394 protein-coding genes, 3 tRNA genes and 1 pseudogene (2 of these 398 running past the window's edge) are annotated in these 461373 nt (G+C 39.9%); 233 read left to right on the plus strand and 165 right to left on the minus strand.

Annotated features, from left to right (window positions below):
• From ABD769_RS00570 to ABD769_RS00615, 10 genes are all read left to right on the plus strand, one after another.
• Positions 1-3071 carry the 3' portion of a CusA/CzcA family heavy metal efflux RND transporter gene (locus tag ABD769_RS00570; protein ID WP_344848288.1) on the plus strand. 1312 nt of this gene lie to the left of the window's left edge, so the window shows 3071 of its 4383 coding nt (coding positions 1313-4383); its start codon lies off the left edge, out of view; the stop codon is at positions 3069-3071.
• A 10-nt stretch (positions 3072-3081) separates the two neighbouring features.
• Complete coding sequence (locus ABD769_RS00575; protein ID WP_056095224.1) at positions 3082-4314, plus strand: efflux RND transporter periplasmic adaptor subunit; 1233 nt, start codon at positions 3082-3084, stop codon at positions 4312-4314.
• Positions 4315-4462: 148 nt separating this feature from the next.
• The gene (locus ABD769_RS00580) at positions 4463-6655 is read left to right on the plus strand and encodes a heavy metal translocating P-type ATPase (protein ID WP_344848292.1); all 2193 of its coding nucleotides are present in this window, start codon (positions 4463-4465) and stop codon (positions 6653-6655) included.
• Positions 6656-6658: 3 nt separating this feature from the next.
• The gene (locus ABD769_RS00585; protein WP_344848297.1) at positions 6659-7102 is read left to right on the plus strand and encodes a divalent metal cation transporter; all 444 of its coding nucleotides are present in this window, start codon (positions 6659-6661) and stop codon (positions 7100-7102) included.
• A gap of 9 nt (positions 7103-7111) precedes the next feature.
• Positions 7112-7855 carry a ZIP family metal transporter gene (locus ABD769_RS00590; protein WP_344848300.1) on the plus strand — a complete coding sequence of 248 codons (744 nt, stop codon included), beginning with the start codon at positions 7112-7114 and terminating at the stop codon, positions 7853-7855.
• Positions 7856-7863: 8 nt separating this feature from the next.
• Positions 7864-8550, plus strand: a complete 687-nt coding sequence (locus tag ABD769_RS00595) for a DUF1345 domain-containing protein (protein WP_344848303.1) — start codon at positions 7864-7866, stop codon at positions 8548-8550.
• 22 nt (positions 8551-8572) lie between these two features.
• Complete coding sequence (locus ABD769_RS00600) at positions 8573-8749, plus strand: DUF2188 domain-containing protein (RefSeq protein WP_344848306.1); 177 nt, start codon at positions 8573-8575, stop codon at positions 8747-8749.
• A gap of 98 nt (positions 8750-8847) precedes the next feature.
• Positions 8848-9096 (plus strand): hypothetical protein, encoded by a 249-nt coding sequence (locus ABD769_RS00605; RefSeq protein ID WP_344848308.1) that lies wholly within the window; start codon positions 8848-8850, stop codon positions 9094-9096.
• Positions 9097-9099: 3 nt separating this feature from the next.
• Positions 9100-11049: an LTA synthase family protein gene (locus ABD769_RS00610; protein ID WP_344848311.1), complete on the plus strand. Its 1950-nt coding sequence runs from the start codon at positions 9100-9102 to the stop codon at positions 11047-11049.
• 7 nt (positions 11050-11056) lie between these two features.
• Positions 11057-11749 carry an HD domain-containing protein gene (locus ABD769_RS00615; protein WP_344848314.1) on the plus strand — a complete coding sequence of 231 codons (693 nt, stop codon included), beginning with the start codon at positions 11057-11059 and terminating at the stop codon, positions 11747-11749.
• A gap of 75 nt (positions 11750-11824) precedes the next feature.
• Here the strand turns inward: ABD769_RS00615 and ABD769_RS00620 are convergent, their stop codons facing one another.
• The 3 genes and pseudogenes from ABD769_RS00620 to ABD769_RS00630 all read right to left on the minus strand — a co-directional run bounded on the left by ABD769_RS00620 (position 11825) and on the right by ABD769_RS00630 (position 14699).
• Positions 11825-13051: a hypothetical protein gene (locus tag ABD769_RS00620; RefSeq protein WP_344848316.1), complete on the minus strand. Its 1227-nt coding sequence runs from the start codon at positions 13049-13051 to the stop codon at positions 11825-11827.
• Positions 13048-13494 (minus strand): QcrA and Rieske domain-containing protein, encoded by a 447-nt coding sequence (locus ABD769_RS00625; protein ID WP_344848319.1) that lies wholly within the window; start codon positions 13492-13494, stop codon positions 13048-13050. The genes ABD769_RS00620 and ABD769_RS00625 overlap by 4 nt, the downstream gene beginning before the upstream one ends.
• A 2-nt stretch (positions 13495-13496) precedes the next feature.
• Positions 13497-14699, minus strand: a pseudogene (locus tag ABD769_RS00630) (di-heme oxidoredictase family protein).
• A gap of 408 nt (positions 14700-15107) precedes the next feature.
• Between ABD769_RS00630 and ABD769_RS00635 the strand changes: the two are divergent.
• From ABD769_RS00635 to ABD769_RS00695, 13 genes are all read left to right on the plus strand, one after another.
• Complete coding sequence (locus ABD769_RS00635; RefSeq protein ID WP_344848322.1) at positions 15108-15287, plus strand: histone H1; 180 nt, start codon at positions 15108-15110, stop codon at positions 15285-15287.
• Between the two features lie 178 nt (positions 15288-15465).
• Complete coding sequence (locus ABD769_RS00640; protein ID WP_165585838.1) at positions 15466-16143, plus strand: AbiV family abortive infection protein; 678 nt, start codon at positions 15466-15468, stop codon at positions 16141-16143.
• Positions 16144-16538: 395 nt separating this feature from the next.
• On the plus strand, positions 16539-17357 hold the full coding sequence (locus ABD769_RS00645; RefSeq protein ID WP_344848329.1) for a hypothetical protein: 819 nt from the start codon (positions 16539-16541) through the stop codon (positions 17355-17357).
• 101 nt (positions 17358-17458) lie between these two features.
• Positions 17459-19033 (plus strand): hypothetical protein, encoded by a 1575-nt coding sequence (locus tag ABD769_RS00650; RefSeq protein WP_344848332.1) that lies wholly within the window; start codon positions 17459-17461, stop codon positions 19031-19033.
• A gap of 252 nt (positions 19034-19285) precedes the next feature.
• Positions 19286-19564, plus strand: coding sequence for a hypothetical protein (locus tag ABD769_RS00655; protein WP_344848335.1), 279 nt, complete (start codon positions 19286-19288; stop codon positions 19562-19564).
• The gene (locus ABD769_RS00660; RefSeq protein ID WP_344848338.1) at positions 19537-20358 is read left to right on the plus strand and encodes an SOS response-associated peptidase; all 822 of its coding nucleotides are present in this window, start codon (positions 19537-19539) and stop codon (positions 20356-20358) included. The genes ABD769_RS00655 and ABD769_RS00660 overlap by 28 nt, the downstream gene beginning before the upstream one ends.
• Positions 20359-20426: 68 nt before the next feature.
• Positions 20427-21407: a DUF6602 domain-containing protein gene (locus ABD769_RS00665; protein WP_344848341.1), complete on the plus strand. Its 981-nt coding sequence runs from the start codon at positions 20427-20429 to the stop codon at positions 21405-21407.
• A 229-nt stretch (positions 21408-21636) separates the two neighbouring features.
• The gene (locus ABD769_RS00670) at positions 21637-22374 is read left to right on the plus strand and encodes an ImuA family protein (RefSeq protein WP_265856972.1); all 738 of its coding nucleotides are present in this window, start codon (positions 21637-21639) and stop codon (positions 22372-22374) included.
• Between the two features lie 5 nt (positions 22375-22379).
• On the plus strand, positions 22380-23888 hold the full coding sequence (locus tag ABD769_RS00675) for a Y-family DNA polymerase (RefSeq protein WP_344848346.1): 1509 nt from the start codon (positions 22380-22382) through the stop codon (positions 23886-23888).
• Positions 23889-23900: 12 nt separating this feature from the next.
• Positions 23901-27131, plus strand: coding sequence for an error-prone DNA polymerase (locus ABD769_RS00680; protein WP_344848348.1), 3231 nt, complete (start codon positions 23901-23903; stop codon positions 27129-27131).
• A 149-nt stretch (positions 27132-27280) separates the two neighbouring features.
• Positions 27281-28246: a hypothetical protein gene (locus ABD769_RS00685; protein WP_344848351.1), complete on the plus strand. Its 966-nt coding sequence runs from the start codon at positions 27281-27283 to the stop codon at positions 28244-28246.
• Complete coding sequence (locus tag ABD769_RS00690) at positions 28233-28838, plus strand: hypothetical protein (protein ID WP_344848353.1); 606 nt, start codon at positions 28233-28235, stop codon at positions 28836-28838. Before ABD769_RS00685 ends, ABD769_RS00690 begins: the two co-directional genes overlap by 14 nt.
• Positions 28816-30819, plus strand: coding sequence for an AAA family ATPase (locus ABD769_RS00695; RefSeq protein WP_344848356.1), 2004 nt, complete (start codon positions 28816-28818; stop codon positions 30817-30819). Before ABD769_RS00690 ends, ABD769_RS00695 begins: the two co-directional genes overlap by 23 nt.
• A 325-nt stretch (positions 30820-31144) precedes the next feature.
• Here the strand turns inward: ABD769_RS00695 and ABD769_RS00700 are convergent, their stop codons facing one another.
• The 4 genes from ABD769_RS00700 to ABD769_RS00715 form a co-directional block, all read right to left on the minus strand.
• Positions 31145-31714 carry a hypothetical protein gene (locus tag ABD769_RS00700; RefSeq protein WP_344848359.1) on the minus strand — a complete coding sequence of 190 codons (570 nt, stop codon included), beginning with the start codon at positions 31712-31714 and terminating at the stop codon, positions 31145-31147.
• Positions 31715-31813: 99 nt separating this feature from the next.
• Entirely contained in the window at positions 31814-32686 is an 873-nt protein-coding gene (locus tag ABD769_RS00705; RefSeq protein ID WP_344848360.1) for an AbiH family protein, read from the minus strand.
• A gap of 52 nt (positions 32687-32738) precedes the next feature.
• Positions 32739-34487, minus strand: coding sequence for a UvrD-helicase domain-containing protein (locus tag ABD769_RS00710; protein ID WP_344848363.1), 1749 nt, complete (start codon positions 34485-34487; stop codon positions 32739-32741).
• Positions 34478-36571: an ATP-dependent nuclease gene (locus ABD769_RS00715; protein WP_344848366.1), complete on the minus strand. Its 2094-nt coding sequence runs from the start codon at positions 36569-36571 to the stop codon at positions 34478-34480. The genes ABD769_RS00710 and ABD769_RS00715 overlap by 10 nt, the downstream gene beginning before the upstream one ends.
• Positions 36572-36815: 244 nt before the next feature.
• Here ABD769_RS00715 and ABD769_RS00720 point away from each other — a divergent pair, with 244 nt between their 5' ends.
• On the plus strand, positions 36816-38735 hold the full coding sequence (locus ABD769_RS00720) for a hypothetical protein (RefSeq protein WP_344848368.1): 1920 nt from the start codon (positions 36816-36818) through the stop codon (positions 38733-38735).
• Positions 38716-40419 carry a hypothetical protein gene (locus ABD769_RS00725; RefSeq protein WP_344848371.1) on the plus strand — a complete coding sequence of 568 codons (1704 nt, stop codon included), beginning with the start codon at positions 38716-38718 and terminating at the stop codon, positions 40417-40419. Before ABD769_RS00720 ends, ABD769_RS00725 begins: the two co-directional genes overlap by 20 nt.
• 75 nt (positions 40420-40494) lie before the next feature.
• Here the strand turns inward: ABD769_RS00725 and ABD769_RS00730 are convergent, their stop codons facing one another.
• Complete coding sequence (locus ABD769_RS00730) at positions 40495-40824, minus strand: hypothetical protein (protein WP_344848373.1); 330 nt, start codon at positions 40822-40824, stop codon at positions 40495-40497.
• Between the two features lie 434 nt (positions 40825-41258).
• Positions 41259-42338, minus strand: coding sequence for a sensor histidine kinase (locus ABD769_RS00735; RefSeq protein WP_344848376.1), 1080 nt, complete (start codon positions 42336-42338; stop codon positions 41259-41261).
• A gap of 89 nt (positions 42339-42427) precedes the next feature.
• Between ABD769_RS00735 and ABD769_RS00740 the strand changes: the two genes are divergently transcribed.
• Positions 42428-42571: a hypothetical protein gene (locus tag ABD769_RS00740; RefSeq protein ID WP_344848378.1), complete on the plus strand. Its 144-nt coding sequence runs from the start codon at positions 42428-42430 to the stop codon at positions 42569-42571.
• 17 nt (positions 42572-42588) lie between these two features.
• Here the strand turns inward: ABD769_RS00740 and ABD769_RS00745 are convergent, their stop codons facing one another.
• Positions 42589-43320: a LytR/AlgR family response regulator transcription factor gene (locus ABD769_RS00745; RefSeq protein ID WP_344848380.1), complete on the minus strand. Its 732-nt coding sequence runs from the start codon at positions 43318-43320 to the stop codon at positions 42589-42591.
• Between the two features lie 60 nt (positions 43321-43380).
• Positions 43381-43767: a helix-turn-helix transcriptional regulator gene (locus ABD769_RS00750; RefSeq protein WP_344848382.1), complete on the minus strand. Its 387-nt coding sequence runs from the start codon at positions 43765-43767 to the stop codon at positions 43381-43383.
• A 631-nt stretch (positions 43768-44398) separates the two neighbouring features.
• Here ABD769_RS00750 and ABD769_RS00755 point away from each other — a divergent pair.
• From ABD769_RS00755 to ABD769_RS00765, 3 genes are read left to right on the plus strand one after another with little or no spacing between them, the layout of a single operon-like run.
• Entirely contained in the window at positions 44399-45139 is a 741-nt protein-coding gene (locus ABD769_RS00755) for a TlpA family protein disulfide reductase (protein WP_344848385.1), read from the plus strand.
• Positions 45140-45142: 3 nt separating this feature from the next.
• Entirely contained in the window at positions 45143-48370 is a 3228-nt protein-coding gene (locus ABD769_RS00760) for a SusC/RagA family TonB-linked outer membrane protein (RefSeq protein ID WP_344848388.1), read from the plus strand.
• Between the two features lie 26 nt (positions 48371-48396).
• The gene (locus ABD769_RS00765) at positions 48397-49773 is read left to right on the plus strand and encodes a RagB/SusD family nutrient uptake outer membrane protein (RefSeq protein WP_344848391.1); all 1377 of its coding nucleotides are present in this window, start codon (positions 48397-48399) and stop codon (positions 49771-49773) included.
• Between the two features lie 57 nt (positions 49774-49830).
• Here the strand turns inward: ABD769_RS00765 and ABD769_RS00770 are convergent, their stop codons facing one another.
• From ABD769_RS00770 to ABD769_RS00785, 5 genes are all read right to left on the minus strand, one after another.
• On the minus strand, positions 49831-50211 hold the full coding sequence (locus ABD769_RS00770; protein ID WP_344848394.1) for a hypothetical protein: 381 nt from the start codon (positions 50209-50211) through the stop codon (positions 49831-49833).
• A 104-nt stretch (positions 50212-50315) separates the two neighbouring features.
• Entirely contained in the window at positions 50316-50792 is a 477-nt protein-coding gene (locus ABD769_RS24970; RefSeq protein ID WP_425568840.1) for a MauE/DoxX family redox-associated membrane protein, read from the minus strand.
• Between the two features lie 161 nt (positions 50793-50953).
• Positions 50954-51520, minus strand: a complete 567-nt coding sequence (locus ABD769_RS00775; protein WP_344848396.1) for a Crp/Fnr family transcriptional regulator — start codon at positions 51518-51520, stop codon at positions 50954-50956.
• Between the two features lie 71 nt (positions 51521-51591).
• The gene (locus ABD769_RS00780; RefSeq protein ID WP_344848399.1) at positions 51592-52047 is read right to left on the minus strand and encodes a cyclic nucleotide-binding domain-containing protein; all 456 of its coding nucleotides are present in this window, start codon (positions 52045-52047) and stop codon (positions 51592-51594) included.
• A 112-nt stretch (positions 52048-52159) separates the two neighbouring features.
• Positions 52160-53299, minus strand: coding sequence for a hypothetical protein (locus ABD769_RS00785; RefSeq protein WP_344848402.1), 1140 nt, complete (start codon positions 53297-53299; stop codon positions 52160-52162).
• Positions 53300-53787: 488 nt separating this feature from the next.
• Between ABD769_RS00785 and ABD769_RS00790 the strand changes: the two genes are divergently transcribed.
• Positions 53788-54759, plus strand: coding sequence for a toprim domain-containing protein (locus tag ABD769_RS00790; RefSeq protein ID WP_344848405.1), 972 nt, complete (start codon positions 53788-53790; stop codon positions 54757-54759).
• A 129-nt stretch (positions 54760-54888) separates the two neighbouring features.
• Positions 54889-55764 (plus strand): RteC domain-containing protein, encoded by an 876-nt coding sequence (locus ABD769_RS00795; RefSeq protein WP_344848408.1) that lies wholly within the window; start codon positions 54889-54891, stop codon positions 55762-55764.
• A 305-nt stretch (positions 55765-56069) separates the two neighbouring features.
• Here ABD769_RS00795 and ABD769_RS00800 read toward each other — a convergent pair whose 3' ends face one another.
• The gene (locus ABD769_RS00800) at positions 56070-56819 is read right to left on the minus strand and encodes a hypothetical protein (protein WP_344848410.1); all 750 of its coding nucleotides are present in this window, start codon (positions 56817-56819) and stop codon (positions 56070-56072) included.
• Between the two features lie 515 nt (positions 56820-57334).
• On the opposite strand from ABD769_RS00800, the gene ABD769_RS00805 reads away from it, so the two are divergent.
• Genes ABD769_RS00805 through ABD769_RS00825 form a run of 5 tightly spaced genes read left to right on the plus strand, consistent with a single transcriptional unit; the run spans position 57335 to position 60478 of the window.
• On the plus strand, positions 57335-58114 hold the full coding sequence (locus ABD769_RS00805) for a DUF547 domain-containing protein (RefSeq protein ID WP_344848413.1): 780 nt from the start codon (positions 57335-57337) through the stop codon (positions 58112-58114).
• 4 nt (positions 58115-58118) lie between these two features.
• Entirely contained in the window at positions 58119-58454 is a 336-nt protein-coding gene (locus ABD769_RS00810; protein ID WP_344848416.1) for an arsenosugar biosynthesis-associated peroxidase-like protein, read from the plus strand.
• Complete coding sequence (gene arsS, locus ABD769_RS00815) at positions 58454-59503, plus strand: arsenosugar biosynthesis radical SAM (seleno)protein ArsS (RefSeq protein ID WP_344848419.1); 1050 nt, start codon at positions 58454-58456, stop codon at positions 59501-59503. The genes ABD769_RS00810 and arsS overlap by 1 nt, the downstream gene beginning before the upstream one ends.
• Before the next feature lie 45 nt (positions 59504-59548).
• On the plus strand, positions 59549-59851 hold the full coding sequence (locus ABD769_RS00820) for an aquaporin (RefSeq protein ID WP_344849531.1): 303 nt from the start codon (positions 59549-59551) through the stop codon (positions 59849-59851).
• 3 nt (positions 59852-59854) lie between these two features.
• The gene (locus ABD769_RS00825; RefSeq protein ID WP_344848422.1) at positions 59855-60478 is read left to right on the plus strand and encodes a TIGR04282 family arsenosugar biosynthesis glycosyltransferase; all 624 of its coding nucleotides are present in this window, start codon (positions 59855-59857) and stop codon (positions 60476-60478) included.
• Here ABD769_RS00825 and ABD769_RS00830 read toward each other — a convergent pair.
• Positions 60475-61167, minus strand: a complete 693-nt coding sequence (locus ABD769_RS00830; protein ID WP_344848425.1) for a TIGR04283 family arsenosugar biosynthesis glycosyltransferase — start codon at positions 61165-61167, stop codon at positions 60475-60477. The genes ABD769_RS00825 and ABD769_RS00830 overlap by 4 nt on opposite strands.
• Positions 61168-61241: 74 nt before the next feature.
• On the opposite strand from ABD769_RS00830, the gene ABD769_RS00835 reads away from it, so the two are divergent.
• The gene (locus ABD769_RS00835) at positions 61242-61718 is read left to right on the plus strand and encodes a TlpA disulfide reductase family protein (RefSeq protein ID WP_344848428.1); all 477 of its coding nucleotides are present in this window, start codon (positions 61242-61244) and stop codon (positions 61716-61718) included.
• Here ABD769_RS00835 and ABD769_RS00840 read toward each other — a convergent pair.
• Both ABD769_RS00840 and arsM read right to left on the minus strand, forming a co-directional pair.
• The gene (locus ABD769_RS00840) at positions 61702-62691 is read right to left on the minus strand and encodes an NAD-dependent epimerase/dehydratase family protein (protein ID WP_344848430.1); all 990 of its coding nucleotides are present in this window, start codon (positions 62689-62691) and stop codon (positions 61702-61704) included. The genes ABD769_RS00835 and ABD769_RS00840 overlap by 17 nt on opposite strands.
• 12 nt (positions 62692-62703) lie before the next feature.
• A complete protein-coding gene (gene arsM, locus ABD769_RS00845) occupies positions 62704-63675 on the minus strand; it encodes an arsenosugar biosynthesis arsenite methyltransferase ArsM (protein ID WP_344848432.1) in 972 nt (323 codons plus the stop codon).
• Positions 63676-65150: 1475 nt separating this feature from the next.
• On the opposite strand from arsM, the gene ABD769_RS00850 reads away from it, so the two are divergent.
• From ABD769_RS00850 to ABD769_RS24975, 30 genes are all read left to right on the plus strand, one after another.
• Positions 65151-65558, plus strand: coding sequence for a plasmid mobilization protein (locus ABD769_RS00850; RefSeq protein ID WP_344848435.1), 408 nt, complete (start codon positions 65151-65153; stop codon positions 65556-65558).
• Positions 65559-65562: 4 nt separating this feature from the next.
• Positions 65563-66759: a relaxase/mobilization nuclease domain-containing protein gene (locus ABD769_RS00855; protein ID WP_344848438.1), complete on the plus strand. Its 1197-nt coding sequence runs from the start codon at positions 65563-65565 to the stop codon at positions 66757-66759.
• 11 nt (positions 66760-66770) lie between these two features.
• The gene (locus ABD769_RS00860; RefSeq protein ID WP_344848441.1) at positions 66771-67406 is read left to right on the plus strand and encodes a ParA family protein; all 636 of its coding nucleotides are present in this window, start codon (positions 66771-66773) and stop codon (positions 67404-67406) included.
• Positions 67403-67783, plus strand: a complete 381-nt coding sequence (locus tag ABD769_RS00865) for a hypothetical protein (RefSeq protein ID WP_344848446.1) — start codon at positions 67403-67405, stop codon at positions 67781-67783. Before ABD769_RS00860 ends, ABD769_RS00865 begins: the two co-directional genes overlap by 4 nt.
• Positions 67770-68099 (plus strand): hypothetical protein, encoded by a 330-nt coding sequence (locus ABD769_RS00870; RefSeq protein ID WP_344848448.1) that lies wholly within the window; start codon positions 67770-67772, stop codon positions 68097-68099. The genes ABD769_RS00865 and ABD769_RS00870 overlap by 14 nt, the downstream gene beginning before the upstream one ends.
• 4 nt (positions 68100-68103) lie before the next feature.
• Positions 68104-68418, plus strand: coding sequence for a DUF4134 family protein (locus ABD769_RS00875; RefSeq protein ID WP_344848451.1), 315 nt, complete (start codon positions 68104-68106; stop codon positions 68416-68418).
• A gap of 33 nt (positions 68419-68451) precedes the next feature.
• Entirely contained in the window at positions 68452-68763 is a 312-nt protein-coding gene (locus ABD769_RS00880) for a DUF4134 domain-containing protein (RefSeq protein WP_344848454.1), read from the plus strand.
• A gap of 7 nt (positions 68764-68770) precedes the next feature.
• Positions 68771-69061: a DUF4133 domain-containing protein gene (locus tag ABD769_RS00885; protein ID WP_344848457.1), complete on the plus strand. Its 291-nt coding sequence runs from the start codon at positions 68771-68773 to the stop codon at positions 69059-69061.
• Positions 69042-71477 (plus strand): TraG family conjugative transposon ATPase, encoded by a 2436-nt coding sequence (locus tag ABD769_RS00890; RefSeq protein ID WP_344848460.1) that lies wholly within the window; start codon positions 69042-69044, stop codon positions 71475-71477. The genes ABD769_RS00885 and ABD769_RS00890 overlap by 20 nt, the downstream gene beginning before the upstream one ends.
• Before the next feature lie 10 nt (positions 71478-71487).
• A complete protein-coding gene (locus ABD769_RS00895; RefSeq protein ID WP_344848462.1) occupies positions 71488-72150 on the plus strand; it encodes a hypothetical protein in 663 nt (220 codons plus the stop codon).
• Positions 72147-72803, plus strand: coding sequence for a hypothetical protein (locus ABD769_RS00900; protein WP_344848465.1), 657 nt, complete (start codon positions 72147-72149; stop codon positions 72801-72803). Before ABD769_RS00895 ends, ABD769_RS00900 begins: the two co-directional genes overlap by 4 nt.
• Positions 72804-72807: 4 nt before the next feature.
• Positions 72808-73473 carry a hypothetical protein gene (locus ABD769_RS00905; RefSeq protein ID WP_344848468.1) on the plus strand — a complete coding sequence of 222 codons (666 nt, stop codon included), beginning with the start codon at positions 72808-72810 and terminating at the stop codon, positions 73471-73473.
• Entirely contained in the window at positions 73470-74243 is a 774-nt protein-coding gene (locus tag ABD769_RS00910; protein ID WP_344848471.1) for a hypothetical protein, read from the plus strand. Before ABD769_RS00905 ends, ABD769_RS00910 begins: the two co-directional genes overlap by 4 nt.
• 4 nt (positions 74244-74247) lie before the next feature.
• Positions 74248-75375, plus strand: coding sequence for a TraJ family protein (locus ABD769_RS00915; protein ID WP_344848474.1), 1128 nt, complete (start codon positions 74248-74250; stop codon positions 75373-75375).
• Complete coding sequence (gene traK, locus ABD769_RS00920) at positions 75376-76002, plus strand: conjugative transposon protein TraK (RefSeq protein WP_344848477.1); 627 nt, start codon at positions 75376-75378, stop codon at positions 76000-76002.
• Positions 75999-76385, plus strand: coding sequence for a hypothetical protein (locus tag ABD769_RS00925; protein WP_344848480.1), 387 nt, complete (start codon positions 75999-76001; stop codon positions 76383-76385). Before traK ends, ABD769_RS00925 begins: the two co-directional genes overlap by 4 nt.
• Positions 76386-76393: 8 nt before the next feature.
• On the plus strand, positions 76394-77620 hold the full coding sequence (traM, locus tag ABD769_RS00930; RefSeq protein WP_344848483.1) for a conjugative transposon protein TraM: 1227 nt from the start codon (positions 76394-76396) through the stop codon (positions 77618-77620).
• A 6-nt stretch (positions 77621-77626) separates the two neighbouring features.
• Positions 77627-78466, plus strand: coding sequence for a DUF4138 domain-containing protein (locus ABD769_RS00935; protein ID WP_344848486.1), 840 nt, complete (start codon positions 77627-77629; stop codon positions 78464-78466).
• Positions 78467-78475: 9 nt separating this feature from the next.
• Positions 78476-80518 (plus strand): type IV secretory system conjugative DNA transfer family protein, encoded by a 2043-nt coding sequence (locus tag ABD769_RS00940; RefSeq protein ID WP_344848489.1) that lies wholly within the window; start codon positions 78476-78478, stop codon positions 80516-80518.
• Between the two features lie 36 nt (positions 80519-80554).
• Positions 80555-80977, plus strand: coding sequence for a hypothetical protein (locus tag ABD769_RS00945; protein ID WP_344848493.1), 423 nt, complete (start codon positions 80555-80557; stop codon positions 80975-80977).
• Between the two features lie 70 nt (positions 80978-81047).
• Positions 81048-81584, plus strand: coding sequence for a M23 family metallopeptidase (locus ABD769_RS00950; protein WP_344848495.1), 537 nt, complete (start codon positions 81048-81050; stop codon positions 81582-81584).
• Positions 81577-82791, plus strand: coding sequence for an ArdC family protein (locus ABD769_RS00955; protein ID WP_344848498.1), 1215 nt, complete (start codon positions 81577-81579; stop codon positions 82789-82791). The genes ABD769_RS00950 and ABD769_RS00955 overlap by 8 nt, the downstream gene beginning before the upstream one ends.
• Positions 82792-82800: 9 nt before the next feature.
• Positions 82801-83601, plus strand: a complete 801-nt coding sequence (locus ABD769_RS00960) for a DUF4099 domain-containing protein (RefSeq protein ID WP_344848501.1) — start codon at positions 82801-82803, stop codon at positions 83599-83601.
• A 463-nt stretch (positions 83602-84064) separates the two neighbouring features.
• Positions 84065-84382 carry a hypothetical protein gene (locus tag ABD769_RS00965; RefSeq protein WP_344848504.1) on the plus strand — a complete coding sequence of 106 codons (318 nt, stop codon included), beginning with the start codon at positions 84065-84067 and terminating at the stop codon, positions 84380-84382.
• Positions 84383-84402: 20 nt separating this feature from the next.
• On the plus strand, positions 84403-85266 hold the full coding sequence (locus tag ABD769_RS00970) for a hypothetical protein (RefSeq protein ID WP_344848507.1): 864 nt from the start codon (positions 84403-84405) through the stop codon (positions 85264-85266).
• Between the two features lie 23 nt (positions 85267-85289).
• Positions 85290-85490: a hypothetical protein gene (locus ABD769_RS00975; RefSeq protein ID WP_056095008.1), complete on the plus strand. Its 201-nt coding sequence runs from the start codon at positions 85290-85292 to the stop codon at positions 85488-85490.
• 5 nt (positions 85491-85495) lie between these two features.
• Positions 85496-86320 (plus strand): DNA adenine methylase, encoded by an 825-nt coding sequence (locus tag ABD769_RS00980; protein ID WP_056095006.1) that lies wholly within the window; start codon positions 85496-85498, stop codon positions 86318-86320.
• Positions 86317-86991, plus strand: a complete 675-nt coding sequence (locus ABD769_RS00985; protein WP_131535377.1) for a hypothetical protein — start codon at positions 86317-86319, stop codon at positions 86989-86991. Before ABD769_RS00980 ends, ABD769_RS00985 begins: the two co-directional genes overlap by 4 nt.
• Positions 86992-87175: 184 nt before the next feature.
• The gene (locus tag ABD769_RS00990) at positions 87176-87358 is read left to right on the plus strand and encodes a hypothetical protein (protein WP_265857057.1); all 183 of its coding nucleotides are present in this window, start codon (positions 87176-87178) and stop codon (positions 87356-87358) included.
• A gap of 51 nt (positions 87359-87409) precedes the next feature.
• Positions 87410-89023 (plus strand): recombinase family protein, encoded by a 1614-nt coding sequence (locus ABD769_RS24975; RefSeq protein WP_425568845.1) that lies wholly within the window; start codon positions 87410-87412, stop codon positions 89021-89023.
• Here ABD769_RS24975 and ABD769_RS00995 read toward each other — a convergent pair.
• A tRNA-Met gene (locus tag ABD769_RS00995) sits at positions 88983-89056 on the minus strand. The two genes, ABD769_RS24975 and ABD769_RS00995, sit on opposite strands and share 41 nt — an antisense overlap.
• 863 nt (positions 89057-89919) lie before the next feature.
• Complete coding sequence (locus tag ABD769_RS01000) at positions 89920-90408, minus strand: hypothetical protein (protein ID WP_344848517.1); 489 nt, start codon at positions 90406-90408, stop codon at positions 89920-89922.
• 480 nt (positions 90409-90888) lie between these two features.
• On the opposite strand from ABD769_RS01000, the gene ABD769_RS01005 reads away from it, so the two are divergent.
• The 3 genes from ABD769_RS01005 to ABD769_RS01015 all read left to right on the plus strand — a co-directional run bounded on the left by ABD769_RS01005 (position 90889) and on the right by ABD769_RS01015 (position 94076).
• On the plus strand, positions 90889-91269 hold the full coding sequence (locus ABD769_RS01005; protein WP_025146797.1) for an START-like domain-containing protein: 381 nt from the start codon (positions 90889-90891) through the stop codon (positions 91267-91269).
• Positions 91270-91299: 30 nt separating this feature from the next.
• Positions 91300-92724 carry an LptF/LptG family permease gene (locus tag ABD769_RS01010; protein WP_344848521.1) on the plus strand — a complete coding sequence of 475 codons (1425 nt, stop codon included), beginning with the start codon at positions 91300-91302 and terminating at the stop codon, positions 92722-92724.
• A 140-nt stretch (positions 92725-92864) separates the two neighbouring features.
• On the plus strand, positions 92865-94076 hold the full coding sequence (locus ABD769_RS01015; protein WP_344848523.1) for a bifunctional 3,4-dihydroxy-2-butanone-4-phosphate synthase/GTP cyclohydrolase II: 1212 nt from the start codon (positions 92865-92867) through the stop codon (positions 94074-94076).
• Between the two features lie 665 nt (positions 94077-94741).
• Here ABD769_RS01015 and ABD769_RS01020 read toward each other — a convergent pair.
• The gene (locus ABD769_RS01020) at positions 94742-99025 is read right to left on the minus strand and encodes a translocation/assembly module TamB domain-containing protein (protein WP_344848526.1); all 4284 of its coding nucleotides are present in this window, start codon (positions 99023-99025) and stop codon (positions 94742-94744) included.
• Positions 99026-99246: 221 nt separating this feature from the next.
• On the opposite strand from ABD769_RS01020, the gene tsaD reads away from it, so the two are divergent.
• Positions 99247-100248, plus strand: a complete 1002-nt coding sequence (tsaD, locus tag ABD769_RS01025) for a tRNA (adenosine(37)-N6)-threonylcarbamoyltransferase complex transferase subunit TsaD (protein WP_344848527.1) — start codon at positions 99247-99249, stop codon at positions 100246-100248.
• Between the two features lie 406 nt (positions 100249-100654).
• On the plus strand, positions 100655-100852 hold the full coding sequence (locus ABD769_RS01030; protein ID WP_344848528.1) for a hypothetical protein: 198 nt from the start codon (positions 100655-100657) through the stop codon (positions 100850-100852).
• A 116-nt stretch (positions 100853-100968) separates the two neighbouring features.
• Here ABD769_RS01030 and recA read toward each other — a convergent pair whose 3' ends face one another.
• From recA to ABD769_RS01045, 3 genes are all read right to left on the minus strand, one after another.
• Positions 100969-101982, minus strand: coding sequence for a recombinase RecA (gene recA / locus ABD769_RS01035; protein ID WP_344848531.1), 1014 nt, complete (start codon positions 101980-101982; stop codon positions 100969-100971).
• 136 nt (positions 101983-102118) lie between these two features.
• Entirely contained in the window at positions 102119-102784 is a 666-nt protein-coding gene (gene nth / locus ABD769_RS01040; protein WP_344848534.1) for an endonuclease III, read from the minus strand.
• 173 nt (positions 102785-102957) lie between these two features.
• A complete protein-coding gene (locus ABD769_RS01045; RefSeq protein ID WP_344848537.1) occupies positions 102958-103920 on the minus strand; it encodes a hypothetical protein in 963 nt (320 codons plus the stop codon).
• 207 nt (positions 103921-104127) lie between these two features.
• On the opposite strand from ABD769_RS01045, the gene ABD769_RS01050 reads away from it, so the two are divergent.
• Together ABD769_RS01050 and ABD769_RS01055 are read left to right on the plus strand one after the other, a co-directional pair.
• Positions 104128-104760 (plus strand): hypothetical protein, encoded by a 633-nt coding sequence (locus ABD769_RS01050; RefSeq protein ID WP_344848540.1) that lies wholly within the window; start codon positions 104128-104130, stop codon positions 104758-104760.
• Between the two features lie 12 nt (positions 104761-104772).
• A complete protein-coding gene (locus ABD769_RS01055; protein ID WP_344848543.1) occupies positions 104773-105318 on the plus strand; it encodes a hypothetical protein in 546 nt (181 codons plus the stop codon).
• A 203-nt stretch (positions 105319-105521) separates the two neighbouring features.
• On the opposite strand, the gene ABD769_RS01060 is transcribed toward ABD769_RS01055, so the two are convergent.
• From ABD769_RS01060 to ABD769_RS01070, 3 genes are all read right to left on the minus strand, one after another.
• Positions 105522-106706, minus strand: a complete 1185-nt coding sequence (locus tag ABD769_RS01060) for an MFS transporter (RefSeq protein ID WP_344848546.1) — start codon at positions 106704-106706, stop codon at positions 105522-105524.
• A 498-nt stretch (positions 106707-107204) separates the two neighbouring features.
• Positions 107205-107399: a hypothetical protein gene (locus ABD769_RS01065; protein ID WP_344848548.1), complete on the minus strand. Its 195-nt coding sequence runs from the start codon at positions 107397-107399 to the stop codon at positions 107205-107207.
• Positions 107400-107487: 88 nt separating this feature from the next.
• Complete coding sequence (locus ABD769_RS01070) at positions 107488-108072, minus strand: RNA polymerase sigma factor (protein WP_113950442.1); 585 nt, start codon at positions 108070-108072, stop codon at positions 107488-107490.
• A gap of 257 nt (positions 108073-108329) precedes the next feature.
• Here ABD769_RS01070 and uvrA point away from each other — a divergent pair, with 257 nt between their 5' ends.
• Both uvrA and ABD769_RS01080 read left to right on the plus strand, forming a co-directional pair.
• Positions 108330-111143 (plus strand): excinuclease ABC subunit UvrA, encoded by a 2814-nt coding sequence (uvrA, locus tag ABD769_RS01075; RefSeq protein WP_344848554.1) that lies wholly within the window; start codon positions 108330-108332, stop codon positions 111141-111143.
• Between the two features lie 8 nt (positions 111144-111151).
• Complete coding sequence (locus ABD769_RS01080) at positions 111152-111805, plus strand: LysE family transporter (RefSeq protein WP_344848557.1); 654 nt, start codon at positions 111152-111154, stop codon at positions 111803-111805.
• Here the strand turns inward: ABD769_RS01080 and ABD769_RS01085 are convergent.
• Both ABD769_RS01085 and ABD769_RS01090 read right to left on the minus strand, forming a co-directional pair.
• Positions 111795-113117, minus strand: coding sequence for a peptidoglycan DD-metalloendopeptidase family protein (locus tag ABD769_RS01085; RefSeq protein WP_344848560.1), 1323 nt, complete (start codon positions 113115-113117; stop codon positions 111795-111797). The two genes, ABD769_RS01080 and ABD769_RS01085, sit on opposite strands and share 11 nt — an antisense overlap.
• Positions 113118-113121: 4 nt before the next feature.
• A complete protein-coding gene (locus ABD769_RS01090) occupies positions 113122-113562 on the minus strand; it encodes a hypothetical protein (protein ID WP_344848563.1) in 441 nt (146 codons plus the stop codon).
• A 197-nt stretch (positions 113563-113759) separates the two neighbouring features.
• Between ABD769_RS01090 and ABD769_RS01095 the strand changes: the two genes are divergently transcribed.
• Genes ABD769_RS01095 through ABD769_RS01105 form a run of 3 tightly spaced genes read left to right on the plus strand, consistent with a single transcriptional unit; the run spans position 113760 to position 117921 of the window.
• Positions 113760-114605 (plus strand): metallophosphoesterase family protein, encoded by an 846-nt coding sequence (locus tag ABD769_RS01095; RefSeq protein WP_344848565.1) that lies wholly within the window; start codon positions 113760-113762, stop codon positions 114603-114605.
• 11 nt (positions 114606-114616) lie between these two features.
• A complete protein-coding gene (locus ABD769_RS01100; protein WP_344848568.1) occupies positions 114617-115456 on the plus strand; it encodes a hypothetical protein in 840 nt (279 codons plus the stop codon).
• A gap of 23 nt (positions 115457-115479) precedes the next feature.
• Entirely contained in the window at positions 115480-117921 is a 2442-nt protein-coding gene (locus ABD769_RS01105; protein WP_344848571.1) for a bifunctional YncE family protein/alkaline phosphatase family protein, read from the plus strand.
• A gap of 540 nt (positions 117922-118461) precedes the next feature.
• Here the strand turns inward: ABD769_RS01105 and msrA are convergent.
• Together msrA and ABD769_RS01115 are read right to left on the minus strand one after the other, a co-directional pair.
• On the minus strand, positions 118462-118950 hold the full coding sequence (gene msrA / locus ABD769_RS01110) for a peptide-methionine (S)-S-oxide reductase MsrA (protein WP_344848573.1): 489 nt from the start codon (positions 118948-118950) through the stop codon (positions 118462-118464).
• A 274-nt stretch (positions 118951-119224) separates the two neighbouring features.
• The gene (locus tag ABD769_RS01115) at positions 119225-120418 is read right to left on the minus strand and encodes a YdcF family protein (RefSeq protein WP_344848576.1); all 1194 of its coding nucleotides are present in this window, start codon (positions 120416-120418) and stop codon (positions 119225-119227) included.
• Positions 120419-120796: 378 nt separating this feature from the next.
• Here ABD769_RS01115 and ABD769_RS01120 point away from each other — a divergent pair, with 378 nt between their 5' ends.
• Both ABD769_RS01120 and ABD769_RS01125 read left to right on the plus strand, forming a co-directional pair.
• Positions 120797-124069, plus strand: a complete 3273-nt coding sequence (locus ABD769_RS01120; protein ID WP_344848579.1) for a SusC/RagA family TonB-linked outer membrane protein — start codon at positions 120797-120799, stop codon at positions 124067-124069.
• Between the two features lie 32 nt (positions 124070-124101).
• The gene (locus ABD769_RS01125; RefSeq protein WP_344848582.1) at positions 124102-125625 is read left to right on the plus strand and encodes a RagB/SusD family nutrient uptake outer membrane protein; all 1524 of its coding nucleotides are present in this window, start codon (positions 124102-124104) and stop codon (positions 125623-125625) included.
• A 173-nt stretch (positions 125626-125798) separates the two neighbouring features.
• Here ABD769_RS01125 and ABD769_RS01130 read toward each other — a convergent pair whose 3' ends face one another.
• Positions 125799-126458: a LexA family transcriptional regulator gene (locus ABD769_RS01130; protein WP_344848585.1), complete on the minus strand. Its 660-nt coding sequence runs from the start codon at positions 126456-126458 to the stop codon at positions 125799-125801.
• Between the two features lie 87 nt (positions 126459-126545).
• Here ABD769_RS01130 and ABD769_RS01135 point away from each other — a divergent pair, with 87 nt between their 5' ends.
• Complete coding sequence (locus tag ABD769_RS01135; RefSeq protein WP_344848588.1) at positions 126546-127703, plus strand: hypothetical protein; 1158 nt, start codon at positions 126546-126548, stop codon at positions 127701-127703.
• Between the two features lie 18 nt (positions 127704-127721).
• Here ABD769_RS01135 and ABD769_RS01140 read toward each other — a convergent pair whose 3' ends face one another.
• Positions 127722-131765, minus strand: coding sequence for a hybrid sensor histidine kinase/response regulator transcription factor (locus ABD769_RS01140; protein WP_344848591.1), 4044 nt, complete (start codon positions 131763-131765; stop codon positions 127722-127724).
• 344 nt (positions 131766-132109) lie between these two features.
• Here ABD769_RS01140 and ABD769_RS01145 point away from each other — a divergent pair, with 344 nt between their 5' ends.
• The 10 genes from ABD769_RS01145 (at position 132110) to ABD769_RS01190 (ending at position 150633) form a co-directional block, all read left to right on the plus strand.
• Positions 132110-135172: a SusC/RagA family TonB-linked outer membrane protein gene (locus tag ABD769_RS01145; protein ID WP_344848594.1), complete on the plus strand. Its 3063-nt coding sequence runs from the start codon at positions 132110-132112 to the stop codon at positions 135170-135172.
• 11 nt (positions 135173-135183) lie between these two features.
• Positions 135184-136866 carry a RagB/SusD family nutrient uptake outer membrane protein gene (locus ABD769_RS01150; protein WP_344848597.1) on the plus strand — a complete coding sequence of 561 codons (1683 nt, stop codon included), beginning with the start codon at positions 135184-135186 and terminating at the stop codon, positions 136864-136866.
• 40 nt (positions 136867-136906) lie between these two features.
• A complete protein-coding gene (locus ABD769_RS01155) occupies positions 136907-140017 on the plus strand; it encodes a SusC/RagA family TonB-linked outer membrane protein (protein ID WP_344848600.1) in 3111 nt (1036 codons plus the stop codon).
• Positions 140018-140028: 11 nt separating this feature from the next.
• Positions 140029-141759 carry a RagB/SusD family nutrient uptake outer membrane protein gene (locus ABD769_RS01160; RefSeq protein WP_344848603.1) on the plus strand — a complete coding sequence of 577 codons (1731 nt, stop codon included), beginning with the start codon at positions 140029-140031 and terminating at the stop codon, positions 141757-141759.
• A 133-nt stretch (positions 141760-141892) separates the two neighbouring features.
• The gene (locus ABD769_RS01165; protein WP_344848606.1) at positions 141893-144184 is read left to right on the plus strand and encodes a glycosyl hydrolase family 95 catalytic domain-containing protein; all 2292 of its coding nucleotides are present in this window, start codon (positions 141893-141895) and stop codon (positions 144182-144184) included.
• Between the two features lie 3 nt (positions 144185-144187).
• Complete coding sequence (locus ABD769_RS01170; RefSeq protein ID WP_344848608.1) at positions 144188-146293, plus strand: polysaccharide lyase family 8 super-sandwich domain-containing protein; 2106 nt, start codon at positions 144188-144190, stop codon at positions 146291-146293.
• Positions 146294-146314: 21 nt separating this feature from the next.
• Positions 146315-147499, plus strand: coding sequence for a glycoside hydrolase family 88 protein (locus tag ABD769_RS01175; RefSeq protein ID WP_344848611.1), 1185 nt, complete (start codon positions 146315-146317; stop codon positions 147497-147499).
• Between the two features lie 151 nt (positions 147500-147650).
• Complete coding sequence (locus tag ABD769_RS01180) at positions 147651-148874, plus strand: DUF2264 domain-containing protein (RefSeq protein ID WP_344848614.1); 1224 nt, start codon at positions 147651-147653, stop codon at positions 148872-148874.
• Between the two features lie 84 nt (positions 148875-148958).
• Entirely contained in the window at positions 148959-149798 is an 840-nt protein-coding gene (gene kduI / locus ABD769_RS01185) for a 5-dehydro-4-deoxy-D-glucuronate isomerase (RefSeq protein ID WP_344848617.1), read from the plus strand.
• A gap of 70 nt (positions 149799-149868) precedes the next feature.
• On the plus strand, positions 149869-150633 hold the full coding sequence (locus ABD769_RS01190; protein ID WP_344848620.1) for an SDR family NAD(P)-dependent oxidoreductase: 765 nt from the start codon (positions 149869-149871) through the stop codon (positions 150631-150633).
• A gap of 137 nt (positions 150634-150770) precedes the next feature.
• Here ABD769_RS01190 and ABD769_RS01195 read toward each other — a convergent pair whose 3' ends face one another.
• From ABD769_RS01195 to ABD769_RS01210, 4 genes are all read right to left on the minus strand, one after another.
• Positions 150771-151397, minus strand: coding sequence for a carbonic anhydrase (locus tag ABD769_RS01195; protein ID WP_344848623.1), 627 nt, complete (start codon positions 151395-151397; stop codon positions 150771-150773).
• A 60-nt stretch (positions 151398-151457) separates the two neighbouring features.
• Positions 151458-151967, minus strand: a complete 510-nt coding sequence (locus ABD769_RS01200) for a flavodoxin family protein (protein ID WP_344848626.1) — start codon at positions 151965-151967, stop codon at positions 151458-151460.
• A gap of 260 nt (positions 151968-152227) precedes the next feature.
• Positions 152228-152836: a hypothetical protein gene (locus ABD769_RS01205; RefSeq protein WP_344848629.1), complete on the minus strand. Its 609-nt coding sequence runs from the start codon at positions 152834-152836 to the stop codon at positions 152228-152230.
• 308 nt (positions 152837-153144) lie between these two features.
• Positions 153145-153789, minus strand: a complete 645-nt coding sequence (locus ABD769_RS01210) for a Crp/Fnr family transcriptional regulator (protein ID WP_344848632.1) — start codon at positions 153787-153789, stop codon at positions 153145-153147.
• Positions 153790-153867: 78 nt separating this feature from the next.
• Between ABD769_RS01210 and ABD769_RS01215 the strand changes: the two genes are divergently transcribed.
• The 14 genes from ABD769_RS01215 (at position 153868) to ABD769_RS01280 (ending at position 175212) form a co-directional block, all read left to right on the plus strand.
• Positions 153868-154557 (plus strand): HAD family hydrolase, encoded by a 690-nt coding sequence (locus tag ABD769_RS01215; RefSeq protein WP_344848635.1) that lies wholly within the window; start codon positions 153868-153870, stop codon positions 154555-154557.
• Position 154558: 1 nt separating this feature from the next.
• Positions 154559-155203: a CatA-like O-acetyltransferase gene (locus ABD769_RS01220; RefSeq protein ID WP_344848638.1), complete on the plus strand. Its 645-nt coding sequence runs from the start codon at positions 154559-154561 to the stop codon at positions 155201-155203.
• 71 nt (positions 155204-155274) lie between these two features.
• Positions 155275-155481: a hypothetical protein gene (locus tag ABD769_RS01225; protein ID WP_344848640.1), complete on the plus strand. Its 207-nt coding sequence runs from the start codon at positions 155275-155277 to the stop codon at positions 155479-155481.
• A gap of 124 nt (positions 155482-155605) precedes the next feature.
• Positions 155606-155679: transfer RNA gene (locus ABD769_RS01230), tRNA-Ala, on the plus strand.
• 52 nt (positions 155680-155731) lie between these two features.
• On the plus strand, positions 155732-156271 hold the full coding sequence (locus ABD769_RS01235; RefSeq protein WP_344848643.1) for a hypothetical protein: 540 nt from the start codon (positions 155732-155734) through the stop codon (positions 156269-156271).
• 441 nt (positions 156272-156712) lie between these two features.
• Positions 156713-158014 (plus strand): M12 family metallopeptidase, encoded by a 1302-nt coding sequence (locus ABD769_RS01240; protein WP_344848646.1) that lies wholly within the window; start codon positions 156713-156715, stop codon positions 158012-158014.
• Positions 158015-158257: 243 nt separating this feature from the next.
• Positions 158258-160525 carry a catalase/peroxidase HPI gene (gene katG / locus ABD769_RS01245; protein WP_344848648.1) on the plus strand — a complete coding sequence of 756 codons (2268 nt, stop codon included), beginning with the start codon at positions 158258-158260 and terminating at the stop codon, positions 160523-160525.
• Positions 160526-160724: 199 nt separating this feature from the next.
• Entirely contained in the window at positions 160725-161657 is a 933-nt protein-coding gene (locus tag ABD769_RS01250) for a ketopantoate reductase family protein (protein ID WP_344848651.1), read from the plus strand.
• Positions 161658-162249: 592 nt separating this feature from the next.
• Entirely contained in the window at positions 162250-165450 is a 3201-nt protein-coding gene (locus ABD769_RS01255; protein WP_344848654.1) for a SusC/RagA family TonB-linked outer membrane protein, read from the plus strand.
• Positions 165451-165475: 25 nt separating this feature from the next.
• On the plus strand, positions 165476-167032 hold the full coding sequence (locus ABD769_RS01260; RefSeq protein ID WP_344848657.1) for a RagB/SusD family nutrient uptake outer membrane protein: 1557 nt from the start codon (positions 165476-165478) through the stop codon (positions 167030-167032).
• An 835-nt stretch (positions 167033-167867) separates the two neighbouring features.
• Positions 167868-171011, plus strand: coding sequence for a SusC/RagA family TonB-linked outer membrane protein (locus ABD769_RS01265; RefSeq protein ID WP_344848660.1), 3144 nt, complete (start codon positions 167868-167870; stop codon positions 171009-171011).
• 12 nt (positions 171012-171023) lie between these two features.
• Entirely contained in the window at positions 171024-172904 is a 1881-nt protein-coding gene (locus ABD769_RS01270) for a RagB/SusD family nutrient uptake outer membrane protein (protein ID WP_344848663.1), read from the plus strand.
• Between the two features lie 131 nt (positions 172905-173035).
• The gene (locus ABD769_RS01275) at positions 173036-174058 is read left to right on the plus strand and encodes a LacI family DNA-binding transcriptional regulator (protein ID WP_344848666.1); all 1023 of its coding nucleotides are present in this window, start codon (positions 173036-173038) and stop codon (positions 174056-174058) included.
• Between the two features lie 266 nt (positions 174059-174324).
• Positions 174325-175212: a polysaccharide lyase gene (locus ABD769_RS01280; protein ID WP_344848669.1), complete on the plus strand. Its 888-nt coding sequence runs from the start codon at positions 174325-174327 to the stop codon at positions 175210-175212.
• A gap of 224 nt (positions 175213-175436) precedes the next feature.
• Here the strand turns inward: ABD769_RS01280 and ABD769_RS01285 are convergent, their stop codons facing one another.
• Positions 175437-176558, minus strand: coding sequence for a chondroitinase-B domain-containing protein (locus ABD769_RS01285; RefSeq protein WP_344848672.1), 1122 nt, complete (start codon positions 176556-176558; stop codon positions 175437-175439).
• Positions 176559-176870: 312 nt separating this feature from the next.
• On the opposite strand from ABD769_RS01285, the gene ABD769_RS01290 reads away from it, so the two are divergent.
• From ABD769_RS01290 to ABD769_RS01345, 12 genes are all read left to right on the plus strand, one after another.
• Entirely contained in the window at positions 176871-177368 is a 498-nt protein-coding gene (locus ABD769_RS01290) for a cupin domain-containing protein (protein ID WP_025142534.1), read from the plus strand.
• A gap of 139 nt (positions 177369-177507) precedes the next feature.
• On the plus strand, positions 177508-178236 hold the full coding sequence (locus tag ABD769_RS01295; protein WP_344848683.1) for an acyl-CoA desaturase: 729 nt from the start codon (positions 177508-177510) through the stop codon (positions 178234-178236).
• 789 nt (positions 178237-179025) lie between these two features.
• Complete coding sequence (locus ABD769_RS01300; RefSeq protein ID WP_344848684.1) at positions 179026-179355, plus strand: DUF1475 family protein; 330 nt, start codon at positions 179026-179028, stop codon at positions 179353-179355.
• A 41-nt stretch (positions 179356-179396) separates the two neighbouring features.
• Positions 179397-180230 (plus strand): DUF1295 domain-containing protein, encoded by an 834-nt coding sequence (locus tag ABD769_RS01305; protein ID WP_344848686.1) that lies wholly within the window; start codon positions 179397-179399, stop codon positions 180228-180230.
• 160 nt (positions 180231-180390) lie between these two features.
• Positions 180391-181422: an SAM-dependent methyltransferase gene (locus ABD769_RS01310; protein WP_344848688.1), complete on the plus strand. Its 1032-nt coding sequence runs from the start codon at positions 180391-180393 to the stop codon at positions 181420-181422.
• A 145-nt stretch (positions 181423-181567) separates the two neighbouring features.
• A complete protein-coding gene (locus tag ABD769_RS01315; protein WP_344848689.1) occupies positions 181568-182812 on the plus strand; it encodes an NAD(P)/FAD-dependent oxidoreductase in 1245 nt (414 codons plus the stop codon).
• Between the two features lie 442 nt (positions 182813-183254).
• On the plus strand, positions 183255-184067 hold the full coding sequence (locus ABD769_RS01320; protein WP_344848691.1) for a DUF1365 domain-containing protein: 813 nt from the start codon (positions 183255-183257) through the stop codon (positions 184065-184067).
• A 10-nt stretch (positions 184068-184077) separates the two neighbouring features.
• The gene (locus tag ABD769_RS01325) at positions 184078-185316 is read left to right on the plus strand and encodes a class I SAM-dependent methyltransferase (protein WP_344848692.1); all 1239 of its coding nucleotides are present in this window, start codon (positions 184078-184080) and stop codon (positions 185314-185316) included.
• A 199-nt stretch (positions 185317-185515) separates the two neighbouring features.
• On the plus strand, positions 185516-187966 hold the full coding sequence (locus ABD769_RS01330; RefSeq protein WP_344848694.1) for a TonB-dependent receptor: 2451 nt from the start codon (positions 185516-185518) through the stop codon (positions 187964-187966).
• 443 nt (positions 187967-188409) lie between these two features.
• Entirely contained in the window at positions 188410-191544 is a 3135-nt protein-coding gene (locus tag ABD769_RS01335) for a SusC/RagA family TonB-linked outer membrane protein (protein WP_344848696.1), read from the plus strand.
• A gap of 11 nt (positions 191545-191555) precedes the next feature.
• Positions 191556-192986, plus strand: a complete 1431-nt coding sequence (locus ABD769_RS01340; protein ID WP_344848699.1) for a SusD/RagB family nutrient-binding outer membrane lipoprotein — start codon at positions 191556-191558, stop codon at positions 192984-192986.
• A 111-nt stretch (positions 192987-193097) separates the two neighbouring features.
• Positions 193098-195179 carry a S9 family peptidase gene (locus ABD769_RS01345; protein WP_344848701.1) on the plus strand — a complete coding sequence of 694 codons (2082 nt, stop codon included), beginning with the start codon at positions 193098-193100 and terminating at the stop codon, positions 195177-195179.
• Positions 195180-195682: 503 nt separating this feature from the next.
• Here the strand turns inward: ABD769_RS01345 and ABD769_RS01350 are convergent.
• Positions 195683-197317: an ABC transporter substrate-binding protein gene (locus ABD769_RS01350; protein WP_344848704.1), complete on the minus strand. Its 1635-nt coding sequence runs from the start codon at positions 197315-197317 to the stop codon at positions 195683-195685.
• Between the two features lie 46 nt (positions 197318-197363).
• Between ABD769_RS01350 and ABD769_RS01355 the strand changes: the two genes are divergently transcribed.
• Positions 197364-197816 carry a hypothetical protein gene (locus ABD769_RS01355; RefSeq protein WP_344848706.1) on the plus strand — a complete coding sequence of 151 codons (453 nt, stop codon included), beginning with the start codon at positions 197364-197366 and terminating at the stop codon, positions 197814-197816.
• Between the two features lie 267 nt (positions 197817-198083).
• Here ABD769_RS01355 and ABD769_RS01360 read toward each other — a convergent pair whose 3' ends face one another.
• Complete coding sequence (locus ABD769_RS01360; protein WP_344848708.1) at positions 198084-199421, minus strand: sigma-54-dependent transcriptional regulator; 1338 nt, start codon at positions 199419-199421, stop codon at positions 198084-198086.
• A 444-nt stretch (positions 199422-199865) separates the two neighbouring features.
• Between ABD769_RS01360 and ABD769_RS01365 the strand changes: the two genes are divergently transcribed.
• From ABD769_RS01365 to ABD769_RS01405, 9 genes are all read left to right on the plus strand, one after another.
• Positions 199866-202334: a PIG-L family deacetylase gene (locus ABD769_RS01365; RefSeq protein ID WP_344848709.1), complete on the plus strand. Its 2469-nt coding sequence runs from the start codon at positions 199866-199868 to the stop codon at positions 202332-202334.
• Between the two features lie 43 nt (positions 202335-202377).
• Positions 202378-202599: a hypothetical protein gene (locus ABD769_RS01370; RefSeq protein WP_344848711.1), complete on the plus strand. Its 222-nt coding sequence runs from the start codon at positions 202378-202380 to the stop codon at positions 202597-202599.
• On the plus strand, positions 202580-203008 hold the full coding sequence (locus ABD769_RS01375; protein ID WP_344848713.1) for a putative toxin-antitoxin system toxin component, PIN family: 429 nt from the start codon (positions 202580-202582) through the stop codon (positions 203006-203008). Before ABD769_RS01370 ends, ABD769_RS01375 begins: the two co-directional genes overlap by 20 nt.
• Positions 203009-203149: 141 nt before the next feature.
• Positions 203150-204844, plus strand: coding sequence for a sodium:solute symporter family protein (locus tag ABD769_RS01380; protein WP_344848715.1), 1695 nt, complete (start codon positions 203150-203152; stop codon positions 204842-204844).
• Between the two features lie 86 nt (positions 204845-204930).
• Positions 204931-205560, plus strand: a complete 630-nt coding sequence (locus ABD769_RS01385; RefSeq protein ID WP_344848717.1) for a class I SAM-dependent methyltransferase — start codon at positions 204931-204933, stop codon at positions 205558-205560.
• Between the two features lie 123 nt (positions 205561-205683).
• On the plus strand, positions 205684-206202 hold the full coding sequence (locus ABD769_RS01390) for a DUF2911 domain-containing protein (protein ID WP_187593356.1): 519 nt from the start codon (positions 205684-205686) through the stop codon (positions 206200-206202).
• Positions 206203-206783: 581 nt separating this feature from the next.
• Positions 206784-208868 carry a glycoside hydrolase domain-containing protein gene (locus ABD769_RS01395; protein ID WP_344848721.1) on the plus strand — a complete coding sequence of 695 codons (2085 nt, stop codon included), beginning with the start codon at positions 206784-206786 and terminating at the stop codon, positions 208866-208868.
• Positions 208869-208940: 72 nt separating this feature from the next.
• The gene (locus tag ABD769_RS01400; RefSeq protein WP_138820422.1) at positions 208941-209132 is read left to right on the plus strand and encodes a hypothetical protein; all 192 of its coding nucleotides are present in this window, start codon (positions 208941-208943) and stop codon (positions 209130-209132) included.
• Between the two features lie 113 nt (positions 209133-209245).
• On the plus strand, positions 209246-209704 hold the full coding sequence (locus ABD769_RS01405; protein WP_344848724.1) for an NUDIX hydrolase: 459 nt from the start codon (positions 209246-209248) through the stop codon (positions 209702-209704).
• On the opposite strand, the gene ABD769_RS01410 is transcribed toward ABD769_RS01405, so the two are convergent.
• Positions 209693-210796 (minus strand): DNA alkylation repair protein, encoded by a 1104-nt coding sequence (locus ABD769_RS01410; protein ID WP_344848725.1) that lies wholly within the window; start codon positions 210794-210796, stop codon positions 209693-209695. The two genes, ABD769_RS01405 and ABD769_RS01410, sit on opposite strands and share 12 nt — an antisense overlap.
• Positions 210797-210916: 120 nt before the next feature.
• Between ABD769_RS01410 and ABD769_RS01415 the strand changes: the two genes are divergently transcribed.
• Complete coding sequence (locus ABD769_RS01415; RefSeq protein WP_344848727.1) at positions 210917-211771, plus strand: NAD(P)-dependent oxidoreductase; 855 nt, start codon at positions 210917-210919, stop codon at positions 211769-211771.
• 140 nt (positions 211772-211911) lie between these two features.
• On the opposite strand, the gene ABD769_RS01420 is transcribed toward ABD769_RS01415, so the two are convergent.
• From ABD769_RS01420 to ABD769_RS01430, 3 genes are read right to left on the minus strand one after another with little or no spacing between them, the layout of a single operon-like run.
• Positions 211912-212313, minus strand: a complete 402-nt coding sequence (locus tag ABD769_RS01420; protein ID WP_344848729.1) for a DUF1634 domain-containing protein — start codon at positions 212311-212313, stop codon at positions 211912-211914.
• Between the two features lie 11 nt (positions 212314-212324).
• Positions 212325-213158, minus strand: coding sequence for a sulfite exporter TauE/SafE family protein (locus ABD769_RS01425; protein ID WP_344848731.1), 834 nt, complete (start codon positions 213156-213158; stop codon positions 212325-212327).
• 10 nt (positions 213159-213168) lie between these two features.
• Positions 213169-213819: a FadR/GntR family transcriptional regulator gene (locus ABD769_RS01430; protein WP_344848733.1), complete on the minus strand. Its 651-nt coding sequence runs from the start codon at positions 213817-213819 to the stop codon at positions 213169-213171.
• A gap of 253 nt (positions 213820-214072) precedes the next feature.
• Between ABD769_RS01430 and ABD769_RS01435 the strand changes: the two genes are divergently transcribed.
• Positions 214073-216313, plus strand: coding sequence for an alpha/beta hydrolase (locus ABD769_RS01435; RefSeq protein WP_344848735.1), 2241 nt, complete (start codon positions 214073-214075; stop codon positions 216311-216313).
• Between the two features lie 21 nt (positions 216314-216334).
• Here the strand turns inward: ABD769_RS01435 and ABD769_RS01440 are convergent, their stop codons facing one another.
• From ABD769_RS01440 to ABD769_RS01450, 3 genes are all read right to left on the minus strand, one after another.
• Positions 216335-216994, minus strand: coding sequence for a cyclic nucleotide-binding domain-containing protein (locus tag ABD769_RS01440; protein ID WP_344848737.1), 660 nt, complete (start codon positions 216992-216994; stop codon positions 216335-216337).
• Positions 216995-217283: 289 nt separating this feature from the next.
• Positions 217284-218345, minus strand: a complete 1062-nt coding sequence (locus tag ABD769_RS01445) for a response regulator (RefSeq protein WP_344848739.1) — start codon at positions 218343-218345, stop codon at positions 217284-217286.
• A 693-nt stretch (positions 218346-219038) separates the two neighbouring features.
• Positions 219039-219719 carry a hypothetical protein gene (locus tag ABD769_RS01450; RefSeq protein WP_344848741.1) on the minus strand — a complete coding sequence of 227 codons (681 nt, stop codon included), beginning with the start codon at positions 219717-219719 and terminating at the stop codon, positions 219039-219041.
• Between the two features lie 330 nt (positions 219720-220049).
• Here ABD769_RS01450 and ABD769_RS01455 point away from each other — a divergent pair, with 330 nt between their 5' ends.
• Genes ABD769_RS01455 through ABD769_RS01465 form a run of 3 tightly spaced genes read left to right on the plus strand, consistent with a single transcriptional unit; the run spans position 220050 to position 224894 of the window.
• A complete protein-coding gene (locus tag ABD769_RS01455; protein WP_344848743.1) occupies positions 220050-220439 on the plus strand; it encodes a BlaI/MecI/CopY family transcriptional regulator in 390 nt (129 codons plus the stop codon).
• A 32-nt stretch (positions 220440-220471) separates the two neighbouring features.
• Positions 220472-222415, plus strand: coding sequence for a M56 family metallopeptidase (locus tag ABD769_RS01460; protein ID WP_344848745.1), 1944 nt, complete (start codon positions 220472-220474; stop codon positions 222413-222415).
• Positions 222416-222446: 31 nt separating this feature from the next.
• Positions 222447-224894, plus strand: a complete 2448-nt coding sequence (locus tag ABD769_RS01465; protein ID WP_344848747.1) for a TonB-dependent receptor — start codon at positions 222447-222449, stop codon at positions 224892-224894.
• Positions 224895-225278: 384 nt separating this feature from the next.
• Here ABD769_RS01465 and ABD769_RS01470 read toward each other — a convergent pair whose 3' ends face one another.
• From ABD769_RS01470 to ABD769_RS01495, 6 genes are all read right to left on the minus strand, one after another.
• A complete protein-coding gene (locus ABD769_RS01470) occupies positions 225279-225710 on the minus strand; it encodes a hypothetical protein (protein WP_344848749.1) in 432 nt (143 codons plus the stop codon).
• Positions 225695-226225 carry a Panacea domain-containing protein gene (locus ABD769_RS01475; protein ID WP_344848751.1) on the minus strand — a complete coding sequence of 177 codons (531 nt, stop codon included), beginning with the start codon at positions 226223-226225 and terminating at the stop codon, positions 225695-225697. The genes ABD769_RS01470 and ABD769_RS01475 overlap by 16 nt, the downstream gene beginning before the upstream one ends.
• A gap of 113 nt (positions 226226-226338) precedes the next feature.
• The gene (locus ABD769_RS01480) at positions 226339-227628 is read right to left on the minus strand and encodes a gluconate:H+ symporter (RefSeq protein ID WP_344848752.1); all 1290 of its coding nucleotides are present in this window, start codon (positions 227626-227628) and stop codon (positions 226339-226341) included.
• A gap of 80 nt (positions 227629-227708) precedes the next feature.
• On the minus strand, positions 227709-227891 hold the full coding sequence (locus ABD769_RS01485) for a hypothetical protein (protein ID WP_344848753.1): 183 nt from the start codon (positions 227889-227891) through the stop codon (positions 227709-227711).
• Positions 227892-228132: 241 nt separating this feature from the next.
• Positions 228133-230667, minus strand: a complete 2535-nt coding sequence (locus tag ABD769_RS01490; RefSeq protein ID WP_344848755.1) for an ABC transporter permease — start codon at positions 230665-230667, stop codon at positions 228133-228135.
• A complete protein-coding gene (locus ABD769_RS01495; protein WP_344848757.1) occupies positions 230660-231349 on the minus strand; it encodes an ABC transporter ATP-binding protein in 690 nt (229 codons plus the stop codon). Before ABD769_RS01495 ends, ABD769_RS01490 begins: the two co-directional genes overlap by 8 nt.
• A gap of 145 nt (positions 231350-231494) precedes the next feature.
• Between ABD769_RS01495 and ABD769_RS01500 the strand changes: the two genes are divergently transcribed.
• From ABD769_RS01500 to ABD769_RS01510, 3 genes are all read left to right on the plus strand, one after another.
• The gene (locus ABD769_RS01500; protein ID WP_344848758.1) at positions 231495-232136 is read left to right on the plus strand and encodes an arylesterase; all 642 of its coding nucleotides are present in this window, start codon (positions 231495-231497) and stop codon (positions 232134-232136) included.
• Between the two features lie 139 nt (positions 232137-232275).
• Positions 232276-232770 carry a helix-turn-helix transcriptional regulator gene (locus tag ABD769_RS01505; RefSeq protein ID WP_344848760.1) on the plus strand — a complete coding sequence of 165 codons (495 nt, stop codon included), beginning with the start codon at positions 232276-232278 and terminating at the stop codon, positions 232768-232770.
• 2 nt (positions 232771-232772) lie between these two features.
• Positions 232773-233420, plus strand: a complete 648-nt coding sequence (locus tag ABD769_RS01510; RefSeq protein WP_344848762.1) for a nucleotidyl transferase AbiEii/AbiGii toxin family protein — start codon at positions 232773-232775, stop codon at positions 233418-233420.
• A 15-nt stretch (positions 233421-233435) separates the two neighbouring features.
• Here ABD769_RS01510 and ABD769_RS01515 read toward each other — a convergent pair whose 3' ends face one another.
• From ABD769_RS01515 to ABD769_RS01535, 5 genes are all read right to left on the minus strand, one after another.
• Positions 233436-234323 (minus strand): hypothetical protein, encoded by an 888-nt coding sequence (locus ABD769_RS01515; RefSeq protein ID WP_344848763.1) that lies wholly within the window; start codon positions 234321-234323, stop codon positions 233436-233438.
• Complete coding sequence (locus ABD769_RS01520; RefSeq protein ID WP_344848765.1) at positions 234323-235324, minus strand: hypothetical protein; 1002 nt, start codon at positions 235322-235324, stop codon at positions 234323-234325. Before ABD769_RS01520 ends, ABD769_RS01515 begins: the two co-directional genes overlap by 1 nt.
• 95 nt (positions 235325-235419) lie before the next feature.
• Positions 235420-235986: a hypothetical protein gene (locus ABD769_RS01525; protein ID WP_344848767.1), complete on the minus strand. Its 567-nt coding sequence runs from the start codon at positions 235984-235986 to the stop codon at positions 235420-235422.
• A 120-nt stretch (positions 235987-236106) separates the two neighbouring features.
• Positions 236107-236637 carry a hypothetical protein gene (locus ABD769_RS01530; protein WP_344848769.1) on the minus strand — a complete coding sequence of 177 codons (531 nt, stop codon included), beginning with the start codon at positions 236635-236637 and terminating at the stop codon, positions 236107-236109.
• A gap of 10 nt (positions 236638-236647) precedes the next feature.
• Positions 236648-236977, minus strand: a complete 330-nt coding sequence (locus ABD769_RS01535; RefSeq protein ID WP_344848771.1) for a magnetosome magnetite crystal formation protein family — start codon at positions 236975-236977, stop codon at positions 236648-236650.
• Positions 236978-237206: 229 nt separating this feature from the next.
• Here ABD769_RS01535 and ABD769_RS01540 point away from each other — a divergent pair, with 229 nt between their 5' ends.
• On the plus strand, positions 237207-239051 hold the full coding sequence (locus tag ABD769_RS01540) for a helix-turn-helix transcriptional regulator (protein ID WP_344848773.1): 1845 nt from the start codon (positions 237207-237209) through the stop codon (positions 239049-239051).
• A gap of 18 nt (positions 239052-239069) precedes the next feature.
• Here the strand turns inward: ABD769_RS01540 and ABD769_RS01545 are convergent, their stop codons facing one another.
• The 4 genes from ABD769_RS01545 to ABD769_RS01560 form a co-directional block, all read right to left on the minus strand.
• Positions 239070-239597, minus strand: a complete 528-nt coding sequence (locus ABD769_RS01545) for a hypothetical protein (protein ID WP_344848774.1) — start codon at positions 239595-239597, stop codon at positions 239070-239072.
• Positions 239598-239662: 65 nt separating this feature from the next.
• The gene (locus tag ABD769_RS01550) at positions 239663-240322 is read right to left on the minus strand and encodes a suppressor of fused domain protein (protein ID WP_344848776.1); all 660 of its coding nucleotides are present in this window, start codon (positions 240320-240322) and stop codon (positions 239663-239665) included.
• Positions 240323-240387: 65 nt separating this feature from the next.
• The gene (gene tssD, locus ABD769_RS01555) at positions 240388-240903 is read right to left on the minus strand and encodes a type VI secretion system tube protein TssD (RefSeq protein WP_344848778.1); all 516 of its coding nucleotides are present in this window, start codon (positions 240901-240903) and stop codon (positions 240388-240390) included.
• Positions 240904-240925: 22 nt separating this feature from the next.
• The gene (locus ABD769_RS01560) at positions 240926-241258 is read right to left on the minus strand and encodes a magnetosome magnetite crystal formation protein family (RefSeq protein WP_344848780.1); all 333 of its coding nucleotides are present in this window, start codon (positions 241256-241258) and stop codon (positions 240926-240928) included.
• Between the two features lie 199 nt (positions 241259-241457).
• On the opposite strand from ABD769_RS01560, the gene ABD769_RS01565 reads away from it, so the two are divergent.
• A complete protein-coding gene (locus ABD769_RS01565; RefSeq protein WP_344848781.1) occupies positions 241458-243320 on the plus strand; it encodes a LuxR C-terminal-related transcriptional regulator in 1863 nt (620 codons plus the stop codon).
• Positions 243321-243365: 45 nt separating this feature from the next.
• On the opposite strand, the gene ABD769_RS01570 is transcribed toward ABD769_RS01565, so the two are convergent.
• The 5 genes from ABD769_RS01570 to ABD769_RS01590 are packed head-to-tail and all read right to left on the minus strand — an operon-like array spanning position 243366 to position 249345.
• On the minus strand, positions 243366-244340 hold the full coding sequence (locus ABD769_RS01570; protein ID WP_344848783.1) for a sterol desaturase family protein: 975 nt from the start codon (positions 244338-244340) through the stop codon (positions 243366-243368).
• Entirely contained in the window at positions 244324-244524 is a 201-nt protein-coding gene (locus tag ABD769_RS01575; RefSeq protein WP_344848785.1) for a hypothetical protein, read from the minus strand. Before ABD769_RS01575 ends, ABD769_RS01570 begins: the two co-directional genes overlap by 17 nt.
• Before the next feature lie 10 nt (positions 244525-244534).
• Positions 244535-244687 (minus strand): hypothetical protein, encoded by a 153-nt coding sequence (locus ABD769_RS01580; protein WP_344848787.1) that lies wholly within the window; start codon positions 244685-244687, stop codon positions 244535-244537.
• A gap of 28 nt (positions 244688-244715) precedes the next feature.
• On the minus strand, positions 244716-246197 hold the full coding sequence (locus ABD769_RS01585; protein WP_344848789.1) for a RagB/SusD family nutrient uptake outer membrane protein: 1482 nt from the start codon (positions 246195-246197) through the stop codon (positions 244716-244718).
• Positions 246198-246210: 13 nt separating this feature from the next.
• Positions 246211-249345 (minus strand): SusC/RagA family TonB-linked outer membrane protein, encoded by a 3135-nt coding sequence (locus tag ABD769_RS01590; protein ID WP_344848791.1) that lies wholly within the window; start codon positions 249343-249345, stop codon positions 246211-246213.
• Positions 249346-249965: 620 nt separating this feature from the next.
• Here ABD769_RS01590 and ABD769_RS01595 point away from each other — a divergent pair.
• A complete protein-coding gene (locus ABD769_RS01595; RefSeq protein ID WP_344848793.1) occupies positions 249966-253898 on the plus strand; it encodes a Dyp-type peroxidase in 3933 nt (1310 codons plus the stop codon).
• Between the two features lie 143 nt (positions 253899-254041).
• Here ABD769_RS01595 and ABD769_RS01600 read toward each other — a convergent pair whose 3' ends face one another.
• Positions 254042-254632, minus strand: coding sequence for a hypothetical protein (locus ABD769_RS01600; RefSeq protein WP_344848795.1), 591 nt, complete (start codon positions 254630-254632; stop codon positions 254042-254044).
• A gap of 1078 nt (positions 254633-255710) precedes the next feature.
• Here ABD769_RS01600 and ABD769_RS01605 point away from each other — a divergent pair.
• From ABD769_RS01605 to ABD769_RS01630, 6 genes are all read left to right on the plus strand, one after another.
• On the plus strand, positions 255711-259163 hold the full coding sequence (locus ABD769_RS01605; protein WP_344848797.1) for a SusC/RagA family TonB-linked outer membrane protein: 3453 nt from the start codon (positions 255711-255713) through the stop codon (positions 259161-259163).
• An 11-nt stretch (positions 259164-259174) separates the two neighbouring features.
• Positions 259175-260647, plus strand: a complete 1473-nt coding sequence (locus tag ABD769_RS01610; protein ID WP_344848799.1) for a RagB/SusD family nutrient uptake outer membrane protein — start codon at positions 259175-259177, stop codon at positions 260645-260647.
• 16 nt (positions 260648-260663) lie between these two features.
• Positions 260664-262076 carry a substrate import-associated zinc metallohydrolase lipoprotein gene (locus tag ABD769_RS01615; RefSeq protein ID WP_344848801.1) on the plus strand — a complete coding sequence of 471 codons (1413 nt, stop codon included), beginning with the start codon at positions 260664-260666 and terminating at the stop codon, positions 262074-262076.
• A 50-nt stretch (positions 262077-262126) separates the two neighbouring features.
• Positions 262127-263482 (plus strand): DUF4302 domain-containing protein, encoded by a 1356-nt coding sequence (locus ABD769_RS01620; RefSeq protein ID WP_344848803.1) that lies wholly within the window; start codon positions 262127-262129, stop codon positions 263480-263482.
• Between the two features lie 313 nt (positions 263483-263795).
• Entirely contained in the window at positions 263796-264923 is a 1128-nt protein-coding gene (locus ABD769_RS01625) for a hypothetical protein (RefSeq protein ID WP_344848805.1), read from the plus strand.
• A gap of 197 nt (positions 264924-265120) precedes the next feature.
• Complete coding sequence (locus tag ABD769_RS01630) at positions 265121-266026, plus strand: VOC family protein (protein ID WP_344848807.1); 906 nt, start codon at positions 265121-265123, stop codon at positions 266024-266026.
• 111 nt (positions 266027-266137) lie between these two features.
• Here the strand turns inward: ABD769_RS01630 and ABD769_RS01635 are convergent, their stop codons facing one another.
• A complete protein-coding gene (locus ABD769_RS01635; RefSeq protein ID WP_344848809.1) occupies positions 266138-266719 on the minus strand; it encodes a YciE/YciF ferroxidase family protein in 582 nt (193 codons plus the stop codon).
• Positions 266720-267186: 467 nt separating this feature from the next.
• On the opposite strand from ABD769_RS01635, the gene ABD769_RS01640 reads away from it, so the two are divergent.
• Positions 267187-267834: a response regulator gene (locus ABD769_RS01640; RefSeq protein WP_344848810.1), complete on the plus strand. Its 648-nt coding sequence runs from the start codon at positions 267187-267189 to the stop codon at positions 267832-267834.
• Between the two features lie 197 nt (positions 267835-268031).
• Here the strand turns inward: ABD769_RS01640 and ABD769_RS01645 are convergent, their stop codons facing one another.
• Positions 268032-268676 carry an RNA polymerase sigma factor gene (locus ABD769_RS01645; RefSeq protein WP_344848812.1) on the minus strand — a complete coding sequence of 215 codons (645 nt, stop codon included), beginning with the start codon at positions 268674-268676 and terminating at the stop codon, positions 268032-268034.
• Positions 268677-268844: 168 nt separating this feature from the next.
• Here ABD769_RS01645 and ABD769_RS01650 point away from each other — a divergent pair, with 168 nt between their 5' ends.
• Both ABD769_RS01650 and ABD769_RS01655 read left to right on the plus strand, forming a co-directional pair.
• On the plus strand, positions 268845-270281 hold the full coding sequence (locus tag ABD769_RS01650; RefSeq protein WP_344848814.1) for a sulfatase: 1437 nt from the start codon (positions 268845-268847) through the stop codon (positions 270279-270281).
• Between the two features lie 37 nt (positions 270282-270318).
• The gene (locus tag ABD769_RS01655) at positions 270319-272385 is read left to right on the plus strand and encodes a sulfatase-like hydrolase/transferase (RefSeq protein ID WP_344848815.1); all 2067 of its coding nucleotides are present in this window, start codon (positions 270319-270321) and stop codon (positions 272383-272385) included.
• Between the two features lie 53 nt (positions 272386-272438).
• On the opposite strand, the gene ABD769_RS01660 is transcribed toward ABD769_RS01655, so the two are convergent.
• From ABD769_RS01660 to ABD769_RS01675, 4 genes are all read right to left on the minus strand, one after another.
• Positions 272439-272523: transfer RNA gene (locus ABD769_RS01660), tRNA-Ser, on the minus strand.
• 172 nt (positions 272524-272695) lie between these two features.
• A complete protein-coding gene (locus tag ABD769_RS01665) occupies positions 272696-273142 on the minus strand; it encodes a DoxX family protein (protein ID WP_344848817.1) in 447 nt (148 codons plus the stop codon).
• A 309-nt stretch (positions 273143-273451) separates the two neighbouring features.
• Positions 273452-274276, minus strand: coding sequence for a response regulator transcription factor (locus tag ABD769_RS01670; RefSeq protein ID WP_344848819.1), 825 nt, complete (start codon positions 274274-274276; stop codon positions 273452-273454).
• Positions 274261-277434, minus strand: coding sequence for a ligand-binding sensor domain-containing protein (locus ABD769_RS01675; protein WP_344848821.1), 3174 nt, complete (start codon positions 277432-277434; stop codon positions 274261-274263). Before ABD769_RS01675 ends, ABD769_RS01670 begins: the two co-directional genes overlap by 16 nt.
• A 156-nt stretch (positions 277435-277590) precedes the next feature.
• Here ABD769_RS01675 and ABD769_RS01680 point away from each other — a divergent pair, with 156 nt between their 5' ends.
• The 10 genes from ABD769_RS01680 (at position 277591) to ABD769_RS01725 (ending at position 292788) form a co-directional block, all read left to right on the plus strand.
• Complete coding sequence (locus ABD769_RS01680) at positions 277591-278604, plus strand: family 43 glycosylhydrolase (protein ID WP_344848823.1); 1014 nt, start codon at positions 277591-277593, stop codon at positions 278602-278604.
• Positions 278605-279142: 538 nt separating this feature from the next.
• A complete protein-coding gene (locus ABD769_RS01685; protein WP_344848825.1) occupies positions 279143-282367 on the plus strand; it encodes a SusC/RagA family TonB-linked outer membrane protein in 3225 nt (1074 codons plus the stop codon).
• A 1-nt stretch (position 282368) separates the two neighbouring features.
• Complete coding sequence (locus ABD769_RS01690) at positions 282369-284291, plus strand: RagB/SusD family nutrient uptake outer membrane protein (protein WP_344848827.1); 1923 nt, start codon at positions 282369-282371, stop codon at positions 284289-284291.
• Between the two features lie 33 nt (positions 284292-284324).
• Positions 284325-285005: a DUF3823 domain-containing protein gene (locus ABD769_RS01695; RefSeq protein WP_344848829.1), complete on the plus strand. Its 681-nt coding sequence runs from the start codon at positions 284325-284327 to the stop codon at positions 285003-285005.
• A 243-nt stretch (positions 285006-285248) separates the two neighbouring features.
• Entirely contained in the window at positions 285249-286214 is a 966-nt protein-coding gene (locus ABD769_RS01700) for a glycoside hydrolase family 43 protein (RefSeq protein WP_344848831.1), read from the plus strand.
• Positions 286215-286326: 112 nt separating this feature from the next.
• Complete coding sequence (locus ABD769_RS01705) at positions 286327-287364, plus strand: glycoside hydrolase family 43 protein (RefSeq protein ID WP_344848833.1); 1038 nt, start codon at positions 286327-286329, stop codon at positions 287362-287364.
• 16 nt (positions 287365-287380) lie between these two features.
• Positions 287381-288460: a glycoside hydrolase 5 family protein gene (locus tag ABD769_RS01710; RefSeq protein ID WP_344848834.1), complete on the plus strand. Its 1080-nt coding sequence runs from the start codon at positions 287381-287383 to the stop codon at positions 288458-288460.
• Positions 288461-288673: 213 nt separating this feature from the next.
• Positions 288674-290527, plus strand: a complete 1854-nt coding sequence (locus ABD769_RS01715; RefSeq protein ID WP_344848836.1) for a glycoside hydrolase family 2 protein — start codon at positions 288674-288676, stop codon at positions 290525-290527.
• 116 nt (positions 290528-290643) lie between these two features.
• Positions 290644-291189, plus strand: a complete 546-nt coding sequence (locus ABD769_RS01720; RefSeq protein WP_344848837.1) for a GNAT family N-acetyltransferase — start codon at positions 290644-290646, stop codon at positions 291187-291189.
• A 75-nt stretch (positions 291190-291264) separates the two neighbouring features.
• A complete protein-coding gene (locus ABD769_RS01725) occupies positions 291265-292788 on the plus strand; it encodes a glycoside hydrolase family 43 protein (RefSeq protein ID WP_344848839.1) in 1524 nt (507 codons plus the stop codon).
• 138 nt (positions 292789-292926) lie between these two features.
• On the opposite strand, the gene ABD769_RS01730 is transcribed toward ABD769_RS01725, so the two are convergent.
• The 4 genes from ABD769_RS01730 to ABD769_RS01745 all read right to left on the minus strand — a co-directional run bounded on the left by ABD769_RS01730 (position 292927) and on the right by ABD769_RS01745 (position 297779).
• Positions 292927-293922, minus strand: a complete 996-nt coding sequence (locus ABD769_RS01730; protein ID WP_344848841.1) for a hypothetical protein — start codon at positions 293920-293922, stop codon at positions 292927-292929.
• A 41-nt stretch (positions 293923-293963) separates the two neighbouring features.
• Positions 293964-294407: a GNAT family N-acetyltransferase gene (locus ABD769_RS01735; RefSeq protein ID WP_344848843.1), complete on the minus strand. Its 444-nt coding sequence runs from the start codon at positions 294405-294407 to the stop codon at positions 293964-293966.
• A gap of 174 nt (positions 294408-294581) precedes the next feature.
• Positions 294582-295406 carry an MOSC domain-containing protein gene (locus ABD769_RS01740; protein WP_344848844.1) on the minus strand — a complete coding sequence of 275 codons (825 nt, stop codon included), beginning with the start codon at positions 295404-295406 and terminating at the stop codon, positions 294582-294584.
• A gap of 12 nt (positions 295407-295418) precedes the next feature.
• Positions 295419-297779 carry a mechanosensitive ion channel family protein gene (locus ABD769_RS01745; protein WP_344848846.1) on the minus strand — a complete coding sequence of 787 codons (2361 nt, stop codon included), beginning with the start codon at positions 297777-297779 and terminating at the stop codon, positions 295419-295421.
• A 135-nt stretch (positions 297780-297914) separates the two neighbouring features.
• On the opposite strand from ABD769_RS01745, the gene ABD769_RS01750 reads away from it, so the two are divergent.
• Positions 297915-298346 (plus strand): hypothetical protein, encoded by a 432-nt coding sequence (locus tag ABD769_RS01750; RefSeq protein WP_344848848.1) that lies wholly within the window; start codon positions 297915-297917, stop codon positions 298344-298346.
• Between the two features lie 101 nt (positions 298347-298447).
• Here ABD769_RS01750 and ABD769_RS01755 read toward each other — a convergent pair whose 3' ends face one another.
• Positions 298448-299410 carry a M57 family metalloprotease gene (locus tag ABD769_RS01755; RefSeq protein ID WP_344848849.1) on the minus strand — a complete coding sequence of 321 codons (963 nt, stop codon included), beginning with the start codon at positions 299408-299410 and terminating at the stop codon, positions 298448-298450.
• 475 nt (positions 299411-299885) lie between these two features.
• Between ABD769_RS01755 and ABD769_RS01760 the strand changes: the two genes are divergently transcribed.
• Together ABD769_RS01760 and ABD769_RS01765 are read left to right on the plus strand one after the other, a co-directional pair.
• A complete protein-coding gene (locus ABD769_RS01760) occupies positions 299886-300662 on the plus strand; it encodes a hypothetical protein (protein WP_344848851.1) in 777 nt (258 codons plus the stop codon).
• Positions 300663-300748: 86 nt separating this feature from the next.
• On the plus strand, positions 300749-301417 hold the full coding sequence (locus ABD769_RS01765) for a hypothetical protein (RefSeq protein WP_344848854.1): 669 nt from the start codon (positions 300749-300751) through the stop codon (positions 301415-301417).
• 67 nt (positions 301418-301484) lie between these two features.
• On the opposite strand, the gene ABD769_RS01770 is transcribed toward ABD769_RS01765, so the two are convergent.
• The 4 genes from ABD769_RS01770 to ABD769_RS01785 all read right to left on the minus strand — a co-directional run bounded on the left by ABD769_RS01770 (position 301485) and on the right by ABD769_RS01785 (position 304311).
• Positions 301485-302078: a GIN domain-containing protein gene (locus ABD769_RS01770; RefSeq protein WP_344848855.1), complete on the minus strand. Its 594-nt coding sequence runs from the start codon at positions 302076-302078 to the stop codon at positions 301485-301487.
• 235 nt (positions 302079-302313) lie between these two features.
• Positions 302314-302853 carry a hypothetical protein gene (locus tag ABD769_RS01775; protein ID WP_344848857.1) on the minus strand — a complete coding sequence of 180 codons (540 nt, stop codon included), beginning with the start codon at positions 302851-302853 and terminating at the stop codon, positions 302314-302316.
• A 12-nt stretch (positions 302854-302865) separates the two neighbouring features.
• On the minus strand, positions 302866-303600 hold the full coding sequence (locus ABD769_RS01780) for a hypothetical protein (RefSeq protein WP_344848859.1): 735 nt from the start codon (positions 303598-303600) through the stop codon (positions 302866-302868).
• Positions 303601-303717: 117 nt separating this feature from the next.
• On the minus strand, positions 303718-304311 hold the full coding sequence (locus ABD769_RS01785) for a GIN domain-containing protein (RefSeq protein ID WP_344848861.1): 594 nt from the start codon (positions 304309-304311) through the stop codon (positions 303718-303720).
• Between the two features lie 429 nt (positions 304312-304740).
• Between ABD769_RS01785 and ABD769_RS01790 the strand changes: the two genes are divergently transcribed.
• Positions 304741-306030, plus strand: coding sequence for a serine hydrolase (locus ABD769_RS01790; RefSeq protein ID WP_344848863.1), 1290 nt, complete (start codon positions 304741-304743; stop codon positions 306028-306030).
• 99 nt (positions 306031-306129) lie between these two features.
• Here ABD769_RS01790 and ABD769_RS01795 read toward each other — a convergent pair whose 3' ends face one another.
• Positions 306130-306723, minus strand: a complete 594-nt coding sequence (locus ABD769_RS01795) for a GIN domain-containing protein (RefSeq protein ID WP_344848865.1) — start codon at positions 306721-306723, stop codon at positions 306130-306132.
• Between the two features lie 267 nt (positions 306724-306990).
• On the opposite strand from ABD769_RS01795, the gene ABD769_RS01800 reads away from it, so the two are divergent.
• Positions 306991-307890 carry a glycerophosphodiester phosphodiesterase family protein gene (locus ABD769_RS01800; protein WP_344848867.1) on the plus strand — a complete coding sequence of 300 codons (900 nt, stop codon included), beginning with the start codon at positions 306991-306993 and terminating at the stop codon, positions 307888-307890.
• A gap of 3 nt (positions 307891-307893) precedes the next feature.
• On the opposite strand, the gene pepE is transcribed toward ABD769_RS01800, so the two are convergent.
• The 36 genes from pepE to ABD769_RS01980 form a co-directional block, all read right to left on the minus strand.
• Positions 307894-308589 carry a dipeptidase PepE gene (gene pepE, locus ABD769_RS01805; protein ID WP_344848869.1) on the minus strand — a complete coding sequence of 232 codons (696 nt, stop codon included), beginning with the start codon at positions 308587-308589 and terminating at the stop codon, positions 307894-307896.
• Between the two features lie 243 nt (positions 308590-308832).
• Positions 308833-309243, minus strand: coding sequence for a hypothetical protein (locus ABD769_RS01810; RefSeq protein WP_344848871.1), 411 nt, complete (start codon positions 309241-309243; stop codon positions 308833-308835).
• 181 nt (positions 309244-309424) lie between these two features.
• Entirely contained in the window at positions 309425-309979 is a 555-nt protein-coding gene (locus ABD769_RS01815; protein WP_344848872.1) for a WcaF family extracellular polysaccharide biosynthesis acetyltransferase, read from the minus strand.
• 27 nt (positions 309980-310006) lie between these two features.
• Positions 310007-310582 carry an exosortase Y gene (xrtY, locus tag ABD769_RS01820; RefSeq protein ID WP_344848874.1) on the minus strand — a complete coding sequence of 192 codons (576 nt, stop codon included), beginning with the start codon at positions 310580-310582 and terminating at the stop codon, positions 310007-310009.
• 21 nt (positions 310583-310603) lie between these two features.
• Complete coding sequence (locus tag ABD769_RS01825) at positions 310604-311458, minus strand: glycosyltransferase family 2 protein (protein ID WP_344848876.1); 855 nt, start codon at positions 311456-311458, stop codon at positions 310604-310606.
• Positions 311459-311469: 11 nt separating this feature from the next.
• The gene (locus ABD769_RS01830; protein WP_344848878.1) at positions 311470-312618 is read right to left on the minus strand and encodes an XrtY-associated glycosyltransferase XYAG1; all 1149 of its coding nucleotides are present in this window, start codon (positions 312616-312618) and stop codon (positions 311470-311472) included.
• A gap of 12 nt (positions 312619-312630) precedes the next feature.
• A complete protein-coding gene (locus ABD769_RS01835) occupies positions 312631-314043 on the minus strand; it encodes an exosortase Y-associated Wzy-like protein (protein ID WP_344848880.1) in 1413 nt (470 codons plus the stop codon).
• Entirely contained in the window at positions 314033-315241 is a 1209-nt protein-coding gene (locus ABD769_RS01840; protein ID WP_344848882.1) for a glycosyltransferase family 4 protein, read from the minus strand. The genes ABD769_RS01835 and ABD769_RS01840 overlap by 11 nt, the downstream gene beginning before the upstream one ends.
• Positions 315229-315855 (minus strand): class I SAM-dependent methyltransferase, encoded by a 627-nt coding sequence (locus ABD769_RS01845; protein WP_344848884.1) that lies wholly within the window; start codon positions 315853-315855, stop codon positions 315229-315231. The genes ABD769_RS01840 and ABD769_RS01845 overlap by 13 nt, the downstream gene beginning before the upstream one ends.
• A 2-nt stretch (positions 315856-315857) precedes the next feature.
• Entirely contained in the window at positions 315858-317225 is a 1368-nt protein-coding gene (locus ABD769_RS01850) for a glycosyltransferase family protein (RefSeq protein ID WP_344848885.1), read from the minus strand.
• The gene (locus ABD769_RS01855) at positions 317168-318400 is read right to left on the minus strand and encodes a glycosyltransferase family protein (protein ID WP_344848887.1); all 1233 of its coding nucleotides are present in this window, start codon (positions 318398-318400) and stop codon (positions 317168-317170) included. The genes ABD769_RS01850 and ABD769_RS01855 overlap by 58 nt, the downstream gene beginning before the upstream one ends.
• Before the next feature lie 165 nt (positions 318401-318565).
• Positions 318566-319585 (minus strand): glycosyltransferase, encoded by a 1020-nt coding sequence (locus ABD769_RS01860; RefSeq protein WP_344848888.1) that lies wholly within the window; start codon positions 319583-319585, stop codon positions 318566-318568.
• Positions 319582-320562, minus strand: a complete 981-nt coding sequence (locus ABD769_RS01865) for a glycosyltransferase family 1 protein (RefSeq protein ID WP_344848889.1) — start codon at positions 320560-320562, stop codon at positions 319582-319584. Before ABD769_RS01865 ends, ABD769_RS01860 begins: the two co-directional genes overlap by 4 nt.
• Before the next feature lie 69 nt (positions 320563-320631).
• Positions 320632-321795 (minus strand): glycosyltransferase family protein, encoded by a 1164-nt coding sequence (locus ABD769_RS01870; RefSeq protein WP_344848892.1) that lies wholly within the window; start codon positions 321793-321795, stop codon positions 320632-320634.
• The gene (locus tag ABD769_RS01875) at positions 321792-322739 is read right to left on the minus strand and encodes a hypothetical protein (protein WP_344848894.1); all 948 of its coding nucleotides are present in this window, start codon (positions 322737-322739) and stop codon (positions 321792-321794) included. Before ABD769_RS01875 ends, ABD769_RS01870 begins: the two co-directional genes overlap by 4 nt.
• Positions 322736-323728 carry a glycosyltransferase family 2 protein gene (locus ABD769_RS01880; RefSeq protein ID WP_344848896.1) on the minus strand — a complete coding sequence of 331 codons (993 nt, stop codon included), beginning with the start codon at positions 323726-323728 and terminating at the stop codon, positions 322736-322738. Before ABD769_RS01880 ends, ABD769_RS01875 begins: the two co-directional genes overlap by 4 nt.
• Positions 323725-324660, minus strand: coding sequence for a glycosyltransferase family 2 protein (locus tag ABD769_RS01885; protein ID WP_344848898.1), 936 nt, complete (start codon positions 324658-324660; stop codon positions 323725-323727). Before ABD769_RS01885 ends, ABD769_RS01880 begins: the two co-directional genes overlap by 4 nt.
• A 28-nt stretch (positions 324661-324688) precedes the next feature.
• Positions 324689-326038, minus strand: a complete 1350-nt coding sequence (locus ABD769_RS01890) for a glycosyltransferase family 4 protein (RefSeq protein ID WP_344848900.1) — start codon at positions 326036-326038, stop codon at positions 324689-324691.
• Positions 326023-327018 carry a class I SAM-dependent methyltransferase gene (locus tag ABD769_RS01895; protein WP_344848902.1) on the minus strand — a complete coding sequence of 332 codons (996 nt, stop codon included), beginning with the start codon at positions 327016-327018 and terminating at the stop codon, positions 326023-326025. The genes ABD769_RS01890 and ABD769_RS01895 overlap by 16 nt, the downstream gene beginning before the upstream one ends.
• Positions 327019-327055: 37 nt before the next feature.
• The gene (locus ABD769_RS01900; protein ID WP_344848903.1) at positions 327056-328195 is read right to left on the minus strand and encodes a glycosyltransferase; all 1140 of its coding nucleotides are present in this window, start codon (positions 328193-328195) and stop codon (positions 327056-327058) included.
• Positions 328196-328198: 3 nt separating this feature from the next.
• Positions 328199-329401 carry a glycosyltransferase gene (locus ABD769_RS01905; protein WP_344848905.1) on the minus strand — a complete coding sequence of 401 codons (1203 nt, stop codon included), beginning with the start codon at positions 329399-329401 and terminating at the stop codon, positions 328199-328201.
• Positions 329385-330503: a DegT/DnrJ/EryC1/StrS family aminotransferase gene (locus ABD769_RS01910; RefSeq protein ID WP_344848907.1), complete on the minus strand. Its 1119-nt coding sequence runs from the start codon at positions 330501-330503 to the stop codon at positions 329385-329387. The genes ABD769_RS01905 and ABD769_RS01910 overlap by 17 nt, the downstream gene beginning before the upstream one ends.
• Entirely contained in the window at positions 330503-331255 is a 753-nt protein-coding gene (locus ABD769_RS01915) for a class I SAM-dependent DNA methyltransferase (RefSeq protein ID WP_344848909.1), read from the minus strand. The genes ABD769_RS01910 and ABD769_RS01915 overlap by 1 nt, the downstream gene beginning before the upstream one ends.
• On the minus strand, positions 331255-331557 hold the full coding sequence (locus tag ABD769_RS01920) for a cupin domain-containing protein (protein ID WP_344848911.1): 303 nt from the start codon (positions 331555-331557) through the stop codon (positions 331255-331257). The genes ABD769_RS01915 and ABD769_RS01920 overlap by 1 nt, the downstream gene beginning before the upstream one ends.
• A 119-nt stretch (positions 331558-331676) precedes the next feature.
• A complete protein-coding gene (locus ABD769_RS01925; RefSeq protein ID WP_344848913.1) occupies positions 331677-332633 on the minus strand; it encodes a hypothetical protein in 957 nt (318 codons plus the stop codon).
• Positions 332623-333606: a glycosyltransferase family A protein gene (locus tag ABD769_RS01930; protein WP_344848915.1), complete on the minus strand. Its 984-nt coding sequence runs from the start codon at positions 333604-333606 to the stop codon at positions 332623-332625. Before ABD769_RS01930 ends, ABD769_RS01925 begins: the two co-directional genes overlap by 11 nt.
• Positions 333607-333631: 25 nt before the next feature.
• A complete protein-coding gene (locus tag ABD769_RS01935) occupies positions 333632-334480 on the minus strand; it encodes an alpha-1,2-fucosyltransferase (RefSeq protein ID WP_344848917.1) in 849 nt (282 codons plus the stop codon).
• On the minus strand, positions 334467-335264 hold the full coding sequence (locus ABD769_RS01940; protein WP_344848920.1) for a DUF268 domain-containing protein: 798 nt from the start codon (positions 335262-335264) through the stop codon (positions 334467-334469). The genes ABD769_RS01935 and ABD769_RS01940 overlap by 14 nt, the downstream gene beginning before the upstream one ends.
• A 28-nt stretch (positions 335265-335292) precedes the next feature.
• Complete coding sequence (locus ABD769_RS01945) at positions 335293-335964, minus strand: hypothetical protein (protein WP_344848922.1); 672 nt, start codon at positions 335962-335964, stop codon at positions 335293-335295.
• Positions 335965-335980: 16 nt separating this feature from the next.
• Complete coding sequence (locus ABD769_RS01950; protein ID WP_344848924.1) at positions 335981-337252, minus strand: ABC transporter ATP-binding protein; 1272 nt, start codon at positions 337250-337252, stop codon at positions 335981-335983.
• 50 nt (positions 337253-337302) lie between these two features.
• On the minus strand, positions 337303-338157 hold the full coding sequence (locus tag ABD769_RS01955) for an ABC transporter permease (protein ID WP_344848926.1): 855 nt from the start codon (positions 338155-338157) through the stop codon (positions 337303-337305).
• Positions 338150-339340 carry a glycosyltransferase family 4 protein gene (locus ABD769_RS01960; RefSeq protein ID WP_344848928.1) on the minus strand — a complete coding sequence of 397 codons (1191 nt, stop codon included), beginning with the start codon at positions 339338-339340 and terminating at the stop codon, positions 338150-338152. Before ABD769_RS01960 ends, ABD769_RS01955 begins: the two co-directional genes overlap by 8 nt.
• Positions 339330-341117, minus strand: coding sequence for an asparagine synthase (glutamine-hydrolyzing) (asnB, locus tag ABD769_RS01965; protein ID WP_344848930.1), 1788 nt, complete (start codon positions 341115-341117; stop codon positions 339330-339332). Before asnB ends, ABD769_RS01960 begins: the two co-directional genes overlap by 11 nt.
• A gap of 190 nt (positions 341118-341307) precedes the next feature.
• Complete coding sequence (locus tag ABD769_RS01970) at positions 341308-341811, minus strand: UpxY family transcription antiterminator (protein ID WP_344848932.1); 504 nt, start codon at positions 341809-341811, stop codon at positions 341308-341310.
• Between the two features lie 50 nt (positions 341812-341861).
• Positions 341862-344267, minus strand: a complete 2406-nt coding sequence (locus ABD769_RS01975) for a GumC family protein (RefSeq protein ID WP_344848934.1) — start codon at positions 344265-344267, stop codon at positions 341862-341864.
• Positions 344267-345028: a polysaccharide biosynthesis/export family protein gene (locus ABD769_RS01980; RefSeq protein ID WP_344848935.1), complete on the minus strand. Its 762-nt coding sequence runs from the start codon at positions 345026-345028 to the stop codon at positions 344267-344269. The genes ABD769_RS01975 and ABD769_RS01980 overlap by 1 nt, the downstream gene beginning before the upstream one ends.
• Positions 345029-345347: 319 nt before the next feature.
• On the opposite strand from ABD769_RS01980, the gene ABD769_RS01985 reads away from it, so the two are divergent.
• A complete protein-coding gene (locus tag ABD769_RS01985; protein WP_344848937.1) occupies positions 345348-345686 on the plus strand; it encodes a hypothetical protein in 339 nt (112 codons plus the stop codon).
• 47 nt (positions 345687-345733) lie between these two features.
• On the opposite strand, the gene ABD769_RS01990 is transcribed toward ABD769_RS01985, so the two are convergent.
• Positions 345734-346207, minus strand: a complete 474-nt coding sequence (locus tag ABD769_RS01990; RefSeq protein ID WP_344848939.1) for a hypothetical protein — start codon at positions 346205-346207, stop codon at positions 345734-345736.
• 245 nt (positions 346208-346452) lie between these two features.
• Between ABD769_RS01990 and ABD769_RS01995 the strand changes: the two genes are divergently transcribed.
• The 6 genes from ABD769_RS01995 to gap (ABD769_RS02020) all read left to right on the plus strand — a co-directional run bounded on the left by ABD769_RS01995 (position 346453) and on the right by gap (ABD769_RS02020) (position 351424).
• Positions 346453-346863 (plus strand): hypothetical protein, encoded by a 411-nt coding sequence (locus ABD769_RS01995; RefSeq protein WP_344848941.1) that lies wholly within the window; start codon positions 346453-346455, stop codon positions 346861-346863.
• 437 nt (positions 346864-347300) lie between these two features.
• The gene (locus ABD769_RS02000) at positions 347301-347729 is read left to right on the plus strand and encodes a hypothetical protein (RefSeq protein WP_344848942.1); all 429 of its coding nucleotides are present in this window, start codon (positions 347301-347303) and stop codon (positions 347727-347729) included.
• 101 nt (positions 347730-347830) lie between these two features.
• On the plus strand, positions 347831-348277 hold the full coding sequence (locus ABD769_RS02005; RefSeq protein WP_344848944.1) for a hypothetical protein: 447 nt from the start codon (positions 347831-347833) through the stop codon (positions 348275-348277).
• A 105-nt stretch (positions 348278-348382) separates the two neighbouring features.
• Entirely contained in the window at positions 348383-349123 is a 741-nt protein-coding gene (locus tag ABD769_RS02010) for a glycosyltransferase family 2 protein (RefSeq protein WP_344848945.1), read from the plus strand.
• Positions 349124-349226: 103 nt separating this feature from the next.
• Complete coding sequence (locus tag ABD769_RS02015; RefSeq protein ID WP_344848947.1) at positions 349227-350306, plus strand: MraY family glycosyltransferase; 1080 nt, start codon at positions 349227-349229, stop codon at positions 350304-350306.
• A 122-nt stretch (positions 350307-350428) separates the two neighbouring features.
• On the plus strand, positions 350429-351424 hold the full coding sequence (gene gap, locus ABD769_RS02020; protein WP_344848948.1) for a type I glyceraldehyde-3-phosphate dehydrogenase: 996 nt from the start codon (positions 350429-350431) through the stop codon (positions 351422-351424).
• Here the strand turns inward: gap (ABD769_RS02020) and ABD769_RS02025 are convergent.
• Positions 351414-351815 carry a DoxX family protein gene (locus tag ABD769_RS02025; protein WP_344848950.1) on the minus strand — a complete coding sequence of 134 codons (402 nt, stop codon included), beginning with the start codon at positions 351813-351815 and terminating at the stop codon, positions 351414-351416. The two genes, gap (ABD769_RS02020) and ABD769_RS02025, sit on opposite strands and share 11 nt — an antisense overlap.
• A gap of 259 nt (positions 351816-352074) precedes the next feature.
• Here ABD769_RS02025 and ABD769_RS02030 point away from each other — a divergent pair, with 259 nt between their 5' ends.
• The 3 genes from ABD769_RS02030 (at position 352075) to ABD769_RS02040 (ending at position 354882) form a co-directional block, all read left to right on the plus strand.
• Positions 352075-352515: a GNAT family N-acetyltransferase gene (locus tag ABD769_RS02030; RefSeq protein ID WP_344848952.1), complete on the plus strand. Its 441-nt coding sequence runs from the start codon at positions 352075-352077 to the stop codon at positions 352513-352515.
• Position 352516: 1 nt separating this feature from the next.
• On the plus strand, positions 352517-353710 hold the full coding sequence (locus ABD769_RS02035) for a phosphoglycerate kinase (RefSeq protein ID WP_344848954.1): 1194 nt from the start codon (positions 352517-352519) through the stop codon (positions 353708-353710).
• 197 nt (positions 353711-353907) lie between these two features.
• Positions 353908-354882: a 3-keto-disaccharide hydrolase gene (locus tag ABD769_RS02040; RefSeq protein WP_344848956.1), complete on the plus strand. Its 975-nt coding sequence runs from the start codon at positions 353908-353910 to the stop codon at positions 354880-354882.
• Positions 354883-354931: 49 nt separating this feature from the next.
• Here ABD769_RS02040 and ABD769_RS02045 read toward each other — a convergent pair whose 3' ends face one another.
• Together ABD769_RS02045 and ABD769_RS02050 are read right to left on the minus strand one after the other, a co-directional pair.
• Positions 354932-356494, minus strand: a complete 1563-nt coding sequence (locus tag ABD769_RS02045) for a PepSY-associated TM helix domain-containing protein (protein ID WP_344848959.1) — start codon at positions 356492-356494, stop codon at positions 354932-354934.
• A 252-nt stretch (positions 356495-356746) separates the two neighbouring features.
• The gene (locus ABD769_RS02050; RefSeq protein WP_344848961.1) at positions 356747-358783 is read right to left on the minus strand and encodes a beta-N-acetylhexosaminidase; all 2037 of its coding nucleotides are present in this window, start codon (positions 358781-358783) and stop codon (positions 356747-356749) included.
• A 442-nt stretch (positions 358784-359225) separates the two neighbouring features.
• Here ABD769_RS02050 and mraZ point away from each other — a divergent pair, with 442 nt between their 5' ends.
• From mraZ to ABD769_RS02140, 18 genes are all read left to right on the plus strand, one after another.
• Positions 359226-359693, plus strand: coding sequence for a division/cell wall cluster transcriptional repressor MraZ (mraZ, locus tag ABD769_RS02055; RefSeq protein WP_025144486.1), 468 nt, complete (start codon positions 359226-359228; stop codon positions 359691-359693).
• Positions 359683-360588 carry a 16S rRNA (cytosine(1402)-N(4))-methyltransferase RsmH gene (gene rsmH / locus ABD769_RS02060; RefSeq protein WP_344848966.1) on the plus strand — a complete coding sequence of 302 codons (906 nt, stop codon included), beginning with the start codon at positions 359683-359685 and terminating at the stop codon, positions 360586-360588. The genes mraZ and rsmH overlap by 11 nt, the downstream gene beginning before the upstream one ends.
• On the plus strand, positions 360585-361007 hold the full coding sequence (locus ABD769_RS02065; protein WP_344848968.1) for an FtsL-like putative cell division protein: 423 nt from the start codon (positions 360585-360587) through the stop codon (positions 361005-361007). Before rsmH ends, ABD769_RS02065 begins: the two co-directional genes overlap by 4 nt.
• Positions 360997-363099, plus strand: a complete 2103-nt coding sequence (locus ABD769_RS02070; protein ID WP_344848969.1) for a penicillin-binding protein — start codon at positions 360997-360999, stop codon at positions 363097-363099. Before ABD769_RS02065 ends, ABD769_RS02070 begins: the two co-directional genes overlap by 11 nt.
• A 185-nt stretch (positions 363100-363284) precedes the next feature.
• Entirely contained in the window at positions 363285-364742 is a 1458-nt protein-coding gene (locus tag ABD769_RS02075; protein ID WP_344848970.1) for a UDP-N-acetylmuramoyl-L-alanyl-D-glutamate--2,6-diaminopimelate ligase, read from the plus strand.
• Complete coding sequence (mraY, locus tag ABD769_RS02080; protein ID WP_025144491.1) at positions 364742-365989, plus strand: phospho-N-acetylmuramoyl-pentapeptide-transferase; 1248 nt, start codon at positions 364742-364744, stop codon at positions 365987-365989. Before ABD769_RS02075 ends, mraY begins: the two co-directional genes overlap by 1 nt.
• A 151-nt stretch (positions 365990-366140) precedes the next feature.
• Complete coding sequence (gene murD, locus ABD769_RS02085) at positions 366141-367529, plus strand: UDP-N-acetylmuramoyl-L-alanine--D-glutamate ligase (protein ID WP_344848972.1); 1389 nt, start codon at positions 366141-366143, stop codon at positions 367527-367529.
• 14 nt (positions 367530-367543) lie between these two features.
• Entirely contained in the window at positions 367544-368731 is a 1188-nt protein-coding gene (locus tag ABD769_RS02090) for an FtsW/RodA/SpoVE family cell cycle protein (RefSeq protein WP_344848974.1), read from the plus strand.
• An 89-nt stretch (positions 368732-368820) separates the two neighbouring features.
• Positions 368821-369195: a four helix bundle protein gene (locus ABD769_RS02095; protein WP_344848976.1), complete on the plus strand. Its 375-nt coding sequence runs from the start codon at positions 368821-368823 to the stop codon at positions 369193-369195.
• Positions 369196-369710: 515 nt separating this feature from the next.
• Entirely contained in the window at positions 369711-370814 is a 1104-nt protein-coding gene (gene murG / locus ABD769_RS02100; protein WP_344848978.1) for an undecaprenyldiphospho-muramoylpentapeptide beta-N-acetylglucosaminyltransferase, read from the plus strand.
• 108 nt (positions 370815-370922) lie between these two features.
• A complete protein-coding gene (murC, locus tag ABD769_RS02105; RefSeq protein WP_344848980.1) occupies positions 370923-372278 on the plus strand; it encodes a UDP-N-acetylmuramate--L-alanine ligase in 1356 nt (451 codons plus the stop codon).
• Positions 372271-373500, plus strand: coding sequence for a cell division protein FtsQ (locus ABD769_RS02110; protein ID WP_344848982.1), 1230 nt, complete (start codon positions 372271-372273; stop codon positions 373498-373500). Before murC ends, ABD769_RS02110 begins: the two co-directional genes overlap by 8 nt.
• Positions 373501-373505: 5 nt before the next feature.
• Entirely contained in the window at positions 373506-374864 is a 1359-nt protein-coding gene (gene ftsA / locus ABD769_RS02115) for a cell division protein FtsA (RefSeq protein ID WP_344848984.1), read from the plus strand.
• 130 nt (positions 374865-374994) lie between these two features.
• Positions 374995-376626 carry a cell division protein FtsZ gene (gene ftsZ / locus ABD769_RS02120; protein WP_344849532.1) on the plus strand — a complete coding sequence of 544 codons (1632 nt, stop codon included), beginning with the start codon at positions 374995-374997 and terminating at the stop codon, positions 376624-376626.
• Positions 376627-376792: 166 nt separating this feature from the next.
• Positions 376793-378034 carry an aminotransferase class I/II-fold pyridoxal phosphate-dependent enzyme gene (locus ABD769_RS02125; protein WP_344849534.1) on the plus strand — a complete coding sequence of 414 codons (1242 nt, stop codon included), beginning with the start codon at positions 376793-376795 and terminating at the stop codon, positions 378032-378034.
• A 259-nt stretch (positions 378035-378293) separates the two neighbouring features.
• Positions 378294-378470 carry a histone H1 gene (locus ABD769_RS02130; protein ID WP_344848986.1) on the plus strand — a complete coding sequence of 59 codons (177 nt, stop codon included), beginning with the start codon at positions 378294-378296 and terminating at the stop codon, positions 378468-378470.
• Positions 378471-378818: 348 nt separating this feature from the next.
• Entirely contained in the window at positions 378819-379802 is a 984-nt protein-coding gene (locus ABD769_RS02135) for a helix-turn-helix domain-containing protein (protein ID WP_344848988.1), read from the plus strand.
• A gap of 186 nt (positions 379803-379988) precedes the next feature.
• Positions 379989-380471, plus strand: a complete 483-nt coding sequence (locus tag ABD769_RS02140; RefSeq protein ID WP_344848990.1) for a GNAT family N-acetyltransferase — start codon at positions 379989-379991, stop codon at positions 380469-380471.
• Between the two features lie 130 nt (positions 380472-380601).
• On the opposite strand, the gene ABD769_RS02145 is transcribed toward ABD769_RS02140, so the two are convergent.
• The 6 genes from ABD769_RS02145 to ABD769_RS02170 all read right to left on the minus strand — a co-directional run bounded on the left by ABD769_RS02145 (position 380602) and on the right by ABD769_RS02170 (position 385646).
• Positions 380602-380892, minus strand: a complete 291-nt coding sequence (locus tag ABD769_RS02145; RefSeq protein ID WP_344848992.1) for a hypothetical protein — start codon at positions 380890-380892, stop codon at positions 380602-380604.
• Between the two features lie 222 nt (positions 380893-381114).
• Positions 381115-382002: a 4-hydroxy-tetrahydrodipicolinate synthase gene (dapA, locus tag ABD769_RS02150; RefSeq protein ID WP_344848994.1), complete on the minus strand. Its 888-nt coding sequence runs from the start codon at positions 382000-382002 to the stop codon at positions 381115-381117.
• Positions 382003-382157: 155 nt separating this feature from the next.
• Positions 382158-384170, minus strand: a complete 2013-nt coding sequence (gene ligA / locus ABD769_RS02155) for an NAD-dependent DNA ligase LigA (RefSeq protein WP_344848996.1) — start codon at positions 384168-384170, stop codon at positions 382158-382160.
• A 125-nt stretch (positions 384171-384295) separates the two neighbouring features.
• Positions 384296-384574, minus strand: a complete 279-nt coding sequence (locus tag ABD769_RS02160) for a Txe/YoeB family addiction module toxin (RefSeq protein WP_344848998.1) — start codon at positions 384572-384574, stop codon at positions 384296-384298.
• A 9-nt stretch (positions 384575-384583) separates the two neighbouring features.
• Positions 384584-384841 carry a type II toxin-antitoxin system Phd/YefM family antitoxin gene (locus ABD769_RS02165; RefSeq protein ID WP_344849000.1) on the minus strand — a complete coding sequence of 86 codons (258 nt, stop codon included), beginning with the start codon at positions 384839-384841 and terminating at the stop codon, positions 384584-384586.
• Positions 384842-384971: 130 nt separating this feature from the next.
• Entirely contained in the window at positions 384972-385646 is a 675-nt protein-coding gene (locus ABD769_RS02170) for an ACP phosphodiesterase (RefSeq protein ID WP_344849002.1), read from the minus strand.
• 148 nt (positions 385647-385794) lie between these two features.
• Here ABD769_RS02170 and tyrS point away from each other — a divergent pair, with 148 nt between their 5' ends.
• Positions 385795-387081 (plus strand): tyrosine--tRNA ligase, encoded by a 1287-nt coding sequence (gene tyrS / locus ABD769_RS02175; RefSeq protein ID WP_344849004.1) that lies wholly within the window; start codon positions 385795-385797, stop codon positions 387079-387081.
• A 303-nt stretch (positions 387082-387384) separates the two neighbouring features.
• Here tyrS and ABD769_RS02180 read toward each other — a convergent pair whose 3' ends face one another.
• The 3 genes from ABD769_RS02180 to ABD769_RS02190 form a co-directional block, all read right to left on the minus strand.
• The gene (locus tag ABD769_RS02180) at positions 387385-388176 is read right to left on the minus strand and encodes a Fic family protein (RefSeq protein WP_344849005.1); all 792 of its coding nucleotides are present in this window, start codon (positions 388174-388176) and stop codon (positions 387385-387387) included.
• Positions 388176-388418: a hypothetical protein gene (locus tag ABD769_RS02185; protein ID WP_344849007.1), complete on the minus strand. Its 243-nt coding sequence runs from the start codon at positions 388416-388418 to the stop codon at positions 388176-388178. The genes ABD769_RS02180 and ABD769_RS02185 overlap by 1 nt, the downstream gene beginning before the upstream one ends.
• Before the next feature lie 477 nt (positions 388419-388895).
• Positions 388896-390098 carry a GTP-binding protein gene (locus ABD769_RS02190; RefSeq protein ID WP_344849009.1) on the minus strand — a complete coding sequence of 401 codons (1203 nt, stop codon included), beginning with the start codon at positions 390096-390098 and terminating at the stop codon, positions 388896-388898.
• 85 nt (positions 390099-390183) lie between these two features.
• Here ABD769_RS02190 and ABD769_RS02195 point away from each other — a divergent pair, with 85 nt between their 5' ends.
• The 8 genes from ABD769_RS02195 to ABD769_RS02230 are packed head-to-tail and all read left to right on the plus strand — an operon-like array spanning position 390184 to position 394365.
• The gene (locus tag ABD769_RS02195; protein WP_344849011.1) at positions 390184-390579 is read left to right on the plus strand and encodes a MerC domain-containing protein; all 396 of its coding nucleotides are present in this window, start codon (positions 390184-390186) and stop codon (positions 390577-390579) included.
• Between the two features lie 12 nt (positions 390580-390591).
• The gene (locus ABD769_RS02200) at positions 390592-390756 is read left to right on the plus strand and encodes a hypothetical protein (protein WP_344849013.1); all 165 of its coding nucleotides are present in this window, start codon (positions 390592-390594) and stop codon (positions 390754-390756) included.
• Positions 390749-391375 carry an ABC transporter ATP-binding protein gene (locus ABD769_RS02205; protein ID WP_344849015.1) on the plus strand — a complete coding sequence of 209 codons (627 nt, stop codon included), beginning with the start codon at positions 390749-390751 and terminating at the stop codon, positions 391373-391375. The genes ABD769_RS02200 and ABD769_RS02205 overlap by 8 nt, the downstream gene beginning before the upstream one ends.
• A complete protein-coding gene (locus tag ABD769_RS02210) occupies positions 391375-392586 on the plus strand; it encodes an ABC transporter permease (RefSeq protein ID WP_344849017.1) in 1212 nt (403 codons plus the stop codon). Before ABD769_RS02205 ends, ABD769_RS02210 begins: the two co-directional genes overlap by 1 nt.
• A gap of 3 nt (positions 392587-392589) precedes the next feature.
• Positions 392590-393027: a hypothetical protein gene (locus ABD769_RS02215; RefSeq protein ID WP_344849019.1), complete on the plus strand. Its 438-nt coding sequence runs from the start codon at positions 392590-392592 to the stop codon at positions 393025-393027.
• A complete protein-coding gene (locus tag ABD769_RS02220) occupies positions 393027-393461 on the plus strand; it encodes a hypothetical protein (RefSeq protein WP_344849021.1) in 435 nt (144 codons plus the stop codon). Before ABD769_RS02215 ends, ABD769_RS02220 begins: the two co-directional genes overlap by 1 nt.
• A complete protein-coding gene (locus tag ABD769_RS02225; protein WP_344849023.1) occupies positions 393458-393907 on the plus strand; it encodes a hypothetical protein in 450 nt (149 codons plus the stop codon). The genes ABD769_RS02220 and ABD769_RS02225 overlap by 4 nt, the downstream gene beginning before the upstream one ends.
• Positions 393908-393927: 20 nt before the next feature.
• Positions 393928-394365, plus strand: coding sequence for a Fur family transcriptional regulator (locus ABD769_RS02230; RefSeq protein ID WP_344849025.1), 438 nt, complete (start codon positions 393928-393930; stop codon positions 394363-394365).
• Here ABD769_RS02230 and ABD769_RS02235 read toward each other — a convergent pair whose 3' ends face one another.
• The 3 genes from ABD769_RS02235 to ABD769_RS02245 are packed head-to-tail and all read right to left on the minus strand — an operon-like array spanning position 394366 to position 398163.
• Positions 394366-395349: a LuxE/PaaK family acyltransferase gene (locus ABD769_RS02235; RefSeq protein WP_344849027.1), complete on the minus strand. Its 984-nt coding sequence runs from the start codon at positions 395347-395349 to the stop codon at positions 394366-394368.
• A gap of 19 nt (positions 395350-395368) precedes the next feature.
• On the minus strand, positions 395369-395728 hold the full coding sequence (locus tag ABD769_RS02240) for a hypothetical protein (RefSeq protein WP_344849029.1): 360 nt from the start codon (positions 395726-395728) through the stop codon (positions 395369-395371).
• 5 nt (positions 395729-395733) lie between these two features.
• Complete coding sequence (locus ABD769_RS02245) at positions 395734-398163, minus strand: penicillin acylase family protein (RefSeq protein ID WP_344849031.1); 2430 nt, start codon at positions 398161-398163, stop codon at positions 395734-395736.
• Between the two features lie 220 nt (positions 398164-398383).
• On the opposite strand from ABD769_RS02245, the gene ABD769_RS02250 reads away from it, so the two are divergent.
• Positions 398384-401305, plus strand: coding sequence for a TonB-dependent receptor domain-containing protein (locus ABD769_RS02250; RefSeq protein WP_344849032.1), 2922 nt, complete (start codon positions 398384-398386; stop codon positions 401303-401305).
• A gap of 88 nt (positions 401306-401393) precedes the next feature.
• On the opposite strand, the gene ABD769_RS02255 is transcribed toward ABD769_RS02250, so the two are convergent.
• The 4 genes from ABD769_RS02255 to ABD769_RS02270 all read right to left on the minus strand — a co-directional run bounded on the left by ABD769_RS02255 (position 401394) and on the right by ABD769_RS02270 (position 403800).
• Positions 401394-402521: a redoxin domain-containing protein gene (locus ABD769_RS02255; RefSeq protein WP_344849034.1), complete on the minus strand. Its 1128-nt coding sequence runs from the start codon at positions 402519-402521 to the stop codon at positions 401394-401396.
• Between the two features lie 153 nt (positions 402522-402674).
• Complete coding sequence (locus ABD769_RS02260; protein WP_344849036.1) at positions 402675-403175, minus strand: nucleotidyl transferase AbiEii/AbiGii toxin family protein; 501 nt, start codon at positions 403173-403175, stop codon at positions 402675-402677.
• Positions 403132-403311, minus strand: coding sequence for a nucleotidyl transferase AbiEii/AbiGii toxin family protein (locus tag ABD769_RS02265; protein ID WP_344849038.1), 180 nt, complete (start codon positions 403309-403311; stop codon positions 403132-403134). The genes ABD769_RS02260 and ABD769_RS02265 overlap by 44 nt, the downstream gene beginning before the upstream one ends.
• Before the next feature lie 6 nt (positions 403312-403317).
• Positions 403318-403800, minus strand: a complete 483-nt coding sequence (locus ABD769_RS02270; RefSeq protein WP_344849040.1) for a helix-turn-helix transcriptional regulator — start codon at positions 403798-403800, stop codon at positions 403318-403320.
• A gap of 329 nt (positions 403801-404129) precedes the next feature.
• Between ABD769_RS02270 and ABD769_RS02275 the strand changes: the two genes are divergently transcribed.
• The 10 genes from ABD769_RS02275 (at position 404130) to ABD769_RS02320 (ending at position 418065) form a co-directional block, all read left to right on the plus strand.
• The gene (locus ABD769_RS02275; protein WP_344849042.1) at positions 404130-406592 is read left to right on the plus strand and encodes a glycoside hydrolase family 31 protein; all 2463 of its coding nucleotides are present in this window, start codon (positions 404130-404132) and stop codon (positions 406590-406592) included.
• A gap of 59 nt (positions 406593-406651) precedes the next feature.
• On the plus strand, positions 406652-408616 hold the full coding sequence (gene glgB / locus ABD769_RS02280; protein WP_344849044.1) for a 1,4-alpha-glucan branching protein GlgB: 1965 nt from the start codon (positions 406652-406654) through the stop codon (positions 408614-408616).
• 177 nt (positions 408617-408793) lie between these two features.
• Positions 408794-410230, plus strand: coding sequence for an AAA family ATPase (locus tag ABD769_RS02285; RefSeq protein ID WP_344849046.1), 1437 nt, complete (start codon positions 408794-408796; stop codon positions 410228-410230).
• Positions 410231-410707: 477 nt separating this feature from the next.
• Positions 410708-412753, plus strand: a complete 2046-nt coding sequence (locus ABD769_RS02290) for an immunoglobulin domain-containing protein (RefSeq protein WP_344849048.1) — start codon at positions 410708-410710, stop codon at positions 412751-412753.
• A 26-nt stretch (positions 412754-412779) separates the two neighbouring features.
• On the plus strand, positions 412780-413466 hold the full coding sequence (locus ABD769_RS02295; RefSeq protein ID WP_344849049.1) for a hypothetical protein: 687 nt from the start codon (positions 412780-412782) through the stop codon (positions 413464-413466).
• Positions 413467-413531: 65 nt separating this feature from the next.
• Complete coding sequence (locus tag ABD769_RS02300; RefSeq protein ID WP_344849051.1) at positions 413532-414446, plus strand: T9SS type B sorting domain-containing protein; 915 nt, start codon at positions 413532-413534, stop codon at positions 414444-414446.
• Positions 414447-414461: 15 nt separating this feature from the next.
• Positions 414462-415439 carry a PorP/SprF family type IX secretion system membrane protein gene (locus ABD769_RS02305; RefSeq protein ID WP_344849053.1) on the plus strand — a complete coding sequence of 326 codons (978 nt, stop codon included), beginning with the start codon at positions 414462-414464 and terminating at the stop codon, positions 415437-415439.
• 99 nt (positions 415440-415538) lie between these two features.
• Complete coding sequence (locus tag ABD769_RS02310; protein WP_344849055.1) at positions 415539-415853, plus strand: hypothetical protein; 315 nt, start codon at positions 415539-415541, stop codon at positions 415851-415853.
• 99 nt (positions 415854-415952) lie between these two features.
• Positions 415953-416561 carry a Crp/Fnr family transcriptional regulator gene (locus ABD769_RS02315; RefSeq protein WP_344849057.1) on the plus strand — a complete coding sequence of 203 codons (609 nt, stop codon included), beginning with the start codon at positions 415953-415955 and terminating at the stop codon, positions 416559-416561.
• A gap of 136 nt (positions 416562-416697) precedes the next feature.
• Entirely contained in the window at positions 416698-418065 is a 1368-nt protein-coding gene (locus tag ABD769_RS02320) for a hypothetical protein (RefSeq protein ID WP_344849059.1), read from the plus strand.
• A gap of 185 nt (positions 418066-418250) precedes the next feature.
• Here the strand turns inward: ABD769_RS02320 and ABD769_RS02325 are convergent, their stop codons facing one another.
• The gene (locus tag ABD769_RS02325) at positions 418251-418802 is read right to left on the minus strand and encodes a 5' nucleotidase, NT5C type (protein WP_344849061.1); all 552 of its coding nucleotides are present in this window, start codon (positions 418800-418802) and stop codon (positions 418251-418253) included.
• A gap of 95 nt (positions 418803-418897) precedes the next feature.
• On the opposite strand from ABD769_RS02325, the gene ABD769_RS02330 reads away from it, so the two are divergent.
• The 9 genes from ABD769_RS02330 to ABD769_RS24980 all read left to right on the plus strand — a co-directional run bounded on the left by ABD769_RS02330 (position 418898) and on the right by ABD769_RS24980 (position 426002).
• Positions 418898-419647 (plus strand): DeoR/GlpR family DNA-binding transcription regulator, encoded by a 750-nt coding sequence (locus tag ABD769_RS02330; protein ID WP_344849063.1) that lies wholly within the window; start codon positions 418898-418900, stop codon positions 419645-419647.
• 73 nt (positions 419648-419720) lie between these two features.
• Positions 419721-420074, plus strand: coding sequence for a metallophosphoesterase family protein (locus ABD769_RS02335; RefSeq protein ID WP_344849065.1), 354 nt, complete (start codon positions 419721-419723; stop codon positions 420072-420074).
• A gap of 220 nt (positions 420075-420294) precedes the next feature.
• Complete coding sequence (locus ABD769_RS02340) at positions 420295-422424, plus strand: hypothetical protein (RefSeq protein ID WP_344849067.1); 2130 nt, start codon at positions 420295-420297, stop codon at positions 422422-422424.
• Positions 422396-423178 (plus strand): hypothetical protein, encoded by a 783-nt coding sequence (locus ABD769_RS02345; protein WP_344849069.1) that lies wholly within the window; start codon positions 422396-422398, stop codon positions 423176-423178. Before ABD769_RS02340 ends, ABD769_RS02345 begins: the two co-directional genes overlap by 29 nt.
• A 235-nt stretch (positions 423179-423413) precedes the next feature.
• Positions 423414-424037 (plus strand): hypothetical protein, encoded by a 624-nt coding sequence (locus tag ABD769_RS02350; protein ID WP_344849070.1) that lies wholly within the window; start codon positions 423414-423416, stop codon positions 424035-424037.
• 85 nt (positions 424038-424122) lie between these two features.
• Entirely contained in the window at positions 424123-424809 is a 687-nt protein-coding gene (locus ABD769_RS02355; protein WP_344849072.1) for a hypothetical protein, read from the plus strand.
• A 65-nt stretch (positions 424810-424874) separates the two neighbouring features.
• A complete protein-coding gene (locus ABD769_RS02360) occupies positions 424875-425255 on the plus strand; it encodes a hypothetical protein (RefSeq protein ID WP_344849074.1) in 381 nt (126 codons plus the stop codon).
• Between the two features lie 372 nt (positions 425256-425627).
• Complete coding sequence (locus ABD769_RS02365) at positions 425628-425852, plus strand: hypothetical protein (RefSeq protein ID WP_344849076.1); 225 nt, start codon at positions 425628-425630, stop codon at positions 425850-425852.
• Positions 425853-425861: 9 nt separating this feature from the next.
• The gene (locus ABD769_RS24980; protein WP_425568842.1) at positions 425862-426002 is read left to right on the plus strand and encodes a JAB domain-containing protein; all 141 of its coding nucleotides are present in this window, start codon (positions 425862-425864) and stop codon (positions 426000-426002) included.
• Positions 426003-426767: 765 nt separating this feature from the next.
• Here the strand turns inward: ABD769_RS24980 and gap (ABD769_RS02370) are convergent.
• The 3 genes from gap (ABD769_RS02370) to pfkA are packed head-to-tail and all read right to left on the minus strand — an operon-like array spanning position 426768 to position 429605.
• Positions 426768-427766 carry a type I glyceraldehyde-3-phosphate dehydrogenase gene (gene gap, locus ABD769_RS02370; RefSeq protein ID WP_025144555.1) on the minus strand — a complete coding sequence of 333 codons (999 nt, stop codon included), beginning with the start codon at positions 427764-427766 and terminating at the stop codon, positions 426768-426770.
• Positions 427767-427774: 8 nt separating this feature from the next.
• On the minus strand, positions 427775-428617 hold the full coding sequence (locus tag ABD769_RS02375) for a hypothetical protein (RefSeq protein ID WP_344849079.1): 843 nt from the start codon (positions 428615-428617) through the stop codon (positions 427775-427777).
• Position 428618: 1 nt separating this feature from the next.
• Positions 428619-429605: a 6-phosphofructokinase gene (gene pfkA / locus ABD769_RS02380; RefSeq protein WP_344849081.1), complete on the minus strand. Its 987-nt coding sequence runs from the start codon at positions 429603-429605 to the stop codon at positions 428619-428621.
• A 111-nt stretch (positions 429606-429716) separates the two neighbouring features.
• On the opposite strand from pfkA, the gene ABD769_RS02385 reads away from it, so the two are divergent.
• Entirely contained in the window at positions 429717-430406 is a 690-nt protein-coding gene (locus ABD769_RS02385; protein ID WP_051584721.1) for an NUDIX hydrolase, read from the plus strand.
• 264 nt (positions 430407-430670) lie between these two features.
• Here ABD769_RS02385 and ABD769_RS02390 read toward each other — a convergent pair whose 3' ends face one another.
• Positions 430671-431531 carry an N-acetylglucosamine kinase gene (locus ABD769_RS02390; protein ID WP_344849084.1) on the minus strand — a complete coding sequence of 287 codons (861 nt, stop codon included), beginning with the start codon at positions 431529-431531 and terminating at the stop codon, positions 430671-430673.
• 220 nt (positions 431532-431751) lie between these two features.
• On the opposite strand from ABD769_RS02390, the gene ABD769_RS02395 reads away from it, so the two are divergent.
• The 5 genes from ABD769_RS02395 (at position 431752) to ABD769_RS02415 (ending at position 438600) form a co-directional block, all read left to right on the plus strand.
• Complete coding sequence (locus ABD769_RS02395; RefSeq protein ID WP_344849085.1) at positions 431752-432777, plus strand: threonine aldolase family protein; 1026 nt, start codon at positions 431752-431754, stop codon at positions 432775-432777.
• 63 nt (positions 432778-432840) lie between these two features.
• Entirely contained in the window at positions 432841-434352 is a 1512-nt protein-coding gene (accC, locus tag ABD769_RS02400; protein ID WP_344849086.1) for an acetyl-CoA carboxylase biotin carboxylase subunit, read from the plus strand.
• 227 nt (positions 434353-434579) lie between these two features.
• Entirely contained in the window at positions 434580-435164 is a 585-nt protein-coding gene (locus ABD769_RS02405; protein WP_113948082.1) for a riboflavin synthase, read from the plus strand.
• A 168-nt stretch (positions 435165-435332) separates the two neighbouring features.
• A complete protein-coding gene (locus tag ABD769_RS02410) occupies positions 435333-437981 on the plus strand; it encodes a family 78 glycoside hydrolase catalytic domain (protein WP_344849090.1) in 2649 nt (882 codons plus the stop codon).
• Positions 437982-438138: 157 nt separating this feature from the next.
• The gene (locus ABD769_RS02415; protein ID WP_344849092.1) at positions 438139-438600 is read left to right on the plus strand and encodes a DUF4268 domain-containing protein; all 462 of its coding nucleotides are present in this window, start codon (positions 438139-438141) and stop codon (positions 438598-438600) included.
• Here the strand turns inward: ABD769_RS02415 and ABD769_RS02420 are convergent.
• Positions 438597-439751: a tetratricopeptide repeat protein gene (locus ABD769_RS02420; protein ID WP_344849093.1), complete on the minus strand. Its 1155-nt coding sequence runs from the start codon at positions 439749-439751 to the stop codon at positions 438597-438599. The two genes, ABD769_RS02415 and ABD769_RS02420, sit on opposite strands and share 4 nt — an antisense overlap.
• A gap of 132 nt (positions 439752-439883) precedes the next feature.
• Between ABD769_RS02420 and ABD769_RS02425 the strand changes: the two genes are divergently transcribed.
• The 4 genes from ABD769_RS02425 (at position 439884) to ABD769_RS02440 (ending at position 442017) form a co-directional block, all read left to right on the plus strand.
• Positions 439884-440180 (plus strand): hypothetical protein, encoded by a 297-nt coding sequence (locus ABD769_RS02425; RefSeq protein WP_344849094.1) that lies wholly within the window; start codon positions 439884-439886, stop codon positions 440178-440180.
• An 11-nt stretch (positions 440181-440191) separates the two neighbouring features.
• Positions 440192-440782 carry a porin family protein gene (locus ABD769_RS02430; protein WP_344849095.1) on the plus strand — a complete coding sequence of 197 codons (591 nt, stop codon included), beginning with the start codon at positions 440192-440194 and terminating at the stop codon, positions 440780-440782.
• Between the two features lie 171 nt (positions 440783-440953).
• On the plus strand, positions 440954-441373 hold the full coding sequence (locus ABD769_RS02435; protein ID WP_344849096.1) for an organic hydroperoxide resistance protein: 420 nt from the start codon (positions 440954-440956) through the stop codon (positions 441371-441373).
• Between the two features lie 209 nt (positions 441374-441582).
• A complete protein-coding gene (locus ABD769_RS02440; RefSeq protein ID WP_344849097.1) occupies positions 441583-442017 on the plus strand; it encodes a MarR family winged helix-turn-helix transcriptional regulator in 435 nt (144 codons plus the stop codon).
• 35 nt (positions 442018-442052) lie between these two features.
• Here ABD769_RS02440 and ABD769_RS02445 read toward each other — a convergent pair whose 3' ends face one another.
• The 6 genes from ABD769_RS02445 to ABD769_RS02470 all read right to left on the minus strand — a co-directional run bounded on the left by ABD769_RS02445 (position 442053) and on the right by ABD769_RS02470 (position 445668).
• The gene (locus tag ABD769_RS02445) at positions 442053-442976 is read right to left on the minus strand and encodes a YihY/virulence factor BrkB family protein (RefSeq protein ID WP_344849099.1); all 924 of its coding nucleotides are present in this window, start codon (positions 442974-442976) and stop codon (positions 442053-442055) included.
• A 74-nt stretch (positions 442977-443050) separates the two neighbouring features.
• Positions 443051-443449, minus strand: coding sequence for an META domain-containing protein (locus tag ABD769_RS02450; RefSeq protein ID WP_344849101.1), 399 nt, complete (start codon positions 443447-443449; stop codon positions 443051-443053).
• A gap of 81 nt (positions 443450-443530) precedes the next feature.
• A complete protein-coding gene (locus tag ABD769_RS02455; RefSeq protein ID WP_025144571.1) occupies positions 443531-443743 on the minus strand; it encodes an alkylphosphonate utilization protein in 213 nt (70 codons plus the stop codon).
• Between the two features lie 43 nt (positions 443744-443786).
• Entirely contained in the window at positions 443787-444311 is a 525-nt protein-coding gene (locus tag ABD769_RS02460) for a GNAT family N-acetyltransferase (RefSeq protein WP_344849105.1), read from the minus strand.
• A gap of 224 nt (positions 444312-444535) precedes the next feature.
• Entirely contained in the window at positions 444536-445078 is a 543-nt protein-coding gene (locus ABD769_RS02465) for a DUF4199 domain-containing protein (protein WP_344849107.1), read from the minus strand.
• 116 nt (positions 445079-445194) lie between these two features.
• Positions 445195-445668, minus strand: coding sequence for a response regulator transcription factor (locus ABD769_RS02470; protein ID WP_344849108.1), 474 nt, complete (start codon positions 445666-445668; stop codon positions 445195-445197).
• Between the two features lie 222 nt (positions 445669-445890).
• On the opposite strand from ABD769_RS02470, the gene ABD769_RS02475 reads away from it, so the two are divergent.
• Positions 445891-446682 (plus strand): hypothetical protein, encoded by a 792-nt coding sequence (locus tag ABD769_RS02475; RefSeq protein ID WP_344849110.1) that lies wholly within the window; start codon positions 445891-445893, stop codon positions 446680-446682.
• Between the two features lie 115 nt (positions 446683-446797).
• On the opposite strand, the gene ABD769_RS02480 is transcribed toward ABD769_RS02475, so the two are convergent.
• The 4 genes from ABD769_RS02480 to ABD769_RS02495 all read right to left on the minus strand — a co-directional run bounded on the left by ABD769_RS02480 (position 446798) and on the right by ABD769_RS02495 (position 449221).
• Positions 446798-447430, minus strand: coding sequence for an alpha-ketoglutarate-dependent dioxygenase AlkB family protein (locus tag ABD769_RS02480; RefSeq protein ID WP_344849112.1), 633 nt, complete (start codon positions 447428-447430; stop codon positions 446798-446800).
• Positions 447431-447432: 2 nt separating this feature from the next.
• A complete protein-coding gene (locus tag ABD769_RS02485; protein ID WP_344849114.1) occupies positions 447433-448275 on the minus strand; it encodes a methylated-DNA--[protein]-cysteine S-methyltransferase in 843 nt (280 codons plus the stop codon).
• 160 nt (positions 448276-448435) lie between these two features.
• Positions 448436-448807, minus strand: coding sequence for an avidin-fold protein (locus tag ABD769_RS02490; protein ID WP_344849116.1), 372 nt, complete (start codon positions 448805-448807; stop codon positions 448436-448438).
• A gap of 48 nt (positions 448808-448855) precedes the next feature.
• Entirely contained in the window at positions 448856-449221 is a 366-nt protein-coding gene (locus ABD769_RS02495; RefSeq protein ID WP_344849118.1) for a DUF2116 family Zn-ribbon domain-containing protein, read from the minus strand.
• Positions 449222-449461: 240 nt separating this feature from the next.
• Between ABD769_RS02495 and ABD769_RS02500 the strand changes: the two genes are divergently transcribed.
• Positions 449462-449797 carry a single-stranded DNA-binding protein gene (locus ABD769_RS02500; protein WP_344849120.1) on the plus strand — a complete coding sequence of 112 codons (336 nt, stop codon included), beginning with the start codon at positions 449462-449464 and terminating at the stop codon, positions 449795-449797.
• 63 nt (positions 449798-449860) lie between these two features.
• Here the strand turns inward: ABD769_RS02500 and ABD769_RS02505 are convergent, their stop codons facing one another.
• From ABD769_RS02505 to ABD769_RS02535, 7 genes are all read right to left on the minus strand, one after another.
• Positions 449861-451912, minus strand: a complete 2052-nt coding sequence (locus tag ABD769_RS02505) for a TonB-dependent receptor (protein WP_344849122.1) — start codon at positions 451910-451912, stop codon at positions 449861-449863.
• 81 nt (positions 451913-451993) lie between these two features.
• A complete protein-coding gene (locus tag ABD769_RS02510; RefSeq protein ID WP_344849124.1) occupies positions 451994-453313 on the minus strand; it encodes a PQQ-dependent sugar dehydrogenase in 1320 nt (439 codons plus the stop codon).
• A gap of 134 nt (positions 453314-453447) precedes the next feature.
• Complete coding sequence (locus ABD769_RS02515; RefSeq protein ID WP_344849125.1) at positions 453448-456165, minus strand: outer membrane beta-barrel protein; 2718 nt, start codon at positions 456163-456165, stop codon at positions 453448-453450.
• A gap of 122 nt (positions 456166-456287) precedes the next feature.
• Positions 456288-456860 carry a hypothetical protein gene (locus ABD769_RS02520; RefSeq protein ID WP_344849127.1) on the minus strand — a complete coding sequence of 191 codons (573 nt, stop codon included), beginning with the start codon at positions 456858-456860 and terminating at the stop codon, positions 456288-456290.
• 227 nt (positions 456861-457087) lie between these two features.
• A complete protein-coding gene (locus ABD769_RS02525) occupies positions 457088-458434 on the minus strand; it encodes an ankyrin repeat domain-containing protein (protein ID WP_344849129.1) in 1347 nt (448 codons plus the stop codon).
• A 9-nt stretch (positions 458435-458443) separates the two neighbouring features.
• Positions 458444-459646: an ankyrin repeat domain-containing protein gene (locus tag ABD769_RS02530; RefSeq protein ID WP_344849131.1), complete on the minus strand. Its 1203-nt coding sequence runs from the start codon at positions 459644-459646 to the stop codon at positions 458444-458446.
• A 709-nt stretch (positions 459647-460355) separates the two neighbouring features.
• Positions 460356-460964, minus strand: a complete 609-nt coding sequence (locus ABD769_RS02535; RefSeq protein ID WP_344849132.1) for a hypothetical protein — start codon at positions 460962-460964, stop codon at positions 460356-460358.
• Positions 460965-461176: 212 nt separating this feature from the next.
• On the opposite strand from ABD769_RS02535, the gene ABD769_RS02540 reads away from it, so the two are divergent.
• On the plus strand, positions 461177-461373 hold the start of the coding sequence (locus tag ABD769_RS02540) for an NADP-dependent isocitrate dehydrogenase (protein ID WP_344849133.1). It continues 2023 nt past the right edge of the window; the window shows 197 of its 2220 coding nt (coding positions 1-197); the start codon lies at positions 461177-461179; its stop codon lies beyond the right edge, outside the window.

A 461373-nucleotide genomic window follows, 5' to 3' on the forward strand; every position in this document is an offset into this window, starting at 1 on the left:
ATGAGCAGGTTGAAAAATCTGCCGTGCGGATGATGAGCGCTGCGGCATTTGGACAGATCATTATTCTGATCGTTTATCTTCCCATCCTTGCCCTTGTAGGTATTGAAGGCAAGATGTTCGGCCCTATGGCACAAACCGTTTCCTTTGCCATATTGGGGGCCTTTATTTTGTCCCTTACCTATGTTCCTATGGTTTCCTCGCTGTTCTTAAGCAAAAAAGTTGCGCATAAAAAGAATTTTTCAGATCGGATGATGGATTTTTTCCAGCGCCATTACACTCCAATGATCAAGACTGCACTCAATAAAAGAGTAATTGTTGTGGCATCATCGGTTGTTCTTCTGGCCATCAGTATTTTTATCTTTACCCGGATGGGGGGAGAATTCATCCCCACATTGGAGGAAGGTGATTTTGCGGTAGAAACCAGGCTACTTACCGGCAGTTCTCTATCCCAGACCATTGATAAAGTAAATCAGGCTTCAAAAATCCTTGTAGAAAAGTTTCCAGAGGTGAAAGAAGTAATTGGTAAGGTCGGTGCTGCTGAGATTCCTACCGATCCCATGCCAATGGAAGCATGTGATCTGACCATCATACTCAAAGATAAAAAAGACTGGACCACTACCCATGATAGGGAAGAACTGGCCGAGTTGATGAGTAAGGCACTTGAAGAAGTTCCTGGAGTTAGTTTTGGTTTTTCACAACCAATCCAATTACGCTCAAATGAACTTATCTCGGGAGTTAGACAGGATATTGGGATCAAAGTTTTCGGAGATGACCTCGAATCCCTCACCAGTATCTCCCAAAAGATCGGGAAAATTGTTTCGGGGGTAGAGGGCGCAAAAGATCTCTATCTGGAACAGGCAACCGGTCTGCCACAGATAGTAGTAAAGATCAACCGTGACCGGATTGCACAATATGGATTGAGCATAGGGACGGTTAACCAGGCACTCAACACTGCTTTTGCAGGACAGTCTGCGGGGCTGGTATATGAGGGAGAGCAGCGTTACGATATCATTGTGCGCCTTTCCCAACAGAACCGCCAAGGTATTGACGATGTTAAAAATGTCTATGTGACTGCCCCGAACGGCAATCAGGTTCCACTTGACCAACTTGCTGACATAGAGTTTAAGATCGGCCCTAACCAGATTCAACGTGAGGATACCAAACGGCGCATCATAGTGGGACTGAATGTCCGTGGCCGTGATATCCAGAGTGTAGTAACAGAGATTGAGCAGAAAATAAACGAACAGATCAAAATGCCCGCAGGATATTACATTACCTATGGAGGGCAGTTCGAAAACTTAAAAGAGGCGACACAAAGGCTCTCTATTGCCGTTCCGGTTGCACTTTTACTGATATTGCTATTACTGTATTTCTCATTTGGATCTGTAAAACAGTCGATACTGATTTTTTCTGCTATTCCGATGGCCGCAATCGGGGGAATATTTGCCTTAATCCTGAGGGGAATGCCTTTCAGCATTTCCGCCGGTGTTGGATTTATTGCATTATTCGGGGTAGCCGTGCTCAACGGAATCGTACTGATTACCGAATTCAACAGATTGAAAAAAATGGATAAATATAGTATAAGGGACATTGTCCTCAAGGGAACTGCTATCCGTCTGAGACCTGTACTGATGACCGCAACTGTAGCCTCTCTTGGGTTCCTTCCAATGGCAATATCCAGTGCAGCAGGCGCTGAGGTGCAGAAACCACTAGCAACCGTAGTAATCGGGGGACTGATTACTTCCACCATATTAACCTTAATCGTACTTCCAGTGCTATATACTTATTTTGAAGGTTGGAAAAGCAAAAAAACTGCCCTTCCAACAACTGTAGTTACCCTAGCGGTGTTTTTTGGACTTTTCATTTTATCGGGACAGGCGCAGGCGCAGACGGTTCCCACCAAGGGTATGAGCCTTGAGCAGGCTTTGAGCACAGCATTGAGTAATAACCAGGCTGTGAAATCCTCAACCCTGCAGATTGGCAGGCAACAGGCGCTAAGGGGATCCTCAACAGATCTGGGGAAGACCAGCTTTGAGGTGCAGTACGGACAGATGAATACCATCAAACGCGACAATAACTTTTCGGCCTCTCAGAACATACCCTATCCGGGGCTGTTCAAAAGTCAGCGCAACTTGTATGATGCGCAGATCAGGGGAGCCGAAATCGGCCTTCAGGTAACACAAAGAGAACTTTCCTATCAGGTGAAAAGCGTTTACGCCCAGTTGAGCTATTTCATTGCCCTTCAAAAGCTATACAAAAGCCAGGACAGTGTTTACAGTAACTTTCTGAAGGCCGCCTCATTGAGGTACCAGGCAGGAGAGACCAATCTGCTTGAAAAAACTACCGCCGAAACTCAGTATAATGAGGTTCGCAACCAGATGAGCAAGAACGAAGCTGATATCCTTGCTTATACCGCCGAACTTAAGCGTTTGCTGAATACCAGGGAACAGATCAGCATCATGAACGCGGACTTTGGCCAGGTAGTCTGGAATGTTAGCCAGGCTGATACCGTTACATCAGAAAATCCAATTCTTGCGCTGCAGGCCCAGCAGATAGATATTGCCGACAAGACGGTAAGGCTCGAGCGCTCACGCTCCGGCCCCGATTTCAGTATCGGCTATTTCAACCAGTCCATTATCGGAGCACAGAATGTTGGCGGTCAGGATCTTTATTTTAATGGAGGCAAACGTTTTCAGGGAGTTTCCGCCGGGATCTCCATACCGCTTTTCTTTAAGCCTTTCTCCTCAAGGATAAAAGCCGCAAAGATAGATAAGCAGGTAGCCGAAAGCGATTTTATCCTTTCCCAGACAGATCTTCGTGGAAGGTATGAGCAGGCCTTCCAGGACCTTCAGAAAAATTCCAGAAGTATCGCCTATTATAAGAACAGTGCCCTGCCGAATGCCAACCTGATCCTAAAGCAGTCCCAGATTGCATTTCAGGCAGGGGAGATCGGCTATGTAGAGTATCTGCAGGCCCTGCGTACCTACTCTGATATCCGCTTCAGCTATCTGGAGGCCATCAACCAATACAATCAATCAGTATACACATTACAGTACCTAAAAGGTCAATAACAATATAAAAATGAAAAAAATATTAAAAGCCCTCAGCCGATTATCTTACATAGGGGCACTGGCAGTAGTGCTTTCTTCCTGCGGCAGCAAGGAAAAAGATGGCGCTGGAACAGAAGCCTCTGCAGACAGCACGGCCACCGAGGAAAGCAACTCAGTAGAGCTCAGCCAGTCACAGTTCAAGTCTGTAGGGATAGAGCTGGGAAGTCCCGAGCTCCGTGCACTCAGCGGTATGCTGAAAGTAAATGGCTTTATTGACGTGCCACCACAGAACCTGGTGAGCATTACCACTCAGATGGGCGGTATTGTAAAATCCACTCCGCTTTTACAGGGGACAAAGGTGAGCAAAGGTCAGGTTATCGCCATACTCCAGAATCAGGAATATGTGCAGATGCAACAGGATTACCTGGAGAGCAAAAGCCAGCTTGAACTTTCGGATTCTGAATACAAAAGACAACAGACCCTTGCCCAGCAAAACGTTAATGCTCAAAAAACACTCCAACAGGCCAAAGCAGCTTATCTGGGAAATCTTGCAAGGGAAAATGCATTAAAGCAACGTCTTCAACTGATCAATATCAATCCGTCCTCGCTAAACGCCGGCAATATCCGTAGCCAGATAAATATCTACTCGCCTATCAATGGCTATGTAACCAAGGTTAACGTAAATACGGGCAAATTTGTGGCCCCCAATGATGCAATGTTCGAAATCGTAAACAGTTCGAATCTCCACGTTGAGCTCAACGTTTTCGAGAAAGATGCACAAAAGGTAAAAAAAGGACAGAAGGTGCTTTTTTCACTCACCAATGATTCAACCCAGCGTACTGCTGTCGTACAGCTGGTAGGCGGTGAGATCAATGCCGATAAGACCGTGACCGTTCATGCTATTGCCCAGGGAAGCGCCGGGTTTATCCCTGGTACTTACCTTAAGGCTTTCATCGAAACAGGTGCCGTGCAGGTAATGGCTTTGCCTTCTGCAGCGGTTGTAGACTTTGAGGGCAAAAAATACATTTTCGTCCAGAACTCGGCGGAAAAAAAGGCAAAGGAACCAGCAAAAAACGAGTCGGGAAACAAAGAAAGCGCCACTGAGGCCGGCCATCATTTCGAAATGGTAGAGGTTACAACGGGTATATCCGATGGCGGTTATATAGAGGTAACTATGCCTTCGGGACGGGATTTTACAGGCAAGGTTGTACTTAAAGGTACATATGATCTGCTGTCAAAAATGAAGAACAGCGAAGAAGAGTAAAGTCCCCACAAAGAATTTTTAGTACACACATTGAATAAAAGGTGCCTCGTTAGGGAGGCATCTTTTTAAAAAAAGTGAACCCACACGGGCAGAGAATACAGATAAAGCGGTTGCCCTGAATATTCAACAAAAATCAATTTACCCCGATATGGAAAACAAGAAGAAAAAATCCGACACCAAATCATCTGCCAAAAAGCCTGTAGTCCGGAAGGAAGGCTCAGATTCCAAAGAAACAAAAGCGAAGCCGGTAAAGGAAGAAACCAAAACTTCTTCACAGCCTATTTCTGAAAAACCATCCAGGAAGGGAAAAGAAGCTGAAAAGGAGAAAGAGGCTCATCTTGACCATGCTGAAGAGGAAGGCCATGATCATGAACATGGCGGGATTTTCGGGAAGAACACGGAAATGATCTTCGCCTTTATCTGTGGCGCGGCGCTGGGGATAGGATTTGGAATTTCTTTCATAGACGGTGTTCCCGAATGGGCAAGCCTTGCACTCTACATAACAGCCTATTTCTTTGGCGGTTTCTTTACGGCCAAGGAAGCAGTTGAAACTATACTGAAAGGTGGCTTTGAGATCGACTTTCTGATGCTGGTCGCCGCAATCGGCGCAGCGATCCTGGGCTCCTGGGCCGAAGGCGCATTATTGCTCTTCCTGTTCAGTCTGGGACATGCGATGGAACACTATGCGATGGGCAAGGCAAGAAAATCTATAGCTGCCCTTACCAGTCTGGCTCCCCCGACAGCCCTGGTTGTCCGGGATGGCAAGGAATCTGAGGTGCGCATCGAAGATCTTCAGCTTGGAGATGTCATTATCATCAAGCCCAACAGCAAGATTCCGGCAGACGGAGTGGTTGTAAAGGGTGAGGGCAGTGTCAACCAGGCTCCTATTACGGGTGAGAGTGTGCCAGTGGACAAATCACCCGTACCGGACGCATCAAAGGACTATTCTGCCGAAAAAACCATCAAGCCCCAGTTCCGTGTATTTGCCGGAACAATCAACGGAGCCTCGGTTCTGGAGGTTAAGGTAATCAGGGAAGCCAAGGATTCTACCATCTCACGCCTGATCAAAATGGTAAATGAGGCGGAAAAACAAAAATCCCCAACGCAGCTATTTACCGACAGGTTCGAAAAGTATTTCGTTCCGGTTGTACTGGTTCTGGTGACCGCACTATGTTTTGCATTCCTGGTTATCGATGAGCCGTTTAGCAAAAGTTTTTACCGCGCGATGTCCGTACTGGTTGCTGCCAGCCCGTGCGCTTTGGCGATTTCTACCCCAAGCGCAGTACTTAGCGGTATTGCAAGGGCTGCACGTGGCGGAGTCCTTATAAAGGGAGGGCGGCCACTGGAAGATCTGGGCGAACTCAACGCCATCGCGTTCGACAAGACCGGAACACTTACCGAAGGCAAGCCCCAGCTCACAAACGTGATTCCACTGAACGACATGTCAGAAGAGGAACTAATGGGTATTGCTGTTGCCGTTGAAAAACTCAGCGACCACCCGCTGGCCGAAGCAATTGTAAAAGGCGCACTCGAAAAGATGAAGAAAAAATCCGTTCCTGAGGCACACAACGTCAAGGGCATTACCGGAAGAGGTGTTCAGGCTGAGGTCAACGGTAAAAAAGTATTCATTGGAAACAAGGCCCTTTTTGAAAAGGATGGAATACCCGAAGATATTCTCAAACAGGTTGAAGAGCTGGAAAAGGGCGGACATACTTCAATGCTTGTCAGGGTCGATAAAGCTTTCATCGGCATTCTTTCCCTTATGGATGTTCCCCGTGAAGAGGCAAAACATGTGCTTAAAGAACTTGAAGAGCTGGGGATCAAAAAAATGATTATGCTCACCGGGGACAACCAACAGGTTGCAGAGGCGGTAGCCAAACAGATTGGTGTAACCGAGGCATGGGGCAACCTTATGCCGGAAGACAAAGTTAAGGCAGTACAGAAACTCGCCAAATCAGAAAAAATGGTTGCGATGGTGGGAGACGGCGTGAATGATGCCCCGGCCATGGCCAAAAGTACCGTAGGTATCGCTATGGGCGCTGCGGGATCTGATGTTGCTTTGGAAACAGCAGATATTGCCCTGATGGGCGATAAGCTGGAAAGCCTTCCCTTTGCCATCGGGCTTAGCCGTAAAGCCAGGGGCATTATTAAACAGAACCTCTGGATTTCCCTTGGCGTTGTCGCCGCACTTATTCCACTGACCATACTGGGTGTCGCTTCGATCGGACCGGCAGTAATCGCCCACGAGGGATCGACGCTGGTCGTAGTGTTTAATGCGCTGCGCTTACTTGCTTACGACAACGGACATAATAAAAAAGCACCGAAAAAGAGGAAAAAATAAGGCATGTTCAAAAAGGTTAAAAAATTCCTGAAAGCCCTGGGGCCGGGCATCGTTACCGGTGCGAGTGACGATGACCCATCAGGTATTTCCACCTATTCACAGGGCGGTGCAAAATATGGTCTGGCAGCACTCTGGACATTGATCATCACAATCCCCCTGATGGCTGCAGTCCAGGATTGCGACCGTATCAGGCTGACCACAACGCTTAGGAAACACTATCCAAAATGGGTATTGTACCTGTTGATCATATTCAGCGTGCCGGCAATCGTCCTGAACATTGGTGCCGATATCACTGATATGGACGCTGTCGAGCATCTCATATTTCCTGCCGTTCATGCAATTGTTTTTAGTGTGCTCTTTACCGGAGTACTTTTATTCTTCATCATTTATCTGCCTTACTTGACATTTGGCTCAGTGCTGAAATATCTGCCTATAGATTTTATTTAAGAAAGAATTATGCAGGCTAAACAACTTATTTCACTAAACATAATGCTGTTTGCGGTGGTTCCGGTCGTCTTACTTATAGTCGGTGGCATGATCGTAACCTGGAAAAAGCCCACGGCTGCTGTGCAGAGTACGATCCTCCACTTTGCTGCAGGGGTAGTTTTTTCCGTCGTGGCAGTTGAGCTTTTGCCAGATATGATCAGGATCCATGATACAACCGCAATAATTATCGGTTTTATATTGGGTATTTCGGCCATGCTTCTGATCAAATGGTATACCGCCAGGCTTGAACTCAAAACGGGCGGAACAAACGACAGCAAGTTGTTGCCTTGGGGAATGCTTATCGCGGTAGGCATTGACCTGCTCTTGGACGGTCTTCTTTTAGGGATAGGATTCGCAGCAGGATCAAAAGAAGGAACCCTGCTTGCACTGGCACTTGCGATGGAATGCCTTTCGCTGGGACTCGCAGTAGGTACCAGGCTGACCAAGCTTGGAAGTTCCAAAAGGAGGCTGATCAGGGTGCTCTTGCTATTTGGCCTGGTTTTTCTATTGGGAACAGGGGGAGGTTTTTTTATGCTGCATTTTACAGGAGAAAAAGTACTGGAACTTGTACTCTCATTTGGTAGCGCAGCCTTACTGTTTTTAGTTACCGAGGAACTTCTTGTCGAAGCCCATGAAGAAAAGGATTCTCCATTTTTTACCGCGGCTTTTTTCTTAGGATTTCTTCTGTTTATGGTTCTGGGGCTCATTATTTAATCTAAACCATGCATATTATCACTAAAATCAGTCAGTTCGATGCGCACCATAAACTTTACCTCTCCCTGGGTGTTGCTCTTGCCGCCCTTGGTATTTGCTATGTTATGGAACTGGATGCCTCTGTCAGGTGCATGGTTGCATGGCTAAGCTATGCAATAACCAGCATTGCGCTTGCATGGACAACCATTAGCTCCTCGCATCCCAGTCAAATAAAACACGATGCCCATGCGCAGGATTCAAGCAGGACGCTCATTTTTCTTTTTGCCATAGCCGCTGCATTTGCCAGTCTTTTTTCCATTATTATCCTTTTGCGTGAGAACTCGGAAAAGACCGATCAGGGCCTTTTAATGACTATCGTTATTCCGTTGCTCTGCGTGGTTAGCTCATGGTGGCTGGTTCATACCGTCTTCACCATGCGATATGCACATTTCTATTACTGTGACATCGAGCATGAGAAGAAAGGAAAAATAGAAAAGCCCGGAGGACTGATCTTTCCTGGAGAAGAAGATCCCGATTATATGGATTTTGTCTATTTCGCTTTCGTGGTTGGAATGACTTTTCAGGTATCTGACGTAGAAATCTCCTCAAAAAGGATCCGAAGACTTGCCTGGATGCACGGTGTGCTTTCATTTGCCTTTAATACAGTAATAGTTGCCCTGACAATCAATGTGCTCTCGGGCATGATCCAAAAATAATTTAATATAAAACTAAAAACCTATGGACTGGACACCAGAAAATTTTCCACTTGAGATGAAGGACCTTGACCCAAGGGTAAGGGAAAAAGCGATCGAGATCGCCAACGAACTTAGAATTACCAGAGAGGTAAACGAGCTCAATATTGTTGAGGTTGCCATCAACAGGGCCCAGCAATGGTTTATCAGCCTGGAGGGATAATGGCAGTGCAAAGATTATCCCCTGATCACACAAAATATAATCCAAACCGCGGCAAGGTATCCACAAGGCTCCTGACCGATCATAAAACATTGAATAAAATGCAGACCAAAAGAAACAACAGGCCCAGGCCTGCTGCTGCCAGGGGTGGGGGAACAGCTCCAAAAAAGAAAAAGGCCAAGGGGCCAAAGAAATCGGTTTTCCTGATGGTATTTTATTGGATACTGGCGCTGCTGCTGGCGCTCGCCATTTATTTTAAAGCCAAACATTTCTATAATTCACATTGGAACAAGGATACCAACGAAAAAAACAACGATTCTGTTATCACCACCCCCGGATCTAAAAAATAAACCATGAAGCAGATTTTTATGAAAAGCCGATATAGTTTACTATATTCCTTTATCTTTTTCTTCATCTGTGTCTCGACCATGCTGAGGATCAGTTTTACTGCGGTTTCGCTCGGAAAGGCGGGGCTGGGATTTGGAGAAATCCTCACCGCTTTTGCTAAAGGATTCGTCTTCGATCTTGGGGTGTCCACATATTTCAGTGTATTTTATGCACTTTATCTGCTCATCCTTCCCCAAAAATGGAACAGGACTGGATTTAACAAGGTGTTTACCCATATCCTTCTTTTTCTGATGGTCTTGATTTCGATATTTTCTTTTTTCGCAGAATTTACTTTTTGGCGGGAATTTGAGAGCCGTTTTAACTTTATAGCAGTAGATTATCTGGTCTATACTTATGAGGTTGTGCACAACATCAACGAGTCCTATCCGCTGCCACTTTTGATTTCAGCTGTTGTCATAATCTCCTTTTTATGGAACTATCTTATGAAAGGGGCGTTCAGGAAGAGCTTCGAGTCTGCTACACCTTTTGCCCGTCGATCGGTAAATACAGCCCTGATCATTCTGACAGCAATATTCTATACGATAGAGATAGATAACTCCTGGGGGGATAAAAGCGGTAACCGTTATGCGGCAGAAATTTCCAAAGCAGGGATATATTCTTTCGTAGCGGCCTTCAAGGCGAATGAGCTTAGCTACGATCAGTTTTATCCGATGCTCGCAAATCAGCTTGCCTTCAATTTGGTAAGAAAAGAACTCACCTCTCCCACTAGCAGGTTTATTTTCAAAGGGCCTTCGGTACGTAGATCGGTTCTGGCCGGTAATGGCCAGAGGGAACCCAATGTCATCATGGTGGTCATGGAGAGTTTCAGCGCTGATTATATGGGCACTTTTGGCAATACACAAAAACTGACACCTGTTCTGGATTCGCTGGCCAAAGAGAGCATCCTCTTTGAGCGCATGTATGCAACAGGCACCCGTACCGTGCGAGGGATGGAGGCGCTTTCCCTCGCCGTTCCGCCAACACCGGGGAACAGTATTGTAAGGAGGAGCAATAATGCAAACCTGAGCACAATAGGCAGTATTTTTTCCAAACGCGGGTATTCCACAGGCTTTTTTTATGGCGGGGACGGTTACTTTGACAATATGAACCAGTTCTTCGGAAGCAATGGCTATGACATAACAGATAGGGGAAGGAAGCTTACAATGGGCGATGCCTATCTGGGAAAGCGGACCATATTGACCGATAGCGAAGTGAGCTTTGAAAATGCCTGGGGCGTATCGGACGGGGATCTTTTCGCTGCGGTAATCCGTGATGCGGATAAAAGGCACTCGTTAAAGACGCCTTTCTACGATTTTGTCATGACCACTTCCAACCATCGGCCCTTTACCTATCCCAAAGGAAAGATAGATATCCCACCAGGCACGGGAAGAGAGGGCGCAGTAAAATATACCGATTATGCCATTGGGGAATTTTTAAGACAAGTTCGGAAAAAGCCATGGTTCAGCAATACCGTGTTTATATTCGTTGCCGATCACTGCGCGGAAAGCGCAGGAAAGAACGAGATTGATATCTCCCGTTACCATATCCCGGCGATGATATACAACCTCAATGGACAGCCCCCTTCGATAATTCCCAGCCTTTGCTCACAGATAGATCTCTATCCAACCTTGTTCGGTCTGTTGAAATGGGACTTTGAGAGCAATAACTTCGGTATGGACGTTCGATCACCCGGGTACCGCCCAAGGATCTTGCTAGGAACCTATCAAAAGCTCGGTTATCTCCGTAGCGACACCCTTGTGGTACTCAGTCCAAGGAAGCCTCCGCAGAGCTATCTTTATGATTTCAAAACCAATATACAGACCTCCGAGAAATCTTCTGAAACACTTGGAAGGGAAGCCATTTCTTATTATCAGAGTGCCTATTACCTCTTTAGGACAGGCGGATTAAAAAAATAAGAATATTATGAATTATTATCAGTTATTATTGATCTGTGTGCTAGCGGGGTCTGTGATCCTGCTAACAGGTAAATACTTTTTTAAGCGCAGGCGCAGAAACATCTTCAGCATGCTTATTGGAGATGTTCAAGCTTATGTAAGCTATCTTTTTGAGGAGCACTGGCAGACTGACCTGGCATACCACGATCTGGATCATACTAGACTTGTGGTCAAAAGGACCCAGGAAATCGCTTCTAATTTTCGCCTGGATAACCTTCAGGAATTCATACTTTTCTCTGCAGCATGGTTTCATGATACCGGGCAGCTGATTGGGCCTCCTGCCGGCCATGAGCATCGAAGCGTGCGGCTGATGGAAGAGTTTCTTTCAGATAAAGGGATTGCACCGGATATCACCTCCACCATTGGCCGCTGCATACTCTCCACCTCAATTCCACATAGCCCTAGCAATGTCCTTGAAGAAATTATCTGTGATGCTGATACCTATAACCTGGGCAATGAGGAATTTCTCATCACCGATGCAAAGGTTGCGCGCGAAATGCAGAAAAGGGCAGATGTGGACCTAAGCCATTGGGATAAAAAAACACTTGCATTTCTATCGGCTCACCGTTTTTTTACGCCTTATTGCAAGTCTATGCTCTCGCAGGGAAAGCAAAATAATATCCATTTGGTACGGGAACGCATAAAAAATAAATCAGACTAAACACAATAAATGGATTTGGACAATGAATGGGATATACTCTTAGGCTTCTTATCGCGTTTATCCTGGCAGGTATCATTAAAAATAGGTTGACACCCCGAACTGCACCGCTCCGGTTCTGGCAGGCGGGTTTCCAAGGATATCCTTCTGCCACTGTTTTCGGTAGGAAAACCTCAGCACGGTTTGTTGCCTTGGCCTGAAACTGATGCCGGGCATTACGCTGAAAAGCTCATCACCAATATTCCCGCCGGTCTCCCTGAACTTCCCTACATTCCAGTCCACATACTCTACCCTGCAGGCTAAACTTACAACAGAATGCTGCCAGCCCAGAATCGTTCTTTTGATCACAGGCTGAACTATATCCATATATCCCCCCATCTGACGGCTCCCGAACTGCTGGGAATAGGTGTCGGGAACATCGACCTTGACCCATGCCCACTCAGCGGTGATGAAGGTCTTAAGTTTGGGAAGTGTAGTGTTAAAGTCTATGGCGAAAACATTTAGCCTGCGTTTGTCATCGATAACAATCCCGTCTGACTGCCATTTATTGTAAACCCCTCCCATATAGGATAGGCCGAGTTCGCCTACATTGTTCCTGCGTACCGCGACCTTTCCCGTTAGAAGCGGCTGCCCGCTTGCAATTTCTTCAAACCTTTCCGGATTTCTTTTTGAGGCAGCCAGGGAGGTTCTGTTTTCAGTGTTTGCAATAATGGAATCGTCAAAGCTGCTTGTGGCATATAACTCGTAGCCAAGCATCCAGTCACCACTATAGTTCTTGCCATAAATCCCGAATCCTGCACTGCTCCAGGTTGCAGGCAGCATCTGTGTCATGGCGATCGGACGGTCGGTGAATTCCCATTTAGGACCGTCATGGTTCTGGTTGAATGCACCAATGGGATTTAATATCATTCCGCCCCTTAAATTAAGCAAGGGGTACAGTTCCAGATCCAGCGCAGCAAATTCAACCGCTATTTCTTTTTCAGCAGGTTCAAATTCGATCTCGGAAAGAAACTTGATGCGCTTGGAAATGGTTGAGGCTACAAATAGCGTCATCCTTCTGAACTGGAACTGCTGTCCTTCAGAGATCCCGTCTGTACCCTGATACTGCCAGTTGGCTTCCATGTATCCGCCCACCGACACAGGAAGTTTTCCCACGGCAATAAAAGGCCGTTCATAAACTGCATCCATGTTGAGTGAGTTTTTTGCGGTATCACCGGGTTTGGCCCTTAAAAGTTTCGGGTCGATCTGGGCAAAAGCCATCTGACCGATACCAATAGATATGATCAGCGTAAAGAGTTTTTTCATACTGCCTTCAGTGAAATTTTGATCCTGGTTTTTTCTATGGTGATGGGGAAGGTTCTTAAGTTTGCTTCTGCCGGACCATTGGTCATTCTGCCCTTATTGTCAAACTCGCTTCCGTGGGCCGGACATTGAAGCCTGTCGCCGAAAGCCTGGAGTTCAGTTCCCTGGTGGGTGCACTGCATCCACAGCGCAGAATAATTCAGTTCGTCATGCCTATAGATACAGATGGGATATCGGAGCAGGTCATTGCTGACTACAATGTATCTTTTGAACTGGACATTTTTTCCCTGTCTGAGCTCAAAGTCCTTCATTTCTACGACCAGGTTATCCCCTGCAATCTCGCCCGTCGCCGGCACCAGGCTGCTGCATCCACTGATCAACGTGGTAATCCCAAAGCCTCCAAGGCAGGCCATTCCACAGCCTTTTATAAAATCTTTTCTTTTCATTTCTATAGTGATTCTAAAAATCTGAGCAGCGCATTCTTTTCTTCCCCAGAAAGCTGGTTGAAGCTGTTGCGGCTTGCAGATGCCTCTCCTCCATGAAGGGTTACCGCCTCTTCGATGCTTTTTGCCCTTCCATCATGCAGCAGATGATAAGATCCCCCCTGTGAATTCATCGAAAGTCCCAGTCCCCATAGGGGCGGGGTTCTCCATTCGAAGGTTTTTGCCGATCCTTCCGTATAACCATCATCCAGCCCAGGCCCCATATCGTGAAGCAACAGGTCGGTATAAGGATGAAATTCTTTGTTGGACAGAGCGGCTACCGGTGAAAAACCTGTTTTTAGGGTAGGCTTGTGACAGCCTGAACAGTTGATCTTTTCGAACAGTTTCCTGCCAGTTTCAACTTCCGCATTCCCTACATTGCGCTGTATAGGCGCTTTTAGCGTCTGAAGATAAAACACCACGTTATTCACTGTAAGTGTGGGGATTTCAGGGTCAATCACCATCCGCGTATAGGCATCCATAGGATCAAAGCTTGAAGTAATCCCGATATCCTAGTTGTAGGCATTCACGGTCTGGTGGAGCAGGTTATATGCTGCCGCCTTTTTTCCAAAACGATGGATATATTTTCCCTTCAGTGGAATAGCATTGTTAAGCGTCTGAACATATGAGGGAAGTACTGCGTAATTCGGGATACCAGAAATGCCGTCATTATCCAGATCCTGGGGGTCAGCCATAGCCAATATATCTGCATCAGCTACCAGTTCGAGAAAGCCAAGGCCGGTATTGGCAGGCGGCGTAAATTTTGAAAAGGTGGCCCCCGCTGGGATTTGCTCAGGTTTGTACCCGGGAATAGCCCTGTTCTGCAGTTGTGGGCCTCCCTGTTCTAAAAATTTATTGCCTGTTTCATCAGTCTGCCCGAAACGAACCAACGTAGTAAAGGGATGGCCTTTGCCGTCACCCGCATGGCAGCTTCCGCAGCTGGTTGCAACAAAGCCAGGACCAAGACCGTTCTCAGGAGTAAATATCTCATTGTTGAAGGCTGCATCTCCCAAAGCGAACCGTCTCAACTGTTCATAGCTGAGTCCTTCTACCGGCCCATCAAGAATTTCGTCCTCTTTTGGAGAAGAAGGGATTATCTTCTCACAGGACACCATTATAGCAACCAGGCTCATAAGTGAAAGCAGGACAATGGGTAATCTTTTCTGCATGGTATCTGATTTTTTTGTAAATCTAATAATAAAAATAGAAAAGACTAAAAATAAATTTAGATTTATCTAAATTTATTTTTAGATTGATTTTAACGGTGTCGGAATTATAATGCACGGCTCCCAAAGTGACCTACTTTTTTAACATGAGCACGGAATGCAGTGTTATAAACCAAAACAGTAAATCATCTATTGCTTTCAAATCAGGAACTTCACCGGATAGGGTATTTTGTTGGTGGATGCTACGGTCTATCCATTGTAAGCAGATGTAATAAGGCAAGGCAATGATGCAGGATTCGGAATTTTTAAAGTTCTTTTCGAATTTTGGTTGAAATGTTTAGTTTTAGGGCTGGAATACGGTTTCCTAGATAAAAAACAATACCGTGGTCATTTGGCCTAAAAAAAACAGTTATGGAAAAATTCAAACAGGTGCAGGAAGTTATTGCTTCAGTAGAAGCCGATGTAACAAAATTTTATGATGGTGGAAACGCAGCCGCTGGTACGCGAGTACGTAAGGCAATGCAGGATCTCAAGGTTTTAGCTCAGGAAATCAGGGCTGAAGTTACAGAGAAAAAAAATAGCGATAAATAATAAACAGGAGACTGTTTTGGGAAATAAGGCCATTAGTGTATAAACTGATGGCTTTTTTATTTTATGGTTGACATGCTGAATTTTATCTCAGAGTTTAAGAGAATATGTGCAAAAGATTTTTTGCACAAAGCTTATACTTAGCTTATTTTAGAAAGCTACGCTCAAATATATGCATACCTTGGATACGCCTTCAAAACCACGTGGGTGGAACGACCTGACCCTACAAGAATTTAAATCAATATATCCTGTCATAGAGGAAAATGCAAATAGGCATTTCCGCTGCGCTGAAATACTTGGGAAATCTGACGAACCTCAGAATGCAATCGCTCATTTGATTTTGGGTACGGAAGAACTCATAAAAGCTTTTGCCTGTTTGTTAATGTCTAGAAAAGTACCCCTGAGACAGCAATCATGGTTTAAGAAGATTTTCCTTCATCACAAGGTAAGGCATGATCTGGTTAAGGATTTTTTTTCGATGTATCTTTTGTTTCGCTTTTCTTCGTCTACAAACTTAAGGCCAACTGGAATATTCTCCTTTTTAGGGGCAGCATTAATGAATACTGCCATGGCTACAGCTAATTACTTTTGGTGGAGCAATGCCGATAGTTTGAAACAGAGGGCTTTCTATGTTGATTTTATTAATTCAATTGTCGATCCCTCTACTATTACGGCTGGCGACTATCAGGTAGCCAAAGCTTATGTCAATCTTTTCCAAAAAGACATTGCTAAACTTATGAGATCCATCGAGGTAATGTCCGATAAAGAATTAAAGTCTTGGACTCCATTTAACATTAACGAGTTGGATAAGCTTCGGGAACAGGCATACAAATTGCAAAAAGAAAGAAAAAAATCATGAGTCCATGGAACGTTTGCTTTCCGTATTTTGCAGAAAATTATTTTGCCATTTTGGAGTTTTTCAAGTCACTTAATAAATCAACGATAAAGAACAGGTTGGTAGCTTTTTCTAAGAAAGCTGAATAATTCTTATAAAGACATCTATAGGTTTATGTGCTGGAACGACTTTCAAAAGCAATTTATGGTTGGAGTGGAGGGAATTTACGACATCAAAACTTTTGCTGGGGTACTAACTGGCTACTCATTAGAGTAAAAAAGCTGCAAAAATAAAACCCGGGCTTGTAATAATCCTATTGGACAGCTCTGTTTTACGAACAGTTTTTTGTTGCCTAAACAACTAATTCTGTTTAATATTTCCTAGATTGGGATTCACGCTTACCTCAGATTTGACTTTTTATGACTCTAGTAATTGCACAGAGGAACGACAAAGGTGTATCGTTCTCTTCAGATTCCAGGATTTCGTTTGGTGAGGCTGGTTTCTTTGATAAGGGGATCAAGATATTTACTGTTCCTTTTAAATTAAAAGGGCCTGCAAAATCCAGGGACGATTTCAATAAGTATGAACATGAGCTAATCTATGGGCTTGCGGTCGTGGGAAGTTCCATTAATGCCAATACAGTTAAAGACTCCATTGCCGAAATTCTCCCGAATGTAACCTATCTAACAAACATGTCTGATGTATCCATCATAGGGATCAGTTCCCTTGTTCTTAAATACTATAGGGAGGTTTCTCAGGAGCTAACCGCTGTTCTGGGAAAAACAGGCCTTTCGGAAATTCTACTTGGAGGCTACTGCATCGTCGAGAAGCGGGTGCGTATAGTGCGTTTTTATCCGGATATAAAGGAAGATCAAGTCGATTACCAATTTGAAGAGATACTGCCAGAACATGGAATGATGTTTTTTGGCTCGGGTAAAGCGTATGCCGAACAGGTCTTTAAGGAAAACGAAACTCTAGATCCATTGCAGATATTAAAAAAGGTAATTGAATCCAAGGCCGATGCTGCGGTAGGTGGAAACATGCAGCGCGGAAACTTTTATGGTGAAAATTTTGAAATCAGTGGAGTCGTAGAGGACCAGCTAGACGAAAAAGGTAATTCAATTAAGAAAACAAATTACAGAAGAGCCTTTCTGGTTGAGAATGAAATTGAAGAATTCAAAAAGCCACCATATTTAGCATTAACATATGGATATACTTCAGTCAAACTGATACCCTGAAGCTAAAGCAGTATGGTAATGGCTAAGAACTAGCCTGCAGTAAAATTTGCCTCCATGCGGATTATATATAATACTGATTTGCAAAACCAATAACAAACGATATGAAGAAAGGATCTCTGGAAGAGTTGTATGACTACTTTAAAAAATTCCATTTATCTGATACGCTCTATTTATTCGGGGCAATTAATGCTGTTTTGAAATATGGTGAGCAAAAGCTCCACAGCTCGAATGTTCCAGAGCATCTGTATAGATGGATAGGTCGGTTGACAGAGCAGGAAAGAAAGTTTGTTGGATTAAATCTGACCCGGATGGCAAGATTTATGATCTTGAGCGGGGCAAATGATCATAAAGGACAACGTATGCTGCTTGATACCCCAGCATTTCATAAGGCTTACGAAATGGTAATAGAGCTTTATGATACAGACGTTGACATTCCAATCGACCAAGGTCCGGAGGCCATATCTCAATATTTCTCTCGCATTGGTCAAATCCAGTTCCCCCTGCAAGCAAGGCAGCATACCGTTATTGGAAGAGGTTATGCCATGTTCATATCAAATCCTTCTATTGCAACTTCTGCATATGACTTTAACAGAAAGCTAATGGAGTTTTACAAACTGGATTGTTTTCAGTTTATGGCTACAGGTATTGCGATGTGGTTATTGGTAAATGGGATATTAGACTACGAAATGACCATAGAGATCTCCAAATTAAAAGATATCGTCACCCCGGAAGCAATATCTATTTTCACAGAATTGGCAACAGGAACTGCAAAACAATACAGGGAAATGGTTCGTGGTCCAGGTCGAGGCAATCAGATGGATAAATTAAAAGACATTTATGGACATGACCCCTTCACCGCCATGCCCGCAATACGCGTAGATAGATCCAGCGTTCTCAGGGCTGGTACCGTAGTCGTCCCTCAGCCTAAATATTTTCTGGAAAAGGCAAGTGCTGGGATATTTTATTTATTGGCAAATAAAGAACAACAAATCGCAAAAGTTGCTGGAAAAACGGGCGAAAATCCCTTTCGGAATGCGTTTGGAATCGTTTTTAGGGAATATATTGGACGGCACCTCAAGACGCCAGGCAAAGCACACACATTTATTGATCTAGACGTTGATTTTTCCGAGCCTTGGACTGGACTTCTTCCTGATTTTGCACTTATTAATGCTGAAGTATGTTTGCTTGTGGAAGTTAAAACAACCTTATTAAAACTTCCGGCAAGGAGTTATTTTGAACCTGAAATCATCAAAGGGGAGGTTCAGGCTGGAAACCTAAAAAAGGCCGTACGGCAATTGGATTCATTTAGGAAGGCTATATTAGAAAAAAAAGTTAAAGATGTTAGGTTTGGAAAAGTAACGAGAATCCTAAATATCATAGTCGGATATGATCAGGTATATGTTTTAAACTCTGCTATTCTTCCAGATCTAACCGCAGCTCACAGGGAAATCTCTTATGATCTCCAGCTCGCAAGTATCGCTGATATTGAAATGATGGGCAGCGCATTGGAGCAAGGATTCAACCTAAATGAGCTCATGGGCAAGAAAGTTGCGGACACTGGTGCCGTCCGATGGTCTATCGCTACTTATTTACAACAATGTCATGTAACATCAAAAAATCAAATACTGAATGAGGCTTTTCTTCAATGTATGGAAAGGTTAGGGCTGAACAAGTAAACTTTAAAAGGCCCAAGTTTAGTAAAAACCCTAGTGATCACGTATCTAGAAGGAGGAAAGAATCAAAAGAGAGAAATGGAAAAAAATTAATGGCATTTATAATAAATCTGCTCAAGTTACGTCTTTATATATGAGAGCGTTAATTTAGAACGGGGAATGATCATCACGATTGTTCCCCGTTTTTTATTTTGTGTCTGAAAGTTAGGCGCTTGACTACTATTAGTTTCTTGGATTTTTTCCTTAATTTTAATCGTGAGGAAAATTGAACCACCATTTGAACTAGTGCTTGATGGGCGGCAGATTATGGTCTCTGAACATGAGTTCGGTTCGAACAGGGTGTTCCATGTTAACTTTGGCGGTTGGAAAAAGCCGCTGGTGATTGCTATCGGAATTGGTATCCGGGATCAGAAGTTCTGGACTTCAATCCCCCAGGGGAGACAGGCCGAAGCGCAGGAGATAGGGAAATTAATTGCGGAGCATATCCGCGCTAATAGGAAAGAATCATGTGTTATTACAACGGACAGAAAGTGACCAGAGCCGAGTTTATCCAACTCAAGCAATTGGAAAAAGCGGTCAGAAACTATGATTTTTTGGACAAGGGCGTACATAATGGGTTCAACTATGCGCCATGTGCAATTGTTGTTGCGACTGATGACCGCAGAGATTTTGAGATCCAACAGGCTGAATGGGGATTTATCCCAGGTTATGCAAAAGACCGCGAAGAGGCCAAAAAGTTTAGGGGCATGTATACCACGCTCAACTTTAAGGCGGAGAATCTTTTTACTAATGAAGCTGGTAAAAAATCCATGTGGGCAGAGGCTGCGCGCCAGCGTCGATGTCTGGTGCTCTCAACTGGTATCATCGAATCCATGCATGTACCTACCTATGGTAAGAAGGGTCAGTTGCTGAAGGCAACAGATAAAGTTCCCTATATGATTGGTATTATGGATAAAGAATATTTCTGGTTTCCTGGAGTATATAATGATTGGTTTGATAAGGAAGCTGGGCAATGGGTGCGTACGGTTGCCTTTGGAACTACCGCGGCAAATGGAATCATGCAGCAGATCCATAATTCTAAAAAAAGAATGCCAACTATCCTTACGGATGATTTGGCCTGGGAGTGGCTAATGGAGGAACCGAGCGAAGAACGCCTGACCGAAATTGCACTTACCCAAATCCCATCAAAATTAATGGAGGCATGTACCATCGATAAGGATTACCGTTTTGCAGGCGAGGCTACGCCGGCTGATTATCCCGATCATCCAGCTCTTGACCTTACCTTTGTGGATCAGGAACAACTGGATTTCGATCATTGGAGAAACTAGCGGTTCTTTTTTAATTTAGCGCAAAAGATAGAAACGAAATGTCAAGCCAAAAGCCGCTCCAACCACAGATGGCAAGCCAGGGATGGAAACAGTTCCTCGCCGCAAAAACCCGAATGCTTGCTGCCTATGATTTAGCGAAGGATCTGGAAAACAATAAGCTGGTAAAAGTCAGACATGGTCTTGTAGCAGAGGCCGAATTTCGAAAATGGCTAAGCGAATTTCTGCCAAAAAGATATGCGGTAACATCTGGATATATCATTTCACCCGGGATTTCCAGCAAGGAGCACATGGTGCATTATGATGTGATCATATATGACCAGTTGGAATCTCCTGTGCTTTGGGTCGAGGATAATCCAGATTCTTCCGGTCAGGGAAAGTCGCTGGCAATACCTGTTGAGTATGTTCATGCGGTATTTGAGGTGAAATCCGCATTTAACAGGCAGTCAGCGAAGGAAGCGGTCGACCAGCTGTCCAAGCTTAAGCCATTATTGGCGCGGGTAGACCCGCCGACCAGTCGCGCCAAGATGTATCTTCCTGCCAATTTCTTCTGTGCAACTGTATTTTTCGAACTCCGTAAAGAGCATGATAAAGATTTTGCAGCTATGGATGAACTAGTTAATGCCACAATGATTCGAAGATTCTACGGGGGAATTATACTCCGGGCCGAAACGCTTGATAGATACAACAGCGGAAAAATAAGCTTCAGAAATGAAAATGTCGATTCTAAGCCAAACAACAACTCATCGTTATCCTTTTGGACAACATCGAAATGCCTAAAGTATAAGGATGATCAATATTTCAGCCTGCTGCTGACATTCTGGGAACAGCATTTTTCCGAGTTTGCCTTTGACATCTTAGCGCTTTTGAAAAACACCTATCAGCCCAATGTTCTGTCCAGTCTATATTGCACGGGTTCCACCTCTTTGGAAAATGGCAGTATCGTAGAAACCAGGTACGCTGATCCGGAAGGCTACAAGCGATACCAGGAAGAAACGGCGGCAATTCTTAAAGCACAGGGTTTCGTTGGATTGGAGCCATCGGATATCTAATTTTACGAGTTTTCCTTATTTGGCAACACAAGGGAATACTTATTTTTTTCTTTTTTGCAAGATAAAATAAACAATCTGTTTGCGCAACATTAGGCTATGCCTTAATTGGAGTTCTCCACCAAAAGCACAATCTTTTCAACATTTTGTATTTTACTAACAATTTTAGCTTTATGTTTGTTGTATAATTTTAGAATACTAAAAATAATAGTATAAAATTAACTCGAATACCATGGATGCTAAAAGGGAATTGTTTCAAAAATTGCAGCAGGATATCCTGTTGTGGCAGGGCTTTAAGCCCGTTGCCTCGGGCAAGGCTGAGCGAATCGGCCTAGGAGAGATTGAAGATGCTTTCCCAGGTGGAGTATTCCCCAAAAAAGCGATCCATGAGTTTATTACTGTAGTCCCGGAACAATCAGCGGCAAGCGATGGCTTCATCGCAGGTCTGCTGGCTGTGCTTATGGAAAACGGTGCGGCATGCGTATGGGCAAGTACTTCGCGTCGTCTTTTCCCTGCCTCGCTCGGCCTGTTCAATGTCGAGCCCGAGCGCATTATTTTTATGGATGTACAGACCGAAAAGGATGTGCTATGGATTACAGAAGAGGCCCTCAAGTGCGAGGGGCTCGCGGCCGTAGTCGCCGAGGTAAATAATTTATCACTTATCGAATCTCGAAGATTGCAGCTGGCTGTAGAGTCAAGTGGCGTAACAGGATTTATCCTCCGAAAAGATGAAAATAAAACCGCAAGTACAGTGGCCACCGCGAGATGGAGGATAAGTCCCCTGCCTTCGCAAACAGAAGATGGAATGCCAGGCCTGGGTTTTCCACGCTGGCAGGTCGAGCTGCTAAAGGTGCGCAATGGGAATCCTGGAAACTTCGTGCTGGAATGGGCTGGAGAAAAATTCGAGGAAGTTAAGAAAGTCAAAAAGGAAATTGTTTGGTCTGAAATGGAGGGCAGGCAGATTGGATAGATATCATGCAAAGGCGTTTTGTTTCCATATGGTTCCGCCAGCTGCTGGCTGACTGGCAGCTTATCCGCAGGCCCGAGCTTTCTGGCGTGCCCTTTGTTTTTGCTGCGCCCGACCACGGCCGAATGATGATCACCGCGGTGAGCGAGCTTGGCCATGGATTTGGTGTCGAGGTTGGAATGCGTGCTGCAGATGCAAAGGCCATTTGTCCCGGACTTGAGGTGTTGGATGATAAACCCGGAAGACCCAGAAAACTGCTCAAAGGGCTTGGCGAATGGTGCGTGCGCTATTCTCCTATAGTTGCAATCGATGAATTTGCGATGGATGGGCTGCTGCTTGAGGCAACCGGATGCAGCCATCTTTGGGGCGGGGAACGCGGATATCTAAAAGAAATCGTTTCCAGGTTAAAAAGCAAGGGTTATACCGTCCGCGTAGCGATAGCCGATACGCCCGGAGCCGCATGGGCGATATCCCATTACGGAAAAGTGACCCCGCTGATCCCGATAGGCGAGCATGTAGATGCTTTGCTCAATCTGGTGCCAGATGCGCTGCGCCTTGAGGAGACCACATTAGCGAAACTTCGAAAACTCGGATTCTATCAGACCAAGAGTTTTATTGGAATGCCCAGATCCGTATTGCGCAGGCGCTTTGGCGAGGAATTTCTGCTACGCTTGGCCCAGGCGATAGGCACAGAAAACGAAGTACTCATTCCCATGCAGGTACCTGTGCCTTTCAGCGAGAGACTGGCTTGCCTAGAGCCTATCAAAACAAGGAACGGGATAGAAATTGCCATCAATAAATTACTGGAAAACCTGTGCAAGCGAATGCAGGCCGAGGGAAAGGGGCTAAGATCCGGCGTGCTTACCTGCTACCGTATCGATGGCAAAGTGGTACAGGTTGATATCGGTACAAGTGGAGCATCGCATAATATCAGCCACCTTTTGAAGCTATTTCAGCTGAAGATCGATCAGATCAGGCCAGCCCTTGGCATCGAGCTTTTTGTGCTGGATGCGCCGAAGGTGGATGATGTCGAGGTTCCACAAGAACAAATGTGGACATCAAAGCCGGGCCTGGATGATCAGAGCGTAATCAAATTGCTTGACCGCATCGCTGGAAAGGTAGGTTTTCAGGTGATACATCGCTATTTGCCCGCCAAAAGATACTGGCCAGAACGGGCGATCCTCAAAGCGGTTTCAGTAACCGAAAAACCAAATGCGCCATGGCGGGTGGATAAGCCAAGGCCTACAGAGCTGCTAAAAACTCCGGTTGCAATTGAGGTAATGGCAATTATCCCAGATCATCCCCCTAAGTTTTTTATCTATAAGGGAGTTCGACATATCATTGCAAAAGCCGATGGCCCGGAGCGGATCGAACGGGAATGGTGGCTGGACGAGGGCGAGCACAGGGATTACTATCAGGTAGAGGATGAGCAGGGCGGCCGTTATTGGCTGTTCCGTTCGGGGCACTATGGCGGAGAAAATAAGTACAAATGGTTTATCCATGGATTTTTTGCATAAGGAAGATAAGTTATGGCGTATAGCGAATTACAGGTTACATCAAATTTTAGTTTCTTGCGGGGGGCCTCGCATGCCCATGAGCTCGTGGAACAGGCGGAGACTTTTGGCTATCAAAAAATAGCGATCACAGACCGTAATACCCTGGCGGGGATTGTCCGCGCACATGCGGCTTGCAGGGAAAAAAACGTGAAGCTTATTCCGGCTTGCAGGCTGGATCTGCTGGATGGGCAAAGCCTTTTGGCATATCCAACCGACAAGGAAGCGTACGGCAGATTGTCGGCGCTACTTACCCTTGGCAATATGCGCGCCGAAAAAGGTTCCTGCCATATTTCAAGGGCGGATGTTTATGCCCATAGCAAGGGGATCATCTTCTGCCTAGTGATGCCCGGCGAGCTTAACCGCAGGTTTGAATACGAGCCTAGTTTTATCAGCGCTGTCGCAGAATACAGTCAGGCACTGAATGGTCAGTTATATTTAGCAGCTACCAGATCTTATATGGGAAACGATGATAAGCTTATCTTCCGGACCTCGCAGCTTTCAGATTTTTACGGAATTCCGGTTGTAGCAACGGGCGATATCCATTACCATGATCCCTCGCGCAGGGAATTGCAGGATGTGCTAACATGCGTACGGGAGAAATGCACCATTCAAGATGCCGGGTTTCGCTTGCATCAGAATGCAGAGCGATATATGAAAGAGGTCGCCGAGATGGAGCGATTGTTTAGAAAATACCCAAGTGCTATCAAAAATACGATGATCATTGCCGAGGCCTGTAATTTTTCATTGGATGAGCTAAAATATGTTTATCCCGAAGAGATCAATCAAAGCGGCAGAAGTCCAATGGAAGAACTAGAGTTCCTGACATGGAAAGGAGCGCATGAGTTTTACGGTGAAGAAATCCCTGAAAAGGTGGTTAAAATGATCCACCATGAAATGGAATTTGTGAGGCAGATGGATTATGCCAATTATTTTCTTTTTGTTGAAGATATTGTACGCGAGGCCAGATCGAGAGGGATTCTTTGTCAGGGAAGGGGTTCTGCGGCCAATTCTGCGATATGTTTTGTTCTGGGAATTACTTCGGTTAATCCCATGAAATTCGATCTGCTTTTTGAGCGCTTTATTTCGCCCGCCAGAAACGAGCCACCCGATATTGATGTGGATTTTGAGCATGAGCGTAGGGAAGAAATCATCCAGTATATCTACAATAAGTACGGGCGTGACCGGGCGGCAATCGTAGCGACAGTCACCCAGCAGCACCAGAAGGGCGCAATTAGGGATGTGGGAAAAGCGATGGGACTTTCAGTGGATACAATCAATAGGTTGTCGAGTTCTATTTGGGAGTTTACAGATGAATGGTTCGAGGGAAAACGGGTTACAGAACAGGGCTTAAATCCGGATGATCCGCACCTTAAAAAAACGCTGGAGCTTACTTCCCAGATGATGGGCTTTCCTCGGCAGCTCGGCCAGCACACCGGGGGATTTGTGGTAACGCAAGGCAAGCTTACCGACCTGTGCCCTATCCTAAATGCGCGGATGGAGGACCGAACAAATATCGAGTGGAATAAAGATGATATCGATGCGCTGGGCTTTTTAAAAGTGGATGTATTGGCGCTTGGCATGCTTACCTGCATACGAAAGGCGTTTGACCTTTGCCGTGACCACTATGGAAAGCAGTTTACCCTGGCGAATATCCCGCAAGACGACCCCGAAGTCTATGATATGATCTGTCTGGCTGATACATTAGGGGTATTTCAAATTGAGAGCCGGGCGCAGATGTCGATGCTTCCAAGGCTTAAGCCTAGGGAATTTTATGATCTGGTGATCGAGGTCGCAATTGTCAGGCCCGGGCCAATACAGGGAGATATGGTACATCCATATCTGCGCAGGCGAAATGGCGAAGAACCCGTGGTGTATCCATCGCCGGAACTCGAAGAAATATTGGGACGGACATTGGGCGTTCCGCTGTTCCAGGAACAGGCGATGAAAATTGCTATTGTCGCAGCTGGATTTACCCCGGCCGAAGCCGATGGATTACGAAGAAGTATGGCAACGTTCAAGTTCAAGGGCCTGGTTAATCAATACGAGCAGAAGCTAATAGATGGAATGCTGGACAAGGGATATACTTTAGAATTTGCTAAGCGAATATTCAAACAGCTGGAGGGATTTGGAAGCTATGGTTTTCCTGAGTCCCATGCGGCAAGTTTTGCGCTGCTGGTATATGTATCCTGCTGGCTAAAGCATTATTATCCGGATGTTTTTGCTACGGCATTGCTGAACAGTATGCCGATGGGCTTTTACCAGCCCGCGCAGATCGTTATCGATGCGCAGAAACATACCGTAGCGGTGCGCGAGGTGGATGTTAACCATTCGCTGTGGGATAATAAGCTCGAAGAAAAATCGGGCAAATATTTCGCGCTGAGGTTGGGATTCCGGCAGATCAGTGGCATCCGGTCTGATGATATTGAGACCCTGGTGAATGGTCGTGGCGAAGGATATAAATGCATTACCGCGCTTCGCGATGCTGGCGTTTCACTAGCGGCGCTTGAGAGACTGGCCGATGCGGATGCTTTCCGATCCATGGGAATGGATCGGAGAAAGGCCCTTTGGGAAGTTTCGGCTTTGCATGACATGCCGGTGGAACTTTTCAAGGGACAGGCATCTGAAAGCGTGCTGGAAACGCAGGTCGAGCTTCCGCTTATGGGAAAGGGAGAACACGTGGTGCAGGATTATGTAACGGTTGGGCTTTCGCTCAAAGCTCATCCGGTGAGTTTTGTGAGGCCGCAACTGGATATGCTCAATATCCGAAGTTGCCACCATATCAACAATGATTCTACAGATGGCCAATTGATAAAAGTGGCGGGATTGGTACTGGTACGCCAGCGTCCAGGAACTGCGGGTGGAGTTTGCTTTATCACAATCGAAGACGAGACTGGGTATTCTAATCTGGTGGTCTTTGAAAAATTGTTTGAAACCTATCGCAAGGAAATATTGCATGCAAGGCTGCTGATGGTAGAAGGCCGATTGCAACGAGAGGGAAAGGTAGTGCACGCGATAGTTAGCAAATGTTTTGATTTTACAAAGATGCTGGGCAAACTATTGCAGCGGGAGGTTGATGATCTGCCGGTATTAACCTTGGCGCGTTGGGATGAGAAAACAGCACCTTATCCCTCCCAGAACAAACTTGCACAGGTACGCGATGAAGTGCCAAAAGAGGCATTCCATGGGGGCAGGAATTTTAAGTAATTGTTAATTGTTAAAGAAAAAATAATAGGTAGAAACGGTGTTGATGCGCAACTTGTAAATTTTAATGAGATAATTTGTTAATATTGAATATTCTAAGGCGGCAAAGCCTATCTTAGATATACGATTTAATTAACGACTAACTCAAAAAAATGCCAATTACTGGTGAAGATTTCGAACAACTAGTGGAGCCTTTCTTCAAAAAGTTGTTCCAAGATATGGGCTTTTTAGTCATACAGGTAAGGAAACAGACAGCTGGTACTCAAAATGGGTTTGACGTAAGTGTATTGTTTTTAGATGATAATGAATTTGAGAGAGAGTTTTTTATCGAATGTAAATACTATACTTCCACTAAGTTAGATTGGTCTGAGATATTTAGCAAACAAGTTCAACTAGACTCTTCGAACCATGATGCGACGGCATTCATCGCACTTTCACCTTTGAGAAATCTCAGCAATATTGACCACAATATCCAAGCAAAACAGACGAAAGCTTTTAAATTTCCTGTTGACTTTTGGACGCCTGACAAAGATATCGAGAAGATGTTTGCATTGGATAAAAATCTTTATCAGAAAATATATGATAAGCCATGCTCGTTAGTTTTAGATGAGGCTAAAGAACTCCAACGACTTAAAATCATTGTCAATTTGTTGATAAGCAAGAAAGATTTGCTTAGACATGCAAATCTTATAAAAATGCCTGTCGCAACTTTTCCTATTGATGGCGATGAAGAAATGGTTACTTCTCTTGACCTAAAATTAAATTCTATATGCAAACCAGATGACCAATACCGGATTATATACCATAAAGCAAGAGCTGACTATAAGGTATATCTTGAAAGCTTGGTTGATGTACATTCCGAACTAAGAACCAGGATACTTAATTGGGAGGAAAATATGAGATTAAAAGCATCGCGTCTAACTCATAACTTTAAGATGGACGACAACTATACTCCTCAAAAGTTTTTCAGTGATTTTTTCAATGAAGCAGAAAAGGAAATACTGACGTTTTATGGAGAAAATGAATTAAAGGGGGATAAGGAGAAATTACTGTGCGGAATTGTATTTGAACTTGCTGCACAATGTCCTTTAGATTGGAGGAAAAATGGAACTGATTGATCACTTAGTAAAAAATATAACTGAAAAAGGATTAACACCGAGCATCAACTTGGATAGGCCGATCTTTGTGCAACCGGAGGATCGTATGGAGTTCCGTTCTGCAAGAATTGTGATAATCCTTGGTACACTTACGACAAAACATGGATTGAGTAAAAACGTCATTGCGTGTGTTGATTTTCTCCTAAGAAATGAAGCCTTCCAATCGAAATTCATAATGGAATACTTCAATGGTAAGAAAATTATCTTGGATAAGATCAAGAGGTTTGAGACTACCATGCAGGTAGAAATTGATTTTAACATAGTGCAGTACAAAAGCGTACCTTGGGATATTAGATTTAATGATATGTTTATGTATCTCTATACCAGGAATCTCTTGGCCTACAAAGCAGATAAGGATCAAAAAAATATCCGGTTATTTCTAACTGATACAGGGAAAATTTATTTTGAAAAGATAAAGGATGCATTTCCCCGTGAACATAATTTTCTTGATTTATTTGGCACAAGTATAGTCGAGGATAAGCTTATCAAAATAATAACCGAAGTTATACCTAATTCTTATTGGAAACAGAATGCATCGTTTGATAATAAATAAATTAATCTACCATATTCAAACTGTCCAAGGTAAAAGGTATGGTGCTGAAATCCCTTTTCGGGATGGGCTAAATATTATTTTTGGACCTAATTCAGTAGGAAAGACCAGTATCGTTACGGGTATCGTTTATGGGTTAGGAGCTGAAAAAGGTTTAGGGGTTTTCAAATCTATACAAAACCCATTTAAACCAGAGTTTTATAAAGAAATAGATAACAACCAAGTTTCAAAATCGTATCTACTTTTAGAAATCTCAAATGGTCAGGATGTAGTAACAGTTTTTAGATATATAGCTGGGGGAGATAACACAATAGCTGCAATAAAACCATGTTCTGCCGACCAATTTTTTACAAATCCTGATTCGGAAAAGCTAATTGTTGTTGGTGAAGGTGTTTTTTCTGAAAATGGCTTCCAAACTTTCCTTTTTAGTTTTTTAGGTATGAAGCAAGTAGAACTGCCAACATATGACCGAAAACTATCTAAATTATATTTCGAGAATATATTGCCTTTGTTTTTTGTTGAACAAAGGGCGGGGTGGTCTCAGATTCAAGCTCGTCAGGTTTTAAGATATAACATCAAGGATCTAAAAAAGGTTGCCTTTGAGTTTCTTTTTGGCATGGATCGTTTTAATATTCATGTCAGTGAAATACGTTTAAAGGAACTTGATTTAGAACTTAAAAAATTAAAGGAAGAGTTATCAGGAAAAGAAGAAAACCTCTTTATTATATCTAATGGTGAGATGACGGATGAAGTACTTATAGTCAATACCGACTCTATTGGCAAGGCTAGCATAAGCGATTTCATAGCTTATCTAGATGAACGATATAAAGCCGAGGCAAGTTTAGTGGAAAGCGCGGCTAACCCAGTTGCAAACTTCGAAGATTCAAAAGTAAATCTTCGTGAAAAAATAAAGATTGCGAATTATCAGTTAAGAAAGGCAAACGAGAGGGTAGAAAAAATCACTCTTGAGATAAATGAGTACGAGAAATATTTGGATCGCATACAAATAAACAAATACAAAAACAAACAGCTTAAGAAGATTAAGGAAGCAGAAACAGACGTGAACATTACAACATGTCCCGTTTGTGAAGCTAAGTTGTTGCCCTCAGACGAAGATGAATGCAAATTATGTCATAGTGATTTTCGTAAAAAAATGTCAACTCCTGATCAGAACTTAAAGTTTTTGGAAGATGAAGAAGCTACGTTTAAGAAAGTAATTGAAAAACGGTTATTGGATAGACGCAAGGTTTTCGAACAAAGGAATAATCTGAAAGATGAAATATCTAATTTGGAGAAGGAGCTAGACCATCAGATTACTACCTTTGCTGGAAGTGACTTTGCTCTCCTAAGGCAAAGAATATTAAATGCTGATTCTTTATATAAAGACCAAGAACGTTTTAAGCGCATAAGGGAGCGCTGGGATGCACTCATACCGCTTCGACAGACGATCAAAGCCGACCAGGCTTCTCTTGATAAATTAAAAGCCGAAGTTGATGCCTATAGACAAACGGAATCAGATCAGACAACGATAGATACAATTAGGATGTTCCTGCAAGAGAATGTAAAAAGTTTAGGTCTTTTTAAGAAAAACCGTGACTTAATAACGGCAATTAAACTTGATGCTTCAGATAATTATACACCATATTTAGATAAATACGACATTTATAACATTAGTAGTTCCAGTGACAATATCAGAATTATTCTAAGTTACTATTTAGCACTGCTTCAGACATCTGTTAAATTAAAATCAAAGGGGAAAATAAAGTTTCCTGATGTTCTAATTCTGGACGAACCTAAACAACAGAATTTAGATAACGATTCATTGATAGATTGTATAAATGTCATGGCAAACTTGCCGGTCAATTCTGGACAAATTATTTTAACTACTTTTAGTGAATTACCGGAAGATAAGTTAAAATTGAAAGATTATATTGTTTATGAGATGCATTCTTCGACGGACTATCTATTGAAAGAGCTGCAATAATTCGAGTTTTTATATCGAGAATTCCAAGGGATTAATTTATTCCTATGATGGTAAAATAGACATCATCTTCTTTCTTGACCATTAGATACGGATGTTCCTCGAAGTTCACTACCTCATCCTTTAAAAAGGCCGTAAACACTTCGATATCGGTATCGGCGGCCGTTTACGCAGTTTATATCATAGGAGTCAATATTCATGCGGCTTAGACAAAGTCCCTTTCGGAGCTTTGTTTTATTTTACCTTTTTTTCGATCTCTTTTCGCTAGTTGCCAGCTCTCGATTTGGCATCTTTTACTTCATCTGGTTTAACATCTAGCTTATTAGTCTTACCCTCTATTTGCCTGCTCTCTTAGCACAATTTTTTCAATTTCGCTCCGATATTCAGTTTGTATTTGCTTTGGAGCTTTTTCAATGTATTCCTTTGCTGAACTAAATTCCAAGGAACTCATTTCCACAAATTGTTTCGAAATGTTTTCCAGAGTATATTCCAGCTTAAGCTTGTCTCGGAAATTTGGAGGGAGGTCGGTCCAGATGATTGCATCGAAATCTTTCATTTTGTTCCAGGCTAAAATATTTTCAAAAACCGAAAGGTTGGTCTCTTTGATGTTTTTGTCGCCGTTCTGGAAGTTATAAAACCCAATTCTTTCGGTTGATGTTCCCTCCCTGTTTCTTAAGTTTTCAATTGCGCTTTCAAGTATTTCAAAAGCCGAAGTTGAATATAAAACGCGGACAGGTTTCCAATTCGGTTTAATTACTAAAGTCAACCTACCTCCTCCTGACATTCGTGCAAATTCAATCGGTAATTCAGGACCGTCCTCGTTCCATTCTTCGTCAACAATTTTTAAAGTATCTCGATCCCAAATCAATGATCCCCAACCTAGCACGGCTATTTTCATATTCCTTAAAATTTTTCTTTAAAATTATTTAAATCATCTGTTTACCAATTTTGCTGAGCATCTTTGGCTTTCACAACTGCCATCCAATTTACGGCTCAATTAAATAATATCATCGTTAATTCTAATCATTTCAATTTTTTCAGAACCGATCGCAATCTCATTATGAGTAATAGAATACAGTAAATCACGTTCTTCTTTTGAATAGAAGCTTATTTTCCATTTGGCATCGGGAATTTTCTGGTGTAGAAGCTTAAAATAAGGCCAATCTACTTTGCCCAAGGAATGTCCTAGTACAATGATCTCAGAAAAACCCCGCAGATGTTCGAAATCATCCCGATGCTCCTCAATGATTTCGTTCGTGTTTTTCATTAGGGCAAAAAAGGGGTAACGGGCTGATGATTGGGCGTCACTGAAAAGTGTTCTATTTGAGTTTCCCTCGTCATCCAAATCTTCAGAAACAGGATTAGGCTCCTCGCTTAACCCATGTCCAAAAATCAATTCTTCCCGGTAATTGTTGACTTTGTTATGTATATATAGAATATCTTTCTTTGGAAGATTGTAAAGCGATTCTAAGGTGTCAGTGTAATTGAAGTTGATATATTTTGCTCCCACTTGGAACTCAAACTTTTCAGCCTTTTGTTGGGGAAACTCAATTTGCTCAACCCACTCTTTAAAAGCCACTTTTATGTCTTCAATCAGTTGGTCAACTATTTCACCGATTTCATCTTCTAGCCCAAACGCCTCGCTGGGCTTAAAGGTTTCACTTAACAGGTTAATGTGATTGAACGAGTCGAAAAGTGTTCCGTGGTCAAGTGTTGCTAAATCCTGTTCGAAGTTCTTCCACAGGTAGTCAGTTCCTGTATCAAGGGTAAAATATTCCTCCGTCGTGGTTTCTAAATCTGAGAAATGTTCGATAACGTATCCGTGAAAATCCGAATATCTCCTCTGCATTCCATTACAGGTCAAATCCATTATCTATAATATACATGACAGCCATTAGGATCTTTTTAGATTAAAATATTTACTAACGCCTAATGTCAAACAGTCCTGATAGGCTCAATTCTTCAGCAGCGGTGAGTGCAGGCAGATTTATAAAAAGCCTTTGCATAGCCCGGCTAACACCAACATAGCGAACACGATGCTCCTCGGCTCCCAGGTTTGGTGATGTTAAATAGCGTATATCTTGTGCATTGTTCATCGTCACCAAGACATTTTCAAATTCATCACCTTTTGCTTTATGGATTGTTTTACATTCTTCTACATCATTATCAGTGTCCACGAACAAAGCAATCTGCTCATAGGTGTTGGTATCATAGAATTGCTTGATCGCTCCCTTGGTAAGGGTCGGCATTCCTGAACTGATATTTGCTTTTACCAGCTCGTAAAATTTATACAATGATTCCTGAGCAAAAGCACTTCTTTCGGAAAGCAGTTTCGATAGTTGGTGAAACGCGGTCTTTCTGCGCGCAGCCTTATCGGTAATATTAACAAATACTTTTTGCATTTCTTTAATGGCCTCCTTGAAGTTTTTTTCATATCCCAGTTCTACTGCTTTAATACACCTAACTATCACCTTCACCCGATCAGGATTATCCTTATCGAATAATTTATCCAGCAGATTTTCCGTTGGAATAGAAACGTTGTAAAGGCGTTTCATAGCATTTACTGTGGGATTATCACGTGAAAGGGTAACCAGTACCTCGGCTCCACAAATAGCTTTGGCGTCAGCATAAGCCTGCTCTTTTGCACCGACAAAAATAATCGGCTTTTCTCCTGAAACATTTCTCAGTGGGTTCTGTGTGATATCAGTTCTTAAATAGTTGAGGACATTTGTAATTTCATTGGTACTTCGCCTGTTGTCCTGAATCACAAACTCCTGCTGCCCTGGAAGTGAGAAATGTTCAAAATCGCCCACCGATGCCCCCTGAAAACTGTAGATTGATTGAGCTTTGTCACCAATCACACCTACAACCGTCTCCCTTTGGGCTAGTAGCCTTACAATGGCTGTCTGAACAGGACTGGTGTCCTGAAACTCATCAATAAAGAAATAGGGGAATTTCGCCTGCAATACGGAAATGATAAATGGATATTGTTTGATCAGCTGATAGCCAAAGAAAAGGACATCCTCATGATGAAGTCGACCTTTTCTCCAAAATATCTTCTTGTAATCCATAATACCTGGAACCAAGATGTCAAGGCAGTTTTGCTTGCTCAATCGTGGTTTATCTGGGTCATAAGCAGCCTTAGAGTTATCCACCGTAATCTCCAAATCATTTCCATTGATCTGATAATCGATCGAGTAAAGCCAGTTACTTAGGGCCTTGTAGTTGTTTTCTAGCCTAAGCAACTGGTTTCGTGTCCATGGATTACGGAGCTGCGCGAGATTCTGATGGCCGTCAATCCATTCCTTGACGTAGGTTCTAGAAATGAAGTGTTCATCGTGCCCATCCAAGTATTTAACATTAAAATCATACTGGCTTGCAATAAAGTGTAGGTATGGTCTGACGATATTGTTGTAAATAAAACTATGGATCGTTGAAATCTCAACCCGATCGATACTGGTATCCAATCTTTTGGTAATGGTATCGACCGCCGTATTCGTGTAGGTAATACAGGCAATTTTTCGATAACTGCCCATTCGTTTGGAGGTTGACAGCACCTTTTTGATATGGTTCACCAGCCAATGGGTTTTTCCAGCACCCGGACCTGCCTTTACCTTGAATGGCAATTCAATATCGATAGAGTCGTTTGAGGTTATAAAATTTACTGGCATATCCAACGAATTGCTTTTTTAATATAATACGGTACGTGAAAAGCCTGCTGAATTGACATTGCCGAACCTGGTGTTGCAACCGTTGGAAGCCCGAGATTAACCTCCAAAAGGTTTGCAAGCTCTAAAGCGTTTTCACCTTTGCCCACAGAATTGAGGTATCGTGTGGCAATGATTGCCTTCTTCTTATCCTCATCAGACCAACTGGGGTCTACAAGCGTGCTTATCGCGTCTTTTAATTCCTTCTTGGGACCACTTTTCCCCAACCGACCGAGCAGATCTGCAGTAGGTTTTGACTGCGCATACAATTCCAGTAAATCCTCAAGCTCGTTTTTATTGGATATTGATTTGGTGATAAGTATTTTAGAATCAGCGTTATTAAGGCAGAGCTCATATTCGAAAGTTTTGCCTTTGGGATGGTTCTGCCCAAAGAAGCGGATGTTGCTGTGGTTAATGTATGAGGAAATCTTCGCCGCCAAATGGTCGCGATATACATAGTTCAATGTATCCTGCCCAAAATTGTACGGATAGCATCCCTCATAGTAACTTTCCGTATTTTCTTTTTGTTCAGGGTCACGATCCTTGAGGCACACCACCCTTTTGGGTATTGCGTAGGGGTTGGTGGTATCGAATAAGGCCAAAAAATGATCGAAGAATCGGCCACCTACTGGCACCACAGCTACATGGTAGTCCTCCAAATTCTTACCACAGTATTTTGCCAATGTCGGGACCAGTATTTCCTCAGCAAGGCCCTCTACAAAGATGATCTTTTGCGCAAAGAGCATATCCGACCGTGTGGCATCGAGAAAACGCTGAACATAGGCTTTCGCATCCTGCCCATTAGGAGTATCGGGGAAAACCTTTCCTGGATAACCTGCTGAGATGACGCCTTTCTCATTGTGTAGACAGATGATTTCGTCAAGGGAAACGGCGGATGTAATCTGTGTAGAATGGGTAGTTACAAAAATCTGACGAACCTTTCGTTTGTTCTTGTTTTCTTTCAAGAATTTAAGGAATTTATACTGCATGGCGGGGTGCAGGTGGGCTTCTGGTTCTTCAATGGCTAAGACAGGAAAGACTTTTGCATTACTTCCCAAGTAGTTGCCGTCCGCATTAACCTGCATTTTGGCAAGGAGAAGAGACATAAAAATCAGATTATTATAGCCAAGACCATTATGGCTGGCAGGTATGGTAATATCAAGTCCCGCATAGCCAATAATCAATTTGAGTGCGGAGTACATTTCCACATCGGAGATCGCCCCATCGAAATCAGGTAGAGCGTTGTTAAATGTAGCGCCAGTTTGCGTAGCATAGGAAAGGATATGTTCCTTCCCTGCCTCCATTCGGGTTTGAAGGTCTTGGATCAATCCCCCGGCCTTGGCTGTAAAACTGGCCTTTAGAGCCTTGATCTCTGCAAGCTTTGTAGCCTTGTCTTTTACAGCATCATCAGCGGATTTAATCTCGTAGTCCATAAAGAAGTCCAGAACATCTCTAAGCATGGTGTTTTTACCTGTAAACATGTCTCTTTCCACATCTCGGATTGCAGTAAGAAACTGGAAATCGAACTTTTGAAGGGTGGAACTGTCTGCAATGACCCTCAAAGTTGGTTCGCCTCCGTAGATTTTGTTCTGATAAAACCTTAAAAACTCCTGTTTAATCACCAGCCAAGCATCTTGTTTGGTTGTGCATCCCATAAGCGCGGCGTGGTAATCCCCATGTTTTTCGAAGGGCAGAGAAAACCTGTAGGTGAGTTTCGCTTGGTAAGGCTCTTCAAGCTTGATCAGCCAGTCTGCTACGGTTACTAGGTCATCGCTGGTCAAATCCTCTCCCTCGCTCTGGTCGATAACTAGACTAACAACAACCTCAGGAGCCTTCGCTTGCAAATCAGCCAGACTGATATGTTTCGAGAAATCATCTATCTCAAGCTTTTTAGGAACATTCTGGTCGATAATAAGTCCGATTGCTTTCAGCAAACTTGTTTTTCCAGCATTGTTGTGGCCAATGATGACGTTTACACCGTCGTTAAATTCAATGATATTTTTGGGGAAGTTTCTAAATCCCTCAATGATAATTTTAGAAATGTACATAGAGCGTTGTTTTTGAGGCCCGTACAAAACACAACACCTGATATATTCACGTTAGATAAGGGTTAATACTGGCTTGTTCAAAACTATAAAACTATTGTGGGACTTGCAATAAGCGCGCAGATTCAATTTGTCCAATTTGCAATTAGACTGGAGACGATTTTTAAAGGTATATTACTATCTTAGGGTTTTGAAACGCTCTATCTAGAAAACCTTGACCTGTATATCGCAGATCAACAATAATTATATGGGAAGTATTGAATATAATGAACGGTTCAGTGAATTTGAACGGTTGAGAATGTGTAATGGCTATCACAAAAGAGACGTCATTATTGAAAATGCCAGTTTTGAAATATTGGATAAGTGGATCAAGAGTCCTGAACTTTTCGATTTTTTCAAGTCGTGTGATGTATCAGATGCCTACCTGATGGACCAGGTCGGGAATAAGATGGTTGACAAGGTTTTTTCGCAGTTGATGCTCATTGAATACCTGGTAGAAGGTGGTTTGGATACCAGCAACTTGTCTTCGTTAGGAGCTGCGCTAAAGAAAGCTGCGGAGAGGTACAAACCACTATTATATTGGAACGAGTCGGGTATGGTTATAGCCTATTTAGAGAAAATAGCCATTAAGGAATGGTCTAGTTTTGTTGGCGAAGCAGACATGGATTGGAACAATTTCAATATACTTCACAAAGCTTTCTCAGTTCTGGAAGTAAGTTTTGAGAGTGTTCTAGATTTTCTGAAGAGCTTACATTCAGCTACTGGACTTACTGGCGCTTCGCACCAGGTGTCGCGGACATTGATCGAAAAGCTATCGGCCCAACCTGTTCTTGCCGCTAGATTCGATAGAGAACTGGAAATGCTTATCGATGAAAAATATGCGGAGGATTTTGTGACCGCAGTCATCATTGGACTTGTAGAAGGGAAAGTAGAAAACTTTGACCGATTGTTAGATCGAGTGAAAGATCAGTTTGGTAATGAGAAGCTGTACCTTTTGCTCTGGGCGTTCGGAAGATGTTGCCCGGACGAAAGACGGAAAGATTTTCAAGATTTGATTAAAGCTAGGTTTGATGCTAAACAGCTTGACAAAGCACAATATCTGAAACTTTGCGGTATGTGCAGGTTTGTGGGAGATGATCTTTACGCCCTTGCAAAAGAACCTATAGTAAGTGGGGATTTCGAAGGCGTACATGACTATGTTTATGATCTTGTTGCTCTCGAACATAATAAAAAGTGGTTTAGTCATGCGGCGATCCAAATCTTTATAGCTGATGAACCCAGTTTTATTGGTCAATTGAATCTCTTTTTATATTCACTTTGCGAACATAACCTTGATTTGGTCTATGAACTTTTAACCAATCGCTTCGAGGTAATGGGAGAATATCAACTGTTGGACAGCAATCTCGACCATATCATCGATTTGGACCATGATCGTTTCCATGTCTACTTGACAAAATGGTTCAATTCCGAAAATCGAAACGTGCATAAGGCAATGTTGAGGATTTGCTCCGGAAGGAATTCCTCGGCTAATTGTAAGGTATCCCAACATTACTTTCGGACTCTTCCGGCAGAGGAAAAAGTATATATCTGTATAAAGATTGCCGGATTTGTCTATTCGATGGAACAGCTCCAAAGCCTACTATTTTCTGTTTTGGATGCTGCTTTGCCCGACGATGAGGCATTGTTGACCAACCTCCAAGGTATATTCGTTGATTACCTAATCTACAATTATAGGTCTACTTTGGATATGATAAAAGAAAGATTGAATGATACGAAGTGCCCTGCCCACCAACGGGAATTTTTGCAGCCAATTGATGATGATTATGAGAACTACTTTAAAAACCTTAATAGGGTTAAAGTATTCAAGGAGCTGCAGTCAGATGCAAAGCTCGAAGAATTCAGCCGCTTTTATAAAAATCAGCTCTTTGCCGCATCGATGAAGGAGTCAAACAGCAAGGGCTTTCTGTCGATGATGAAATCGGTCAATCTCTACGCTAAGAAATGGGCGATAAGAAGAAAAGAGGAGAAAGTGCACGAGGTTGCTGAACTGGCCTTGATTCAGCACTCCTTTGAATTTCCATCGGGCGAGAAGCTTGATCCAACAAGGCAGGAAACACTAAGACGTAATTACCAAAGAATCCAAAAACATGAAATTAATTTTAGCTGAGTATATCAATTCCCTAAAGGAAGATGGGGAACTGGATAAAGTGATCCAGGATATCCTGAGGGCAAATGGGGGCGAGATATTTTCTAGACCAGAAAGAGGCCGTCAGTATGGAGTTGACATTTATGCGATTGGAAAGGACTTTACTGATGATGGTAAGAAGAAGGTTTTTCTCATCACGGTAAAGCAGGGCGACCTTGATAGGCAGAACTGGGATGGAGAAATCAATAGTGTTAGGCAGTCCCTTGATGAGATTAGAGAAGTATTTATACCTAACAACCTAGCTCCCCAACATAAAAAACTGCCCATAAAAATCGTGGTCGCTTATAATGGTCTGATCAAGCAGAGCCTGCAGCAGAATTGGAAAGGCTATACCAGTCAATATCCTAATTTCGAATTTGCACTTTGGGAAGGGGATTTTCTGGTGGAACAGTTTCAGCATAACCTTTTGAACGAAAGCGGCTTTTCCAATAAACTAAGATCGGCTGTTCGAAAGACAATCATCCATCTTGAAAATAGGGACTATCAGTTCGGCGATTTCGTACAAATACTTGATATGCTGGAGAAAGAGTTTAAGACGACAAAATACAGGAAAACCAAGCTTCGAGTATTAAAGGAAATGAGGCTATTGGTCGCAGTTGTTATCAAATACTGTGATGAAGCTGACAACCTTTTGCACGCGGTGAAGTGTTCTGAGAAGTACGTGCTTCGTCTCTGGTCGATGTTCATTTCTGGCAAGCCGGAAAAAGAATTTACTAAAGAGGTCGTAGAAGGTTTTTATCTGCATAGGGATACATTGGAGAAGTACAATGCCAAATTCTCATTTATCGTCGACATCAAAGATGGATTGGGCAGGTCGGTGGGAGATGCACTAGCGTATGGGACTGTGGTGTACGAACAGATAGGCATCTGGTGTGAAACCGCATTGTTCTATCTGCAGATGTACGAGTTTTTAACAACTGGAGAAGGAGAAAGCGCGGAGCAAGCGGCTATTGTCCACAGGGACCGTGCTACTATTCTGGCCTACGAAGCGATCAGGTTAATTAATAACAATCAAATTTTCTATACGCCGAGGTATGATGATCATTTAATAGAGATACATATGCTATTGATGCTTTTGTACAAGCTTGATCTAAAGCAGCAAGCTCTTGATATCCTGTTTGGCCTCCATAAGCATATTGCTGAAGCGCATTCCTTTTCTAGGATATTTCCAGTTCATAGAGACTTGCGAACTGTTGCCGAACTTGAGGCTAATACTGATGTTCGGATAGGTTACGATTACAATTCGAGCTATCTTTTTACGGTACTTTTGGAATGGTCGATGGTACTGAACTCACCTAGGCTTTACGCTTCACTAAAAGGTGTTAAAGACAAACTGCTAAAAGAAATTACTTTGTTGCTTTGGTTTCCCGATAAGGAAACCGAAAGCAAGGTCTTTACAGAAAATGGCAATAACGATTCTGGGTATGCACTTTCTGGCATAGATCTTTCCGAATCAATGCAAAATTATAAGGAACTCGTGGTAGAGGAATATGAACATAACTGCTTTGAAAAAGATTTTTCTTTTATCAAAGAAAGTTATTGGGCCATAGGGCTTATCGCCTCGAGACATTTCAGGACACATATCTTTCCCTACTATTGGAGAAAATTTTTAAAGGATGATGTGCAGACTGCAGAGCCGGGCTAAGAATTAAACTTGAGGGTAAACGGTAGCGTGTTCGAAGTAAACATAGATTTAAAATGTATAACGTCTTTGATCACTTTACCGATCTTTCGCTACAATAGCTAATCCCGTCAGGAAGAGTGGTGGCACGAAATATATACGTACTCTATTGTCAGGTAGCTGGTGCCAGCCATATTCACAGCAAATGAAGATGCCAATGTTTTCATTAACCCTATAGATTCCTGTCATGAACTTAAATTTGAACCCTTCGTCACTAAGCTGCCAGTTTTTGACAGGGGTGAGCGTTTCATTGTAAAGCCTCTTTAAAATCTGATAATTACGGAGAATTATTCTGTTGATCTGACCGAAGTGCTCAGGCTCCTGCCATTTCGAAACCTTTTCTTTTTCCGCCCTGCTGGATTTCTGCATTGGTCACTACAGTAGACTTTATCCTTACGGCCTTCAAAAGTACGTTTGCATCCAGAATAAGCGCAACTGCGCTCTTTTTCTTCCTCGAGAACAGGTTCCATAGAATTTAATCTTCTCGTAATACAGATATTTAGTCGATTTAAAAGCGCTTCAATCCCTTAGGTTTGGCTAATATACGACCGACTAATTAATTTTCAATACAGAAATTTGGTATGGATTTAATTATGGACGCGTTATGAAAGACAAAACCATTGCAGCTGAAGCTTTTTTCTCGGGAAGAAAGAACTTTTTTCTGGATTTCAAACTTGCTAGAAACAAAAGTAACTATATGCGGATCACCAATCTCGTCAGGTTTGTAGATGGCAGAGCCACAGTTAAAGAACCCTTCGTGAACAAAGGCAACATAAGGTAGCCACTTCGACAAGGATTTATCCTCAAAGCTTTAATTCAATTTTTACATAAAAATACATTGCATCCCGCTTTTCATAGTAAAAGGTAAAATTATCGCCATATGCTAGCCTAAGCCGCTTTTCAATATTCTCCATTCCTTTATTAAATCCAGAATGATGAATCTTCGTACTTATTAGGTTTCTGGTATGAATTGAAAACTCAGCATAGCTGAGCTTCAATTCAAGTAAACCTGGATGTTCTGGTCTACTTAAATTTCCATGCTTGAGCATATTTTCCAAAAGCGTTATAATTACTAACGGTATAAAACGGAACTGTTTTGTATCTTCAGGAATCACGACATCAATAAACTGCTCCTTATCTTTCCTTATTTTATTCAATTCGATTAAATTGAAAATTTGTTTAATCTCTTCCTCTAACCTCGGAAGTTCTTCGTTTGACTCACGTGCTTCCAGACTAAATCTCATCAGGTCAGCCAAATTGAGTACGGCCTGACCAGCATCTTCATTATATTTTCGAATACTATCATACAAGAAACTTAAAGTATTGAATAGAAGGTGGGGGTTAATCTGAGCCCTTAGATAGTCATATTGAGCTATACTTAATTCGTTTTCCATTTCTCTGATCCTTAATCGTTTAATGTGTTTAGCATTTTCAGCTTCCTCCCTCAAAGTCCTTTCTGATTTATATTCTATAAAGAGATAATAAAAACATGATAAACCAATAAAAAAGAGCCCTCTCCAAAGCGACTGAAAAAAGCTGCGGTAATTCTCTACGATAGTCGGAAAGTTAAATGATTTCGTGGTATCACTCAAATAGTAATTTAGCAATGCACGTAATAAAATGTAGCCTGCAATTTGTAATCCCATTAAAATAATTAATCTGCTTATTGCATGCTTTTTTGTTCTGAAACTTATTTTAAGAACCAGATGCGCATTTGAATAAAATAGCCCAATGTTTAGTATATAATGCAAGAGGTAATTGATCGGCTTGCCAAACGCACCGGCTGCAAGACCTATTAGCGTTATTTCAAAAAATATAAAAAGCGACCACCCTATCAGGTGGATTTTCTGGATTTTTGTCCATTCGAAAATTTTCTTTGTCATGCTATAAAATGTATTCGTGTAACCTCAAATTATCACGGTGTAATAACTTTTTTTACCATATCCAATAGGGCTAGTTTCAAAATAAAAACATGAAACACATCCCACAAAAATTGATTAAGAAAACAGTATTTGTTTTTAAATCGCAGAAAAACCAGGTTTTGTCATCAACCGATCCAACCAATTCAAGTATTACAATTATTGCAACTGAAACTTTAGTTGCATTGAAAAGGTAGACTGAACCCAAATAAGATTACCGGCCGGATCTTAAAGTTTTTCTTTCTAAAAATTCATTAAAACTCTCCTTGTAACTTTTTCCCATTGGAACTATATAAGAGCCCATTTTTAGCGTATTTCCAATGATTTTTTCAACCTTTTCAGCGTTTACAAAAAAGGATCTATGTACCCTGTAAAAAAGTGTTCCCCAAAAATCTTTCTCAACCTCTTTCATAGTCAAGTACACCATATACTTTGTCTCTTCTGTAACGATACTGATGTAGTTTTTTTCACTTTCAAAAAATAAGATCTTGGATCTCTTTATCTTGAGCCTCTGCCCCCTGTCACCAATGCTGACAAAAAAGAATTTTCGTCCTGACTGTCTAGACTTTTCAAGTTTTTTTGTTTCAGATTCAAGGATATCCCATACTGTCTTTATGAACTTAGGTTTCGATATAGGCTTTACCAGGTAACGAGAAGCATCTACTTCAAAAGCCTCAATAGCATATTTCGTGAATGCTGTTGTAAATACGATAAAACGGGCTCTATTTACCAGTTTTTTAGCCAGTTCAATACCAGTAATATCAGGCATGTCGACATCAAGAAATATAAAATCTATTTTGTCCCCAAGTGTAATATCTGATAATGCGATCAGAGGGTCGGTATAAGTTTTAACCAACATGAGATTTGGATTTGTTTCTATGTAATCCGATAAAATAGAGATAGAATGTTTTTCGTCGTCGATAACGACGCAACGTAATTGTTCCATATGTCAAAGTTTAAATTGTTCAGTCTTTTTCGACCTCTCAATTAGCTTTGCATATTCAAATTAACTTTTGATTTCTTCTTTTGGCTCGATGGATATAACCTCTGTAGTTTTCTTTTGAGATATCGTGCCGTCCTTGTTAATTTTGTTTGCCCGTTTTAGAGTAAGCTTAATCATGTCGTATTTTGGTTGCTCTAAAGGGAGAATATCCTGAATTTTGCAATTGAGAGCATTCGCTAACAAATTAATATGCCGTATACTATATTTGGCTCGTTCGGTAAAAAGCTCCACTTTTCCAACAAAACCTTCAGATAAACCCATTTTTTGCGTAAGTGACACTTGGGATAAACTCTGTTCTATCCTTAGGCGTTTAACATTTACTATAATTAAATAATCCAAATGAGAAATTTCTATAGTAACAATTTCTGGGTTGGAATTCCGGTTTTGCATTAGAATGCAAGGAACAATAAAATGAAAATTTTATCACAGGTGCATGTGGAAGTGTCGATTATTATTTTTACTTTAGCTTAATAAATTTATTGTCAGTTAAGACTTTAACTGCATGATTTGATTTTTTATTGCTGAAAAACCTTGTGACAAAAAGTAGGACGTTTGAACACAAGCAGTAGGTGAAAACTCAAATCCTGTGCTATCTTTGCATAGCATAAGGACTTGGGTCGCCTGCTATTCTGTGTTCGCCCGCTGAAAAGCGGTGGTGGTCCTACACCTTTGTCTCAGAAAAGCTAAGGGCGGCCCTTTTTTCTTTTCTCAAGGTTTTTTGGTCTCAACCAAAAAACGTGAAATATAAATTAAAAACCGTTTTTCAACCAGTTTTCTGTAAAAAGAAACCTACTATTCTTTTTCGAATTTTTCGGAGTAAGGAGATTATGGTTTTTGGTGTCGCGTTTATAATTCTTATTAGCCTTGTAATCTGTTCTCCTGAATAAGATACCAGGCTAAGGCAGGTTACCTTAATGGTTAATGAAAAAAAATAGGTTCTTTAATAATGTACCTGCCTTAGTTTCTCCAATATTTAAGTTTCCTCATTTAATTTCCGAATCAACTAACTAAACCAACGACAATGAAAAAAACGATATTTTTTATTGATAGGGCATTGCCATGCCTTTTTTTATGCAAGAAAGTCACTTCAGATTTACTGTCTTCCCGAAAAATAAATTCTGAAAATGTTCTGGTAGTCGAAAAAAATAAACTACTGGTACAGAATCTTTCCTTACTATCCTTAAGAGAAATAAAACTGGAATGGCTTAGGAGAAAAAAGTCTATTCAATTTGTCCTAGTCTTGGCATTCTGTACACTTTCAATAAGTGCTCAGGAAAAGAATAAAGTAAGACCAATGGCGATTGGTGATAAAGTCACTGATTTTACAATTTCTAAAATTTATAATTACAAAGTTAGCTCGACAAGCTTTTCTAAACTTAAGGGAAAGGCAATGATTCTTGATTTCTGGGCGACTTTCTGTTCGGCCTGTATTAAGGAATTTCCAAAAATGCAATCCATGCAAAAGCAATACGATAAAAACCTTCAGATAGTCTTAGTTAATACCTATTCGAAGGATACCGAAAATGTATTGAGAGATTTTTTAGCTGAACAAAAAAGTCAAATTCCAGATTTTTCACTTCCCATTGTTCAAAGCGACAGCACGCTCAGAGGAATGTTTCCCGTAAAAAGCATGCCCCACTATTTATGGATTGGAGCTGATGGACGGATCAAGGCGATTACCCGGGCTGATCAGATTACAACATCAAATATAGAACGGCTAATCGCTGGTCTCACGCTCAATCTCAAACCGAAAAAAGATTAAATTATGAATATAAATCGTTTCAATGCCAGAAAGATGAAGTGGAATTTTTTCCTCCTAATCACGGCAATTTTACTTGTATCGCTATCAGCCATTACGGTCTTTGCCCAAGGGGGGCAGGAAGTTCATGGAAAGGTTACTGATCTCGATGGCAAATTTATTATTGCAACCGTTCGCTTTAAGGGTGGGGTTACCCTTGTGGATAAAGACGGCAATTTTAAAATCAATTCTCTAAAGGTAGGTGATAGTATACGTGTAACCGCAACGGGTTTTAAAACTGTAGTTCGTGTATATGAAAAACCTGGCTCTTTTATTTCTATAAGGATGACCGAAGATGTTCAGCAGCTGGAGGAAGTCCTGGTACAAACAGGTTACCAGAGCGTGAAACCAAACGAAATCAATGGAACAATATCCTCGATTGATGAGAAGGCAATCAGCGCGCGCGTAGGGACAAATATTTTAGATAGAATAATCGGTCAGACCAGTGGCTTGATACTTCAGGTTGGCAAGAGTAATAATAATCCGCAAAACAATACCAATATAACCATTAGGGGACTGGGAACAATAAATGGTCCCCTGGATCCGCTGATTGTCCTGGATGGGTTTATTTACGAAGGTGATATAGCTAATTTAAATCCCAATGATATAGAAAACATCACGATTTTAAAGGATGCAGCTGCGGCCTCGATTTGGGGAGCAAGGGCAGGAAATGGAGTAATAGTTCTTACCTCCAAAAAAGGAAAATTAAACCAGGCCATGCAGATTTCCTTTAATGCGAATTATCTTTTGGGGGAACTTCCAAAGCTCAATGCAGTTGGGCAGATGGATAATAGCGATTATATAGCTGTAGAAAAACAGCTTTTTGATGCGGGATATTTTAATGATAGGATTACATCAACTCCATGGGCAGCACTTACACCTGTAGTGGAAATTTTGCTGGCTCAGCGTAATGGCTCAATTTCTCAAATTTCCGCCAATGAACAGATTCAATCTTTGGCTAAAAACAATACAGTGCAATCCTATTTGGATAATTTCTATACAAATTCCCTAATCCAACAATATAGTTTGAGTGTTAGGGGAGGAGGGGAAAGGAACAGCTATCTATTATCGGCCGCATTTGATGATGCCAAGGGAGAAACGTTTAGCCGGAATAAAAAACTGAACCTGCATTTAGCCAATGATTTTAAGGTGATGAAGGGCCTTGACCTGAGTACCAATATTTACTTCACTAATTCCAACATTAAAAGTGGTCGACCAGAATACAATTCTTTGAGTGTAGGAGGAAGGTATCCTACCTATCTTGATTTCGGTTCTGGTGGCAGTCTGGCAACTATCCATCGTAGTTTATATACTGATACTGTTGCAGGTGGAAGATTTCTGGACTGGAAATATTATCCTAATGAGGACTATAAACATGAGTACAACAAACGGAAGATCCAAGAACTCTATGCAAACGTAGGTCTTAAATATCAAATTTTTAACGGACTAAACCTTCAGGTTAGTTATCAATACCAAAGGCAAAATGTAGAGGATGAACAGACCTCGGACACGGAGAGTTTCGCTGCTAGAAATTTAGTCAACACCTTTAGTCAGTATAACAAAGCAACAGGTATCCTGACTTATCCAGTCCCTAAGGGAGGAATACTGCTATCCAATAGCTCAATGGTAAATTCTCAAACGGCAAGAGCCCAGTTTAACTACAGCAAAATTTTTGGGCTGCATAGTATTACTGCGATACTGGGAGGAGAAACCAGATCATCTAATAGTTCGGCAAGGGGAAGCAGGAGGCTAGGTTATCAGGCCGATCCATTATACTTTAGCCCAGTTGATGAAGTCGGTTACTATCCGGAATATTTGACCGGAAATTTTAATCAGATTGGTTCTGTAAATACATTGCTTGAAACAGCTTATCGCTTTCTCAGTGTCTATAGTAACGTATCCTACAGTTACAAAGGCAGGTATATCGTTTCAGGCAGCGTTCGGCGGGACGGGTCCAATATTTTCGGTGCCAATACCAATGACAAATGGAAGCCGCTCTGGTCAGCAGGACTGGGCTGGAAACTTTCCGAAGAACCATTTTACAATATCGAATGGCTCCCGACCTTACGGTTGACAGGCACGTTCGGGTATAGTGGAAATGTAGATTTAAGCAAAACGGCATCACCGGTTGCAGGATATTCATATAATAGCATCACAGGGTTTCCGATCACAAGGGTCAATTCAATAAATAATCCCGATTTGCGCTGGGAGCAATTATCCCAGTTAAATGTGAAACTGGATTTTGAAACAAAAAAACAAGTTCTTTCCGGATCGTTTTCAGGATATATTAAGAAGGGAACTGACCTGTATGGTACAGCTAATTACGATTATACAGCTTGGGGAGCCAGAGAGCTGATTGTCCGAAATGTTGCTGATATGAGGGGCGTTGGCTTTGACCTTGATTTGCATAGCATAAATTTTAGAGCCGCCGATTTTAAATGGAATACTGATTTTTATCTAAGCTATAACATTAGCAAGACAAAAAAATACTATAGCAGTACGCCAGCGAGTATTTACACTTTAATATCGGGAGGAAATATTATCACTCCAGTTGTAGGGTATCCGCTTTATTCACTTGCGGCCTTCAAGTGGGGCGGACTGGACAATAAAGGAAATCCGCAAGGTTACTTAAATGGTGCTTTGAGTACAGATTATGCAGCAATTGCGAATGAATCTGCCGATAGCGGGAACAATCTGGTTTATCTTGGCTCAGCGAGTCCAACCTATTTCGGATCATTCATAAATTCCTTTAGCTATAAGGGTGTGAGCCTATCTATTAATCTAAATTACAAACTGGGTTATAAGGTTAGGAAACCATCAATATCCTATTCGGCACTTATCAATAACGGCGTGGGAAACAGCGAGTTTTCAATGCGATGGCAAAAGGCGGGTGATGAATTACATACCAATGTGCCATCCTTTGTATATCCCACAAATAATACCCGTGATTTTTTCTACTATGCCTCTGAAGTTAATGTAATGCCAGGTGATCATATCAGGATTGATTATTTAAGGCTGGGCTACACTGTAAATACAGCGCAGTGGAAATTCCCTTTTCGAAATCTCGAACTGTATTCGGGCATCCAGAATGTCGGGATTTTATGGAAAGCCAATTCTTATGGTTACGATCCCGATTATGCAGGAGTAGTTCCACCAACACGTCAGTATACTTTCGGGATAAAGGGAGCCTTTTAATTTTTAACGATAAATAAGATCGAGAGATGAAAACTAAAATATCAATGAATGTACTAATGGCTGTGGCGATTTTTACCGCCATAGTTTTTACCGGTTGCAAAAAATACCTGGAGGTTAAATCTGATGCAAAACTTGTAATCCCAAAAAGCCTATCAGATGTGCAGGGACTCCTGGATGATGCGAACCTGATGAACATCAGAATATCTCCATCGTTTGGGGAGGCGAGTTCTGATGACTATTTTCTTCCACTGGCCAGCTATAATGCTATTGTCTTAAGGGCACAGGAGGCCTACATCTGGAAGGCAACACCCTATCGTTTTCAAAATGACTGGAGTATTGCCTACACAGCGATATATAATGCGAACCTAAGTCTGGAACTTTTGGACAAGATCGATAGAACACCTGCCAATGCAAGCGCTTATGGTAATGCCAAAGGCAGTGCGCTTTTCTATAGGGCTTACTATTTTTTAATGCTCACTAACCAATATGGGCTGGCCTACGATGAATCATCTTCTAATAATGATTTGGGAATAGTCCTCAGGTTGACCTCGAACTTTAATACCCCCTCGGTCAGATCATCGGTAAGCGAATGTTATGGGCAGGTAATCAATGACGCAACCACAGCACTATCTTTACTTCCAGATTACCCGCAACACGTCATGAGGCCTTCTAAGGGAGCGTGTAACGCACTATTGTCCCGATGCTACCTTTATATGCATAAGTACGATCTGGCATTGAAATATACTTTGGACGCCTTGAAGTTGAATAATAAATTAATGGATTTTAATGGCGACACGGATCTTCTCGCTCTCAGCAGTGCCGTACCTGTTAAAAAGTTTAATAAAGAAACCATTTGGTATTCGGAGCTGACCAGTAACTTTGGGACCACTGCAGCGGCAAGAGTTCGCATCGATTCAAACCTATATGCAAGTTATGCCGCAAATGATTTAAGGAGGGCTGCATTCTTTAAGGCAGCCGCACCCTACCAACAGTTTAAAGGAAATTACTCTGCCAGTGCTACGTTTTATTTCGCAGGGTTTGCCACCGATGAGCTATACCTGACCAGCGCAGAATGTAAAGCTTGGCAAAATGATCTGACCGGTGCAATGGAAGATCTAAATAAACTGCTTAAGACACGCTGGAAAAATACAGTAACTTTTGTGCCAGTATCTGCTAATAATAGGACGGATGCGTTATTGAAAATAAGGCAGGAACGTAGGAAGGAACTACTGATGAGGGGACTGCGATTCGGGGATGTCAAACGGTATAATAAAGAGGGAGCAAATATTGTTTTGCAGCGCATCATTGATAAACAGAGGTTTAGTCTTCCATCAGATTCAAGGTATTATGCTTTGCCATTACCCACAGATATCATTGAACTCACAGGAATGCCTCAGAATTAAAGCTAAAGGGCAGTGCAACATCTGTTGACTGCCCTTTTAGCATTGGATAACAAAAGGCTATTGTGCGGTTCTGTTTTCAATGGCCATACTTTCATCATCACTACCGATTACGAAAGCAGAAGTTGTGGTATACGCAGATGCCTGTAGGTTCAATGTTGACTTTAAAGTCGGTGTACCGCCGGTATTCACATATGCCTGATCAACTTTAATTGTACATGCTTCCTGAGGCTCCTCATCACACGATGGGGCGCTCGGATCATAAACCCAATTGCTAAGTGTCTGGACAGCACCTAAGCTATGGTCTGCATTGTTATAGCGGAACGTGTATTGAACGCGTTTGTTTGAATCTGCCTTAAAAGCAGATCCTCCTACTACTAATAATAATCCAAAAGCGGCGGCCATTAGGCCTTTGCTTACTTTTTTGATTGTTGTATGCATAATTTAAGGATGCTTTTTACTCTGAAAAAACAAGCGAAAAAGTTAGTTTGAGATTTGGGCACCATGCCCGGGTTGATTGCGCTAATTTTTTGTTTTTGATGATTTTACTCTTTGCCGGTTAACCTCCTTTCTTTTTTGGTGAACCAATAGAGACAGAATATATTAAAGCAAATTAAAAGCATGTTGAAATATAGATGGTTCTTCCAGCTCATTTTCGAGATAAACCCGCCGCAGCTACATGGGACTTTGGGGAAAACGTGGCTTAAAATCAGTGTAATATATATGGTAAACCCTATAAGCAGCACGAGTGATATCCACAGTCCTAATTTGTGCTTGTTCAAAATCAGAAGCGTAGCAGACAGGAGTTCAAGGCTTGGAACCAGATAAGTCAGTACGAGAATAATATTAGGTGAAAACGGCTGCTCTACCATCTGGCGTTTATAGAGCTCCAGATCAGCAAGTTTTGCAAACACTGCATAAGACCAGAGCACAATCAATAGCAATACTCCAGCTGTATTCAAGTATGATGCTAATTTTTCATAGATCAGATGAGGCCCTCTGTTTGAATAAGTATTTTCCATTGTTCTTGTTCCTTTCTAGCAACCATAGGATTGTAGATTAAAGTTCGAAACAACAGAAATAAGATTCGCTATATTAATTTGGCAATTTTAGCTCTTTTTGCACCCCTGAGAAGCTGGGGTAAAGCGATGTTTTTTGGTGTAATAGTATGAAAGACAGTTGGTTATTTTCGGTATTTTCGTTTGATTTTAAAGAGGTATTTTGATTCGATAGCGAGCAGTGAGGCCAGTATTTCGTGGGTGGGCAGGTTGATTAACTCGGGATATTGTTGCTGAAAATAAAGAAACCTTGTTTCGGCATGCCTGATCCGCAGCATTTGTTCTCTCTGTTTGATATGTTGGAGATTTTCCTCATATATTTCTAGGAGCATCAGTAGAAATACGGGATTTATCTTACCCAGCTCACTCCACTGCGAAAGGCTTATGGCGTAACCTGAACTATCTTTTAGGAAGTTGATGTATTCAATAGACCTGCTAAAAGAGAAAAATGAGGCTGTAGGTAAAATAAAACCCTGGGCTAAAATCCATGATGTCTGTTCCTGACCCTGATGTGTAAAATAGCCTCTTGCAAGTCCATTGTCTACGAAATAAAGTTCGGGGTAGGAGTGTTCGGGAGTGCTGAGCAGTAGTCCCTTGTTAAAAATCTTTGGAACAGAAATTTCTGCGATTTCCCTGGCAAAATGCCCGGTGGCATGCTGAAGGCTTTGAAGTTTTTCGATGAGCAGTTTCATTTGATTATTGGGTTGAATAAAACTTTAATTTTTATAAGTGTTGGTAGGTATCTGAAATGGAGTGTATGATTTCAAATTGATTTGCCGGTTTTAGTATTTACAAGCAGCAGTTTAAATAATGTGCTGAAATGAAATGATGTGAAGTTTAGGTTTAGCAGGTAAGCATCGGTAAATAGTTTCATCAGGTTGGAAAAATGCTTTTCACTAATAGTGATCACTGATGAATCTTCGAGGAATTTGACATACAGTTCAACTCCTGCTAGGGGAACTGCTTTCACAAAATGATATAAAAAGTCTTCTTCTCGATAAGTACCGATACTGATCTCCCGCCCTATATCTATATCAAAGGCTAGCATCTGAAGTTTTCCATTTGCAATCAGGGGAAAAAAGGTATTTTCCGAGGTGAGAAACAATGCTTCCCCTCTTTGATACTCGGTTTTTTTTGCAATGGTGGATATATATGATTTTAGTCCAGGTGAGAGGGAATGGAAAACCCCAAGTCTTGCTGTATAATCTTCTCCGTTCATGTTCTTTTTTGAGATAAAGAACGGTGATATTCATACTTTGTCAAGTTGCAGAAAATTTAGCGGAGTGCAACCCCACTTCACATGCGATTCAAGGGTGATTTACTTATTAACCTTAATATCTTTCTTGGGCGAGGGCCAACATTTCGCTAAGTTTTGTGATAACCTTTTTGATGTCTTCACTGGCATGACTATAGTGTGCATTTCTAGCGCTTTTCTCTGAGATTGATTCACGCTCTAAAGTACTGAAATGCCGGGCAATATACTGGTGTGCAAATTTCGCCCGCTGCCAGATGATTATTCCAGTTTCCATTTGCAAATGCACAAAAAATGCCAGCTGCTTTACCGAGAAGGATACCTTGTAGTTGGCGTTCATGATTCCGGCCTCGGCGGTTTCATGGTTGACAAATTCCATTGCCCTGAGTAAAAGAAGTTCTTCCCTGATAAATTTCCTAACTAATTTGTTAATATCTGGATAACCTTGGAATTGACGCGATTTGGTCTCGATAAGCAACATTCTAATTTCTTTTCTTAAAGTACAGATGGCCGATATCTGATCGCTCAAGGTGGTCTTTTTTTCTATTTCTTTCAAGATGAAAGCTTTAGTATAGCTAAAAAAATCTCGATGGTTTACCCCGTTTCCCAAAAGCAATTTTACAATCCCGAATTTATCGATCTCTGTATTGCTAATGATTTTGCTATGAAGGTTCATGGCTGTTGTTTGCCAGTACCGAATATCCCGGAAGGTACTTATCTGCTCCGGGTCTAGTACCGAGGTTATTAATTCAGATAGTTTATCATGGGTGCACTTAGCTTCGAGTTCAGTTTTAATCAAATCCAAAACTTCCCGAATTTTTAATTTCTCAGATTGTAACATTCTTATCGGAGCCTGTGATTTGTAATCAAATATTTCAGGATACATCTGATTCATCCAATCTAAAAAATCCCCAATTTTTTCCAGTAGGAAGTTCAGTTCGCTATCGATGAATTTTTTCTCCTTTAGATCGCGCTCTTTAAGTATTTCGATACTTACCTCATCCATCAAGATGACCAGGTTCCGCTGGTGAAAGCTAAAGTATTCCTTAATCTTTCTTTTGTTGTTGAGTTGAATAGAGATATCCTTGAAAACTCTAATCAACCGCAAGAATTCTCTATCTAGGTTTTTTCGGGATTCGCTAGTATAATTCTTTGCAAAGCTTTTTTTGACTCTCAGGCTCTGGAGATGCTCCTCAAAAACTATAAACTGGTAGTTCATGTCTAAATTTTTGGATCAATTTAGTCTGATTTATAACCGCGGTAAAGACTTTTACACCGGGAGCATTTGGAGTTACACCAAAGTGAAATTCAGCCAGACTAATATCTTATCAGTTAAAAGTTTGACTTTCAAAATCCTTCCCATTTGTTCACAATGCGAAGTATTGTGACGGGTTGAAGATTTGTGCAACCTTTTTACAACTTGATTTTAATCAGACATTCCTCCAATTTGCATTTATCAATTCCGCTAGCTAGATAATTGATATGAGGGGAAATTTTAAAGTGGATTTTTCGAACACCGCAATAGTCTGAAAAAAATAATCTTTAGCACTATGGCTATAGTGTCAATCTATTTTTCCTTGAATTGACAGATTTGAATCGGGCAGTTCTAACAACTTTTAGGGCTACCAGTATATGAAAATTGAAAGCGTTTTAGCGCTTTGGTCGTCATTGTTTGCTTCCAATATTTTAATGAATTAATTAAATATTATGTCAGTTTTTCTAAATGTTAATGAGATTAAAGAGAAGGTATCGCTACTTGATCTTTTGAAGAATCTAGGATTCACTCCGCAAAAGGTATCCGGAGGAGAGCATTTTTTCCTGAGCATGTTACGGGAAGAATATACACCCTCGCTTTGTGTGAATGATAAGCTTGGGGTGTGGTTTGACCATGGTGGGGCAGGGGTGTCGGGGATCAGAAGCGGAAGTATAATTGATTTCGCTTTGGCCTATTGGTATCCGTCTGGTTTTCCGGAAGTGTTGCACAAGATTGTGGAGTATGCCAATGTCAGCGTTGACCCTTCTGAAAGTATTTCTGCCGGTAAGGTTCAAAGTGAGCGGCCTGCCAGAGTTCCACGATATGAGATCGAAAGGATGGAGGAATTGGGAAGTAATCTTGCGATAAGCGCTTATCTGGACAGCCGAGGTATTGGTGCAGTTTCTAAGGAACATCTGTATGAGGTTTATTATTCTGTTCTGGATGATAAAAATAGGCTTCGCAATTTCTTTGCTGCTGGCTGGCCTAATGAGAATGGAGGATGGGAAGTAAGGAATAAGCATTTCAAGGGATGCCTTGGACATAAGGGGGTGAGTTTTTTAGAGGGATCGGCTAAAAGGCTTTGCGTGTTTGAGGGTTATTTTGATTTTTTGAGCTGGAGGGTAGAACATGAGAAGGATCCTGCTTCGGTCCTCGTGCTAAATTCGCTCTCTCTGCTGCAGACTGCAAAAGCCAGGGCAGCTAAATTTGATGTTGTTGAACTGTATTTTGACCATGATAGGGCGGGCAGGGTGGCAACTGGTGAATTTGTGGCGGATGTGGAGCTGAGCAGGGACTGCTCCTGGGTTTATGCTGGTTTCAAGGATTATAATGAGAAGCTTGTTGCCAGCTTAAGATTTGAGCATAAAGTAGCACCGGCTTTAAGTGTTACTGCCAACAACCCGGGGCTCGCGGTTGAGCGATAATTGATATTCGAATATTCGTATTTTGATATATGGAGATAGGCATATATCTGTTTGAGGCCACGCTGGTTAGGTTAGATAAATCGTTGGCTTAACTCAATTCTATAAAATTTATGAATTAATTTTTTATTTATGGATACTGAATTTTTTGATAACCTGTATTATAAACTTGAGGGTGAATTAATAGACCTTGGCAATGACGCTGCGTTTTATCCCGCTCGACTGGCTACAATTTCACGAGCGCTGAAAGTATTGAGGGATCGTGTAGAGACTAATGGCTTTCTCATGGACTGGGAAGAGGTGATGTTTTTTAAATTCGTGAAGCCGAGGTTTTATATGCTATATATATATGAAGTTGAACTCTATAATCTGATTTCAGGTGTGCCTCGGGGTACAGAGGATATGGTAAAGGATTATTACCTCTCGGAGCTTTCCTTTATAAAGCGTTTTTACTTGCAGCACAGTTTTTTGTATGATTATTATCAGCGGGAAGAAGAGGCTATGGATGATGCTTTTTTTCTTCGCCGTAATTTAGATGTACTATTGCCTGAGGTAGCGGGAGCTGGCGTGATTGGTGTTTTTGAAGATTGTTTCTCTACTAATCAGGATTATAATTTTGCAAAGTTCAGGGCGCTTGAAAAACTGCAGGATTATATTATAGAAAGGATAAGGCTGATCTACATTCGCCCTGAACCGGTTCTGCCTGCTGATATATTGCTAGTGAAAGGAAAACTTCAATGGACAGATGAGAAGATCAAACTGGTAGAGCTTGCTTATGGTATTTTTCTTTCTGGCTCTATTAATGGTGGAAAGCTGGAGATTGCAGATGTTGTAGCCTGGCTGGAGCAGAGCTTAAGTATTGATCTGGGTGTTGCCTATCGTAAGTTTATATCGATCGGCAGAAGAAAGAATGTAAGTTATACCAAGTATCTGGATGAAATGAGGGGGAAGATTGAGGACTATATCGCTAAAAAGAATAGCTACGTACCCAAAGCATTTCGTAAGTGACTTTGAGCTAATGGGTGTAAATAGGATGAGGCCTGGGTTTTTAAGATGTGTTGGGCCTTGAATATCATTCTGCCGAAATGTGTACAGGAGGATATGTTGCCTAAATTAAAAAAGATTCCTTGGTAAACAGGGGATGAAATTTGAGTTCTTTACACCGATTTTCAAATATTTATCAGCTCATTGATAATGGGGTAACATGAGGGGGAATATTTGAAAATCGGGGTATATAAACAGCAGTTCATCCAAAAAGGTTACGATTATTGTATGCTTTCAGTGGGTTTAAACTGGATAAAGGTTTGTCGCTTTTATTTTGGAAAGCTACTGGTTACTTTTCCATGCTCATCGAGAAAATTCAACATCGCCTTTCCGTTGGAGTCAACCTGCATCTGTATACGTGGTTTTCCTGATCTATCAGCTAAAGTTACCATAGCGGTTTTTGCGTCGTCTTTTCCTACAAACACGCGCTGTGCATATGCCTTTTGTCCCGGTTTAGGTTCCATAAGCTGGTTAAGTATTGCTGTTTTCCGCTCACCTTCCGGCAATAATTGCGCTTGCTTGTATTTAGCACGCCAATCCCAGAAATCAGGTTTCGTTTGCCAATCATCTATATGTAGACCAGTGTTTTGACTTCCGTTTGTGTCTGAATATTGGAGGTATATTACCTGATTTTGATTGTATTGATCGAAGGAAAGATGGCCCGTAGCATTATAATTTCCTACACTGTCCTTTCCTCCCATGAAAACAAGTCCTCCATTTTCTGTTCCCTCATCATTAAAAAAGATCAATCCTGGGCGTAATCCTGCGGGTATTGATGGCGTGATTCCCTTTCCATAGGCTAGAAATTCTGGAGAGCGACTTTTATTGGATAGAACCATTCTTAAATTGCCGTCTTTTTCTATTATGTTTATCCGTTCAGCTGAAATTTCTTCAAATTTTCTAGTTCTTAGAAAAAAGATCGAGGAAGTTAATAAAACTAAAAGAAGTATCGTTACAATAACTGCATACCATTTAAGGCCAGTTATATCTTTTTGCATTTGGTTGATCTGGTGTTCCATAATTTTTGTTCTCGATGGTGTTTCTAATAAATCTACAAGGAAGCAAAATTAGATTATATTTTAAAATTATAGTATTCCCATCCATTGTACTAAAGGTGACATTTTCCCTGTGTTTGTTGAAATATTACCGTTATTATCCTCATCTCCGACGGAAATAAGCAATTCGGTACATTCTGCTATAATCCAGAAACGATCCTCAATCTCAGAGAGTTGGATCTCTACGCTCTATTTGAATTCTGAATTAAGCTCATGATGCTCTTTTCTTGCCTCTTCTTTAGAGTGTAATTGATGTTATATTGATTGGTTTTTTGAATATATTAGTACCAGCAAGACGTTTGCGCCAGATGGGTATCAGATTTTGTAAATGAGGCGTGGTATGAGAAATGTATTTGTGCCAGATTATCGTTGAAGTAAAGGATTATTTAAATTGAATATTTATGATAGTGTTACAAAACACATTCATATTCCCTATCATAAAACCATAAGAAATTTAATTACGTAATTTAAGTATGCTTTTGAAACGTTTCATTAGATCAGCTTTTATTTTGTTTTTTCTGTTGACAACGGCATTGGCCAATGCTCAGCAAAATACAATCAATGGGCCTGACTATATAAAGTTATCGCAAAATTTTCTATATGCAGCTAAAACAGGTGATAGTACGGCTGCTTATATTGATAGCTTAAAAAATGCCGATAAAAACCGGATAGCGGCACAGCTAAGTAACGACCATAAAAAACTGGCATTTTGGTTAAATCTTTATAACGGATTTACCCAGGTGCTATTAAATAAAGATCCGGACCAATATAAAACCCGCGGTTCCTTTTTTTCCAGTAAACAAATCGACGTTGCGGGGCAGCAGTTAAGCCTTGACTTGATAGAGCATGGTATATTGCGGCATAGTAAAGTTAAATGGGCCGAAGGTTTTTTAGGTAAGGCTTTTCCTTCTAGATTTGAAAAGCAATTTCGTGTTGATAAATTGGATTACCGTATCCATTTTGCTTTAAACTGTGGGGCTAAAAGCTGCCCTCCAATTGCTTTTTATGATCCTGAGCAATTGGATAAGCAGTTAGTTGTAGCAGTTAAAACCTATTTAAAAGGTGAGGTAATTTACAATAAAGTGCAAAATACCGTTGAGGTTCCAGCCTTGATGGGCTGGTTTCGTCGTGATTTCGGAGGGAAGAAAGGCATATTGGAAGTATTAATAAATTATAAGATCATCCCCGAAGGGACTAAACCGAAGATCCATTTTAAAAAGTACGACTGGAGTTTATATTTGAACAATTATAAATCTTAAAACAATGGCTGATCATTATTACAATGCCGAAGACCTCGGTAAATTTGGGAATATCGGTGAATACCAAAAGGACATGGCCGATAAGTTTTTTTCCTATTATGGCGAAGTATTTAAGGATGGTGCACTGACGGCCAAGGAAAAATCATTAATTGCTTTGGCGGTGGCCCATGCGGTACAATGTCCTTACTGTATCGATGCCTACAGTAGCGATGCCTATGAAAAAGGCTTTAACGAATCACAGATGATGGAAGCTGTGCATGTGGCATCGGCTATTAAAGGTGGCGCAGTATTGGTACATGGCGTGCAAATGATGAACAAGGTGAAAAAAATTAGTATGTAATGATCAAATCCTTAAAAGTTCTGCAAAACCCCTTGGCTAATAGTTCCTACCAATTGGATATATTAGAGCACAGCCCAACGCACAAACATACTTCGTTCAAAGAGAAAGTTGCAGACATAGGTATGTTTCCACTGTTGGCCAGTGGTGTAGACATTTTCCAGGTAAACATGGGTAAAATGTGTAACCAGGTTTGCAAACATTGTCATGTTGATGCTGGGCCGGATCGTAAAGAGATAATGACGCAAGAAACTATGCAACTTTGCTTGAATGTGTTAGCCGAATCTCCAATTAAAATAGTTGACTTAACGGGTGGTGCCCCTGAACTAAACCCTGATTTTAGATGGTTCGTAGAGCAGATTAAGGCTTTAGGGAAACATATAATTGTGCGATGTAACCTCACGATTATCTTAGCCAATAAGCGTTTTCATGATCTGCCGGAATTTTTTAAACGACATCAAATAGAAGTGGTTTCCTCTTTACCAAGTTTTACACAGGACAGGACGGATAAGCAACGTGGTGATGGTGTTTTTGAAGATTCTATTAAAGCACTCCAAATGCTGAATACTGTTGGGTACGGGATGGCCAATACAGGGCTAATCCTAAACTTGGTTTATAATCCGGCAGGGGCTTTTTTGCCACCATCACAGGATGCGCTGGAGAAGGAATACAAGTTTGAATTGATGAAAAATTATAACATCAGTTTCAATAACCTCTTTGCTATTACCAATATGCCTATTAGCCGCTACCTGGATTATCTGTTGACAACTGGTAATTATGATAATTACATGGAAAAGCTGGTTGGTGCATTTAACCCGGCTGCAGTTAAAAATGTAATGTGCCGCAACACAATTTCGGTAGGGTGGGACGGTTACCTTTACGATTGTGATTTTAACCAAATGCTTGATCTGAAAGTTAGCCCGGATACCTCGCAGCATATAGCCGATTTTGATTTAAATTTATTGCAAAATCGTAAGATTATTTTAAAACAACATTGTTACGGCTGTACCGCAGGTTCTGGTTCAAGTTGCGGCGGTGCAGTTGCTGAATAAATATTGACCGAATGAAAAAATACCTGGCAGACTTTATAAGTACCTATATTTTGGTTTTTTGCGGTACAGTCATTTATTTTGGAAGTCATAATTACCTTTTTTTTAATGCTGGAAATTATAAATGTAGCTACAGGGAGTAAAGAGCTAGGCATTTTTGCATGGCTTGCCATTGGATGCGTGTTTTTATTCGAGGTGCTTTTTGCAAGGCCTATATCTGTGGCTTCAATGAACCCTGCCCTTGTTACAGGAAATTTAACAACCTTACGGATTTACATACTGGCACCTATTGCATGGGCAGCACTTGCTATGCTCTGCTGGATCTATTTTTTAAACAATCACCACAGTTAACCGATGAGCATCCCAGCTGATTTTAATGATGCAATGAGAACAGCACTCATTATATTTGTACGTCATCCGGAGTTAGGGAAAGTTAAAACCCGCTTGGCAAAATCGATAGGTGATGAAAAAGCGTTGGCGGTTTATAATTTATTATTAAGCCATACCCTGCAGATTACTATTCCTGTTAATTGCCATAAATTTATTTATTATACCGATCAGGTGATAGCACATGATATTTGGACTTTCCCCGGTTATACCAAAAGGCAACAGTTTGGGGCTGATTTAGGCGAGCGAATGTCTAATTCATTTAAAGAGTTATTTGAACAGGGTTTTAAACGGGTAATGATTATTGGCAGCGATTGTTATCAATTAAAAACGGCCATAATTGAACAAGCGATAGATAGGTTGGCTGATAATGATGCAGTTATTGGTCCAACGTTTGATGGCGGGTATTACCTGTTAGGTTTAAATCGGTATGTGCCTGAATTATTTACGGATAAATCCTGGAGTACAGACCAGGTAACTCACCAAACCATAGCAACCGTAAACCAGCTGGAATTAACTTACAGCTTAATGCAAAAATTGCACGATGTAGATGAGGTGGCGGATCTAAAGTTAAACGGGATAGATATTTAGCGGTAACTGAGCATCTCCTTATATTTCAAAGCCATGCTTTCCTGGCTTGCCCCATTTAGATACATTCTTACAATAGTAAAGTTGGCTTTTTGAACGGTATACCATCCATTGGTATCGTATTTTCTGGCAGAGATAAGTACAGGCTTTTTGATGATTTTATATTTTCCCAGTTTCCTTGCCCGTGCGCAAAATTCAAACTCTTCCATTATCTTCATCATTCCGTCAAAACCACCAGTGTGCTGAAATAGTTTTGTGGTGATAAATAGCGTTTGATCGCCGCCCATACCTCCAAAAGTATCTAACCGGCTCAAAAAAGCGTTCAGTTTAAGCAACCAACTTTTACTGTTATAAGTAGAAAGATACCTGCCCATATCAAACCCAGCTTCAATAGCATTTAAAATATCAGTTATATAGGTTTCGGGCGGTAGAGTATCGGCATGGACAAAATAGAGCAAATTGCCTTTAGCGAGTGATGCGCCAAAATTCATTTGTGCTGCACGGCCCTTTTGAGGAGAGGTCACACTTATTGCACCAGCCTCTTTAGCACATAAGAGTGTATCGTCAGTACTCCCGCCATCAACAACAATAATCTCTTGTAAACTATCATGGCCAAATCGGGTTAAATATTTGGTTAGTTCGCCGATATGCTCGGCTTCGTTAAAAACAGGAATTATTATGCTTACTTTCATATATGGTTCTTCCTAATCTGCTCAAGTGAAATCTACGTATATAAAATCAGTACTTGATAAAAATAATAAAAGTCATGACAAATAAATGCTTATATATCATCGCTTTTTACTTGCTGTATTCATTTAACTTACATGCACAGCAGGTTAAGCTCATTAAAGTTTCACAATTAGAAAGCCGTATTAAACAAGGTAAGGATACTACTTACGTCATTAACTTTTGGGCCACTTGGTGCAAACCCTGTGTAAAAGAATTACCTGAATTTGAAAAGTATAAAATGGCGGTAAAAGGTAAACCGGTAAAGGTTATCCTAGTCAGCACCGACCTAAAATCTAAGCTGGAAAGCGGCGTGCAGCCTTTTGTAAAAGCCCACCAATTAACCGGCGAAGTGTACTTGCTTAACGAGGCGCCAAACTCTTACAACGAGAAAATCAGTCCTGACTGGTCTGGTACACTACCGGGAACCCTCATTGTTAAAAATGGCAAAAAGAATTTTCATGAAGCGAGTTATACTTACGATGAACTAGTGGCAGCTGTTAAACAGTTTGATTAAGCCAATCAAGCGTTTTACTTACTCCCTCTCTTAGAGGAATTATAGTATAACCTATTTCCTGCTCTGCCTTTTTCGAGCTAACTATCCATTGCTTATTGTATTTGCGTACAAAAGGAGGGGTAATCATTGGCTTTTTTCCAAATAGATGCGCCAAAATCAATTGTATTCTAGATAGAAACAGCATAACAGGTAAAGGGATATTATACATTTTTCTTTTAATGCCGGTGAGTTCGTCTACCATGCTAAAAAACTCATTGTAACTAGCATTAACACCACCCAGCAAATAACGTTCACCGGATTTAGCTTTTTCCATAGCAGCTATCAGCCCGTTTATTGTATCATCAATATAGACATAGTTGCCGATGCTTTTTCCATTACACGGTTTGATCTTCCAATGGCCGGTAATGTACATTTTCATCAAGCGGGTAAAACCATTACTTTCGGTTAATAATCCGGGGCCATACACCCGGCTGGGGTTGACAATAATGCCCCGGATACCTTTAGGGATATAGGCCTTCAGCAATTTTTCCGCATCCACCTTGCTTTGCTCATATAGCGTCTCCAATTTTGGGTTAGGGTTGGTCGATTCGCACACTGGTTTCCCATCCACTGAATCTCCTACAACCCCGGCAGTAGAGGTGAAAAGTACGTTGTTAATGCCCAAGTGCAAACAAGCATCTAAAACGTTTTGAAGCCCTTTAACATTTATGATGTGAAAGCGTTGCGGATCTTTATGCCATACCGACGCCAAGGCTGCGAGGTGGTAAACTTGCTCGCAACCAGCCATGGCAGTCATTAGAGAATCGGGTTCTAAAATATCTCCTGTAAATAACAGGATGTTTGGATGATCTAATAACGATCTGCCTTTTTTTTCATCACGTACCAGCGCGTGTATGATATGGCCATTTGTCGCTAATTGCAACGCCAGTTTTTGCCCGATATAACCGGTAACACCTGTGATAAATATTTTCATCGGCTGAGTCAATTAGCAACAACCACCACCGTCATAAAACCAAGTAGAGTTGGAGATAAAAATATCATCGCGTTTTAATGCTTCTAAATTCCCGGCCGTTTTATCACACACGGCTAATGGTTGATTAGGCATCAAAACATGACCTTTTTCATCGTCAAAATATTCATTTTTCCCATAATAGATGGCTGCCTTGCCGGTAAATACACAAGGGCCGTCGGCAGGCATTGGGTCTTTAATGGCGCAAACCTCTACACTTTCAATATAAAGTAATTCATCAGTTGGGTATTGACCAGGAGCCAAAATGCGGTACGGCCTTTTAGCCCTTATTTCTATGGTACCGAAGCCCATCTCGGTTATGCTCTTGATATAATCACTTAATGTCAACGAGCCAGTAAGGCACAAAGCCCGTAACCTGTCGTCGTTACGTAATACTTCATTCATAGGCTGTTCGCAGACCGGATCAGACATCACCAATCTGCCTCCAGGTTTTAGCACCCGGTATATCTCTCTTAACGCTTTTTTGAGGTCATTTTCTTTGAAAATATTAAAAAGGCAATTTTGACCTGCTACATCTATGGAATTATCTGCTACAGGTAAAGCTAAAGCAGAGCCTTTTCGCAGATCAATAAACTCCTTTTTGAACCAGGGGTTTAATTTTTCTGCTTCCAGTAAATTGTCAGCACAGCTTTGCAGCATTTCTTCCACGATATCAACGCCTATAACTCCCTGGTTATTTCGGTTAAAATAGGAAAATTGCAAAAGTTCCATACCTCCGCCGACCCCAACGTAAAGAATAGTTGGTTCATTAGCGAGATCGTTTGAACTTACGATAGAGCCACAGCCATAATTCATTTCCTGCATGATTTTGGGTATTTCCAAGCCAGGAAAGGAATTCATCGAAGTTGTGGTGCAACAAAGGCCAACATCAGGTTTTAACGCGGCGTTGCGATATACGTTGACCGTTTCATCAAGATAACTATCCATTTTCATATAATTATAGTAGATATACGTTCTTTATTGGACAGCGGCTTTTTAAATTAGAAAAATACCGAAATATCTGTAAGCCAATAAAACCATTTTTTTATTTTATCGAAATAAGGTTATAACACGTACAGCAAGATAAAGAAAACTTCTTTGTTTATTGCAGACCGGCCGGTTCTTACGCTTTTTTAAGCCCATCTATAACTTTACTTTTTTTTGGAATAATTGCAAGCCTTTACTTTCGAAAAAGTCATTGGCTGAAGGTGCGAAAGACAGGCTAAGAATTATTGACAAATACAAGGGACAAAGCTGCAGATATCCAGGCAGGAATGGGAATGGGAAAGTGCTGCGCGGTACTTTCCTCCATCGAACTCTCACGCAGAATTAATCCCACTGTGCCAAAATTTATCTTTCAAAAAGGCAAAAGACCAACCCGAGCAATCAAATCGCTGTAAGTTTCCTCTGATTATTTTGGGTTTATGAGTTATTTAAAATTTTAGAAAAATCGCAGGCACTGTAGCCAGAGTGTCAAATCCCCTCATTTTTCCTCATGATTTTTGACCAACAAAACGATTGGTCTTTGACATTTGGGAATGAAACATTATCCGGCCGAAAGCCGGAAATTCTGCGAAGCCTTGAGATAACGTCAACTTGGTGAAAGCGCACTGGCAGGCCTGTATGGCCCGGATCGAGGGATCTGACGTGAGTAGTTCCGTATAATATAAAATTTCCCGCCGCAGGGTTTTGGCGGGGATAAATTTAGCAAGGGGCATTTGCCCTTTTTTGTTTTTTAAGCCGTTTTAATCATGTGTTTTTGAAATCGTATAATGATGTTAGCACCTGTACAGCTATTTATCTATTAATATAGATGCAGTTATATTAGGAGCTATGGATTGCTCTACTGATTAATGACATCCAAGACCATCACATTGCTATATATGGAGATATTTAGATATTTATATATTCAGATAGTAGTATGTCGGTAAATGTTGATTTCTATATATCTAAATACTCAATCTATTTTTCTTTAGCTGTTATAATTCATGTATACAGCTATATTCATATATCTGTATGGTCGTGTATTCTAATACTCCTATATTGAAATATATACTTCTCAAGGATCATATTCTTTCTAAAACGGCTGTTCAGCAAAAGTGGTTTGCTTTAAAAATTTAGCGATATCGGTAGCTTGGAACTATCCTAAAAGACTGTTTCCAAAAAGCTAACAACTGGAACTTTATGCCTGTTTTTGCTGGGGCTGTTTTCTACTGGAAACATATAAATCGAACCTTATTCTCAGTGTTTATCCTGATGCAGACATAAGTATGTTCCTGTTTTTTTAGCTTGCAAGTTGTGTTTTTGTTGCTCAAAAACCCTATAACTTGCCCGCTATTTTCGCCCTAAGGGGGGCTAGCGGGATGGAAAAAACGTCGCAACTAGTTTTTTCTTTTTTGGGAGGATCTTTTTAAACATTAAATATGGCTGGGAAAAAGAACGGAAGACCTCTAAAGCTGGAAGGGAAACGGACAAGGTTTATAAAAGCAAGGCTTAGCGAAGAGGAATATGCCCGGGCGCGAGATCTTTGGCTTTCTCTTGGACTTAAAGAAAGTGACTTTGTCCGCTCAAAGCTATTGAAACCCTCATCCGTGTCTTTGATGCTAAGTGCTACTGAGGCTTTGAAAACGCTTGATGGTATCGGCGCTGAAATCGGAAGGTCGGGTAATAACATCAACCAACTTGCCAGGCATGCCAACTTATTAAACAAACGTGGCATGCTCTCTATTGAAGTTGTAAATAAATTCAATGAGCTATTTTCCACCTATATTTCTCTTTTTAGGGCTATGGAAAAATCGACACGTGAACTGCTCCGGCTCTTAAAGGCTTAAAGATATGATTGTAAAAATCCTCTGGAAGTCAAAAACATTCAGAGCGGTCAGGTATAACACCAATAAGGTGGAAAAGAATAAGGGGGAGCTTGTAAAGGTTTCTGGTTTTGGTGCACTTGAAGGATTATCGGAAATAAAACCGCAGGATTATATCAACTATCTTTCTTCTCTCGCTGCGCGGAATAAACGGGTAGTATATCCGCAGTTTCACGCCATGATCTCTCCAAAAGGAAGATCGCTGGGCAAAGAAGAACTTGTAATTTTGGCGGAAAATTGGCTAAAAGGAATGGGATATGGCAATCAGCCCTATCTTCTCATTTTTCACAAGGATACGAGTAACAATCATATCCATATGGTTTCTTCGAGAATAGACCGCGAAGGAAAAAAGATTTCCGACAGCTATGAAAAAATCCGTGCCTATCGTGTACTTAATAAGCTGATTGGTAAAGATGAAAAAATAGATGCTGAAAAGGCTTTATCCAGAGCACTCCAGTACCGTTTTTCTACTCCTGCGCAGTTCCTGATGATTCTTGAAAAACAAGGCTATGCCATAGCTTTAGAAAATGGGCTTTATAAAATCTCAAAGTTTGGTGAGCAGCTTGGAAGTATTGATCAATCCAGGTTAAGGGAGCATATCTCGACTGGTAAGTTTTCCAAGGATCGCAGACAGCAGTTGAAACAGATCTTTGAGAAATATAGAACGATTACCGATGCTCACGGTTATCCCATCAGGGAAAAACTTCCCGGTGGAGGGCAGGGCAGGGTGCTGGGCTATTCATCCCTGCTTTGTGAGAAACTTTCCAGCTCATTTGGTCTTCAGTTCGTATTCCATTATAAGAACAACAAGCCGCCCTATGGCTATACCATTCTGGACCATTCAGGGAAAAATGTTTTTAAAGGCAGCGAGTTTATGGCGCTGGGTAAATTTATGGAAATGCCTTCCGGTGCTCAGGCTGAAAGGATTGCTGGTGAAAATCCGGACATCGAAATTGTTTCCAGTCAAAGTCATTTTGCTCCGAATGAGGAGATGCTGCTTTCTGGCCCCGGTATGGAGCTAAATGATTCGCCCGGTGTAAATCCAGATGGACTTTCACTATGGGACTTCTCTTTGGATCTTGATATCTCGGATGACGTTGATGATGAGCAGATCTTGGGAAGAAACAGAAGGCGGCAGAAAAAGGCAAGAACAAATACACGCTAAAATTAATTCATATGGTTATACTCATTGGAAACCAAAAGGGTGGTGCCGGTAAAAGTACGCTCTGCCTTCTATTGGCCTATTATCTCTCTGTGATTAAAAAAAGAAAAGTAACTGTACTTGATATGGATTATCAGGCGTCTATTTCAGGAAAGTTTGAAAAGGCAAAGATACTGGAGAACGATCCCATTTATGAAGTTATTCCTTCAGACCTTAAATATTTTCCCGCGCTACTGGAATTATTGAACCAGAACAGTGAAGAGTTTGTGCTCATTGATCTTCCGGGTAAAATGGATGATGATCTATTGATTCCGATCATAAGCTCTGCAGAACTGATAATCTGCCCGTTTAATTATGATGAATTTTCCGTGGATAGTACAGTGCTCTTTTCTCTTGTATGTCGGGAGATCAACAATTCATCTCCCGTCGTTTACGTACCAAACAGGATCAAAACGACCGTAAAGTATGAAACCAGGGAAGAGGTAGACAAGGTATTGTCCCGGTTCGGAAAAGTCTCACCCTGTATTTCTGATCGCATCGATTTTCAGCGCGTGGGAACTGTACATATCCCGGCTTCTCTGATTCCGGTTTTTATGCCAGCCCTGGAGTTTATTTATGGCGGTTTTATGAAGAAAGGTAAATCACCATGAGCGAAATCAAGTCTCTTGCCGATCAGCTCAAAACAAGGCTAGAGGAGCAAAAGGGATTATCTGAAAAATCTCCCGGCACCAAGGCAGAAGGAAAGCCTGTCCGTAATGAACCGAAAGCCAAAACAGTGGCCGTGGACCCCAAGCGTCTTTCCAACTTCCTGTCCTCACTGCAGGAATTCAATATGGACGGGCAGGAGAAAATCTTGATTAGGATCGATAAGCGCACAATGAGCAAACTAAGGCAGCTAAAGACCGCTTCTAATATTGATATGAGCAGGGTAATTGTTTTTTCCCTCGACCGCTTTCTAAAAAGCCATCCCTGGCTGAACGAATACATTTCTCAAACCCTAAAAAATATGACCCATGAGCTGGACTGATTTTTTGACCACAATCTTTATTGTTTATCTGGTTTACTATTTACTCAACTTATTCTTTGACCTGTTTATATCTTCCAAGGTTTCGACGGAGGAAAACATTGAAGATGAGCATTTCTTTGCCGAGACCTTCAGCCCGGAGCTGATCACCCTGGAAGAGAAAACACAGGAAGCTGCTGCGGATTCCGCCAAGGAAGAAAAGCCAGCAGTTCTTATCTCAAGCGGTCCGGTCTCTTCAAGTGGAGGCGTTGGTCTCAAAGAGCTTTTCTCGCTTGCCAAAGATAACCTCATCGAACATACCAGGGCTATTCCTTATTAAACTCATGAGGTTTTTTTCATTCCTTTCAAAAGCAGCATCAGCTGCTTTTTTTTTGCTTTCAGTTTTTTTTTCTGCCAGTGCCCAGCCCGGCATCCAGGAATTTTATTCTGCATCGGCAGAGGTGAAGGGTTGGTATTTTTCACTCTCAGACCTGGTACTGGTCATTGGCGCGATTGCCGGAATCCTTGGGGGATTAAGGATTTACTCGAACTGGCAGATGGGCAAGCACCACATCGATGCCCAGGTTATGGGCTGGTTCTTTTCCTGCCTGTTTTTATCGCTCATCAGCGCATTCTTGCGCGGTCTATTCAGGCTGTAAGCATATTTTTTATTCAAGTTTAATCAATTTTTTATGACAAGAAAAAGCAAAAAACTTTTGTCATTGGCCGCGCTATTGGCTTTTGCGCAGGCCGTTTCCGCCCAGGCCGGCGGCGGAACAACGGGCATCAATGCAGCGACTTCTTCGCTGACTTCTTATGTAGATCCAGTGTCTACACTTACCCTTGCGATTGGTGCCGTGGTTGGTATTATCGGTGGGGTACGTGTTTACATCAAATGGAACTCCGGGGATCAAGACATCAATAAAGAAATTATGGGCTGGGGTGGTTCCTGTCTTTTTCTGGTCTTGGTATCGGTAGTGATCAAGGCTTTCTTTGGCGTATAGCATGAGAATGTATCCAGTTTACAAGGGGCTGCAAAAGCCCCTTGTTTACAGAGGTTTCAAAGGAAAGTTTATTGCATACGGGATTTCTTCATTGACTCTTGGACTGGTACTGGGCGGTCTGAGCGGTGCACTCCTTAATATGTATATAGGCGGCCTGGTTACCATCATTTCGGTCGCAGGTGGGCTTTTCTATACTCATTTCAAGCAGGCATCCGGTCTTCATGATAAAACCAGATCCAGGGGAACATTTATTCATCGCATTTATTTAAAGCGGGGTTATGGCAAAACAGGAATTTAAACTGCCCTATGCCGGGATTGAGGAGCTAAGCGGCCTTTCGATTTTGTATGGTGAATCGGGTGATTTTTCGGTCATCATATCCATCGAAAACCCTGTACTTATTTATTCTGCTGAGGAGGCAGCTTATCAGGCCTTTCATCTTCTGCTACTTAATATAATCAAGATCCTCGGTGATGGGTATATCCTTCAAAAGCAGGATGTGTTTGCCAGAAAAGTTTATCAGGCAACGCAGCAAAGTGAGCCCCTGCAGCAAAAATATGATGAGCATTTTTCAGGGAGGGAATATATCGATCATGCTTGCTATCTGATTATCACCCGTCAGGTGAAACGAAGGGCAATGTATGTTTATGACAAGAAGGCCCTTCTGGATTTCGTGTCCAATATTTTTAAGGTTAGCGAACTATTAAAAGGTGGGTCCATATCGCCAAAACTATTGTCGCGCAATGAGATAGAACACTACGTGTCTCGAATGCTGGCCATGGATTTCTCTTTAGATCACTTTTCGTTCAACAATTTAAGAGCAGGAGATACTGAAATTGGTATTGGAGGAAGGGCTGTCCGGTGCATGAGCCTTGTCAATATCGACTCCATCGATGTGCCTGAATCTATAGGGCCATATTTAATGGCCAACGACGGGAAAGGTCTCCAGGAATTTCCAATAGACAATCTTTCTTTTTTGTCTTCGGTTCCCGGAATCTCTGCTCTTGTTTATAATCAATTAATTGAGGTTCCCTCGCAGGGCCTGACACTGAATAAACTTCAGCTAAAGAGAAAGCGGCATTCGGGCGTTCCGGATCCGGCTAATCAAATGTGTGTTGAGGATATTGACAAGCTGCTCGTTGATGTCGCAAGAGAAAATCAGCTGCTGGTTAATGCCCACTATTCTTTATTGGTCTGCTCTGAATCAGGTCTTTTAGATACCAGCTGTAACTTTATAGAAGCTTCGCTATTTCAGCAGGGAATCATTCCCTCCAAAAATGCCTACAACCAGATGGAACTCTTTAGGAGCGCCTTGCCAGGAAATGCAGTGGAACTGAAAAAATACGACTGGTTTTTGACCACTGCGGATGCAGCGCTTTGCTTGTTTTATAAAGAGCGGCTGATGGGCGACGAGCCTTCTAAGTTTCTAATGCGTTTTACAGACAGAAGAGGCATTCCGGTAGGTATCGACCTTGCGGATCTTCCGATGGATAGCGGAAGAATCACCAACCGATCAAAATTCGTTCTGGGCAGTTCGGGTACCGGAAAATCGTTTTTTATGAACAGTCTGCTAGAACAGTACATGCTCTACAACTACGATATCGTGATTGTTGATGTCGGGCATTCCTACTCCGGACTCTGCAGCTATTTTAGCGGAAAGTATTATACCTATACTGAGGCGCATCCGATAACGATGAATCCCTTTTTTATCTCTGAGAAAGAGTATAATATAGAAAAAAAGGATTTTCTTAAAACACTCATCGGGCTGCTGTTAAAGGGGGCGGAGGGTAGCGTATCACAGATTGAAGATACCGTTTTTTCAAATGTACTTTCAGCCTACTATTCGGACTTCTTTCTTGGAAAGGCCAACTACGCGCTATGTTTTGATTCTTTCTATCATTATTCACTCGATAAGATTTCGGAAATCAAGGAAAGCGAAAAGATAAGTTTCGATCTGGACGAGTACCGCTATGTGCTAAAAAAATTCTGTATTGGCGGAGAATATGGCCGGTTACTCAACGAAACTGCTGATGCTTCCGACTTTACAGAGCGTTTCATTGTCTACGAAATAGACTCCATAAAGGAAAACCGCGTTCTTTTTCCAATTGTGACGCTGGTAATTATGGATCTGGTCCTGCAGAAAATGAGGCACCGGACAGGACAGCGAAAAGCATTGATTTTAGAGGAAGCATGGAAGGCAATTGCCTCTCCACTAATGGCAAACTATATCCTCTACCTCTATAAAACAATGAGAAAATTCTGGGGAGAGCCTATTGTGGTGACTCAAGAACTGGGTGACATTATCGGAAATGCTGTAATTAAGGATTCGATTCTGGCCAGTTCTGATACCATTTGCCTGATGGACCAGTCGAAGTTCAGGGGTAACTATACCGAGGTGGCCAAGCTTCTAGCGCTCAGCGAGGTAGAGCAGCGCAAGATCTTTACCATCAATGCCCTGGAAAACAAGACCGGGCGTGGAAAATTCAAGGAGGTTTATATCAAGCGGGGAAATACCGGTGAGGTATATGGGGTAGAAGTGTCGATTTTCCAGTATCTGACCTTCACCACCGAAAAGCCCGAAAAGACTGCTGTTGAATCTTATATTAAGCGCTTTGGCTCTTATCCTGCAGGTCTTGAAAATTTTGTTGCTGATATGAAATCTTCTTTCCTTTCTCTTCCGGAATTTGTCAAAAAAATCAATTCATCCACTACTTAACATTATTATCATGCGGAAAATATTCATCTATTTTTTATTTGGTCTATTCACTCATTTTGCTTCGGCACAGATCTACGTTGATCCCACAACGGCTGCGGCTACGGCGGCGCATGCAGGAGTGATGAGCAGTGGTCTGTCCCGGACCAGCGATAATCTTACGCTAGTACAAAGAGCCCAGCTCGCGGTAACTGGTCAGCTGGGGATCGTAAACGATCTGCAGTCCACTATTTACCGGGGACTCTCTGAAGTTTCAGGCGTGATGAGGTCGCTGCTTTCTGTAAAAGATATTTATGAGATTTCTCAGGATATCGTTATTGATGTAAATAAGGCAATAAATATCGCCTCAGCTGATCCGGTACTATTGCTCTTCGCCGAAAGCGGCGCCAGGGAATTTAAAGCACGGTCTATAAATCTAGCAGCAGAAGTTAGCTCTTTTGTTTTAAAAGACGGAAGGGAGGCGTTGATGGATTCCGGGGAAAGGGCTAAACTGCTCAACAGGATTGTAACAGAACTGACCATCCTTCGTGGAGTAGCTTACGGGATGTACCGAACAATGTACTGGGCGAAGCAGCGTGGGATCTTAAATTCCTTGAATCCATATGCTGGCTATATCAATATTGATAAACGCATTGCGGACGATATTCTCAGGAATGCCAAGATGCTCAGGCAATGAAAAGGGCAGTATTTGTTACTGTTTTGCTTTTATTCTCAGGACATAGCTATGCGCAATTGAATGTTGCCCTGTTGCACCAGCTTGTTGGAGATAGTAAAACCGAACACGGAAAACAGTCGGATGCAAGGGACAGGCAGGCGGAATCTACTACCAATGAGGAGGCGAACAAAACCCTGATGATAAGACTAAAGGATAAATACAGGGATGTTCAGTCGAGGTTCAAAACCTTGGGTCTGGCTATTGATGCTGCGCAGATAAGCCTTGAAGCTTATCCGCTAATCAATGACATTGCCAAGAGTCAGGAAACGATTTATAGTTTATGCAAGCAGGATCCCATGCTTTCCGTTCTGGCCATACAGGCAGAAATAGATATGGGGGATAGGGCTTACGCGCTACTGAATTTTTTATATGGAATCAGCCTGTCTATGGAAGACATCAACCAGATGAAGCAGAGCGACCGAAAAATGCTTTTTTCCCATGTGCTCACCGAACTTCGCCTGATAGCCGGGGCATCCAGAGGACTTGCTGTAACCCTTCAGTATTCTTCCAGAAAGAAGGTCTTGAAGGGCCTGAACCCTTTTTCAGGATTTATCAATTCAGATAAAAAATTGATAGACGATATCCTTCGAAAAAAAGATATCCTAAAAAACTGATGTTATGAAATTGCTTATTTTAATTGTTCTAATGCTGATTGGTCATTATTGCAGTAATGCTCAAAGGATAGTTTTTGACCGCGGGCATTTTAATATCGTCAATGAAAACGGCGCAGTTCGCCTGGCAGCTGAAAACACCTATAGCGGTTATTTAAGTACAATTAATAACCGCCTTTCTGATATCAACCTCAACCTGAGTGCTGTGGTAATGATCCAGTCTTTAATCCTTTCTTCTTTAAGAGAAGTTGATCAGGGCCTGAAAAGTGCGATCGCGGTCAGAGAGATAAGCTCGCTTGTTGCCGAGATTTCATCGGAAAGTGCCGGGATGATTGATATAGCAAAATCAGATCCCCATCTGCTGCTTTTCGCAGAAGATGTTTCCAGGCAGGTAAAGGATCGGGGCATAAGCCTTTTTTCAGAGGTCTCATCTTTTGTGCTTAAAGAGGGGGAGAATGTTTTAATGGATTTTGAAAAGCGCGATGCGCTGCTTAAAAAAATTGCGCTGGAACTCCGCGTGATTCGCGCACTGGTATTCAGCATGAAAAAATCCATGTACTGGGCAAAAATGAAAGGGGTGTTTCGATCACTCAATCCCTATCAGGGCTTCATCAATCGGGATTTGCGTTTGGGCAGTGATATTTTATTCAAATCAAAACTTTTAAAACCATGAAAAAATCTTGTTTGATTATTTTTTTATGTTTCCTTTCAGCTGTCGCAATATCGCAGAAGAAGATTACCGACAAGCACATTACTTATCAGCAGGAACGGATGGTCTTCAAGCAATGGGACGCGGATAAGTTTACACCTAAACCAGGATTTCTTGGGCTTAATCCGCAGTATTGGATTACCTGGGCACTTCACCCTAATTATCCTAAAACGGATCTAAGGCCACTGGGCCCGCTCGGGCCACAAACGCAGCGACTAATGTTGGCAGCTGCTATGCAGCATACCGATAACATCTATAAACTGCATGCCGATACGCTTCGCAATACCGCTTTGAGCGAGGCATCCAATTATTCTTCGGCACTTTCCTTTGCGGACCCTCTGTGGCTGATGTATTATCGCAACGAGTTTGAAGTGTTGTTAAACCAGGCGGATTCCGATTTGCTTGCAGGCCTTTCGCCCACTGAAAAACAGTATATGGTCTCATCGGGCTTGCTGGAATGGTACATCGAAGAAAGCCGTGCACTTCTCGAAAGGCTCGAGATAGCAAGGTCGACTACCTTAGACAGGGGATCAAGGATTATGGCCTACCACAGGATGCTATCAGAATTCAGGAAGCTTTCTGCAAGCTGGGAAACTAAGAAATCCAGGGCAAAAACCTACCTCTCTATCCGCTCATCTGCCCGGAAGTTAAGGGCTGGGGAAGTTTCAAAACCAGTTTCATCAAAGAGTGATATCCAGATTGCCAATGATATCCTTAAAAAATCAAAACTGTAAATCAATGTACATTTTAAATACGATGACTGGCACTGCCGGTTTTTTTGTGCAGGCCGTGCCCGACTCTTTCAAGGACACCTTTAATTTCCTTCAGGGGAACGGCGTCTATGAGGAAGGGATGATGCATTTTTTGCATGAAATGAAAAATACGATCTGGACACATTATGATGCTTTTATTGCCGATGCACAGGCGCTGGCAGCGATTTTTATTCTCATCTTTTTTGCCATCAAGAGCTATGAAATGATTTCTGGTGATAAACAGCTTGAAATCATGCCACTGCTCCGTCCGTTCGGCCTGACCATGGTCATTTTATGGTGGAGCATCTTTACCAGGGTACTTGCCTATCCGACCGATGTGGTTGAGCAAAAGACCTCGGCGATGTTTGATGGCAGCCAGTCAGAGATCAATGATCTCAGGCTGCAGCGGGCAAAGCTCATGGTAGAGGTTTCTGATCAGCTCTATAAAATTCAGGCTGAGACGCAGACAGCAAAGACAGAAGCGGATACCTGGTATGAAAATGCCTGGGAATCTGTAAAGTCTTCGGTAAAGGAAGGGTTTTCTGAAGTCTGGAACCCAATAGTGGAAATGAGGAACCGGCTGGAGGTGGGGCTGCAGCTTTTGGCTACTTCTCTTTTGGAAACGCTTGCGATATGGATACTCAGGATCTGCACCTACATTATTTTTATCATTCAGATCATCTTTTCCACCATACTGATTATCTTAGGCCCTTTTTCAGTCGCCGTCTCTATTCTGCCCGCTTTCAGGGATTCCTTTTCGACCTGGGTTGCCAGGTTTATCTCGGTTAACCTGTATTCCGGAATTGCTTATCTGGTCATGTACGTAGCTTCCCTTTTCCAGCATTATGCGCTAGAAGCGGAAATTACTCGTTATCAGGAACTTGTTGGAACAGGTGGGGCAAGCCTTGAAAAACTAGGCTGGTTTGCCAGTAACGGGATTCTCTCCTTTGGAATGGTGATCGTAACCTTTATCATTGGGGCGCTTACTATGCTCACCGTACCGAGCATTTCAACATGGATAGTGTCTACCTCAGGCGTATCTTCAGCGGCCAGTTCTATGGGAAGGGGTGCATCGAGTATGACCAGGATTGCAGGACAGATTATGGGAGGGTAGATGATGATGATAAAAAGTATAGAATCCAAGATCCGTCTTGCTACTTTTCTCTCCCTGGGAAGCTTTCTGCTCTGTTTGGCGGTCGTGGCTACGGTTTCGTTTTTCGCCTATAGGTATGTCAAGGATTCCAGAAAGAGTATTTATATCCTTGACCCATCAGGTACACCGATCCTGGCAAAACAGACCGATGTCCAGTTAAACAGGGCTGCAGAATACCGCGCACATATCGCAAAATTTCATTCCCTTTTCTTCTCCCTTGTACCAGATGATAAGTTTATTGAATATCAGATGAAGCAGGCCATGTACCTGGTGGATGAAAGCGGTGCCCTTCAGTACAATAACCTGAAGGAAAAAGGTTTTTTTACTTCCATACTCTCTTCATCTGCTGTACTTACGCTCCGCACAGATTCTATTTTTCTGGATGAAAAGCGAATGTATTTCCGCTACTATGGAACCCAGAAGATAGACAGAAGGAGCTCCAGCATAACCCGGTCACTGATTACTGAAGGAAATTTGGTTGATCTGGAGACCAGATCGGACAATAATCCCCACGCTGTACTTATTACGAGATGGAAGACACTGGAGAACAGGGATATTTCAACGATAGAAAAAAATGCATTCCAATGAAAAAGATGACCGTGTTTTCAGCACTTCAAAATGAGTTCTCCGGCCTAATCGGGCGGATCTCGGCCTCCTTATCCGGATTCTTCAAAAAATATCCCAGGGCTGTTTTTTCTCTGATGGTTATACTGATGGGCATTTCCGCTCTTTTATGCTTTACGCTCCTGAGAACGGAATCTAAAAAGGCTCCGCTTGAGAAAAAAGCATTGCTGAAGGTTAAGGGTGACCTGGAAGAGGTGGGAATAACCGTAAGGAGGCTTCGTAAGACACTAGAAATCCGGGAAGCGCTGAAGGTTTTATTGACCAAGGATCACTTAAGTCCCGAGGATAGCTTGCTAATGGCCAATATGATAGCTGAGCTTGAGCGTGCAAGCCACCAGAAAAAATAATTAAAAATATGAAAAAAATAGATGTCAAAAAGCCGCGTTATGCGCTTCCCATAATCTGTTTGCCCTTTCTTTTGCTTTTTTTTTACGTTTACAAAAGCAGCTTTGGAAAGGATGGTAAAATGGTTACCGGAAAGGATTCGCTGCAGACCAATGTGGCAAATGTTTCCCAGCAGGTCAAAAACCAGGAGCTATCAGGAAAGCTTGATGCCTTTAGAAATAAATTTAAACAGGCCGACGGATATACTGCCGTTGGCAGCATTGGTGAGGAAAGTAATGAGCAGGCAGAGGTAAGCTCATCCTATAATTCCAAAGAAAAGCGGATGCTTGATTCCATTGACCAGGTAATGAAGAAAAAATATGGTATGCTTGTCGGACCGGGAAATGTAGCGCATGGTTACCCTTTGGGAGGCAGGAGCTCCCAAAGCCTGCGAAATCCTTCCAAAGCAGAGCAGGACCTTGCCCTTGCCTCGGCGCTATCCAAAATTAAGCAACAGGAGTTTAAGGGGAATAATGAGGTTGAACCTGCAAAAAATACACCTGATCCCATGCAGCTTTTCCGGGCACAGATGGCTCTCGTAGACAGTATGGGGAAAGCCAATGATCCTGCACTAATGGAAAGACGGGAGAAAGAGCGGGCAGTGAAAGCGGCCGAAAATGAGGCCAAAAGCAAAAAGATTATTCCTGTCAAAAGAGTAGGGAATGCGTCTGCCGCATTCAATACCATAGTTTCAGCAGAAAGTGAACGTCCCATCTCTGCAATCATTGATCAGGATATTACCGGCTTTTCCGGATCACGCCTGCGAGTACGGCTGACTGATGATATCATGGCGGGCAAGTTTATGATCCCTAAAGGTACCTACCTCTATGCAACTATTTCAGGGTTTTCTGCCCAGAGGGTATCCTTGGTGATCTCATCTGTATTCCATGGCGGGGAAATTCTGCCGGTAAATCTTCAGGTTTATGACAACGATGGAATGGCCGGTATTTATGTTCCATCATCCGCCTTTCGCGAATTTACCAGGGAAATGAGCAGTTCAAGCACGCAAGGGATTACCATACAGCAGATGGCGGAAAACAACAATCAACTCGTTATGGGGGTGCTTTCCAAGATGTTCCAGTCTACAACAACAGCGGTAAACAAGTTGATCCGATCCAATAAGGTCAAGGTCAGATACAATACCCAGGTTTATCTCATTGATCCCAATGAGCTTAAAAGAAAACAACAATCTTATTAGAATTTCATGAAAAAAATATTGTTCCTAGCTCAAATTTTCCTGAGCTCACTGGCCCTTTATGCGCAAGTGCCACACTCAGTTACCGTTGCCGATATTCCGGTAATCGGAATATCGGGTTCAGTTTCACTCCATTTCATCTCGCCAGAGAAAATTTCCTATGTAGACCTATCCAGCAGTTCGCTGATTGGTGACCTTCCGGAAAAGAACATTCTCAGGATCAAGGCGATTCCAGACTCTGTTGCAGCTCTTAGTTCCAGCGGCGATGCTGGCCTGGTTACCATTGTGGGAGAAACCTTTATCGCCCAGTACAGACTCTCCTTTTTATCGCCTGCTAGTCCCGAGCTGATTTCCACACAAATCGATATCGTGCCAACCTATATGAGATCCCTTGACATTTCGGGGATAGGATTATCACAGAACGAAATGAAGAGCAATGCACTTTCCCTGCTAAAGCGCAGAGGAGATTCCCGAATTAAAAAAGAATCAGCTTTTGGGATATCACTGGTTGTCAACCGGGTTTATACCCTTAGCGATTGCATCCTTCTTGACTTGAGCTTCCAGAACTCCACAAATCTCATCTTTGATGTCGACGAGCTCAGGTTTAAGATAGCCGACAGAAAGATCAATAAATCCACCAATGTCCAGTCCATAGAGTTAAAGCCGGTTTTTCAGCTTTATCCCTTTGAAAGATTTTCGAAATCCTATCGTAATATTTATATCCTTAAAAAAACCACCTTTCCCGGTGACAAGGAACTCAGTATCGAACTATCTGAAAAGCAGATTTCTGGAAGAAATCTTCGCGCTTCATTAAGGTATTCCGATATCCTAAACGCCGATACTTTTTAGTGTTTCATTATGGAAGAAAGCAAGGAACAACAGAGCCTGCACCGCTTCCTTCAGTTTGCCATTTATCTCGCGCTTTTGCTAGATGTGCTCATGTTTGTCTATGCAACTAAGCTGTTAACTGATTCTGGTGCAGAGAAAATCGGGCTCGCCAGGTTTCTGGTGCGTATGTCACGGATTATTATTTACCAACACCCGCTCTACAGCCGGTTTTTCTCGTTGTTGCTTATCTCGCTGGTTTCAATCGGGACACTGAGCAAAAAAGAAAAAGATCTTGATGCTAAAACAGCGATCATTTATCCGCTCGTGTTGGGGTTAGTCTTAATGGCGGCCAGTATCTTTTTTTTTGGTGAAAAGGGGACTGCGGTTTTTTATCTGACCAGCTGGCAGGATATCGGGTATATCTCTTTATTGTTGATAGGGACGATCCTGGTGCACCAAGCGATGGACAATGTTTCCAAGATTATCAGCTCTTCTTTAGGTAAGGATAAGTGGAATACCGAAGAAGAATCGTTTATGCAGGCAAGAAAGCCTGTGAACGGGCCATTTGCAGTTACCATCCCCTCACTTTTTTATTACCGCAAGAAAGTACATTCGGGCTTCATTAACATAGAGAACATCTTTCGCGGAACGCTTTTGATCGGGACCCCGGGCTCGGGCAAGAGTTTTGGTATTGTTATGCCCTTTATTCGGCAGCTTGTCTTTAAGGAGTTCTGTATCTGCTGTTATGACTTTAAGTTTCCCGACCTGGGTCAGATCGCCTATTACCATTACCTGCTGGGTAAAAAGCAGGACAGGCTCTCAGGCTTTGATTTTCATGTCATCAACTTAACCCAAGTAGAGCGGAGCAGGAGAATAAATGTATTAAGACCAGATTACATAGTAACGCTGGCCGATGCTGGCGAAACAGCGGAAGCACTGGTAGAAGCCTTGAAAAAAGGCGATAAATCCGGTGGTAGCGATCAGTTCTTCACCCAAAGTGCGGTAAATTTTCTCTCCTCCTGCATTTATTTCTTTTCTCAGTACCAGGGAGGGAAGTATTCTACTTTTCCGCACGTACTTTCATTTTTGAACTGCAGTTATGAGCAGATTTTTTCGGTGCTATTTTCCAATCCTGAGCTTGGAAGCTTACTTTCTCCATTTGCCACTGCATGGCAGGCTAAAGCTTTCAACCAGCTAGAAGGGCAGATCGGAACGCTAAAGGTATTCATCTCCCGCTTAGCTACTAAAGAGACGTTCTGGGTTTTTTCCGGGGATGATTTCAACTTAAAGATTTCATCCCGGGCGGAGCCATCTATATTAGTCCTTGCCAATGACCCCAATACACAGAATATCAATTCCGCCTGCTATTCTGTAGTGCTCAACAGGCTGACCAGGCTTATCAACTCTAAAGGAAACCGGCCCTCGGCCTTGATTATCGATGAGCTGCCAACCTTATTTGTGCACCGCATTGAAAATCTAATTGCCACTGCCAGATCAAATAAGGTAGCGGTTCTCATGGGACTCCAGGAGCTTCCGCAGTTTCAGCAGCAATATGGAAAGGATACCGCAACCACCATTACCTCGGTAGTAGGGAATGTACTTTCTGGCTCGGTAAGGAACAAGGAAACGCTGGAATGGCTGGAGCGGCTTTTTGGGAAAGTTAAGCAACAGTCAGAGAGCTTGTCCATTGATAGAACCAAGACATCGGTGTCGCTCTCGGAAAAACTAGAATCGCTGATTCCTGCAGGTAAGATCGCATCATTGAAGGCCGGAGAGCTCGTTGGTATGCTTGCAGCGGATGCGGTAGAAGAATATACAGGAAAATTTGATACCTCGGCGATCAACTGCAGGGTGAACCTTGATATGGAGGCAATAGCTACAGAGGAAAAAGCTTACCCTGATATGCCGTTGTATTATGATTTCGCAGGAAAAAAGGATGAGATTCTCCGTAAAAACTTCATGCGCATAAATGATGAAATACAGGTATTGGTTAAAAAATTCAGAACCGAGGCTACCGTCCCAAAAAATGGGGAAAGTCCCAAAGCCTCCATGGCAGGCGGTATGAAGAGATAAACAAACTATTTTTTTTCAATCTTAAAATCAATTTTTATGGAAGAATTAACCGGCCGGCTTGTGGTGGTACATCCTCAGCTGACAACCGATCCTGTTTCCAGACAGGGTCAGACAGGTGTAATTGCAATAGCGGATCTTCAAAAAGATAACATTAGCGTCGGCTTTGGTGGTGGTCCACTTGGCAGGTATTCCTCAGATGCCCTCCTTGTGTTAAAGGATAAAAGGGAGCTTTATCAGGATATTATGACCGGGGTAAAGGATATGGATGCCGGTACTTTTAAAGACCTGCTCGATATTAATATGAAACAGGAGTATTCAGATTATGGTCACATTTCTGCTGCGATGAAGATTGCTGTCGAAAATCCAGAGGTGATGAAAAGGAGCATGATTTCCCTGGAGGACTATATTTCACGAAATCACAATATAAATGTCAGCGAAGCGGTTTCTTTTGAGCGTTAGGCTTTTGGCAGGCGTACTTCTCATTTTTGTTTGCTCTTCTCTATCCTGCTACTCCCAAATCTCCTTGCCTTTGAATTCAATAAAGATAAATAGCGCTTTTGGTAAAAGGATACATCCTGTTACCCATTTTGCGGATTTCCATCGTGGCATTGATCTTCACGCAAGAAATGAGCCTGTATTTTCTTTTCTTACCGGAAAGGTATCCGGCGTAGGCTTTAATCCAATTCTGGGAAAATTTATAAGGATTGATCATTCAGGCCTTGAAAGCATATATGGCCACCTCTCCATTATTCTGGTTCGAAAGGGCGAGGAAGTCCGTTCTGGGGAAGTTATAGCGGTTACGGGATCTACCGGTAGGGTGACTGGCGAACACCTGCACTTTAGTTTGCGCATCGGGCGAGTCTACATCGATCCTGTAAACTTTATTCTTCGCTACTATAAAGTAGCCAAAATTAATCAAATAAATTTTATGGAAAATTCAGCCTATTTGACCCTAAGGCAAAAACTGGAACTACTCGCGATGGTAGAGGAAGTGGAACTGAATCAGGACGAGGCCTGGGTTTACGGAATTGGTTTTGCGGATACGGAGGAAGAGCAAGATGGATAAAAAAGATGTTCATAAACCCCTGCACGTTCAGGTTGCCGAGAAAGTAATTGAGGCACTCCGCGCCGGAACCGCACCCTGGCAGATTCCATGGGATTCAGCGGGCATTCCTCTTCTAATGCCTTACAATTTTCAGAGCGGCAATAGATATAAGGGAATCAATGCCCTATCACTTTTGATGGCAGGTAGGGAAGATCCAAGATGGATGACCTACAGGCAGGCAGAGGAAAGCGGAATGCAGGTGAGAAAGGGAGAGAAATCTATGCTCATCCAGTTCGTTAAAACAAGTGATGAGCGAACCAGGCGCGACGCTTCAGGAAAGGTTATGCATGATGAGCTCGGAAAGCCCATAAAGGAAACAAGGGAACTTCCCCATGCCATTGTTCGCAATGCTTACGTGTTTAATGCCGCGCAGATCGAGGGCATGCCCAAACTGGAAAGAGAAAAGCCAGGCACCAAGTGGGCGCCGGTTGAGCGGGCAGAGAATCTCATTGCCTCCTCAGGCGCAGTAATTTTTCACCAATATTCCGCAAATGCCTTTTATGACCCAAAAAGGGATGCTATTACGCTTCCCTACAAGGACTGGTTTTCTGAAAGCCACAAATATTATGCTACACTGCTCCACGAACTGGGACACTGGACGGGGCATCCAGACCGGTTGAACCGAGACATGGGTAAAGGCTTTGGGGATGCGAGCTATGCCAGGGAGGAACTCAGGGCAGAAATCGCTTCGATGCTTATTGGACAGGAACTTGGTATAGGCCATGACCCGGGACAGCATTATGCCTATGTGGAAAGCTGGATATCGATTCTGGAGAACAATCCTTTTGAGATCTTTTCTGCTTCCATGGATGCCGAGCGTATTCTTGGCTATATCATGGATATAGAAAGAAAGCAGGAGATTACCAGTGAAAAGGTTTCCCTGAATGCGATGCAGCCTGCGCCCGGAAAAGCTTCTGGGTATCTCACCACGGGAGATAAGATTCCATATAACGGATCGGTCTATGAGGTTCTAGCCCATTTAAAACAGGGAAGGCTGAAGATGCATGAAAGCCTGAACGGCAATGCATTTACATTGGGCCGGGAAGATAAACTCTACGCAGCGCTTTTATATCTCAAACGCGAAATGGGTGCTGAGTTTCAAAATGAGAAGCAAACTAACCTGATTGTGCAGGCAGGGAACCAATCACATCTTGATTTAAACAGATAAAACGAATTTATGCAAAATATAATTATTGAAGAAGCCCTGCCCGTTGCAGAGCTATCCAGGCTAGGGCTATACGACGGGGCCAGGTACTTATTGGACGAAATAGACATTGCTGCACTTCTTTCGGGCAGGAGAACTTCTTTAGTGAACCTACAGAATCTGGTCAGCGAGGCTTTTGTTATTGATAGCCTGGATGCTAAGCTATCCTTAAACCTGGATGAAGATAGTCTCCACGAGATAAAATTGCATCCTATTTACAAGGAGCCGAAACTGTCTCCGGATTTATTGGATGTTGAAGCTGACGCGCTGGTCGCAGGAGATGTTAAGAATATTGCAAAACCCATTAATTTTCCTGATGGCAAAAATAGGACTATCGTATTTGAATATGATAGTGAAACCAGGGAGTTCATTTCCTATGATCCAAAAGGGGTAGAGGTTCCATTTCAGATCAACGGAGAGAAACTAGATGCAAAGAAAAGTAAGGATTTTGCCCTAGGACGTATTGTGCAGCTAATCGATGGGACAATGATCCAGCATAGGGCTAGTGAGCCCAAGGGAATCGTAGCCAGCCGTACAGCACTTATCTTAACTTTTTTGAAAGACGGTAAAGCCGCGGGTTTTTTATTAAAAGATCTCGCTCCCATAATGGATTCAAGTATTCATCAGACTCCCTTTTCACCAGGCTTTGAATCAGCATTCCTGGAAATGAAAAAAAACGATGGCGCAATTTCAGACGAGATATTGCAGCAGAGAGAACTCGATGAGTTCAAAAGCGAGTACAGCCGCGGCTATAGTCATGGCATATCCAGATAAATATGGACAGAGAATGGGTGATGTGCGATGGTTTCGCATACCTGATTCCTTGCGGGTTGCCAGAGATATGTATCCGTACCGTTTATCTTTTTTATGAAAAAAGGGATTGTCTAAACGTTCTATCAGATATTACATCAGTCAAATTTCGGGATGCCGCGCTGGCAACATTTGGTTTTCTTGCTTCTCCGGAAGGTATAATATGCATCAGCTTGATATTTCCCAATGCGAAATTCGTGACTGTATTCGGAGATGATCTACCTGCAATCGTATTAGCCTGTAAGATTTCGCTATGGCTGAAAGGATTTGACGCAACTTTTCTGGTTTTATCCCATCATGTGATTTTCACTTTTAAGTCATGTGAATTTTCATGTGCGGAATCACTCTTTTCACTTAATAGGTTTTGTAAGATCACCAGATTTAGGACCATTGTCAGGCCATTGCAAATCCGGCAAAATCCATTCCAATGATTCCAGAAATTTTCAAACAGGATATGGGTCTCGATATCAGAGTATTCGGATTCGAGGTCAATGTCAATTATGTGTACAACTGGCCCAGCAAAAGAAATGATGAAAAAGAACCAACTGTTGTACACCTGGAGTTCCGCTCAGATTCCAATATCATATCCTGTACCGGCTACCGTTCACATTTTCTCTTTTCTGCTTTTTTAAAGGATTGCGGATATGCGTCCATAGAAGAACTGGCAGTCTCCCTTGGCGAACACTTAGCCCGGGAAAATGGCTATAGCCCTCCCCAGCCTGAGCAACAACTCAGCCTATTTTGATTAATAAATAATATATTCTTATGAATGAACAAAATTTAGATTATCTAAAGAAGAGCCTGGATTATCTGGGCTTTGGAACAAAACTTAACGATGTTCTTGAATCAGCAATTTCCAGGGAACTCCCAGCTTTTACCCTCGGAGTAACGCAAAGCTACGCATCTGCCAATGCAAAAAAGAATCCTGCACTTGGTTCCGATCAGGTCAGGTTCATGCTGAACTTCAACCGCTCCAAGCAGAGCGATATGTATTTTCTGAACGATTATGAGGTAACTCTCAATAAGGTCGGGAGTACTTTACCTATTAGACAGGTCTTTGATTTGGAAAGGGACAACCGGATTACGGCGCTACAGGCCTATAAACTGCTCTCAGGGAACTCACTCGAACGGGATGTTTACGCCAAATCCGAAAACAGTGAAGGCTCGGAAAAGAGAAAGGTTTGGTTTAAGCTTAATCTTGATGTTCAGGATGCCTATGGGAATCATCCTCTGAAAAAATTCTACCCTGAATTCAAGTTTGAGCTATCTGATGCCATCGACAAATACCCGTTCAAGGGTCTTTCAGAACTTGGAAAGGATGGTATGATGAAAATGCTGAGAAGTGGCCATATGGCGCGTGCCGAGATGATGGTGGGTAAGAAAGCCGTTGCTGTAATGGTAACCGCAAATCCCCAGTTTAAGGGACTTGATGTTTATGATAAGAACATGGCCATTGTCCGCCAGGATGAAATCTTCCCTAAAAAAGAAGAGCAAAAAGAAAGCACGGCCTCGGCTGAACAAAGAACTTCCCAGAAAAGCGAAATCGATGCTGGCAATACAGAAGAGCAGTTTCCTTGGGAAAACCAGCGGGATGGTGATACCTTCCAAAGCGAGGAAATAGGGAGATAGTCTCTTGTAACAGCAAAGAAAAAATGAGAAAGCTTTTAGCTAAGATAGACCGCATCCGCGCAAGCGGATGGGTTACCCTTGATCTTAAGGAAGATCACCTGCTATATAACTTAAACGGCAAGCGCTTTCAGGTAGAAAGTATGGCTACGCCCGATATCAAGTGCAGGGTGTCGGTAATGATTGAGGGTGAAAAAGTTGATTTAAGCATTGACGACTTGTATTAGAATTTATGACCAAACTAAAATTAAGAACCCCCATAAGCTATTATGGGGGTAAGCAAAAATTAGCCAGGCGCATTGTTTCGGTAATTCCGCCGCATGTGCTTTATTGTGAGCCTTTTATTGGTGGCGCGGCGGTATTCTTTGCTAAAGAACAATCAAAGGTTGAGGTAATTAATGATACCAATAAAGAACTGATGAATTTTTATAGGGTAGCGAAGGAGGATTTTACTTCACTAGAAAAGGAGATCAGGATCTCTCTTCATTCCAGGGATCTGCACAGAAAGGCTTCGGTGATCTATAACAATCCGGATATGTTTTCGGAGGTAAAAAGGGCATGGGCAGTCTGGTTGACTTCATCACAGAGCTTTTCTTCGCAGCTTGACAGCAGTTGGGGATATGATAAATCAGGTAATACCACCACAAAAAAAATAAATTCCAAGAAAGAAGGATTTGTTGAAGAAATGGCTATCAGGCTCCAGAACTGCCAGATAGAATGCGCAGATGCGCTTTACATCATCGCAAGCCGCGATACCGCAGATAGTTTCTTTTACTGTGATCCGCCCTACTACAACTCTGACTGTGGTCACTATGACGGTTATTCTGAAGGGGATTTTGAAGCCCTTCTTTTTTTACTGGCCGGAATAAAAGGCAAGTTTTTGCTCTCTTCCTACCCATCTCCAATATTGGAAAAATATGCCAAAGAACATGGCTGGCATCAATGGTCGGTAAAGCAACAGGTTTCCGTTAATGCAAAAGGAGGAAAGCAGAAAAGCAAGACGGAGGTGCTAACAGCTAACTACCCGATAGACCTAAAGACGGAATTTGGAGTTTGAAAGTAAAGGAAATAAACCCAGAATTGCTGGCACTTTATCATGGTTCGCTTGGACTGGACGGTATGAAAATAAACATCCAGTCCGGTAAAGGAGTTGGCTGGAATGCTCTCACTTTGGGAAATGCATTTTATACTTCAATAAGTGAGGACGCCGCCTGCCTTTTTAGCCATCTCGTACTCCAGAAGTCAAGACTGAACGGTGAAGCGGGGTTTGATAATCTTGGATATGCCAAAATCTATAAGATAACACTCAGTAAGGATGCCAGCATTTTGGATGCTGACAAAGCTCTGGACGCATCTCGCGTCCGGAGTATTTTGCTGTGCGCAGGAGTTTCCGAGCGATACCTAAATCACCGGCACGATGACCAGCTCTCTGATTTTTACAAGGTTGCTGATCTGCTCTGCTACGGGATGAACTGGGAAGGTAACCGTAATGAATATCTTACAAGGGTACTGGGTTACGACGGACTTTTAATTAAAGAGAGAGCCTGGGAAAACTGGGATTATTATCCGTCAGGCATTGGGATTGACTGGGATAAAATAAACGACCCGAAACTTTGGCCACCAAAAACAGTCGCGATATACAATACAGATCGTGTAGCGGGATTTGAGGTGATCCGCGATGGCGTAATTGATTCTTTGGCGATAGATCATTCAGATTTGCAAAGATAAATTATTAACAGGAGACTCATGTGCTCATCTCAAAATGTGAGTACATTAATGATAGATGTACCCCAGTTTATACCTATTTGCATCTATTTCTAACAGGAGCGTAATTAATTGTGATTATCCAATCCTGTTATTCTTCAGAATACCTTTCTAAAAATATTTGTTACTCAAAATAAACGTCATGGATATGGAGTTTGATTTAAATATAGAAACTATTGTGCGCCAGCATGATCTAACCATAGAAGAGGTGCTTTCAAAGCAAATGTTTTCACATTTTACCGAGGAGCAGGCTAATGATGTGATCCTTACTATCAAAAAAATGTCTATAATCATTTTTAATGCAAGTGAAAAAAAGGAGCAAAAAACTTGATAAAATAATTGATTATTAGTATCTTATAGTGTAATCAAAGAAGTATTATTTATGTCAGACATCTTTTTTTTCGACTCATTTGCAAAAGGGAAACAAAATAAAAAAGTTTCCAAAAGCTTGGAATGCGTTATCTATACAAGGGTTAGTAGTAAAGAGCAGGCTGATAATTTAAGCCTGGGAACCCAATTGAAGGCATGTATGCTATACGCAGAGAAATTTGGGTTTAATATTGCCGCTCAGTTTGGGGGAACCTACGAAAGCGCTGAGAACGATGAGAGGAAGCAATTTACCGCCATGCTTTCTTTCGTGAAAAAATTCAAAGGAAAAATATCTTCTATCTTAGTGTATAGTCTGGAGAGGTTTTCAAGAAATGACAACTCAATCTGGCTTAGCGGAGAATTGAGGCGCTTAGGTATAGAAATAATTTCCGTAACACAACCTATTGATACCTCGAGTGCTTCGGGTCAGATGCAACAAAAGTTGTTGTTCCTGTTTGGCGAGTTTGACAATCAATTGAGAAAGCAAAAATGTAGTGCTGGTATAAAAGAGATGTTACTGCGTGGTGATTGGCCGACTAATCCCCCATTAGGATTTGAGATTGACAGATCGAAGAACAAAAGGCAGATTGTTATAAATGGGAAGGGAAGGCTCATTCGTCAGGCCTTTGAATGGAAAGCTTATGAAAATGTGTCAAATGAGGTAATTCGCGATAGGTTGGCGGCTAAAGGACTAAAATTGATTCATCAGCGTATCTCAGAAATCTTCAGAAATCCATTCTATTGTGGCTTGATGGTGCACAATATGTTGGAGGGACAAGTGGTTGTGGGCAATCACGAGAAATTAATTAGCAGGGAACTTTTCTTAAAGGTTAACGGTATGCTAGATAAGATTCCCCATGGTTTTTCACTAAATGAAGAAAATGTGCACATTCCTTTGAAACGCTTTATGGTATGTGCCGAATGCGGGAAGCCGTTGAGTGGCTACCTCGCACGCAAAAAGAATATACATTATTATAAATGCAAAACCAAAGCTTGCTGTAATAACAAAAATGCTGATTCTCTTAATTCCAGATTTGCAGATATACTTGATTTCTTTAAAGTTGACATTGCCAAGGAATATATAGAACTATTGGTTGAGCAGGTTGCTGCAACATTTAACCAGTTGACTCAAAATAAGCAAGCGGATCTTTTAGAGTTGGAGAACAGCCACAGAGAAGTCAAGAAGAAGGTGGAGCGATTAGAGGAAAGATATATTGAAGAAGATATAAGTCAGGAACTTTACACAAAGTACCATGAGAAATATTCGGACGAAAAAAGAGAAATTGAGCGGAATTTGCTCATCCTGTCTAATAAAAGTTCGAACCTTTTAAAATGTGTTAGGTTGGCTATAGAATATGCTACTCAGCTACCTTTAAACTGGCTTTCTGGTGATTACCATACTAAGCAACAACTCCAAACATTACTGTTCCCTAGTGGTATGAGTTATGATAAGAAAAATGATAAAGTTCGAACCACTGAAATAAATTTAGTGTTTTTGTATATAGCTTATTTTCAGCAACTTATCAGTAAAAAGAAAAGAGGCATACCAGAATTATCTCTGGATTATGCCTCTTTTGCCGATTCGGTAGCGGGGAGCAGGATCGAACTGCCGACCTCAGGGTTATGAATCCTGCGCTCTAACCATCTGAGCTACCCCGCCGGGTAAATATTTACTTATAACGTAAATACCGATGTGGTTATTTTTAAGAGCTGCAAATATAGAATAAATATACATTTTAATAAAAAGAAATGTGAAAAATACTTTAAGGCCTTAATGCTCAGTAAATTTAAATGAATTTGATGTGCTTAAAATTGAAATACGCGCTTAAAATAATGACAGGTTTTGTTCTCACATAAAGATAAAGCGTCGCTTTTCTGCAGTTGGTTAAATTAAACAAAGCGAAAAATATTCAAATAATTAACCGGTTGATCACCATATGGTTTTTGATGCAGATCAGGCCAGAATATTGGTAACCGGGGTTGTCTGATACTAATATAATTAGGTTTTCTATTAGATTAAGCATGGTTTCGGGTAAAAAGGCTCTGTTCAGGCTTTGGAACGTTTGTTTGATACAAAATAAGGTCGGCACCGGACATATTAAGTATCAACGAGGGTTAAATAAGTTCGAAACCGGACTTATTTAGTTCCAATGAGGGTGAAATAAGTATCAACGAGGGTTAAATAAGTTCGAAACCGGACTTATTTAGTTCCAATGAGGGTGAAATAAGTATCAATGAGGGTTAAATAAGTTCGAAACCGGACTTATTTAGTTCCAGCGAGGGTGAAATAAGTGTCAACGAGGGTTAAATAAGTTCGAAACCGGGCTTATTTAGTTCCAACGAGGGTGAAATAAGTATCAATGAGGGTTAAATAAGTTCCATTAGGGTATATAGTAATATGTGTTCAATAGATGGTGTTATAGATTAGCATTGCATCGTTTAGCGTTATTCAGGGCGGTTTAGCTGCTGTTTAATAAAATCATTCCCCGGCAAACCATACAGGCCTACCGGGGATGCATTTTATTAAGGTTGTGGTGGCGTAACGGTTTTCGCTTTTCGCTGTCCCGGGAAACGTTGACTAAGGTCGTCGTAAATGGCCTGCGAGCCCAATACACTGGATCGACTGGCACCTTTTACCGTGTGATAAAAAATAAGGGCAGCTTCGTAAGCTTCGCTCCCTGCTACCATTCCGGCATCTTCTACCGCTGTAATGAGAACATTTAACTGCTGATAAATGTCATACAGGGCGGCAGCCAGTTCATAATCTTTTGTGGCTTCCTCCAGATCCATATAAATGGGTACCAAACTGGGGTTGTGCCGGGCATATTCAAGCGTTTTTTCTACAAAGCTGAGGGTTTTGTTACCCATTTTTAGCATTCTCCTACGTTCTTCCGCTTCTAAACTAACAGTTAAGGCATTACCTAGATTGGCTTTAAATGCAACTATTGCATCTGCACTTGCTTTCATCTGTTCTGGTGTAATCACCGCTGAAATTCTGTTTTTTGGACTCATAATCCTGTTTTTTAAATGGTTATAAAATTGTTAAAGTAAACAGCATCAACAACGTGTATGCAGGCAGGGCTCCAACATAAACGCTAACAAAATCGTCAAAACCAGGATAAGCAGTTACATGGCTGTTCCTGCAGGTTTTGAATTTAATTGTGGGATGAAAAAACAGGGATGATGGTTTTACGGTGATTCCCGTTAAAACTTATTTGAAGATAAGATTTTTTTTAAAAAAGAACAATTGCTTGCCCATAGTCTTATTTAGTTTGGAATTTGGCATCAATTAACCAGTTTAAACAATTAACCAGTTAACCGATTAACCACTGACGAATGACTAATGAACCAATGATCAATAACCTAATGACCAATGAACTAACTACCTAACTATCCACCAAATTAACTAACTGTTGCAGATGTAGAATAAATTACCTTTCTTTAGAAAAATAATATTAAAAAATTCCGGAATTATCCTGGTAGTGTACTAACATGGCAGAAAAGAAAAAATTTACACTCGAGTACGAAGTTAGATCGTCGCCAAGAATATTGTATAGTTTTATCAGCGAACCTAATGGCTTATCGCAGTGGTTTGCAGATGATGTAAATTTCCGCGATCAGGTATATACCTTTACCTGGGATGATGAGCAGTTAAAGGCAAAACTGGTTTCGGTAAAAGAAAATAAACTGGTTAAGTTTAAATGGCTGGATGATGAACCTCAATGTTATTTTGAGATGGAAATTGTACAGGACGAATTAACCAATGATGTAGCCCTCTCGATCACTGATTTTACTACTGATGAGCTCCTTGCAGAGAAAAAATTAATCTGGGACAACCAGATCGATTATCTGATTAGCGTTTTGGGTGCATAATATTATCGCCGTATTGTTTACCTTTGTAGGGTGAAAAAAATACATCTTCTATTAATAAAAGCATTCGTGAAACCCTTCATAGCAACTTTTTTTGTTATGATGTTTATCCTGTTGATGTTTTTTCTGTTTAAATGGATTGATGATTTAATAGGAAAGGGCTTCGAATGGTACACCATTTTAGAGCTGATGTACTATGCTTCGGCCGCCAATGTTTCGATGGCGCTGCCCCTTTCGGTACTGCTTTCTTCTATCATGACTTTTGGTACCCTTGGCGAAAATTACGAGCTGGTGGCCATTAAATCGGCTGGTATTTCGTTGCAAAAAGCCATGCGCCCCTTATTTGTGGTGATCCTGATGCTTACCGTAGCTTCCTTCTTTTTCTCCAATTATATGCTGCCCAAGGCCAATTTAAAATTTGGCTCGCTGCTGTACGATATCCGGAATAAAAAACTTTCCTTCCTGATTAAACCAGGGGTTTTCAATAATGCCATTCCGGGTTATGCCATCCGTGTCGATTCTAAGGAAGAAGATGGGACCCTGCATAATATCATGATTTACGATCACCGGGAGAATAATGGTATTCCAAAAATTATCCTGGCCAAAGAAGGTAAAATGAGCAAAACCTCTGATGGGAAATTCCTGCAGCTTAATCTCAAAAACGGCATCCAGTACGAAGAGCAATCTTCTAAAAATGGCATGTACAACCCGAGGCAGGTTTTTACGCGGAACCGTTTTAAAGAAACCTGGCCGCGTTTCGATATGTCGTCTTTCGATCCGAATACAACCGACCCTAATGCATTTGGTAACAGTACCCCGATGCTCAATTTAAAAGGCATTGTAAAAAAGCGCGATTCGCTTACCAAACAGCTCGATACTTTACAGATTAAAACCATTGCCAACCTTACCAGTAACTTTAAGCAGTTTAATACCACTAAAGGTTATACCAAAGTAAAAGCTGCACCCCGCGAAATTAATGATGTGATATTGAAGAGCATCCCGAACGGATCGCGTAAGCTGGCGCTCGATAATGCCACCAACGTAGTGGCCAACATTATGCAGCATGTACCCAACTGGGGCCCGCGCCAAACCGATTTAAAGGGCGAAATTATTTTTGCTACTGTAGAGTACCAGCGCAAGTTTACACTGGCCGCTTCCTGTATCCTGCTTTTTTTTATCGGCGCACCATTAGGGGCAATTATCAGAAAAGGGGGGATGGGTTTACCCGTGGTGGTGGCCATCTGTTTCTTCCTCGTGTACCACATCATTACCACCGTGGCCGAAAAATCAGCACGCGAAGGAAACCTGAACCCGATATTCGGAATGTGGATCGCGGTAATTGTACTCTCGCCACTGGCCGCATTTTTAACGTATAAAGCCACCGTAGATTCGGCTCTTTTTGATGTAAATTACTACAAACAGCTTATCGTTAAAGTGTTTAAAAAGAAGGGAAAATAAAGGCCTTTTCCTTTACTTACAAATGATATTTTAATCCAAATAATGCGCCATAAGGTTGTACATTTGTACGGGTTATTGCCCTGGTGTAAAAGTGGTTTTAACAGGCCTTACGCAAGCTTTGCCCCATAATGCTATATAAAATGCAAACGAAATTAAACACAATAGAAGAAGCCATCGCAGATATAAAAGCTGGTAAAGTTATTATTGTTGTAGATGATGAGAATAGAGAGAACGAAGGTGATTTCTTAACAGCTGCCGAAAATGCAACCCCCGAGATCATCAACTTTATGGCCACTTATGGTCGTGGTTTAATCTGTGCGCCCTTAACAGAGGAGCGTTGTAAGGAATTAAACCTAGACCTGATGGTGGGCAAAAACACCGCCGCTTACGAAACCAATTTCACCGTTTCAGTAGATCTTGTAGGCCATGGCTGTACCACCGGTATCTCGGCAAGCGACCGTTCTAAAACGATGCTGGCTTTGGTTGATCCTAAAACGGATCCTGAAGAGCTGGGCAGACCCGGACATATTTTTCCTTTAATTGCCAAAGATGGTGGTGTAATCCGCCGTGCAGGTCATACCGAAGCCGCTGTAGATTTAGCGCGTTTGGCCGGCATGAAACCGGCAGGTTTGTTGGTAGAGATTTTAAAGGAGGATGGCGAAATGGCCAGACTTCCCGACCTGTTTAAAATTGCGGAACAGCACCAGTTAAAAATTATATCAATTGAAGACCTGATTGCTTACCGTTTAAGAATTGACAGCCTGATTAAACAGGAGGTTAGCATCGATTTGCCAACGGCCTGGGGCGATTTTAAAATGACGGCCTATACCCAGCTGGATAACAATGCAACACACCTGGCCATCTCGAAAGGAACCTGGAATGCAGACGAGCCAATTCTGGCCCGCGTACACAGCTCATGCGTAACAGGCGATATTTTCGGTTCGTGCCGCTGCGATTGCGGACCTCAATTGCATAAAGCGCTTGAAATGATCGAAAAAGAAGGTAAAGGGATTGTAGTTTATATGAACCAGGAGGGCAGGGGTATCGGACTGATTAATAAATTACGTTCGTACAACTTACAGGATGCAGGGTTCGATACGGTGGAAGCCAATATTAAGTTAGGTTTTAAAGGTGATGAACGCGATTACGGCGTAGGTGCACAAATCCTGAGATCGGAAGGTGTAACTAAAATGCGCCTGATGAGTAACAACCCAACCAAAAGGGCAGGCTTAATTGGCTATGGCCTGGAAGTAGTAGAAAATATTCCGATCGAGATTGCCAGTAACAAACACAACGAACGTTACCTGACCACCAAAAGAGATAAAATGGGCCACTCGATTATGAAAGGATAGGTTTGAGTTTGGAGTTGGGCGTTTGGAGTTTCCAGGCATTGAGCCCAGTCTACAAAAGGTTAATATAAAAAAGCCGGTAATTGAATGTATGTTCGGTTACCGGCTTTTTTAGTCAATAGTCTTTAGTCTTGAGTCCTTAGTCATGAGTCCGAAGCCGATTAATTGAGCGGGTATCCCTACAGTTCCGTCATTCCGATCCCGAAGATTCGGGAAGAAATCTATATGGATTAGTTCGAAGCCGATTATTTGAGCGGGTCATCCCTACAGTTACGTCATTTCGACCGGAGTGCAACGTAGTGGAGAAATCTGTTTCGTTAGCTACTATCGATTAATCCAGGCATGGAGTTTGTCATCCTGAACGGAGTGAAGGATCTGCAGCCAATAATCACTTCCCCTCCGCTGTGATCATTTTAATGAGCTTGTGTATTAACAAAGGCAGTAGTTCTTTTGTTGAAGATTCTTCACTCCCGAAGATTCGGTAAGAAATCTTTTAAAAGTGCCGCAGCTTAGTTTAGGTTCAAAGATCTCTCCACTCCGCATTGCTTCGTCGAGATGACGACCTATCAATAGAAATCTGCCAATCAACCCGGCATTGAACAATCCACTATGAACTAATGAACCAGTAAACTGATGACTAATAAACTAATGACTAATGAACTAACCGCCTACCTTCTCTCTTTCCCTTTGCTCTGATTAATAATTGCATCCTTACTGAGCGATTTATTCGTTTTAACCGGCGCTTCACTTTGTTTCCGTTTTAAATTACGGCGGTAGGCACCAGAAATTTTCTGGATAAACTCTTTAAACGTATCAAACTGCTGGGTGTACAACAAGCCAAACGAAGTTACATTCGCCGTCGGACTGATCCCGCTGTTTAAGAAAATACTCTGTTGTGTTGGTGGTTTGTTGGCTGCTTTAATGGTTAAGCTACCATCTTTCCTTAATAAAAATAAAGCCTCAACCTCTCTGCCCACGTTGTTATCGGCGAAATTGATCAAGGTAAAATCGTTCACACTGTTCCTATCTACAATACCGGCATTGATAATTAAACGGTCGTTAAAGAACTTGAACGATGCATTGGCCTCACTTAACGAGCGCACGTTTAAATCCACAAAATTTAAGTTTAACGAAGAGAGTACGTTGTTAAACTGGTTAAACACCAGTTCCGTTGCTGTACTGGTTGCCGTAGAGCTCAACTGGTTGCCGATAGATTCTCCACCATTTCCGGGCGCAAAACTCCTTCTGATAATTAAACTGAAAGCCTGTAAATTCAGGTTGTTCTGATCGCTGAAATAAGTCTGCAGTTCTTCCTTGATAGAAGGCTGTGAAGGGAAATTGATATCCAGTTTAATATCCGGTTTTAACAGTAAACCTGTTAATCCCATTTCTACTTCGGTATTTACCCTCTGGTTGGCATTACTGCTCGCATCGCGGTTGGCCGCTTTATACAAGTCGTTTAAACTTGCCCTTAAAGCATATACCGCCTTTAAGTTAATCTGCGCAGCCGTTGGATTACCTGTCCAGCGGATCGTTCCGCCCTGCCTGATGTCGAATTTCTTGTTGATGACTTCCTGCGCCGTAAAATCGAAACTTCCGGTTTCAATAATGTAATCACCCGACATCTCGAAATCGCCAAAACTATTAATATTCAGGTTTAATTCTGCATTACCTTTTCCACTCAGGTTACCCAGTGTGGTATAAATATTGGCTGTAGTATTTGGATCGATGGTTAGTTTAAAGCTAAGTGTTATCCCATCGAAGTTTGTTTTTTTCTTCACCACAACAGAAGAATCGCGGCTTACAAAATTGATGAAGTCTTTATCCGATATCGTTTCAGAACTGTTTAAAGGCAGGTTAAAAATCGTCCCTTTTTCAGTTTTGGCTTTAATATCGATTTTCATCTTATTTGTTGGCCCCTTAAAACTGAATACTCCTGTGCCATAGGCGCGGCCGTAATAAACTGAATTGTCTTTTGCGGTGGTATTTAAGGCCATTAAATTGTTTGCATTTACCGTTACATCCAGGGTAGGGTAGTTAATGTTGTTTAAATCAACTGAGCCTGTAGCTGTTGCTTCGTGCCCTTCCAGATCGTTCAGGGTAAAATTATCAAGCTTAATAATGCTGTTGTTCACCTCTACCTTATCGGTAATTACATAAGTGGCTTTCAGGTAATTTACCATCAGCTGGCCCTTATCAAGGGATAAACTTCCGTTAATCTCCGGTTTATCAAACTTTCCTTTTACGGTTAAATCTGCAGAGATATTGCCTTTTAAATTCGATACCAGCTCTTTAACAAACGGTTCTAATATAGTTAACTTACTTTCGTTCATTTTCACTGCAAGGTCTATTTCTTTCTCCTGCAGATCGAGGTTTCCCGTCAGTTTAAAAGTCTCCGAATCGTCTGCCACCACGCGGGTAAATACATTTATTTTTTTGCTTTCGTTGTTGTATGATGAGGTATCGGTTAACGTGCCAATGTAGATGTCGTTAAAGTTTAGCGAGTCGACTTTCAAATCGTCGGTAACCCTTGGTGCTTTCAATATGCCATAGAGATTCGTTTTTCCATTGGCATTTCCGCCCAGTTTAACGCCAAATCCTTTGGTAAAAGGGTTAAGGGTTTTGAGGTTAAAATCTTTAAGCCCCAGCGTAATCAGGTCTTTCGGGTCATTAGAAATCAAACCATCAATGGTTAACTGCTGTTTTCCATTGGTGAGGTCGAAATTTGTAATTTCCGTTTTGCCATTGTTCAGCACAATACGCACCTTTTCCTGGATGCGCCATTCTTCACTGTTTATTTTTAAGATAGAAGGCAATACACTTAGTCTGGCCGTGGTATCCTGGTTTTTGGTAAACTCTACCAGTCCGTTCAAATCGAGCTGATTCGCTTCGTCAGAATTCGACATTTTTACGTTGAAGGCCAGACTATCGTTCCGCAGGATATTCGAAATGTTTACATCTTTGATAAACAAACTGTCGTTAATCTGCACACGGTCGGATGTTACAATCAGCTGCAGCTGTTGCGTGGTGGTATTTTCATCAAGGATGATGTTGTTCACCACAATGCCATTATATTTCAGTTTCTTCACAAAACCGTTTAACGTAGCTTTATTGTTCCTCGAATCGAAATCGCCCGTTAAGGTTGCGCCTTCTTCGAGTTCTAAACCCGGGGCAAAGAGCTGCGCCAGCGGTTCGAATTTTTTAACCATCAGGTTAAACTCAAAAATCTGGTTTTTATATTTAATGATATCAGCCTTTAATGAAGGAATATAGGTTTTGGCGATGGCTTTGTAATAAGATACAATTGAATTTAAATCGTACTCGCCTTTAATGTTCGCGTCTAAAATGTCCGACCGGATATCAAGTACGCGGGTTGCGCCCGTACCATTGGCAGTTAACTGCACCGAATCTACACTGTAAATGCCTTTAGGATTCTGGAGTCTTACCTCCTGGATCAGTAATTTACCCGATATGTTATTGAGGTTAGTGCCCGAAAAGTTGGTGGTAAATTTCGCATCAACCATCAGCGAATCTTTTAACAGTTTTAAAGCTTTCAGCTTTGCTTTAGAAATGGTTGCATTAAAATTAAATACCGGCAATTTGGGGTTCAGGTTTACTCCGCCATCAAATACCAGCTTAACATTACGGTCGTTAATGCTCAGCTTGCCGTCGAAATATTTTTTATCAAAAGTACCATCAATTTTCACATTGTGGTAGCGGTAGTTGTTAAAGTCGATATAATCTACATCGCCGTTAATTTTCTCGGTGAGGTCTTTTAGCTCCGTTCCGCGGCCTTTTACATATAATGAAGAACTGATGCGGCCGAGGCTTTTTTCGTCAATAAGGTTGCCGATGTTGAAATCGTAGGTTTTTACATTTCCTGTATAAGAAGGTACATCGTTTTTATCGAGCTTCATGTTTACATCCGAAACTATGCGACCAAGTTTGGTTTTAAATTCGCCATAAGCGATAAAATCGTTCTGGAAACCAGTAAAACTGCCGTTAAAGTTAATGTTACCAAACTTGTTCACAATTACCGGGATCATTTTCTTTTTGCTGTTGGTAATGCCCATCAGCACCTCATCAAGATCGGTTTTGTTGGTGCCGGCCATCTCGATGTTCAGGTCCATAAAAGTTTCCCTCCATTTCGGCAGCCCCTTTAAAATAAAATCGCCTTTAATGTGTGTGGCTTTTCCTGTTCTTAACGAGAGTTTTTTAGCCTTAAGGTTATTCACCAATCCGGTAATCTGTCCGTCTACATCCAGATCGAGTTTCATCGTATTTAGCTCAGGTGCAAAGAAGGCAACATCACGAGAAGTAATGTGGCTGTCTTTAAAGTTGGCTTTCATCCGCACATTATCCACGTAATGATTAAAATCCCGGTAGCTTTTAAACTTCATCTGGTAATAATCGGTTAAACGGCTCTGGTTGGTTTCCAGCAAGAGGTTTTTTAACTCAATGGCATTGCTATCGATGGTAGTTTGCGCCGTCAGGTTTTTTAAATAAAATCCGCTGCGCTCTCTGAAAGTTAGGTTTTTGATATTGGTTTTAACCAGGTGGTTTTTCATATCAAGGCCTTCAAAAATCCCGCTCAGTTGTTTTACATCTACATTATCAAAATTTACACTGCTGCCCTGTGTGGTATCTTTAGCGGCGAAATTTTTATACCTGAAAGCAAATTTGTTTAAAATCAGGCGGCCAAGTTTTACATCAAAAGGCTTGCTCTTTTTTTTCTTTACCGTAGGTTTACCAGAATCGAAGTAGTTGATGATGAAATCGAGATTAGAAGACTTATCTTTGAAATCCTTTAGGAAAAAATGCCCGTTATTGATTTGGACGGTATTGATATCGATAATCTTTTTATCAATGGATAATTGATTAATATCGACCATAAATTGAGGTGTGCTCAATAAAGTGTCTTTTTGTAAATCAAGCACCAGTAAATCTTCCAAAACGATAGATTTAAAGGGTTTGATATACAGGCTTTTGATTGATATAGTGGTTTTGAGCTCTTTTGATAAATATGCAGCCGCTTTCTGAGCAAAGTAAGTTTGAACAGGCTTAAATTGCAGAGAAAAAATAACAAGCGCGAGCAGCAAAATTATTGATGCGATTACCCAAAGGAGTATTTTAAATAGTTTTTTAATAATTTTGCAGCTTAAATATTAATAATTTGTCTGTTATACTTGCTATCGAGTCCTCTTGCGATGATACTTCCGTTGCTATTTGTAACAACGGCAAAATTACTGCCAATGTTATTGCAAACCAAACAATTCATCAAAATTATGGTGGTGTAATCCCTGAATTGGCATCAAGGGTACATCAACAGAATATTGTGCCCGCCTTACAGCAGGCTTTAATTAATGCCAATGTAACAAAACAGGACATTAATGCCGTTGCTTTTACACGCGGACCAGGCCTTTTAGGATCATTATTGGTTGGTGTCTCATTTGCGAAATCTTTTGCATTAGCCTTAAATATACCTTTAATTTCTGTCAATCACATGCATGCGCATATTTTGGCGCACTTTATTGATGATCCAAAACCGAACTTCCCTTTCTTGTGCCTCACCGTTTCGGGCGGGCATACGCAGATTGTACTGGTGAAAGATTATTTCGACATGGAAATTGTGGGCGAAACACTGGATGATGCCGCAGGAGAAGCTTTTGATAAAACGGCTAAGCTACTGGCATTACCTTATCCGGGCGGACCGCTGATCGATAAACATGCAAAGCAGGGAAATCCTTTAGCTTTTAAATTTGCTGAACCGCAGATCGCCGACCTGAATTTTAGCTTTAGTGGTTTTAAAACTTCCATTCTGTATTTTATCAGGAAACAGGAAAAGGAGAACCCGAACTTTATTGCCGAAAATTTAGATGATATTTGCGCGTCGGTGCAGCATAGCATTGTTCAGATTTTGTTAAACAAGTTAAAAAAGGCAGCAAAGCAATTTGATATTAAGGAAGTGGCCATTGCCGGAGGTGTTTCGGCAAACTCTGGTTTAAGAAACGGATTACAGCAGGCCGCTGATGAGTTGGGCTGGAACATTTACATTCCCGCCTTTCAATACTGTACAGATAATGCGGGTATGATTGCCATTGCAGGTTACCAGAAATACCTGAAAAATGATTTTGTAGGGCAGGATGTTTCGCCGATGGCGAGGATGGAATTTTGATAGATGGGTTAATTGGTTAGCTGTTGAAATCGGTTAATTGTGTTATCATGACAATTGTTTAATTGCAGGATTGTTAAATTGTTAACTGGAAACTGCCAACTGATTAATTGGTACATTGGTCATTAGTAATTGGTACATTGGTCCTCATTATGTCGTCCATTGCGAGAGGACTTTTTCAGCCGACTAAGCAATCTTTTCTGAATAGAAAAAGATAACGAGGGGGCGCTTGCACTGGAAAAACGAAGGAAGCGAGGAAATTGATAAAATGCTTTTCTGTATTCTCTTCGACCACGGAAAAAAGCAGCTTATAACGCTGCAACTTTAGTAAAAGCGGAAATAATAAATAAACGGGCAGTTAAATCTGTCGATTAATCATCCGGGTCCAAATCCGGAAAAAAAACTATATATGACTGGAGCATCGTTAATATTCTGGATTGTTTGTGCAATACCGCTTATTGCCATTATTTACTGGCTGATCAGGAAAGATAAAAACAAACTTAAAGGAAGCTGGGGTGTGATTATTTTAGGTGTACTGGTTATTGCTGCACTTTTGGTAATCGTATATGTGACCAAAGACTTTGATACTGTTTTTAGTCAGAATTAAACCTAATCTTTATTAAGGGAGATGTTGAAATTCCTTAAAAAAATCCATTAAGTAAAACGCCCTGTTAAAGATAATTTAACAGGGCGATTATGTATTTTAATCAGTTAATCTCTGGCTTATTTCTCAGCCAGTTTATCGCCGGTTACTTCGGTCTTGATTTTGATTTCCAGTTCTTCAGCAAGTTCTGGATTGTCGCTCAACAATTGTTTTACGGCATCTCTACCTTGTCCGAGTTTGGTATCTCCGTAAGAGTACCATGATCCTGCTTTTTTGATAATTCCAAAGTCGACCCCTAAATCTACAATCTCACCGTTTTTAGAAATACCTTCGCCAAACATCACATCAAATTCTGCGATACGGAAAGGCGGAGCCACTTTGTTTTTAACGATTTTTACTTTAACACGGTTACCAGAAACTTCGTCAGAATCTTTGATCTGTGAAATACGACGAATGTCCAAACGTACTGATGCATAGAATTTCAACGCGTTACCACCGGTTGTGGTTTCAGGGTTACCGAACATTACGCCGATTTTATCACGCAACTGGTTAATGAAAATACAGCAACATCCGGTTTTTGAAATTGTTCCGGTTAATTTACGTAGTGCCTGACTCATTAAGCGGGCATGTAAACCCATTTTACTATCGCCCATTTCGCCTTCAATCTCACTTTTAGGAACCAGGGCCGCAACAGAGTCAATCACAATTACATCAATAGCGCCAGAACGGATCAGGTTATCAGCAATTTCTAAAGCCTGTTCACCATTATCTGGCTGAGAGATTAGCAGGTTATCGGTATCTACACCTAATTTCTTTGCATAAAACTGATCGAAAGCATGCTCTGCATCGATAAATGCTGCAATACCACCTTTTTTCTGTGCTTCGGCAATAATGTGTGTAGCTAAAGTTGTTTTACCAGAAGATTCTGGTCCGTAAATTTCAATAACACGGCCTTTCGGAATACCGCCAATGCCTAAGGCAATGTCTAAACTGATTGATCCTGTAGATATAAAATCTATAGGTTCGACAGCAGAATCGCCAAGTTTCATGATGGTACCTTTACCGTATGATTTCTCTAGTTTATCTAAGGTTAGCTGTAAAGCTTTTAATTTATCTGGATTTGCAGTGCTCATATCTTTTTTCATTGATTGCGTAAATATAATTGATTATCGGCTAATATGGTCAAATGTTAATATTTATAATACTAATATATTTAGCTAAGGTAAATGTTTTTTAGCTAATGTCAATAGTAAAGTGAAAATAAATTTTTCAGGCTTTTAATTTATCTCTTTCATTCTGTGCGGTTAAGCGCTCGAAATACCTGCACATGTAGGTAATTTCGCAAACATCACATTTAGGATTTCTGGCCACACAAACATAACGTCCGTGCAAAATTAACCAGTGGTGCGCAATGTGGATATCGTGTTCGGGAAGGTTTTTAACCAGATCTTTCTCTACAGCCAAAGGAGTTTTTCCATTGGTTAAACCTAAACGGTTGGCTACGCGGAACACATGGGTATCAACCGCCATTGCAGGTGCATTATAAATTACGGAGGCAATTACATTAGCGGTTTTCCGGCCCACACCAGGCATTTTCTGCAAATCATCTATACCAGAAGGCACTATATCATTAAATTCGTTCAGCAGGATATTGGCCATGCCCACCAGGTGTTTGGCTTTATTGTTAGGGTAGCTGATGCTCCGGATGTAATCGAAAACAATATCGGGGGTAGCCTCTGCCAAAGTTTTTGCATTTGGGAAACGCTGAAAAAGGGCAGGGGTAACCATGTTCACCCTTTTATCGGTACACTGTGCAGAAAGGATTACAGCAACTAGCAGCTGATAGGGGTTATTATAATGTAACTCGGTTTCTGCATCAGGCTGCTTGGCCGAAAAATGTTCTACAAAAAGTTTGTAGCGTTCTTTTTTTAGCATAGGCAAATATAGGGGAAAGATGGAAAATGGAAGAGGGAAATGTGTGATGGCTGGCCATTAGTTTATTTGTGAATAGTTTGATGGTTCAAGGCTGATAGTTTAATCGGTTAATTGTTTAAATCGGTTAACTGATGCCAGACTCATTACATCGGCTCATGACTCTGGACTTCAGACTAATGACTAACCTCTATTTCCCTCAATAACTTATCACATTCAGCAAAGGCATTATACAGGTATTTATTGCGGTGTTTTTCTCCCTGTCCGCTAAAGGAAACCGATTTCATAACCAAGCCCTGCATCCATTGTTTGGTTTGCCTGCAATAAGCCTGATCTTCGGTTCTTAAATAGTTAAAAGTATTAAATCTGTTGTAGCAGCTCATGCGGTCTTTAAAATCCACTAAGTAGGAAATACTCCCCAAAACATCACAGTTGTACCAGTTGAATGTGTGGGCCGGGTCGATGGTTTTTTTGCTGCTGATGGCATACATATTCATATCCGTTAAGCAGTATTTTACCTGCTCCACAATTTTAATAGCCAGCCCGGTATCGGTAAGGTGCCCGGCCTCAAATGCATACCTGATCTGTTCTAATGTGCCTGTTATGGTATCTTTCGACCATATTTCGGTACTGGGTATTTCTAAATAAGCGGCATGCAGCGCTTTCGAAATTTCGATAATTTCATCAGAAAGAAAGGAAGAGTTAAAAGGTACTTCGAGGTTATTGGCGCTGTTTGCCCAGAAAAATAATTTAAAACTGGTGAGTTCGGGGTATTTAAAAAAATGAAATACAGGAATGTCGTCAGTAGTAATGGTAATGTGTTTCTCCTTACTGTTTTTAATTGCCTTAATGTTATCTAAAAGATTGCGCAGGTAATTTACCATATCTAAATCTTCGTTTACGCTGAGGTAACTAAAAGTAACCGATAGTGATTGCTTTGGACTATATAAAAAAGGTACATCAAAACAATCAGACAATTTGATAATCTGCTGGAAAGTGAGGTTGCTGTCGCCCCTTATTTTTTTATATGCTTCGTTGGTGCTGATCCCTAACTCTTCGGCTACACTTAGTGCCAGGTTCTGGTAATCGGGAAGCGATGATTTAATTGCCTGAAAAAATAAAGCCTGTTGGTTATCCATAAAGATTAATTTTTGAATTCAAAATAGTGTTTTTTAATAACTAAAAGAATTATTTGACTGGTTTAAATTTTAAAGTATAATTTTTAACAAAAAAAATTTACCTGTTTTTTATTTTAAAGATAATTATATGCCTGTTTGTAATCTTTAAAGTTAATTGATGGATGTTTAGAGTTTTAGATTTGATTAAGAATTTAAACGGACATCAAAATGAAAACGAAAATCTCTATACCCATTATACTTCGCGGTTATGTCGCGGGGTTTAATGTAAAAACAACAACATCTGATTTAGCTGTTTCAGCTGGTTTTTTCTTTTCGGGCTGTGCATCTTTTTCGGATAAGATGATAAGCCACCACAAAAGCAATTTATTGCAAAAAGATTTACCGCAACTCTCAGGCGTCTATCAGCTAAAACCAGATTTGGTGTATAATAAAGACGGCGAAGCTAAAGTGGCACAAGGCAAATATTTAATTGAAAATATTCATAGGTATATCAGTCAAAAGAAGATCGATTTGGATACTTCTGCCAATTTACGGCTAACAGTTAAAGTGCTCGATAGCAATAAGGTTAGCTTTCTTTTTCAAAAAGATAATGTGGTTCTTGATCGTGTAACATTACCGGCAGAATTACAACCAACAGGATTGCTGTACTTAGGTAATCACTATGTAAAAGCTATCGGTGTTCCATATTTATGGGGAGGTGTAATGAGTGAGAAAACAAGGATCGGTTTGGCGAATGACGGTGGCCTAATTCTGAATCATGTAACTGATCGCTCGGGGGAATCTTATTGGTGTTTTTGGGTGGTCATTCTTCCCAATCTGCCTATCATTTTAAAAGAATAAACTCAAAATAGTATGAAAAAGCTTCTTTTATTTTTCGTTTTAGCCCTGCTAGGCAATGCAGCTAAAGCACAGCGCGATTATGACAATTTCTTTAACGCTTTAAACGGTGGAATAGAGTTTGGCGCGGCAACATTACGTGAACCGTTAATGTCAGGTTTTATCGGTTATAACAAGCCTAATTCTTACATCAAGTTCAAGTTCTCTTCTGTAATGCAGGATACCTACGAGGTGAATGTAAATGGCGAGGACACTAAGGTGCCTGGTTTTTCGGAAGCGGCATTAATGCTCGGCAAAAAGGTAAAAATCAACACCAACAGCCGTTTCGAATTTGGTGCAGGTGCCGCAGTTACGAGCGATCTAAAGAAATACGATCAATCGAATAGCGATACCACGCGTGATAAAATTATACAGAAAAATGCTGCTGCACTTGTTGCAGAAGTGCGATATGTTTTCCGTTTTATTGATGATATCGGGGTTTCTATATCCATTAATGGAAATGTAAATAAGCAGAAAACTTTTGCCACTGCTGGTTTAGGTTTGGTACTCGGCTTAAAGTAAAATGATATTGATTTGAATGAATAGATTTTATACTGTGGGTTTTATTAACGGCACCGTCTTTTAATTATAAACCTGATGGGAACGGCAGCCCGAGCTTTTTATGCGAGGCTATAGTGTAATTTTGAATGATTGAATAATTGAATAATTGATTGAGTGAGTGAATGGATGGATGTTGAAACTCACTCATTCATTCAATTATAATGTTAATGAAAGGAGGTAACCGGCACTTTAACTTCTTCGGTTACGCCCTGATTGCTTTTAATTAACCAGAATGCAAAGAAAGCGCCAACCAGGGCCATTGCAGCACCCACATAAGCCGGTGAAGTATAATCGAATCCATACACTAATGGAAGTCCGCCGAAAAAAGCACCCAGAGCATTGCCAATATTAAAACTCGCCTGGCTTGCTGATGCCGCCAGCATTTCGGAACCTTTAGCGCTCTGGATCATCAGCATCTGGATGGGAGCAGCTAATGCAAAGGATACTGCACCTGTAATAAATGTCATAATTAAAGCCAAAGGCTGGCTGGCCGATACAAAGTGCACAATGGTTAGGGTAACTACCATGGTGAGTAATAATGCTGCAGATGCTTTGGCTGGCGAAAATTTATCGGCCAGTATTCCACCAATGTAATTGCCACATAACATGCCTATTCCCGCCAACATTAAGATATAGGTTACTGCATTTGGCGAAAAGCCTGCAACTTCTGTCATTAGTGGTGCAATATAACTGTACCAGGTAAATAAACCGCCTGTTCCGATAGAGATCATAAAAATAATGATCCATGCTGCTCTCTTTTTAAAGAAACCTAATTCTGCTTTTAAATCGCGGTTTTTGGTGGCATCTAAAGCCGGTAACCATAATTTTAAACTTAATAAAGTAACCAGGCCAACAAATACTACAACTGCGAAAGATATACGCCATGAGAAATTATGCCCGATAAAAGTACCCAAAGGCACACCCACAATATTGGCAATGGTTAAACCCATAAACATTAACGATACGGCCTGGGCAGCTTTTCCTTTTTCGGCTATTCTGCTGGCCACCACCGAGCCTACGCCAAAAAATGCACCATGGGGCAGGCCTGAAAGTAACCGGGCAATAAATAAGGTATTAAAAGTAGGGGCAAAGGCCGAAAATGCATTGAAAACGGTGAACATGATCATTAAGGCAATCAATATCATTTTTGGCGGATATTTACCTGCAATCATAATCAGTAAAGGGGCGCCGATTACCACACCCAATGCATAAGCCGAAATTAAATGACCGGCCTGGGGGATGGTTACTGCTAAATCTTTCGAAATATCTGGCAATAGACCCATCATCACAAATTCAGTGATTCCGATGCCTAAACCGCCTAAAGTGAGTGGAAGTAAGTTCTTGTTCATAGCGCCCTTAGTGTTAAAATTACACTATGCAAAGTTAAGGCTTTTTGCTTTAGGGGATTGTAAAAATTAGGACATTTATGGGGATGGAAGATGTGGTTATGGAAAATGGATGAGGGCCTGCGATAAATTGTTATTAGATTGTTTTATTGTTGAATTGTTTTATGGTTGATAGTTAGATGGTTCATGGACGATATGCAATAACCAAATTGCAATTACCAATAAACTAGTGCGGAATAAATTATGACTCATTAGGTTTTGGCGATTAGTGGTTAACAATTTAACAATCCCACAATAAAGCAATCCGGTAGCAGTTTGCAGTTACAGTAACCAATTCGAACAATTAACCGATTAACCAACATTGCAGCTACCAATAAACCAATGGCCAATGAACAAGTGAACAACCTAGCCATCGCCCATCTTACCTCTTCCATTTTCCATCACAAAAAAAAAGCTTGTCCCACCCTGTGAAACAAGCTTTTTTGGCCCGTGTAAAATTTACTACTTTGTTCTGCTGTAAGCTAAAATCTTATTGATGGTTTCATCTTGAGGATTTGTAGCCAGTCTATCTAACTTACTTTTTATTTGATCATAAAATAAGTCGATTTCTGCGTCAGATTCAATATCAGTTTTAGGCTGAAACATGTTAGGTGTAGGTAAATTTACATTGTTTTTTGATGTAGAGGTTTTTGTCATAAGCAACTGAATGTGATAAGTTTTATAAACTTAACGATTGTTCAGATGCTTTATTTCAACCCCTAAAATATTTTATGTAACAATTTCGCTACCCTTTATAAGTCATCTCCTTCGTCTTGAGCATTTTGCGCAGGTTGCTTAATGCATAACGCATGCGGCCAAGTGCTGTATTAATGCTTACATCAGTTAAATCGGCAATTTCTTTAAAACTCAAATCAGCGTAATGACGCATTAAAAGCACTTCTTTTTGCTCATCTGGCAATAAATGGATCATTGCTTTTAAATCTTTATGGGTTTGATCGCGGAGCATTCTGTCTTCTGCGCTCTCATCATAAAAGTGTAGCATATTGAATACATCCATACCATCCGAACTGGTGATGATGGGTGTTCTTTTTTCTTTCCTGAAATAATCGATAACCAGGTTGTGCGCAATACGCATTACCCAGGGTAAAAACTTACCTTCTTCGTTATATCTTCCTGATCGCAGGGTATTGATCACTTTTATAAAAGCATCCTGAAAAATATCCTCCGCCAGATATTGGTCTTTAACCAATAAGTAGATAGAGGTATAAATTTTACTTTTGTGTCTTCTTAAAAGTTCCTGCAATCCATTCTCGTTCCCGGTAATATATACCTTTACCAGGTCCTGATCGTTATATGATTGTAAATTCATAGGTTTACCTACACTAAATCCCTTACTATTTGCCAAAAATTAATTTGTAGATGTTTAATTTCTATAGCTCTTCTCCTATGTTTTTTGAATGTGTCAGTTTGGTTTTGAGGTTGTTAATGTTCAAAGAAAGTTATTTTTTTATCAAAAAACAAAAAATAAAATGTTAAAAAATAAATTAACCGTCTGAGTACCCTATTTTTGTAATTCCAAAAACCCTAACCACATTCTGGGGTTATACAATATATTCTTTACAATACATGAGCAAAAAAGAGGCCGAAAAAGATCCGCATAAAAATATTATCATAAAAGGTGCCCGCGTGCACAACCTGAAAAATATCGATGTTGCCATCCCCAAAAATAAACTTGTGGTGGTTACGGGTATGTCGGGTTCGGGCAAATCGTCGCTGGCTTTCGATACCTTATATGCCGAAGGACAACGCAGGTATGTAGAAAGTTTATCTTCTTATGCCCGCCAGTTTATGGGCCGGATGAATAAGCCTGATGTTGATTATATTAAAGGGATTGCCCCGGCAATTGCCATCGAACAAAAGGTAATTACTTCCAACCCACGCTCAACGGTTGGGACTTCTACCGAAATTTACGATTACCTGAAACTGCTTTTCTCGCGTATCGGTAAAACCATTTCACCTGTTTCGGGCAAAGAGGTTAAAAAAGATTCGGTAAGTACGGTGGTAGATTATGTAAATGCCATGCCTGAAGATACTACGGTAACCATTTTTTGTCCGCTGTATCCGCACAATAACCGTACGATTAAAGAAGAACTGGCTATCTTATTGCAAAAAGGTTTTTTGCGTGTATTGATTAACGATAAAATTGAAAAAATTGAATCTGTTCTGGATGATGCTGATTTTAAAGATGCTGAATTAACAGATGATAAAACCGTTCAGATCCTGATTGACCGGATTGTAACCAACCAGGAAGAAGAAACTTTAAGCCGCCTGGCCGATTCGGCACAGACTGCATTTTTTGAAGGAAAAGGCGATTGTTATGTAGAGACACAAGGTACTACGAAACATTTTAGCGACCGCTTTGAGCTCGACGGAATTAAATTCGAAGAGCCTACGCCAAACTTTTTCTCTTTCAACAACCCTTATGGTGCCTGCAAACGTTGCGAAGGTTATGGGAATGTGATCGGTATTGATGAAGATCTGGTAATTCCTGATAAGAGCAAAAGTGTATATGATAATGCGATTGCGCCATGGCGTGGAGAAAAAATGAATGTATGGCTGCAGAATTTTATTAAAGCTGCTCCGAAATTCGAATTTCCGATCCACCGCCCGTATAGTGCCTTAACCGAAAAAGAACAGCAATTACTTTGGACCGGAAATAAATATTTTGCGGGACTGGATGCTTTTTTTAAAGAACTGGAAGAGCAGACTTATAAAATACAGTACCGGGTAATGTTATCGCGTTACCGCGGAAAAACCACCTGCCCTGATTGTAAAGGTTCGCGTTTGCGTAAAGATGCTTCTTATGTTAAAATAGCCGAAAAATCAATTATCGATGTGGTTTTAATGCCATTATCAAAGGCTTTGGTTTTCTTTAATGAGCTGAAATTAAGTGCAAACGATACTAAAATTGCCAAACGTTTACTGGCCGAAATTGATAACCGCTTCCTTTATTTAAATAATGTAGGCCTGGGTTACTTAACCTTAAACCGTTTATCGAATACTTTATCGGGAGGAGAATCGCAAAGGATCAATCTGGCTACCTCACTAGGAAGTAGTTTGGTGGGTTCTATTTACGTACTGGATGAACCAAGTATCGGTTTACACCCACGTGATACCAATAAACTAATCGAGGTATTGGTATCGCTCCGTAATGTAGGTAATACCGTGATTGTGGTAGAGCACGAAGAAGAAATGATGCGAGCGGCTGATTATATTATTGATATCGGTCCCGAGGCTGGTACACACGGTGGTAACTTGGTTTTTAGTGGTAATTACGAAGAGATTTTAAAAGATAAAAACAGTTTAACCGGTCGTTATCTTTCAGGAGAAGAAAAAATTGCCATTCCGGAGAAACGCCGTAAATGGAAAGACCATATCCTGATTAAAGGTGCAAGGGAAAATAACCTGCAGAATATCGATGTGAAATTCCCGCTTGGCGTATTTACGGCGGTAAGTGGCGTTTCGGGTTCGGGTAAAACGAGTTTGGTTAAAAAAATCTTATATCCGGCGCTTCAAAAAGCAATCGGGAATTATGCGGGCGAACAAACCGGTGCTTATGATGGCATTTTTGGGAATTACGACCTGGTAAGTGCGGTAGAAATGGTCGATCAGAATCCTATCGGACGATCAAGCCGTTCAAATCCGGTTACCTATGTAAAAGCCTGGGATGATATCCGGGCGCTATTTTCAGGTTTAGCATCTGCAAAAGCTGCGGGATTAAAACCAGCTGCATTTTCTTTTAACGTAGAAGGTGGACGTTGCGATGTTTGCCAGGGCGAGGGGGAAGTGAAAATCGAAATGCAGTTTATGGCCGATATTTACCTGCCTTGCGAAGCCTGTAACGGTAAACGTTTTAAACAGCAGGTTTTAGATGTAACCTATAAGGAGAAAAACGTATCCGAAATTCTGGATATGACGATCGATGAAGCAGTTGATTTCTTTAAGGATGAACAAAAAATCCTCAACAAACTAAATCCTTTGGTTGATGTTGGTTTGGGTTATGTGCATTTAGGGCAATCATCCAATACTTTATCAGGCGGTGAGGCGCAGCGTATTAAACTGGCTTCGTTCCTGATTAAAGGTAACAATGCCAATAAAACGCTGTTTATTTTTGATGAGCCTACCACTGGTTTGCACTTCCACGATATTAAAAAGCTGTTGAAAGCACTGAATACGCTTATCGAGCAGGGCAATACAATTTTAGTTATCGAACACAATATGGATATGATTAAATGTGCTGATTGGGTGATCGATATCGGTCCTGAAGGTGGTGATGGTGGCGGTCAGCTGGTGTTTGAAGGGATACCTGAAGACCTGGTTAAGGTTGAAAAATCGTACACCGGAAAATATTTAGCATCGCATTTAAATTTAAATCCATAATTTCGGCAATGCTTTTTCTAACGTTTTTCATCGGCATCGTTCTCAATGCAATGGGTTATATACCCCCGGGCAATATCAATCTGACTGTTGCGCAACTGGCCATTAACAAAGGCATGCGCCAGGTTTGGTATTTTATCTTATCGTTTTCTTGCGTGGAAGTGTTTTTCACCTTCGGGATGATGCGTTTCGCGAGGTGGGCCATGAGTGATATCAACCCGAATGAGGCCGTAAGCGAGGTACGCCTAAGTACCCTGGTTGATTGCTTTATGATTGTGATGTTTCTGGTGATGGGTACCATTACCTGGAGAAACCGGAAAAAAGTACCTAAAACGAGCAATAAAAAAGAAGATAAACGCAGCGGAAGTGTTTTATACGGATTAATTTTAGGGGTGCTAAATCCGGTCCAGATTCCATTCTGGCTATTTTTTGGCAATTATGTAATTTTACACCAGTGGATTGAAACCGATTACCTATCGCTGGTTATATTTAGTTTAGGCTCGGGTGTGGGTTCTTCGCTGGCACTTTATGTATATGCCCATTTTGCAACTTATATTCAGGAGAAATTTGCGTTAAGCAGCCTGATTATCAATAAATCAATCGCGATATTTTTATATGCACTGGCCGCTTATCTGGTAGTGAAACAGTTGATTGTTATTTTATAATCCAGCCGGTTTCTGCATCGGCACTGCCAATGAGTTGATAATTACCAAAGGTGCCTAAAAGGCTTACGGTTTGCCCTTCTTTTAACGTTGTTTTAACGGCAGCTAAACTATCGGGTTTATCATAAACTTTTTGCTGAAGTACATTTATTTTAAGCTTTTTCAAGGGCTCCGTTGCTTTTATCAGGCCATTGCTTTGAATAAAACCAATGCTACCATCAGGCAGTTCTGCCTTATAATAACTTCCTGTTGCGGCATTAGCCTGTAAAATTGTGCCCGAATTTAGTGTAGCCAGAACAGTTCCTTTATTTTGTGGCGAAGCAAACATTTTAACGGCAGATGTGGTCCTTAAGGTTTTATTTAACCTGTTGCCCGGGGCAGTAACGTTCGCCGGAGTTTTGGTTACCGGATCTATAAAAGGCAATGGATTTACCGCACCGTTAAAAGTATAAACGCCAAAATGTAAGTGGGTAGGCGTAGTACGGGCATTGCCGGTATTTCCCATGAGGCCTAAGGTATCACCAATTTTTACTTCCTGTCCTTCTACCGCGATCTGTTCATCTAAATGGGCATAATATAAGGTATAATCTTTGCCTTTCGGGCGCATCCAAACCACTTTTCCACCCAGGTTATTTTCGTTTACCCGCGTTACCGTTCCTTCCGAAATGGCCAGAACAGGCATTCTGAAATTGCCGAAAATGTCTACTCCTTCATGCTTTCTTGCATCATTATCCCTGCCATCTCCCCAATAACTTTTAATACTGTTGGTATTTTTCGATTTTATCGGGAAAGCAAGCGATGGACCGGCTGTAATCTCCAATTCGTAGGCCACATTCTGCAACAGTTCAGGTTGCAGCCTGATCAGATAAGTGCCGGTTTCATCAATATCGAAAACAATCGGATTGTTTAAAGTATCGGCCGAAGTTATAAGTTTTTGGGCCTGATCTGTGTTATACCAAACATCAATATAAATTAAAGCACCAACGGAAGGCGTTTTGGCCAGTTTTATAGTTAATTTTTGCCCTTTGGTTGCATTGAATTTATAAGCCGCCGCCGGAACTTTATCTGCAGCAAAATAACCGTTTTCTTTATAAGGAATATTAATGTTTAATGCTTTTTGCGTGCTCACTGCAGCGGCATTTAACCATGCAGAACCCATCGCGGTTTTATCGAGACCCACATTCATTAATTTTCTTTGGTATTGCTCGTGCGGACTAGCAGCTTTAAACAGGTTAACAGATCCTGTTTTGCAGGAAATGATAAACGTTGCAAAAGCAATAGAGAAAAACCACAAAAGTAATCGGGGAGTTTTCATTATGCTAAGCCTTTTTTAAGCGGTTAAACACGGCTGCAGTAACCAGTCCGCCGATGACGTACCAGGCCACTGTTAAAATCTTTGTTTTATCAGTTTTGGTAACTGGCGTATCATCCAAACCTATTTTGTCGGGGATGCTTATGGCGCCCAGGCCAGCGGTAATGCCAGCAATTGCCCCTTTCAGATAAATATTTTTCCGGTCTCCTAAACCAATGGCACTATAATATAAACCATTGCTTATAATATCACCGGCAAGGGTAGCCAGGTAAAGATCGTTGCCGCTGGGCGCTTCGAGGTTTAAACTATCCATCGATTTCGATAAAGCCTCTTCGCCCAAAAGATCAATCCTGGGTGCATCAGCATCGAGGTGCCTCGCACTTTCATGTAATATATTTAAGGCTGCAGCACCTGCAAAGCCAGCGAGTAATGATTTAAGTAGTTTCATAATAGAATAATCCCTGTAAGCCGTAAATTGTTTTATTGGGGTGGATATTATGGCTTTAGCTGCATTTGCAGATTGGTATTTGTTATAAAATTGATACACGGATAAGGTTCTGTTAACCTAATCATAACATTAAATTTATGTTTAAGAAGCCTGGTCAACCTATTATTGGGCTTTAATACAAAACATATTTTATCCTTATGTCTAACAGACGATTTTTCCTGAAAAATAGTTTGGCTGCTGCGGTTGTGGCCAGTATTTCGCCAGTTTTATCTTCATTTGCTGATGAGCAGCATCCTGTTTCTGCTAAAACCGGTAAAGCGCCGAAGTTGCGTTTTGCTATAGCCTCTGATGGTCATTACGGGCAACCGGGGACTGAATATAAACTTCATCACCAGAATATTGTAAAGTGGTTAAATGAAGCGCACGATAAAAATCCTTTAAATTTTGTAATCATCAATGGCGATCTGGTTCATGATCGTCCTGATTTGCTGCCTGAAGTTAAAAAAGATTATTACGATAAACTTAAGGTTCCTTTTTACGCCATTCCGGGCAACCACGATAATGCCGATACCAAAATATGGAAATCGGTATTTGGTTATGAGGATAATTTTTCTTTCGAAAAAAACGGGGTAGGTTTTGTTCTGGCCAATACTTCGGATACCAAAGGAACTTATTTATGCCCTAATAACGATTTTTTAAAACAGGAACTGGACAAGTTCAAAAACCTGAAAACTGTTTTCGTGGTATTGCACATTCCACCACATTTTTGGGTACCCGAAAGTCCTTTTGTTGATTGTCCCGATACCATTAAATTATTGCATAGTTACCCCAATGTAAAGGCTGTTTTTCATGGCCACGACCATAGTCTTGATGCTGTTTTTTACACTGATAAACTTCCTCATTTTTTTGATGCACACATCGGCGGGAACTGGGGTACGGCTTATAAAGGTTACCGGATTGTGGAGGTTGATGAGAACGATAAAATTCAGACTTATCAGGTAAATGCAAGTCAATCGCCAATGTTAAACGAAACCAAATTTTAACAATTACATCAATGAAAAAGACATTTTTGATGCTCATTTTTGCTTCTGCGGTATTTAGCTGTGCTGCGCAAAAGATAAGTACAACCAAAACAGATGTTAAAGCAGGAACGGATGCCGCTCAACCTTTTCTGTTCTCTTTAAATACCCTCACCGCAGAAAACCCGCGCTGGAATATCCATTACTCTGGTAGTTATGGCGAAAGAACCAACGGACAATTTGGCTATGATGGCTTGGGTCAGCAGTTTGGTGTTAAAGGCTATTTAGGGAGCAGATTTACTTTATATGCTACAGCTGCAATCGGTTTTGCCAATGCCGGTGGCGTTACTTCTGCAGAACAGGCCGAAGTAATCAGGGATTTAGTTGGCGGAAAAGGTATTGCAGGCTTTCGGTTGGGTGCTGGTTTAGGCTTAAGCCGTGATTGGTCGAACATTGGCTCGGCAATCAGCCGGATTACTGCTTCATTCGACCGCACAAACTGGCGGATGGCGGGAAACCTCCGTTTCGAAAAAGCTTTTGATAAAACGAGAGACAAACTCGATTTTATTACCAGTTTTGGTTATCAGCACCGTGTTTCGAATGTTTTGTACATCGGTGTTGAAGCTTTAGGACAAGATTTAGAAGGTTTCTGGGAAAAAGACGAGGCAGAAGGTGGCGCAAAAGTAATGCTTGGCCCGTCAATAAACCTGGAACCAAACCATTCCAAACTGTCGTTTTCCATCTCCGGCGGACCAGTTTTCTACGCCACACGCAGTCAGGTAATCCCATCTGAAGCGATCCGCGAAATCGGCTCCGTGGCCTCGGGCAATGGTTATACCATCAGGGCTCTGGTTAATTTTAATCTTCACCGCTAATATTGCGTATATTCAATAAGAAAATGAAAAATACATACTTTTTAATATTCTTGTGTTTCCTGATTATTCAAAAGGGATTTGCACAATTGCCTGGTAAAAACGAAGCCTCAAAACAGATTTTATTGCCCAACGGATGGAAACTGAGTCCTGCAGGTCATTCCCTGCAATTGGGCGATCTGCCATTAAATATGCAGCTAAGTGCTTCGGGCAAGTACCTGGCCATTACCAATAACGGCCAAAGTACCCAATCGCTGCAATTGGTTGATGCCAAAACAGAAAAGATTATCGATGAAAAAGTTTTGAGCAAATCCTGGTATGGCATCGCTTTTAGTAAAGATGAAAAACACCTTTATGCTTCAGGCGGAAATGACAACTGGATTTTGGATTTCAATATCCAGAATGATAAACTGGGCAAAAGTGATACCATTAAACTGGGTCCGATCTGGCCTAAAGGCAAAATCAGCCCGGCGGGGATAGTGGTAAATAAAAACAACAATAAACTATATACCGTAACCAAAGAAGATAGCAGCTTATATATTATTAATCCTGGTGAGAAAAAGATCCTGAAGAAAATCCAGCTTCCGGCAATTGCTTATAGCTGTGTTTTATCTGCTGATGAAAGCAAACTGTATGCTTCCCTGTGGGGCGGAAAATCTGTTGCGGTTATCAACCTTGCTGCTGAAAAGATTGAAAGGCTCATCCCTGTAGGCGACCATCCAAACGAACTTTTACTTAACAAAAAAGGAAACATTCTCTTTGTGGCTAACGCAAATGACAATACCGTTTCGGTAATCAATACCTTAAATAATAAGGTAATCGAAACCATTGCCACCACGCTTTATGCTACGCAGTTAACCGGTTCTACTACCAATGGGCTGGCGCTGAGTGCCAATGAAAAAACCTTATACATTGCCAATGCAGATAATAATTGTCTGGCCGTTTTTGATGTAAGCAAACCAGGTGTAAGCCAGAGCCAGGGATTTATTCCGGTAGGCTGGTACCCCACAAGTGTTAAGGTTTTAGGATCGAAAATTTTGGTTACCAATGGTAAAGGCAATACTTCGATGGCGAATCCGCAGGGACCACAACCCGTTTCTAAGGTAGATAACAGTGGTTACCAAATGGGCAGCACGGCCAATAGCAGACTGCAATATATAGCAGGATTGTTTAAAGGAACATTATCTTTTATCGATGCCCCAAAGCCCGAGCAATTAAAAATATATACCAAACAGGTTTATGCCAATACACCTTTTAATGATAAACGTACGGTTACTGCGGATGGTGAAGCCGGCAACCCGATTCCACGTAAACAGGGTGAAAAATCACCGATTAAACATGTTTTTTACATCATTAAAGAAAACAGAACTTACGACCAGGTATTAGGTGATGTTGCAAAAGGAAACGGTGACTCTACGCTGACGCTTTTTGGTAGAAAAATTACCCCTAATCAGCATGCTTTTGCTGAAAATTATGTGCTGCTCGATAATTTTTATGTAGATGCAGAAGTAAGTGCCGATGGACACAACTGGAGTATGGCCGCTTATGCCACCGATGTGGTGGAAAAAACCTGGCCAACCAGTTATGGTGCACGCGGTGGCAGTACAACTTTTGAAGGCGGTCGGCCGGTTACCTATCCAAAAGGTGGCTTTATCTGGGATTACTGTCAGCGGGCGGGCGTAAGTTACCGCAGTTATGGCGAATTTGGCGACTACGGCAAAGCAAACATTAAATCGTTACAGGGCCACATGTGTGCAGCTTCTCCGGGTTTTGATATGGACATTAAAGACCAGATTCGTGTAGATGCCTGGCAGCACGATTTCGATTCGTTACTCGTGGCCGGTGTGGTACCTCAGTTTAATACTTTAAGAATTTCAAACGATCATACCAGCGGACAAAAGAAAGGGAAATACTCGCCACAGGCTGCGGTTGCAGATAACGATTTAGCCGTTGGCCGTATTTTGGAACATTTATCGCACAGTAAAATCTGGAAGGAATCGGTTGTGTTTATTCTGGAAGATGATGCACAGAATGGTCCCGACCATGTTGACGCACACCGCTCGCCGGCGTATGTGGTTGGTCCTTACGTAAAAAGGAATACGCCTGTACATACCATGTACTCTACTTCAGGTTTTTTAAGAACCATGGAACTTATTTTGGGATTGCCACCAATGAGCCAGTATGATGCCGCCGCCATGCCCCTGTATGAATGTTTTACCGCTAAGCCCGATTTTACGCCCTATAACGTGTTGCAGCCGCTTATCGATCTGGATACCAGAAATGTAGCAGTGAACGAGAGTAGTAAACGTTCTGAATTGTTCAACTTTGCCAAAGAAGATGCTGCACCCGATTTAGATTTAAATGAAGTGGTTTGGAAATCGGTTAAAGGCGAGCAATCGGTAATGCCGGCACCCAAACGCAGTGCCTTTGTAATTTTGGAGAAAAAGAAAAAAGACGATGATGATTAGTGACTATTCATGATTACGTTTTAAAAGTGATCGTCATTGCTAGGAACGAAGCAATCTTAAATCGCTCGCTATTAGCGATAGTTGTAAGATTGCTTTGTCGGCTGAAAATGCCTCCTCGCAATGACGATTCCTCTCCGGCACGTTGCACTAAAAAACATCTGTCACTAATATTTTTGTAAAATCAATTATCCTTCAGGTAACAAAAAAGGATTTTAGCGGCAATCAGGTTTAAATGGATAATATTTGCTACTATTGAAGGTTGATTAGCATGATGCAACGAGTACGTATTTCAATATAATTTAACCACAGATAAACAGCCTGCCCTGCCGTTCAGGCGGGGATGCACACAGATAAAATTCGTGTGTATCTGTGCTTAAAAACATTAACTTAATAACATTACCCGTAATCCAATGTCATTAATTTAAGCCATTCGGCACGGATAAATATAATTTAACCACAGATAAAAATCCGTGTTTATCTGTGTGCATCTGTGGTTAAAAACATTAACTTAATAACATTGCCCTGTAATAACGATCTTCTTTACAGCTTCCAGTCTGGTCTTTCGAAATGGCAGGTATAACCATAAGGGTTTTTCTGCAAATAATCCTGGTGTTCTTCTTCTGCATTCCAGAAATCTGTTTCAGGTACCACCTCGGTTACAATTTTGCCAGGCCATTTGCCGGATGCATCCAACTCTGCAATTAATGTATTTGCGGTATCTTTCTGTTCATCACTATTGTAAAAAATGGCAGAGCGGTAAGAGGTACCTACATCATTTCCCTGTCTGTTGCGTGTGCTTGGATCGTGGATCTGAAAAAAGTATTCTAATAATTTACGGTAGGTTAAAACAGTGGGATCAAAGGTAACTTCAATGGCTTCGGCATGTGTACCATGATTCCGGTAGGTGGCATTGGGCACATCGCCACCGGTATAACCTACAACGGTAGAAATTACACCCGGGTAATGACGGAGCAGTTCTTCTACTCCCCAAAAGCAGCCGCCTGCAAGTATGGCTTTTTCAGTATTCATATATCTTCCTTTTTTTTGATTAATAAAGATACGATGAAGATGTGTAAAGGGAAAGTAAAGAAGGATGCCGTTTAGTTGTATAGGTAAAACAAAACGGATATTTGGCGCGCAAGTTTTGTACCAATACAAAGCTTCTTCCCGACCTCCACATTTAAGCTTTCCCGAAAATTCAGGATGCCTTGTTGCTGTATGATGCATAAACCCTTGTCAATAAAACCCGACAGCAGCGGTTGCTGCTACATATCGCGTAGCACCAAACCCACATCGACAACCTTTAAGGATCTAATGGCTCGTCAAAATCGATTTGTAAAGATGTGGTATTCAGGTAAAATTCAGATTCGGTTTCGCTTAAACGTTTTCCGTTTTTGTATGGATAGTAGCCCAGTTCTTTTTTACAACGTTCCAGCAGGATATCGGTAATGTAATAACTCTGCGATTTTACGGTGCAAACCATTCCCGGTTTGTCAATTGGCATCCCATACCTGAACATCAGCCTTGCACAATTCCGCAGGTTGGTGGTGGTATGGCGGGCGTGCGGCTCCATAATAATAGCGCTTTCGGGTATCTGAAGTGTTTCCATTAAAAATTTCTTCATTTCATAAGCTTCGCTGAATTTGGTTTTATAGGGATGCACCCTTCCGCCCGAAACAACGATGAATGGTGCCATGCCTTTCTGGTATTGCAGGGCAGCTAAGCGACAGCGGATCATGCCTCCGGCACTTAGTGCAACCTCTTTTTCCTCTGGTCCTGCACCAGGCACTAAAATCAAACTATATGGATATTTTTTCCAATCCGTTTTTTTGATCTGGTTAAAGGCCGCAAGGTTTACGCCTTTTAGCATGGGTTCATAATCAGCTGCATCGTTTCTTTCGTTTAGTTCGAAGGCCGTTAAAGCAAATTGCATGGCAGGTTCAAAAAACAGGTTGTCTTTATTTTGCAGGGTTAAACCGGCACTGGCTGCAGTAAGTTCTGCGTATTCCTTATCTTTTGAACTGAAACTAATGGAATCGATTTTGGGATAATTGGGCTTATTCCCCTCAATATATACCCCAATAGCGTAATTGATGGCCTTAGCATCCTGTTCCCAGGCTTTGATTAAAAGATCTTTGTGAGTTTCTTTACTGTACATGGCATAACACCCTGAAGGAATTAAATGATTCATCACCAATTTCCCCAGTGCATTATTATCAGAGTAAATAGCCGCCAGTCGGTTGCTAATATCTGCGATTTCTGCTGTAGAAAATTTTAAAGCTTTGGCATAACAAGAGATTTCAGCCCTGCAGTTTTTCAGGGATTCGTTTACCTGTGCTGTTTTCGATTTCAGCGCACTTTGTAATGCCGTATCAGCTGCAAGCATTTTACGCAGTTCGGGCAGTTGCTGAAATAAAGTAAGCAGGTAATAATTTTTGTATTGTACCTCGTTTCTGGTTTTGATTAGCGGATAAGATTGAACAGGTAAATTTTGCACGGATATGCTTTTACAAAACAGACAAAGCAAAAGGCAATAATAAAAGGATTTCATTTAAAAAATTTTGATTGCAAATTTAAAGATAAGGCGTTAACCAAACATTAACAAGGTGTTACATTTTAGACGTTATTAAATCGATTTAGCGTGTAATTAAAGGTGGTTAATGTTAATTTAAAATACCGGTCAAAATCGGTACACAGAGTTAACATTAGGGATACATAGTGTTAAAAATACACTTATACTTTTGTCGCCGTAGAACGCTCCATAAATTAACCTGTTAATCTTAAAAAGGATAAGCCTATGTAAATGTGAAATCTACAATCTGCTTAAAAAACAAAACCCCAATTATATTTCAAAACCATTACTAAGAACAAAAAGATGACATCATTTTTTTTAACCGCGGGTATAAAAAATACCTGTAGGAAACTGCTATTGCCTTTAGGATTACTCGCCATCTGTAATTCAGAAGCAATCGCAATAAATCACGGTGTAACTGCACCGGGATTGCACCTTAAAGCATTTGCATCTGTAAGTGGAACGGTTACCGACCAGAATAACCTGCCTTTACCCGGTGTAAGTGTATTTGACAAAAAAACCAAAAAAACAACAGTTACCGATATCAATGGTAAATATTCAATCAATGTTGATGAAGGCGCTGTACTGGTATTCTCATACATTGGTTACGATAACCAGGAAGTGGTGGTTAACGGCCGCCAGAATATCAATATCATTTTAAAAGAAAGCAGCAATACATTAAATGAAGTAGTGGCCATTGGTTACCAGAAAATCAGGAAATCGGATGTAACGGGTGCCATCAGCAGCGTTAAGGCGAGTGAAATGAATTTAAGCTCGCCAACGGTTGGCCAGGCTTTGGTTGGTAAGGTTGCGGGTGTACAGGTATCGCAAACTACAGGCGCACCGTATGCCAGTACAAAAATCCGTGTTAGGGGTGTAGGCTCTATTAATGCCAGTTCCGACCCGCTATATGTAATTGATGGCTATCCTTCCGGAAACAACGTTTTTATCAATCCTGAGGACATAGAAACCATCGACATTTTAAAAGATGCGGCATCAGCGGCCATTTACGGATCTAGGGCATCGGGTGGTGTGGTGATGATTACCACTAAAAAAGGTAAAGACGGAAAGGGACGTTTCGAATACGATGTTCAGGCGGGTATGACACAACTGGCCAAAAAAGTAAAATTATTAGATGCAGGGCAGTTTATCCAGCTGATGATAGACGGACGTAATAATGCTTATAAAGATTTAGTGGTTAACGGAGGTAAAATTACCTGGAACGATTCGATGTTTTCGGATAATAATGCTACCCGTACAAAAAATGTAGGTAATGGTTCATCGGTAAGTATTCCCACAGATATCTACAATTTTGCCACACAAACGGCTATTGCTCCTGCAAATAACACTGATTGGCAGGATGTATTATATAGAAATGCATTTTTTCAGCGCCACAACCTTTCATTCTCTGGTGGAAATAAAGACATTAAATACTTTGTAAGTGGCGGTTACCAGGATCAGGACGGTATTGTAACCAATACAGCCATGAGATCTTTAAACTTCCGTACAAATATTGAAGGACAGGTAAGTAAGCGCTTAAAAGTGGGTGCAAATATTGCTTTAACGCAAACCAATAATAAAGAAGTTGGCGAAGGCCGTTTCAGTCCGATGATGTCGGCACTGCTTTATCTGCCTTATCTTCCTGCATACGATGCCAATGGCAATCCGGCTAAATACGGCATGTCTGCACTGGCCAACGAGTTTGGTTACCAGGGACTGGAAAATCCGCTGGCTACTGTAAATGAAATGAAAATTAACCGCCTGGGCAACCGCAATAATTACAATACGTACGCTACCTATGATATTTTGGACGGTTTAACATTTAAGGCCAATTTAGGTGCACAAAACTATAGCGAAAAGTACGATTATTACCGTCCGGGTAGCTTAAGCAATGGTGGTGGTAACGCACCATATTCGGTTTCATCACTGGCTGCGGCAAATGCAGTGGCACAGAACTATACCACAGTTGATAAGCTTGCCGAGTTTACCTTAAATTATAATAAAAAGATTGGCAAACACAGTCTGGATGTATTGGGCGGATATTCTGCGCAGCAAACCAATACCGATCTGGTAAGGGTAACAGCAACCGGATTTACCAGCGACAGGATTGGAGAAATATCTGATAAAGGCGCATTAAATACCGATTTTGTATTAAACTCGGCAGTTAAAACTGTTACTACGCTGCTTTCTTATTTTGGTCGTTTAAGCTACAATTTCGATAGCAAATATTTCCTGACGGGATCTTTCCGTACCGACGGATCATCAAGGTTTGGTCCTAAAAACAAATGGGGCGTTTTCCCTTCAGTTGCTGCGGGCTGGAATTTATCGCAGGAAGACTGGTATAACGAGTTTTTAGGAAAAGGTTCTGCTGTTAAATTAAGGGCAAGCTGGGGATTAAGCGGAAACAACAACATTGGCGATTATAACCATACGCAAACCATGAGTACACCTGGTGGAACTATTTTTGGTCCGGGTAACTCTATCTCCACTGCAGTTTGGGCTGGTAACATCAAAGACCAGAGCCTGGGATGGGAATCTACCTCACAATATAACCTTGGTACCGATTTAAGTTTCTTTAACGGGCGTTTATCGGTAATTGCCAATTATTATTACAGTTTATCGTATAATTTATTGTTTAATCAGCCAATTTCGGCCATTTCGGGTACTTCTACTATTTTAACCAATTTAAAAAATAGTAAAGTAAGAAATACAGGTTTCGATTTACAACTGGATGGCCGCATCATCAACACCGATGATTTTACTTTGGGTTTAAGCGGTAATATTGCCTTAAACAAAAATAAAGTACTCGATCTGGGTGGTAACAGCACCATTTACAGTTTTGGTGCAGAAAGACAGTACATTACACACGTTACCCAGGAAGGACAGCCTATCGGTATGTTTTACGGATTTAAAGTTTTGGGCAGGGTAACACCAGAACTGGTGGGTAAAGTAGCGCCATCGGCTGCACAATCGAACAGTCAGAAAGTGGGCGACCTTTATTTCGAAGACACCAATGGTGACGGAATTGTAAACGATGCAGATAAAAAAATCATCGGAAGCCCGTATCCTGATTTTACCTATGGTTTTGCCGTAAATGCAAGTTATAAGGCTTTTGATATCAGGGCTTCTTTTAACGGATCGTATGGAAATCAGGTATTAGACGGGCAAGATTATTACCTGTACAATTTTGAAGGATCGGGCAATCAGTACGTAGAAGTGGCCGATCGATACAGGAACGAGGCTAACCCGGGTAGTGGCTTAAACTACCGTGCATCACGCGCAGGTACACAAAGCAACAGTACACGTTTATCTTCATTCTACCTTCAGGATGGTTCTTATTTAAGGTGTACCAATATCACTTTGGGCTATAACTTCCCTAAAACCTTAGCTAAGCACCTGCATGTAGAAAATATCAGGGTTTTTGGTAGCGTAGATAATGCCTTTACAATTACCGATTACAAAGGATATAACCCGGAGGTTGATTACAACGGTGGTGCAAACTTAACCCCTGGCGTTGATTATGGCAATTATCCATTGGCCAGAGCTTACAATTTAGGTGTTAAATTAACTTTTTAATCCACCTTAAACCATCATTAAAATATATCAAAATGAGAAAAAATATATTCATAGTTTTTTTAGGTCTGATTTCACTATCGGCCTGTAAAAAAGATTTTCTTGACCAAAAAAGTCCTAATGCAGTAACTGTTGACCAGTTTTTTGCTTCACCCAACGATGTACAGCTTGCCGTTAACGGTATTTATCAATCATTAAGGAGTGGAAGTAATATTGGCGAGGGAAGCGGCCTGTACACCGATCAGCGTTCGGATGATACAGGTACCAACGATAACCAGTCGAATGCGGGCGAACCTTTCCAGTTTGGCAATTTTAGCATTCTGCCAAGTAACAGTTATTTAAAAGGCCATTGGGGAAGTTTGTACCAAACCATCAGCAGATGTAACGTAGTTACTTCGAATATTGATAAAGTAAGTTTCCCAAGCCAGGATACAAAAGGACAGTATCTGGCCGAAGCCAAATTTATCAGGGCCCTGATGTATTTTCATTTGGTTAGAAAGTGGGGAGATGTACCTCTGGTAACCAAACAATTAACCAGTAGCGAAGAAGTATTGGCCAATACCTCGCGCCAGCCACAGGCAACGGTTTATGCCCAGATTGTTGCCGATTTAAAAGATGCCTTAACCAGCACACTTCCTAACCTGCAAACAGGGGCGGGTTTGGGCCGGGTATCAAAAGCTGCTATAAACGGATTATTAGGACAGGTTTATTTAACCATGGCCACTACTTTCGAAAACGGTAAGGCAGATAACCTTACCAATGCCAGCACCTATTTATTGGCGGCTTACAACATGAAAAGTTTTGGTACCTTAGCCAGCATACCTTATGCAGATGTGTTTGATGTAACAAAGAAAAACAGTAATCCGGAGGTTATATTTGAAATTGTAAACTATCAGGGCAATATAAATTATGCATCGAGTATTGCGGCAGATAACCAGCCTTTTGGTGAAACCATTAACTCAAGAAAAGCGCCTACAGGTGTTGGAGGCAATGTAACACCCGACCTGGTACTGGATTATGAAACCGGCGACCCAAGAAAAGATTTCTCAATTAAATATGCAGCTGATACCAGGGTGTTAGACTGGTATGTAAGCAAATACCGCGATGCAAGTGATGCCGCCGGAGTGAACGGTTATGGTGGAAATAACTGCCCGCTGATGCGTTATGCCGATATTATTTTAATGCTTGCTGAAGTAAACATGCTGCAGGGTAATGATGGTGTAGCTATTCAGTATTTAGATATGGTAAGGGCAAGGGCTGGTGTGCCTTTATATGCTGTTGCACGTACAGATGCCAATTACAATACAAAATATCCTACGCTTAAACTGGCTATTTTGCACGAGCGGAGGGTAGAACTTGCCTTTGAACACCAAAGATGGTTTGATTTGTTGCGCTTTTTCACTACTGATGAACTTGTAGCCTATTTCCGTACCAAATCTCAATCTAATTTTGGTAACGCAAAGTTGAGCAACTTTACCACTAAAGACAGGTATTTTCCTATTCCTTTTGATGAAGTTAAACTCGATCCGGTTAAAATGTACCAGAATCCGGGGTATTAATCTTAAATCAAAGAAGCCAGGTTTTTAAAACCTGGCTTCTTTTGCTAATACCAATTTGCAGTTTGCAGTTTACAGTTGGCAGTTTGCAATTGCCGGTTTGCTGTTAACAATTAACCAATTTCAACATTTAACCAGTTAACCAATTTAACCAGTTAATCAACTGCCCCATCCCTCTAAATAATATTCCTCGTGATTTTTCCCTTAATAATATAAAGCGATTGAATGTTCTTTTTATCGATTACCGTATCACCAGTAAAATCGGGGTTTGATGAACGGAGGATCAGTTTTGCATTATCGGGGTGCTGAAAAATCAGTTTTATGGTGCGCAAACTATTGCTTTCCTCATCCGTCATTACCACATAAGCTTCTCCCCATTGTAGTATTTCCAGATTAATAATTTCTTTAACCGCAATAATTTCACCGGCAGCATATTTTGGGTACATGCTATCGCCATATACAGGCAAATAAGCAGTACAATCATTAAAAGGAAGATAATTTACAAGGTATTCTGCCCTTTCTTCCTGTACAATCAGATCTTTTGCATCCGATAAACTCATGTCGAAATACGGAACCCCCTCTTTGCTTTCACTAACGCCTGGCTTCTTTTTAAAAAAGGGTTCACCTGTTCCGGTTTCAAACCAGGTTAAATTTACATCGAATTTAAGTTCCAGTTTATCTTTAATGGCATTTGATACTTTTAAACCGCCTCTTTCGCGAAGAACATCCGATAAGGAGCCTTGTTTAATATTCAGCGCTATCGCAAAATCTTTCTGTGTCCTGAATTTTAGCAAATCCATTAATATTTTTAATCGCTGGTTTTCAGTTTGTTGCATAATTATTTTAAGATTTTCTTATTTTTTATAAGTAATTACTTATTTATTTTGCTAAATTCGTTAGCTAATATAATAAAAATACAAGGTATGGAAGGAGTATATCATTTTAAAAAAGAAACCGTTAGTTTTATTAATGCCATCGAAAGCTTTTTTGCTATGGGGAGTATTAACAGCAGTTTACAGTTTTTAAAAAACTGGTTAAATCCGCCACAGAACGAATATGATTATTCGCCACAGAAGCATCCGGCACAGCTATTACGTTTTTACGAAAAACTACTCCCGCTTTTCGATTATTCTGACCTGATTTTTAACCACAGGGAAGCAGATACTGATTTTGTAAAAGCCATTACGGCCGATGAAAGCAGTTTGGAACGGGAATCGGTTCTGCTTGATTATAGTCCGAAATTGTTAAGCAAAGGGGAAATGCAAAATCCTAAATTAATTTTTCTGGAAATGTACCTGTTCTTTCAATCCCATAGCTATAAAATTGCCTATAAAGAATGGCTGCTGGCCGGGTTGGAAAATACACTCGATCAGGAGTGGGATGCCCATATTTACGAAGTGTATGGCAATACCAGGAAAATGCTGGAAGCCTGCTGGTTAATCCATGAAAGGATTGTTACTAAAAATAGCTTTAAAAGTATCGACAGGTATTATCATTTAGCGGTGTTTGAAAGTACATCACCTCTGGCTTTTGATCATAATCTTTTCCAAAATCCATTTGCCGTAATTGAGCATTTTTTTACGTTAGATAGTCTTGCCGGGCACAAAACTTACCTTAAAAACTGGTATAAAATAGCCCTGGCAAAAGAAAGCTATGTGAATAACAGTTCGAATTACTTTTTCTTTTATAACCAGTTTACGCAATTGCTTAATGCCGGTTACATTATTGCCGCTAAAAAACTGGTATATAAACAATATGTTGTAGAAGAGGCAGATTATGCAGCTATTGAGGCATATCAAACCCAATTGTGTGAGGTAAATACCCTGCCACCTCATCATGTTAAAAATCCTTATTTGTTTATAGAAACTTTTTTTGTGCCCGAAAAAATTAAACAATTGCGTTTGGGTCTTTTAGAGTGGCTTTATGCAGCCTTTAGCAATAAAAGCAGCATCAAATTAATGGAAAAAGAATACCTTTTTGAACAATACGAAAATATGCAGATGATTATAGAAGCATTTTTTCTGGTAATTAATGATCCACAGCTGGGGGAAGAAGAAGATTGGGTTGTTTATTTGGAATAGCTTACACAAAATTCATTATCAGCTATCACCCATAAACTCACTTGGTGTTTTACCAAAGTGCTTTTTAAACTCCGAGCTAAAGTATTTTCTATCGCTAAAACCTACAGCATAAGCAATTTCGGCAATATTACCTGAACCCTGTTTAAGCAGCTGTGCCGCCCTTTTTATCCTGAGCGATTTAATAAAATCGTTTACAGAAAGATCAGTCAATGCCCTGATTTTTTTATACAACACAGGCTGACTCATGCCAATTGCCGAAGCCAGGGCAGGTACATCAAAATCTGGATCAGCGATACGGTCTTCAATTACCTGTATAATTTTATTCAGGAAATTTTGCTCGGTGGTGTTAATTACCAGGTTTTTAGGTTCTAATGTAATTACCTGCGCAAATTTTTGTTTAAGGGTTTCGCGGGCGGTTAAAAGGTTCTGGATATTAAGTTCCAGGATTTTTAGATTAAAAGGTTTCATGATGTAGGCATCGGCGCCATTTTCAAAACCGTTAATCTGATGTACATAAGCCGATCGGGCGGTTAATAATACAACCGGGATATGACTCGTACTTTCATCTGTTTTCAATTTGCGGCATAACTCAAGGCCATCCATTACCGGCATCATCACATCACTGATAATCAGATCAGGGATGAGTTCCAGTGCACAGGCTAAACCGGTAGCGCCGTTTTCACTTTCATAAATGCTGTATTGATCTTTCAGCGCATTTTTAATAAAAGCCCTTACATCTTCATTATCTTCAACCAATAAAATGCTTTTTCTCTCTTTCTCTGCAACTGGTAGTGCTATAATGTTTTCTTCTTTTAAGTTTTCGGCAGGTGTTGCAGGTGTACTGTAATTGGCTGCATCGTCGTAGTAAACATAATCGGAGATTAAATCAGTACTGTTAAAATGCGCTTTTCCGGTTTTTAAACTTACCGTAAAGCAGGTGGCACCAAATGTTTTTTCGTTTTGGGGTGTACTGCTAAAAGTGATTTCACCATGGTGCAGTTCTACAATACTTTTCGATAGGGATAACCCTAAACCTGTACCTATGGTTGAGTTTGCATTGGCCTGGTAAAAATTGGTAAACAGGCTGGCCTGGTTTTCAAGAGGGATCCCTTTTCCATTATCGCAGATCAGGATGTTAATGTTTTGATTTTCCTGGTAGATTTTTAAACTTATTTTTCCGTGAGTAGGGGTAAACTTAAATGCATTTGATAATAAGTTAAACAATACTTTTTCCATTTGTACCTTATCGAAATAAAGCTCAAATTCGGGTGGCGTGGTTTCGAAAACATAATCAATATTTTTGGAGATCGCCATGTTCTGAAAGGCGAGAAATATTTCCCTGCAGAATTTAACAATATCCCCCGGACTTACATGTAAAGTCATTTTTCCACTTTCTGCTTTTCTAAAATCAAGCAGTTCGGTAACAAGGTTCATTAAACGATCGGCATTGTTTTTAATGGGCTGCAGGTCTCTGTTCAGGGCGGGATCGTCTTTTGCATTTTCAATCAGTTTATCCAGCGGACCAACAATCAGCGTTAAAGGCGTACGGATTTCGTGCGAAATATTGGTGAAAAACTCAAGTTTATGTTCGTTAACTTCTTTTTCGGTTTTGAGCACGGCCCTGATCAGTAAATAGCGTACAAATACGATTGATATGCCAGCAAAAACACCGAAATAGATGAGATATGCCCACCAGGTTCTGTAAAACGGTGGTAATACCTTAATCTGTATCGTACTGGTGGTATTAGTCCAAAGCCCGTCATTATTGGTGCCTTTAACCATCAGGGTATAATTTCCGGGAGAAAGATTGGTATAACTGGCAGAAGGAATGTCTACATAGTTCCAGTTTTTTTCAAAGCCATCAAGCTTGTAGGCATAATGATTTTTATCTGCTTTTATAAAGTTTAACAACGTGAAATCGATAGCAAATACATTTTGATCGGATGAAAATGTGATTGATTTGAGGGTGCTGATGTTCTGTTTAAGCGGTCCACCCTGATCGCTTAAATTTACAGTCTTATTAAACAGCTTTAACCCGGTAAATATAACGGGAGGGGTGTTTTTATTTTCTTTAATTTCGTTTGGGTAAAAGCTCACCATTCCACTTAATCCTCCAAAGAAAAAAGCTCCCTTGCTGTCTTTCAGGAACGATTTATAATTAAATTCATTACCCGGCAAACCGTCTTTGGTATTGTAGGTTTTAAAGGTTTTCTGTTTCGGGTTATACTTGCACAAACCTTTGTCGGTTGTAATCCACAGGTTCCGGAAATCGTCTTCTAAAATTCCCATAATGTTGTTGCTGGGTAAGCCATCTGCAGCAGTAATCCTGATATAGCGGTGATGTGCTGCATCAAGTTTAAAGAGTCCATTACGCAGCGTCCCGATGAGTAAATACCCATCTTTATCTTCCGTTAAACAGCTCACCTCATTGTATTTTAAAATTTCCGGCGCTGCGGCCACGCGACCAATAAACCTGGACGAATCTTTTTTTAGCTGGTAAAGTCCGGAATTGGTGGCCACCCAGAGGCTTCTTTTAGTATCCTCGAATATATTAAGTACAGCATCAGAAAGCCCGTTTAAGCGGTTGCGGATAAATTTTCCGGTTGTTGCATTAAAAGTATTAAGGCCACCATTGGTGCCTACCCAAAACCGGCCATAACTGTCTTCAAAAACGGAAGTAATTTCGTCGCTACTTAGTGATGAGGTGTCGTTTTTACTGCTGTTGTACCTTACAAAAGTCTTGGTTTCAGGTTGAAAAAGATTTAATCCTCCATAATGGGTACCCACCCAAATCCTGTTTTTTTTATCTCTTATTACAGCTTTAACCAGGTTTGCACTTAAGCTCTTGGGGTTGTTGGGGTTGTATTTGTAACGGATAAAGGTATTGTTTTTCCTGTCGTAATAATTCAGTCCCTCGCCCTCCGTACCAATCCACAGATTTTGATTCTGATCTTCCATAATCGAACTGATTACGTTGCTGCTTAAACCATTTGCGGCGGTAGTGCTCCGGTAAACTTTAAAAGGCGTATAATTAGGATAAACCATGTTGATGGCGCCGTAATAGGTGCCTATCCAAATGATTCCCTGCCGGTCCTGATAAATATCGTAAACAGAGTTCTGACTTAAACTGGAAGGGTTTTCAGGTTCATTTTGTAAAGTGCTGAAGCTTTTGGTAGCAGGATCGTAAATATTAATGCCGTGTAAACTTCCGATCCATAGTTTTCCTTCCCGGTCGAGTATAATTTTCCGGATGTTATTGCTGCTTATTCCCTTTGGATTTAGGCTTGAGTATCTGTAATTGGTAATGTTCCTGGTACTCAGGTTTAGTTTACTTATACCAGTTTGTTTGGTGGCGATCCACAGGTTGTTTTCACGGTCTTCTGCCATGCTGGTAATGTGGTTATCAATCGCACTGTTAAGCGCCTCACTAAATTGCTTAAAATAAGTCAGGTAGCTTTCACCATTTTTAAAAACCATGTGCATTAAGCCGTTAGAAGTACTCAGCCACAACGCACCGGAATGATCTTCGGCAATGGTATAAATTTTCAGAGGCTGCTTTTTCTGATAAAAAAAACGTTTAAATGTATATCTCTCTTTTTGGTTGAGAAGGTTCAGGCCATTGCTGGTACCAATCCAAACACGGTTTTGTTTATCCTGAAAAATGCAGTTTATTGCAGAGGCGCTAATGCTGTTAGAGGCGTTATCGTTATGCTTATAACAGTCAAAATCATCGCCGGCTTCATTGTATTTATTAAGGCCCTGCGATGTGCCAATTAGCAATGTGCCATCTTTTAAAGCTAAAATTGTTGATAGATAGGAGGAAAAGCTGAGGCTTTTTGGGTTGCCGTTTTGGTGGTTATATACTTTAAAAGATTGCGAGTCGTATTTGTTTAAGCCAAAGCGGGTACCAAACCACATAAAACCTTTACCATCCTGGGCAATTGATAATACAGAACTTTGAGAAAGCCCGTTTTCTACATTGAGGTGTTTAAAAGTGTATTTGTTCTGGGCATGACATAAAGTGATAAAAAAAACTAATGTACATGTAAACAGGGATTTCATGTTGGTGTAAAATGAAGGATGGCTAGCTTTTATCAATTAAAAGTACAAAATGTTTCCATTATAAAAAGAAGATGCCTTTAGCGCTGGCAATTTTAACAATTATCTGCCTGTTTATTCCCTTTTTAATGTTGTTTTATGCCTTTATTTAGAATTTTCACCCCATTTACTTAGGATTTTACCCCCTCTGTTTTTTCTCTTCTAAATAGATTTGGCCTTATGCATTTACAACTAAAATGCAAACAATAACCAAATATATAATAACCAAAAACTGATTCACCTATAATAAAATGAGCTATCATTTTTTTAGGCAGGTAACGAGCAACGTACCAACAAACTATAACTATATGAGGAAAACTTACTTTAAGCAATTGATGCTTTTTTCGTTAACCGTATATGCGGTGTGCCCAAATCTGGCCAATGCAAATGCAATACGAGTCAAAAGCCATGTAACAGGTAAAACCGGATTTACTAAAAACCATCGGTTGGAAGTAACAGGAACTGTAACCGATAACTTCGGAAACCCCTTATTTGGTGTAAAGGTTTCAATTAAAGAAACCGGTACCAACACTTCTACCGATAAAAACGGGAAGTATAAAATTAGTGCAGTTGAAGGCGATGTGCTAATCTTTACGCTTAATGGTTATCTGATACAAGAAGTTGAGGTTAAACAGGCGCTGTTAAATGTGAGTTTAGTCGAAAACCAAAAAAGACAGGTTGCTGTGCCTATCCTTTACGGAGAGCAATCTACCGTAACCAAACTCCAATCAACTGCTACGGTTTACAACAACGATTTAATAAAAGTGCCTGTAGCGGGTATAAACAATGCCTTATCGGGCAGGCTTGCGGGCTTATATACCTTACAGAGTAATGGCAGGCCAGGTGCCGATGGTACAAGTATAACTGTAAGGGGCAATGTGCCACTGGTTTTGGTAAATGGTATACCGAGAGATTATTCCTCTATCGATCCCGAAGAAATAGAATCAGTAACCATTTTAAAAGATGGTTTATCTGCTGTAATGCTTGGACAGCAATCTTCTAACGGTGTTGTAATGATTACCACGCGGAAAGGTGAGGTAGGAAAACAGCGCATTTCGTTAACCGCACAGGCGGGATTGCAATCGGCAGTGAAATTGCCAAAGCCTCTGGATGCTTTTAATTATGCTACTTTATATAATGAGGCCCTGGCTAATGATGGCAAGGCACCACGCTACACGGCCGCCGATCTAAACGCATGGGCCACCGGGTCAGATCCTGTATTTCATCCTGATGTAGACTGGTACAGCACCATCCTGAAACCAAATACACTTTTCAGCAGGTATAACTTAAATACTTATGGAGGGGGTAACTCCACCCGCTATTTTCTTGATGTAGATTACCTTAACCAGAGCGGTATTCTTAAACAAGATGATAATAAAAACCCTTACAGTACCAATACCGATTATAAAAGGTACCTCGTGCGCACCAATATCGATATTGATATTACACCAACTACTTTATTAAACCTCAATTTGTTCGGTCGTATCCAAAATGGAAACCAACCGGGTGGTGCAGGTGCCAACAGTGCAATTTTTACTACAGGTACAACTTTATCTAATTTTGGTAGTAATAATATCTTTTCGCAACTGGCTGCTACGCCAAACAATGCCTATCCTGTTTTTAATCCTAATGGTTCGTTAGCTGGCAGCTCCGATTATCAAACCAATTTATGGGCTGCAACAACGCAATCTGGTTATTTTTACAACAGCACACGCGATGTTTCTGCTGATATCTCTTTACGTAAAACACTCGATAACCTGACTAAAGGTTTATGGGTAAAAGCATTGGCAAGTTTTAATACCAGTGTGTCGGAAAATATTATCCGCACCAAACAATATGCGGTTTTTAAACTCGCCGGCACCAACCCAGATGTGTACCAGAAATTTGGTGTAGACGGGCAGCAGGTTAATCTTTCTACCAATACCGGGCAGAGCCGAAATTTATTTGTAGATTTTTCTACAGGCCTGGATAAAACCTATGGCAATCACAGCATTAGTGCATTACTGAAATTTAATTCGCAAAGTGCACAAACAGCCAATCAGGTTCCGATGATCTACAATAATTTATCGGGAAGGGTAAATTATAATTTTAAAGAAAAATACCTTGCAGAGGCAGCTTTAAGTTATAGTGGTTTAAACCGATATGAAAAAGGCAATCGCTATGGTTTCTTTTACGGTTTCGGTTTAGGCTGGAACATTGCTAAAGAAGATTTTTTAAAAGATACAAAATGGTTAAGTGCACTTAAAGTGCGGGCTAACTATGCTTATACAGGCAATGCAAATCCTGGTTATTTCGCCTACAATCAGTATTATATAACGGGTGGTACTTACAATTATGGTACTACACCAACAGCAATTGCCGGTACAACTGAAGGTACATTGGCCAACCCTAACATTACCTGGGAAAAAGCCAACCAATATAACTTTGGTATAGATGCAAGCCTGTTTAATAACAAATTATCTGTTGCGGCTGATTATTTCAATAATGAAAACTTCGATCTGGTACAAACCAGGGGAAGAAATTCGGCACTTTTAGGCATCGCTTACCCTCCGGAAAACATAGGCATTAACCGGTATTCGGGATTGGAATTCGATTTAAGGTACAGCAACAACATCGGCAACTTTAACTATTACATTGCGCCAAATGTTTTTTCGCTGCAAAAAATTATTCAATACCAGGATGAGATCGACAGACCATACCCATGGATGGTTAGAACAGGACAACGCGAAGACCAGACTTTTGGATATATAGCCGAGGGACTTTTTCAAAACCAGGCTGAGATTAACTCCAGTGCAAAAATTCAGGGTTATACACCTGTTCCCGGCGATATTAAATACAAAGATTTAAACAACGATGGTATTATAAATGAACTTGACATACAGGCGCTTAAAAACAATAATCCAATCTGGTTTTATGGCGTTAATTTAGGCTTCAGCTATAAAGGTTTCGATTTTTCAGCGCTGTTGCAAGGGGTACAAAACCGGTATATCTACGTGTCGGGTTCAACCGAATGGGCCTTTCAGAACAATGGTTTAGGGCAGGCTTATGAACAGAATCTCGGCCGGTGGACACCCGCCACAGCGGCCACTGCAACGCAGCCCCGTTTAACCATAGGTTCAAATCCAAACAACGAGGCTACCTCTTCTTACTGGTTACACAATGGCAGTTATGTACGCTTAAAAAATGTAGAGCTGGGTTATACTTTGCCAAAACTGCTAACCAATAAATTAAAACTGGCATCTATCCGCTTCTTCGTAAACGCTGTAAATGCAGTTACTTTTTCGGCTTATGATAGGGTAGACCCTGAAGTTTACGGAAGTGGTTATCCGCTGCAAAGGGTAGTTAACGCAGGTTTAAATGTTAAATTTTAAGGTCGGGCAATATGAAAATTAAGATAAAAGAAATAGCTGGTGTTTTAGCAATCACCATTGTAGGTTTTTCGGCATGTAAAAAACCATTATACGAAACCGAACCGATCAGTCAGGATATTACCTATGTTTTCGATAAAACAGATTCGTTGGGCGTACAGGCCAAAACCTTTCTGGCCGATATCTACTCTTACCTGCCGAACGGATACAACAGGATCGGCAACGATGTGCTTGATGCAGCCTCTGACGATGCGATCAGCTCATCGCCTGCGAGTACGATAGAATATTTTGTAAACGGCCGCATTTCTGCTGTTAGCCCGGTAGACAATTCGTGGGACAATAATTATAAGACCATCAGAAAGGTTAATATTTTTCTGGCTAATATCGATGTGGTGCCTTTAAACCAGAAAGGATTAAAAGTGTACTGGAAAGCAGAAGCCAGAATACTGAGGGCAATAGCTTATTTCGAGCTGATTAAACGGTTTGGCGGTGTACCTTTAATGGGTGATAGGGTTTTAGGCGTAAATGATGATATTCAGTTACCCAGAAATAGCTATGCAGATTGCCTGAAATATATTGTGGATGAATGCGATGCCCTAAAAACCATTGCAAGGCCAGATAATTCGCTGGCTGCAGATGAGGATTATGGCAGGATGACCCAGGGAGTAGCACTTGCCTTAAAAGCAAGGGTTTTATTGTACGATGCCAGTCCGCTGAATAATCCAAACAACGATTTAACCAAATGGGCTTCAGCCGCACAGGCCGCTAAAGATGTAATGAGCCTGAATATATTTTCGTTAACAGCGGCCTATACTTCTGTTTTTAATACCAGAAAAAATACGGAGGTCATTTTGGCCTATCAGCGTGGAGTAACTTTTGATCTCGAAACCAGGAATGCACCGGTGGGTTATACTGCTACCAATGCATCAGGCTCTGGCTATACCAGTCCAACGCAGGAGCTGGTTGATGCTTTTGATATGGCCAATGGCAGGGCAATCAGCGATCCTGCATCAGGCTATAATGCTGCTGACCCCTATGCCGGAAGAGATCCGAGGTTTTACAGGACTATTTTCTACAACAACTCAAAATGGCTGAATAGAATCGTTCAGACTTATGATGGCGGACTTGATAAACCGGGCAGTGCGGTAAACGTGCAAACCCGTACCGGTTATTATATGCGTAAATTCTTAAACGAAACTTTCGAAACTGCCACTGTTTACAGTAACCAAACGCACAATTTTCCAATTTTCAGGTATGCCGAAATTCTGCTCAATTATGCAGAAGCCATGAACGAAGCAGCAGATAATGCTGTAAACAGGACCGAAGCTTTTAACCAGCTAAAAGCGATAAGGTTAAGGGCAGGCATCGCCATAGGCAGCACAGCAGGTTATCAGTATGGTTTAAAAACCACCATGAGCCAGGCCGAAATGCGGGAAGCCATCAGGCACGAACGCAGGGTAGAGATGGCCTTTGAAGAACAGCGTTTTTGGGATATCCGCCGGTGGAAAATAGCAGAAAACGTATTGAACGGCACTTTACATGGCATGCAGATTATTAAAAATGCAAATGGCACATTCTCCTATACCAGAACCAATGCGCTTAATGTATCGTTCGATGCTTCTAAAATGTATCGTTACCCAATTGCCGCAAGCGAGGTAAACAAAAACAGAAACCTAACACAAAATCCGGGCTGGTAATTGGAGATTTTAAAATTGTTAAATGATAACCATACATGTTATGCAAAAAATATTATATAAATTATTAATCCTTTTAACCCTGTTGCCCGGCATTTCTTTGGCGCAAACGATTATAAGAGGAACCATAGTAGACGATTCAGGCCCGATACCCGGTGCTACCGTTGTAGAAAAAGGATTAACCAATAACGGTACCGTAAGCGATGGCGAGGGCAGGTTTCAGTTCAGTTTAAAAGGAACTTCGAAAGTCCTCATCATTAAATCGATCGGTTACTTAACACAAGAAGTAAATGTAGCCGGAAAAACAGCCGTATTGATCAATTTAAAGCCTGATACTAAAGGTTTAGATGAGGTTTTGGTGGTTGGTTTTGGTAAACAGAAGAAAATTACTAATACAGGTGCTATCAGTTCTATTTCTGCCACAGAGATTAAACAAAACCCCAGTGCAAGCATCCAGAATACGTTGGCAGGCAGGTTACCGGGTTTTACCTCACAACAAAGAAGCGGTCAGCCTGGTGCAGACGGAGCGGCTTTCTTTATCCGCGGGGTAAGTACTTATGCCGGCAGCGCATCACCATTAATTATTGTTGACGATGTGGAATACGATTATAATCAGGTTTCAGACATCGACCCCAATGAGGTAGAAACCGTTACCATTTTAAAAGATGCTTCAACCACAGCGGTTTATGGCATCAAAGGGGCTAACGGGGTTTTGGTAATCACCACTAAAAGGGGCTTAGCTGGTAAGCCACGTATCAACCTGAAATCGGAAGCGGGTTATCAGATGGATGTGAATACACCCGAATTCCTCAATTCATACGAAGCAAAATTATTGAATAATGAAGCCCTCAGGAATTCTGGCGATTTAACCAATAAAGCTTATGCCTCAGATGCCGATCTGGCGGCCTACAGAGATCATACCGATCCCTATGGTCACCCGGATATCGATTGGTGGAAAACCATTTTTAAACCAGGGGCAATGATTACCCGCCAAAACCTCGATTTTCAGGGCGGTACCGAGAGTGTTAAATATTTCGTTTCTGCCGGTTATTTATGGCAAAACGGTAACGTGCGCGATTTTAGCTCGGATAATGGCGTAAACAGTAATTTTTATTACAAACGTTATAATTTTAGGTCTAATTTAGATATTCAGGCAACCAAAACATTAAGCATCCGTTTAGATTTAACAGGCCGTTTTGGCGAAACCAACCAACCATACAACTCCCAGCAGGGTAATGCTTATTATGCAAACGGAAACGGTATCGTTGGCGAAATTTACAGTGGAGGTTATTTACCACCCTGGGCTTTCCCGGTTACCAATCCGAATGGTTCCTATCCATATAACCCCTTGTTAACCAATGCCAATACCAGTATAATTGGTCGTTTGGCAGAGTCGGGTTATTCCAGAACTTTTGATAACGACCTGAATATTGTTTCGAGTGCTAGTCAGAAACTTGATTTTGTCACTCCAGGCTTAACCGCTAAAGTATTATTGTCGTACGCAAGTGCCCAAAGCTATACTGTAAGTGCCAGCAGAACCGCCTTGCCATATTATCTTTATAACTCGGCCACAGGACTATACCTGCCATTAAATGCAACACAATACCGTACCCCGCCTTTTTCGGCAGGTTATAGCAATACCAGTATTTTTCGTACCATAAGTACCCAATCTTCTTTAAACTACGACCGCAATTTTGGTGACCATCATGTATATGCACTGGCATTATACAATGATAACCGGGTGATCAATTCTACCACCACTGCCGATGCCAATCAAGGTCCGGGTGTACCAACGGTAGTTACCGGAACTACCTTAAGAGGAGGATATGATTATAAAAACAAGTATTTAGTAGAGTTTAATGCGGCTTATAATGGCACCGACAGGTTTACAGGAACAAAAACCAGGGGCTGGTTCCCTGCTGCATCCATTGGCTGGAATATTTCTGAAGAGAAATTTTTCTCTGATAATGTCAAGTTTGTCGATTTGTTTAAAATCAGGGCCTCTTATGGTCTGGTAGGATCGGATGATATTGGCGGAGCCAAAAAATACCTCCAGTTGTACACTTCGGCCACAGGCTCGTATAACTTCGGTACAACCAGCACTTCGTATAATGGCATTACCGAGGGCAGTTTAGGCAATTTAGATGTAACCTGGGAGAAAGAGAAAAAACTCGACGTAGGTTTCGACCTGAATATGTTTAAAGGAAAACTTAAAATAACCGCCGATTATTTTAATAACAACCGTTACGATATTTTAACAACCCGGCAAAGCGTTCCATATACTATTGGTGTAGGTTTGCCTCCGGTTAACCTCGGTAAGGTAAACAACAGGGGTTTTGATGGTGAGGTAAGTTATAACGAAAAAATAAACGATTTTTCTGCCGGAGTGAGGTTAACGTTCTCATATGCCAAAAATAAAATCCTTTTTCAGGATGAGGCGCAGCCTGCCTACCCCTGGTTAGCGGCAACAGGCAACCCTATCGGGCAGTATTTCGGATGGCACTTTTTAGGTTTTTACACCGCGGCAGAAATTGCTGATCCAAAAGTGGCTAAACCTACAACTGCCGTAGGGCCTGGCGATATGAAATATCAGGATTTAAATGACGACGGCATTATTGATGATACCGATAAAGGGGTAATTGGTAAGCCAAACCTGCCGAATACCACTTATGGTGCAAACTTTAACTTTGGTTATAAAAACTTTTACCTGAATGTATTTTTCCAGGGTTCTTATGGCTACAGCACCCGTTTTCACTCCGAAACCATTACACCGGGTAACTCAAATTATCAGCCCATCCATTTACAACGTTGGACACCCGAGACTGCAGCTACTGCCATATTTCCCAGATTGGGTGGTAATGCTGTTACCAATTTCCCTAACGCAACAAACAATTTCTCTGATTTCTGGACCAGGAACAATTATTATGTACGCTTAAAAACGGCAGAAATCAGTTACCTGTTTCCTAATTCACTGGCTAAAAAGTTACGCCTTTCCGCAATCAGGGTATATGCCAATGGCAATAACCTGCTCACCTGGACAAACGTAACCGACCTGTACCAGGTTGACCCTGAAAACGGGAACAGTACCACTACCGTAATTAGTGTGTACCCAACACAACGCATTTATAATCTTGGTTTAAATGTTACATTTTAATTAAAATGATCATGAAAAAGAAAATTTCAATCATAGCCATACTCGCTTTCATGGTGGTAACCTATTCCTGCAAAAAAGGTGGGTTATTGGATGAGAGTACCCTGACTACCCTGAATGAAGAGACAACCTTTGCCGATAGCATCAATACGCAGGCATTTTTAACCCGTATTTATCAGCAGGTAGGTTTTCAGTATGATATACAATACCTTGATGCAGGCGGCCATTCGGGTGCAGCTGATGAAGGTGTTGCCGGCCGTTACAATGGCACCCAAAACTCTGCCGTAGTGATTGCCTTTGGTTTGATATCAAAAAGCTCAACCAATTCCGATTTTATCAATATGTGGTCGGTACCCTATCAGAATATCAGAAGGGTAAATGTACTGTTGCAGAATATCGGGGGAGCACCATTGAGTGCAGCAACGAAAAAAGGCATGATTGCAGAAGCAAGGTACCTGAGGGCATGGTATTATTTCCTGTTGATCAGGGCTTTTGGAGGTGTACCTTTGCTGGGCGATAAGGTTTATGATATTACTGAAGATTTTAGCTTAAAAAGATCAACCTACCAGGACTGTGTAAATTACATTGTTTCTGAATGCGAGGCTGCCAAAGCAGATCTGCCTACCAGTGCCACCATTTTGCCGCAAAATTATGGGCGCATTACCCAGGGAGCCTGCATGGGGTTAAAATCGAGGGTGCTGTTATATGCTGCAAGCCCATTGTTTAATGGCGGTCAGCTTGCCCCCTCAGGCGAATTACATGAGCTTACCGGTTACAACGCTTACGATAAAGAACGTTGGAAAAAAGCTGCAGACGCCGCCCTTGATATCATCAATACCGATAGTTATTCTTTATATGTAGATAATGGACCAACCAACAGACCAGGATATGGTTTTTATAAGGTTTTTCAGATGCGGGTTAACAGCGAATACCTGTTTGCCGCAATGCGGGGTGCACAGCGCGAGTTCGAAAGCTTTTTGTTGCCTCAAAGCAGATCCGGCGGTTATGCCTTTACTGTAAGTCAGCAAACGGTAGATAAATTCCCTATGATCAATGGAAAAGCCATTAACGAACCTGGTTCTTTATACGATCCGGCAAATCCATACGCGAACCGCGATCCACGTTTTGCCAACTCTGTAATTTATAACGGCTCACCATGGATTTTAAGTGGCAATAATGCAGCACCGGTATATACTTATGTAGGTTCTGGTACTACTGATGCGGTTAGTGGTCCGCTTGGATTCAATACAGGTTATTTCCCCCGTAAATATCTTCTAGAAAACTCTACCGGAAATGGCGAGCGTTGCTGGGGCTTGATCAGATATGGCGAAATCCTGTTAAATTATGCCGAAGCGCTTAATGAATACAGCGGACCGGTTGAAGAGGTTTATGCTGCTTTGAGGAAAATCAGGGAGCGTGCAGGAATTACCGCAGGAACTGATGGGAATTACGGCATTAAAGCCGGTGCAACGCAGGAAGAAATGCGTGCCATTATTCAAAAAGAGCGCGATGTAGAATTATTTATGGAAGAACACCGGATGTGGGATGCCAGAAGATGGAAAACCGCCGCTGTGGATTTTGAAAAACCGATCAGAGGGGTGAAGATTACCAAAACAGGCAATACCTATAACTACGAATATGTAGATGTGCGCGAACATCATTTCCCGGCCAATTACGGCCTGTTCCCGATGCTGGCCTCAGAGATTGCAAAAAACACCGCCTTGATCCAAAATCCTGGCTGGTAGAAATAGAAAAAACATCAGATTGATCTGATAATAAAATGGTTAGTGTGTAGTTAGTTGGAGCCACCTTGCGTAGCTTGGTGGCTTTTTTACAACGCCTGCATGATTGCAGAAAAAGCGAAAATCAAATTGAAAAATGCCGTTTAACAAACCTTCAAAATACAGCTGTACAATAATCAGATTATCCTCATTGTTGCTGGTGCTGCAAGTTACTTTAACCTTTGCGCAAGTGCCTTCAAAAGAAGTGAACTGGCCTGTTTTTATGGCTAAGCAAAATTTAAAATGGGATAATATCGCAACCGATTATTACAGTGGTATCATCCTCGGTAACGGGCTGCTCGGTACCAATATTTATAAAGAAAACGACAGTTTGATCCGCTTTGATATCGGGAGGAGCGATGTGGTAGATCACCGCGAAAAACTAATGCCCGATGCAGGTAAATTATATACACAGGGGCGTTTACCAATTGGTTATTTCACCCTCAAAACTTCTGGTAAAATAACCGGAGCTAAAATGGAACTGGATATCTATAACGCAGAAGCTAGGGGTACAATAACCACAACCCTCGGCACCATTACTTTTAAAGCCTATGTTGCTGCAAATCAGAATGTCATCAGTATTTCGCTTAACGCGGCACAACAGGAAAAAGTTTCGGCATGGGGATGGAATCCCGGCAAAAGCATCAGTCCGAGGTACTTACAAAGCTACCCTACAGATAAACCCGCAAATTATCCGGAAAATCCGCAGGTAAAAATCACCAGCGAAAACGGTTATACCATTTGTAACCAGCCCCTGCTTAACAAAGGGGGGTACACAACCGCATATAAGATTACAGGCAATGCCACATCAGGCAAATTGCTGGTAAGCGTGGGTTATGATGCATACAATACCTTAGACGAAATATCGGAGGCATTAAATAACCTTAAAAACTTTAAAGATAACACCGAAAGTATTGCCGCACACCGCAATTGGTGGCACCATTATTACCAGCAAAGTTTTGTGGCCCTGCCCGATAAACGCATGGAAAATTTTTACTGGATACAGTTATACAAGTTGGCCTCCGTTACCCGGGCAGATAAACCCATTGCCGATTTAATGGGCCCATGGACAACTGCCACACCCTGGCCGGCCATCTGGTGGAATTTAAATGCGCAGCTTACCTATTCACCCATTTTTACCGCCAACCATTTAGAACTTGGTGAATCCTTATTTAAATCTTTAAACGATAATAAGCAGAATCTCATCAATAATGTGCCCGCACCATGGCGCAATGATGCTGCTGCAATCGGAAGGAGTTCATCATACAACCTGATTAGCCAGATAACCGAAGCAGAGATCAACAAAGGAACATTCGAGCCTGCCAACCTCACCTGGATGTTGTATTACTATTATCAATATTATGCTTACAGCAAAGATGCGCAGACCCTTAAAACGAAGATTTACCCTTTGTTAAAAAGATCGGCAAATTTTCTGATCCATCAGCTTAAGCAGGATGAAAAAGGCATTTATCATTTTCCGCTATCTTATTCGCCCGAGTATAAAAGTGCCGAAGATGCAAACTATACCTTATCCAGCCTCAGTTGGGCATTACAGACCTTAATTAAGGTAAATCAGGAACAAAAGCTAAATGACAGCGACGCAGAACAATGGGAAAACATCCTCAAAAACCTCGTACCCTTCCCGGCAGGTGATACCGGATTTTTGATCGGTAAAGATGTTCCTTTAAACAGCTCGCACCGCCATTATTCACATTTATTAATGATTTATCCTTATAGCATCATAAACTGGGAACAACCAGAAAACCGGGCTATAATAAGTTTGTCGCTAGATAACTGGCTTTCGCGCAAAAGTGCACTGGCAGGATTTTCCTTTAGCGGGGCAGCCTCCATTTACGCAGGCACAGGAAACGGCGATATGGCTTATCAATGGTTAAATGAACTGTTCGATCGCTTTGTGCAACCCAATACCCTGTATCGCGAATCTGGTCCGGTAATAGAAACTCCTTTGGCGGCAGCAACGTCTATACAGGAAATGCTGATCCAGAGCTGGGGAGATAAAATCAGGATTTTTCCGGCTGTGCCATCAGGCTGGAAAGAGGTATCGTTTAAACAGCTCAGGGCAGAAGGAGCCTTTTTGGTAAGTGCCGATATGCAAAACGGGCAGACAAAAAATATAAAAATAAACAGTTTAAAAGGGGGCGCGTTAACGTTGGTATCCAACATGGATAAATTTTCTATCCATTCAAATAAACGTAATAAAATAGACTATCAGGTGCAGAAAGAAGGCGAAAAGATCAAAATTGAAATTAAAAAAGTCATAATTGGAGAAGTGATCAGCCTTGTTTCTACTAGCTTTGAAGATAAAACAACATCGGGATTGCCATACAGTCTATACCCGAACTGGTTTTGGGGCTTAAACAACAAATAACACATGGTTACGATAAATAAAATTACAGATTTAACCAGATCAGCCTCAAAAATGAATGGATTTAGCGTATTTATACTTATCCTTTTCCTGATAGCTGTCAGTTTCGGGGCAAAAGCGCAAAATGAGCCCTATAATACCATTCTAAGCCGGATTAATGCCGATTTGCAAACTTTTGTGAAGGATAAGGCACTGAGCGACGAAATAGCCAATCACCTTAAAAACCTGAATACCGACGGCAGCTGGGCTGATATCAATTATAATGATGCGCAATACGATCCCCTGAAACGGATTAAAGATATGGCAATGGCCTATATCCGCCCCTCAAATAAGCTTTATCAAAATACCAAACTCTATGGTGCAATTGTTAAATCGCTTCAAAACTGGCTCGATAAAAACCCGAAAAATAAAAACTGGTGGTACAATGATATTTTTTATCCGCAGGCCATTGGGCAAAGCCTAATATTGATGCGCAGTGCCAAAACGCAACTTCCTGCCGGATTGGAAAACGCATTGATTAAAAGAATGATCCGGAAGTTAAAAACAGGTGACGGGGCCAACACCTCAGATGAAGCCTTACATTTTCTGTACAGGGCCTGCCTGACCCAAAATAAAGCCACTTTAGATTCTGCCGCAAAATACCTTTTTGAGCCTGTAGCCATTACCGACGGAAAAGAAGGCGTTCAGGCAGATGGAAGTTATTACCAGCATGGCAAACAACAGGCTATTGCCAGTTATGGGCGGGTATTTGCAGGCAATTCGGTTAATGCGGCCTTTTATTTACGCGGAACGGAATATGCTCTGCCAAAAGATCAGATGGCTATTCTGGTCAACTACCTTAAAAATACTTTCCTTAAAACAATAAGGGGCTCTTTTTACGATTTTAATGTGCGCGGCAGGGGCATTAGCCGTAAAGATTCGTTGAGCAGCGGCATGGGCGGTATGGTCAATAAAATTAAACTTTTCGATCCCGAAAATGCTGCTTATTGGGATGCTTCGGTCAAGCGGACATCCGGAACAGCGGCGCCTGATTATAAAATTGAACCATCGCACACCCAGTTCTGGAAAAGCGGATATACCCTCCATCTTCGGCCGCAATACACCTTTAGTGTGCAAACGGCATCAACAAAAACCTTACGTACCGAAAGGGGAAATAATGAAAACATACTGGGTAAATTTCTTGCCGATGGGGCAACCAATATCCAGCGTAACGGATCGGAATATGCCAACCTGATGCCGGTTTGGGAATGGGATAAAATTCCCGGTACCACCAGCAGGGATTATCCTGATGATAATGGCGCAACCATAAAAAAAGACTGGGGCATTCCCGGAACGACCAAATTTGTTGGCGGAGTAAGCGACGGTAGGTATGGAGTATCTTGCTACGATTTAAATTACGATAGCGTACAGGCCAAAAAAGCATGGTTCTTTTTTGATAAAGAAGTGGTTTGCCTAGGTGCAGGCATTAAAAGCAACGCTAACGAAAACATCACCACTACCATTAACCAAACCTGGTTGCGGGGAAGTGTAGCGCAGGGTAAAACCAAAAATGAACTATGGGTAACCCATGATAGTATCGGGTATATTTTTCCACAGGATGCTAATGTAGAAATCAGCAATAAGGCACAAACCGGAAGCTGGTACCGCATCAATCATTTTCAAAGCAAAAGCGAATTGAAACACGATGTATTTAAAATCTGGCTAAATCATGGTAAAAATCCTCCAAATGCTGTCTATCAATATATTGTAGTGCCGGGCTTAGATGCATCGGGCTTAAAAAAATACAACCGCACCATGATCCGGATTTTAAAGAACACAGCAGAAATGCAAGCCGTACAACATATCGGATTAGATATGCTGCAAGTCGTTTTCTATCAGGCAGGCAGCCTGTCAGCCGATGGGATATTGCTCACTGTCGATCAGCCTTGTACACTGTACATCAAAAACTTAAACAGTAAAAATCCTGCTCTTTATATTGCTGATCCGGCGCAGGAACAAAAGAACATTAATGTTTCGCTAAAATTGCCTGGCTTAGCTAAAACTCAGAATATCAATTGCAATCTGCCGGGTGGTGCACAATCAGGTGCTACGGTAAATTTCAACCTTAAATAATTTTCAGATACAATAATAACTATGAAAAACCCCAACTTAATTACCGCATTGCTCATGCTAACAGGGCTAAGTGTTTTTGCCCAGACAGAAAAAAAGCCGATGGCTCAATTGATTAACGACGAATTTAAATTTGCTGCCGGTCAATATCAGGTGCTGGCCAAAAATATTCCGGCAGGTAAAACACCACAAAGTTTCGATAAAGGGAAATCTGTAAACTATGATATTAAATGGTGGTGCAGTGGCTTTTATTCGGGAAGTTTGTGGTACATCTACGAACAAACCAAAGATGCCAGTATCAAACAGGAAGCCGAAGCAGCCTTAAAAGTAATAGAGCCTAACCAAACCTATACCGGAAACCACGATCTGGGTTTTATGATGTACTGCAGTTTCGGTAACGCCTACCGTTTAACCGGCAAACCAGAATACAAAGCGGTGATCCGGCGTTCTGCAGAATCTTTGGCTACCCGCTATCGTCCGGCTGTAAAATCAATCCAATCGTGGAATAAGAGCAAATTATGGGAATGCCCTGTAATTATAGATAATATGATGAACCTCGAAATGATGAACTGGGTAAGTGATAACGGCGGGGACAAAAAATATAAAGAAATTTCGGTTACACACGCTAATACCACACTAAAAAACCATTTCCGCCCCGATTTTAGTTCTTACCATGTGGTTGATTATAACCCCCAAACCGGAGAAGTAATTAGAAAAGCCACCTGGCAGGGCGCGGCAAATTGTTCAGCATGGTCGCGTGGACAGGGCTGGGCACTATATGGTTATACCATGATGTACCGTTTTACCAGAGATGAAACCTATTTAAAACAAGCCAAAGGAATTGCACATTTCATTTTAAACCATCCGAATTTACCTGCCGATAAAATTCCTTTCTGGGATTTTGATGCACAGGGCATTCCTTTTGCCAAACGCGATGCCTCTGCAGGGGCATTAATGGCCTCGGCATTGTTAGAGCTTGGACAATACACGTCAGGCAGCGAAAAAAACGAATTTAAATCTGCAGCCGAAACCATGATCTATTCGCTTTCGAGCAGTGCTTACCATGCAAAATTGGGTGAAAATGGCGGCTTTTTATTGATGCACAGCACAGGTGCCTATCCCCTGAACAGCGAAATAGATGTACCGCTTGTTTATGCAGATTACTACTACTTAGAGGCTTTGGCGAGGTATAAAAAGTGGTATTTGTAGAATTGATAAACGATAGGGTTTAAATAAAAAGATTCGTCATTGCTTCGTCGGCTGAAAAAGCCTTCTCGCGATGACGACTTTTAGCAGCTTGTCATCGCCAAATCATTGTATATTAATGGAAATCGAATTAAAATAGATTAAAACAAAATTGATGAAATATAAACTGATTTTTTCTGCCCTGCTTATTTTTTCGCAGTTGGCTTATGCACAAAAGAAAGCCAGTACCGGTGCCGAAGACCGTGCTTTTTGGGTGAAAACTTTAAATCGTATTGCTTATCCGGTAATCCATAACCTGGCCAACCAAACCTTGAAAAAGAACATGCCTTTAGAAAAAGCTCCTGGTTATGGTTTAAATGCCGCCAAAGTAACTTATTTAGAAGCTTTAGGCCGCACCATTGCTGGTGTAGCGCCCTGGCTGGCCTTGCCCGATGATGATACCGCAGAAGGTACACTCAGAAAAACCATGCGTACCGAACTTTTAAAAGCCCTGGCCAATTCGGTAAATCCCGAAAGTCCCGATTATATCAGTTACCGTTCAGAAAGTCAGCCTATTGTGGATGCCGCTTATGTTGCCCATGCTTTTTTACGTGCACCAAAAGCATTATGGGAGCCACTTGATGAAACCACTAAAAAGAGATTTATAGAAGAATTTAAGTCTTTGCGTACCCGTAGCGGTGCCTATAATAACTGGCTGTTATTTTCTGGCCTCACCGAAGGTTTTTTATTGAGCATTGGCGAACAGTACGATCCTGCACGTGTGCAGTTTTCGATCAATAAAATGAAAGAATGGTACGTTGGCGATAGCTGGTACAGTGATGGCGAAAAATTCAGTATGGATTATTACAATTCTTATGTGATCCACCCGATGCTGGTTGATTTGTTGAAAGTGTTGGTTGATAAGAAAAAGGCACAACAGGCCGATTACGACCTTGCGCTAAAAAGGATGGTCCGCTATTCTGAATACCTGGAAAGGATTATTTCCCCGGAAGGTACTTATCCTGCTTACGGCCGCTCCATTACCTACCGCACAGCTGCCTTTCAGGCTTTGGCACAAACCGCTTTGATGGAAAAACTGCCCGAATATGTAAAACCTGCGCAAGTGCGCGGCGCATTAACCAGGGTGATGCATAATCTTTACGATGGCAACCAGAATTTTGATGACAAAGGATGGTTGGTGCTGGGCTTTAACGGTCACCAGCCTGAAGTAGCCGATACCTATACTTCTACAGGAAGTTTATACATGGCTACACTTGGTTTTTTAACCTTAGGATTGCCCGCCAATAATAAATTCTGGACAGATGCACCCGCCCCATGGACCAGTTTAAAAGCCTGGAGCGGAGAAAGCATAAAAAAGGATTATAAAGTTGAGTATTAATACCAATAATAAATATCGTATAAATATATTTGCCATAGGATCTGATATGAGTTCGGGTTCTACATCAAATTCAATTTTTAACCAATGAATAAATTCGAAAGCCGTTACGCTCAAAGCCCTAAGGAAGTTAAACACATGGATACCGCAGCCTTGCGGGAAAATTTCCTGATCGAAAACGTATTTGAGGCAAACCAGGTAAATTTAACCTTATCTCATTTTGATAGATATATTGTTGGCGGTGCAATGCCTGTTGATCAGAAAATTGCATTGCCAAATCCGGATGATTTAAAAGCGACTTACTTTTTAGAGCGCCGGGAATTAGGAATTATCAATGTTGGTGGAAAAGCAATTGTTACTGCTGATGGCGAGACATATGAATTAGATTATAAAGAAGCATTATACATCGGTAAAGGAACAAAAGAAGTATTTTTCGAATCAGCTTCACCAGGCGAAGCCGCTAAATTATACATCAATTCTGCACCTGCACACCATACTTATCCAAACAAAAAAGTAAGCAAAGCCGAAGCCGAAATTGTAGAATTGGGTACACCTGAAACAGCTAACCATAGAATCATTAATAAGTTATTGGTAAATAGTGTATTGCCAACCTGCCAGTTGCAAATGGGTATGACCGAATTAAAATCGGGCAGTGTATGGAACACCATGCCGGCACATACGCACGACAGAAGGATGGAAGCTTATTTCTATTTCGAAGTTCCGCAAGGGCAGAGTGTTTGCCATTTTATGGGACAGCCACAAGAAACCCGTCACATCTGGATGCAGAACGATCAGGCGGTAATTTCGCCAAACTGGTCTATTCATTCAGGTGCTGGTACAAGCAATTATACCTTTATTTGGGGTATGGCAGGCGAAAACCTCGATTATGGCGATATGGATCACTGTGCCATTACCGAACTGAAATAATTATTGCTTACCGTCATCTCGACTGAAGCGTAGCGGAATGGAGAGATCTAAAAACTGAACTTTAAACATCATGTCGAACATATTTAATTTAGCAGGTAAAACTGCATTGGTTACCGGTTGTAAAAGAGGCATTGGTAAAGCCATGGCTTTAGCTTTGGCCGAAGCAGGTGCCGATATTATCGGTGTTTCTGCCAGTTTAGAACTGGAAGGAAGTACTGTAGAAAAAGAAGTAACCGCATTGGGCAGAAAATTTTATGCTTATCAATGCGATTTTGGTAAACGCGAAAATACCCTGGCCTTCGCAGCACATGTAAAAGCCGATCATCCGGTTATTGATATTCTGGTAAACAATGCCGGAACCATTTTACGTAAACCAATTGCCGAACACCCGGATGAATATTGGGATGAGGTAATTGCGGTAAACCAAACTGCTCCATTTATTTTAACACGCGAAATTGGTCGCGATATGATTGCAAGAGGTAGCGGAAAAGTAATTTTCACAGCATCTTTACTGTCGTTCCAGGGGGGGATTACCGTGCCTGGTTATGCAGCAAGCAAAGGTGCAATTGCCTCTTTAACGAAAGCTTTTGCAAACGAGTGGGCTTCAAAAGGTGTTAATGTAAATGCCATTGCACCAGGTTATATTGCCACCGATAATACGTCGGCTTTACGCGAAGATCAGGACAGAAGCACTTCAATTTTATCTCGTATCCCTGCCGGAAGATGGGGAACACCTGAAGATTTTAAAGGACCAACATTATTCCTGGCCTCACCAGCAAGCGATTACGTACACGGAACAATTTTAACCGTTGATGGCGGTTGGATGGGAAGGTAGTTTAGTCCTTAGCCCGGAGTCTTTAGTCCTCAGTCGATGATTCAGAGTTCAAATAAGTCAAGTTTTTAAAACTTGACTTATTTTTTAAGTTTTTATACGGTCTGGACTGAGTACTCTGGACTCATGACTCATGTGAACTAATAAAGATTATAAATTTCCTTAATGTCCTTCAAAATAGCTTCAAAATCGATTTTTAAGTCAATTAATTTACCTGTGTGGATATCGAAAACCCAGCCATGCACGGTTATTCCGCGTTCGGTAATCGCTTCCTGTACTGCTGCGGTTTTTAACAGGTTTACGCATTGCTCCTGAACGTTAAGTTCTACCAGGCGGTTATAGCGCGCACCTTCATCTTCAATCGCATTTAATTCGTCTTTGTGGATGCGGTAAACATCACGAATATTTCTTAACCAGGGGTTTAAAATGCCCATATCGGCTGGTTGCATCGCCGCTTTAACACCGCCACAGTTGTAATGGCCGCAAACCACGATATGATTCACTTTTAAGTGACGTACAGCGTAATTTAAAACCGTCATCACGTTTAAATCTACGTTGTTTACCAGATTGGCCACATTGCGGTGTACAAAAGCCTGACCAGGCTGTATGCCCATTAAATCTTCTGCCGTAACCCGGCTATCTGAACAGCCGATGTACAAAAATTCTGGACTCTGCCCTTTAGATAATTCGGTAAAATAATCAGGATCGATAGCCAGTTTATTGGCAATCCATTTTTCATTGTTCTTAAAAACGTCTTCTACATTCATGTTTGTGCTTTAAATAGCGTTTTTGGATATGTAAATTATAATAAGCGTTATTTTCGATTTTTATGTAGTTATAAAACTAAAAAAAGATTTTCTGATTTCTGCAAGTTTTTCGTCAGTAGGTGTGTCGTCCGAATTAAAATAGACGTGCCCCTTATAATCCATTTCCATATAGTTGGCTGTCATAAAAAAAGGTGTCGTAAATCCATCAGGAAGATCTGCATCTGTACCCACTGCAATTAATTGCACCGTTTTCCCTTTCAGGTTCCTGCCTACTTCTTTATTTAAAGTTACCCAATCCGTTAGCCTGTCGAAAAGGTTTTTCATCCTTCCGCTCATGGCATACCAGTAAACCGGGGTAGCGAAAATAATGTGTTTATGGTAAAGGATTTCCTTCGCAAACGTTTCAAAACGATCTTCCGCGGGATATTGGTTCTCGTAACTGTAGGGCATAAAATAATGCTCCAGCAAATTTAACTGGTCAAAAGCAATTTCTTCGGTAAGTTTGCCGATAAATTTCTGGGTATTCCCGTTTAACCTCGCACTTCCATTTATAATCAAGATATCGGACATCCTTGTTTTTTGTTTAAATAACAAGTTTTGTACTTAAATGTTTAATGGTTTTACAAGTAATGTAATGAGAAAGCATAAAGTGAATTCAATAAAAAGGCTAAAATAATGCCTTCTATACAACAAAGCCGTCATCTCGATTGTAACACAGTACCGAAGTTTCGGGAGGGAGAGATCTATCAAACAGATTTCTCGGCTGCGTTGTACCCGGTAATTATCGGGTCCGTTCGAAATGACGACTTATTGTAGTATTCTAATATTTTTTAGCTGGCAACCGCTACCGCATTTTTATTAATGTGGTTGGGAAGCTCTTCGAGTGTATATAAGTTAACCAACGATTCTCTCAATACGTTTTTTGCATTGTACCAGGTGTTTTCTTTGGTAAAATGGCATGCACCATTGCTCAGTTCAGTAATAATTGCACCAATTAATGTAGCAAAATGGTTTTCGAAAACATCGCCGGGATGGTATTTTATAGAAAAAACCTTGCTGTAGTTTTGAAGTTGTGATTCAACCTCTGCACTCAGTTTTACCGGTTTGGCAACTTTTCTTTTTTTCTTTTTAAATAATCCTAATATCTTTTGGATAAAGCTCTGTTTAATGATTTTCTCTTTAAAAAGCTTTTTCTTGTATTCTTTAAGATCAAAAGATTTAAGTGATACGCTAAAATTAAGTTTCAGGTTATTTTCGTTAAATATTTCAAGGCTTGGTTTATCCCATTTAAAAACAATTGGCAGATTACCGTTTGTGTTTCTGAATGAAAATGAAGAATTGAGATCCAGAACATTTTCGTGTTCATTTAACCGTTTTAAAATGGTTGGAATAAGATCGTCTGTTAAAGAGTTAGTGTAGATGTTAATGTAAGCACTCATGTTAAATTAAGATTAGCTGAATCGTTGTAAATAGCGGTAAGCCTTAGCGTTACGCCTTATTAAATGATAATTAAGGATATCATTGTATTGTTGAGCCTTCTGTTTTTTAAACAGATCAACTCCAATACCGATTAACTTGGTGATCTTAAAGAGAATTGGCGGTTTTGGTTTTTCATTTGTATATATGGTTGTTTGTGTGTTTTGTTTTAGCAGTGAAAATAATTTATGACCTAAACGGGCAAAAATACCGAAACGTTACAATTATTTTACAAATATCTTTTAAGCAATAATTATACCATAATACTATTCTAGGTTTTTAACCTTTCGAGCAGTTTTTTCATATTGCTGAGCTGTAAAATATTTTTAAATTCAGGGGTGTCGAAACCTCCCTTATCGGTCACTTGTTTCAGGCTTCTGTTAAAGCTTCTTACAGATATGCCTAAGTAGGCCGCCATGTCTTCTTTCGAGATCGAAATGTGCTCGTCGGCCTGGAGTTTAAGCAGTTTTAAAAGTGCATATTCTAATGTGTATAGCTGCTGGAATGATGCACGTGTACTGGTTTGTATAATCCTGGTCGATAGCTCCTGGAGTAAGATTGTAGTAAATTCACTACTCTTGCTGATCAGTAAATGGAAAAGAGAATCAGGAATTACATAGGCGGTAACCTCGCTTATTGCCGCAACATTACACAAACAATCCATCTTTTTTATCGCCTCCAGCTCGCCCACAACTTCGCCTTTTCCCAAAAATTCGATAATAAAATCCTTCCCGTTTTCCTCAGAAATAAAACACTTGCTTATTCCGTCTTTAATCACGTAAATATTACTGATTTTTTCGCCCTGTTCAATAAAGCGGTACCCTGCTTTAAAATTTTTAAGCGTAATGTTTACTTCATCATTTTCTGCACAGAAACGTTCGATAAAGGATAAAAAGGTAAGGTTTGTACGTAACATATTCTATCAACCGAGACAAATGTCCTTTTTTAAAGGATCAGGTCGCGCTATTTTTGTGCCACTAAAGTAAGCATAACAATGAAAAATAAGATTACCGTAATTGCTTTTGATGCTGATGATACGCTTTGGGTAAACGAACCTTATTTCCGTGATACCGAAGAGCAGTTTGCCGATCTTTTGGAAGATTTTGTGCCCCGCCACAGCATTATGGCCGAATTGTATAAAACAGAAATGGCCAATTTGCCGCTTTATGGTTATGGTATTAAGGGTTTTATGCTGAGCATGACGGAAACGGCCATGCGGATTACAATGGGGAAAATTGACCCCATAATTGTGGAAAAAGTACTCGAACTGGGGAAAGAAATGCTCAATAAACCTGTAGAGTTGTTAGATGGAGTAGAAGAAGTGTTAAAAGCTTTACATGGAAAATATAGATTAGTGGTGGCTACCAAAGGCGATTTGCTCGATCAACAGCGAAAACTTACTAAATCGGGGCTTGATCATTATTTTCACCACATCGAAATTATGAGCGATAAACAGGAAAAGGATTATCAGAAACTGATCAGGCACCTGGATTGCAAAGCCGAAGAATTTTTGATGCTGGGCAATTCCCTAAAATCGGATATTCTGCCCGTGCTTAACATTGGTGGTCACGCAGCTCACATACCTTACCACACTACCTGGGTACACGAAAGCATCGATCATACCATCGAACACCCCAACTTTTATGAAATGGGAAGTTTGGCTGAAGTTTTACCAAAATTATAGAATGAAAGAAAAAATAGATATCAACACCTGGATCAGAAAAGATCATTTTAAATTTTTTAGCGCCTTTGAAGAACCTTTCTTCGGCGTTACCGTAGATGTAGATTGTACCGCTACCTACGAAGAGGCAAAAGAAAACAATATTTCGTTCTTTTTGCTTTACCTGCATAAATCGCTCGTTGCCGTAAATAGCGTAGAACCTTTTAGTTACCGCATTATAGATGGCGAAGTTTGGAAATACGATAAGGTAAATGCTGCGGCAACCATAAACCGGCCAAATGGCACCTTCGGATTTGGCTATATGGATTTTTGTGAAGATTTTGAAACATTTAAAACCGAAGCCAATAAAGAAATCGAAAAAGTACAGGCAACTACAGGTTTAATCCCTTCTTCATCCGGCGAAAACGTAATCCATTATTCGGCTTTGCCCTGGTTAAACTTTACTTCTTTATCGCATGCCCGTAATTATTCTCATCAGGATAGCTGCCCGAAAATATCTTTTGGAAAGGTTCGTGAAGAAAACGGAAGAAAAATAATGCCGGTATCTATTCATGTAAACCATGCCCTGATGGATGGATACCATGTTGCCCAGTTTGTAGATGCCTATCAGGATTTATTAAACAAAAAAGAAGTTAACGCTTATATTTAGCTTCGCGCTTTAGGAAATTAAACCTAAAAAATATTTAATACCCGGTTAATATTGGGAATTTATTTTCGGTAATGTTTATAGCAGCCGTTATTATTCCGTTCTATCTCCTGGCGATGGTAGGCATGTGTTACATGGATACTGTGTATAAGGCCATTATGTTTTTGGTGATGCTGTTGATTGCTACGTTTATATTGTTTTTATTTGTTAATTACCCTTTACAGTCGGCTATTGCAGTAATCTGTTTTATGGCAATGTTTGCTTTTAAACTGAAAGATTAATTAAAAAGATGAATTATCATTTGCAATCGAGAAAGTATTTGCTATTTTTGCTGCACAAGCAGGAAGCTTGTTTTTTAATCACCGGCTTGGTCATTCTGAATTGGTTATTGAGATTTTAAAATCCGGGGGATTAGCTCATTTGGCTAGAGCGCTTCGCTGGCAGTGAAGAGGTGATCGGTTCGAATCCGATATTCTCCACCTTTAATTAACCTTCTAAATTAACTTTTAGAAGGTTTTTTTATGTTAAAAAATGATCACTAAGTCCGGATGTATGCCTATGATCAGGTCAAAATTTACCACCTATCAGATTATTGGTCAGTTTGTACTAACTGCCATTTTAATTGCATGTGTTCGGGCATTTTATGGAAATCTTCATGCTGCCAGGCCTGTTCCATTATTTTCGCGCTCAGGTTTGCCTGTTATCTTCTGTACCATAGTGTTACCAGTTTACATCATAGCTCAAATGAAGTTAAACTATAAAACCACGATCATCGACACAGATTTAAAAACGATTTCTTTTAAAATGTTCTTATTGCCGATAACCAGAACCTATCCCTTTGGGTATTTTGAAGGTTATATTAATACCGTTGTAAAAGATAAATATGGCGAATACAAATGCTTTTACCTGGTAAATGAGGGAAAGCTAATGTATAAAATGTCGGGCCGGTTTTACAGCAATATAGATCAGCTTCATGAGGGTTTATCTTCCCTGAAAGATCTGGGTTTCCTGAAATTATCAGCTTCCTTGTCTATAAAAATAGCCTTTAAAAAGCGGATTTTAGCAGCATAAAAAACTTCAATCTTTTATATTTTAAGTTTTATTAGTAGATAAGCACACATCATCTACCGATACACTTCAAATCGACGGCCTGGCATGCGGCCCGAAAGATCTTGCGAAACACTACAAAATTTTACCGTGTCTTCTTAATAATATAATACGCGCTCATTTGTTTGTATTTTTATATCAAAATATGGTATAATCTGGTTAATAATCAGCCATTTTAAAGTTTAGTATTTATTAACTTCGTTTATGTTGATTTGTAAATTGCTGTAGGATAGATGGTTTTGTGTGTTAATGCGGTTGAGGAGACCAGGTTTGCTTTTTAAGCATTACTTTTTAAAAACACCATCTTGAGGTAGGGTAAATCTTGGTTTTTCGGCTTAACGCTAATGAAAGGTTAAGCAAATATGTTATTAAAACTTAATTATCTCTAACCATAAAACAAAACTAATGAAAACAAACAAAAAGATTTACCTCGGCGTATTTTCGGCCATCCTGCTCTGTATTTCAGTTTTTAGCTGTAAAAAACAAGGTATCGAAAACGGTGTTGAACCCACTGTTAAAAAATCGGATCAAATGCATGAGTTTAATTTCGGTGGAAACAAAATCCTGATCAAAGAAGACAAAGGCACTTATTACCTCTCAGATGACATTATCTTAACTGAGCAACAATTTAACCTGTTAAAGGCCAATAGTAATGCGGCAATGTCGAGCACGGCAAGGGCGTTAATTATGAACTCACTGGTAAAACGGTGGACTAATTCGATTGTGTATTACAGCCTCAGCAATCTCGGTGCAGATACTGCCTCATCACTCAAAGCCATGCAGTACATTGCAAGGGTATCGCCACTTACCTTTGTTCAACGCACTTCTCAAGCCAATTACATCAATTTTGTTAAATCTACCGGGAATAGCTCATCAGTAGGGATGGTTGGAGGGGCCCAGAATCTCAATTTATACAATTACAATACGCCCGGAATTATTATACACGAAATATTTCATGCTTTAGGCGTCATGCACGAGCAGTGCCGGACTGATCAGAGCAGTAACGTGGTAATCCATCCCGAAAATATTCCGGACGATAAGGAGTTCAATTTTAACCAGGTTTCGGTTAGCGGCTATACCAATTATGGTAATTTCGATTTCGAGTCGATCATGATGTACGAGCCTTATGCCTTTTCGAGCAATGGCCAGCCTACCATTACCAAACTCGATGGTTCTACCTATCAAACCAGTTATCCGGCCGCTAATATGTCGCCTACGGATATAGCTGGCATTAACCAGTTGTACACCGGTTTTACCTATACCGGATTACCGGCAAACATCAGTTACGAAATTGCTTCGGCGCTGGATAATACCAAACTGTTAAATGTACCAGGCAGCGCTACTGCCGATGGTACCCAGATTATTCTTTATACCGATGGAAACACCAACAATGCCAGGTGGAATGTGACCAAAAATGCTGACGGATATTACACCTTGTCGCCTTTACATGCATTAAGCAAAGCGCTTACAGTGGTTGGCAATGGTGTAGCAAATGGAACGAAGCTCGAAATCAGGACCAATACCGGCGACCCCACCCAGCAGTTTAACATCACGCCTGAAGCCAGTGGTTATTACATTATATCGCCCCGCAGCGTGCCTTCAAAAAATGTTGACGTTCCGGGCAGCAATACAGCCAACAGTACATTGCTTAATATCTGGAGTTATGGAGGTGCAAATAACCAGAAATTTAAATTTAATACGTTTTAAAATCATCTCTGCATAAACCTGTCTTATTATGCCCCGGAAAGTTTAAATACTTAACGGGGCATTTTATTTGCAGTAGGCCAAGCGTTTCAACACTGCTAAAAACCTGATATAGAATCATAATAGATTCTAACTATTTCATTATAGAATTAAATGATTGGGATTAGTTATTATGATTCTCTAAATTTATATTATTACTGTTCAACAGCAGGATATTTAGCTTTTTATTAACAAAACATTATACATATGGAAAAAGAATCGAACGACATCAGTAAATGCCCGTTTCATAATGGTAGCATGAAGAGCAATGTAGGTGGCGGTGGTACCAGAAACAACGATTGGTGGCCAAAACAATTAAAACTGAGCATTTTGCGTCAGCATTCTGGTTTATCCAACCCAATGGATGAAGATTTTAATTATGCTGAAGCTTTTAAAAGTCTGGATCTGGATGCTTTAAAAGCAGATCTTCATGCACTGATGACTGATTCTCAGGATTGGTGGCCGGCAGATTTTGGTCACTACGGTGGCTTATTTATCCGTATGGCCTGGCACAGCGCCGGAACTTACCGCGTGGGCGATGGTCGTGGCGGTGCAGGAGCAGGTTTACAACGTTTCGCACCATTAAACAGCTGGCCTGATAATGTGAGTCTTGATAAAGCCCGCCGTTTACTCTGGCCTATTAAACAAAAATATGGCCGTAAAATTTCGTGGGCCGATTTATTGATTTTAACCGGAAATATCGCATTAGAATCGATGGGTTTTAAAACCTTTGGCTTCGCAGGTGGAAGGGAAGATGTTTGGGAAGCTGATGAATCGGTATATTGGGGTTCGGAAACGACCTGGCTGGGTGGCGACCTCCGTTACGCACATGGATCTGATGGTGCAGATAAAGCTCATGGCGTATTGGTTAGCGATGATGATGCCGATGGTGATGTACACTCGCGTAACCTCGAAAAACCACTTGCTGCGGTACAGATGGGCTTAATTTATGTAAACCCTGAAGGGCCGGATGGCAATCCTGATCCAATTCTTGCTGCAAAAGATATCCGCGATACCTTTGGCCGTATGGCGATGGATGATGAAGAAACTGTGGCTTTAATTGCAGGCGGACATACTTTTGGTAAAACCCATGGTGCCGCTTCGGCAGATCACGTAGGTAAAGAACCTGAAGCTGCAGGTATAGAAAGCCAGGGTTTGGGCTGGAACAACAGCTATGCTTCTGGTAAAGGAGCCGATGCCATTACCAGCGGATTAGAAGTAACCTGGACCACCACACCCACCCAATGGAGCAATAATTTCTTCGAAAACCTTTTTGCTTTTGAATGGGAATTAAGTAAAAGCCCGGCTGGTGCACACCAGTGGGTGGCTAAAAATGCAGAAGCGATTATCCCTGATGCTTTTGATAGTTCGAAAAAACATTTACCAACCATGCTCACCACCGATCTTGCTTTAAGGTTAGATCCGGCTTACGAAAAAATATCCAGACGTTTCTTAGAAAATCCTGATCAGTTTGCTGATGCTTTTGCACGTGCCTGGTTTAAGTTAACGCACCGTGATATGGGCCCGATTGCCCGCTACCTTGGTCCTGATGTGCCTCAGGAAGAATTGCTTTGGCAAGATCCGATTCCTGCAGTTGATCATGCATTAATTAATGAGGGTGATATTACAGGTTTGAAAGAAAAAATCCTTTCAAGTGGTTTAAGCATCTCCGAACTGGTTTCTACGGCCTGGGCCTCTGCTTCTACTTTCCGTGGTTCTGATAAACGTGGTGGTGCAAATGGTGCACGCATCCGTTTGGCTCCGCAAAAAGACTGGGCAGTAAATAATCCTGCTCAACTGCAAAAAGTGTTAAATGTGCTGGAAAAAATTCAGCAGGAATTTAATGGTGCTCAGTTTGACGGCAAAAAAGTTTCACTCGCCGATTTAATTGTATTGGGTGGTGCCGCTGCGGTAGAAAAAGCTGCCGGACATACTATTACTGTTCCTTTTACACCGGGCAGGGCAGATGCTTCGCAAGAACAAACTGATGTAGAATCATTTGGTTATTTAGAACCTGTTGCTGATGGTTTCCGCAATTACCGTAAATCAAAATCTCCGGTGTCTACTGAGGAATTTTTAATCGACAGGGCACAGTTGCTTAATTTAACGGCGCCTGAATTAACGGTATTGGTAGGTGGTTTACGAGCACTCGATACCAATTTCGACGGGTCAAAAAACGGGATCTTAACTGATAAACCGGGCCAGCTGACTAACGATTTCTTTGCAAACCTGCTGGATATGGAAACCCAATGGAAAGCCATTGCCGAAGATAAAGAGTTGTATATCGGCAGCAGCCGCGCAACTGGACAGCCAAAATGGACGGCCACCCGTGCTGATCTTGTATTCGGTTCTAATTCCGAATTAAGGGCAATTGCAGAAGTTTATGCCAGCTCAGATGCACAACAGAAATTTGTAAAAGATTTTGTAGCTGGCTGGAATAAAGTAATGAATGCAGATCGCTTTGATTTGAAATAATTTTAGAATAATTTTTCTCGTCATTCCCGCGCAGACGGAATCTTAATGCCTTTAGTTTTATGCATTAAGATTCTTAATCTGGTTGGGAATGACGATTTTTCTGACTGAAATTAAATTATAATTGTTCGGCTGTTACGATTAAATAAACTTGTTAATTCCGTAACTAATTACGTAATTTGTTTAGTTAATAAAACAGTTGATGAGCAATAATCAGAATATCTATGTCATTGGTAAAGGCGTAATTGCAAAAGCATTGGCCGTTGCACTCTCATTACAAGGAAAAAATGTAACCATAATCCGTGGAAGTGTTGATCATGGTGAGGCTTATCACGAAAATATCTTCGTCAGTACCGGAGATCAGACTGTGAATGCAAAAATAGCCATCAACACATTTGCCAGTCACGATAAACTCGACGGACTGATCCTTTTGGCCAATAAATCTTTTGGAAACGATAAACTTGCTGAGCGCCTTGAAAAATACGGAAAGGATTTGCCGATCGTTTTCCTGCAAAATGGACTGGGTGTGGAAAAAGCTTTTATCGACCGGGGTTTTACCCAATTGTACAGGTGCGTGTTAATGGCTACCAGCCAGGTTATAGCAGAAACGGATGAAGTGCGTTTAAAAGTGGTTGCACCATCACCCATCGGAATAATTAAAGGCTCAAATGAAAACTTAAACGAAATTGTAAAACAGATTGATGCCAGACTTTTTCCTTTTCGGGTGGAAGAAAATATCCAGGTTCTGATCTGGAAAAAGGTAATTACCAATTGTGTATTCAATTCCATTTGTCCGCTGCTCGAAATTGACAACGGTGTTTTTCATAGAAATGCTGCAGCACTTAAAATCGGGGAAAAAATTATTGCAGAATGTATTGCTGTTGCCAATGCGAACGGTATAATTTTAACCGTTGATGATGTTAATCAAAATGTGCTGGCGATTAGCAAAATGTCTGACGGGCAAAAAATATCAACCTATCAGGATATACTGAATAAGCGTGAAACAGAGATTGAGACTTTAAATTTTGCAGTAGCTAAACTCGGTCGTATCTCTGGCTATGATTTGCCCTTCACTTCTATGCTAGGCGAAATGACCAGGCTTAAATCTGAGCTTTTTAGGGAGCAAAGGCAATAACTCAAAAGGTTACAGATAAAGTGATGATCACGCCATATTTCATCAACACGAATTTGGGCTCAGGATTTTATAAATTTGGCCCTTATCAGAAAATTTATCAGATTTTCTGAACTAAAATTAAAAAGAGTCTAAAACTTATATTGCGTTAGCGCTGACAACGTTATTTTTTAATTTTTATTATGTCTGTTTGTTCAAAAAAATTAAATCTGTAAAAATAATCATACTATAATCTGATTAATACGGTTGAGTAAGAATTAAATAGCAAAATAATATTCTTGATTTTGTGGTAAAATAGTTAATATTGGGTAGATAAATCGTTTTATCCATAACCAAATATAATGAAGAGCCCAGGTACATTTACTTCGTATTGTGCAGTGCACCCCTGTGTAGTTAACACTGATGTCTGTTTATCCTATCCCTATCCCAATCCCGTAATTACAGGTTGTCCCACTGTTTATTGCCTAAAGCCTTCTGATTAATTTATTGATGATTTCCAGGTCAATTATTCTGTTTTGAATAGTTGATAAAACGTTTTACCCGTAATTGGGTGAAGAATAGATAATTAACTAAACATTAACTAAAGCAAAACTAAATGAAAATCAATCTACTCAAGATTTCAGGGCTTTCTGTGCTTTTTCTGCTCAACAGTCCTGCATTTTCAATGAATCCGGTTGCCGCAAAATCGAAGCGGTTTTCTGTTCTGGATGTGCCTTTTGGCCATATTCAGAGCCGAAAAGTAATCACCGGAACCGTATTGGATGAAAAAAATATGCCCATCCCCGGGGTCGGCATCAAAAACATCACTTCGGGTAAAACGGCAGTAACAGATGAATCTGGTAAATTCAGCATCGAGGCCAATTCTGGCGAGGTAATCCGCTTTTCGTACGTGGGGTATCAGAATAAGGATGTAACGGTAGGAGAACAGAACAACCTCAGCGTTAAAATGGCCGTTGCCGAAGCCAGTAAATTGGATGACGTAGTGGTAATCGGTTATGGAACCATAAAAAAGAGCGACCTTACCGGTTCTGTTGGGGTGGTAAAGGCCAGCGAATTACAGGAGCGCCCGGCACCATCATTAAACCAGGCTTTGGCTGGTCGTATTTCGGGTGTGCAGGTAAATACCAACTCGGGTAGACCGGGCGGGCAGACCAACATTAAAATCAGGGGTTTCAGTTCCATCAATACCAGTAACAACCCGCTTTATGTGGTAGATGGGGTGGCTTTACCGGTAACTACCCAAACACAGAACAGTAACGCCATCGATTTTATCAACCCGAGCGATATTGCCTCGGTAGAGGTATTAAAAGATGCATCGTCAACTGCAATTTACGGTGCCAGGGGTGCCAATGGTGTAATTTTGATTACCACTAAAAAAGGAACTTCCAACTCGCAGCGGGTTACTTACGATGCTGATTTTGGCATTAATACCCTGGCTGCGCACCATGTTAAAATGCTTGATGCCAATGAATATGTAAAAGTTCAGGATCTGGCTTACGATAACATTAAAGTGTACGATCCGGTAGGATGGGCAGCAGGTAATTATGCTTCAACGCCTGTTCCTAAAGCAGCAAGGATAGCATTGCCGCAGTTTTTTGACAGTAACGGAAATCCATTGTACAATACCGACTGGTTAAAAGAATCTACCCAGAACAAACTTTCGCAAAACCACCAGTTAGGGTTTACAGGTGGAAATGAAAACAATACATACGGCGTTTTTGTGGGTTACCGCGATGATGAAGGCTTATTATTAAATTCTTATTTAAAACGTTATTCGGGTAGGTTTAACTTCGAAAGTAAAATTAAAACCTGGTTAAAAGTGGGTGGTAATTTAAGCTACAACAACCAGAACGAAAATATTGTAGATCAGGGAACAGGCGGACTAAACTCAGTGCGTATGATTACTGAAGCATTTCCTTTCCTCCCAATTAAATTAGCTGATGGCAAATGGGGCGATAATAAGCTGATTCCATGGGCTGAGGGCGGTTCTAACCCGGTACACATTTTAACCGATCAGCGTTATGGCATGGTTACACAAACCTCATTGGGAAGTGTTTATTCGACCATCAGTTTCAGCAAAGATCTTGAATTCCGTACCCAGTTGGGCGCCAATATTGTGAGCCGAAACATCAATGAGTATAACGCGAAACAATTATACGGCATCTCAGACGGACAAAACGGAACGGCTAACGTAACCAACGATCGCGAAACTTTCTGGTCGTTAGAGAATTATTTAACCTATAACAAACGTTTTGCCGAATCGCACGCCATTAATGCTTTATTGGGTATTTCGTGGCAGGCCACCAATTTCTTCAGCAATACAAGCCACGCTGAAAACTTTGTGACCGATTTTTACGGAAACAACAATATGGGGTCAGGCAGTAAATCCATTACCGTGGGTTCGAGCCGTAACCGGTCTGCTTTTAACTCTTATTTTGGAAGGGTAAACTATGCTTTTCAGGATAAATACCTGGTAACGGTTACCGGTAGGGTAGATGGATCGTCGAAATTTGGCGATAACCATAAATTTGCCTTTTTCCCTTCGGCAGCATTGGCATGGAAAGCTTCAGACGAAGATTTTCTTAAAGGAAACAAAACCGTTTCTAACTTAAAATTAAGGGCCAGTTATGGATTAAGTGGTAACTCTGAACTTCCGGCTTACCAATCATTAGCCACTTTGGTTAATAACTCGGCCATTATTAACGATACCAGGGTAACGGGTATCGGAATCGGAAGGCTGGCCAATCCGGATCTCGTTTGGGAAAAAACTGCGCAGGTTGATGCAGGTTTAGAACTGGGTTTATTTAACAACCGCATTAATTTAGAAGCCGATTTGTATTACAGGAAAACAACCGATATGTTGCTTGACGCACCGGTGCCTCGTACTTCAGGTTTCTCGGTAATCAGGAAAAACGTGGGTTCGATGCAGAACAAAGGTTTGGATTTAGGTATCAACACGGTAAACATTCAAACAGACGATTTTACCTGGAAAACCAGTTTCAACATCTCTCTTAACCGTAATAAAGTGCTTTCTTTGGCTACGCCGGATGATATTTTTGGTGTAGGTAACCCGAATTTCACTAACCAGACGGGTATCATCAGGGTAGGTGAGCCGGTAGGTTCATTCTGGGGATTAGTGCGTTTAGGTACCTGGAGCGAGGCCGAAAGGGCAGAGGCTGCTAAATATGTGAGCTACCGTGGTGGTAAAACATTGCTTCCGGGCGATATTAAATACCTGGATGTAAACGGCGACCATGCCATTACCGATGCCGATCGTCAGATTATCGGAAACGGAACGCCAAAAGGATGGGGATCGTTCTCTAACTCCTTCCGTTATAAAAATTTAGACCTGATTGTAGAACTTCAATATTCTTACGGTAATGATGTACTGAACATGACGCACCACTCTGGTGAAGACAGACAGGTACAGGCCAACAGTTTTGCCAGTGTATTAAACGCATGGACGCCTCAAAACCAGGATACACCGATTGCGGCGATCAGGGATCAGGCTGCTGGTTATGTTACCAACGTAGATACCCACTGGCTGGAAGATGGTTCTTTCATCCGCGGTAAAAACCTTTTACTGGGTTATACCTTTAACAAAACGCTGGTAGAAAAATTGCGCTTAAACAGGCTACGTGTTTATGCATCTGTTCAGAATTTCTTCCTGGCTACCAAATATACCGGTAACGACCCGGAGGTAACCACTTACGGAAACGTATTTGCACAGGGACAAACATTTTTCGATTATCCAAAACCAACCACTTTTATGGTAGGCCTAAACATTGGATTATAATATTAACTTAAGAAAGGATATTAAAATGAAAATCAATATAAAAAATATCGCTGCCGTGTTATTGCTAGGTGGTGCTATCATCGGAAATTCGGGATGTAAGAAGTTTTTGGATGAAACCGATCCGACCAATCTTTCGCCCAACAGTTTTTATACGCTGCCAGAACATGCCGAAGCAGGTATTGCAGCAGTTTATTCGGAAATCAGGTTTATTGGAAATGGTGCTGGTATTTTCTCCAACAACTGGCAAATGCTCGATGCCCCGACGGGGATCCAGACTACAGAAACTGCGCAAAACTCCGATCTGAACAACTTATATTCACTGATTTATGATGGTTCTAACCTACATATTAACCAAAACTGGAATGGTTTTTACAAAGTGATTGCGCAGGCCAATTTAGTGTTGGATAAAGTACCGGGGATTAGCCCGATGGATGCTGCACAAAAGAAAAGGATTCTGGGAGAAGCGTCTTTTATCAGGGCCTGGGCTTATTTCTACCTGGTGCGTTTATGGGGCGATGTGCCGTTAATTACCAAGCCAATTACCAGTCCTAATGATCCTAATTTTGCCCCTTCCAGAACACCACAGGAGCAGGTTTACAAACAGATTGTGGATGACCTGGTTTCGGCGGAAGCTGCAGGTTTACCTTACATGGATGGAAGCGGACGTGTTTCTACAGCTGCTATTAAGTCAGAACTGGCTAAAGTTTATTTAACCATGGCTGGTCAGCCACTGAACAAAGGTGCTGCATATTACAGACTTGCGGCTGATAAAGCAAAAGAAGTGGTTGATTATGCTGCGGCAAATGCAGGGAGTCTTGGTTTGTACACCACTTATGGTGCCATACACGATGCTAAAAACGATAATAAACTGGAACACCTTTTCGGCATTCAATATAATGATGCAGCCGGAGCAGGTAATCCCTTACAATCGTCTTATTTACCATTGCACCAGCCTTTGGTTTCAAAAATCGACGGTATCGGTACTTCAATTCCTACCCAGAGTTTTTACGGCTCTTACGAGGCTGGCGATTTAAGGGCGAAAAACAGGGATGGTTATTTTTTCACTGATTATTATACTGATGGCTTTAAATTACCATTGATTAACCGTGGCAAACCTTATATTTTTAAGCACTTTGATATCATCGCAAATGGTACGCTGGGTGTAGAAGGTACCAGCAGGAGTGATTTAAACATTCCGCAGATTCGTTTTGCCGAAACGTTGTTAATTTATGCTGAAGCGCAGAACAGGGCCGATGGAGCGCCAAATGCGGCAGCTTATACCGCGGTAAATGCCATCAGAAAAAGAGCACAACTGGCTGATCTGGCAGGTTTAAGTCAAACACAGTTTGAAGAAGCCGTATGGAGAGAGCGCTGGCATGAACTATGTTACGAAGGCATTACCTGGTTCGATATGGTGCGCCTGCGTAAAGTGTACAATGAAGATACCAATGGTTTCGATAATTTTGTTGGCCACATTAACAAAAGTGTAAACCAACCTTTGCAAACCAAGCATTTGCTGTTTCCGATTCCTACACCGGAAATCAAAAATAACCCTAATTTAACTCCAAATCCGGGTTATTAGAAGGGTTTCTAAGGGTCGGTGTTACACCGGCCAAAAATAATATTTAATAAAGAACGGGTGCCGGATATAGTCTGGCACCCGTTTTTGTTAGCGGGATTGAATAAAAGTTTCCTCATTCCTGCGCAGTCCGGAATCATTATGTAATCCTAATGGTGGGTGTCTAACCGGCCATAAATATCGGGCACCCGTTTTTTCTAATAAACTATTTCGAACCATCGTTTTTGTTGCAGAGGGGATGGAAGGAAAAAAACGATTTTATCACTTTTTATTTGAGTAATTGTGCATTACAAATGCAAATATCACTAGTCCTCGTTAAAGACCGAAGCAACGCGTAGTGAGAATTTACGCATGATTCTCCGTGTTTTTCTGCGCTTCCGTGGCAAACAATTAAAGAAAATACATGATACCTTATCTGTGTGTATCTGTGTTATCTGTGGTCAAAATCCTTGTTCAGCCTTCAGGATAACAGCAGCCGAAGAGACTTTCTACAGTTAAAATGTCGAGATCCCCAAATTAATTACATCGTTGTAAATTCAAACTGACGCAGTTTTTGGGCTTATCTGGATTATAGTTTTTTACATCTCGCCCCACTCGTTTTTATATTAGATAAAATAAGCCTAACCAAATAACCATGTTCAAGAATCAACCAATATACCCAAAGGGTGGTATTATTCATTTTTTTTCCGGCTGATTTCTCATTTAATCAGAAAGCCTTTTACCAGTTTTTGTTCAGCCGTACCTATTTCAATATTGAGATTTTATTGCGAACATGAATCTGGCAGGTTTTTACTTAGGTAAGAATCAACAGCAACTAACCATTAACTAAACTATAAATATGAGTAAGATTTACAATCAGAGGGGTATATTCCTATACCTCAAGCGCACCTGTACGGGTAAAGCAAAAAAAATAATCATGATGCTCCTCGCGCTCTTTGCAGGTTTCAATGCTCTTGCACAAACCACTGTTGTGGGTACCGTTAAAGATAATAAAGGTGTAACGCTTCCGGGGGTAAATGTAAAGGTGAAAAACACACAGGTAGCTACACTTACAGATGCCCTGGGTAAATACACCATCAAAACCGAAAGCAACAACCCAACGCTTGTGTTTACCTTTGTTGGCTTCACTACACAGGAAGTTCCTTTAAACGGGCGTTCTACAATCAATATTACTTTAGAGGATGCTTCGCAAGGGCTTAACGATGTTGTGGTAATCGGTTATGGCACTGCCCAGAAAAAAGATGTTACCGGGGCTGTTTCTAGCATTAAAGCTACCCAGCTTGAAAACGAAAATCCAAATAGTGTAACAGATATTCTCCGCGGTAACATTCCGGGTTTAAGTGTGGGGTTTAACAATAGTGCCAAAGGTGGCGGAGATCTGCTGGTGCGTGGAAAAACTACCCTTACCGGTACTACCACACCACTGATTGTGTTGGACGGGGTGATCTATATCGGTCAGTTATCTGATATCAACCCCAACGATATCGAATCAGTAGATGTACTTAAAGATGCCAGTTCGCTTGCTGTTTATGGGGCAAAAGCTGCAACAGGTGTAGTGGCCATTACCACTAAAAAAGGTAAAAGCGGTGCACCAACCATTAATGTAAATGTAAACTTTGGTATGGCAACCCTGGCGGGCGACCAACCGGTGTACGATGGCCCGGGTTTTTTAAACTGGCGTGCCGATGTACAACGCAGTGGTGGTGTTAATCCGCCATACATTTATAACGATCCGAATAATTTGCCGGAAGGGGTAACTCTAACGCAATGGCTAAACGGGCAAACGACTTCCAATCCAACTGACCTATGGCTAAGCCGGCTGGGCTTATTGGCCAATGAAAAAGCGAACTATCTTGCCGGAAAAACAACCAACTGGTACGATATGCTTTTTGTAACAGGGCAACGCCAGGATCATACGCTGAGTTTGAGCGGTAAAAAAGAAGAAGTTTCCTATTACATGTCCTTAGGGTACCTTAAAAATGAAAGCATTATTGCGGGTGGCGGTTTCAGTACTTTCCGTACCCGTTTAAACCTAGAAGGTAAAGCCGCCAAATTTTTAACCCTTGGTATGAACCTTCAATTTGCCGACCGTGATGAAGGGGCAATTGAAGCACAGTTTTCGCAGCTGCCTGATTTATCTCCTTACGGCGATTTTTATAATGCTGATGGTTCTTTAAGAAGGATCCCGACAGATGATAACGGCCTTAATGCCCGTAACCCCTTTCTCGATCCTACTTATAATTCGAGGTTACAAAAGCAAAGTACCTTATTTGGGAGCATTTATGCCAAAGTACAACTGCCTTTTGGCATTACCTATCAGGCCAATTTCAGTCCGGGTTTAGATCAGTACCGTACTTTTAACCACCTTTCTTCTAAAAATCCTAATGTTGCCACCCCGGGCGGTTCTGCAACAAGGGCACAGGAAACCAGGTACAACTGGCAGTTAGATAACCTCTTAAAATGGAACAAAACTTTTGCTAACGATCATAATGTAGATGTAACCTTACTGGTGAATGGCGAAAAATATTCAACCTGGTACACCCTTGCGGGTAATGAAGGTTTTGCCCCAACGGATGTACTTGGTTACCATAACATACAAAGTGGCAATAAACCAACTGTAAGCAGTGATGATAAGGTATATACCGGCGATGCCTTACTGGCCAGGGTAAATTATTCGTATAAGGGCAGGTATGCTTTAACTGGCTCCATCCGTAGAGATGGTTACTCTGCATTTGGTGCGGCTAAAAAACGTGCTAATTTTCCGGCTGCTGCTGTAGCCTGGACAGTAAGCGAAGAAAGTTTTTTGAAATCGGCTAAGTGGATCGACTTTTTAAAACTCCGTTTATCATACGGTATCAACGGAAACCGGGAGATCCGCGATAATAATAATGTGATCGATCCTTATGTGGCCATCCAAACCTTAGATGGAGGAAAATACCAATCGGTTAATGGCAGCGGAACACCGGCTGAAGTAAATACTGTTGTTAACAGCTCTCGCTTAGGCAATCCAAACCTGGAATGGGAAAAAACCAAATCTTTAAACCTGGGTCTGGATTTTGGCTTTCTGAATAACAGAATCAGCGGATCGCTTGAATTATACGACAAAAAAACATCCGATCTTTTAATCAGCCAGACGTTACCTTCTGCAGGGGGCTATGTAAATGTTAATGCCAATTTAGGGCGCGTAAACAATAAAGGTATAGAGCTGGGCATTACCACCAAAAACTTTACAGGAGGAAACATTACCTGGAGCAGCACTGCAAATTTTTCGCTTAACCGGAATAAAATTGTGGCTTTGGCAACACCGAATGACGATCCCGGAAACGGATGGTTTATCGGTAAAGATATCGACGTGATCTGGGAGTATAAAATTTTAGGGGTTTGGCAGGAAAACGAAGTGGCAGAAGCCAATAAATTTAACAAAGGCATTAAACCGGGCGATTTTAAATTGTTGGATGTAGATGGCAATTATGTGTATAATGATCTGGATAAACAGTTTATCGGTTACAGAAGTCCGAGGTTTAACTGGTCGTTCCGCAACGATTTCAATATCTATAAAAACTTCGATTTTTCATTTCAGTTCATATCGAGCTGGGGCCAGCTCAGGGCCGATAACCAGACCAAAAACCAGCCGGGAAGCGTTGGCTTTGGCCGCTCGAGTTCGTACGTGGTACCTTACTGGACTCCTGGTAATCCCATTAACGATTATGCGCGTTTAAATTCTGGCTTAAGTGGGGTAAGTTTCAACGCTTATCGCAAAAGTTCATTCATCAGGTTAAATACCATTGCCCTTGCCTACAGTTTGCCAAAAGATTTTTTGGGCAAGCTTAAAATCCAGAACGCAAAAATATATGCCAATGTAAGTAATGCAGGCGTATATGCGCCAAACTGGAACCAATGGGATCCGCAAACTGCAGACGGTAACGGAAATCCTGTGCCAACCCCAAGAGTTTACACTTTCGGACTGAATGTTACCCTTTAAAAAATAATGAAGATGAATATCACATATAAAAAAATAATTCCGTTTGTAGCCCTCGCTGTGCTTTTATCAGCAAATGGATGTAAAAAATCGAATCTCGATTCAGAATTACTATCAAAGCTGGAGCCTCAAACCGCTTTAACGAGTGTTGCTGCGATGAAAGCGGCCATTGCAGGGATTGGAGCCAATGTGCGTAAAGAGTTTACCGGCGATATGGCACCCATTGTTACCGAATCTATCTTTTCGGAAGTAGCAGTAGATGGAACAACCGATAAAAGTACGCAGGCACAGGATATGGATACCAGGGTAACGCCGGATGCCAATTTGGATAACCCGGATTTTAACAGGATCGGGTTTTACTGGACCGAAGGTTTCAGAGGCGTACGGATGGCCAATACTGTAATTACCTATATCGATAATGTAACCTATAAAGATGAAGCCGAAAAAAATGCCATCCTTAGTGCAGCCTATTTTTACCGCGCTTATTACTATTACCGTTTGGTACATCAGTTTGGCGATGTGCCCTTAAATTTAAAAGACATTACCGCACCAAAGCTGGATTACTATTCGACCAGGCGCGAGGTGATATTGAAAAAAATGCAGGAAGATCTTTTGTTTGCCGAAAAATGGTTAAAAGATGGTGTAGACCGTGGCGATGTAACCAAAGGTGCCTGCAGCCACTTACTTACAAAGATTAACCTGGCTTTAGGAGATTTTGATGCAGCCATTACCTCTGCCAATAACGTAATCAATAGCGGTACCTATAGTTTAATGCGGAACCGTTTTGGAAGTACCGCCAACGACGCCACCAAAAATGTGGTGTGGGACCTGCACCGAATGGATAATAAGGCCATTGCAGCTAACCGCGAAGCCCTGTTTTTAACCATTGACAGGGAAACCTTGCAGGGCGCTACCGACCTCGGCTCGCAGGTAATGCGTAATTGTGTTCCGGCATGGCACTTTGCCAATTTAAAAACACCATCAGGAGCTACCCAGGCCATTGTTGATGGCGTAAATGTAGAAATTCCCTTAACGTTAATGTACGGCAGGGGAATTGGACGTTATCGTGGCACGGCTTACAGCACTAAAAACATCTGGACAGATAATACCGATTACCGCCATGCACCTGGTATGTGGATGAACATGACCGATCTGGTTTATAACAACCCGGCACTTAAAACCTCTGCCAATGCAACAGAAAAGGCATTATATGGCAAGCCATTGGTTGATGTAACACCTGCCAACGTAAATAATATGTTTTTAAATAAGGGATTGGATACCATCCGTCATTTCTTTGGCTGGCCACATTACAAAACATTTATTAATTCTACCAATGCACTGGCCGTTGATAAATACTGGACGCCACCAAGAGGCACCAATACCGACTGGTACATCTTCCGTTTGGCCGAAACTTACCTGCTAAGGGCCGAAGCATACTATTGGAAAGGCAATTTGGCTTTGGCCATGGCCGATTTAAACCAGGTACGTTCGAGGGCAAATGCCGCATTATTAACCGATGCATCAGCAATTACCATCGGAACAATATTGGATGAAAGGGCAAGAGAGCTTTATTACGAAGAGCCACGCAAAACTGAGCTTACCCGTATTGCTTACATATTTGCCATGACCGGAAAGCCAGCATACAATGGGAAAACCTATAACCTGGCCTCTTTTTCTGACAATAATTTCTTTTACGACAGGATTATTGAAAAGAACGATTTTTACCGCAATAAAGTGCCAACCATAATGGGGGTAAACTTTAAAATTTCTCCTTATCATGTACTCTGGCCTGTTCCGGCAGCGGCACAGCGTTTTAATACAGGCGGCCGTATCAATCAGAATAAGGGATATACCGGTTACGAAAATAATGTGCCGGCACTTGATAAAATTCAATAATTATTACTTGTTAAGGGGGGAGCGTCTTTATAAACGCTAACCCCTTGTTCTTAACTTTTAGTAAGTTATAAGATACCAAACTTCAAACACTACCCGCCCCACACTTTTGTAACGCCAAATATCCCGTACCTATGGAAAATAAACCTGTTACATTAAAACTGATTGCCAAAGAACTCAAACTATCCATTTCTACCGTTTCCAAATCATTAAAAGATTACCCGCGGATAAAAGAGAGTACAAAACTCAGGGTAAAAGAGCTGGCTGCACGGTTAAATTTTACGCCTGATATTTCGGCATTAAGACTCAGGGATCGTAAATCAAGGATTATTGGCATCATTTTGCCCAATCTTTCCGACCATTTTTTTACCCGTAGTATTTATGGTATGGAGCAGCTGGCAACGGCCAATGGTTACAATATCATCATCAGTCAATCGCATGATAATTTTGAAATGGAAGTAAATGCTGCGGCTACACTGTTAGGTTCGCGGGTAGATGGACTGATTGTGGCCATTTCGAAACAGACATCGGATTTTGCACATTTAGACCAGTTCGAGAAAATCGGGATCCCCGTGGTTTACTATACCCGGAATCCTAGTTTTAACCTCAACTGCCATAAAGTTTTAGGGAATACACACCAGGGCTGTTATATGGCAACCGAATACCTCATCAATAGGGGGCATAAAAAAGTGGCCTACCTTGGCGGACCAAAAATGGTTAATTTTAGTCACGATCGCTTTTCGGGTTATATCAATGCCCTAAAGGATAACGATATACCTTTTAATGCCAATCATGTAGCTTATACCGATTTCGACGATGCAAATACACTTACAGCCATTAAAAACCTGTTCAGTGATCCCGAAAACGGTCCGACAGCATTGGTTGCTTTTAAAGAAAAACTGCTTTTTGATACCATAAAATTCCTTAGGTCTATAGCACATCCCGAACTTAAAAAACTCGAATGTATTGGCTTTGGTAACGATCCGATTATTGCCTACCTCAGTTCGCCTCCAATTGCTTCAATAGAAGAAAATCCCGAATCGCTGGGCGAGCAGGCTGTTGCTTTATTGGTTAAACTCATTCACGGCGATATTGATGCCAAAGATTATAAAAAGGTAATTGTAAACTGTAACCTGAAAATCCACCAAACAGCATAATTGACTGTTAAAAAGGGTTTTAATGCTGTAGCGTATGCCTTAAAGCGATCATTATTTCAATCGTTGTAACAACAACAGGAATGGGTTTTTCTGTTTTTAAGATGGGCTTCGTCTTTTTGGGTTTACATTTTTATTTAAGTTAGTATATCAGATAAATCACTAACCAAAAAGATAAAAAAAACATTAAAAATTCCGTAATAAACTATCCAGGATAGGAGTTACACTTAGCAAAAACACTAACCAAATTTAAATCTAAAAAAAATTACATGAACCTAAAAATGAACCCGATGCATTTTATTGCATCCCTATTGCTTGTACTTTCTCTAAGTTTTTATGGCTGTGAGAAAGATAAAACAGAAGAGCCAACCCCAGGCAGTATTAATTCTCCGGAGAAGCTGGCCTCTGCCAATCCCGCTGCAGCCGCCGCAGCAGTTTATCCAAGTAACATTAATACCGGATTTAACCATGCCGATGGTGCTTATACTTATGGCGAAGCCAGTGCCGATTTTGGTGGTGCCAGTTTAACCGGCTGGAACGAAAGCAGGGCCTATATTTCGGGTAACTGGGCCAGGGCTACTTTGGCGCCCAATTCAGTATCGAATGGTTTAATTGCTGGTGCCGATATTTCAGATGGTTCTGCTTACGAAGCTACTTTTAAAGTCCGTTTCCATAGTCAGTTTGATTGGAGCAGGGGTGGAAAAGTTGGTTTCGGCTTCCTGATTGGTGAAGGAAATACCGGATGCGATATTGCCAGCGATGGTAATGGCGGAAGTTTGCGCCTTATGTGGTACAATACCGGTAGCCGCGTATTCTTTCAGCCTTATGTGTACCACAGAGATATGGCCGGCCCTTGTGGCGATACCTTTGGTAAATCGTATCCTTCATCAGGCAGCCTGGTTAAGGGCGATACCTATACTGTTCACCTTTATGTAAAAAGCAACACCGGATCGAGCAAAAACGGTTGGGTACAGGTAATCATCAACGGTACAACGGTATTGGATCAATCAATCCGCTGGACAACCAACGATGCACAACGTTTAATCAACAGGTTATCGTTCCATAATTTTAGAGGCGGAAAAGATGTAGCCGTATGGGGCTCAAGCCAAACCAGTTACATTTATTTTGATGATCTTGTGGTAAATAAGATCAACTAATTATAAAAACGATCTGTTTTAAAAGAGTAACCGTCATTTCGACTGGAACGCAGTGGAATGCCTGCCCGTACAGGCAGGAGAAATCTATCTCGGGATAGATTTAGCTTCGCTGAGCCTTCGGGTTCTCGGCTGCATTGCACCCCGCTCGAAATGACGTTATTTTTTGAGGGTGTAAACTCATCTGTCATTCACATTAATTTCAATAAAATACCAGAAATGACGACTTATTTTTCTACCACCTTATCCTTAACATTTTTAAAACCATTACCTCCAATCGTATTATTAAAAGGAGCTACATTTTGCATTACCGGCGAAGGATATCTTTTCGTATCAAATTTCCCAGTCCAGTTTGCATCCTTACTATCGCCGATCAAAATTCCTGTTGTGGCGTTTGAAATTGTGTTGTTTTTTATTATACAATCACTTGCAGCAATATAAAAACCAATTTCATCTTTTCCTTTCGCCATGCCATACATTAACCTGATGGCTGTTGCAATGCCATCAATTTTATTATTAATGATCTGATGGCCGGTGCCATTTACGCGGATACCGCCTGTACCTCCTTTAAAAGTATTATCCGCAATTACGCAATCGTGGCCGCCACGCATCACCAGTTCGCCATCGTTATCTTTGAAATAATTGTTCAGGTATTTGTTTTCGCTGCTTTTATTGCTGATCACTTCATTTTCGCCATTGCAATGGATAAACCTGTTTTTGCGGACCGTAGTTTCTGGTTTTTGATTGCCCAGCAATACCGGATCCTGTCCAACCTGCACACATTCGCCACCATTCGCATTTGGCCAGCTTACTTTGTTTTTATCCCTGAAAATGTTGTTTTCAATCAGTGTAAATTTCGGGCAGGCATCTTTGGTTATTTTAACCTGCACATCCTGATTATCTACGTTCGAAATAAAATTACAACCCTCAACTATGTTATTGCTACCATTCCCTGAAATAATGACCAGGGGTGTAAACTGAGTTTTAACCTGGTTTGAAGAAAAACTGCAGTCCGATATTCGGCAATTATTACTGATACTAAGTTCGATAAGTACACCAGTTTTAGTTAACACACAATCTTTAAAGTTAATTCCTTGAATAAAAACATATGCTCCGGAAATGCTGAATATCGGTTTGGTAACATTACCTGAAAAAGTAACCATACCTGGTTTTTCTGCCTGTATCATGATAGGCTTTAGCGAAGTTCCTTTATTGTTAATATTTACAGACCAATCTGTATAATTTCCATTTTTAATCATAACCTTATCTCCCGGCATCAGTATGGATTGAATGGCCCTAAACTCCTGCTCTGAGCCAATACGGTACACTTTGGCAGAGGTTTTTTGCATGAAGATTAAAGATAATAAAATGCAGATACTGAGTTTCCGGATCATCATTAGTGCAGGTGTTATGTTTCTTCAAACATACTAAAGCAAAGGCTGATATCATGATTAATAAATCGATTTTATCATCAATTTTACAGCATTTAACAGGCGTATGAATGGTTTTTACCTATGCAGTTGGCGCCTGCTCAAAAAAATAAAAGGTACGAAAGGCCTTTTTTAATTTATTAGGCTTATTTTTGCGGCAATTATAGAACCATACAGGCCATATTTTATGCCTGTAAACCTCGACAATCATTAGAAAACAAATAATTATCAATGACAAACGACAAAAAAGAAATATTCGAAAGCGTAGCACAACGTTTAAAAATTGAAGGTTTTAATGTAGTAAACCGCGATGAAACCCGTCCATGGGGTGGTTTCTTTGTGATAGATGAAGCGCAGGCACAACAATTTGCCGATACTTATTTTGATGGATTAAATGTAGAAGACCTTAAAATTGGTGGTAAATTAAGTCCGAAAATTTTAATCGTTGCTCCAAACACACGTCTTTCGTGGCAATATCACCACCGCAGGGCCGAAATATGGCAAGTAGTAACCGGTACTGTTGGTATTAAAACCAGCCAGACCGACGAAGAAGGTGAAGTGAAAAAATATGCTCCAAAAGATCAGATCAAATTACAACAGGGCGAACGTCACCGTTTAATCGGTTTAGAAGACTGGGGAGTTGTGGCAGAAATCTGGCAACATACCGATGCTTCGAACCCATCAGATGAAAGCGATATTGTTCGCGTTCAGGACGATTTCGGCAGATAATAAAATATACACATAAGATCCTGTTCTATCGCATTGGAACAGGATTCTCTTAGTTTAAACGCTTAAACAAAAGCAGTTTTTCTATACGCTGGAAAACTAAACGCCCTCAAACTACGTTTATAAAGCATACACATCATACATGATCATCTTCATTTTTTTTCTTTGTCATTGGTTTTTATCCCTGTTTAGTCAAACCTTTTTCCTTCACCGTTACTCATCGCACAAGATGTTTAAAATGGAGCTTTTTTGGGAACGGTTTTTCTACCTGGTATTGCTGATCTCGCAAGGTTCATCATTTTTAAATCCAAGGGCTTACGCCATTTTGCACCGGATGCACCATGCATACAGCGACACAGAAAAAGATCCGCATTCGCCACATTTTTTTAAGGATGTTTTCGGGATGATGATTGCTACGAAGAACATGTACATGAATTACCTGCAGTTTAAAATACAGCCAGAACCTGCTTTTCAGGGTAATTATCCAGAATGGCCTATTGTAGATAAAATTGGCAATTCGTGGGCCTGGAGAATTGCATGTGGTTTATTTTACATCGGTTTTTATATTGCTTTTGCCAACCATTGGTGGCTGTTTATCTTATTGCCGATCCACTTTTTAATGGGACCACTGCATGGTGCAATTGTAAACTGGTGCGGGCATAAATACGGTTACTCTAACCATGATAACGACGACCACAGTAAAAATTCCTTACCCTGGGATTTCTTATTAATGGGAGAACTTTTCCAGAACAACCACCACAAAAAACCCAATAGCCCAAATTTTGCCACTAAATGGTGGGAATTTGATCCAACCTATCCGGTAATGAAAGTTTTGCACTGGATGAAGATTATTAAAATCAGGAAGGTTTAAGAGGAGGGTTAAGCTTAAAAACTAAGCTCAAAGCCATGGTTTGTGTACCATGGTCTGTGTCCCATAGTCCATGGTCTGTGTCCCCACAGACCATCAAGTTCTCCTAATTGATTGTTAGGGAACTTATTAGCCACGGATGCACTGAAAACACAGATTTACCCCGCGATCGTCGTTTCGACCGCAGTGGAGAAATCTAATTTGTTTCATACTTTTTTGTGTACCATGGTCTGTGTCCCCACAGACCATCAAGTTTTCCTAATTGATTAATTGTTCGGGGAACTTATTAGCCACGAATGCACTGAAAACACAGATTTGCCCCGCGCTCTTCATTTCGACCGCAGTGGAGAAATCTATTTGTTTTTTATCGCCCTGGGCTGTGTCCCCACAGACCATTAACAAAATTTTGGTTGTTTCTTTTTCCTTCCTTATACTGTTTTGTGTTCTCTAAACCTGACAGCAGCTAAAATCCTTTTTGATCGCACTACCATTAATATGCTGTCATGCTGAGGCACGAAGCATCTGTTCCCTATAAAACAGACGCCTGAACCAGCGCACAACAGCACCACAAAAAGATTGAAGCGAATGGCAGGACTATCGTAACCGATAAAAACCAGGCCCTGCTTTTCAAAAAAACACTACTTCTTTTTGCCACTGATGTACAGAAAACAAGGAAAATTGCCCGCGTTTATCATAGGAGTGGAGTTGAAGAATAATTCAGACCTTACAGTAAAATCTTTTTTGCTTATCTTACCGTATATACTCCAATCTGTTTTAAAATTCAATCATTTGATGATCAATTTCCTCAAAATCGTTTTCTCTGCACTGCTCGTTTTTATGTGCTATAAAGTAATAAGTACCTCATTAGAAAGCAATTTGTTCGAACAATGGGATTTTCTGGGCAGCATCCCATGGATGCGTGCCACCTTATGGGATTTTTATGCTAACATCTTCATTATTACCCTTTGGATGTTCTATAAAGAAAAAAGCATTATTCTTAAAATCTCTATTGCCGTTTTGTTCGTATGTTTAGGAAGCATAGCAACCCTGGCTTATGTTTTAGTGCATTTATTCAAACTAAAAGATGGCGAAGGTGTTAGAGAATTGCTGGTAAAAAGGTAGAAGGCAAAGGTATAAGGCTGAAGGTAAAAACCTAAAGTAAAATGCATTTCCTTAAACCTTATGCCCTAAACCTTAAACCTTTTATGGATTACAAACATCTACTATTCATCGCACTCATTTCGCTAATTGCCTGCTGTTTTATTATGGCCATGGTTTGGCTTTGGGCTAAGAAAATAAAAAACGCTGGCGTGGTAGATGTTTTCTGGGCACTGAACTTTCCCGTGATTACGCTGATTACTTTTTTTTTGTCAGACGGTTATGATCCCCGAAAAATATTAATCTGTGGCATGTTTTTACTGGCCGAATTGCGATTAGGTATTCATCTTTGGCAAAGGGTAATAGGTCATTTGGATGAAGAAGAAGGAAGATACCAACAGCTCCGTAAAGAATGGGACGATAAAGCTGACCGAAACTTTTTTGTGTTTTTTCAGTTTCAGGCGATTTCCAATGTTATCCTTGCCGTTCCGTTTTTTATCATCACGGCAAATCAATCGCAGGGAATTTCTGTTTTAGAATTTATTGGTGCTTTAGTATGGGCAATCGCTTTTTTCGGAGAAATGATTGCCGACCGACAGCTTGCTGCCTTTAAAAAAGATCCCCTCAATAAAGGCAAGGTTTGCGATACCGGATTATGGTACTACAGCCGCCACCCCAATTACTTTTTTGAGTGGTTAACCTGGATGGGGTATTTTATTTTCGCGCTGGCTTCTCCATGGGGTATTCTGGCCATCATTAGTCCCGCCATTATTTTATATTTATTAGCAAAAGTTACCGGCGTTCCAAATAATGAGGAGCAAAATCTGCGGAGTAAACCTGTAGCTTACAAGAAATACCAGGAAACAACAAGCGCCTTTTTTCTGTGGAAGAAAAAATAGTCGGAAGACGGAGGTCCGAAAGACCGAAGTTTAGGGCGGCTGGCAAATCCGAACAAGTAAAATTAACATCAACCAATCCGCCATTAGGCGTTTTGCGTATAAAATAATAACACCGGACATCCGACTTCGGACTTCCGACCATCAAACTCCAAGCTTAAAAATGTGGTACGATAAACTTTTAGAAAACGACAAACTTCCGGATACCGCTTTGCGTATCGGCATCAGAAAATTATGTAAACAGCGCCTTGACGATGAAACATTGGGCGATGAAGAGTTGCAGCAGGAAAAATTTATGGATCTGGTTACAGAACTGAAACAATCGCCAATTGCCGTAAACACAGCCGATGCCAATGAGCAGCACTATGAGTTGCCTACCGAATTTTTTCAATATTGTTTGGGCAAAAACTTAAAATACAGCAGCGGTTACTGGAAACCTGGCGTTAAAGATATCGATACTTCTGAAGATGATATGCTAGCTTTAACCTGCAAAAGGGCAGATTTACAGAACGGCCAGAATGTTTTGGAACTCGGCTGCGGCTGGGGATCGCTTTCTTTGTATATGTCGGCTAAATTTCCGGAAAGTACTTTTACCGTGGTATCTAATTCTGCAACCCAAAAAATCTTTATCGATGAAACGGCAAAACAACGCGGAATCCAGAATTTAACAGTTTTAACTGCCGATATGAACACTTTTACCATCGCTGATACTTTCGATCGTGTGGTTTCGGTAGAAATGTTTGAGCACATGCGCAATTATAAATTTCTGCTCAATAAGGTGGCTTCTTTTATGAAACCTGATGGAAAACTTTTCGTGCACATATTTACCCATAAAACCCTGGCTTACAAATTTGAGGTGATTGATGAAACCGATTGGATGAGCAAATACTTTTTTACCGGAGGGATTATGCCTTCGAACCATTTATTTTTCTACTTTAATGATGACCTGAAAATTGATAAACACTGGGTGGTAAATGGAACCAATTATGGCAAAACTTCCGAAGCCTGGTTAAGCAATATGGACAAACATAAAAAAGAAATTATGCCCATTTTAGAACGCACTTACGGTAAAGATCAGGCTGTAAAATGGTGGGTGTACTGGAGGTTATTCTACATGTCATGCGCCGAGCTGTTTAATTACAATAAAGGAAACGAATGGATGGTGTGCCATTATTTGTTCGAAAAAAACAAATAATGTAAAAGGTAAGGATGTAAGATGTGTAATGGAGGCAGCGATATGCCCGTCATTCATCTTACATCGTCCATTTTCCATCCTTCATTTATATTACCTTTTCCATCATCCATATTACGTTTTCCATTTTACATTATCATCTTACATCATGCAGACACTCGCCATTATCGGCTCCGGAATAGCAGGCATGGGTTGTGCCCATAAATTGCAGCATAAATACGATATTACCCTTTTCGAAGAGCTCGGTTACATCGGTGGTCATACCAATACCATTACGCTTGAAGAAGATGGAAAGCCCATTTATCTGGATAGTGGTTTTATGGTTTTTAACTATCAAACCTATCCAAATTTAACAGAAATGTTTGCTGAAATTAATGCCCCGGTAATTAAAACCGACATGTCTTTCAGTGTGCAGTTTTTGCCTGAAAAATTAGAGTACAGTGGCTCAAGCTTAAACCACCTTTTTGCACAGCGAAAAAATTTGTTCAATGTTTCTTATTTAAAAATGTTGATGCAGATTAACCGCTTCAATAAGCAAAGTGTAGAGATTTTGGATAAACCTGAATATCAGGATTACTCGATTGGCAGATTTTTTAAGGAATTTGGTTACAGTGATGATATGCTCTGGCAATACCTCATCCCAATGAGTGCTGCCGTTTGGAGTGCCCCGATGGAACAAATTCTGGATTTCCCGGCCGTTACCCTGATCCGTTTTTTTAAAAACCACGGTTTTTTGGGCCTCGATACCCAGCATCAATGGTACACGCTGCAGAATGGAAGTCAGGCTTACCGCGAAAAACTGATCGCGCCATTCCGCGACAGGATCAAAATCAACAATAAAATTGTTTCGATAAGGCGTTTGGAAAACGGTAAAGTTGAAGTGGAAAATCAAAAAGGTGAAAAGTTCGAATTCGATAAAGTAATTATGGCCAGTCATGCCGACCAGACTTTCGAAATCGTAAAAGATAAAACCGCTTTAGAAACCGAGTTGCTTTCTAAATTTAAATACCAGTTAAATAAAGCTGTGGTGCACACCGACGAAAAGCAGATGCCGGAAACCAGACTGGCCTGGAGCAGCTGGAATTACCGTGTAGAGAAAAAGGGCGATAAGTTATTGCCAAGCACCATTTACTGGATGAACAGTTTGCAGGGCGTTTCTAAAAAGCAGAATTATTTTGTCTCCATTAACCCTACGGATACATTAAATCCGGAAAAGATTATTAAAGAAATCGATTATCATCATCCTTTATTCGATGTTCCGGCCATGCAGGCACAGGAGCAGTTGCATAAACTAAACGAAACCGGCCCGATTTATTATTGCGGCAGTTATTTTAAATATGGTTTTCACGAAGATGCGTATAAGAGCGCGGTGGATTTGTGTAGGGGACTGTAATGTAAGTTACCGTCATTTCGAGCGAAGTGCAACGTAGTCGAGAAATCTGTCTAGAGATAGATCTCTCTCCCGAATATTCGGGACGTTCCGGTCGAGATGACGAATCGAAAGATAATCCACAAGAAAAAGCGTAGATTGTAATTACAATGGAATTTAACTCAAACATCTACACTATTTTTCCTCGGTCTGTGTCCTCACAGATCGAATATTAATTAAATGGACTGTGAGGACACAGGCCATGGAATAGAGCGCGGTGGATTTGTGTAGGGGGATGTAATGTAAGTTACCGTCATTTCGAGCGGAGTGCAACGTAGTCAAGAACCCGAAGGCTCAGCGAAGCTAAATCTGTCTCGAGATAGATCTCTCCACTACACTGCGTTCCGGTCGAGATGACGAATCGATGGAAAGATAATCCGCTAAAAAATCGTAAATTGTAATAACAATGAAATTTAATTCAACTATCTACACCGCTAAGGTCATGCACCATCGCCTGGCACCCAAAAAACATTCTTTTTGGTACAGGGTGTATATGTTCTACATCGATCTGGATGAGTTGGATCTGCTTGCTAAAAAGCTCCGTTGGTTCAGCCGGAATAAATTTAACCTGTTTTCCTTCCGCGATGCTGAGCACCTTCAGTTGCCGAAAGAAAATCCGGACCAGAGCAAAAACACAAGGCAACATGTTGAAGAGTATTTAAAAGAAAATGGCGTTGAGGGCACTCAGCTTAAAATCAAACTGCTTACCAATCTCAATGTTCTGGGTTATAATTTTAATCCCGTTTCCTTTTATTATTGTTTCGATCAGGAAGAAAATCCGGTTTGTTGTGTGGCCGAAATCAGCAATACTTACCGCGAAATGAAACTTTTTTTCTTTGGGAAAGATGAGCTGGACGGCGACACCTTTAAAAAAATCACCACCAAATATTTTTATGTTTCGCCTTTTATCGATCACGATGATTCATTCGATTTTAAATTAAAAGTACCAGCTAATACGCTCGATATTAAAATTAACGACCTGGATAAGACCGGTAAATTATTTTTTATCAGTACCTTAATGGGTGAAAAAAAACCTTTAACCAACGCGGGATTGCTGCGGTATTTTTTCTCTATACCCTTAATTCCCTTGCAGGTAATGGGCATGATCCACTGGCAGGCCTTTAAGCTTTGGTTAAAAAAAATACCATTTCATCCAAAAGCCAAAAACCCTGAACTGCAACGCAACGTATATAAACCCTATAAACCACAAATTAAATAGATCAAAGATTATGAATACGCTTACCGCTACCAGAACATCAACGGGTTTTTTCGAAAGGGTGGTGCTTAACGCACTTTCCAAAATGACTTTAGGGAAACTGGAACTTTCGTTACCTAACGGCGAAACTTTGGTTTTTGGAAACGGTGAACATAAAATTGAAGCGCATATCCAGGTTAACCACCCTGATTTTTTTAAATCAATTGCCCTTTATGGCGATATCGGCTTTGGTGAAGGTTATACTTCGGGCCTTTGGGATACCACCAACATCACCAATGTAATTAAATGGGTAATCCTGAATATCGAAAACGCACCTTCGGTTACCGGTAGCAAGGTAAAATCTATTGCGTTGGGCATTTTTAAATGGGTAAACAAGATTTATCATGTGCGCAGGGCAAACACTTTGGCCGGATCGCAGAAAAATATTTCGGAACATTATGATCTGAACAACGATTTCTTTGCTACTTTTTTAGATAAAACCATGACGTATTCCAGCGGTTACTTTAACCCGGAAGATTTAAGTTTAGAAGAATCGCAATATGCAAAATACGACCGTCTGGCCAGGCAGTTAAAAATTAAAGCGACCGACCATGTGCTGGAAATTGGAAGTGGCTGGGGCGGAAATGCCATCTTTTTAGCCAAAAATTATGGCTGTAACGTTACTTCGGTTACCATTTCGAAAGAGCAGCAGAAACTGGCTATGGAGCGGGTTCGTGCAGAAGGACTGGCCGGTAAAGTCTCGGTCATCATTAAGGATTACCGTAAAATTGAGGGTACTTTTGATAAGATCGTTTCTATTGAAATGCTCGAGGCAGTTGGTCACCAGTATTTGGAAACCTATTTCGAAAAATGCCAGGAGCTTTTAAAACCAGATGGAATTTTTGCTTTTCAGGTAATTACCTCGCCGGATTGCCGGTACGATAAACTGCGCAACGGGGTAGACTGGATCCAGAAACATATCTTCCCGGGGTCACTTTTACCTTCCGTAGCCGCCATGAACAAAGCCATAAATGAAACCGGCGATTTAACCCTGGTCGATTTAAAAGATATGGGTTTAGATTATGCCCGCACCCTTCATTTATGGTTCATAGAATTTAATAAAAACCTCGATAAAGTGAAAGCACTGGGCTTTGATGAAACCTTTATCCGCAAATGGAATTATTACCTGAACTATTGTGAAGCAGCCTTTGCCATGCGGAATATTAACGTAATGCAGATGGTTTACTCGAGACCGAATAATATTTCACGATAGGGATGTAAGATGTATTATGTAAGACGGATGATGGGGAATTTCCATTTTCCATTATCCATCTTCCATTTTACATGTCTCCTTTTACCGATAAAACCATATCATTCACCGAATAAAATATAGAGTTAGAATAAAAAGTATAGCGTATAATTGTAACAAAATGCAATTTGCGCAGACTAATTACAAAAGACTAACTCTTAACATGAAAAAACTTTTACTTTTAACCTTCACCCTCGGGATATTTTTTACTGCACAGGCCCAATTTCCGGGCGGCTTTGGTGGTGGGGCCAAAAAAATTACTGTTACCGGACGTATCACTGCAACTATACTTGATTCAGTAACAAAAAAACCGATTGATTACGCTACGGTTTCATTAATTACGGTGAAAGATAATAAATCTGTAAATGGTGGAGTAACCGACGAAAAAGGAAAATTATCACTGCTAAATATTGCTCCCGATTCTTATAAACTGATGATCGGCTTTATGGGTTACAAAACAAAAACGGTTTTGGTTACTACAACACCGTCTAAACCGGATAACAACATCGGAACCATTTATATTTCGGGTTCGGAGAATACCCTGGCTGATGTTCAGGTGCAGGGCACTAAAGCGGTTATCGAGAATAAAATTGATAGAATGGTTTATAATGCAGAGGCTGATGGAACAAACGCCGGTGGCGATGCGACTGATGTAATGCGTAAAGTACCCATGCTTTCGGTAGATGTTGATGGAAACGTTCAGCTGCGTGGTGGTGCGGTTCGTGTGTTAATTAACGGTAAACCTTCTGGTACAATGGCAAGCAGCGTTTCTGACGCCTTAAAAATGATCCCTGCAGAGCAGATTAAAAGTGTAGAGGTAATTACCAGTCCGTCAGCTAAATATGATGCTGAAGGTTCGGGAGGTATCATCAATATTATTACTAAAAAATCGAATGCACAAGGGGTAAGTGGTACGGTAAATGCTTCAGCAGGTACACGCCAAAACAATGGGGCTTTTAACATCACGGCAAAAACAGGTCGCTTAAGTGTAAATGCCAACCTGGGTACAAACCTGGCTTATGCACAAAATTCGAGGGTAGTTATTGTAAACAACACTACGGTGATAGATCCCGTTGATAATACGGTTACGGCTAATAATGTATCGCAAGATGGTTATTCGAAATGGAGCCGTAAAGGTTACAACGGCAGTTTTGGCGCAGATTACGATTTTAATGCCTATAACAACATCAGTACAACAGTAAAGATGAACAGTTTCTCGAACGGAGGTCCGGGGGCAGCCAATTATATTATTAATGGCGCACCTGCCAACAATATCAGTGATATGGATATGACTTTCGATAACCTGGACTGGAACGTTGATTATAAAAAGACATCTAAGAAAGAAGGTGAAGAATTTAGTATTTCAGGTCAGCTTTCTACAGGTAAAACCCCATTGCACTTTAGCAATATTTTATTTTCAGACTTATACCCTAACGGAGCGGCAACATCAAGTTCGAATACCGGTAAAAACAAAGAATATACTGCTCAAACCGATTACACCTATCCATTTACCAAAAGCACTATTTTAGAGGTTGGTGTGAAAGGAATTTTCCGCGATATTTCGAGTACTTATGATAATGGTGGAGCACAGGATTTTGATTATAGCCAGAACGTGGCATCGGCATACGGGGTAATTAGTTTCGACCTGACTAAAAAAATTAAGTTTAAAGGAGGTTTAAGGGGTGAATACACAAAAATCGATTTCAATACCAGGGATAATGGAATAGAAACAAACGATTACCTGAATCTCTTTCCAAGTGCAATTATCTCAAGAACCTTAAAAGGAAATGCTACATTGAAATTGAGCTATAACAGAAGGGTTCAACGTCCAAGCCAATCTTATTTAAATCCATTCAGAAATACGAGTGATCAGTTTAATATCATGCAGGGTAACCCGCAATTGAACCCTGAATTAAGTGATAATTTTGAATTGGGTTATTCTACCTTTATCAAAGGATCGGTAATCAATGCCTCAGTTTTCTATCGTCGCACTGGCGGGGTTATTGAGAGCTCAATTTCTTCTACCAGAGATGGAAGTACCAACAAAACACTTACCTCATATTTAAACGTAGGTACGGCACAAACTTATGGCTTAAACGTTTTCGGGTCTTATAATCCAAAACCAAAATGGACTTTAATGAGTAACATCGGTTTAAATACTTATGAGGTATCAAATACCGCAACCAATGTAAGCACCGGTACTTTCCTTAACTATAACATTTTTGCCCGTTCTGCTTATGGGTTTGGTAAAGGATATAACTTTGAATTATTCGGTGTGGTAAATTCTCCAAGAAGAACATATCAGGGTAAAACAGATGCGATGATTTTTTATGGTGCTTCATTCAAAAAGGATATTCTGAATAAAAAAGGATCTATCGGGATAAATACCTTGAACCCTTTTACAAAAGATCTTCATATCCAAACCGTAAACAACTCTATTACTTCTACGGGAACAGTTTTTCAGAGTCAAAACATTTACTATCCGTTACGTTCTTTTGGTGTTAACTTTAGCTACTCTTTTGGTAAACTTAAATTTACAGAGAAGAAAAAAATCAAAAACGACGATATCAAACAAGATCAGCAACAAGGTGGCATGGGCGGCGTTCAGCAATAAAAACCCAATCTATATATATCTTTTAAAAGTCTTTCCGCTAACCCGGAAAGACTTTTTTGTTTAACTCCTGAGTAAATGATGCCTTAAATGACCTAACAGGCCTCAGGTTTTACCTCAAAAGTTTTATCATCCAAACCACCTAAGTACACCTTAGTTTATTTTTAATTTTCTTCAGGTTAATAAAACAATTGCTAAAATTGTTCCTTTAATACCATATTATTAATTTTTAAGGTCGTATTCCGGCTTTTTTTAAGGTATTCATAATATTTGTGGTTTTATGCGGTTTTGTGGAGCGGTTATTTGCTTGTTTTTGCAGGATATGCAATTTGTAATGTAAAAAATACTTTAAATTCATTGCGCTTATCGCGTTTTATGCGTTTTTGTGTGCTTAAAAACTTATATTGCAATTAACTAACAAATCATTTACCCTAAATAATCCAGATATGAGAAAAATCTTTACCTCACTCGTTTTTCTGTGCATTTTACTTACCGGCCTTACCACTTTGGCCCAGGTAAAAACCATAACAGGAAAAATAACTTCTTCTGATGATGGTGGTCCGTTGCCCGGAGTAAGTATAAAAATTAAGGGAACTACAACGGGTACCTCTACAGATGGAAATGGTAATTTTACAATACAGGCACCATCGCCTGCCGCAGTGCTTGTAATCAGCCTTATCGGATATAAAGCACAGGAAATTACCATTGGCAGTAAAACGACAGTTAATGCAGCCCTGGCTTCAGATGCGCAGGAATTACAGGAAGTAACCATTTCTACTGCTTTAGGTATTACCAGGCAGGTTAAATCATTAGGTTATGCCGCGCAAAGTGTTAGCAGCAGCGATTTAAACTATAACCACCAGCCCAACCTCCTTAATGCCTTGCAGGGAAAAGTTGCAGGTGCTACCATTTCAAGTACTGGTGGTGGTCCGGGGCAGGGGGCAAGCATCCGCATCAGGGGCGTTAACTCCATCGATCCGAACATTTCAGGTGATCCTTTATACGTAATTGATGGAGTACAGATTGATAATTCAACCTCTACCGCCGGTGCCAATCCTGATGGAACAGCATTTGGCTCGAGAGGGGTAACCAACAGGGCTTCAGATATCAATCCCGAAGATATTGAAACCATCAATATTTTAAAAGGAGGTGCCGCTACCGCACTTTATGGATTAAGAGGAGCTAATGGCGTTGTGGTCATCACCACCAAAAGAGGCAAGCAAAACGGTGTTAGTGTTAACTTTAACAGCAGCTACGGCTTCGATCAGGTTTTGAAATCGCCAGATGTGCAAACAGAATATACCCAGGGTGTTTTAGGTGTTTATACTAATCCGCCAGGTGGTATAGGTCCGGCTTGGGGTCCAACCATTGCCGAAGCAAAATTAATCGATCCAACACACCCTGATCAGTTATTCAATAATTACGACCGCGCTTTCGGTACCGGCCAGCAGGTTAAAAATTCATTGTCGGTAACAGGAGGAAGTGATGCCATTAAATTTTTCTCTTCCATTTCGCAGCTTTACCAAAAAGGGATGATGCCCAATACCGATAACAAAAATTTTTCCGGAAGGTTAAATACTGATTTCACCATTAGTCCGAAGTTTAAAGCATCGGTTAATATGAATTTCACCAATTCGGGTGGTTATACGTATAGTGCTGATCGTTTTGGAGAAGGTTTGGCCTATTGGTCGCCACGTTATGATGTGGCCGATTATCAGAATCCAGATGGATCTCAAAAATATTTAGGAACAAACAACCCGATATGGGGTACGGCCAACAACAAGTTTAAAGGCGATGTTAACCGGTTTATTGGTGGGGCCAGCCTGAGTTACGATGCTGCTAAATGGCTTAATTTTTCCTATCGTTTAGGGGTAGATACCTATGGTGATAACCGTGTGCGTACCGCCCGCGGACCAATGTATGCTACTGAAGCCATGTACGATAATGCGCAGGGTTTTTATGGCGAATACAATACCAAATTCAGAACCATTAACAGCACTTTCGTAGCCACGTTTAATACAAAACTAACTGACGATATTACCGGAACGTTAAGGCTCGGACAAGAACTCTACGACCGCAAATCGAAAGAAGTAGGTACTTTGGGTAGTATTCTCGGCGTGTACAATTTCTTTAATTTAGCCAATGCCGGTGTATTAACCCCAACGCAAACGCTTAAACAAAAAAGACTGGTGGGTTATTTCGGAGAAGCGACTTTTGATTACAAAAATTACCTTTTCTTAACCATTACCGGAAGAAACGATATTACCTCAACACTGCCAAAAGCAAGCAGGTCATTTTTCTACCCTTCAGCAAGTTTAAGTTATGTATTCTCCGATCAGTTTAAGTTGCCTGCTGCCATTAGTCAGGCCAAGTTGCGTTTGTCTTACGCCAGGATCGGTAAAGATGCATCCGAATATTCTACTTTTACAGGTTATACACCTTATACCGCTTTGCCGACCGGAACAGGAGGTTTAACCATTGCTCCGAATCTTGGTAACCCCGATCTCCGTCCCGAATTTACCAATACCTACGAGGCTGGTTTGGAGATGTCGTTCTTTAAAAACCGCTTAGGTTTCGATTTTACTTACTATTACTCATTAAGCAAAGATCAGATTATCCAGACACAGGTTTCTTCTGCAGTGGGTTACGTCACCAAATCAATCAATGCCGGCGATATCAGGAACAGGGGAGTGGAGCTGGTATTAAATGGCAAACCCATTGTATCAAAAGATTTCAGATGGGATGTAAACGTTAATTTTTCGGCCAACAGAAACATGGTGCTGAGCATGCCAAACGGGATATCGGAAATTGTATATGGCGCTGCAAGAGGTTATGGCAACGCCGGGGTAACCATGAAATTAATTAAAGGACAGCCTTATGGCAATATTTACGGCAGTTATTTTAACCGTTATTATGGAAGCACGCCTGAAGACCCGGTTGTGCTTGATAAAAACCTTCCATTGTTAATCGGCGCAAACGGTTTCCCGAGTATTTCGGGCGGAAAGCAGAAACTTTTGGGTAATTCTCAGCCAAAATATATTATCGGCATGGGTAACACCTTTAAATACAAGGATTTCAGTTTAAACGTATTGTTTGATGCCCGTTTAGGATTTGAAAAATACAACTGGCTGGAAGATTTTTATTCGGCCTTCGGATTACCGGATTATACTGCAGACAGAAGAACAGTGAAGGTATTTGATGGCGTCCTGGCCAATGGTCAGCCAAATACAAAACCGGTTTATATGGGGCAGCGGATAGGACCAGATGGTGTTGATTATGGTGAAGGATATTACCGCATTTACTACCGTAATGTTTCTGAACCTTTTGTAAGCGATGCTTCATGGGTACGTTTGCGTTCGGCCAGTTTAACCTATAACTTACCCGCAAACTGGTTGCCTGCCAAAGCAATCAAAAATGCTTCGCTATCGGTTACCGGAAATAATTTATGGTTGTGGACGAAATACTATGGTGTAGATCCTGAATCTAGTTCTTACGATTCGGGCAGTAATAACGATGGTTCTGCTGGTTTTACCTATCCATCTGCCCGTACAATCATGTTCACGCTTAATGTTGGTTTTTAAATAGAAATACGATGCAAAAAATTATAAAATATACATTGTGCTCAGCTTTAATTGCAACACTAGGCTTGCAAAGCTGCAAAGACAGTTATTTTGATTCACTGTCTGATAATCCGAACCAGGTACCAGTAGCTACATTAAGCACTTTACTGGCTACCTCAACCTATAAAGCAGCAAATAATAATTACTTCATCGGCAGCATTATTGCCCCTTACGTGCAGTACACGGCCAATCCGGCAGCCAATGGAGCTGGTGATACTTATCAGGCCATCGATTTTACGGCCACCTGGGATGCACTTTATTTTGCGATGGCCGATGCCAATGAAATGAAAAAACTGGCGGTAGCACAAAGCTCAAGCGAATATAAAGGCGTAGCCGATGTGCTTATTGCCTATAACCTTACGCTGGTGAACGACCTGTGGGGAGATGTTCCATTTTCGGAAGCTTTTAACATCAATAACCTGACGCCGAAGTACGATAAACAACAGGATGTTTACAATCAGGCCATAGCACTTTTAGATGAGGCCATTGCAGAACTCGCTAAAACAGATGCAACCGTTAAACTGGCGCCAACCAGCGATTTAATTTATGGCAAAAGTACAACTGAAAGGGCAAACTGGTTAAAAATGGCCTATGCTTTAAAAGCCAGGTTATTAAATAAGATTAGTAAAACAAGTGCTTATAATCCAACAGCTGTATTGGCAGCACTCAGTAATGCTTTCACCACAAATGCAGATGATGCCAGTATGGCAACTTTTAAAGAGCGTAATCCATGGGCCAACGTTGCGCTATCAAATTCGCAGCAATCGTTGGGAGGCTGGCTTTCTGAACAACTGATCGACGCTTTAAATGGCACAACATTTAACGTTTTTGATCCCCGGATAGAAAAGATCACCGATAAAACCGTGAATAACGTTTACATCGGAACCGTTAATGGTGCAGGGAACAGATTGCCAGGAGCAAATACCACAAAGGATGAATGTTATATTTCGAGAAACTCCCCCTGGACCAGCGATACTTCACCGATATTCATCGTTACCTTTGCTGAACTAAAATTTATAGAAGCCGAAGCTTACTTTAATACCGACAAAACCAGGGCTTATGCCGCATACCTTGCCGGTATAAGTGCCAATATGGATAAGTTTCAGGTTACTCCAGCAAATCGTGATGCTTACCTGGCAAATCCGGTAGTTAATGTTGGAGCTGCTGCTTTAACCAATGACCTCATTTTTAAAGAAAAGTATATTGCAACCTACTTAAATCCCGAAGCCTGGAATGATGCCCGCCGTTTCGATTATAAGTATAAAGATTTTGGTATGCCTGCTAATGCTGCGCTTCCTACATTCATCCGCCGTTTAGATTATACCCAGGGTGAAAGAAGTAAAAACGGCAATAACGTTCCTGTTGATGTGCCAAGAACAACCCGTTTGTGGTGGGATCAGTAAGATAAAGCGAATGGCGTTTGGCGGAGAGCGTTTAATATACTTTTCGCCAAATGTTATTTGCCAACATTATTCGCTCACCCCCCATACGCTTAGCGCCAAACAATATGATAAATGAAAAAAGTACTATTTTTCCTGCTGGTTCTGCTCACTGCCTCCAATATATTCGCGCAGTCTTTCGGTTTAAAATCTGTTTTATCTTATCCCTTTCCTACACAATTAGTGGCTTCGCCCATTGGTTCTAAAATTGCCTGGGCAGCGAACGAACAAGGAAAAAGAAATATTTATATCGCTCAGGCGCCAGATTATAAGGCCGTAAAAATTACGGATTATACTGAAGATGACGGTCAGGAATTATCCAGCTTATCTCTTTCTGCTGATGGAAAATGGATTGTATTTGTGCGTGGCGGAGATCATGGCGGGCGAGATGGTGGTCCGGTTAATGCAAACTCATCGCCCATCGCGCCTAAAGTGCAGGTTTTTAGCGTTCCTTTTGAAGGTGGTAAAGTAATTTTATTGGGTGAAGGTGATAATCCGGTAATTTCGCCCAATAGCGATCAGGTTATTTTTGCTAAAAGTGGTCAGATAATGATTAACCCGGTTGACGGAACATCAGCAGCTAAAAATCTATTTTATGCCAAAGGGATAAACGGAGCTTACAAATGGTCGCCGGATGGAAAGAAGATTGCTTTTATTTCTAACCGTACAGATCATTCTTTTTTAGGGATTTACAGCGACCAGCAAACCCCGGTTAAATGGTTGTTGCCTTCGTTTTCTAAAGATAATACTCCGGTATGGTCGCCCGATGGAAATGAAATTGCATTTATCAGAACGTCCGGCGTTGGCGGTGAAACAGATTCGGTTTTAACCAGAAAACATCAGCCCTGGGCCATATGGACGGTTAATGTAAACACAGGGAACGGAAAACAAATCTGGAAAGCGCCCGAAACTTTCCGGGGTTCGTTTCCTTCTATCGATGGTGGCGCAAATTTGTTGTGGGTCAATGGAAAAATCATTTTTACTTCTTATGAGGATGGCTGGCCACATCTTTATGCCATCAATCCGGACGGATCAAAGAGGTTGTTGCTTACACCTGGCAATTTTGCAGTGGAGAATATTAAGTTAAGCACTGATAAAAAGACACTGGTTTTTGCGGCTAACGTAGGAAATGATAAGGATGACCTGGATAGGCGCCATATTTATAAGGTGTCGGCAGATAAAGCAAATATGGAGGCCTTAACTTCGGGAGATGGCATAGAAGCTTACCCCGTTATTGCAGGCGATAATCAAACTTTTTTCTGTTTAAGTTCTACTGCCGAAAGGCCACTTTTGCCAGCTTTAATTAATAACAAAAAACTAAAACTGATCGGCGAATCGCTTATCCCTGAAGATTTTCCGTTAAAGGATATGGTTGTCCCTAAACATGTAAGCTTTAAAGCTGCTGATGGAAATACCGTTTATGGTCAGTTGTTTTCACCAAAAAAAGCACTTAGAAACCACCCGGCAATTGTTTATGTGCACGGCGGACCACAAAGGCAGATGTTTTTAGGCTGGAACCCGATGGATTATTATTCGATAGATTATGCTTTAAACCAATATTTGGTTAATCTGGGGTTCACTGTGCTGTCTGTAAATTACCGTTTAGGGATCGGCTATGGTTACGAATTTCATAAGCCTGTGCGTGCAGGAGCACAGGGCGCATCAGAATATCAGGATATTAAAGCTGCCGGCGAGTGGCTGGCTGCACAGCCCAACATCAACAAAGATAAAATCGGGATTTACGGCGGTTCTTATGGCGGATATTTAACTGCATTGGCTCTGGGTAAAGATTCTAAACTGTTTGCTGCCGGGGTAGATATTCATGGGGTTAACAATCGGTTTACAACTTTAGATCAGGAAGGACGAAAACCCGCACCAGATGCAGCTCTTGCTGCAAAAGTTGCCGAAGAATCATCACCGGTTAGTTATTTAAACACCTGGACTTCGCCCACCTTGATTATCCATGCTGACGACGACCGCAATGTAGCTTTTAACCAGAGCGTCGATCTCGTTAAACGTTTTGAAGATAAGAAATTTGATTTCGAATTTCTGGCCATCCCGGATGATACCCACCACTGGATGAAATTTTCTAACGGTTTAAAAGTAAGCGAAGCAACCGCCGATTTTCTTAAAAGAAAGTTGATGGATAATAAGTAAATATAAACCGTCATCTCCGACTAAAACGGAGAGATCTGCCAAGATTAATTTCCTGGCTACGCTGCACTTCGTTACCAATCATGCTATTTATTAATCCATTAATAATAAGTAACTAATTGGTCGCTGGCATTTCCACCCAGCTAGGCCATTGCATTGTATCCCCGTTTTACTTAAAACCGGCCTAACAAATTTTTCGGGTTCCACCGACCAAGCCAACTTACCGGCTTCAAAAGATAAATTTCAGCCGGCGTTTTATTAATAAGCTGTTTATCTTTTTTATTTGCATTAATGAGCTCGGCAAGCCTCGGTTTTGGTTCTTTATGACGCTAAAAAGAAGGAGCCCTTCGGCGGCGGCGAGCCGAGAAAAGATCGTGAAGGTGGGGAAAAAGACAATTCCCAATGTTCGGTAAAAAGATCTACCTAAATAGATTTTCCGGCTTCGTTGCATTCTGCCCGAAATGACGATAACCGCAAGGAGTGACCCCTCGAAGACGATTACCGACTTAACCTTTTCTAATCCTTTTTAAAACCATTAAACTCAACGGATTAAAAGAATAACCCGAAATATTGTTTTGCAGCATCACAACCGATTGATCATAAAATAACGGTACAACCGGCGAGTAATCCATCACCATCTGATCCATTTTACGGTAGAGCTCGAAGCGTTTTTCGTTATTTGTTTCGTAATAACTTTGCTCAAAAAGCTGATCAAACGCCTTGTTGTAAAAAGCCGTATAATTTGGCCCGTAAGGCACTTTGTTTTTGGAATAAAACATTGAAAGGAAATTTTCTCCATCACCATAATCGGCCAGCCATGAGCCACGGAAAAAGTTTACATTGTTTTTCGACATTAAATCCCTTAAGCTGGCACTCGGACTTACATCTATTTTAACTTTAATGCCAATAGCCGTTAATTCGCCTTGAATAAATTCAATCAGATCTTTATAAGTGGTTGTCGTATTTAAGGTTACTTCGGGCATACCTTTACCTTCAGGAAAACCTGCTTCTGCCAGCAATTGCGCGGCAAGTTTAGGGTTATAGGCATATCCATGTACAGCCAGACTATCAAAACCAGGCATTCCCTTAGGGATAAAACCAGAGGTTGCGGCAACACCAATGCCGTTTCTTAAATATTTGATCAACCTGTCGCGGTCAATTGCATAATTAATAGCCTGTCTGATTTTTCGCTGTCTTAACGGCGATTTTTTAACAATAGAAAGGTTCGTATCCACCAATATTCCAACATATTCCGTACATAAATAAGGACTTTTCGTCAGCGTAAACTTTCCCTTATATTTCGAAGTCATCTTGCCGCTTTTAGTAAGAATATCATCGCGGTAGCTCCCGTCTACATTGTAATAAAAATCCAGATCTTTTTTCAGAAAGCTCATAAAACCACTTTGTTTATCTGTAATAAATGTGGCTTTTACCGCGTCGAGATAAGGAAGTGACTTTCCTTTCGCATCCTTTTCAAAATAATGCGGGTTTTTCAAAAGCACCAATATTTCACCTTCTTTCCAATACTTAAAAGTGAATGGGCCGGTACCTATCGGATGACTTCTGAAATCCTTACCATAATGCTCAACCACTTCTTTGGGTACAACCGAACAATATTGCGTAGTAAGCAAACTCATAAACGGCGGAAAAGGACGAACCAGTTTAATCTGGAAAGTAGAATCGTTTAAAGCAATAAAATTATTTTTATCCTTCACCTTATCATTAAAAATCCATCCGCCCGATGAAGCCACTTTCGGATCAATCAACCGGTAAAAACTATACACAAAATCGCTGGCGATTACTTTTCGGCCCTTTCCGCTTTTAAAAATCGGATCGTCATGGAAATAGACATCATTACGCAGGTTAAAAGTATAGGTTAGCGCATCATCCGAAACCTGCCAGCTTTTGGCAATGCAGGGAATGGTTTGAAGGGATGAATCGATCTGTACCAGTCCGTTAAAAATCTGGTTGGTCATCCAGATGGCGTTCTGGTTGCGTGCAAAGGCCGGATCGATAGAGGTTAAACCCTGATCGAGGTTGATGTTGAATACTTTTTTGTCTTTATGATCATTATTTTCCTTGCACGAAAAGACTAAAATGACACAAAAAATCCAAAATATATACTTAAATGAGCCTCGCATGCGATCAGGAATGTTATTTTTGCACAAATTAATAAATTTAATGCAGATGTCTTTTTTAAACGATTTATTTATTGGCCTCGATGCTGCTAAACAGGAAGAATTACAGGAACGTTTAGATTTAGTGGAGCACAAAATTAAATTTATGGATAAAATGCCCGTGGCTTGCCTCGATACGGGTAATAATCCGGGTTACCTTTTATCAGAAGAAATTGCATTGGCTGGCGGCATGCTGGAAACCGATATTTTAAGCGCTGTTTTCATCATTTATTATCAGCCCGGCAAAACCCTTACCGATTTGATGCGAGAAGTACCTTCTGTATTGGATACCGATTGGCCCCCCGTAAAAAACAACCGCATTATTTTATTAAACGACGACGTAGAACGTGAAAGGACAGCCGAAAATGCAGTATCCTTAATAGAAGATATTGCCGAAATGTTACATCCGGGTTCATTTATTTTCGGCCACGAAGGCGATAAATGGATCAGGTTTGAGGTTTAAGGGGGATGTAAGATGGAAAAGGTAATAGGTAGGATGGATGATGGAGGATGGAAAAGGTAAGATGGAAAATGGATGATGGGGCTGCAACCTTCCAACATTTCAACCTTCCAACATTTGAACTTTTTAATATTTAGTGCCTGCGCTCGTTTCCAAACGAGTGCATAAATAGCCATACGATTTTATCGTTAAAAAATGACATTCGTTTTAATTCGCCAGGTGGGTTTCCAACTTTCCAACTTTAAAACATTTGAACATCGCTTCTCAACTTCAAACCTCTCTAATCTGGTATTCCTCTATCTTCCGGTAAAGCGTGGTTAAGCCAATACCCAGCAACCTCGAAGTTTCAGTTTTATTCCCTTTAGTGTGGATTAATACCTTTTGAATGTGTTGTTTTTCAATTTGTTGCAGGTTATAATCGTTTTCTATCGGTGCAAATTCGAAAAATTCAGGAGGAAGGGCAGTTGCGCTTAATGTATCACCATCTGATAAAATAACCAATCGCTCGATCACGTTTTTGAGCTCGCGGATATTTCCTTTCCAGCTGTGATCGCTCAGAATGGACAAAATCTTATCATCCATTTTTGGTGTTGAGCGGTTTACTTTATCAGCAAATTCTTTTAAATAATGTTTCGCTAAGGCAGGGATATCGGCTTTACGCTCGCGGAGCGGTGGCAGCACAATAGTAAAAACCGAAAGCCGGTAATAAAGGTCCGACCTGAATTTCCCTGATGCGGCATCTGCTTTTAAATCTTTATTGGTGGCGGCTAAAATCCGAACGTTTACCTGTTGGGTTAAGGTATCGCCCACTTTTATAAAAGTCTGGCTTTCCAGTACGCGTAATAATTTTGCCTGCAAATCGAGGTTCATTTCGCCGATTTCATCAAGCAGTAAGGTACCGCCATTGGCTTCTTCCAGTAAGCCTTTTTTATCTTTATTGGCACCGGTAAATGCACCAGCTTTGTAACCGAATAATTCACTCTCTAACAAATCAGGACTAAAACCACTGCAGTTTAAGGCTACAAACGGCTTTGCAGCTCTTGGGCTTTCATAATGAATGGATTGAGCAAAAACCTCTTTCCCCGTTCCGGTTTCGCCTAATAAAAGCACGGTAGTATCGGTTGCACTTACCTTTTTAGCCAGGTCAATGGCTTCTTTTAAGGTTTTTGATTGACCAATAATGGTTTCGAAACTGTGCTTTTTGGCGATTTTGTTTTCCAGATCAGAAACCCTGCGCTGCAGGTTCGATTTATCCATTGCCTTATACAAAAGCGGAATAATCTTATCGTTATCATCACCTTTAACGAGGTAATCAAAACCACCGTTTTTAATGGCTAAAACACCATCGGCAATGGTTCCGTAAGCAGTAAGGTTAATAATTTCTACATAGGGTTTTATGGCTTTAATCTCTTTAACCAGTGCAACCCCATTTACATCAGGCAACTTTACATCACTGATCACAATGCTTACATCATTGTTTTTAAGTAATTTAAGTCCTTCTTTTCCGGTTTCTGCCTGCAAGGTTTTAAAACCTTCAAGTTCTATAATTCTGGAAAGTAAACTGCTGATTTTCTTTTCATCATCGATGATGAGTACCATGCCATTCATAGGTAAAAAATATGCTGCAATATTAAGTATAAAAATGACGAAAGTTAACTGTATATTGGGTTAACTGATTAATTGTTTAAATCGGTTAATTGCGAAACGCTGCATACCAAACTCAAAGCTGCTTAGTTGCGCCTATTGCTCAATCGATATTCACGTTTGATTATTGCAATTTTGATTATTGGTTATTTGAGTTGAATAACTGTCTTTATAGCTAAGTTGAACTATTGTCTTAGGACTATAGACTCTATTTCCCCGGTCTGTGTCCTCACAGAACGGAAGAAAAAGGGCGGGGTGGTCTGTGGAGACACAGACCACGGGACGATGGACGATGGACGATGGACTTAGGACTATAGACTCAAGACTAAGGACTAAATTGTACCTTTTTCGTTTCCGTGGCGTTAATTAAAAGCTTTTTAAGCATATTTGATGTGCAAAACAAATACTATGTTTAAAAGATTAACGGCAATATTCATATTATGCTTTCCTGCAATATTTTGCACTGCCCAACAGGTACGTCCGGCAAAATCTGCGGAGATTTACAGAGAACTCAAAACCTTAAAACACCTGCCAAAGGTTTTATATTTAGCTGCCCACCCCGATGATGAAAATACAGGTTTATTATCATGGCTTATCAACGATCAAAATGTAGAAACGGCTTATTTATCGCTTACCAGGGGTGATGGCGGACAAAACCTTTTGGGTACCGAACAAGGTGCGGCATTGGGATTGATCAGAACGCACGAACTTCTAGAAGCCCGCAGGTTAGATGGCGCACAACAGTTTTTTACCCGGGCCATCGATTTCGGTTTCTCAAAAAATACCAACGATACCTTTAAGCAATGGGATGCCGATAGCATTACGGCGGATGTAGTTTGGGTGATCAGAAAATTCAGACCAGATGTGATTATCTGCCGTTTTCCACCAACTGCTGCAGCTGGCCATGGACAGCATGCTGCTTCTGCTGTGGTGGCAGAAAAAGCTTTTAAAGCTGCTGCCGATAAAAATATGTTTCCTAACCAACTTAAATATGTTTCGGTTTGGCAACCAAAAAGTTTATTGTGGAATACTTTTAGGTTTGGCTCAGTAAATACCACAGCCGAAAACCAATTAAAAGTTACCGTTGGTGAATACGATGCGCAATTGGGCATGGGTTATGGTGAACTGGCGGGTTTAAGCAGAAGTTTGCACAAAAGTCAGGGTGCCGGAACGCAATCGGTAGCAGGTGTACGGTCCGAATATTTTACACCTGTTTTAGGCGATCCGGCCAAAAGAACATTATTTGATGGCATTAACCTTAACTGGTCGGAAAAAGGCATTGGAGATATCGACGAACTGATTGATATTGTATTATTATCTTTCAATTACAACCAGCCCGATAAGGGTTTGCATGGACTGCTGATGTTAAGAAAGAAAATTGCCGAATTACAAGATCCTGCTTTAAGAAAAGATAAACTGGCCGCTATCGATCACATCATTTTAAGTTGTGCAGGTTTTATGGGCGAAGTGGTAACCAACCAGCCCGAAGCCATAGCAGGCAACGGATACAATTTCCGTTTAAATTTAATTTCGAGATCGGCTACTCCGGTAACTGTAGAAAGTGTAAACTGGTTAAATCAAACCGATAATTTAAACAGAAATCTATCAAGCGATTCACTGATTACCATAGAGCGTAAAATCCAGATTCCTGCAGATGCGGCACCCACTGAACCATATTGGCTCGCCAAACCCGCAAAAGACGCCGCAACTTTCAGCGTAGCCAACGATACTTTAATCGGATTACCAGAAATGCAGTCGCCGCTCAATGTGTTGTTATCATTAAAAATTGAAAGTGAAAAATTTGCCGTACGCTTACCTTTATCTTATAAAAAGTTAGATCCGGTTAAAGGCGATGTGGTGGAAGCCCTGCGCATTATCCCACCACTCGATTTAAGTTTTGCTGAACCTGTTTATTTCGCCAGGGAAAAAGAAGCACTAAGTGTTACGCTGCGCTTAAAGGCAAATAAAAATATCAATTATGGCAAAGTGAGCTTCAAGATCGGTAACCAGGTAATAAAAACTTTTCAGGGAATCAATCTACCCGAAAATACCATTACCATCAAAGATTTTCTGATCCCGGCTGAAGACCTGGCCAAAATAAAAACGAGTCAGAACAAGCTTGAAGCTGTTTTCTCGTCAGAGGCGAATGAATATTCGAGAGGGCAGGTGTTGATTCAGTATCCGCATTTACCAACCTTGCAATATTTTGTTCCGGCGGCTACCTGGTTAATTAAAGGTGATGTAAAAGTATTGGCCAAAAAAATCGGGTATATTGAAGGTGCCGGCGATTTAATTCCCGAATTTTTAAGGCAGGCAGGCTTGCAGGTTGATGTGCTAACCGAAGCCGATATTTTGAATACCTCAAAACTGGCCAGCTATGATGCCATAGTAACCGGTGTGAGGGTAATTAATACCGAAAAACGCATTAAAAACTGGCAAACCGCTTTGCGTGCTTATGTAGAAAACGGCGGAACCATGGTAATGCAATACAATACCACGCAGGATATGGCTTTACAGGATTTCGGCATTTATCCGTTCTCTATAGGAGGCAAAAGGGTAACTGAAGAAAATGCAGAGGTTAAATTTCTAAATCCAAACCATAAATTGTTAAATTATCCGAATAAAATTACAGCTGAAGATTTTAAAGGATGGGTACAGGAACGAGGCGCTTATTTTCCTGATCAATGGGATGCCAAATACGAACCGCTTTTTGAAATGCACGATACCGGCGAAGAACCACTTCAGGGATCAACGCTTTATGCAAAATATGGTAAGGGGAATTTTATTTACACACCTTTAGCCTTTTTCAGGCAGTTGCCTGCAGGTAATGTTGGTGCAGCCAGGTTGTTTTTTAACTTTTTGTCGGCCGGCAAGTGATACTATCACTCAAAAAATAACTAATTTTTATTAAATTTGATATATGGATACCATTAGAATTAACATATTAAATCCTAAAGCTACTAAACTGTTAAAAGACCTGGCAGCTTTAAATCTTATTTCTATTCAAGATGTTTCCAAAAATGGATTTGTAGAAGTATTAAAAAAATTGCGCGCCAAATCTAAAACCGTCCCTACATTCGAAGAGATAACTAACGAAGTAGAATTGGTTAGATCTAAGCGCTATGCAGAATCGGAAAAGTAGAATTATTCTTGATACGAATCTTTGGATTAGCTTTCTGATCACAAAGGACTTTTCAAAGCTTGATGAAATCATATTCTCTAAAAAGAGCACTTTAATTTTTAGTCAGGAATTAATAGAAGAATTTCTTGAGGTAGCTAAGCGTCCAAAATTTAGACGTTATTTTGTTCAAACAGATATAGAAGATTTACTGGAAACTATAGATGAATATGGCGAATTCATTATGGTCAAATCTAAGATTAATGTTTGCAGAGATGGGAAGGATAACTTTTTACTTTCACTTGCGGTTGATGGAAAAGCTGATTTTTTATTAACTGGTGACCAGGATTTATTAATTTTAAAAAAGATCGGCAAAACAAATATTTGTACAATTTCGTCATTTTTTGAAAAAAAGACTGTTAAAGCGAAATAATCATTTTGCAATCCTGGTCATAAAAGTATCATTCCTAAAAATGAAAAATCAATTTAAAAAATGGAATACCTGGTACATATTACTCGCGCTGGCGCTGTTGTTCCAGATCGCGTTTTATTACCTCTTTACTAAATTCTGGGCATGAGTAATATCGATTGGGCAGTATTGATATTTACTTTGTTCGCTGTAGTTGCTTATGGCGTTTTTATTGGGCGTGGGCAAAAAAGCAATGCTTCGTACTTAAAGGCCGATAATAAAATGCCCTGGTACATTGTGTTGCTGGGTATTATGGCTACACAGGCCAGTGCAATTACTTTCCTGTCAGCCCCGGGCCAGGCCTACACCGATGGCATGCGCTTCGTGCAATACTATTTTGGTTTGCCATTGGCCATGATTGTAATCTGTATTACGTTTATCCCGATTTTTCAGCGGTTGAATGTTTATACTGCTTATGAGTATCTGGAGAACCGTTTTGATAAAAAAACAAGGGTTTTAACCTCGCTACTCTTCCTTTTTTCCCGTGGATTATCAACGGGGATCAGTATTTATGCCCCTAGTATTATTCTTTCGAGTGTTTTAAACTGGAATATTTATTTAACCAACATCCTAACCGGTGGAATACTGTTGATTTACACATATGTTGGTGGCGCTAAAGCCATTGCGCATACACAGAAACTGCAGTTTTTAATTATTTTGGGTACGATGGCTTTTGCCGGATACCTCCTGGTGCAGAATATGCCCAATGGAATCGGTTTTAAAGATGCACTTTACCTGGCGGGAAAATCCGGAAAGCTAAATGTAATTACCACCGAATTCGATTGGAAAGATAAATACAACATCTGGAGTGGTTTAATTGGAGGTTTTTTTCTGGCACTTTCTTACTTTGGAACAGATCAGAGCCAGGTGGGGAGGTATATTACCGCAAAAGACAATACCAATGCAAAAATGGGACTGCTCCTAAACGGATTGGTCAAAATCCCGATGCAGTTTGCCATCCTGTTGATTGGAGCCTTATTATTCGCTTTTTTCTCTTTAAAACCTGCGCCCATATATTTCAACGAACGATCTTACCAATATTTAAAAGAAACCCAACCTCAGCAGGCTGCAGCTTTTGAAAAGGAACACAGTACCCTGGAGCAGAAATTTAATGTACAATCCAAACATATTTTGGAAGAAAAAGAAAAGCAATCTCCATCTTTAAATAACTTGATAGCAGATTTTAAGTTAACCCAAAAACAGGTTAAAGAATTGCATGTCAGGGTAGAGGAAGCCATCAACAAATCGAATTACAATGCCGAAAAAACAGATACCAACTATATCTTTTTATACTTTGTAAAAAATACGCTTCCGGTGGGGATGATCGGTTTACTTTTTGCGGTGATCTTTCTGGCCAGCTGGGGTTCAATTTCGGCAGCGCTGAATTCTTTGGCTGCATGTTCTTTAAAAGATGTACACCTTATTTTTGGTAAGAAAGAAGTAGACGACGAAACCGAATTGAAATATAGTCGACTGCATACCCTGGCCTGGGGTATTTTTTCTATCGCTGTAGCCATGTTTGCTACGCAAATGGGCTCGCTGATTGAAGCGGTGAATGTTCTGGGTTCTCTCTTTTATGGACCGATACTGGGGATTTTCCTGGTGGCATTTTATTTTAAAAAAATAAACGGACCATTGGTATTTATCGCGGCAATCCTCTCAGAAATAGCGGTTATCGCGGTTTACGAATTTGATATTGTTTCCTTTCTTTGGCTAAATGTGATCGGTGCTTTTGCCGTAATTTTATTTTCGCTTATAGGTCTGTTATTTTATCAGCCTAAAACCAGCGCTGGCAAATAGCTTAATTTTTACTTCCGGAAGATATTTGCCACTTAGTTGCATAAACAAAATTCGATACCTTTATTTTAACCAATTAAAATAAATTAATGAATATGAACAATGCCTGGGTTGACCGGTGGAACGACCGTTACAGTACCGATGAGTTTGCTTATGGCGAACAGCCGAACAATTATTTAAAAGAACAATTAAAAAAACTCAATCCCGGTAAAATACTTTTTCCTGCCGAAGGTGAAGGCCGTAATGCTGTTTTTGCAGCCAAACAGGATTGGGAGGTTTCTGCCTTTGATATCAGCACTGAAGGTAAAAACAAAGCCCTCCGGCTGGCAGAAAATAATCGGGTAAGCATCGATTATCAGATTGGCGAATTACAAGACTTAAATTATAAAGAAGAACAATTTGATGCCATTGCCTTGATATATGCACACTTCCCGGCCGCAATTAAATCTGCTTATCATAAATTACTCAGTGCTTATTTACGGAAGGGCGGCATCGTAATTTTCGAAGCCTTTAGTAAAAATCACCTCGATTACCTCGCCAGGAACGAAAGTGTTGGCGGACCGAAAGAAATCGACATGCTGTTTTCTGTTGAGGAAATAAAATTAGATTTCCCTGATTACGAAATTATTATTTTAGAAGAAAAGGAAATTAAACTGAATGAAGGTTTGTTCCATAACGGGCAAGGTTCGGTAATCAGGTTTGTAGGTCAGAAAAAATAAAAAATCTACTTTGAAATAATAAAGCGTTTCTAACGTTTTTAGACACTGGGATTATAGTTTTATTCAACCTAAAGCCATAAATTCGTAAAATCAAAAACAACAAAAACAGATAAATATAATTCTATGAAAACGATGATTAAATCAATCGCGTTGCTATTTACAGCAATTACCGTTTCTGTAAGTGCAATGGCTCAAGATGCTCAGCCAAAACCAAGTCCTGCGGCTACCGCAACCGGAAAAGTGAAAGGCGCAACCATCACCATCAACTACAGCAGTCCTGCAGTAAAAGGACGTAAAATCTGGGGCGGCCTGGAAGCTTTCGATAAAGTATGGCGTGCCGGTGCAAACGAGGCAACTACTTTCGAAACTGATAAAGATATTGTGGTAGAAGGTAAGCCTTTAGCAGCCGGAAAATACAGTTTCTTCTTAATCCCTAAAGAAAGCGGAACCTGGACAGCAATTTTTAACAAAGAACCTAAGCAATGGGGCGCCTATAAATACGAAGAAGCAAAAGATGCTTTACGCGTAGAAGTGAAAACCAAAGCATTAAAAGCTACACAAGAGCGCTTGGTTTATAAAATTACCAAAAGCGGTTTCTCTTTGGATTGGGATAAAATCTCAGTTCCGGTTACCATTAAATAATAAAGAAATAAATTTATTTAGAGCCGTTGCGATGTAAAATCGGGACGGCTTTTTTATGCCATGATTACCATTTATGAATCGTCATTTCGAGCAGAGTGCAAGGCAGTCGAGAAATCTATTACAGATTTCTCCATTTCGCTACGCTTCAGTCGAAATGACGAATCCTTTTAATCCTATCGGTTGGTGTCTCACCGACCGAAATAGAATTAAATTTGGAAATGAGTGGCTTATGGTTCTTGGCGGCTTTCAATCCCGCTTTCCATTCCAAGTCCGCACTCGTACCTCGTTTACGGGCTTTCCATTGCAATTGGGTTTAGGAACAAGGGTTTGTGCACCCTGCGCCCCAACAAATTAAATGCTGCCTCACCAAATAGCCCGGTTGAAGCGTTATCCTGTAGCAACGAGGTACGAGGCAGCGAAGCGTAAAACGATAAGAACCTTGTTATTGTATGCAAACCTTGTGCTCCATAGTGAAAATCACATTATTAAAGCCTTGTCCCCCCTTTTGTAAAGAACCTAACACATAATATCTACTTCACATTAAAACATTATTTTAGGCCGAATTACAAACAAACCCCATAATGAAGTTTTCCATTAAATTACTGGCCTTACTGCCGCTTCTTACGTTAAACGTTTTAGCACAACAAAAAACGCAGAATTTTTCTGTTAAAACTGCAAAACCTGTAGATCAGGTAAATGTTTTTTTAGGCTCTTCTGCCGATCATGGACAGATGTCGCCGGCCGCTTCGGCACCATTTAGTATGTTAAGCATCGGTCCGCAAACTTATCCTAAAACACATACCGGCTACGAGTACCTGGCGAAGAAATTCGAAGGTTTTACCCACAACCGTTTCGAAGGCGTAGGCTGTCAGGGATCGGGCGGAAATATTTTTATCAAACCTTTTTTAGGTACCGATCCGGTACAATCCGAATTAATTAAAGCCTCAGAAAAAGCAAGTCCCGGATATTACGAAGTAGGTTTCGAAAATAAAATTAAAGCAAGTTTTACCGTTTTAGGCAAAGCCGGAAAACATGCCTATCAGTTTCCAAAAGGAGACAAAGGCTTTTACCTTGATTTAGGATATGCTTTTAACGGTGCTTTTGTAGCCGAATCGCATAATGTTAACGGAAATGCAGTTAGTGGCTGGATCACTTCAAAAACAACCTGCGGTGCCGGTAAATATAAAATATTCTACTATCTCGAAATTGCCGATAATGTATCTTGGAAAGTGGTTGATGAGCATAAATTAATTGCAACGCTAAAAGGCGATTTAACTTCAACAGGAATCAATATCGCGCTATCTTCGGTAAGTGTTGAGGCGGCCAAAGCTGCTATCAATAAAAATTCCTTTAATACGGTAAAAGAGCAGAGCAAAGCCGATTGGAATACCAATCTTTCTAAAATTGCGGTAAATGGCGATTTGGAAAGCGCAAAATTGTTCTACTCGCTTTTGTACCGTACCATGCAATCGCCTTATGTGATCTCGGAAACGGACGGACAATACCGTAATACCAAAGGAGAAATTCAAAAAGATAAGGAGATCCGATACAATGGCTGGGCCATTTGGGACAATTACCGTACGCAATTGCCATTGCTTTCGCTGATCGAACAAGACCGATATGCTGGCATGATTACCTCAATCGCTGATCTCTATAACTCAGGCAAAAAAGATTACGCCGGGCAAAATGAGCCTTCAAATACCGTCCGTTCTGAGCATGCCATAGTTGTATTGTTAGATGCTTACCGGAAAGGTTATCCGGTGGATTTTAATAAAATTGCCGATTCATTGGTTAAAGAAGTGAATGGACTCGATTATAAATCGCCGGATAAAGCGCTGGAATCAAGCTATGATAATTGGGCTCTGGCTGAAATTTTTAAGATTTTAAAAAATAAAGAGAAATCAGATTTTTATCTGAATAAGGCCCTGGAATACAAAAAATACTGGAATAAGGATTTTAAAGATCTGATCAAAAATGATGTAGACCGTATGCAAGCCCGCGGTTTATATCAGGGAACCATCTGGCAATACAGGTGGTTTGTACCTTATGATTTTAAAGGATTGATCGAGCTGGATGGCGGAGAAGAATCGTATCTCGCCAAACTGGATGAATTTTTCACCCGTGATCTGTATAACCACGCCAATGAACCCGATTTACAGGTGCCCCTAATGTATAACGTATCCAAATCGGGTTATAAATCGCAGTATTGGATGCATCAGTTGGCTGCTGATACGGTGATCCAGAACTATTTTAATGATAACAGTCGCGGAATTGGCAGTTATATTGGTAAAATCTATAGAAACCAGCCCCATGCTTATCTGCGGACTATGGATGACGATGCCGGTGCGATGAGTGCCTGGTATGTATTTGCTGCCAGCGGATTTTCACCCGCCTGTGTAGGCTGGCCGGTGTATTACCTAAATGTGCCCTTATTTCCATCGTTAACCTACAATTTGCCAAAAGGTAAAACTTTTACCATCGAAACGGAGAACTTTAGCCTTAAAAACAAATATATCAAAGCCGTTTTCCTCAACGGAAAGCCTTTTAAGAAGAATTATATTACCCAGGAGGAAATCAATAGCGGAGGAGTACTAAAGATTGTTGCTTCGGCTGTTCCGGTCAAAATTTCGGATACGGAGAACTGGATTTCGAGCCTCGAAAAATAATTTTAGAAAAATTATCTTAAAATGGCAAACTTATTTTTAAAAAACATGTTGTTCTAGTATAAATTCAAGATCATGGCACCTTTAAAATTAAGCGAAGAACAAAATGCAACACTAGGCAACAAAAACACCTTAGAACAAGTTAACGAACAACCTTTAGAACTTCATCCCGAAGCCTATAAAGTAAAAGGCCCGTCACCTGATAAGATGAAGACGGTATCGTCATCATTAAGGAACTATGCCCACGGTTTGTACGGATTGTTGTAAAAACGCCTCCAAAAAAAATCTTATTATACCAAAGTATATCAAAGCAGTTAAAATAATTTTAGCTGCTTTTTTTTAATAAGTCAAATTTTTAAAACCTGACTTTTTCAATCCCTATGAAACAAAGCGCCGGAATCCTTCTATACAAAAAAACAGATCAACACATCGAATTTTTTCTCGTGCATCCGGGCGGACCTTTTTTTGCTAAAAAAGACCTTGGTTTCTGGACTATTCCGAAAGGAGAACTGAATGAAAATGAAGCGCCTTTAGCTGCGGCTATCCGTGAATTTGCTGAAGAAACGGGTAAAAACTTATCGGGCGATTTTATCGAATTATCACCGGTTGTTCAAAAAGGAGGAAAGAAAGTTTTGTGCTGGGCGATAGCAGGTGATATCGATGCTGAAAGCATTGTGAGTAATGCCTTCGAAATAGAATGGCCACCCCGCTCTGGTAAAAAACAAAGTTTTGCCGAGGTTGATAAAGCCGCATGGTTTACATACAACGAAGCGGTTAAGCACATTAACGAAAGGCAAATTGCCCTGCTCGATGAAGTGATTGAGAAATTAGGCGGTTAATTCGAAGTGTGAAATTTCTTTTTCTGCCCCATTGATAATCATCGAAAGCTGATGATTGCCCACATGGAATTTTCTTGTGGTAATTAGTACAAATTTTTGTTTGCGAATAACGTTAATACTTGCTCCGCCAGGATAAACACGCTCCGAAATTTTATACACTTTTTTAGTATTCTGCCCATTTTGCTTTTTATAATAAATGGCATATTCCAACCGTACTTTTTGTTCGGTAGGATTTTCATTGGCGATGGAAAAAGAAAACTCTAAACTTTCGCCGATTTTAACCTCAGGCGTAAGGATTTTAAAATCACTTAACAAAATGCCTTTATCATCTAAACCATAATGTTTAAGAATGTCGGCATGGCCCTGTTTAAGCAATGTCCGGCTGCCATGTTTAATAATCGCATCGGTATCACTCCCTAAACCCGACCAGTTTTTGGCAATATCCAGCACCACCTGCGGATGATCTTTTGCAATATCGTTTAAACTGTTGGCTACGCTCCGCCTTACATATTCAGACGGATCGGTTTTCAGGTTTTCGAGTATGGGTAAAATTGAGGTTGGATCTTTTTTTAGAAAAGGAATGCCCATTGCCCAGGGTAAACGTGGCCTGCTGCCTTCGCTGGCCAATCTCCTTACTTTGTGGCTTTCGTGTAACGACCATTGCTGCATCCTTGAGATCATTTGATTTTCGTACTTTAAAATAAAAGGACGCACCGCAAATTCGCAGCTCACAAACTGGGTAATAAATTCAAGTGCCTCAACTGAGTTTTCAAAATCGTTTATCCCATAAGTTTCGATATAATCTGGCAAAAACATATACGCTAAACCGTCCTCACCAATGCCCTGAATCCTCAATTGTGCGATTGTTTTTTTAATCAGCTCTATTGTTTGCGGATAGTTTTCAGGTAAGAAACCGTTCAAAACTTTTGAGGTGTGTTTCATCCGCTCTTTTAGTTCTTTAGACGCAAAATCAGGAGTGAAGATCTTGTTGATAAATTTTTCTTTGTCGAAATCCGGGATGGCAGCCGCTAAGGCACTGGTTAATCGGTCATAGAAAGCAGGAGAATATAAATCTTTAAGCGGACTGGCCATAAACTGTAAATCTTGATCTCAAAGTTAAGTTTTCTTTTGCCTGTTCAACATCATTTTTACCAATTATTGAGCGATTTCAGCTTTTTCTTTGTCACATTTGTTTATCATAAAAACAACGAAATGAGCACAACAAAAATAGGTTGGATTGGCCTGGGCAACATGGGAATTCCAATGGCCGGACAATTAATAAAAGCAGGTTATCAAGTTACTGTTTATAACAGAAGCAAAGATAAGGAAACTGCTTTAAAAGAAATTGGTGCAATGGTTGCCGAAACGCCTGAAAATCTGGTTAGCCAAAACGATGTACTGGTATTAATGGTATCTGATGATGCGGCAATTGAACAGATTTTTAACGGAGCAAACGGACTTTTCAGCACCGATGTTTCAGGTAAAGTCATTATCAATATGAGTACCGTTTCTCCTGCTATTTCAAAAGAAATGGCTACGTTAAGTAAAGAGAAAGGCGCGCAATATTTAGATGCGCCGGTTTCAGGAAGTGTAAAGCAGGCCGAAACCGGGCAATTGGTGATTATGGTTGGCGGTGATGAAACTGCTTTTGAACAGGTTAAACCAATCCTCGAAAAAATGGGTAAAATGGCCGTACGTTTGGGCGATACCGGATCTGGTAATGTGGCAAAACTGGCAATAAATTCTTTACTGGCATTGTACACTCAGGGCCTGGCTGAAACGGTGATATTTGCCAACCAACAAGGCATTGAAACCGAGGCCCTGCTTAATCTGATCAATAATGGGGCTATTGCCAATGTTTTTACCAAAATTAAAGGCGATGCCATTGTAGCAGATAATTATAAACCTGCATTTGCCCTTAAACATATTGTAAAAGATTTAAATCTGGCAAAAAATATTGGCCTTGGTTCTCCTTTGGCCAAAACCGCATTAAATACTTTTGAAGCAGCAACTGCAAAGTATGGAGAAGAAGATTTAATTGCAGTAATTAAACAGGTAAAAGGATAGAAAGTTCCCTCTTCAAAATACCGTCATTTCGAGCGGAGCGCAACGGAGTGGAAATCTATCTCGAGATAGATCTCTCTCTTCCGAATATTCGGGACTGCGTTTCGGTCGAGATGACGATTCCTTTTTTATTGCAATACCTCTTAAACTTTCAATCCTCCAAATGTGCTTCCTAAAATAATAGCCAGTACTATTAAGGTAATTACTACATAAAGTTTATCCTTTTCGAGTATAAATGCAAACAGTGAGAATACAATCCGCATAATCGGGGTGATAATTAAAAGCAAAACCCCGAACTGGATAATGGCCATGGGTTTAAATGTAAAAAGCCCCATAAAAATGCCATCGAAAGTAATAAAATCACTTTCTTTTCCTTTAAAAATGTGATAATCAGGACGACCTTGTGCGCCACTTTGCACTAAAAAAAGTATGCCACCCAATAAAACCACCAAACTTGCAGCGATTACGCCGAACCTTAGTAATTTGCCTACAATCTTTTCAACATCGCGGTCTTGTATTAAGTGTGTTGAGATGATATTTTTCATTTGTATTTAATTTAAAATTTGTGATGATAACCGTTGTAAATCATTTCCAGGGCAACAAATGTGATGGCAACGCAAAAGATAATTCTCAAGGTTGCAGGATTAATTCTGGTTAATAATTTAGCTCCTGTAAAAGCGCCGCCCAATACGCCCAGCACTACCGGAAAAGCAATGCCCGGATCCATATAACCCCGTTGCAGATATACTACAGCACTGGCAGCCGCAGTAACTCCGATCATAAAGTTACTGGTAGTTGTACTTACTTTAAATGGTATTTTCATGGCTGTATCCATCGCCAATACTTTAAGTGCTCCTGAGCCTATACCCAGCAAGCCCGACATTACGCCTGCTACCGTCATAATCGAAAAGCCTGCCCCAACATTTTTAAGTTTATATTCAACGGTTCCCGTTTCTGTGGGATAGCTGCCGTTGAGTTTCAACAGGGCAGAAAGTGTACTTCCTTCGGTTAAAGCTTCCTGGTTCTTTTTTCTTAAAGTCATGGCGGCAGAAAAGAGAAGCACTGCGCCAAAAAGAATGGCAATGGTATTGGTTGGGGTATATATCGCAAGTAAAGCGCCTATCACCGCCCCAACGGTAGTGGCAATTTCTAAAAACATCCCCAGCCTGATGTTGGTAATCCCTTCTTTAATGTAAGCACTTGCCGCACCTGATGAATTGGCAATAGACGCCAGCAGGGCAGCACCAATGGCATAGCGGATATCTACATGAAAAACGAGGGTAAGCAAAGGAATTACAACTACCCCTCCACCGAGTCCGGTTAGCGAGCCCACCAGGCCTGCAAGGTATGCCCCGAGTATTAAGATCAGGGTAAAAGTTAAAATTGACATGATTTTATATTTAATGGTTATTGTTTAATATGGTAGTGATGATTTTGAGCGCTGCATCAGCGTTCCTGTCATTTATAGCATCAAATAATGCCTGGTGCAAATGGTGGCTCATGGCAAAATGGGCAATACCTGAAGGTGCACGTTTGGCAAAAAAATCGCGGATAATTACGGTAAAACTTTCATAAAGATCACTTAATACACGGTTTCCTGAGGCGCGGGCAATAGCGAGGTGAAACTCAATATCGGCGTTTGTACAGGCTGTTTTCGATTCGTTTTCAATGGCCAGTTTTCGTTTTTCAAGCGCTTCGCTAATGGTTTTAATATCTGTATCATTTCGGTTTTGAGTTGCCAAACGCACAATTTCTTGTTCGAGCAAAGCCCTTACCTGATTAATTTCATCAAAATCAGAACTCCGTAAACGCTGCTCAATAGGTTCGGCGGGAACAGCATTAACCTTGGTTCCAAAACCTTGCTGAACGGTAAGGATTCCGGATAAGGTTAACAATTTGATAGCCTCTCTGATGGTAGAACGGCCAACCTGATACAATTCCATCAAGGCTGGTTCTGATGGGATTTTTTCCCCTGTTTTAAACTTGCCTTCCTTTATATCATTTCTGATTTTGATTGCTATTTGTTCAAAAAGCTTACTTTCCTGTTTCATGTTTTCTTAAATTACACTGCAAACATACGATGTTTTATTTAAACATCAGATGTTTAATGTCTTTTTTATATCATTTTTGTCATGAATAGAATTTGCAGGCTTCGTCTTGTTTTCCGGCATCTTGCTAACGCTATTTTGAATACTTGCTAATTTTACTTAATTTGTTTTTCGGTGCTTCATCCGGCACTCGTTAACAACTGGTTACTAACAAAACGATGTGTACCATCGTTCCTGATGTACATACTATTAAACTATGGCTATAATCAAGAAGATCAGATCCATCTTTAAACGCATTACCGACTTCCTTTCCCCGTCAGATCATTTACCTGGCACTGCCGGGAAATTGATCATTGCTTTTGTGGTTGTATTCCTGTCGGTAATGCACTTTTTATACCTTTACGACCATATTCCCCCTTTATATCTTATTGCTTATCTGTTATTTTACATTGCCTGTGGAATCGTTTTATCCATCCTATGCGTTTGGCTGCTAAAATTGCTCAAATGCATTCCTTCAACATATCAGGTTGCCATTGTATTTAGTTACCTGGCGGCTTTTTCTTTTTTTCATCTTCCCACCACCTATGGCTGGTTGTTAATCCTGCTGATCATTATATTACCGGTACTGGTGCTAACAGGGCTCTACCAATGGAAAAAGGGCAGTTTATTTCCTTTGAAGAGCCCGAAACGGATGCTCTGGTTCTTTATCCTGGTTATTTCTTCTGCGGCTTTCGTTGCCGGGCTAGTTATTTTATTCGGGCAGGGGAGCAAGCCGCAAGCGGTTGTTAATTATAAAATGAAGGGTAACCTGCCTGCAGTGCTCACGCTCCCTGATCCGTCAATAAAAGGGCCTTACAAACCATTTTTTCTCACTTATGGAAGTGGAAAAGATAAATGGCGGAGAGAATTTGGCGACCGTGTAAATATAAAAACAAGCAGCATTAATGGTTCGCGGTTGCTTACTTCCTGGACCGGCGTTTCGGGAAAACTGAGAACCATGTATTTTGGTTTCGATCAAAAATCTTTACCCATGAATGCATTGGTATGGTATCCCCGTGAAAAAAAGGGACCTTTACCTTTGGTCATGATCATCCACGGAAACCATGTAGGCCAGCAGGCTTCCGATCCGGGTTATACTTTTTTAGGAGAGTTGTTGGCCAGTCGCGGTTATATGGTGGTTTCGGTAGATGAAAATTTCTTAAACCTTTCAATAACCGATCTGGATGTATTTGGGGGCGGATTAAAAAACGAAAATGCTGCAAGAGCGTGGTTACTTTTGAAACATCTTGAACTTTTGCGCAATTGGAACAAAACACCTGGCAACACTTTTTATAAGCGGTTGGATATGGATAAAATTGCCATCATCGGGCATTCCAGAGGGGGAGAAGCCGTAACCCATGCTGCAGTATTTAATAAACTTGGCCATTACCCTGATGATGCCAGAGAGAAATTCAATTTTAATTTTAATATCGGTGCGGTTGTAGCCATTGCTCCGGTAGATGGTCAGTACAAGCCCGGGGGTACTTTAACAGTTGCGAAGGATATCAGTTTTTTTGTGATTCAGGGCGCACTTGATATGGATATGCAGACTTATGGAGGACTGGCTACATTGAAACGGATTCAGTTTTCGCCAGGTTTTAGTGGTTTTAAGGCAGGTCTTTACTTAAGTGCAGCCAATCATGGTCAGTTTAATTCGGTATGGGGGCGGAGAGATGATACGGGGCCTGGTATCAACAGGTTTAACTTAAAACAGCTGATGGAAGAGGAAGAGCAGCAAAAAATATTGTGCGTGTACATCAGCTCATTTCTGGAAACGACAATTAATGGTGAAGCGGGTTACAAACCCTTGTTTATGGATGCCAGGTTTGGAAGGAACTGGCTACCGAAAAAGATTTACATGAACCAGTTTGAACCGGCCGGCAAAACGGTACTGGCTGATTTTGATGAAGATGTAGATGTGAATTCGGCAACGGTGAATGGCGGACGGATTACGACCAGTGGCTTAAGGGAGTGGAAGGAACAACAGAATAAATTTTTGTGGGGAATGCACATTACAAAGGCTGTTTATTTAGGATGGGACAGTGTAAAACACCAGAATGGTTTTTTCTCGCTTAACCTTACTGCTCCGCTTTCTCTATCCGGAAAAATGTTGAGTTTTTCTCTCGCTGGCGGGAAGGAAAATACTGCCGGCCTTCTCAAACCGATTGATTTTACCATCGTACTGGAAGACAATAACAAACACAAGTTATCCTTTCCTTTGAGCAGTTGTAGCGTATTGCAGCCTCAAATCGCTAAAAACCTGAGTAAGTTTGCCCTGCTTAACGATTATCCAAATTCGGAAGCCGTACCTGATTTTTTCTATTTCGATATTGCCAGGCTCATGGGTAACCATACAGAATTTCAGATGAACAACCTTAAAGCCATAAAGTTTATTTTTAATAAAAGCAGGTCGGGAGATATTATTCTCGACGATCTTTCGCTAATCAATAAACCATAAAATCTTTATAATAAATTCATTTTAATCGAGATAGCTTTCTGTAAATCTTTGTGGCGATTGGTTATTGAGCAGGCTTTCTCCGTACAAGCTATCTAACTGCAAATTCTGTTCTGATCTTAAAGTAGAATCCGGATCAAGGTAAGAGATCAAGAGATCCGGAGGGATCCGGTTGTACAGGTCCGGATAAATACGCCTGAATAAGCAAGTCCTGTTTTCGATATTTTGCAACCTGAATAAAATGTTTCTGTTGTTAACGTCAGTGATTGCGTGATACAGAAAATAAAAGTGAAATAAAGAATCGAGCACGGGGTACCATGCACAGCCTTCCTCAAATTCGCAGTGATCTATAATAAATAAGGTTGAGCGCTCTATTGCCAGCACGTTAAAAGTATGACTGGTATAGCTAAAATCGTCACAGATATAGGTGCTGCCTGCGCTTCCCAGCCATATATTAGCCTGTTCCTGGTTTTCATCAGTAACATATCCGTTTACCAATCCTTCAGCCACGTATATAATTTTGCCATTTGCAGCCTGGTTATTGGGTTCAAAAAGTGTTTCTCCCTGATCTATATTTCGGAAAGTCGTATGCCTGTATAAAAACCTTATGGCCGCTCTATCTTTCTTCCTGTCTAACAATGAAAGAAATACCTTTAAAAAATATTTAGTGTAGCCTAGTTCCATGTTGTTTAATTGAGTTGAGTAACATATTTCATTTGTTTTGGTGTTGATAATACGGTATTCTTAAATCCCATACGCCATATTCCGGGCTGGCATTCATATTTAAAACGTTTTAGCTTAACATGGCTCCTGTTTAAATATTTATCCGGTCTGGTTAAAACCGGCAATTGCTAAATTCTATAACTCAGATCAATTTTCATCTGATCTTAATCAATGCGTACCTTGATCTTTCTCATCTGTAGCCTGAATTTAGTTTGTAGCCATTTAAAACTGATGTTATTAACAGGCAATATTAATTTTTCATCATCATTAAGGAATTGATGTCCAGTACAATAATATTATTGCCGTCCTTTTCAATAAGTCCTTCTTTTGTAAAATCGCCTAATACCCGGCTTAAAGTTTCGGTTGCAATGCCTACCAGGCAGGCCAGGTCATACCTTGGGAGTATAAATCTGCCATTTTCCGCATCATGGCCAAGTTTGGTTAGTCCTATAATCGCCTTGGCAATCCGCTTACGTACCGAATAATATGCAATATCCAGCAGCTTCTCGTCGCGTTCGCTTAAGGTTTGTGCAAGATCTTTAGCAAAAACGCTGAATATTTCCGGATAGTCGGTAATCAGGTGCTGCACCTCTGCAAATGGAATGGTTAGTATTTCGGTACTGTCAATGGCTTCGGCAATTTCTTTGTTTTCTGTGCCCAATAATGTTCCCTGTAATCCAAAATATTCGTGCGGACCATACACTCCGGTAATAAGTACATTGCCTGCGGCATCGGCTACATAAGTTTTAATTTTTCCCGATAAAATATAGTGGAGACCCAATGCACGTCTTTCTCCCCTGTAATAAAGCACCTGGTTTTTCTTAAACTTTCTGGGTAAACTTCCTTCAAACCTTGATCTCAGCCACGACATATCGTCTCTGCTGTTGTGTATATTTCTTAGCTGCGTATGCTGTTTCAAAAACAATTCGTGCTGCAGCCTTTTCTTTCTCAGCCTCACCTCCACCTGGTTAAGTAATTCCCCATCATCAAAAGGATCCATGAGGTAACCATCGGCACCGAGTTCCATTACCCTGCGGGCAAGATCATAATCTTTACTGGTTAATAACATAATAAAACTGATGCCTGCGGTTTCCATAAATTTGTTAACCACGCGTAGTACTCCAAATCCATCTATTTCTGACACATTTATTCCTGAAATAATCACATCTACAGGGTTTTTCCTGATGATGTCTATTGCCTGCTTGCCACTGTGTGTCGATTTTACGTTGTATTTACCGATTGTAAGTATTTCGGTGATTTTTATTCTTAAATCAAAATCCTCTAGTATAACCAAGATTTTAGATCCCTCCATTTAAATTTTATATTTAATCCTAAAGGCAATAAGTTCCTTTTAGATAAGTAAAAAAGGTATTAAACCTTATTTCCGGACCTTGTATTTCCATGATTAAAAGCTTCCTCACCGATATTAAATATGAATGACTAAAAAAGAGAAAAGACAATTGGTGGCAGTACGGGTTATGTTGAAAACTGAGTGCAACTTTTTTTGGTTAAACTCATCACTTACCGGATAAACCGGAACGGAATGGACGAGTACAGGTATATCATTGTTTAATAAACAGAGAATTTTCATTTATGGTTGTTTAATAAAACATCTTCCGGAACAGAACCACGCCAAACAGCACCGGCAGGGAAGAACGTATTGATTACACTGGAAATTATATTAGCTGACCTGTTAAAAAAACAGTACATTTTTTTAACATGAGGTTCTAAGAAAAGCATTTCTTTTAGGTTTTTATAGGGATTAATAGACAAATATCCAATAAAAATGAGCATAAATATGCATAAATCGATTGATAATTGTCAATTTAATTGTTGATTGTGATCAAAGAGGTAAAAATTAGTATTCTTGAATGTGGTATAACGGTGCGTTTAGCGTTATAAGTTCTGATTTTACCGCCTGATTAAACAAGTAAACGGGTGGTATGAAAAAAGCAAATTGTTTTAAATCTTCTGTATCTGATGTGTTGGCTGGTTATGACAATTTTTAATTCGTTTTAGGTAAAATGATGCTTCTATGCTGTGTGGGGGAATAATACAGGTTAAAGGAGGTGGTGCTGCCAACAAAAACTATAGGACTATTTACCATAACCGGATTTAGTTTTTCAACGGAATCAGTGTTTTTGGTACTGTTTAAACAATGCTGAATATCTTCATCTATCCGCAAAATTATAGTGAATGTCGTTAAAAGGCAGCAGCTTGCAAACAAATGGAAAGACAGGTAGCTAAACTGGAACATTCTGATGTGAAAAAGAACAATCCAGAGGCAAAGCAGCAGGCTGAGTGAAATACAGATAAATAGAAGCGAGATTTTAATTTCCTGAAAACTGATTAGTGCCAGTAAAAATGCGAAGGGCAACAGGCCGATTAAAAAAGCCGAATTTCTGGTACACCGTTCTGTAGCTGTATCAAAAATCCAGGAGTGAACAACAAAGGCTATCGTGATGATTAAAGGCAAAATGACGATAAACGTTGATTTTTCCAGATAGCTTAATCCCCTTTGCGAGAATGCCAGGTCGGCAAAATCGTAAAGGCTTAGGATTTCGATGTTAAAACTTGCAAAAAAATAATTTTCTCCAAAGCCGGTCAACAGCACAAGGAAAACGGTTGTCAATATCAGGTAACTGATAAATAAGGTTGAGATGTTGTTCGTTTTATCTGCCATCATAATTATAAATTAGGTTGTGCAGGGTAGGGGTAAACGGAAACAGGCGACATGGGATAGATTTTATATCCAAATTTGCTGAGCTGCTGTTACATCTCCTTTGATAAACATTAAGACGGTTGATGATTGTAATCAAAATCATTTTTTTGATACTGAAAGATTTGGCAAGAAACCCTTGCAGCTTAATCTTTTTCTGAATGGATTTTTCCAAAGCACAATATTAGTTTATGATGATGTAATTGTATTTTATTGTAAATCAATTGTTTAAATGATTTTTTCAAAAATAAGCATCCTAATATTTGCATCGTACGAAAAATATCGTACCTTTAGCATATGAAAAGTTTACAACCTGAAAATAACCTGCCCGAACCTACCAAAGCTGAACTGGAAATTCTCCAGGTATTATGGGAGTTTGGTCCGTCAACCGTTCGGTTTGTAAATGATAAGCTGAATGAACAAAGAGAGGTTAATTATACCTCAACTTTAAAGCAGATGCAGATCTTAGCTGAAAAAGGAATTTTAAAACGTGATGAGAGCCAAATGAAACACATTTATATTCCGGTAGAAGCAGAAGAAAAAACCAAAGTTCAGTTGTTAGACCGTTTCGTAAATACGTTGTACAAAGGCTCAGCGTCGCAGTTAATGATGCAGCTTTTAGGAAATGAGAAAACATCGAAAAAGGAAATCGAAGAGATTAAGCGGCTATTGGATAGCATGGACTAATTAATAACACCAGATTCTAAAGAACCACGATAATGGAATTCAAATTAATTAACCTTTTGCCTCAAAACTGGCTTCATGCCCTGGGCGCCACCCTGTTCCACTCGTTGTGGCTTGGTGTAATTTTAGCTTTGCTGGCCGGTTTGGTGATGTTTACCACCCGTAAGGCAAGCGCTACATGGCGTTATAACCTGCTCACGGGATGTTTAGGTTTGTTTGTAATCGCAATAGGTTTCACTTTTTATCAGGAACTCCAGGAACCGGTTTACGCCGCACAATCTCAGGCCGTTCATCAAACTGGAGTTAACCTGCCCAATGTTATTACAAATCAGCAGGCAGTTACAAACGTGCGCTATGATATGTATTCTGGTCTTAACAGAATCCTTTCCTTGTGGAATGCTTATGCTTATCAGATTGTATTGGTGTGGTTCCTGATCATCTGTGGAAAAAGTATCCAGTTAATGGTAGGTTTAAACGGTGTATATCACCTGCGTAAGCATAAAACCTATGCTGCCGGTAAAAAATGGGATGAAAAATTAAATGAACTGGCCCAAAAACTGGGTTTAAGTCAACACGTAAAGGTTATGCAATCGGGTATTGCACAGGTACCTATGGTGGTCGGCCATTTTAAGCCTTTAATCCTGATCCCCCTGGGTTTGCTCAACGGTTTGTCGAATGCAGAAGTAGAAGCCATTCTTTCTCATGAGCTGGCGCATATTAAACGTAAAGATTACCTGGTAAACCTGTTACAAAGTTTTATCGAAATCGTATTTTTCTTTAACCCGGCAGTACTTTGGGTATCGCAATTAATAAAAACAGAACGCGAGCATTGCTGCGATGATTTGGCCATCGCCTGTGTAAACGATCGCAAAAACTACGTTCAGGCCCTTATTGTGTGCCAGGAATTTAAGCAGCGTGCACCTGCTTATGCCATGGCCATAACCGGTAAGAAAGGTAGCCTGCTGCACAGGGCAAGCAGGATGTTATTCAACACCAATTCAACTTTAAACAAAATGGAAAAAACAATATTAACCATCGCCCTGGTATCGGTAGTGGTTTGTACTGCAGCCTTTAAAAGCATTGGCAGTGCAAAAACAGTTACCAAAAAAGAGATAAGCACTTCAATTGTAGCTTTACAGGATACCACCAGGAAAAATAAACCTGCCGAAAAAAAATCAGGAGATCAACTGGAAAAAGAGATCAACGCAAAAATGGACCGCCAGTTGAAACAGCTGGATGAACAACAAAAGCAACAGGAAACAAAAGAAGATTTAAAAGCCAGACAAGCAGATGAAAAAGCTATAAAGGATGATGCAAAAAAAGCAAGGGAAGATGCAAGGGTGAGGGAAGAAGATGCTAAAGCAAGAATTGAAGATGAAAAGCTTAAAAAGGAAGATGAGAGGTTGGTGAAAGAAGATACTAAATTAGCTGCTGAAGACGCAAAATGGGCTCAGGAAGATGCAAAATGGGCAAAAGAGGATGAGAAATGGGCCCAGGATAATAAAAACAGTAAAAGTCATCAGGTACCAAGACCACCTCGTCCGCCACGCCCGGCAAGTGCACCAAGAGCGCCTCGAGCACCAAAACCGCCTGTAGCCGTACCTGCTATGCCAGCTTTACCTGCCGTGCCGGCAACTCCACCTACTCCTCCAATACCTCCAACACCTCCGACTCCACCAACTCCACCAGTTTATAATGGAAAGACCAGCACAAAAACGGGTTCGCAGCGAACAGTTACTTCAAAAACGGTAACCAATGGCGACGGACATGATTATACCAGCGAAATTAATCAGGAACTGATGAAAGATGGTATTATTAACAGCACCAATAAACTCTCGTACAAACTTAATAAAGACGAGCTGATTGTAAACGGTGTAAAACAAAATGCTGATGTTCAGCAAAAATATAAAAAGAGGTTTTTAAAGAATGATGGCCACTCTTTGATGTACAATTTCCTGGTCGAAAACAATAAAAACTAAAATCTAAAAGCGCTAATCCAATCTCACCATCATGAAATTTAAAATCATGGCTTTTTTAGCCGTATGGATGAATATTGCCCTTACTTTTGCTCAAGCCCAACAATCTCCATCCCGAATTTATGGTCGTGTATTGGATGCCGAAGGAAAAAATATTGAATTTGCTACGGTAGCCTTGCTTAAAGATTCAGTATTGTTTAAAACCACCTTCACTGAGAAAGATGGACTGTTCAGTTTCGATAAACTGGCTTTTGGAAAATACCTGATTAAAATATCGGTGGTTGGTGCTCCGATTTATAAAACCGATACCCTGGTTTTAGACACCAGCCACCCTGTTATGGCTTTATCTGAAATCAAAATCAATACGGGCGCAACCAATTTAAAAGAAGTGAATGTTTCTGGGCAAAAGGCTTTTGTGGAGCGGAAGATCGACCGGACTGTGGTAAATGTTGATGCACTAATTTCTAACGCCGGAACAACGGCTTTGGATGTGCTGAGCAAATCGCCGGGGGTAAATGTAGATCAGAACGGGGTTATTTCGCTAAAAGGCAAAAACGGGGTGGCCATTTTTATTGATGATAAACCAACTTACCTGTCGGGTGCCGACCTCGATAATTATTTGCGCTCGCTGCCTTCTTCTTCGCTTGATCAGATCGAACTGATGACGAACCCGCCAGCCAAATATGATGCTGCAGGAAATGGTGGTGTGATTAACATTAAAACGATGAAAAGTAAAACTGCAGGGTTTAACGGGGGAATTAATCTGAGTTTAAATCAAGGTGAATTAACCCGATCAAACAATAGTTTTAATTTTAATTACCGTAAGGATAAAATCAATGTTTTTGGGAATTTAAGTTATAACCTGAACAACAGTTTTACTGATCTTGACCTGAACCGGAAATACAAGAATGATGATGGTAGTGCCAAATCCTACTTTAATCAGAACTCTTATTTCCGCAGGCACGGCAATACACTTAACCTGAAAACAGGACTTGATTATTATGTTTCAGATAATACCACCTGGGGTATAGTGCTTACAGGAATGAACCGGATTTCGAAACAGGTAAACAACAATACAAGTAACTTATCCAATGCATCGATGCAGCTCGATTCGGTAATCAGGGCCGAAAATATCGACCAGATTAAGTACCAGAATGCAGGCGTAAACTTAAATTACAGGCATAAGTTTAAACAGGCCGGCAGGGAGCTTACTTTTGATGCAGATTATTTGCTTTACCGCGACCAAACGGATCAGACGTATTTCAATTTCAGTTACCTGCCCGGCGGAACATTAAAATATCAGGATATATTAACGGGTAATCTGCCTTCTGATATTGATATTTACACGGCAAAAATGGATTATTCGCATCCGCTCGAAAACAAGTGGAAACTGGATGCGGGCGTTAAAACTGCTTATACCAAAACAGATAACATTGCCGGTTATTTTAATACTGCCGGAGGAAAAACCAGCGCCGATTACGAAAAGAGCAATCATTTTCTGTATGAAGAAAACATTAATGCGGCTTACCTGAACATGAGCAGGGAAGGAAAGAGGTTTTCGTTACAGGTAGGATTGAGGTATGAAAATACAGTGTCTAACGGGCATCAGCTGGGTAACCTGATTAAACCCGATTCGAGTTTTAAAAGAACCTACAATAGTTTGTTCCCAACCGTTTATTTCTCTTATAAACTGGATACCGCCGGCAATAACCAGTTGGGTTTAAACTATGGGCGAAGGATCGACCGCCCTTATTATCAGGATCTTAATCCGTTTTTTTCTCCCCTAGATAAATTTACTTACTATGTGGGGAATCCATTTTTAAAGCCATCGTTTACTCAAAGCATAGAATTGTCGCATACCTATAAAAATAAAATTACCACCACCTTAGGCTATGGCTGGGTGAGAGATGAGGTGAACGAGACCATAGAAATTGTAGATGGTACATATTACAGTCGCCCTGCCAATGTAGGTAAAACAACGGTGGCAAATGTTTCGGTAAATGCAGAAATCGATATCACGAAATGGATAAAACTGAATGCCTATGTTGAGTATGCCAGAATAGTTTCGAAAACAGATTTTTATACTGGTTTTCTCGAAACACGAGGAAGTTATTTAAGGGCTAATCCAAACCTGCAGTTTAAAATCAGTCCAACGTGGAATGCTGAAGTAAACATGCGTTATCAGAGTAAATTTTCGAATGTACAGTTTTTACTAAGCGAAGTACATGAGTTTGGCGCAGCAGTGCAGAAAAAACTTTCAGCAAAAAGTACGTTGAAATTAACGGCTAATGATATTTTCAGAACCCGGGTTTATAATGGCGTAATCAATAACCTGGCTGCTACCGAAGCAAACTGGGTAAACCGGCAGGATTCGAGATCGGTAATGGTGAGTTACAGTTACCGCTTTGGAAAGGCATTTTCTACACCGGCTAAACACGAATCTTCAGGAGCAGATGCAGAAAAAAACAGGGTAAAGAATTAGGAAGCTAGTCTGCCACTGGTTTTTAACTAGCAGTCATCCCTACTGGAGCGCAGCGTAACGGAGAGCCTGCAAAGATTTTTAAGCCAACTCATTAATGTTCTGACCACCTAAGCCACCTGAGAACAGCTAAGTTTAATTTGGAAAAGATGAGACAAAATCGGAGATAATCAATTTCCATGTTCTCCGAGTTTCCGTGGCAAAAATAAGCAAGGTTCGTGGGGATACGAACCCTGGCTGCAGTTTTACAAAATCTGATTTAACATCAGCACACCAACAAGTCCTAAAACAGAAACCGAACTTTCCATCATACAGATGTGAAGCATTTCTGCAAAAATCAGCGCTGCATTAAACAGAAATACCAAAAGCTAAAAATCAGAGAAGAAATTATAGATTGAATTTTTCTCGCTGTTCATCGGTTATGGTTAGAGATTGGCTTACTTTTAACATAATATCTATGTAAGCTGTTTCAGATATTGATCCTTTATATCTGTGTGGTTCCCGAAAAAGTAATTCCTTTAGATATTCTTTTGAAAATGCTATAATTGATCCACAATCTACGTGACTTACATGATCAAGAAAATGATACTCATGAGGATGGATAATTACATGATTATTTCTCGGTGAGGGGTTACTATTTATGCAAACCGCGCAAAATTCGTTACCTTGAATCGAAGAGGTAAGCAGAACAATAAATTTCTCATGGTTGATATTGAATTCTGGAATTTCCAGAATTATTATAGAGTCAGCCACAATTAGCGCTGAAGCGTGTTTTCTTCTAAATTCTTCAGAAAAAAGTTCAATTAATTCGTCAGGCATTTTGAAAAATTAACTGCCTGATAATATTCTTTAATATAGCCAATCAAGCTTGGGGCAGCACCTTCCTGAACTGCAATATCTTCTATAGAAAGCCATTGAATGCCATTATCGAAAGCTTTATGATAAGCTTTGTCATGCGATTTTTGTTTTAATTCTCCGAATGTCAGCGCTTTGTTTTCCTTTATGGATTCATCTAAGCATAATATATCACTTTTTGAAAGCTTTTTTAAGTTTGGTTCTTCATTGGGGATGACTTTCTTTTTATCTACTTGCGTAAATGAAGTTCCATAATCCATTAAATCATAACTGCTAGATGGAACTGGACCAAACTTCAGTGCGGCAAATCGATCATTTGTGATAAGTCTACCAAATTCAACCAAATGTTTTTTTTCAGCAAAATAAAGAATCTTAAGAGCTGCATATTTATCAGACACACCATTAGCATCAGATATTTCTTTTGAAATATATAAAAGCGCTGCATTAGCTTTTTCTTTATCAAACTGATATGAAATCATACTATTTAAGGTATAGATGATACAAAAATAAACAATAAAACTAACTATAGCAAAATAAAGCTAAATTTTTTAGTATTTTAAATGCGCTAAAATGCTGGAAATGTTGGTCTTATTTAAACAATCTGGTTCAGCACCAGCACACCAACCAATCCTAAAACAGAAACCAAACTTTCCATCATGGTCCAGGTGCGAAAGGTTTCTTTCAGGCTCAGGTTAAAATATTCTTTAAACATCCAGAAACCGGTATCGTTTACGTGCGAAAACATTAAACTTCCGGCGCCTACCGATAAAACCATTAACTCTGGTGGAGCGCCAGGGCCGATTAATGGCAGTACCATTCCGGATGCGGTTAGTGCCGCTACCGTTGCCGAGCCAAGGGTTACCCGGAGCGATGCCGTAATTAACCAGGCCAATAATAACGGCGATAAATTTAAACCTCCCGTAAGTTGTTTTACCGTTTCGCCCATACCGCTATCGATCAATATCTGCTTAAATGCGCCGCCAGCTGCAATAATTAAGATAATCATCGCGATACTTTTAACACCTTCAGCACATGATTCCATTGCTTTTGAAATACTCGTTTTTTGAACAGCCAGGGCAATAATAACCGAAATTAAAAGTGCCGCGGTAGGATCAGCCAGAAAAACAAATAAGGGTTTGCCGGTATAATCCATTTTAAAACTGCTGCCTATTGTTCCGGCGATGATTAGAAATACCGGTAAAAGTGCCGTAATGAAACTGCGGGTGGCCGATGGCAGGTTTTCTTCCTCATCAATTTTGAAATCCTGAAGGTTAACTGCCTGATCGCGTTTAATAATCAGTCTCGGAAAATAAATCCCAGCAATAATGGCAATCGGGATGCTTAAGCCTAAACCATAAATCAATGTTTTACCAATATCGGCATGGAAAATTCCTGCTAGAGCCACCGGACCAGGATGAGGAGGCAAAAAACCATGTGTTACCGAAAGCGCTGTAGCCATCGGGATGCCAATGTAAAGTTTCGAAAGTCCGGTGGTGGCCGAAATGGCAAATACCAGCGGAATGAGCACTACAAAACCTGCGTTATAAAACAGGGGTATTCCGACCAGCAAGCCCGTTAACAGTACCGCCCACTGGATGTTTTTTTTACCAAAGGCCCTGATCAGGATAAAAACAATCTTTTTAGCCGAGCCACTGTCTTCAATCAGTTTTCCCATCATGGCACCAAGCGCCAAAACCATCACCATACTGCCAAGCGTACTGCCTATTCCGTTACTAATGGAGGTCATTACCTTTGTAGCAGGCATCCCCAACAAAAGGCCTGTAATAATTGCTACTGCAATTAAAGCAATCATCGGGTTGATCTTTTTCAAAATCAGAATGAAAAGCAGCAGGATGCCGAAAAGTAGGATGAGTAATGACATTTGGTTAGGGATTAGGTTAATGTTTTTTTACCACAGATGAACACAGATAAACACAGATCTTAATTTCTAATGCATCGTGTTTACTTTTTTACAGTAATGGTTCTTCCGGTAACGAGGTTAAATTCGTAAATACGGTACAGGCCATCATCACTAATCTCTATGTTTTCTACCAGGCCGGTTTTGCTGAAGGTATCGGTTACCATATCGCCGATTTTTACTTCCTGAAGAACATCGTTGGGCGTATCGTTATTTAATCTGATCATAAAAGTAAAAGTATTGATTATTCGTAAAACTTAAGGTAGATTAAAATGTAAGATGTAAAATGGTTGATGGAATTAAAATCATTAATAGTAATCACTTGATATATAATACCTTAACTTTTATTCATAAAAAATAAGTGAAATTAATCCATTCCCGGCTTTGTGTCCTCGATGCCTATATCTGCTTTCCCGGTGATTAAGTTAACGCAAAACACCACACGCTAATCGCATGGCAATTCCTGTTTTACCCCTCCGTTCTCAGTATCTTTAAAGGCGGCTGGTTTAATATACTTCTTGTACTTAATACACCTGTAATCACGACCAGTAATACAATTGAACCAAATAACAGCACAGTTGGTATAAAGGGTGGAACAAATGCAGCATCAAATGTAAATTTGGCCAGTGCCCAGCTTCCGCTGATGGCTAAAATTAACCCTGCGCCGGCTGCAAACGCACCTAAAAAGAAATATTCGATGGCATTGATCGCCAAAATCTGTTTTCTGCTGGCGCCCATCGTGCGCAGTAAAATGCTCTCTTTTATCCGCTGGTTTTTGCTGGTTAACACTGACGAAATAAGCACAATCCAGCCGGTAACCATACTAAAGCCCGCCATAAACTGGATTACGAAACCAATTTTGCTCAGTAATTCATCCAATAATTTTAATACCAGGTCTAAATCAATTACTGAAACATTGGGAAATTTTTGCACCACTTCGCCCTGGAAACGGGCAGAAACTTCGCCTGATGGTACTCTGGTCATTAATACATGGAACTGTGGCGCCTCTTCCAGTACTCCGGCAGGAAAAACTACCCTGAAATTGGTCTGCATCCGGCTCCAGTTTACTTCCCTCAAACTGCCCACAACGGTAGGGATCATCATACCCTGAACATTGAAAAGGATTTTATCGTTGAGACCAACATTAATAGATTGGGCATAACGCTGATCTAAAGAAATATAAACCGTTTCATCTGGTTTTATTTTTCCGATCCATTTACCTGATGTAATTTTCTCTGCTGCGGTTAAAGTATCCTGATAAGTGGCCCTGATCTCGTTACGGTAAGCCCTGCGGTTATTCGTATCGGCACTGGCTTTCTTCCCGTTAATTTCTTCTATCCGCATGGTAATTACCGGTACCTGGTTCATTAATGGTAATTTGAAAGCTTTGGTTAAACTGTCCAATCCTTCCTTTTGCGTATTCTGGATATCAAACATCACCATGTTGGGCTGGCTGGCTCCTGATGAAAGCGTAACCCGGCTCATTAATATGCCCTGAACAAAAAACAGCGTACAGATGAATGCAGTAGATAAGCCTATGGAAACCGTTAACATCAATGTTTGATTATTTGGACGGTAAAGATTGGCAAAGCCTTGTCGCCACAAATAGCTTGATGAGTTGGGCAAGAGTTTTCTCACCAGGAACATCAATAATTTAGACAGGGCAATGAGCAGAACAAAAGCAATGGCTATACTCAGGGTAAAGGCGAATGTTTGTACCCAGGTTTTCATCTGCAAATGGGTAAAACCGGTAATAAAGGCCGCCATTAACAAATACACAAGCCAGGTGAGCGGGTCTCTTCTGCCCCCTGCTTTTTCAAAAGAGATCCTGATGGCGTTTAATGGCGAAATTTTTCTGACCGATAGGAGCGAGGGGAGTGCAAATAGGATCGAAATAATCAGTCCTAATAAAATTCCCTGACCAACGGCCGGCCACGAAACCTGCATGGTAATTTCTACCGGCAGAAAATCTTTTAACACCAGAGGCAGTAAAAACTGAATCCCGGTCCCCAAAATTGCGCCCAAAACTGAGGCAATTAACCCGATAAAAAACACCTGGATGAGGTAGATTAAAAAGGCATGACGCGATTTTAACCCTAAACAGCGCAAAGTAGCAATGGCACTTAATTTCTCCTGGATATAAACATGAATGGCACTGCCAACACCAACGCAGCCCAGTAAAAGGGCAATAAATCCTGATAAGGCCAGAAAACGGTTAACATCTTTAAACGACCTGCCCGTTTGCTCTTTCCGCGATTCAACCGTATCGGCATCAAAACCCTCTTTTTCCAGCCGGGCATCCTGTTTTTTTACCCAGGCATCAATACCAGACGGATCGTTATACCTGAAATAGAATTTATTATTGATGCGGCTTCCCGTTTTAATCAGGTTGGTTTTATCGAGAAGCTTCAGCGGGATATATACTGTTGGGGCAATGCTGGCGCCGATCCCGGTTTGTCCCGGGGCTTTCGTAAGCGTACCCAGGATTTTAAAGTTTAGATCGCCGACTTTGACTGAATCGCCTACCTTTGCGTTAAACTGCAACATCAAAGTCTGATCAACCAGGGCGTTTCTTCCGGTTTGAAAGTTTTTTGCTGCGGCCAGCGGCACGGTTTCTATCGTGCCATAATAAGGATAATTACCTTCCAGGGCTTTCATCTGCACCAATCGGCTGCCTCCGCTTTTCTGGAAATAAATCATCGAGGCAAATGTTTTCTCCTGCGAGCGTTCGTCGCCCAGCGTATCGAGCATTTTTTGCATCGCTTTGCTTACCCCTTTGCGGCTATCCAGCACCAGGTCGGCACCGGTAAGTTCTTTAGCCTGTGCATCAATGTCTTTTTGCAGGTTATCTTTAAAAGAATACACGGCCACAAGCGCTGCAATGCCTAAAACGATGGATGATAGAAAAAGAAATAAGCGTGCACGGTTTTTCCGGCTATCCCGCCAGGCCATTTTAAACAGCCAGGAAAATTTAATGCTTTGCGTTGGAAGGCTATTAGGCATAAGAAGGATTTTCGTCTGAAATGATTACGCCACCTTTGATTTTGATCGTTCTGGATGTTCGGGCTGCAAGTTCTAAATCGTGTGTTACAATGATTAAAGTGGTTCCGGCATCTTTATTTAAGTCGAAAAGCAGTTTAATTACTTTCTCACTTGTTTCTGCATCCAGGTTTCCTGTAGGCTCATCGGCAAAAAGAATAGCCGGCTGGTTAGAAAACGCCCTTGCCAGCGAAACCCTTTGTTGCTCGCCACCCGATAATTGAATGGGATAATGATGAGAACGATCGGCAAGGCCAACTTTATCCAGCAACTCCAGTGCATGGGCTTTTATATTTTTTGCACCCCTTAATTCTAAAGGAACCATTACATTTTCGAGCGCAGTTAAAGTAGGTAACAGCTGGAAATTCTGAAAAATAAAACCTACATACTGGTTCCTCACCGCGGCGCGTTCATCTTCACTGAGTTTTTCCAGCGCAATTCCATTCAGCTCAACGGTTCCGTTACTGGCCCTGTCTAAACCTGCACATAAACCGAGCAGAGTGGTTTTACCGCTTCCGGATGGACCGGTTATGGCCACAGTTGACCCAGCTGCGATAGAAAAATTGATGTTATCCAAAACGGTGAGTTCCCGCCCGGCACTTTGGTAAATTTTGCTTACATTTCGGATATTCAATATGCTTTCCAATAGCTTATATTTTTAAGGTTTGCGTATAGATTTTTGGCCAAACATAACCGGGCGATGCCTGTTATTAATGGTTTAACGATAATTAGATATAGTATTATTAAATATGTTACGAAAACGATTAATGGGCCTATTTGTTTTGAGTCTCATGCTCCTAAGCTGTGGAAACCAGCAAAGTAAAAGCAATACTGGTAAAACTTTAGATTCGGCTGACCAAAAAGCGGCAGTTCCGTCAGCTAAAAAGAAAAATATCCTCTTTTTTGGTACCAGTTTAACAGCTGGTTACGGGCTCGATCCAACTGAAGCTTACCCGGCCCTGATTCAAAACCGGATCGACTCTTTAAAAATGCCTTATAATGTAATTAACGGTGGTTTAAGTGGCGAAACTTCTGCAGGTGGCAAAGGAAGAATCGATTGGCTGCTCAAACAACCTGTTGATATTTTTGTGCTTGAACTTGGGGCAAATGATGGTTTACGCGGATTGCCTGTGGCACAAACCATTAAAAACCTGCAAGACATTATAGATAGGGTGAAGGCAAAATACCCTGACGCAAAAATGGTGATTGCCGGCATGCAGGTTCCGCCGAATATGGGGGCTAAATATGCAGCAGATTTTAAGAATATTTTTCCTGACCTGGCCAAAAAGAACCAGATGGCCCTGATTCCGTTTTTATTGGATAAAGTGGGTGGGGTGCCAAAATTAAACCAGGCCGATGGCATCCATCCAACTGCAGAAGGAGATAAAATTTTAGCCGAGAATGTTTGGGTGGTATTGAAGGGCTTATTGTAAGCTTTCTTAGTTTTACCACAGAGGTAACAAAGCGCGCTGAGCGGGATGGAACCCCATGCTTAATGAGGTTGTTGATGTCCATCAGCTAGGCAATGGCAGTATTTATAAAGTGTAAACAAATTTGTTTATATTTGTGCTTATGTTCGAAAAGCTATCTATATTGAAAGGACTTCATCCGGGATTTTTTCTGGAGCACGAGCTTAAGAAAAAGAAGCTCTCGAAAAGGCGTTTTGCCCTATCCCTTTCAGAACATCCGCAAACTATTGGAGCAATTACGAAAGGAAATAGGGATATGAATACCAGCCTCTCTCTGCGTATTGAGGCCGCATTAGGTTTAGAAGAAGGACTTTTGATGATGCTACAGGTATTTTATGATATTAAGAAAGAAAAGGAGAAGCAAAAATTAAAACCTGATCTTTCTGTTTTTAGTCACACATTGTTTTGGGATACCAAGATTGAAAATATCGATTGGAAGCTTCATAAAAAATTTATTATAAGCCGTGTTTTGGAGTACGGTAACGAAAAAGAAAAGCAAGAGATCCTGAATTTTTATGGAAAGGATGTGATCGAAAAGCTAGAAGCCAAACCTTTACATAAACGCCCTTCAAGCCTTAATGGAATAAATATCATTTAATAATGATCTATTGGAATACGGTAAAAGATAAATTAAAGAGCTGCTTATTGTTACTGATGGGTGCTCCATTATTCGAACCGTTTAGGTTGGTTGGCGGTACAGCATTAAGTTTACAGCTAGGTAACCGGATTTCAGTTGATATCGATCTTTTTACGGATTCGCTTTACGGATCAATAGATTTTAAAAACATTGATGCTTTTTTAATTGAGCATTTCGAATATGTTTTTGGCATTTCGGATATGCCCGTAGCAATGGGGAAATCCTATCGGGTAGGAAGTAATGAAAGTGATACTGTTAAACTGGATTTTTACTATACCGACGAATTTATATTTGATCCGCTAATTGTAGATGAGGTTCGTATGGCAACAACTGAAGAAATTCTGGCCATGAAAGTAGATGTAGTTCAGCGGGGTGGCAGAAAGAAAGATTTTTGGGACCTTCATGAGCTGATGGAATCATTTTCTTTTCCAGAAATGTTGTCGCTTCATCAAAAACGTTATCCATACAATCATAATCCCTTACTTATTCAAAAAAATATGACCAATTTTGGTTCTGCAGACGAAGATCCTGATCCAATTTGTTTAAAAGGGAAGCATTGGGAACTAATAAAGTTAGATTTGATTATATTTTTAGAAAGCCTTAACAAATAATATTTAGCAACCATTTCACTCCTGTCTGAAACTTTTAAGCGTGCCATCATTGTTAAACTGGATATCGTAGCGCTCGCGGCTGCCGTTTATTGTTCTGGGAGCCCAGCGCATACCCTTATCCCAAATGGTAATGTAAGCAGCTGATGTTGGCTCTGCCCCTTCAACCTGGGTGGCTTTAGCATTATAAAGCTGTATTACCTTATGTGCATCTTTAAAATGCATTCCGCTTAAAGGGAATGTTCTGCGAGTGATATCACTGGCCAGTACCGACTTCGGTGCAGACCATTTACCATCGCGGTATTCATAAGCATCAACATATTTAGGGTTAACAGGATGCTGCAGCATCAGGTTTATGAAACCATTATCGTAAAAATGAACCGACTGGTACACCATAATTTCTTTGTTACGGTATTGTGGTAAATTTTTCAATTGATCTTCAGCTTTTTCCAGGTCTGAGGCGCTTAATATTCCTTTTTTAGCCTTAGCTACCGGTTTATCTGCATCAGTGTTTTTAAGATCGCCTTGCGGGAGTTTCATTTCTTTTAAAAACTTATTTACCCTTTTCTGAATTTCTTTGGCTGCTGAAGGATTCTTCTTTTGCTTTAATAACTCCATATCCCGGAACATTTCTTTTGCTTTAAGTTCCATTTCGGGGGTATTAACAGTATCGCCATTAATCACTATTGTTCTTTCCTGGTGGCGCTGTACAGCAGTGGCCGTACTGGTTTTAGTAGATCCGGTATATTCGCCATTTGTATCAAAGTGATTTTCTTTATTATATTTTTTAACCAGCGAATCGTTTGGATGAAAGGTTTCATCTATGCTTTTGGTAATATGGTTGCAACTCAGTGTAAGCAAGCTGAAAAGTATAAACAGGCTATAAAATTGCTTTGGGTTTTTCATCAGAATTCTCCTTCAACTTCATTTAAATCTCTTTCAAAAGCAGCATGCTGAGGATCCTCCTTAAGATAAAAAATAGAAACATATTCCTGTTTGGTCATATCCAGATCGAGCAGATTTACAATCCTTTTGATGTTCACCCTGTGCTTATGGTAAAACTGATCTGTAAATTCGAGCTCAAAATTAATCATGGGTTGCTCATTGATGTAAGTTCCGGTTTGGCTGGTTTTTAACAATCGGGCGTTTGTTTGCGTACCTTTAAATTTAATCTGGAACAATTTATCAGGTTTGCCAATAAATTTTCGAAGGATAAAAGTTCCAAAAGCACGGTAAAGCAGCAACATAAATGCACAGGTTAATAGAGGATGGCCAATACTCATAAAACGCCAGCCCATGCCCCCGCTTTCCGAATAATAAGAATAAACATAATAAGCAACAACAATAGCAGCAAAGCTTAGCCAGGCCAGGTTGGTAAGCATAACAATCCCTTTTCTGATGCCTGCTTCTGTAGTTGCAAAAATAAAATAGGGAGCATTTTTTACTTCTTTATCCAACAAAATCCCTACGCTTTTGCCAACTTCGTAACGGCGCTCATAAGGTTTGGCATCGTTTAATGTGGTTATTTGAGTAACGGTACTGCCCACCAGGTTTTTAAACTGAAGCGTAAGTTCGTAGCTATCGTAAGCTGCTCCTGGTTTCGAGATTTTTGTCGATTTTAATATTTTGGCCTCACGCGGTTCCCCGGTTATTTTGAGTTTTTCTATGTTCCGTTTGATCAAAAAGGGACGGACTACCCATTTCCGGTAATAACCAATTAACAATATGGTCCAGAACAGGATAGATAGGGTAAGCAAGGCAAGCGAATACCACGGATTGCTGCCTACCAGGTTAGGCATGTTTTCGCTTTTGATGTTGTAATATAACAACATGGGGAATGGGATAGCGAAAAAGAACATATAGATGCTCCAGAATATCGAAAGTCCTTTACTGATGTTGTGGTTCATTAATGCTTATTAATTTAATGTTTTGTATTGTTCAAAACTCTGGTCCATGGCAGGGTAAAATGCAGGTTTTTAATTTCCTGTATCATCGTGTATATTTAGTCTTCATTAAAATACTGTCTAAACCATTTATCAAAGTTTTCTTTGTGTTTTTCCTGTGCGGTTTTAATTAATTCGTTAGGCTCTTCAATCTGGGTGAGGTTGTAATCGCCTTTCATCCATTTTAAGTACTGGCTAAAGTCTTCACTTTCTTCGTAGCTCTTTTTATTCTTGTAAAAATAGGCCTGGTCAAAATCTACCCAGATTTCGGAATCGTAGGTGAGCAGGTGCAAAAGCTGCAAAATGTTTTCAGCAACAATATGAACGCCACCTTCATCTCCAAAAACGACAATAGGCATCTGGTTCAAGGGTTGGTTACTTCCATCGTTCCATATCGTGTAAAAAGATCCGGTACCATTGGCCTGTGCAAAAGGGATTAACCGGTTTAAAAATTCTTCATCATCGCTCCAGCTACGTAGTCCTGATTTATCGTCTATCAACACACCAAAGCCCTGGCTGTAATTTTCGAAGGCAGAAATATTGTTCTGAAAATAAATTAGTTTTTCAAGTTCAACAGGGATTTCCCTCAAACCTAAATTTTCTTTAAAATCTGTTATGTTTATCATAGGTAGGTGAATTATAGAATTAATGAATGATTGAATGTAGGAATTAATGAATGATTGAATGTGGATTTATTGAATGATTGAATGTGGGAATGATTGAATGATTGAATGAAATTGCAATTGTTAAAAAGGCATCTTTTTTACTTCGATTCCGTTATCTTTTGCATATACATCGGCAATTTGCCAAAGCTTATTGTATTTCTGTACAAATGCATCATAACTTTTGTTATCCATTTCGGTTATGGCCACATTGATATCGTTTTCGGGGGCATGGCTATCAATCATTTTTGCAACCTTCAGGTGATCGGTTTTATAGCTTTCCAGCACAAGGGCGTAAAGATCCAGCGCCGCATCAATCATCGGTTTTGTTTTTTTTGTAGGCTGCAGGTCTTTTATCTTTTTTACATTGCGTTCTACAGTTGCGATTGAGTTATTTCGAAGGTATTTCTCACAGGTATTAAAATCCGGGGTGTTTGCACCTCCCTTTATGTACCTTAGATAAGTATTGAAATATTGCCCGCCAAAACGCGATATGGAATTGGTGTTCAATGCTACCCGGTCAAAATATTCTTCGGGTGTGTTTAAAGAAAATTCGCATGCGGTGATGGTTAAAACCATCACCATTAGCATGACATTTTTGAAATTGAGGCGCATAAACATCTTTTTAGTATTTACCCACAAATGATGACTTGTCTTCGAACATTTTACCAATCAGCGGAACAGGTTTCAGTGCGCCATTGGCTGCATTAATAATCCCCAAAATCCACAGGATAATGAAAGCATAACCAATAAGACCTAAAAATGACAAGGCAGGCACTATACTGGCGATAATGGTAAATGCGACGTTAAAAATAATGCTTACAATTGCGAGGCCTAACGATTGCCTTAAATGGTATTTAAGTAAGGTGTCAGCTTTGTCTTTCCCGATGAAATAGGCAATTAACCAACCAATAATGGTGATGTAAGAAATGATTGCAAGAGATTTGTTGTTCATAATTTTAGATTTTTAGTGTGATAATTATTTGATTCAAAGTTGGCGCTAATCAGCAGGTTTTTAAAGCTTTTGGCGCCTACAGAGCATCTACAGGTTTTTTAAAAAACGTCTACAATACATCTACAGGTGTTTTTAATATACTGTTAATCAGCGATTTGTTATTCGTTTCGGTTTTTGTTTTTCGTCTACAATCATATCGGGGTTTCAATCTTTATGTTAATTTTACAATATGAAACATCTTGTTTTTAAAAAGATATTACTCTTAGCCGGAATATTTTCAGGTTGTTTTGCAGCCGGTGCGCAGACTTTACTGGATAGTACTGCGCTCGATAACCTGAGCGAAAAAGATAAACCGGCATTGCTTACACAGCTGGCGGAGCGGAGCAGGATTAACGGCGATTATAAAGCGGGTATTGCAAAAGCCGGAAAGAGTGTAGCATTGGCATTAAAGTTTAAAAACTATACAGAAGCTACAAAGGCCTATACCGTAAAAGTGGCTATATATACCACTATTAAGGAATTTATGTTATCGAAAAAGGCGAGTGATACTACTTTGTCTCTTGCCCAACAGTCGCGCAAGCCCATTGCTTTAGCCTATGCTTATTATGCACAAGCCTTGTTCTATAATGCCATTGATAACAGTGAGCAAATTACCAGATACTGCCAGCTCGCGTTAAAGTCGTTGGGGGAAACATCAGATCCGTACCTCAGTGCCAAAATATATTACCAGTTATATATGCTAAACTCGCGGAGGGATGATGTTAAAAATGTAAATAAATATGCCATTGCAGCTACTGAAAATGCCTTAAAAACAACCGATTATAACCTGTTGAGCAATTGTTATACTGCTTTATCGGTTGCGGCCGATTATAACTATGCCAGTACTAAAAATGAAGCGTTACGCGATAGCATCATCTACTATTTAAACAAGGCACAAAATCTTTACCTGCAATACCCCAATTACGTTGCCCGAAAAACTTATGCCATTTCCTGTATCAATAGTGCCGATTATTATTTAAGGTATTTCTCTGATACCGATCAAACTGCAAAGGCAAATGCGATCCGTTATGCCAGCATGGCGAATGAGGTGATGAAGGGTGCAATTAATGGTGAAGAAGTACGGGCAAGTAGCCTGGGCATTTTAAGCGAATATGCCAAAAGGGACAAAAACTTTGTAATGGCCGAAGCTTATTTGCAGGAAGCCTATAGCGTATTGATAAACAAAAAAGTACCTTATTATTATACTTTAATTAATGTGGTAACCGCGCTATCTAACTTTTATGAGCAGCGCGGCAACTACGAAAAAGCACTCGATTTCCAAAAAAAAGCAACAGCGTTTAATAACAAGTATTTCGATGAAAAGCGTACACTAAATGCCCAGAAACTGGAAGTGCAATACGAGGCCGAAAAAAAAAACAATGAAGTAAAGCTGTTAAAACAGAGCGAACAGTATGCCAGGCAGCAGAAATACCTTTATATTGGAATTGCCATTGCCTCCATATTAGGCCTTATATTTATGTTCCGCTCTTACCATTTCAGGTTAAGGTATTCGCTACAGCGTGAGAAACAGTTGCATCTGGAAAAACAGGATGCCGAACTGCAAATGAAACTCGAAAAAGAGGAGCAGGCCAGGTTAAAAGCAGAGCAGCTTTTATTGGAAAGCCAGCAGCAACAATTGCAGAAAGAAGTAATGGCCAGTCAGTTACAACTGGAGCACAAAAAGGAAATGCTTTTTCAGATTAAGGAAAAACTTAGTGATAACCATCCGCTTAACATCAATAAAATCTGGAACGAAGAGTTGTTGCTGGATAATGATTTCGAAGAGGCCAAATTTCAGATCCAGCAGGTTCATCCCGAATTTTTTTCTTTATTAAATCAAAGGGCGCAACAAAAACTTACTCCGCTCGATTTAAAACTCTGCGCTTATCTTCATTTAAAACTGGATACCAAAAAAATTGCCCAATTGATGCATGTGGAAGCTAAAAGCGTACGCATGAGCCGATACCGGATAAAGCAAAAGCTGGGTCTGGGGAAAGATGAAGACCTGAAATTATTTTTACAGGATATGGGTTAAGTGCAAAAATCCGGGTAACTAATCCAAATGATTGTTCAAATTATACTGTTTTTGTGCTTCGGCCAATAGCTGTTCTTTCTTGCGGATCACTTTGTGCAGTTCCACACTACTTTTAAGCAATTGTGAATGTTTTTGTATTGCCGCATCGCGTACTTCCCTTGTATTTGCTTTATCCTGACTTATCTGTTGTTGCGCAATGTCCAGCCGGTCAGAAATTTCCAATGCTTTAACCGACTCATAATAATTAATTGTTGCTGCTTTTAACTCATCGCCATGCTTAATATGATCTGTTTGCAAGGCGTTTATTTCTTTAATAATTTTATTAAAAGCCTGTTCTTCTTCGTTAATGGCCTGTTGGGCGCAATGGAAATCGCCATCAATCAGGCATTTTAGTTTCCGCTCATTAGGACCGTTTTTGCCCACCATAATATTAAATACAGCCCGGCCTTTTTCTTCAAGGGTTATTTTTAAACCGGAAGCTTTTTTCGACTGACAGGAGATTAAACTCAAAATCAGCATCATGAAAAGAATATTTCTTAGTTGCATAACAGTTTCAATTATTGCTTTGCTAAAATTACAGATGCTATTTAAACCCGATTAAATTTCCCGGGTTATTTACGGTTCAGGTCGGTAATTAACAAAGGGTTATCCTTTTTCAGGTTTTTAATCAGTTCTTCAACTGCCCCAACGGTTGGGTTTTTCTTCAGCTCTTCTACCTCAGTATCGGTAATACCCACTAATTGCAGAAAACTGAGTTCGCCATGTGGCGTTTCAATTTTTCCCAGTTCCGGATCCAACGCAAAAACAAAACCCGTTATCTGGGTATCGGTATTTAACCTTATTGGTCCGTTAGCGGGAATGAAATGGTTTTCTTCAAACCATTTACCACTCGAAAATACATACCTCGCTAAATTATTCATTACCTGGATAGCCCAGATGGGATCGCTTTCATCATCTTTAAACGGCGCCAACCTGAAGGTAAATTCAAAGCCCCATTTGCTAAATTCGCCACCTGCTTTTTCTTCGTCGTAATAAAGTTCACTCATGCCATAGCTAATGATGTGCCGGTGAAAGTGCTGGTGGTTGCTGTCGTAAATACTTGCACCATCTATCGGGTCCGTTCCGCCGGCCATGTAATGGATTCCGCACAAAGGTGGATAATGGCGTGCTTCAGTCGTACCATAAATTTTTTCCAGCTGATCATCTATCGCCTGCCATCCGGGGGTATCATCGGTGGTAAACTGTTGTTTATAGGTTTCAGGGTTCATCATAGGGTTGATTAAATGTGTTTTTAATTGCTGTTCAAAGATTTTGCCATTTTAATATTTAAATACGATTACAACATATTTTTACTGGTGCTTGCCGCTTGTTTTTGCAGCGAGAATATGGTTGTTCCGTCAATTGCCAGCATTTTAACATAAAAACTGATCTGAGGCGACGTATTGCTGCCATTTGTGCTGTAAAAACTTTCGGATGAAGCTGCAACCTGTGCATCGGTAAAAGCAATCTTTCGCAATTTTTTAATGTCGTTAATGCTTGCCATCGTAATCACGCCCGAGGTGTTTTTCAGTCCGCCAGCCAGCCATTTCAATAAATATTCGTCGGGCGCCTGGCCCAGCTCCATCGAAATGCTGCAGCTGCCATCGCTTATTAATTTACCTTCATTAGGTTCGTAAAAAGGATTGTTTAAAGAGTAACTGGCGCCATAAAGCTTATAGCTGTGGCTGGTGTTGGTGGTTTTGTCTGTTAATTTTAATTTTACTTCTGCCTGTGCTTCACTTTGGGCAACTGCATTAAATCCGCAAAACAATAACAACAATATTATCGTCCGGCTATACCATTTCGTTTTCATAGGAGGTGGTTTTAAATTGAGGTTAAGAAGTGAAATTGAATTTCCCTTCAAATATTTTTCCGATTAGGGGAACAGGTTTTTCCAGCTCATTATTGGCTGCTACAATACCCAGCAGCAACAGCACAAACGGGATTAACAAAATAAGGTAAAAAATGGTTCCAAGAGCGGGGATAATGGCCAGCATAACGCTACTCACTATACTTAACAGGATAGAAGTAATGATGAGGCCGAGCGACTGCCCTAAATGATAATTAACCAAAGTGCTTTTCTCTGTCGATTTTTTAAATTCCAGATAAGAAATGATCCATCCGATCAGCGTGATATAGGCAATTACGGCCATTGTTTTCTGTTTCATAATTTTAATTTTTTAATGAATTGATTAACACAAAATTACCTGCACGGTAACCATCAGCCAAGAAAACACAGACTACACTACAACTACCTGTTTCGAAAAAAGCGTCTACAAGGAGACTACAAAAGCCGTTTTAAACCGCTATATCCCAATTATTTGTTGTAATTCTGTTGCTGTAATTATTTCTTTCCTAATTTTGATTATGCAGCTACCACTGAAAACATTATTAAGTATTTTATTTTGCATTATCCTTTTTTCGAAAAATGCAGGGGCACAAAAAATCTATCTCGATTCCTTAAATCATTTACTGGAGCAAAATGGCACCACTAAAGAAACGCGGGTAATTATATTGTGCAAAATGGCCAGGGCTAATTTTGAGAAAAACCTTTCACTTTCTTTTAAACAGGCCGATGAGGCACTAAAAATCGGATCGGAACTAAAAGACGGGAAAAGTAAGGCAATGGCTTTTGCTACCCTGGTACATTTATATGTTTGGAAAAAAGACCTGAAAAATGCCTACCAAAGCCTTGATAGTGCACAGTATTATGCCCAAAAAACAAAAGATCGTGTTGCCCTTGGTTTTGTATGGTTTAGAAGTGGCTGGTTAGATCTCATCAATGATGAAAATGATAAGGCCACAACCAAGCTTTTAAAAGCACTTGATTATTTTAAGGGGCAAAATGCCGTTGATTATGAAAGTACCATATACCATTACCTCGCCAGCTTTTATGGCTATGGCAACAATCCATCAAAACAGCAGAAATATGCCCGTTTGTGTTATTTAACGGCGATAAAAAGTAAACAGGTTGATTTATTGAATAACGCCTATTTTACCATCGGGCAAACCTATTTTGATCGTTTTAAACTCGATACCCTTAAACGCAGCCTGCTCGATTCGGCCTTGCTTACTTATAAAAAATCACTTCAGCTCTCTAAAAAACAAGAGGGCCGCATGCTTATATACAGTAATACTGCTGCCGCAGCTTTAAATACGGCAAATGCCTATTTTCAGTATTTTCCTGCCAGTTACCGCGATAGTGCCGAAAAGTATGTAGCTATTGCAATGGGAATAGCTGAAAAAACGAATTTAATGGAAGTTTTGCTCAACTGTTATGGTTTAAGAAGCGAGTATGCCCTGCGTGATGGCAATTACGATGCGGCAGAAAAACTGTTGCTTACCGGGCTGGGCAAAATTGAGGGTGGAGTAGTGAAAATGCCGCTTACCCAGGCCAGGATTTACCAGGGCCTTGCCAATATTGCAGAGAAAAAAGGAGATAAAGCAGCCGCACTGAATTATTTAAAAGCTTACCTTGCCCATTATAAAAAGGCATTTGATGAAGAAAAAATAAATAACACCATCAGGATTGAAGCACAATACCAATCAGAAAAAAAGGAACAGGAAATTGCTTATTTGCAACAGCAGACGCGATATACCAAAAAACTGAATGTTTTTTACATCATTTCGGGCTTAACAGGCATTGCAGCACTGCTTTTTTTACTAATCTCTTATAATTATAAACTTAAAGCTTCCATCAGGAAACAGGAGCTGATCGACCAGGAAAAAGGTGCGGCAGAGTTAAGGGCACAGTTAAAGGAAGCAGAAACGATGCAGCTCCAAACCGAGCAGATTTTATTAAAAGAGCGCCAGGAGCGGTTAGAGAAAGAAGTACTGGCCGGTAATTTACAGATTGAAGAAAAAAATGAACTGCTGGAAATTATATCCGGCAAGGTAAACACCGAAAGCCATCTTTCTCTTGATGCGCAGATTAAGAGAATTGTAAACCAGCAGAAAAAGATGGATAAGGAATTTGAAGAACATAAAACCGATTTTTTCGATACCAATCCTGCCTTTTTCGAACGCCTGCAGCAAAAGGCAAATTACACACTTACCCGCCTCGATTTAAAATATTGCTCGTATATGCTCCTCGGCCTCTCCAATAAGGAAGTTTCTATCCGTTTGGGCATCGAACCTAAAAGTGTGCGCATGAGCCGTTATCGTTTAAAACAGAAACTTGGATTAGGTAAAGAAGACGATTTAAACCTTTTTCTGCAACAGTTGGGTTAGCCTCACTTAAAAAAAGCCGGGAATTTAACTTCCCGGCTTTTAAATTTAATTTTTAACCAGTGTTGGCCGTGGCTGGTAATAAAATTCCTCTTCGTCTTCTGCTATAACTGCTGTGTTTTTTTGAGCAGGAACAACCGGTGCCGGCTCATCTACCCTTACCACAGGGCCATCTTTTGCCAGTTCGCTGCCTGCAACTTTCGATTTAAATATTGGCCACAATAACTGTGCATACCATTGGTCGCCTTCGTAATGAGAAATGCCATATGCTTTCGGATATTTTCTCGTAATTAAGGCCGTGCCAAAAATTATATCCCATAAAAAAAACATGTTGCCAAAATTACCTTTATAATAACCTACACCATCATCGGTGGTGGCGGCATGGTGTGCATGGTGGGTAGCAGGTGTAGAAATTGTTCTTTCCAATACCCAGGCCAGTGGATGCAGCACTTTATATTTATAAAAAGGTTTGTCCCACGGAATGCTCGAATGTGCCAATGTGGTAATGGTACCCTTTATACCCCGCACAACAATTGCCGGTATGCCCAATCCCAGATATACAAGTGCCGTGGTGAGGTAAGTTTGTGAGAAAAATAACGTATAAATGGCGTTTTGCCTGCTGGCCATGGCCATGCCCATATACGATGCCGAATGGTGCGTGCGGTGAAAACGCCATAACCATGGAATTTCGTGGTGCAGCCTGTGGTACCAGTATTGCGTAAGGTCATCCGCAATGGCTATAATAATGCAGCCCCAAAAAAATGGAACCCACTCAAAGGTGTTTTTTAACCCCGGAAGCACGGCCGGTAAAAATTTTAATCCATAATAAGCCACAACTGGCCTGATCACCAATCTTGGTAACGTAAAGCAGGCAATATCAACAAAACGCTCGTTTTTTGGCCACTTGCCTTTATACAGTCCAAAAGAGAATTCGAGTACCCCAAGAAAGAATACTAAAAAAGGAAAACCGAAACCATTCAGGTTTTCGATGATGTTTCTGATAAAATTAATCACTGGTTCCATTGTTTGATGAATTTTTAGGGTTTACAGATTTACTTTTTTCAGCTTTATGCTGTTGTTTTAGCCAGGGCCGCTCGCCGGTAATGTAAAAGGTTATAAACATTAATGCAATCGGCAATACATAGATGAATAGGCTTAATACCGCATTTCTAATGATTTTTTGTCGGGTTTTTTCTTCGAGTTTCATGGTTCATGATTTAGTTTTTGTGAATGATCTGGGTTGATGGCTTATCGCCCAATAAACGCTGGGTGAGGTAAAGACCACCAAAAATGATGATAAAGGGGATCAGCGTGACAATGATGCCCACCAATATCTTTTTACCTAAAATGCTAAAGTCTGATGCTGTCATATTTTCTTTCGTTTTTATAAATGAATAATTAATTATATCCCGGATTTTGGGTAAGCAGCGTATTTAGTTCTCTTTCAGTCTGCGGAATAGGGAAGAGGATATTCTTTGAGGAAACAGCCGATTTCTCCGGGATTTTTTTCAGGGCATCTACATAAACAGTTCCGCCTTGCCGTACCAGATCAAACCACCGGTGCCCCTCCTGGATAAACTCTTTTCTGCGCTCTAAAAATACAGAATCCCGAAAAGCATCTGCGCTTAAGCCTGGGGTTAAATCGGCAATTTTTGCCCTTGCTCTTACCTTATTTATTGCATCATAAGCCTCAGCATCAGGACCGTTAATGTTGTTAATTACTTCTGCATAAAGCAATAATATATCTGCATACCTGATTACCGGGTAATTAACCCCGCTTTGGGCCTGCGTATTTAAAGGGGTTAAAGTATAATCAACAAATTTGTTAAAATAGGGGGTGTAGGCGTTTTTGAAAACCACATATTTCCCCGTAGCCGCATTATAAACAGAATCGTAAAAGGTGGTTTCGCGCCTTGTATCAGCTGCAGAAAAAAGTTCGTAAACACTTTTGTTTGCCGGCACATCAATAGGGAAAGTACCTGTATTAAAAGAGGTAAAACTCTGGCTCAGGTTCTGTACCACATTTTTAGCCCCTAAATTGCTTTCAAACTGTACCGAAAAAATATGTTCGATACCATTTTTGGTCGCTTTTTGAAAAACATCCCTATAATTTGGAAACAGGGCATAACCATAACCTCCATTAATGACCGTGTTAAGCTGAACCAGTGCATTTGGCCATAACTTTTGCGTAACATATACCTTGGCCAGAAGTGCATGCGCCGCACCCGATGTTGCCCTGCCCAAATCTGCACTGCCATAACTCTTAGGTAAACTGGTGGCCTCTGTTAAATCGGCAATAATTTGCTGGTAAACCGTTGCAGTAGCACTTCTCTTAACCAATAAATCTTCAATGTTTACGCTTTTAGGCTCGTGCAGCACCAAAGGCACATCGCCATATAACCGTATCAGGTTAAAATAAAGCAAGCCCCTTATAAATCTTGCTTCGCGTACCAGCCTGTTTTTTAATACGGTATCTGCCGAAACATTGGGTACATTATCAATGGCAATATTGGCCTTATTAATGCCGAAGTACAATTGTTGCCAAACCTTCTGTATCCTGCTGTTGGATGGGATATAAGTAGATACACCCAGTGCCCGTACATCGGGGTTAGTGTTGCTGGGACTAAAAATCTGGTTATCGCTGGCATTTTCGACCAGTAAATTAAGCTGACGGCCATATAAAGGGAAATCGCCGTTCGGATCGCTGTTTAAAGAACTGTAAACCGCATTAACCGAAGAAATGGCATCAGACTGTGTTTTAAAAAACTGCGAACCCACAATAACCGAACTCGGATTTTCTTCGAGCTTTTTGCACGCTGTGGCCGTAAATATAATGAGGATTAATAACCAGATTATGGGTTGGGTGATTGTTTTTTTCATCTGTATATCAATATTATAAAGTGATAGATAGGCCAGCCAGAAAGGTTCTGGTGGCGGGATAGGTTCCAAAATCGATGCCCTGCTTAGTATTGTCGTTGTCGTAAAAATTAACCTCAGGGTCTAAGCCGGTGTAATGCGTAACCGTAAATAAATTTTGGGCAGATACATAAAACCTTAAACTTTTTAGCTTAATCTTATTTGCCCAATCCGTTTTAAAGGTGTAGCCTAACGATACATTTTTAAGCTTTAAGTAGGAGGCATCCTCAATTAAACGGTCAGTTACCTGCGGTACAGGCGAATTGGTTACCCGGGCAACCGTAGTGTTTTGGTGCTGTGGCGTCCATCGGTCTAAAAGCGTGGCAGAAGCATTTTGTGTAAGCGTTGGCCGCTCCAAACTCTGCTGCAATAAATTAAATACTTTATTGCCATAAGATCCCTGAAAAAATATAGATAGATCTAACCCCTTGTAATTAAATGTATTGTTTAAACTGCCTGTAAATTTTGGCTGTGCGCTGCCCAGGCTATGTTTATCGGCTGTGGTAATCACTCCATCCCGGTTGCTATCCACATATTTCGTGTCGCCGGCCTGCTGCGGCACCCCGCCCAATAATGGTGTGCCATTGCTAAGATCCGCGCTTGTTAAAAGTCCGTTGGTGTTATAACCCCAAAAAGTACCGACTGGTAAACCAACCTCCACAATTACCGGTGATACCTGCCCTGTTGGTGCTACCGGGAAGAAACTTTTAACATTTTCGCCCAAATTGAGCACTTTATTGCGGTTTGCGCTAAAAATAATCGTGCTTTTCCAGTTAAATTCCTGCGTTTTAATGTTTTCCGTATTCACAGAGAACTCAATGCCCCGATTGGATACACTTCCGATATTTTTTAAGGCACTGGCATAACCCGTGTATAAAGGCAAGGGCACATTAAGCAATAAATCGGTGGTTTTTTTGCTGTAAACATCAAAAGTAACAGAGATGCGGTTGTTTAAAAAGCCCAGGTCTACGCCTGCGTTATACTGGGTGGTGGTTTCCCATTTCAGGTCGGGGTTTGCAATCTGGATCGGAGATATTCCCGTAACCAGCTTGCTGCCCAGGTAATAATTGCTGGGTGCTAACACAGAAAGCGAGCTGTAAGGCGGGATCTCCGAATTACCTGTTTGCCCCGCACTTAAACGGATTTTAAAACTGTTGACTACATTTTGCAGCGGCTTAAAAAATTCCTCATCATTTACATTCCACGAAACCCCAACAGAAGAAAAGAATCCCCATTTGTTTTCTTTGCCCAGTTTGGATGAGCCATCAGCCCTTTCAGATAAAGTAATGTTGTAACGGTGGAGGTATGAATAATTAATACGTGCCAAAACAGAATTCAAGCTCGAGCTGTGTGCCGCCGAGCTGGGCAGGTTGGCAATGCCCGCATACGATAAATTATCAAAGCTGGTTAAATCATTTGGGAACTGTTGTGCAGAGGTGGTAAAAGATTTTCCGTTTTCGTACTGCGTACTGTAACCCACAAGTGCATTAAAAAAATGTTTTTCAGCGAAGGTGTGGTTATACGTTAAGGTATTTTCGTTAAGCCAGCTCAATGCATTTCCCGAACCCAGTGCAGCATAACCTTTGGTGGCATAGCCTGTAGAGCCCCCGGCGGGTGAGGCCGTAGAAGACGGTGCGTAATATTGCTGGTTCGTATTTAAAATATCTACCCCGGCAGTTACCTTTAAGGTAAGGTCTTTTAAAATTTTATATTCTGCAGCCGCATTGCCCAAAATCCTGTTCAGGGTATTCTGGTTGGTGGTTGTTGCAATATCCTGTAGCGGATTGGTTGGCGTGGCATTTAAAGGATTGCTGGTATTATAGCTGCCATCGGCATTTTTAATCTGGGCAACAGGAGCCGTGAGGATTAAATTTGCATAAGCATTGCTAAAGTTGATGCTGTTGTAAGCGCTGCCCGCCAGTTTATTTTCTATCGACCTGCTTCCGAAAAAGTTGGCTGTAACCTTAAATTTCTCAGAAATGTCTTTTTCGTAATTAATCCTGGCCGAGTACCTTTCATAACCCGAATTGGTAATTACACCATCCTGCTTAAAATAATTACCCGAAATTAAGTACCTCGATTTTTCATCTCCGCCTGATACCGAAAGCTCCTGGTTAAAAATCGGTGCACTGCTTAATGCCGAACCTTGCCAGTCAGAACCGGTTCCGAAGGCTGCAATTTGCGCATCGGTATAGGTTTTTGCTACTCCATCGCTCGTGTTAATATCATTGATCAGTGCCGCCCACTGGCTGCCGTTTAGCAAATTCAGCTTCCGGGCTACCCGCTGCGTACCGTAATAAGCGTTATAATTGATATTGTTAACCCCCTTTTTTCCTTTTTTTGTGGTAATGATGATCACCCCATTGGCCCCTCTTGATCCATATATCGCTGTTGCTGAGGCATCTTTTAATACTTCTACCGATTCAATGTCGCTCGGATTAATGGTAGAGAGCGCATTCGAACTTGTACCGATCGATCCCACGTTTGCATTATCATTGTTATTGTAAACGATAAAGCCATCAACTACATAAAGCGGGGCATTGCCGAAAGAAATGGAATTACCGCCCCTGATTCTTACCGTTGCCGTGCCGCCCGGCTGACCTGAGTTTTGCGTTACACCAATGCCGGATACACCACCCTGCAGCAGGTTATCAAAACTTGCCGATGGCTGTGCCAGTAAGGTTTTAGAAACCGAAGCCACGGAGCCGGTAACATCACTTTTTTTCTGTGTACCATAACCCATTACCACCACATCGTTCAGGTTGCCTGCCTTTTCTGAAAGTAAAATGGCAACCGGACTTCCATCAACCACAATTTGTTTGGTTTGATAACCAATAAAGCTGATGATAAGGGTATAAGGGAACTTCTGGCCGGTACGAAAAGAGAAACTGCCATCGGCAGCAGTGGTAACCGCATGTGTGGTTCCTTTAATGGATAATACCACATTACCGATTGGCTGTTTACTTACCGAATCTTTTACCGTTCCTATTAAAGTAGAATTGATGATCGGGTTACGCTCATCCTGGGCGCTTGCATTTTTTGTAAATATGGCAATTGCAAGAAATACCATCAGCCTAACAGCTATTTTTTTTCTATGGATAGATTTTTCCATATATTTATACAGTTTTATTTAATAATCTTAATTGTTGGTAAAACTTGGTAACCAGAAGTGATTGGCGTTACGCTGGTTATCAAATAATCTCCGGCAGGGCTTCCCTGTCGGTTTTGTTTTTTTATAGACGCTATTTCATTTTCTTATGCTGTTTTAACAGGTTATACGCTTCCAGTTAACCTAAGCCATTAATTATTTTTATTAAAATTTGAGAAAAAGAGCGCTGCCGGTTAGCAACAACAGGAAAGGCACATTCGCATGGTAACAAATTGTAAATGGTGCATTGTTCTTTTATTTATCGTTGGGTTTAACAACATTATTTTGACAAATATAAAAATATATTTTATATAAACTATAAAGACGATGGATTTAGTATTCTTTTTTTGAAAACTGAATATTTTTTGCCTTTGTACTTGTCTGTCAGCAGGAAATAAAATTTGTTTTACCACATAAGTTAAAACAGCTGCCCTTGTTAATGTAATCTTCTCTTACAAATTCCACTTTATAAATAGGGTGATTATACGGTGTTTTAATACGTAAAAATGTAGTTATTTAGGGTAGTATATGCCTGTGCACTCCAAAGGTAATATTAACCAAATACAAACATAAACTGCTCAAAAATGAAAACACTCAAACTGGAAGAAAGATTAGATGAAGTATGGAAACACTGCCAGCGGGGATTAGTTTATCCTTCACCCTTCGCTATTTTTACCACTTTTTGGACCAAAATACGCGTACAACGTTCGCAACTGGCCGATCTGATGGCTTCCGTAAGGAAAGAAATCAATACCAATGCCGAACTTAAGGATAGAAATACCTCGGTAATATTGGGCGTTTCCTTTAAAAACTGGGCAGGAATCTGCAATAGTGATAAGTTGCCCTTACCCAAAGGCATGCGCCTCAATTTCCCATCTGAAACCGACCATTATACTTCTGATGTTTTTGATGCCTCAAAAGGTGTGTTCGATGATACCGAAGGCGATATCTGGTTTCACATTAAAAGCGACAGTAAAAATGCCTGCGAAGTGGTGTTGGAGCTGATTGTAGACACCCTGAAAGAGGTAACCAAACATTATTTTGCACAGGATGCTGCTTCAAAATCAAACAGTAAAGACGGCAATAAAGGTAAAGTGCTGGGCTGTCGTTTTTCTGAAAACCTCAACAATCCTTCCGATCCGATAACCATTGCCAAACATACCCTGATCGGGGGCGAAGATATGGACCATTTTGGGGGTTCATTTGTATTGGCACAACGTTTTGTGATCAACTGGAACCAGATCAATATGATGACCGAAGATCAGATTGAAGACCTGATTGGCCGTAAAACCGATGATACCATTATCCCGGACCGCGATTCGCGCAGCCACATTAAATCGGCAAGGTTGCAGGATGAGCAGGGCAATACCACACCGATATTGCGTTTAGGTTTGCCTTTTGGCCGTGCAAAACAATCTTCAATCGGTTTCAGGGCGCCAAAATCGGTCACTGTTTCTGATGAAGAAGGCATTTATTTTGCAGGTTTTGCCAAAGAAGCATCCATTCTCGAAAATATCATGAGCAACCAGATTGGTGGCGATAAAGGCTTTATGAACGACCGTTTGTTCAATCACCTCAAATCTGATCTCGGCGGGTTTTTCTATATCCCAAGCATTAACGATCTGGGCCTGGATCAACATCCCGATTACCGTAATAATTTCTCGTTTATGGAAAATGGCGACTGGTCGAGGTTTCCGGGGGTAGACTGGTCGAGGTTAGACCGCCATTACCAGGATGCTTCCAAAAACGGGCTGATGTATTATAACCATCAAAACTACCTGTTTACCATGGCTACGGGCATTAACAGGCACAACCAGTATTTTAAAGTGCCCACTAACCGCATCCTGAGCCTAATGGAAAACATTTTTTCTTTATGGCAGGATAACTGGTATTTTAACCGCAAGCAGGAAGAAATTAAAGAAGACCTGCAATATTATATCAATGCTTACCAGGGCGCCGATAAACCTGCCGACATCATGAAAGAATCCATCATGGTGAGGAAAGGATGGGCCGTACGCATGAGTTTACAGTTGTTCAGCTCGCCCGAATATGGTTTCCGCGGGCGTAAAATCCGCTTTCCTGACGGAAGTTTACATGCCTATTCTGCCTTTATCGAATCGAAAGGAGAATGTGTATATGGCTCGGATACCTACCGGATTTCTCCCGAAGAAATTATTGTGGGCGCCATGCCGAACCTCTCTTTAGGTGAAGGACGTTATGTGATGAAATACCTTTCTGAAACCGAACGCATGGATGGCTTTTTGAGCAACCTGAGTGAGGCTTCCGGCGTAGGGCACGTTATTCCGCATTATGAAAAAGCCATACAAAAAGGTTTGAAACAGATGAAAGAAGAGGTATTGGCTTACGAACAACAAGCCACCACACCCGAACTGAAAGATTTTTACCGTTCCTCTTATTTATCTTTAGAAGGCATTACCGAATACTTCCTGAACTACGAAAAATTAGCCAGGGAAACGGCCGGTAAAATGGCCGAAGGGCAGGCCTGGGAAAAAGCCAATTTACTGGCTATTGCCGAACGGATGAAAAAACTGTCGGGAGATAAACCCGAAACTTTTGTAGAAGCCGTGCAGTTTATCTTTACCCTGCATTCTTGCCTGCACCTTAACGGCGAACCTACTGCTATTGGAAGAATGGACCAGCTGTTGCAGCCCTTCTACGAAAAAGGGGAGATATCGGAAGATGAAGCACAGGAAATTATCGATGCTTTTTACATCAAACTGGATGAAAAAGTACAGCAGAACCGGATCTTTATGGAAGATCACCAGCCTTTTGGCAACCTGGCCATGGGCGGTGCCTCTGGTCCTTACCCGCAAGGTGCCTCTTTGGGCCAATGGATCCAGCAGATTACCGTAGGCGGAACTGTTGCAAATGGTGAGGTAGATTTTGCCTTGAGTAAACCTGCCTATAATGAAGTAACCAAACTTTTTATCCGCGCTTCGGGCAGATTGCCTTTAAACGCACCTTGTTTATCCCTGCGCACCCGCAAAGATATTCCAAAAGAAATCCTTGAAGAGGCTGCACACGCCATCCTTTCGGGCGGTGCACATCCGATACTGCTTAACGATGAAAAAATTATTGAAGGGCTTTACCGCAGTGGCGATGATGTGGGGGGAAGCCTTGGCACTGACAACAAAAGCTGGAATTCTGCCGTAAGCATGCAATCGGCACAGAATTATGCCTGCGATGGTTGTTACGAACCTCAGTTCCCCGGAGAAAACTGGTTCTCGCTCGGTGGATTTTCTACTTTACAACCTTTAGAATGTGCCTTGAACCAGGGCAGAACTTATTCTTCTGCTGGTCAGTCGTACCTTTTCGGACAAAATGTATCCCTTAATTCTAAACCGGCCGATCAGATTAAAAGTTTTGATGAGCTCGTTAAAATCTATTTTCAGCATTTCGAACTGTTAAACCGTAAAGCCTTTAACGGACAGCTGATGGGGTTTGGCGCCAATACCAGATTCTGCCCTTCGCCGATACTCAATGTACTAATGGATGATTGCCTGGCCCGCGGATTAGACTTTTACAGCGGAGGTACCAAATACAACATTTATGGCCCTTGCTACATTTCGTTAAGCTCAACGATTAATTCTTTATATGCCATTAAAACAATGGTATTCGATGATAAAAATGCCGTAACCACCCTACCCGAACTATTAGAATGTTTATGCTGCGATTGGGGTTATAAAATGACGGAACCTTTTATCAGCACTTTGGCAGGAGATTCTCGCATTACCAGCCGTTCCGATCGTTTTAAACGTTTAAGGGATATTGCCCTGAGTTTGCCACGCTATGGCCGAGGACATCAGGAAATAGATACCTTCGGAAACAAAATTGTAGAAGGCATTGCGAGGATTTCGGTTGAAACCTTTACCAGGCCACTGCCGCAGATGTACAGTGCTTTGCAAAACCTGGCGGCACGTTATGGTACCGAAGAACATCCTTTCGGAATTCAGATCCAACCGGGTGTGGGTACTTTTGAAAACCATGTAGAAATGGGTGCCTGGAATGGTGCCAGTGCCGATGGACGTAGATTGGGCACTGCAGTAGCCTCCGATTTAAGTTCGGCCCCAAGCCCGATGGATTTACCGATCGACCACCAATATGCAGGTTTTGAAACTTCGCTTGCGGGATTTGAAGGAAAAGGTACCAATATGATGACGGATGGTGCGCCAACTGATTATAACATCGACGAAAATTACCCTGCAGATAAAATTGTTAAGGTGATGCAGCAATTTGCAGAAGGTCATTCTTCGAATATCCTAACCATAACCGTGGCCAGTCCTGATACTTATGGCCAGGCAGTGAGCTCACCAGAACAGTTTGACCTGTTGCGTGTACGCACAGGTGGCTGGTCTAATTTCTTTACTTCGGTGTTCCCGCTTACGCAGGATCAGCACAGAAGAAGACCGATTTCTAAACCGGAAATGGTAGCAGTTGATAAAATGGAGGGAGATATTAGTAAATGCCCGTTCCATCATAAAATGGTGGAGGGGTAGGAAATAAGAGCAAAAGCCTGAAATATTTTTTCAGGCTTTTGTCCTATAAATACAATTATAGTCCCTCGCTTATGCACGCGTGCCGCGTTTACATTTTTCGCCATAATCAATAAGCCTTGCGTTAGTAATCAGCTTTGTTAAACTCATTGATCCTTCATATCAAAAAAATCCAAAACCCTCGGAGCTATCCTCAAATCCGGACGGAACACCATAATACCCTTAATAAAATGTTTTTTTAATTCTTCACCATTTTTAATCGAAAAAGGTGTTTCAAAAGTAATGGCTTTACATACAATTTCATTCGCAACATCAATCCGATGGTAAACAAGTAATTCTATACTTACATCATCGCCATCCGATAGATCAACATCGTACTTTTTGCCAGGGTTGGGCCGTAATGCATCAAAAGTAATTGATTTAACCGTTTTAAAATCTTCAACATGATGAAAGCCCTGCTGATCAACAAGCACCGCTGTAATTTTATTTTCTTTAGCCTGAGCAAGTTGCTTAAAGAAAGTTCGGAATAGAAAAAATAGTAGACATGTTGCAAATATGGCTGGTAATATCTTTAAGCTAGTATCTGTTTTGTTAGAGAAAAGAATGGTTACAGTTAATGCAATTATACCTAAAGCGGTTATTGCATAAAGCAGGTAGCCAACTAATTTTGAAAAAAACGTTGCTTTTTCTGCCCGTTCTGATTGTTTGGCTTGAAATTCATTTTCTGGAAAAACCATTGCATTTTAAGCTAATAGAGTAGCGGTATTTTTCTTATATACCGGTAGTGTAATCAAATTTATAATAAAAATATTAGATATCCTTGCTGGCGCAAACATGCTGTGGATGCGTATTTTTTAATTTATAATAGCGTAAAGATTACGTAAGTAATCCTTCGTGCCTCAGGATGACAATTAGCGCGCAGAGCTATAAAGTGTTAAAAACGCTTACAGGTTTAAAACTAAATTTTTGAAATAAGGTTGCATGGGCCAGATCATGACGTCCGACCCATTTTTTTACAGTTTTTCTCTACGGTTAGGACGACAAAGTTTGATCAAAATCCCGAAGCTCGTAAGAATGGTAAAGGCACCCACAATGACATTAAATTTTTCGATCATATTTGTTTTGGTTTGTTAATCCCAAATTATCAATTTTTAGTTATAAAAGAAATGCCTGTGAATAAAATAGTTATAAAAATTATTAACATTTTAATAAACATGTGTAAAAGACGTTTATTATCAGCTGCTTTAAACTCACTTTACTAAATCCATCGGCGTTTAAAATTTTAAATCTGCAGGAACGATATAATAAAGACATTTCGGATAGATGATACAGATTATAATGCAGATTTTAAAATATCACTATCTGAATTAAGTTTCTTATTTTCAGTTCTTTAATAATAATTGATCATCAACATCTCCTCAAGCTGGTAGATTCTTCTCCAGTCTTTACATGCACCTTTCAGGTTTCCGGGCATTTGTTTGTAAATATCCCTTCGATAAAGCTTTCTACATCATGAAGTTAATAATTTGTTAGCATTGGTTAAGAAACGAGTGTTTACAAATACTAAATATAATTTACTTTGGTTCGTACTTAACAACAATTAAACAGTAGGAATTTATAAAGGAAATATTTGTATTTCGATTTTAGTTTATCAAAGAATAGCCGCTGTTTGATTTCCTTTAAGTTTTGCCAAAATAACAAACAAATATTAATTACAGTGAATAGCATTTAAATCTTCGATAAGGATACTAACTCTCAAAGTTTCCATACCAGCAAAAAATCACTATACAACAAACAAATTAAAAATCATTCATTATGAAGTTAAATCTCTACAAAAGAAGAATAGAGAGGAATGTCAGCAGAATTGCAATCCTTTTACTCTCGATAATCTTTTGCAACATCCGGGCCAGCTCGGCGGCGGACGGAAAATTACCCCTTTCTACAACAGTGCTGAAAAATCAGCAGAAAATCATTATTGTTAAAGGAACAGTAAAAGAAAAAGTTAATGGAGCAACCATGCCCGGTGTTAGTGTATCTGTTAAAGGAACTTCAACCACAGTATCTACAGATGCAAACGGACAGTACCAGATCTCAGCACCCGAAAACGGCACCCTGGTATTCAGATTTATAGGTTTTAAAATGATGGAAACACCTGTTGAAGGAAGAAGCCGGATAGATGTTTCCTTAACCGAAGATGCTGCACAGCTTAAGGAGGTAAATGTAGTTTCGACCGGTTACCAGGTTTTAGACCGTAAATTATTTACCGGTTCGGCAACATTGGTTAAGGCATCAGATGCACAGCGCAATGGTGTACCAGATGTAAGCAGGATGTTGGAAGGACAGGTTGCAGGGGTAAGTGTACAGAATGTTTCGGGTACATTCGGAGCCGCTCCAAAAATACGTGTACGTGGTGCAACATCACTTTCAGGTGATAACAAGCCGCTTTGGGTAGTAGACGGGATTATACTGGAAGATGTGGTTAATATTTCTAACGATGCCCTTTCAACCGGCGATGCCAATACTCTGATCGGTTCATCTGTTGCCGGTTTAAACCCCGATGATATCGAGAGTTTCAGCATTTTAAAAGATGCTGCCGCTACGGCTCAGTACGGTGCACGCGCCATGAACGGTGTGATTGTAATTACCACGAAAAAAGGACGCGCAGGCGAGGGGGCTCCTAAAATTTCGTACACAGGGAATTATACCACCTATTTAAAACCACAATATTCTAATTTCGACATTATGAATTCTGCAGAGCAGGTAGGGGTATTAACTGAACTGGATAATAAAGGTTTTTTTAACCATGCATCAGCATCCAGAGGTGCCGATGGGGGTATTTTCTCGAAGTATTACAATTCATTATATGATTACGATGAGGCTACCCAAACATTTAAAACCAAGAATGATATTGCCACGCGAAAGGCATTTTTACAAAGATATGCTGAAGCCAATACCGATTGGTTTGATCTCTTGTTTAAAAACTCTTTGTTACAGGAACACTCAATAAGTATTAACGGCGGAACTGAAAAATTTCAGACTTACGCTTCAACATCTTACCTGCACGATAGTGGGCAAACATTAGGTAATGGTGTTGACCGATATACCGGTAATTTTAGGGCCAATGTGAAAATGAGCGATAAACTGAGTGCTGAGGTGCTGATAAACGGTTCAATCCGTGATCAAAAAGCGCCGGGGACATTAAACCGGAATTCAGACCCGGTTTATGGTACCTACTCCAGGGATTTTGACATCAATCCTTATTCTTACTCTTTAAACACAAGCCGTGCGTTAACCGCTTTTGATCAGAACGGCAACAGAGAATATTTTACAAAGAATTATGCCCCTTTTAATATTTTAACAGAGCTGGAAAATAACTATTTAAAATTAGGTCAGATCGATTTAAAAGTGCAGGGCGGAATTAAGTATCAGATCATTCCAACGTTAAAATATTCAATTGACGGCGCTTACCGTTTTGCCAAAACCGAACGCCAAACCTACATCCTCGAAGGCGCTAACCTGGCCCTGGCCTATCGCGCAGATCAGGATGCAACCACAATCGGATCAAACAAATATCTCTATAGCGATCCCGATCAGCCTTATGCAGATCCTACAGTAGTATTGCCTGACGGTGGTTTTTATAATACCCAAACCGATAACCTTAAAAACTTTTATTTCCGCCAGAACCTGGAGTTCGATAAAACCTTTAATACAAATCACAGGCTTAACGTATTCAGCTCAATGGAAGTTCGTTACATCGATCGCCAGGCCGAAAATTTTGACGGGGTAGGTTACCAGTACGAAAACGGAGGTGTGGTTAACCCTAGTTATAAATATTTCAAATTTGCACAGGAATCAGGCTTCCCTTACTACGGAATGGCTACCTACAGAGATCGCTTTTCTGCATTTTCGCTAAGGGCTGCCTACTCTTATAAAGATAAATATAGCTTTAATGCTACCACGCGTTACGATGGTTCCAATTTATTAGGCAGTAGCAGGCGGGCAAGGTGGTTACCTACATGGAACGTTTCGGGTGCATGGAACATAGATCAGGAATCTTTCTGGCCTAAAAATAACATTCTTAGTTCTGCCAGGGTAAGGGCAACCTACGGTTTAGTGGCCAATCTGGGCAATGCCAATAACTCATCTGCACTTTTCTATAATCAGATTACCAGAAGACCTTACGAAAACGAAAAAGAAACAGCAACTTACATTTCCAGTCTGGAAAATTCTGAACTTACCTGGGAGAAACTAAAGGAATTTAATTTAGGTGCCGATTTAACCTTGCTTAATGACAGGCTTAACCTTACTGTTGATTTATACAAAAGAAATATTTATGATTTGATTGGCAGCATCCGTACATCAGGTATTGGCGGGCAGTTTACAAAAAATGCCAACTATGCTGATATGAGCGCTAAAGGTTTGGAGTTTACCGTTGCGGGCAATCCCGTTAACGGAACTGATTTTAAATGGCGTACGCAATTTAATTTCGCTTTTAATAAAAACGAAATCACCAATCTTCAGGTTAGTCCGAATATTTTCAGTTTGATTGATGCAGATGGTGGTGCGCTTATGGGGTATGCACAAAGAGGACTTTTCTCCCTTCAATTTGCCGGCTTAGACCACAATAATGGTTATCCGTATTATATCGATCAAAATGGTAAAAGAAACTCAAATGTCGATTTACAAAGTACAAAAACCGCATACCTGAAATATGAAGGACCTGTTGATCCTACTTTTACAGGTGGTTTTTATAACCAGTTCCGCTATAAAGCCTTTACACTTTCTGCACTGTTTACCTTTGCAACCGGTAATAAGGTGCGCTTGGGAAATGTTTATTCGGCAACCTATCCTGATTTTTATGCCATGTCTAAAGATTTGCTTAACCGCTGGATCAAACCTGGCGACGAACAGTTTACCAATGTACCGGCCCTTTTAGATTCGTATCAGACAGGTACACAGGTTAAAGATGTTAATGGCAATACCATTTCCGCAGTATATCCTTACAATTTATATAATTTCTCTTCAGAACGGGTAGCCAGTGGCGATTTCATCAGGTTTAAACAAGTTTCGCTGGGCTACGAACTTCCTAAAGAATTTTTAAGTAAACTGAAAATTGCCTCAGCACAAATTTCGTTTGTAGGCAACAACCTCGCCCTGTTATATTCAGATAAGAGACTTAACGGACAAGATCCGGAGTTTTTTGCCTCAGGTGGCGTAGCCTTGCCTATCCCAAAACAATACACTTTATCACTCAAAGTTGGTTTTTAAATAGCATAACAATGAAATTGAATCATACAAAAACTTTATTTCTTGCACTAACAGCATTGTTAATCACACAATCGTGCAATAAATATTTAGATACAGAACCCGATAACAGAACTGAGATCAATACAATTGACAAATTGTCTCAATTGGTTACTACTGCCTATCCTGACCGCGATTACCTGTATTTTACAGAGGCAGCTTCAGATAATTCAGAGGATAAAGGAAACGGTATTGGCGATTTAACCAATGTGATTTCTACCCCTTATGCCTGGCAGGATTTTATAGGGAATGATACCGGTTCTCCAACCGCTTATTGGAATGCCTGTTACGAAGCTATTGCTGCTGCCAACCAGGCACTTGAATCAATAGAAAAAAATAATTTCGGAAATGCGGCCTTACCATACAAAGGCGAAGCTTTGGTTGCCAGGGCTTACGCACACTTTATGCTGGTTAACTTTTTTGCCAAAGTGTACGAAATCAACGGAGCCAACAATTCGCCCGGTGTACCTTATGTAACTCAGCCCGAAACCAAGGTAATCCAGAATTATGACAGGGGAACGGTAGCTTCCACCTATCAGAAAATAGAAGATGATTTAAAAGCAGGGATGGCTTTGTTAAACGGAACGGCTTACGATGTTCCGAAATATCATTTTACACCTGCAGCTGCCAGTGCTTTTGCTGCCCGTTTCTATTTATTTAAAGGAGAATGGCAGAAAGTTGTCGATTTTGCTACTGCTACAGTGCCGGCAGGCGATTTTCTAAGCAACATCAGGCCCATCAATACCACTTTGAGAACTTATGGCACAACTGAGTTTAATTTGGCTTTTACGCGTTCCGATCAAAAATACAACCTGCTGCTGGCCACAACTTATTCTCTTTTTCAAAGACAAAATAGCCCAAGGCAGGGCTATGGACAAAATCTTGTTAAAATGTTTGGGGTAAACTACAATTTTACAGGCAAAGCAACCGGGCATAAAATTCTGTCCAATACTGTGCCCAATTATACCACCTATAAATATAAAGAGCTGTTTTTCAGAACAACTCCTAACGCACCAAGCGGTGTACCATATATTATGATGCCGCTTTTTACTGCTGATGAAGCGTTAATGAACAGGGCAGAAGCTTATGCAGAATTAGGACAATTGGATAATGCGGTAAAGGATATCAATACTTTTTACAGCACCAGAATTTTATCTTACAGCCCCGCAACTGATGCGGCCACAGCGGCAAGATTATCTACTTTTTATAATCTTCCTGATCAAAAACAGGCCGTGATCAAAACCATTTTAGAAACCAAGAAATTCGAATTTTTACAGGAGGGAATCAGGTGGCTGGATATCATCAGAAAGGGACTAACTGTAGTGCATAACAAGTACGATAGCAATAACGATCAAACATTTGTGGAATTAAAAGCCGGTGATAACCGCAGGGTTTTCCAGATCCCAGAAGAGGCTAAGCTTTCAGGCGTGCCATTAAATCCAAGATAATTAAATTAATAAAGTCATGAAAAATAATTTAATCAAAACTTTCTTAGCACTGTTCCTTGTCATCATGATGTTCTCATGTAAAAAGGAAGCGCCTTTAAATGCTGAAAACAGTACAATAAACCTGGATAATCCAGTTGCGAATACCGAGTTAGACCAATGGTTGAAGACCACCTTTTTAGATGAGTACAACATTGATGTGGTTTACCGTTACAACAGGTTTTTGCATGGTAACGATAAAGATATTGCTGCGGTAAACGTAGATAAGGTAAGGCCGCAAATGGAAAACATTTTACAGGGTTTTATTTTACCATATCGTAAAATTGCAGGAGCAACTTTTATTAAAAGGCTGGTGCCCAAACAATTTGTGCTTTACGGATCACCTTCGTATAATACAGACGGATCAGCAATTGCAGCTACTGCATCTGCAGGCCGGAACATTACCATGTATAATGTGAACAATTTTGATGTAAACAGTGCAGCTGTCAATTTTGATAAACTAAGGACTATCCACCACGAATTTACACATACTTTAAACCAGATTGTGCCGATGCCCGCAGATTTTCAGACCATTACAAAATCTACTTACCTGGCCACCTGGACAACCACACCCGATGCAACCGCAAGGGCAAACGGTTATGTAACCAGTTATGCATCATCATCGCCGTTCGAAGATTTTGCAGAAACAACAGCGTATTTACTGGTAAATGGTCAGGCCTGGTTCGATTTAAGGGCCGCAGGTGCAGGCGCAGTTGGTAAAGCTGCCTTAAAAGCAAAAGAAGCCAGTGTGGTGCAATACTTTACAGTTAATTTAGGTATTGATTTTCGTGCCCTACAGCGCGAAATTCAGGGAATTGTGAGAGATGGATACAAATATGTTCCCACCAGTTTTGGTTATTTTGTTGGGCAGGATTTAGGCGCTACCGCAGATAAAACGGTATTACGGACCCTCACCATCAATTTAGAAGATGCATTATATACTAAGTATGGTATTTCTACAGAGTTTGCAACTGCCTACAACAATTTTAAAGCACAGGTGGCTGCCAGCCCGGCATTTTATGCTTATCACGTAGATAACATCCAGCTGAGGTTCGAAAGTGCAACCTCTATGGTGGTGAGATTAGCCTTTACCGGAACCCAAAATATTGGTCCTACACAATATATGGCTGATTTTTCTTTCTCATTTACTTCCAACTCTAATACCGGAGAACTGGTGTTTACTAAAATTGCACAGGGTACAGGTACAACCTTTGGTAACGCAACCCAGTTCCTTACTGCAATCACCAACACCTTACAACCTTACCTCACGGGCAAAACTTTTGTTGCAGACTGGATCCCTAAAAATGTATCACTTACCGATTTCAATACTTTCGGCGGTTTTTATGTAAAGGGAAACCCCGCAAATTATTTTTACGGCCAGTTTGCTTATTAACATAAAGGCAGTCATTCAGCATTTTATCAACAACGATAAAAATTAAATAAATGAAAAAACTATTATTTCTATATATATGCCTGTTGAGTTTAGCAGGCTGTAAAAAATCAGATTTTGAATCTAATTTCGAGCAATCGCCCGAAACAAGGTATCAGGAAGAACTCGTTAAAGTAAATACCGCTTTAACCGGGGCGGGCAACGGCTGGGTGGTTAATTTAGCTACCCAGGCTGGAGGTGGTTATGCGTTTTATATGACTTTTGACGGCACCAAGCAGGAAGTTAAAATGTACGGAGATTTGAATGATAACACTGCTACCAGGATCGGTACCTCAACCTACAGGGTGAAGGCCGATGTGGGCGCTACATTAATTTTTGATACCTACAATTATATTAACTGGCTTCAGGATCCTAATCCGGCTGCATTTGGCGGCGATAGGGCTACCGGCTTTAAAAGTGATGTAGAGTTTACTTTTGATCATAGCACTGCTGATAGTTTGATCATGATCGGAAAAAAATATAAGCAAAAACTATCAATGGTGAAGGCAACAGCGGCACAAAAAGCAATTTATGAAGCTGGTGGTTATAAGGCAGCTATAGATAACTTTAAGAGCTTTTTTGTAGCTAAAAATCCATACATAGAAATTGCCGTAGGAGGTAAAAATATTAAGGTGGCAATATCTTTAAATACTTCAAATACTGTATTGTCGGGTAAAAGAGTTACCTTTTTAAATGTGAGCGACGATGGTGTTTCCACATCTGTTATCGGAAAATATTCCACAATCCTTGATGGAATTAATATTTTAAATGATGGTTTGGTTTATCAGGGGATAAGGTTTGTTAAGTTTGCTTTAAAAGATGCCACAACCATTGTCCTTTATGATAATACAGGAAAGGAGTATGCCATTAAATATAGTACAATACCCATTTTCCCCTTGTCTCAGCTATTCGGAAAAGTTTATACCGGTCTCTCATTGGTAAATGCTACAACTTATCCGGGTTGGGGTGCCGATTATGTAACCAGAAGAGCAACCGCGGCTAATGAAATGCTGGTGGTAAATAAATTTAAGTTAATCTTATCTGAAATAAAGTATATTTTCAATTTCACTACAAAAACTGTGGTAGTTAGCGTTAGTCAGCCCCAGCAAAGTAATCCAACACGCGAACTCATTGCCAACATGACTTACAGCTTTACAAAAAGCGATGCCGGGGTATTTAAATTTACATATCAAACAGCTGATGGTAACGGGGCAGATATTTATCCAAATCTGGCTGCATTACTGGCACAGCGCTTAAATGTTGACGATTTTACAATCGATTACTTTGTACATCCAACTACAGGCGAAGTTTTGGGACAGTTTAAAAGTGTTCAGAACCCTACTTTTACTTTCTCAGGATCACTTCAGTAGAATTTGCTGAAACCACTTTGTACAATTTCTGTAAATGGATCTTCTTTTTAAGAAGATCCATTTTTTATACCTGGTTTTTAAGTAAACTTACATTTTTTGAAAAGTTATTTTTTATAAACTTTGTACAGATATACTAAACTTAACTTTATCATCGTTTCAAGTATTTCTATATATAAGAATGACCGCTAACCAAATCCCAAATCAAAATTTAACATACCATTTAGCGCAAATACATCCCCAATATGGTTTAAAAGCGGTTAACATTCAACCTATTCAAAGATCTATATTCTATTATTTACCTGTAAAAACCCCTATGAAAACAAAAACTACCCTATCAAACGGCCTTATCGTTCTTGGTTTATTATTATTAGCCATCGGATGTAAAAAGGATCCTAAGCCGGTTGAAACCGGACCAACCACACCAACTTATTCTTTTACGGGTACCACTGCCGACGAACTCATGTTTGAAGATGGTGAGGCAATGGCAACTATGATTAGCGAAAACAGGCGGTTTAATGTAAGCAATGTATTGCGGATAACAGCCGTAAACAATACCACCATCGAGGTGGCTAATTTCGCTCCCGTAGATATTACCGATGCCACCATCCTGGCCACCATTGCCGGTCAGCCCCAAAAAATTCAGCTGTTTCATATTGGAACCATTAAAGGGCATCGGGTTAAGCAGATACCTTATCCGTTTATTACCGGACAGACCGAATACCTGGATGTTAATCAGAAAACTGTAGACCTATCGGCTTATAAAACCAAAGGGATTGCTCCCGCTGATATCAGTTTCGAATTTACAGGCACCACGCCGCTTATAGAGAAGCTTAAAAAGCTGAGCATTATAAAGTGGCAGCCCAAAATGGAGGATTTTGATCCTCAGAATTTAGACAATAACTGGCTGGATGAACCACCAGCAAAACAATTCAGGATGTTTACCGGCTTTATGATCAACTTTGCCTACATGTACACCGATGCCACCATGAAAAGCCGTATTGTTAACGAATATGTGATCGGTAACGATGGCACAACCCCACTAACCACTGCCGAAAAGGAAGCTGACTGGATTAAGGCGCAAACACGCACCAAAATCAATTGCGGTTTAACCGATACCCGTAAAGTTAACGGCCTTGGTGGCGGAAGCACTTTTGGTATGCCAGACTGGGTTACTTTAAATTTTATGACCAATAGTTATACCACGCCTTTTCACGAAATGGGGCACGTGCTGGGCTACAATCATAGTTCATCAATGACTTACCCTCAAAACAACAGGGGCAATGTACCCGTATTTATGGCCAGACAGAATGAAATGAATGCGGCCGGTGATTTCCCGGTGAGGTTAAATAATTACTATAAACCTGATGACATTCCTACCCCTAAAGCAAGTGCTGCGGCATCATTAAAAGCAAATAAATTAACTGAAGAGGGGATTCAGTAACCGGATAAACAGGCTGTAAACTTTTTGGAGATGAATTTCTCCAAAAAGACAGCATTTAAAGGTGTTGTTTAATGCTTCATAGCGTTCTGATGGCTGGTTGTCGCAATTACCCCCTTAAGATGTCTGGAACATGCCTGACTTTATACCGTATTTAGGTGTTATTTTTGATTAAAATATTTACCTTAAATCATTTAGCTATGTTTCCTATTAAACCACACCTCTGGTTCGCTGAGGATAAAGCCAGAGAAGCCGCCGAATTTTATGCATCACTACTACCCGGTTCGAGCCTCAATTATGTGAGCCATTTCGACATGCCGGGTGGCGGCCAGTGCGAAACTGTCGAGTTTACTGTTGCAGGACAGCCTTTTCTGGGCATTAGCGCAGGGCCGGGTTTAACTGTTAGTCCTGCCATATCTTTCATGATCAATTTTGATCCTTCCCGCGATCCAGATGCTGCCAGACATATCGATGAAGTTTGGAACAAGTTACTCTCTGGCGGAAAGGTGATGATGCCGTTAGACCGCTATCCTTTTAGCGAACGCTATGGCTGGCTAAGTGATAAATATGGCATTTCATGGCAGTTAATCCTCACCAATCCTGCCGGAGAAGAAAGGCCGGTAATTGTTCCCTCCTTGTTATATACGGGCGATGTTGCCGGTAAAGCCAGTGAAGCAATAGATTTTTACTGTTCGGTTTTTAAAGATGGCAAACGTGGCACCACCGCACCCCGTACCGAAGATATGGGCCCCGATAAGGCCGGAACATTAATGTATGCTGATTTTTACATCAACGGTAGCTGGCTGGCCGCAATGGATAGTGCACATCCGCATGGCTTCGGTTTTAACGATGCCGTGTCGCTGCTGATTGTTTGCGATACACAGGAAGAGGTTGATTATTATTGGTCGGCATTAACAGCCGGAGGCGAATCCGGACAATGCGGCTGGCTGAAGGATAAATACGGTGTATCCTGGCAGGTAGCTTCAACCTTAATGTTTGAAGCGCTTAAAAATGGAAGCCCTGAGCAGGTTGCAAGGGTTACGCAAATATTTATGAGCATGAAAAAAGTTGATGTTGCCGCTTTGCAACAGGCCTATAATGGTTAGGTGAACGCTAATATTAAAAAAAATGATCATGCGGATGCTTAAACCTACATGATCATTTCTTCATTTCTCAAAATAACAGGCTTTCTACGGCCGGTTATTTAAATCCTTTTGTTATTCAGCTGCTGCTTCGGCATTTATTGCGCTTACGGCGATTTCAGTAAGTGCTACATCTGTTGCTTTTTCGTTCTCCAGTGTTTGCCCTAAAAGCTCAGCCACATCACTGCGGTCTAAGTTTTCGGCAAAAACTTTTAGTGTACCATAAGTAGCAATTTCATAATGTTCTACTTTCTGTGCTGCAAGGATAAGTCCTGCATCGCGGATCATTGTACCTGCATCCGTGTCTTCAATAATACTTGTTGCCTCTTCAAGTAGTCCGGCCATAGCATCACATTTTTTTGCTGCAGGTTTTTCGCCAAGTAAACCAAATACCTGTTCTAAAGTATCAATGTGGGTTTGGGTTTCCTGTGTGTGTTTCTCAAAAGCTGCAGCAAGTTCAGTACTGGTTGCAGCTTTTTTCATTTTCGGAAGTGCTTTTACCAGATGCTTTTCTGCCCAATAAATATCTTTTAACTCATCCACAAAAAACTCGTGGAATTCAGAAGGTTCTATTTTACCAGCGGTATTGCCACTAGCTTTTTTAGTTGTTGTTTTGCTGGCAGCCTTGGCTGTAGCTGTTTTTGTTGTAGTTGCCATATCCTTAATTATTAATTTTCGTTTGACTTAAGAACTGCGCTCAGCACAAATGGTTTAGGGAAATAAACAAACAGGTAATTTTACGGTGATTTATACGTATTTATCCCATCACGAGTTTGTTACCTGTTTTTGATTTATCTGGTAAAACGCAAAACAATTTTTCAGGTACAGTTATTTTTAATGAAACACCGTTATGGAAAGAACAGGATTTAAGTCGTTCGTGAACAGGTATTTAATTTGCGGAATGTTGGATTAGAGAAACGTTGAAAACAAGAAGTTTAATCCCGGTGAAGGCCGATAAAACCGGACGCATCAAGGCGTTCGGTTTTTTTTGTTGAGTTAAAGATTCACTCCTTTGCTAAAATGAACAGCATTATTTAAAACTTTATGGAATGAGGAGTGTTATTTCAGAGCCTGACAATTTCGACAATCCAAGAAAGCCTTGTCCTGATCAAGGTTTAACCATAATGAAAAATATCATTTTAGCAGAAGATCATAAGGTCATCAGGAACGGACTTAAAATGCTCCTCGAATCTACAAACGAATATAAAATCGTTTTTGATGCCAATAATGGTCAGGAAGTGATCGATGCAATCGGTAGGGGCATACAGGCAGACCTGATCGTTTCAGACATTGGTATGCCTGTGATGGATGGAATTACGATGGTTAGCGCATTAAAAGAACAAGGCATTCAGATTCCGGTACTGATTATTTCCATGCTGGAAGATGACTCCCATCTTTATCAGGCCATAAGGGCAGGCGCTAAAGGGTTTCTTACCAAATCTGTAGATTCAGACGAATTGTTTTTTGCTATTTCAAGAATTGTTAACGGAGAGCGCTATATCTGCTCAGGACTTTCTGTAAAGATAGTTGACCGGGTTATTAATTCAACCATTTTACCTGGCGGCGTTATGCAGGGAGCCGAACTTTCTTCCAGAGAGATCGAAATTCTTCAGCTCATTGGCCAGGGACTTACCAATATAGAAATGGCCGATAAGTTATTTATTTCACGCCGGACTGTTGAGGGCCACCGTCAAAACCTGATCGATAAAACCGGAGCCAAAAACACAGCTGCATTAATGCGTTTCGCCTATACCAAAGGAATTCTAAACTGATAAAACGCCTGTCCCACGGTAAAAATAAATGGTATTTATCTTTTAAAGCGAGACTCAAAAAATAGTATTTCAGGTATTTTGCGCAGATAAAAACGTATTTTCCACAGGTAAAGCTTTTGAGGCACCCTAAGTTGTTTTTATCATAATGTATAAAAAAGAGGAAAGTAATTTAATCATTGCTTTCCTCTTTTAATTTCTTAGCGGTATTGTTTAAGGTATTTTTTCAACAGGATCCTGGCCTCATGGATGTATGTTTTAACCGTTCCCAGCGGCAGTTGCAGTTCATCAGCAATTTCATGGTATTTGTATCCTTCAAAGTAGCGGACAAAAGGAACAGAATATTTTTCGGGCAACATGGCCAGCGCCAGATTAATATCCTGCATAGCAAAACTGCCTACTGAGCCATTGGTGGTTGCACTATGATAAAGATTGGCAGAAGTAATATCGTCTTCCTGTACAGTACGATCGCGGGTTTTAAGGTTTTTTTTGTAATTGTTGATAAAGGTATTCTTCATGATCACAAAGAGCCATCCTTTAATGTTCGTACCATCTTCAAATTTAGATACAAAGCGGGTAGCCTTAAGCAAGGTTTCCTGCAGCAGGTCGTTCGCATCTTCGGGATCTCTTGTAAAATTAAGCGCGTGCGATCTAAGTGACGACGCGTGAAAACTGATGGTCTCACTGAATTCTTTCTGTGTCATAACTTTTTGTTTTAGCGTATAACCATCCGAAACAAATCCTATACCATTTGCATGTACCATTATGGGCCTAATGGTACCATACAGGTATTTTTCGCACACCCCGTATTTATACCTGCCTAAGAAAAATTCGGGAGTCATCATAATGGGATATCACCTTATGGTTACGTTTAGTATCTGGTTAATATATGGTGCCAATCCGTTAATTGCCGACCACTATTATGCCTGGCATTTGTTAAATTTGTTTGCCTGTTTTCAAGATCAATAATTGCCTGCATGCCCGTGTAGCATTTATCCCGTTAGTTGCTGTTTATGAGCCATTTCTTTAAACCCTTTTTAATATTTATACTGGCATTTACGCTATACTTTAATGCGCATGCTCAAAAGCAAAACCTTGCTGTTAAACCGAATATCCTGCTGATTTTTGCTGATGATCTTGGCTATATGGATTGTGGTTTTACCGGAAGCAGGATGATGGAAACTCCTAACATTGATGCACTTTCGAAAAAAGGTATGGTATTTACCAATGCTTATGCAGGGGCAGGCAACTGTGCACCCAGCCGGGCAGCGTTAATTAGCGGGCAGTATTCGCCACGTACCGGTGTGTACGCAGTAGGGAGTACAACGCGTGGCCCTGTTGATCTGATGCGGCTCGTTCCCGTGCGCAACAATGTTTCGCTCAGTCCATCTTTTAAAACCATTGCCGAAGGATTGAAAGGCGAGGGATACGCTACTGCTATTTTTGGTAAGTGGCATTTGGCAGCTTCGAAAGATACTCAGCCCCAGGCGCAGGGATTTGATTTATATACAGAAGGGCCAAAAGAACAATCGGTTAAAGGGAGTAATGAAACTGCTGATCCAAAAGGCGTGTCTTATTTAACCGATGCGGCCATTAAATTTATGCAAAACACAAAAGATAAGCCGTTTTTCGCTTATCTGGCGCACAATGCAATCCATTCGAAACTCGAAGCAAAAACAGAAACAATAGCAAACTTTAAGAAAAGGGGATTAAGTGATAAAATGGCCGTTTATGCAGCCTGCACCTACGATTTTGATGCCAGTGTTGGCGTGGTAATGGAGTTTTTGAAAAAATCCGGACTCGAAAAAAATACCCTCGTAATTTTTACCAGTGATAATGGTGCCACACAACAATCATCGCAGGAACCGCTCAGGGGAAACAAGGGATCGTATTATGAGGGAGGCATCAGGGAGCCGTTTATTGCTTATTGGCCGGGTCATATTAAAGCAGGCTCAGTAAATGCTGCGCCGATTATTAACCTCGATTTATACCCAACTTTTATGTCGTTAGCTGGCAATAAGAAATTCAGGGGCGACGGTGAAGACCTGATGCCGCTTTTATCAGGACAAAAAACCGAAACCATCAGAAAATCGATATATTGGTATTTTCCGGGTTACCTCGATAATCCTGTAATCAGGGGAAGGGATAGGGTATTCCGCACCAGGCCGGTTGCCGTAATCAGAAAAGGAGATTTTAAACTTCTGCTTTACCTCGAAGAATGGATGTTAGATGGCGGTAAAACCAGAATTAACGAAAACAACGCTGTAGAACTATACAACATTAAAACCGACGAAGGGGAACATCTTAACCTGGCCAATACCAGCGAAGCAAAAAGAGATGAACTTCTGGCTGATCTTTTAAGCTGGATGGAAAAGACCAAAGCCCCGCTGCCCACTAAAATTACAGCGACCAATAAACCTGTTCAAGGTACGGTAAGCGGCGAAAATTAAGTATAAAATATAGCGAAAGATTTACCACATTTACCAGATGAAACCTATTTTTTACCTTCTGATTTTAACCAATATATTCCTTGCCGGCAGTAGCCTTGCGCAGGAAAAAAATAAAAAGAAACCTAATATCATTTTTATACTCACCGATGATTTGGGTTATGGCGATGTTGGTGTATTCTTCCAAAATAAAAGAGCCGCAGATCAGGATAGGAGCAAGCCATTTACCCTAACACCACACCTCGATGAAATGGCCGCATCAGGGGCTACACTTCAACAGCATTATTGCGCTGCTCCGGTTTGTGCGCCATCAAGGGCATCGCTTCTGTTAGGGCAGAGCCAGGGACATGCCAATGTGAGGGATAACCAGTTTGATAAGGCGCTGGCCGATAATTATACCTTAGGTAATGTAATGCAAAAAGCAGGTTATGCTACGGTAGCCATTGGCAAATGGGGCTTGCAGGGCACCAAAGAATGGTCTGCCCATCCCTTAAACAGGGGTTTTGATTATTATTATGGGTATATGCGACACTCCGATGGGCACGAGCACTACCCTAAAGAGGGTTTATACAGGGGAAAGAAAGAGGTTTGGGAAAATAAAACCGAAGTGAGTGAAGGTTTGGATAAATGTTATACAGGCGATTTATGGACGGCGAGAGCCAAAAAATGGATCATAGACCATAGCAAAAGCCAACATCCCGGTCAGCCGTTTTTTATGTTTTTAGCCTACGATACCCCGCATGCTGTTTTAGAGCTTCCTGCTTCCGCCTATCCTGCGGGTGGCGGGCTTAACGGTGGTTTACAATGGCTCGGAACTGCCGGGAAAATGATTAATACGGCCACAGGCACACCCGATAGCTATACACATCCCGATTATATTAATGCCACCTACGATGATGACCATAACCCGGCCACTCCTGAAAAACCATGGCCCGATACTTATAAAAGGTTTGCTACTTCAACAAGAAGGATTGATGATGAGGTTGGAGACATTTTACAGCTGCTTAAAGACCTCAAAATTGATTCAAATACGCTGGTGGTTTTCAGCTCCGATAACGGGCCATCGATAGAATCGTACCTTCCGAAACCTCAAGTGCCATACAGTGCTAACTTTTTTGATAGTTTTGGTCCGTTTGACGGAATAAAAAGAGACGTGCTGGAAGGTGGCATGCGGATGCCGGTTATTGCCAGGTGGACAGGGCACATCCCAGCCCACGCTATAGTAAATTCACCCAATATCTCTTACGACTGGATGCCAACTTTTTTAGATGCGGCCAGCTTACCTGCCCCGGCGGTATCAGATGGGGTTTCTTTGTTACCATCCCTAACTGGAAAAGGCAGCCAAAAGGAAAGTATGATTTATTCTGAATATTTTGAAGGCGGTAAAACACCATCTTATCCGGAGTATGCCAGCGTAAACCGTGGGAGGGTAAGGAACCAGATGCAGATGATCAGAATGGGTAATTTGGTGGGCTTAAGGTATGATATAAAATCGCATGCTGATCAATTTCAGATTTTTGATGTACTTAAAGATCCGCATCAGCAGCATAATCTGGCCGGAAGTGAAAATATGACTGCCCTTCAGGATAAAATGAAAAATAAAGTGCTTCAGGTGCGCCGTGTTGATGAAGAAGCTAAAAGACCTTACGATACTGAAGCAGTGCCCGCCATTGCAAATAATGCTGTAGTAAGTAATGGATTGTTATGGAAAACTTACCGTACTGCGGTAGAATGGGTGCCCAATACACAGGGACTAACGGCAATTGCCGGTGGAAAAAGTGCAGGCCTAAGCCCTAAAACCAGCGATGCAGGCAACCTGGTTGCTATGGATGGATTTATCAAAATCCCTGCTGACGGAGATTATACCTTTTACCTGAGTGCAGAAGTTAAGGCATTGCTGAGGATCCATGATGCAGTGCTGATTGATGCTGATTTTGGTTATGCTCCAAAAAGTGTAAAACAAAGTACAATCAGGTTAAAAGCAGGTTTACATCCCATTAAACTTTATTATCGAAAACCTGCAAAAGGGGAAGCAGCTGTTAATCTGGAATGGTCTGCCGCTTCATTTAACCGGCAATCTGTTCCGCAGAGCGCATTTTTTAAATAGTGCAAACGAAAAAAGCCTGAAATCAAAAGATTTCAGGCTTTAATTTTTTCGGGCGGAGAGCGAGGGATTCGAACCCCCGGACCTGTTACAGTCAACAGTTTTCAAGACTGCCGCATTCGACCACTCTGCCAGCTCTCCGCTGCAAAAGTAGGAATTTGGAGCAAATCTGCAAACCTTTTCCAGTCAAATATTTTAATTAATGTTTTAAGCCTTGCTAATCATTTAGTTAGAGGGCATAAAAAAATCAAAAACCATCGATATACAGCTCGTTTAAGCCGTTTATATTATAGTTTGGCATTTGTATTTTACACTAAACGGCCTGTTTCGGATAAATTTTCTGATATTCTACCGATAAAATTCCATTTCCTTCGATGGCAAAACAGATTAAACCAACTAATACCGATACCGAAAACCAAAATTCTGAATAAGGCTTAAAAATGCCACCTGAGCTATTGATAAAAAATACGGCACCAATAAGTATGGGTAAATTAATAAGGCAGAATGTACGCGTGTAGGTGCCCAGGGTAATGGCTATGCCCCCTACAATGTGTAATACGATAATAAAATGTGCCAGTAAACTAATGCTTATTGCCGTACCTAAGAAAGCGCCCCTCATTAAATTGCTAAAGGCTTGCATATTGATGTAAAAATCAATGCCCTTCCAGATTAAAACAAGGCCTAATATGATTCTAAAATAGTCTAACCATTTTGGGTGGTGATGATCGCCCCAGTTTTCGATTTTCTTAAGCATGTTCATAACTTCTATATTTTGGTTAATACAATTTACGCATAATAAAGGAGAATAACAATGGCTGCTTAATGGTTTGATTTTGAGGATGTAGATGGAAGCAACTGGTAGATGAGAAGAAATTTCGTTATTGCGGGGAGGAACGACATTAAGTGCCTGCCCATACATTCGGGGATCGATCTCTTACCAGATTATTTAATCAGATTTAAAAGATTTCTCCATTACGCTACCGATGAAAATCGGTTGAGCTTCAGTCAAAATGACGGTACTGTTTTAAGTAAATTCTCCTGTTGTTCATATTAATTTTATAACCATAAATTATCCTTTTTTCTTCTCCGCAAGCCTGCTGTTTAAATAATCAGTGGGCGACATACCAAATTGTTTGGCAAAGTTTCTGCCAAAGTGCGATTGTGAGCTGTAGCCTACCATTTCTGATATTTCATATATTTTCAGCATACCTTCATTCAAAAATTCAGCAGCTTTTTTCAATCTTGCTAAATTGATCAGCTCATTAGGACTCAGGTTAGAAATAGATTTGATTTTGCGGTACAAGGTAGGGCGGCTCATATTCATCTTCTCGGCCAGGTGTTCTACATCAAGGTCGGGGTTGCTGATGTTTTTATTAATGGTATCCTGCAGTTTCTCCAGAAAAATCTCATCTGCTTTAGAATAGGCAATACTTTTAATATGCAACAGGGGAGAACTGGAGAAATATTCTTTTATTTTGTTCCTGTTTTTAATCAGGCTGGAAATCTGTACCTGGAGAAATTCTGGCGAAAAGGGTTTTTCTACATAGGCATCAGCACCCAGTTCCAGACCTTCTATTTTCGATTGCAAAGAATTTTTTGCTGTCAGCAGGATCACGGGGATATGGCTAAACTCCAGGGTTGATTTTACTTTCGCGCAAAATTCAAAGCCATCCATTTCGGGCATCATCACATCGCTGATAATGAGCTGAACAATTTCATGCTTTAAAATTTCCAAAGCTTCCACACCGTTTCGGGCCTGCAATACCTGGTATTTTTCTTCCAGGTCATCAGATATAAAATCGAGGATGTCTTCATTATCATCGACCAATAACACTACGTTTTTCTCTACTTCCTGGTGATCTTTCATGGTGAGCGTACCTACAATTTCTTCCATTTTCCGTTCAGGTTAAATTCTATAAGTTGATGGATGGGCAGTTCTAATACAAATATATTAAAATCGTGGTCATTAATATCCAGGTACAATTCGCCGCTATGTAGCTGTGCGAGCGATTTGGAAATGGAAAGGCCAATGCCGGTTCCGGTGGCAATCTGAGTTTCTTTCGCCCTGAAAAAGGGTTCAAAAATCTTCTCCTTAATTTCGAAAGGTATTTTATGACCGTCGCTTTTTACGCATACCTTAAATTTATCCTGTTCAGCTGATCTCGATAAACTGATTTCGGCTGTCGTTTTTCCGTATTTAATGGCATTATCGGCCAGGTTACTGATGATTTTATAAAAAGCTTCAACATCGATATAAGCCTGAAATGCTTTTTCGGGCAGGTTGATGGTATAATTAATATTGCGCTGTTCGGCTGCGGGCTGAAACTGGAGAAAAACATCCTTTAATATCTCCTTAATATCGGCCTTTACAAAATTGAGAGAGAAATCGCTGGTTTCGGTTTTCCTGAAATCGAGTAACTGATTGGTAAGTTTGAGCAGGCGGTCGGTATTGCGCCCCATAATCCTCAAATTCTTTTCAATCGCGGGCACGGCATCAGCCTGTTTAATCAGTTTTTCCATCGGGCCGATAATCAGGGTTAATGGTGTTCTGATTTCGTGGGCAACATTGGTGAAGAATTCGATCTTTGCCTGATACACTTCCTTTTGCTTTTCATGTTCGAAAACTTCCATGCGCCTGCTGTTTTTCAGTGCAATTTTTTGATGGTACCGCCGCACTAAAAAGAAAATAAGGGCTCCGGCAGCCACTACATAAATAAAATAAGCCAACGGACTAAGGTAAAAAGGAGGAAGGATTTTGATGAGCAATTTTACATTTTTGCTACTCCAGGTATTGCTGCCCTCTACCATGGCCTTCACTTCGAACACGTAAGTGCCAGGTGCCAGTTTGGTAAAATACACCTTCCGGTTGGTTTTTAAATATTCCCAGTCTTTATAAAGCCCGGTCATTTTGTAGGCGTATTCCGTCATTTCGGGCGAGCGGTAACTTAAAGCGGCAAAATCAATGCTGAATGAAGATTGGTTGTGGTTCAGCTCGATGGTATCGGTATATACGATCGATTTATTGGATATCGAATCGGCACCATTTAAACCTGTTCCGGTGCTGTTGATCTGAAATCCGGTCAAAAACACTGGTGTTTGGTAAACCGTTGGTTTGAGGTCGGCAGGATCAAAGCTGATTAATCCCTTTACGCTCCCAAAGTAAATCCTCCCGTCCTTGTCCTGATAAGCCGAATTGTAGTTAAACTGATCGGTAAGCAAACCGTTCGATTTTGTATAGGTTTTGCTCAGGCCCGTAGCCGGGTCAAAATGAATAAGTCCCCTGGTGCTGCTGATCCAGAACTTATGCAAACTATCTTCTTCAATGCGAAACAGATAATTACTGGGGAAGCCGTTCTTTACACCATAACGTTTAAACCGGCGTGTTTTTTTATCAAATCTGGAAAGTCCGCCGCCATCTGTTGTGATCCAGATGTTGTGTTTGCTGTCTTCAAAAACACTGTTAATGGTGTTGTGGCTCAGGCTTTTTAAGTCATTCGCTTTATTACGGTAGTTTACGGCCCCGGGTTTGGATAAATTAAACTGAAAAACGCCATCATTAAAGGTGCCTGCCCAGATATTGCCATCATGATCTTCAATTACCGAATCGTAAAAAAGAAATGGAAGGCGCGCAATGGGTTCAAAATCGTCGCGTTTGCGGTTATAGCGGTAAATGCCATTAATGGTGCCTACTAATATTTCGCCAGCACGTGTTTTACAAAAGGTAACAATAAAATTGGTGCGTAAAGCATTACCAATGCCGGCCTGATAATGTTTAATTACCTTTTCGGTTTTCAGGCTGATCACATCCAGCCCGTGCTCAAAAGTACCTACCCAGAGTTTATCGCCATCTACCAGCAAGCCATGAATATTGGAATAAGCAATGCTCCCCGGTTTTCCATCCGGAAGAAAATGTTTAAATGTTCCGGTTTTAAGGTCGAGCTTGTTCAGTCCGGCATCTTCCGTCCCGATCCAGAAATTTCCGGCCTGGTCTTTCGTAATTTCCCTTACATCGCTTCCACTGATGGAGTTGCTGCCTTTTTGCGGAAAATATTTGGTGAACAGCGAGGTATGGCTCGAATAATAATTTAGCCCGCCAAAATAAGTGCCCGTCCAAACGCCTCCTTCACGGTCCTGACAAATGGTATAAACCGCATTATCACTTAACGAATAATCGTTATTGTACTGTTTTTGGATGTGTGTAATCTTTTCCGTCTCGTCGTTATAGATGTAAATGCCCGATTCGGTGGCAATCCAGAATTCATGAAGCCCGGTTTTTTTAATGTCCCTTACAAAAATCGGGGTTTGATCATCATTTAGCCTGATGATATTCTTCGACTGTAAGGTAGTCGGGTTAAATAATTTTACTCCCTGGTTGGTGGTACCAATCAGCAGCTGACCACTTTCGGTTTCTGCAATGCGCGATACCCAGCCATATTCAGGCTTTTGGTTTTTGCCGTTTACATTAAAGCTTTCAAAATTATTTTGTTTCGCGTTGTATTTTTCAAGCGTTCCCCTGCCGGTACTGATCCAGACACTGCCGTTTTTTAACACGGTAACCAGAGAGGCATCGAAAGGGGCATTGGTTGTAAAAAGCGTTATTTTTTTGCTCTGTTTATGATAGAGGTATATTTTAAAGGAAGATAAGATCCACAGGTTTCCGTTTTGGTCGCTACCCAGGTCGATAATGCGCATGCCTTTGGTTTCTTTAATGAGGGAAAAACGCTCTTTTGAGGGGCTATAAGCATAAACACCTTCGTTGGTACCTACCCATAGGGTTTGCTCCTGGTCGTAATGCAGCGCATAAATGAGGTCGTTGCCTAAACTCCCTGCCTTATCAGGGTCGTGGCGATAGGTTTTAAAAGAATAACCATCAAACCGGTTCAAGCCGTCTTTTGTGCCAAACCACATAAAACCATTCCTATCCTGTACACTGCAAAAAGCCGTGTTGTTCGAAAGTCCGTTTTCTACCTGGTAATGCCTGAAATAGTAAGGCTGTGCCGAAAGCAGTTTGGCAGAGAACAACAGACAGAAAAGGATGATAATTTTTTTCAAGATGTTTTGGTCAGCAGCTTCAAATATATTAAAGAAATGTCTGGCTTTTGGCCTAAATAAAATTTGAGAGGATAAGTAGAAAGATTGAGACGGAGAGGTTTTGTGCTACGGGGCAAATGCTGTTATTTGTTCTCTGCTAACCAAATCTTCCCACAAGTGAAAATTTTTAAAGCCTCTTTTTTATTGATATTGCTGTTTTTGTTGCTGGCTGTAACCGCACAACAAATGCGCATTGCGCCCTCCCCTTTGTATCGCGATCCGGTTTATGATGGCGCTGCCGATCCGGTACTGGTATATAACCATGCCGAAAAAAGCTGGTGGATGCTTTATACCCAGCGGAGGGCGAATGCACAAACCAACGATGTGGCTTATTGTTATGGAACTAATATCGGTGTAGCCACTTCAACCGATCACGGACAGACTTTTGTGTACAAAGGAGCACTTGACCTTAATTTTGAACCGGGTGTAAATACCTTTTGGGCGCCTGATGTAATTTACGAAAACGGCACTTACCACATGTACCTTGCCTACATTCAGGGCGTGCGCAACCATTGGGGCGGCATCGCTAAAATTGCACATTATACCAGCAAAAACCTCTGGAAATGGAAATACAAAGGCTTTATCTCTTTAAACTCAGAACATGTAATTGATCCTACCTTGCTGAAAATGCCTGATGGGAAATGGCACATGTGGTATAAAGACAGCTCGAAAGGCAGCATTACAATGACAGCGGAGAGTAAGGATCTGCAACATTTTACGGCACAGCCTGAGCCTGCCATTGGTGGTGCGCCGCACGAAGGCGCCAAGGCATTTTTCTTTAATAACTGGTACTGGATGATTACCGACGAATGGCACGGGCAAAGGGTGTACCGATCTAAAGATGGCAAAAGCTGGGAGAAACAAGGGATGGTACTGGATGTGCCCGGCCACAGGCCAGAAGATACGCCAACAGGCGCCCATGCCGATGTTCAGGTAATTGGTGGCAGGGCTTACATTTTTTATTTTACCCATCCCGGTCGTAAAACGCATTTTGAAGGAACGCTGGATCAGGATTTTACTTTTTCTTATGCCAATAAACGTACCTCAATCCATGTTGCGGAGCTCGAATTTAAAAACGGTACGCTGGTTTGCGACCGCGATAAACCTTTCGATTTTTACCTGGGGCCTTAATTTCCAATGATTTGTTGCCGCGCATGGCGGGAAGGTTTTATTGCCACAATGATTTGGCGCTGCGCACGGCGGGAGGCTTCATTGCCACAATGATTTGGTGCTGCGCATGGCAGGAAGGTTTCATTGCCACAATGATTTGGTACTGCGCACGGCGGGAAGGTTTTATTGAAACTTTTGAATGTATCCGTTAAATGGAGCGATTTGCGCATTTTAAAGATCCTTCGCTGCGCTCAGGATGACAAGCAAAATCTCTGTGTTTCCGAGGCAAAAAATAACGAACGCCCTGTAAACTCCGCTCAGGGTGGGAAGTCTCGTTTTAAAGATCCTTCGCTGCGCTCAGGATGACAAAAAAATCCCTGATGTAAATTTTATGTTCAATGAATCCCTTACAAAACCCATCTATACAAATCGAGACAAAATGAAGAAATATTGATACAAATGTGTATCCCGCTCTAATGCTAAAAAGCGAATCTTTGGAAAGAAATAAATCGAACTAAAACCATTTACTTCTAGTAACTAACCAAATCCCTAACCTAATATGAAAAGAAGTTTATTCTCCTATGGCGGCTTTGTACGCATGGATTGGTACCTGCTTCAAAAAGTGTTTTTGAAACGCAAAATCCTTTCCGTTATTCTTACTTCAATTACCTTACTCTTACTTTCATTTCAACTCAGCGCGCAGGAACAAAATACCGTTACCGGAACCGTTACCGACGAAAAGGGCGAAACTGTTGTGGGTGCGAGCATTAAAGTAAAAGGTACCAGCACCGGAGCTACCACTGATGCCGATGGAAAATTTAAAATTCAGGTGGCCGATAAAAATGCAACGCTGATTTTTATTTACGTAGGCTATGCCAATCAGGAAGTGGCACTTGCCGGTCGTACACAGGTTAACGTTAAACTTAAACCTTCCGATAACGACCTGAGCGAAGTTGTAGTGGTGGGTTATAACACCCAGAAAAAGGAAGCCATTACCGGAGCCATCTCTTCCATCAGCAGTAAAGACCTCGAAAAAGTACATGGCGGTTCTACCGTTAGTACCGGCCTTGCAGGGAAACTGCCGGGTGTTTCGTTCAGGATGCCTGATGGCAGGCCGGGTTCGAGCGCCAACATCCAGATCCGTAATATGGGTAATCCTTTATATGTTATCGACGGGATCCAGCAGGATGCAGGGCAGTTTAATAACATTTCACCCAACGATATCGAAACCATTACCGTACTTAAAGATGCTTCGGCTGCAATTTATGGCAGCAGGGCCGCTAACGGCGTAATTTTGGTCACCACCAAAAGGGGTAAAAACAGTACGCGCAATACGTTTAGTGTTGATGCCTACACCGGCTGGCAAAACTGGGTACGTTTCCCCGAAACTACAGATGCTTACCAGTGGAAACTTGGACAAGCTACTGCCGAAATGAATCAGAACGGGGCTACCAATGTTACACAGGCAGAACTCGATAAATGGAAGGCCGGAACAGAATATGGCTATCAAAGCCAGAACTGGAAGGATATCATCATCGCGCCAAATGCACCACAGAGCTCGGTAAATTTAAGTGCCTCTGGTGGTACCGATAAAGTGAACTACTATTTTTCAGCTACCCGCTTAGATCAGAAAGGTGTTTACGGAACAGCACGTGAGTTCGATTTTAACCGGACCAATATCCAGAGTAATATCGAAGCCAAAATAACCGACCGTTTTAAAGTTGGTATGTTGATTAACGGCCGTATCGAAAGCCGCGATCAGCCGGGAGTACCGGGCGGCGACGATTATTTTGCAGCCCGTTTTGCCCTGTTGCGTAACAGGCCCACTGAACAGGCTTATGCCAATGGAAATCCAAATTATCCGAATGATATCGGCCACAATACCGAACAGTTTGCCGTACAGAGCAAAGCCTTAACCGGTTACTGGAAATCAGACTGGAGGGTTTTGCAAACCAATTTATCTGCAAGTTACGATACGCCTATAAAAGGTTTGGAGATAAAAGGTTTATACTCTTATTACATTGCCGATAATGTAATTAATGGTCATGAGTACACTTACAATGTATATACCTACCACCCTGAAACTGGTATTTATGAAGAAAAAATAGGAAGCTCTAATCCCTACAGGGAGCGTAGAAACGAACAAATTTATACCAATACCTATCAGTTACAGGCCAACTACAACCGTACTTTTGGTAAACATACCGTTGGTGGCGTTTTGGTAGCGGAGCGTTTAGACCGTTTTAGAACTTACACTTTCCAGCATGCGGTACCACAAACCAATATTCTGCCTGTATTGCAGTTCGCTGATATGGACGGGCAGGATTTTGCCGATATTCAGGAAGAGGAGGCCCGCGTTGGTTATGTAGCCAGGTTAAACTATAACTACGATAACAAATATTACCTGGAACTTTCCGGTCGTAGAGATGCCTCATGGAAATTTGCACCCGACAGACGCGTAGGTTACTTCCCTTCAGCTTCAATAGGATGGAGAATTACCCAGGAAAAATTTATGAAGTCTCTTCTTGGAGAAAGCACCATCTTAAACGATTTGAAATTGCGTGCTTCTTATGGGGTATTGGGTGATGATGATCTTCGCATATTAGGCGGTAGCGTTCCCCTCGATCCGTTTGCTTATATTCCCGGGTACCGTTACAATCAGGGTACAGTAATTCTGGATGGGAAAACCATTACCACCTCAAGAGATAAAGGGCCGATTATTAACAATTTAACCTGGTTAAAAAGTAAGATTACAGATATCGGCTTGGATTTTACCATGTTCAACAATAAACTTAGCGGAACAGCAGATTATTTCTATAGAAAACGTAGCGGTTTACCTGCAGTTAAAAAAGATGTGGTGGTTCCGATAGAACTGGGTTACTCTTTAACAGAAGAGAACCTGGAAAGTGATGCCCAGTATGGTGGAGAGTTTGCCCTGAACTACCGCGATAAAATAGGTGAGTTTAATTATAACGTTGGCGGAAACATTTCCATTAGCAGGAAAAAACTTCTGGATGAGTATAAACCACGTTACGGCAACTCGTGGGACAATTACAGAAACAGCAGAAACCAGCGTTATACTGATATTTTCTGGGGGTATGAAGTAACCGGACAATTTCAGAGCATTGATGAAATCAACAATTACAAGGTGAACATTGATGGTCAGGGAAACCGTTCTCTCTTGCCAGGTGATTTAATTTATAAAGATCAGAATGGTGACGGCATCATTGATGGATTGGATCAAAGACCCATCGGATACACCACAACCGGGCAGCCAAATGTTGGTTTCGGGTTCACCATTGGTGGTTCTTACAAGAACTTCGATTTTACTGCCGATTTTTCAGGCGGTGCGTTGTACTCCTGGAACCAGAACTGGGAGCAGCGCTGGGCATTCCAGAACGGGGGCGCCCTGCTTCAGAATTTTGCTGATGATAGCTGGCACCGTACCGATCCTTACGACTTAAATAGTACCTGGATACCCGGTAAATACCCTGCACTCCGCTTTAATGATAGCGGCCACAGCAACTATAACAAAAATTCTACTTTCTGGCTGCACAATGTAAGGTACCTGCGTGCCCGTACGCTTGAAATTGGTTATACCATACCAAAAAGATGGGCCGAAAAAATCAAGATCCAGAATGCCAGGGTATATGTAAACGGTTATAACCTCTTCTCTATTGATAACCTGAGCGATTATGGCGTAGACCCTGAAATTGCAGACGATAACGGGTTGCAATATCCGCAGAACAAGTTTTTTAATATCGGTATTAAATTAACGCTGTAACATGAAAAAGACTAATCAGATGAAAAAAATTATATATGCATTTGCTGCCATCTCAGTGTTGAGTTTTGCGCAGTCGTGTAAAAAAGATTCAGAATTTTTAGATAAACAACCCACCAGCACCCTGCCAATTGAGGCGGTATGGAAAGATCCGAACCTGGTACTTACCGTTGTTGGCGATCTTTACGACCGTTTTCCCGATTACCAAACCATAGAGGCATGGTGGGCCTTTACCGATTTCGACGAAGGCTTTGCCTCTGCAGGCGGCGATTATTTCCGTCACCAGAATTTAGAATATGGTTATGATGCCTGGAGATACTGGGACATGGGTGTTTATGGTTACATCCGCGACCTGAATATGTTTATTAAACGCGGACAGGAATCTACCGCTTTAAAGGCAGAAGACCGCGACCGTTTCCTGGCCGAAGCGCGCTTTATCAGGGCAGGAGTTTATTTCGAAATGGTAAAAAGAATGGGCGGAGTGCCGTTGGTCACCACCGTTTTAGATTACGATTATAGTGGCGATCCAAGCTACCTTCAGTTTCCAAGGGCAAAAGAAACCGAAATTTATGATTTCGTGATTTCAGAACTTGAAGCGGTAAAAACCATATTACCCGATAATGCAGGCATTCAAAGCAGGGCTACAAAAGCTGCGGCACTTGCCATGGAAGCCAGGGCAGCACTATATGCCGGATCGATTGCCAAATACAGCAACTCGCAGTTAACCTTGCCGGGTGGCGAAGTAGGTATTCCATCAGCCCTGGCCAATGGCTATTTCACCAAAGCCTTAGCTGCAGCCAAAGAGATTATTGATGGTGGTAAATATTCATTGTATAAAAAGAACCCAAATTTATCAGAAAACTTTGCGGCACTATTTACCGATAAAGGCAATAATCCTGAGGTGATTTTTGCAAAGGATTTTAAATTAAAAACCAATAAAGTACATGGTTTTACCATCGATAACCAGCCACGTTCTTCTGCCGAAGAAGCACAGGGCGGGCGTTTAAACCCATCCCTTAACCTGGTTCAATCGTTCGAAAAGCTGGATAATACTTATGCTTCCCTTGCTTCAGTTGATGTAAATGGCAACCCGGTTTATTATGCTAACATTACCGATATTTTTGCAGATCGCGATGCACGTTTAGCCGGCACCGTCATCCTACCCGGAACACAGTTTAAAGGTAAAACCGTCGATATCTGGGCGGGCATTCAGCTGGCAAACGGTTCGATTATTACAGGCGATAATTTTGGTCAGATAAAGGACAAAGTTTTGCCGGATAACCAGGCTGCTGTACAGGTAGTGGGTAAAGATGGCCCTGTTGACGGACTCGAATTTAGTGCACAATCAGGTTTTTATGTCCGCAAGTATTTAGATCCTGCAACCGGCTCCGGTCAGATTGGTACCCGGAGCGATGTTTGGTGGATCCGCTACCGTTATGCCGAAGTATTGTTAAATGCGGCCGAAGCAGCTTTCGAACTGGGTGATCCGGCTACTGCCGCTAATTACATCAAACCGGTAAGAGACCGTGCAGGATTAACTACCGCATTAACTCCTGCGCAAATCACTTTCGATCGCATTGTACACGAACGTAAAGTAGAATTTGCTTTTGAAGGACATGAACTTTGGGATATGAAACGCTGGAGACTGGCCGATAAAGTGTGGAACGGCAATAACATGTCGGCTGCCGAATTTATCAATGCCACCAACATTGGCAGTGCAACACGTACCAGTACGCAGGTATTTGGTTTGTGGCCGTACAAATATTATAACCCCGGCAACGCCAACCATTTGAAATATATTTTTAAAGTGATTAAACCAAGCCGCGTAACCGCTGCGCACCGTTTCCGCATCGGTAATTACTACTCTTCAATCGGGCAGGATGTGCTTAACGGAAACCCTAAAATTGTAAGAAACCCTAACCAATAAGCAGATATAGATATGAAAATTAAATTTTATTTCATGATAGGGGCACTTATTGCCGTACTTTTTGCTTCATGTAAAAAAGATAACTACGATGCACCCGAAGCCGACTTTACCGGAAGGATCGTTTATAAAGGAGAACCCATCAATGTTCAATACGGACAAGTTAATTTCGAACTCTGGCAATCAGGTTTTGGCAATTACTCTGCGCTTAATGTCAATGTAAGCCAGGATGGAACCTATTCTGCTAAATTGTTTAACGGAGATTATAAACTGGTTTTTTCGCCAAACCAGGGACCGTTTTTATGGAAAAAGAATGCCGCCGGCAGGCAGGATACCATTGCTGTAAACATTAATGGCAATAAAACCCTGGATATAGAGGTAATGCCTTACTATATGATCCGCGGGGCAACACTTACCGCTGCAGCAGGTAAAGTAAATGCTTTTTGCAAACTCGAAAAAATCATTACCAATGCCGATGGCAAGGATATCGAAAATGTATCCCTGTACATCAACAAAACGCAGTTTGTAGATGGTGGCAATAACATTGCCACCCAGCAGATTAGTGGTGCAGCCATCGCCGATCTAAATAACCTGAATATGAGTGTAACGATCCCGGCCATAACGCCCACCCAAAATTATGTTTTCGCAAGGATTGGTGTTAAAATTGCGGGAGTAGACGACCTTATTTTTACGCCTGTTACTAAAATAAACTTTTAGTTAATGATAGTTATCCACGAAAAAAATCGTCATCTCGACTGTAGCGCAGCGAAATGCCCGCCTGCTTCGGGCAGGGAGAGATCTAATAGATTTCTCGGCTACGTTGCACTCCGCTCGAAATGACGATCTCTTAAGATGATATATTTATACTTTAAAGTTTCGTCATTCCCGTGCAGGTTGGGAATGACGATCAATCTAATATTATTGATTATCAGTATCTTACCTTTAATTAATCATCACTAAATGAAATCTGTTTTTGCCCTTTTTTTATGCTTTTCTTTATGTTTCATTAGCAAAAGAGTTCTTTCTAAACAGCTGAATGATACCCTTTACCTTGCTGATCCAACCATTTTTGTAGATAATGGCACTTATTATTTATATGGAACCAGTAGCGATGAGGGTTTTTTAGTATATATTTCTAAAGACCTTAAAAACTGGGGCAAAAAGCCTGAAAATAATGGTTTTGCCTTAAAAAAGGGCGATGCTTTTGGCACGAAAGGCTTTTGGGCACCTCAGGTATTTAAGAGAGGCCATACTTATTTTATGGCTTATACTGCCGATGAGCAAATTGCCATTGCCCGGAGCGAAAGTCCGCTGGGGCCATTTAAACAGGAAACACTGAAAGCAATATCCGGTACAGGAAAACAGATCGATCCGTTTGTATTTACCGATGCTGATGGAAAAAATTACCTCTACCATGTTAAACTTGACAGAGGCAACCGCATTTATGTATCCGAACTGAAGGCTGATTTTTCCGATGTAATCCCTAATACTGCAAAAGAATGTTTATCCGGAACCGAATTGTGGGAAAATACGGCTAAAACCGATTGGCCGGTAACTGAAGGTCCAACCGTTTTGAAAAAGGGGAATCTTTATTACCTTTTTTATTCTGCAAACGATTTTCGTAATCCTGATTACGCGGTGGGTTATGCCACTTCGGGCTCAGCAACGGGGCCGTGGACGAAATATGCGGGAAACCCGATCATTAGCAGAAAAATTTTAAAATTTAATGGTACCGGTCATGGAGACTTTTTTACCGATAAAGATGGCCACTTGCAGTATGTATTTCACACCCACCACAGTAACCAAAAAGTATCGCCAAGGGCAACTTCAATTATTAAAGCAACTTTTGTGAAAGATAAAAACGGCATAAATCAGATGCAGATTGATCCCGAAAGTTTCCGGTTTTTAAGGCAAGGTGTAAATTGATTGCTTTTGTAGAAATATTGAAACAAATAGAAGCAGATTTAAGAAAAGAAATTGCTTTTTTTAAAATTTTAAGAAACACATCAAACAGACCAATAGAAAGTAAGGCTTAGTAATGAATAACTGGAAAATAAAACTGCTTTTTGCTTTATGCCTGTTGATGACGGGAAGATTAAATGCACAAACATTTACCAACCCGCTATTGCCCTCTGGTGCCGATCCATACAGCTTTTATAAAGATGGTTATTATTACTATACAAATTCTTTAGGCAACAGGGTCGATTTATGGAAAACCAAAAGTTTGGCTGATCTTAAGAATGCAGAACGGAAAACCATCTGGAAAGCTCCTGCCGGAACAATGTACAGTAAAGAAATCTGGGCACCCGAAGTGATGTTTTTAAGGGGGAAATGGTACGCTTATTTTGCTGCCGATGATGGCAACAATGATCACCACCGGATGTATGTACTGGAAAACGCATCGGCCGATCCGATGAAAGGAGAGTGGATATTTAAAGGTAAAATTGCCGATCCGACGGATAAATGGGCCATTGATGGCGATGTAATTGATTTTAAAGGCCAGTTATACATGATCTGGTCCGGTTGGGAAGGAGACCGGAACGGTAAGCAGGAAATTTTTATCGCTAAACTTAAAAACCCATGGACGGTAGATGGAAACCGTGTTAAAATTTCTACCCCAAAATTCGATTGGGAAAAAATAGGTGATTTGGGCGGTGGTGCACATGTTGATGTAAATGAAGGGCCGCAATTTTTGGTGCATGACGATAAAATTTTCATCATTTACTCGGCTAGTGGCTGCTGGACAGATTTTTACGCACTGGGTACGCTTTCTGCCTCAGCAAAAAGTAATCTGCTCGATCCTAAATCATGGACAAAAGCCGGTCAGCCTGTTTTTCAGCAGTCGCCAAAAGATGGCGTTTATGCCCCTGGTCATAATTCGTTTTTCAAATCGCCCGATGGAAAAGAAGACTGGATTCTTTATCACGCCAACGATAAACCAGGGCAGGGCTGCGGTGGTTTCCGCTCGCCAAGGGCACAACGATTTGACTGGAATGCCGATGGTACGCCAAATTTCGGCACCCCCATAAAACCTGGCGAAAGTTTAGCCATCCCATCAAACCACAATAAAAAATAAATCAGATATAACCGATATGAACCTAAAAAACTATGTTTTCCTTGCTGCAATGAGCCTTAGCATCAGCACAGGGTTTGCACAAAAAACAAAGAAAAACCCCGAACCTGCAAAGGTTTGGTCGGTAGAGAAAGCCAATGCCTGGTATAGCGAGCATAAATGGCTAACAGGCGCAAATTATATTCCATCTAACGCCATTAACCAATTGGAAATGTGGCAGGCTGATACTTTTTCGCCCGATCTGATTGATAAAGAACTCGGCTGGGCCGAAGGCATCGGCTTTAATACCCTGCGTGTTTTCCTGTACAGCAAAGCCTGGAGTCAGGATCCTGCAGGTTTTAAAAAACGCATGGATCAGTTTTTAACCATTACGCAAAAACACGGTATAAAACCCATGTTTGTGTTCTTTGACGATTGCTGGAATAAAACTTCGGCAATTGGCAAACAGCCTGAACCCAAAACAGGTATCCATAATTCTGGCTGGTTGCAGGATCCCGGCGATCCGGCTTTTAAAGAAGAAACGAATTTCCCTGAACTGGAAAAATATGTAAAAGATGTGCTTACCCATTTTGCACACGATAAGAGAATTTTACTTTGGGATTTATACAACGAACCCGGAAACAGTGGCAAACTGGAAGCAACTATTCCTTTGTTAAACAAAACCATCAGTTGGGCGCGTGCCGTTAATCCCGATCAGCCGATTTCTATCGGTTTGTGGAGCTGGGGTTTCGAAAAACTGAATGCCATTCAGCTGGCCAATTCAGATATTGTAACTTATCATAACTATGAGGCACCAGATTGGCACCAGAGAACCATCGATTTGTTAAAAGCCAGCGGCAGGCCATTGATTTGTACCGAATACATGGCACGCTCTCGCAACAGCCGTTTCTCTAATATTCTGCCTATGCTTAAAAATGAAAATGTTGGTGCCATTAACTGGGGCTTTGCTGCGGGCAAAACCAATACAAAATATGCCTGGGATACCCCGTTAGCCGATGGATCGGAGCCGATTGAATGGTTCCACGAAATTTTTCAGCCCGACGGAACACCATACCGCCAGGATGAAGTTAACCTGATTAAAAAACTCAACAACAAATAAACATTATTGTCAGATTATAAAGATATCGTCATCTCGACCGGAGCATCGCGTAGTGGAGAGATCTGCCCAGATAGATCTCTCCCTGCCCCAAGCAGGCGGGCATTCCACTGCGTTTCAGTCGAGATGACGACAGTATGTCAATGGTAGCCTGTCGAATGAATGCTGATTTAATAATATTGCCAAACCCAACCTAAACACACAAATTTTAAACCAATGAATAAAAAAGTATCTGTTTTCTTATCGCTGCTGGGGCTCTCACTTTCCCTGTCCGCACAGCAGCCAGACAAATCGTGGAGCATGGTGAAAGGGAAAATTACCTCACCATGGGCGCTGGATGTAAATCCTAAAAATGTATTGCCGGAGTATCCCCGCCCACAGCTTGAACGGACAGGCAACTGGAAAAACCTGAACGGCCTTTGGGATTATGCCATTTCCGGTAAATCACAACGCCCGGCCATTAACCAGGGTAAAATTTTAGTGCCTTTTGCTGTAGAATCTGCACTTTCGGGTGTTGGTAAAACAGTTGGCAAAGATAGCCTGCTTTGGTACAAAACTGTATTTACGGTGCCATCGAATATGAAGGGTAAAGAAATTTTGCTTCATTTTGGTGCGGTAGACTGGAGGACAACAGTAAGCCTTAATGGTAAGGAAGTGGGTAAACACGAAGGCGGTTTCGATCCTTTTAGTTTTAATATCACTCCATTTTTAAATAAAAGCGGTAACCAGACGTTAACTGTAGAAGTTTGGGATCCAACAGATGAAGGTCCTCAGCCAAGAGGCAAACAGGTAAAAAAACCTGAGGGAATCTGGTACACCCCGGTAACCGGAATCTGGCAAACGGTGTGGATTGAAGCCGTAAATAAAACACACATCGATCATATTAAGGTAACGCCTGATATCGATCAGCAATCGTTAGCGGTTACCCCATTTTTAACCGGCGCTGCTTCAGGCGATCAGGTAAAAGTTTCGGCCTGGGATGGTACAACAAAAGTAGCAGAACAAACTGGTGATGGCAGCAATGCGATTACCCTAAAAATTGCCAATCCAAAACTTTGGAGCCCAAAAAGCCCGTTTTTATATGATTTAAAAGTAGAATTGCTTGCCAAAAACAAAAAAGTAGACGAGGTGAAAAGTTATTTCGCCATGCGCAAAAGTTCGGTCGGAAAAGATCAGAATGGCATTCAGCGCATGTTGTTGAACAACGAATTTGTTTTTCAGTATGGTCCGCTTGATCAGGGATGGTGGCCGGATGGTTTATACACCGCGCCAACCGATGCTGCTTTGAAATTTGATGTAGATAAAACCAAAGAAATGGGTTTCAATATGATCAGGAAACACATTAAAGTAGAACCTGCACGTTGGTATTACTATTGCGATAAAGCCGGAATGCTGGTTTGGCAGGATATGCCAAGCGGCGATTTGGGTAACGGCTGGGAAAACCGTCCGGGTATTTTAGACCATGGCTCAGATCAAAACAGAACTGCAGAATCAGAAGGTTATTACAAAAAAGAGTGGAATGCCATTATCGATGCACTTTACAATGTACCATCTATCGTAGTTTGGACACCTTTTAACGAAGCCTGGGGACAGTTTAAAACGGTAGAAATTGCTAAATGGACCAAAGAGAAAGATCCTTCGAGGTTAGTGAATACGGCCAGTGGAGGTAACTTTCATCCGGTGGGCGATATTATCGATCTGCACAACTATCCACATCCGGCAATGCCAAGCCCTGATTATTTTGGCAAAGATTATGCCCTGGTATTGGGTGAGTTTGGTGGTCTTGGCCTCCCGATTGATGGCCATGTATGGCAACAGAAAAATAACTGGGGCTATCAGAGCTTTAAAAACAAAACTGATTTATTTAACAAATATGCCGAGTTTACTAAACGCCTGGAACAATTGATTCCGCTGGGGCTTTCGGCAGGTGTGTACACCCAAACCACTGATGTAGAAGTAGAAACGAACGGTTTGATGACCTACGACAGAAAAGACATCAAATTTTCTGAAATACAAATGAAAGGACTGCACGATAAATTATACCAGATAAACGTACCGGTGCAGAAGTAAAACGAGTTTTATTACTGCAAAATTTTAATAAAGCTGGATCATTTTAATAATGATCCGGCCTTATTTTTTGTTCAGGTTTAATTAAATAACTTTAAGAAAGATTTATCAGATAAACCATGCAGCAACAAAATTTTTCAAAATTCCCGGTTTTAAATACAGAGCGGTTAGTACTTCGCAGGCTGGCTTTAACTGATGCCAACGAAATTTACCAATCGCGCTCAGATGTTACAGTTGCTAAACTAATAGGAAAAGCTCCTTTTACAACTATTGATCAGGCTGTTTCCTATATCAATATGATTGATGGCGTAATCAATAAAAATGAATCCATATTCTGGGCAATTTCTTATCAAAACGCTCCAGCAATGATTGGAACCATCTGCCTGTGGAATTTCGATATACCAAATGCAACTGTAGAACTCGGGTATGAATTGCTTGAGGCGTTTCGGGGCAAAGGGATTATGGCAGAGGCCATGGTTTCGGTTCTTGAATATGCATTTGACGAAATGGGAGTTGAAAAAATAATTGCATGCCCGTCCGGCGATAACCTGCCCTCAGTAAAACTGCTCGAAAAAATGGGATTTGAACTGTCTCAAGATCATTTTTCAACTACACATGAAGGCGTTCCCGGTATGCTTACCTATGTTATTACTGCAGGAAAATAAAGTTTGCATTTTCCTGTAATGGCATGCAGTCTGCAACGATTTAACCAAATTAAACACCAGCTTAAAGGCTATAGCATGATGATAAAAACAAATACCCGTATTCTTTTGCGCTACGTAATGGCAATAACTATTAATCTGCTCCTCATAGCGAATATTTTATATGCACAAACTGTTATAGAACCAGTAATTGCCGGCGATTTTGCCGATCCATCAGTTATTCGCGCTAATAATCAGTATTATGCAGTTGGTACTTCTTCCGAGTGGGCGCCACATTTCCCGGTTTATACTTCAAAGGATTTGTTAAACTGGAAACAATCAGGTTATATTTTTGAGCGTGCACCAGAGTGGACTTCGGGATCGTTTTGGGCACCAGAATATGATTATCACGATAATACCTATTTCATTTATTATACCGCAAGGCGAAAAAAAGATAATGTTTCGTGCATTGGCGTGGCTACCTCAAAATATCCCGACAGGGATTTTGTTGATCAGGGCGTTATTATTGACTATGGAAGGGAAGCAATCGATGCATTTGTTTACCTCGATGGTTCCACGCGTTACATTACCTTTAAAGCTTATGGTTTGGATAAGCGCCCCATTGAGATTTTAGCGTATAAACTTGCTAAAAACGGACTTAAAACAACGGGAGAGCCTTTTTCCTTACTTAAAGACGATCAGCGGATAGGTTTAGAAGGGCAGAGTATCATGAAGAAAGATGGATATTATTATCTTTTTTATTCGGCCGGAAACTGCTGTGGGGCACAATGCGATTATAACGTAAGGGTGGCGCGATCGAAATCATTTGCGGGGCCATACGAGCTTTATGCTGCCAATCCGTTATTAATGGAAAACGAATACTGGAAATGTTCAGGCCACGGCACTTTTGTAAAGGCAGCAAATGGAAAAGATTATTACCTCTACCACGCCTATAACAAAAAGACAAATGTTTTTTCGGGCAGGCAGGGGATGCTTGCGCAATTAAGCTGGCCTGAAAAAAATGGATGGCCCGTGCTTAAAGAACAATCAGGCCCAACGCTTAATCAGGATTTAAAAATAACATTTACCAGCCCTGAAATTGATAAAAGATGGCAATGGGATTTCAGAAACTCAATGCCGGCAATTAAACAGCAAAACGGGCAGCTTCATTTATCCGGAAGTATAAATAAAGATAACCTTAGCGGGATCGCATTAACCGTAAGGCCTGTATCAGCAGTTTTTGAAGCAGCTACAACGGTAACCAATACCAATAGTGCCTTAAAAGGTTTAGTGTATTATGGCGATGCCGGTGCCGCTTTAGGAATAGGGATAATTGGAAACGAAATAGAATTTTGGAAGGTAGAAAATAAGATCAGAACCGTGCTTTCTAAAATAAAAATACCCTTCAATAGTCCGGTAGAACTTAAAATGAAAATTGAGGATGATTTGAGTGTTATGGCTTTTTTTAAGCAGGAAAATCAGGGGTGGCAAAATGTTCCGGTTAATGAAAAAATTACCGTTAATTTCTTACCACAATGGGACAGGAGCCCTCGTATTGGTCTTCTCTTTAAAGGCAGTGTTAATCAGGGTGCTGATTTTTCTGCTTTTGAATTAAAGTATTGATTTGTTGGAGGTTGCATCATAAACAGGATTGCTATGCTGAGCTTGTTGAAGGATCTGCCTTAAAACCGTAAAAGGCGTTTCGACAACGCAACAAATTCCAGAATAATCGGGTATTTATGAAATCAATTAATTCTACCACTAAGCCCTCGCCAGTCTAAACTCATTGTAACACATAATTACATTAAACCCGAGGAAAATGATGGTCTCTGAACTTACTTTCAGTTTATTGATGTCAACCCCCAAAGTTGAGGAAATAAATAAAGTAGCGAAAACCAGAATCGCACTTAAAAAGATGCTGATAAAGGCCGAACGCAATAACATGGTAATCCTGAACAGGTTTGCCTTAAAGAAATATTCCGGACTCCGGATCATCTGCACCAGATTCACCATGATGAAAAATCCGATGAGCAGCACGTAAATGTTCATGTAAGGCGTTGCATTATCCCACGACAGCAGGTTAAAATATCCTTTAGAAACGAAATAAGCAACAATGCCGAGGCAAATGATGATTTTAACAATCATCCAGAATTTTTTACCTGAAAGCAGGAGGTACAATTTTGGGTATTTAAGCCTGTCAATTTGCTCAGCAATTCTCAGTAGCTTTAACGATGGGGGTAAGAAAGGGTTAAACATGCCCAATAGTATAAGCATAATGGTGCTGCTAAACTGAAAAACAGCATCACTCATCAGTCGGTCCATCTTTTCCTGATTCAGTATCGCATCATTTGAATAGGTAAATATCGATAACGAAATCAGCACAATAACCACAAAGTGAAAGATAACGCCGGTATAGCTGCTAAATCCTGGTTTACTTAATTGCTCACCTTCATCATTTTGTTGCTTGTTACCGGATGAAAATTTTGCGGAAAGCGCTTTAAGAGAATCTGCTGTGCCCCTTGCCATTAATGCGATGGCCAGCACAAAAATCCCGATGCCTAAAATTAAACTGGCTATACCTGCCGCTTCGAAACTAAACAGGCCCAGCAAAAATATGATGGCGCCAATAGTAGGAGCAACATGTTTATACTTTATTTTGGTTAAGCCATGCATATTAAGCAGCAGCGTGTAAAACAACCCGAATGCAGCACCTATTGCAATGGCCATGAATAATTTTTCGGTGATACTTCCGGGCATAATTTAGCTTAATAATTTTTTAGAGATCATCATCAAAAAAATCAGGATTTTAATTCCATCGATAATATCGGGAAGGGCTTGCCGGCAGCATCGTACTCACTCCGTTCGATGGTTACAAAACCTAGTTTTTCGTAAAAACCTACCGCCTGATGGTTCTGCTCATTTACATCAACCAAAGTTGCACCATGTTCTATTTTTGCAAAATCGATCAACTTTCTTCCCAATCCTTTTCCACGTGTTTCCGGATGAATAAAAAGCATCTGGATTGATTCACCATTAATGCCAATAAAGCCCATAATATTCCCTTCAACCCTGATGCTGTACAATTTTACCTGATCAAAATATTCAGTTAAAATTAACGAACGGTACGTAATAATATCACTTTCAGAAAGAAAATGGTGTGTTGCCCTAACCGAACTTTCCCACACGGTAATCAGTTTTTCGTACTCCTCTTTGCCCGCCGGTTCAATTATGGCTTCTTTCATTCAATGAATATTTAATTATTATAGTTGCCTGTTTCTACGAATTAAGGCAGTTTTTAGACATTTTGTGTTGATATTTTGATTTTGCATCGTGCCACAAACTTAGCTGATCTCAGTTGGCTAAGTTGCTTATAATAAATTGTTTATTGTTAATTTTTTCTCGCAAAATCAATTCTGTTACCCGTTTTCCATCTTCCAGTTGATTACTTTCAGTTCATCGCCTATACTAATGATTCCCGAGTGCTGGTGCAGTAAATTTTGCCCGAACAGGATTTTTTTGTTGATGGTGCGGTAGCTGGCCAATGTTCTGAGCGGTTCCTGTCCTTTTTCGCCTGTTTGCTGATCAATGGTAATCAGTACACATCTGGCGCAGGGTTTTACGGCAGAAAATAAAGTTCCGCCGATGGAAAAAGTATCAAATTGGTCTTCAATATGTGGTGTTCCGCCCGTAAACACAAAATTAGGCCTGAAACGGTCCATTCTGATTGGCTTTTGAAGTTTTTCATTCAGTCCGTTCAAAGAAGACTGGCCAATAAGCAAACAGGGATAACCATCGGCAAAACTTACCACTTCATCATTTAAAGCATACCTCGGATCAACCATCCGTTTCTCTGCCACAGGCATTTTTACGAGTTTTACCTTAAATTTCAGGAAATCGGAGAACCAGTTGCTTACCTCTGTATTTACTTCAACGCCGGCAGTGGTATCATTCCAGATTACAACGGGAATCTGCGTTCCATTATCTTCCTCCAGATCAAAAGAAATACTTTGGTTGGTTTGGATCTTATGCGAAATAATTAACCGGTTATCACTGATTGATACCGCAAGTAAAGCCAGTTCAAAATATTTTCTTTGGGTAATAAATGTTCCTTCTTCATCAACAAGCATCCATCTCCTGTCGTATTGAAGGCCTTTTTCTTCCAGCCTGGCCTTCTCCAAACTGATCCCTCCCAATGATTTGATGGGATAAATGTGGAGCTCAGAGAGGAAAAAACTGTCCATGTCATCCATCATTTAAAGTATTTCAATCCCTTTCTGTTCAAATGCTTCAAAAATCTGTGCATTAATCATGCTTTTAGTCAGATCGGCCTTCGAAATATCCTTACACCAGAAGTAAATATTGATCTTACTGTTCAGTTTACTCACCGGACTGATCATAATTACCGGTTCTTTGCTGATAAAAACATTGTTGTTTTCGGTGATAATTTCCCTGATCAGGTTTACCACGTCTGTCGTATTAAATGGTTTGGCAACGGATAAAGTAATATTTACCCGCATCTGGTTGTTGCTCAGCGTCCAGTTGATAATGTTGTTTGACAGAATAGCGCCATTTGGAATGATGATTTCGGCACCTTCATCGCTAAGCAGCGTACTCGCCCGGACGCCGATTTCTTTTACACGGCCTTTTTTATCGCTCAGTTCTACAATGTCGCCGATACGAATTGTTTTATCAAAAATAAGGATGATACCCGAAACAAAATTGCTTACAATATTCTGTAAACCAAGTCCGATACCCACACCTAAAGCACCCAATATCACCGTGATTTTATCAATAGGCAAACCTGAGGCCGCAACAGCAATTAAAAAGCCCCCGATTAGTAAAACCAAGCGGGTAACCAGTAATTTCGATCGTTCACCCTTATTATCATCAAAGCTGTCGTCGCCTGTATCGCCAAAGAAATAAGCAATGTATTTTTGTAAGAAATTGGCAATCCAGATAATGCCCAGAAAGAGCACCACCCCGCCAAAAGTAAAAGAGAAACTGCCGATAATTCTTTTTTCATTCAGGATTTCCATCACCGATTCGTACAGGCCGTTAAAAATATTCAGGTTGGTGGTAAAAATCACAAACCAGATAATGGTGGCACCTATACCTGTAAGCCTTTTCAGTCCTGCAATTACCGGTTGCCAGTCAAAATATTCAGGAAAACCCTTGCGGATCCTGCTGCTTTTCATTTGCAATAAAAACGCCTCCACCAGCACTTTTGCCAAAATGGTGAGCGATATCGCATTTAACAGCGAACTTACCCCTGTAGAATAAAAAATCTGTGTAAGGGTAAAACGGCCAAATAAATTGCAAAAAGCGGCTATAATGGCAAATCCCGTGTAAATAAATCCGGTAAAGAGGATCATCCGGTATCTTTTTGTTTTTTCATCCAGCATTTTCCAAACCATAATGCCGTAAGCTACCGAACTCACTGTTAAGAAAAGCAAGAGCCAGCGCTGGTACCTAGGTGGCATGCCTAAAAGACGAAGAAAAACCGGTGCAAGCAGCAGTACCACAAAAATGCACCAGTAGTAAAATAACTTTTTGCCCAGTTTTTTACGGAAAAATACCGTAAGCAGTATGGCGAGTATCACCTGTACAGCTTCTATGTAAAGTGCCGGTGCCCTAAGGTCGAAAATTGGGGCCAGGGTAAAAAGCGTGATAAAAGTAATCAGGTAAGGCTGAGGACTAATCAGCGAAAAACCATCAAGCGTTTCTAATCGGCCACGTTGTTTCACACTTCTGAAATTAAAAAATACCCAGAAGAAAAATACAGCGCAGGTAAATAGTAAAAGCAACCGGCTGCTCCGTGTATAAACAAAATAATAGCCCGATATTTCCTGTTCGCCCTGAATGAACCTGCGGAACCCTACACTTTTATTGGCTGGTTTATTTACCGATTCCCAAAGGTAACGGCGCTCCTTGCCAAAAGCTTTAATGCTTACCGCTTCAAGTTGATTATCAGTAAGGTACATCAATTCCTTAATGTTGATCAGATTGGCCGAAGTTCTAGCCTGAAAATTATTGATTGTTAAGGTCGTATTTTTAAGAAGGCTATCCATCACCACCCGTTTCTTGCCCAGTTCGGTAAACTGATCCTTAAACAAAATGCGCACGGTAGGCGAGGTAAATAATTTAATCAGCACTGTATCTTTCCGCAGGTTCAGGATTTCCGTTTTCAGTGCCCGCAATTCCTTTTCATATTCATCAAGATCAGCTAAACAATCTTTATTATTGCTCCGGAGTTCTTCCAGTAAAGTCTGGTCCATTTGCAGGTTCTGCAGGTTCAAGGTGCGATCGCTTTGCGTTAACCTGCTTTTTAAAAGGGCCAATGCAGCTTCATCTTGTGTTAAATGTGCCCCAATAGGCTTTAATTTCTTAAAAGAAGCTACCGTAACCGGCACTTTGTTCACCGTTTCAAATACTTTTTCCAGATGTGCAAGATAATCGCCTTTTGTTAAGGTAGCAGAGTCGGCAAGAATCGATACATCCTGACCTTTATCTCCCTGGTTCTTTTTCTGAGCAAATGTATTCGCTGAAAAAAAAAGGGTAAAGAAAATTAGAGAAGTATAAATGATGGTTATAGGAAATGGTTTTCTGATAATCATTGATTTGAAAAGTATGGATTAAGTACCTCAATAGAAACTTATTGTTCAAAAATAGGGATTAGAATTGGTTTTATGCATGGTTTACAAGTCGATTACGGCAATTGTAGACCATTAAGCTTAAATGAATCAAAATTAATGCCTTTCTTAACAGATATTAACCGATTTATACTAACATTTACCTGTATTTGCGGTTTAAATACGCTCGTTGCCCTTAAGGATGGTTTCGAATTTTGGAACGATTACGGCAGGTCGGGCTTTATAAGCACATTTGCCTATAATAAAAAAGAGAAAAAAATGCAGCTGGTGAAGATGAAGCAGACAGATTATGAAATAAGCGGCACCTATTCAGGAGAAAACGGCGGGACCTCAGTTGTAGATTTGCTGACCAATAAATATACCGCTCATTTTAGGGTAGTACGTAATAAAAAGATTGTCGAATTACCTGTAATCAATCGTATAATGATTTTCCCTAAAACCTACCTTGAAAATTTTAGTGATGATATTAACTTCGATTATGAAGAAAAATGTGTGGCCCTTTATAATCAGTACCAGGCAGAAAATAAATAGTATTCGAAATCTGAAAGAATAAAGAACCAGGGAATTTATTCCCCGGTTCTTTAATTTTAATCCGGTTAAGAAACCTGATCCGGATTGATCATGTTAACTAATTATTGCTTTCCTAAAAGGTAATAAATTGCTACTTTATCGTTAGCAGTAAAAGCGCCTGGCGCATTGCATGAACGCATCCATGAATTAGCATCAGTTTTTGGCGTTCCAGGGATTAAACTGGCAGTTAATGTTAAATCAGGAATTTTTTTGCCATTCGCATCAAGCAAATATTTGGTTCCTTCCGGATTGGTCAGATAAACAATCGTTGGTTCACCTGTTGATCCGATACCGCAAGATCTTCTGTCCACATAATCTGTATGTCTGAATCCAACGCAATGTCCGAGTTCATGGGCAACCACCGCTGCAAGCTCAGTAGCAGTAAAATCTGTTGCATTGTAATATTGATTATTTAGCGCAAATCCCGGACCAGGCTTACCATCTGCAGTTGGAAATCCGCCTGCCTGTCCTAAAATAATCTGGCCGTTAGCATTTCTGCCACCAAGATCTTTCATGGTAACTACTATATCTGATGTTCCGGTCGAACTTGTCTCCAAAACAAAAGTAGTTTTCAGTTTTAGGTCATTGTATCTCTTAATGGCTATCGTAGTGGCATCCGTTACAAGTTTTTGTAAATTACCACCATCAACCTTAATTTTTATTTGTCCGTTGTTAATATATTTAGCAGCTAAAGTATAACCCGATTTATACTGCTCAGTACTGGGTCCGGTTTTTGCCGTTAGTTGCTCTCTTAGCTCTTTTTGGTGCGTAAGATCTTTGGCAGACATTAAAATATCTCCCTCAACAAGATAAGAATCTCCTATTTTTTCTGCGTCAGTAGTAGAAAATCCAGCTTTCATGATAAGGATTTCTTCTGCCTCCGTTAACTTCGATTGGTTTGGCGCTTTTGTATCAGATAATTCATCACCTCCATTTTTTTTACAAGATGGCAGGGCCATAATCAGAAATACAGCAAATGAGCATATCATCAAACCCAACTGCTTTGTTTTTTTTAAGTTTTTCATTTTTAGTTAAAATAAGTGGTTAAAAAATAGTTAGTTCTCCGCTTGCAGATCGCGACTACAGGCAGATAGTTACCCAGGTGTTTTAACAAAAAAGGATGTGATGAAATTTATTTGAGGAATAATACTCAAAGCTAGGAACATATTAACTACCTCAAAATTCTTTATCAGAATTTTACACGAATCCTGAGTGAAAGGCCTTAATATTTTGCTATGTAGGTATTTTAATACTTTTTTTTACACGAAACTACTATTCTGACTGTTGAGTTGTAATACATTATGAGGTGATAGTAATGTATAATAAGAAAAACCGCGTTCAGTTTAAGATTGAATGGCCTGATCGTATTTGAAGATATTATAACTTTTTTTCAAATTTTCTTGTCCTGATGAAATGAGAAATTTATCCTGTAAAGAAAATTGAATTAACTTTATACTAATACTGCAAAAGTTTTAGCACCTGAATTATTCCGGCAACTTTATGAAAAAACAAAGCAAAATTATTGCCCTTTTAGCATTTGTACTTTTGTTGGCCATTGTATTGGGTTATAAACTTCATTGGCTTAATGCTGATAAATCACCTCAGCAAATAACAGATAGCGTGGCCAATGCCCCTGTACACGTTGCTGCGAAAGAAACGTTGGTAACTATCTCAAAAAAAACAGAAGAACAAAAAGAAACAGGCGGTGCCGAATTTCCGGAAAGCGGTAATACCATTGATGACTTTGTAACCAGCCCCTATATTATTGCGATGGATGCTAAAGGTTTGTTAGATGACGACGATCTGGAAGATGTGGTTCTGGTACTTCAGAACAAAACAGACAGCACTGATCTCAGGCCGGTTTTGGTGTTGTTAAAACAGGCTACGGGTGGCTATCGTTTGTACGCAACCTCTTGGCAGGCTATTGGTGCAGCATATATTAATGGCGATTATCAACAGTATGATAGTGAGGATATTACAATAGATAAAAATAAAACCTTAATCATATCAACTTACGGTAGTGGTCCGGTTGGTAACCGCGAAACCAGATATAGTTTTAAAAACGGTGAACTTGTTCTTACTTACATGGAAACATATAATGCCGGGGCAGGCCAGCAAACCATTGCAAAATATGATGTACTGGCCCGAAAAATAACAGTTGAGGATATTAATACCATGAAAGAAGACATGCCCGCAAAGCTCAGTTACGGAAAACTGCCTCCGCATAAGCCATATCTCTTTAAAGAAGTGGATCCGGTAAGTGTTTTCTCAGAGTAAATATATTGAGAATCAATTTTTTTAATTGTAGCGGCAGGGGTTTATTATTCGTTTATAACTGTAAAATCAAACACCCAACCAAAATAATGAAAAGATTATTACCGATAATGTTATTGCTGATCGTGATTTCAGCATGTAAAAAAGAGAAACAGGGAGATTATTCTGAAACAATTACCAAAGGCGAAAAATGGGGCATTCAGATTGGCAGTACACCAGCTGAGGTATTTGCCCAGTTGCAGCAGGCCGGCAAAACACTTGATTTTCAGAATGTAGCAATTTACGGCCGTAAGCCCTATAGTTCTCCGGAAAAACTTGCCGGGATTCTTCCATTTTACTATGCACTAACGGTGTATAATAATACCGGAACTTTAGATCGCGCTGTATTTTTATTTAGCGGGGATAAAGTACAACAAATTGCAACAGGTGGCGGACTTACCTCTGATGTTACGAAATGGCCAGATGGAGCTGCTGATGATACGGCAATTAAAATAGATGATCCTGTTAATGAAATGGGGGCAAAACTGCTGAAAATTCATCAATTGCCGGCCTATGCTGCTTATGGATTTGTGCTTTCTGACAAACCTTTAAACAAAGCGTATGATCCTGATCTGAATAATTATACTGACTGGCAGTTTGTATTTTCTGATTTTATAAGTTCGAACGTAATCGGATCATCAACTGTAAAATTACATTTTAGCGCAGGCAGGTTAGAGCGAATGGACCACGATTACCGGGAAGGGCAAATTTTTAATTAAATGAATTAAATTAAAAAAAAGGCGGCAAAATTATATTTTGCCGCCCTTTTATATATATGCTGATGACTTATTTAGCCAGTGATGCAATTTGAAGTGTTTGCTGATTGTTCATTTCGGTTTTTAAAGCTGCAAAGCGATCGAAATTTAACTTTTGTGTTTTTCCCATTACCAGAATGTGGTTTTGAGTAGCGCCTTTCAGTTTTAAATCGGCTTTACCTTCAATCACAGTATATAAACTCTCTGTTTTCGAGTTGATTTCGGCAACAGCGTTTTCTTTTAAGAATAACTGAAGATATTTGGTGTCTAATTTACCTTCTGTTTTTACCACTGCATTTTCAGAAGCCTGTACCCTGTAAATGTTTTTTACATAAACAGTAATTTTCGCAACATCTGTACTTGCAGAAGTAATTTTTAGCGCATCCCCATCCTGAATCACTTTAACACTTCCGGCATTGTCGTCATTATAACTTACGCCTTCTTTTTGGCACTGCACCAGTGTAACTTCTACATTTCCGCTTACAACAACTTTACTGAAGTTGTGTGGAGCCGAAACTTTGACTGGTTGTTTTTCATCAGCCATTACGCTGGTGGTAAAAATAGATGATGTTAAAACGATTGCTGCTAAAAGCGATTTTGTCAGGGTTTTGATTGAGGTTTTCATAATGCTGTTTTTTATATTTTTAAATAATATTTTGTTTCTGTTTTTGTAGATAAGACGCCGTTAAGGGCAAAACGTTGCACCAGAAAACAGGGTATTATACCAACACAGCGTATTCGTCGACGAACGCCCTATATCAACAGGTGAAAAGATGAAATTATTTTTCCGGAGATTGTAATTATTGGCTGAATGCCTGAACTACAGTAAGCATTAGAATGATGCCCGGGGGGAAGATTTATTAACGGTTGATTTCCAGCACGTAAAAATTCATCGTCATTTTATTTTTTGGCCTGTAGGTAGAATCGTCCGATTTGACTTTCTTCAGGAACTCCTCTTTATCATATGCTGCTACCAATTTATTCAGCGAATCTTTAACCTGGATTTTAAAGTCATTTGGGAAATAGGTACTGTCGCCCACCTCTACAGGTAGCATGTGTTGCGAGGAATGGTATGGACCTGTAGTTAAATTTAAGGTATCACTTACTTTTTTAATTTTATTTTCCTTTTTATATGCATAAGAAATAATTATGCTGCGACTGGATTGGGAGCGGTTTTTCACATCTAACCATTTATACCGTGCCGCTTCCTCAGCATTTCTTTCCCGGGGATCGGTTGAAGTAAGAAAAAGGATGGTAGCAATGGCAACAAAGAGAACAATTATGCCTGCCAACAACCCGACGGTGCCAATAATTTTAACTTTTAAAGACTTTTTTCTAAAAAATAAAAGGTTTGCAAGCAGCAATATGGCGAAAATGCAAAAAAGGAAAAAAATAGTCATAATGTTGCGTTTTTAACGGTCAAATGTTATTAGCTTGTCGTTTGGTAAGTCATATTCATACAGTTTATCTGCCTCATTGTCGAAATACAGCCATTGTATAGTATTTATGCGATGTTCTGCACTTGAAGCAATACCGATCAGCACATATTCCTTATTGTTACGGGTTTGTTTTTCAATGGAATAATTTATTTCTTCCTTATTTTTTACCAGTTGTTGTAAAAGTTCATTTTTCGAGTTGGCTACGTAATATTCAACCATTGTATAAAGTTGATCCAGGTATGGTTTTGAATAATTTTCTTCTTGTGGCCAATGGTATTTTAGTGGTTTGCGGTATGCTTTTCTGAATTTTGAAACGTTTCCATCTTTCAGCTTTGCTACAGAAACAAGCTTATCTGCCTTTTGTGACGTATCGCCATCGCCTGCAATATAAATGGTGTCGGTAGTCCATGTAACAGCTATAGTATCACCTTTTAACAAGCTTCTGTCGTCGCTACCATCATTAACAAATGAAAATTTTTTATCCTTTCTGCGGGCTGTAAGTAAAAAATAATCTCCGTCATCATTGTAGCCCACAAATTCCATGGTATCCGTTTTATGAGGATTATTTTCAACTGTCTTTTTTACTTCGATTGTTTTTTTGTTTGTGTCTGCAACCGTAAGCTTATTCTTTTTCTTTGAATCAGCATGACACGAAATTATGGTGCAGATCACTAAAATCTTCCATACGTTGCTCAGTTGAACCTTCATTTGTTGAGTAGCATTATTTTTTAGGATGAACCGTAAATATATGTTTTGTAGCTGAAAAATTTGAGCAAAAAAAAAGCGACAAATCAATTGTCGCTTTGTATGATTATTTGTGTTTAATTATTTGCTTAATGAAGCAGTTTGGATAGTGGCTGGCGAAGTCATTTCTGTTTTTGAAGCCGCAAATTTATCCAGGTTTAATTTTGGTGTGCTGCCCATTACTACGTTATGGTTTTGTGTAGCTCCGCTTAATTTTAGATCAGCATAACCTTCCATAACAGTATATAAACTTTCTGTTTTCGAGTTGATTTTGGCAACAGCATTTCCGGTTAAGAATACCTGAAGATATTTAACATCAAGTTTACCTTCTGTTTTTACGCTGGCATCATCAGAAGCCTGTACCCTGTAAATGTTTTTCATATATACCGTAATTTTTGCCGGACTGTTATCAGTCGAAGTAATTTTTAGTGCCGATCCATCCTGGATTACTTTTACATTTCCGGTATTTTCATCGGCATAGCTTACACCTTCGGTACCATTCTGGATCAGCGTAACTTCTACCTTTCCGCTTACTACTACTTTATCGAAGTTTTTTGGTGCCGACATTTTTACGGGTTGTTTTTCGCCAGCCATTACACTGGTACTGAAGATCGAAGCGCTTAATACTAAAGCTGCCATTAAAGATTTTGCTGAGGTTGAGAATAAAGTTTTCATAATGCTTTTATTTATATTTTTAATTAATAATTTGTGATTGTTTGATATTGAGACGCAAGGAATTGGGAAACGTTTCAGCCGGTTTAGCCGTATTATACCAACGCTGCTATATTCTCGACGAACGGGTGTTAAAATCGGGCGAAAAAGATTGCATCTGGCGTTATTTATCTTGTTACAGGTTTCCTGTTTGAATCGTTACCTTTAAAAACCAATATTAATGACATGCATGCTTTAGTTTCACATAAAAGAGCGGATTTGTTTCACTGGCACATAAATCTGGTGCAAATCCTGTTGATGTTTTTTCCTTTTTTTATTTTTCAAAAGGCTATTGCACAATCTTCCTTACAGAGCCGGATAATCCAGGTGGAGAATAGCCTTACTGAAAGAATCCGCTTCAGTGGTTCAAAGCCGATGAATATAAAGGACAGAATGAAATTCTATAAAGTGCCCGGATTGAGCATTGCAGTAATCAAAAATTATAAGATCGATTTCGTAAAAGCTTATGGAATGGCTGATGCTGAGTCAGGTATTCCGATTAACGATAAAACGCTCTTTCAGGCCGCATCCATCAGTAAATCGCTGAACGGGCTGGCGATCATAAAACTTTTCGAATCTAAAAAGCTCGATTTATATGCTGATATCAATCAATATCTTAAAAGCTGGAAGTTCCCTTATGATTCGCTTTCTAAGGGAAAGAAAATCAGTACCGCGAATCTGCTCAGTCACACCGCAGGCCTGAATGTGCATGGTTTTGCAGGATACGAAAAGGGTAAGCCTCTTCCTTCCCTTATCCAGATTTTAAACGGAACCCCACCTGCAAATTCAGCGCCAATACGCTCCATATTTGCACCGGGTCTGCGCGATCAGTACTCTGGCGGTGGGATAACCATCAGCCAATTACTGTTGACGGATATTTCTGGTCAGCCTTACGAAAAATATTTAGCTGAACAGGTACTCAGGCCCCTGGGGATGCTCTCGAGTACTTTCGCCCAGCCAGCGGTAAATGTAGCAAAAGGCTTGTTGGCAACCGGATATAATTCAGAAGGAAAACCGATTACTGGAAAATACCACATTTATCCAGAACAGGCCGCCGCCGGGTTATGGACAAATCCGACAGATCTCTCTAAATATATTATTGAAACGCAGCTCTCTCTGGCTGGAAGATCTTCAAAAGTGCTCGATCAGCAAAACACTAAACTACGTCTCAGTCCTTATATGAATGTTGACGGAGCTGCTTTAGGTGTTTTTATTGAAGATTATAACGGGATAAAATATTTTGGGCACGGGGGAGCCAATGAAGGATTCAGGTGCGGCTATTACGGAAGTATGGAAGGCGGCAACGGTCTGGTAATTATGGTCAATTCAGACAATGGAGAAATTATCCAGGAACTCATCAATAGCATTTCTACGGTATATAGTTTTAAAGGATTGAGCAAATCCAGGACCATTACTATAGCATCGGTTTCAGACCATGATCTAAACAGTTATCTGGGCAAATACCAGCTTACACCCGATCTGGTGTTAACTATCAGCAGGGAAGGGAAAAAACTATATGCCCAGGCCACCGGACAATCACGAATTGAAGCTTTCGCAGAAACCAGTTCGAAGTTTGTTTTTAAGGATATACAGGCAACAATGGAATTCGTAAAAGATCAGGCCGGTGTGGTTAAAGAACTTATTTTCATCCAGGGGGATATCATCCATGCAAAGAAACTTTAGGTTTGCCTTTAAATCCAGCCTTTCCTTTTATCCACGGGGCTAAAACGCAAAAAAAAGAGCGGTGGGTGTCCATCGCTCTTTTTAATTTTTTTGTATTGCTTATTTAGACAGCGCTGCAATTTGGATAGTGGCTGGCGAAGTCATTTCTGTATTTGAAGCCGCAAATTTATCCAGGTTTAATTTTGGTGTGCTGCCCATTACTACGTTATGGTTTTGTGTAGCTCCGCTTAATTTTAGATCAGCATAACCTTCCATAACAGTATATAAACTTTCTGTTTTCGAGTTGATTTTGGCAACAGCATTTCCGGTTAAGAATACCTGAAGATATTTAACATCAAGTTTACCCTCTGTTTTTACGCTGGCATCATCAGAGGCCTGTACCCTGTAAATGTTTTTCACATATACCGTAATTTTTGCCGGACTGTTATCAGTCGAAGTAATTTTTAGTGCCGATCCATCCTGGATCACTTTTACATTTCCGGTATTTTCATCGGCATAGCTTACACCTTCGGTACCATTCTGGATCAGCGTAACTTCTACCTTTCCGCTTACCACTACTTTATCGAAGTTTTTTGGTGCCGACATTTTTACGGGTTGTTTTTCGCCAGCCATTACACTGGCACTGAAGATTGAAGCGCTTAATACTAAAGCTGCCATTAAAGATTTTGCTGAGGTTGAGAATAAAGTTTTCATAATGCTTTTATTTATATTTTTAATTAATAATTTGTGATTGTTTGATAATGAGACGCAAGGAATTGGGAAACGTTTCAGCCGGTTTAGCCGTATTATACCAACACAGCTATATTCTCGACGAACGGGTGTTAAAATCGGGCGAAAAACAGTTCATTTTTAATAGAAATTTTAGATCTGTTGCTTAAATGCGTTAGAATTAACATTCGCAAAACACCTGCTTAACGGCCTGTTAATATTTTTGCGCATCAATCACTTTTGTAGTATCGTATGAAAATCTCCTGTAGTATTCTTATTTTGTTATTATCCAGTATTGCAATTGCTTCGCAAGCGCAAAGTCCTGCTGAAAAATTAAAGACGGTTTTTAGGGCTAATAACAAGCAGATTTTAGTGGCAGCACATCGGGGCGACTGGAGAAATGCACCTGAAAACTCTTTAAATGCACTTTACAACAGTATCAAAAAAGGATTCGACATCATGGAGCTTGATGTGAAGATGAGCAAGGATAGCCAGATGGTGGTGATGCATGATAATACCATCGACCGCACCACCAATGCGAAAGGAAAAGTGGGTGATTTTACCCTTGAGGAACTTAAAAAGTTCAGGTTAAAAAATGGCCTGGGCCGTGTTACGGAAAACCAGATCCCAACCATGCGCGAAATGATGCTGGCTGCAAAAGGTAAAATCATCATTAATGTAGATAAAGGAAATGATCATCTTGATCTGGTATTTAAGGTGCTGCGCGAAACTTCCACCATTGATCAGGCCATTGTGAATGTGGGCGATGATGTACCTTATGGAGAACTGAAAACCAAAAACGTTATCCCGGAAGACGCTTATTTAATGGTGGTGGTTAATGCGAAAAAGAAGGAAATGCAGGATGTCATCAAGTCTTACCTGCCTAACCAAAAAACGATTATTCAGCCCATTTTCGATACCGATACTTTAAGCAATCTAAAAACGGTAAAGAAACTGAACGGTAAACCATTAATCTGGCTGAACAGTTTGTGGCCCTCATTGAACGGAGGCCATGATGATGACCGCGCCGTTGAAAGAGGAGAAAAAGAAGAAAGCTGGGGCTGGCTGGTTGCTTATCACCCTGCAATTCTGCAAACTGATCGTCCGGCTGACCTGTTGATTTACCTGAAGGATAAAGGATTGCATCAATAAAGATTATACCAATGATGCACCCGGTTGGAGTTCGTAAGGGGCTTTGCCGGGTTCGAAAATTCTGGTTTCTTCACTTCCTTCAGTGGTAATGTTATTACCCGATATTCTGATCCAGTTTCCTTCACGTAAGCCAACCACTTTGATGTTGTTCTGGGTTAAAAATTCATTGATTCTGGTTTCCCTTGTTTCCCCGTTATGTTTTAGATCAGGATTTGGGTCGAGATAATGTGGATTAAGGTTAAAGGGTACCAATCCCATACAATCGAAGGAAGAAGGATAAACAATCGGCATATCATTAGTGGTTTTCATGTTAATGCCGCCAATATTACTGCCTGCGCTACAGCCTAAATAAGCTTTTCCCTGTTTAATGTTATTACTCAGTACCTCCATCAGCCCAAGTTCGTGCAATGTTTTTACCAAAAGGAAAGTATTCCCTCCACCGGTAAAATAACCCTTAGCATGATTTATGGCCTCAACAGGATTTTGAAATTCATGCAAACCTTTTACCTTAATGTTTAATGTTTCGAAAAAATCGCTGGCTTTTTTGGTATATTCTTCATGCGAAATGCCACCTGGCCTGGCAAAGGGTATAAAAATGATTTCATCTGTTCCTTTAAAAAGGGTAACAAGTTCATTTGTTAAATATTCCAGGTAATTTCCACCGAAAAGGGTAGAAGTAGAGGCCAGTATAACATTCATTTTAGTAAAATTCTTTTGCTACAAAGTTAAAAAACGGATAGCATTTTGGATTGCCAAAGATGCGTTATAAATTTAATTTGACAGGAAATTATGCTAACATCTTTAAGTCAAGCTCAACAGTTCTGTACTATATTCTGCTCAAAATTTCTAAGCGCTTACCCAGATAACTGGCGAAATAACGTTGGGGTATTTTTAATACAAAAAAAAAGTAAGGTAAAATACCTGACAGGAAATTTCAAGAAATTAATGCTGTGGATTGGATATTCTAGGTGTAGTGATATATTTCCTTTTATCGCTGATCCATTCTTTTAGCTTTGGGAAAACGATCAAAATCACAAATGCCAATATGGATATAATCAGTTGTAGTGTGAGGTTTACCTTGGTTACAGGGTTCACATCCATATCGCCCATTACAATATATAAGCGGTACATACTTCTTATAATGATGAATATCAATAGATATTTGCTCCATTCGAACCTGCGTTTGATGAGGATAAATAACAGGTAGCGAAGGGTTAATATTGATATAAAAATGATAGTTTCTTGCGTACTCTCGTAATCGTATAAGAAAAGATTTACGATTCCGATTAAAAAAGTAATTAAAATAAGTTTTGAGGACAAGGAATACTTGTTCTGCACTAGTTTAAAATTCACCAACTTATACTTTTAGGACGATAGACAGTACAAAGGTCAAAATAATTTTTAATATCAGGTAACTTACATGGTAAAAGAACTGTAAAGCTTTGATAATTGTCATTGTGTTTTTTATCAAATAAGAAGTTAAAAACAAAAGCCGCTGTAAAGCGGCTTTAGGTATCTTATATTGAATTTGAATTTATTCCTTTATTGACCTTTCTTTGATTTTTACAGCCGGATTGCCCTGATAAATAGAATATGGCATCAAATTTTTTGTTGTAACGCTACCCAATGTAAGTACCGAGTGACTTTGAAGTATTACACCGGGGCCAACTTTGGCTGCGGCTCCGATCCACGCACCATCTTCCAGAATGATGGAGGAGGTTATCAGATCAAACCCTGTACTTTTATAGTTGTGGTTGCCCGTAATTAAAATGGCCTGTTGAGAGATACAACAGTTTTTGCCGATTTTAACATGATCAAGATTGTCTATATAACAATCGGCCAGCCAGCTGTAATCACCCACCTCCAGTTTCCAGGGATATTTAATATGGATGCCTGGTTTTATACGTACCTCTTTTCCTATCTTAGCTCCAAATAATCTTAGGAAAAAAACAAGTACAGCGCTAACAGGCATCATCCTGCTTTTAAAAAAGAATACATCTGTAAAATACCACAGAAACTGTTTAATTACAGAAGCACCTATCTTAAAATCCCCCGTGTCAAAATTTTTATGTAACTGTGTTTTTAACAAATTTATTATTCTGTAGGTGGTAATGGCTTAAACCTTCACTAATTTATTGCTTTTTTTGATCCAGAAGTATAACATCGTAAAAACGCATATATATACAATAATATTGAATACCTCGTGGTGATAAGTAAAATTATTGCGTTGCGATTTAAAGAATCCGAGTAAAACGCCCAGGCCCGCAATACGGAGCACATTTAACACATAAACGGTTATTAAACCGATTACCAGCATTTTAAGAGTTGATTTCCATGATGCGGGAAATGCTAATACAAAAGCAGCCAAAAAGCTCATCACGCCTAATCCCAGGCAAGAATAATTAACACGAAGGTATGGGCCTGATACAACCATCACATCCATTTCATTGTAAATGGCATAAAACCCAAATGCCTTTATAATCCATACTGCAGGTACAATCAAAGCGGACTTTAAGCCCTGAATATAGTTTAAATGCTCAGAAATAAACGGATTGTAGAATCTGGAGCCTGGTGTCATCACGCTGTTCATAAACAGGTTGCCCTGGCTAAACAGAATATAAAGTATAAAAAGGGCAACCACAAATTTGATTGCTTTTTTATTGGCCTGTTTTTTTGCTTCTTCTGGGGTCATATATTATCGGCACTTATAAATTTAACGGTATGTTTTCTGTAGGGCCTTAATTTTTCTATCCACCAGTCGCCTAAACCAAAAGCCCTGGAGATAATGAAATTTAATACCGGTGCGGCCTTCAAATATACCGAGTTTAAAAAACATCCGGTAACTAAAATAAAGATAGGGTCTTAAACCCAGTGGAAGCTTCCACCACAAGCGTTTTAGCCAAGCACGTTTTTCGTCAGGACTGCCCAGTAAATTAGGCTTTAAGCTCTGGTTTCTTAATTTTAGTATCCGTTCTATTTCTTCCTGTGCTACCAGATCACTATAACGTTCGTGTTTGGATTTCCAGAAGGCAATATCATTTTCTTTCAGGTTTTCTTCCAGTATCCAGCCTTTCTTCCAGATTTTAGCTTTACCTGGCGCAATAAACCTGTGGTCCATGTTTTCATTCAAATCAGAGAAGCCTAACCCTGTCCTAAACATTTTTAAAAGGTAAAAGGGGTAAAATGTACCAAACCTGATCCAACGGCCCTGAAAGAAATTTTTACGGTTAAAGTAAATGCCATTGATATCTTTATTATCATCCTCTTTAAAGTTGGCAAGCATTTCGAACAATTCAGGTGTAACGGTTTGATCGGCATCGAGTCCAATGGTCCATGGGGTTTCTACTTTGAAATTCTTTAAGGCGAAATCCCATTGTTTTGGGTGGTTTATAAAAGGATTTTGTTTTACCTCAGCGCCATATTGCTCAGCGATTTTCAAGGTTTCATCGGTACTTCCGCTATCCAGAATGAATGTTTTAGCATTCAGGTTTTTGATAGAATTTAATAACCTTGGCAAATGAATTTCTTCATTGAAAGTTAATATGATGAAACTAAAATTTTTATTCATATCAGCTTAAATCAGATTCTATTATAAAGTTCAATGTATTTGTTTGCTAAAGTAATATCGTTAAAATCGTCTTTAATTATTCGCGGAGCTACTATTCTTATCTTTTTTCTGTTAACAGTATCACGGTAAGAAGAAACCAATTCTGTTTTAATTTCATTAATATTAAGACTTGTAATCCAGCCCAATTCTTTATCTGCTACATAATCGGCCAAACCAACGTGCCCGCTTATCAGAACAGGTGTGCCTACACTTAAACTTTCTATCACCACGTTGGCAAAATTTTCATTGTATGAAGTGAGTACGGTTAAATCATGATCAGCCATTAAATTAAATTTATCTTCTTTATTCACCAGCCCAAGCCAGTTAATCCGGTCGCTAAGTTTCAGGTTTTCAGCTTTAAGTTTCAGACTTTCTATATATTTTGCATTTCCTGAGCCACCTATGGTTAAACGCCAGGGAATCTTTATACTTGCCAGGGCTTCAAAAAGTAATTCCAGGCCTTTTTTTTCTTCTATACGGGAGAGGAAAAGTAAACGAAAAGGATCATCAGTTGATGCCTGCAAACCAGAAGCCGTTAACGGAAAACTAACTAAATTGGGGATGACTGTAATGCTTTTTGGTTCAATAATTTTCAGAATATCTTGCTTCTCCTGTTCGCTGGTAGCATGGATATGACAATATTTTAATAGTTTTTTGCCCAGAAGTTTGTGGATTAAATTTTTTGAAATTGATTTTCGGTTGTTGAAAGAATAGGAGGTAAGCATGCCACGCGGCGATAACATTACAGGTATTTCGTACCATTTAGCAATTAAGCAGCTTAGTACCGAAACTAAATTCCACCAGGCATGGATGTGGATAATGAGTTTCGAGTCTGGAGTTTGGCGTATCGCTCTCCTCAACGCAATTAATAGTTTAGGAGAAAAATGACTGTGATCTTTTGTGAGACGTTTAAAATAGGTAACTGGAACACCATCAATTAAATTAACTTTACCCGGTTGTACCTCTAATTCTTCGGTGCCATTTGCAGTGGTTGTTAATACCTGTATTTCCTCACCATCACCAACCTTTAGTAATGCTTCACATAAACTTGCTACACTCTGTATTGGTCCACCGTAAATATATGCGGGTTTATAAGAAGCAGTGATGTGGATAATCTTCAATTTTTTACCGTATTAGTCAAATGTCGGTTTTAATACTTTTATGGTTCTAAGCAGGTAAAACAGAAACCACATAATTACATAACCCCAAAAAATATTATTGAACATAAATTCAAAGTTATTCCCTCTCCAGAGTCCCTGAAAAATACTATTGAACATAATTACACAGCCGAGTTCGTAGCCGCCGAATAAACTTTCTGCCAGATCAGAAAAATGTTGGACCAGCATGCCATATAAAAGCATAAAGAAAAATACACCAGCAACACCCCAGCTTAGATAGGCATCTACAACGGGGCGTGTTTTTGCAGATACTGTAGACATTTGATGTGCTACACCTGCATCATAAACCCGCTGCATGGATACGGTTTCCATGTTGGGTTTTCCTGACCAGAAAATTCTGGGAACGAGTCCTTCTAAAGAATTTTCTACAATTTCCCAATCATAATAAGGATGATGACTGGGTACATAGTCTACAAATTGGGTGAACATTTCTATTTCGCTTAGTCTTCTGGTAAGGAACCCCCAGTTGGTATCTTCAATTTGTTCTTCGTTTTTTGAACCCAAATTCTCAAACGCCTGGTTTTGTGCTTCTTCTGCACTTACTTCACCGCTCCAGCTTTGTCTTACAGTGTTATTATACGTTGGTAGGAAATAGAGTAATATGTAAGCGACAGGAATGCTCAAATAAAGTATGGCCTTTTTATAATAGGGAAAAAATACACAAGCTATAACGATCACATTGATAATGATCGGTTCTTTGTATCCAGATAGCGAGGCATGTATAAAATTAATGATGAAAATAGTAGCGCCTATACCTAGGTATTTGATATTTTTAGTGTTGAAACCTTTAACAAATAATACGGCTGCACAAGAGATTCCGACTAAGGTGAGTGGAAGGGCAATTTGGCTAAGCCCAGAAAAACGTTGTGCTAATGAACCAATCCCGAAAACAATAATGCCCAGCCAGATTAAAAAATCATCACCTTCAAAGGTTTTTACACTTTTAATGGTAATACGATTCTTTTGAACTATAAGCATACCTGTAACCAAGGCTGCATGAGCCAATAAACTCATTCGTTGGCAACTGGCAATCAGTGCAGTTTGTTCACTTTCTTTAAATTGTGCGCCATAATTAACTTCTGTTAAATACCGGTAGCCCAAATGATCCATAAAGTAAAAAATGGAAGTGGTACACATAAATCCTGCAAAAATGAGCTGTGTAAGAAATATGGGTCGCATAATTTGCTTATGGATAGGTAAATCCTGCTTAATAATTGCTGCTGGTGATAGTATGGAAGTATAAAAAATAAATAGCGAGCCAAACCAAGCCACAAAATAAGATATGATCGGGCTATTGATTAGTAAATAACAAACCAGAACAGGAAAGTACAAAGTTAAAATAAGTCTTGTAGGATTATTATTTTGCATCGCTGTAAATAGTATCTACAATTGCTTTCACTTGTTTTTCGAATGACCAGTTTTGAATGATCTGTTGGGATTGGATGCCCATTTCTGTTAATTTTTCTTTTCTATCTGTTAGTTCTCCTAGTTTTTTCACAAGATCATCTAAGTCATTCGATTTAAATACTTCTCCATTAATTCCTGGCTTAACAAGATCTACGGCACAGCCAACTTTTGTGGAAACCAAAACCGCTTTACCTGCTGCCATGGCTTCATTGACAGCTAAGCCCCATGTTTCTCCTGGCCCCTTTGATGGTAAACAAAAGAGATCGCAGGCCTGATACACAACAGGCATTTCTCTTTGATTCTGAAAATCCATAAAATGAATTCTCTTTTTTATACTGTCATCCTGAGTGTAGTCAAAGGATTTCTTCGCTCCTAATCCGTCAACATTCCTTTTCAAACTCCCCTCTAACACTCCATTGCCGACAAATAGTAAATGGGCATTGGCCAAATTCAATGCATTAAAAGCTTCCAATAGTAACGATGGATTTTTTTTTACTTCAAATTTACCGGCGAATAAAATTAATATTTCTTGATCAGCAACGCCAAATTTTTGTCTTAAACGATCCGCCTCTACTTTTCTCCCCTGTGAAAATCTTTCATTATCAACAGCATGACAAGCAAAATGCAATTGCTGATCTTTTAATCCATATTTCTCGAAGTAATTTTTATTTGCCTCTCCGACATAAAATGCTTTATCAATATGGCTATAAACCCATTTAAGAAAGTATTTTCTTAATACGCTCTTAAAGCTTTTTTGTTGATCTAATAAGGTGGAATCGCCCCTGAAGTAAGTTGGTACCTTTCCTTTAAAAAATCGCAATATCTTTAAGTGACTTTTCGATGCCCAGCCATAAATCAAAATTGCATCTGGTTCAAATTCCTCTACTTCTTCAATCAATCTGGGATTAATTATACCATTTAGATGGTGGGTACCAGGATCTTTTGAAATATTTTCTAAATATATATAATCATAGCCCTCTAATAAGGGGATGTCCCATTCAATTTGTCGGCCAAAACCTTGGTCATATTTAGCTATTGATTGTTCACCCCAGGTATAAAATACTTTTAGTGCTAACTGTTTAGCCAGTAATTGAAATACTGGGGTGTAATACTGTATCGGATGACTGATGATAATTGCTAGCTTTTCTATTTTGTGCATTCTATTGCTACGGCCTCATTAAAGCGGTTGGCTTCTTCAACAAATTTAAAATGTTCATCTTTGCTATCGTTAAAAAAGCAAATTCTACAGTTTTTAAACCCACTTTTTTCCAGTTCGGACACCAGCGATTTTTCGTCCCACATCCATAAATGTTTGGAGTTGCCCGCATAATCTTTAATTACACCTGTTAAACCTTTGCTTCTTTTTTCTTTGCCTAGTAAGGTTCTCCTCATAAACTCAGATGCTGGATTTTCTACCGAATTATAATCTTCTAAATACTTTGCTATGGCAAATTTCAAATCTGGCACCACGCACCTAAAAATTCTACCTGGTTTTAAAATGTGATAGGTATTTTTCAATGCCGACTGAAAGTCTTGGTAAGACAAATGTTCAAGAACATGCGAACAGTAAATCCCGTCGCAGGTATTTTCTTGCTCGGGCAAACCTTTTACAATATCTCCGTACAGCACATTTTCAGGAAAGGGTTGAATGTTTTTTTTGTAAAATTTGCCAATTAGCCAAGTTCTCTCAAATCTTAAAGTAGGAGAGGCATCATAATTTTTCCAGGTATTTGGAGCGCTAAAACCGCAGCCATATTGTACGTATAACGGCATATTTAAAATTTACTTTTTAGGTGTTTGCTGTGTTTCAAATCCAGTACTTCATCAAACAGATCTACCTGTTTTTTGGTTAAAGATTTTGCGGTATATTTTTCAAATTCTTTCCAATTTGTGTTGGGAGATTTTTTCTCGATTACCTGTTCCAAATATGCTTCAAAAATACGCTTTACTGCCGGATAAGAATGATCAAGTGTGATTAAATTTCCGGCATTACAATCTTTAATTACGGTTGCTGCTTCACTTTGTTGATGAAATAACGCGAGTAATGGTTTTTTCGCCATGATGTAAGGATAAAGTTTGGATGCCGTATATGATGCATCATTTGAGCCGACAATGAGCAAACCATCTGCTTCTTGCAAATTTCGAATGCTTTGGTAAAAACCTATGCGATCTGTATATTCTGTTACTTTCTTGCTTAAACCCATTTCTTTTGCGGTAGGAGCTACTGTTGGAACGCCGGTCCCATTTGCAGAATAACTCGTACCAATAAAATGTAAATGTAGTCGAGAAAAGATAGCCGGATTGGTTTCTTTATAAGCTAAGATTTCTTCAAATAATAATTTAATTGCAGGGTGAATATCATACCCTCCTCTGCCAATATAAATCAGGTTAATTTGATTCGGACCTGTCTGATACACCAATTTAAGTTTCGATTTGTTTTTCTCAGCAATCACAAAATCCTGTTCCAAAGCGCCAAATGTAATTATCCTGGAAGGTTTATTTTTTAACCAAGCGTATCTACTTTCCAAAGTTTCGATATATGCGCCAGATACGCTGACGATGCCATCAACATTTTTCATCGCGATTGGTTCCAAATATTTATTTAACCGATAAGAAAACCAATACTTTGGAGGTCGTTGCGATTTCGGTTTATCTAGATAATAGGTAGAATGCCAAGGATCTTGCATATCAATGACGTACGGAATACCAAATTTTTTCTTCCAATAACTACCCAAAATACATACCGGAAACTGTGTTGTAGAGAAATAAATTAAATCGAATTTTTGCGATGCTAGCAATCGACTAATTTGTTCTCTATAATGATAAATTGAGCGCAAGGCTAAACCACCTATTCCAATTTTACTAGTCCATTTTTTAGCCAACGCTTTCACCTTGTGGATGACTGTGTTTGCTGGTACCGTTTGTAACAAAAGCTCGTCCTTTGCCAAATCTGAGTATTTTTGATTTACAACTGCTACTTCTGCAGTCCATCCAAAACTTTCGAAATAAGGCAAGCTCATTCGCACCCGTTGCATGTCGGCAGCGTTAATGGGCGGAAAGTGTGGCGATATGATTAAAACCCGTTTCAATTGGCTAAAGTATTGGCTACAAGTTCTAAAAATGTCTGCTGTTCCAGGTTCCAATTCAACTTTTCGTTTCCATAGGTTAACGCTTGTTTTTTTCTGGCTGCTAGTTTTTCCCGATGATTTGCGTACAAAGTAAGTAATTTTTTAAGCGCTTCAATATTACCATTTTCGTAAGTATCTCCCATATGTGGGTAGTTTTCAAGTAATTGGCTTTGAGCGCTCGTATCAGTTGCGATAATTGCCAAACCTGCTTGCACGTAGGTGAAAATTTTATTAGTAAGGCAAATATCCCTATTTTCGGGATAACTAAGCTCAGTTGCTAAGCCGATGTCAAATTGTGAGGCAAATTTAAAAATCTCATCCGCTGGAATTGGACGATGATAAAAGATTTTACTTTTTTTGGCAGATTTTAACCTACTGTTAAAAGTTTCTATAATTTCCACATCATGGTTACCTAGCAAATGCAGCTCAAACGCCAATTCGTCCAGGTGGTTTATCACGTCAATTACAGTTTCCAATCCCCTTGCTGAGCCAATAGTTTGCGAAAACCAAAATAGCTGTAATGGCTTATCCGTATGATCAACCATTGAAATATGTTGTTGTGGAAAAACATTTAATAGTGTGATTGGCTTTAGTTGCGGGTAACACTCCTGATAAGCAGCACTGATAAGTGGACTTGACGTTGTTAGGTAATCAACCTGAGCAAGATACTTGTCTTCAATATACTTTTTGATCTTGTAATCAAGTGATGTTTTGTTATTTGTTACTTCATATCTGTGAAAGTCTTCGGCATCGAATCCGCATTTCGCCTTGTTCTTTTTCGATGCCGAAACAGCTGCTGGCAATGCGCCTAAATTATGTGCAATATATAAATCTGCTTTGATTGATTGCGCAAAGTTTGTTTGTTCAGTAAGGCATCTGGTTATAGCGGTTTCTGCGAAACCAAACCCAAAACCGAGAATATTGGACAACTTCATAGCTAATTTTTGACGAATGCGCGATTTCAAATAAACAAATTTTGCTGCACTCGGGTCGCCGCCAACTCTAATTGATTTCCATTTTTTTGTTTGCAATAATTGCATGTCCAATGCAGTTCCCCACTCGTTCCAATACTGGTAAATTACAGTAACAGTATATCCGGCTTCTTTTAAACTATCCGCTTCTTTTACCAATCGGGGGTTGAGCGAGGGCTGACCTGAAGAAATTAATACGATGTGATATGAGGATTTCATTTAACCGTACTCGGATGCATTGTCGTTTTTGGACTAAACTTCGACTTTAACTTAATGAAATATTTCATAATTTCCTCTAAACCCATTTAAAGAAATGATAATACTTAGTGTTTAGTTGATCAGGTATTTTTGTCGGCGCAGCTAAAAATGATAAAACTTTATCCATTATCTGAAAAGACCTAAATACTTAGCTGCAATGATCGGTGTATCAAAACGTTCTTTTGCCTGCGCTCTGCAAAGCGTTCTGTCAATTTTAGCAATTTTATCCACCGCATCTATCATTTCTTCTCTGTTTTTTACCACAAAACCAGTAACTCCTTCATCAACAACTTCTGGTACAGCTCCCATTGGAAATGCAATTACCGGCGTTCCACATGCCATGCTCTCCGTCATGACCATTCCAAAAGCCTCCCTCACATCAATAGGGAAAAGCATAGCTTTTGCCATGCCGAGATAATGGTTTTTCTGTTCATCATTAACTTCGCCAACATATTTAATTTGTTTACCATCAATTTTTGGCTTTAACGTCTTTTCAAAATAGGCTTGTTCATGTTCAATATTTGAAATGTTGCCTGCAATAATCAGCTTCTGATTGGTAGCTAGGGCAACATCAATTGCGATATGGCAACCCTTCACTTTGTCTAATCTCGATAGAAAAATAAGTGGTGCATCATTGGGTAGATTGGTCGTTAAATCGTATTTTGAAAAATCGATAGCGTTGTAAACCCTTGTCCAATCTCCAATGTGCTGTGCGGTGCTGATACAATCGTAACTTGGAGCAGTAAATTTTAAATTCTGGTGAGGAAATCGATTAGTCCAATAGATATTTTTTGCATCGACTTGCCTACCGTAAGTCATGATTTTGTTTACTGGTTGATTTAATATCGGTAAAAGGTAGGCTAACCTTCCAAAATTGTGGATGAGGTTATATTGTTTGCTTTTCTGCAACAGAAATTTCCAGGCAAAGAGCGTTTCTTTTAACCGCTGCCATTTTCCCCGCTTTAGATCGTTGATCCCAAAACTGTAATTTTTGCCAGAAATCTTTGAATTTGGACCAGCCAAAAGTTCAACTTCATGCCCCAAAGCAGTATATTCTTCGGCAAACATATAAACTAACCGCTCATGACCACCATATTTTGGCGGTGGAACCGAAATTCCTGGATCCATGATTAATAAAATCTTCATCCGTAAGCTTCGTTTAAAATCATTAGCATTCTTTCGGCACTTTTTTCTAATGATAGATTTTTCAATATGTAATTTCTAGGTTCATATCTTCCTTTTTTTATAGACTCTATAAATCTAGGTAGTTTACTATTGAACTCTTCTAAATCCTTGAATTTTTCCCCACAAGTAGCATCAAAATAAGGAATAGAGCTAGCGGGTACAGGATTTTTTTCTCCCCAAGTAAAGCGATTGGTATCTAACCAAAATCCTTGATCCCAAGCAAATATAGGAACATCCATAGCCAACGCTTCTTGATAAGCAAGCCCTTGGCTTTCATGCTCGCAGAGGAAAATCATCCCAATACTGTTTGTTAATATTTTTTTGTATTCCTTAATGGTATAAGATCCGTAAGCTATGAGTTTATAATCTATTTGATGATCATCAAGTAGATTAAGAATTGGTTGCAAAATTTCGGTGGTGTTTTTTTCTTTATCCCATAAAAACTTAACATAAACCAAAATATCTTTTCTGGCAGCTGTTTCTTCGGCTTTCCAATAATAAGTATCAATGCCAACCGGCCATATTTTAGAGGTGTTTTCTCCGTACCATCTGTTGTATATTGTTGCTGTCCAGGTAGAATGCTGCAGATATGTCGCTAAGGGGTAATCTTCGAATATAGTTCGCCATTCATTTGGATGTGTCATTAAACCTATTCCAGCTACAATCTTATTCTTTTTATTATAGCCTTTTAATACATTTTTGCCGATTCCAAGCACAATAATTTTATCTTCTTCCTTAATTTTACTAAAGGGTAGATTTTTAATGTATGATATTTTTTTTTCTTTAAGCGCTTTACAAAGATTTATGAAAACCCGCTCTAAGCTGCTGATGTTTTTTTTTCTGAAAAAATGAAGTAATGACCTCAGATAACGATCTCCCCAAAACCATCGGTCTTTTAGATGTGGTTTTTTAAAGTATATGATAAGCCTACCTTTCAATTTAAAGTGATTTATTTTCTGGAATTTTAGTAATTACTCCTTCACCACTTACTGAACGGTTAAACCAGATCATAAGGTGTGGAATTGATTTAAATTGAAATAAGTGCTTATTTTTGCTATTGAATTTGGTATGGATAAGGTATGCAAAGCCTTCTCCTGGCCGTTTACTCTCATCATTTTTCTCTTTTTAGTGTCCCTCTCTAGTTCTTTAATTTTTTCATAAAGTTCTGCATGATTTGAAAAAACTTCGATGTCTTTTCCGATTTCATAAATTTGATCTAGGCCTGGAGCTAATTCGGTTAAATAACATGCACCATACATGGGGGCTTCAATATCTCTTAACCGCGAGTAGGTATTTGGGGCATTGATTGGATAATCAAAGCTTTGGTACCGATTTATGCCAAGGGTAATCAGGCTTTCTCGCGTTATTTTAATGTAGTCGTTAAAATCTGGCTTGGCTTTTAGATTGCTTTTCAGTGCGCTCGATAATACTGGACTAATTCTGCCATCTTTAATTTTATTTAAATAGGGCTTAATCCCGAATCTGGAAATAAAATCAATTTGATTTTTCGCTTTTCTCCAGATAGGGTTATATAGTTCTTTAGCGCTGTCATTCTGCTCTAGCCATCCTGTGCCACGTATATTCAGATCAAGATTTGGATATTCCTTGAATAGTTTTTCGAACAATAAATGTCTTTGAACATCTTTTGAACCTATAAATGAAATTTCTTTTTTTTCAATAACACGTTGCCTACGATATTGATAATCGACCCACATCGGCATTGGGAGGTTAATATATGGGTATCCAGCATTTTGATAAAGCGTTGTTGCCATGTATTCAGGTACCCAATTTAAATCAAATATAGCATACTCTTTTGGTGCCTGTTTAAACATCCTGATGTTATCGCAAAAGAAATTAACACAAGGAATACCCATTTTTTTTATTTCGGAAATTGCCTGGATGTCTATTTGTTCGGGATATAAATAGCTTAAAAATAAGTCGGGTTTATTTTGTTTAATAAATTTTACAGTTTTTTCCCAAGTAAAACTCTTCCACTCATCCAGCTGATTTTTTGATTGTGGTATTAAACCTCTTGCCCAATCTACTTCCTTACACTCTGTCCAGTTACATTTTGCCTCTTCAATGCCATTTTTGATGTAGTGTTCCCAAAAGCTATAAGCAGCTATAGGATGTTTGGTGGTAGATTGTAAAAACGAAAGAAATATTTTCATTGGACTCTTTTATTGCTATGAACCTTTGAAGGTCCAAGAAGGAAATGATAAATAGGCCTAAATACAAATTTGAATATCGAGGTTGCCCTTTCTTTAAAGTAATACCTAAACATAATGTCAATCTCAGCTAAAGTGCTGTTCCTGCCTGCAATTTTTAATCGTGCTTCTTCCATCAAATAATTTGCACTTTCGCTATAACTATCATTAAAATGCACTATTGCGGGTTCACACACTATCGTTGATTGATCAGCCTGATTTACTCTTTTCAGTTTAGTTTTTCCTTTTAAAACATTGGTATTAGAGGTATTGTAGAACATTCTATCAGCTTTTATAGTTTCATTATCTGGAATAGGGTGTTGATTATATAAAGCCATTGATAGTGCAAATAGAGGCTCTTCGTTCTCCTTTCCTCTAAGCCTAATAAAATCTAGTTCATCATATCTCTCCTTGAGTTCTAATGCTTTTGCAAAGACCGATTTGCTAATGTGATTGTTCTTAAAGTAGTAAACAGATCCTACAAAAACCGGCATGGCAATAACGTTGAATTTATTAATCATCTCCTTTATGTCGCAAAAAAAATCACCAGACGTTTGTTCCTCGCCAATCGCTGTAAAATCATAGGCAGACATGGTATCGAAAATGGAATCTAAAGGTTTATAGATCAGACAATCACAATCTATAAAAAGATTTTCCTCAGCAACAATATGGTCAATTAATAAGAATTTTGAAGTAAATGATTTCTGAGATTCTTCCAATGCCAGTAATTTGACAATAACCTTTGGATTGTTCCTGAACTCTTCAAAATATGTAGTATTATCCGTTAGCACTAGCAACTTGATTGCCGATTCTCCATTCCAAATAAGGAAAGATTTTATTAGGTTTTTTGCTAGCTGAAGATAATAAATTCTTCCAACCGCAATTGTTACTACTGCTTTCTTTATCATCTTATTCTATTCGCCAAGTTTTGATAACTATATTGTATTAAACGGATGGATTTCCATCCTAAAACAGAAGCCAGCTTGCTTAAAACCTTTCTGCCAAAATCTAATTTATAGGTTAAGGGAGTTATCAATGGCAATTCGTGTATTGCTTTTTTTGAAATATCTTTAAACTGGGGGTAGCTTCTGATGGCCACATCATATAGAAGACGGTAAATCGCAAAACGGGCTGCTAATGAATCCTCTTTTGATAAAAGTTCTTTTTTTTTAGATAAGATTGATGCCAAAAGACTTGATAGATCTTTATAGGTCCTTTGACTAGACAAGTTTCCTTCTTTCTTATATTTTCGATAGTAATTGAAGACATCGCTTACTTTTACAATTTTTGTTGAATTCAAAATAATTCTTGCAAAGAATTCGCCATCGTCATCTAAGCTTAGCTCTTCGTTCCATAGTCCTGATTTTCTGATCAGCGGCATAGGTATCAGCCATGCATTCGGTTGGATCATCGATCCTTTTCCATCAAATCCTCCCCAAAGTTTGATTAGAAACTTAATAGGCTCATCACTTGTTTTCAGAAATTCCTCTTCGTAGAGAGAAGGTGTAAATAAAGCATGTGCCTGGTGTTCATCGAAATGAACGGTACTGCAGACAGCCAAAGTATTAGTATGGTTTGCAATGGCTAACACCTGTTTTTCTATTTTATCTGTTGAAAGAATGTCGTCTGCATCTAAAAATTGTATAAAATCGCCTTTTGCTTCTAATAGTCCTTTGTTTCTAGTGGCGGCAGCACCTTTATTGGCTTGCTGAAAAACCTTTATCACCTGGTTATCGAATGACTTTATGATGTCGAGCGTTTCATCTGTCGAGCCATCATCAATTACAATAACTTCTTTGTTAGCCCAGCTTTGACTAATTGCCGATTGTATACTTGCTGCAATATGTTTTGCTGCATTATAAGCAGGAATAATAATCGAAACCAATGGTTTTTTCATCTTCTTAATGCTGGCTTTAACAATCTAATCATTTTTTCTCTGATCCAAAAAGCGGCGAGAGGACTAAATTTGCTAACTACATTAAACAGAATATTGTTGTTTGCACTTATAGAATTTAAGCCTAATTTTTTTGCAAACAATAAGGAAGCCTTTGTTTTCTCCCAATTATTTATTGAAGCAAGACTAGTTGCAATCTCTCCAAATCTTACGGCAATCTCATGATTATAAATTGAAGGCGCATTCAAAGCTGTTTTTTCCATTAAATAAAACTGTGCAAGAAAACATTTTTCCTTATTGGTTTGAGACATTGAATTATTTATTCTGTAATTAATAATACTTATTTCATCTTCACAAGAAAAGCGGAGGTGATGAAGGGCGAGAGAGATATGCAACGCGCAATCTTCATTGTACAATACTTTTGGATCTAAATCATAACCGCCCGCATTTAAAAATGCCGTTTTATTATAAAGACCGCAAAAAGGATTGATCTGTTCTGCAATTGCATATTTAATTGGATCGGTTTCGAGCTTATGTTTATCGAATTTTCTTAAACTGATGAATTCATTGGTGATATGGTCCCGATATTCATAATTGAAAAGAACCACTTCCGGACACTCTTCCCTATCCATCCATTTGTGGGCCAGGCTCGTGAAATTTGGAAGTAATTCATCGTCTGCATCGTGAAAATGGATCCACTCAGATTTTACCATTTCTGCAAGTTTATTTTTTCCGAAAGAGCAACCACGGTTCACATCGCCGTCGATAACAACTGCACCATATTTTAGGGCTATCTCGTGGGTATTGTCTGAACTACAATCATTATATACCAAAATTTCATCAAACTTTATATATTGGTTTTGGGCCGATGTTAACAATCTTGGTAAACACCAGGCTGCATTGTAGGCAGGTATACAAAGTGCTAAAGATTTCATTGATGCAAATGGTTGTAAACTAAGTTTTTCATTTGTCTATCCGCCCCAAAATTTTATTCTTCAATCTTTTGGTAATATATTTTAAAAGCTTACTCAATGGCTGTTGGTTCAGAACGATATCAATGGCGTATTTTTTATCTGATGGGAGATATAATGCCTGGTTAAATAGATTGGGAGCAATCACATCAAATTTTTGAATAACCTGAGTCATTAACTTAATGTTGTCATTAATAATATTGGTATACATCAGGCTTTTAACAGTTTTTAATGCTTCGCTTGTCATCTTTTCATAAGCAATTTGATCCATGTTGTTAACTGCTTCAATACACGACGCAAGCGCAATATGATCATTGGAAGCATATTTAAAACCATTTATTCCATTTTTAATGAGTGATGAAACACCTGCACCATCTGAACAAATTACTGGCGTGCCAATGCTCATGTATTCTAGACAGGTGAAATTGTATATGTCCCATGTGGATGGAATGATGGCAAATTTTGCTTTTTTTTGAATGTCTTTCAACTGATGGTGAGAAACTTGCCCCTGAGGTACTATTGTGCGATTCCATATTTCGGGGAATTTTTCGAGAAGTTGGTCTGATTTGGATAAACTTTCGGTAAACATGGTGTTGCGCCCATACCATTTGATTAATACTGGTTTAGCTATTGTTTTAACTGCCCGGCATAAAATATCCGGACCTTTCCATTCCTGGATTCGGCTGCATACGATAGCAAAATTCTCCTTTTGAATAAATTTAGCAGGGGTAGAGTTCGTTTTAAATAACGGTGAGATAAGATTAATTTGTTTATGAGGAAAAATATCTTGCCAAAATGTATAATTAGACTGACTATGAGTAACTAGCGCATCTGCTTTTTCTAGTAAGGAAAGTTCTGTCTGTCTACACTGGTCTCCAAATAAAATCCCCTGAAGTTCCCGTTCATATAGTTCAATTTGACCTGAACTTCCATGCAAACGGGTTACAACGGGGATATTGTGGTGAATTAGCCAGGGAATAAAACCAAGTCCAAAATCGGTACATTCTACCAGATCAAACCCTGCACCTGCGTTAACCTGTTCCCACATGGCCCATGCAGAGGCAATCGCTTTCTTATATTGTGGTATGAAATCGAATTTTTTGAACCTATCGAGGTATTTATGGAAAAGGTCGGGTTTGAGGTATTCGACTTCTATATCATGATGCAGAAAGCTATCTAAAGATTGGGTATAAGCACTGCCTACCACAACTTTTATTTTTGCAACATGAGATCTCACAAAATCAATGTATTGCAGATAATATGTCGAAATTCCTCCTCCTGAATGAGGGTAATATTCGGGTAGAATAAAAAGAACGTTTAAATTGTTTATTTCCTGATCCACATGCTGTTAAAATTTCTGCCGAATTTATCATCGGCTAAAGTCAAGTTATTTTCCTCCGCCTTATACTCTTCTGGTAGGTCAGATTTTAGCGTGCCAAAAAAACAATAGGTATTAAAATATGCCAGGGAAAGTCCCTTTACCGATTCCTCCAGATTTTTTAAAGAAATGCCATTGTTGGCAGAATAAGGTAGCCCTTCTACATGGATATCTGTAATACTCCATATCTCTGCCGGAGTAAGATGAGTATTGATAACATTTAATTGTATCAGTTCTTGATTTACCTCTGCGATATAGGTTTCTAGTTTAATATTCCCCTTCAGTATGCGTATAATTTTCCCAATAATCCTTTGTTTAAGTGTCCTGTTTTGAAAATTAGCTCTTGTGGTTTGAATTAGGCGTGCTGTTCTGTTTTGGTATGTTTCAGAAGTGATTGCTTCAGCAAGGGGATCATGCAGGCTTATAAAGACACCGTTTGTGTTTAACCTGTTTTCTATGCCCGAGATGAATTGTGGAATATTTGGAATATGATGCAAAACGGAAGAAGTAATAATGAGATCGAATTTTTCGTCTACATCTTCAATATATCCACATCTCGAATTTATAGGTATATTCCATTTCAATGAGCGTTTTTTTGCTCTCTCTAACATAGCATGAGAGGGATCTAGCAGAAACATGGATGCTATTTTTCTGCCAACTAATGAATCTATTAAAAGTTGAGCAGCCAAACCTGTTCCGCAACCCAGATCCAAAACTTTAATTTTTTGTATTTTTTGCTCGTCTAGCCAGGCACAAAGATGATTAATAATGCGGTCAATCTGTTCGGGAAGATTAATCCACATTTCAGCATGGATTTTATCATAATATTTTGCTTCAATATTATGAAAGGTAAGGTTAACCTTTTCATGAAAATCTTTTATCGAATCCAGATTGGACTTTTGCTCAAAAAGTGGGGTTAAAGATTTGAAAACATCGGTTGTCATTTTAATTGTATTGGCTTTAACGTACTGCTCAATGGGCTCAGTTATTTTCTATTAATAATTTTAGCCTGTTATGGATCTTTATCGGGTTAAAATCCATTTCAGCAAAATACCTACATTGTTTAACACATGCTAATCTGAAATCCGGATTTTTGAGTTTATTTATAATACTTACCAAATCTGTTTTTGTTTCATTATCAACATAGCTTAACCAAGCGTTTTTAACGGCCCATTTGCCTATTGCTGAAGATTGGGGAGCTATAATAAGTACTGGTATACCTAAATGGCAGAATTCGACAAATCTACTTGGAAAGCTGTATCTCGATCTGATTTCTTCATTTGTATCTGAAGAATAAAAAACAATGATCACATCAGTTTCTTCCACCATGAAGTTGAACAGATCATAGAGTTCTTCAAATTTTTTGTAGAAAGAAATTTTGCTCGAATTCTGTAAAGAATCTTTGTAATCCTGATTAAAAGAACCAATCATGATTATGTTTGTATCAGTTTCTTCAACCGCATCATTAATTTTTTCGACCGTTTTTTCAAAAAAATATGGTAATAGCATCCCTGAAATGGCAAAATTGAATTTTTCGGATTTTATTCTTCTGCCATGAGCTATAAAGGTACCATCAGGTATTGGGTAAACAACAGATACATTTTTCCCGCCATGCAAAGAAATAATCTCTTTCATCTGTTCTGAAACCACAAAAAAATGCCTGCAATTTTCAATTATTCTAGTGATTTGTTTTCTTGTGAGAATATTCTCTTTAAAATATCGGTTGAAAATATTATCATCGTGGAAAAAGAGATAAAATGGAATATTAGCTTGTTTTGCAAGGAAATGGACCAGGTAACTTACATAATCTTCTAATAACCCGATTAAGATATCGCCTTTGGTAAAATGAAGCGCTTTGGTCAGAGATCTTGCTTGTAACCGCGTTCTCATGCTGGTTAAAAACGGAGTCGCTTTTCTTAAGGGCGGGTGCCAGAATTTTTTTTCAAGGTTAATTTGCCTGAAGCTGGTATTTCCCTTATTAACCGGACTGCAATTAATAAAGGTAACCTGATAACCTTCCTGTTCAAACCGTTTTAAATGTCGGTATAGTACAATACTTCCGCCAGCAGCGTTATTTACCGGATAAAGTGAACTTGAAATAAAAAAAATCCTTTTTTCCAAAAATTATGAAATTTCGTCTACGGCTCCCCAGGTTCTTTTGATATGTTTTACCTTCGTAAAAAGAGAATTTAGAGCAGCAATTGTTTCTGTTTCGTTATATGAGATTTCGACAGCCTTTTTTTGATCTCCAATTGACTCTTCGTAGAGGCTTTTCATTTGAACAAAAATTTCGTTCGGATCTAGCGGATCAAAATATCGGGCTGCTTCGCCCAGTTGTTCAACATGTCCGTCTAATCGGCTACAAATTACTTTACAGCCCAAATAATAGGCTTCAACTAGTGGCATATTCGTTGGCCCAAGGAAAGTTGGCATTACCAGTGAAATGGCATTTTTGTATAACCATTTCAGTTGTGGTAGACTGACCAGACCGAGTTGGATAACATTTTTTTCGAGGCCTAAGCTTTGGATGACACTAGTAATGTAATCAATATTATTTTGATTTGCTCCTGTAAATACAAGTTTTACCTTTGGAAAAAAAAATATAAATTGTTGGAAGGCAAGTAGCAGATTGTAATGGTTTTTATGTGGCCAATACCTGGCAGGGTAAATGAAAAACTTGTGATTTGCTAAGATATCTACCTGCTCGGTCGCAATCTGATCTTTTACGATCAGGCCAGGAATCATCGGTATCACGTGAATTCTGTCGGGATTAACAGGACAATACCGGATCAGTTCTTTCTTTCCCGCCTCAGATTCTGCACAAATAATTAGTGCTTTATTGATATCCCGGTTTAGATTTTCAATTCTGCTTTCCAGCTTTCCGTGCATACTTACTTCAGGGAAAGCAAACATAGAAATATGGCCAAGATCCCAAAGGGTTGATACGTGCGGAAAATTGTCAATCTCAATTCCCGGATTGATGTAGTAAATTACTTCAATTCCAGCATGCTTTAAATTATCAATTAACTTATTATTGTACTTTTTTTTGATTCTATTGCTTAATTTAATTCCGAAAAATGGTAGCCGAATACATATGGAGTTGAGTAGTTTCGGCCATCTAGTTCTGTAAATAGGGGTGAGCGACAACACGTTTGACGCTGATTTAAAGATTTTATCAATGTTGTATCCAATATGAACAATTTCAGTGCCTGAAAACGAGGTTTTAGTTAAGATTTCTTGCAATGCTTGCGTGTATGCAAATGCACCACCATTTGCATAGCTCCCGCCATGGTAATGCCAGATACCTATTTTAAACAATTTTTTCATGAATGCAGGTTGTTATTGCTGTAAGTTCATCAATTGTTAAACCTAATCCGCTGGGTAGATAAAAACCATTTCTGGCTAGCCTTTCTGCAATGGGATAATTTTCGTTTTTAAACAACCCCATCTTTTGAAATACAGGTTGTTCATGCATGCACCAAAAGAAAGGCCGGGTACCGATTTTGTTTTTGGTGAGATGAGCTATTATGTTTTCTTTTTCGGCTAAGGTTGGTGCAATCAAACCGAATATCCAATAAATATTCTTGCTAAAATCTGTTTTTGCAAGAGGCAGTTGGTACCCTTTTTCTTGTAAGAAAGAAAGCCTTTGTTGATAATTTGCACCTATTTCTCTTTTCTTGATTATAAAACCTTCAAGTTGTTCCAATTGTGCTACACCTAGTGCTGCCTGTAGGTTTGTCATCCGGTAGTTCCAGCCTATTTCGTGGTGGACAAAGCGGGGACCATCAGGTTCAAAGCAGAGGTTCCGGAGTTTTTTACATCTATCTGCCAGCTTTCTGCTGTTAGTGAGAAGCATGCCACCTTCACCGGTAGTAATGTGTTTATTTGGATAAAAACTAAAAATGCTAATATCGCCGAAACTACCACACATTTTACCTTTATAGGTTTGGCCGTGCATTTCTGCTGCATCTTCGATTATTTTCAGCTTATATTTTTTGGCTAATTCAATTATAGGATCCATATCTACTGGTAGTCCATAAATGTGGACCACTAAAATGGCTTTTGTTCTGGTTGTTATCTTTGCTTCAATTTGGGTAACATCCATATTCCAGGTCAAAGGATCACTGTCTACCAATACAGGCAATGCACCAGCCGTAATAACAGATTGCGCTGGAGAGATAATAGTGAAAGTAGGCATGATTACTTCGTCTCCAGGGCCAATATTTAAAACTTTAACTGCAATATCTAAGGCTGCAGAACCGTTATTAACTGCAATTCCGTACGAACTACCAATATATCTACTAAACTGTTCCTCAAATTTACTAATAAAAGGCCCTTCGCTACTGATCCAGCCTGTTTCAATACACTCAGTTAGGTATTTTAATTCATTGCCATTAAGTAGGGGAGTGTTAACTGGAATCGGATGCATTATAATTTTTTTAAAATATAACACACGCCCCAGGTTTCGCTTGTGGGTGTGTTCTTGCTTATAAATTCTTCACTGTGGATTAGTTCAAATCCTGTTGCACAAGCTAGTAGTTCTATTTCTGGTCTGCTGAAGTGCCGCATTGGATGCTGCTCTTCAAAGAAATGGGTCGAACCGTCACGAAGGTCTTTTACTGTAATATCATAATTGACTTCAACAACATTTAATTCTTGACGTATCACTGGATTTGCATTTCTAGTAACTTCAATATTTTGATCCTGAAATATTTTGGTTCGCTTTTCTGGAACTTGAAAATTTACTGCTAAGCTATGCCAAACATCAAAAATAAACAGGCCGCCCGAATTTAAATGACGATGTACATTTCTAAATGTATCGATTAAGCTTTGACTGTTGATTAAATAACTGATAACGTGAAAGAGCGACAAAGCAATATCAAAGAATTGGCCAATTTCGAAATTGGTAATATCTGCTACTTTAAAGTCAACATTAATTGCTTTTGAGCGATTGGCAATATCAACCATTTCCGGACTACGCTCTAAACCAAGAATTTGGTATCCCCTTGCTGATAGCAAGTTTGCATGTTTGCCTGTTCCTGAACCTAATTCTATGATTTTTTTACTTTCAGAATCGTATTGTTTGATCAGGGCGTCCAAATAATCAACTTCTGCTTCATAGCTTTTGTCTCTATATAGAAGGTCGTAATATTGACTATAAAGTCTAAAGTTTGCGCTCATTATTTGATATTTTTAGGAATATGATCGAAACGAACCTTGTCTTCCTCTCCACAATAGGGACCTTGTTTAATTTCTATGAGCTCTGATGACTCTAACATTTCAAAGCCGTGCCCACCTGCAGCAAGTAAAATTACATCTCCCGTTTCCACCATTCTGCTCTCGAGATAAACCTGGTCATCATTGTAAAAATCTACACGTACTTTGCCTGATTTAACGTATAGCACTTCTTGTGTAAGGGTTACTTTTCGTTCTACAAGCTTGTGCACATGCGGCGGTATAATATAACCTTTAGGCCGGTTCATGTACCCCAACTGTTGCGAATAATCTTGTGGGGTGAAGAAAGTTATGCCTTCCTTATGAAAATTTGACCTTATGATTAGTGCGAGTAATAGTCCATGCACAGTAATGCTTTCTATCATAGTTAAGCTTGATTAAAAATAAATTTGCTTCTTTCAGCACTTAATGAATTGATTTTTTTTCTGAAGATTTTTGAGATCACTTTTCGTGCTATTTTGTTAAGTAAATCAACAACTTTTATGTTTGTCCATTTATGTATCGGACCAATTTTACAAGTGATCATCAACTTACGGTAAAAGGAAATGCTAGACTTATTTATAGATATGTTTTTTGACCCGGCCCCATAATGAATAAAATTTGACTGGTATTTATTGGAGAGGTGGTAAAATTTTTTGCCTGGTATTGTCCTTAATTCGTTTTGAAAATAAGCGGCGGAATCGAATGCGTGCACCTCACCATCACGGATTTCCTCGTAATAAAAGTGAGATCTTTTGGATAGCTCAAATGCTTCCTTCTTATAAATACAAAACCAGGTGTGGTTTCGTTCGTACAAGTGCATGTTTCTATTAGAATAACTATCAAAACAATATGCGCTTTCATTATAACAGGTACTGGCGAATAAACAATCCGGATTTTGTAAAGCCATCAGTAGATGAAAATAAAATTCTGCGTTTAATACTTCAAAATCTGCATCAACAGTTGCAATGTAATCTGTGTCAAATTTGGGAAGTTCTGAGGTCCAGAGTTCATCATAATTTTCGTTAATGTCATCTCTCACTCTATCAATTCCTTCGGGAGAGGTAATCGTCTCACCAGCAACAAAGTTTTTATTCCTTATTTTTTCTGTATTGTCAAATATCTGAACATAAGGATATGCCGCCCATTTTACTGCATATTCGTTAAGATTTTCTGGGGTGAGCGCATTTAAATAAATGAATAATTTAAAATGTTGTTTTTCAGAATGATTAAGTCTAGAATATATTTTTTTAAAACTTTTAACACCATAATCTCCAAACATGCAGTCTCGGTTGGTTACCAACATAAAGAACGTAATGGACTTTTGCGTTATGCTATCTTTCATTTAGTTGTTTTTGTTCAATCCAGTTATCTTTCAGTACAAGATTCCTCATATGATGTCTGGTTATCAACTTGATGTCGTAAGCAATGCGGTTGCTGTGGTAAAAAACCTGGGCCATTGTAATTCTCCAATTATCTTTAGCTCTTATGAAGTGCCAGGGTGTAGCTAACGATTTATATAAAACAGCAATAAAATTATTAAGAATGTTGCTGAACAGTTTTGAATTGCTCAAACCATTGGCGGCCTTGTAAATTGTAAAACTATCGCAGTTAGCCTGGTTTGCAAACCTTTTATTTAAATAACTTTGCGTCATTCTGCTTTTTGGAATAATATGGTTAATAACAGATAAACCATTGTAGGCTTGAAGATAACCCAGATCAAGAAGTTTTATGGATAGTCCTGTTTCTCCATCTCCTATCCATTCGCCTCTTGTATTTTCTGGATTAAAGCCCCCGGCCTTTATTATTGCTTCTTTTAAAACTGCTTCATGACAGCTAAAAATATTAATCATTTGATCGGAGATGATTAAAGGAGTTTCGTCTAGATTGAGGCTTAAGTGAGCATTTAGGCAATATTTTAGTACCCAGTCTGGAGGCTGAATATCCCATTTAGGCAGTACCCGCCCACTTACCACCGCAATTTTATCATTCAGTTCGAAAGTTTGAACCAGGTTCGTTAACAAATCAGGTTCCGCAATCATATCGTCATCTGTATAATATAATACCTCACCTTTTGCATATTTTATTGCAGAATTGCGTGCATAGTGGACGCCTTGCCTTGGTTCCTCGAAATATTTTATTATTGGGTATTTTTTAGACAATTCTTTTACTACCGCTAATGTATTGTCTGTTGAGTTATTATCAATTACAATAATTTCGAGCATATTGGGGTAGTTTTGTATTATAAAGCTTTCCAAGGTTCTTCTTATGAAGAAATCTCTATTATAGGTAGGAATAATAACTGAAACAGTTTTCATTTTTTAATTTGTAATATGTAAACCATTAAATCTGGATGAGATTCCAGTTATCTAATAAAATATTGCAAGGAGATTCTATTTTTCCATAATCTGGAAACCATTTGTTTGGTACATACACAGGTGCGTTTTTAACATTTAAATAAGCCCCCCACCAACTAAAAGTACTATTCGAAATGATACAAATATCTGCCTGCATTAAAAACTGAAAATCGATAATTTCCGTTGATCGGGAAATATATTTTTTATTAAGGTACCCAAATTCAGACTCTAAAAAATCTGTATCGTCGCTAATTAATATGTAGTAATTGTTTTCGCTTTCAATGGACGAAATTGCATTGTGATAATATTCTGCTGGTAATTGTATGTCATAGTGAAAATAATCCGATCGCCTAACATGTATAACCACATATTTGTATCCTTGGGGAAGATCGTTAAATATATTTCTAAAATCTGTCTGATATTTTTCTTTAATAACTAATTTGGCTTTTATTTCTTCTTTATAGGCAGCGAAATAATACTCCGATTGGAAAAATCCGGTAAATAATTTCTGATCGTTCAGTTTTAAGCTCTCCAGCTGCGGCTCCAACTGATCTGATATATATACTTTTTCATAATTTAGGGTTTTTCTTAACAACGCATAAAATTTTTGTTTGAGATAAACTGAAAAAAAATCATCAAACCCCTTTAAAGAAAATATCGTTTGGTCTAAGTAATAGAAGATATCTTTTGTTTGCGCAAAATATTTGGGAATAAATAAAGATTGCAATCTCCTATCAAAATAAAATCTCGAATTTAGTTTTTTAGCGGTAGCGTAAGCAAATGCATATTGGAACAACTGATTTCCCAATCTACCTTGTAATTCAATACTGATCATTTAAAGATTTTTTAAACCAAAAACAGCCACAGCCCCAATTTTGCTCATCTGCTTGTTTTTTACTGGCATTTCTAATCATACCAATATTTTCAAACCTATCAGGAATCAAGGAAAACTCAATAAGTTCTAGTTTTGAAAAGTAAGAAATAATCTGATCGTATGCGTAAATCCTGTGTGCGTTAAATGCTATTTTAGCTTTGCCAATCGGAGTAACTATAAGTAAGTTTCCATTAACCGCCAATACCCTAATCAATTCGTTAATTGCCTTGAGGTCGCCATCATAATCAATTTCGTCTCCATATCTTCCCAATCCAATATGCTCAAGTGTATGCAGGCATGATAAAGAGTCAATCGTATTACTTCTGAAAGGTAATTGTGTCAAATCGGCATGTTTGGTGTCTAGTCCCTCCAGTTTAATTTTCGCAGGCCTGTAATCATAAAATTCTACGGGTATAAATGCTGATACTATGGTGCTGAAATGTAAAATTGAAGAAATATCGACGTGTTTTTTGGGTTGGGTTTTCGCTAAAATTCTCGCTGCCCATGCGGGATGATAAGTATAGTGAGGTTCAATTTCGGTAATAGATGTTCGGTCATCTAATAATGGGTAATGATCGTAATCTTGACCGAATCTGAGATTCGTATTTCCTTCACTTAATCGGAAATTAGCTAAGTCTGCGTTAAAAGTTTCAACTTTTTTTCTAAACAATTTTCTTAAAGTGAAATAACCATACAGCTTTCCTACTGCAGTGTAACGAAGTTTATTTTTAATTTTTCTTAACAACTTTTTTCTTTGATTTTTAGGAAATAGTTTATTTTTTCCGAGTCATTATTGTAGATATTTTATACCTGAATTTTCTAACAATTTGGTTTTTGATTGAAGGCATTGGCACTACATCAACTTTTAAATCTTCTGTAGCCAGGTTTTGAAGCAGAATATTAAATTCCTGCCGGTAGGATTTTGGAACAGCCAGTATAATATCATTAAATACATAAATTTGACGTTCTGGTGTAAGTGCTTGCATGATTTCAGAAAAATCAGGATAATCTGTTAAGGAATGGGGATGAGGTGGTGGGGATAAAAATAAACGAGCATCATCAATCATGATAAACAATTTGTCGAACAGATGTTTAAACCTATTAATGATTTCCAACTCAACCAATAAGGGGCATTGGTCTTTTTCTCCGAAAGAATAGTCACCGCACCAATGTGCATCGAGCCATAAAATGGCGTTATTTACTTCTGGAAGGATGTCTGGAAGTATACTTTTTGTATCGCCAAATAAAAGATTTACATTTTTCCTTGATTTTAGTCTTTCTTTAGTATGGTTATACCAATGTTCCGAAAATTCAATCGAATATACATTTTTGAAAACATCAGCTGACCATTCAGTAGTACCACCTTGGTAGGTGCCGGTTTCTATAAAGTTGGTAATTTGATATTTTTCTTTTATAAATTCAACAAGCCTTTTATCAGGCCCCATTGTCATTGATCCCATTTTATTTTTCTAATTTCCAGTTAAATTTGTTTGCGAGAATCCCTGGCCTCTTTTCCGTCCAAAAGTTTGAAAAATCAAAACCACCATTAATTTCAAAATATATTCTATCATTGTTATTATCGGGATCTATAATCCAAAACTGGTTGAATATTGCAACACCTAGGGAAATGTAGTATTTTCCCTCATTCAACAAGTAAGGAGTAATGGAAGTTGTGAGTTTGATTTTGCCTGTTGGAAAGCTATTTTGAGTAATTGTGTCTGTGTGAAATGACCATAATAGATTATTGCCATCAGCATCAAATAAGGAAAATCCTATTTGCAACGAGCTGTTAGGTTCCAAAACTTCTCCCAAAATAGAAATTTCAACCTCTTCTTTCAGGCTATATGAAGTTTTTTTAGTATTTATCATCAAGGGGATGAAATATTGATTTTTGTATTTTTTGCCATCAATATTAAGGCTGTTTGACAATTCTTTATTTTCTGTAGTAAGATATTTATTAATAACTTCAGACATAGCATCCGACTTGTAACTCACAAGACCATTTTTAAGTACTATTCCACTGTTGCAAAGTTGCTTTACCGCGCCCATATTATGGCTCACAAAAAGTACAGTCCTTCCTTCTCCCTTGCTCACTTCTCCCATCTTGCCTAAACATTTTTTCTGAAATTCTGCATCGCCAACAGCTAATACTTCATCTACAATTAATATTTCGCTTTCTAAATGCGCAGCAACGGCAAAGGCCAGACGCACATACATGCCTGAACTATATCTTTTTACAGGTGTATCCAAATAACGTTCAATTCCTGCAAAATCTACAATTTCATCCAGTTTGCGTTGGATTTCTTTTTTACGCATACCTAAAATAGCACCATTTAAAAAAATATTTTCCCTACCGCTGAGCTCTGGATGGAAACCGGTACCCACTTCTAATAAACTGGCAATTCGCCCCTTGCCAGATATTTTTCCAGTTGTTGGAGCAGTTACCTTACTCAATATTTTAAGCAGGGTGCTTTTCCCGGCACCATTTCGCCCAATAATACCTACTGCATCTCCTTGCTCAATTTCGAAATTAATATCTTTTAAGCTCCATACTACATCGCTTTCACTTTTGGTATTTTGGTCATTACTTTCCCCGATCCGCAGAAATGGATCTTCTTTACCTCGGATGCGCGCATACCAACGTTCTAAATCGCGACTGATCGTTCCTGTACCAATTTGGCCCAATTGATAAGCCTTACTTAGGTTTTCTACTTTTATTGCAATGTTAGACATTTAAAATATGCTTAAAGTTGTGCTTTCCGTTATCCATCTCCATTTCCCATTTATACGGTGTCAACAAAATTCCGTTCTACCTTATTAAAAACCACAGTACCAACCAATAGTAAAACTATAGTAACAATTGTAGCACAACCTAAACTAAACCAGCTAAAGCTCCCTTGTCCTAAAAATCCATATCTAAAAGTTTCAATAATTGGCGTCATCGGATTATACTCAATAATCCAGGCATATGCCGGATATTTCTTAATAGCCTCAGATAGAGGATAGATTACAGTAGTAGCGTACATTAATAACTGCACACCAAAACCGATGAGAAAAGCCAGATCCCTATATTTCGTGGTCATGGCTGAGATAATCATCCCTGCACCCAAACCCAATAAAGCCATTAATATTACAATTACCGGGAACAGACAAATTGCCCAGCTGATGTTGAAATTTGCGCCTGAAAAATAATAATAGGCCATTAATATGAGAAATAACAACATCTGTACGCCAAAGCGCACCAGATTACTTACCACAATACTTAATGGCATAATTAACCTTGGGAAATATACTTTGCCGAAAATACTAGCATTATCCCTAAAAACAGATGATGTTTTGGTTAAACAATCAGCAAAGTAATTCCAGGCCGTAATGCCGGCCATATAAAATAAGGGCTTCGGTAGGCTATCAGTTGAGATGCCTGCGAGGTTGCCAAAAATAAAGGTAAAAATGATGGTGGTAAACAGGGGTTGAATAAAAAACCAGAGCGGGCCTAAAATGGTCTGTTTATAAAAAGAAACGAAATCTCTTCTCACTAATAATACCAACAGATCCCGGTATGCCCAAACCTCATTCAGCTTTAAATCGAGTAAGGATGATTTTGCCTCGATGGTCCATAGTTGTTCCTCTTTAACCATAAATTTTGGGGTTAACCAATCCTGAATATTGTGTTTGATCCATTTTTTCGGTGTGATTAATCATCCCGTTTAAAAGCAAGCTTTTTACGGATTGAAGATAAGGTGCATATCCAAATGCCTCCATACATTTTTCCTGAAGATTTTTTTTATCGCTTTCGTTTTGTTTGTGCTCCAATAAATTACAAATACTAATTAAAATGCCTTCCTGATCATCAGGATCAACAAGTACCCCCAGGGTTCCTCCCTGAAGTGCATCTACACTTCCGTCTTTATTGCCTGCAATTACCCTTAAACCGCTGGCTAATGCTTCGATAAATACGATGCCAAATCCTTCTTTTTTACTTGGCAAAATAAAGATGTCGGATAATAAAAAATGTTCGGTAATTTCCGTCTCATCAATAAAACCGATCATTCTAATGTAATCCTGAAGATTGTTTTTTATAATTAACTCATCTAATCTTTTCTTTTCTATCGCATCCCATTTGCCGCCTAACAAATAAGTTAGCGTTGGGTATTTCTCCAGTAGTTTTGGTAAAAGTTCAATGGTATGATCGTATCCTTTATATTTTTCAGAAGAGGATAAACGCGATAGTGAGAACAAAATTATATTTTCATCATTTAAACGGTACCTATTCAATAAATCCTTTGGTTTTTCAAACTGCGTAGAGAGGTGGTAAAATGGGTCGAGGCAATTATTTAATATTTCGATTTTTTCAGCCGGTATATGGTGCATATCCATAATCTTTTGAGCTGTAAAATGACTGACACAGATGATTTTATCTAACTGGTTTAAAATCTTGAGTTTGGAATCTGATAACTTTTTCCAGATTTCAATTCCATGCGCCATCAGGTAAATCTTTTTATGGGGATAAACTTTCTTGATGAAATAAACAATATTGATTAAATGAATATGGCTCAATAAAATAACATCTGCCTTTAACCCACTTAAAAAAGATTGAACAACGAACTGCTCTTTTTTTCCTCCAAAGCCTTTAAATTGTTGTTTACTCAAATACCTAGAATCGCGGTCTGTATTTTTATCATACATCGAATACACGGTAGATTGAACAATTTCTTCTTCGCTCAGATCGTATAGAACACGGGATATACTTCTGCACACTTTTTCAATGCCGCCGGTTAAGCTAAAAGTTTTAAGCGTTAAAAATAATACTTTAACTGGCATGGTAAGTTCTATATAAAGCCAAGGCCGAGCTCCAGTGTAATTTGTTTTCTCCGAAGCTTTTGATGAGCGATTTTGCGCGTTTATTGTGGTAACGTGAGGGATCGGCAATATCACTGTTTTTCCTCATCCACTCCTGAAAAGGAAAGGTGAAGCCCATTTTTGATCTTTTCCATGTTTCTACCGGCAAATCCTCCTTATATGCTTCTACCAGAAGTTTCTTTTTTTGTTCGTAGCTGAATTTGATCTCTGTTGAAATAGAAAGCACTAGGTCAACAAAGTTACGGTCGAGAAAGGGCACCCTAACCTCAACACCATGGCTCATGCTCATAAAATCGGTATCTTTTAACAGCTGGTTTTGCATGTACATGTTAAACTCGAACCAGCTTGCCCGGGTTTCGTTACTGGTTTTTTTGATGCCGGGCTGCAACGGAATTTCTTCCAGGCAATCGATCACCGTTCTCATATCGATATCTAGTAATTCTGCTATAACATCGGGAGAATACACCCCTCTCAAACATAAATACTCGCCAATGGGAGAATTTAAACTGAGATAATATAATCTTTTAAATTTTGTATTGTTGGAGAAACGCATGGTTCGTAATACGCTTTTACTTAACCAGTTTAAGTTTTGTATTTTATGGATCCTGTCAAAAGAAGGGTAACCGCCAAAAAGTTCGTCAGCCCCCAGGCCAGATAGTACCACTTTTATTCCTTGCTCTTTTGCTGTTTTACATACAAACCAGGTATTAATTCCATCATTTGTAGGTTGATCCATGTTGCTTAATACGGTTTCAAAATTCTGTACAAAATCACGATAGGTAATAAGTTTTTCTATCTTTTGTACTTCAATTTTTTGAAGCAGGCTATTGCGCTGTTTTTTTTCGGAAAAATCTATTTCATTAAAGTTGGCAGAAATGCATGATAGTTTTCTTCCGCTATGTTGATTGGCCAAAATGGTGAGAATACTCGAATCAAGGCCGCCGCTAAACAGTACGCCAACATCAACGTCTGATATCATCTGCTGTTTAATGGAGTCCCTCAATTGTTCGCGAATTAGCTCAATGGCGTAACTCTCGTTTCTGATATAAGAAGTGTTTTCAAATTCATGATAGGATTGCACATCGTATTCTGCACTTCTAACATGATATTTTAAAAAGCAGCCCTTACCCAGGCTGCACACATTTTTTAGTGTGGTATAAGGCTCAGGTATATGTCCGAATGCAAGATAATAAATCCGCCAGTTTTCATTTTCCTGTGAAATTCCGGCATGTTTAAATGCCTTTACTTCAGAAGCAAAAGTTAAGGTTTCATTATTAAAATGGTAATATAAGGGCTTTATGCCATTCTGATCGCGTACCAGGTACACACATTGATGCCTTTTATCATAAATGCTGAACGCAAAAATACCATCCAGTTTTTCGAAAGCATTTTCTCCCCAGTGCTGGTAGGCATAAAGTATTACTTCCGTATCAGTTTGGGTTTTGAATATGTAACCCAGATTAATTAATACAGTCCTGATTTTTTGATAATTGTAAATTTCGCCATTGTAGGTAATGGCAATATCTTCTTTATGGCTTACCATGGGTTGATGACCATTGGTGGTAAGATCGAGGATTGCCAGTCTTCTGTTTCCCAAACAAACAGATGCATCTTCAGCCATATAAATGCCATGGTCATCTGGTCCACCGTGCTGCATACTATCGCACATGGTTTTTACCTGGTGGTTAACTTTTTCTAACGAATTCTTGCTATTTATAATACCTCCTATACGGCACATTGTATTTTAATCCCGACGAATTTTGATACGATTAGATCGCGCTGGATACAGCTTCGCCCTTTCAGTCACATTTTATTTTTAAAAATGAACCGATTCATTTTATGAATAATGTTGATGCTAAAGCATCAGTATTTGCTAAATTAACTCCTCCTCAACCTATCTCCACATCACTATCCAATCTTTTACATTTCTATAGCGGTTCTACAAAAGCTACGGATGTGTTGATGTTAATTGAATAGCCCATATTTTGTAAACGTAAAATAATACGCTGTTTATTTTGTATAGATACCAATTCGGCAATTATTCCTTTAAAAGGCCCGGCTTTAATCAAAACCCTTTCTCCTGGTTTTATATCATAATCGATCAGCTCAAGATCGGTATCTGTAGCAAGTAAGAGTTTAAGATCATTAATTTGTTGGTCAGGAATAGGGGCGATTTGGCTGGAGAAATAAATAAACCTGGCTACACCATTGGTCATCAAAACTTCTGCATATTCTTTAGCCGAAATATACGCAAACAGATACGATTTAATCAAGGGTTCCTCTACGATTTTTTTACGATCGCTCCATTGTTTAACTGTCTTTTTTAGAGGTAAGTAACTTAAAATCCCTTTTCTGTTTAATTCTTCATGAGCCTTTTTTTCTGCTCTCGACCGCGTATAAACCGGATACCACCTGTAATTTTGATCAATCATTAAACTTAATCTTATTTCGATCTCTCATCATCCTTCTTACCTTTTCAATCTTATTTCTTTTTCCAAAATTCCCACCAGCTCTTCTCATCATCGTAATAGCCACTTTTTCCATAACCGGTATAATTCGAATAATAATATGTTCCGGTATTGCTATGGGCGTAGTTAGTGGTATAGATATTGGCATGTAATTTCTCATCACCAAAAGAATTTAATATAATGGCAATGTTGTTAAGCCCGTATTCTTTTGATAAACGATCAGGGATGGTTGCCGCCCTGAATTTAGAAACACCCGAACGGATAATAAAGAGATTAACATCTGCTTTTCTAATCAATGGGATTGAATCTGATACCAAACCAACAGGTGCTGTATCTATAATGATATACTCATAAGTTTCCCTAAGTTTTTCGAGTAATGTTTCCATTGCTTTGTGGTGCAAAAGCTCCGAAGGGTTTGGCGGTACAGGCCCGGAGGTAATGTAATCAATGTTGTGCCTTTCGTCGGTAAAGATAATATCGGACAAACCGGCCTGTTTAGACAAATAACTGCTCAGGCCAATCCTGTTATCGGAACCAAAAGCATGATGAAGTTTTGATTTACGTAAATCGGCAGCTATGATGATTACTTTTTTCTCAATAATAGAAAGTGTTCCGGCAAGATTTAAACTTACAAATGATTTTCCTTCACCCGAAACTTCAGAAGTAATAGCGATTACCTTGGTATCTTTATCGCTTGCCATAAAGCTTAGGTTGGTTCTCACAGACCTAACCGATTCAGCAAATATTGACTTTGGACGTTCTATTGATAAAACACTTTCGCCCGGCTGAACTTTTTTGGGATATTTTAAAATTACCCCGATAATCGGTGTTGTTGTTAAGCCTTCAATGGTTTCTATATCGTAGAGGTAAGGATTTAAAATCCTGACCAGTAAAATTAAGCCAAGGCCCGAAAATAAACCCATAAAGAGGTAAGAAGAATAGATTTTTTTAGGGACTGGGGAAATAGGATAAAAAGAAGGCTGTGCCACGCTGATAATGGTTGCGCCGGATATTACTGCCGCAGAGCTGATCTGTGCTGAAAGTTTTCTTTCAAACAACATGGAGAACATCCTCTGATTGATATCAAAGTTGCTCTGTAACTTGGCGAAATCGTTTTGTTTGGCTGGTATGCTGCTAAGTGCCTGATTGGCTTGCCCAATCTGTCCGTTAATATAACTGATGGTTTTTTGGTTGCGCTCATGCAACAACCGGATATTGGTTACAATGGCCTGCTTTACTTCATTAATCTGCCTGTTAATATCCTGGATGGGCTGAGCATCGGGATTGAAGTTTTGTAACTTGTTTTCCCGGTTTATAATAAGCCCGTTAAGTTGGGTTATCAGGCCTGTTAACAGCGTGCTGTTGGTGCCTTCTAAATTAAGGTTGAGTTGAATCCGATCTTTATTATTTTTTACCTGAGTTTCTAGTTGTTGAATGCCAAGTTCCTGCAGCTGTAGCTCAGCAATCTGGTTTTGTAAATTACCAAGTTTAGAACTGCTAATTTGCTTGTCGCTATTTGGATCTATGAGTTTGTTATTGCTTTGAAAGCTAGAAAGTTTATTCCCCGATTTATTTACTTGTGCATCTAAAAAGGCAATCTGGCTGTCTAAATAATCAATGGTTTGTTTGGCCGACCTTTTCTTAAGTGTCGCATCATTTTTTACATATTGTTTTATAATTTCATTAAGTACATTCGCAGAGAAAACCGGGTTACTATCAGTGTGCGTAACGCCCATAATATTGGTGTTTTTCTCCTGTTCAAATACATTTAATCCTCCTGCAGCTCTGCCATACAAATCTCTAAGTCCATTGAATTTGAAACTATAATTCCCGGCAGATGGAATTTCGCTTTTAACAGTAAACACCATATTCCCGGCATTGATGGCTTGGCCGTAATGATATTTTTTGAAAACCTTATTATTGTCATCGCTGCTCGATAATTCAAAAGTTTTGCTATCAACGGGTTTAACAGAATAGGTAGCCCTGCTGAAATTAACAGAATCCTGAGTTAAAATATCAACCTGAAAAGGCTGTTTAGGATAAAGTTCTGTTACCCGTACACGTCCTTCAAGATAATAACTGATTTTATAATCGAGGTTTTTTAAGGCATTTAAAATCACATCTTCCGAGCGCATAATAATCCCTTCAGTCTGTATCTGATTCTGATTAAAAGGACGATAGTTTACTGGTGAACCTGGAAGTGAAGCCATTTGTTGCTGCTGATCGCCATCTAATTTTAGCGAAGCAGAAGTAATGTAAATAGGGGTAATGCTACGCACGTACAGCCAGGCCAGGATAAAACTGATCAGTACCGTTCCGGCAACCCAATACCATCTGCTCAGGAAAATTAAGGTAATTTTCCAATAATTAATGGTTTGGCTGGCTAGTTTCCTGTTTTCGGTTGTTGTTGTATTATCCATTAGCGGGTAAGGGTAAAGATTAATACTGCTAAATTGACTACTACAAGAAAGGGTTGTACAATATTGTTTACACTGGTTAGTTTCTCGCTAAGCGCAGCACTTTTGGTCTGTTGAAGTACAATGATGTCGTTATTTTGAAGCACAAGCTTTTTGCTTGCCAAACTGTTAATGTCGTTCAGGTTGACATAAATAATTTCCGGATGACTTCTATCACCACGAATAATTTTAAGCGTTTTAGGATCGGCTGTTTTAGTTATCCCACCTGCTTCACCAATAATGTCAATAAGGGTGGTGTTTTCCCTTTCTAGTAAAAAATTTCCCTGCTTGCTAAATTCACCTAATAAAGTAACCTTTAAATTTACCACACTGAGTTCTATAATTGGGTCGCGTAGCAATTGTTTCGAATATAAGTCCTGTATTTTTATAGCAGCATCCCTTCTGCTCAGGCCTATTACCTCTACTTTTCCGATAGCGGGGAGGTTTACTTTGCCATCAATATCAACTAAATAAGAAAGGGTATTATTGATGGTTCCACCCGCTGTCTGATTACCGCTTGTACCGCTGTTAGTAGAGGCTGTGGCACCAAATTCTTTATTTTGTAAATTTCGGATGGCCAACTGATCATTCACCTTTATTTTATAGTAAGCATCACTAATACCCTGATCATTTACCACATATACCTGTTTAATAGTGTCGGTAACAATATCACTTGGCGCATTAAACAGACTATGTTCTTTCCTCGAAGCACAGCTTACAAACATTGCGCAAACAGATAAGATGCAAAGAAATTTGATAATTGCTTTTATTGGGATCATATTCAAGAATCGGGATGTTATACAGTAACTGCCCATGGCAATACACGCAAAATATGGGTTAAAGATGCTCAAAAAAAAATTAATGGGAAAATGATTTCGGGCTTATCCGATATTATGTCCCTCCATCGGGCTGATTAATTTAAGTATTTAATGCTTATATTGATGTACTATCCCGCTTATAATGTAGGAATACATGATTACAACGGTTCTTTTGATCTAATCAGAAAAATTGAGTTAGCATGTTTACAACTTACGGTTGTATTTGATGAAGACATTATACATTATGCGGGCTTATACATTATTCATTTTATTCTTTTTATGGTTTTTAGGGCCTGCTTTTGGACAGACCTATCAATGCCCAGATAATAATGTACTCGGCGCTTCGCCCTGCTACATCAGTAATGGATGTATATATAAGGATTTAGGGTTAACCTTACTTGTATGTGCCGATAATTCACATTATTATATTGATAATGGTGATGGAGGAATTGGAGGAAAACGAACGTTCAGCTATTTACTATTACCACTTGATGATTACATTTTTTTATTTGGATTGTTCCCGGTTATTTATTCGTTTTATCATTTAAGACGCAAAGCCATGTAAGATGGGCAGCTTAGTTCACTAAAAGTTTATTAATATTTTAAAACTTTTTATCCCAAGCTAACGTTTTTCATATTATTTCTTTTGAAATGAAAAAAAACAAGCACTGAGGAAGATAATAGTAATAGATAAATATTTGTATCCAATGGGCATACAATTGTAAAGCCGGATTTTGATGGATTATGTACCGTTGATGCGTAATCGAGCTTATTAATGTCACAACCAATTGCAACTGTGCCAGAACCACCAGGACTTGGGCCATAAAAATCACTTCCGCCATTTACACAGCTTTCAGGGGCAGAAGTATCATCACTAAATATATAGCGATACTCATTAACTCTTGATGCATCATTTGGATCATATTCATATACTGTCCTGATATATCGGGTGTACATTCTGCCACCAACAAGGCAACCATTAGGTGGAGGAGGGACTGAACTGATAGGGATTGATGCTGAACAGCTTAAACTCCACAACAAACCCATACAAATTATTGTAACGGCTATACCGATAAATTTATTCATCTTCTGGAAATAAACGACTATGCTTGCAAATATAAGATTTTAAACGAAAACTACAGTTAACAGGTTTTTTAGCCTTTGTGCAGCCTGTTTAGATTTTGTTATAATCTTTAAACCATAATATTAAGAAAATATTAAATATCGGGTACTCATATATAATGATCGAAAAAATATTTTTCGTATGATTTTCTTTACATTTTGGTATTTTTAAAAGCCTTTTTTTAATCTTTACGTAAAATCTGCGGAAGATGTTGAAGATCCTGTGTTTTGCTTTTATTTTACTGTTTATTTCTATTTGTGCTTCAGCTCAAACCGGCTGTTTAGTTTTAAACTATGATAGTCCTGACTATAGTAAAGTTTTTAATGCGGTTAGTTCTGGTACTGTTTATAAAACTGGTAATGGTGTGAATTTTGTTTTATACGAAGGGGTTTGCGGACCACATACATACGTATCAATATCCGGATCTTCACAAGGAACCTGTACCTTATTAGGCGATTCGATGCATACTGGTCAGATTTATACCGTGTCTCAAACTTTTCAAGCTCCTTGTGGCCTTCCTCTTGATGATTATGATGTTTTATTACTTGTTTTTGCAGCAATTATGGGTGCTGTAATGTTAAGGAATAAACCCTTGATCCTCTTTAAATCTTTATTTTAAAAGAAACTTTAACTTTTCATAATTGTTAGTTGATTGTACAAAAGTCATCTAATAGTCAACTATAATTGTCTTCAAACTTTTTAGTTTGATTAATGTCAAGGGTGTAACCAATATTTTGACTCCTTCTTTTTATAAATTATTGAATCAATAATTTCAAATTATCTATTTTAAATGATTTAAAGCAGGTTTTTAACCTTATTTAATCTTTATTCAATTTTTCATTTTATTGTAAAAACGGATTTGTTATTCAAATTGTTCATTTTATAAAATTGCATATTAATCTATTTTTGTAAAATAAATAATACAGATATTTTACTTTTTGTTAGTTTGTTGTTTCTCTTAACTAAAGGACATTTAGATTCAGAGCATTCATTTAGAGTTGACAGGAATTAAAACAATTTGGTTTGAAAAAATACCATTAATTCGTCTTTCTCTTTATGAAATTTTTTAATTGGACAATCTTATTTTTGTCCTTTTTCGCTATCCTTCCGAAGTTTTCATTTGCTGATGTTACCGGGTGTGTTATCAGTGGCAGACTTTACGATATCCCTGCAGGTCAAGATAATAGCGATCCCTATAATATAGTTTATTTCTATTCTTACTCCCAAAGCTACCCAATCAATTATGATTATAATAATCCGGCAATTGGTCATGTTTCCTGTACAGTAGAGGATCCGTATGGTTATGCTGGTAAATGTAAAGTTATCTCTTCTGGAGGAACATATTCTGGCCTAAATGATATCTTTTCAGCTAAGCTTATTCCTTGTAATCCCCCTGCTAACAATCTTCCACTGGATCAGAGTATGATATTTATGCTTTTACCATTGGGCTTTTTTGGCTTTTGGAAAGTAAGACAGAAAGGATAACATCTGGAGATAAGTCTTTATGTTTCAAATTATTGAACAAAACGAACGTAGTTTGTAGTTCATAACCACAGTAACTTCGTGTATCACTATTAAAATGATACATGAAAAGTCTTGCCTTTTTGGTTTTTATCTTTCTAGCTTCAACAGTGGCGTTTGCTCAAGGAACTGTTACCGGGTGTAAGGTATCAGGTGGAAACTTGATATATACCAGTTCTACACAATATTTGTTAGGAGTTGATTTAGGTGGTGGATTAAGTTTGGCTTTAGGGTCGTATGTATATAATTTAAATCCAAATATTAGCACGAATGTTTCTTGTACAGTAAGTTGGGCAAGTAATGTCAGTGTTCAATCTAGTGGTGGTTGCGTTTATGGAAGTCCATCTGTGTCTTTGCCGGGTTTAGCTGCTGTATGCACAAATTGTGTGTATGGTGATTTGGTTACCTATACACCAACTCTTCAATGCAACCTCGACGATTACTCCTGGACCTTTGGCGCCGCTGCAAGCATATTCGGTATATTCGTAATCAGAAGAAGAAATAAACCGTAGCAATTTTGATTGAATATCATCCGGGTTGATATTGTATTTTCTTATATTTACCTCAGTTTTTTGCCTTCATCCCAACAAGAAAGCCAAAGAATCCCATTTGGTAACATGAAAATATCCCTGATCACTGTAGTTTATAATGGTGAAACATTTTTAGAAGAATGTTTTAAGTCGGTGATTGCACAAACGTATTCTGATATAGAATATATTGTCATCGACGGGGGATCGACGGACCAGACACTCAGCATCATTCAACGGAACCGGTCTGATATCGATTATTTTGTTTCAGAGCAAGATAAGGGACTTTACGATGCCATTAACAAAGGGATTCAAAAATCTACTGGTGATATTATCGGAATATTAAATGCAGACGATATGTTTGCAGACTCCAATATACTCGCTTCAGTAGCAGAAACATTTATAACTAATCCGGCAATAGATGGAGTATATGGCGATCTGGATTACATTCACCCCATAACAAACAAAATAGTAAGGAAATGGCGATCAGGACAAACAACAGCTGAAGAAATTAAAAAAGGATGGATGCCTGCCCACCCCACTTTATATTTAAAAAGAACTTTGTTTGAAAAGTATGGAGATTACGCCCTCGATTTAGGCACAGCAGCAGATTACGAACTTATATTACGTTATTTTTATACCCATAAAATTAAAGCGGTACACCTGCCGGTATTAATGGTCAATATGCGGATGGGAGGGGTAAGTAATCAATCTTTAAAAAGCAGATTTTATGCGTTTATAAATGATTACAAGGCACTAAGAAGGAATAACTTATCAAATGCACTCTTAGTTTTGCTTAAAAAGAAACTAATTAAAATCAGCCAGTTTTAGTAGTATAGGGCGTTCTGAAATTTGATATTTATCATGTAAAACCTTTATTGCTTTCATTTAGTTAACACTACTATAGTTATATTTGCTTTAAGTCCCACAAGTTTTGTTAGAGCGTGTACTAAATACCCATCCCAGTTATTTCTATCTTGCCATTTTTATACTGGCTTTTTCCATTGTAATTTTAAGTATTCCGAGTGTAATTTATACCTCATTAAAATATGGGCTTTTCGATAAAAACGATCTTCACCGAAAAACCCATAAGCGTAATATTTCCCGTTTGGGTGGTTTGGCCATTGTAGGAAGTTTTACCATCAGTATTCTTCTTTTTTCCTCCATCATTAACTTTAAAGAAGCTAACTTTTTAATTGCATCCAGCATTATTCTCTCCGCCCTCGGGTTAAAAGATGATGTTTACGGAACCAATACCAGTACTAAATTTGTTCTGCAAATTGTGGTGGCCTTTATACTTGTGTTTTTTGGCGCGTTTCGTTTAACCAGCTTGTACGGTGTACTAGGTATTGGAGATATGGCACCCATCTGGGGAGGCGTGTTTTCCATTGCTTTGATTATTTTTCTAAACAATGCATTTAACCTGATTGATGGTATAGACGGCCTGGCAAGTGGAATAGGCATTTTTACCAGTTTAACTTTTGGGGTGCTGTTTCTGTTAATGGGACAGATTCCTTACGCATTCATTGCCTTTGCACTGGCAGGGGCCATCGGTGGTTTCTTAAAATACAACTGGTTCCCGGCGAAGATTTTTATGGGAGATACCGGAGCACTTATTATTGGTCTTATTTCTGCCGCATTGGCTATTAAATTTATAGAACTTAATAAGTTTACAGGCAAAAATCACCCGGCCTTTTATTCTGCACCTGCAATTGCAGTATCGATACTGATTGTACCTATATTCGATTCGTTAAGGGTGTTCACCATCAGGATATTAAAAGGTAAATCGCCGTTCAGGGGCGACCGTAATCATATTCACCACCGTTTAGAAAAACTGGGCTTAAAGCCAAGTTTGATTGTTGTTTCCACTGTAGGGTTTAACATTATTATTCTTGCTGCAACCATTGCACTACAGGATTTGGGAAACTTTGTTTTAATCCTGATGATTATCGGTATTTGTATGGTTTTTAATAGCGTGCTCACACTAAGTTTATTACAAAAGGCAAAGAAATAATTCAGCCGTTACCTCAAATTTGCACCCTTTTAAACACTTTTATCATGTCTTTTCCATCTTACATTATAAGGGCTTTGCTTTCATAAATAAATATTAATTTTGCGCTCTAATTTTTAAGATAAATGAGGCTGGCAATAAATGGTTTTGGTAGAATAGGAAGAACATTTTTACGTTTGGCATTGGCTGAGGGATTCGAAGTGGTGGCAATTAACGATCTGGCAGATGCAAAAACAATGGCCCATTTATTTAAGTACGATTCGGTGCATGGTGTATTTGCTGATAAAGTTTCGGCTAAACCAGATGCACTGGTGATCGGTGAGCTTTCTATCCCCGTATTTGCCATAAAAGAGGCCGGTGAATTACCCTGGTCGGCATTGAGGGTGGATGTGGTGATCGATTGTACCGGTAAAAATTTAACCAGACAGGCGGCCGAAAAGCACATTACAGCAGGAGCTAAGCAGGTTCTCATTTCAGCACCGGCTGCAGATGATATTCCGATGGTGGTGTTGGGGGTTAATGATGATCAGATTGATCTGAAAAGCCCTATATTATCCAATGCAAGTTGTACAACCAATAACATTGCACCAATGATCAAAATCCTGAACGATAACTGGGGGGTAGAAGAAGGCTATATCACTACCATCCATTCGATGACGGGCGATCAGAACCTGCACGATGCCAACCATAAAGACCTCCGCAGGGCAAGGGCAGCATCTTCTTCCATTATTCCAACTACAACGGGAGCCGCAAAAGCCATTACGCACATTTTTCCGGAGCTTGACGGCCGATTAGGCGGTGCAGGCATCAGGGTTCCGGTTTTAAACGGATCTTTAACCGATTTTACCTGTCTTTTAAAAAAGAAAACAACCATCGGAGAAATTAATGCAGCCTTTAAATCAGCTGCAGATAATGAACTGAAAAACCTGCTCGAATACACCGAAGATCCAATTGTATCTGTCGATATTATCGATAACCCTCATTCGTGCATATTCGATTCCCTGTTAACCTCTATTGTTGGCGATCTGGTTAAGGTGGTTGGCTGGTATGATAATGAGTATGGTTACAGCAGCCGTTTAATCGATGTAGTGAAAAAAATCGATATGCTTTCTAAAGCCTGATTTTAGATTTTTCTGTAGATTTTAATGCCCAGTAAACCAATACCGGCTGAAAAAACAAGCGTAAAAAACGTTTACCGTCAGTATTGAGCCCAAAAGCACTGCGTTTATGGGTGTATTGAGAAATATTCCCCGGAAACACACCAACAAATAAGCCAGCAGCAATTTTGCCTGCCGTATCTTCATATTTTTTAGGAGTAACTACTAAGGCGGTGCCTAATGCAATTTCGACTAAACCTGAATAAACTACCGTATCGTCCTTTTTTAGCGGTACCCAATCTGGTACCTGTGCCCGGAAAGGTTTACGGGCAAAAGTTAAATGACCAATTCCGGCGGCAATTAAACCTGCCCCAAGTAGTATTCTGGCTGTTGTTTTGATGTTTTCTTCTTTCACTTTAATCCTGTTTAGATAATACATTACATATACTGTAGTTATCAACAAAGTACACTGGAGGTCTGTTTGCCATCATCTTAATTTTAGTTGTTTCTGCTACCATTACATGTTTGTCAGATGGCTTATCTATCCAAAATGTTAACACTTTCTGTCCATTATTATTATTGGGTTTCAATTGCTTTATTAACTTTGCAAACGTTTGCGGCGCACTCTATAGCACTATCCTGAGTTCAGGTATAAGCTGATTGATAAAGAAAATATGGTTAAATTTATTCTTCCCGAAGAAGTTCTACCTCTAAGAAGCCTGGTTTTACGCAATGGTAAACCATTAGAACAGTGTGTTTTTGATGGCGATACCGCCTACGATACCTTTCACCTTGGTTTTTTAAAAGACGGAGAGATCAAATCGATCGCTACTTTTATGCGGAATGATTTTTTTCCGGAAGAGGGCGAAGGCTACCAGCTTCGTGGCATGGCAACGCATCCCGATGCCGGGGGGAAAGGCTATGGCGCTGCCTTGGTTACTTTTGCCATCGAATACCTGAAAGAATACAATACCGATTATTTATGGTGCAATGCCCGTTCAACCGCCGCCGCCTTTTACAAAAAGATCGGTTTTACTACCGAATCGCCAGAATTTGATATCCCGGGTATCGGTTTCCATTACGAAATGAAATTAAACTTAAATCAAAATAATTAACATGAATACAATTGACCAGTTCGACTTTAAAGATAAAAAAGCCTTAATCAGGGTAGATTTTAATGTGCCTTTGGATGATGAATTTAAAATCACCGATGATAAAAGAATCAAGGCTGCTTTGCCAACCATTTCTAAAATTTTAAAAGATGGTGGCTCAGTGATCTTAATGTCGCACTTAGGCCGTCCGAAAGATGGACCAACCGATAAATATTCTTTAAAGCACATCCTAACTGATTTATCTGCTTTAACCGGTGTTGAAGTTAAATTTGCGGATGATTGTATTGGCGAAAGTGCCGTAAAACAAGCTGCTGATTTAAAACCAGGTGAAGTTTTATTATTAGAAAACCTTCGTTTCTATAAAGAAGAAGAAAAAGGTGATGTTGCTTTTGCAGAGAAATTATCAAAATTAGGTGATGTTTATGTAAACGATGCATTCGGTACAGCACACCGTGCACATGCGTCAACCTCAATTATTGCGCAGTTTTTCCCTGATGCAAAATACTTCGGTTATTTAATGGCATCGGAAGTAGAAAATGCCGAAAAAATCCTGAACCATGCTGAAAGACCTTTTACTGCCATTATGGGTGGTGCCAAAGTATCAGATAAAATTCTTCTGATCGAAAAATTATTAGATAAAGTAGATAACCTGATCATCGGTGGTGGTATGGCTTATACTTTTGCCAAAGCACAGGGTGGCGAAATCGGTACTTCATTATTAGAAGCTGATAAACAGGAACTTTCTTTAGAACTGATCGAAAAAGCAAAAGCCAAAGGGGTAAACCTGATTTTGCCTGTTGATACCGTAATTGCAGATCGTTTTGCAAATGATGCAGATAAAAAAGACGTAACATCAGGTCAGATTCCGGCAGATTGGATGGGACTGGATATCGGCCCAAAATCAGTTGAATTGTTCCAGGATGTAATTAAAAACTCTAAAACTTTATTGTGGAACGGTCCGATGGGTGTTTTCGAAATGGAAAGCTTCCAGGTAGGTACAAAAGCAGTTGCAGACGCAGTTGTGGCAGCTACTAAAGATAATGGTGCATTTTCATTAATCGGTGGTGGCGATTCTGCTGCAGCGATTGCTAAATTCGGTTTAGAAGATGAAGTAAGCTACGTTTCTACAGGTGGTGGCGCTTTGCTTGAATATATGGAAGGTAAAGAATTACCTGGTGTTAAAGCCATTAACGGCTAAACGGAAATCCTGATATAAAGAGCCCTTGCAGATAAAATTCTGTAAGGGCTTTTTTGTTGGTTAAATTTCAGTTCACCCATTTTGCCAGATACTTGCAGCTGATCAAAATAAGTTTTACCTTTCTTAACATTACCAGGCATCAAATTAATAATGAGATGGCTTAAGAAATAATAAACTACCCAATAAATATTAAACCTATGAGAAAGAAAGCCTTTTTGTTATGCCTGAGCTGTTTGCTGATGGCCGGCATAACTGAAAAAACATTTGCAGCAAAAAGAGTGAAACCTGCTCACATCCAGATGCTTGCTGAGCCTAAGGAACTGATTGGCCGATGGGACATCACCGTCGATATAAATGGAAAACCGGCACCGGCCTGGCTCGAAGTTAAACTCTCTGGCGTAAAAACACTGGTGGGTTATTTTGTATCTACTGCAGGAAGTGCACGTCCGGTTGCCGAAGTAAAATTTACCGGCGATAAGTTTAAATTCGAAATTCCGCCTCAATGGGAAAGCGGTACAGCCAACCTAATTATGGAGGGAAGTTTAACAGATGATGGTATTAAGGGCACCATGACCGAATGCAATGGTAAACAATACAGCTGGAAAGGTATTAAGGCACCTTATCTAAAAAGAACAACAGCGACAACATGGGGCAAGCCGGTCAATCTTTTTAATGGCAAAGATCTTTCTGGTTGGAAAGCCAGCGGACAAAATCAATGGATTGTGAAAAATGGTATTTTAACCAGCCCAAAATCCGGATCAAACCTGATTACAGAACAAAAGTATAGTGATTTTAAACTTCATGTTGAATTTAAATATGCAAAAGGAGGAAACAGCGGGATCTATTTAAGAGGCCGTTATGAAGTGCAGATTGAAGACAGTCCAAAAGATGCACACCCCAACAGCGTATTATTCGGTGGCGTTTATGGGTTTCTGGCTCCAAACGAAATGGTAACTTTAGGTCCGGATGAATGGCAAACTTATGATATCACCCTGATTGGCCGTTTGGTAACCGTAGTAGCCAATGGCAAAACCATTATCAGTAACCAGGAAATTCCCGGAATTACCGGAGGGGCATTGGATAGTAAAGAAGGCGAACCTGGCCCGATTTATCTTCAGGGGGATCACGCGCCTGTCGAATTCAGAAAAATTGTGATTACTCCCGCGAAATAATCGAATTGAATCATGGTGTCAGATATTACCATCTGACACCAGAATTACACTAAAAAACTTCAAATCCTGTATTCAGCAGCAGCATATAAACAGCTAAATAGCAAACTAAAAAAGCGGTTGATAATGCAAAATACCTGGTCACTTTATGGCTACCTTTTCTAAAAGGAAGTAAAAAAAGAATATTAAATATTTCAGATAATAAAGCACATATAAAATTCAGGCAAACCATTACACAGCTAAATGCCACCACAAAAATGGCCGGCTGTATAATAATACCTGATGGAAGTCCGTATAATGCACCCATTATAAAACTGACTGCAAGAATTATCCCGGCATACTTAAAACCCGATTTAAACTGGATAATAAAATACCTTCCCAGTTTGGGCAATGGTAATCTAATTTTCGCGGGTTTTAGTTCTTTTTCAGCTACAGGAGTTTCCGGTTGCCCATCCAGTACCAATTGCTTTTTCTTTCCCTTCTTTTGTTTTTTATAACGCGGCCACCAGATAATAAATCCCGTAATAAAAAGTGCAAGCGGCATTAAACCCGCAACAATAGCGATTACCTGCGTTGGCCTTCCTCCAAAGCTACCGTAATGGATCGGGGTTAACCAACTCAGATAGGCATTACCCACATTTGGAAAATCCTTGCGGCTATTTAATAAAGTTTTTCCGGTATATTGATCAACAATTAACATTTCCCTTTTTCCAACCCTGGGCAAATTGCCGCTTACAACATCGATGCGATAGGTACCCGTTTTATCTGCCGGAAAAGCCATACCGCCTATGTAGCCGTTTGGCATTTTTTCTTTTGCTGCGGCAACAATATCTTTAAGCGGAAGCGGAACCGCCTGAGCATGCCATGCCGATTTTGCGCCCAGCAATTTGGCAACACCCTGCGGCGATTTACCACTCAATAAAAACAATAACGGGATTACCAAAGTAGAAAAAGTAATGGAAAACCCGGTTAAACTTAATATGGCTACAATAGGAGAGGAATAAAAACCCAATGAGTTATGCCAATCGTAATTCTGTCTTTTAAACGAACCACTAAACCTTACGGTAAGTACTGCTTTTAGTTGTTTCCATTTCTTTGGAATCCATAAACGCAGGCCCGAAATGGTTAAAATTAACAGGCAAAGTGATGCCAAACCGCAGATATACCGGCCTGCGACAGGAATAAGGAGCGTTCTGTGCAGTTCGGTCACTATGCGGATAAAAGAACTGGTATAGATTCTTTTCCCACTTATTTTTCCATTGTATGGATTGATAAAGGTTTGTTCATTAGTTTTTAAGTTGGTAATGCTATAGGCCTCGTTGAGATTTTTTACTTCGCCAAGGAACAGGTAATCTATTTTTAATGTAGGGTTATTCTTTTTGATTAAGGGCACGATTTCCTCAACAGGCATTTTTTGTTTCTGGGCCACTACTTCGAAAAGTTCCGGATTCAGGGCCCGGTCAATTTCATCCTGAAAAACAAGAATACTACCTGTAAGACCAATAAAAGCAACAATTGCCCCGGCAATAATGCCAATATATAAATGCCATTTGCCAAACCATCTTTTCTGATGTTTTGCCCAGTTTAAACTTTTAGAATTAGTTTCCGATTTCATTTTAGAGCGCAGTTAACCGCTGTATTAATTTGTAAGGTATTACATTACAAAGAAATCGTTTTATATGCATTGATGCAAATTATATTTAATCAGTCTAAATAAGTTGATGTTTATTTGGGTTAAGTTTATGGATCGCTGTGAAGTGATAATGTCTCAAAGGGTTGTCATCTCGACTGAAGCGTAGCGCAACGGAGAGATCTACCTCGAGATATTTCTCTACTACGTTGCATTTCGCCCTTAATGATGTGAATTCTACCTCGGCTCTATCACATTCAACCGATCAAACGGGCTTAAATTATAAGTGAAATTTCCTTTGCTATCTGTGCCGTTAATGCCTTTTACACTTGCCCGTAACGTGTATTTTGCTTTAGGGTTATAGTTATTCAGTTGTAAATGGTACAAGAAGCTCTTTGTTTTATGTGTTCCCCTAAATTTATCAGCAATTCCTATATGTTCATCCTGAACTACAACCTTTCCGTTTTCCAGCAACTCCACTTTTTTAATTTCCATAAAATTAGCCCCACTGGTATAATAAAAGCCTGCAATAATCCGCCCGTTGGCATATGTTTTTTTAGTTACATCCCATTCTATGTTCTGATAATCATTGGTCAGCTCCTCAGGTTTCCATTTGCCCGTAATATATCCGCCAGGTTTATAATAGTCAATTTTTAGCGCATCTAAACGGCTCAGGTTTAAATTAAGACGATCTTTAAATAGGTTCAGGTCACGATTTACCTTAGGGATCCAGCCAATTTCAGCCAGCGCCAAAAGCCTAGGGAAATTTTGTACATTCATATCTTTCAGCTCCTGGGTTATCGCTGTCCATTGGTTGGCCTGCACACCCAGAACAAATTTTGATTCTTCATCGTTTAACCCCGTTTCTGGTTCATAATTATATACTTTTTCTATCGAATTGATATTGCCATAAGCCAGATCAGTCATGGTACCGTCATTGCGGTCGGCCTGGGTAATATCAAAATAAAACGGATCAGTAGGCGTAGCCACCGCATAAAAACCATTTTTAGCTGCATCGGCAATCGCCTCATCGCCCAGCCACGACATGATTGCGGTTTCTTTCGTCAGGTTTTTCTTATCGCTTAAAATGTCGTTCCAGCCAATCGGTTTTTTACCCTTTGCTTTGATAATGGCCGAAACACGGCTTGCAAAATAACTTTGAAGCTCATTGGTGTTTTTTAACGATTTCTCTTTCATAAAAGCCTGCACATGTGGTTCCTTTTCCCAAAGCACATGGCGTACTTCATCACCACCAAAGTGAATGTATTCTGCAGGAAATAATTGAGCAAGTTCAGTAAAAACACCGTCTAAAAATTCGTAAACCTTTTCATTGGTCGGATCCAGAGTATTTGGCGTGAATTGATTGCCCCAGTGCGACCAGGAATCTAAAAACGGAAAGATATAATCCGGCTTGTGGTTTTGGTTTACGCCCAATTCAGGGTAGGCGAGCACCGTTGGCCACGAATGTCCCGGAACATCAATTTCCGGAATGATCCTGATATTTCGAGTTGCGGCATACTTAACCAGTTCGCGGATCTGATCCTGGGTGTAAAAACCACTTCTTTCTGCAGGTTGATCTGAGCTTGCATCGAAAACCGTTGTTTTTGCTGAAGTAAGCTTAGGATATTTTTTGATTTCGATCCTCCAGCCCTGATCGTCGGTTAAATGCAAATGGAGCACATTTAATTTGTAAAGCGCCATCACATCCATATATTTTTTCATTACATCTACGCCATAAAAAGTGCGGCTCACATCCTGCATGTATCCGCGCCAGCTGTAGCGTGGTTTATCAGTAATCTCACCACAGGGGATAGTCCAGTTTGCTTTATTGGTCTTTTTGCCTTCAATAGCTACAGGCAATAACTGCCTTAAAGTTTGCGTCGCATTAAAAATACCGGCGCCTGTTTTGGCATAAACCTTAATAGATTGCGGACTAATTTTTAACCGATAACCTTCTTCTCCCAAACTCTTTAAAGTGTCTGACGTGATAAAAAATACACCCTGTTTTTCCTCTATTAAGGCTGCTGTTCTAAAATTTAATCCGGTGCTCTTTTTTAATAATGCGGTAAATACACCTGTAGGTGCCCATGCATCCTTACTATAATAAAATGTGGTACCGGGTTTGAGCTCAAATTTGCCCTGAGCTGCAATTACCGATAGTGGTTTTGGGATAATATGATTTAAAGAAAGGTTGCCTGGCTTTACTTCCTGCGAGAAGCAGACTGAAAAACTGATACTTAATAGGAGTGAGATTTTTAGAATTTTGGTTATCATTTGTAAGGTTTTGTATTGGTTATTTATCCAAATTAGAGATAAACAATTAATAAAAAAAGACAAAATACCGGTCAAACGTTTGCGTAATCGTTCTGAATTTACACGATGATTAAAGCATACTGCTTTTTTTAAAAAGAGATCAGATTTGAACGAAAAATGGGCAGATCTCCCACCTTTTAAATGCTATAAATGAGTGCATTTCTGTCAGAATCCGAAAAATATGGGCGAAAATGGGCAGGCGTGACACTTTATAATAAAATTTTTTAATCGGCTAGTTATCAGTGTTTAATGGGTTTTAAGGTGTGCTGATTGGTTTATTCTGAGTATATTGTGACGCCCTTAATGTAACAAAAAGGATGTGGAAAACTTTTTTGTGGTAAAAAGTGGTAAAAAGTGGTAGAACTCTTTACTTTTACACTAGATAAAAAGTGTAGATACCACTATGACCCAACTTTTAGGAGAATTCGATTGTAAACTTGACGCAAAGGGCCGCCTTATGGTACCTGCTGCGCTTAAGAAACAATTGCCTAATGCCGAGAATGATGGGCTCATTATTAACCGTGGTTTTGAGAAAAACCTGGTGATCTACCCTAAGCAAGTTTGGGATGCTGTTGTGGCCGATCTGGCCAAGCTTAATATTTACGATCAGGAAAACCGTGCTTTTGTGAGGGCTTTCACCCGTGGGGCAACCGAGCTTTCGCTTGATGCTGCCGGCCGTGTGCTTTTGCCAAAATCTTTGGTAGAGTATGCTGGTATTGGTAGCGATCTGGTGCTGGCCTGCCAGTTGGATCGTATCGAGGTGTGGGACAAAAAATCATACGAAGATATTTTTGATGATGTTCCGGCCAATTTTGCAAGCCTTGCTCAAAAAGTAATGGGCGATAAGAAAGGAGGCGCAGATGGCGAATAATTACCATGTTCCTGTAATGTTGCAGCCTTGTATTGATGGTTTAAATATTAAACCTGATGGGGTGTATGTGGATGTTACCTTCGGTGGCGGCGGTCATTCGAAAGAAATTTTAAAACATCTCGGCCCAAAAGGTAAACTGATAGCTTTTGATCAGGATCCTGATGCGCAGGCTAATATTCCTCAGGATGACCGTTTTATTTTTATCGATCAGAATTTTGGTTTCTTAAAAAATAACCTCCGTTTAAAAGGTTTCAGGCAGGTAGATGGTATCCTGGCCGATCTTGGTGTTTCCTCGCATCAGTTTGATGTGCCGCAACGTGGTTTTTCTATCCGTCATAACGCTGATCTCGATATGCGTATGGATCAGCACCGCGATTTAACTGCTGCAGAAATATTAAATACCTATACGGAAGATAAACTGCATAAAATTTTCGGGATTTATGGTGAGGTGAAAAATGCAAAATCATTAGCTCGTGCCATTGTTACTTCGCGTTTGGAGCAACCTTTTACTGATATCGACAGTTTAAAATCGGCTATTGCATCTTATATCCCGAAAGGAAAAGAAAATAAATATTTGGCGCAGGTTTTTCAGGCGCTGCGTATTGAGGTGAATGCTGAAATACAGGTGCTTGAAGATTTTTTACAACAAGCGGCTGAGGTGTTAAAGCCCGGCGGTCATTTGGTGGTGATGTCGTACCATTCATTGGAAGACAGGCCGGTAAAAAACTTTATGGCTAAAGGTAAATTTCAGGGCGAGGTAGAAAAAGACTTCTTCGGAAATCAGCAAAAGCCATTTAATGTAATTACACGCAAAGCGATTATTGCCACTGATGAGGAGATTGCTCAGAATAACAGGGCCCGCAGTGCGAAACTTAGAATTGCAGAAAAGATATGAACAGGTTTAGGGAAGAGATAGAGGAAGAAGAGATTGGGCCCGAACCAGAGCTTAAGGCTGAGCCCAAGCGGCCAAAAACTGCTGAAGAAAAAATGGACAGTAATTCATTTATCAGCAAGCTTTTTAATGATGGATTAGTAAGTAAAGAGGCGGCAACTGATGCGCTGCCTTATTTGTGTTTTTTAGCCCTTTTGGGAATGGTGTACATTGCCAACAGTCATTTCGCGGTAAACAATGTTCGCCGTATTGATAAATTAAATAAAGAAGTAAAAGAATTACGATGGGAGTATAAATCGCTAAAGGCCGACCTGATGTTTAAAAGCAAATTAACAGAGGTTGCCAAAAAGGTTGATACCCTTGGAATAAAAGAACTGATTGAACCACCAAAAAAAATAATTGTTAAAAGCGATGAATATTAGAGCAAACATCTTGCTTCGTGTATATCTGGCATTTGGCTTAATTGTGCTTTTTGCTTTCGCGGTGTTTTTACGCCTCGGTCAGGTGCAGTTTGTACAGGGAAAAAAATGGAAAGCTATGGCAGATAGCCTTTCTACACGCTACGTTAATGTAGAGGCTACCCGCGGAAATATCTATTCTAATGATGGCAGTTTATTGGCTACCTCTATACCTGAATACGAACTGCGCATGGATATGTTTGCCGGTGGTATTGCCGATGATAAGTTATTTAACGAGAAAGTAGATTCGCTGGGTTATAAACTTTCGGAACTTTTTAAAGATAAAACCCCTAAAGAATATGCCCGATACCTGCGTTTGGGCCGTCAGGATAGTGCCCGTTATTTATTGATTCACCGTAAAGTGGGTTATGCTGACCTTAAAACCATCAGGTCTTTTCCGTTATACAACATCGGTAAATTTAGCGGGGGCTTAATCGCCGTTCAGCAAAACAAGCGTATTCTTCCTTTTCAGGCTCTGGCTGCCCGTACCATTGGTTACAAAAATGAAAATGTTAAAAATGGCGTAGGTTTAGAAGGTGCTTATAAAGAATATATTAACGGTGAAACCGGAAAAAGATTGATGCAGCGTATTGCAGGTGGTGTTTATATACCGGTTAACGAAGAGGCTGAAGTAGCGCCAAAAGATGGTGCTGATATCATCTCCACCATTGATGTGAACATGCAGGATTTAGCACAAAGTGCCCTGGAAAAACAACTGATCAAATCGCAGGCAGACCATGGTGCGGTGATTGTGATGGAAGTGGCTACAGGCGAAATCCGTGCGGTAGCCAATTTCTCCAAAGTAGAAGAGGGAGTGTACAAGGAAAAGTTTAACTACGCCATTGCGGGTAACCAGGATCCGGGCTCAACTTTTAAACTGGCTTCATATATGGCTTTGCTGGAAGATGAATTGGTGGATACCAATACTATGGTTGGAACGGGTACCTATAAAATCCCTGGTCATACAATTAAAGATTCTCACGGAAGCATCGGTGTGGTAACTGTTAAAAAAGCATTTGAACAATCCTCAAATGCAGCAATTGCATATTTGATTAACAGTAAATATGGTGCTAACCCTATAAAGTTTACTGATCATTTATATGATTGGCATTTGAATGAAAAAATGGGTTTGCAGATTCCTGGGGAAGCGATGCCGGCGGTAAAGAATCCAAAATCTAACAAAAGCTGGAACAAAAATATGACCCTGCCTCAAATGGCTTACGGTTATGAAATGCAGCTTACGCCGTTAAAGATGCTTACCATGTATAATGCGGTGGCAAACAACGGCAAAATGGTAGCGCCAATTTTTGTAAAAGAGATCAGGAGGTTGGGCAATCCGATCGAGCAGTTTAAGGCCAGGGTAATTAACGATAAAATCTGTTCTGATGTAACGTTGAGTAAGATCAAAAAAATGCTTGAAGGCGTGGTAACAGAAGGTAGCGGAAAGCGGTACGTTTACAATTCGCTATATCCAATCGCAGGTAAAACAGGTACGGCCCAGGTAGCTGATGCAAATAAAGGATATAGGGCAAATAAGCAGTATCAGGCTTCTTTTGTAGGTTATTTTCCTGCTAATAGACCAAAATATTCAATGATAGTGGTGGTTAATGATCCAAAAGGGGATTATTACGGTGGATCAGTGTCAGGGCCTGTGTTCAGGGAAATTGCCGACCGCATTTACGCCAGCGATATGCAGATGTACAACGATATGCCAACGCGTTTGGTGGGGAATACTGGTAATCCGCCAACAAAAGCAGGACAGAGCAAAGCGACTCAGAAAGTGTATAAAGCATTTGGTTTTAAACCACTTTTTGCCTCAAAATCAGAATATTACAATATTATAGATACCAGTGCCGGAACAATTTTTCAGGAAAACAACGAGCGTAAAGGTGTAATGCCAAATGTTGCAGGTATGGGCTTAAAAGATGCATTATACCTTTTAGGAAATGCAGGTTTAAAAACCAGGGTTCTGGGATCAGGAAAAGTAGTCAGCCAATCCATTATCGCCGGAACAAAGGTGGGTAAAGGAGTTGGCGTACAGATAGAGTTAAATTAAATGATAGAATGGGGGAGTTTTGAATGAGTGAATGTTTTACAGGCTATAGCCACATTCTATCATTCTCTAATTCAATCATTCAATAAAATAAGTGATTAAATGAATAAATGATAGAATTATAGAATGACATGGTAGCAATTAAGCATTCAAATCATTCAAAATTCAATCATTCAATAAATAACAAAATGCAATTACAGGATTTACTTTACGGCGTAACGATTAAAGAATTGGTTGGAAAAACCGATAGGGAAATCAATGTGCTTAATTTCGATTCGCGTAAAGTAGGAAAAGATGATGTTTTCTTCGCTGTAGTTGGCACGGTTGCAGATGGTCACCAGTTTATTGATCAAACCGTAAAACAGGGTGCCGGGGTTATTATTTGTGAGAATTTGCCAGAGATTGACGATTTTACCGTAACCTATGTTAAAGTAGAAAATACTTCGGTGGCGCTGGGCATTATGGCCGGCAATTATTTCGGGAATCCATCTGCAGATTTAAAACTGATCGGCATTACCGGGACAAACGGAAAAACCACCATCGCCACAATTCTTTTTAAATTATTTAAAGATTTAGGTTATAAAACCGGACTGCTATCAACGGTAGAAAATTACATCAATGATACCGTAGTTACCGCAACGCATACCACGCCAAATCCGATTGCATTGAACGAACTGTTAAGGCAGATGGTTGATGCAGGTTGCGATTATTGTTTTATGGAAGTGAGTTCTCATGCGGTATCACAGCACCGTATTGAGGGATTGACATTTGCAGGCGGGGTATTTTCAAATATCACACATGATCACCTGGATTTTCATAAAACCTTTGATGCGTATCTGAAAGCTAAAAAAGCCTTTTTTGATGGTTTACCTAAATCTGCATTTGCATTAACCAATATCGACGATAAAAACGGTATGGTGATGCTGCAGAATACCAAAGCGTATAAAAAAACTTATGCGCTAAAGCAACTAGCGGATTTTAAAGCGAAAATTATCGAAAATCAGTTCAGTGGTCTGCATTTAGATATCGATAACGAAGATGTTTATTTCAAACTGGTGGGTTCTTTTAATGCCTACAACCTTTTGGCAGTTTATGGAACAGCAGTTTTGCTGGAGCAGGATAAATTAAAGGTATTGACCTTGTTAAGCCGTTTATCGGGTGCAGAAGGAAGGTTCGATTATATCACTTCGGCTGATAAAATTATAGGTATTGTTGATTATGCCCATACGCCGGATGCGGTTCAGAATGTGTTGAGTACCATTGCCAATATCCGCAAAGGAACCGAGCAGGTGATTACGGTAATCGGATGCGGAGGAGATCGTGATAAAGCCAAACGGCCGATTATGGCCCAGGTGGCCTGCGATTGGAGCGATAAAGTGATTTTAACATCTGATAATCCGCGTACCGAAGATCCGCAAACGATCATCAGCGAAATGGAAGAAGGTGTTTCACCAACCAATAAGCGTAAAACCTTATCCATATTAGATAGAAAAGAAGCCATAAAAACTGCATGCCATTTGGCAAAACCAGGAGATATTATTTTGGTGGCAGGTAAAGGACATGAGAAATACCAGGAAATTAATGGCGTAAGGAACCATTTTGATGATAAAGAAATTTTACTTGAACAATTAAAACCAATCAGCTAATGTTATATTTATTATTCGAATACCTGCATAAGCATTACGATATCCCCGGGTTGAGGTTGTTCCAGTACATCACGTTCCGTGCTTCCATTTCTATTATTTTATCGCTGATCATTACCACGGTTTATGGTCGCAGACTAATCGATTTTTTGCATAAAAAACAGGTTGGCGAAACAGTAAGGAATTTGGGCCTTGAAGGCCAGATGCAAAAACAGGGTACCCCTACAATGGGTGGTATTATTATCCTGTTGGGCATTTTGATTCCTACCTTACTATTTGCCAATATTTCTAATATCTATGTGATTTTGATGATCATCACCACGATCTGGATGGGGGCAATTGGCTTTTTAGATGATTATATAAAAGTTTTCAAAAAAAATAAAGAAGGTTTAGCAGGTCGTTTTAAAGTGGTTGGTCAGGTTGGCTTAGGATTGATTGTTGGTACAACCATGTATTTCCACCCGAATATTGTGGTGAGGGAAACTGTTCAGGATAATGTGAAAAATACTTCTTCTGTGCCAATGGTATTGCGCCAGAAAGGTGAAACTTTTTATTATACCCAGGACGTAAAATCGACCAAAACCAATATGCCTTTTTATAAGAACAATGAGTTCGATTACGCCAAAGTGTTAAAATTTTTGGGTGGCGATTATCAAAAATATGCTTTTATCATATTCCTGGCATTTACGGTATTCATTATTACAGCGGTATCCAACGGGGCAAATATTACCGATGGTATTGATGGCCTCGCCACCGGAACCTCGGCCGTAATAGGGATAACACTTGGTATTCTGGCATATGTATCGGGCAATACGATAATGGCCGATTACCTCAATATCATGTATATCCCTAATTCTGCAGAGCTGATGATTTTTGCAGGTGCATTTGTGGGGGCATGTGTTGGTTTCCTTTGGTACAACTCTTACCCCGCTCAGATTTTTATGGGCGATACCGGAAGTTTAGCCATTGGTGGTATCATTGCCGCATTTGCGCTCATGATCCGTAAAGAACTGTTGATCCCGATTTTATGTGGAATATTCCTGGTCGAACTGGTGTCGGTAATTATGCAGGTATCTTATTTTAAATATACCAAAAAGAAATTCGGCGAAGGAAGAAGGATCTTCCTGATGTCGCCTTTGCACCACCATTACCAAAAGAAAGGTTATCACGAAGCCAAAATTGTAACACGTTTCTGGATCATCGGAATCATGCTCGCAATTATGACAATAGTGACGTTGAAATTAAGGTAGGTTGAAAGGTTAAAGGATGAAGGTTGAAAAGTTGAAGGTTTAAATGTTGAAAAAAACTAAAGCTAAAAAGCAAAAAAGAAAATAATAAAAAAATAAACGTGGTGGTATTGCTGTCTTGATACTTGATACTCACCACTCAATACTAAAAAAAATGAGCACAAATAATACTACATCAGTCAATACTACGTCAGCAATGGCAGGGCATGGCCGTGTGGTAATTCTTGGTGCCGGCGAAAGTGGAGTGGGCGCCGCAAAACTCGCTCAGGCGAAAGGTTTTGATGTTTTTGTATCCGATTATGGTGTAATTACCGATAAATATAAATCTGCTTTAGAAAAACTAGGCGTTCCTTTTGAATCTGAACAACATACCGAAGAACTCATTTTAAATGCTACGGAAGTAATTAAAAGTCCGGGGATTCCGCCAACCGCACCGATCATTAAAAAATTGGTATCGAAAGGAATTCCGGTGATTTCAGAAATTGAGTTCGCCAAAAGATACACCGATGCCAAAACCATTTGTATTACCGGTTCGAACGGAAAATCGACCACCAGTTTATTAACCTATCACATTTTAAAAAATGCAGGTTTAAATGTGGGTTTGGCCGGCAACATTGGTCAGAGCTTTGCCGCGCAGGTGGCTACAGAAGATTACGAATACTACGTTTTGGAAATCTCGAGTTTCATGCTCGATGATATGTTCAAGTTTAAGGCCGATATCGCGGTTTTGCTGAACATCACGCCAGATCATTTAGACCGTTACGAATATAAACTGGAAAATTATGCCGCATCAAAAATGCGCATTGTTCAAAACCAGACAGCAGCAGATGTTTTCATTTACTGTGCCGATGACGAAGAGAGTTTAAAAGCCATTGCATTAACCAAACCTCTGGCCAAAACCTATCCATTTTCAATTGTAAAAAAAGTTGAAACTGGTGCTTATTTAGAAGAAACTACAATACATATCCTTACAGAACCAAATAACAAACTAACCATGTCTATTTCAGATTTAGCCTTACAGGGCAAGCACAACATTTATAATTCTATGGCATCAGGCATCGTGTCGAAAGTTTTAGAATTAAGAAATGAAACCATTCGCGAAAGCATGGGCAATTTCAAAAATATTGAGCACAGGTTAGAGCATGTGGCCAAAATTTCTGGAATCGATTTCATCAACGACAGTAAAGCAACCAACGTAAATTCTACCTGGTATGCTTTGGAGAGTATGACCAGCGACGTGGTGCTGATTATGGGCGGTGTTGATAAAGGAAACGATTACAACATGCTTAAGGATCTGGTAAAAAGTAAGGTAAAGGCCATTGTATGTTTGGGTAAGGATAATAAACGGATCCATGATGCTTTTGAAGATGATGTTGACGTAATCGTAAACACCTTTTCTGCAGATGAAGCCGCACAGATTGCTTTCCATTTGGCCAAACGGGGCGATGCGGTATTATTATCGCCGGCCTGTGCAAGTTTCGATTTATTTAAAAATTATGAAGACCGCGGTAACCAGTTTAAAGCGGCAGTTAGAGAATTATAATAGGAGGCTTAAATATGTTTCAGGCGTTACTTAATAAAACAAAAGGCGACAGGTGGATCTGGTTGATCATCATCCTGCTTTCGCTTATATCAGTAATGGCTGTATATAGTGCAACAGGTACCCTGGCCTATAAAAAAGGAGAAGCCGTAGAAAAACTTCTGCTTACCAAGCACCTTATTTTTGTGCTGATGGGTATCGGGATGATTTACATTGCCCACCTGCTCGATTACCGCTATTATGCCGGTATTTCGAAGGTTTTAATGATTGTAACCATTCCCTTGCTCTTTTATACGCTTATATTCGGTACCAATTTAAATGATGCTTCGAGGTGGGTTAAAATTCCCGTAATCGGATTAACATTTCAAACTTCCGATTTAGCGAAACTGGCATTAATTACCTTTTTGGCGCGCATGCTTACCAAAAAGCAGGAAAATATTAAAAACGTAAAAGAATCATTTATACCAATTATGGGGTCGGTTTGTGTGGTGTTTGTTTTAATCGCACTGGCCAACTTATCTACAGCCTTAATGCTGTTTGGTGTAAGTATTTTGCTGTTAATTATCGGCAGGATCAGTATTAAACAGATCGCCATTGTTTGTGCGGGCGGCTTCGTGCTGCTATTGTTCGTTTTCTTTTTGGGCCCAAGGAGAAAAACATACATGTCGCGTATTAATACATTTATGCATCCCGAAATGCAGCATTCAGACAAAACTTTCCAGGCAGATCAGGCAAAAATTGCCTTAGCTACTGGTGGTGTTTTTGGTAAAGGACCAGGTAATAGTACACAGCGCAATTTCCTGCCACACCCGTATTCCGATTTTATTTTCGCCATTATTATTGAAGAATGGGGAACGGTGGGAGGAATTGTAATCATGATACTATACCTGGTGCTTTTATACCGATGTATCAAGATCGTAACCCGGGCACCCAAGGCTTTCGGGGCGTTGCTGGCTGCAGGATTGAGTTTCAGCCTCACCATACAAGCCTTTGCAAACATGGCCGTAGCTGTAGGTTTGGGCCCGGTAACAGGGGTGCCGCTTCCGCTGGTAAGTATGGGCGGTACATCAATGATTTTTACCAGTGTGGCCTTCGGTATCATTTTGAGCGTAAGCCGCGATGTAGAAGAAAATGCAAAACTGACTACGAAAGAAGAAAAAACAAATAATAAAATAATCGTTGGAGAGATTCCGGCGATAGCATAATTAATGATTGAATTTTGAGTCAGAGAGTGATAGAATAGTTGAATAAAACATCCCAAAGTTTTTAAAGTTAAAATTTAAATTAATAAACGATGGAAAATGTAAGCAAAGTGGATTTTGTAACAGCGATAAAAGCCAGGACAAAAAAGTTTGTTTTAGATTCAATTAAATTTTATCAATTTCTTCCAAAAACCGAAGAAGCAAGAATATTAGGTAGGCAATTTATTAGGTCTGCATCTTCAGTTGGAGCAAATTACAGAGCAGCCTGTAGAAGTAGATCAAAAGCTGAGTTTTATGCAAAGCTGAGCATAGTAGTTGAAGAGGCTGATGAAACAGCTTTTTGGATTGAAATTTTAACAGAGTCTAAAATTACAGATTCGGTAGAAGCGCAACCATTATTAAAAGAAGCAAATGAGATTTTGGCAATTGTTGCTAAAGCAAGAAAAACAGTAAGCAATAATAAATGATTAAATGAGAAAATTATTGAATTAGAGAGTAGGAAATGTACGAGTAACCATTCACTCATTCAAAATTCTATCATTCAATATTAGAGATAAAAATAAGTAATGACAGAACTCGAAATGAAAGATTATTTATAACCATTCACTCATTCAAAATTCTATCATTCAATATTAGAGATAAAAATAACTAATGACAGAACTGGAAATGAAAGATTGTTATAACCATTCACTCACTCAAAATTCTATCATTCAATATTAGAGATAAAAATAACTAATGACAGAACTCGAAATGAAAGATTGTTATAACCATTCACTCACTCAAAATTCTATCATTCAATATTAGAGATAAAAATAACTAATGACAGAACTCGAAATGAAAGATTGTTTATAACCATTCACTCATTCAAAATTCTATCATTCAATATTATAGATAAAAATAACTAATGATAGAACTGGAAATGAAAGATTGTTATAACCATTCACTCACTCAAAATTCTATCATTCAATAAATAAATATTAAAATGAATAATTCCCCAAAAATTATCATATCAGGTGGTGGCACCGGCGGGCACATTTTTCCTGCCGTAGCCATAGCCAATGCGCTAAAGCGCTTGGTGCCCGCTTGTGAAATTTTATTTGTGGGCGCCAATGGCCGTATGGAAATGGAAAAAGTTCCTGCAGCCGGATATAAAATAATCGGTTTAAATATCAGTGGGATGCAGCGCGGCTCCATCGTTAAAAACCTGTCGCTTCCCTTTAAGGTAATCGGCAGTGTGCGCCGGGCAATACAGATCATAAATGATTTTAAACCCGATGCAGTGGTGGGCGTGGGCGGTTATGCCTCCGGACCTTTATTGTATGCAGCCTCTTTAAAAGGGATTCCGTACCTCATCCAGGAACAGAATTCTTATGCGGGTGTAACGAATAAATGGCTGGGCAAAAAAGCATCAAAAATATGCGTGGCTTTTGATGAAATGGATCAGTTTTTTCCTGCAGACCGGATTTTAAAAACCGGAAATCCTGTACGCAAAGAAGTGGTTGATATTAAAGGTAAACACCATGCTGGTGCTGAGTTGTTAAAACTCGATCCTTTAAAAAAGACCATTATGGTTACCGGAGGAAGTTTAGGTGCCGGAACACTAAATAAAGCAATTGAAAAACATTTGCCCGAAATCCTCGCACAAGATGTGCAGGTGATCTGGCAAACAGGAAAATATTATTACCAGGGGATTATCGAAAGGTTAGGACTTGAATATCACCCTAACGTTCGCATCCTCGAGTTTTTAAATAAAATGGATCTGGCTTACGCCGCTGCCGATGTAATCATTAGCCGTGCCGGAGCAGGAACCATTGCTGAACTTTGTTTAATTAAGAAACCGGTAATCCTGGTGCCTTCGCCTAATGTGGCAGAAGACCATCAAACCAAAAATGCGATGGCTTTGGTAAAAAACGGAGCGGCACTTTTAATTAACGACCGTTCTGCTGAAGATACCTTGGTTAATGAAGCACTGGCACTGTTAAACAATAAAGAACAAAGCGACAAGCTTGCAGAAAACATAGGTAAAATGGCCCTGCCCGAAGCCGACGAAATTATTGCAGGCGAAGTATTAAAGTTGATTAAATAAGAGATATGAAAATAAAGATGTGATATATGAGAAACTAGATTTGAGATAGGCGTCATGGCGCATTCTCAGGTCTCACATCTCAAATCTCCCATCTCAAATCTAAAAAAAATGGAATTAAGTAAAATAAACAGGGTTTTCTTTGTAGGTATCGGTGGTATCGGCATGAGTGCGCTTGCCCGTTATTTTGCTAAACGCGGACAAGTGGTTTGTGGTTACGATAAAACCCGCACCAGGCTCACCGAAACATTAGAACAGGAGGGAATTTTGATTACCTATCTTGATGACGATGCTTCCTTGCCCTGTGCATTTTTAGATCATCATGAAGATACCCTGGTGGTATATACGCCAGCAATTCCGAAAGATTCGAAAATTTTAAATCATTTTATTGATAAAGGTTTTTCGCTTAAAAAACGTTCAGAAGTTTTGGGTATCATCAGCAAAGGCATGTTCTGCATCGCAGTTGCCGGTACACATGGTAAAACCACTACGTCATCCATTGTGGCTCATATTTTAAAAGATACCGGTTACGATTGTACAGCCTTTTTGGGTGGCATAACCAGTAACTACAATAGCAATGTACTTTTTGGCGATAATAATGTGGTGGTGGTAGAGGCTGATGAATATGATCGCTCTTTCCTTACCCTGCACCCCGATGTAGCTGTGGTGACCTCGATGGATGCCGATCATTTGGATATTTACGGAGATAAAAGCCACCTCGAAGAATCGTTCAGGTTGTTTGCAGGTCAGCTTAAGGCCGAGGGTACATTGTATGCACATGAAGGATTGCCCTTAGAAAATAGCATCAGTTACGCGGCAAGCCCTACAGCAACAGCAAAGGCTGAAAATTTACGTGTAGAAGGATCGAAATTTGTATTCGATTATACCGATGCCACGCAAAGCATAAAGGATATCAGTTTGATGCTTCCGGGAAAACACAACGTAGAAAATACAACTGTTGCCATCGCCATCGCTTTACAATTGGGTATTGATGCAGAAAAAGTAAAACAAGCCGTTGCTAACTTCAAAGGAGTGAAACGCCGTTTCGAATATATTGTTAACAATGGCAGTCAGATTTACATTGATGACTATGCGCATCACCCTGAAGAACTGAAAGCCTGTTTTGATGCCGTACGTCAATTGTATCCGGATAAAAAATTAACAGTGATTTTTCAGCCGCACCTGTTTACACGCACAAGAGATTTTGCAGATGAATTTGCAAAAGTTTTAAGCACGGCCGATGAACTGTTGCTGTTGGAAATTTATCCTGCAAGAGAATTGCCCATTGAAGGCATAAATGCACAGTTTTTACTCGATAAAATCACGTTGTCGGATAAAAAAATATGTGGAAAAGATTATGTGGTTCAGCACATTAAGGATACAAAACCTGAATTAATTTTAACAGTAGGTGCGGGCGATATCGATACCATTATAGAGCCCCTTAAAAATACATTAAACAATGCTTAAAAGGATAAACTGGAGCGCAATTTTTACCGGCTTTGCCTGGCTGATCAGCCTGGCAGGGGTGGTGGTGCTTTTGAGTTTCATCAACGTGAAAAAGCAGACGGTTAAATGTACCGATGTTAAAATCCTGATCCCGGGTGCCGATAATTTTATCGAGCGCGAAGAAATTGATGCCATCCTTAAAGAAGATCAGGGGGTATTGTTAGGTCGCAACCTCGAAAATATCAATATCCATAAAATAGAGAAAAAACTGCAGTCTAACCCCTACATCGGCTTTGCAAAGGTTTATGTAGATATGGACGGTATATTGCATATCGAAGTAAAACAAAGACAACCTATCCTCCGCATTTTGAATGAAAACGGACAGGATTTTTACATTGATAACGATGGACTGAAAATGCCTATTTCATCAAACTTTACGGCTAACGTATTGGTGGCAACAGGCCACATTAGCGAGGTTTTTGGTAGTCGTGTAGATACTTTGCATACGCAATTGGCAAGAGATTTGTATAAAACCGCTCAATACATTAAAAAAGATACGCTTTGGGATTCACAGATCGAACAAATTGTGGTTGATCAGAAAAATGATATCGAACTGATTCCGAGAGTTGGCAATCAGCGCATCATTTTGGGTGATGCAGATTCATTAGAAAAGAAAATGAAAAACCTTTTATTGTTTTATAAAAAAGCAATGCCGCAGGTAGGCTGGGATACGTATAAAACCATCAATATAAAATATACCAACCAGATTGTTTGCGAAAAAAGAGATTCAACAGGTTTAGGAAAAAAAGCAAAAACATTTTCGGCAGCTGATAGTTTGAGGATACAACGGAATGTAACTGATTCACTAATCAGAAATACCATTAGTTCGGTAATGGACGATCGCCCTGAAGCCGATCAGCCAAAAGCCATAGAACCTAAAAAGCCCGAACTTAAAAAAAACGAGCCAAAAAAAGTAGAAATAAAAAGGGTAGAGCAAAAGGTAGAGCAAAAGAAGGTTGAACCTAAAAAAGCCGAACCGGTTAAAACAGAAACAAAAAAACCGGTAGTTGTGCCGGCCAAACCAAAGGAAACCAAACCAGCGGATAAAAAAGAAAAACCGAAACAAACGGGAACAACACAGCCAAAGCCGGCAAAATCTGAGGCGCAATTGAAAAAAGAGAAAGAAGCAAGAGAAAAAGAAATCAAAGCCCTGGAAAAACAGTATAAAACTCAGCAAAATTAACGAATATGGACAAGGCAAAATTTACCAGTCAGTCGCCCATTGTAGTAGGATTGGATATCGGTACTACAAAAATTTGTGTTATCGTTGGTCGTAGAACACAACACGGTAAGATAGAAATCTTAGGAATAGGCAAGGCAGAATCAGCGGGGGTAACACGTGGAGTGGTTTCTAACATTCAAAAAACCGTACAGGGCATTGCTCAAGCAGTTGAAGTAGCAAGCGGACAATCCAATGTAGAAATACAGGTGGTAAATGTGGGTATTGCGGGTCAGCACATTAAAAGCTTACAGCACAGAGGAATTTTAACAAGAAGAGAATTAAACAACGAAATCGGTAAAAGAGACATCGATAAGCTGATTGATGATATGTTTAAACTGGTAATGCCACCGGGTGAGGAGATCATCCATGTATTGCCGCAAGAATTTACCATCGATAACGAACCGGGAATCAAAGATCCTATCGGTATGGCAGGAGTACGCCTTGAAGCCAACTTCCATATCATTTCTGGTCAGGTTACTGCCGTAAAAAACATTATCAAATGTGTAAACAATGCAGGCTTACAAACTCAGGATTTAATCCTGGAGCCATTGGCTTCTTCCGAATCGGTGTTGAGCGAGGAAGAAAAAGAAGCTGGTATTGCATTGGTTGATATTGGTGGTGGTACTACAGATATTGCCATTTTCCACGAAGGTATTATCCGCCACACCGCAGTGATCCCCTTTGGTGGCAACAGTGTTACCGAAGATATCAGAGAAGGTTGTTCAGTAATGCGCAACCAGGCTGAGTTATTAAAAACACGTTTCGGTTCTGCACTTGCTGAGGAGAACAAAGAAAACGAAATCATCTGCGTTCCTGGCTTACGTGGCCGCGAACCAAAAGAAATTTCAGTTAAAAACCTGGCTTACGTTATTCAGGCCCGTATGGAAGAAATTATTGAGCACGTGTATTACGAGATCAAATCTTCAGGTTACGAGAAAAAATTAATCGGTGGTATCGTAATAACCGGTGGTGGTGCTTTGCTGAAACACTTATCGCAGGCTGTAGAATATGTAACCGGTTTAGATTGCCGCATCGGTTATCCGAACGAGCATTTATCTAAATACGAAGATATGCCTAAAGCCATTTATGATGATTTAAAAAGCCCGATGTATGCAACCAGTGTTGGTTTGCTGATCAAAGGAATCCAAAAGGCAGAAGAACTGATTGAAGAGATGAAACAACCGGGTGTTTTTGTAGAAAAGCCCAAAACAGCAAAGGAAAAAGAAAAACGCGGACCAGGTTTGTTCGATAAATTACTTGCAAAAACAAGAACTTTCATTCAAGATGATATGAATGTAAGTGATGAAGATTACTTAAAAAGTTAATTATTTTTCCACAAAGAAAGAGTTTTCCACATTATTAACACTTGTGGAAAACGTCTGTTGAAAAAGTGTTAATATTACATTGAGTAATGAACAGAATTTAAAAATTTTTAAACAACTGATTCATAAAGATATGCAGTTCGAAATGTTAAAAGATAAGTCTTCAATCATCAAGGTAATTGGTGTTGGAGGCGGTGGCGGCAACGCAGTGAACCATATGTACCTTTCAGGTATCACTGGTGTGGATTTTATTATTTGTAATACAGATGCCCAGGCTTTGGAATCTAGTCCTATACCTAACAAGGTACAATTAGGCGCTAGTTTAACCGAAGGTATGGGGGCTGGCTCTATTCCTGAGGTGGGTAAAAACTCGGCGATAGAAAATATAGATGATATCAAGGCAATGTTAGGCAATACCACCAAAATGCTGTTTATTACAGCAGGAATGGGTGGTGGTACCGGTACAGGCGCCTCTCCGATTATTGCCAAAGCCGCTAAAGAACTTGATATTTTAACTGTTGCCATCATCACAACCCCGTTTTCTTTCGAAGGAAAAAGACGTAGGTTGCAGGCTGATGAAGGAATGGAAGAGTTAAAGAAATACGTAGATTCTTACCTGGTGATCTCTAACGACCGTCTGCGCGAAATCTTCGGAAACTTAACTCTTGGTTCTGCGTTCGGTCAGGCCGATGATATTTTAACAACCGCTGCTAAAGGGATCGCAGAAATCATTACTGTTCCGGGTTATATCAACGTGGATTTTAAAGATGTGCGTACCGTAATGAAAGATAGTGGTGTGGCCATCATGGGTAGTTTTGCTGCCGAAGGTGAAGACCGTGCTTTACAGGCTGTAGAAGGCGCTTTGGCTTCTCCGCTTTTAAAAGATAACGAAATCGAAGGTGCCCGTTACATTTTATTAAACATAAGTTCTGGTTTACGTGAAGTAACCATGGATGAAGTTTCGATCATTACCGATTACATCCAGGAAAAAGCAGGCTTATCAGCCGATTTAATCTGGGGTAACTGTACGGACGAATCTCTGAGCGATAAACTTTCAGTAACCATTATTGCTACCGGATTCCAGACTTCAGAAGAACGTGTAAAAGAAGAAAAAAATAAAAAGAAAATATCACTTTTAACACCGGAAGAAGCACCGTTGGTTCGCCCTGTTGAGCCCGTAAACTCTTTCATGCAGCCAAAAGAAGTTCACTCATACGAACCTGTTTTAAAAGCTAAAGAAGAAGTATCGCAGGCAGATCTTTTTGGTGGAATGTTCAATAAATCAGAAGCTCAGAAAAATCAGGAGCCTGAAAATAATGTAGTTCGCCATACCTTAATAGAAGAAGAGCCGCATGTTGAAGAAGCACAGGAAACCGGATTTGAATTTGAGGTAAAACTGGCCGAAACCAATTTTGTGTTCGAAACACCAGTAGCCCAGATGCCGCCAATGCCGGAGCCTGAGCCAGAAATCGAAATGCCGGTTGTTGGTTTAGACGACGATAAAAACGACGAATCGATGGAAGAGCAGTTGAAAAAATCTAAAGAACGTATCTTACGTTTAAAAGATTTAAGCATGAAATTGCGTACCACCAACGGTTTACAGGAGCTTGAAAACGAACCTGCTTACAAACGCAAACAAATGCAGTTGCAACAGGTACAGCATTCATCTGAATCGCAGGTGAGCCGCTTTACTTTAAGCAACGATCAGGATGGCGGTACAGAAATCAGACCGAACAATTCTTTCTTGCACGATAACGTTGATTAGATCAAACCAAATATAATTTTAAAGCCCCGATGTAAAACCGGGGCTTTTTTGGCATAAAATTAGCGTGTTACTATCTTAATTGACATCTAAAAGATCATTAGGTTGATTTTAAGACGAATAAAGCTTAAATTTGCAAAATTCTTATTATAAAAAAACAGATAATACATTGGATATATTTGATAAAATAGCAAAACACATGGGGCCGCTTGGGCAACACCAGAAATGGTCTCATGGGTATTTCTCTTTTCCAAAATTAGAGGGAGAAATTGCACCTCACATGCAGTTTCGCGGAAAAGAGCATTTGGTTTGGAGCTTAAACAACTACTTAGGTTTAGCCAATCACCCGGAAGTTAGAAAGGCAGATGAAGAAGCTGCAGCTAAATTTGGTATGGCTTACCCGATGGGTGCCCGTATGATGAGCGGTAACTCTAACTACCATGAGCAGTTAGAGCAAGAACTTGCAGCATTTGTTGGTAAGCCTGATGCATTTTTATTAAACTATGGTTATCAGGGCATGGTATCCATTATCGATACCTTGGTCGACCGCAATGATGTGGTGGTGTATGATGCAGAATCTCATGCTTGTATTGTAGATGGTTTACGTTTGCACATGGGTAAACGCTTTGTTTATAAACATAATGATATAGAAAGTGCACGTAAACAATTAGAACGTGCTACAAAACTTGTTGAAGAAACAGGTGGCGGTATTCTTTTAATTACCGAAGGCGTTTTCGGGATGAGCGGTGCCCAGGGGAAATTAAAAGAAATTGTTGAGCTTAAAAAAGAATTCAATTTCCGTATCCTGGTTGATGATGCACACGGTTTCGGTACAATGGGTAAAACAGGTGCGGGTACGCACGAAGCGCAGGATTGTATAGATGGGATTGATGTTTATTTTGGTACTTTTGCCAAATCTATGGCGGGTATCGGTGCTTTTGTAGCATCAACCGAGCAGATCACCAATTTTTTAAGGTATAACATGCGTTCTCAGACATTTGCCAAAGCATTGCCAATGCCAATGGTAATCGGTTTATTAAAGCGCTTAGAATTGCTGAAAAGCCAGCCTGAGTTAAAAGATAAACTTTGGGAAATTGCCATGACTTTACAAAAAGGTTTACGCGAACGTGGATTTGATTTAGGGGTTACCGATTCGGTAGTTACCCCGGTTTTCTTAAAAGGAGAACTTTCTGATGCCACTGCAATTACCTACGATCTACGCGAAAACTACAGCATTTTCTGTTCAATTGTTGTATATCCCGTAATTCCGAAAGGAATGATCGAGCTACGTTTAATTCCTACTGCAGTTCATACACTAGAAGATGTACAGCGTACTTTAGACGCTTTCAGCGAAGTAGCCGAAAAATTAGAAAACGGATATTATAAAGAGAATCTTTTCGCAACCGTTTAAGATCTATTAAAATTTTACAAAGCCCTTTAAACCAGTTTAAAGGGCTTTTTTATTTTGTAATATTTTGTAATGTTCTGTTTATCAAGCGTTTAATTATGTTTTTCAAGTCCGATATGTGTATAAACACGATAAGTGTGGAAAAAAACGGTAAATAAGCCTGTTTTTTATTCTTCTAAAAATTTTTTTATTTCATCAAACCCTTTAAATTAGAGTACATAATTAAAAATCAAACCTTAAAAGAACCATAAATTAATTAAAAATGAAAAAATTCGAAGAAGTAAAGAGTTTAGTGGCAGCTTTGGAAGCTGATGCAGACAAATTTTATAACAAAGGTAACAGCGCTGCTGGTACCCGAGTACGTAAAGGTATGCAGGATCTTAAAAATTTAGCTCAGGTAATCCGTTTGGAAGTACAAGACACTAAAAACAAAGCTTAAACAATCAAAATATTTTATCTGAGCCTTAGGATATTTCCTGAGGCTTTTTTTGTTCAACATGTTTTTAAAGAACTTAAAAGCATAAACATATTCATACTGTAAAATATATAAGACAATTTATCCTTGTCTGCGTAATTTATTAGCTTTCTTCTTTTACAAAGCGTATATTCATTTCAGGTTAATCCGCCTAAGCATCCAAAATACTAATTTTACTACTTAAGCATTATTAATGCCTGGCCATTAAATGTAAAAGATAATACGAATACCATACCGCTCTCAAAAAGATATCCGGTTTATCTGGCATGCAGATAAACATGTATAAATAATTTACATTTTTAACGGTCTTCAGTGTCAGAATATTTACATTACAATCGTGCAAATAGCGAAGATGTCGGGCTTATCCTCGACGTGATGCGCGCTGTACATCCCGTAGATATTAAATTGACTCAGGCATTTGAGGAACACCTTTTAAGTTTAAAAATAAAAAAAGGGCAAATTCTTTTCAGAGAAGATGAGGTTTGTGAGTATGTGTATTTTATCGTTAAAGGTGCATTAATGGGTTGTACCACACACAATAAGCGAAAAATTACCACTTATATATCTGTAGAATACGATTTTGTCAGTTCCATATCCGGCCTTCATGGATCTGATTATTCAAAGGAATATGTAGTAGCAGTAGAAGACACCGAACTGCTGGCCATACACAATGATGTGTTAAACCGGCTCTTTTCGCATCATTTTGAGCTGAATTATATTTTTAGGGTAGTTTTGGAAAAATATTATAAAGATGCCCAGCAACGTGCACATATCATACGCGTTGGAAATGCCAAAGAAAGATATTTATATTACGCAAAAACAAACCCCGGCTATTTAGACCGCTTGCCTTTAGAACTTATCGCTTCTCTGCTGAATGTTAAACCATCAACGCTTTTATCTATAAAAAAAAGTTTTTCACTTCCTCATGATCAGCAAAAAGAACTACAGCACTGTGGACAAAAGTTAGAGTTGTATGTTAATCAGCACCAGTCATTCCGTAATAAAAATATCAGGATCCATGCTCTTGCCCTTGAAATAGGGATTAGCAGTCACAGGTTGTCGGTGGTACTAAACAACTATTTTAATAAGAGTTTTATCGATTACATTAATCAATACCGAATTAACTGGATTAAAGAGAGCATCAGAAATCCTCAAATCATGCAAAACTTTACCCTGGAGGCATTGGCCTATAGTGCTGGTTTTTCTTCCCGGAGTGCCTTTTATAATGCTTTTAAAAAGCTTGTAGGGATGAGTCCGGTTGCATACTTAAAAAATATCTCTGACGAAAAACGTTAGTTTAACGTTTTTGTTACGCAAACACTTTTTTGAGGTGCTTTTTTTGATATAATTGTGTTGAATTATAATATAGGACAAACTTGTTTCAGCTTTATATGTAATAAGCATTTTGTTTAATTATTTTAGTATATCAAACATAAACTATAGAATTTATAGGTTAATAAAATTGCTAAAATTGATTAAACTATGATTAGAATTATGCGCTCATCAGATTGGGACGAAGTCAGTGCTATCTATCGTGAAGGAATAGAAACAGGTACTGCAAGTTTCAGAAGCCCGGATATTTCATGGAAAGACTGGGATTTATCACACCTTAAAGCCTGCAGGTTTGTGGCCTTAAAAAATAAAGAAATTATTGGCTGGAGTGCGCTTTTGCCTGTGGTAGCCAATTATGATGTCGGTGGTGTTGGAGAAATTGAGGTGTACGTTAAACCGGGTTACAAAGGGCAGGGGATCGGATCATCCTTATTAAATGCTCTGATTGCAGAGAGCGAAAACAAAGGTATCTGGATGCTTCAGGCGGGTATTTTTCTTCAGAATTCTGCTTTGTTAAAAATCCATGAAAAGGCTGGCTTTAGAGTAGTAGGGTACAGGGAAAAAATAGGTAAAGCCAAAGGCGTGTGGCAGGATAACCTGTTAATGGAAAGAAGAAATAAATTAATTGCCTGATCTGATAAATAAGAAGGTTTCATTATCGAGATTTTTCTTTAGAAGCTGTCATGTTGAGCCTGTCGAAACACATTAAGCAAGTCCTTCGGCAAGCTCAGAATGACAATCTATTTCCAATAAGTTCCTTTTTTTACCTGATAAATTTATAATCATCAATTCGATCTGATTTAATAAACCGGATCAGTTTTCCCTGATAAAAATAAAAGAAGGTGTATGGTTCTGGCTTAGGAATAAAGGTTGTAGAGATAATGCGGTAGATCTTTGTACCATCATCATTAGCCAACATCAGTTCAGCAGACCGGTTAACCCGTTTAAATTCATTTTCTGGCATGCCAATAGTGATTGAAGATTCCTGGTATGCCCTGCTTTTGCAGCCCATGGCCATTATTGCCACCAGGCCAATTAAAATTAAATTTTTCATTGTGTGTGTTTATTTGTGTGTATAGAGCGCAAAACAATAATAATGCCCTGATTCTCACTAAAATTCCCTTCAAACTAAAATTTTGGTTTATAGTTCTAATGTGTTGATTATGAATTAATTTCTTTTGGTAATTTTTTATTTACACACAAAAAAAACAGACTGCTTTCTTCTGCTTTTTAGCAAAATCAAACAGTCTGTTTCAGAATATAATTTTTATAAGAATTAAGCTACTACACTTAATTTTTCTACCTCTGCTATAATTAATTGTTCTAAAGCTGAGGAAGCTTTAACCAATGGCAAACGCACGGTATCTCCACAAATACCGAGGTGTTTCAGGGCAGCTTTAACGCCGGCAGGATTGCCTTCTGCAAATGCTAAACGGGTAAATTCGATTAAGCTTAAATGTGCAGGTAAAGCTGCTTTATAATCGCCGGCCAGGCACAGGTTTACCATATCTGTAAACTGTTTAGGCAAGGCGTTTCCGATTACCGATATAATGCCGGCAGCGCCTAAAGCGATCATGGGCAAAGTAACCGGGTCATCGCCAGAGATTAGAAGAAATTCTGCCGGTTTATCCCTCATAATCTGGTTAAACTGATCAAAACTTCCTGAAGCCTCTTTTGTTGCAATGATATTTTTAAAATCATGCGCCAGTCTGCAGGTTGTTTCCGGACTCATGTTGCTACCGGTTCGGCCTGGTACATTGTATAAAATCAGATCTAAAGGAGAAATTTCAGCTAAATATTTATAGTGCTGGTAAATTCCTTCCTGTGTGGGTTTATTGTAATACGGACTAACCGATAAAATTGCGCTATAACCTGTAGTATCGAATGATTTAATGTCTACAGCAACAGCAAGTGTATTGTTGCCGCCAATTCCGGCAACCAATGGTAATCTGTTGTTGTTAATTTCAGCAGTATAGGCCCACACCTTCTTCTTCTCGTCCTTGGTCATTGTAGCGGTTTCGCCGGTTGTACCTAAAGAAACGAGGTAATCTATCCCTCCGTCTACCAAATGATTAATCAGGTTTTTTAAGCCATTATAATCAACTGATCCATCTGTGTTGAAAGGCGTAACCAATGCTACACCAGTACCCTGAAATTTGTTCATTTTTAACTTATAATTATTGAATTTTGAATGAGAGATCGAATGGTGCATTTTATCATTCAATCATGGTCTCATTTTATTTTCTAATTGAATTTTGAATAAATCACTAAATGAGTACTTACCGCATTTAATCATCAAACTCAATCATTCTATCATTTTTACTTTATCATTTCCAATAACTCAACATCGCTGATAATCGGCACATTTAACTTGTTTGCTTTTTCAAGTTTCGACGGACCCATGTTATCGCCTGCAACGAGGTAGTTCAGTTTACCCGAAATACCACTTAGCATTTTGCCTCCGTTGGCCTCAATCATATCTTTTAGTTCATCGCGGCTATAGTTCTCAAAAACGCCCGAAATTACGAATGTTTTTCCAATAAGTCTATCACTGTCAAGCGTAATTACTTTTTCTTCAATTTCGAACTGCAATCCTGCTAATTTTAATAATTCTACCTGCTTTAAATGCTCCGGTTTTCCAAAATACTCAACAATGCTCTCTGCAATGCGCTGCCCGATTTCATCAATGGCAATTAATTCTTCTACGGTAGCTTTAGAAAGGTTGTCGATATTTTTTACACCGGCAGCTGTTTTTTTAGCAACGGTTTCGCCAACATAGCGGATACCCAAGCCGAAAAGTACTTTTTCGAAAGGCATTTCCTTCGATTTTTCAATCCCGGTTAGCATATTTTCGATCGAGCGCTCGCCAAAACGATCTAAAGTTTTAAGCTGATCAGATTTTTGGTGCAAAGTATATAAATCGCTGATGTGTCTTACTAAACCCTGTTTATAAAAGGTTTCGATGGTTTCGTCACCAAGCCCGTCGATATTCATTGCCTTACGGGAAATAAAATGCTGTATTTTTCCCACAATCTGTGGTGGACAACCTTCATCGTTAGGGCAGTAATGTACCGCTTCACCTTCTTTCCTGATTAGTTCGGTGCCACATTCAGGGCAATTATGCAGGTAATGTACTTTTGCAGCCCCTGCTAAACGTTTATCAAGATTTACCTTAATAATTTTCGGGATGATCTCGCCGCCTTTTTCTACATAAACAATATCGCCTTCATGAAGGTCTAAACGCTCAATTTCGTTGGCATTATGCAATGTAGCACGTTTAACAGTAGTTCCGGCCAGTAAAACAGGCTTTAAATTGGCAACAGGGGTAACTGCGCCGGTTCGGCCAACCTGGTAAGTTACTTTTTCTAAAACGGTTTCTACTTCTGCCGCTTTGTATTTATAAGAAATTGCCCAGCGTGGCGATTTAGAAGTAAAACCAAGCTCCTGTTGCTGTGCATAACTGTTTACTTTGATTACAATTCCATCAATATCGTAGCTTAATTTAAAACGCTCATCTTCCCAATAGTGAATAAATTCGAGAACGGCATCTATGCCCGAAACCAATTTTGTATGCTCACAAACATGGAAACCCCATTCTTTTACAGCATTTAAGCTATCCCAATGGGTTTTAAATTCATTTTTATCGGTATATAAAAAGTAGATAAAACCATCTAAAGGTCTTTTGGCTACTTCTTTACTATCCTGCATTTTAATAGTGCCCGAAGCAAAGTTACGCGGATTGGCATATGGAATTTCGCCCAGTTCTTCGCGCGCTGCATTTAAACGTAAGAAAGCCGCTTTGTGCATAAAAATTTCTCCACGGATTTCGAAATGCTCAGGTGCAACAGTCGATTTAATCTGATGGGGAATGGTGTGGATGGTTTTAACATTACTGGTTACATCATCACCTTTGGTACCATCGCCACGGGTAACGGCACGTAAAAGTTTACCGTTTTGGTAAGTCAGGCTGATGGATAAACCATCAAATTTCAATTCACAAACGTATTGGAAATTATCACCAATGGCTTTACGGATCCTTTCATCAAAATCGCGGAGATCCTGCTCGTTATAGGTATTCCCCAGCGATAGCATGGGGTATTTATGGTTTACGGTGATAAAATTTTTGGTAATATCGCCACCCACGCGTTGTGTTGGCGAGTTCGGGTCGGCAAAATCAGGATTTGCTTTTTCCAGTTCGGCCAGATGCTTTAGTTTTTTGTCAAACTCGTAATCGCCAATGGTGGGCATAGCCAGCACATAATAGTTGTAATTATGCTGGTTTAATTCGGCCACAAGGGCATCCATTTCTTGTTGTGTTGCAGATAGGGGCATCTACAAATATAAAAAAAGGATGAAAGGGTTTTATAGATTGAGATTTAAAAAGTACAGTTTTAGTTCAATATGATCAGTTTTTCCGAAAGTAAGAGTATCTGGAGTTTAGGAATTACTAAAATTGTCTATTTATCTCCATAATGAAAGCGACATTGTATAATTGCACATTGTTGATCCTTGCCTTTGGTTCCTGATATTTGGTAAACCAGGCGATGTTCTCCTGTGATACGTCTCGACCAGAACCCTTTTAAATTGTGTCTTAATGATTCTGGTTTACCCAATCCATGGAATGGAGTTCTTTTGATTTCTTTCAATAATTCCCTTATCTTGTTTACTGCTTCCTCATCATTATCCATCCAATATTCAAAATCTTCCCAGGCCTCAGGCGTAAAAACAAAATTCATAACTGCAATTTACTCCTCGAGTTTAAATAATTTAGTCTTGTTTTGATTTAGATGATCGATTGACTTTTCCAGACGTTGGCGGTTAGCGAAAGTTGACATTAGGTGAGAAGTTTCATTAAGAGCATTATACTCTTTGATTGAAATTACCACTACTGCATCGTCATCATTATTGTTACGAGGAATAATCAGAACATCTTCTGTAGCGCTTACCTCATCAAAGTAAGTTTTCATATTTGTTCTGAGATTGGAAATCGTTACAGCTTTCATTATTCAAATTTATGTACTTTCAAATGTACGTTATTTTGTACATATTTTCAAATGAAGATTTTTTTCTTTATTCTAAGAAATGCGGCCAATAGGTAAACAAATTCTTTTTTTTGCCCTGATAGAAAGTGTATTAAGCCAATTTCCCTTCAATCTCCTTAAAAATATCCATAAAATCCTTTTGTAAAACTTCTTTAAAAATTCCAAGTTCAAAAGTGAGTTGTTGCAGCTGTATTTCGTTCAATGTTTCAGGCCATAAACGCATACAGATTCTGTTAAGCGCATAGCTGATGTTTTCGAGTTGCTGATAACTCAACAAATATTTGCTGCTGATAAATTTCTCAAGAAAGTTAAAAAAAACTTTCGGTTCTTTTAGTTTACAATGTTCGAGGAAATCGCTTAACGAATCTTTGTTTACAGCATCAAGTTTATCATAAAAATGGTTCACCTGAATTAAATTACGCTCAACCAGTAAATGATCCAATAAAAGTTCTAAGCCGATATGGGCAAGAAAAGAAGGTCTTACAGGGGTGTTTTCTACAATCGGTTTAATCAGATGTTTAAGTTCGGTGGTTTTTTCCAGGAAGAAATTAGAAGAATGAAAAAACAAGTCTACAGCAAGATGTCTTTTCCAGCCGGCCAATAAATTTTCTTCATCCGGGTTTCCCTTAAACAGGAACTCGTTTTTCTGAGGGTATAAATTGGCTTCTTTCGACGCATTTTTAATCAGATCTGGCAATACTGTTCCCATTACCACATTGGCGTTTTCACTTGCTCTGTCGAAATAATAATGTGATAAAAAGTTCATGCTGCAAGGTAATATTTTCTGTTATGGTTGTAAAGTTTGTACGGTAAAATATTAACGCCGTTAAAACCTGTTTTACAAAACCAACTAATTTGCTTTAAACTAAGCTAAAATTTTATCTTTGCACGCACATTATTAAAGTATTTGTACAATGACGAATTTTGTTGAAGAGTTAAGATGGCGTGGCATGCTGCATGATATTATGCCGAATACTGAAGAAAAGTTAAACGAAGGTATGACCTCGGGTTATATCGGTTTCGACCCGACTGCAGATTCGTTGCATGTTGGGCATTTAACGCAGATCATGACACTGATCCATTTTCAAAATGCCGGGCACAAACCATTTGCTTTGGTAGGTGGTGCTACAGGTATGGTGGGCGATCCGTCAGGGAAATCTGATGAACGTAACCTTCAAACGCCCGAAATGATTGAGCATAACCTAAAAGGAATGAAAAAGCAACTCGCTAAATTCCTGAAATTTGAAGAGGGTGGAAATGGAGCCGTTATGGTAAATAATGCCGATTGGTTTAAAGATATGAACCTTTTTACTTTCATCAGAGACGTGGGTAAACACATTACCGTTAACTACATGATGGCGAAAGACAGTGTTAAAAGACGTTTGGAAGGCGATTCTGGTTTATCATTTACCGAATTCTGTTACCAGCTGATTCAGGGTTACGATTTTTACCATTTATGGAAGAATGAAAACTGTTTGGTGCAGATGGGCGGGTCCGATCAATGGGGAAACATTGTTACCGGTACGGAGCTGATCAGAAGAAAAGATGCCGGAACGGCTTATGCCATCACCACACAATTGATTAAAAAAGCGGATGGCACTAAATTTGGTAAAACAGAAAGTGGTGCGGTTTGGTTGGATCCTGAAAAAACTTCTCCATATAAATTTTACCAGTTTTGGTTAAATGCATCAGATGATGATGTAAAAAAATGGATCCGCATTTTTACGCTGAAAAATAAAGAAGAGATTGAAGCTTTAGAAAAAGAGCATGATGCTGCACCACACCTGCGTATCTTACAGAAAGCTTTGGCTGAAGATATTACCATAAAAACCCATTCGGTAGAAGCTTTAGAAACAGCGATAAAAACATCTGAATTTTTGTTCGGAAACGGATCTTTAGATTTTTTGAGGGGCTTATCTGATGCAGCAGTATTAGATATATTTGACGGGATACCACAATATAAGATCTTAATTGAAGAACTTGGAGCCGGAATTGATGCCGCAAGTTTACTGGCAGAAAAATCTGCTATTTTCCCCTCAAAGGGAGAGGCTAAGAAAACCATCCAGGGTGGTGGCGTTTCTGTAAATAAGGAAAAAGTAGCTGAAATGGCCCAGGTTTTTAATGCAGATCACCTGATCAACGATAAATTCATTGTGGTACAAAAAGGAAAGAAGAACTATTTTCTTTTAATCGCTGAATAACATTTACAAGCCCAATGAAAATAAATGTAAAAAGTTTTTCATTGGGCTTGAATTTAAGATAGAACGGAAAGTTATCATTTTTGATGATTTTTTTTGAGTTCCCGTCATCTCGACTGAAACGGAGAGATCTACCTAGGCAGATTTAGCTTCGCTGAATACTTCGTGGTTCTCGACTGCGTTGCACTTCGATCGAAATAGCGACATTGGCAGGGTGGCTATATAACAGAGCGGTGGAATTTTGCATATCATTCTCCGTGATAATCTGTGAATCTGTGGCAAACCTATTGGGGGACTATATAATTCTCAATTACGTTTTAAGAATTTTTCTTTCAGTTTAAGACTTTCTATTAATCGATCAGCCATAAAATCAAGCATAGATCCTGGGTTGTTCTCTTCCTCCTCAAAACTATTCATGTATGCTAATTTATTAACTGGTTTTATAAAAATTGGAGGATATTTAGACTTTAGGAGAATAATATTCATCATAATTCTTGCAATTCTTCCATTTCCATCGCCAAAAGGATGAATAATGTTTAAGAATTCGTAATGAAAGTCTGTTACAATTTTTAAGATATGGTCATCATTGCCAGGAATAATCAAATCTGATAAGCGGCTGTTGGTATTTTTTATCAGATATGAAATTGCCGCTGATACCTCTGAAGGCTGTTTGTAGTGATGAATTTTACCTGATAAACGTGTTGTTACGTTTTCAAGGATTTTGTATTTTCCGGGATCATAATGAATCGAATCAGACCATTGGTCTGGACTTTTCATTAATGCTTTGTGAAGCCGTTTTATATTCGCTTCGGTAACTTGCGTTGCCTGATATTGTTCAAAAACCTCATCCAATACCTGTTGGTGATTTAAAATATCGAGGCAGTCTGCTGTAGAAGTGTTTTTTGGCGTTACAAATTCCTTTAATAACTGGATTGTCTGGCCGTAGGTTAGTGCATTGCCTTCGATCTTATTGGAGTTGTAAGTAAAATCGATTTTAATCTTTTCAAGAAAATCCTGGTCCCAATCTTTACCAGTGCCAAGGGTATCTAGTTTTTTCTTTAAGCGGTCAATCTTTTTTAACTTGGCAGTAATATCCATTAAAGAAACTTTATATCGTAATCAAAGCCTTTGGTTTTTATTTTAAAAAGCCAATTTCTGTAGAGGTTTTTTCCTATACTAGGTCTTCCATTTTTAACTGTTAAAGTTTCTCCAAGAATAAAATGCTGAAGATCCTTTCGAAATTCTTTACGAATGTCATCCAGAAAAATTGTTTCCTTTTTATCCGGAATTTCAGACAAATGTTTTAATCGCTTCGATATTAGACCTAAACCCGGCATCATTGTTTAAAATTAATCCTATGTCAAAATTAATAAATATTGATGAAATAGTTAATGCTTATTAAAAACAAGTCATTATTTATTTAACAAGCTTTTAATATAAAGGTTGGTAAAACTAAATAGTCAAACCGATTACTCAGCTGAATTTATGAGCCAAAAAAAGCCACTTTTTGAGCAGCTTAAATGAGGTGTTAATCTATACAGGAAACTATTTAAAAACGTAAAATTTATTAAAACATTTATAGCATTTGTATCGCTTGATCGATACCCATGGCATTAGTGTTTTAAATATAAAACCTCTCGGTACCCTGTAAGTCTCAAAATTCTTACATTTCGGACAGGTAGGACAGGTTGAAACCACAGTTAATTCCTTTGGGGATATCATAATAAGTATAGTTGTTTGGGACAATCAAATCTAAACAAAATAAACTTAAATAATGTAGTATAAAAACTACCATTTTGTTCGTTTCGTCGACTTTTTTATGATATTATATGCTCAAAGGGGTTATTAAAGGCTTTTCCTGCTTTAAAATCTGTAATTTCGTTAGTAGTTAATAAACATGTAGTTAGTGATTTTTTGAGTTCCTCACAACCCATTTCCTGACCGATAAAAACCAGTTCATTCTTACGGTCGCCAAAATCATTGTCCCAGCTGGTATGTATTTCAGTTCTGTTTTCTACATAATCACTGTATAGTTCCCTTTCCTGCGTACTCATACTGGCCCACCATACCCCTGCCGGATCAATGCGTAACGAGCCACCGGCCTGCGAAAAGTTAATGGCTTGTTCTGGCATTGCCGCAAGATAAAATATGCCTTTTGAACGGATAATATTCTGTGGAAATTCTTTAGTAATGTAATTCCACAGCCTTTCAGGATTAAAGGGTATTTTAGAGCGAAATACCGTCGAACTGATACCATATTCTTCTGTTTCGGGCTGATGAATTTCTTCCAGTTCCTTTTTCCAGCCTGCACCTTCTGATGCTGTTTCGAAATCAAATAATCCCGTATTTAAAATCAGTGCAGGATCTATTTCTCCAAAGAGTGTTTCGTAAATTTTAGCGCCGGGATTTAATTTGCCGATCAGTGCCTTTAATACTTTGATATCGTTATCGCTTACCAGATCAGTTTTGTTTAATAAAATCACGTTGGCAAATTCAATCTGGTCGGTAAGCAGGTTTACAATCGTGCGCCTGTCTGCAGCATCATCTGCCATATTGCGGTCGGCAAGTTTTTCGGCTGAGCCAAAATCTTTGTAAAAATTATAGGCATCTACTACCGTTACCATGGTGTCCAGCTGGCTAAACCGGCTAAGGTCAATGCCCGATGTTTCATCAATAAACGAAAACGTCTGCGCCACAGGGATCGGCTCCGATATGCCGGTACTTTCGATCAATAAATAATCAAAACGGTTTTCTTTTGCCAGTTTTTCTACTTCGATCATCAGGTCTTCCCGTAAAGTGCAGCAAATACAGCCATTACTCATTTCTACCAGCCGCTCTTCCGTTTTGGATAAGGTGTTTTGGTTTTTAACCAGGGAGGCATCTATGTTTACCTCACTCATATCGTTCACAATTACGGCTACTTTTAAATCCCGTTTATTCTTTAAAACAGCGTTTAGTAAAGTGGTTTTGCCACTGCCCAGGAAACCGCTTAATACGGTTACCGGTAATTTCTTTATCATGTTAATGCAATTATGTTGCAAATATAGCGTTGAATATTTTAAATGCAACTGTATTGCTTTTATATTTGTAGACAAAAATTATTCAATGAAATTACGGAGCTACAAAATTAACCTCGACCGGATCGGCATTACCGCCTCAACACTTTGTGCCATACACTGTGCGGCCTTACCATTTTTAATTACTGTATTGCCAATGTGGGGGATGGGTTTTCTGGCCAATGAAGCGGTTGAAATTGCAATGATCGCAGTTTCATTAATCCTTGGTATATGGAGCTTAAGTTCTGCTTACCGGAAACAGCACCGCCGCATTACACCAATTTTAGTGCTTATTGCAGGTTTTGCCTGTATTGCAACAGGGCATCTTTCGGGGATTGAACTGCTGGAGCCTGTTTTGGTCCCTTTAGGCGGCTTTACCATTGCCGCTGCGCATTTTATCAACCTGAAGATGCTTAAATCTTGCCCGTTAGATCATCCACACTAAAAAAATATCCTTATGTCCAAGAATTATAAAATCCTGTTTATCCCTGCCTTGCTGTTCATCACGATGCTGAATCCGGCCTGTAAGCACGGCACAAATGATGGTATAGAAATTTACAGGCGTTATGCCATCAAAAATATTGTGGTCAAAAAAATGCAAAAGGCGGTGCGGCATGATTAACATTAAATCATTATCTCATGTTTATGGGCAGGGAAGAAGGATAAAATTTCCAGATTGGGAAATTGCAGATATGGACCAATGGCTTTTGCTTGGTGCATCGGGCTGTGGCAAGAGTACCTTACTGAATATTATTTCTGGTTTATTAAAGCCAACGTATGGTGAGATTGTGATCAACGATACCAATCTGTATGATTTAACCGCCAGGAATATGGATCGTTTCAGGGGAAGGCATATCGGCATCATTTTTCAAAGACCTCATCTCATTCGCTCGCTTAATGTACTTGATAATCTTGAACTTGCTGCGGTAATGGCTGGTTTACCGATTGATGAGGAACGTAATCTTTTACTTTTAAACGACCTTGATATTGCCGCGCTGGCCAAAAGATATCCTGATGAACTGAGCCAGGGACAACTACAGCGTGTTTCAGTTGCGCGTGCATTGGTTAACAAGCCTGATCTGCTGATTGCCGATGAACCTACCTCGAGCCTTGATGATGAAAATGCAGCACAAGTGATCCGGATGCTTACCAGCCAGGCGAAGGATAATGGTGCAGCACTGATTATCGCGACGCATGATCAAAGGGTTCGTGATCACATTGCCAAAACCTATCTACTCTAATGAATATTTTTAAAATCAGCAGTAAAAACCTCGTCAGGAATAAACTGACAACCATCCTTAATATTATTCTGGTGGCCTTTGGGGTGGGCATCCTGTCTATTCTTTTTCTCGCTTCGAACCAGATTGGCAATAAGCTCGAAAAAAACGCAAAAGATATTGATCTTGTGGTGGGTGCCAAGGGAAGTCCGTTACAGTTGATATTGAGCAGCATTTACCACATCGATTATCCAACAGGCAATATTCCGGCCAGAGATGCTTATCAATTAGCTCATAACCCGATGGTTAAAAGGGCTGTTCCATTAGCCCTGGGCGATAATTACAATGGTTACCGTATTGTAGGCACCGATAGCACGTTTAACCATCTTTATGGTTTGTCTGTTGAGAAAGGAAATTTCTGGCAGAAAGATTTAGAGGTTACCATCGGCAGCACGGTAGCTTTTGGATCGAAATTAAAAATCGGCGATTCATTTTTCGGTGCGCACGGATTAACGGGCAATGGAGATATCCATAAACAACATGCTTATGTGGTAAAAGGAATTTTAAAGCCGCAGGGAAATATCACCGATAATTTAATCCTCACCAATATTGGCAGCGTGTATAAAATGCACGAAGAAAAGCACGAGGAAACCCATCATTCATCCCCAACCGAAGCCAAAGAAATTAACGATAAACAGATTACAGCGTTATTGATCCAGTATAAATCACCCATGTCAGTCATTCTATTCCCAAGAATGGTAAACCAGAGTACCAATATGCAGGCAGCTTCACCAGCGATGGAGAGCGCCAGGCTATTCTCATTGATCGGGGTTGGAATCGATACTTTACAATGGTTCGCCGTATTAATTATGGCCATTGCAGCACTCAGTATTTTCATCAGCCTTTACAATGCCATGAAAGAGCGGAAATACGACCTGGCGGTGATGCGCTGCCTGGGTGCATCAAAACCGAAACTGTTTTTTCTGGTGATGTTCGAAGGTATTTTGGTTACGCTGATCGGTGCCTGTTTTGGCCTGGTGATCGGGCATATTGCGCTCGAAGTAATCGGAACCTATCAGGAATCCTCACAGGCTAAGCTAACGGGACTGACTGCAGTACCTCAGGAAGTTTATTTAATCTGGATCGGACTGTTTATCGGAGCTTTAGCCTCGCTTATTCCAGCCATGCAGATATACAAGGTTGATATTGCTCAAACTTTAACGAAAGACCGTTAAGTGATGAAGAAATTAGGTTTGTTAGTTTTTTTATGTTTAGCTGTCCGGGTATTGGCGGCGCAGGTTCGGGTACATACCGACATGCGCACGCCCACCTGGAATTTGATCGGTTTAAGGTACGATGCCGAAATTGCACCAGGTAAATGGGGAAGTGTTTTTCCGCCTGCTTTAAAAGCTTTAAATAACAAAGTAATCGAATTGCCGGGCTACATTATCCCTACCAAAGTAGGTTCGAAATTCAGCGAATTTATGTTTTCTATCGTACCCATCGCTTCCTGCCCTTATTGTGGCTCGGGCGATATTCCTGCAATGATCCAGGTAAAAATGTTAACCGCTATTGCGATTACCGAAAAACCAATCAAACTTAAAGGGATATTTATCATCAATGATTCGGGTGATGACCGCAGTGAATTTTTTCTCTTAAATGCAAAACAGCTGTAATGAAAAAATATATAACGGTTTTATTAATCCTGATCTCTTTTGCGGCGGCTGCACAGGTAAGCGTCCATACCGATATGCGTACCCCAACCTGGAACCTGATAGGCCTGAAGTACGATAAACAGGTAAAGCCGCTGGTTTGGCAGGCTGTTTTTCCTCCTGCATTAAAAGCTATTAATAATAAGATCATTGAACTGCCTGGTTTTATTATCCCTACAAAAGTTGGCAATAACTTTACTGAATTTATGTTTTCAATTGTGCCTGTTGCTTCCTGTCCGTATTGTGGTACAGGAGATATTCCGTCGATGATTGAAGTTAAAACGTTAAAACCGGTCAACTGGACAGAAGAACCGATTACCCTAAAAGGGAAGTTCGTAATCAATGATTCGGGTGATAGCCGTTCTACCTTCTTTTTATTAGATGCTGTAAAAAAATGAAAAAAATATATCTCCTGTTTCTTTTGTTATGGGGAAATGTTGCGCTGGCGCAAACACAAAAGCATAATCCCAACGATCAGTTACGTTCGCTAAACTGGGATGTTATTGGTTCAGTAAAATTTGAACTGACCGAGAAAAATGAACTTTTTCCGCTGTTTTCTGAAACGATTAAACGGTTTGATAACCGCGAATTTGACCTCACAGGTTACCTGATTCCGATAAAAAGCGGACAGAAACAGCAGAAATTTTTGCTGGCCACGCTACCCATCAACCAGTGTTATTTTTGCGGACAAAACGGTGTTCCCGTAATGATTATGATCGAAATGGAAAGTGCCACCGCCTACAGTGAAAAACCGATCCACGTAAAGGGAATTTTGAAACTGGAGCAGAAAGATGCGAGCTATGCACCGCCAATCACGATCAAAAATGCCAAACTCATTAATTAATTGCTTATTTTTGTATTGCTATGGAAAACAAGACAGAGCGTTTCGAAAAACTTTTAGTTAAAAACGGTTTAAAAAGGACCGCGCCACGTTTACAGGTGCTGGAAATTTTGAGTGGGAGAGATTCTGCAACTTCGCAACCTTATTTAGAACAGGTAATGGGTAAAGATGCAGATCGCGTTACTTTATACCGCGTGTTGCAGGCTTTTGAAGAAAAGGGTATTATTCATAAGGTTTTAGATCAGCAGGGAACAGCCAATTATGCCATTTGTTCGGATGGGTGCAGTGCGCACGAGCATCATGATGAACATGTACATTTTAACTGCGATAACTGCCATAAAATTTATTGTTTAGATGCCGTTAAAATCCCGGCGCTAAAAGTTCCTGCAGGTTTTAAAGTAGAACATTTAAACCTGATAGCTACCGGCGTTTGCGCAAATTGTGCTGATAAGGTAAATTAATTACTGCACCAAAAGGTTACAGCCCCTGATATCGGCATTATCGAACCTGCCCAAAACTTCAAAACTTTGATCAGGGTTGATCCGGCCCAGATCCTGCGTAGCGATAAATGAGCAAGAATTGATATTGGCCAGATCGATTACATTAATGCCACCTGTTCTGCCATTTTGGATTAAACTCAACGGATCGTTGGTATCGCGGATCAGCACTTTCATCCAGTTGGGGCAGTTGAAAATGCCTTCACCTAAAGAATAAGCCTGAGAAAGTAATTCTGTCATCCCATATTCGCTGTGGATGGCTTTTACACCAAAACCTTTGGTTAATTGCTCATGTAGTTCTTCGCGGACCATTTCCTTACGTTTACCCTTCATTCCGCCGGTTTCCATTACAATCAGTTCAGGAAAATCGATATCGAAATTTTCGATAAAATCGAGCAGGGCATAGGTAACCCCGATTAAGACGGTTTTCTGTTTTTTGGATTTCAGATCGAGTAACGTTTGCAGCAATTCATCGTGGTTGTATAAAAAATATCCGCTTTGCGGATGTGTGCTTTTTTCGATCAGATCGTTCACCATGTAAATCAATGATGAACCGGAGCGCTGTTGGTAGGATGGAAGCAATGCTAAAAAACAATATTCTGTAACCTCTCCATAAAACTCGGTAAAGGCCTGCAAATAACTTTGTTCATACAGTTTTACATCGGTTACATGATGACTGCTCTGCACCATACCGGTAGTGCCCGAGCTGCTAAAAGTAACTTCAACCGGATCGGTACTACTTAAAACCGAATGGCTTTTAAAAAAGCTGATGGGCAGAAATGGAATTTGCGAAACTTCGGTTATCTCATCAGCATCAACCCCCAGGTGGAAAATATATTCGCGGTAAACATTACAGTTTTGCGCCTGTAACTTAAAAATATTCAGGGCAAGAGTATCAAACTCTTCCGCATTTTTTATAGAAAATATATCCTCAGCTGTTAAATCCACGCTGCAAAAGTACAAAGCATTATGCTATTTTCTCGTCAGTTTTTTTTGCCAGCATCGCCATGCGGAATTGATAGCCGCAATAACCGCTGATTCCGGCAACCAAACCGCTTAAAATACCGGTAACCAATAACAATGCCCACCAAAGTTTTATGCCCGTCATTACCGCTACGCGGCCGGCCAGTACATTATCATTAGGCAGACTTTTAAAAAGTGCATAACCGATCCAAAGCAGAAAAATAGCAAGGAATGATTGCCAAAAAGCGATTTTTCCTGTTTTGCCAATAATGCCACAGGTAGCGAAAGAAATTACGATGATGGTCCACCAGGGAGCGATCATTTGTAAGAAAAAACAGATTATTACGATAACTATGAAAACCATTTTACCTATTTAGAAATTTTTAAACGAGAGATAACTGTGCCCGATTTATCATCAGGACTTTGCATATAAAACAGATCGTATAGTTTACCATTTGCCCAGGTATCGATCATATTATCATAGAATTTACTTCCGGGATTGCCTGATTGTCCCCCAGGATAAACGCCGTGTCCTTTTGGTGTTTTACCAAGCTCAATCACCATTCTCCATGATGGTCCGTTGCTTTCGCCCAGTGCATTAATGGTCGATTTTGCACCGCCAATCTGTAAAATTTTAGATCCAAAACCGGGTATTTTAGCCAGATGGGGTACATTGCTCTGTTTTACATTTGCCCAATCCCAATCTTTGTTGATCGGACCAAAACGCCTTTCCAAACTATCGCAGCTATATTTAAATGATTCATTTACCAAATCGGCAAGTGTTTCCTTTTTAGGGGTGTTGATGTTATCGTACCAGGTAGCATTCGGCTCTTTCAAAATCATTTCTACCGTACGGTCGCGGGATGGGTAACGCATCGGAATTCCTTTTACCTCAAATTCATCCGCCCAGATATCGTAAGTTAAACGTTTAGTCCATATTTCGAATACGCTGGCTGCAATCTCGTGCGCGTCATAACGTTTGTTCCATTTGTTCACATAAGATAATGCTTCCTTTTGCGTGGCGTTTAACTGTTCATTATTTAATAAAGGCAATAATGCCGGAACCAGGTTTTGGGCCAAAATACTATAATTATCAGTCTGCATTAAACGGATACTATCCATAGTGGCCTTGTTCATGGCCGATAAACGGTCGTTAATTCTCTTGCCGCGTTCGTAAGGCGAAAATTCCCAGTTAATATAATACGGATAAGTAGTATCTGTAGAAGATTGATTGGCCGAGCTTACAAAACCACGCGGCGGATTTTTTACCGTAGGGTTCTGCGCATTTGGGATCCAGCCCTGCCAATCGTAAGCCGGATCGGTACCATCAAGAATAAATTTACCCTGATCTTTCCATTTCAATGGGAATTTCCCATTTGGAGTGATGGCGATATCGTTATCTACACTCGCGAAAACAAAATTCTGGGCAGGTGCGGTATAAAAAGTTAAGGCTTTGCGGTAATCGTTATAATTTTTCCCCCGGTTGAGGTAATAAAAAGTCATCAGCTCATTCGATTCTTCATGGGCAATCCACCTTAAAGCATCACCAACCGGCACATTATCGGCCCTGCCATATTTTGGTTTCTGAAAATAAACCACGGGACCATGGTGGGTATAATAAACGGTATCAATTTCATCTTTTCCACCGCGGATTTTGATCGTTTCCAGGCGTTTTTTTGTTGCTTTCCATTGGTTATTGTACCAATATTCGTTATGTGATGAATCTTTAAATTTGATCTGATAAAAATCCAGTACATCAGCCGCCACATTGGTTACGCCCCAGGCAATTTTCTGGTTGAAGCCGATAATTACCCCAGGTGCACCGGGCAGGGAAACACCATACGTATTTACGCCGGGTGCATGTAATTGAATCTGATACCAGATAGACGGTAACGTTAAATCTAAATGCGGATCGTTTGCCAAAATGGGATAGCCCGAAGCCGTTTTAGCACCAGATAATGCCCAGTTATTGCTGCCGATACCTTCAACCTTTTCTTTTGTTTTTACTTTGCCGGTTTGGGCCTGTGTGAAGCTTTCTGGTGTTTTTGGAATCGGTAGCGGCGAGAAATTCCATTTGGTGCCTACCGGGATAATCGGATCTTCACGGAAGGGATAATCAGGGAAAAGATTTTTGGTCACCTCCGGACCGAATTTTTTCAGGATGTTGGTCATGTAAAACTCGTCTGATCCCATTGCCAAAACGGCCGACATCTGCTTCAGTAATAAGGCACATTTTACAGGTGTCCAGTTTTCCGGTTTAAAATCCAGTATTTTATATTCCAGCGGATAATTGGCGTGCGAAAGTGTTTTGATATAGGCATTAATCCCTTCGGTATAAGCCAAAATCATTTCTTTAGCTTTCGGATCTGCCATCATGCCTTTTAAAGAGTTTTCTGCTCCATACACCATACCCATGCGGCGTTGGTAACGGTCAACCTCAATGGCTTTACTGCCTACTACTTCACTAATTCTTCCTGCAGCAAAACGTGTCTGGAAATCCATCTGCCAGAGGCGGTGCATGGCGGTTACATAACCCTGCGCCAGGTAAAGATCGTGATCGTTCTGCGCAAAAATATGTGGGATCATGCGGTCATCAAAAACGATTTCAATTTTATCTATCGCCCCTTTAATTTTTGCTTTATGGTTAAACATAAAGTGATTATTCTCTGCATTTTGCCAGAAACCCATAAAAGGATTAAGGAATTTTAACAAAGGAGGCGTACTGCCTAATTTGGTATTAAATAAAAAAGCTAGTGCTATCGGAATGATGATGCAGAATAAGGCCTTAATTTTATTCATAATGGTTAGCTAACATGTCTTTTACTAAGATAGCGCAAAATGACGGTTTATGTTGAATGCAAAATACAACAAACTGTATATCAATCAAAATTATAATTTGTATTGATATTATTATGCTTACATAATTTGTTTAATTCAAAAAAAGAGTTTAAGTTTATATAACTAATAATACAAATAACCGAATTAACTAATCACCCAATAACCAAATTAACAATCTTTTATGAGCAGAATTTTTACACAGATCTTCTATGTGTTATTATTGATGTGCACAATAAATGTTGCTGCACAGGCACAAAGCATTACGGTGAGCGGAACCGTGAAAGATAAGCAATCGAAAGAAGGCCTTGCAGGCGTAAGTTTAACCATCAAGGGCCAATCGGGCGGTACAGCCTCTACAAGCAATGGCAGTTTCAGTTTCACCACAACAGCAAAAGTGCCATTTATTTTGGTAGCCTCATATGTGGGTTATGGTACGGTAGAGCAACAGGTTACCGGAAGTACTTCGGGCATCAATCTCGAAATGGAAACAGCTGTAGTATTGGGTGGCGATGTGGTGGTTTCGGCTTCACGTACGCCAGAACGTATTCTGGAATCGCCGGTTTCCATCGAGCGCATGAGTGCGGCTTCGATCAGGGAAATAGCTGCTCCATCATTCTACGATGCCTTAAATAATATGAAAGGTGTAGAAAGCAGTACACAGAGTTTAACGTTTAAATCAATCAATACCCGTGGATTTAATTCTAACGGAAACACCCGTTTTAATCAATATATTGACGGAATGGATAACCAGGCGCCTGGATTGAATTTCTCGGTAGGTAATATTGTGGGCATAACGGAACTCGATGTAGATAATGTAGAGTTATTGCCAGGTGCATCTTCTGCACTTTATGGTGCCGGTGGTATTAACGGTACTTTGTTAATGACTTCAAAAGATCCTTTTAAATATCCTGGGAATAGTTTTCAGTTTAAAACCGGTATCAACCATGTTAACGATGATAACAGTAAGGTACAGCCGTTTAAACAATTAGATGTACGTGTGGCAAGATCGTGGAACAATAAGTTTGGCGTAAAGGCGGCATTCTCATTTTTACAGGCTAAGGATTGGTTTGGAAATAATTATTCGAACTTTGACCGGGTTTCGAGAACAGCAAAATCAGGAGACAGAAACAGCGACCCTAATTACGACGGTATTAATGTGTATGGTGATGAAGTAAGCCAGAATATGAGGAATGTGGCTTTAAGCGTTCAAAACGGAACCATAGCCGGGATAAATGCCGCTACAGGAGGTTTAATCCCTAATATTAAATCAACATTAGATGGTGCTTTTGGTGCTGCCATTCCAAATGCTGCACAGCAGGCAGGTTTTTTAGCTACTTTACCTGCGGCGTTACGTCCTACTGTACAAAATTATCTGCCTTTTTATGTTGGCTTAAAAGCAGGTTTAATTCCTGATCAAAATATTTCGAGAACGGGCTACAACGAAGAAAACCTGGTTGATTATGATACCAAATCGTTAAAAGCATCAGGCGCTTTATATTACAACATCAGTAATACGGTTCAGGTAGTTGGTCAGGCCAATTGGGGCACCGGAACTTCGGTTTATACCGGTTCTGACCGTTATTCGCTCCGTAATTTTAATATCGGCCAGTATAAACTGGAGTTAAAAGGAGAAGACTTTTTCTTAAAGGCTTATACTACCCAGGAACGTTCAGGCGATTCTTATATTTCTTCTATTTTGGGAAGTTACATCAACGAGGTTTCTAAACCATCAACTACCTGGTTTCCGCAGTATATTGGTAATTATGTTGGTGCAAGAGCTGCGGGACAAACAGATGCACAGGCACAGGCTTTTGCCAGAAGTGTTGCCGATCAGGGGCGTTTTGTGCCGGGCAGTGCACAGTATGAGGTGGCAAAAGATAAAATTTTAAATACCACCATCAGTGCAACCAATATTAACTCGGTTGATCCTTCTAAAAGTGTTTACGGCGCTAAATTTGATGATAAATCGAACCTGTACCATTACGAAGGCATGTACAATTTTACCAACCTTTTTAATAAAGTAGTTGAGTTTCAGATAGGTGCTTCTTATCGTTTATATGATTTAAATTCAGCAGGAACCATTTTTAACGATTTAAACGAATCTATTGATATTAAAGAATACGGTGCTTTTGCACAGATTGGTAAAAAACTTTTTAACGATAAAGTTAAATTTACCTTTGCGGGCCGTTATGATAAAAGCCAGAATTTTGAAGGCAGGTTTACTCCCAGGGTAACGGGTGTGTTCACTGTTGCTAAAAACAATAACATCAGGGTTTCTTATCAAACCGGTTACCGTAATCCAACTACGCAAAACCAGTATATCGACCTTTCAGTAGGTGGCGGCTCTCAAAGACTGATCGGTGGTTTACCTGAAATTATGTTCAGTAAATACCATTTAGATAGCAACAAACCATTTACCGATGTGAGTTACCGTGCGTTTTTAGCTTCGGCAGCAACGGGAACACCTAATCAGGCACTTTTACAACAATATACATTTGATTCAAAAGGTGTTCGTCCGGAAAGCGTTCAGTCTTACGAATTGGGTTATAAAGGTCTGATCCTTCCTAATTTATTGATTGATGCTTATGGTTATTACAACATTTATAAAGATTTTATCACCGCAGTTGATGTGTATCAGAATGTAAACGGAAGTTTCGTAAAATTCGGCGTTCCGGTTAATGCAGCTGGTAAAGTAACTTCGTATGGTGCTGCTTTAGGTCTGGATTATCTTGTGGGTAAATATGCCATTAGCGGTAACGTTTCTTATAACCAGATTGGCGATCTTCCTGAAAATTACATTAACGATTTCAATACACCAAAAATTCGTTACAACCTGGGCCTTGGCAATAAAGAAATCATCAAAAACTTTGGTTTCAACGTTTCTTACCGCTGGCAGGATCAGTTCTACTGGAATTCTTCTTTTGCCTCAGGACAGGTGCCAGCGTACAGCTCGCTTGATGCGCAGGTTAGTTTAAGAATTCCTTCGGTACAATCGGTAATTAAACTGGGCGGCTCTAACGTATTAAACAAATATTATTTTACTTCTTACGGAAACCCATCTGCAGGGGCGATTTATTATATCGCTTATAGCTTTAACCCATAAGGATTTTAATCATGCTAAAAGCCCTTCGTACTTAAGGTATGGAGGGCTTTTTTTGTGTACCCACTTTAGTCGTTTGAGAATATTAGTGCTAAAGATTATTTTTTAAAAAGTCCTTCAACTCTACAGTAGAAAGTCCTGTAGCTACAATTTTACCTTGCTGGTTAACCAGCAAACTCGTTGGGAAAATGTGGACACCATATTTGCTGGTTTCAATGCCGTTCAAATCTAAATATTGAGGCCACGTTAGTTTATATTTATCGATGGCAAGTTTCCAGTCTTCTACATATTTGGTTTTATCTGTTGATATTCCAATGATTTCGAAGCCTTTATCTTGAAATGCATTTCTGATTGCTTTTAGGTCTTCAAATTGTGCAATACAGGGCATACAATGGCTATACCACATATCTACAAGTGTTAATTTGTTGGAATTGTATGGGGTGTCTGCAATTTTTTTTCCGTTTAAGTCGGCAACGTTGAAGTTTGGGAGTGTTTCTCCAATAGCTATTTGTTTGGAAGATAAAATCCGTTGCATAGTCGCCTGGCCAAGTCTTGATTGTCTGAGCAGTGGTGAAAAATTTTCAAAGGTATTTCCCAAAGTGGTATTATAGCCAAAATTCAGAAGGGCGTACAATTTGTAAAGCGCATAAAAAGAATCTGGATTTTTATTAACAAAAGAGAAAAGTGTAGCATCATGAACAACATAAGTTGCTTTTAGCTCCTTCATTGATTTAAGCTCAGGTTCTTCCGGGAATTTTCGGCCATAAATATTAAACAAACTATCGTAATTTAACCGGTATTGCTTTCGCTGTTTCTCTACACTAATGAATGCCTTATCATAACTTTTAGCATCCTTCATGATTAAGTTATCATTTTTGGGCTCTCCGTAATTTGATGCAGTATCAATAGAAATATGTTGCTCTCCTGTGCTTATAGCTGTGCCTGCGGACTGATATTTGTCTCCAATTTTAAAGTAAATCCACACCGGTCCGTCTACCCGTCCGCTAAATTTGAACTTTCCATTATTTATTTTGGCTGTTAACTGTTTAAAATCAGGTGGATAAAGTGCTGTGTTTGATTCATTAGGAATAAGCTGAACAGTTCCTGTATCTACATTTACCTCTCCTGCAATGGTGAAGTTTTTTAATTCTTTTGTTTGCCCGAGGGTAAAGACTGGGAGTAAGGAAATAAAGATTATGGCTACTGCAATTTTTTTCATGTTAGGGCTAATAGGTAAAGCTCTTATTGAGCATTATTAGGAATGCAATATAGGTTTTAAAGAAAAATTTTGTTCCAAAACAGATGTTATATTATGTTAAAATCTGGATTGATTTTTTTAGTGCTGTTCTTTAGTTGACTCGGCTAATTTTATTCATTTCACTGCTTCTGTTAAATCTTCCTTAATAAATTCCCAGATTTTTCCTTTGAGGCAGATTGGATCAAAGTCGTTATCTGCTAAAAGAAAATTAGTAAAGTTTTTTCTGATCTGAACTTCATCATGTGTCCATTCAAAACGTTTTTTATGCAGTTCGATCATTGCTGTTGGGGTATAGCTCTCTAAAAGTTCGTGCAGATCCCAAAAATCTTTTTTTCTGCCGCCTCTCTGAACAATATCCATCTTCATTGCAATAATTTCTGGTATTGATGCCATGCGGATTTTTTCCTGATATACAGGTTTTTCAAAAAATGGATACATGCTGTAAAAGAGATCAAGTTTAACAATATTCTCTTTTTTTGTGCCAATCAGGTATGATTTTCCTAATCCTGCAAACTGTCCGAAATCGCCTTGAACATAACTGAATTTATCTCGTAATAACTTTTCAATTCGGTCAAAATCGATTGATCCGTATTTTGCATCCGTAAAAAAGGTCAATGTCAACTGATAAGCGATGACCAAGGTAAAGACTCAGTGCAGTTCCACCTACCAATCTAAACGCTGCTAATTCGGGAGCCTGCATGAGCTCTAGCAAAGTATTTTTTAATAGTTGATTAACAGTATTCCAGTACATAATTATTTATGTTATGGTTCTCTTAAAGGCATTATCCAGATTTTTTACTTCATTTATTTTTTGTTTTCCATAAAATCTGATTATTTCATTTTTCTCATCATCATTTCCCCGCTCCATTACCCTTTTAACAACGGCTTGATATTGTTTTTGCCAGTTTATATTATCAAAGTCAGTATCCCAAAAGAGAATCCGTCTAATAATTGATAAATCTGGTTTATTGCTCAAAGATATTTTGTCTTTTTCTTTTTGTATTTCATAATAAGCCTGAAGTAAAAACATCGTCCCTTCTTCCAGGCCGAGACATTGATCTAATTTGATCGAAAGAGCAATCGTTATCCCTCTTTTACCTTTTGTAATATCATTTAAAGTCTGTGGATATTCGTTCAATGACAGCGCAAACGGACCTTTTTTTAATCCTTTCTTTTTAAGTTCCCTTTCCAGAATAATGCCCGGATGAATTCCTTTAAATTTGCTAATCAATTTTTCCATATTCAAATATAAACAAAAATGTTTATAAATTATTGTTTATATTCGTTTGTTGAGCGCTGACCCGAATTGTCAAATTACACCATGATAAACGATTATTTTTCGTTTATCATAGTGTACATTTACACTTTAAAGAAGTTTCACTACAAAAGATTTATCAGTTGTTTAACTTTTGCCACACTAAAACATACTAGGTTAGTGTAAAACTTACACTATTAAATGCATCTTTTATAAAAAAGCTACATCCCTTTTATAAAATATTTGTATTATAGTGCTTTCTTAAGCACATCCCGGTTTAAGAGCTATGAATTTAAAAATTTGAATAAATAAGGATGGAAGCGCAAAACGACAAACCGAATGAAACAAATGACCTGATCGAAAAGGAAAAGGAAATACAGCATTTAAACAATCCGGTTGATATATCGGTAAAACCAATCGTTAAACAATACCTCGGGTCAGTTAAAAAAGTAAAGAAAGAAGGTAACCGCTTTTATTTTTCAGATGGTGATGCAAGGGTAGAAGTAAGAGTAGTAAGTGATGAGATCATCAGGGTACGCCTTGCGCCTCATGGTGTTTTTCTGGATGATTTTTCTTATGCAGTACCAGAAGTAGATCAAAAGGTTTCTGTTTTTAAAATGCAGGAGCACGAAGATCACTATACCATTTCTACACACTCTGTAACCTGTAAAATCGAAAAAGATAACTTTCATATTTCTTTCTCCGATAATATTACCAATGTGGTGATGGTTGATGAAGCCAACTCCATGCACTGGGAAGAAAATGTAGATTTTGGCGGCTATTACATTTATGCAACTAAAAAATGCCATCCCGAAGAAAATTTCTTTGGTTTGGGCGATAAATCGGGAAATTTTAACCTGCGTGGCCGCCGTTTCGAAAACTGGAATACCGATGCCTATTCTTTTGGCTGGAACCAGGATCCTCTGTACAGAACTATACCTTTCTATATCGGTTTGCACAACCAGGCTGCCTATGGTATCTTTTTCGATAATACCTTTAAATCATACTTCGATTTTGGGAACGAAGATGTAAATAAAACCAGTTTTTGGGCCGATGGCGGCGAGTTGCAATATTATTATATCCACGGGCCACATATCATGGACGTGGTAAAACGTTATGCCACCTTAACCGGAACGCACCCGATGCCGCCAAAATGGACACTGGGTTATCAGCAATGTCGCTGGAGTTATTATCCTGAAACCAAGGTTAAAGAAATAGCCAAACAGTTCAGGGACCGTAAAATTCCTTGCGATGCCATTTACCTGGATATCGATTATATGGATGGTTACCGCTGTTTTACCTGGAACAAAAAATACTTTCCAGATCCACGGAGGATGATCAAAGAACTTTCTGATGATGGTTTCAAAACCGTGGTAATGATCGACCCCGGAATTAAAGTAGATGATGATTACTGGGTTTTTAAAGAAGGTAAAGAAAAAAGATTTTTCTGTCGCCGCAGCGACGATTATTATATGGAAGGGCATGTTTGGCCGGGCCGTTGCCAGTTTCCTGATTTTACGAATCCAAAAGTACGCAGCTGGTGGGGTAATCTCTACAAAGAGCTGGTAGATATGGGCGTAGCAGGTTTCTGGAACGATATGAACGAGCCTGCGGTATTCGGTTCGGGTACTTTCCCTAACGATGTACGCCATAATTACGATGGCTACCGTGGCTCACACCGTAAAGCACACAATGTTTACGGCATGCAGATGGTGCGCTCTACCTACGAAGGACTGAAAAAACTGATGCGCAATAAACGTCCATTTACCATTACCAGGGCCGGTTATTCGGGTATGCAGCGTTATGCCAGCGTTTGGACGGGTGATAATATTGCCACCTGGGAACATTTGAAAATCGGAAATATCCAGTGCCAGCGCTTGTCTGTTTCAGGTGTGCCTTTCTGCGGAACTGATATCGGTGGATTTAGCGGTGAACCGGATGGTGAATTATTTACCCGCTGGATCCAATTGGGAACATTTTCGCCTTTCATGCGTGCGCACTCTGCAGGTGATACCGCCGAACGCGAACCCTGGAGTTTTGGAGAGTTTTTCGAAGATATTAACCGTAAATTTATCGAGTTAAGGTACCGTTTAATGCCTTACCTGTATTCTGTGTTCTGGGAGCACCACCGTTATGGTTTTCCTATTTTAAGGCCGTTGGTGATGCTCGAGCAGGAAAATATCAGCAATAGTTTCCGTCAGGATGAATTCTGTTATGGCGATAAACTGTTGATCTGCCCGGTTTTAGAACAAGGTGCAATCTCAAGAAAAGTATATCTTCCAAAAGGTACCTGGTACAACTTCTGGACCAACGAAATCCTGGATGGTGGTAACGAATATACCGTTGATGCCAAGATAGATAGCATGCCGATGTTTGTACGTGCAGGTACGGTTTTACCCGAGTATCCGGTAATGCAGTATGTGGATGAAAAATCGATTACTGAAGTAGTTCTGAATATCTACCACAGCGATTATGAAGTAAACTCGTACATGTACGAAGATCATGGCGATACCTTTGCCTACGAACAGGATATTTACCTGGAAAAGAAATTTACGGTAAAAGGCGATAACCAGACCGTTAAAATAAATCAACGCAGCGAAGGCCTTTATACACCTAATTATGAGTTTTATGTTTGTAATATTATTGGCGTAAAATTCCAGGTTAAAAAGATCATTATCGATAATAAAGAGGTTCAGGATTTTTATACTGACGATCAGAACATCCTGCATTTCAAGTGCAATAAAAATTTCCTGGAAATTCAGATCCTAAGTCTGTAACATTTAGCCCCAAATGCTGTTTAGTGTTTGGGGCTTCATTTATCTAGCCAAAAATACCTATGCCAGCAGCAAAAAAAGTTCCTGCAAAAAAAGCAGCACTACCAAAAATCGATAAAAAAAAATCCGTTTGGGTACACAGTTTATTTACCGATTACGACATTGATCTTTTCCTCGTTGGGAAACATTTTAGGCTGTATGAAAAAATGGGTTCGCATTTAATCAGCGTCGAAGCTACCGCCGGGGCCTATTTTTCGGTTTGGGCACCAAATGCCATCAATGTAAGTGTAGTCGGTAATTTTAACGATTGGAACAACGGTTCGCACCCGCTTTACAAACGCTGGGATAAATCTGGTATTTGGGAAGGTTTTATTCCGGGCATTGCCAAAGGCGAGGTGTATAAATACTTTGTTAAGGGTTTTGATGAATCAGAACATTTAAAAGGCGATCCTTATGCCCGCCGGTGGGAACATCCGCCGCAAACCGCCTGCATTGTATGGGATACCGATTATACCTGGAAAGATAAAACCTGGCTTAATAAAAGAGCAAAATTAAATGCGTTAGACCAGCCGATATCCGTTTACGAAATCCATTTGGGTTCCTGGGAACGCGATCCGGATAACCCGGAACGTGTGTTAAACTGCAGGGAAGTAGCCGGCAGGTTAGTACCCTATGTAAAAGAAATGGGTTTTACGCATGTAGAACTGATGCCTGTAATGGAATTCCCTTATTTTCCAAGCTGGGGATATCAGATTACGGGTTATTTTGGTGCCAGCTCACGTTATGGTTCGCCACAGGATTTAATGTACCTGATCGACGAACTGCACAAGGCTAATATTGCTGTGATACTCGATTGGGTTCCCTCTCATTTTCCGGGTGACAGGCACGGTTTATATGAGTTTGACGGTACGCATCTTTATGAGCATGCCGATATGAAAAAAGGCTTTCATCCCGATTGGAAATCTTATATTTTCAATTATGACCGGAACGAAGTCCGCTCTTTCCTCATCAGTAATGCGATATTCTGGCTGGATCAGTACCATGCAGATGGATTGCGGGTTGATGCCGTGGCTTCTATGTTATATTTTAATTTCTCAAGAGAGGATGGCGATGCCGCAACCAACGAATATGGCGGAAGCGAAAATATTGGTGCCATCCAGTTTCTGCAAGACCTGAATGTAGCCGTTTATGGTAATTTTGAAGGCGTGCAAACCATTGCTGAAGAAAGCAGCACCTATCACGGGGTAACCCATCCGGTGCATAATGGCGGTTTAGGCTTTGGAATGAAATGGATGATGGGCTGGATGAACGATACGCTGAAATATTTTAAAGTAGATACCCTTGGCCGGAAACACCACCACAACCAGTTGAGTTTTAGCATGACTTACGCCTTTACCGAAAACTTTATGCTGCCTTTTTCGCATGATGAAGTGGTACACGGTAAATCGCCCATGTTATATAAAATGCCGGGCGATGACTGGCAGAAATTTGCCAACCTCAGAGCGCTTTATGGTTATATGTTTACCCATCCTGGAGCAAAGCTTTTATTTATGGGGAACGAATTTGGCCAAACCAGCGAGTGGAACTTTACCCAATCCCTCGATTGGCATTTACTGCAATATCCGCCACATAAAGGCATGCAGGAAACGGTTAAAGCTTTAAATTTTCTTTACCGCAAAGAGCCTGCCTTATATCATTTTAATTTTAGTTACGAAGGTTTTCAATGGCTTGATGCCGATAATGCAAATGAATCGGTATTTACCTATATGCGCAAGGGTCCAAAAGCGAAAGATACTTTGGTCATTGCCATAAACCTCACTCCTGTAGTCCGCGAAAATTATAAAATCGGTGTGCCTTTTAAAACCAAATGGAAAGAAATTTTCAATACAGATGATATTGTATATTACGGTGGCGGAATTAATAACCGCGGGGATATTGCGCCCCACTTAGAGGGTTATAACGGACAGGAATATTCGATAATTGTCGATCTTCCACCGCTGGCAGTCACTATTTTCAAGAGCAAATAAGCTTTTCTATTTTTATATCACGCCAAAACTATCCTTAAAACTATAGTTTTGGCGTGATATAGATTTTTATACTACGCCAAAACTTCTATAAAAAATATAGTTTTGGCGTGATATAGGTTTTTATATTTCGCCAAAACTCATAAGTTTATTATCTTTGTTGCTATAAATTAATAGTTTATGGAGCAGGTTGTAGGCAGAACCGACGAAAAATTATTGTTAGGCAAGATTGAGAAATCCGGCGAATCAGAACTGATTGCTATGTATGGACGTAGGCGGGTTGGAAAAACTTATCTCATCAGAAATGGCTTTAGCAAGGAAATTGCATTCGAATTTTCCGGCATCCACCACGCAACACTCAACCAGCAGTTGGAAAATTTTAGTCTGGCGCTTACCAAGGCAACCGGCGGACTTCCACTGGCCAAACCTGAAAGCTGGATAGCTGCTTTCCAGATGCTTACCCAATACCTTACACCTTTGGTGAAAAAAGAGAGAACGATTATATTTATAGACGAATTTCCGTGGATTAATACTGCCCGATCGGGCTTTTTACCTGCCTTCGAAAACTTCTGGAACAGCTGGGCTTCAAAAGAAAAGAAACTTATTGTAGTCATCTGCGGTTCAGCTGCTTCCTGGATGATCAATAAAGTGATCAATAACCGCGGCGGCCTGCATAACCGTGTGACCAGAAGGATCAGGCTTTTGCCATTTACCATTGGCGAAACGGCGGCATACCTTAAACACAGAAAAATAAAACTCGATAAATATCAGCTTTTACAGGTGTATATGGCCATGGGTGGCATCCCGCAATACCTTAAGGAGATAGAACCGGGCGAAAGCGTGGCACAGATTATAGACAGGTTGTTTTTTACAAAAGACGGCCTGCTGCTTGAAGAATTTAAAAATCTGTATTATTCTCTGTTCGATAAAGCCGAAAACCACATTGATATTGTACAGGCACTGGCAAAAAAAGGGAAAGGCTTAACGCGTACCGAAATTATTAATGCCTGCAAACTGAGCAGTGGGGGCTATGCCACACAATTACTGGCCGAACTGGCCGAATCAGGGTTTATTACGCCATATATTCCTTTTGGCAAAAGCACTAAGGATGCCTTGTATAAACTTACAGATGAGTATTCGATCTTTTACCTCAAATTTATTGATGGCAATAGGGCAATGGGGGCGGGTACCTGGTTAAAATTCTATTCAGGAACATCATGGAAAAGCTGGAGCGGCTATGCTTTCGAAAGCATCTGTATGAAACATATTACCCAGATTAAAAAGGCAATAGGTATTGAAAATGTTTATGCCGAAATATCAGTATGGCGTTATCTGCCTAAAAATAAAGAAGAGAAAGGCGCTCAAATCGATCTTTTGATCGACCGTAATGACTCCTGCATTAATATCTGCGAAATCAAGTTTTCGGTTGCTCCTTTCGAAATCAGCAAATCGTACGAAAGAGAACTGAATAATAAACTACAGGTATTTCAATTACAAACCGGAACCAGAAAGGCACTGTTTTTAACCATGATTACCACTTACGGGCTGAAGAATGCAGCTAATTATGCGGGTTTAGTGCAAAAAGAGATCACGATGGATGTATTGTTTAAGAATTAATCAGGCCAATATTAACTGGATAAAATAAGAAAAGCCTCCCATTGCTGGAAAGCTTTCTTAAACTCTGGAGTGGAAGCTTCCAGAGAGGGTGCAAAGATACAATAACTCTTTTCTTATGCAAGGATTATTTACTAAATAATTTGTCGTGTGCAATCAGCGTTCCCTATAGCTGCTGAACGGTAATTATCAGATCTCTGGTTATCGTATAGATATTCCTGATTTGTTTGCTTTTTGTTTATGGTTCCGTGGTTTCTTAACATGGATTAAACGGGCGTTATTTAGTTTTGCCGCGGTTAAAAAAATAAAATTCACGGATTAAAAAACCGTTTGTTTCGTTTTTACGTAACCAAAATATAACCCTGAATTTTTGCTCTCCCAAACAAATTGAAGCGGTTTTTTTGTCTATTCTTATTATTAGGACTATTACTGGTCCTTTCCGGACCTTTGTATGCACAATTGTGTACGAACCAAAGCCGCGTGTACGCTAGTTTTCAGGATTCACAAAGTGCTCCGGCAGGGTTTGGATCTGTATCTCTAAGCAACAATGCCAAAGCAGTTGATGCAGATCCGTCAACAGCATCTACCTTATCTATCACTAACGTGCTGGGCGCCTCTTCCATCACACAATACCTGGAGTTTAGTACCGATGGTACCGACAACGGCAAGAGATTGCTTCCTGCAGCTACTCCAGTGGTTATAAAAGTATCTATTCCTTCTTCTTTTTTAACTGTAGCAGCAACTATTGAGATCGGTACGTTTGTGGGTTTAAATACAACAACCAAGGTAGCCACCAGAAGTTCGCTTTATTCGGCCTCAACAATCGGGCTCTTAAACGGAGCGGGTGCTATAGAAATTCCTTTAACACCTGCTCAGGCTTATAATGGTGTTTATGTTAAATTTTCGGCGCCTGTTATTTCCGTTGGGGCATCAGCAGAAATATACGGGGCTTATATTTTAGAAGAAAACCCGTCGAATATCGAATGCGATAAGGGTATTGATGTATTAACCGGAGTTAATGGTGCAGGCCTTTTAAATGCTACTTCTTCTGTTAGTAATCCTTATGCAGCAATAGATGCAGATCCTGCCTATGCTACTTATGCTACCATTAATACCGGGTTGCAGGCTGTTAACGAAGCTTACCTGACTGCCATATTTGCCAAGGAAGGCCAGCCGCTTGATTCGGTTAAAGTTGTTTATGATGGCGGTGGAGGATTAAGCTTACTCAGTGGCTTTACCATTCAGCCTTATTTAGGTAATGTTGCTGCTGGCGGCGCTTTTAATAATGGAAATGTAACTATTAAGCAGATCCCGAATACAACAAAACTTGAGGCTTCGTTCCCGGTTTCAACCATTTTTGACCGGGTGAAAATTTCATGGGGCGGTTTGCTGGCCATTGGTACTGAACTCCACATTTATAATGTAACCAAAGTAATCCCCAAACCCATACCCTTAATTGATGGACAGCAGCTTTACAATGCTAATGTATGCTTTGGTCATGCCACAACCTTATCCATCAGTAATTTGCAAGATTGCACTACTTATAAATGGTATGCAGATAAAACCACGAGCACACCTTTATTTACCGGCAGTACTTATAGTTTAGGCATATTGCCCGTTGGCGATTATGTTTATTACGTAGAATCTGGTCGCAATAATTGTATTTCTTCTATTTCGGAGCGGGTAAAAGTGACACTGAAGGTTAATCCATTGCCAGCGGTTTCGGTTACCAATGCAGTTTCTTGTAGCGGTTCTGCTGTAAACCTTGCTGTAGATAATCCTCTTACTGGCATCACTTATAACTGGTATGATGCTGCTGCGGGTGGAAATTTAAAGCATACCGGGATTACTTATACCACACCTGTACTTACCACAAATACCACTTACTATGTTGAAGCAATAAACCAGCTTACGGGCTGTATAAGCGCAAACCGGGCAGCACTTGCCATTCAGGTAAAGCCTGTTGCTGTAGCAGGTACTATAACCGGAGTAAATAAAATCTGTATTGGTTCTGTAACTATGTTAAGCAATTTAAACGCTGGCGGTACGTGGTCGAGCATTAATCCGCTTATTGCAACCGTAAATTCAGGCACGGGCGAAGTAACAGGTATTGCTGCCGGAACAACTATAATAAGGTACATCATTCCTGATGGTCCGGCTATCTGCGCAAATTCTGCCGATTTTAATATAACCGTAGCTGCGCCGCCAAGTTTAACTTTAGGACCAGTGCCGGAAGTTTGTCAGGGTTTCACCAGTTCATCATTAAACTATAACAATCCGGTTAACAGTCCGGCAACTTACAGCATCAGTTGGAATACGGCAGGATTTACACCAATAAATAACCAGGCTTTACCATCAGGCAATATCCCTTTTACCATTCCTTTTGATGCTGCAACAGGTACACATTCGGGTAATCTTACCATCAAAAATGCCGACGGATGCAGTAGCCAGATCAGTTTCACCATAAAAATAAATCCTAAACCACCTGCGCCGCATGTGCTGGTGCCCGTAACATCTCAATATTAATTAAGCAAATTAAAAATCCCCATCCCATGAACAGTACCATTAAAAAAAGCTTATGTGTAATCACATTACTGCTGATTTGTAACTTTTTACGCGTTTCGGCGCAAATTACGCCAACCGCAACAGGTGTAAACCTGTTTTGTAAAGGCTCAGACCTTACCTTGCCTGCACCTCCCGCCGGCGAAAACTGGATAGTAAGGTTTAGCGCAACATCAACCACTACGCCATCTGCTGCAGTTACTTTAGCTGGTGGAAATAAAATTGCTGCAGCAGATTTACAGAGCGGATATTATTATTTAAGCTCAAAAGCTACCACCGCAGGGTCCTGCGAATCGGATATGCAGGAAATTCCGGTTTATGTACTTAAACCATTAGTGCCCGATTTTGCTGCGGCTAATTTTTGTGTGGAAACCTCGGTTGCCCAGGTAGGAACGGTTACCAATCCGGAATCTGCGATTACTACTTTAGCTTATCAATGGTACACTGTTGTGGGTACAACTGAAACCGCAATATCGGGTGCAACCCAAAAAGATTATACCCCGGTTTCACCTGCTGTGGGTACCACAAAATACCGCTTAAAGGTAGGTTATTTAATTAACGGCAATAAATATTGTGCACAAACGGTAGATCATGATGTAACGGTAACGGCAAAACCAGCAAAACCAACCATCACACCTGCACAAATTTCTGGAACAGCCAACGCCGTTACTTTTTAATCAAGGTTGATATCATCTTATCTGTAAATCTATAAATGAGGCTTAGGTTCCAAACCTTCCTGTTTATGGCTTTTCTGTTATTTTCATTTATAACAGGATTTAGCCAGACCGTACCCAATGGGCGGCAGAAAATTACGATCAAAAAAGGGTCGTCGGTTTCTTTGCGCGCAAATTCGGGAGGGGCAAATACATACATTTGGTTTAAGGATGGGGTATTGGTACCTGGTCATAACAAGCAAAACCTCATTACCGCCACCGCAGGGATTTATAAAGTGGCCGCAGTGAACAATTTTGGATGTACATCCGATCTTTCGGACGAGATAGAAGTGGAGGTGATCAATGTTCCAGAAGCCGATGTAGCCATCACCAAACGGTCGGAAACCAAAAATGTACTCAGCAACCAGGTTTTCAATTATTACCTGGATGTGCGGAACAATGGTGCTGATGATGCCACCCTGGTAAAAGTGAAGGATGTTTTGCCTGATAACCTCATTTTTGAAAGTTTAGCACAACCCGCTGATGGCGAAGCCACTTACGATTCAGCCACCAGAACTATCCAATGGGGAATAGCGCTACTGGGCAATGGAAAGTTTGCAGAACTTGTGGTGCATGTAAGGGCTAAACAACCTGGAATGGTAACCAATACCGCAACAGTAACGGCTACCGAACACGATCCAATATTATCAAACAACACCTCAACCGATTTAAAAGAAATTTCAGGTTTAAGGATACCCAATGTATTTACACCCAACGGGGATGGGAAAAACGATACATTTTATCTCGAAAACCTGCAATCTTTCGATTATAACGAGGTAACGGTAATCAATAGATGGGGGAGTACCGTTTATCAATCAAATAAATACCTAAATGACTGGACCGCTCCCGGATTAAGTGACGGGACTTATTTCTACATAATAAAAGTGAAAAATGGTGATGGTAACTGGTTGGAATACAAAGGTTACATCACCATCATCAGGTAATACAATTAACCTAATATGACAAGTTTAAAAAAGATCATTTTTGTTATTAGCTGTTTTTTGTGTGCAGAATTGCATGCTCAGCAGAATGCGCAGTTTGGTCAGTATGTTTTTAACGGGATGTATATTAATCCGGCATATACGGGTTATAAAGAAGAGCTGTATCTGCAGGCTTTTGCACGTGCACAGTGGACAGGGGTTAAAGGTGCGCCACAAACCTTGTCGGTTTCTGCCGATGAAGCCATAAACGACGAAAGTTTGGGAATAGGTGCCATTATCGCAAAAGATAAAATTGGTGCGCAGAGTTCTTTAAATGCTTCGGCCAATTTTGCCTATCGCATTAAGTTAGACCGTACCGAAACGAATATCCTTGCTTTTGGCTTGGGCGTGGGTGTAATACAGATGGGATTGAACGGAAACCTGCTCGATCCAATTGAACAGGGCGATAACCGCATCCCAGCCGGAAGCATTAGTCAGGTAACGCCCGATATCCGTGCCGGTATTCATTATTCGAACGAGAAATTTTTTATCGGTTTTTCTGCCGATAATCTGCTATCTAAATCCTTATCCGTTTTTAGTGATTATAACTTGCTGAACGTTAAAGTGCAGCCGCATTTTTACCTAAGCTCGGGCCTGGCGCTCCCTTTAAACGATGAATTTGTATTTAAACCGACTTTTTTAATCAAAGATGACCTGCATGGGCCAACTTCACTGGATTTAAATGCGTTTTTATTAGTGAAGGAACGTTTTTGGTTGGGGGCAGTTTACCGGACCTCGGTAAAAATATATCCCAAGCAAAATTTAGAAAGCAATCTTCGTGATCGTGCAGCGATTGGATTTATCAGCGAAATGTTTGTCCGCGAAAATCTGCGTCTTGGTTACGGATACGATTATAGTTTAAACAAACTGGGTAATTACGACTATGGCTCGCACGAAATTTCGGTGGGTTATTATCTTGTCACCAAAAAAAGCAGAAGGCCAAAATGCTACTTCTGATTAGCACTTTCAGGTGTACTCTGTTTGGTTGTTTGATTTAGCCGGGGTGGGTTAAACAAATCAATATTATCCATGTTAAGTGTTTAATAGCAACGTATCATGAATGTGTCAGTTAACCGGATATTAGATCAGGATGCCAGCCTAAAGGTTTGGTTATCCGAGCAGGAGGTTCTTTTTGGCCGGTTAAGGGTTCATGATGTGGCCGCTTTTAAAATGCTTTACCAAAAATACGCCGCGGCAATTTACGGGTCAATTATCAGGCAGGTAAGTGACGAAGAAAAAGCAAAATCAATTTTAACGCAAACATTTTGCGAAGTATGGCAATCTTTTGCCAGTTACGACGAAACAAAGCTGCGAATATTTACCTGGATTAATCAGCTTGCCGTGCAGAATATTAAAAAAGCTACCGTATAATAAGTTTTTAGCAGCACAATCGTCTCAATAACTCACTTTATTTTAATCTTTCAGTTGGATTTGCTATTATTAAGGGTCTAAAGTCTATCCCTATATTGTATGCTCGAATCCCGCAAGGTATTTTTAGTTAATGCTGTATTGAATTATTTCAGCAGTTTAAGCCCGATAACGTCGGGTTTTATTCAGGAAATTGAAAAAAATCTCCAACCCATTCAGGTTAAAAAGAATAAATACATTCTCTCACCAATTGATAATAACGACGATGTTTTTTTTGTGGTAAATGGTTTAGTAAGAGGTTTTATAAAAGATGATGGTAAAGAAATTACCACCTGGATCAGTTTAGGAAACGAATTTATTGGTGCAATTCAGCATCCCGATGAAACCATTCAGCCTTCAATAGAATATTTGCAGGCACTTGAAAATTCTGAACTTGTGCCCATGCCACGTTCCTTAATAAACAAGTTGTACGCAAGCCATCAGGAAACCAATATCATTGGACGAAAAATCCTGGCACTGCAGTACCATGCCGCTTCAGAGCGATCAATACTCGCCCGTATCCCTTCCGCAGAGAGGCGTTACGAAAAATTTATGGAATTAAACCCTTTCGACGTGTCTAAAGTCCCATTGCGCTGTATTGCCAGTTATTTAGGTATGCGGCTTGAAACGCTGAGCAGGATCCGCAGTAAACTGGTAAAAGAACTGGTATAATCGTTATTGCTTAAAGCTTTAATTATTAGTATATTTAGGATATGGAAATAATACTGGAATTATTGCTTGTGCTGCTTTCCAACCCGTGGAAAAAGATTGTGAAGTGGCTGGAGCTTGAAAAATAATTGAACTGAATATGAACGAAACGCTGTGGAATAAGGTACTGCAATTTGATCCCGATGATCCAACAGGCGAATATTCATTCTCGGTCAGGTTGGCTGCCGAAAACAGATGGACCAAAGATTTTACCGAAAAAGCGATTCTGGAATACAAAAAGTTCATGTTTTTGGCTGCCGGTTCCGATAGTATGGTTTCTCCTTCTGCCATAGTTGATATCGTTTGGCACCAGCACCTTATTTTTAGTCAATCATATGCTGATTTCTGCGATTTATTGGGTAAAAATATTCTACATATTCCTTCTACCCACCATAAGGCACAAGCCGAGCGATTTATACAGGCAATAACACAAACAAAAAATATTTATAATCATCACTTTGGTCAGCAGCCCGAAAATTTTTGGTTATACGATACCATGTTGAGCAGTTTGAAACTTGAGCCTGCAAAACTTAAAATTGGTCATTTTGCAATATATGGCATTTTGGTCGTCCTGATCATGTGCATACCTTTTTATTACCTGCTCAAACCAGTTTACATCCATATTGATAATCCTTATTTTATTTTAAGCTTTATTGCCTTATTGCTTCCGGCTCATGTAATTCTTCGATTATATACCAAAAGCAGGTTTAAACAGATCGCTAATGGTTTTGATAAAGAATCTTTTATATATTACCTTAAACCTTTCGAAATCATTTATCTTAAAAGCCAGAGGCTGGCCGATGCGATAAATGGCGCCATAAGTGAACTGATACATGATGGTATAATCAAAATAGGGGCCGATCGCAGGCTTTGTATTTTGGGCGAAGCAGAAGGGCTTTCAGCAGAGCAGCTTCAGGTAGTTACTGTTTTGCAGGATAGAGGGAATATTTTTTATGCTCGATTGCTGCAACAATTGGAAACAAAGGCTGTTTTTAGCAACATAGCAAAGAGTATAGATTTGTTTAAGTCGTATTTTAGGCAATCCAAACCATACGCAAAACTATTTTATCTGAATTTTGGTGTTTTCGCAGTATTATTTATTTTCCCTCTGGTTCGGTTAGCTACAGGTATTTCGAGAGATAAACCCATTTTTCAGCTGGCGATTTTGCTGGTACTCTTTATTGTTTTTGTAATAAATCAGCTGAATCGTCTCAACCAATATTTTTTTAGCCACACTTTGCCCCATCTTTATGAGAAAACCATTTTGCCAAAAATAAAAGATGACCAGGATTGGCGCTGGGATTATTTTCTGTATGGCCCGGCCGTTTTAACCGTAAGCCTGATCCCCCTGCTGAACGAGCGGAGCAGTGGCATTTATAATGGCGGCGATGGTGGAAGCGGAGGAAGTTCATGCGGCTCATCTTGTGGAAGCTCTTGCGGAAGTTGTGGCGGTTGCGGAAGCGATTAAAGGAAAAAAATCTTTATCAAATCAATCATAAATTAAAAATCTTCATCAAATCTTAATCTTTCTGCCGTAATATTGTAGGCATAAGGGGTGAGAGCCTTATATCAACTTCATAGTTGAGAGCGTTAATTTAGATAGAGGGTGTAGCCAGTGGCTACATCCTTTTTTTTATTTAAGCTGTTTTTTAATTATGCCAATGCCAGGTTTTCCTCTTCCAGTTGTTTCAGCAAAGCGGGCACCTCGTCCCAGTGGTTAATGCGTTGATGGTGATCTTTCTCCACATTGTGGAATGCTGTAAACATTAAAGGTTTGCCTTTACAGAAATCGAGGTTTTTGCAATGATCATCAATTAAATAATCGGTATCTATAATACTTTTATCTCCGCAAAAAATAATGTTTTTCCAGCTGATGAAAGGGAAATGTTCTGCCAGCCACTCGTGTTTTTCGAAAAGCGATAAAGGAAATTCCATGGCTGCCGAAACAATATAAATTTCGTAATCTTCCATAAGTTGTTTTACGGTTTCAACGGCGCCTTCCATTACGGGCAGGTTTCTGAAAAAGCCTTGCCTGTTGCAAATTTTCATTACAATGGCCCTGTCGGGGAAAAGTTCCTCTTCCTGTTTGCCTTTAATGTCGTTGCGCGTAAGCAGAATGCCAGTTTCAGCATAATAAGTCTGTAATATATGATCCTCGATGTCGGCAAGTACGCCATCCATATCTATACCAATTGTCTTTTTCATTTTTGCTATATTTTGCAACAAAAATATTTAATATTGCAATATGTTGCAAATTTATTTCTCAATAAATTCTTATATTTGCAATATATTGCAGTAATATGGTAAAAGAAGAGCGACTACAAATTATTATTGATACTCTTGAAAAAGACACCAAGGTAAGGCTGGATGAGTTAAGTACATTACTAAATGTATCAGAAGATACCGTGCGCCGCGACATTAAAGAGCTCGATTCGCAAGGCTTGCTCCGTGCGGTTCGTGGCGGTGCTATTTCCCGTTCACCCATACCACAACATTACCGGGACAGGGAAAAATACAACCAGCAACATAAACAGGCCATTGCAAACAAAGCTTTGCAATTTCTAAAAGATGGTCAGGTAGTGTTTTTTGATGGTGGTACTTCTGTAGTTGCCCTGGCTGCGGTATTACCGAAAGATTTAAAGATTACCATTATTACCAATAGCTTTCCGGTAGCTAATATTCTGGAAGATCACCCGAGTGCCGAAGTAATATTTGCCGGTGGAAGATTGCATAAAACCGCATTTACCACTATGGGGCAGGAAACTGTTGATACCTTTAAGAAAGTGAGGGCAGATATCTGTATGCTGGGCATCTGTAGCCTGCACCACAGCATGGGTATCACCTCTATTATTTATGAAGATGCCCAACTGAACAATACCATGATCAATCAGGCACAAAAAACAATTGCACTTTCAGCACTCGAAAAAATAAATACCGTAGAGCCTTATTATGTTTGTCCGGTTACCGATGTAGATGTAATCATTACCGAAACCACTCCTGATGATGCTGCTTTGGCACCTTACAGGCATTTGGGTATAGAAGTGGTATAGTGATTTTTTATTTCTAAATGATTTTCTTTGTAACGTTAACTGCATTTTGTGGCAATAATAATCGAATAAACAATTGAAAATACAAATTATCAGCGATTTGCATCAGGAATTTGGGGTTTCGGAGTTAAGCTTCCGAAATGCTGATCTTGTTATTCTGGCTGGCGATATTAACCTCGGAACAAAAGGTATTGAGTGGATTAAGGAAAATATCCCTGATAAACCTGTAATTTATGTTTTAGGTAATCACGAGTATTATAAAGGCACATATCCTAACACCCTTCGTAAAATAGTAGAGCTGTCTAAAGCTTCAAATGTTCATGTACTGGAAAATAATTTTGTCGAGTTTGAAGGTGTCAGGTTTTATGGAGCAACTTTATGGACTGATTTTTCCCTGTTTGGCAATCCGATGGATTGCGTTGTTTTATAACTGTTGATTCTCATACATTTTCTCAGTTCGCAAGCGGTGAGTAATATTAATCATTTTAGGTGCTTATGTAATTTTTTAAATGCAAATATTCTCCTATTATGCAAAAAATAGCCTATATATTTTATTTAGTGTAAAAATACAGAATTGCGTTTTGAGTAACAATCCTGTTGCCTTATGTTTACAATATCATCCCTCTCACATTTAAAAATTTAAATTAACGATGAATAAATTAATGCTTAACAAAGGAAAAGCAGTAGCTTGCTTAATTCTAATGTGCCTATTCATGGCGCAGGCATGTAAGAAAGATCTTATGATGCCCAATTCAAATCTACTTGATAAATCGATATCACTCGAGGAAGCAAAGCAGTATTTCGAAAATAATATTTTAAAGTTTAAGACTGGAGCTAAACTCTCTTCAAATGGTTCTGTAAAATCAGGAGGGGATATTGACGCTGATATCTCTGATAACAAACTTCCAATGTGGGACGCATCACAGTTTAAGGATTTAAGCATTGGTACGAATGCTGTCTTAACACCCTTGCACAGGCCTGGGGTTTATATACATATCTCTGAAAAGAGGATGGTCAAGTATGGTTTTCTGAATTACCTCATGATGCATAAAGATGCAGAAAACAAAATTATTACTGAATGGGTGGAACTAAAGCCATCCGAGAAATGGATTAATTCCAAGGTTTCCCGTAAATACGATGGAAAAATATTAGTTAAAGAATGGAACGGTAGGATCAAAATGTTGTATAATTTTGATGATGGAATACCGGTTAAAGCAAGTCCATTAAAGCTAAATATGCTTGCCAGTGTTAGAGGCACAAAAATGGATACTGGCAATGAAGATGTCCAATGTTTTGTTACCACAACTACAACAATTAAGCTCTCACCTAAAACTTGTCCGTGCCTGGGGCATACATATGAACAAGCTGCAATTTGCAACTGTAGTGTAAAGCCGGAAAAGGGAAATCAATATACAGTAAACGTTGTTGAAGAATATGATTGCGAACTGCCTTTCGATCCGGATAGGCCGGTAACCGGTACAGGAAGCAGTGGTACGACAGGACCGGGTGGATCTAACGGCCCTGGAGGGGGAACTCCTAATCCGGGGGATTATTTTCCGCTTAATTGTGAACCTGATCCAAACTACGTGATGCCAACAATTCCCCCACCTCCGGGAACTGAATACATATTGCCCTGCTCAGCAATGGAAATTCCAACCGAAGGAACACCGTCGCCAAATAGTGGCCCATCACCAGTACCCGTACCGAAAACACCCTCAGAACTATTGATAGAATGGTTTAACTCTGATTCAAATCTTCAACTGCATTTGACAGCTGATGAAACGGCATTCTTGGAGGGGAACCCCCTTATTGCAGAAGAATTGCTCAATACGACTTTTTCGGAAGCTGCAGAGACTAAAGAATTTACAAAATGGGCTGTTGGGTATTTGAATGAAAATAGAGATGTAAGTTTTGCTGATTTTAAAAGAGATTTTTTAACTAGGGATGTTGGCTTAGATACATCTGATTTAGGAACAGATGGTTCGGGGCAGGACATGAACTACTCAGTCTATTTTGATGATACAGAAGGCGATTTCAAGGTAATATCTAAAAGCGATCCCAATTACAATAATGTTATAAATAACGGGACAACTAGCTTACCCATAAATTTTGCACCCTGTACAACCCAAGCATTGAGACAAATGGGAAGAGATAAAGGATGGGATGTTGGTGTTTCACCATTAGAATTTAACAGAAGGGTTGGGCAGGCATTTCAAGAGGCCACATTTAAACTCTATAAAGAAAAATTGATCCTACCTCAACGTTTAAGGGTAAAATACCAACCTCAAAACAATATCAGTACATGGCGGGTTGGAAAAGTGGGGAATTCTGGTCAAGTTATTCCAGACTGGACGTATGATGTTAATTTTATGGGTGTGTCAGTACCTCTTAGTCAGTATTGGTTTTATGATGCGAAAGCCGTAACAGGTATGCTTTATCTATCTTCATCAAAATGGCAAATCGGAGGATATTTAGATGTACTTAGCCGAAAGAAAGTACCAAATGCCCCACCTCCAGCCTTGGTGTTTGTTACACCAGTTAATACCATAATTAGCCCAAGCATTATTGCGACAGCAATAAGCAAAGGTGTGCAAATAAGACAGGCTTTTGTAATTATAATAAACAATAAACTTTATCTTTTACAATCTATAGAATTGACTCCTACAAATGATAAATTTACTAACATACCAACGAATTTGCTTAAAATTTTGTCTGGTCCTATTGATCTGGAATATCCAACCAACCCTAATTATGGCCCAGACTTTGAAGAAGTACAATAATAATAATGAAATGATGAAAAAACCTAAAACTAGACAGGTCAAATCGAAACAGATTGAGGAATGGATAATCGAAGGAAGAGCAGTTCTAAGAAATGATCTCACACCAGAATATTTGAAAGGGTGGCCTGATAATTATTATCTATTTGATAACGACGCGTTAATAATAAGAGATACTATTGAGAGGAAAAATGGTATACTGTATGAGAAATACTCCGAATATATTGATTTTATAAGTAAGGCTGAGAAAAGAGCAAATCGGGCAAATAAACAGGCAATATCGTCTAATGCATCTTTCCCTGGATATATACAGATAACAGTTCAGGAATTTAAAACAATGATTGGAGAGAGTGATAAGATCCTAGCAACTGAATTTTCAATAGCGCCTGATGTTTTAGACTACTCAGTGCCTAGCTTAATCTATTTGGATAAAGCAATTAGAAAAGCACTAAAAAAATATGATACTGGAGATTTTGATGAAAAATATGCTGTTCTCATCTCGGCTTATTGTGGTGAGGTAATGAGAAGAAAAGTTGATGGGGAATGGAAGATTACAGGCAATACTGAAGGAATATTAGATCAGATACTAATAGTTGAAAAAGCAGATTCACAATATACATATCGTCCCGAGATACCAATAGCCTTAATACTTTCCGGGGATGCGCCTAAAGGTTCAAACCTAAAGATTGAGGTGGATGCTCAATTGCACAAGTATGGCTTTATAAAAGGAAATGAAGAACATTATAATATTCCATAGTGAAGTCTATAATAAAAAGTTTAATATAAGTCTGTCTCAAAAGTCGAGAACAGCCTCTTTTTTCTTTGATTTATTCGGATAGGTGGCTGAGACAGTTTTCGTGCAGCCAAATCTCAGGGGCTCAATTTTACTTTTGAGACAGCCTCTTCCTTATTAAAACAATTAGACCATACTCATAGGACAAGCATATTCAAAACCTAGACCTTCCCTCTAAAAGAGAGAAATAGTTTGAAATGTGGATTACTTTTGGGGCAAATTAGCTGGTGAGAGACCAGAGATGTTTAGCCTCTCTAACCGCAAGAGACTTTCTTTGCCAAAACCGCTTGCACCAATAATAGATGAGCAATGGGTAAAATATAATCCGACGCATAAATCTTACATCGGTGGTAAGCTGATTCATCATCATGATGAGCAGGACTATATGGCTTTTGCAATACCAGAAAAAGTGCACCAAAAATGGACTAAAATTCTTCATGAGTATAGATTGAATGGTAAATTACCTGGATTGAGTGTTAAATTAAACACGTTGATTTCAGTAATGCAAATATTTTCTCTTGTCACAGATGTAAGGACTTCCAATCCAGATGCATGGGTTAATTGGTTTAGCCAACAAAATGAAACAGGAAAAATTTATGCCGACCCAGCCAATAATAAGTATTGGGAAATTATGGATCAGGTTATTTATAAAAATTCAGCAGGAGTCGTAGTAAAAGCTGTTGTTCACTATAATGTTTATGCTGATTTTGTATGGGACAGTGATGAACATAGATATATGGGGGTTCTTAAATTAAATGAATTTACAGAAGAGGTCGATTTAATAAATAATACTTCAAAGGTCGTAAATAAAAAATGGCTTTAGACTTGGTGATTAACTAAGCAATCGATATTAAGTATAATAGTACTCTAAATTTTCACCAAAGAATAAATTTTAATAAAAGATAAGCATGGAAAGTAATCAGAATGTAATTAAAGATTTTTATAAGCAGCTTTTTGATCAGGAATTAAAAACTGTTTTCACTGAAAGAACTCCAAGTGAAATGATGAACTCTGAAATTGATACAGATGGATGGTTTTGTTGGAAGCCTGTAGACGGAACTTTTGATGTTAATAATTATAGAGACATTGAAAAAAAAATCCATATTGAATTTCTAAAGAGTTTCATTGAATGGCATAAGTTATATTTTTTTCTAGATTGTGATTGTTCATTAATTAGATTACCACACTCTTCACCATCAGAGCCATTGAAGGAGATCACTGATAATTTGGATAATGATGTCGCGAAGGATCTAATTTTACTCAGAATTTACCCATTTGGACAAGATGGTAATGATATTGGACTGTTAGTTTTTGATGGCAGATACGCAACAAGTGATAATGAATTCCCGATAAGGATTTATGATTACGATTATAATGGAGATATCGAAGGTCTCAGTGAAATAATATTTTCGTCTTTTCCAAAGCTTTTAGAGTGTATTTCGTATTTCCTACAAGAAATTAAAACTAGAAAAGATTACGAAATAATTCCTGATTTTTTTAATATCGATCCTAGTGGGGCAGGAAAAACTGGAGTTGATTATTGGTTAGAGCAAATTGCTATGGCTAAAGGAAATGATGATTTTTTAGGCAATTGATAAAATATTGAAGTGATGATCAATAAATTCTTTACATATTATTTGGGCACATTATTCATAATAATATGAAAAGTTTAAAAGTTATTTATTTCATAGCATTATCAATTTGTACAATTGAGCTATTTCAATTTCTGTTTGGCGCTAACGGCATCTTTTACGTAGTGAAAGATGCCATGTTTATGCCAGTAAAAGATCCTTCAGTATTTTCTATTAGTGCTCATTATAATGCAGACAATAATTATATTAAAATTCTTAAGATGCTGAATAGAGTTAATACGATAGGTTATTTTTTATCTTTGATTGGAACATGTTCATCCCCTTTATTCTATAAGCTAGATAGAAAGACTAAATATATCATCGGAATAAGCTTTTTTGTAGCATCTCTAATATTTTCTTTAGTTACCGGGCCGATTTGGAGGCATTTTATTCAATATAATTATTTTTAAGATACTAATATTTCCTCCAAAATATTCAATAATGAGTCTCACAAGGAAAAAAGTTTTTGAGCAGTTCATTATAGCCTCTCTTTAAGTGCGAAGAGAGGCTTTCCTTATTATAAACAAAACTCATAGAGCAAGCATATCCAAAACTAAAAACCTTCCCCTTAAAGAAAGAAATAGGTTGTAAGTTGGATATTGAGAAAGTATGATAGGTATATCTATCTAACTAGTGCACCAATTTAAGCTTCTCCCCACAACATATCCAAGAAATTCCGGCATAAACGCTCACGTAGCCATCACACAGGCTATTTATATCCGTTGCTTCTTGATTTAGTTGAGTTAAAAGCTTGCCGTCGTACCATAATTAATTTAAATCCTATGGTACAAGAACAAAATCCATTCAAAGTGGCTGAAGTTGCAGTAAGCTACAAATCAAACTATAACATTACGCAACGACCAAAAATCAACAGTTCTCAATATGCCTATAGGATACTAATACAACATTGGCAATTAGGAAGAATCGAGTTACTAGAAGAATTCAAAGTAATATTATTCGATACCAGTAACCGAGTGTTAGGAATTGTTGATATTTCAGTTGGTTGAGTGCAGGGAATGTTAGCAGATCCGAAGATTATATTTTCGGTCGCTTTAAAGACCAATAGTGGTAAGATAATATTATGGCATAACCATCCAAGCGGATCTATCAGACTGAATGAGACAGATATAAAGCTAACAACTAGATTGGTGGAGTAGGGTAAATTACTTAATATCAATGTAGGGATCGTGTCATTTTAAGCTGATGACAGCTATTATAGTTGCTGGTGATGGCATGATTTGGAGGGATTAGGCAGGGATTAATTTTGCAATTATCATATACTAATCCTGAATTTAGTCTATAACTTACTGATAAACAATGTAAATCTCCCCTAAAATAAGAAAAGAGACAATCTATCCAGACTTGTCTCTTTTTTCTAACCAAATATAAACCTGTTATGAGCCAGGCTTTGTCTTTAATCTTCCATCTAAACCAAGGTTTTTCAGGAAAATGATTTATCTTTTTTTGTGGTGATAAACATCGTTCCGTTTATTACTCTACAAATATAGTAAAAAATTTGATAGTGTAAAAAATACACTAAGAAAAATTTAAGTATTTTTTTTGTCATTTTTTATTTACTGATCTTTTTCTGTAAGATTTGGGTATTTAAAACGACTGTATTGCAAAGATAACTCAAAAATATGTTAAATAATTGTTAAATATTGTCAATTTATGATACGATATAGTTAAATCTTGTCAATTTTTGGCTTCGAACTGACTTTAGTCAAATTTTTAAGTTGTTTTTGCTGTATAATTTGTTGTTAAAGGTGTTTTATGGTCTGTTATTTAATAAAAATTAATTTTTATGGTCAAAATAAAATATAATTTATAGGTGAAAAACATGTTTAAAACAAAAAGGCAACATTAAATGAATAATGTTGCCTTTTATATTGATTTTAAAAGTACTTAATGCACTTTTTTTGTTACAAACTTGCGTAATATTCTACGAATTTCGCTAATGCAGAAGAATATCCCCACTCGTTATCGTACCAGGATACCACTTTAACGAAATTATCGTTCAATGAGATACCTGCTTTTGCATCAAAGATAGATGCGTGGTCATCACCAATAAAGTCAGAAGAAACAACTTCGTCTTCAGTATAAGCCAATACGCCTTTTAATTCACCTTCTGAAGCTGCTTTCATAGCTGCTTTAATTTGCTCATAAGTAGCTGGTTTTTCTAAACGTGCAGTTAAATCTACAACAGAAACGTCAGCAACAGGAACGCGGAAAGACATACCGGTTAATTTACCTTTCAATTCTGGTAAAACCATACCTACTGCTTTAGCAGCACCTGTAGAAGAAGGGATGATGTTAGAGAAACCACCACGGCCACCTCTCCAGTCTTTAGCCGAAGGACCATCAACTGTTTTTTGGGTTGCAGTTACCGCGTGGATCGTGCTCATTAAACCTTCAACAATACCGAAGTTATCATTTAAAACTTTAGCAATTGGTGCTAAACAGTTTGTGGTACAAGATGCATTAGAAACAATTGTTTGATCAGCAGTTAATTTATGGTGGTTAACGCCCATTACATAAGTAGGGATATCGCTGTCTTTAGCAGGAGCAGAGAAAACTACCTTTTTAGCACCGGCAGCAATGTGTTTTTCAGCATCAGCACGGGTTAAGAATAAACCTGTTGATTCGATTACTACTTCAACACCTACAGCATCCCATTTTAAATCAGCCGGGTTTCTTTCAGCAGTTACACGGATTGTTTTGCCATTAACCACTAAGTTACCGTCAACAACTTCGATAGTTCCATCAAATTTACCGTGAGTTGTATCATATTTTAACATGTATGCCATATAATCTGGCTCGATCAAATCATTGATCGCAACGATATCTAATCCTCTTTTTAATGCAGCTCTGAAAACCAGTCTGCCAATACGGCCAAAGCCGTTTATTCCAATTTTGCTCATTGTTTTTGTTAATTAGTGTAATGTTTTAATAAATTTTGTATTGGTTCTTTAATAATGCTTTTTATTTCCAGGTTGTATTTGCCTGCTGTAAACCTTAACCGGTCTTCAAGTTCGGCTGCTACCTTGCCTACAATATGTATTTCACGCATTTTATGTTTTTCAACCGTTGGTAAAATATAAGTTTCGAAGTACTTTTCAAAACCCTCGTCAATCAGCCTGCAAATATATTGGTGCTTGCTGTTCTGGGTAATAAAATCGAAAAATGAAGTTAAAAATATATTAGCCTGCGGCTTATTGTAAATACGTTCTAATATTTGAGGGCGGTCCAGATTGTGTGTGAGCATAAATTTGGCTTCGATATCCTTTGGCATTTTATGACTCAAAAATTCTTTCAGGAGGATTTTTCCAAAGTAATTCGAAGAGCCTTCATCTCCCAGGATATAACCTAATCCAAAGTTATTGTTAACCGGTTTCTTTCCGTCGAAGTAAGCGCAATGTGCGCCGCTGCCTAACATACCTACTATACCAGGCTGATTGTAACAAGCAGCTTTGGCTGCCCCGAAAAGATCATTTTCTACAACAATTTTGCTGTATTTAAAAAATGATAAAAGGGTTTTGGCCAGTTCCTCTTTCCTGTCTGCTGAAGATGCGCCGGCTGCAAAGAAATAAATCTTTTTAATGTTTTCGGCATTGTTAACCAGGGCAACTTTTTTATTTAAAATCTGTAAAATCGTTTTCGGATCAACAAAGCAAGGGTTTAAGCCGGTAGTGTTGCAATGTGCCACTACCTGTCCATTTTGGGTTATTTTCCAAAATGCTGTTTTTGATCCGCTATAAACAACTGCTATCATATTATATTGAAAGTACCTCCGTCATTTCCATTAAATCGGGTTCGAGTTTAAAGGAGTGAGCTGTTAAAGCCTCTCTTATGCTGGTTAATTTTATTTCGTTTCCTTTTAAACCGACCATTTGTTCTGTTTCGCCTGCAATTAACGCATTTACTGCCGCAAAACCTAAACGACTGCCCAGAATTCTGTCGAAACTGCTTGGGCTACCGCCACGTTGCAGGTGGCCAAGAATGGTTACTTTGGTATCGTAATGATCGAAAGTTTCTTTTACCTTTTTGGCAATATCATAAGCACCACCTTGTTTGTGTCCTTCGGCAACAATTACAATACTCGATGATTTTTTTGTTGCTGCCCCTAAGGCCAGTTTATTAATCAGTTCGGTAACGCTGGTTTCCTTTTCGGGTAAAAGCACCGCTTCAGCACCACTGGCAATCGAACTTCGCAACGCAATACATCCGGAATCACGTCCCATTACTTCAATAAAAAATAAACGGTCGTGCGCATCGGCAGTATCCCTGATTTTGTCAATCGCTTCAATTACCGTATTAATGGCAGTATCGTAACCCAGGGTGAAATCGGATCCTACTAAATCGTTATCAATTGTGCCTGGTATGCCGATTACTTTAACCCCGAAAGTTTCAGAAAAGCGTTTGGCACCGGTAAAGGTTCCGTCGCCACCAATCACCACTAAACCATCAATATCGTTTTTCTTTAAATTATTATAAGCAATCTGCTGACCTTCGTCTGTTTTAAATTCTAAACAGCGTGCAGTTTTTAATATGGTACCGCCCAGGTGTAAAATATTACTTACCGAACGGGCGTCCATTGGTTTTATGTTGTCGGTTATTAAACCCTGATAACCTTGCATTACACCAAACATATTAATGCCATGGTAAATTCCGGTACGAACAACAGCTCTAATTGCAGCATTCATTCCTGGGGCATCGCCTCCAGAAGTTAGTACAGCTATATTTTTTATATTTGGCTCCATCTTTATAATACGAATATAGTGTGTATTTTTTACACTAAGTAATTTATTTTATTTTTTTTACTTAATATTGAAAGTCATACCTTTATCTGCTTAAAATAACTAAATTTTACTTTGGAACAAATTTTACCTCATTTAGATTCTGTATTCTCGATAGATTGCGTTTTGTTTGGATTTGATGGTAAGGAACTCAAAATCTTACTCATTGAAAGGAATGAAGAACCGTTTAAAGATTGGTGGGCATTGCCCGGTAACATTGTTGGTCCTGATGAAAGTTTAGATCAGTCAGCCTCACGGATTTTGTACGAACTTACCGGTTTGCGCGGTATTTTTATGGAGCAGTATTATGCTTTCGGCGATCCGCACAGGCACCCACAGGGTAGGGTAATTACGCTGGCGTATTATGCGCTGATCCGTTTGGGCGGTGATAAAGAACTGCGCCCGATCAGTACCTATGCCAAACGTGCCAACTGGTTGCCGATTACCGATTTACCTAAACTGGCTTTCGACCACCAGAAAATTTACGACAAAGGTTTAGAAAAAATAAAACGCCGGATTAAACACCAGCCGATTGCTTTTGAGCTCCTTCCAGAGAAATTTACCTTAACTCAGTTACAGCATGTTTATGAACTGGTTTTGGGTAAAAAATTAGATAAACGTAACTTTAGAAAGAAGATTGTAAGTTTCGGAGTATTAAAAGAACTCGACGAAAAACAAAAAGGAGTATCATATCGGGCGGCTACTTTGTACCGTTTCGATAAGCGTAAATACGCGAAACTTTTTGGTAAGGAGATTTCGTTTTAGCGGAGGGCGGGAAGCGAACAGCGTTTGGCGTTTAGCGTGGATTCAACTTCTAAACCACAGCCGTCACCCTGAATTTATTTCAGGGTCTTCCTTGAGGGAAAACATACCTATTAACTGACATTATTAAAAAGAAAAACCCGGTTTGAAATTCAAACCGGGTTTTTTTATGTTGTTCTACTCGACTTTGGACTAAGACTCCAGACTTACGACTAAAGAATAAGATTCAGAACGGGAAACTCCAAACTGAAAACTCCCAACTCCAAACTAAACTTTAGGCGCTAACTCTAAGTGATAATGCACCAAATCATCTATAGGTGAGCGGATAATTTTACCCACGCCCATTTCGTAACGGTCGGCTACAATACTTAAAATATCGCGGAAACTATAACCTACAGAACCCACACAGTTTAATTTGTGGTCTTTGTAGTTAGGGTAGTGGATTACCAAAGCTTCGAAAAAGGCAGTAAAAGCATAATCGATGGTTGCAAAAGCGTAATCCTCGTAGTTATCTTTAAAATCGTATAAAAATTTACTAAAGCTTGCGCAGAAACGGTTTGGCAATGGCTTGTTGTAAATGTTATCAAAAATATCTTCGTTGGTTAAAGCATAGTTATCGTAAAAAGCTTCACGTAAACCTTTTGGCATATAACCTTTCATGTAATCGCTCAAAATACGTTTACCGATGTACGAACCACTTCCTTCATCACCCAGGAAATAACCTAAAGAATCGATGTTCATGGTAATTTCAGTGCCATCATATAAACATGAGTTTGTACCTGTACCTAAGATAGCAGCAAATCCCGGCTCGTTTCCAAGAAGTGCCCTCGAAGAGGCAAGTAAATCATGACCTACAAAAATGGTTGCATTGGTAAAAATCTGTTGCATGGCATCAGCCACAATTTTTACATTTGCCGGCGTAGAACAACCTGCACCGTAGTAATAAACTGCTGTTAATTTTTCTCTTTCCAAGTGGTCTGGAAGAGTCTCATTCAAAGACTTTACAATGTACTCTCCTTTGGAAAAATATGGATTGTAACCTTCGGTGTTAAAGTAAATTTTTCTGCCGGCCTCGTTAATCAAGCACCAATTTGTTTTGGTAGATCCGCCGTCTGCAATTACTATCATTTTATTTATTTTTGGTTTTAGCACGATAAAAGTATAAAAACTCTTATATTTTGTATCCTTTTTTTTAATAATTTTTTAACAATTTGTTGTTGTCGAAAATTAAGTGTGTAAAAAATACACTATATAGAGCGTTTAATCGACGAAAAACCTTAAAATTATACCAGAAAAGGCATTGGTCTTTTTTTTTAATATCAAGAATATTTTACAATCCGATAGCGAAATGAATAACAGATTTTTAGATTTCAGGAGTGACACCGTAACCAAACCAACAGCCGGAATGCTGGACGCGATGATGACTGCAAAAGTGGGTGATGATGTTTTTGGCGAAGATGAAACGGTACATGCACTGGAAACAAAACTGGCCTCTACTTTTAACATGGAAGCCGGATTATTTTGTCCCTCGGGAACGATGACCAACCAGATTGCGATCAAATGTTTTACGCAACCAATGGACGAGGTGATTTGCGATCAGACTGCGCATGTTTACCGGTACGAAATCGGTGGCATTGCCTTCCATTCGGCAGCATCGGTAAGGTTGTTGCATGGCGAACGTGGCATTTTGACCCCGGAGTTAATCGAACCAGAAATTAATGAAGACAATATCCACTATCCGAACTCCAGTTTGGTAGTTTTAGAAAATACAGTGAATAAAGGTGGAGGTAGTTGTTACACTTTATCGCAAATTGCCCCCATCCATCACTTGTGTAATATAAAAGGATTAAAACTGCATTTAGATGGTGCGCGTATTTTTAATGCACTTACCGCAACCGGCGATCAGGCCAGCGAGTATGGCAAATATTTTGATGGGATTTCGGTATGTTTATCAAAAGGCCTGGGTGCGCCCGTTGGCTCAGTGCTTTTAGGTACGAAACAGATGATCCACAAGGCACGTAAAATCAGGAAAGCTTTTGGTGGTGGCATGCGCCAGGCCGGGTTTTTAGCTGCTGCAGGTATTTACGCGCTCGACAACCATGTAGATCGCTTAAAGGAAGACCATGCGCATGCACAGGTATTGGCCAATGCTTTAGCTACTGCAAATTATGTAAAATCGGTTATGCCGGTTGAAACCAATATTGTTATTTTCGAAGTAGAAAAGGGATCAGCAGAGAAAATTGTAAACCAACTAAAAGAAAAAGGGTTACATTGCAATACCACCAGTGCGAGCACCATCCGTTTGGTTACACATCTGGATTTAAGCCCTGAAATGATCGGTGAGGCAATTGAAATAATATTACATTTGTCTTAGACAGAGTCCTAAGTCGTGAGTCTTTAGTCCTGAGTTGATATATCTGATAAAATTCTAACCAAAATGCCCGAAAACTCCAAAGCCATAACCCCAATCTCCAAACTCCTAATCGCTAACCGCGGCGAAATTGCTCTACGTATCATGCGTTCGGCAAAGGAAATGGGAATCAAAACCGTAGCCGTTTTTTCTGAAGCCGATCGCAATGCCTTGCATGTGCGTTATGCCGATGAAGCCATTTTTATCGGTCCGGCGCCTTCCAATCAAAGTTACCTGGTAGGAGAGAAAATTATTGAAGCCTGCAAATTAACAGGAGCCGAAGCCATTCACCCCGGTTATGGATTTTTGTCAGAAAATGCTGGTTTTGCACAATTGGTTGCCGATGCAGGTTTGATTTTAGTGGGACCTTCTCCGCAGGCGATGGAAACGATGGGGAACAAATTATCGGCTAAGGCAGCGGCATTAAAATACAATATCCCGATGGTGCCGGGAACGGAAGAAGCCATACAAGATGTAAATGAAGCCAAACAGCGTGCCATTGAAGTTGGTTTCCCGATTTTAATCAAAGCCGCTGCAGGTGGTGGTGGCAAGGGGATGCGGATAGTAGAAAAGGCAGATGATTTTGAAGAGCAGATGCAGCTTGCTGTAAGCGAGGCCACCTCGGCATTTGGCGATGGTGCTGTTTTTATTGAACGTTATGTTACCTCACCAAGGCATATCGAAATACAGGTTTTAGGCGATACCCATGGAAACATCGTTCACCTTTTTGAACGCGAATGTTCTGTACAGCGCCGCCACCAAAAAGTAATAGAAGAAGCGCCTTCATCGGTTTTAACGGAAGAAATCAGGCAGCAGATGGGCAAATGTGCCGTAGATGTAGCCCGTTCGGTGAATTATACCGGAGCAGGTACCGTAGAGTTCATCCTCGATGAAAACCTCGATTTCTTTTTCCTCGAAATGAATACCCGCTTGCAGGTAGAACACCCGGTGAGTGAACTGATTACTGGTATCGACCTGGTTAAAGAACAGATTAAAATTGCCTCCGGCGAAAAATTGAGCTTTAGTCAGGAAGATTTAAAAATCAGCGGACATGCCATCGAGCTCAGGGTGTATGCCGAAGATCCGGCCAATAATTTCCTGCCTGATATCGGTACTTTACAAACTTATAATACTCCTAAAGGTAATGGCGTAAGGGTTGATGATGGTTTTGAGCAAGGCATGGAAATCCCGATTTATTATGATCCGATGATTGCTAAACTGATTACTTATGGTAAAGACAGGGAAGAAGCCATTGAACGGATGATAAGGGCAATTGAAGAATATGATATTACGGGGATAGAAACTACATTGGCATTTGGTAAATTTGTCATGCAGCACGAAGCCTTTAAAAGCGGTAATTTTGATACCCATTTTGTAGGAAAATATTTTAAACCCGAAAGTTTAAAAGTGCAGGATGAAACAGAAGCGCTTATTGCCGCCGTAATTGCCGCTAAACTTTTCCAAAAAAAGGAGGTGAAGTTGGGTGATAACACAGTAAAAAGTACTTCGGATTGGAGAAAGAATAGGTTGAAATATTAGAAATACTAAAATAAATTTGTCGTCATTGCAAGAAGGCTTTTCAGCCGACGAAGCAATCTTTCTTGCAAGAATCGCTAGCAGGAAAGATTGCTTCGTCGTACCTCCTCGCAATGACGGCTCGCTTTACTGAATTGTCATTCTGAGCGTAGTCGAAGAATCTCCGTTCCGCTTCGCTCCAATCGAGATGACGACATGCGTGAGAATGACAACCTACAAATACAAAAAAAATGTTCACAGGAATAATAGAAACACTTGGCGAAGTTACCGCCATCAAAAACGATCATACCAATATCCATTTTACCATTTCATCGGCCATTAGCCATGAGTTGAAAATAGACCAAAGCGTGGCCCATAACGGGGTTTGCTTAACTGTGGTGGCTTTAAACGATGGAACACATACGGTTACTGCAATTGATGAAACCCTTAACAAAACCAATCTGGGAGGTTTAAAAGTGGGCAGTAAAATTAACCTGGAGCGCTGCATGCAGATGAACGCCCGTTTAGATGGCCATATTGTACAGGGCCATGTAGACCAGACTGCAGTTTGTGTAAAACGTGAAGAACTGGATGGCAGCTGGGAATACCGCTTTAAGTACGATGCTTCTGCCGGAAATGTAACGGTTGAAAAAGGCTCGGCCTGTGTAAATGGCATCAGCTTAACGGTTGTAAATTCCGAGGCAGACGAGTTTTCGGTATTCATCATCCCATATACCTTTGAGCACACCAATCTTCAGGAGGTTGAAGTTGGCGATACCGTGAATTTAGAATTCGATATTATTGGCAAATACGTAGCCCGGTTAATGAATAGATAATTTTATTTTCTCTCGTATTTTTAATTTTAAAAGGCTTATTTATAGCTTTTTGTGTGTTAATTATCGTTTGTGTAACGCTTAATTTTTCATGACAGTGCAGGATGGTTGGATAAATTATATTGCTGAATATAGTAGTGTTAAGACTAAAAAATTTAACGCTAACCATATATGAACAGAATCTCCCGCATGTTAAGCGCAATGTTTACCATTGCTTTGCTATTTTTATTTACCACAAATGTTTCAGCTCAGAAAATCTCCTTAAAAGATTTAACCGTTGAGCATTTAGTAAATCCTTTTAGTATTGATAACCCTAAGCCAAGGTTTAGCTGGAAAATCGTTTCAACAGCAAAAAACACTAAACAGAACAATTATGAGATCAGGCTCGGTACCTCGCCGAAAATTGATAAGGTGTTGTGGAAAACTGCGGTAAGTAATGATCAGTCGGTTTTAGTTACTTACGATGGACTCCCATTATCATCAAAAACGAAATATTACTGGCAGGTTAGGGTAACAGATAACCATGGAAATACTTCTGCTTGGTCGCCGGTGCAATATTTCCAAACGGGTTTAAAACCTGAAGACTGGAAAGCAAAATGGATTGCTGTAGAAGGTAAAGATACTTCGCTTGCCAGTCCGTTGTTTAGAAAAGAGTTTAATCTGAAGAAAAACGTCCGCTCGGCAATGGTGTATATTACCGCAAAAGGTTTATACGAAGCCAGCATTAATGGCGGACGTGTGGGCAATGCTTATTTCGCACCAGGCTGGACGAGCTATAAAAACCACATTCAATACCAGGTTTACGAACTGAAAAATACCTTGAAAAAAGGTGCCAATGCAATTGGTGTTTCACTGGGCGATGGCTGGTATAAAGGACGGATCGGTTTCGGCTCACAAAAAGAATTTTATGGCAATACCAGGGCTTTATTGCTGCAACTGGAAGTAGAATATACCGACGGGAGTAAAGAAATTATTGTATCTGATAACAGCTGGAAAACCAGTTATGGCGCAATAAGATCATCAAATATCTACGATGGCGATACTTATGACGCAAGGTTGGAACAAAACGGTTGGAACAACCTTAACTTTAAAGAAAATGCCAGCTGGAAAGCGGTGCAGGAACTGGCCAACGGACCAGAAAAACTGGTAGGAATGAGCGGGCCACAAGTAACTAAACACGAAGAATTTAAAGCCTTAAAAATATTTAAAACACCGCTGGGTGAAACCGTAGTCGATTTCGGCCAGAACCTGGTAGGCTGGGTGATGTTGAAGGCAAAAGGCCCGGCTGGTACAAAAATTACCATTAGCCATGCCGAGGTACTAACCAAAGAATGGAATTTTTACACCACCAACCTCCGTACGGCCAAACAGCAGAACAATTATATATTAAAAGGCGAAACAGAGCAGCTATTCGAACCACATTTTTCTTTTCAGGGTTTCCGGTATGTTAAAATAGAGGGTTATCCTGGCGAACTTAAACTGGAAAACCTGACCGCTGTGGCTGTTTATTCGGATATGAAAACAAGCGGGAAATTCAGCACTTCGAATCCTTTATTAAACCAATTGCAACACAATATTTCATGGGGACAAAAAGGGAATTTTGTTGATGTGCCTACAGATTGTCCGCAGCGGGATGAACGCTTAGGCTGGACAGGTGATGCACAGGCATTTGCCTCAACAGCTGCTTATAATATGGATGTTGCAGGCTTTTTTACCAAATGGTTAAAAGATGTTTCAGCCGATCAGCTTCCCGGCGGCAGTGTACCTTTTGTGGTACCCAATGTGCTCAACCAAAACGATGCAGGTTCTGCGGGCTGGGCTGATGTAGCCACCATTATTCCATGGGATATGTACGTGATATATGCGGATAAAGGCCTGCTGGAAACGCAGTATGGCAGCATGAAAAAGTGGGTGGATTATATTTCTTCGAAGTCTAAAAATAATCTTTGGAATACAGGTTTCCATTTTGGCGACTGGTTATTTTACCGTCCGAATGATGATAATGATGGCCGTGCCGCAGTGACTGATAAATATATGATTGCACAAACATTTTATGCGCACTCTACTCAATTGCTTTTAAATGCGGCAAAAGTATTGGGCAAAACTGAAGATGTGGCCAAGTACAGCGATCTTTTGGAAAAAATAAAAGAAGCGTACATTAAAGAAAACATGACACCAAGTGGTAAACTAATTTCAAACACACAAACCGCTTATGTGCTGGCTTTACAATTTGATATGTTACCCGAAAATTTACGTGCACAGGCTGCACAAAGATTGGTGGATAATGTCCGCGATTATGGAAACCACCTGACCACAGGCTTTTTAGGTACCCCATACCTTTGCCATGTATTAAGCCGTTTCGGGCATGAAGATGTAGCTTACGATCTGTTGATGCAGGAAAGTTATCCTTCATGGCTTTACCCGGTAAAAATGGGGGCCACTACCATTTGGGAGCGTTGGGATGGCATTAAACAGGATGGATCTTTCCAAACGGCCGATATGAACTCTTTTAACCATTATGCTTATGGAGCTATCGGCGATTGGATGTATAAAAACATTGCCGGCATTAATCCTGTGGCAGCACAACCGGGTTATAAAGCCATTTTAATTGCACCAAGGCCGGGCGGAAAACTAACCAGTGCCTCGGCAGAACTGGAAACCGTTTACGGCACTGTTAAATCATCATGGACCATTGCCGGCGGTATATTTAAGCTTGATGTAACTGTTCCGGCTAATGCTATTGCCACTGTAATTTTGCCAAAAACAAATAAAAAGGAAGAAATAGGCTCCGGCAGCTATCATTTTGAATATAAATATTAATCGCTAATATTGCAGCGTTGTAAAAAGGTACGAAACATCGTCATTTCGAGCGAAGTGCAACGGAGTTGAGAAATCTGTCTTCATAGATCTCTCCATTTCGCGTTGCTCCAGTCGAGATGACGATCCTTCTATTCTTAGCCAATGCTTAAAAAAATAAATGTACAGTAAAGAAGAATCAGTAAGGTTACGGCAGCAGTTTTGGATCAGTTTCGGGCAGTATATGAAACCCGTACCTTCGGCCAGTGGTTCTACCGTAAACTGGACTAACTATAAAACAGGGGTAAAGAACATCTTTTTTAAAATGGATGTTGACGGTAAAAAAGCTTTTATCAGCATTCAGCTTTCGCATCCCGATGCCGATATCAGGCACCTCATATTTGAGCAGTTTGAAGAATTTAAGCTCATGTTTACCAATACTGTTAACGAAGAGTGGAACTGGATTAAGGACGCAACTGATGATTTTGGGAAAACGGTTTCTTTAATCACCATCAGCATTAACGGTGTAAGTATATTTAACCAGCAGCATTGGCCAGAACTGATTTCCTTTTTTAAACCGAGAATCATCGCCCTTGATGAATTTTGGGACAATGTAAAACCCGTTTTCGAAGACCTGGTTTAATCTGTCAGGTTCAGTTGCGCTATTCTGTCTTTCGTAAATTTAATTTCTTCCTTATCGTCCGTTAAACTGGGTTTGCTTTTTAAATAGAGAATATAATATTTGAGTGCATTTTTTCCTTGTTTTAGTTTAGTATCGTAAAATACAGCCATGCGGTAGTACAACGTTGGAACAACCTTAAACTGAAGTCCTTTTTTATAGGCCGCATTGGCCAGGCTCAATTGATTGTTTTCTTCATAAACCAGTCCCAGCAACGAATAATAGCTGGACGTATTGGGCGAAATGGCTTCATCAATCGTTTTTTTAGTGTATATAGCAGCCTGTTGATAATTTTTCAGCGCCCGGTAACTAAGCGAAGTATAATATAGTGTAGCTTCATTTTGCATGGCTGCCACTTCAAGCACTTTAAAAAGATCAATGGCTTTCTGGTACTTTTTGGTGTAATAATAAGCCTTGGCCACATCTTTTATTACCCCTGCATCGGCACCATCCTTTAATAATTTTTCTCCGGATGCAATTACCTCAGCATATCTTTTAAGCTGATTCGCTATAGGGAGTTTAGCCCTTTGCAGCACCAGGTTATCGCTATCGTCTTTAATGGCAATATCAAGCACATCATAAGCTTTTTCATACTGCTGATAATTTGAATGTACTTCAGCAAGATCAGCGGCAACATCGCCTTCCAATGGGTTAATTTTATGCGCTTTTAGCAGGTAAATCAGTTTTACAGAATCTTCCTTTGGGCTACTGTACATATTGGCCAGAAGCTTATATACATTAAAATTATTGCTATCTGTTTTTACGATTTCGCCATAGTATTTCCTGGCTTTCTCTGTATTGCCCCTTTTATTATTTATGCTGGCCAAACTGAAAAGAATGGGTAAGTTTTGTGGCTGTAAAATGTAAGCCCTGCCATAAAATTTTTCGGCTTCAACATTATTGCCCGCCATTAAAAAACAATAACCCATCTGGCTCAATATTTTAAAATCATCCGGTTCTTCGCCGTAAATGCTTTTCAGGTACTGGGCGGCATCGGCATAACGTTGCGATTGGTAAAAATCAAAAAGTTTCTCTTTATCTACCGCCTGATTATTTTGTGCATAAAGGCTTAAATTTAAACCCAATAATGTGATCAATAGAAACAGGTTTTTCATATCAGCTATTTTTAAACTAATTTATTAGTTGTTTTTGATATTTCCAAATCAGTTTGTTAAAAGATGGATGAAATCAAACAAAATAAATGCTAAACGGTTTATACAGAATAGTTGAACTAAAATATAAAACCTATGAACACTTTAAAGAAGTATGAATTAATGGAAAAAATTGTGCGTGAATTGGAAGATTTACAAAACTCTCAGCAAGCACTTATTCAGAAAATTGGAAAAATTGAAGTAGATAATATCGAACTGGGCGATAGCCGCCTTGAAAAAGATTTACCGGATATACATCAAAATTTAGCAGATAACTTAGATACTATCTCAGGAATTTTAGATTACTTTGCAGGAAAAACACAAACCTTTGGTGATAAAAACAATGTTGATGCTTTAAAAGAACAAGAAGCTATTAACAACGCCACCAGCTAAATTAATCGTATATGAAATTTTTATCTTTAACCGTTGCATTTTTACTGGCAGGCCTTTTTGCAAGTGCACAGGTATTGCCATCATTCCAGCTGGGCATTAAAGCTGGAGCAAATTTTTCGAAATTTGACAGTGATAACACTTTTAGCAGTGAAAACCGCGCAGGTTTTTATGGCGGCCTTTGGGCGAGGGTAGGTGCTGCAGGCGTTTACTTCCAGCCGGAACTTTATGTTTCTGGCAAGAAAGCAAATTTAGTAAGCGATGCAACAGGCGAGGTAAATAAAGTGAGGTTTACAAGTTTAGATGTGCCTCTATTGGTGGGTACTAAATTCGGTGCAGCCGGTATTGGTGTACGTTTAAACACCGGACCAATGTTTTCGCTGATTTTAGATGAAAACCAGAGTTTCAGTCAGGCGGCTGGAAGTGTATTCCGCGCCGATTTTAAAAATCAGGCTTTAGCCTGGCAGTTCGGTGCCGGACTTGACATTAAAAAGTTAAGTTTTGATGCACGTTACGAACTGGGATTATCTAAAATTAATAAAGCGGGTTATCCGGGTACCAAGCTAAACTTATTTACTATAGGCTTAGGATATAGAATTTTATAATAGAAATTAATAAAACTGAGAAGGTGTTCATTGTAAAATGGACACCTTTTTTTATGCCTTAAACTTTCAGGATATTATTTATAAAAGATAAAATTTGCTTTTATCAAATAGTTGATTACATTTGTATCGTAAACGATATAATCGCTTGCGATTTAAAATAAAATATATAACATGAAAACATTGTATGAAACAAGTGCTACTGTAACTGGTGGACGTAATGGAAAAATAACAAGTGAGAATGGCGTTTTAGAACTGGAAGTGAGAATGCCAAAAGAGTTGGGTGGCAATGGTGATGGATATACCAATCCTGAACAGCTTTTTGCTGGTGGGTATGCGGCTTGCTTTGATAGCGCATTAAACTTAATTATGCACCAGGAAAAGGTGAAGCCTGAAGCACCATCTACGGTTAAAGCTAATGTTTCTTTGCATCCGGATGGAAATGGCGGCTTCAAATTAGGGGTTTCTTTACAGGTACATATCCCGGGGATTGAGACTACACAAGCACAACAATTGGTAGAGAAAGCGCATACCATATGCCCATACTCAAATGCAACCCGTGGAAACATTGATGTTAAACTGGAAGTTATTTAATTCAAAGGCTTTAAATCGTTATTGCTAATCTAATTTTTCATTTGCATGAAGCAATCTTAATGCGTTCGCTGGTAGCGATAGTTGTAAGATTGCTTCGTACCTTGCAATGACGAATCTATATGGATTATGCTATTGATAAAGAATTCCGGCGAAAATGATTTACTTAGCTGAATAATTATTGGTTTAATATTGTTAAACAAAACCTTCTGATGGAAATAGACGAATCTTTTAAACTGGAAAATCAATTGTGTTTTCCCCTTTATGCTGCTTCGAGGTTGGTAACCAAATGTTATCAGCCTGTGCTCGATACGCTGGGCATAACCTACCCGCAATATCTGGTTTTGATGGTATTATGGGAGACTGATTCGGTGAGCCTCAGCCTGCTTTCGGAGAAATTAATGCTCCAATCGAATACCTTAACCCCTTTGCTAAAACGGATGCAGGAAACCGGACTTGTAGAGCGTGTCAGGTCTTTAAAAGATGAAAGAAGTATTGTGATATCACTTACCGGGAAGGGATTGGCACTAAAAGAAAAAGCACCGGTTTTAAGGACTCAGCTTGGCGATCACCTGGGCATAAACCTGGAAGAAATGATCCAATTGAAAACCTTGCTCGATAAACTGATTAAAAACCTGGCGGTATAATTGGCTTTTATGGCTTCCTGTTGAGGAATAATATTTTATTCTTCCTTTTCCAGTTCAACTTCAGTTAGTTCGTATGCAAATGATCCGTTTTTAGGTATAATCGGTGTCGCCCTGCCAACACTCAATGCTTTTATAAATGAAGCGCCGAAATAGAATATCAGCGAAGAATAGAATACGAAAAGCATAATTACGATAATCGATCCTGCCGATCCATAAATATTACTGATATTACTCAGCGGTAATAAAATCCTTAATATATACTTTCCTGCAGTAAACAGGCATCCGGTTAATAATCCGCCCGAAATGGCTGCCCGCCAGGTTGGTCTTCCGTTGGTTAAATACCTGAATAGGATGGTAAACCAAGTAGTTACAATCAGTACAAACACGAACTGGTTAATTACTGAGGTTAAAATTAGCCCGACTGACGGTGCCCCATCTTTTAAATAGGCCCCAATAAATGCCTGAACGCTATCAGCCAGTAATCCGATAAAAAATAATATTCCGGCCAGCAGGATAATGGTAACCGATATAGCCCTGGATTTTAAGGTGTTGATAATGCCCTTTTTATCTTTCTGTCCAATATTCCAGATCTGCTCCAAAGAGTTTTTGATTACGTTGAACAAAGTGGTGGCTACAAAAAGAAAAAATATAAAACTGAAGAGGGTAACATACCAGGCCTGATCGATACCGCGGATATTTTTTAAAGTTGTTCTGATCTGCGTGATGCTGGCATTGTCGAGAATACTGGCCAGACGTTCGAAAAGGTGTGTAGCCAATAATCTTCTATCGGTAAACATCCCGAAAAGCCTGATGAGGATAATCAGGATTGGCGGAAGGGCAAAATTGGTAAAAAAAGCAGTTGCACCGGCAAGGCGTAAAGGATCATTTTGTTGAAATAAATTAAATGCATTCTTTACGGTTGAGAAAAAGAACTTCAGATCTTTTGTTATCGATGGCATTATTCCTGCGTTAAACTCAAAAGGCCGAAAATAGTAAAAATACTTTATTCAGCCTTTTTTATGATGGTAAAGATTTAGTTCGTTTTGGTGAAAACCAGTAGCGTTTTATCACCGTTTAATAAAAAAAGTTTGTTTTCTTTTACCTTAGCTCCGTTTACCTGGTTTAAAGCATGTAGGTAAGAACGTTCTGCAGCATCAGTTTCCTGACAGAACATTCTGGTTCCGAAAACATTTTTAACCGTTATTTTATTGTCTGCAATTTCGGCCTGACCGCCATAACTGTTGCAAAAAGATTTACCGCTTACCTTTAAGCTGTCGGCAAAGTTTAAGGTTGCTTTAGCCGATGCCGGCAAAGTTAAACCTGGTAATTCTGTTAACTCCCATTTGGTATTGTTTAAGCTTGCAGGATCCAGTTTCTCTTTACAAGAGCTTAATAAAAAGAGCAGCATTCCGCAGAGGATAAATTGTTTCATAATAATAAGGTTAAATGATTTCCTTTATTACCATCAAAAACTAAACCAATAAAATATGGAGACCTTTCGGGTACTTGGTTGTTAGTTTTTCTTTTTCAGAAATTCGGTTTTTAACACCAGAACGGTTCCGTTTACTTTACCTTCAATGGCTTTAGGATCGTCGGTTAAACGGATGTTTTTAACCGCTGTACCTTGTTTAATATCGCTGGCCATCCCTTTAACTTTTAACGTTTTGATTACGGTAACCGAATCGCCTTCGTTTAAAATATTGCCGTTGCTGTCTTTAGTTTCCATGTTTTTCGATTTTTTGCGAAATTAGGATTTATAACCGGATAATTTAAGCTTGTTTTTCAATCTTCATCCAATGGTGCTGTTTACCGTGGTAATCGAAAATGGAAATCCGTTTTAAGCCGGTCTTTTCGAGTACATGGATAGAGCCGAGGTTGCTGATATCTGCTATACCGATAATTTCACTAAGCCTGAGTTCATTAAATCCGTAATCTCTTGCTGCTGCAGCAGCTTCGGTAGCATAACCTTTACCCCAAAAACGCTTGCTGAACCTATAGCCCAAATCGTAATAATTACTATGGTTGTTATTGGTTTCCTTAATTAATTTTAATCCTGCCCAGCCTGTAAAATTGCCGGTCGATTTTTCAATTACCGCCCATCTTCCAATGCCATTTTCGATATACTGGTTTCTGATAAACTCAATATCTGTTTTACTTTGTTCGATGGATTGAACTGGTTTATTGCCCAAAAAAAGGTGAACTTCAGGATCGCCATCCATTTCAAACATACCCACTGCATCTTGGGGCAACAGCTCGCGTAATATTAAACGTTCCGTTTCGGCAAAAATCTTCATATCTGGTTGTGGTTTTGTTCATCAAAATTAAAATAAATTGCGAAGAGATTAAAAAGTCCTGAGTCTTAAGTCGGAAGTCGGCAAGTCCGGGGTCCGAAGTGATGGCGTTTAGCTAGGGCATAGAAGGGATGGAAGATGTAAAACGGATGATGGAATTATATTTACAGCATCTCTGTGCCCGATGTGCCTTTTCTTTTGTAATCTCTTCGGTAGAGATCATTTAATTAAATTGTCTTTGCAACTATTGGTGTATCTGGTTTTCTTTTTAAAATCAGCGCGGCCACACATGAAATCAAAATGCCTACTGGTAAAATTTCCATGTAAGTAAATAGTATAACCATAACCGGATTTTTATACATTTCCTTACCCGAAGCCAATTCTTTTGCTTTGTTGGCAAGTTCTGTTGCTGATGCACCGCTTTCTTTAGCTTCCTTTAAGGCCTGAGCAACGTATCTGTCCATAAAATCTGGAATAAATACGTAAAAATCAATCAGCCAAACAATTACATAGATGGTGGAAGCAATTAAGCTGATTAAAAGCCCGATTTTAAGTGCTTTGCCAAAAGTGATTAATCCATCATTGTATTTATCGCGGTAATTTTTGATTCCTACAAAAATAAACGAGAAGGCTAATACCATCGAGGCATAACCGATGAGCATGCTGTGCTCCAGGCTCGGATCATTATAACACCTGCTTATAGAAAATACCATTAATACGGATACGATGATGCCGGCAATTAATCCAAATACAATTACGTTCTTTTTCATGTCTGATTTTTTATTGGTTTAAGCCACAAAATTGGTTCGATTAATCTTTTTTGCCTTCATACTTTAGGATGATTTTTCAGAAAACCTGTCTATTTAATACTAAAGTGCTAATTAAATTAAGGAATAAGGTTAAGTTTTTTTGCAGTTTCTATGGCCTGCGTTCTGCGTTTCGCCTCCAGTTTTTCAAACAGCCTTGCGTTATGCGTTTTTATCGTATTTAATGAAACAAATAGCCTGGATGCAATTTCCTGATTGCTCAATCCTTCCGACATCAATTGTAAAACTTCCAGTTCCCTTTTGCTGATGTTAAGTCTCATCAGTTCCTTTTCATTGAGAATAAAAGTTTCAGAACGTGGAGTGAAAATTTCTTTTTCAATCAGTACCGTTTTAGGTTTGGTTAATTTTAAGGCCAGCCAAATACCAAGTGCAGTAAAAATTATGGCTATTGCGCCTGCATAAATCTCGAAAGCGTGGCTCATGATCAGAAAATGGAGCTCTAACCATTTCAATAAAAATAGCAGTAAGGCCAGAAAAATGCCATATAAGATGATACTTTTATTTTTGGTTAAAAAATTTGCTGAGCCCGGCATTTGATGATGATTTAATCAAAAATAGGAATTTAGTTTGGCTAATGTAAAAGGAATGATGGCAGGTTTTAACGTTGCGTTCTTTAGGCCTTCACTTCGCGCTTTTTGCGGTTAAAAATGCTGCCAATCAAGATTTTAACTAAAAGCCGTAATTTTCTGGTGACTTTGATAACATAAAAGCAATAAAGATTTTAAATTAGCGAAAAAAAATAAAAAACTAAACCCATGAAAATTACGCTTTATGCACTCTTTCTTTCCGCTGTTTTATTTGGCTGCGGAGGCAATTCTGAAAAAACTTTTAAAGCACGCGCATTTTCGGCGAGTGATGATTTTAATGTATTTCCAAAAGGAACCAAAGACATTTTAACCATTGTAAAAACCGATTCGGGCAAATTAGCTGCTGCTGATCGTTTCGCCATTAATACCAGAGATACCACCATCACCATTGATGATGCACCAAATGCTGCAACCAAGAAATTTAAAGTCGCTTCTTTTATCAATACTCAAAAAACAGCTGTTTTAGTTCAAAGTGACAATGGAAAGGATAAAATGAGCCCTTTTTATATCATTTATGTTAACGGAGGAAAAACAGAAGTAGTAAGTTTGAACAAACCATCAAAAGGAGCTGAGGATCAGAAATATACCAATGGTTTAGAAGAATTAACCAGAAGTAATCTGCTGGTGAACAACGATTTTTTTATTACCACAATCAACTCGAGGGTTTATCCAGTCAAACGTCAAAAAGAGGATGAGCGTATTCAGGGAAAATTCTTTATGTACTCAAGCGATAAAACAACATTGGCATTTTTAACTGCTAATTCGTTATATCAGGTAAATACCAAAACCGGAGAAACCTTTAACCTGCCTTTACCTGCATCATTAACCAGCCAGCCTGAAACATTGGTAGGAAATATCCAACGAGATTATACCTGGGTGGCCAATGCGCATGGAACATCTTTCTTAAAGAAAAATGCAGATGATGATCGCATTGTTGATATTAAAGAGTTTAAGCACTAAACAAAATATTTAAGCTTAATAACGCTTTGTTTCGTAAAGATACGAATCAAGGCGTTTTGTTAGATGCTACTGCCTTTACGAACCATTCCTCATCATTTAATTAAATCAGTCAGGATTAAACCACCATTGTTCTAAAGGTGAGGTTTACTCTTGGCTGATTTACTTTTTTAGTAGGGGGGAGGCGGTGCAGCCAGTTTGTTTGGGTTTCATCTTTCATCACCAGCAAGCTCCCATGCTCCAAAAATAGTGTGATGGTTTCTTTACTCTGTTTATGTTTAAAAAGGAATCTTCTTTCCGCCCCAAAACTTAAAGATGCAATGGCAGAATCTTTCGCCAGGGCTTTTTCATCATCACTGTGGTAGGCCATGCCTTCATCACCGTTGTGGTATAAATTAAGCAGGCAGGAGTTATAAGTTACGCCCGTTTGTGCTTCCGAAATTTTTTTAAGTTCAAGCAGCTCTTTTGTCCACGGTAAAGCCAGTTTCGATTTATTAGAATAGGTATATGAATAGGCTTCATCTCCATACCAGGCCACTTTTCTTTTGGTAATGATGTGTTTGCCCATAATAAAGGCTTCGTCATTTTTCCATTCAATGGTATTCATCAATACGTCGAAATAGTAATCTGCCTCCTGTTGTGAAAATAATTTCCCGAAATAATTTACCGTTCCATCATACGGAAGCAGGTTTTGGTCTGTATTTATGGCTTTGCCGAATAAATCCAATGTTTGTATGTTGTTTTTGCCCATTGTTATCCCTGATTAATTTGTGCGGCTTCCCAACCAATTATCGCTGTTTTTCTATCCACCCCCCAATGGTATCCACCCAAAGCACCGCTGGTTTGAATTACACGATGGCAGGGAATTAAAAAGGCTACGGGGTTATCGCCTATGGCTGTACCAACTGCTCTTGATGCATTAGGGTTTTGAAGTTGCCTGGCAATGGTTCCATAAGTGCTTAATTTACCCATCGGGATTTTTAGCAGGGCTTCCCATACTTTCAGCTGGAAATCTGTACCTTTTAAATGGAGTTTAATCTGGTGCAGTTTACTCCAGTCGTGGTTAAAAATGTATAATGCATTCTGTTGCTCCTTGTCTAATATCAGCTGATATTTAGCTGCCGGAAACTGACGTTGAAGATTGTTAAGAGCAAGCGCTTCATCATCATAAAAAGCTATATGGCAGATCCCTTTCGGTGTACTGGCTACAATAATATTCCCGAACGGACTCTCTGCAAAACTATAATTAATATGGAGGTTTTCGCCACCGTTTTTATATTCTCCGGGTGTCATCCCTTCAATGTTTACAAAAAGATCGTGTAACCTGCTGGTGCCTGATAAACCGGTTTCTAAGGCTGTATTAAATAAAGTATGGTTGTCTTTCAGCATTTCTTTGGCATAACCGATGCTGATGTACTGCAAAAAACGTTTTGGTGTGGTACCTGCCCATTCGCTAAATAACCTTTGAAAATGGAAAGGACTTAAATTTACTTTTTCTGCAATTTCTTCCAAACCAGGCTGTGTTTTAAAATTAGCTTTGATATAACTAATTGCCTCAGCGATCCTGTTGAAATTGATTTCTTCTTGTGCTTTCATGGTATTGAATAATTTATATCCAAAAGTAGTGTGGAAAGGAACGGTAAGCTACCCGAAACTTGCTCAGTTTAATTTAGCTACAGCATTCAGGTAAAGGTTATCTTTTAATCTTAAATTGGTTTTAGTCAGTAGGTTAGGTGTTAATTAGAGTCTCTTATTATTAAGAAATTTCTGCGCGATCAATCTTGCTGAAATCTATTTCTTCAATAATCGATTTTCCTTCCGATTGATCCCCCGAAGTCCATTTCCATGTTTCATAAAGCCTGATTTTACCATTTGCCAGTTGTTCAGGCCTTGAATTGCAAATTCCGGTCATAAGTTCGCCTTTATCGTTTACCTGGTGGTAACGCATCTCGATCTGACCATTTTCATCTGCCAGGCCAATTAAATGTCCATAAATAATCCTTCCTCCTGCATACGCTGAAGTTAAGATATTTCCTGTTTGTTGATATTTAAAGATTGTTTCGGCCGAAGTTTCCCCATTTTCGGTATTACTTACTGGCCTGAAGTACTTGTTATTGTAATTTATCATCGGGCGATAAATCTAAACATCTCATCAGGAATAAAAAAATAAAGCTAATTAAGCCAGCCAAAGGCTTTCTTCTCTTTTAACTAATAATACTTTTTCATTATTTAAAAGCAGATAGCCGTACTCATAGCAAAAGATATAGCAATTTCCATTTTGTGTTTCATAGCTATAAGTATGGTAGTCAAAATTAAAACCTGCCGAAATTAATTTTTTACGGCTAATTTTCGCCTTACCATTCGGGTTAAATTGTGCAAGAATGGTACGGTTCTTTTTTAAAATACTATTAATGCGCCTAAGTACGAGATGATCCTCGGTTTTTAAGCGGTTATTGTAATTATTGCGACAAGAATCGTCGCAGAATTTTTTATCGGCTCTCCCTTTTATCGGAGTTCCGCAATCTAAACATAAGCGTTCCATAATAATACCTTTTTTTATTATGGGATGATGATCAAATGTATAAAATAAAATGATCGAAAGAAAAAAAATATAAACCCTGATTTAAGGCGGTAAAGAGGCTTTATTCGTTTATAAACGTTTATAAACGACTATAAATATTTACAATCCGACTAAATTCTGGTCTTGTTCGCAATTTTGTTCCTGTCGGTTGCCGAAGTGGCAGCTGTTCTTTAAACATTTAGAAACTTAAAATTTAGAATTATGGAAAGCGCAATTAACAAAGTAGTATTAAGTGGGTTTGCAGGTGCAGATGCAGAGGTGAAAACAGTTATGAATCAAAAATTAGCTAAGGTTAACCTTGCTGTAAACGAATCATATAAAAACTCTTCAGGCGAGGAAATTAAAAAGGTACAATGGTTTAATCTGACTTTCTGGAATTCTAAAGCTGATATTGCTGAGGCACAGATTAAAAAAGGCACAGGCTTAACGATAGAGGGAAGATTGCAGACAAATACTTATGATGCAAAGGACGGAACGAAGCGTTATAGCTTTGATATTATTGTTAACGATGTGGCAATAAAAGAAAATGAGAAATAAAAAATTTTTTAAATAATGCTCACCCGCATCTTGTAAAGTTTTTTTACAGATGCGGTTTCTCATTTATAATCTGACCGAAAGACCTGTATAAAAATTGATTCCTGCCGCAGGGTTGAAATACCTTCCATTTGCCGCATTTAAGTCGTTACCTAAGCTGTAATTCACATTGAGCAGGTTATTTACCCCGGCAAATAAATCTAAACGGGTTTTATTTATTTTTAAATTTCTGATACCCAATTTGCTTTCAACCAGGTGATATCTTTTAGCAAAAACAGTGTTGGCATCATTTAAAGGGATGGAAGACGTATAATTGTGTTGCACAAACAGGTAAAATGCTTTCGGAAAATTAAACTCTAAACTATTTACTAAAATACTTTCCGGAACACCGGTAAGTTTGTTGCCACTAAAGGCCGTAGTACCGCTTACAAAATTTTCGAACCTAAAATGGCTAAAGGTATAATTACTTCTCAGCTGTAAGCCGGTTAAAAAAGAAGCATCGTTTCTGATGATCCAGATGGCAGTTTCCAGTTCAATGCCTTGTTGTTTGGTTCCTCCGGCATTGATAAAATACTCGGCGTCGTTTTGATTTAACCGCCTAACTATAGCATCCTTCAAATGGTAACTAAATAGATTTCCATTAGCGTAAAAGCGGTTATTTTTGGTTTTATAACGAAACCCCAGCTCGTAATTCCAGCCTAACTCTGCCTGCAGGTCATTATTGATATTGTTGTCGGATGACCTTACTTCTGCAATGGTTGGAGGCGAATAGCCTTTACTCACCGAAGCCCTGGCCGAAAAATCAGAAGTGATGAGGTAAGATACCGCTGCTTTTGGCATAAACTGGGTATTAAATTTCCTTTGTTTTGAGGCAATTTCCACAGGGAAATAACTTTCGTAATTATACCGGTAGAAATTTAAACCTGAAGCAAGTTCGATCAGAAATTTATTGCTGAGGTCGAAATTTAACCGCAAATAAGCCAAATCCTGACTGGCTTTTAAGCGGTCAGATGCCTGCATAGCCGTAGCCTCACCGCCGTTATTATTGAAGTTCTTAATCTGGCTTTTTGTTGCCGAACTTTCTAATCCAATCTGCGCGTTAAATTTAAAATCTTCTCTTGCCTGTACATAGTCCAGGAATGTCCTTAAACCCAAGGTGCTTTCGTACCTTTTTTCGTAATTGGTTATAAATGGATTTTTGAAATCGGTATAGGTGGTAAATAAGGCAATAACATGTTTAAAATGAGGATTAAACTGATAAGAATTGGATAAACCTCCAAAAATAGTTTGGTTGTAAATAGCCGCCTGCTGCGAAATGGCTCCCGGTATGGTAGGTGTAGCCGGACGTGCCAGTTTAGGGTCCTGCTCTAACTGGCTGGCCGTTAATCCGCCAGGTGTGTTATAGCCTAAATCGCTGTAGAAGGCAAAAACTTTTAAATTGCCGGCAGGACTGTAATTCCATTGCTGAAAAGTCTGGAAATATTTTCTGTCCATCGCACTGTTCTGGCGGTAACCATCACTTTTCTGATAGCCTTCGCTAAAACTGAAACTGTAATTTTTAAATTGATGTCTGATGTCTGCCGTTTGATGGAACAAACCATAAGAACCTGCATTAGCAGAAATACTGACTTCATTATTGCCTAAACCTGGCGGGTTGATTAAAAGCGCACCACCTGTATTGGCACCGAATATGCTGGCTTCTGGTCCTTTGTAAATTTCCATGGTACCAACTGCAGCAACATCCAAAGCATTTAAATAGGTATTGCCACCTGCATCGGTTAGGGGGAAATCATCTACATAAATTTTAACATTTCTGATGCCAAATGGCGATCTTAATAAGCTCCCGCGGAGTGATAAACGGTAACTACCTGGGGAGCGTTCTTCCATCCGTACGCCAGGTGTGGCATTTAACGTACTTACTAAAGAGTTGCTTTGCTGGTTTCTGATTAAACTGCTATCAATTAAACTTACCGCCGATACCGATCTTAACAAAGGCTGGCGGTTATAATAACCTTTTACCGTAATATCTTCGAGTTTTTTGGTCGAATCTTGTTTAACAGTCTGTGCTAAACCCGTAAATGCAGATAAAATTAATAGTAGCGTAAAGTTTGATTTCAAGATAAGGAGGATTGATGTTTTAACCACAGATTGGCAGCTAAATTTACCGTATATTCTGCTAATCTGTGGCTAATTGATAAACTATTTTGCTGCTACTTTCCAAATTACGCCGCTAACATCATCAGCTACCAGTAATGCACCATCTGGTGTGAGCGTAACGCCAACCGGACGGCCATAAACTTCTGCTTTATCTGCATCTGCAATAAAACCGGTTAAAAAATCTTCAGGTTTTCCTGTTGGTTTACCATCCTTAAATGGTACGAAAGCTACCTTGTAACCAGAAATTGCAGACCTGTTCCACGAACCGTGCTGACCGATAAAGGCACCACCCTGGTATTTTTGTGGAAATTTTGTGGCTTTATAAAAAGCAAGGCCTAAAGAAGCGGTATGTGCACCAACGGCAACATCGGGCGCTATGGCTTTTTTTACCATGTCAGGATTTTTGCCTTTTAAACGCGGATCTTCATTTTGACCATAGTAAGAAAAAGGCCAGCCGTAGAAAGCACCGGGTTTCACACTTGTAATGTAATCAGGCACAAGATCATCGCCAAGGCCATCACGCTCGTTAACCGCTGTCCATAACATATTTGTTGTTGGTGCCCAATCTACGCCTACCGGGTTGCGTAAACCGCTAGCATAAATTTTTTCTCCGGTTCCATCTGGATTAATTTCCAATATATTGGCTCTTCTTACTTCGTTTTCCATTCCGTTTTCGCCTACGTTACTGCCTGATCCAACGGTTACATAAATCTTGCTTTTATCTGCATTGGTGATGAGGTTTCTTGTCCAGTGATTGTTATAACCACCCGCCGGAAGGCTCAGAATCTTTTTACCTGTTGCAGTTATTTTGGTATCGCCTGTTTTATAAGGATATTGCCACAAACCATCGGTGTTTGCTACATAAAATGAATTGCCGATAATCAGCATGCCGAAAGGCTGGTTAAGGCCATTTAAAAATGTGGTTACGGTTTCCGGTTTGCCGTCTTTATTGTCATCACGATAAAGCAAAATGGTATTGGCACTTTTTCCGGGAACCTCAGATTTGGCTTTTCCGGTAACCGTATTGGCTACAGATTCTGCTGCGCTTCTCTCTGAATTGGAAAGCGCAACCAAAACATCGCCATTTGGCGCAATATAGGTGTTCCGCGGACTTTTAATATTGGATGCAAACCTGGTCACTACAAATCCCTCAGGAGCGGTTGGTGTTTTTCCCTCCGGCCAGCCAATTACCTTGCTAAATTTGCTTTTGGCGGCATTGGTATCAGGTGCAGGTAAATCAACTGCTCCGGTTTTAGTGGTTACCGTGGTATCTTCGCCCTGAGGTTGCTTATTAGAATTGGATTGGCATCCGAAAAGTACTGAAGCTGAAAGGATTGCTGTGTAGAAAATTTTATTTTTCATGTTGAACTGGTTTTATTAGTTTTCATGAAATAAACATCGAAAGGAGTGGAGATGTTTTTGATCGGGCGAAATTGCCCCACTTAAAATAAAAAAGGAAAGTACCCGAAAGTACCTTCCATAGGAGAGAGCGCTCCTTATTTTCCTTTGAAGATATTCAGTTTGTACTGATAGGTAACAAGGAAGTATCGTTTTAATATTTCTCTATCTGAGATGTTAACCGCATTATTATAGGCATACCTGCTTACCGAAATGTTCTGATCGAAAAGATCGTAAACCGAGATTTTCAATTGTCCGCGGTCTTTTTTAAGCATTTGGAGCGACAAAGCCAGGTTCAAAAGGTGGGAACTTCTGGGAAAACCTTCCGCAATCTGTGGATTGTAATTATAAGAGTAGTTGGCATCGAGGATGATTTTTTTAGGCCAGCGAAGGCTAAAATCAGATCCGATGGTATGCGAGTAGGTATTTACGTTGTTGAAATTAACATCCTTATACCTGGTCATCTGCTTGGTGAAATTATACCTGGCGTTAATGCTTAATAACTCATTATAATTAAAGCTGATGTTTTCTCCCAAAGTAGTGTAAAAACTGTTTTCGAAACCTTCATCGGTATTGAGGATAAAAGGCCTTCTGTTTAAATTCAGGTTTAAACTGGTATTAAAACCCACCTGCCATTTCTGAGATTTTTTTAGCTGCTTGCCAAAATTTGCACCCATGTAACCGTTGGTACTTCCGTTGCGGTTAACATAAGTAGTGGTATTTGCGCCTGCACTACTTAACAGCGTTTGCTGAATTACTACGTTGTTGCTGAAATTTAAACCTGAATAAATATTAAAATTGATCTGTTTACTGTGGTTATATTTATAGAGATTGAAATTTAAATTCCTTACCCTTGAGGGTACCAGATCTGGATTACCGGTTGTTTTATAAAGGGAGTTGTATTCGCGGACAATGGGTTGCATCTGAGATATGCCAGGCAGGTCTAACCTCTCGTCGTAACTGAACGAAAAACCTGCCCCATCAAAACGCATACCCGGAAAGAAATTATAAAACTTTTGATTAATGTCGTTATACCCGTAATTGAATATATTTTTCACATCATTTAGTTCGGCTTTAACGCCGAGCCGGATACTGTAGTTTTTGTTTATTTTATATAATAACTGAGGACGGATATTTTGGGTAAAAATATTACGCTGTAAATCGTTGCTCAGGTTTACCTGTAAAATATCGTAACCAGCGGTAAGTGGATTTCTTTCAAAGATACTTAGCTGATCTTTATTGCTGGAGTATTTAGAATAAATGTTTGTTTCTAAGATCAGTTTTTCGGTGATGAGTGGATAATTATAGGTCAGGGATAAATCAACTGAGCCCGATTTTCTCCAGCTATCTTCATAACGGTCCTGCCTTTCCGATTTTACATCCGCAGTATAAGAAACAATGTTATAGAGCGAGAATTTATCTCCGCCATTGTTATTTAACTGAACAAAATTTGTAATATTTAATGATTCGCCTTTTTTCTTTAACCTGCGGTAATAATTAAAATTGTGCGAAAAACTGGTGTTGTTTGCATTATATCTTGAGTCAAAAGCAGTTTCTCTTAGTTTTGGAAATGCGGTATTAGAACTGTTGCCGAAATTGTCATTCAGGTTATTATCGCTGCCAAAATTAAATTTAGGTTCGTACCTGATCCTGTTAATGGTATCGGGCACCCATTCAATCAGGCCACTAATGGCATGTTTATCATTTTTATTATTGCTGTTGTTTTGCGAAACAGATACCAGTTTGGTATCGGGCAGAAACTGTTCGTTATAATTTTGACTGTTAAAAATCCTTTCGGTGTGGGTATAAAAATAAACCAGGTTGAGTTTTAGTTTTTTGCCATAATTGTTGTTGATGTTAAAGCCGCCTGCAGCTACATTTTCCATGCCGCCATAACCTCTGCCGCCAAATGTTCCATCGTAAAACTGCGATCCTCCAGAACGATCGAAGCCACCCATAGAATATAAATCCTGACTAGAAAAGCCTGTTTTATTAAGGTTATTGGCCAAACCAATTAAACTTACCTGCAAAGTATCCCTGAAATTACTGAGGATACCAGCTGCTTCATAACGGTCTCTGCTGCCCCCGCCACCATAAATTTTGCCCAGTGTACTTTTCTTGATTTTGCTTTTCATCTTCAGGTTGATGATTTTGGCCACCTGTGCTTCGCTCACCAGGTGATCCGGATCATTTTCGCGGTCGTCGTAAACCTGGATTTTATCGACCATATCCGCATCGAGATTTTTGGTCGCTACTTTCGGATCGTTGCCGAAAAATTCTTTTCCATCAATCAGCAGTTTGCTAATCGATTTACCATTTACCAGGATAGATCCATCCACATTTACCTGTACGCCAGGTAATTTCCTCAGCAACTCTTCTACAACAGCATTAGGCCGCGTTTTAAAAGCTTCAGTATTAAATTCAATGGTATCCTTTTTAATTACAACCGGCGATCTTTCTCCTTTAATCACCACTTCTTCGAGGTGATGGCCTGCCAGTAAAACCGTACCGAAATCTTTAATTACATCCTTTTTCAGCTCGAGCATTTGCCTGAATGTGGTATAGCCTACATAGGATATAATCAGTTTCGTTGGTCTTTCAACCGGGATTCCTGATAATTTGAAAACACCGTTTTTATCGGTAAGTGTGTAAGAAATTAAGCTGGTATCTTTAGCATTAACAATGGCAACTGTGGCAAATTCAACCGGCACTTTGGATGATGAATCGGCAACTATACCTTTTACGGTGGTTTTATTTTGCGCCATCAGGTTAAAGCCCGTTAAAATAAACAGGAGTAGGGTGAGAAGCTTGAGCATTCAGGTATTTGGTTGAGCTATAATTTAAAACGATTAGTTAAAACTAAATTACAGCATAATAACCAAAGATTTAGTTAAGAATTGTTAAATCATTTTTAATTGCTCAGGATCGATTTTAGATTTTACTTTACCAGATTTTCCAGTAACCTGGTTTCAATGTCTTTAGCATTTAATAACAGCGCAGAGAATTGCGGATCGGATTTCACCAGTAAGAATTTCCCGTTAGGCAGCACAATGGCAGAAGTGCCGCAGGTAGTTACCTCTTGAAATAACAGTTTCTTTAAAAATCCAGGATCGGTTTCTATTTCCAGGCCTTTTGATTTAACCTGGCTAAAGCTTTCGCCTATTTCGCGGTACTGATAAATGGCAACCTTTGGCCGGGCGGCAGCTTTTTCGAGAATGTTTTTTTGGAAAGTCCACCTTACATTGTTTAAAAATTCGGCATTTTGATAGTTTAAATCGTTCCAGCAACCATCTTTATTGAAATCATATTTGATAATGATGGTGTCTTTTAAGGCAAGCCGTTCATTTTGTTTTAAAAAAGTATGCAGCGAATCCATCTGTGCATCAGTTAAAGTACCTGCCTGATAACGTTTGTTCTCATCCACATAGAGTTTGGGAGAACAGCTATATATAAGGACGGAAAGAAAGAGGAAAGTGAATAACTGAAGTTTGATTTTGGAGATACTTTTCATTTTTATGAGCATTAATATTGTCTAATAAATTTAGAACTAAATATTTATTAGACAATATTTATTAATAGAAAAGTTTGCCATTGAGAGGCAAAGCGTTGTTTTGACTTCTCGAAAGCAATCTTAAAGCGCATGCAGGTAGCAATCGTTATAAGATTGCTTCGTCGGCTGAAAAAGCCTTCTCGCAATGACGATACCCTAAAGCCAATCAGCTACGTTGGCGTTTCAACTCAACCTTTCAAAATCTTTGCTTTCTCTGCATCAAATTCTCCCTGCGATAAAATTCCGGCATCTAATAGCTCTTTTAAATCTAATAATGCCTGTTTTTTGGCTGCCATATCGGTTTTTAGTAATTCAGCCGTGTTTTCTGTTGAAATTGTATTTGAACCTTGTACATTAGAATTAGCCGCAGGACCGTATTTTAATAAAAGTTCGGTAATCTCGTTAAAGCCTTTAATATTCGAATAATCGATTGCTTTTTGTTCTTTTACGTTTACGATTGACGGATCGGCAGATTTTTCGAGTAAAAATTTAACCGCATCTTTTTTGCCGTTTGCAGCAGCATAATGTAAAGCTGTGTTTCCGCTTTCATCCTGGATATTAACATTGGCACCTTTTTCCAATAATAATTTCAGCATACTTAAATGACGGCTTTTGGCGGCAACATGTAACATACTTTCGCCACCATAGTTATAATTATTATCAAAAGAGAAACTGGCAGAAACGGAAATGTTATTGGCTGTTTCTACCCACTCCAGATACGAATACATCGAATCGTCGTTCCCCGAAAGTGGTTTGGCATAATTTACATCCACACCGTTAGAAAGAAATAATTCGACAACTTCTTTCTGGTTATTGGCGCAGGCATACCAGATGGGCGATAAACCATTTTTTGAAGATACAAATACATCTGCACCCTTTTCTACCAGTGTTTTGGTGAGCATCCGGTTGGCATCATAACAGGCAAGTAACAGCGCTGATTCTCCGTTATGGTTAACATGATTAATATTGGCTCCTTTATCAATAAGTAGCTCAACCATGGGATTATTTTTAGATTTAACTGCAAAAATCAAAGGCGAATCGCCATATTTATTGGTGGTATTGATGTTGGCGCCAAATTCCAGCAGTTTTTGAACAACTTCCTTATTTCTCCAGGCAGAGGCGATAAGCAGGGGTGTTTCTGCTTCGTTATTTTCGCTGTTAACGTCAAGGCCTTTATCGAGTAGCTTTTCCAGCACTTCAATCTGCCCGTTTTGGGCAGTTAAATGCAACAGGCTATTTCCCTTAAGGTCTTTAATATCAATCCGGGCACCTTTATCCAATAAGTATAGTGCAGTTTGTTTCTGTTTTTGCAGGCAGGCAAAATAAAAAGGTGTTTCGCCGTTGTGGTCTTCATAATCTAAATCTGCACCTCGGTCGATTAAAATTTTTACCAGGTCTAAATACCCATGGTGGGCAGCATAGTGGAGGGCGGTTCGGCCTTTTTCGTCCGTATAACCCACTTCAACTTCGTTATTTGCCAATAAAAGTTCGGCTATTTTGCGTTTGCCGCTTTCGCAGGCAATTATAAATGACATCGACATATATTAAGATTGTTTCATTAGCAGTTCAACCGTTTTTATTTTCAGGTTATCATCAGAGGCCAGCATTAATGCCGTCTGATCCTTATCGTTGCTTATTGCAGTATCTGCTCCGTTTTCAATTAAGAGTTTTACCTTACGATAGGTTTCCTTCGCTTTTTCCACTTCGTAGTTTACGTTGTAGGCACAAACTTTATGCAACAGGGTGTTCCCTTCATCATCTGTTCTGTTGATATCCACCTGTCCGCTTTCTAAAACCGCTTCTAAAATATTGGCCTGTTTTTCGGCAATTACATCCAATGGGGTTTTATCTGCACTGTACCAGGTGCTGGTCTGGTATAAGTCGGCACCATCACTTAGCAATTTTTTAAGAAAGTTAATGCTGCTTTCGCTGTTCGACATCATGCGAACATATTCGAAAAGCAGTGTTTCGCCTTTTTTACTCACCTGATCAAATTCTGGTGTAGAGAAATTGCGCAGCGTATCGTATATATTTTCGCTTTGTGCATGTGCTACTGCATAAAAGAAGGCCGAATTCCCCTCCCGATCGGTCTGGTTTGGATCGGCACCGTTTTCGAGCAGGTGTGCAATTAAATTTTTCTTGTTAAACTTAATCGCGGTGATTAAAGGTGTTTCCTGTACTATATTGCCCTCATTGATATCGACACCCTCATTAATCAGGATGTCTATGTAACCCTTAAGCAAATCTGTAGTCTGCTCGTCGTTGAGGTTATACCTTCGGAAACTGCTTTTTACCACCTGGTGGATATAATTTTCTTCGGCATTGTTTTTAAAACTGGTCGTGCAGCCTGCATCAATACAAGCTTTGATTACGCCTAAACTTACGCCATTTTCGAAGAGGTAACCCAATAAGGTTTTGGCATTTACTTCATCGTTCAGGTTATCGAAGTGGTCAATAAATTCGCTAAAAAAAGCAAGGTCTTCATCTTCGTTACCCAGGTTGTAAATGATACTATGAAAAATACTTTTGTCAAAATTGTCGAATTCGTAAATATCGGTTTCGATGGTTTTATCTTTTACCATCATATTTAAGATTTCGTATTGTTTTTCTTTAAAGAGGTTGTCGAAAATGGATGATTTCTGATAATCTTGAAGGTTTTTGGAGAGTTTTTCGCCGTTTTGCATCGAGCTTTTTGCTTCGTCAAATTTACGGGCATTTAACTGCTGATCTAAGGTAGTTTCGGTCATTTCAATTAAAAATTTTAAATTAGATAGATATATGTGGTTGATCCTACAAAAGTTTAGCCAAAGCAATATGCCTGAGAAAAAAATATTGTGAATGTTGCTTATGATGGTTACTGTGTAAATTGTTGAGAATGGTTAATTGTATGAATTGGTTAACTGTTGCCTAGCAATTGTTAAATTGTTAACCGCAGATTGCAAACTGAAAATTGGTTATTTTTCGGCTCCTATGCTAATTTCCCGTGCCAGAAGCCCAATTTTTTAGCCCTGATCGGAGCGGCATCCCCGGTATTTCATCGGGAAAAAGCGGAGAGCAGGAGTACCGATAACAAAAGCGAATGACGCTGCGCTCCAAATACTTTTCTGGCACTCTATGCCGTGGGGCATGGTACTTTGCTGCGCCAAAGTACCCAAAGCGCTTTGTCAATCCGGCAATGGGCCTTTTACACAAAGCCATACACATCAAAAAAACAGCGGCACTTCGTTTTGTGTTCAATTTTTTTAACCTGTAAATTATCATTTATGAACACAAAACCACTGCGTTTCAGGTTTGATGGTGCCATTTGTTCTGCATTGCACCTGTTTTTTTGATTTCCCCTGCCCCTGGGATTGACGGCGTACTTCGGTAAGAGTGGTTTATTTTTTAAAGCAAGTTTGCATAACGCAAAAAAAATTAAAAGAATTGTGTCCGGCCAGAGGCTTAAGTTTTTAGCTCTTATGTTTCTGTAAATAAAAAATCTTCACCAATAAAATAGCTTTCACCAAAAGCCAGGAGCTTTAATTTATGTTCAGGTTTAGGCGAACTTTCAACAAAATTTGATTGGATTTCATGCTTGGCCAGGCAAACCTGATATTTTTCTAAAATCTTCTTCGGGCCACGCGCAAACATTCCCGATCCATCTTTACACAATTTAAAAATATCCATAGCGGCATTAATACCATAAGCAAACGGGAAATCACCGTAGTAGGTTTTTAAATGGCTTTTGTAGAGATCAATCAATAATTTTTCTGGATTTTTTGCTTTGCCATTATAGTAAAGATCACCGTGTATATCTGTTAATCCATAAAGTAAAAAATGTTCAGAATAGAAAGAGAAACGTGTCGTCCATGACCTCGAAAAATTTTCGGCCGCGATATTAATAATTTTTAAAACCCAAATCTGCTTAGTTTGCCTATTAGAATTAGGGTAGAGGTTAATAGTTAAAATGAGATCTTTATCTTGATAAGCCAGTCCAGAAATAATCATACCACCGTCCTCGTAATAATCATCACTGGTCAGTATTTTTTCTAATTTTTCAGGAAGCAGATATTTGAGTGTTTTCAAAGCAGTTTTTTAGCTTAAGTTTTTATGAAACTAAAATATATAAAATACAACTACGATTTTACAGTATTTAAACGGTTACGCAAACTATAAATAACATTACGATGTTCCTTAATTCATTCGATTATTTTATCTTTAGGCGATTTTAAAAAGATTGGTTTGCAAAGCCATAAACCGATCGGATCATTAAATAAATAAGCAAAATCAATATAAATATGTCAAATACATCAAAAATTATCTACACCAAAACCGATGAGGCGCCAATGTTGGCTACTTATTCACTTTTACCTATTGTACAAGCTTTTACCGCATCAGCAGGTATTGATGTAGAAACCAGAGATATTTCTTTAGCAGGAAGAATTTTGGCAAACTTTCCTGAGTATTTAAAAGACGACCAAAAAATTGGTGATGC

Origin of the sequence: Pedobacter jeongneungensis, assembly GCF_039538295.1 — a bacterium.
Classification (GTDB): domain Bacteria; phylum Bacteroidota; class Bacteroidia; order Sphingobacteriales; family Sphingobacteriaceae; genus Pedobacter; species Pedobacter jeongneungensis.

Excerpts from the sequence above, each read along its gene's own strand:
- gap (WP_025144555.1), bottom strand. The coding sequence starts at position 427,766 with ATGAGCAAAATTGGAATAAACGGCTTTGGCCGTATTGGCAGACTGGTT.
- ABD769_RS02395 (WP_344849085.1), top strand. The coding sequence starts at position 431,752 with ATGAATAACAGATTTTTAGATTTCAGGAGTGACACCGTAACCAAACCA.
- ABD769_RS01715 (WP_344848836.1), top strand. The coding sequence starts at position 288,674 with ATGAATAAAAAAGTATCTGTTTTCTTATCGCTGCTGGGGCTCTCACTT.
- ABD769_RS01530 (WP_344848769.1), bottom strand. The coding sequence starts at position 236,637 with ATGCGCCTCAATTTCAAAAATGTCATGCTAATGGTGATGGTTTTAACC.
- ABD769_RS01270 (WP_344848663.1), top strand. The coding sequence starts at position 171,024 with ATGAATATCACATATAAAAAAATAATTCCGTTTGTAGCCCTCGCTGTG.
- ABD769_RS01140 (WP_344848591.1), bottom strand. The coding sequence starts at position 131,765 with ATGAAATCCCTGTTTACATGTACATTAGTTTTTTTTATCACTTTATGT.
- nth (WP_344848534.1), bottom strand. The coding sequence starts at position 102,784 with ATGCTAAAAAAAGAACGCTACAAACTTTTTGTAGAACATTTTTCGGCC.
- ABD769_RS01915 (WP_344848909.1), bottom strand. The coding sequence starts at position 331,255 with ATGAGCGCAAACTTTAGACTTTATAGTCAATATTACGACCTTCTATAT.
- ABD769_RS00665 (WP_344848341.1), top strand. The coding sequence starts at position 20,427 with ATGGCAAGCCAGGGATGGAAACAGTTCCTCGCCGCAAAAACCCGAATG.
- murC (WP_344848980.1), top strand. The coding sequence starts at position 370,923 with ATGGAATTAAGTAAAATAAACAGGGTTTTCTTTGTAGGTATCGGTGGT.
- ftsZ (WP_344849532.1), top strand. The coding sequence starts at position 374,995 with ATGCAGTTCGAAATGTTAAAAGATAAGTCTTCAATCATCAAGGTAATT.
- kduI (WP_344848617.1), top strand. The coding sequence starts at position 148,959 with ATGAATAAATTCGAAAGCCGTTACGCTCAAAGCCCTAAGGAAGTTAAA.
- ABD769_RS00625 (WP_344848319.1), bottom strand. The coding sequence starts at position 13,494 with ATGAAAAGAAAAGATTTTATAAAAGGCTGTGGAATGGCCTGCCTTGGA.
- ABD769_RS01545 (WP_344848774.1), bottom strand. The coding sequence starts at position 239,597 with ATGCAACTAAGAAATATTCTTTTCATGATGCTGATTTTGAGTTTAATC.
- ABD769_RS01650 (WP_344848814.1), top strand. The coding sequence starts at position 268,845 with ATGAGCCATTTCTTTAAACCCTTTTTAATATTTATACTGGCATTTACG.
- ABD769_RS01870 (WP_344848892.1), bottom strand. The coding sequence starts at position 321,795 with ATGAAAATATTTCTTTCGTTTTTACAATCTACCACCAAACATCCTATA.
- ABD769_RS01255 (WP_344848654.1), top strand. The coding sequence starts at position 162,250 with ATGAAAATCAATCTACTCAAGATTTCAGGGCTTTCTGTGCTTTTTCTG.
- ABD769_RS02220 (WP_344849021.1), top strand. The coding sequence starts at position 393,027 with ATGAAAAAATATATAACGGTTTTATTAATCCTGATCTCTTTTGCGGCG.
- ABD769_RS00660 (WP_344848338.1), top strand. The coding sequence starts at position 19,537 with ATGTGTTATTACAACGGACAGAAAGTGACCAGAGCCGAGTTTATCCAA.
- ABD769_RS02500 (WP_344849120.1), top strand. The coding sequence starts at position 449,462 with ATGGAAAGCGCAATTAACAAAGTAGTATTAAGTGGGTTTGCAGGTGCA.
- ABD769_RS00685 (WP_344848351.1), top strand. The coding sequence starts at position 27,281 with ATGCCAATTACTGGTGAAGATTTCGAACAACTAGTGGAGCCTTTCTTC.
- murG (WP_344848978.1), top strand. The coding sequence starts at position 369,711 with ATGAATAATTCCCCAAAAATTATCATATCAGGTGGTGGCACCGGCGGG.
- ABD769_RS02300 (WP_344849051.1), top strand. The coding sequence starts at position 413,532 with ATGGCTTTTCTGTTATTTTCATTTATAACAGGATTTAGCCAGACCGTA.
- ABD769_RS00675 (WP_344848346.1), top strand. The coding sequence starts at position 22,380 with ATGCAAAGGCGTTTTGTTTCCATATGGTTCCGCCAGCTGCTGGCTGAC.
- ABD769_RS01590 (WP_344848791.1), bottom strand. The coding sequence starts at position 249,345 with ATGGAAAAATCTATCCATAGAAAAAAAATAGCTGTTAGGCTGATGGTA.
- ABD769_RS01295 (WP_344848683.1), top strand. The coding sequence starts at position 177,508 with ATGATCATCTTCATTTTTTTTCTTTGTCATTGGTTTTTATCCCTGTTT.
- ligA (WP_344848996.1), bottom strand. The coding sequence starts at position 384,170 with ATGCCCCTATCTGCAACACAACAAGAAATGGATGCCCTTGTGGCCGAA.
- ABD769_RS02205 (WP_344849015.1), top strand. The coding sequence starts at position 390,749 with ATGATTAACATTAAATCATTATCTCATGTTTATGGGCAGGGAAGAAGG.
- ABD769_RS02360 (WP_344849074.1), top strand. The coding sequence starts at position 424,875 with ATGAAAAGTTTAAAAGTTATTTATTTCATAGCATTATCAATTTGTACA.
- traM (WP_344848483.1), top strand. The coding sequence starts at position 76,394 with ATGAAAAAAATAGATGTCAAAAAGCCGCGTTATGCGCTTCCCATAATC.
- ABD769_RS01570 (WP_344848783.1), bottom strand. The coding sequence starts at position 244,340 with ATGGAACCAGTGATTAATTTTATCAGAAACATCATCGAAAACCTGAAT.
- ABD769_RS01730 (WP_344848841.1), bottom strand. The coding sequence starts at position 293,922 with ATGCCCGGAAGTATCACCGAAAAATTATTCATGGCCATTGCAATAGGT.
- ABD769_RS01855 (WP_344848887.1), bottom strand. The coding sequence starts at position 318,400 with ATGAAATCCTCATATCACATCGTATTAATTTCTTCAGGTCAGCCCTCG.
- ABD769_RS01780 (WP_344848859.1), bottom strand. The coding sequence starts at position 303,600 with ATGAAGGTTCAACTGAGCAACGTATGGAAGATTTTAGTGATCTGCACC.
- ABD769_RS02110 (WP_344848982.1), top strand. The coding sequence starts at position 372,271 with ATGCTTAAAAGGATAAACTGGAGCGCAATTTTTACCGGCTTTGCCTGG.
- ABD769_RS01170 (WP_344848608.1), top strand. The coding sequence starts at position 144,188 with ATGGTTACGATAAATAAAATTACAGATTTAACCAGATCAGCCTCAAAA.
- ABD769_RS02340 (WP_344849067.1), top strand. The coding sequence starts at position 420,295 with ATGAATAAATTAATGCTTAACAAAGGAAAAGCAGTAGCTTGCTTAATT.
- dapA (WP_344848994.1), bottom strand. The coding sequence starts at position 382,002 with ATGAACAAATTTCAGGGTACTGGTGTAGCATTGGTTACGCCTTTCAAC.
- ABD769_RS01425 (WP_344848731.1), bottom strand. The coding sequence starts at position 213,158 with ATGTCAATTTTAACTTTTACCCTGATCTTAATACTCGGGGCATACCTT.
- ABD769_RS01460 (WP_344848745.1), top strand. The coding sequence starts at position 220,472 with ATGGAATTCAAATTAATTAACCTTTTGCCTCAAAACTGGCTTCATGCC.
- ABD769_RS02515 (WP_344849125.1), bottom strand. The coding sequence starts at position 456,165 with ATGCTCAAGCTTCTCACCCTACTCCTGTTTATTTTAACGGGCTTTAAC.
- ABD769_RS01105 (WP_344848571.1), top strand. The coding sequence starts at position 115,480 with ATGAAAAATACATACTTTTTAATATTCTTGTGTTTCCTGATTATTCAA.
- ABD769_RS01980 (WP_344848935.1), bottom strand. The coding sequence starts at position 345,028 with ATGTTTGTAAGCTGTGCTTCGAGGAAAGAACATAGTCTGTTTAATGCG.
- ABD769_RS00800 (WP_344848410.1), bottom strand. The coding sequence starts at position 56,819 with ATGGAACACCAGATCAACCAAATGCAAAAAGATATAACTGGCCTTAAA.
- ABD769_RS02265 (WP_344849038.1), bottom strand. The coding sequence starts at position 403,311 with ATGTACTGGAATACTGTTAATCAACTATTAAAAAATACTTTGCTAGAG.
- ABD769_RS00770 (WP_344848394.1), bottom strand. The coding sequence starts at position 50,211 with ATGCATACAACAATCAAAAAAGTAAGCAAAGGCCTAATGGCCGCCGCT.
- ABD769_RS02275 (WP_344849042.1), top strand. The coding sequence starts at position 404,130 with ATGGAAGCGCAAAACGACAAACCGAATGAAACAAATGACCTGATCGAA.
- ABD769_RS01755 (WP_344848849.1), bottom strand. The coding sequence starts at position 299,410 with ATGAAAAACTTAAAAAAAACAAAGCAGTTGGGTTTGATGATATGCTCA.
- ABD769_RS00870 (WP_344848448.1), top strand. The coding sequence starts at position 67,770 with ATGAGCTGGACTGATTTTTTGACCACAATCTTTATTGTTTATCTGGTT.
- ABD769_RS02365 (WP_344849076.1), top strand. The coding sequence starts at position 425,628 with ATGGTACAAGAACAAAATCCATTCAAAGTGGCTGAAGTTGCAGTAAGC.
- ABD769_RS00835 (WP_344848428.1), top strand. The coding sequence starts at position 61,242 with ATGACAAATAAATGCTTATATATCATCGCTTTTTACTTGCTGTATTCA.
- ABD769_RS00680 (WP_344848348.1), top strand. The coding sequence starts at position 23,901 with ATGGCGTATAGCGAATTACAGGTTACATCAAATTTTAGTTTCTTGCGG.
- ABD769_RS00695 (WP_344848356.1), top strand. The coding sequence starts at position 28,816 with ATGCATCGTTTGATAATAAATAAATTAATCTACCATATTCAAACTGTC.
- ABD769_RS01615 (WP_344848801.1), top strand. The coding sequence starts at position 260,664 with ATGAAAAATAATTTAATCAAAACTTTCTTAGCACTGTTCCTTGTCATC.
- ABD769_RS02330 (WP_344849063.1), top strand. The coding sequence starts at position 418,898 with ATGGTAAAAGAAGAGCGACTACAAATTATTATTGATACTCTTGAAAAA.
- ABD769_RS01390 (WP_187593356.1), top strand. The coding sequence starts at position 205,684 with ATGAAAACGATGATTAAATCAATCGCGTTGCTATTTACAGCAATTACC.
- ABD769_RS00715 (WP_344848366.1), bottom strand. The coding sequence starts at position 36,571 with ATGTACATTTCTAAAATTATCATTGAGGGATTTAGAAACTTCCCCAAA.
- ABD769_RS01410 (WP_344848725.1), bottom strand. The coding sequence starts at position 210,796 with ATGGCCAGTCCGCTTAAAGATTTATATTCTCCTGCTTTCTATGACCGA.
- ABD769_RS00825 (WP_344848422.1), top strand. The coding sequence starts at position 59,855 with ATGAGCATCCCAGCTGATTTTAATGATGCAATGAGAACAGCACTCATT.
- ABD769_RS00980 (WP_056095006.1), top strand. The coding sequence starts at position 85,496 with ATGACCAAACTAAAATTAAGAACCCCCATAAGCTATTATGGGGGTAAG.
- ABD769_RS01200 (WP_344848626.1), bottom strand. The coding sequence starts at position 151,967 with ATGTCCGATATCTTGATTATAAATGGAAGTGCGAGGTTAAACGGGAAT.
- ABD769_RS02390 (WP_344849084.1), bottom strand. The coding sequence starts at position 431,531 with ATGATAGTAATTGCAGACGGCGGATCTACCAAAACAAATTGGTGCTTG.
- ABD769_RS01355 (WP_344848706.1), top strand. The coding sequence starts at position 197,364 with ATGTCTTTTTTAAACGATTTATTTATTGGCCTCGATGCTGCTAAACAG.
- ABD769_RS02095 (WP_344848976.1), top strand. The coding sequence starts at position 368,821 with ATGGAAAATGTAAGCAAAGTGGATTTTGTAACAGCGATAAAAGCCAGG.
- pepE (WP_344848869.1), bottom strand. The coding sequence starts at position 308,589 with ATGAATGTTATACTGGCCTCTACTTCTACCCTTTTCGGTGGAAATTAC.
- ABD769_RS01880 (WP_344848896.1), bottom strand. The coding sequence starts at position 323,728 with ATGAAAAAACCATTGGTTTCGATTATTATTCCTGCTTATAATGCAGCA.
- ABD769_RS00885 (WP_344848457.1), top strand. The coding sequence starts at position 68,771 with ATGTATCCAGTTTACAAGGGGCTGCAAAAGCCCCTTGTTTACAGAGGT.
- ABD769_RS01475 (WP_344848751.1), bottom strand. The coding sequence starts at position 226,225 with ATGATTTCATATCAGTTTGATAAAGAAAAAGCTAATGCAGCGCTTTTA.
- ABD769_RS02355 (WP_344849072.1), top strand. The coding sequence starts at position 424,123 with ATGGAAAGTAATCAGAATGTAATTAAAGATTTTTATAAGCAGCTTTTT.
- xrtY (WP_344848874.1), bottom strand. The coding sequence starts at position 310,582 with ATGACCCCAGAAGAAGCAAAAAAACAGGCCAATAAAAAAGCAATCAAA.
- ABD769_RS02420 (WP_344849093.1), bottom strand. The coding sequence starts at position 439,751 with ATGAAAAACCTGTTTCTATTGATCACATTATTGGGTTTAAATTTAAGC.
- gap (WP_344848948.1), top strand. The coding sequence starts at position 350,429 with ATGAGGCTGGCAATAAATGGTTTTGGTAGAATAGGAAGAACATTTTTA.
- ABD769_RS00875 (WP_344848451.1), top strand. The coding sequence starts at position 68,104 with ATGAGGTTTTTTTCATTCCTTTCAAAAGCAGCATCAGCTGCTTTTTTT.
- arsM (WP_344848432.1), bottom strand. The coding sequence starts at position 63,675 with ATGGATAGTTATCTTGATGAAACGGTCAACGTATATCGCAACGCCGCG.
- murD (WP_344848972.1), top strand. The coding sequence starts at position 366,141 with ATGAGCACAAATAATACTACATCAGTCAATACTACGTCAGCAATGGCA.
- ABD769_RS01045 (WP_344848537.1), bottom strand. The coding sequence starts at position 103,920 with ATGGATAACCAACAGGCTTTATTTTTTCAGGCAATTAAATCATCGCTT.
- ABD769_RS01360 (WP_344848708.1), bottom strand. The coding sequence starts at position 199,421 with ATGAATGGCATGGTACTCATCATCGATGATGAAAAGAAAATCAGCAGT.
- ABD769_RS00590 (WP_344848300.1), top strand. The coding sequence starts at position 7,112 with ATGCAGGCTAAACAACTTATTTCACTAAACATAATGCTGTTTGCGGTG.
- ABD769_RS01370 (WP_344848711.1), top strand. The coding sequence starts at position 202,378 with ATGGATACCATTAGAATTAACATATTAAATCCTAAAGCTACTAAACTG.
- ABD769_RS01395 (WP_344848721.1), top strand. The coding sequence starts at position 206,784 with ATGAAGTTTTCCATTAAATTACTGGCCTTACTGCCGCTTCTTACGTTA.
- msrA (WP_344848573.1), bottom strand. The coding sequence starts at position 118,950 with ATGAATACTGAAAAAGCCATACTTGCAGGCGGCTGCTTTTGGGGAGTA.
- ABD769_RS02065 (WP_344848968.1), top strand. The coding sequence starts at position 360,585 with ATGAACAGGTTTAGGGAAGAGATAGAGGAAGAAGAGATTGGGCCCGAA.
- ABD769_RS01630 (WP_344848807.1), top strand. The coding sequence starts at position 265,121 with ATGTTTCCTATTAAACCACACCTCTGGTTCGCTGAGGATAAAGCCAGA.
- ABD769_RS01240 (WP_344848646.1), top strand. The coding sequence starts at position 156,713 with ATGAAAACAAACAAAAAGATTTACCTCGGCGTATTTTCGGCCATCCTG.
- ABD769_RS01800 (WP_344848867.1), top strand. The coding sequence starts at position 306,991 with ATGAAAATCTCCTGTAGTATTCTTATTTTGTTATTATCCAGTATTGCA.
- ABD769_RS00785 (WP_344848402.1), bottom strand. The coding sequence starts at position 53,299 with ATGAACTACCAGTTTATAGTTTTTGAGGAGCATCTCCAGAGCCTGAGA.
- ABD769_RS02210 (WP_344849017.1), top strand. The coding sequence starts at position 391,375 with ATGAATATTTTTAAAATCAGCAGTAAAAACCTCGTCAGGAATAAACTG.
- ABD769_RS01365 (WP_344848709.1), top strand. The coding sequence starts at position 199,866 with ATGTTTAAAAGATTAACGGCAATATTCATATTATGCTTTCCTGCAATA.
- ABD769_RS01920 (WP_344848911.1), bottom strand. The coding sequence starts at position 331,557 with ATGAACCGGCCTAAAGGTTATATTATACCGCCGCATGTGCACAAGCTT.
- ABD769_RS01930 (WP_344848915.1), bottom strand. The coding sequence starts at position 333,606 with ATGAAAACTGTTTCAGTTATTATTCCTACCTATAATAGAGATTTCTTC.
- ABD769_RS01710 (WP_344848834.1), top strand. The coding sequence starts at position 287,381 with ATGAACCTAAAAAACTATGTTTTCCTTGCTGCAATGAGCCTTAGCATC.
- ABD769_RS02410 (WP_344849090.1), top strand. The coding sequence starts at position 435,333 with ATGAACAGAATCTCCCGCATGTTAAGCGCAATGTTTACCATTGCTTTG.
- ABD769_RS01215 (WP_344848635.1), top strand. The coding sequence starts at position 153,868 with ATGAAAAATAAGATTACCGTAATTGCTTTTGATGCTGATGATACGCTT.
- ABD769_RS02475 (WP_344849110.1), top strand. The coding sequence starts at position 445,891 with ATGAAAATTACGCTTTATGCACTCTTTCTTTCCGCTGTTTTATTTGGC.
- ABD769_RS01970 (WP_344848932.1), bottom strand. The coding sequence starts at position 341,811 with ATGATTGATCAAAATTACAGGTGGTATCCGGTTTATACGCGGTCGAGA.
- ABD769_RS02165 (WP_344849000.1), bottom strand. The coding sequence starts at position 384,841 with ATGAAAGCTGTAACGATTTCCAATCTCAGAACAAATATGAAAACTTAC.
- ABD769_RS01580 (WP_344848787.1), bottom strand. The coding sequence starts at position 244,687 with ATGACAGCATCAGACTTTAGCATTTTAGGTAAAAAGATATTGGTGGGC.
- ABD769_RS02470 (WP_344849108.1), bottom strand. The coding sequence starts at position 445,668 with ATGCCGGGCTCAGCAAATTTTTTAACCAAAAATAAAAGTATCATCTTA.
- ABD769_RS01385 (WP_344848717.1), top strand. The coding sequence starts at position 204,931 with ATGAATATGAACAATGCCTGGGTTGACCGGTGGAACGACCGTTACAGT.
- rsmH (WP_344848966.1), top strand. The coding sequence starts at position 359,683 with ATGGCGAATAATTACCATGTTCCTGTAATGTTGCAGCCTTGTATTGAT.
- ABD769_RS01080 (WP_344848557.1), top strand. The coding sequence starts at position 111,152 with ATGCTTTTTCTAACGTTTTTCATCGGCATCGTTCTCAATGCAATGGGT.
- ABD769_RS00670 (WP_265856972.1), top strand. The coding sequence starts at position 21,637 with ATGGATGCTAAAAGGGAATTGTTTCAAAAATTGCAGCAGGATATCCTG.
- ABD769_RS02425 (WP_344849094.1), top strand. The coding sequence starts at position 439,884 with ATGAACACTTTAAAGAAGTATGAATTAATGGAAAAAATTGTGCGTGAA.
- ABD769_RS02270 (WP_344849040.1), bottom strand. The coding sequence starts at position 403,800 with ATGGAAAAATTGATTAGCAAATTTAAAGGAATTCATCCGGGCATTATT.
- ABD769_RS01090 (WP_344848563.1), bottom strand. The coding sequence starts at position 113,562 with ATGAAACTACTTAAATCATTACTCGCTGGCTTTGCAGGTGCTGCAGCC.
- ABD769_RS01015 (WP_344848523.1), top strand. The coding sequence starts at position 92,865 with ATGCAAACGAAATTAAACACAATAGAAGAAGCCATCGCAGATATAAAA.
- ABD769_RS01210 (WP_344848632.1), bottom strand. The coding sequence starts at position 153,789 with ATGTTACGTACAAACCTTACCTTTTTATCCTTTATCGAACGTTTCTGT.
- ABD769_RS02035 (WP_344848954.1), top strand. The coding sequence starts at position 352,517 with ATGAATACAATTGACCAGTTCGACTTTAAAGATAAAAAAGCCTTAATC.
- ABD769_RS01560 (WP_344848780.1), bottom strand. The coding sequence starts at position 241,258 with ATGAAACAGAAAACAATGGCCGTAATTGCCTATATCACGCTGATCGGA.
- recA (WP_344848531.1), bottom strand. The coding sequence starts at position 101,982 with ATGAGCACTGCAAATCCAGATAAATTAAAAGCTTTACAGCTAACCTTA.
- katG (WP_344848648.1), top strand. The coding sequence starts at position 158,258 with ATGGAAAAAGAATCGAACGACATCAGTAAATGCCCGTTTCATAATGGT.
- ABD769_RS01195 (WP_344848623.1), bottom strand. The coding sequence starts at position 151,397 with ATGAATGTAGAAGACGTTTTTAAGAACAATGAAAAATGGATTGCCAAT.
- ABD769_RS01825 (WP_344848876.1), bottom strand. The coding sequence starts at position 311,458 with ATGAATAAAAATTTTAGTTTCATCATATTAACTTTCAATGAAGAAATT.
- mraZ (WP_025144486.1), top strand. The coding sequence starts at position 359,226 with ATGACCCAACTTTTAGGAGAATTCGATTGTAAACTTGACGCAAAGGGC.
- ABD769_RS01445 (WP_344848739.1), bottom strand. The coding sequence starts at position 218,345 with ATGGAGGGATCTAAAATCTTGGTTATACTAGAGGATTTTGATTTAAGA.
- ABD769_RS01670 (WP_344848819.1), bottom strand. The coding sequence starts at position 274,276 with ATGGAAGAAATTGTAGGTACGCTCACCATGAAAGATCACCAGGAAGTA.
- ABD769_RS24970 (WP_425568840.1), bottom strand. The coding sequence starts at position 50,792 with ATGGAAAATACTTATTCAAACAGAGGGCCTCATCTGATCTATGAAAAA.
- ABD769_RS02145 (WP_344848992.1), bottom strand. The coding sequence starts at position 380,892 with ATGAAAAATTTAATTTTAATTGGCCTGGTGGCAATAATGGCCATGGGC.
- ABD769_RS02225 (WP_344849023.1), top strand. The coding sequence starts at position 393,458 with ATGAAAAAAATATATCTCCTGTTTCTTTTGTTATGGGGAAATGTTGCG.
- ABD769_RS01120 (WP_344848579.1), top strand. The coding sequence starts at position 120,797 with ATGACATCATTTTTTTTAACCGCGGGTATAAAAAATACCTGTAGGAAA.
- ABD769_RS02520 (WP_344849127.1), bottom strand. The coding sequence starts at position 456,860 with ATGAAAAGTATCTCCAAAATCAAACTTCAGTTATTCACTTTCCTCTTT.
- ABD769_RS01645 (WP_344848812.1), bottom strand. The coding sequence starts at position 268,676 with ATGATGACTCCCGAATTTTTCTTAGGCAGGTATAAATACGGGGTGTGC.
- ABD769_RS00745 (WP_344848380.1), bottom strand. The coding sequence starts at position 43,320 with ATGGAACAATTACGTTGCGTCGTTATCGACGACGAAAAACATTCTATC.
- tssD (WP_344848778.1), bottom strand. The coding sequence starts at position 240,903 with ATGAAAACGAAATGGTATAGCCGGACGATAATATTGTTGTTATTGTTT.
- ABD769_RS00725 (WP_344848371.1), top strand. The coding sequence starts at position 38,716 with ATGAAATTAATTTTAGCTGAGTATATCAATTCCCTAAAGGAAGATGGG.
- ABD769_RS00945 (WP_344848493.1), top strand. The coding sequence starts at position 80,555 with ATGGAAGAATTAACCGGCCGGCTTGTGGTGGTACATCCTCAGCTGACA.
- ABD769_RS01575 (WP_344848785.1), bottom strand. The coding sequence starts at position 244,524 with ATGAAACTCGAAGAAAAAACCCGACAAAAAATCATTAGAAATGCGGTA.
- ABD769_RS02240 (WP_344849029.1), bottom strand. The coding sequence starts at position 395,728 with ATGGTTTTCATAGTTATCGTAATAATCTGTTTTTTCTTACAAATGATC.
- ABD769_RS01345 (WP_344848701.1), top strand. The coding sequence starts at position 193,098 with ATGAAAAAAGTACTATTTTTCCTGCTGGTTCTGCTCACTGCCTCCAAT.
- ABD769_RS01595 (WP_344848793.1), top strand. The coding sequence starts at position 249,966 with ATGAAAACACTCAAACTGGAAGAAAGATTAGATGAAGTATGGAAACAC.
- ABD769_RS02405 (WP_113948082.1), top strand. The coding sequence starts at position 434,580 with ATGTTCACAGGAATAATAGAAACACTTGGCGAAGTTACCGCCATCAAA.
- ABD769_RS01515 (WP_344848763.1), bottom strand. The coding sequence starts at position 234,323 with ATGAAAAACCCAAAGCAATTTTATAGCCTGTTTATACTTTTCAGCTTG.
- ABD769_RS00610 (WP_344848311.1), top strand. The coding sequence starts at position 9,100 with ATGAAGCAGATTTTTATGAAAAGCCGATATAGTTTACTATATTCCTTT.
- ABD769_RS02490 (WP_344849116.1), bottom strand. The coding sequence starts at position 448,807 with ATGATAAATTACAATAACAAGTACTTCAGGCCAGTAAGTAATACCGAA.
- ABD769_RS02170 (WP_344849002.1), bottom strand. The coding sequence starts at position 385,646 with ATGAACTTTTTATCACATTATTATTTCGACAGAGCAAGTGAAAACGCC.
- ABD769_RS00790 (WP_344848405.1), top strand. The coding sequence starts at position 53,788 with ATGTCAGTTTTTCTAAATGTTAATGAGATTAAAGAGAAGGTATCGCTA.
- ABD769_RS00585 (WP_344848297.1), top strand. The coding sequence starts at position 6,659 with ATGTTCAAAAAGGTTAAAAAATTCCTGAAAGCCCTGGGGCCGGGCATC.
- ABD769_RS01705 (WP_344848833.1), top strand. The coding sequence starts at position 286,327 with ATGAATAACTGGAAAATAAAACTGCTTTTTGCTTTATGCCTGTTGATG.
- ABD769_RS00580 (WP_344848292.1), top strand. The coding sequence starts at position 4,463 with ATGGAAAACAAGAAGAAAAAATCCGACACCAAATCATCTGCCAAAAAG.
- ABD769_RS01320 (WP_344848691.1), top strand. The coding sequence starts at position 183,255 with ATGAAATTTAATTCAACTATCTACACCGCTAAGGTCATGCACCATCGC.
- ABD769_RS01550 (WP_344848776.1), bottom strand. The coding sequence starts at position 240,322 with ATGATGAACCCTGAAACCTATAAACAACAGTTTACCACCGATGATACC.
- ABD769_RS01540 (WP_344848773.1), top strand. The coding sequence starts at position 237,207 with ATGAAACATCTTGTTTTTAAAAAGATATTACTCTTAGCCGGAATATTT.
- ABD769_RS01745 (WP_344848846.1), bottom strand. The coding sequence starts at position 297,779 with ATGATTATCAGAAAACCATTTCCTATAACCATCATTTATACTTCTCTA.
- ABD769_RS01275 (WP_344848666.1), top strand. The coding sequence starts at position 173,036 with ATGGAAAATAAACCTGTTACATTAAAACTGATTGCCAAAGAACTCAAA.
- ABD769_RS00975 (WP_056095008.1), top strand. The coding sequence starts at position 85,290 with ATGAGAAAGCTTTTAGCTAAGATAGACCGCATCCGCGCAAGCGGATGG.
- ABD769_RS01565 (WP_344848781.1), top strand. The coding sequence starts at position 241,458 with ATGCAGCTACCACTGAAAACATTATTAAGTATTTTATTTTGCATTATC.
- ABD769_RS00905 (WP_344848468.1), top strand. The coding sequence starts at position 72,808 with ATGAAATTGCTTATTTTAATTGTTCTAATGCTGATTGGTCATTATTGC.
- ABD769_RS01070 (WP_113950442.1), bottom strand. The coding sequence starts at position 108,072 with ATGAATTTACAATCATATAACGATCAGGACCTGGTAAAGGTATATATT.
- ABD769_RS01325 (WP_344848692.1), top strand. The coding sequence starts at position 184,078 with ATGAATACGCTTACCGCTACCAGAACATCAACGGGTTTTTTCGAAAGG.
- ABD769_RS00635 (WP_344848322.1), top strand. The coding sequence starts at position 15,108 with ATGGAAAAATTCAAACAGGTGCAGGAAGTTATTGCTTCAGTAGAAGCC.
- ABD769_RS02230 (WP_344849025.1), top strand. The coding sequence starts at position 393,928 with ATGGAAAACAAGACAGAGCGTTTCGAAAAACTTTTAGTTAAAAACGGT.
- ABD769_RS00860 (WP_344848441.1), top strand. The coding sequence starts at position 66,771 with ATGGTTATACTCATTGGAAACCAAAAGGGTGGTGCCGGTAAAAGTACG.
- ABD769_RS01335 (WP_344848696.1), top strand. The coding sequence starts at position 188,410 with ATGAGAAAAATCTTTACCTCACTCGTTTTTCTGTGCATTTTACTTACC.
- ABD769_RS02255 (WP_344849034.1), bottom strand. The coding sequence starts at position 402,521 with ATGAAAAAAATTGCAGTAGCCATAATCTTTATTTCCTTACTCCCAGTC.
- ABD769_RS00900 (WP_344848465.1), top strand. The coding sequence starts at position 72,147 with ATGAAAAGGGCAGTATTTGTTACTGTTTTGCTTTTATTCTCAGGACAT.
- ABD769_RS00840 (WP_344848430.1), bottom strand. The coding sequence starts at position 62,691 with ATGAAAATATTTATCACAGGTGTTACCGGTTATATCGGGCAAAAACTG.
- ABD769_RS01935 (WP_344848917.1), bottom strand. The coding sequence starts at position 334,480 with ATGATCAGTATTGAATTACAAGGTAGATTGGGAAATCAGTTGTTCCAA.
- ABD769_RS00765 (WP_344848391.1), top strand. The coding sequence starts at position 48,397 with ATGAAAACTAAAATATCAATGAATGTACTAATGGCTGTGGCGATTTTT.
- ABD769_RS01290 (WP_025142534.1), top strand. The coding sequence starts at position 176,871 with ATGACAAACGACAAAAAAGAAATATTCGAAAGCGTAGCACAACGTTTA.
- ABD769_RS01440 (WP_344848737.1), bottom strand. The coding sequence starts at position 216,994 with ATGGAACTAGGCTACACTAAATATTTTTTAAAGGTATTTCTTTCATTG.
- ABD769_RS00795 (WP_344848408.1), top strand. The coding sequence starts at position 54,889 with ATGGATACTGAATTTTTTGATAACCTGTATTATAAACTTGAGGGTGAA.
- ABD769_RS01190 (WP_344848620.1), top strand. The coding sequence starts at position 149,869 with ATGTCGAACATATTTAATTTAGCAGGTAAAACTGCATTGGTTACCGGT.
- ABD769_RS01905 (WP_344848905.1), bottom strand. The coding sequence starts at position 329,401 with ATGAAAAAATTGTTTAAAATAGGTATCTGGCATTACCATGGCGGGAGC.
- ABD769_RS01585 (WP_344848789.1), bottom strand. The coding sequence starts at position 246,197 with ATGAAAAAAACAATCACCCAACCCATAATCTGGTTATTAATCCTCATT.
- ABD769_RS01415 (WP_344848727.1), top strand. The coding sequence starts at position 210,917 with ATGAGCACAACAAAAATAGGTTGGATTGGCCTGGGCAACATGGGAATT.
- ABD769_RS02485 (WP_344849114.1), bottom strand. The coding sequence starts at position 448,275 with ATGAAAGCACAAGAAGAAATCAATTTCAACAGGATCGCTGAGGCAATT.
- ABD769_RS01180 (WP_344848614.1), top strand. The coding sequence starts at position 147,651 with ATGAAATATAAACTGATTTTTTCTGCCCTGCTTATTTTTTCGCAGTTG.
- ABD769_RS00965 (WP_344848504.1), top strand. The coding sequence starts at position 84,065 with ATGATTCCAGAAATTTTCAAACAGGATATGGGTCTCGATATCAGAGTA.
- ABD769_RS01485 (WP_344848753.1), bottom strand. The coding sequence starts at position 227,891 with ATGATCAGATTAAATAACGATACGCCCAACGATGTTCTTCAGGAAGTA.
- ABD769_RS00865 (WP_344848446.1), top strand. The coding sequence starts at position 67,403 with ATGAGCGAAATCAAGTCTCTTGCCGATCAGCTCAAAACAAGGCTAGAG.
- ABD769_RS01925 (WP_344848913.1), bottom strand. The coding sequence starts at position 332,633 with ATGAAAGATAGCATAACGCAAAAGTCCATTACGTTCTTTATGTTGGTA.
- ABD769_RS02250 (WP_344849032.1), top strand. The coding sequence starts at position 398,384 with ATGAGCAGAATTTTTACACAGATCTTCTATGTGTTATTATTGATGTGC.
- ABD769_RS01635 (WP_344848809.1), bottom strand. The coding sequence starts at position 266,719 with ATGGCAACTACAACAAAAACAGCTACAGCCAAGGCTGCCAGCAAAACA.
- ABD769_RS01835 (WP_344848880.1), bottom strand. The coding sequence starts at position 314,043 with ATGCAAAATAATAATCCTACAAGACTTATTTTAACTTTGTACTTTCCT.
- ABD769_RS01875 (WP_344848894.1), bottom strand. The coding sequence starts at position 322,739 with ATGATAAAGAAAGCAGTAGTAACAATTGCGGTTGGAAGAATTTATTAT.
- ABD769_RS01995 (WP_344848941.1), top strand. The coding sequence starts at position 346,453 with ATGTTGAAGATCCTGTGTTTTGCTTTTATTTTACTGTTTATTTCTATT.
- ABD769_RS00620 (WP_344848316.1), bottom strand. The coding sequence starts at position 13,051 with ATGAAAAAACTCTTTACGCTGATCATATCTATTGGTATCGGTCAGATG.
- ABD769_RS02445 (WP_344849099.1), bottom strand. The coding sequence starts at position 442,976 with ATGCCATCGATAACAAAAGATCTGAAGTTCTTTTTCTCAACCGTAAAG.
- ABD769_RS00760 (WP_344848388.1), top strand. The coding sequence starts at position 45,143 with ATGAATATAAATCGTTTCAATGCCAGAAAGATGAAGTGGAATTTTTTC.
- ABD769_RS01085 (WP_344848560.1), bottom strand. The coding sequence starts at position 113,117 with ATGAAAACTCCCCGATTACTTTTGTGGTTTTTCTCTATTGCTTTTGCA.
- ABD769_RS01610 (WP_344848799.1), top strand. The coding sequence starts at position 259,175 with ATGAAATTGAATCATACAAAAACTTTATTTCTTGCACTAACAGCATTG.
- ABD769_RS02310 (WP_344849055.1), top strand. The coding sequence starts at position 415,539 with ATGAATGTGTCAGTTAACCGGATATTAGATCAGGATGCCAGCCTAAAG.
- ABD769_RS00690 (WP_344848353.1), top strand. The coding sequence starts at position 28,233 with ATGGAACTGATTGATCACTTAGTAAAAAATATAACTGAAAAAGGATTA.
- ABD769_RS01265 (WP_344848660.1), top strand. The coding sequence starts at position 167,868 with ATGAGTAAGATTTACAATCAGAGGGGTATATTCCTATACCTCAAGCGC.
- ABD769_RS02190 (WP_344849009.1), bottom strand. The coding sequence starts at position 390,098 with ATGATAAAGAAATTACCGGTAACCGTATTAAGCGGTTTCCTGGGCAGT.
- ABD769_RS01005 (WP_025146797.1), top strand. The coding sequence starts at position 90,889 with ATGGCAGAAAAGAAAAAATTTACACTCGAGTACGAAGTTAGATCGTCG.
- ABD769_RS00955 (WP_344848498.1), top strand. The coding sequence starts at position 81,577 with ATGGATAAAAAAGATGTTCATAAACCCCTGCACGTTCAGGTTGCCGAG.
- ABD769_RS00935 (WP_344848486.1), top strand. The coding sequence starts at position 77,627 with ATGAAAAAAATATTGTTCCTAGCTCAAATTTTCCTGAGCTCACTGGCC.
- ABD769_RS01330 (WP_344848694.1), top strand. The coding sequence starts at position 185,516 with ATGAAAAAACTTTTACTTTTAACCTTCACCCTCGGGATATTTTTTACT.
- ABD769_RS01285 (WP_344848672.1), bottom strand. The coding sequence starts at position 176,558 with ATGCAAAAAACCTCTGCCAAAGTGTACCGTATTGGCTCAGAGCAGGAG.
- ABD769_RS00990 (WP_265857057.1), top strand. The coding sequence starts at position 87,176 with ATGGAGTTTGATTTAAATATAGAAACTATTGTGCGCCAGCATGATCTA.
- ABD769_RS01205 (WP_344848629.1), bottom strand. The coding sequence starts at position 152,836 with ATGAGTGCTTACATTAACATCTACACTAACTCTTTAACAGACGATCTT.
- ABD769_RS00940 (WP_344848489.1), top strand. The coding sequence starts at position 78,476 with ATGGAAGAAAGCAAGGAACAACAGAGCCTGCACCGCTTCCTTCAGTTT.
- ABD769_RS01405 (WP_344848724.1), top strand. The coding sequence starts at position 209,246 with ATGAAACAAAGCGCCGGAATCCTTCTATACAAAAAAACAGATCAACAC.
- ABD769_RS01100 (WP_344848568.1), top strand. The coding sequence starts at position 114,617 with ATGAAAAAGACATTTTTGATGCTCATTTTTGCTTCTGCGGTATTTAGC.
- ABD769_RS01280 (WP_344848669.1), top strand. The coding sequence starts at position 174,325 with ATGAACCTAAAAATGAACCCGATGCATTTTATTGCATCCCTATTGCTT.
- ABD769_RS00915 (WP_344848474.1), top strand. The coding sequence starts at position 74,248 with ATGTACATTTTAAATACGATGACTGGCACTGCCGGTTTTTTTGTGCAG.
- ABD769_RS01775 (WP_344848857.1), bottom strand. The coding sequence starts at position 302,853 with ATGACTATTTTTTTCCTTTTTTGCATTTTCGCCATATTGCTGCTTGCA.
- ABD769_RS00850 (WP_344848435.1), top strand. The coding sequence starts at position 65,151 with ATGGCTGGGAAAAAGAACGGAAGACCTCTAAAGCTGGAAGGGAAACGG.
- tyrS (WP_344849004.1), top strand. The coding sequence starts at position 385,795 with ATGACGAATTTTGTTGAAGAGTTAAGATGGCGTGGCATGCTGCATGAT.
- ABD769_RS02090 (WP_344848974.1), top strand. The coding sequence starts at position 367,544 with ATGTTTCAGGCGTTACTTAATAAAACAAAAGGCGACAGGTGGATCTGG.
- ABD769_RS02040 (WP_344848956.1), top strand. The coding sequence starts at position 353,908 with ATGAGAAAGAAAGCCTTTTTGTTATGCCTGAGCTGTTTGCTGATGGCC.
- ABD769_RS00700 (WP_344848359.1), bottom strand. The coding sequence starts at position 31,714 with ATGAAAATAGCCGTGCTAGGTTGGGGATCATTGATTTGGGATCGAGAT.
- ABD769_RS01910 (WP_344848907.1), bottom strand. The coding sequence starts at position 330,503 with ATGCATCCGATTCCAGTTAACACTCCCCTACTTAATGGCAATGAATTA.
- ABD769_RS01220 (WP_344848638.1), top strand. The coding sequence starts at position 154,559 with ATGAAAGAAAAAATAGATATCAACACCTGGATCAGAAAAGATCATTTT.
- ABD769_RS00775 (WP_344848396.1), bottom strand. The coding sequence starts at position 51,520 with ATGAAACTGCTCATCGAAAAACTTCAAAGCCTTCAGCATGCCACCGGG.
- ABD769_RS02440 (WP_344849097.1), top strand. The coding sequence starts at position 441,583 with ATGGAAATAGACGAATCTTTTAAACTGGAAAATCAATTGTGTTTTCCC.
- ABD769_RS01600 (WP_344848795.1), bottom strand. The coding sequence starts at position 254,632 with ATGGTTTTTCCAGAAAATGAATTTCAAGCCAAACAATCAGAACGGGCA.
- ABD769_RS00740 (WP_344848378.1), top strand. The coding sequence starts at position 42,428 with ATGAAACACATCCCACAAAAATTGATTAAGAAAACAGTATTTGTTTTT.
- ABD769_RS01305 (WP_344848686.1), top strand. The coding sequence starts at position 179,397 with ATGCATTTCCTTAAACCTTATGCCCTAAACCTTAAACCTTTTATGGAT.
- ABD769_RS02010 (WP_344848945.1), top strand. The coding sequence starts at position 348,383 with ATGAAAATATCCCTGATCACTGTAGTTTATAATGGTGAAACATTTTTA.
- ABD769_RS01655 (WP_344848815.1), top strand. The coding sequence starts at position 270,319 with ATGAAACCTATTTTTTACCTTCTGATTTTAACCAATATATTCCTTGCC.
- ABD769_RS02375 (WP_344849079.1), bottom strand. The coding sequence starts at position 428,617 with ATGATAGCAGTTGTTTATAGCGGATCAAAAACAGCATTTTGGAAAATA.
- ABD769_RS02050 (WP_344848961.1), bottom strand. The coding sequence starts at position 358,783 with ATGATAACCAAAATTCTAAAAATCTCACTCCTATTAAGTATCAGTTTT.
- ftsA (WP_344848984.1), top strand. The coding sequence starts at position 373,506 with ATGGACAAGGCAAAATTTACCAGTCAGTCGCCCATTGTAGTAGGATTG.
- ABD769_RS02525 (WP_344849129.1), bottom strand. The coding sequence starts at position 458,434 with ATGTCATTTATAATTGCCTGCGAAAGCGGCAAACGCAAAATAGCCGAA.
- ABD769_RS02435 (WP_344849096.1), top strand. The coding sequence starts at position 440,954 with ATGAAAACATTGTATGAAACAAGTGCTACTGTAACTGGTGGACGTAAT.
- ABD769_RS01130 (WP_344848585.1), bottom strand. The coding sequence starts at position 126,458 with ATGCAACAAACTGAAAACCAGCGATTAAAAATATTAATGGATTTGCTA.
- ABD769_RS01350 (WP_344848704.1), bottom strand. The coding sequence starts at position 197,317 with ATGCGAGGCTCATTTAAGTATATATTTTGGATTTTTTGTGTCATTTTA.
- ABD769_RS00810 (WP_344848416.1), top strand. The coding sequence starts at position 58,119 with ATGGCTGATCATTATTACAATGCCGAAGACCTCGGTAAATTTGGGAAT.
- ABD769_RS01315 (WP_344848689.1), top strand. The coding sequence starts at position 181,568 with ATGCAGACACTCGCCATTATCGGCTCCGGAATAGCAGGCATGGGTTGT.
- ABD769_RS00925 (WP_344848480.1), top strand. The coding sequence starts at position 75,999 with ATGAAAAAGATGACCGTGTTTTCAGCACTTCAAAATGAGTTCTCCGGC.
- arsS (WP_344848419.1), top strand. The coding sequence starts at position 58,454 with ATGATCAAATCCTTAAAAGTTCTGCAAAACCCCTTGGCTAATAGTTCC.
- ABD769_RS02320 (WP_344849059.1), top strand. The coding sequence starts at position 416,698 with ATGAACGAAACGCTGTGGAATAAGGTACTGCAATTTGATCCCGATGAT.
- ABD769_RS01175 (WP_344848611.1), top strand. The coding sequence starts at position 146,315 with ATGAAAAACCCCAACTTAATTACCGCATTGCTCATGCTAACAGGGCTA.
- ABD769_RS01790 (WP_344848863.1), top strand. The coding sequence starts at position 304,741 with ATGAAATTCTATAAAGTGCCCGGATTGAGCATTGCAGTAATCAAAAAT.
- ABD769_RS01840 (WP_344848882.1), bottom strand. The coding sequence starts at position 315,241 with ATGCACAAAATAGAAAAGCTAGCAATTATCATCAGTCATCCGATACAG.
- ABD769_RS24975 (WP_425568845.1), top strand. The coding sequence starts at position 87,410 with ATGTCAGACATCTTTTTTTTCGACTCATTTGCAAAAGGGAAACAAAAT.
- ABD769_RS01750 (WP_344848848.1), top strand. The coding sequence starts at position 297,915 with ATGCCTTTCTTAACAGATATTAACCGATTTATACTAACATTTACCTGT.
- ABD769_RS01685 (WP_344848825.1), top strand. The coding sequence starts at position 279,143 with ATGAAAAGAAGTTTATTCTCCTATGGCGGCTTTGTACGCATGGATTGG.
- ABD769_RS01420 (WP_344848729.1), bottom strand. The coding sequence starts at position 212,313 with ATGAAAAATATCATCTCAACACACTTAATACAAGACCGCGATGTTGAA.
- ABD769_RS01955 (WP_344848926.1), bottom strand. The coding sequence starts at position 338,157 with ATGGTTAAAGAGGAACAACTATGGACCATCGAGGCAAAATCATCCTTA.
- ABD769_RS02180 (WP_344849005.1), bottom strand. The coding sequence starts at position 388,176 with ATGGATATTACTGCCAAGTTAAAAAAGATTGACCGCTTAAAGAAAAAA.
- ABD769_RS02480 (WP_344849112.1), bottom strand. The coding sequence starts at position 447,430 with ATGGGCAAAAACAACATACAAACATTGGATTTATTCGGCAAAGCCATA.
- ABD769_RS02460 (WP_344849105.1), bottom strand. The coding sequence starts at position 444,311 with ATGAAGATTTTTGCCGAAACGGAACGTTTAATATTACGCGAGCTGTTG.
- ABD769_RS00705 (WP_344848360.1), bottom strand. The coding sequence starts at position 32,686 with ATGGATTTGACCTGTAATGGAATGCAGAGGAGATATTCGGATTTTCAC.
- ABD769_RS01375 (WP_344848713.1), top strand. The coding sequence starts at position 202,580 with ATGCAGAATCGGAAAAGTAGAATTATTCTTGATACGAATCTTTGGATT.
- ABD769_RS01785 (WP_344848861.1), bottom strand. The coding sequence starts at position 304,311 with ATGAAAACTTTATTCTCAACCTCAGCAAAATCTTTAATGGCAGCTTTA.
- ABD769_RS01400 (WP_138820422.1), top strand. The coding sequence starts at position 208,941 with ATGGCACCTTTAAAATTAAGCGAAGAACAAAATGCAACACTAGGCAAC.
- ABD769_RS00895 (WP_344848462.1), top strand. The coding sequence starts at position 71,488 with ATGCGGAAAATATTCATCTATTTTTTATTTGGTCTATTCACTCATTTT.
- ABD769_RS02455 (WP_025144571.1), bottom strand. The coding sequence starts at position 443,743 with ATGGAAACTAAAGACAGCAACGGCAATATTTTAAACGAAGGCGATTCG.
- ABD769_RS02450 (WP_344849101.1), bottom strand. The coding sequence starts at position 443,449 with ATGAAACAATTTATCCTCTGCGGAATGCTGCTCTTTTTATTAAGCTCT.
- ABD769_RS01740 (WP_344848844.1), bottom strand. The coding sequence starts at position 295,406 with ATGGACAGTTTTTTCCTCTCTGAGCTCCACATTTATCCCATCAAATCA.
- ABD769_RS02530 (WP_344849131.1), bottom strand. The coding sequence starts at position 459,646 with ATGACCGAAACTACCTTAGATCAGCAGTTAAATGCCCGTAAATTTGAC.
- ABD769_RS01500 (WP_344848758.1), top strand. The coding sequence starts at position 231,495 with ATGCTCCTAAGCTGTGGAAACCAGCAAAGTAAAAGCAATACTGGTAAA.
- ABD769_RS00600 (WP_344848306.1), top strand. The coding sequence starts at position 8,573 with ATGGACTGGACACCAGAAAATTTTCCACTTGAGATGAAGGACCTTGAC.
- ABD769_RS01050 (WP_344848540.1), top strand. The coding sequence starts at position 104,128 with ATGAAAACGAAAATCTCTATACCCATTATACTTCGCGGTTATGTCGCG.
- ABD769_RS02315 (WP_344849057.1), top strand. The coding sequence starts at position 415,953 with ATGCTCGAATCCCGCAAGGTATTTTTAGTTAATGCTGTATTGAATTAT.
- ABD769_RS01340 (WP_344848699.1), top strand. The coding sequence starts at position 191,556 with ATGCAAAAAATTATAAAATATACATTGTGCTCAGCTTTAATTGCAACA.
- ABD769_RS02045 (WP_344848959.1), bottom strand. The coding sequence starts at position 356,494 with ATGAAATCGGAAACTAATTCTAAAAGTTTAAACTGGGCAAAACATCAG.
- ABD769_RS01885 (WP_344848898.1), bottom strand. The coding sequence starts at position 324,660 with ATGAAATCTTTAGCACTTTGTATACCTGCCTACAATGCAGCCTGGTGT.
- ABD769_RS00780 (WP_344848399.1), bottom strand. The coding sequence starts at position 52,047 with ATGAACGGAGAAGATTATACAGCAAGACTTGGGGTTTTCCATTCCCTC.
- ABD769_RS01525 (WP_344848767.1), bottom strand. The coding sequence starts at position 235,986 with ATGATAAACATAACAGATTTTAAAGAAAATTTAGGTTTGAGGGAAATC.
- ABD769_RS24980 (WP_425568842.1), top strand. The coding sequence starts at position 425,862 with ATGTTAGCAGATCCGAAGATTATATTTTCGGTCGCTTTAAAGACCAAT.
- ABD769_RS02130 (WP_344848986.1), top strand. The coding sequence starts at position 378,294 with ATGAAAAAATTCGAAGAAGTAAAGAGTTTAGTGGCAGCTTTGGAAGCT.
- ABD769_RS01145 (WP_344848594.1), top strand. The coding sequence starts at position 132,110 with ATGAGGAAAACTTACTTTAAGCAATTGATGCTTTTTTCGTTAACCGTA.
- ABD769_RS02305 (WP_344849053.1), top strand. The coding sequence starts at position 414,462 with ATGACAAGTTTAAAAAAGATCATTTTTGTTATTAGCTGTTTTTTGTGT.
- ABD769_RS01605 (WP_344848797.1), top strand. The coding sequence starts at position 255,711 with ATGAAGTTAAATCTCTACAAAAGAAGAATAGAGAGGAATGTCAGCAGA.
- ABD769_RS01380 (WP_344848715.1), top strand. The coding sequence starts at position 203,150 with ATGAGTAATATCGATTGGGCAGTATTGATATTTACTTTGTTCGCTGTA.
- ABD769_RS01945 (WP_344848922.1), bottom strand. The coding sequence starts at position 335,964 with ATGGGGCCTGATAAAAGGCTTGTTGAATTTATAAAAGAAAAATATCAA.
- ABD769_RS01795 (WP_344848865.1), bottom strand. The coding sequence starts at position 306,723 with ATGAAAACTTTATTCTCAACCTCAGCAAAATCTTTAATGGCAGCTTTA.
- ABD769_RS02075 (WP_344848970.1), top strand. The coding sequence starts at position 363,285 with ATGCAATTACAGGATTTACTTTACGGCGTAACGATTAAAGAATTGGTT.
- ABD769_RS01960 (WP_344848928.1), bottom strand. The coding sequence starts at position 339,340 with ATGCCAGTTAAAGTATTATTTTTAACGCTTAAAACTTTTAGCTTAACC.
- ABD769_RS01690 (WP_344848827.1), top strand. The coding sequence starts at position 282,369 with ATGAAAAAGACTAATCAGATGAAAAAAATTATATATGCATTTGCTGCC.
- ABD769_RS01720 (WP_344848837.1), top strand. The coding sequence starts at position 290,644 with ATGCAGCAACAAAATTTTTCAAAATTCCCGGTTTTAAATACAGAGCGG.
- traK (WP_344848477.1), top strand. The coding sequence starts at position 75,376 with ATGATGATGATAAAAAGTATAGAATCCAAGATCCGTCTTGCTACTTTT.
- ABD769_RS02000 (WP_344848942.1), top strand. The coding sequence starts at position 347,301 with ATGAAATTTTTTAATTGGACAATCTTATTTTTGTCCTTTTTCGCTATC.
- ABD769_RS02430 (WP_344849095.1), top strand. The coding sequence starts at position 440,192 with ATGAAATTTTTATCTTTAACCGTTGCATTTTTACTGGCAGGCCTTTTT.
- ABD769_RS01135 (WP_344848588.1), top strand. The coding sequence starts at position 126,546 with ATGGAAGGAGTATATCATTTTAAAAAAGAAACCGTTAGTTTTATTAAT.
- ABD769_RS00855 (WP_344848438.1), top strand. The coding sequence starts at position 65,563 with ATGATTGTAAAAATCCTCTGGAAGTCAAAAACATTCAGAGCGGTCAGG.
- ABD769_RS01520 (WP_344848765.1), bottom strand. The coding sequence starts at position 235,324 with ATGAACCACAACATCAGTAAAGGACTTTCGATATTCTGGAGCATCTAT.
- ABD769_RS01895 (WP_344848902.1), bottom strand. The coding sequence starts at position 327,018 with ATGACAACCGATGTTTTCAAATCTTTAACCCCACTTTTTGAGCAAAAG.
- ABD769_RS02070 (WP_344848969.1), top strand. The coding sequence starts at position 360,997 with ATGAATATTAGAGCAAACATCTTGCTTCGTGTATATCTGGCATTTGGC.
- ABD769_RS02185 (WP_344849007.1), bottom strand. The coding sequence starts at position 388,418 with ATGATGCCGGGTTTAGGTCTAATATCGAAGCGATTAAAACATTTGTCT.
- ABD769_RS01450 (WP_344848741.1), bottom strand. The coding sequence starts at position 219,719 with ATGATGGCAGATAAAACGAACAACATCTCAACCTTATTTATCAGTTAC.
- ABD769_RS01160 (WP_344848603.1), top strand. The coding sequence starts at position 140,029 with ATGAAAAAGAAAATTTCAATCATAGCCATACTCGCTTTCATGGTGGTA.
- ABD769_RS02200 (WP_344849013.1), top strand. The coding sequence starts at position 390,592 with ATGTCCAAGAATTATAAAATCCTGTTTATCCCTGCCTTGCTGTTCATC.
- ABD769_RS01760 (WP_344848851.1), top strand. The coding sequence starts at position 299,886 with ATGAAAAAACAAAGCAAAATTATTGCCCTTTTAGCATTTGTACTTTTG.
- ABD769_RS02325 (WP_344849061.1), bottom strand. The coding sequence starts at position 418,802 with ATGAAAAAGACAATTGGTATAGATATGGATGGCGTACTTGCCGACATC.
- ABD769_RS01455 (WP_344848743.1), top strand. The coding sequence starts at position 220,050 with ATGAAAAGTTTACAACCTGAAAATAACCTGCCCGAACCTACCAAAGCT.
- ABD769_RS00890 (WP_344848460.1), top strand. The coding sequence starts at position 69,042 with ATGGCAAAACAGGAATTTAAACTGCCCTATGCCGGGATTGAGGAGCTA.
- ABD769_RS00650 (WP_344848332.1), top strand. The coding sequence starts at position 17,459 with ATGAAGAAAGGATCTCTGGAAGAGTTGTATGACTACTTTAAAAAATTC.
- ABD769_RS01765 (WP_344848854.1), top strand. The coding sequence starts at position 300,749 with ATGAAAAGATTATTACCGATAATGTTATTGCTGATCGTGATTTCAGCA.
- ABD769_RS01030 (WP_344848528.1), top strand. The coding sequence starts at position 100,655 with ATGACTGGAGCATCGTTAATATTCTGGATTGTTTGTGCAATACCGCTT.
- ABD769_RS01770 (WP_344848855.1), bottom strand. The coding sequence starts at position 302,078 with ATGAAAACCTCAATCAAAACCCTGACAAAATCGCTTTTAGCAGCAATC.
- pfkA (WP_344849081.1), bottom strand. The coding sequence starts at position 429,605 with ATGGAGCCAAATATAAAAAATATAGCTGTACTAACTTCTGGAGGCGAT.
- ABD769_RS01975 (WP_344848934.1), bottom strand. The coding sequence starts at position 344,267 with ATGGATAATACAACAACAACCGAAAACAGGAAACTAGCCAGCCAAACC.
- ABD769_RS02005 (WP_344848944.1), top strand. The coding sequence starts at position 347,831 with ATGAAAAGTCTTGCCTTTTTGGTTTTTATCTTTCTAGCTTCAACAGTG.
- ABD769_RS01155 (WP_344848600.1), top strand. The coding sequence starts at position 136,907 with ATGCAAAAAATATTATATAAATTATTAATCCTTTTAACCCTGTTGCCC.
- ABD769_RS01695 (WP_344848829.1), top strand. The coding sequence starts at position 284,325 with ATGATAGGGGCACTTATTGCCGTACTTTTTGCTTCATGTAAAAAAGAT.
- ABD769_RS02245 (WP_344849031.1), bottom strand. The coding sequence starts at position 398,163 with ATGAATAAAATTAAGGCCTTATTCTGCATCATCATTCCGATAGCACTA.
- asnB (WP_344848930.1), bottom strand. The coding sequence starts at position 341,117 with ATGTGCCGTATAGGAGGTATTATAAATAGCAAGAATTCGTTAGAAAAA.
- ABD769_RS01065 (WP_344848548.1), bottom strand. The coding sequence starts at position 107,399 with ATGACAAAAACCTCTACATCAAAAAACAATGTAAATTTACCTACACCT.
- ABD769_RS01260 (WP_344848657.1), top strand. The coding sequence starts at position 165,476 with ATGAAAATCAATATAAAAAATATCGCTGCCGTGTTATTGCTAGGTGGT.
- ABD769_RS01665 (WP_344848817.1), bottom strand. The coding sequence starts at position 273,142 with ATGAACATGCTTAAGAAAATCGAAAACTGGGGCGATCATCACCACCCA.
- ABD769_RS00730 (WP_344848373.1), bottom strand. The coding sequence starts at position 40,824 with ATGCAGAAATCCAGCAGGGCGGAAAAAGAAAAGGTTTCGAAATGGCAG.
- ABD769_RS01985 (WP_344848937.1), top strand. The coding sequence starts at position 345,348 with ATGAAGACATTATACATTATGCGGGCTTATACATTATTCATTTTATTC.
- ABD769_RS01150 (WP_344848597.1), top strand. The coding sequence starts at position 135,184 with ATGAAAATTAAGATAAAAGAAATAGCTGGTGTTTTAGCAATCACCATT.
- ABD769_RS00720 (WP_344848368.1), top strand. The coding sequence starts at position 36,816 with ATGGGAAGTATTGAATATAATGAACGGTTCAGTGAATTTGAACGGTTG.
- ABD769_RS01735 (WP_344848843.1), bottom strand. The coding sequence starts at position 294,407 with ATGAAAGAAGCCATAATTGAACCGGCGGGCAAAGAGGAGTACGAAAAA.
- ABD769_RS00615 (WP_344848314.1), top strand. The coding sequence starts at position 11,057 with ATGAATTATTATCAGTTATTATTGATCTGTGTGCTAGCGGGGTCTGTG.
- ABD769_RS02140 (WP_344848990.1), top strand. The coding sequence starts at position 379,989 with ATGATTAGAATTATGCGCTCATCAGATTGGGACGAAGTCAGTGCTATC.
- ABD769_RS00755 (WP_344848385.1), top strand. The coding sequence starts at position 44,399 with ATGAAAAAAACGATATTTTTTATTGATAGGGCATTGCCATGCCTTTTT.
- ABD769_RS01435 (WP_344848735.1), top strand. The coding sequence starts at position 214,073 with ATGGCTATAATCAAGAAGATCAGATCCATCTTTAAACGCATTACCGAC.
- ABD769_RS01430 (WP_344848733.1), bottom strand. The coding sequence starts at position 213,819 with ATGAAACAGGAAAGTAAGCTTTTTGAACAAATAGCAATCAAAATCAGA.
- ABD769_RS02345 (WP_344849069.1), top strand. The coding sequence starts at position 422,396 with ATGGCCCAGACTTTGAAGAAGTACAATAATAATAATGAAATGATGAAA.
- glgB (WP_344849044.1), top strand. The coding sequence starts at position 406,652 with ATGCCAGCAGCAAAAAAAGTTCCTGCAAAAAAAGCAGCACTACCAAAA.
- ABD769_RS01950 (WP_344848924.1), bottom strand. The coding sequence starts at position 337,252 with ATGTCTAACATTGCAATAAAAGTAGAAAACCTAAGTAAGGCTTATCAA.
- ABD769_RS01510 (WP_344848762.1), top strand. The coding sequence starts at position 232,773 with ATGATCTATTGGAATACGGTAAAAGATAAATTAAAGAGCTGCTTATTG.
- ABD769_RS02030 (WP_344848952.1), top strand. The coding sequence starts at position 352,075 with ATGGTTAAATTTATTCTTCCCGAAGAAGTTCTACCTCTAAGAAGCCTG.
- ABD769_RS00575 (WP_056095224.1), top strand. The coding sequence starts at position 3,082 with ATGAAAAAAATATTAAAAGCCCTCAGCCGATTATCTTACATAGGGGCA.
- ABD769_RS02215 (WP_344849019.1), top strand. The coding sequence starts at position 392,590 with ATGAAGAAATTAGGTTTGTTAGTTTTTTTATGTTTAGCTGTCCGGGTA.
- ABD769_RS01235 (WP_344848643.1), top strand. The coding sequence starts at position 155,732 with ATGATCACTAAGTCCGGATGTATGCCTATGATCAGGTCAAAATTTACC.
- ABD769_RS00735 (WP_344848376.1), bottom strand. The coding sequence starts at position 42,338 with ATGACAAAGAAAATTTTCGAATGGACAAAAATCCAGAAAATCCACCTG.
- ABD769_RS00830 (WP_344848425.1), bottom strand. The coding sequence starts at position 61,167 with ATGAAAGTAAGCATAATAATTCCTGTTTTTAACGAAGCCGAGCATATC.
- ABD769_RS02415 (WP_344849092.1), top strand. The coding sequence starts at position 438,139 with ATGTACAGTAAAGAAGAATCAGTAAGGTTACGGCAGCAGTTTTGGATC.
- ABD769_RS02295 (WP_344849049.1), top strand. The coding sequence starts at position 412,780 with ATGAACAGTACCATTAAAAAAAGCTTATGTGTAATCACATTACTGCTG.
- accC (WP_344849086.1), top strand. The coding sequence starts at position 432,841 with ATGCCCGAAAACTCCAAAGCCATAACCCCAATCTCCAAACTCCTAATC.
- ABD769_RS01845 (WP_344848884.1), bottom strand. The coding sequence starts at position 315,855 with ATGCCGTTATACGTACAATATGGCTGCGGTTTTAGCGCTCCAAATACC.
- ABD769_RS00880 (WP_344848454.1), top strand. The coding sequence starts at position 68,452 with ATGACAAGAAAAAGCAAAAAACTTTTGTCATTGGCCGCGCTATTGGCT.
- ABD769_RS01625 (WP_344848805.1), top strand. The coding sequence starts at position 263,796 with ATGAAAACAAAAACTACCCTATCAAACGGCCTTATCGTTCTTGGTTTA.
- ABD769_RS01250 (WP_344848651.1), top strand. The coding sequence starts at position 160,725 with ATGAGCAATAATCAGAATATCTATGTCATTGGTAAAGGCGTAATTGCA.
- mraY (WP_025144491.1), top strand. The coding sequence starts at position 364,742 with ATGTTATATTTATTATTCGAATACCTGCATAAGCATTACGATATCCCC.
- ABD769_RS02510 (WP_344849124.1), bottom strand. The coding sequence starts at position 453,313 with ATGAAAAATAAAATTTTCTACACAGCAATCCTTTCAGCTTCAGTACTT.
- ABD769_RS01125 (WP_344848582.1), top strand. The coding sequence starts at position 124,102 with ATGAGAAAAAATATATTCATAGTTTTTTTAGGTCTGATTTCACTATCG.
- ABD769_RS01165 (WP_344848606.1), top strand. The coding sequence starts at position 141,893 with ATGCCGTTTAACAAACCTTCAAAATACAGCTGTACAATAATCAGATTA.
- ABD769_RS02195 (WP_344849011.1), top strand. The coding sequence starts at position 390,184 with ATGAAATTACGGAGCTACAAAATTAACCTCGACCGGATCGGCATTACC.
- ABD769_RS01640 (WP_344848810.1), top strand. The coding sequence starts at position 267,187 with ATGAAAAATATCATTTTAGCAGAAGATCATAAGGTCATCAGGAACGGA.
- ABD769_RS02465 (WP_344849107.1), bottom strand. The coding sequence starts at position 445,078 with ATGAAAAAGAACGTAATTGTATTTGGATTAATTGCCGGCATCATCGTA.
- ABD769_RS01505 (WP_344848760.1), top strand. The coding sequence starts at position 232,276 with ATGTTCGAAAAGCTATCTATATTGAAAGGACTTCATCCGGGATTTTTT.
- ABD769_RS01055 (WP_344848543.1), top strand. The coding sequence starts at position 104,773 with ATGAAAAAGCTTCTTTTATTTTTCGTTTTAGCCCTGCTAGGCAATGCA.
- ABD769_RS01990 (WP_344848939.1), bottom strand. The coding sequence starts at position 346,207 with ATGAATAAATTTATCGGTATAGCCGTTACAATAATTTGTATGGGTTTG.
- ABD769_RS01060 (WP_344848546.1), bottom strand. The coding sequence starts at position 106,706 with ATGAACAAGAACTTACTTCCACTCACTTTAGGCGGTTTAGGCATCGGA.
- ABD769_RS00960 (WP_344848501.1), top strand. The coding sequence starts at position 82,801 with ATGCAAAATATAATTATTGAAGAAGCCCTGCCCGTTGCAGAGCTATCC.
- ABD769_RS00970 (WP_344848507.1), top strand. The coding sequence starts at position 84,403 with ATGAATGAACAAAATTTAGATTATCTAAAGAAGAGCCTGGATTATCTG.
- ABD769_RS01300 (WP_344848684.1), top strand. The coding sequence starts at position 179,026 with ATGATCAATTTCCTCAAAATCGTTTTCTCTGCACTGCTCGTTTTTATG.
- ABD769_RS02495 (WP_344849118.1), bottom strand. The coding sequence starts at position 449,221 with ATGGAACGCTTATGTTTAGATTGCGGAACTCCGATAAAAGGGAGAGCC.
- ABD769_RS01095 (WP_344848565.1), top strand. The coding sequence starts at position 113,760 with ATGTCTAACAGACGATTTTTCCTGAAAAATAGTTTGGCTGCTGCGGTT.
- ABD769_RS00605 (WP_344848308.1), top strand. The coding sequence starts at position 8,848 with ATGCAGACCAAAAGAAACAACAGGCCCAGGCCTGCTGCTGCCAGGGGT.
- ABD769_RS00645 (WP_344848329.1), top strand. The coding sequence starts at position 16,539 with ATGACTCTAGTAATTGCACAGAGGAACGACAAAGGTGTATCGTTCTCT.
- ABD769_RS01000 (WP_344848517.1), bottom strand. The coding sequence starts at position 90,408 with ATGAGTCCAAAAAACAGAATTTCAGCGGTGATTACACCAGAACAGATG.
- ABD769_RS01225 (WP_344848640.1), top strand. The coding sequence starts at position 155,275 with ATGTTTATAGCAGCCGTTATTATTCCGTTCTATCTCCTGGCGATGGTA.
- ABD769_RS02160 (WP_344848998.1), bottom strand. The coding sequence starts at position 384,574 with ATGAATTTTGTTTTTACGCCTGAGGCCTGGGAAGATTTTGAATATTGG.
- ABD769_RS01700 (WP_344848831.1), top strand. The coding sequence starts at position 285,249 with ATGAAATCTGTTTTTGCCCTTTTTTTATGCTTTTCTTTATGTTTCATT.
- ABD769_RS01310 (WP_344848688.1), top strand. The coding sequence starts at position 180,391 with ATGTGGTACGATAAACTTTTAGAAAACGACAAACTTCCGGATACCGCT.
- ABD769_RS00595 (WP_344848303.1), top strand. The coding sequence starts at position 7,864 with ATGCATATTATCACTAAAATCAGTCAGTTCGATGCGCACCATAAACTT.
- ABD769_RS00750 (WP_344848382.1), bottom strand. The coding sequence starts at position 43,767 with ATGCAAAACCGGAATTCCAACCCAGAAATTGTTACTATAGAAATTTCT.
- ABD769_RS01465 (WP_344848747.1), top strand. The coding sequence starts at position 222,447 with ATGAAATTTAAAATCATGGCTTTTTTAGCCGTATGGATGAATATTGCC.
- ABD769_RS01490 (WP_344848755.1), bottom strand. The coding sequence starts at position 230,667 with ATGCCTAATAGCCTTCCAACGCAAAGCATTAAATTTTCCTGGCTGTTT.
- ABD769_RS01620 (WP_344848803.1), top strand. The coding sequence starts at position 262,127 with ATGAAAAAACTATTATTTCTATATATATGCCTGTTGAGTTTAGCAGGC.
- uvrA (WP_344848554.1), top strand. The coding sequence starts at position 108,330 with ATGAGCAAAAAAGAGGCCGAAAAAGATCCGCATAAAAATATTATCATA.
- ABD769_RS01860 (WP_344848888.1), bottom strand. The coding sequence starts at position 319,585 with ATGAAGATTTTATTAATCATGGATCCAGGAATTTCGGTTCCACCGCCA.
- ABD769_RS00710 (WP_344848363.1), bottom strand. The coding sequence starts at position 34,487 with ATGCCAGTAAATTTTATAACCTCAAACGACTCTATCGATATTGAATTG.
- ABD769_RS02285 (WP_344849046.1), top strand. The coding sequence starts at position 408,794 with ATGGAGCAGGTTGTAGGCAGAACCGACGAAAAATTATTGTTAGGCAAG.
- ABD769_RS01725 (WP_344848839.1), top strand. The coding sequence starts at position 291,265 with ATGATGATAAAAACAAATACCCGTATTCTTTTGCGCTACGTAATGGCA.
- ABD769_RS01535 (WP_344848771.1), bottom strand. The coding sequence starts at position 236,977 with ATGAACAACAAATCTCTTGCAATCATTTCTTACATCACCATTATTGGT.
- ABD769_RS01470 (WP_344848749.1), bottom strand. The coding sequence starts at position 225,710 with ATGCCTGACGAATTAATTGAACTTTTTTCTGAAGAATTTAGAAGAAAA.
- ABD769_RS00910 (WP_344848471.1), top strand. The coding sequence starts at position 73,470 with ATGAAAAAATCTTGTTTGATTATTTTTTTATGTTTCCTTTCAGCTGTC.
- ABD769_RS01480 (WP_344848752.1), bottom strand. The coding sequence starts at position 227,628 with ATGTCATTACTCATCCTACTTTTCGGCATCCTGCTGCTTTTCATTCTG.